General features: G+C 74.9%; 396 protein-coding genes and 11 pseudogenes (2 of these 407 running past the window's edge). 217 read left to right on the top strand and 190 right to left on the bottom strand.

The genetic code is table 11. The features are described 5' to 3' along the window. Positions 1-238: the start of a TetR/AcrR family transcriptional regulator gene (locus tag P3H78_RS11325; protein ID WP_276108749.1), read on the bottom strand. Its footprint begins 338 nt before the window's first position; the window shows 238 of its 576 coding nt (coding positions 1-238); its start codon is at positions 236-238; its stop codon lies off the left edge, out of view. A gap of 185 nt (positions 239-423) precedes the next feature. Here P3H78_RS11325 and P3H78_RS11320 point away from each other — a divergent pair, with 185 nt between their 5' ends. After that, positions 424-1,389, top strand: coding sequence for a serine hydrolase (locus P3H78_RS11320; protein WP_438827952.1), 966 nt, complete (start codon positions 424-426; stop codon positions 1,387-1,389). Between the two features lie 193 nt (positions 1,390-1,582). Next, positions 1,583-2,212 carry a phosphatase PAP2 family protein gene (locus tag P3H78_RS11315; RefSeq protein WP_276108747.1) on the top strand — a complete coding sequence of 210 codons (630 nt, stop codon included), beginning with the start codon at positions 1,583-1,585 and terminating at the stop codon, positions 2,210-2,212. 99 nt (positions 2,213-2,311) lie between these two features. Here the strand turns inward: P3H78_RS11315 and P3H78_RS11310 are convergent, their stop codons facing one another. The 5 genes from P3H78_RS11310 to P3H78_RS11290 form a co-directional block, all read right to left on the bottom strand. Beyond that, entirely contained in the window at positions 2,312-3,100 is a 789-nt protein-coding gene (locus P3H78_RS11310) for an SAM-dependent methyltransferase (protein ID WP_276108746.1), read from the bottom strand. 106 nt (positions 3,101-3,206) lie between these two features. Next, positions 3,207-3,662, bottom strand: a complete 456-nt coding sequence (locus tag P3H78_RS11305; RefSeq protein WP_276108745.1) for a response regulator — start codon at positions 3,660-3,662, stop codon at positions 3,207-3,209. After that, a complete protein-coding gene (locus P3H78_RS11300) occupies positions 3,659-5,308 on the bottom strand; it encodes a sensor histidine kinase (protein WP_276108744.1) in 1,650 nt (549 codons plus the stop codon). Before P3H78_RS11300 ends, P3H78_RS11305 begins: the two co-directional genes overlap by 4 nt. 17 nt (positions 5,309-5,325) lie before the next feature. Then, positions 5,326-6,546, bottom strand: a complete 1,221-nt coding sequence (locus P3H78_RS11295) for a PP2C family protein-serine/threonine phosphatase (RefSeq protein WP_276108743.1) — start codon at positions 6,544-6,546, stop codon at positions 5,326-5,328. A 349-nt stretch (positions 6,547-6,895) separates the two neighbouring features. Further along, positions 6,896-7,381: a MarR family transcriptional regulator gene (locus tag P3H78_RS11290; RefSeq protein WP_276108742.1), complete on the bottom strand. Its 486-nt coding sequence runs from the start codon at positions 7,379-7,381 to the stop codon at positions 6,896-6,898. A 148-nt stretch (positions 7,382-7,529) separates the two neighbouring features. Between P3H78_RS11290 and P3H78_RS11285 the strand changes: the two genes are divergently transcribed. Further along, positions 7,530-8,690, top strand: coding sequence for a PP2C family protein-serine/threonine phosphatase (locus P3H78_RS11285; RefSeq protein ID WP_276108741.1), 1,161 nt, complete (start codon positions 7,530-7,532; stop codon positions 8,688-8,690). Positions 8,691-8,784: 94 nt separating this feature from the next. After that, complete coding sequence (locus tag P3H78_RS11280) at positions 8,785-9,969, top strand: PP2C family protein-serine/threonine phosphatase (RefSeq protein ID WP_276108740.1); 1,185 nt, start codon at positions 8,785-8,787, stop codon at positions 9,967-9,969. Between the two features lie 75 nt (positions 9,970-10,044). Here P3H78_RS11280 and P3H78_RS11275 read toward each other — a convergent pair whose 3' ends face one another. After that, complete coding sequence (locus tag P3H78_RS11275) at positions 10,045-10,533, bottom strand: MarR family winged helix-turn-helix transcriptional regulator (protein ID WP_276108739.1); 489 nt, start codon at positions 10,531-10,533, stop codon at positions 10,045-10,047. A gap of 352 nt (positions 10,534-10,885) precedes the next feature. Here P3H78_RS11275 and P3H78_RS11270 point away from each other — a divergent pair, with 352 nt between their 5' ends. The 4 genes from P3H78_RS11270 to P3H78_RS11255 all read left to right on the top strand — a co-directional run bounded on the left by P3H78_RS11270 (position 10,886) and on the right by P3H78_RS11255 (position 14,946). Further along, the gene (locus tag P3H78_RS11270; protein WP_276108738.1) at positions 10,886-11,041 is read left to right on the top strand and encodes a DUF6131 family protein; all 156 of its coding nucleotides are present in this window, start codon (positions 10,886-10,888) and stop codon (positions 11,039-11,041) included. A 159-nt stretch (positions 11,042-11,200) separates the two neighbouring features. Further along, positions 11,201-12,613, top strand: coding sequence for an RICIN domain-containing protein (locus tag P3H78_RS11265; protein WP_276108737.1), 1,413 nt, complete (start codon positions 11,201-11,203; stop codon positions 12,611-12,613). Positions 12,614-12,723: 110 nt separating this feature from the next. Next, positions 12,724-13,146, top strand: coding sequence for a DUF6003 family protein (locus P3H78_RS11260; RefSeq protein ID WP_276108736.1), 423 nt, complete (start codon positions 12,724-12,726; stop codon positions 13,144-13,146). 273 nt (positions 13,147-13,419) lie between these two features. Beyond that, a complete protein-coding gene (locus P3H78_RS11255) occupies positions 13,420-14,946 on the top strand; it encodes an MFS transporter (protein ID WP_438827951.1) in 1,527 nt (508 codons plus the stop codon). Between the two features lies 1 nt (position 14,947). On the opposite strand, the gene P3H78_RS11250 is transcribed toward P3H78_RS11255, so the two are convergent. The 4 genes and pseudogenes from P3H78_RS11250 to P3H78_RS11235 all read right to left on the bottom strand — a co-directional run bounded on the left by P3H78_RS11250 (position 14,948) and on the right by P3H78_RS11235 (position 19,713). Next, complete coding sequence (locus tag P3H78_RS11250; RefSeq protein ID WP_276108734.1) at positions 14,948-16,972, bottom strand: ATP-binding protein; 2,025 nt, start codon at positions 16,970-16,972, stop codon at positions 14,948-14,950. A 281-nt stretch (positions 16,973-17,253) separates the two neighbouring features. Then, entirely contained in the window at positions 17,254-18,759 is a 1,506-nt protein-coding gene (gene proP / locus P3H78_RS11245; protein ID WP_276108733.1) for a glycine betaine/L-proline transporter ProP, read from the bottom strand. Between the two features lie 159 nt (positions 18,760-18,918). Continuing rightward, a pseudogene (locus P3H78_RS11240) lies at positions 18,919-19,146 on the bottom strand (hypothetical protein); the annotation flags it as partial. 51 nt (positions 19,147-19,197) lie between these two features. Beyond that, a complete protein-coding gene (locus P3H78_RS11235) occupies positions 19,198-19,713 on the bottom strand; it encodes a hypothetical protein (RefSeq protein ID WP_276108732.1) in 516 nt (171 codons plus the stop codon). 224 nt (positions 19,714-19,937) lie between these two features. Here P3H78_RS11235 and P3H78_RS11230 point away from each other — a divergent pair, with 224 nt between their 5' ends. Beyond that, positions 19,938-20,588, top strand: coding sequence for a class I SAM-dependent methyltransferase (locus P3H78_RS11230; protein ID WP_276108731.1), 651 nt, complete (start codon positions 19,938-19,940; stop codon positions 20,586-20,588). Positions 20,589-20,636: 48 nt separating this feature from the next. Here P3H78_RS11230 and P3H78_RS11225 read toward each other — a convergent pair whose 3' ends face one another. Continuing rightward, positions 20,637-21,380 (bottom strand): DUF4232 domain-containing protein, encoded by a 744-nt coding sequence (locus P3H78_RS11225; protein WP_276108730.1) that lies wholly within the window; start codon positions 21,378-21,380, stop codon positions 20,637-20,639. Between the two features lie 319 nt (positions 21,381-21,699). On the opposite strand from P3H78_RS11225, the gene P3H78_RS11220 reads away from it, so the two are divergent. From P3H78_RS11220 to P3H78_RS11205, 4 genes are all read left to right on the top strand, one after another. Then, entirely contained in the window at positions 21,700-22,074 is a 375-nt protein-coding gene (locus P3H78_RS11220; RefSeq protein WP_276108729.1) for a roadblock/LC7 domain-containing protein, read from the top strand. A gap of 200 nt (positions 22,075-22,274) precedes the next feature. After that, a complete protein-coding gene (locus tag P3H78_RS11215) occupies positions 22,275-22,703 on the top strand; it encodes an ArsR/SmtB family transcription factor (protein ID WP_276108728.1) in 429 nt (142 codons plus the stop codon). Positions 22,704-23,468: 765 nt separating this feature from the next. Beyond that, positions 23,469-24,056, top strand: a complete 588-nt coding sequence (locus P3H78_RS11210) for an RNA polymerase sigma factor (RefSeq protein WP_276108727.1) — start codon at positions 23,469-23,471, stop codon at positions 24,054-24,056. Then, the gene (locus P3H78_RS11205; RefSeq protein ID WP_276108726.1) at positions 24,046-24,846 is read left to right on the top strand and encodes a hypothetical protein; all 801 of its coding nucleotides are present in this window, start codon (positions 24,046-24,048) and stop codon (positions 24,844-24,846) included. Before P3H78_RS11210 ends, P3H78_RS11205 begins: the two co-directional genes overlap by 11 nt. Here P3H78_RS11205 and P3H78_RS11200 read toward each other — a convergent pair. From P3H78_RS11200 to pgm, 5 genes are all read right to left on the bottom strand, one after another. Then, positions 24,834-25,775 (bottom strand): serine/threonine-protein kinase, encoded by a 942-nt coding sequence (locus tag P3H78_RS11200; RefSeq protein ID WP_276108725.1) that lies wholly within the window; start codon positions 25,773-25,775, stop codon positions 24,834-24,836. The two genes, P3H78_RS11205 and P3H78_RS11200, sit on opposite strands and share 13 nt — an antisense overlap. Beyond that, a complete protein-coding gene (locus P3H78_RS11195; RefSeq protein WP_276108724.1) occupies positions 25,772-27,640 on the bottom strand; it encodes an ABC transporter ATP-binding protein in 1,869 nt (622 codons plus the stop codon). The genes P3H78_RS11200 and P3H78_RS11195 overlap by 4 nt, the downstream gene beginning before the upstream one ends. A gap of 66 nt (positions 27,641-27,706) precedes the next feature. After that, entirely contained in the window at positions 27,707-27,859 is a 153-nt protein-coding gene (locus tag P3H78_RS11190; RefSeq protein WP_276108723.1) for a hypothetical protein, read from the bottom strand. A gap of 293 nt (positions 27,860-28,152) precedes the next feature. Continuing rightward, positions 28,153-30,576, bottom strand: a complete 2,424-nt coding sequence (locus P3H78_RS11185; RefSeq protein ID WP_276108722.1) for an ATP-binding SpoIIE family protein phosphatase — start codon at positions 30,574-30,576, stop codon at positions 28,153-28,155. A gap of 171 nt (positions 30,577-30,747) precedes the next feature. Continuing rightward, positions 30,748-32,388 carry a phosphoglucomutase (alpha-D-glucose-1,6-bisphosphate-dependent) gene (gene pgm / locus P3H78_RS11180; RefSeq protein WP_276108721.1) on the bottom strand — a complete coding sequence of 547 codons (1,641 nt, stop codon included), beginning with the start codon at positions 32,386-32,388 and terminating at the stop codon, positions 30,748-30,750. 242 nt (positions 32,389-32,630) lie between these two features. Between pgm and P3H78_RS11175 the strand changes: the two genes are divergently transcribed. The 3 genes from P3H78_RS11175 to P3H78_RS11165 all read left to right on the top strand — a co-directional run bounded on the left by P3H78_RS11175 (position 32,631) and on the right by P3H78_RS11165 (position 35,166). Continuing rightward, the gene (locus tag P3H78_RS11175; protein ID WP_276108720.1) at positions 32,631-33,254 is read left to right on the top strand and encodes a hypothetical protein; all 624 of its coding nucleotides are present in this window, start codon (positions 32,631-32,633) and stop codon (positions 33,252-33,254) included. A 177-nt stretch (positions 33,255-33,431) separates the two neighbouring features. Further along, entirely contained in the window at positions 33,432-33,761 is a 330-nt protein-coding gene (locus P3H78_RS11170) for a UBP-type zinc finger domain-containing protein (RefSeq protein WP_276108719.1), read from the top strand. A gap of 268 nt (positions 33,762-34,029) precedes the next feature. After that, positions 34,030-35,166 carry a phospholipase D-like domain-containing protein gene (locus tag P3H78_RS11165; protein ID WP_276108806.1) on the top strand — a complete coding sequence of 379 codons (1,137 nt, stop codon included), beginning with the start codon at positions 34,030-34,032 and terminating at the stop codon, positions 35,164-35,166. Positions 35,167-35,233: 67 nt separating this feature from the next. Here the strand turns inward: P3H78_RS11165 and P3H78_RS11160 are convergent, their stop codons facing one another. Further along, positions 35,234-37,993: a SpoIIE family protein phosphatase gene (locus P3H78_RS11160; RefSeq protein ID WP_276108718.1), complete on the bottom strand. Its 2,760-nt coding sequence runs from the start codon at positions 37,991-37,993 to the stop codon at positions 35,234-35,236. Positions 37,994-38,125: 132 nt separating this feature from the next. Between P3H78_RS11160 and P3H78_RS11155 the strand changes: the two genes are divergently transcribed. From P3H78_RS11155 to P3H78_RS11130, 6 genes are all read left to right on the top strand, one after another. Next, positions 38,126-38,773 (top strand): nucleotidyltransferase family protein, encoded by a 648-nt coding sequence (locus tag P3H78_RS11155; protein WP_276108717.1) that lies wholly within the window; start codon positions 38,126-38,128, stop codon positions 38,771-38,773. Positions 38,774-39,560: 787 nt separating this feature from the next. Further along, positions 39,561-40,943: an MFS transporter gene (locus P3H78_RS11150; protein WP_276108716.1), complete on the top strand. Its 1,383-nt coding sequence runs from the start codon at positions 39,561-39,563 to the stop codon at positions 40,941-40,943. Next, the gene (locus tag P3H78_RS11145) at positions 40,940-42,733 is read left to right on the top strand and encodes a S9 family peptidase (RefSeq protein WP_276108715.1); all 1,794 of its coding nucleotides are present in this window, start codon (positions 40,940-40,942) and stop codon (positions 42,731-42,733) included. The genes P3H78_RS11150 and P3H78_RS11145 overlap by 4 nt, the downstream gene beginning before the upstream one ends. Before the next feature lie 57 nt (positions 42,734-42,790). Continuing rightward, positions 42,791-42,913, top strand: coding sequence for a hypothetical protein (locus tag P3H78_RS11140; protein ID WP_256257095.1), 123 nt, complete (start codon positions 42,791-42,793; stop codon positions 42,911-42,913). A gap of 84 nt (positions 42,914-42,997) precedes the next feature. Next, the gene (locus P3H78_RS11135) at positions 42,998-44,992 is read left to right on the top strand and encodes a RiPP maturation radical SAM C-methyltransferase (RefSeq protein ID WP_276108714.1); all 1,995 of its coding nucleotides are present in this window, start codon (positions 42,998-43,000) and stop codon (positions 44,990-44,992) included. A gap of 170 nt (positions 44,993-45,162) precedes the next feature. Next, on the top strand, positions 45,163-45,822 hold the full coding sequence (locus tag P3H78_RS11130) for a DUF5825 family protein (RefSeq protein ID WP_276108713.1): 660 nt from the start codon (positions 45,163-45,165) through the stop codon (positions 45,820-45,822). A 28-nt stretch (positions 45,823-45,850) separates the two neighbouring features. Here P3H78_RS11130 and P3H78_RS11125 read toward each other — a convergent pair whose 3' ends face one another. Continuing rightward, positions 45,851-46,312: a hypothetical protein gene (locus P3H78_RS11125; RefSeq protein WP_276108712.1), complete on the bottom strand. Its 462-nt coding sequence runs from the start codon at positions 46,310-46,312 to the stop codon at positions 45,851-45,853. Positions 46,313-46,564: 252 nt separating this feature from the next. Here P3H78_RS11125 and P3H78_RS11120 point away from each other — a divergent pair, with 252 nt between their 5' ends. Next, positions 46,565-46,720, top strand: a complete 156-nt coding sequence (locus P3H78_RS11120) for a hypothetical protein (protein ID WP_276108711.1) — start codon at positions 46,565-46,567, stop codon at positions 46,718-46,720. 47 nt (positions 46,721-46,767) lie between these two features. Here P3H78_RS11120 and P3H78_RS11115 read toward each other — a convergent pair whose 3' ends face one another. Beyond that, a complete protein-coding gene (locus tag P3H78_RS11115; RefSeq protein WP_276108805.1) occupies positions 46,768-48,882 on the bottom strand; it encodes a DUF1996 domain-containing protein in 2,115 nt (704 codons plus the stop codon). A gap of 435 nt (positions 48,883-49,317) precedes the next feature. Here P3H78_RS11115 and P3H78_RS11110 point away from each other — a divergent pair, with 435 nt between their 5' ends. From P3H78_RS11110 to P3H78_RS11080, 7 genes are all read left to right on the top strand, one after another. Next, positions 49,318-50,973 (top strand): multicopper oxidase family protein, encoded by a 1,656-nt coding sequence (locus P3H78_RS11110; RefSeq protein ID WP_276108710.1) that lies wholly within the window; start codon positions 49,318-49,320, stop codon positions 50,971-50,973. Then, a complete protein-coding gene (locus P3H78_RS11105) occupies positions 50,970-51,668 on the top strand; it encodes a hypothetical protein (RefSeq protein WP_276108709.1) in 699 nt (232 codons plus the stop codon). Before P3H78_RS11110 ends, P3H78_RS11105 begins: the two co-directional genes overlap by 4 nt. A gap of 163 nt (positions 51,669-51,831) precedes the next feature. Next, complete coding sequence (locus P3H78_RS11100; protein WP_276108708.1) at positions 51,832-52,059, top strand: ferredoxin; 228 nt, start codon at positions 51,832-51,834, stop codon at positions 52,057-52,059. Further along, a complete protein-coding gene (locus tag P3H78_RS11095; protein ID WP_276108707.1) occupies positions 52,049-53,443 on the top strand; it encodes an NAD(P)/FAD-dependent oxidoreductase in 1,395 nt (464 codons plus the stop codon). Before P3H78_RS11100 ends, P3H78_RS11095 begins: the two co-directional genes overlap by 11 nt. A 51-nt stretch (positions 53,444-53,494) precedes the next feature. Then, complete coding sequence (locus P3H78_RS11090) at positions 53,495-54,733, top strand: cytochrome P450 (RefSeq protein WP_276108706.1); 1,239 nt, start codon at positions 53,495-53,497, stop codon at positions 54,731-54,733. A 180-nt stretch (positions 54,734-54,913) separates the two neighbouring features. Continuing rightward, positions 54,914-55,138 carry a hypothetical protein gene (locus P3H78_RS11085; RefSeq protein WP_276108705.1) on the top strand — a complete coding sequence of 75 codons (225 nt, stop codon included), beginning with the start codon at positions 54,914-54,916 and terminating at the stop codon, positions 55,136-55,138. Positions 55,139-55,225: 87 nt separating this feature from the next. Then, a complete protein-coding gene (locus tag P3H78_RS11080; RefSeq protein WP_276108704.1) occupies positions 55,226-55,690 on the top strand; it encodes a hypothetical protein in 465 nt (154 codons plus the stop codon). 66 nt (positions 55,691-55,756) lie between these two features. Here P3H78_RS11080 and P3H78_RS11075 read toward each other — a convergent pair whose 3' ends face one another. The 10 genes from P3H78_RS11075 to acsA form a co-directional block, all read right to left on the bottom strand. Then, positions 55,757-56,725, bottom strand: a complete 969-nt coding sequence (locus P3H78_RS11075) for a pyridoxal-phosphate dependent enzyme (RefSeq protein ID WP_276108703.1) — start codon at positions 56,723-56,725, stop codon at positions 55,757-55,759. After that, positions 56,722-57,438: a helix-turn-helix transcriptional regulator gene (locus P3H78_RS11070; protein ID WP_276108702.1), complete on the bottom strand. Its 717-nt coding sequence runs from the start codon at positions 57,436-57,438 to the stop codon at positions 56,722-56,724. Before P3H78_RS11070 ends, P3H78_RS11075 begins: the two co-directional genes overlap by 4 nt. Positions 57,439-57,532: 94 nt before the next feature. Next, the gene (locus tag P3H78_RS11065; protein WP_276108701.1) at positions 57,533-57,751 is read right to left on the bottom strand and encodes a hypothetical protein; all 219 of its coding nucleotides are present in this window, start codon (positions 57,749-57,751) and stop codon (positions 57,533-57,535) included. Positions 57,752-57,797: 46 nt separating this feature from the next. Then, positions 57,798-58,076 carry a hypothetical protein gene (locus tag P3H78_RS11060; protein ID WP_276108804.1) on the bottom strand — a complete coding sequence of 93 codons (279 nt, stop codon included), beginning with the start codon at positions 58,074-58,076 and terminating at the stop codon, positions 57,798-57,800. A gap of 193 nt (positions 58,077-58,269) precedes the next feature. Beyond that, positions 58,270-60,108 carry a GAF domain-containing sensor histidine kinase gene (locus P3H78_RS11055; protein WP_438827945.1) on the bottom strand — a complete coding sequence of 613 codons (1,839 nt, stop codon included), beginning with the start codon at positions 60,106-60,108 and terminating at the stop codon, positions 58,270-58,272. Between the two features lie 141 nt (positions 60,109-60,249). Then, entirely contained in the window at positions 60,250-60,504 is a 255-nt protein-coding gene (locus P3H78_RS11050; protein ID WP_276108700.1) for an acyl carrier protein, read from the bottom strand. Positions 60,505-60,556: 52 nt separating this feature from the next. Further along, positions 60,557-62,341 carry a dihydrolipoamide acetyltransferase family protein gene (locus P3H78_RS11045; protein ID WP_276108699.1) on the bottom strand — a complete coding sequence of 595 codons (1,785 nt, stop codon included), beginning with the start codon at positions 62,339-62,341 and terminating at the stop codon, positions 60,557-60,559. 1 nt (position 62,342) lies between these two features. Then, the gene (locus P3H78_RS11040; RefSeq protein WP_276108698.1) at positions 62,343-63,428 is read right to left on the bottom strand and encodes an alpha-ketoacid dehydrogenase subunit beta; all 1,086 of its coding nucleotides are present in this window, start codon (positions 63,426-63,428) and stop codon (positions 62,343-62,345) included. After that, a complete protein-coding gene (gene pdhA / locus P3H78_RS11035; RefSeq protein WP_438827944.1) occupies positions 63,425-64,531 on the bottom strand; it encodes a pyruvate dehydrogenase (acetyl-transferring) E1 component subunit alpha in 1,107 nt (368 codons plus the stop codon). The genes P3H78_RS11040 and pdhA overlap by 4 nt, the downstream gene beginning before the upstream one ends. Further along, on the bottom strand, positions 64,528-66,330 hold the full coding sequence (gene acsA, locus P3H78_RS11030; protein ID WP_276108697.1) for an acetate--CoA ligase: 1,803 nt from the start codon (positions 66,328-66,330) through the stop codon (positions 64,528-64,530). The genes pdhA and acsA overlap by 4 nt, the downstream gene beginning before the upstream one ends. A 298-nt stretch (positions 66,331-66,628) precedes the next feature. Here acsA and P3H78_RS11025 point away from each other — a divergent pair, with 298 nt between their 5' ends. Both P3H78_RS11025 and P3H78_RS11020 read left to right on the top strand, forming a co-directional pair. Then, entirely contained in the window at positions 66,629-67,063 is a 435-nt protein-coding gene (locus P3H78_RS11025) for an Hsp20/alpha crystallin family protein (protein WP_276108696.1), read from the top strand. Positions 67,064-67,181: 118 nt separating this feature from the next. Then, entirely contained in the window at positions 67,182-68,189 is a 1,008-nt protein-coding gene (locus P3H78_RS11020; RefSeq protein ID WP_276108695.1) for an NAD-dependent epimerase/dehydratase family protein, read from the top strand. 126 nt (positions 68,190-68,315) lie between these two features. Here the strand turns inward: P3H78_RS11020 and P3H78_RS11015 are convergent, their stop codons facing one another. Both P3H78_RS11015 and P3H78_RS11010 read right to left on the bottom strand, forming a co-directional pair. After that, positions 68,316-69,428, bottom strand: coding sequence for a sensor histidine kinase (locus P3H78_RS11015; RefSeq protein ID WP_276108694.1), 1,113 nt, complete (start codon positions 69,426-69,428; stop codon positions 68,316-68,318). Positions 69,429-69,430: 2 nt separating this feature from the next. Beyond that, the gene (locus tag P3H78_RS11010) at positions 69,431-70,249 is read right to left on the bottom strand and encodes a response regulator transcription factor (RefSeq protein ID WP_276108693.1); all 819 of its coding nucleotides are present in this window, start codon (positions 70,247-70,249) and stop codon (positions 69,431-69,433) included. Positions 70,250-70,364: 115 nt separating this feature from the next. Here P3H78_RS11010 and P3H78_RS11005 point away from each other — a divergent pair, with 115 nt between their 5' ends. The 3 genes and pseudogenes from P3H78_RS11005 to P3H78_RS33510 form a co-directional block, all read left to right on the top strand. Then, on the top strand, positions 70,365-71,108 hold the full coding sequence (locus tag P3H78_RS11005) for a glycosyltransferase family 2 protein (RefSeq protein ID WP_438827943.1): 744 nt from the start codon (positions 70,365-70,367) through the stop codon (positions 71,106-71,108). Next, a complete protein-coding gene (locus tag P3H78_RS11000) occupies positions 71,105-71,722 on the top strand; it encodes a TIGR04282 family arsenosugar biosynthesis glycosyltransferase (protein ID WP_276108691.1) in 618 nt (205 codons plus the stop codon). Before P3H78_RS11005 ends, P3H78_RS11000 begins: the two co-directional genes overlap by 4 nt. Beyond that, a pseudogene (locus P3H78_RS33510) lies at positions 71,719-72,507 on the top strand (methyltransferase domain-containing protein); the annotation flags it as partial. The gene P3H78_RS11000 and the pseudogene P3H78_RS33510, both read left to right, overlap by 4 nt. Before the next feature lie 173 nt (positions 72,508-72,680). Here the strand turns inward: P3H78_RS33510 and P3H78_RS33505 are convergent. Together P3H78_RS33505 and P3H78_RS10990 are read right to left on the bottom strand one after the other, a co-directional pair. Continuing rightward, positions 72,681-73,193, bottom strand: coding sequence for a hypothetical protein (locus P3H78_RS33505; protein WP_438827942.1), 513 nt, complete (start codon positions 73,191-73,193; stop codon positions 72,681-72,683). Next, a complete protein-coding gene (locus P3H78_RS10990) occupies positions 73,190-74,431 on the bottom strand; it encodes a molybdopterin-dependent oxidoreductase (RefSeq protein ID WP_276108690.1) in 1,242 nt (413 codons plus the stop codon). Before P3H78_RS10990 ends, P3H78_RS33505 begins: the two co-directional genes overlap by 4 nt. Positions 74,432-74,543: 112 nt before the next feature. Between P3H78_RS10990 and P3H78_RS10985 the strand changes: the two genes are divergently transcribed. Then, a complete protein-coding gene (locus tag P3H78_RS10985; protein ID WP_276108689.1) occupies positions 74,544-75,959 on the top strand; it encodes a hypothetical protein in 1,416 nt (471 codons plus the stop codon). A gap of 74 nt (positions 75,960-76,033) precedes the next feature. On the opposite strand, the gene P3H78_RS10980 is transcribed toward P3H78_RS10985, so the two are convergent. After that, positions 76,034-76,516, bottom strand: coding sequence for an ATP-binding protein (locus P3H78_RS10980; RefSeq protein WP_276108688.1), 483 nt, complete (start codon positions 76,514-76,516; stop codon positions 76,034-76,036). A 367-nt stretch (positions 76,517-76,883) separates the two neighbouring features. On the opposite strand from P3H78_RS10980, the gene P3H78_RS10975 reads away from it, so the two are divergent. From P3H78_RS10975 to P3H78_RS10950, 6 genes are all read left to right on the top strand, one after another. Continuing rightward, the gene (locus tag P3H78_RS10975) at positions 76,884-78,596 is read left to right on the top strand and encodes a SpoIIE family protein phosphatase (RefSeq protein ID WP_276108800.1); all 1,713 of its coding nucleotides are present in this window, start codon (positions 76,884-76,886) and stop codon (positions 78,594-78,596) included. Positions 78,597-78,724: 128 nt separating this feature from the next. Continuing rightward, positions 78,725-79,240, top strand: coding sequence for a YflT domain-containing protein (locus P3H78_RS10970; protein ID WP_276108687.1), 516 nt, complete (start codon positions 78,725-78,727; stop codon positions 79,238-79,240). 207 nt (positions 79,241-79,447) lie between these two features. Next, entirely contained in the window at positions 79,448-80,659 is a 1,212-nt protein-coding gene (locus tag P3H78_RS10965; RefSeq protein WP_276108686.1) for a carboxylate-amine ligase, read from the top strand. Positions 80,660-80,934: 275 nt separating this feature from the next. Beyond that, entirely contained in the window at positions 80,935-82,719 is a 1,785-nt protein-coding gene (locus P3H78_RS10960; protein WP_276108685.1) for an N-acetylglutaminylglutamine amidotransferase, read from the top strand. Continuing rightward, positions 82,692-85,196: a prolyl oligopeptidase family serine peptidase gene (locus tag P3H78_RS10955; RefSeq protein WP_276108684.1), complete on the top strand. Its 2,505-nt coding sequence runs from the start codon at positions 82,692-82,694 to the stop codon at positions 85,194-85,196. Before P3H78_RS10960 ends, P3H78_RS10955 begins: the two co-directional genes overlap by 28 nt. 1,295 nt (positions 85,197-86,491) lie before the next feature. Beyond that, entirely contained in the window at positions 86,492-86,920 is a 429-nt protein-coding gene (locus P3H78_RS10950; RefSeq protein ID WP_276108683.1) for a hypothetical protein, read from the top strand. A gap of 251 nt (positions 86,921-87,171) precedes the next feature. Here P3H78_RS10950 and P3H78_RS10945 read toward each other — a convergent pair whose 3' ends face one another. The 4 genes from P3H78_RS10945 to P3H78_RS10930 form a co-directional block, all read right to left on the bottom strand. After that, positions 87,172-88,344: an AI-2E family transporter gene (locus P3H78_RS10945; RefSeq protein WP_276108682.1), complete on the bottom strand. Its 1,173-nt coding sequence runs from the start codon at positions 88,342-88,344 to the stop codon at positions 87,172-87,174. 203 nt (positions 88,345-88,547) lie between these two features. Next, complete coding sequence (locus tag P3H78_RS10940; protein WP_276108681.1) at positions 88,548-89,288, bottom strand: SOS response-associated peptidase; 741 nt, start codon at positions 89,286-89,288, stop codon at positions 88,548-88,550. A 101-nt stretch (positions 89,289-89,389) separates the two neighbouring features. Then, positions 89,390-90,310: an amino acid kinase family protein gene (locus tag P3H78_RS10935; protein ID WP_276108680.1), complete on the bottom strand. Its 921-nt coding sequence runs from the start codon at positions 90,308-90,310 to the stop codon at positions 89,390-89,392. Between the two features lie 37 nt (positions 90,311-90,347). Continuing rightward, positions 90,348-91,298, bottom strand: a complete 951-nt coding sequence (locus P3H78_RS10930) for a universal stress protein (protein WP_276108679.1) — start codon at positions 91,296-91,298, stop codon at positions 90,348-90,350. Between the two features lie 245 nt (positions 91,299-91,543). Here P3H78_RS10930 and ppdK point away from each other — a divergent pair, with 245 nt between their 5' ends. From ppdK to P3H78_RS10905, 5 genes and pseudogenes are all read left to right on the top strand, one after another. Next, a complete protein-coding gene (gene ppdK / locus P3H78_RS10925) occupies positions 91,544-94,252 on the top strand; it encodes a pyruvate, phosphate dikinase (protein WP_276108678.1) in 2,709 nt (902 codons plus the stop codon). Between the two features lie 137 nt (positions 94,253-94,389). Continuing rightward, positions 94,390-94,677, top strand: a complete 288-nt coding sequence (locus P3H78_RS10920) for a metal-sensitive transcriptional regulator (protein ID WP_276108677.1) — start codon at positions 94,390-94,392, stop codon at positions 94,675-94,677. Between the two features lie 297 nt (positions 94,678-94,974). After that, entirely contained in the window at positions 94,975-97,344 is a 2,370-nt protein-coding gene (locus tag P3H78_RS10915; RefSeq protein ID WP_276108676.1) for a heavy metal translocating P-type ATPase, read from the top strand. A gap of 382 nt (positions 97,345-97,726) precedes the next feature. Further along, positions 97,727-98,320 carry an LppU/SCO3897 family protein gene (locus P3H78_RS10910; protein ID WP_276108675.1) on the top strand — a complete coding sequence of 198 codons (594 nt, stop codon included), beginning with the start codon at positions 97,727-97,729 and terminating at the stop codon, positions 98,318-98,320. A 3-nt stretch (positions 98,321-98,323) separates the two neighbouring features. After that, positions 98,324-98,783: pseudogene (locus P3H78_RS10905) on the top strand (cytidine deaminase). On the opposite strand, the gene P3H78_RS10900 reads toward P3H78_RS10905, so the two are convergent. The 4 genes from P3H78_RS10900 to P3H78_RS10885 all read right to left on the bottom strand — a co-directional run bounded on the left by P3H78_RS10900 (position 98,773) and on the right by P3H78_RS10885 (position 104,006). After that, positions 98,773-99,714: an Acg family FMN-binding oxidoreductase gene (locus tag P3H78_RS10900; RefSeq protein WP_276108674.1), complete on the bottom strand. Its 942-nt coding sequence runs from the start codon at positions 99,712-99,714 to the stop codon at positions 98,773-98,775. The pseudogene P3H78_RS10905 and the gene P3H78_RS10900 sit on opposite strands and share 11 nt — an antisense overlap. Positions 99,715-99,948: 234 nt before the next feature. Continuing rightward, positions 99,949-100,452 carry an SHOCT domain-containing protein gene (locus P3H78_RS33300; protein ID WP_313884396.1) on the bottom strand — a complete coding sequence of 168 codons (504 nt, stop codon included), beginning with the start codon at positions 100,450-100,452 and terminating at the stop codon, positions 99,949-99,951. A gap of 202 nt (positions 100,453-100,654) precedes the next feature. Further along, on the bottom strand, positions 100,655-103,024 hold the full coding sequence (locus tag P3H78_RS10890) for a glycoside hydrolase family 65 protein (RefSeq protein ID WP_276108673.1): 2,370 nt from the start codon (positions 103,022-103,024) through the stop codon (positions 100,655-100,657). A gap of 106 nt (positions 103,025-103,130) precedes the next feature. After that, entirely contained in the window at positions 103,131-104,006 is an 876-nt protein-coding gene (locus tag P3H78_RS10885; protein ID WP_276108672.1) for a universal stress protein, read from the bottom strand. Positions 104,007-104,211: 205 nt separating this feature from the next. Here P3H78_RS10885 and P3H78_RS10880 point away from each other — a divergent pair, with 205 nt between their 5' ends. The 7 genes from P3H78_RS10880 (at position 104,212) to P3H78_RS10850 (ending at position 110,566) form a co-directional block, all read left to right on the top strand. Next, complete coding sequence (locus P3H78_RS10880; protein WP_276108671.1) at positions 104,212-104,772, top strand: hydrogenase maturation protease; 561 nt, start codon at positions 104,212-104,214, stop codon at positions 104,770-104,772. Positions 104,773-105,304: 532 nt separating this feature from the next. Beyond that, the gene (locus P3H78_RS10875) at positions 105,305-106,471 is read left to right on the top strand and encodes a 4Fe-4S dicluster domain-containing protein (protein ID WP_276108670.1); all 1,167 of its coding nucleotides are present in this window, start codon (positions 105,305-105,307) and stop codon (positions 106,469-106,471) included. Beyond that, positions 106,468-106,926, top strand: a complete 459-nt coding sequence (locus tag P3H78_RS10870) for a cyclic nucleotide-binding domain-containing protein (RefSeq protein ID WP_276108669.1) — start codon at positions 106,468-106,470, stop codon at positions 106,924-106,926. The genes P3H78_RS10875 and P3H78_RS10870 overlap by 4 nt, the downstream gene beginning before the upstream one ends. Then, positions 106,923-107,741 (top strand): FAD/NAD(P)-binding protein, encoded by an 819-nt coding sequence (locus tag P3H78_RS10865; RefSeq protein ID WP_276108668.1) that lies wholly within the window; start codon positions 106,923-106,925, stop codon positions 107,739-107,741. The genes P3H78_RS10870 and P3H78_RS10865 overlap by 4 nt, the downstream gene beginning before the upstream one ends. Position 107,742: 1 nt before the next feature. Next, entirely contained in the window at positions 107,743-108,537 is a 795-nt protein-coding gene (locus P3H78_RS10860) for an NADH-quinone oxidoreductase subunit B family protein (RefSeq protein WP_276108667.1), read from the top strand. Continuing rightward, the gene (locus P3H78_RS10855; RefSeq protein ID WP_276108666.1) at positions 108,534-109,898 is read left to right on the top strand and encodes a Ni/Fe hydrogenase subunit alpha; all 1,365 of its coding nucleotides are present in this window, start codon (positions 108,534-108,536) and stop codon (positions 109,896-109,898) included. The genes P3H78_RS10860 and P3H78_RS10855 overlap by 4 nt, the downstream gene beginning before the upstream one ends. A gap of 2 nt (positions 109,899-109,900) precedes the next feature. After that, positions 109,901-110,566 (top strand): CBS domain-containing protein, encoded by a 666-nt coding sequence (locus P3H78_RS10850; RefSeq protein ID WP_276108665.1) that lies wholly within the window; start codon positions 109,901-109,903, stop codon positions 110,564-110,566. Between the two features lie 145 nt (positions 110,567-110,711). Here the strand turns inward: P3H78_RS10850 and P3H78_RS10845 are convergent, their stop codons facing one another. The 4 genes from P3H78_RS10845 to P3H78_RS10830 form a co-directional block, all read right to left on the bottom strand. Further along, complete coding sequence (locus tag P3H78_RS10845) at positions 110,712-111,437, bottom strand: CBS domain-containing protein (RefSeq protein WP_276108799.1); 726 nt, start codon at positions 111,435-111,437, stop codon at positions 110,712-110,714. Between the two features lie 141 nt (positions 111,438-111,578). Continuing rightward, on the bottom strand, positions 111,579-112,019 hold the full coding sequence (locus P3H78_RS10840; RefSeq protein WP_276108664.1) for a pyridoxamine 5'-phosphate oxidase family protein: 441 nt from the start codon (positions 112,017-112,019) through the stop codon (positions 111,579-111,581). A 183-nt stretch (positions 112,020-112,202) separates the two neighbouring features. Beyond that, on the bottom strand, positions 112,203-112,883 hold the full coding sequence (locus P3H78_RS10835; protein WP_276108663.1) for a helix-turn-helix domain-containing protein: 681 nt from the start codon (positions 112,881-112,883) through the stop codon (positions 112,203-112,205). A gap of 55 nt (positions 112,884-112,938) precedes the next feature. Next, the gene (locus P3H78_RS10830) at positions 112,939-114,009 is read right to left on the bottom strand and encodes a zinc-dependent alcohol dehydrogenase family protein (protein WP_276108662.1); all 1,071 of its coding nucleotides are present in this window, start codon (positions 114,007-114,009) and stop codon (positions 112,939-112,941) included. Between the two features lie 276 nt (positions 114,010-114,285). Here P3H78_RS10830 and P3H78_RS10825 point away from each other — a divergent pair, with 276 nt between their 5' ends. The 7 genes from P3H78_RS10825 (at position 114,286) to P3H78_RS10795 (ending at position 121,332) form a co-directional block, all read left to right on the top strand. After that, entirely contained in the window at positions 114,286-114,681 is a 396-nt protein-coding gene (locus P3H78_RS10825; protein WP_276108661.1) for an STAS domain-containing protein, read from the top strand. Between the two features lie 96 nt (positions 114,682-114,777). After that, positions 114,778-115,404 (top strand): Rv1733c family protein, encoded by a 627-nt coding sequence (locus P3H78_RS10820; RefSeq protein ID WP_276108660.1) that lies wholly within the window; start codon positions 114,778-114,780, stop codon positions 115,402-115,404. 279 nt (positions 115,405-115,683) lie between these two features. Then, complete coding sequence (locus tag P3H78_RS10815; protein ID WP_276108659.1) at positions 115,684-117,021, top strand: phosphoribosyltransferase family protein; 1,338 nt, start codon at positions 115,684-115,686, stop codon at positions 117,019-117,021. Positions 117,022-117,159: 138 nt separating this feature from the next. Next, on the top strand, positions 117,160-118,299 hold the full coding sequence (locus P3H78_RS10810; protein WP_276108658.1) for a site-2 protease family protein: 1,140 nt from the start codon (positions 117,160-117,162) through the stop codon (positions 118,297-118,299). 136 nt (positions 118,300-118,435) lie between these two features. Continuing rightward, on the top strand, positions 118,436-119,164 hold the full coding sequence (locus P3H78_RS10805) for a L,D-transpeptidase family protein (RefSeq protein ID WP_276108657.1): 729 nt from the start codon (positions 118,436-118,438) through the stop codon (positions 119,162-119,164). A gap of 137 nt (positions 119,165-119,301) precedes the next feature. Further along, positions 119,302-119,727 (top strand): ATP-binding protein, encoded by a 426-nt coding sequence (locus P3H78_RS10800; protein ID WP_276108656.1) that lies wholly within the window; start codon positions 119,302-119,304, stop codon positions 119,725-119,727. Positions 119,728-120,009: 282 nt separating this feature from the next. After that, positions 120,010-121,332 carry a lipase family protein gene (locus P3H78_RS10795; RefSeq protein WP_276108655.1) on the top strand — a complete coding sequence of 441 codons (1,323 nt, stop codon included), beginning with the start codon at positions 120,010-120,012 and terminating at the stop codon, positions 121,330-121,332. A gap of 100 nt (positions 121,333-121,432) precedes the next feature. On the opposite strand, the gene P3H78_RS10790 is transcribed toward P3H78_RS10795, so the two are convergent. The 7 genes and pseudogenes from P3H78_RS10790 to P3H78_RS10760 form a co-directional block, all read right to left on the bottom strand. Beyond that, positions 121,433-121,816, bottom strand: a complete 384-nt coding sequence (locus tag P3H78_RS10790; protein WP_276108654.1) for a cytochrome C oxidase subunit I — start codon at positions 121,814-121,816, stop codon at positions 121,433-121,435. Beyond that, positions 121,813-123,486, bottom strand: coding sequence for an aa3-type cytochrome oxidase subunit I (ctaD, locus tag P3H78_RS10785; RefSeq protein WP_438827941.1), 1,674 nt, complete (start codon positions 123,484-123,486; stop codon positions 121,813-121,815). The genes P3H78_RS10790 and ctaD overlap by 4 nt, the downstream gene beginning before the upstream one ends. Positions 123,487-123,667: 181 nt before the next feature. Further along, entirely contained in the window at positions 123,668-124,654 is a 987-nt protein-coding gene (locus tag P3H78_RS10780; protein WP_276108653.1) for a YihY/virulence factor BrkB family protein, read from the bottom strand. A gap of 119 nt (positions 124,655-124,773) precedes the next feature. After that, complete coding sequence (locus P3H78_RS10775) at positions 124,774-125,634, bottom strand: SigB/SigF/SigG family RNA polymerase sigma factor (protein WP_276108652.1); 861 nt, start codon at positions 125,632-125,634, stop codon at positions 124,774-124,776. A gap of 154 nt (positions 125,635-125,788) precedes the next feature. Then, a complete protein-coding gene (locus P3H78_RS10770) occupies positions 125,789-126,826 on the bottom strand; it encodes an Acg family FMN-binding oxidoreductase (RefSeq protein WP_276108651.1) in 1,038 nt (345 codons plus the stop codon). A gap of 297 nt (positions 126,827-127,123) precedes the next feature. Continuing rightward, positions 127,124-128,056, bottom strand: a complete 933-nt coding sequence (locus P3H78_RS10765) for a YhjD/YihY/BrkB family envelope integrity protein (RefSeq protein WP_276108650.1) — start codon at positions 128,054-128,056, stop codon at positions 127,124-127,126. A 238-nt stretch (positions 128,057-128,294) separates the two neighbouring features. Beyond that, a pseudogene (locus P3H78_RS10760) lies at positions 128,295-128,951 on the bottom strand (beta-glucanase). Positions 128,952-129,324: 373 nt separating this feature from the next. Here P3H78_RS10760 and mgrA point away from each other — a divergent pair. Both mgrA and P3H78_RS10750 read left to right on the top strand, forming a co-directional pair. Next, a complete protein-coding gene (gene mgrA, locus P3H78_RS10755; protein WP_276108649.1) occupies positions 129,325-130,368 on the top strand; it encodes an L-glyceraldehyde 3-phosphate reductase in 1,044 nt (347 codons plus the stop codon). A 375-nt stretch (positions 130,369-130,743) separates the two neighbouring features. Further along, positions 130,744-131,460: a hypothetical protein gene (locus tag P3H78_RS10750; RefSeq protein ID WP_313884395.1), complete on the top strand. Its 717-nt coding sequence runs from the start codon at positions 130,744-130,746 to the stop codon at positions 131,458-131,460. A gap of 66 nt (positions 131,461-131,526) precedes the next feature. Here the strand turns inward: P3H78_RS10750 and P3H78_RS10745 are convergent, their stop codons facing one another. The 6 genes from P3H78_RS10745 to P3H78_RS10720 form a co-directional block, all read right to left on the bottom strand. Next, positions 131,527-132,483, bottom strand: a complete 957-nt coding sequence (locus P3H78_RS10745; protein WP_276108648.1) for a M28 family metallopeptidase — start codon at positions 132,481-132,483, stop codon at positions 131,527-131,529. A 686-nt stretch (positions 132,484-133,169) separates the two neighbouring features. Continuing rightward, positions 133,170-133,346, bottom strand: a complete 177-nt coding sequence (locus tag P3H78_RS10740; RefSeq protein ID WP_276108647.1) for a hypothetical protein — start codon at positions 133,344-133,346, stop codon at positions 133,170-133,172. 139 nt (positions 133,347-133,485) lie between these two features. Further along, positions 133,486-133,938 (bottom strand): flavodoxin family protein, encoded by a 453-nt coding sequence (locus P3H78_RS10735; protein ID WP_276108646.1) that lies wholly within the window; start codon positions 133,936-133,938, stop codon positions 133,486-133,488. Positions 133,939-134,362: 424 nt separating this feature from the next. Continuing rightward, positions 134,363-136,408 (bottom strand): NAD(+) synthase, encoded by a 2,046-nt coding sequence (locus P3H78_RS10730; protein WP_276108645.1) that lies wholly within the window; start codon positions 136,406-136,408, stop codon positions 134,363-134,365. Between the two features lie 402 nt (positions 136,409-136,810). Continuing rightward, complete coding sequence (locus tag P3H78_RS10725; RefSeq protein ID WP_276108644.1) at positions 136,811-137,668, bottom strand: LmeA family phospholipid-binding protein; 858 nt, start codon at positions 137,666-137,668, stop codon at positions 136,811-136,813. Further along, positions 137,665-140,337, bottom strand: a complete 2,673-nt coding sequence (locus P3H78_RS10720) for an MMPL family transporter (protein WP_276108643.1) — start codon at positions 140,335-140,337, stop codon at positions 137,665-137,667. Before P3H78_RS10720 ends, P3H78_RS10725 begins: the two co-directional genes overlap by 4 nt. Positions 140,338-140,987: 650 nt before the next feature. On the opposite strand from P3H78_RS10720, the gene P3H78_RS10715 reads away from it, so the two are divergent. From P3H78_RS10715 to P3H78_RS10680, 8 genes are all read left to right on the top strand, one after another. Continuing rightward, a complete protein-coding gene (locus tag P3H78_RS10715) occupies positions 140,988-141,704 on the top strand; it encodes a response regulator transcription factor (protein WP_276108642.1) in 717 nt (238 codons plus the stop codon). After that, positions 141,701-143,227, top strand: a complete 1,527-nt coding sequence (locus P3H78_RS10710) for a sensor histidine kinase (RefSeq protein ID WP_276108641.1) — start codon at positions 141,701-141,703, stop codon at positions 143,225-143,227. The genes P3H78_RS10715 and P3H78_RS10710 overlap by 4 nt, the downstream gene beginning before the upstream one ends. 300 nt (positions 143,228-143,527) lie before the next feature. Beyond that, positions 143,528-144,661: a PP2C family protein-serine/threonine phosphatase gene (locus P3H78_RS10705; protein ID WP_276108640.1), complete on the top strand. Its 1,134-nt coding sequence runs from the start codon at positions 143,528-143,530 to the stop codon at positions 144,659-144,661. A gap of 223 nt (positions 144,662-144,884) precedes the next feature. After that, entirely contained in the window at positions 144,885-145,442 is a 558-nt protein-coding gene (locus P3H78_RS10700; RefSeq protein ID WP_276108639.1) for a DUF2243 domain-containing protein, read from the top strand. After that, complete coding sequence (locus tag P3H78_RS10695; RefSeq protein ID WP_438827940.1) at positions 145,442-146,257, top strand: cytochrome c oxidase assembly protein; 816 nt, start codon at positions 145,442-145,444, stop codon at positions 146,255-146,257. The genes P3H78_RS10700 and P3H78_RS10695 overlap by 1 nt, the downstream gene beginning before the upstream one ends. Positions 146,258-146,741: 484 nt before the next feature. Further along, the gene (locus P3H78_RS10690; protein ID WP_276108637.1) at positions 146,742-148,580 is read left to right on the top strand and encodes an FUSC family protein; all 1,839 of its coding nucleotides are present in this window, start codon (positions 146,742-146,744) and stop codon (positions 148,578-148,580) included. A gap of 13 nt (positions 148,581-148,593) precedes the next feature. Then, entirely contained in the window at positions 148,594-149,556 is a 963-nt protein-coding gene (locus tag P3H78_RS10685; RefSeq protein ID WP_276108636.1) for a LysR family transcriptional regulator, read from the top strand. A gap of 691 nt (positions 149,557-150,247) precedes the next feature. Beyond that, the gene (locus tag P3H78_RS10680; RefSeq protein ID WP_438827939.1) at positions 150,248-151,378 is read left to right on the top strand and encodes a PP2C family protein-serine/threonine phosphatase; all 1,131 of its coding nucleotides are present in this window, start codon (positions 150,248-150,250) and stop codon (positions 151,376-151,378) included. Positions 151,379-151,429: 51 nt separating this feature from the next. Here P3H78_RS10680 and P3H78_RS10675 read toward each other — a convergent pair whose 3' ends face one another. Then, positions 151,430-151,786, bottom strand: coding sequence for an STAS domain-containing protein (locus tag P3H78_RS10675; RefSeq protein ID WP_276108635.1), 357 nt, complete (start codon positions 151,784-151,786; stop codon positions 151,430-151,432). A gap of 415 nt (positions 151,787-152,201) precedes the next feature. Between P3H78_RS10675 and P3H78_RS10670 the strand changes: the two genes are divergently transcribed. Then, on the top strand, positions 152,202-156,392 hold the full coding sequence (locus tag P3H78_RS10670; RefSeq protein ID WP_276108634.1) for a SpoIIE family protein phosphatase: 4,191 nt from the start codon (positions 152,202-152,204) through the stop codon (positions 156,390-156,392). Then, the gene (locus P3H78_RS10665; protein ID WP_276108633.1) at positions 156,389-156,706 is read left to right on the top strand and encodes an STAS domain-containing protein; all 318 of its coding nucleotides are present in this window, start codon (positions 156,389-156,391) and stop codon (positions 156,704-156,706) included. Before P3H78_RS10670 ends, P3H78_RS10665 begins: the two co-directional genes overlap by 4 nt. 23 nt (positions 156,707-156,729) lie before the next feature. Here P3H78_RS10665 and P3H78_RS10660 read toward each other — a convergent pair whose 3' ends face one another. From P3H78_RS10660 to P3H78_RS10635, 6 genes are all read right to left on the bottom strand, one after another. Continuing rightward, complete coding sequence (locus tag P3H78_RS10660; RefSeq protein WP_276108795.1) at positions 156,730-157,812, bottom strand: NAD(+)/NADH kinase; 1,083 nt, start codon at positions 157,810-157,812, stop codon at positions 156,730-156,732. Positions 157,813-158,002: 190 nt separating this feature from the next. Continuing rightward, entirely contained in the window at positions 158,003-159,838 is a 1,836-nt protein-coding gene (locus P3H78_RS10655) for a phospholipase C (protein WP_276108632.1), read from the bottom strand. 174 nt (positions 159,839-160,012) lie between these two features. Next, entirely contained in the window at positions 160,013-161,356 is a 1,344-nt protein-coding gene (gene efeB / locus P3H78_RS10650; RefSeq protein WP_276108631.1) for an iron uptake transporter deferrochelatase/peroxidase subunit, read from the bottom strand. Then, positions 161,353-162,573, bottom strand: coding sequence for an EfeM/EfeO family lipoprotein (locus tag P3H78_RS10645; protein ID WP_438827938.1), 1,221 nt, complete (start codon positions 162,571-162,573; stop codon positions 161,353-161,355). Before P3H78_RS10645 ends, efeB (P3H78_RS10650) begins: the two co-directional genes overlap by 4 nt. Before the next feature lie 165 nt (positions 162,574-162,738). After that, a complete protein-coding gene (locus P3H78_RS10640; protein WP_276108629.1) occupies positions 162,739-163,164 on the bottom strand; it encodes a CBS domain-containing protein in 426 nt (141 codons plus the stop codon). Between the two features lie 14 nt (positions 163,165-163,178). After that, a complete protein-coding gene (locus P3H78_RS10635; protein WP_276108628.1) occupies positions 163,179-163,820 on the bottom strand; it encodes a CBS domain-containing protein in 642 nt (213 codons plus the stop codon). A gap of 245 nt (positions 163,821-164,065) precedes the next feature. Between P3H78_RS10635 and P3H78_RS10630 the strand changes: the two genes are divergently transcribed. Together P3H78_RS10630 and P3H78_RS10625 are read left to right on the top strand one after the other, a co-directional pair. Continuing rightward, the gene (locus tag P3H78_RS10630) at positions 164,066-165,289 is read left to right on the top strand and encodes a carbohydrate-binding protein (protein WP_276108627.1); all 1,224 of its coding nucleotides are present in this window, start codon (positions 164,066-164,068) and stop codon (positions 165,287-165,289) included. A 165-nt stretch (positions 165,290-165,454) separates the two neighbouring features. Beyond that, the gene (locus tag P3H78_RS10625) at positions 165,455-166,177 is read left to right on the top strand and encodes a YoaK family protein (protein WP_276108626.1); all 723 of its coding nucleotides are present in this window, start codon (positions 165,455-165,457) and stop codon (positions 166,175-166,177) included. A gap of 554 nt (positions 166,178-166,731) precedes the next feature. On the opposite strand, the gene P3H78_RS10620 is transcribed toward P3H78_RS10625, so the two are convergent. From P3H78_RS10620 to P3H78_RS10600, 5 genes are all read right to left on the bottom strand, one after another. Further along, a complete protein-coding gene (locus P3H78_RS10620; protein WP_276108625.1) occupies positions 166,732-167,739 on the bottom strand; it encodes a DNA polymerase Y family protein in 1,008 nt (335 codons plus the stop codon). Positions 167,740-167,977: 238 nt separating this feature from the next. Then, positions 167,978-168,784 carry an enoyl-CoA hydratase/isomerase family protein gene (locus tag P3H78_RS10615; protein ID WP_276108624.1) on the bottom strand — a complete coding sequence of 269 codons (807 nt, stop codon included), beginning with the start codon at positions 168,782-168,784 and terminating at the stop codon, positions 167,978-167,980. Then, the gene (locus P3H78_RS10610) at positions 168,781-169,974 is read right to left on the bottom strand and encodes a beta-ketoacyl synthase N-terminal-like domain-containing protein (protein WP_276108623.1); all 1,194 of its coding nucleotides are present in this window, start codon (positions 169,972-169,974) and stop codon (positions 168,781-168,783) included. The genes P3H78_RS10615 and P3H78_RS10610 overlap by 4 nt, the downstream gene beginning before the upstream one ends. Next, on the bottom strand, positions 169,971-170,831 hold the full coding sequence (locus P3H78_RS10605; RefSeq protein WP_276108622.1) for a beta-ketoacyl synthase N-terminal-like domain-containing protein: 861 nt from the start codon (positions 170,829-170,831) through the stop codon (positions 169,971-169,973). The genes P3H78_RS10610 and P3H78_RS10605 overlap by 4 nt, the downstream gene beginning before the upstream one ends. 48 nt (positions 170,832-170,879) lie before the next feature. Beyond that, positions 170,880-171,128: an acyl carrier protein gene (locus tag P3H78_RS10600; protein WP_276108621.1), complete on the bottom strand. Its 249-nt coding sequence runs from the start codon at positions 171,126-171,128 to the stop codon at positions 170,880-170,882. 398 nt (positions 171,129-171,526) lie between these two features. Between P3H78_RS10600 and P3H78_RS10595 the strand changes: the two genes are divergently transcribed. The 13 genes from P3H78_RS10595 to P3H78_RS10535 all read left to right on the top strand — a co-directional run bounded on the left by P3H78_RS10595 (position 171,527) and on the right by P3H78_RS10535 (position 187,029). After that, complete coding sequence (locus tag P3H78_RS10595; RefSeq protein ID WP_276108620.1) at positions 171,527-172,297, top strand: 2OG-Fe dioxygenase family protein; 771 nt, start codon at positions 171,527-171,529, stop codon at positions 172,295-172,297. An 11-nt stretch (positions 172,298-172,308) separates the two neighbouring features. After that, entirely contained in the window at positions 172,309-173,433 is a 1,125-nt protein-coding gene (locus tag P3H78_RS10590; protein WP_276108619.1) for an aminoacyl--tRNA ligase-related protein, read from the top strand. Between the two features lie 4 nt (positions 173,434-173,437). Next, complete coding sequence (locus P3H78_RS10585; RefSeq protein ID WP_276108618.1) at positions 173,438-173,689, top strand: hypothetical protein; 252 nt, start codon at positions 173,438-173,440, stop codon at positions 173,687-173,689. Positions 173,690-173,717: 28 nt separating this feature from the next. Further along, entirely contained in the window at positions 173,718-175,124 is a 1,407-nt protein-coding gene (locus P3H78_RS10580) for an MATE family efflux transporter (RefSeq protein ID WP_276108617.1), read from the top strand. Positions 175,125-175,164: 40 nt separating this feature from the next. Then, positions 175,165-176,376 (top strand): ATP-grasp domain-containing protein, encoded by a 1,212-nt coding sequence (locus P3H78_RS10575; RefSeq protein ID WP_276108616.1) that lies wholly within the window; start codon positions 175,165-175,167, stop codon positions 176,374-176,376. After that, a complete protein-coding gene (locus P3H78_RS10570) occupies positions 176,373-177,653 on the top strand; it encodes an aspartate aminotransferase family protein (RefSeq protein ID WP_276108615.1) in 1,281 nt (426 codons plus the stop codon). The genes P3H78_RS10575 and P3H78_RS10570 overlap by 4 nt, the downstream gene beginning before the upstream one ends. A gap of 219 nt (positions 177,654-177,872) precedes the next feature. Beyond that, positions 177,873-181,772, top strand: a complete 3,900-nt coding sequence (locus tag P3H78_RS10565; protein ID WP_276108614.1) for a non-ribosomal peptide synthetase — start codon at positions 177,873-177,875, stop codon at positions 181,770-181,772. Between the two features lie 103 nt (positions 181,773-181,875). Next, complete coding sequence (fabG, locus tag P3H78_RS10560) at positions 181,876-182,580, top strand: 3-oxoacyl-ACP reductase FabG (protein WP_276108613.1); 705 nt, start codon at positions 181,876-181,878, stop codon at positions 182,578-182,580. A gap of 83 nt (positions 182,581-182,663) precedes the next feature. Next, positions 182,664-183,467, top strand: coding sequence for a 4'-phosphopantetheinyl transferase family protein (locus P3H78_RS10555; protein ID WP_276108612.1), 804 nt, complete (start codon positions 182,664-182,666; stop codon positions 183,465-183,467). Then, a complete protein-coding gene (ddaH, locus tag P3H78_RS10550) occupies positions 183,464-184,303 on the top strand; it encodes a dimethylargininase (RefSeq protein WP_276108611.1) in 840 nt (279 codons plus the stop codon). The genes P3H78_RS10555 and ddaH overlap by 4 nt, the downstream gene beginning before the upstream one ends. Positions 184,304-184,308: 5 nt before the next feature. Then, entirely contained in the window at positions 184,309-185,361 is a 1,053-nt protein-coding gene (locus tag P3H78_RS10545) for a hypothetical protein (RefSeq protein ID WP_276108610.1), read from the top strand. Between the two features lie 435 nt (positions 185,362-185,796). Next, positions 185,797-186,240 (top strand): DUF6233 domain-containing protein, encoded by a 444-nt coding sequence (locus P3H78_RS10540; RefSeq protein WP_276108609.1) that lies wholly within the window; start codon positions 185,797-185,799, stop codon positions 186,238-186,240. A 42-nt stretch (positions 186,241-186,282) separates the two neighbouring features. Further along, positions 186,283-187,029, top strand: coding sequence for a phosphotransferase family protein (locus tag P3H78_RS10535; RefSeq protein ID WP_276108608.1), 747 nt, complete (start codon positions 186,283-186,285; stop codon positions 187,027-187,029). 82 nt (positions 187,030-187,111) lie between these two features. Here the strand turns inward: P3H78_RS10535 and P3H78_RS10530 are convergent. From P3H78_RS10530 to P3H78_RS10520, 3 genes are all read right to left on the bottom strand, one after another. Next, positions 187,112-187,895 (bottom strand): IS5 family transposase gene (locus P3H78_RS10530; protein ID WP_276108607.1). Its coding sequence is split into 2 segments (ribosomal slippage): positions 187,112-187,546 and positions 187,548-187,895, totalling 783 coding nucleotides; the frame shifts between segments, so codons are not numbered across the junction. Positions 187,896-187,971: 76 nt separating this feature from the next. Beyond that, the gene (locus tag P3H78_RS10525) at positions 187,972-188,439 is read right to left on the bottom strand and encodes an SAM-dependent methyltransferase (RefSeq protein ID WP_276108606.1); all 468 of its coding nucleotides are present in this window, start codon (positions 188,437-188,439) and stop codon (positions 187,972-187,974) included. Between the two features lie 176 nt (positions 188,440-188,615). After that, positions 188,616-189,155 carry a GNAT family N-acetyltransferase gene (locus tag P3H78_RS10520; protein ID WP_276108605.1) on the bottom strand — a complete coding sequence of 180 codons (540 nt, stop codon included), beginning with the start codon at positions 189,153-189,155 and terminating at the stop codon, positions 188,616-188,618. A 290-nt stretch (positions 189,156-189,445) separates the two neighbouring features. Between P3H78_RS10520 and P3H78_RS10515 the strand changes: the two genes are divergently transcribed. From P3H78_RS10515 to hypA, 10 genes are all read left to right on the top strand, one after another. After that, positions 189,446-190,072, top strand: a complete 627-nt coding sequence (locus P3H78_RS10515; protein WP_276108604.1) for a class I SAM-dependent methyltransferase — start codon at positions 189,446-189,448, stop codon at positions 190,070-190,072. A 244-nt stretch (positions 190,073-190,316) separates the two neighbouring features. Continuing rightward, the gene (locus P3H78_RS10510) at positions 190,317-190,844 is read left to right on the top strand and encodes a GNAT family N-acetyltransferase (RefSeq protein ID WP_276108603.1); all 528 of its coding nucleotides are present in this window, start codon (positions 190,317-190,319) and stop codon (positions 190,842-190,844) included. Positions 190,845-191,799: 955 nt separating this feature from the next. After that, a complete protein-coding gene (locus tag P3H78_RS10500; protein ID WP_276108602.1) occupies positions 191,800-193,662 on the top strand; it encodes a hypothetical protein in 1,863 nt (620 codons plus the stop codon). After that, positions 193,659-194,747, top strand: a complete 1,089-nt coding sequence (locus P3H78_RS10495) for an NADH-quinone oxidoreductase subunit B family protein (protein ID WP_276108601.1) — start codon at positions 193,659-193,661, stop codon at positions 194,745-194,747. Before P3H78_RS10500 ends, P3H78_RS10495 begins: the two co-directional genes overlap by 4 nt. 85 nt (positions 194,748-194,832) lie before the next feature. Then, complete coding sequence (locus tag P3H78_RS10490) at positions 194,833-196,626, top strand: nickel-dependent hydrogenase large subunit (protein WP_276108600.1); 1,794 nt, start codon at positions 194,833-194,835, stop codon at positions 196,624-196,626. After that, a complete protein-coding gene (locus P3H78_RS10485) occupies positions 196,619-197,233 on the top strand; it encodes a NifU-related iron-sulfur-binding protein (protein WP_276108599.1) in 615 nt (204 codons plus the stop codon). The genes P3H78_RS10490 and P3H78_RS10485 overlap by 8 nt, the downstream gene beginning before the upstream one ends. Further along, positions 197,230-197,823, top strand: a complete 594-nt coding sequence (locus tag P3H78_RS10480; protein WP_276108598.1) for a DUF5947 family protein — start codon at positions 197,230-197,232, stop codon at positions 197,821-197,823. Before P3H78_RS10485 ends, P3H78_RS10480 begins: the two co-directional genes overlap by 4 nt. 59 nt (positions 197,824-197,882) lie before the next feature. Further along, positions 197,883-198,086 carry a hypothetical protein gene (locus P3H78_RS10475; protein ID WP_276108597.1) on the top strand — a complete coding sequence of 68 codons (204 nt, stop codon included), beginning with the start codon at positions 197,883-197,885 and terminating at the stop codon, positions 198,084-198,086. Positions 198,087-198,109: 23 nt separating this feature from the next. After that, positions 198,110-198,301, top strand: coding sequence for a hypothetical protein (locus P3H78_RS10470; protein ID WP_276108596.1), 192 nt, complete (start codon positions 198,110-198,112; stop codon positions 198,299-198,301). Positions 198,302-198,308: 7 nt separating this feature from the next. Continuing rightward, positions 198,309-198,665 (top strand): hydrogenase maturation nickel metallochaperone HypA, encoded by a 357-nt coding sequence (gene hypA / locus P3H78_RS10465; protein WP_276108595.1) that lies wholly within the window; start codon positions 198,309-198,311, stop codon positions 198,663-198,665. 80 nt (positions 198,666-198,745) lie between these two features. Here hypA and hypE read toward each other — a convergent pair whose 3' ends face one another. From hypE to P3H78_RS10435, 6 genes are all read right to left on the bottom strand, one after another. Beyond that, the gene (gene hypE, locus P3H78_RS10460; protein ID WP_276108594.1) at positions 198,746-199,828 is read right to left on the bottom strand and encodes a hydrogenase expression/formation protein HypE; all 1,083 of its coding nucleotides are present in this window, start codon (positions 199,826-199,828) and stop codon (positions 198,746-198,748) included. Further along, positions 199,821-200,963 (bottom strand): hydrogenase formation protein HypD, encoded by a 1,143-nt coding sequence (hypD, locus tag P3H78_RS10455; RefSeq protein WP_276108593.1) that lies wholly within the window; start codon positions 200,961-200,963, stop codon positions 199,821-199,823. Before hypD ends, hypE begins: the two co-directional genes overlap by 8 nt. Further along, complete coding sequence (locus P3H78_RS10450) at positions 200,960-201,304, bottom strand: HypC/HybG/HupF family hydrogenase formation chaperone (protein WP_276108592.1); 345 nt, start codon at positions 201,302-201,304, stop codon at positions 200,960-200,962. The genes hypD and P3H78_RS10450 overlap by 4 nt, the downstream gene beginning before the upstream one ends. A 122-nt stretch (positions 201,305-201,426) precedes the next feature. Further along, positions 201,427-203,793: a carbamoyltransferase HypF gene (hypF, locus tag P3H78_RS10445; protein ID WP_276108591.1), complete on the bottom strand. Its 2,367-nt coding sequence runs from the start codon at positions 203,791-203,793 to the stop codon at positions 201,427-201,429. Then, entirely contained in the window at positions 203,790-204,617 is an 828-nt protein-coding gene (hypB, locus tag P3H78_RS10440; RefSeq protein ID WP_276108590.1) for a hydrogenase nickel incorporation protein HypB, read from the bottom strand. The genes hypF and hypB overlap by 4 nt, the downstream gene beginning before the upstream one ends. Positions 204,618-204,690: 73 nt before the next feature. After that, on the bottom strand, positions 204,691-205,290 hold the full coding sequence (locus tag P3H78_RS10435; protein ID WP_276108589.1) for a hydrogenase maturation protease: 600 nt from the start codon (positions 205,288-205,290) through the stop codon (positions 204,691-204,693). A 596-nt stretch (positions 205,291-205,886) separates the two neighbouring features. On the opposite strand from P3H78_RS10435, the gene P3H78_RS10430 reads away from it, so the two are divergent. Then, complete coding sequence (locus P3H78_RS10430) at positions 205,887-206,252, top strand: transglycosylase family protein (RefSeq protein WP_276108588.1); 366 nt, start codon at positions 205,887-205,889, stop codon at positions 206,250-206,252. 39 nt (positions 206,253-206,291) lie between these two features. Here the strand turns inward: P3H78_RS10430 and P3H78_RS10425 are convergent, their stop codons facing one another. Together P3H78_RS10425 and P3H78_RS10420 are read right to left on the bottom strand one after the other, a co-directional pair. After that, a complete protein-coding gene (locus P3H78_RS10425; protein ID WP_276108587.1) occupies positions 206,292-207,173 on the bottom strand; it encodes a diacylglycerol kinase family protein in 882 nt (293 codons plus the stop codon). Between the two features lie 119 nt (positions 207,174-207,292). After that, positions 207,293-208,888 (bottom strand): FAD-binding oxidoreductase, encoded by a 1,596-nt coding sequence (locus P3H78_RS10420; RefSeq protein WP_276108586.1) that lies wholly within the window; start codon positions 208,886-208,888, stop codon positions 207,293-207,295. A gap of 149 nt (positions 208,889-209,037) precedes the next feature. Between P3H78_RS10420 and P3H78_RS10415 the strand changes: the two genes are divergently transcribed. Together P3H78_RS10415 and P3H78_RS10410 are read left to right on the top strand one after the other, a co-directional pair. Then, on the top strand, positions 209,038-209,637 hold the full coding sequence (locus P3H78_RS10415) for a TetR/AcrR family transcriptional regulator (RefSeq protein ID WP_276108585.1): 600 nt from the start codon (positions 209,038-209,040) through the stop codon (positions 209,635-209,637). Next, entirely contained in the window at positions 209,634-211,226 is a 1,593-nt protein-coding gene (locus P3H78_RS10410; RefSeq protein WP_276108584.1) for a glycerol-3-phosphate dehydrogenase/oxidase, read from the top strand. Before P3H78_RS10415 ends, P3H78_RS10410 begins: the two co-directional genes overlap by 4 nt. Before the next feature lie 217 nt (positions 211,227-211,443). On the opposite strand, the gene P3H78_RS10405 is transcribed toward P3H78_RS10410, so the two are convergent. Further along, on the bottom strand, positions 211,444-211,971 hold the full coding sequence (locus P3H78_RS10405) for a hypothetical protein (protein ID WP_276108583.1): 528 nt from the start codon (positions 211,969-211,971) through the stop codon (positions 211,444-211,446). Positions 211,972-212,469: 498 nt separating this feature from the next. Between P3H78_RS10405 and P3H78_RS10400 the strand changes: the two genes are divergently transcribed. Next, positions 212,470-212,931: a low molecular weight protein-tyrosine-phosphatase gene (locus P3H78_RS10400; protein WP_276108582.1), complete on the top strand. Its 462-nt coding sequence runs from the start codon at positions 212,470-212,472 to the stop codon at positions 212,929-212,931. Beyond that, a complete protein-coding gene (locus P3H78_RS10395; protein ID WP_276108581.1) occupies positions 212,928-213,806 on the top strand; it encodes a fructosamine kinase family protein in 879 nt (292 codons plus the stop codon). The genes P3H78_RS10400 and P3H78_RS10395 overlap by 4 nt, the downstream gene beginning before the upstream one ends. A 14-nt stretch (positions 213,807-213,820) precedes the next feature. Here P3H78_RS10395 and P3H78_RS10390 read toward each other — a convergent pair whose 3' ends face one another. After that, positions 213,821-214,282: an SRPBCC domain-containing protein gene (locus tag P3H78_RS10390; RefSeq protein WP_276108580.1), complete on the bottom strand. Its 462-nt coding sequence runs from the start codon at positions 214,280-214,282 to the stop codon at positions 213,821-213,823. A gap of 511 nt (positions 214,283-214,793) precedes the next feature. On the opposite strand from P3H78_RS10390, the gene P3H78_RS10385 reads away from it, so the two are divergent. From P3H78_RS10385 to P3H78_RS10370, 4 genes are all read left to right on the top strand, one after another. Next, positions 214,794-215,267: a hypothetical protein gene (locus tag P3H78_RS10385; RefSeq protein WP_276108579.1), complete on the top strand. Its 474-nt coding sequence runs from the start codon at positions 214,794-214,796 to the stop codon at positions 215,265-215,267. Positions 215,268-215,413: 146 nt separating this feature from the next. Beyond that, positions 215,414-216,109, top strand: coding sequence for a GAF and ANTAR domain-containing protein (locus P3H78_RS10380; RefSeq protein WP_276108578.1), 696 nt, complete (start codon positions 215,414-215,416; stop codon positions 216,107-216,109). 124 nt (positions 216,110-216,233) lie between these two features. Further along, positions 216,234-219,056 carry a SpoIIE family protein phosphatase gene (locus tag P3H78_RS10375; protein ID WP_276108577.1) on the top strand — a complete coding sequence of 941 codons (2,823 nt, stop codon included), beginning with the start codon at positions 216,234-216,236 and terminating at the stop codon, positions 219,054-219,056. 144 nt (positions 219,057-219,200) lie between these two features. Continuing rightward, on the top strand, positions 219,201-220,028 hold the full coding sequence (locus P3H78_RS10370) for a chitosanase (RefSeq protein ID WP_276108576.1): 828 nt from the start codon (positions 219,201-219,203) through the stop codon (positions 220,026-220,028). A 5-nt stretch (positions 220,029-220,033) separates the two neighbouring features. Here the strand turns inward: P3H78_RS10370 and P3H78_RS10365 are convergent, their stop codons facing one another. Then, positions 220,034-221,881 (bottom strand): glycoside hydrolase family 15 protein, encoded by a 1,848-nt coding sequence (locus P3H78_RS10365; RefSeq protein WP_276108575.1) that lies wholly within the window; start codon positions 221,879-221,881, stop codon positions 220,034-220,036. 275 nt (positions 221,882-222,156) lie between these two features. Here P3H78_RS10365 and P3H78_RS10360 point away from each other — a divergent pair, with 275 nt between their 5' ends. The 4 genes from P3H78_RS10360 to P3H78_RS10345 all read left to right on the top strand — a co-directional run bounded on the left by P3H78_RS10360 (position 222,157) and on the right by P3H78_RS10345 (position 226,724). Further along, complete coding sequence (locus tag P3H78_RS10360) at positions 222,157-222,363, top strand: hypothetical protein (protein WP_276108574.1); 207 nt, start codon at positions 222,157-222,159, stop codon at positions 222,361-222,363. 221 nt (positions 222,364-222,584) lie between these two features. Then, a complete protein-coding gene (sthA, locus tag P3H78_RS10355; protein ID WP_276108573.1) occupies positions 222,585-223,988 on the top strand; it encodes a Si-specific NAD(P)(+) transhydrogenase in 1,404 nt (467 codons plus the stop codon). 292 nt (positions 223,989-224,280) lie between these two features. After that, complete coding sequence (locus P3H78_RS10350; RefSeq protein ID WP_276108572.1) at positions 224,281-225,756, top strand: APC family permease; 1,476 nt, start codon at positions 224,281-224,283, stop codon at positions 225,754-225,756. An 11-nt stretch (positions 225,757-225,767) separates the two neighbouring features. After that, the gene (locus P3H78_RS10345; protein WP_276108571.1) at positions 225,768-226,724 is read left to right on the top strand and encodes a hypothetical protein; all 957 of its coding nucleotides are present in this window, start codon (positions 225,768-225,770) and stop codon (positions 226,722-226,724) included. Between the two features lie 51 nt (positions 226,725-226,775). Here the strand turns inward: P3H78_RS10345 and efeB (P3H78_RS10340) are convergent, their stop codons facing one another. Then, on the bottom strand, positions 226,776-228,098 hold the full coding sequence (efeB, locus tag P3H78_RS10340) for an iron uptake transporter deferrochelatase/peroxidase subunit (RefSeq protein WP_276108794.1): 1,323 nt from the start codon (positions 228,096-228,098) through the stop codon (positions 226,776-226,778). A gap of 68 nt (positions 228,099-228,166) precedes the next feature. Next, positions 228,167-230,437, bottom strand: a complete 2,271-nt coding sequence (efeU, locus tag P3H78_RS10335; protein WP_276108570.1) for an iron uptake transporter permease EfeU — start codon at positions 230,435-230,437, stop codon at positions 228,167-228,169. Between the two features lie 335 nt (positions 230,438-230,772). Here efeU and P3H78_RS10330 point away from each other — a divergent pair, with 335 nt between their 5' ends. The 3 genes from P3H78_RS10330 (at position 230,773) to P3H78_RS10320 (ending at position 232,836) form a co-directional block, all read left to right on the top strand. After that, the gene (locus P3H78_RS10330) at positions 230,773-231,441 is read left to right on the top strand and encodes a DedA family protein (protein WP_276108569.1); all 669 of its coding nucleotides are present in this window, start codon (positions 230,773-230,775) and stop codon (positions 231,439-231,441) included. After that, positions 231,438-231,773, top strand: coding sequence for a hypothetical protein (locus tag P3H78_RS10325; RefSeq protein WP_276108568.1), 336 nt, complete (start codon positions 231,438-231,440; stop codon positions 231,771-231,773). The genes P3H78_RS10330 and P3H78_RS10325 overlap by 4 nt, the downstream gene beginning before the upstream one ends. Before the next feature lie 325 nt (positions 231,774-232,098). Next, a complete protein-coding gene (locus P3H78_RS10320; protein WP_276108793.1) occupies positions 232,099-232,836 on the top strand; it encodes a phosphatase PAP2 family protein in 738 nt (245 codons plus the stop codon). A 28-nt stretch (positions 232,837-232,864) separates the two neighbouring features. Here the strand turns inward: P3H78_RS10320 and P3H78_RS10315 are convergent, their stop codons facing one another. Further along, entirely contained in the window at positions 232,865-234,364 is a 1,500-nt protein-coding gene (locus P3H78_RS10315; protein WP_276108567.1) for a hypothetical protein, read from the bottom strand. Positions 234,365-234,546: 182 nt separating this feature from the next. Here P3H78_RS10315 and P3H78_RS10310 point away from each other — a divergent pair, with 182 nt between their 5' ends. Both P3H78_RS10310 and P3H78_RS10305 read left to right on the top strand, forming a co-directional pair. Beyond that, positions 234,547-234,930, top strand: coding sequence for a BlaI/MecI/CopY family transcriptional regulator (locus P3H78_RS10310; RefSeq protein WP_276108566.1), 384 nt, complete (start codon positions 234,547-234,549; stop codon positions 234,928-234,930). Then, complete coding sequence (locus P3H78_RS10305) at positions 234,927-235,847, top strand: M48 family metalloprotease (RefSeq protein WP_276108565.1); 921 nt, start codon at positions 234,927-234,929, stop codon at positions 235,845-235,847. The genes P3H78_RS10310 and P3H78_RS10305 overlap by 4 nt, the downstream gene beginning before the upstream one ends. A gap of 71 nt (positions 235,848-235,918) precedes the next feature. Here P3H78_RS10305 and P3H78_RS10300 read toward each other — a convergent pair whose 3' ends face one another. Beyond that, positions 235,919-238,261: a glycoside hydrolase family 65 protein gene (locus P3H78_RS10300; protein WP_276108564.1), complete on the bottom strand. Its 2,343-nt coding sequence runs from the start codon at positions 238,259-238,261 to the stop codon at positions 235,919-235,921. After that, positions 238,258-239,010 (bottom strand): HAD family hydrolase, encoded by a 753-nt coding sequence (locus P3H78_RS10295; RefSeq protein WP_276108563.1) that lies wholly within the window; start codon positions 239,008-239,010, stop codon positions 238,258-238,260. The genes P3H78_RS10300 and P3H78_RS10295 overlap by 4 nt, the downstream gene beginning before the upstream one ends. Before the next feature lie 138 nt (positions 239,011-239,148). On the opposite strand from P3H78_RS10295, the gene P3H78_RS10290 reads away from it, so the two are divergent. Together P3H78_RS10290 and P3H78_RS10285 are read left to right on the top strand one after the other, a co-directional pair. After that, positions 239,149-239,874, top strand: coding sequence for a nucleoside/nucleotide kinase family protein (locus tag P3H78_RS10290; protein WP_276108562.1), 726 nt, complete (start codon positions 239,149-239,151; stop codon positions 239,872-239,874). Positions 239,875-240,153: 279 nt separating this feature from the next. Beyond that, entirely contained in the window at positions 240,154-241,896 is a 1,743-nt protein-coding gene (locus P3H78_RS10285) for a phospholipid carrier-dependent glycosyltransferase (RefSeq protein ID WP_438827937.1), read from the top strand. Between the two features lie 10 nt (positions 241,897-241,906). Here P3H78_RS10285 and P3H78_RS10280 read toward each other — a convergent pair whose 3' ends face one another. Next, positions 241,907-242,311: a DUF3662 domain-containing protein gene (locus tag P3H78_RS10280; RefSeq protein ID WP_276108561.1), complete on the bottom strand. Its 405-nt coding sequence runs from the start codon at positions 242,309-242,311 to the stop codon at positions 241,907-241,909. Between the two features lie 212 nt (positions 242,312-242,523). Here P3H78_RS10280 and P3H78_RS10275 point away from each other — a divergent pair, with 212 nt between their 5' ends. From P3H78_RS10275 to P3H78_RS10260, 4 genes are all read left to right on the top strand, one after another. After that, positions 242,524-243,441 carry a MurR/RpiR family transcriptional regulator gene (locus P3H78_RS10275; RefSeq protein ID WP_276108560.1) on the top strand — a complete coding sequence of 306 codons (918 nt, stop codon included), beginning with the start codon at positions 242,524-242,526 and terminating at the stop codon, positions 243,439-243,441. 476 nt (positions 243,442-243,917) lie between these two features. Then, positions 243,918-244,292: a hypothetical protein gene (locus P3H78_RS10270; protein WP_276108559.1), complete on the top strand. Its 375-nt coding sequence runs from the start codon at positions 243,918-243,920 to the stop codon at positions 244,290-244,292. Positions 244,293-244,475: 183 nt separating this feature from the next. After that, positions 244,476-246,806 carry a SpoIIE family protein phosphatase gene (locus tag P3H78_RS10265; RefSeq protein WP_276108791.1) on the top strand — a complete coding sequence of 777 codons (2,331 nt, stop codon included), beginning with the start codon at positions 244,476-244,478 and terminating at the stop codon, positions 246,804-246,806. Between the two features lie 129 nt (positions 246,807-246,935). Then, positions 246,936-247,490, top strand: coding sequence for a GNAT family N-acetyltransferase (locus tag P3H78_RS10260; protein ID WP_438827936.1), 555 nt, complete (start codon positions 246,936-246,938; stop codon positions 247,488-247,490). A gap of 369 nt (positions 247,491-247,859) precedes the next feature. Here the strand turns inward: P3H78_RS10260 and P3H78_RS10255 are convergent, their stop codons facing one another. Next, a complete protein-coding gene (locus tag P3H78_RS10255) occupies positions 247,860-248,330 on the bottom strand; it encodes a peptidoglycan-binding protein (RefSeq protein WP_438827935.1) in 471 nt (156 codons plus the stop codon). A gap of 876 nt (positions 248,331-249,206) precedes the next feature. Beyond that, complete coding sequence (locus P3H78_RS10250) at positions 249,207-250,040, bottom strand: ATP-grasp domain-containing protein (RefSeq protein ID WP_276108558.1); 834 nt, start codon at positions 250,038-250,040, stop codon at positions 249,207-249,209. Positions 250,041-250,262: 222 nt separating this feature from the next. On the opposite strand from P3H78_RS10250, the gene P3H78_RS10245 reads away from it, so the two are divergent. Continuing rightward, complete coding sequence (locus P3H78_RS10245) at positions 250,263-251,054, top strand: TetR family transcriptional regulator (RefSeq protein WP_276108557.1); 792 nt, start codon at positions 250,263-250,265, stop codon at positions 251,052-251,054. Positions 251,055-251,211: 157 nt separating this feature from the next. Continuing rightward, positions 251,212-251,628 carry a Zn-ribbon domain-containing OB-fold protein gene (locus P3H78_RS10240; RefSeq protein ID WP_276108556.1) on the top strand — a complete coding sequence of 139 codons (417 nt, stop codon included), beginning with the start codon at positions 251,212-251,214 and terminating at the stop codon, positions 251,626-251,628. A gap of 7 nt (positions 251,629-251,635) precedes the next feature. Here P3H78_RS10240 and P3H78_RS10235 read toward each other — a convergent pair whose 3' ends face one another. Then, positions 251,636-252,967, bottom strand: coding sequence for a glycosyltransferase 87 family protein (locus P3H78_RS10235; RefSeq protein WP_276108555.1), 1,332 nt, complete (start codon positions 252,965-252,967; stop codon positions 251,636-251,638). 346 nt (positions 252,968-253,313) lie between these two features. Here P3H78_RS10235 and P3H78_RS10230 point away from each other — a divergent pair, with 346 nt between their 5' ends. After that, the gene (locus P3H78_RS10230) at positions 253,314-256,091 is read left to right on the top strand and encodes a hypothetical protein (RefSeq protein ID WP_276108554.1); all 2,778 of its coding nucleotides are present in this window, start codon (positions 253,314-253,316) and stop codon (positions 256,089-256,091) included. A gap of 124 nt (positions 256,092-256,215) precedes the next feature. On the opposite strand, the gene P3H78_RS10225 is transcribed toward P3H78_RS10230, so the two are convergent. After that, positions 256,216-256,608: a PPOX class F420-dependent oxidoreductase gene (locus P3H78_RS10225; RefSeq protein WP_276108553.1), complete on the bottom strand. Its 393-nt coding sequence runs from the start codon at positions 256,606-256,608 to the stop codon at positions 256,216-256,218. A gap of 203 nt (positions 256,609-256,811) precedes the next feature. Between P3H78_RS10225 and P3H78_RS10220 the strand changes: the two genes are divergently transcribed. Continuing rightward, a complete protein-coding gene (locus tag P3H78_RS10220; protein ID WP_276108552.1) occupies positions 256,812-258,194 on the top strand; it encodes a S1 family peptidase in 1,383 nt (460 codons plus the stop codon). Between the two features lie 185 nt (positions 258,195-258,379). On the opposite strand, the gene P3H78_RS10215 is transcribed toward P3H78_RS10220, so the two are convergent. From P3H78_RS10215 to P3H78_RS10195, 5 genes are all read right to left on the bottom strand, one after another. Continuing rightward, positions 258,380-258,565 carry a hypothetical protein gene (locus P3H78_RS10215; RefSeq protein WP_276108551.1) on the bottom strand — a complete coding sequence of 62 codons (186 nt, stop codon included), beginning with the start codon at positions 258,563-258,565 and terminating at the stop codon, positions 258,380-258,382. 174 nt (positions 258,566-258,739) lie between these two features. Beyond that, complete coding sequence (locus P3H78_RS10210) at positions 258,740-259,435, bottom strand: L,D-transpeptidase family protein (RefSeq protein WP_276108550.1); 696 nt, start codon at positions 259,433-259,435, stop codon at positions 258,740-258,742. 183 nt (positions 259,436-259,618) lie between these two features. Next, a complete protein-coding gene (locus tag P3H78_RS10205; protein ID WP_276108549.1) occupies positions 259,619-260,533 on the bottom strand; it encodes an SDR family oxidoreductase in 915 nt (304 codons plus the stop codon). Positions 260,534-260,719: 186 nt separating this feature from the next. Further along, positions 260,720-261,349 carry an MBL fold metallo-hydrolase gene (locus P3H78_RS10200; RefSeq protein WP_276108548.1) on the bottom strand — a complete coding sequence of 210 codons (630 nt, stop codon included), beginning with the start codon at positions 261,347-261,349 and terminating at the stop codon, positions 260,720-260,722. Beyond that, positions 261,349-262,434, bottom strand: coding sequence for an S-(hydroxymethyl)mycothiol dehydrogenase (locus tag P3H78_RS10195; protein ID WP_276108547.1), 1,086 nt, complete (start codon positions 262,432-262,434; stop codon positions 261,349-261,351). The genes P3H78_RS10200 and P3H78_RS10195 overlap by 1 nt, the downstream gene beginning before the upstream one ends. Before the next feature lie 210 nt (positions 262,435-262,644). On the opposite strand from P3H78_RS10195, the pseudogene P3H78_RS10190 reads away from it, so the two are divergent. Next, positions 262,645-262,974: pseudogene (locus P3H78_RS10190) on the top strand (ATP-binding cassette domain-containing protein); the annotation flags it as partial. Positions 262,975-263,202: 228 nt separating this feature from the next. On the opposite strand, the gene P3H78_RS10185 reads toward P3H78_RS10190, so the two are convergent. Then, entirely contained in the window at positions 263,203-263,499 is a 297-nt protein-coding gene (locus P3H78_RS10185; protein ID WP_276108546.1) for a hypothetical protein, read from the bottom strand. Between the two features lie 170 nt (positions 263,500-263,669). On the opposite strand from P3H78_RS10185, the gene P3H78_RS10180 reads away from it, so the two are divergent. From P3H78_RS10180 to P3H78_RS10170, 3 genes are all read left to right on the top strand, one after another. Beyond that, positions 263,670-264,038, top strand: coding sequence for a nuclear transport factor 2 family protein (locus P3H78_RS10180; RefSeq protein WP_276108545.1), 369 nt, complete (start codon positions 263,670-263,672; stop codon positions 264,036-264,038). After that, positions 264,023-264,268 (top strand): hypothetical protein, encoded by a 246-nt coding sequence (locus tag P3H78_RS10175; RefSeq protein WP_276108544.1) that lies wholly within the window; start codon positions 264,023-264,025, stop codon positions 264,266-264,268. Before P3H78_RS10180 ends, P3H78_RS10175 begins: the two co-directional genes overlap by 16 nt. Before the next feature lie 266 nt (positions 264,269-264,534). Continuing rightward, positions 264,535-265,764, top strand: coding sequence for a glycosyltransferase (locus P3H78_RS10170; RefSeq protein ID WP_276108789.1), 1,230 nt, complete (start codon positions 264,535-264,537; stop codon positions 265,762-265,764). Between the two features lie 354 nt (positions 265,765-266,118). Here the strand turns inward: P3H78_RS10170 and P3H78_RS10165 are convergent, their stop codons facing one another. Together P3H78_RS10165 and P3H78_RS10160 are read right to left on the bottom strand one after the other, a co-directional pair. Further along, positions 266,119-266,781 (bottom strand): TetR/AcrR family transcriptional regulator, encoded by a 663-nt coding sequence (locus P3H78_RS10165; protein ID WP_276108543.1) that lies wholly within the window; start codon positions 266,779-266,781, stop codon positions 266,119-266,121. Positions 266,782-267,257: 476 nt separating this feature from the next. Next, on the bottom strand, positions 267,258-269,228 hold the full coding sequence (locus P3H78_RS10160) for an elongation factor G (protein WP_276108542.1): 1,971 nt from the start codon (positions 269,226-269,228) through the stop codon (positions 267,258-267,260). Between the two features lie 533 nt (positions 269,229-269,761). Between P3H78_RS10160 and P3H78_RS10155 the strand changes: the two genes are divergently transcribed. The 3 genes from P3H78_RS10155 to P3H78_RS10145 all read left to right on the top strand — a co-directional run bounded on the left by P3H78_RS10155 (position 269,762) and on the right by P3H78_RS10145 (position 271,996). After that, positions 269,762-270,868, top strand: a complete 1,107-nt coding sequence (locus P3H78_RS10155; protein ID WP_276108541.1) for an XdhC family protein — start codon at positions 269,762-269,764, stop codon at positions 270,866-270,868. 28 nt (positions 270,869-270,896) lie between these two features. Continuing rightward, complete coding sequence (locus tag P3H78_RS10150) at positions 270,897-271,082, top strand: hypothetical protein (RefSeq protein ID WP_276108540.1); 186 nt, start codon at positions 270,897-270,899, stop codon at positions 271,080-271,082. A 419-nt stretch (positions 271,083-271,501) separates the two neighbouring features. After that, positions 271,502-271,996 carry an HIT family protein gene (locus P3H78_RS10145; RefSeq protein WP_276108539.1) on the top strand — a complete coding sequence of 165 codons (495 nt, stop codon included), beginning with the start codon at positions 271,502-271,504 and terminating at the stop codon, positions 271,994-271,996. A gap of 71 nt (positions 271,997-272,067) precedes the next feature. On the opposite strand, the gene P3H78_RS10140 is transcribed toward P3H78_RS10145, so the two are convergent. Then, complete coding sequence (locus P3H78_RS10140) at positions 272,068-272,568, bottom strand: metallophosphoesterase family protein (protein ID WP_276108538.1); 501 nt, start codon at positions 272,566-272,568, stop codon at positions 272,068-272,070. Between the two features lie 120 nt (positions 272,569-272,688). On the opposite strand from P3H78_RS10140, the gene P3H78_RS10135 reads away from it, so the two are divergent. Genes P3H78_RS10135 through P3H78_RS10120 form a run of 4 tightly spaced genes read left to right on the top strand, consistent with a single transcriptional unit; the run spans position 272,689 to position 276,401 of the window. Next, positions 272,689-273,150, top strand: a complete 462-nt coding sequence (locus P3H78_RS10135; protein ID WP_276108537.1) for a MarR family winged helix-turn-helix transcriptional regulator — start codon at positions 272,689-272,691, stop codon at positions 273,148-273,150. Beyond that, positions 273,150-274,553: an MFS transporter gene (locus P3H78_RS10130; RefSeq protein WP_276108536.1), complete on the top strand. Its 1,404-nt coding sequence runs from the start codon at positions 273,150-273,152 to the stop codon at positions 274,551-274,553. Before P3H78_RS10135 ends, P3H78_RS10130 begins: the two co-directional genes overlap by 1 nt. A gap of 7 nt (positions 274,554-274,560) precedes the next feature. After that, positions 274,561-275,142, top strand: coding sequence for an isochorismatase family protein (locus tag P3H78_RS10125; RefSeq protein WP_276108535.1), 582 nt, complete (start codon positions 274,561-274,563; stop codon positions 275,140-275,142). 41 nt (positions 275,143-275,183) lie between these two features. After that, positions 275,184-276,401 carry an MFS transporter gene (locus tag P3H78_RS10120; RefSeq protein WP_276108534.1) on the top strand — a complete coding sequence of 406 codons (1,218 nt, stop codon included), beginning with the start codon at positions 275,184-275,186 and terminating at the stop codon, positions 276,399-276,401. 53 nt (positions 276,402-276,454) lie between these two features. On the opposite strand, the gene P3H78_RS10115 is transcribed toward P3H78_RS10120, so the two are convergent. Both P3H78_RS10115 and P3H78_RS10110 read right to left on the bottom strand, forming a co-directional pair. Further along, positions 276,455-276,748: a hypothetical protein gene (locus tag P3H78_RS10115; protein WP_276108533.1), complete on the bottom strand. Its 294-nt coding sequence runs from the start codon at positions 276,746-276,748 to the stop codon at positions 276,455-276,457. Between the two features lie 113 nt (positions 276,749-276,861). Further along, complete coding sequence (locus P3H78_RS10110; RefSeq protein WP_276108532.1) at positions 276,862-279,312, bottom strand: SpoIIE family protein phosphatase; 2,451 nt, start codon at positions 279,310-279,312, stop codon at positions 276,862-276,864. A gap of 186 nt (positions 279,313-279,498) precedes the next feature. Between P3H78_RS10110 and lanKC the strand changes: the two genes are divergently transcribed. From lanKC to P3H78_RS10090, 4 genes and pseudogenes are all read left to right on the top strand, one after another. Continuing rightward, the gene (gene lanKC / locus P3H78_RS10105) at positions 279,499-282,162 is read left to right on the top strand and encodes a class III lanthionine synthetase LanKC (protein ID WP_276108531.1); all 2,664 of its coding nucleotides are present in this window, start codon (positions 279,499-279,501) and stop codon (positions 282,160-282,162) included. A gap of 55 nt (positions 282,163-282,217) precedes the next feature. Beyond that, entirely contained in the window at positions 282,218-282,331 is a 114-nt protein-coding gene (locus tag P3H78_RS10100) for a SapB/AmfS family lanthipeptide (RefSeq protein ID WP_276108530.1), read from the top strand. Between the two features lie 95 nt (positions 282,332-282,426). Beyond that, positions 282,427-284,346: an ABC transporter transmembrane domain-containing protein gene (locus P3H78_RS10095; RefSeq protein ID WP_276108529.1), complete on the top strand. Its 1,920-nt coding sequence runs from the start codon at positions 282,427-282,429 to the stop codon at positions 284,344-284,346. Between the two features lie 863 nt (positions 284,347-285,209). After that, positions 285,210-286,367 (top strand): annotated as a pseudogene (locus P3H78_RS10090) (ATP-binding cassette domain-containing protein); the annotation flags it as partial. Positions 286,368-286,646: 279 nt separating this feature from the next. On the opposite strand, the gene P3H78_RS10085 reads toward P3H78_RS10090, so the two are convergent. Further along, on the bottom strand, positions 286,647-287,255 hold the full coding sequence (locus P3H78_RS10085; protein WP_276108788.1) for a response regulator transcription factor: 609 nt from the start codon (positions 287,253-287,255) through the stop codon (positions 286,647-286,649). A 324-nt stretch (positions 287,256-287,579) separates the two neighbouring features. On the opposite strand from P3H78_RS10085, the gene P3H78_RS10080 reads away from it, so the two are divergent. Beyond that, a complete protein-coding gene (locus P3H78_RS10080) occupies positions 287,580-289,736 on the top strand; it encodes a SpoIIE family protein phosphatase (RefSeq protein WP_276108787.1) in 2,157 nt (718 codons plus the stop codon). 126 nt (positions 289,737-289,862) lie between these two features. Here the strand turns inward: P3H78_RS10080 and P3H78_RS10075 are convergent, their stop codons facing one another. Continuing rightward, on the bottom strand, positions 289,863-291,308 hold the full coding sequence (locus tag P3H78_RS10075) for a S1 family peptidase (RefSeq protein WP_276108528.1): 1,446 nt from the start codon (positions 291,306-291,308) through the stop codon (positions 289,863-289,865). 720 nt (positions 291,309-292,028) lie between these two features. Here P3H78_RS10075 and P3H78_RS10070 point away from each other — a divergent pair. The 4 genes from P3H78_RS10070 (at position 292,029) to P3H78_RS10055 (ending at position 298,250) form a co-directional block, all read left to right on the top strand. Continuing rightward, positions 292,029-292,244: a type A2 lantipeptide gene (locus P3H78_RS10070; RefSeq protein ID WP_276108527.1), complete on the top strand. Its 216-nt coding sequence runs from the start codon at positions 292,029-292,031 to the stop codon at positions 292,242-292,244. 153 nt (positions 292,245-292,397) lie between these two features. Beyond that, entirely contained in the window at positions 292,398-293,204 is an 807-nt protein-coding gene (locus P3H78_RS10065) for an HlyD family efflux transporter periplasmic adaptor subunit (protein ID WP_276108526.1), read from the top strand. Continuing rightward, on the top strand, positions 293,201-295,423 hold the full coding sequence (locus P3H78_RS10060) for an NHLP family bacteriocin export ABC transporter peptidase/permease/ATPase subunit (RefSeq protein WP_276108525.1): 2,223 nt from the start codon (positions 293,201-293,203) through the stop codon (positions 295,421-295,423). The genes P3H78_RS10065 and P3H78_RS10060 overlap by 4 nt, the downstream gene beginning before the upstream one ends. A gap of 1 nt (position 295,424) precedes the next feature. Next, positions 295,425-298,250, top strand: a complete 2,826-nt coding sequence (locus tag P3H78_RS10055; RefSeq protein ID WP_276108524.1) for an NHLP bacteriocin export ABC transporter permease/ATPase subunit — start codon at positions 295,425-295,427, stop codon at positions 298,248-298,250. Positions 298,251-298,510: 260 nt separating this feature from the next. On the opposite strand, the gene P3H78_RS10050 is transcribed toward P3H78_RS10055, so the two are convergent. The 3 genes from P3H78_RS10050 to P3H78_RS10040 all read right to left on the bottom strand — a co-directional run bounded on the left by P3H78_RS10050 (position 298,511) and on the right by P3H78_RS10040 (position 301,653). Continuing rightward, a complete protein-coding gene (locus P3H78_RS10050; protein WP_276108523.1) occupies positions 298,511-298,945 on the bottom strand; it encodes a protease inhibitor in 435 nt (144 codons plus the stop codon). A gap of 829 nt (positions 298,946-299,774) precedes the next feature. Further along, positions 299,775-301,214, bottom strand: a complete 1,440-nt coding sequence (locus P3H78_RS10045; RefSeq protein ID WP_438827934.1) for an MFS transporter — start codon at positions 301,212-301,214, stop codon at positions 299,775-299,777. Continuing rightward, positions 301,207-301,653 carry a MarR family winged helix-turn-helix transcriptional regulator gene (locus P3H78_RS10040; protein ID WP_276108522.1) on the bottom strand — a complete coding sequence of 149 codons (447 nt, stop codon included), beginning with the start codon at positions 301,651-301,653 and terminating at the stop codon, positions 301,207-301,209. The genes P3H78_RS10045 and P3H78_RS10040 overlap by 8 nt, the downstream gene beginning before the upstream one ends. A gap of 133 nt (positions 301,654-301,786) precedes the next feature. On the opposite strand from P3H78_RS10040, the gene P3H78_RS10035 reads away from it, so the two are divergent. Further along, a complete protein-coding gene (locus tag P3H78_RS10035; protein WP_276108521.1) occupies positions 301,787-302,479 on the top strand; it encodes an alpha/beta fold hydrolase in 693 nt (230 codons plus the stop codon). A gap of 138 nt (positions 302,480-302,617) precedes the next feature. Next, a complete protein-coding gene (locus tag P3H78_RS10030) occupies positions 302,618-303,787 on the top strand; it encodes a lactate 2-monooxygenase (RefSeq protein WP_276108520.1) in 1,170 nt (389 codons plus the stop codon). A 78-nt stretch (positions 303,788-303,865) separates the two neighbouring features. On the opposite strand, the gene P3H78_RS10025 is transcribed toward P3H78_RS10030, so the two are convergent. The 3 genes from P3H78_RS10025 to P3H78_RS10015 all read right to left on the bottom strand — a co-directional run bounded on the left by P3H78_RS10025 (position 303,866) and on the right by P3H78_RS10015 (position 306,783). Continuing rightward, positions 303,866-305,539, bottom strand: coding sequence for an RICIN domain-containing protein (locus P3H78_RS10025; RefSeq protein WP_276108519.1), 1,674 nt, complete (start codon positions 305,537-305,539; stop codon positions 303,866-303,868). A gap of 617 nt (positions 305,540-306,156) precedes the next feature. Continuing rightward, positions 306,157-306,534: a toxin Doc gene (locus P3H78_RS10020; protein WP_276108518.1), complete on the bottom strand. Its 378-nt coding sequence runs from the start codon at positions 306,532-306,534 to the stop codon at positions 306,157-306,159. A gap of 3 nt (positions 306,535-306,537) precedes the next feature. After that, on the bottom strand, positions 306,538-306,783 hold the full coding sequence (locus P3H78_RS10015; RefSeq protein ID WP_276108517.1) for a hypothetical protein: 246 nt from the start codon (positions 306,781-306,783) through the stop codon (positions 306,538-306,540). A gap of 280 nt (positions 306,784-307,063) precedes the next feature. Here P3H78_RS10015 and P3H78_RS10010 point away from each other — a divergent pair, with 280 nt between their 5' ends. From P3H78_RS10010 to P3H78_RS09995, 4 genes are all read left to right on the top strand, one after another. Continuing rightward, positions 307,064-309,439 carry a SpoIIE family protein phosphatase gene (locus tag P3H78_RS10010; protein ID WP_276108516.1) on the top strand — a complete coding sequence of 792 codons (2,376 nt, stop codon included), beginning with the start codon at positions 307,064-307,066 and terminating at the stop codon, positions 309,437-309,439. 293 nt (positions 309,440-309,732) lie between these two features. Further along, positions 309,733-310,422, top strand: a complete 690-nt coding sequence (locus tag P3H78_RS10005) for a DUF4232 domain-containing protein (RefSeq protein WP_276108515.1) — start codon at positions 309,733-309,735, stop codon at positions 310,420-310,422. Positions 310,423-310,555: 133 nt separating this feature from the next. Then, on the top strand, positions 310,556-311,851 hold the full coding sequence (locus P3H78_RS10000; RefSeq protein WP_276108514.1) for an SLC13 family permease: 1,296 nt from the start codon (positions 310,556-310,558) through the stop codon (positions 311,849-311,851). Between the two features lie 24 nt (positions 311,852-311,875). Next, positions 311,876-312,373 (top strand): universal stress protein, encoded by a 498-nt coding sequence (locus P3H78_RS09995; RefSeq protein WP_276108513.1) that lies wholly within the window; start codon positions 311,876-311,878, stop codon positions 312,371-312,373. Positions 312,374-312,377: 4 nt separating this feature from the next. On the opposite strand, the gene P3H78_RS09990 is transcribed toward P3H78_RS09995, so the two are convergent. Beyond that, positions 312,378-314,750: a ricin-type beta-trefoil lectin domain protein gene (locus P3H78_RS09990; RefSeq protein WP_313884394.1), complete on the bottom strand. Its 2,373-nt coding sequence runs from the start codon at positions 314,748-314,750 to the stop codon at positions 312,378-312,380. A 479-nt stretch (positions 314,751-315,229) separates the two neighbouring features. Between P3H78_RS09990 and P3H78_RS09985 the strand changes: the two genes are divergently transcribed. Further along, positions 315,230-316,084, top strand: a complete 855-nt coding sequence (locus P3H78_RS09985; protein ID WP_276108511.1) for a hypothetical protein — start codon at positions 315,230-315,232, stop codon at positions 316,082-316,084. 33 nt (positions 316,085-316,117) lie between these two features. Here the strand turns inward: P3H78_RS09985 and P3H78_RS09980 are convergent, their stop codons facing one another. The 3 genes from P3H78_RS09980 to P3H78_RS09970 form a co-directional block, all read right to left on the bottom strand. Then, positions 316,118-316,642, bottom strand: coding sequence for a flavoprotein (locus tag P3H78_RS09980; protein ID WP_276108510.1), 525 nt, complete (start codon positions 316,640-316,642; stop codon positions 316,118-316,120). Between the two features lie 121 nt (positions 316,643-316,763). Then, positions 316,764-316,964, bottom strand: a complete 201-nt coding sequence (locus P3H78_RS09975) for a ferredoxin (RefSeq protein ID WP_276108509.1) — start codon at positions 316,962-316,964, stop codon at positions 316,764-316,766. Between the two features lie 12 nt (positions 316,965-316,976). After that, on the bottom strand, positions 316,977-318,173 hold the full coding sequence (locus tag P3H78_RS09970) for a cytochrome P450 (protein WP_276108508.1): 1,197 nt from the start codon (positions 318,171-318,173) through the stop codon (positions 316,977-316,979). A gap of 281 nt (positions 318,174-318,454) precedes the next feature. On the opposite strand from P3H78_RS09970, the gene P3H78_RS09965 reads away from it, so the two are divergent. Together P3H78_RS09965 and P3H78_RS09960 are read left to right on the top strand one after the other, a co-directional pair. After that, a complete protein-coding gene (locus tag P3H78_RS09965; protein ID WP_276108507.1) occupies positions 318,455-319,087 on the top strand; it encodes a LysE family transporter in 633 nt (210 codons plus the stop codon). A gap of 244 nt (positions 319,088-319,331) precedes the next feature. Continuing rightward, entirely contained in the window at positions 319,332-319,784 is a 453-nt protein-coding gene (locus P3H78_RS09960; RefSeq protein WP_276108506.1) for a nitroreductase family deazaflavin-dependent oxidoreductase, read from the top strand. 112 nt (positions 319,785-319,896) lie between these two features. On the opposite strand, the gene P3H78_RS09955 is transcribed toward P3H78_RS09960, so the two are convergent. Continuing rightward, on the bottom strand, positions 319,897-320,970 hold the full coding sequence (locus P3H78_RS09955) for a cation diffusion facilitator family transporter (RefSeq protein WP_438827933.1): 1,074 nt from the start codon (positions 320,968-320,970) through the stop codon (positions 319,897-319,899). A 96-nt stretch (positions 320,971-321,066) separates the two neighbouring features. Between P3H78_RS09955 and P3H78_RS09950 the strand changes: the two genes are divergently transcribed. Further along, positions 321,067-322,086, top strand: coding sequence for a glutathione S-transferase family protein (locus P3H78_RS09950; RefSeq protein ID WP_276108505.1), 1,020 nt, complete (start codon positions 321,067-321,069; stop codon positions 322,084-322,086). Between the two features lie 48 nt (positions 322,087-322,134). Continuing rightward, positions 322,135-322,434 carry a DUF4235 domain-containing protein gene (locus P3H78_RS09945; protein ID WP_276108504.1) on the top strand — a complete coding sequence of 100 codons (300 nt, stop codon included), beginning with the start codon at positions 322,135-322,137 and terminating at the stop codon, positions 322,432-322,434. Between the two features lie 63 nt (positions 322,435-322,497). Here P3H78_RS09945 and P3H78_RS09940 read toward each other — a convergent pair whose 3' ends face one another. Beyond that, positions 322,498-322,890, bottom strand: coding sequence for a VOC family protein (locus P3H78_RS09940; protein ID WP_276108503.1), 393 nt, complete (start codon positions 322,888-322,890; stop codon positions 322,498-322,500). A gap of 193 nt (positions 322,891-323,083) precedes the next feature. On the opposite strand from P3H78_RS09940, the gene P3H78_RS09935 reads away from it, so the two are divergent. Together P3H78_RS09935 and P3H78_RS09930 are read left to right on the top strand one after the other, a co-directional pair. Then, entirely contained in the window at positions 323,084-324,034 is a 951-nt protein-coding gene (locus P3H78_RS09935) for an NADP-dependent oxidoreductase (RefSeq protein WP_276108502.1), read from the top strand. A 280-nt stretch (positions 324,035-324,314) separates the two neighbouring features. After that, entirely contained in the window at positions 324,315-324,695 is a 381-nt protein-coding gene (locus P3H78_RS09930; protein WP_276108501.1) for an anti-sigma factor antagonist, read from the top strand. 49 nt (positions 324,696-324,744) lie between these two features. Here the strand turns inward: P3H78_RS09930 and P3H78_RS09925 are convergent, their stop codons facing one another. After that, a complete protein-coding gene (locus tag P3H78_RS09925) occupies positions 324,745-325,713 on the bottom strand; it encodes a ribose-phosphate diphosphokinase (protein WP_276108500.1) in 969 nt (322 codons plus the stop codon). A 262-nt stretch (positions 325,714-325,975) separates the two neighbouring features. Between P3H78_RS09925 and P3H78_RS09920 the strand changes: the two genes are divergently transcribed. Together P3H78_RS09920 and P3H78_RS09915 are read left to right on the top strand one after the other, a co-directional pair. Continuing rightward, entirely contained in the window at positions 325,976-326,626 is a 651-nt protein-coding gene (locus P3H78_RS09920) for a DUF4230 domain-containing protein (RefSeq protein ID WP_276108499.1), read from the top strand. 136 nt (positions 326,627-326,762) lie between these two features. Further along, on the top strand, positions 326,763-327,365 hold the full coding sequence (locus P3H78_RS09915) for a VanZ family protein (RefSeq protein ID WP_276108498.1): 603 nt from the start codon (positions 326,763-326,765) through the stop codon (positions 327,363-327,365). A 185-nt stretch (positions 327,366-327,550) separates the two neighbouring features. Here the strand turns inward: P3H78_RS09915 and P3H78_RS09910 are convergent, their stop codons facing one another. Then, positions 327,551-327,787 carry a hypothetical protein gene (locus P3H78_RS09910; RefSeq protein ID WP_276108497.1) on the bottom strand — a complete coding sequence of 79 codons (237 nt, stop codon included), beginning with the start codon at positions 327,785-327,787 and terminating at the stop codon, positions 327,551-327,553. 204 nt (positions 327,788-327,991) lie between these two features. Between P3H78_RS09910 and P3H78_RS09905 the strand changes: the two genes are divergently transcribed. Next, positions 327,992-329,071 (top strand): PHP domain-containing protein, encoded by a 1,080-nt coding sequence (locus P3H78_RS09905; RefSeq protein ID WP_276108496.1) that lies wholly within the window; start codon positions 327,992-327,994, stop codon positions 329,069-329,071. A 34-nt stretch (positions 329,072-329,105) separates the two neighbouring features. Then, the gene (locus P3H78_RS09900; RefSeq protein ID WP_276108495.1) at positions 329,106-330,083 is read left to right on the top strand and encodes an SDR family NAD(P)-dependent oxidoreductase; all 978 of its coding nucleotides are present in this window, start codon (positions 329,106-329,108) and stop codon (positions 330,081-330,083) included. Positions 330,084-330,279: 196 nt separating this feature from the next. On the opposite strand, the gene P3H78_RS09895 is transcribed toward P3H78_RS09900, so the two are convergent. From P3H78_RS09895 to P3H78_RS09880, 4 genes are all read right to left on the bottom strand, one after another. Further along, on the bottom strand, positions 330,280-330,948 hold the full coding sequence (locus tag P3H78_RS09895) for a class I SAM-dependent methyltransferase (RefSeq protein WP_276108494.1): 669 nt from the start codon (positions 330,946-330,948) through the stop codon (positions 330,280-330,282). A gap of 107 nt (positions 330,949-331,055) precedes the next feature. Then, positions 331,056-332,261 carry a cysteine desulfurase-like protein gene (locus tag P3H78_RS09890; protein WP_276108493.1) on the bottom strand — a complete coding sequence of 402 codons (1,206 nt, stop codon included), beginning with the start codon at positions 332,259-332,261 and terminating at the stop codon, positions 331,056-331,058. 178 nt (positions 332,262-332,439) lie between these two features. Next, positions 332,440-333,726, bottom strand: a complete 1,287-nt coding sequence (locus P3H78_RS09885; protein ID WP_276108492.1) for an ROK family transcriptional regulator — start codon at positions 333,724-333,726, stop codon at positions 332,440-332,442. Positions 333,727-333,950: 224 nt separating this feature from the next. Further along, positions 333,951-337,133, bottom strand: a complete 3,183-nt coding sequence (locus tag P3H78_RS09880; RefSeq protein ID WP_276108491.1) for a cytochrome P450 — start codon at positions 337,131-337,133, stop codon at positions 333,951-333,953. Between the two features lie 215 nt (positions 337,134-337,348). Between P3H78_RS09880 and P3H78_RS09875 the strand changes: the two genes are divergently transcribed. After that, complete coding sequence (locus P3H78_RS09875; RefSeq protein ID WP_438827950.1) at positions 337,349-337,933, top strand: PAS domain S-box protein; 585 nt, start codon at positions 337,349-337,351, stop codon at positions 337,931-337,933. A 391-nt stretch (positions 337,934-338,324) separates the two neighbouring features. On the opposite strand, the pseudogene P3H78_RS09870 reads toward P3H78_RS09875, so the two are convergent. Then, a pseudogene (locus tag P3H78_RS09870) lies at positions 338,325-339,228 on the bottom strand (DUF3626 domain-containing protein); the annotation flags it as partial. Between the two features lie 91 nt (positions 339,229-339,319). Here P3H78_RS09870 and P3H78_RS09865 point away from each other — a divergent pair. From P3H78_RS09865 to P3H78_RS09850, 4 genes are all read left to right on the top strand, one after another. Continuing rightward, positions 339,320-339,814 (top strand): FBP domain-containing protein, encoded by a 495-nt coding sequence (locus tag P3H78_RS09865; protein WP_276108490.1) that lies wholly within the window; start codon positions 339,320-339,322, stop codon positions 339,812-339,814. A 105-nt stretch (positions 339,815-339,919) separates the two neighbouring features. Then, entirely contained in the window at positions 339,920-341,173 is a 1,254-nt protein-coding gene (locus tag P3H78_RS09860; protein WP_276108488.1) for an FUSC family protein, read from the top strand. A 103-nt stretch (positions 341,174-341,276) separates the two neighbouring features. Next, the gene (locus P3H78_RS09855; RefSeq protein ID WP_276108487.1) at positions 341,277-342,338 is read left to right on the top strand and encodes a hypothetical protein; all 1,062 of its coding nucleotides are present in this window, start codon (positions 341,277-341,279) and stop codon (positions 342,336-342,338) included. A gap of 177 nt (positions 342,339-342,515) precedes the next feature. Next, positions 342,516-343,739, top strand: coding sequence for a lactonase family protein (locus P3H78_RS09850; RefSeq protein WP_276108486.1), 1,224 nt, complete (start codon positions 342,516-342,518; stop codon positions 343,737-343,739). On the opposite strand, the gene P3H78_RS09845 is transcribed toward P3H78_RS09850, so the two are convergent. Further along, positions 343,707-344,432, bottom strand: coding sequence for a DUF2470 domain-containing protein (locus tag P3H78_RS09845; protein WP_276108485.1), 726 nt, complete (start codon positions 344,430-344,432; stop codon positions 343,707-343,709). The genes P3H78_RS09850 and P3H78_RS09845 overlap by 33 nt on opposite strands. Positions 344,433-344,537: 105 nt before the next feature. Next, on the bottom strand, positions 344,538-345,146 hold the full coding sequence (locus P3H78_RS09840) for a TetR/AcrR family transcriptional regulator (protein WP_276108484.1): 609 nt from the start codon (positions 345,144-345,146) through the stop codon (positions 344,538-344,540). 118 nt (positions 345,147-345,264) lie between these two features. Here P3H78_RS09840 and P3H78_RS09835 point away from each other — a divergent pair, with 118 nt between their 5' ends. Then, positions 345,265-346,821 carry a cytochrome P450 gene (locus P3H78_RS09835; RefSeq protein WP_276108483.1) on the top strand — a complete coding sequence of 519 codons (1,557 nt, stop codon included), beginning with the start codon at positions 345,265-345,267 and terminating at the stop codon, positions 346,819-346,821. A 247-nt stretch (positions 346,822-347,068) separates the two neighbouring features. On the opposite strand, the gene sigJ is transcribed toward P3H78_RS09835, so the two are convergent. The 3 genes and pseudogenes from sigJ to P3H78_RS09820 form a co-directional block, all read right to left on the bottom strand. Beyond that, positions 347,069-347,962: an RNA polymerase sigma factor SigJ gene (sigJ, locus tag P3H78_RS09830; protein WP_276108482.1), complete on the bottom strand. Its 894-nt coding sequence runs from the start codon at positions 347,960-347,962 to the stop codon at positions 347,069-347,071. A 321-nt stretch (positions 347,963-348,283) separates the two neighbouring features. After that, positions 348,284-349,585 (bottom strand): alpha/beta fold hydrolase, encoded by a 1,302-nt coding sequence (locus P3H78_RS09825; protein WP_276108481.1) that lies wholly within the window; start codon positions 349,583-349,585, stop codon positions 348,284-348,286. Positions 349,586-349,874: 289 nt separating this feature from the next. After that, positions 349,875-350,003, bottom strand: a pseudogene (locus P3H78_RS09820) (LacI family DNA-binding transcriptional regulator); the annotation flags it as partial. A 187-nt stretch (positions 350,004-350,190) separates the two neighbouring features. Between P3H78_RS09820 and P3H78_RS09815 the strand changes: the two are divergent. The 6 genes from P3H78_RS09815 (at position 350,191) to P3H78_RS09790 (ending at position 357,186) form a co-directional block, all read left to right on the top strand. Further along, positions 350,191-350,946: a (Fe-S)-binding protein gene (locus P3H78_RS09815; RefSeq protein WP_276108480.1), complete on the top strand. Its 756-nt coding sequence runs from the start codon at positions 350,191-350,193 to the stop codon at positions 350,944-350,946. After that, on the top strand, positions 350,943-352,481 hold the full coding sequence (locus P3H78_RS09810; protein ID WP_276108479.1) for a LutB/LldF family L-lactate oxidation iron-sulfur protein: 1,539 nt from the start codon (positions 350,943-350,945) through the stop codon (positions 352,479-352,481). Before P3H78_RS09815 ends, P3H78_RS09810 begins: the two co-directional genes overlap by 4 nt. Beyond that, positions 352,478-353,152 (top strand): LutC/YkgG family protein, encoded by a 675-nt coding sequence (locus P3H78_RS09805; protein ID WP_276108478.1) that lies wholly within the window; start codon positions 352,478-352,480, stop codon positions 353,150-353,152. Before P3H78_RS09810 ends, P3H78_RS09805 begins: the two co-directional genes overlap by 4 nt. Before the next feature lie 75 nt (positions 353,153-353,227). Further along, entirely contained in the window at positions 353,228-354,382 is a 1,155-nt protein-coding gene (locus tag P3H78_RS09800) for an ABC transporter ATP-binding protein (protein WP_276108477.1), read from the top strand. 257 nt (positions 354,383-354,639) lie between these two features. After that, positions 354,640-356,823, top strand: coding sequence for an RNA polymerase recycling motor ATPase HelR (gene helR / locus P3H78_RS09795; RefSeq protein WP_276108783.1), 2,184 nt, complete (start codon positions 354,640-354,642; stop codon positions 356,821-356,823). Positions 356,824-356,916: 93 nt separating this feature from the next. Continuing rightward, a complete protein-coding gene (locus tag P3H78_RS09790; RefSeq protein WP_276108476.1) occupies positions 356,917-357,186 on the top strand; it encodes a DUF3761 domain-containing protein in 270 nt (89 codons plus the stop codon). A 165-nt stretch (positions 357,187-357,351) separates the two neighbouring features. Here P3H78_RS09790 and P3H78_RS09785 read toward each other — a convergent pair whose 3' ends face one another. The 3 genes from P3H78_RS09785 to P3H78_RS09775 are packed head-to-tail and all read right to left on the bottom strand — an operon-like array spanning position 357,352 to position 359,680. Beyond that, a complete protein-coding gene (locus tag P3H78_RS09785; RefSeq protein ID WP_276108782.1) occupies positions 357,352-358,278 on the bottom strand; it encodes an ABC transporter substrate-binding protein in 927 nt (308 codons plus the stop codon). Positions 358,279-358,331: 53 nt separating this feature from the next. Then, positions 358,332-359,003: an ABC transporter permease gene (locus P3H78_RS09780; RefSeq protein WP_276108475.1), complete on the bottom strand. Its 672-nt coding sequence runs from the start codon at positions 359,001-359,003 to the stop codon at positions 358,332-358,334. Next, positions 359,000-359,680 (bottom strand): ABC transporter permease, encoded by a 681-nt coding sequence (locus tag P3H78_RS09775; protein WP_276108474.1) that lies wholly within the window; start codon positions 359,678-359,680, stop codon positions 359,000-359,002. Before P3H78_RS09775 ends, P3H78_RS09780 begins: the two co-directional genes overlap by 4 nt. Positions 359,681-359,871: 191 nt before the next feature. Here P3H78_RS09775 and P3H78_RS09770 point away from each other — a divergent pair, with 191 nt between their 5' ends. From P3H78_RS09770 to P3H78_RS09760, 3 genes are all read left to right on the top strand, one after another. Beyond that, on the top strand, positions 359,872-360,729 hold the full coding sequence (locus tag P3H78_RS09770; RefSeq protein WP_276108473.1) for an AAA family ATPase: 858 nt from the start codon (positions 359,872-359,874) through the stop codon (positions 360,727-360,729). Then, on the top strand, positions 360,726-362,093 hold the full coding sequence (locus P3H78_RS09765; protein ID WP_276108472.1) for a vWA domain-containing protein: 1,368 nt from the start codon (positions 360,726-360,728) through the stop codon (positions 362,091-362,093). Before P3H78_RS09770 ends, P3H78_RS09765 begins: the two co-directional genes overlap by 4 nt. Positions 362,094-362,399: 306 nt before the next feature. Beyond that, the gene (locus P3H78_RS09760) at positions 362,400-363,584 is read left to right on the top strand and encodes a permease (RefSeq protein ID WP_276108471.1); all 1,185 of its coding nucleotides are present in this window, start codon (positions 362,400-362,402) and stop codon (positions 363,582-363,584) included. A 37-nt stretch (positions 363,585-363,621) separates the two neighbouring features. On the opposite strand, the gene P3H78_RS09755 is transcribed toward P3H78_RS09760, so the two are convergent. The 8 genes from P3H78_RS09755 to P3H78_RS09720 all read right to left on the bottom strand — a co-directional run bounded on the left by P3H78_RS09755 (position 363,622) and on the right by P3H78_RS09720 (position 370,745). Beyond that, entirely contained in the window at positions 363,622-363,897 is a 276-nt protein-coding gene (locus P3H78_RS09755; RefSeq protein ID WP_276108470.1) for a DUF6510 family protein, read from the bottom strand. 32 nt (positions 363,898-363,929) lie between these two features. Beyond that, positions 363,930-364,673: an FAD-binding oxidoreductase gene (locus P3H78_RS09750; RefSeq protein WP_276108469.1), complete on the bottom strand. Its 744-nt coding sequence runs from the start codon at positions 364,671-364,673 to the stop codon at positions 363,930-363,932. Further along, on the bottom strand, positions 364,643-365,242 hold the full coding sequence (locus P3H78_RS09745) for a molybdopterin-dependent oxidoreductase (protein ID WP_276108468.1): 600 nt from the start codon (positions 365,240-365,242) through the stop codon (positions 364,643-364,645). Before P3H78_RS09745 ends, P3H78_RS09750 begins: the two co-directional genes overlap by 31 nt. Positions 365,243-365,549: 307 nt before the next feature. After that, the gene (locus P3H78_RS09740) at positions 365,550-366,521 is read right to left on the bottom strand and encodes an alpha/beta hydrolase (RefSeq protein ID WP_276108467.1); all 972 of its coding nucleotides are present in this window, start codon (positions 366,519-366,521) and stop codon (positions 365,550-365,552) included. Positions 366,522-366,893: 372 nt separating this feature from the next. Next, a complete protein-coding gene (locus tag P3H78_RS09735; protein ID WP_276108466.1) occupies positions 366,894-368,144 on the bottom strand; it encodes a PucR family transcriptional regulator in 1,251 nt (416 codons plus the stop codon). Between the two features lie 203 nt (positions 368,145-368,347). Next, positions 368,348-369,145 carry an SPOUT family RNA methyltransferase gene (locus tag P3H78_RS09730; protein ID WP_276108465.1) on the bottom strand — a complete coding sequence of 266 codons (798 nt, stop codon included), beginning with the start codon at positions 369,143-369,145 and terminating at the stop codon, positions 368,348-368,350. A gap of 58 nt (positions 369,146-369,203) precedes the next feature. Further along, positions 369,204-369,848 (bottom strand): dihydrofolate reductase family protein, encoded by a 645-nt coding sequence (locus P3H78_RS09725; RefSeq protein WP_276108464.1) that lies wholly within the window; start codon positions 369,846-369,848, stop codon positions 369,204-369,206. Between the two features lie 252 nt (positions 369,849-370,100). Next, positions 370,101-370,745, bottom strand: coding sequence for a phosphatase PAP2 family protein (locus P3H78_RS09720; protein WP_276108463.1), 645 nt, complete (start codon positions 370,743-370,745; stop codon positions 370,101-370,103). A gap of 218 nt (positions 370,746-370,963) precedes the next feature. Here P3H78_RS09720 and P3H78_RS09715 point away from each other — a divergent pair, with 218 nt between their 5' ends. From P3H78_RS09715 to P3H78_RS09695, 5 genes are all read left to right on the top strand, one after another. Further along, entirely contained in the window at positions 370,964-371,347 is a 384-nt protein-coding gene (locus tag P3H78_RS09715; RefSeq protein WP_276108461.1) for a BlaI/MecI/CopY family transcriptional regulator, read from the top strand. Beyond that, positions 371,344-372,315 (top strand): M56 family metallopeptidase, encoded by a 972-nt coding sequence (locus tag P3H78_RS09710; RefSeq protein ID WP_276108460.1) that lies wholly within the window; start codon positions 371,344-371,346, stop codon positions 372,313-372,315. The genes P3H78_RS09715 and P3H78_RS09710 overlap by 4 nt, the downstream gene beginning before the upstream one ends. A 38-nt stretch (positions 372,316-372,353) precedes the next feature. Beyond that, positions 372,354-373,547, top strand: a complete 1,194-nt coding sequence (locus P3H78_RS09705; RefSeq protein WP_276108459.1) for an MFS transporter — start codon at positions 372,354-372,356, stop codon at positions 373,545-373,547. Between the two features lie 333 nt (positions 373,548-373,880). Beyond that, a complete protein-coding gene (locus P3H78_RS09700; RefSeq protein ID WP_276108458.1) occupies positions 373,881-374,270 on the top strand; it encodes a BlaI/MecI/CopY family transcriptional regulator in 390 nt (129 codons plus the stop codon). Positions 374,271-374,273: 3 nt separating this feature from the next. After that, the gene (locus P3H78_RS09695) at positions 374,274-375,209 is read left to right on the top strand and encodes a M56 family metallopeptidase (protein ID WP_276108457.1); all 936 of its coding nucleotides are present in this window, start codon (positions 374,274-374,276) and stop codon (positions 375,207-375,209) included. 245 nt (positions 375,210-375,454) lie between these two features. Here P3H78_RS09695 and P3H78_RS09690 read toward each other — a convergent pair whose 3' ends face one another. Further along, entirely contained in the window at positions 375,455-376,111 is a 657-nt protein-coding gene (locus P3H78_RS09690) for a DedA family protein (RefSeq protein ID WP_276108456.1), read from the bottom strand. Between the two features lie 294 nt (positions 376,112-376,405). Here P3H78_RS09690 and P3H78_RS09685 point away from each other — a divergent pair, with 294 nt between their 5' ends. Both P3H78_RS09685 and P3H78_RS09680 read left to right on the top strand, forming a co-directional pair. Then, positions 376,406-377,743, top strand: a complete 1,338-nt coding sequence (locus P3H78_RS09685; protein WP_276108455.1) for an MGDG synthase family glycosyltransferase — start codon at positions 376,406-376,408, stop codon at positions 377,741-377,743. Continuing rightward, a complete protein-coding gene (locus P3H78_RS09680) occupies positions 377,740-378,510 on the top strand; it encodes a polysaccharide deacetylase family protein (protein ID WP_276108454.1) in 771 nt (256 codons plus the stop codon). Before P3H78_RS09685 ends, P3H78_RS09680 begins: the two co-directional genes overlap by 4 nt. Positions 378,511-378,773: 263 nt before the next feature. Here P3H78_RS09680 and P3H78_RS09675 read toward each other — a convergent pair whose 3' ends face one another. From P3H78_RS09675 to P3H78_RS09655, 5 genes and pseudogenes are all read right to left on the bottom strand, one after another. Further along, positions 378,774-378,923 (bottom strand): hypothetical protein, encoded by a 150-nt coding sequence (locus P3H78_RS09675; RefSeq protein WP_276108453.1) that lies wholly within the window; start codon positions 378,921-378,923, stop codon positions 378,774-378,776. Between the two features lie 956 nt (positions 378,924-379,879). After that, a complete protein-coding gene (locus P3H78_RS09670) occupies positions 379,880-380,311 on the bottom strand; it encodes a hypothetical protein (protein WP_276108452.1) in 432 nt (143 codons plus the stop codon). Between the two features lie 388 nt (positions 380,312-380,699). Further along, positions 380,700-383,630: a glycosyl hydrolase gene (locus tag P3H78_RS09665; protein WP_276108451.1), complete on the bottom strand. Its 2,931-nt coding sequence runs from the start codon at positions 383,628-383,630 to the stop codon at positions 380,700-380,702. 671 nt (positions 383,631-384,301) lie between these two features. Further along, entirely contained in the window at positions 384,302-385,180 is an 879-nt protein-coding gene (locus tag P3H78_RS09660; protein WP_276108450.1) for a Rieske (2Fe-2S) protein, read from the bottom strand. 206 nt (positions 385,181-385,386) lie between these two features. Continuing rightward, positions 385,387-385,908 (bottom strand): annotated as a pseudogene (locus tag P3H78_RS09655) (SRPBCC family protein). A 215-nt stretch (positions 385,909-386,123) separates the two neighbouring features. Here P3H78_RS09655 and P3H78_RS09650 point away from each other — a divergent pair. Genes P3H78_RS09650 through P3H78_RS09640 form a run of 3 tightly spaced genes read left to right on the top strand, consistent with a single transcriptional unit; the run spans position 386,124 to position 387,992 of the window. After that, positions 386,124-386,789, top strand: coding sequence for a HemK2/MTQ2 family protein methyltransferase (locus P3H78_RS09650; protein ID WP_276108448.1), 666 nt, complete (start codon positions 386,124-386,126; stop codon positions 386,787-386,789). After that, positions 386,773-387,006 (top strand): CDGSH iron-sulfur domain-containing protein, encoded by a 234-nt coding sequence (locus P3H78_RS09645; RefSeq protein ID WP_276108447.1) that lies wholly within the window; start codon positions 386,773-386,775, stop codon positions 387,004-387,006. Before P3H78_RS09650 ends, P3H78_RS09645 begins: the two co-directional genes overlap by 17 nt. Continuing rightward, positions 387,003-387,992, top strand: a complete 990-nt coding sequence (locus tag P3H78_RS09640) for an iron-containing redox enzyme family protein (protein WP_276108446.1) — start codon at positions 387,003-387,005, stop codon at positions 387,990-387,992. The genes P3H78_RS09645 and P3H78_RS09640 overlap by 4 nt, the downstream gene beginning before the upstream one ends. A 105-nt stretch (positions 387,993-388,097) precedes the next feature. Here P3H78_RS09640 and P3H78_RS09635 read toward each other — a convergent pair whose 3' ends face one another. Continuing rightward, positions 388,098-388,646, bottom strand: a complete 549-nt coding sequence (locus tag P3H78_RS09635) for a carbonic anhydrase (RefSeq protein ID WP_276108445.1) — start codon at positions 388,644-388,646, stop codon at positions 388,098-388,100. Positions 388,647-388,998: 352 nt separating this feature from the next. Between P3H78_RS09635 and P3H78_RS09630 the strand changes: the two genes are divergently transcribed. Beyond that, a complete protein-coding gene (locus P3H78_RS09630; RefSeq protein WP_276108444.1) occupies positions 388,999-389,175 on the top strand; it encodes a VOC family protein in 177 nt (58 codons plus the stop codon). A gap of 72 nt (positions 389,176-389,247) precedes the next feature. On the opposite strand, the gene P3H78_RS09625 is transcribed toward P3H78_RS09630, so the two are convergent. Further along, entirely contained in the window at positions 389,248-389,862 is a 615-nt protein-coding gene (locus P3H78_RS09625; RefSeq protein WP_276108443.1) for a lytic transglycosylase domain-containing protein, read from the bottom strand. 739 nt (positions 389,863-390,601) lie between these two features. Between P3H78_RS09625 and P3H78_RS09620 the strand changes: the two genes are divergently transcribed. The 5 genes from P3H78_RS09620 to P3H78_RS09600 all read left to right on the top strand — a co-directional run bounded on the left by P3H78_RS09620 (position 390,602) and on the right by P3H78_RS09600 (position 393,773). Then, positions 390,602-390,751 (top strand): hypothetical protein, encoded by a 150-nt coding sequence (locus P3H78_RS09620; protein WP_276108809.1) that lies wholly within the window; start codon positions 390,602-390,604, stop codon positions 390,749-390,751. Between the two features lie 257 nt (positions 390,752-391,008). Then, positions 391,009-391,500, top strand: coding sequence for a DUF6083 domain-containing protein (locus tag P3H78_RS09615; RefSeq protein WP_276108442.1), 492 nt, complete (start codon positions 391,009-391,011; stop codon positions 391,498-391,500). 300 nt (positions 391,501-391,800) lie between these two features. Beyond that, on the top strand, positions 391,801-391,971 hold the full coding sequence (locus P3H78_RS09610) for a hydrophobic protein (RefSeq protein WP_276108441.1): 171 nt from the start codon (positions 391,801-391,803) through the stop codon (positions 391,969-391,971). Between the two features lie 74 nt (positions 391,972-392,045). After that, complete coding sequence (locus P3H78_RS09605; protein ID WP_276108440.1) at positions 392,046-392,696, top strand: HAD family hydrolase; 651 nt, start codon at positions 392,046-392,048, stop codon at positions 392,694-392,696. A gap of 342 nt (positions 392,697-393,038) precedes the next feature. Then, the gene (locus P3H78_RS09600; RefSeq protein ID WP_276108439.1) at positions 393,039-393,773 is read left to right on the top strand and encodes a GbsR/MarR family transcriptional regulator; all 735 of its coding nucleotides are present in this window, start codon (positions 393,039-393,041) and stop codon (positions 393,771-393,773) included. Positions 393,774-393,780: 7 nt separating this feature from the next. Here the strand turns inward: P3H78_RS09600 and P3H78_RS09595 are convergent, their stop codons facing one another. The 5 genes from P3H78_RS09595 to P3H78_RS09575 form a co-directional block, all read right to left on the bottom strand. Next, complete coding sequence (locus tag P3H78_RS09595) at positions 393,781-395,172, bottom strand: nitrate/nitrite transporter (RefSeq protein ID WP_276108438.1); 1,392 nt, start codon at positions 395,170-395,172, stop codon at positions 393,781-393,783. 126 nt (positions 395,173-395,298) lie between these two features. Next, positions 395,299-395,700 carry a nitrite reductase small subunit NirD gene (nirD, locus tag P3H78_RS09590; RefSeq protein WP_438827932.1) on the bottom strand — a complete coding sequence of 134 codons (402 nt, stop codon included), beginning with the start codon at positions 395,698-395,700 and terminating at the stop codon, positions 395,299-395,301. Continuing rightward, a complete protein-coding gene (nirB, locus tag P3H78_RS09585; RefSeq protein WP_276108437.1) occupies positions 395,697-398,303 on the bottom strand; it encodes a nitrite reductase large subunit NirB in 2,607 nt (868 codons plus the stop codon). The genes nirD and nirB overlap by 4 nt, the downstream gene beginning before the upstream one ends. Further along, a complete protein-coding gene (locus tag P3H78_RS09580) occupies positions 398,300-399,520 on the bottom strand; it encodes an NAD(P)/FAD-dependent oxidoreductase (RefSeq protein ID WP_276108436.1) in 1,221 nt (406 codons plus the stop codon). The genes nirB and P3H78_RS09580 overlap by 4 nt, the downstream gene beginning before the upstream one ends. After that, a complete protein-coding gene (locus P3H78_RS09575) occupies positions 399,517-401,712 on the bottom strand; it encodes a molybdopterin oxidoreductase family protein (RefSeq protein ID WP_276108435.1) in 2,196 nt (731 codons plus the stop codon). The genes P3H78_RS09580 and P3H78_RS09575 overlap by 4 nt, the downstream gene beginning before the upstream one ends. 191 nt (positions 401,713-401,903) lie before the next feature. Here P3H78_RS09575 and P3H78_RS09570 point away from each other — a divergent pair, with 191 nt between their 5' ends. Further along, positions 401,904-403,043 carry a uroporphyrinogen-III synthase gene (locus P3H78_RS09570; protein WP_276108434.1) on the top strand — a complete coding sequence of 380 codons (1,140 nt, stop codon included), beginning with the start codon at positions 401,904-401,906 and terminating at the stop codon, positions 403,041-403,043. After that, on the top strand, positions 403,040-403,951 hold the full coding sequence (locus tag P3H78_RS09565) for a sirohydrochlorin chelatase (RefSeq protein ID WP_276108433.1): 912 nt from the start codon (positions 403,040-403,042) through the stop codon (positions 403,949-403,951). The genes P3H78_RS09570 and P3H78_RS09565 overlap by 4 nt, the downstream gene beginning before the upstream one ends. Before the next feature lie 297 nt (positions 403,952-404,248). Here P3H78_RS09565 and P3H78_RS09560 read toward each other — a convergent pair whose 3' ends face one another. After that, complete coding sequence (locus P3H78_RS09560) at positions 404,249-404,788, bottom strand: MarR family winged helix-turn-helix transcriptional regulator (RefSeq protein ID WP_276108432.1); 540 nt, start codon at positions 404,786-404,788, stop codon at positions 404,249-404,251. Positions 404,789-405,033: 245 nt separating this feature from the next. Here P3H78_RS09560 and P3H78_RS09555 point away from each other — a divergent pair, with 245 nt between their 5' ends. Both P3H78_RS09555 and P3H78_RS09550 read left to right on the top strand, forming a co-directional pair. Beyond that, the gene (locus P3H78_RS09555; RefSeq protein ID WP_276108431.1) at positions 405,034-406,104 is read left to right on the top strand and encodes an alkene reductase; all 1,071 of its coding nucleotides are present in this window, start codon (positions 405,034-405,036) and stop codon (positions 406,102-406,104) included. Between the two features lie 84 nt (positions 406,105-406,188). Continuing rightward, entirely contained in the window at positions 406,189-407,094 is a 906-nt protein-coding gene (locus P3H78_RS09550) for an NADP-dependent oxidoreductase (protein WP_276108430.1), read from the top strand. 217 nt (positions 407,095-407,311) lie between these two features. Here P3H78_RS09550 and P3H78_RS09545 read toward each other — a convergent pair whose 3' ends face one another. Further along, complete coding sequence (locus P3H78_RS09545) at positions 407,312-408,199, bottom strand: LysR family transcriptional regulator (RefSeq protein ID WP_276108429.1); 888 nt, start codon at positions 408,197-408,199, stop codon at positions 407,312-407,314. Positions 408,200-408,325: 126 nt separating this feature from the next. Between P3H78_RS09545 and P3H78_RS09540 the strand changes: the two genes are divergently transcribed. From P3H78_RS09540 to P3H78_RS09520, 5 genes are all read left to right on the top strand, one after another. Further along, the gene (locus P3H78_RS09540) at positions 408,326-408,715 is read left to right on the top strand and encodes a VOC family protein (RefSeq protein ID WP_276108428.1); all 390 of its coding nucleotides are present in this window, start codon (positions 408,326-408,328) and stop codon (positions 408,713-408,715) included. A gap of 73 nt (positions 408,716-408,788) precedes the next feature. Next, positions 408,789-409,322: a TspO/MBR family protein gene (locus tag P3H78_RS09535; RefSeq protein WP_276108427.1), complete on the top strand. Its 534-nt coding sequence runs from the start codon at positions 408,789-408,791 to the stop codon at positions 409,320-409,322. Positions 409,323-409,454: 132 nt separating this feature from the next. Next, entirely contained in the window at positions 409,455-410,021 is a 567-nt protein-coding gene (locus P3H78_RS09530) for a DinB family protein (protein WP_276108426.1), read from the top strand. A gap of 268 nt (positions 410,022-410,289) precedes the next feature. Continuing rightward, positions 410,290-410,952: a response regulator transcription factor gene (locus P3H78_RS09525; RefSeq protein WP_276108425.1), complete on the top strand. Its 663-nt coding sequence runs from the start codon at positions 410,290-410,292 to the stop codon at positions 410,950-410,952. Continuing rightward, the gene (locus tag P3H78_RS09520; RefSeq protein WP_276108424.1) at positions 410,949-412,433 is read left to right on the top strand and encodes a sensor histidine kinase; all 1,485 of its coding nucleotides are present in this window, start codon (positions 410,949-410,951) and stop codon (positions 412,431-412,433) included. Before P3H78_RS09525 ends, P3H78_RS09520 begins: the two co-directional genes overlap by 4 nt. Positions 412,434-412,490: 57 nt before the next feature. Here P3H78_RS09520 and P3H78_RS09515 read toward each other — a convergent pair whose 3' ends face one another. Beyond that, positions 412,491-412,688: a hypothetical protein gene (locus P3H78_RS09515; protein ID WP_276108423.1), complete on the bottom strand. Its 198-nt coding sequence runs from the start codon at positions 412,686-412,688 to the stop codon at positions 412,491-412,493. A 364-nt stretch (positions 412,689-413,052) separates the two neighbouring features. On the opposite strand from P3H78_RS09515, the gene P3H78_RS09510 reads away from it, so the two are divergent. The 3 genes from P3H78_RS09510 (at position 413,053) to P3H78_RS09500 (ending at position 414,833) form a co-directional block, all read left to right on the top strand. After that, a complete protein-coding gene (locus P3H78_RS09510; protein WP_276108422.1) occupies positions 413,053-413,256 on the top strand; it encodes a hypothetical protein in 204 nt (67 codons plus the stop codon). A 333-nt stretch (positions 413,257-413,589) separates the two neighbouring features. After that, entirely contained in the window at positions 413,590-414,249 is a 660-nt protein-coding gene (locus P3H78_RS09505; protein ID WP_276108421.1) for a YceI family protein, read from the top strand. A gap of 92 nt (positions 414,250-414,341) precedes the next feature. Continuing rightward, entirely contained in the window at positions 414,342-414,833 is a 492-nt protein-coding gene (locus P3H78_RS09500; RefSeq protein ID WP_276108420.1) for a GNAT family N-acetyltransferase, read from the top strand. A gap of 54 nt (positions 414,834-414,887) precedes the next feature. Here the strand turns inward: P3H78_RS09500 and P3H78_RS09495 are convergent, their stop codons facing one another. Together P3H78_RS09495 and P3H78_RS09490 are read right to left on the bottom strand one after the other, a co-directional pair. Further along, the gene (locus P3H78_RS09495) at positions 414,888-416,285 is read right to left on the bottom strand and encodes an MFS transporter (protein WP_438827930.1); all 1,398 of its coding nucleotides are present in this window, start codon (positions 416,283-416,285) and stop codon (positions 414,888-414,890) included. Continuing rightward, positions 416,282-417,118: a class I SAM-dependent methyltransferase gene (locus tag P3H78_RS09490; protein ID WP_276108419.1), complete on the bottom strand. Its 837-nt coding sequence runs from the start codon at positions 417,116-417,118 to the stop codon at positions 416,282-416,284. Before P3H78_RS09490 ends, P3H78_RS09495 begins: the two co-directional genes overlap by 4 nt. A 278-nt stretch (positions 417,119-417,396) precedes the next feature. Here P3H78_RS09490 and P3H78_RS09485 point away from each other — a divergent pair, with 278 nt between their 5' ends. Beyond that, the gene (locus tag P3H78_RS09485) at positions 417,397-418,134 is read left to right on the top strand and encodes a flavodoxin family protein (RefSeq protein ID WP_276108418.1); all 738 of its coding nucleotides are present in this window, start codon (positions 417,397-417,399) and stop codon (positions 418,132-418,134) included. A gap of 199 nt (positions 418,135-418,333) precedes the next feature. Continuing rightward, entirely contained in the window at positions 418,334-420,628 is a 2,295-nt protein-coding gene (locus P3H78_RS09480) for a heavy metal translocating P-type ATPase (protein ID WP_276108417.1), read from the top strand. Between the two features lie 311 nt (positions 420,629-420,939). Here the strand turns inward: P3H78_RS09480 and P3H78_RS09475 are convergent, their stop codons facing one another. After that, positions 420,940-421,425, bottom strand: a complete 486-nt coding sequence (locus tag P3H78_RS09475) for an ATP-binding protein (RefSeq protein WP_276108416.1) — start codon at positions 421,423-421,425, stop codon at positions 420,940-420,942. A 119-nt stretch (positions 421,426-421,544) separates the two neighbouring features. Next, a complete protein-coding gene (locus P3H78_RS09470; protein WP_276108415.1) occupies positions 421,545-422,132 on the bottom strand; it encodes a rhodanese-like domain-containing protein in 588 nt (195 codons plus the stop codon). A gap of 602 nt (positions 422,133-422,734) precedes the next feature. Here P3H78_RS09470 and P3H78_RS09465 point away from each other — a divergent pair. After that, the gene (locus P3H78_RS09465; protein ID WP_276108414.1) at positions 422,735-423,073 is read left to right on the top strand and encodes an STAS domain-containing protein; all 339 of its coding nucleotides are present in this window, start codon (positions 422,735-422,737) and stop codon (positions 423,071-423,073) included. A 51-nt stretch (positions 423,074-423,124) separates the two neighbouring features. Here the strand turns inward: P3H78_RS09465 and P3H78_RS09460 are convergent, their stop codons facing one another. The 12 genes and pseudogenes from P3H78_RS09460 to P3H78_RS09405 form a co-directional block, all read right to left on the bottom strand. Beyond that, the gene (locus tag P3H78_RS09460; RefSeq protein WP_276108413.1) at positions 423,125-423,793 is read right to left on the bottom strand and encodes a response regulator; all 669 of its coding nucleotides are present in this window, start codon (positions 423,791-423,793) and stop codon (positions 423,125-423,127) included. After that, a complete protein-coding gene (locus P3H78_RS09455) occupies positions 423,790-425,046 on the bottom strand; it encodes a sensor histidine kinase (protein WP_438827949.1) in 1,257 nt (418 codons plus the stop codon). The genes P3H78_RS09460 and P3H78_RS09455 overlap by 4 nt, the downstream gene beginning before the upstream one ends. Positions 425,047-425,100: 54 nt before the next feature. Beyond that, entirely contained in the window at positions 425,101-425,940 is an 840-nt protein-coding gene (locus P3H78_RS09450; RefSeq protein ID WP_276108411.1) for an ABC transporter permease, read from the bottom strand. Then, the gene (locus tag P3H78_RS09445; RefSeq protein ID WP_276108410.1) at positions 425,937-426,875 is read right to left on the bottom strand and encodes an ATP-binding cassette domain-containing protein; all 939 of its coding nucleotides are present in this window, start codon (positions 426,873-426,875) and stop codon (positions 425,937-425,939) included. Before P3H78_RS09445 ends, P3H78_RS09450 begins: the two co-directional genes overlap by 4 nt. A gap of 177 nt (positions 426,876-427,052) precedes the next feature. Then, positions 427,053-427,961 (bottom strand): COG4705 family protein, encoded by a 909-nt coding sequence (locus P3H78_RS09440; protein ID WP_276108409.1) that lies wholly within the window; start codon positions 427,959-427,961, stop codon positions 427,053-427,055. 154 nt (positions 427,962-428,115) lie between these two features. Then, a pseudogene (locus P3H78_RS09435) lies at positions 428,116-428,693 on the bottom strand (COG4705 family protein); the annotation flags it as partial. Positions 428,694-428,765: 72 nt separating this feature from the next. Continuing rightward, positions 428,766-430,172: a M1 family metallopeptidase gene (locus tag P3H78_RS09430; protein WP_276108408.1), complete on the bottom strand. Its 1,407-nt coding sequence runs from the start codon at positions 430,170-430,172 to the stop codon at positions 428,766-428,768. Further along, the gene (locus tag P3H78_RS09425) at positions 430,169-434,131 is read right to left on the bottom strand and encodes a Pls/PosA family non-ribosomal peptide synthetase (protein WP_276108407.1); all 3,963 of its coding nucleotides are present in this window, start codon (positions 434,129-434,131) and stop codon (positions 430,169-430,171) included. Before P3H78_RS09425 ends, P3H78_RS09430 begins: the two co-directional genes overlap by 4 nt. A 280-nt stretch (positions 434,132-434,411) precedes the next feature. Next, positions 434,412-434,582: pseudogene (locus P3H78_RS09420) on the bottom strand (NADPH-dependent FMN reductase); the annotation flags it as partial. 630 nt (positions 434,583-435,212) lie between these two features. Beyond that, the gene (locus tag P3H78_RS09415) at positions 435,213-436,448 is read right to left on the bottom strand and encodes an acyl-CoA dehydrogenase family protein (RefSeq protein WP_276108406.1); all 1,236 of its coding nucleotides are present in this window, start codon (positions 436,446-436,448) and stop codon (positions 435,213-435,215) included. Positions 436,449-436,666: 218 nt separating this feature from the next. Beyond that, positions 436,667-437,125, bottom strand: coding sequence for an RrF2 family transcriptional regulator (locus tag P3H78_RS09410; RefSeq protein WP_276108405.1), 459 nt, complete (start codon positions 437,123-437,125; stop codon positions 436,667-436,669). A 439-nt stretch (positions 437,126-437,564) separates the two neighbouring features. Further along, entirely contained in the window at positions 437,565-438,272 is a 708-nt protein-coding gene (locus P3H78_RS09405) for a class F sortase (RefSeq protein WP_438827929.1), read from the bottom strand. 278 nt (positions 438,273-438,550) lie between these two features. On the opposite strand from P3H78_RS09405, the gene P3H78_RS09400 reads away from it, so the two are divergent. From P3H78_RS09400 to P3H78_RS09390, 3 genes are all read left to right on the top strand, one after another. After that, the gene (locus P3H78_RS09400; protein ID WP_276108403.1) at positions 438,551-439,135 is read left to right on the top strand and encodes a hypothetical protein; all 585 of its coding nucleotides are present in this window, start codon (positions 438,551-438,553) and stop codon (positions 439,133-439,135) included. A gap of 451 nt (positions 439,136-439,586) precedes the next feature. Next, entirely contained in the window at positions 439,587-439,952 is a 366-nt protein-coding gene (locus P3H78_RS09395; RefSeq protein WP_276108402.1) for a hypothetical protein, read from the top strand. Then, the gene (locus P3H78_RS09390) at positions 439,949-440,215 is read left to right on the top strand and encodes a hypothetical protein (RefSeq protein ID WP_276108401.1); all 267 of its coding nucleotides are present in this window, start codon (positions 439,949-439,951) and stop codon (positions 440,213-440,215) included. Before P3H78_RS09395 ends, P3H78_RS09390 begins: the two co-directional genes overlap by 4 nt. A 123-nt stretch (positions 440,216-440,338) precedes the next feature. Here the strand turns inward: P3H78_RS09390 and P3H78_RS09385 are convergent, their stop codons facing one another. The 12 genes from P3H78_RS09385 to P3H78_RS09330 form a co-directional block, all read right to left on the bottom strand. Beyond that, complete coding sequence (locus tag P3H78_RS09385) at positions 440,339-440,701, bottom strand: response regulator transcription factor (RefSeq protein ID WP_276108400.1); 363 nt, start codon at positions 440,699-440,701, stop codon at positions 440,339-440,341. A 465-nt stretch (positions 440,702-441,166) separates the two neighbouring features. Continuing rightward, positions 441,167-441,730 (bottom strand): DoxX family protein, encoded by a 564-nt coding sequence (locus P3H78_RS09380; RefSeq protein ID WP_276108399.1) that lies wholly within the window; start codon positions 441,728-441,730, stop codon positions 441,167-441,169. Between the two features lie 230 nt (positions 441,731-441,960). Further along, on the bottom strand, positions 441,961-443,622 hold the full coding sequence (locus P3H78_RS09375) for an alkaline phosphatase family protein (RefSeq protein ID WP_276108398.1): 1,662 nt from the start codon (positions 443,620-443,622) through the stop codon (positions 441,961-441,963). A gap of 417 nt (positions 443,623-444,039) precedes the next feature. Beyond that, the gene (locus tag P3H78_RS09370; RefSeq protein ID WP_276108397.1) at positions 444,040-444,591 is read right to left on the bottom strand and encodes a hypothetical protein; all 552 of its coding nucleotides are present in this window, start codon (positions 444,589-444,591) and stop codon (positions 444,040-444,042) included. A 426-nt stretch (positions 444,592-445,017) separates the two neighbouring features. Further along, positions 445,018-445,455, bottom strand: a complete 438-nt coding sequence (locus P3H78_RS09365; protein ID WP_276108396.1) for a gas vesicle protein K — start codon at positions 445,453-445,455, stop codon at positions 445,018-445,020. Continuing rightward, positions 445,439-445,696, bottom strand: a complete 258-nt coding sequence (locus tag P3H78_RS09360; RefSeq protein ID WP_276108395.1) for a gas vesicle protein — start codon at positions 445,694-445,696, stop codon at positions 445,439-445,441. Before P3H78_RS09360 ends, P3H78_RS09365 begins: the two co-directional genes overlap by 17 nt. Next, positions 445,693-446,520: a GvpL/GvpF family gas vesicle protein gene (locus tag P3H78_RS09355; RefSeq protein ID WP_276108394.1), complete on the bottom strand. Its 828-nt coding sequence runs from the start codon at positions 446,518-446,520 to the stop codon at positions 445,693-445,695. The genes P3H78_RS09360 and P3H78_RS09355 overlap by 4 nt, the downstream gene beginning before the upstream one ends. Then, positions 446,513-446,947, bottom strand: a complete 435-nt coding sequence (locus tag P3H78_RS09350) for a gas vesicle protein (RefSeq protein WP_438827948.1) — start codon at positions 446,945-446,947, stop codon at positions 446,513-446,515. Before P3H78_RS09350 ends, P3H78_RS09355 begins: the two co-directional genes overlap by 8 nt. A 4-nt stretch (positions 446,948-446,951) precedes the next feature. Beyond that, positions 446,952-447,215 (bottom strand): gas vesicle protein GvpG, encoded by a 264-nt coding sequence (locus P3H78_RS09345; protein WP_276108392.1) that lies wholly within the window; start codon positions 447,213-447,215, stop codon positions 446,952-446,954. A gap of 10 nt (positions 447,216-447,225) precedes the next feature. Beyond that, on the bottom strand, positions 447,226-447,939 hold the full coding sequence (locus P3H78_RS09340) for a GvpL/GvpF family gas vesicle protein (protein WP_276108391.1): 714 nt from the start codon (positions 447,937-447,939) through the stop codon (positions 447,226-447,228). Positions 447,940-447,942: 3 nt separating this feature from the next. After that, the gene (gene gvpJ / locus P3H78_RS09335; RefSeq protein WP_276108390.1) at positions 447,943-448,422 is read right to left on the bottom strand and encodes a gas vesicle protein GvpJ; all 480 of its coding nucleotides are present in this window, start codon (positions 448,420-448,422) and stop codon (positions 447,943-447,945) included. Positions 448,423-448,454: 32 nt separating this feature from the next. Further along, a complete protein-coding gene (locus P3H78_RS09330; protein ID WP_276108389.1) occupies positions 448,455-448,754 on the bottom strand; it encodes a gas vesicle protein GvpO in 300 nt (99 codons plus the stop codon). 147 nt (positions 448,755-448,901) lie between these two features. Between P3H78_RS09330 and P3H78_RS09325 the strand changes: the two genes are divergently transcribed. Together P3H78_RS09325 and P3H78_RS09320 are read left to right on the top strand one after the other, a co-directional pair. Beyond that, positions 448,902-449,687: a histone protein gene (locus tag P3H78_RS09325; protein ID WP_276108388.1), complete on the top strand. Its 786-nt coding sequence runs from the start codon at positions 448,902-448,904 to the stop codon at positions 449,685-449,687. Positions 449,688-449,691: 4 nt separating this feature from the next. After that, complete coding sequence (locus P3H78_RS09320) at positions 449,692-450,627, top strand: SRPBCC family protein (RefSeq protein ID WP_276108387.1); 936 nt, start codon at positions 449,692-449,694, stop codon at positions 450,625-450,627. 374 nt (positions 450,628-451,001) lie between these two features. Here the strand turns inward: P3H78_RS09320 and P3H78_RS09315 are convergent, their stop codons facing one another. Continuing rightward, positions 451,002-451,733: a carbon-nitrogen hydrolase family protein gene (locus P3H78_RS09315; protein ID WP_276108386.1), complete on the bottom strand. Its 732-nt coding sequence runs from the start codon at positions 451,731-451,733 to the stop codon at positions 451,002-451,004. 186 nt (positions 451,734-451,919) lie between these two features. Between P3H78_RS09315 and P3H78_RS09310 the strand changes: the two genes are divergently transcribed. The 3 genes from P3H78_RS09310 to P3H78_RS09300 all read left to right on the top strand — a co-directional run bounded on the left by P3H78_RS09310 (position 451,920) and on the right by P3H78_RS09300 (position 454,327). Further along, the gene (locus P3H78_RS09310; RefSeq protein WP_276108385.1) at positions 451,920-452,873 is read left to right on the top strand and encodes an alpha/beta fold hydrolase; all 954 of its coding nucleotides are present in this window, start codon (positions 451,920-451,922) and stop codon (positions 452,871-452,873) included. A 125-nt stretch (positions 452,874-452,998) separates the two neighbouring features. Continuing rightward, entirely contained in the window at positions 452,999-454,126 is a 1,128-nt protein-coding gene (locus P3H78_RS09305; protein WP_276108384.1) for a MerR family transcriptional regulator, read from the top strand. Between the two features lie 30 nt (positions 454,127-454,156). Continuing rightward, positions 454,157-454,327, top strand: a complete 171-nt coding sequence (locus P3H78_RS09300) for a hypothetical protein (RefSeq protein WP_313884393.1) — start codon at positions 454,157-454,159, stop codon at positions 454,325-454,327. Positions 454,328-454,354: 27 nt separating this feature from the next. On the opposite strand, the gene P3H78_RS09295 is transcribed toward P3H78_RS09300, so the two are convergent. Then, positions 454,355-454,744, bottom strand: the final stretch of a protein-coding gene (locus P3H78_RS09295; RefSeq protein WP_276108383.1) for an MptA/MptB family glycosyltransferase. Its footprint extends 852 nt past the window's final position; 390 of the gene's 1,242 nt are visible here — the last part of the coding sequence; its start codon lies beyond the right edge, outside the window; it ends in the stop codon at positions 454,355-454,357.

Here is a 454,744-nt window from a genome sequence, read left to right as displayed (position 1 = left end):
CCTTGCCCGCCCGGCCGGCCAGGGCGTCCGCGGCCCGGTCGGCCAGTTCCCGCAGGGCGAGCAGGGCGATCCGGGTCCGGAGGTCCTGGGAGTTCTTCACGTGCGAGTACAGGCTCGCGACCTTGACGTCGAAGCGTCTGGCCAGGGCGGTGACGGTCACCTGGTCGAAACCGACCTCGTCGGCCAGCTCCGCGCCCGCCCGGGCCAGGCGTTCCACGGTCAGTCCTGCGCGCGCCATGGCCTTCCCTTCCCTCAAACTACTGGAATTATGCATTCACCTAATAGGTTTAGGCAAACGCCCGAGCCGGAACTCCGGAAGAGGACACCCCGACGCACCCGGATCCCGGAGTGGCGCTGGTCACAAAGGCGGCCCGGAAGGGGGCGCCGTGACGGTGGTCACCGCGAGGGGTGGGCTTTTTGTCTATGTTCGCTGCCCTGCACCCCGTTTCCGTCCCCGCCGAGGTCCGCCCGACGATGCCGTTCCGCAGCGACACAGCGCCCACCCCGCAGACCGCCCGGACCGCCCCGCGCCTGGGCGGCGGCCGCGCCTCCGCCCTGACCGGTGCCCTGCTCGCCGCGGTGACGGCGCTCTTCTCGGCCGGCACGCTCCAGGCGGCGCCCGCGACCGCGGCGGAGCAGCCCCCGGCACGGTCCGACGCCCCGCCCGCCGCCGCCCCGTCCGCGCCCCCGCAGGGGCGGCCGCGGGTGACGACGGCGGTGCTGGACCTCGACGGCACCGACCGCGAGCCCACGGTGTCCGGGGACGAGAGCCCCTACGACACCGCGAGCATCATCAAGGTCGACATCCTCGCGGCGACACTGCTGAAGGCGCAGGACGCGGGGCGGCCGCTCACCCCGCAGGAGCGGCAGTGGGCCGAGCCCATGATCCGGCGGAGCGACAACGACTCGGCGAACGCCCTGTGGAAGCGGATCGGGCGGGCCGAGGGCCTGGCGGCGGCCAACCGGCGCCTGGGGCTCACCTCCACGACGGGCGGCCCGGGACCCAAGTGGGGGCTGACCCGCACCACCGCCCGGGACCAGATCCGGCTGCTGCACGCCGTGTTCGACACCGGACCGGCGGCGGGACCGGCCTCGCCGTCGCTGACGGAGGAGTCCCGCGCGTACGTGCGCGATCTGATGACCCGTATCGCGGACGATCAGGCCTGGGGGGTCTCGGCGGCCGCCGACGCCTCCTGGGCGCTGAAGAACGGCTGGCTGCAGCGGACCGCCTCGGGACTGTGGGACGTCAACAGCGTCGGCCGGATCACCGCCGGCGGGCACCACTACCTCGTGGCCGCGCTGTCCGACGGCAGTACGTCGATGTCCGAGGGCGTCGCGCTGGTGGAGGGCGCGGTCCGGGCCGCGGTCGCCTCGGCGTCCGCGCGCTGACGACCCGCCCCGGGGGCGACCGGGGCCCGGTCGCCCCCACGTGGTGCGCACCCCGATCCCCGACTGATACCGTCTACCCAGCTGTAGACGTTCATGGTGTGGACGTCCCGGCTTCACCACGGCTTCCTCCCCATGGTGCCGTGCGTTCACCTCGAACGCCCTCGCACCTGAACACGGCCCGGAGATCACCCTGATGACGACCTACTCCGCCGACGGCACCCCTCTCGACGGTGCGTCGATAGACGGCGGCCTCTACACCGACGTCACCGACTTCGCCCGGCACACGCACTGGCTGAACGGTCCGGCCGCGGCCTACTCCGCCTACGGGACGGGACTGTTCGCGGTGCTGCTGCTGGCCGCCTGGTGGCGTGCCCGGCACCAGGACGACGCGGTGATGGCGAAGGTGCTGCTGGCGCCGTTCGCGGTGGTCCTCGCCTACGCCGTCAACAGCGGGATCAAGATGTTCTTCGACGAGCCGCGGCCGTGCCGGGCCCTCCCCCACGACTTCCTCATCGAGGCGTGCCCGCCGATGGACGACTACGCCTTCCCGAGCAACCACACCACCGTCGCCCTCGCGTTCGCCGTGGCGCTCCTGCTGGTCAGCCGGTGGCTCGGATCCGTCGCCCTGCTCGCGGCCGTCGCGATGGGCGCCTCCCGCGTGTACGTGGGCGCGCACTACCCCCACGACGTCGCGGCCGGCGCCCTGGTGGGCACGGTGGTGTGCCTGGTCACCGTCCTGGCGCTGCGGCGACCCGCCACGTCGGTGGTCCAGCGGCTGCGGGGCGGGGCGCTGCGCCCGCTGCTCACCGCGCCGGCGATGTGACGACCGCCCGGTCCCGGCACCGAGGCACACGTATGCGGAGGGGCTCCGCCCGTTGACGGGCGGAGCCCCTCCGCATACGTCGTGCCGCGGGAGCGCGGCTCAGGAGACGCGGGCGACCGCGACGTAGATGCCGCTGACCTCGGGCGACGGGTCCGAGGGCGCCGCGTGCCACTCGGTGGCGGTCACCAGGCCGGGCTCGACCAGCTCCAGGCCCTCGAAGAGGGCGGCGACGCCGGAGCGGGTGCGGAAGCCGAGGCGGATGCCGCCCTTCGCGTACTCGGAGACGGCCTGCGCCGCCAGCTCCGGGTGCAGGTCGGAGGAGGCGTGCGACAGCACGAGGTAGCTCCCCGAGGGCAGCGCGGCGACCAGCCGGCGCACGATGCCCTGGGCCTCGTCGTCGTCGGGGATGAAGTGCATGAGCGCGATCAGGGACAGCGCGACGGGCCGGTCGAAGTCGAGGACCTTGCGGGCGTGATCGACGATGTCGGCCGGGCGGCGCACGTCGGCCTCGATGTAGTCGGTCGTCCCCTCGGGCCGGCTGACGAGCAGCGCCTCGGCGTGCCGCAGCACGATGGGGTCGTTGTCCGTGTAGACGACCCGGGCCGTCGGGACCACGCGCTGGACGATCTGGTGCAGGTTGGGCTCGGTCGGGATGCCGGTGCCGATGTCGAGGAACTGGTCGACGCCCTGCGCGGCGAGCCAGGCCGCAGCCCGCTGCATGAACGCGCGGTTCTGGCGGGCCCCGTCCCTCGCCTCGGGCGGCAGCCGCTCCCCCACGGCCTCGTCCACGGGGTAGTTGTCCTTGCCGCCGAGCAGCCAGTCGTACACCCGCGCCGGGTGCGCCCTGCTGGTGTCGATCTGCGGGAGGTCGGGGGTTCCGGTGGTCATGGCGGACTCCGTCGCGCGAAAGGATCGGGCAGAGACGTCGATCACCGCAGTCTCGCACATCAAGTGGCCTGCGACCACGCGGCGTTGGGGAGCGGCGGGCCGTCGGCTACGGCCGCCCGCCGCGCCGGGGCAGGCGGACGACCTGGACGAAGAAGTCGTCGATCTGCCGGACGGCGGCGATGAACTGGTCGAGGTCCACGGGCTTGGTGACGTAGGCGTTGGCGTGCAGCCTGTAGCTGCGCAGGATGTCCTCCTCGGCCGCGGAGGTGGTGAGCACGACCACCGGGATGTCGGACAGGTCCGCGTCGGACTTGATCCTCTCCAGGACCTGGCGGCCGTCGTACTTGGGCAGGTTGAGGTCGAGCAGGATGAGATCCGGGCGCGGCGCACCGGTGTGGTCGCCTCGCCGGTAGAGGAAGTCCAGCGCCTCCTCGCCGTCCCGGACGACATGGAGGGTGTTGCCGATCTTGTTGTCCTCGAAGGCCTCACGGGTCATCAGCTCGTCGCCGGGGTCGTCCTCCACGAGGAGGACGTCGATGGGGGTGGCGGAGGGGGTGGTCATGTCAGGGCCTTCTCTTCGGTGCGGGGGGCGGAGTCGGCCGGGGCGTCCGCGGCGGCCGGGAGGGTGAAGCAGAAGCGGGTGCCGCCGGTGTGGGCGGTGTCGATCCAGATCCGGCCGCCGTGGTACTCGACGATCTTCTTGCACAGCGCCAGGCCGATGCCGGTGCCGCCGTAGCTGTCCCGGCTGTGCAGCCGCTGGAAGATCACGAAGACCTTCTCGGTGAACTCCTCCGGGATGCCGATGCCGTTGTCCGTGACGCACAGCCGCCACATGCCGTCGTCGTCGGGTTCGTCGCCGCAGGTGATGCGGATGTGCGCCGGCACGTCCGGGCGGCGGAACTTGACGGCGTTGCCGAGGAGGTTCTGCCACAGCATCCCCAGCAGCATCGGGTCGCCGACGGTGCCGGGCATCCGTGCGGGCCGGTCGACACGCGCACCGGCCTCCTCGACCGTGCCGGACAGGTTGGTCAGCGAGCGGCCGAGGACCTCGCCGAGGTCGACGGGCATCCGGTCGTCGTTGACCCGGCCCACCCGGGAGAAGGTCAGGAGGTCGTTGATGAGGACCTGCATCCGCTTGGCGCCGTCGACGGCGAAGTCGATGTACTGGCGCCCGCGGTCGTCCAGGCTGTCGCCGTAGCGCTTCTCCAGCAGCTGGCAGAACGAGGCGACCTTGCGCAGCGGTTCCTGCAGGTCGTGGGAGGCGACGTAGGCGAACTGCTCCAGTTCGGCGTTGGAGCGGCGCAGTTCCACCGCCTGGGCGTCGAGGTCGGCGGCCTGGCGGACCAGGGCCTGCTGGGCGTCTCGGGAGGAGTCCAGCTCGGCCACGATCCGCTGCCGCATCTCCTCGACGTCCCCGGCGACGGAGGTGAGGTCCGCGGGTCCGCCTCCGGTGATGACGCGGGTGAAGGCGCCCCCGGCCACCTGCCGGGTGGCGGAGCGCAGCCGCTCCAGCGGGCGGACCACCAGGACCCGTACCAGCAGGGCGAGGGCCACCCCGGTCAGCAGGAACGCGGCCACCAGGGCGCTGAGGACGACGTCGCGCACGGTGCGCACCTGCGTCAGGTTCGCCTGTCCTTCAGCGGCCGCCCGTGTCAGGTCGGCGTTCTGGGTCGTCCACCGGCTGCGCAGGAGGTCGAAGGCGTTCTTGCCGCGTTCGGCGTTGGTGCGGTCGACCGTCCGGGGGCTGCCCGGGGTGATGCTCGCGGCGAGCGGTTCGGCGTAGGTGTGCCGCCACTGGGCCGCGCCGCGCTCGACCGCCTCCAGGTCCTTCAGGAGATTCGGCTGGCCGCGCAGGAGGCGGCGCAGCCGGTCGGCCGACTCCGTCTCGTCCCGCTTGCCCTGGGCGTAGGGGGTGAGGAACTGCCGGTCGGCGGCGATCGCGTAGCCGCGTATGCCGGTCTCCTGGTTCACCAGGGCGGCCTGGAGGCGGTACGCCTCCGCCTGCGCCGGCTGGGTGCCGCGGAGCAGGCGGTCGGTGACGTCGGCCGTCCGGCCGAGCAGGCCCGCGCCCACCACGGCGCCGATCACCACCAGCAGCGCCGTGAGCGCCAGCACCAGGTGGAACCAGCCCTGCACCGTCAGCCGGCGCGTCCATCGGGACAGGCCCCTGCCCTTGTCCACCGTGTCCTCCGTGTCCGTTCGCGTCATCGTGCGTCCCCGCCCCTTCAGTTCCAGCCCAGATGGAGCACGGCGACGTCGTCGGCAAGGCCGCCCCGCTGCTCGGCCAGGCCCTCGGCCCGCTCGATCAGGCCGTCGACGAACGCCTCCGCGGGCAGGTCCGCGACCTCGCGTGCCAGGTCCAGCAGTCCGGCCTCGCCCAGCCGCTCGGGGCCGGCGCCGACGTGGCCCTCGAACAGCCCGTCGGTGAAGAGCACCAGCGAGGCGCCGGTGGGCACCGTCAGTTCCTCCACGGGCCAGCAGGCCCCGCCGGGCACGACGCCGAGGGCGGGGCCGCCGGGCACCTCCACCCACTCCACGCCGCCCTCGGCACGCAGCAGCAGCCCGGGGTGACCGGCGCGGACCAGGTCGACCCGCCGGGTGCCGGGGGCGACGGTGAGGCTGGTGAGGGTGGCGAAGACGTTGATCCGGACCCGCTCGGCGAGCAGGATCTCCTCCAGGCGCCGCAGCTGGCGGGCGCCGGTGACGCCGCTGAGCACCAGGGTGCGCCAGGCGATCCGCAGGGCCACGCCGAGGGCGGCCTCGTCGGGGCCGTGCCCGGAGACGTCGCCGACGACCGCGTGCACCGCGCCGTCGGCGCTCTGGACGATGTCGTAGAAGTCGCCGCCGAGCAGCGCCTGGGCGCGTCCGGGGCGGTAGCGGGCCACCGCCTGCACCCCGTCGCCGCGCAGCAGCGGGCGGGGCAGCAGGCCGCGTTCCAGACGGGCGTTCTCCTGGGCCTGCATCTGACTGGCCTGGAGGGCGACGGCGGCCTGCTCGGCCTGCTTGCGCTGGATGGCGTACCGCACGGCCCGCCCGAACAGCTCGGGTTCCACCCGGCCCTTGACGAGGTAGTCCTGGGCTCCGGCGGCGACGGCGGCGAGCCCGGTCCGCTCCTCGGCGAGCCCGGTGAGCACCACGACCGCGACCTGGTCGGCCCCGTCCTGGACCTGCGAGACGGCCTCGACCCCCTGTGCATCCGGCAGGTGGAGGTCGAGCAGGACGCAGTCGGGCACCTCGGTGGCGAGCACCTCGCGGGCCTCGGCCATCGAGCGCACCCAGCGCAGGCGCATCTTGAGGGCGCTGTCGTCGACGAGCTCCTCCACCAGCAGGGCGTCGCCCGGATCGTCCTCCACCAGCAGGACGGAGGGCTCCCACCACGCCCATGCCCCCTCGGCCCCGCCCTGCGCCGAGGACAGGTCGGCAGCCCTCGGCTGCGACGCCACCATGACCCGCCCTCCCCGCCCCGCGCTCCGGCTGCCGCTCGACCCTTGCCGGCGGGCAACGGTCGAGAGCATACCCACGCCGTCGCCCGGTCGGCGGCGCGCGTGCCGTCTGCGGGCCCCGGCCGGGACCGGGTGGGGACGCGGGCCGGCTCCGGCCCCGCACCGCGGGGCCGTGCGGCGCCCGTACGGCGGACCGCAGCAACTGTTGTCGTTTGACAACTATAGCCGTGAGGCAACAAAGTAACCGTGTCAGACGTGCACGGAGAGGATGTGGGATGTTCCGGTGGGCGGAGGCTGCTCCGTGCGCCGGCAGGCGGCACAGCGCGCAGACCCCGGCACCGCGAGGGACCGCTCAGGCGGTCCGGCTGCCGGATGCCTGCGACTCGTCGTATATCCGTGTGGCCGCCGCGGCACAGAATGCCTCCAGGCCCTGCACCAGCGCGCTCCGGTCGGCGGCGGACATCTGGTCGAGCACGACGCCCAGCGCCGTCTCCCGGCGCGTCCGCAGGTCGGCGAGGAAGGCGTGGCCGCGGCCGCTCAGGCACAGCCGCACCTCGCGCCGGTCGGAGGGGCTGACGACCCGTTCGACGAAGCCGGCGGCCTGCAGGCGGTCGCACAGGCGGCTGGTCGAGGGCGGGGTGGACGCGAGGGAGTCGGCGAGGGTGCGCAGGTTGATGCCCTCGTGGTGTTCGAGGATCAGCAGCACGCGCAGCTGGGACACGGAGGCGGGCGCGGTCGAGGCCCGCCCCCACAGGACTTCGAGCAACTCCGCGGCCGTGGAGGTCACGCGGGCGACCTCGTCGGGCTCTGGACGGGGGCGGAAGGAAGTCACAGTCACACTCTCGCAGGCACCGGTATGGCCGTCAGCGTACTAGGCGTCGGCGCCGGTGACGCCTGAGCCCGTGGACCCGGTGGGCCGCCAGGACGGCACCGCCGCGCATGTGGGACCGATGAAGGTCCCGCGAAGGATTGGTGTATTTACCATCGTGAACAGATTCGTGACCGCCGAGCGCGCCCTGCGCAAGGCGGCGCCCCACCAACTGCTCGACGCCGTACGCCGCGTGCTCGGCGAGCAGTACGGGGCGGACTCTGTCGAGCTCCTCCTGGCCGACTACGGGCTGACGGTCCTCCAGCCGGTGCCGGCGCCGCCGTGCACCCGCGCGCCCGTGCCGGTGCACGGCAGCCCGGCGGGCCGGGCCTTCGGCGCCCAGGAGCCCGTCGTGGAGACGCTCCCGGGCGGGCGGGCCCGCGTCCATCTGCCCGTCACCGTGCGCGGGGACCGGCTGGGCGTGCTCTCGGTGGCCCTGGCTGACCGGGACCGGCCGCCCGGCTGCCTGGCGGAACTCGCCGACATCGCCGAGGTGCTCGGGCACGAGGTGGTCGTGGCCGAGCGCGACACCGACCTGTATCTCCGGGCCCGGCGCAAGGAGCGGCTGACGCTGGCCGCCGAGATGCAGTGGCAGTTGCTCCCCGGCCGCTCCTGCTCCCGGCCCGAGTTCGACCTGGGGGCCCAGTTGGAGCCCGCCTACACGATCTTCGGCGACAACTTCGACTGGTCCGCGGACGCGGAACGGCTGGTGCTCTACGTCAGCAACGGCATGGGGGAGGGCATAGACGCGTCCCTGCTGACGAACCTGGCGGTCAACGCGCTGCGCAACGCCCGCCGGGCCGGCATCGGCATCGACGACCAGGCCGCCCTCGCGGACCAGGCGGTCTACGCCCACTACCGCGGGCGGAGTTATCTGTCGGTGCTCATGTTCGACTTCGAACTCGCCACCGGCCGCGCCAAGGTCGTGGACGCCGGCTCGCCCCGGCTGCTGCGGCTGCGCCGCGGCTCCGTGCAACGCGTCACGTTCGATGCCCAGTTGCCGCTCGGCATGTTCGAGGAGACCGATTACGAGGTACAGGAGTTCCGGGCCGAGCCGGGCGACCGCCTGGTCTTCGTCAGCGACGGCGTCCACTCCGTCTCCTCTCCCGAGGGCGAGGCGTACGGCGAGGCGGCCCTGTCCCGCGCCATCCTGGCGACACGGCTGCTGCCCGCCGCCGAGGTGCCGCGGGCCATCCTGCGCGAACTCGGCGGGCACCGCGGCAGGCCCGCCGCGGACGACGACGCGCTGGTGGTCTGCCTGGACTGGCACGGGCGCTGACCCGGCCCGGTCCGGTGGCCGGACGGGGGTGGGCGGACCGGGCCGACGGCGGCCCGCGATAGCGTGGAGAGCACGAGGCGAGAGGGTGGACAGCATGAAGGCCTCCGAACCGGACCCCGGTACCGAGAAGCTGCTGCGGACGGCGCCGCCGCACGAGCTGGTCGCCACCGCGCAGCGGCTGGTCGCCGCGCGGTTCGGCGCCGACGAGGTCACCCTCCTCATGGCGGACTACGGCCTGAGCGTGCTGCAGCCGGTGACCCACCTGCCGCACACCGGCCCGCCGGTCCCGGCCCTGGAGGGTCCCGTGGGCCGGGCCTTCACCACCCAGACACCGGTCGTCGAGATCACCGACGACCCCTCGGTCACCCGGGTCCACCTGCCCCTCACGGTCCGCGGGGACCGCCTCGGCGTGCTGTCGGTGCGGATGCCCGCCGGCGGCACCGACCCGGTCACCGTGCTCGGTCTGGCCGACGTGGCCACCGCGCTGGGCCACGAGATCGTCACGGCGGGCCGCGACACCGACCTGTTCCTCCTGGCCCGCCGGACGCGCCGGCTGACCCTCGCCGCGGAGATGCAGTGGCAGCTCCTGCCCGGCCGGGGCTGCGCCCGCCCCGAGTACGCCCTCGGGGCCCACCTGGAGCCCGCCTACGCCATCGGCGGCGACAACTTCGACTGGTCCTCGGACGCGGACCACCTCACGCTCACCATGACCGACGGCATGGGCCAGGGCATCGACGCCTCCCTGCTGACCAGCCTCGCCGTCGGCGCCCTGCGCAACGCCCGCCGCGCCGGCATCTCCCTGGCCGACCAGGCCGCCCTCGCCGACCAGGCCGTCTACGCGCAGTACGGCGGCAAGTCCTACGCCTCGACCCTGCTGCTGCGCTTCGATCTGGACACCGGGGCCGTACAGGCCGTCGACGCGGGCTCCCCTCAGCTGTACCGGCAGCACGGCGCCACGATCGAGCAGGTCGAACTGGAGGCGCAGCTCCCGCTCGGCATGTTCGAGGAGACCCAGTACGTGGAGCAGTCCTTCCGCGTGGAGCCGGGCGACCGGCTGATCGCGGTCAGCACCGGGGTGCACGGCGCCCGCGCCGCGGACGGCGGGCTGTTCGGGGAGCGCGCGCTGCGCCAGACCATCACCGCCGCCACGCCGATGCCGCCGCACGAGGCCGCGCGAGCCGTGGTCGCGGGCCTGGTCGAGCACTTCGGCAGTGCGGAGTTGGGCGCCGACGCCGCCGTGATCTGCCTGGACTGGCGGGGGCGCGACGGGACGTCCTGACCGGCCCCTCCGTCCCGCCCGAGGGCCGCCCCGGCCGTTTCCCGCCGGCCGACCGGCGCCGCGGCCGCCCGCCGGTCAGCGCCGCGGCGGGGCCGCTTCCTGGCCCGCGCGGAACGCCCTCATCCCCTGCTGCAGGGCAGCGCGGTCGGCCGGGTCCATCGTCCGCAGCACGTCGGCCAGGGCGCGCGCCCGGATGCCCGCCACCTCGGCGAGGACACGGCGCCCCTGGGCGGTGAGACCGAGTCGCACCTCGCGCCGGTTGTGGGGGTGCGCCGCACGCTCCAGCAGACCCGCCGCCTCCAGCCGGTCGCACAGCCGGCTCGCCGTCGGCGGGCCCGTGTCCAGCCGGTCGGCCAGCGTGGTGAGGTTCAGCCCGGGATCGGCCGCGAGGGCGCGCAGGGCCCGTAGCTGCTGGAAGGACGGCCGCAGCGACGCCTCCTGCGCCGCCATCGTCCACAGGCCCGCCATGCCGCCCACGGCCTCGGCGATGTCCAACGCGACGGCCTCCGCGCCGTCCTCCGGCCGGAGGGCCGGATCGTCGCCGGAATCGCCTTGGTGGGTCACGAGCTTGTCACTTTCAGTAAACCGCAGGCACGGGGCAGAACGCACCCTTCCTTCTGACGCAGTACCCGAAGGACGGAGGGCCACGCCACGGCCGGTGTGGCGGTTGCGTGCCGTCACCGCACGGCACGGCAGTGCGAGGGGCCGACGGGACCGGGATCCATCGTACGAAGCCGGCCGGGAGGCGCGAGGGGGATGCGGGGGAGGACGTGGGGAGGCGGACCCGGGCGGACCTCCGTGCGTCCGCCCGGCAGCGGTGTCCGGAGCGGAAGGGGAATTCCGGAAAACCCGTAGGACCATTCGCGCCGTCTCGGGGTAGACGGTGGGTGACGGACTACTGCTACAGGAGGCGGCCATGATCGTCCTCGGCATCATTCTGCTCGTCGTCGGCTTCGTCACCGGCATCTCCATCCTGTGGACCATCGGCATCATCCTGGCCGTGGTCGGTGCGGTCCTGTGGATCCTCGGGTCCATGGGCCACGCGGTCGCCGGGCGTCGCCACTACTGGTGACCGAGGCATCCACCCCCTAGAGGAACTGCCCGGACCCGCGCGGGTCCGGGCCCTTCGCGGGCGGTGCCCCGGTGCCGCCCGCACATCCGGCCCTTTCGGGCAGCGTCCCTGCCCGGGGGACTCCTGACACGCCCGGGTACACGCCGTTAGCGTCCCTGCGTGAGCCTGTGGACTTCCCTGGAACCCGCCTCCGCCACCGTGGACCCGGGCGGTACGACCCGCGTCCGGCTGCGTCTGCGCAACACCGGTGACGTGGTGGACGAATACCGTTTCGAGCCCGTGGGGCCGGTCGCGCCCTGGACCACCGTGGAGCCGGCGAGCCTGCGCCTGTATCCGGGGACGACCGGCACCGTGGAGCTCCACTTCGCGCCGCCCCGGACCCCGGACGCCGCCGCGGGGCCGCACGCCTACGCCGTGCGGATCACGCCCACGGAGCATCCGGAGGCGGTGACGGTCCCCGAGGGCAACCTCACCGTCACCCCGTTCACCGAGGTGCGGGCGGAGCTGGTGCCGCCCACCGTGAAGGGCCGGTTCCGCGGGAGGCCGCGGCTCGCCGTGGACAACCTCGGCAACACCCGGGTCACCGCCTCGGTGGCGGGCAGCGACAACGGCGACCACCTGACGTACGACGTCCGTCCGGGCAGCGTGCAGATCGAGCCGGGCCGGGCCGCGTTCGTCCGGACCACGCTGAAGCCCCGGCGGATCATCTGGTTCGGGCCCCGGCAGGAGCGCCCGTACACCCTCGCCGTGCAGCGGTCCGGGACGGCCGCCCTGCCGGTCGAGGGCACCTACGTGCAGCGCGGGTTCCTGCCCCGCTGGCTGGCCGGCCTGCTCGGCGCCGCGGCCGCCCTCGCCGTCGCCTTCGTGATGATCTGGCTGACCTACCGGCCGACCGTGAACAGCGGCGCCACCGAGAAGCTCGCGGCCTCCGGCCCCCTCGGCGCGCCCACCTCGCCCGCGCCGGTGCTGTCCCCCGCCCCCCAGCCCTCCGCCCCGGCCCCGCAACCCGCCGCGTCCTCCGGCGGCGACGGCGGCAGCGGCGAGGGCCGTGGGAACGGCGGCGGACACCGGGGCCCGAAGCCCGTGGTCCCCGCGACCGGCGTCCTGCTGCGCGACACCACGACCAGGAAGTGCGCCGACGTCCCGGGCTACGACAAGGGCACGCTCAACGGCCCGGTGCAGGAGTACACCTGCGACGAGACCACCCGCGACAACCAGCGGTGGAACCTCGAGGTGAAGTACCCGAAACTGGGCCCCGGCGGCCGGCCCCTGTTCCAGATCCGGAACGTCAAGGACGGGCTCTGCATGGACCTCCCGGACTACGGCGCCCAGCCGGTCAGGACCCCGATCACCGAGTTCACCTGCGACGGCACCACGGCCGACAACCAACTGTGGTGGATGGACCGGCAGCAGAGCGGCGCCTACTGGATCCGCAACTACGCCAGCGACAACAAGTGCCTCGACGTGGCGGGCTACAGCACCGGAGGCGACGGCACCGACCTCACCCTCTTCGACTGCTCCGCCTCCGACGACCAGGAGTGGACGGTGGTCCACCCGTCCGAGGGCGGCTGACCCGGCCGGGCTGGTGCCGGTGCACACCACCCGTTCGACCCACGATGATCGAGGCCCGGCGGGGTAGGGGAACGGCGACCGGCACCACCGCTCCCCGGGAGAACGTGAGCATGACCGACGACGCCTACCTGTTCCTGCTGGACGACCCGACCGCACGGCTCGGGGCGGTGCCGACCGCCGTCGGCCCCCTGGCCTGCATGGAGACCCCCGCCGTACGGGCGTGGCTGGACGCCCACGGTGTCCCGGCGACCTCCCCGCGGCTGCGGGTGCTGCCGCCGGACGACACGGCGGCCATCCCTCAGGAGGCGGAGCGCCTGCCGGTGCCGCTGAGCGAGGAGGAGCTGAGCCGGGTGCGGCAGCACACCGGCCCGGAGAGCGTCGGCCGGGTCGAGGAGGAGCTGCTGGCCTACCGGGACTGCACCGACGGCCGGGACGCATTGCTCGGCCGGGCGCTGGCGGCCGGCGTGCCGGTGAACCGGATCGTGGAGCTGACCGGGGAGGACCCCGCGGCGGTCGCGGCCGCCGCCGGCTGACCGGTGCGGCCGCGCCGTCCCCCGGTCGGCCCTCCCGGCGGTGCGCGGGCGGGAGCGGTGGCTGAACGATGTCGGCATGATGCACGTCCGCGAGCCCGGGTCGGGTCGTCGCCGGCCCCCCGTGATCCGAGCGGTGGGGGCGGCGCGGTTGAACGGCGCGAACCCGGGCAGCCGACCCCCGGCGCATCGGTGTCCCTCGTTCCCCGTGGTGCACACCATGCCCGCACAGCACACCGGCACAGCAGGAGCGAGGGTGGCGTCGAGATGGATGTGATGCCCGACGGGCCGTCCGGCCCGCACCGGACGGAGGGGCGGCGGGAGACCGTCGCCACGATGCCGCGGCAGGTGCGCGAGGAGCTGTCGCGGCGCCTGCGGCGGAGGAAGGAGGCCTTCCGCGCGGAGGACGTGCAGATCGTCGAACCGCCGCTGCTGCGCCGCGCGGTCGGGGCGTCCGCGCTCGGCAACTGCATGGAGTGGTTCGACTTCGGCGTCTACAGCTATCTCGCGGCCACCATCGGGAAGGTCTTCTTCCCCGGTGCCTCGCCGGCGGCCCAGCTGATCTCCTCGTTCGCGACGTTCGCGGCGGCCTTCGTGGTCCGGCCGCTCGGCGGCCTGGTCTTCGGCCCCCTCGGGGACCGGCTCGGCCGGCAGAAGGTGCTCGCCGCCACCATGATCATGATGGCGGTGGGCACCTTCGCCATCGGCCTGATCCCCAGTTACTCGACCATCGGCATCGCCGCCCCGGTCCTGCTGCTGATCGCCCGGATGGTCCAGGGCTTCTCCACCGGCGGAGAGTACGGCGGGGCGACCACCTTCGTCGCCGAGTACTCCCCCGACCGGCGACGCGGCTTCCTCTCCAGCTGGCTCGACTTCGGGACCTTCGTCGGATACGCGCTCGGCTCGGCGCTCGTCACCGTGCTGAACCTGCTCATGCCCGACACCGAGATGCTCGCGTGGGGGTGGCGGATCCCGTTCCTGATCGCGGGTCCGCTCGGCGCGATCGGCCTGTACATGCGGCTGAAGCTGGAGGAGTCGCCCGCCTTCCAGCAGCAGTTGGACGAGCACGAGAAGAGCCTCGCGCAGCAGTCGGCGGGCGGCGAACTCCGTACGATCGTCCGGGAGCACTGGCGGCCGCTGCTGGTCTGCATGGGCCTGGTGCTGCTGTACAACGTCACCAACTACATGGTCACGGGCTTCCTGCCGACGTACCAGACCGAGACGCTGAATCGTTCCAGCAGCTCGGCCGACGTCCTGGTGCTGGTGGGGATGGTCTGGATCGTGCTGCTGATCACCTTCATCGGCCGCCTCAGCGACCGGATCGGGCGGCGCCCGGTCTACGGGGTCGCGGCGGCCGCGATGATCGTCCTGGCGGTGCCGTCCTTCCTGCTCATCAAGATGCAGGGCACCTGGCCGCCGATCCTCGGCGTGCTGGTCCTGTCCACGCTGCTGGCCTGCTTCGCCGCGCCGAGCGCCGCCACGCTGCCGGCGCTCTTCCCGACGGCCGTGCGGTACGCGGCGATGGGCATCGGCTTCAACATCGCCGTGGCCGCGTTCGGCGGCACCACACCGCTGGTGACGCAGGCCCTGATCAGCCTCACCGGCAACGACCTGACACCCGCCTTCTACCTGATGCTGGCGGGCGTCATCGGTCTGGCCACCGTGAAGTTCCTGCCGGAGAGCGCCCAGGTGCCGCTCAACGGGTCCCAGCCGATGGTGGGCTCCAGGGAGGAGCAGCGCGAGCTGATCTCCACCTCCGAGGTGCTCTACCGGAGCGCCGGGCGGACGTCCGGCGCCCCGTGACTCATCCGCCGGCCGCCCGGTCCAGCAGGTCCGCGAGGACGGTCTCGGGATCGCGGCAGAGCGCGTGGAGCAGCGCCTCCTCGTAGCCGTCGTCGCCGAGCAGGGACCGGGCGGTGGCCTCGTAGCGCTCCCGGACCGGGCCCAGTTCCGGGGTGCCGCGCTGCGGGTGGCCGACCGCGCTCCAGAAGGTCTCCCCCGCGCCGTACGCGGCGACGGCGGGCTCCCCGGCTCCCTGCGCCGCGAGCGCCGCCGCCAGCAGGTCCAGGCCCAGGGCGAGGCCGAAGCTGTCGCCGATGTGCCGCTTGCCCTCCAGCATCGACACGGCGTGGCCCGCGGCGTCCTCGACCCGGTCCTCGAACAGCGCGATCAGGGCCAGTTGGTAGTCGCAGTAGGAGCGGGTCCACCACTCGTCCAGGGCCACGCAGGCGGCGTGCAGGTCCCCGGCCTCCCGGCGGGCCTGCTCCAGCAGTCCCTCCGCGGTGAGCGCGAAGACCCGTACCAGCCGGCACACGGCCTGCCCGGCCGAGGCGACGCCCGGGCCCTCCGCCGTGTCCAGTGCGGTGTCCACCGCCCACCGTGCCGCCATCGGGCGCCCGTTGAGCAGGTGCATCAGGCCCTCCAGGTAGGCGGCGTGGAGGATGCCCTCGTCGTCGCCCTGCGCCTGCGCGTCGAGCCGGCAGGTCTCCGCGAGGCTGCCGGCCGCGTGGTGCTCGCCGCGCAGGACGCGGGCCACACCGAGCCCCCACAGGGCCCTCGTCCGGGCCGGGGTGGGCTCGTCGGCGACGGTGAGGGCCGCCTGGACGTAGACCGTGACCTCGCGCAGATGCCCGCAGCAGCTCCAGAAGAAGGCCAGCAGGCCCGCCATCTCCAGGGCCGCATGCGGCCGGGTGGCGAGGAAGTGGTCCAGGGCCGCGCACAGGTCGGCGTGGGTCTCCTCCACCCTCCGGTACCAGGCGGCCTGGTGGGGGCCGAGCCAGGCGCCGTGGGCCCGCCGGGTCAGTGCGAGGAAGTGCTCGGCGTGCCGGTCGGCCATCGGGACGGCCTCGCCGACGGCGTCGAGCCACATGCCGCCGTACTCGCGGACCGTGTCGAGCATGCGGTAGCCGGTGCCGGTGCGGAACAGGACGGACTTCGCCGTCAGTCCGGCGATCGCCCGGTCGACGTCCGCGGCCGGCAGCGGCCCGCCGGAGCAGACGGCACGCACGGTCGCGGCGTCCACCACGTCGCGGAAGACGGACAGCCGCGCCCACAGCAGCCGTTCGGCCGGTGCGCACAGCTCGTGGCTCCAGCCGATGGCGGTGCGCATGGTCCGGTGGCGGGGCGGTCCGCCGGGGCCGTCGCCGGACGCGACGTCCAGCCGGGAGCGCAGGTCCCGCTCGATCGCGGTGACCGTCCGCTCGGCGAGCTGTCCGGCGACCAGTTCCAGGGCGAGGGGGATCCCCTCCAGCCAGCGGCACAGACGGGTGGCGGCCACCAGGTCCGCCGGTGCGGTCAGCGGGGCGCCCGCGGACTCGGCACGGCGGGCGAGCAGTTCCAGGGCGTCGGTCTCGACCGGCAGCGGCTCCACCGGGCGGACGTGCTCGCCGGGCACACCGAGCGGCTCGCGGCTGGTCGCCAGGACGGTCAGCGACGGGCAGGACATCACGAGACGGGCGACCAGGGGGCGGCAGTCGGCGAGGAGGTGCTCGCAGGAGTCGAGGACGAGGACGGCGTCCTTGTCGGCGAGCCACTCGCACAGGGCGTCCAGCGGCATGGTCGCGGTGTGGTCCGAGAAGTCGGCGGCGTCGGCGACGGTCGCGATCAGCAACCGGTCGTCCCGCAGCGGCCACAGGTCGGCCCACGCCACCCCGCGGGCGCCGGCGTCGCGGACCCGGTGCGCGGCGCACAGCGCGAGACGGCTCTTGCCCACCCCGCCGGTCCCGGTGAGGGTGACCACACGGTGGCGTTTCAGGGCGTCGGCGAGGTCCTCCAGCTCCGCCCGGCGGCCCACGAGTTCGGCATCGCTCTCGGGAAGGTTGCTCAGCACGGCACCAGTCTCGCCCTCCTGCGGCGCGCACGGGGCACATTGCCACATTCGGGTGATCTACGTCCTGATCCCGACGTGTCCCGCCCCCCGGCCCGGACGCCGCACCGGCGGCCCGGAGGACGGATTCCGCTGCTCCGTGCGCCAGTCGGCCGGGCCCCGCGGTGCCGCCGGGCCGCGGCCCGCGGGCCGCGGCCCGCGGCCGGGGAGCATCGCTCCCGCGGCCAGGGCGGCGCGGCGGACCGGGGCCGGACGGACGCGGGAGGGACGGTGCGCCGCTCCGGTCAGAACCGGGGCGCCGGCGCCTGGTCCTCGACCATCGCCGCGGCCTCCTCCGCGGTGGCGACGGACGGCGGCGAGCCCGCCAGCGGCCGGCGCGCGGTCTCCTTCATGCAGGCCACGGCGATCACCCCGACGAAGGCGGCGGCCATCGTGTAGTACGCGGGCATGAGGTCGTTGCCCGTGGCCGAGATCAGAGCGGTGATCACCAGGGGGGTCGTCCCGCCGAAGAGAGAGGTGGAGACGTTGTAGCCGATGGACAGCGAGCCGTAGCGCACATGCGTGGGGAAGAGGGCGGGAAGCGCCGCCGACATCGTCCCGAGCATGCAGACCAGGGAGAGCCCGAGCATCAGCATGCCCAGCGACACCGCCCACAGGCTGCCCTGCTTGACCAGCAGGAAGGCGGGGACGGACAGGAGCAGGAAGCCGAGCATGCCCGCCATCAGCAGCGGCTTGCGGCCCATCCGGTCGGAGAGCCGGCCCACGGAGTTGATCACCAGCATGAGGACCACCATGGTGACGATCAGGACCAGCAGGCCGTGCGTGTCGGAGTACCCCATCTGGTCGGTCAGGTAGGTGGGCATGTACGACAGCAGCATGTAGTCGGTGATGTTGTAGGCGGCGACCAGGCAGACGCACAGCAGGAGCGCCGGCCAGTGGTCGCGGAAGATCTTCGCCAGGTCGCCCTTGGCGGTCGTCTCCACCGAGGACGCCGCGTCGGACGCCCGGTGGGCGGAGCCGTCCTCCAGCTTCCGGAAGGCGGGGGTCTCGTCCAGCCGCAGTCGCAGGTAGAGGCCGACCAGCCCGATGGGGCCGGCCACCAGGAACGGCACGCGCCAGCCCCAGGACTCCATGCCGCCGCTGCCGAGCACCGCGGTCAGGACGGTGACGAGGCCCGCCGCGCCGACGTACCCGGCCAGGGTGCCCAGTTCGAGGAAGCTGCCGAAGAAGCCGCGGCGCCGGTCGGGCGCGTACTCGGCGATGAAGGTGGAGGCGCCGCCGTACTCGCCGCCCGTGGAGAAGCCCTGGACCAGGCGGAAGAGGATCAGCAGGGCGGGGGCCCAGAAGCCGATGGTGGCGTAACTGGGGATCAGGCCGATGGCGAAGGTGCCGACCGCCATCATGATCATGGTCAGGGCGAGCACCGTCTTGCGGCCGATCTTGTCGCCCATCGGGCCGAAGACCATGCCGCCGACCGGCCGCACCAGGAAGGACACCGCGAACGTCGCGAAGGACGAGAGCAGTTGCACCGTGTCGTTCCCGGAGGGGAAGAAGACGTGCCCGAGGGTGACCGCCAGATAGCTGTAGATGCCGAAGTCGAACCACTCCATGGCATTGCCGAGCGAGGCGGCCTTCACCGCCCGCTTCACCGCACCGGTGTCGGTCACGGTGATGTCCGTCCGGCGCAGCGGCGGGTTGCGACGCCGTTCCACGGCGCGGAACAGCGTGCGATGACGCCGTACCGCCTCGGGATCGGCGTCGGTCACCGGATCGGATGCGCTGTCGGCCATGGGGCTCCCCTCTCAGGAACGCGGTAGTCCAGGAGAGCGCCTGCTCACTCGTGGCGCGAGCAAACGGAACACCCCGTCAGAGGGATCCTCGTCACCCGGGCCCGGGTCCGCCCGCCCGCAACGCCCGGTCGGGTGTGGTGGGCCCCGCCGGCCCGGCCGTCAGGGCGTGGTCGACGTTTCGGCGAAGAAAGGGCCAAGACGGCCGGGGCAGGAGCTCCGCGCGCGGTACAGGTCGCGGAGCAGGGCGATCTCGGCGCCGCGGTGGATCAGTTCCTGGTTGACCCACCGGACGAGGTCGGCGAAGGGGTCGTCCGGGTCGCTGCCGTGCGGGTAGCCGCAGTGGCCGACGGTGTCGAGGGCGGTGCCGTCGACGGCCCGGAGCCGGGCGGCCGCATGCCCTGCCCCTACATGCCACACCCGTCCGGGGGTACCGCAGGGTCAGGTGAGTTGGTCCACGGCGCGGGAGTACGCCTCGGCGCGCGCGGCGTCCAGGTAGCGCGAGACACGGACCAGGATGCGGCCCCGGAGGTAGTCCCGCTCGGCGAACGCCGGCATCGCCCGCGTGACGCCCCTGATGTAGGCGGCCCGCGCCCGGGCGTCGGAGCGCGTCGCGAAGACCTCGACGGCGCCTCCCCGTTCGACCTCGCCGCGGCCGGATCCCGTGACGTCGCTCCCGGCGACGAAGCTGTCGGAGAACGTGACCTTCGAGAGGTACTCGTGGTGACGGCCCAGGAGATGGCCCGGGTCGTTCCCGGCGGTCACGACGCCTGTCTTCCTGATCGAGCCCACGGAGGCGGCCAGCTGCTCGAAGACGTTGCGGGCGGAGAGGGATCCGGTGGCGCCGTGGCGGTTCCGGGCGTCCGCCGGGACGGAGACGGTGACGGTCCGGCCGCCGCAGGCCGTCATGGCGGACAGCAGCAGGAGGCCAGCCGCGACCGTACGGAGTGGGTGCATGGGGCGATACTGACGGTCGTTCGGCAGAAATGTGCCCGTATAGCCGCATTGTGACGTCGTGTTCCTTTTTCGCTCCAGGATCGAACACACGTACCCTCGTCGTCCTGAACGCCTGTCCGACCGGGGCCGACTCGTCCTCGGCCGTCGCGCGTCCCCGTTGTCCGGGGCATCCGCAGGTGCGACGATGCCCGCACCGAGGATGCCGTCACGTCGGGGGAGGCCGAGTGGGCGACCAGGAGGAACGGCAGCGGGCCGCGGCGGTGTTCGACGCCCTGGGAGCCGACTACGAGAAGGCGTTCGCCCATTCCCGGGCGCACCACGCCTCGCTGGAGTGGCTGCTGGAGCGTCTCGGACCGGACAGCCGGGTGCTGGACGTCGGCAGCGGCACGGGGCGGCCCACCGCCGCCGCGCTGGCCGCGGCCGGGCACCGGGTGCTGGGCCTCGACATCTCACCCGTGATGGTGGAACTGGCCACCCGTCAGGTCCCGGACGCGGAGTTCCGGTGCGCCGACGTACGGGACCTGGCGGCGCAGGAGGGTGCGTTCGACGCGGCCTGCGCGTACTTCTCCCTGCTGCAGATGCCGCGGCGGGAGCAGGCGGCCGTGGTGGGCGGGATCGCCCGGGTCGTCGCGCCGGGCGGCCCGGTGGTGCTGGCCACGGTGCCGCTGGACGTGGAGGAGGTGGACGCCGCCTTCATGGGGCAGCCGGTGCGGGTGACGAGCTTCGGCGCCTCGGCGTTCGCCGCACTCGCGGCCGAGTCGGGCCTGGTCGTGGAGTCCCGTGAATCGGTGCTGTTCACACCGGCGCACCCCGAGGCGGTGCCGGAACCACACCTGTTCCTGCACTGCCGCCGGTCCGGCGCCGCGAGGCCGTGAGGGCGTCCTGCGCCCTGTCGCCCCGCGGCGCCACACCCCGGCGGGGGCTCAGGACGGCTTCACCGAGGTGACCGCGGTGGCGGTGACCTTGTTGTCGCACTCGGCGAAGACCCCGTCGTCGAGGGCGACCTGGTGTGCTCCCGAGCCGGGCAGGCCGATGACCAGCGTGGGGAACGCCGACGGCTTCGCGCCGGAGACGCAGTAGCCGTCGCCCTCGCCCTGGACCTGGACGAAGGTGAGCTTCAGCCAGGCGCTGCCTCCCGGCGCCAGCCGTACGGGGGTCGCGGCGCCGGTGCGGGTGACCTTCAGCGGGATGCCGCGCTGCGGCGACCCGTTGCCCGCGCCGGCCACCGACGGATACCCCTGGAGCCGGCACGGCCGTGCGGAGTGGTTGACGAACCGCACCACGGCCGCACCGACGCCGGTGCCCGACGGGCGGTGGACGGCCTGTCGCGCGGTCGCCCGCAGGTCGCCCGCCGCGCAGGCGCGCACGGTCGCGGCGCCCGAGCCACCCGGCGTGCCCGTCCCGGCGGTCCTCGCGCCTCCCGAGGAGGCTCCGCGGGAGGTGCCGGTCCGCGTCGCGGACGCGCCGCCGGCCGGGGTACCCGCCGGTGACGAGGCGGCGGCCGGCCCGGGCGTGCCGTGGGACCCCGTCGTCGGCGCCGACGGCCCGGACGCGGTCGGCGCGGCGGTGCCCGTCGCGTCCGCCGGCCCGCAGGCCGTCACGGACAGGACGGCCGCGGCGGCCGCGGCCGCCAGCGCGGCGCCGCGGATGCGGTGTGCGTACTGCATGAGATCCCCCCGAGTGGTGCGTCACGGATCCGGCCCGCGCCGGCTCCCGCCCAGGGAGACAGAGCCGCGGCCCGCCGGGTTCCGCCGCCGGTGCGCTGTGACAGTGCGGTGACACGGACCGCCTCTCCGCGGTCATGACCGCACCTGAACAGGTCGTTCCCGTTCCCTCGTCGATCAATTGGCGCCTCCTATCGGTCAACTGCCGTCACCTATGGAGAGCAGCCGCCGGGCGCCCCGGCCGCGTGCCTACGGTGCGATCACCGGGCGGGCCGGACAGACCACCGGCCCGCCGCAGCACGCAATCAAGGGGAGGGGCTCCATGGCGAGTGTGGAAGTGTCGCTGAAGGAGATGATGACCTCGACGGAGGGGGCGCTGGGGGCGGCCGTCGTCGACTACACCAGCGGCATGGCTCTGGGCACGCTGGGCGGGGGCAAGGATCTGGACCTGACGATCGCCGCGGCCGGGAACACGGACGTCGTCCGGGCCAAGGTGCGCACCATGGAACAGCTGGGCCTGAAGAGCGAGATCGAGGACATCCTCATCACGCTCGGCGGGCAGTACCACCTGATCCGCCTGGTCACCGGGCGCAACGGAAACGGCCTGTTCCTGTACCTCGTGCTCGACAAGACCCGCTCGAACCTGGCGATGGCCCGGCTCCAGCTGAAACGGGTCGAGGAGCACCTCGAGGTCTAGGCCGGCGTCGGGCCGGGGCGGCGTGCGCCCATGATGTGAAGACTTCTTCAAGTCACCACATCAGCAAGATTCCAAGTCATGGATGCACGCGGTCCCGGGCGGCGAGGATCGGCCCGGCAGGGCACGTTCTGCGGCGGCGTCCCTCGGGGCGCCGCCGCCGGCCCGACGTCCATCACCGACGCTGCAGGGAGCGAGCACTCATGCAAGTCCCCCTCTACCAGGCCAAGGCGGAGTTCTTCCGCATGCTCGGACACCCCGTGCGCATCCGGGTCCTGGAACTCCTGCAGCACGGCCCCGTACCGGTGCGGGACCTGCTCGCCGACATCGAGATCGAGCCGTCGAGCCTGTCGCAGCAGCTGGCCGTGCTGCGCCGTTCCGGCATCGTGGTGTCCATCCGGGAGGGTTCCACGGTCCGCTACGCCCTCGCCGGCGGCGACGTCGCCGAACTGCTGCGCGCCGCCCGCCGCATCCTCACCGAGCTGCTCGCCGGCCGGAACGAGCTCCTCGCCGAACTCCGCGAGCCTGAGCCGGCCGCCGTCCCGGCCCCCCCGACGGCAGTCGGCGGCCCGGCGCGTCCTCTACGGGTCGGCAGCCCCACTCCCCCGGTGTCGGCCGGCAGCAGTCGTTAGCCTCGTCCTCCCGACGTCCGGAGCGACGTCCCAGAGGTGTTGAACTGCCCTCTGAGCTCCGGGGTTCGTGCCGCTCCCCGGGGCGCACGGCATGGAACGCGTTCCGTGGGGAGCGGCGGGCGAGTCACGTCGCCCGGCTGGCCAGGTCCTCCTCACCTGCGACGACGGCGACATCGGCTCGGCGCGCACCATCGAGAGCTAGGGCGGCGTCCTCGAAGACGTGCGCAGCACCCACATCGGGGGCGAGCGCCGCTACTGGATCACTCTCTGCGACGCCGGTCACCGCCCGTCGTCGACGGCCGCGACGAGGACGGTCGCCTCGTAGCGGACCGCGAGCCGGTCGTACCCCGTGGCCACGGCGCGGTGTCCTTCGAGACGATCGACGCCGCACTCGACCGCGTGCCTCGCCTCGTAGCCCCCGGGGTCGAACTTCGGCGGACGGCCGCCGCGGCCTCGACCACACCGACGAGCGGGCCTGCGCGGTGATCACCGCTTTCCTCGACGCCGGGCCTGCGCCCCTGCCGGACCGTCCGACCCGCACCGGGATCGCCGAGTTCCTCCGCCGGCACGGATGAGCGGACCGCCGGCGCCCCGGCTCGCTCCCCCGCGGGGCCGCCGCGGCCGCCGCATGATGGAGGGGAGGCGCCCCGGGCGGGGGCCGGGGCCGGGCCGTGATCGTCGAGGGGCGAGAGGGTGGCCGGGGCTGGCAGGGTCTTCCGTGGCGGCGGGGCAATCCCCGGGCGGGGACGCACCGTACCTACCGGTGTGCAGAGGTTCCGGTTCCCCGTGGGGCGCCTTCCGGACGAGGCGCTGCTGTCGGGGCTGGCCACCGGCGACCCGGAGCTAGCGGTGACCTTCGTCCGGAGGTTCCAGCACACGGTCTTCGGGGTCGCCGTCGCCGTCACCGGGGATCCGCAGCTCGCCGAGGACATCGCACAGCAGACCTTCGAGCGGGCGTGGCGGCACGCGCAGATCTACGATCCGCGGCGTGGGTCGGTGACGACCTGGCTCACCACGATCGCCCGCAACCTGGCCATCGACGCCGTCCGCTCACGGCGGCCCGAGCCGGTGGCGCCGGAGGACCTGGACGCCGTCCTGGGCGTCGTCGGGCGGACACCCGAGCAGCACGCGCTGGCCGACGAGGCGTCGACGCGGCTGCGGGCCGCGGTGGCGCGGCTGCCGCGCGAGCAGGCCCGGGCGCTGGTGATGGCGGGGATCTACGGCATGACGGCCCAGGAGGTCGCCGACTGGGAGGCGATCCCGTTGGGGACGGCCAAGACACGCATCAGGACGGCGATGGGCAAGCTGCGCACCGCGCTCGCGCCCTCGGAGCGAGGCGGCCATGACTGTTGAGATGACCTGCGCACGACTGCGGGAGATCGGCGCCGAGCTGGCCCTCGGGGTGCTGCCGGGCCGCGAGCGGTCCGGGGCGGTCGCCCATTTGGACCGGTGCCCCGGATGCCGGGAGTACGTCGAGCAGCTGACGCTCGTGGGCGACCGGCTCATCGGGCTGCTGCCGGGCAGCGAGCCGCCGGTCGGCTTCGAGACCCGGGTGGCGCAGGCTCTGATGCGGGAGGCCTCGGGGCACGCGGGGCGGCGGGCCGCGGCACGGCGGCCCGGGTCCCGTCTCCCGTGGCCGGGTGCCGGACGGCGGCCGCGGCTGCGGATCGCCGCCGCGGCGACCGCGGCGGTGCTGGCCCTCGGGTTCGGCGGGTGGGCCGTCGGCACGGCGGTCCAGGGCGCCGTCGCCGGGCCGGCCGCGCCCGGCGCGTCGGTGGTCGACCTGATGGAGGCGCCGCTGATGTCGCCACGGGCCGCGGGGACGCCGGTCGGCGACATCTACGTCCACCGGGGCACGCCCGGCTGGGTCTACATGTCCGTGGACCTGGCCGACGCGGGCACCCCGTACACCGGCAGGGTGACCTGCCTGCTGGAGCGCGGCGACGGCAGGACGCTCCGGGTCGGCGACTTCACCGTGCACCGCGGGTACGGCTACTGGGGCGGCCCGGTGTCGATCGGCGCGGCGCCGGTGGCCGGGGCACGGATCACCGCGGCGGACGGGACCGTGCTCGCCACCGCCCGCTTCCCGGCGGCCGGTCCGGACCGCGCGGCGGGGTCCGCGGCGGGCGCCTACGGCCGGTGAGCCACGGCGCCGAGGGCGGCGGCCAGTTCGGGCACCGTCGGCCGCCGCCGCGGGTCGGGGCTCAGGCAGGCGTCGACGGCGTCGGCGAGGGCGCGTGGCAGGCGCCGACGGGCGGAGAGCGGCGGAGCGGGGCCGTCCGGGTACGGGGTGTCCGTGCCGCGGGCCGAGGCGCCGCCGGCCGCACCCGCACGGCCGCCCGGACCCGCACTCGGACCCACGCCGGCACCGGCACCCGCGACCGCATCCGGGCCGGTTGCCGTCCACCGGCCGAACGGGGGCTCCCCGGCGGCCGTCTCGTAGAGGGTGCCGCCGATGCCCCACACGTCGGCCGCCGCCGACAGCTCGCCGCCGCGGGCCTGTTCGGGCGACAGGTGGGCGGGGGTGCCGAGACCGGGCGGCGCGGGTCCCGGCGGCCGGGCCACGCTCAGGTCGAGCACCTTGGCGTGGCCCCGTTCGACCACGACGTTCGACGGCTTGAGGTCCAGGTGGAGCAGGCCCCGGCCGTGCAGGTAGTGGATCGCGGAGCACAGCTGGACGCCCAGGAGCGCCACGTCGGTGGCGGCTGGCCGGCGCCGCAGCCGGTGGAGCAGGTGGGCGAGGGTCTCCCCGGTCAGCGTCTCCAGGACGACCAGCGCGTCCGGCGTCCGGATCACGTCGTAGCCGCGGACCAGGTGGGGGTGGGTGAAGGCGCACAGCCACCGGCCCTCGCGCAGCAGGCGCCCGCGCAGCGGCGCCTCGTCGCGGCGGTCGGGGCGCACCGTCTTCAGGACGCACCGACAGGCCCGGTCCTCGCTCCAGGCGTCGTACACGTCGAGCCATCCGGTGCGTGCCAGGTGGCCGAGGACCTCGTATCCCGGTGCGGGCCGGTCGCCCGGGTCCAGCGCGGGGGCCGGGTCCGGGGTCGGGGCGGATGCGGGCACGCCGGTCACGACGGCACCCTGTCCGGCGGCGGGTCCGCGGCCACGGCCGCTGGGGCACCGGGCCGGGGGCGAAGGCGGTGCAGCCGGGCGTACACGCCGTCCCGGCGGAGGAGTTCGGCGTGCGTGCCGCACTCGGCGACGCGGCCGTCGTCGAGGACCACGATGCGGGTGGCGTCGCGGACGGTCAGCAGGTGGTGCGAGACGACGATGGTGGTCCGCCCGGCCATCAGGCGGCGCAGCGGTTCCATGACGCGCCGGCCGGACTCCGTGTCGAGGCCGGTGGTCGGTTCGTCCAGGAGCAGCACGGGGGCGTCGCGGATCATCGCGCGGGCGATGGCCAGCCGCCGGCACTGGCCGCCCGAGAGGGTCCGGCCGTGCCGGCCGACGAGGGTGTCGTAGCCGTCCGGGAGCCGTTCGACGAAGTCGTGGGCGTCGGCCGCGCGGGCCGCGGCGACGATCTCCTCGCGGGTCGCGCCGGGGCGGCCGTAGGCGATGTTCTCCCGTACGGTGCCGTGGAGGACGAGCGTCTCCTGCAGGACCACGGCGACGCTCTCCCGGACGTCGCCGAGCAGCAGCTCGCGCAGGTCCGTCCCGTCCAGCAGGACCGCGCCACGGTCGGGGTCGTAGAAGCGCAGGAGCAGTTTCGCCACCGTGGACTTGCCCGCCCCGCTGGCTCCGACGAGGGCCACGGTCTCCCCCGGGGCGGCGTGGAGGGACACGTCGGACAGGGCGGGCCGGGAGGTGCCGGGGTAGGTGAAGGTCACGCCGTCGAGGACGACGTCGCCGCGTACCCGGCCGGTCCGCCGGGCGCCCGGGGACTCGGTCACCTGGGGCCGCTGGTCCAGCAGTTCGAGGATCCGCTCCGCCGAGGCGGACGCGGCGTAGAAGGTGTTGCCCAGGCGGGAGAGACCGCGGATCGGGCCGTAGAGCTTGCCGATCAGGACGAGGAACACCAGGAGGCCGCCCAGCGTCAGCTGTCCCCGGGCCAGTTCCCAGGTGCCGAGGCCCATGACGGCGAGGGCCCCGGTGACTTCGACGACCTCGACGAGCGAGCCGTAGAGGGCACGGATGCGGGTGGCGGCCAGCGCGGCGTGGAACCGGCCGGTGTTCTCTCGGTCGAAGCGCCGCGCCTCCCAGTCCTGCCGGTTGTACGCCTGCACCAGGGTCACGTTGCCGAGCGACTCCTCGGCGACGGCACCGAGCGCACCGGTGCGACGTCTGCGCTCGCGTGACGCGTCCTTGATCAGGCGGGAGAAGTGCCGGGCGGCGCAGAAGAACAGCGGCACGACGAACAGGGCCAGCAGGGTGAGGTCCCAGCGGAGGTAGAAGAGCAGCCCGAGGAAGACTCCGAGCCGGACGACGTGGTAGAGGCCGGTCGCCACCCCGGACAGCAGGAAGGTCTCGACGGCGTCGACGTCGCCGGTCACCCGGGACAGCACGTCGCCGAGCCGGCGCCGCTCGAAGAAGCCGGGGGACAGCCCCTGGACGTGGCGGAAGACGTCGGCGCGCACATCGAGCAGGAAGTTCTCGCCGACCCAGGCCGAGGTCATGTCGTCGGCGTAGCCGAGCAGGCCGGAGGCGACGACGAGGCCGAGGTAGACCGGGGCGATCCACAGGAACGGCCGGAGGTCGCGCGGGACGAGCACGTCGTCGACCACGAGCTTGAACAGCCACAGCTCGGCCGCGTCGACGACGGGGCCGAGCAGGCTGAACAGCAGCAGCGGCACCAGCCAGACGCGGCGGCCGCGGGTGTAGGGCCAGAACCGCCGGAACACCGTGCGCGGCGACAGCGCCGGCGCGGCCGCGACGACGGCTTCACCGTCCTCGCGGACCGGCGGCGGCCACCACGGGAGGGAGCGCGGGAGGCTCGGCATGGGGTTGACTCCCCGGACGGGCGACGGGGCGGACCGGTTCCCCCGGCAGACCGGCCCGCCCGGTCCTCATCGGTGGTCGCGGAACCGGCGGTCGCGGCGCTCGTCGTCGTGCCGGTGGTGGTGCCGCCCCTCCCCCATCGAGGTGTCGTCGTGTCCCGAGGTCCCTTCGTCCCCGTGGTCACGGTGCCTGGCCGGGAAGAGATCCTTGAAGATCGCCATCGTGTGCCTCCTGCGGGTGCCACGTGGCTCGTGCCACGTATCCGATACGGGCGCGGGCCCGAATGGGATGGCGGTTTGCGGGATTTCCCGAGGATTCCCGAGGCCTTCCGCGGTGCCCGGAGGTTCTCCCGGGGGCGGCGCGGTGTCGCCGCGCAGGCCGCACGGCGGGCGGTCCGGCGCGATCGCCCGCGACCGGAGAGTCGGCGGGGCGAATTCCCCGGACCGGACGGCGAACCCGGGCCGGACGGATCCGTGCCCGGTGGGGGACGCGGGCGGCGGCCGGCGCCCGCCGCTCAGGCCGTGGCGCGCCCCGCCGGGGGCGGGAGTTGGAGTTCGGCCCAGATCGTCTTGCCCGTGGGCGTGTAGCGCGTGCCCCAGCGCTGGGCGACCTGGGCGACCAGGAAGAGTCCCCGCCCGCCCTCGTCGGTGGCCTGGGCCCGGCGCAGGTGGGGTGACGTGCTCCCGCCGTCCGACACCTCGCAGATGAGGTGCCGTTCGTTGATGAGGCGGAGCGTGATGGGCCCGCAGGCGTGGGTGATCGCGTTGGTCACCAGCTCGCTCACCACGAGTTCGGCGGTGAACGCGCAGTCGTCCAGGCCCCATTCGGCCACTTTCCGGGCGGTGTTGCCGCGGGCCTCCTGCACGGCGGCCGGGTCCGGGGGCACCTCCCAGGTGGCCACGAGGTCGGGGCTGAGCGCACGGGTGCGCGCGACGAGGAAGGCGACGTCGTCGGGCGGATGGTCCGGCAGCAGGATGCGGACCATCGTGTCGCAGATCTCCTCCAGCGGCCGGTCCGGGTGGGCCAGGGCGAAGGAGAGCCGCTCGAAGCCCACGTCGACGTCGCGGTCGGACGCCTCGATGAGGCCGTCCGTGTAGAGCGCGATGACGCTGCCCTCCTCCACCTCCAGCTCGGCCGACTCGAAGGGCAGGCCGCCCAGGCCGAGCGGCGGTCCGGCGGGGATGTCGGGGTATTCCACGGGCTGGGTGAGGTGGGCGATGGCGGGGCTCGGGTGGCCGGCGCGGGCCACCTGGAGGCGGCGCGAGATCGGGTCGTACACGGCGTACACGCAGGTCGCGCCGATGACCTTCGGCCCGCCCGGGGCCGCCTCCGCCTCCTCCGCGAGGCGCAGCACCAGGTCGTCGACGTGGGCGAGGAGTTCGTCGGGGGGCAGGTCCAGGTCGGCCAGGGTCTGCACGGCGGCCCGCAGCCGGCCCATGCTGGCCGCGGCGTGGATGCCGTGCCCGATGACGTCCCCGACGACCAGGGCGACCCGGGCGCCGGAGAGCGGGATGACGTCGAACCAGTCGCCGCCGACGCCTGCCTCCGCGTCGGTGGGCAGATAGCGGAACGCGACGTCGACCGCGGTGTGCTCGGGCACGTCGGGGGGCAGCAGGCTGGTCTGCAGGGCGAGTGCCGCGTCGTGCTCGCGGGCGAACCGGCGGGCGTTGTCCACGCACACGGCCGCGCGGGCCACCAGTTCCTCGACGAGGAGCTGGTCGTCCTCGTCGAAGGCCTGCTGGTTCTCCCACCGGAGCAGCGTGACGACGCCCATGGTGACGCCACGTGCCCGCAGGGGCACGGTCAGGTGCGAGTGCACGCCGAGTGTCTCCAGGCGGGTCCGGCGCTGGGAGTCCCCGGAGAGCCACCAGGTCGAGGGGTCCAGGACGGGGTCGCGGACCGTGCGGCCGGTGGTGAGGCAGCGCCGCTGGGGGGACTGGGCCGGGTAGGCGGCCGGCTCCCCGAGCGCGACGACGGCCTCGGGCAGGTCCTGGTGGATGGACAGGTGGGCGGCTCGCTGGAGTGTGTCGCCGGTCAGCTGCCGAGCGGTGAGCTCCTTGGCCGTGAGGACGCCCTCGAAGAGGTCGACGGCGGCGAAGTCGGCGAGCTGGGGCACCAGGACCTCGCCCAGCTCGTGCACGGTGCGGTGCAGGTCCAGGGAGGTGCCGATGCGCTGACCCGCCTCGTTGACCAGGGTGAGCCGCTCGCGGGCCCGGTCCTCGACGGTGAAGGCGGCCGCGGTGTGGCACACCCCGAGCATCTTCCCGTCCGGGTCCCGGAGCGGGAACGAGGAGCGCAGTCGGAGATGGCCCCGCTCGGCGTCCTCCTGGTCCCCCCGGGGCGCCGCCACCTGCTCCACGGCGAGCGGCACCCGCCCGGACATCAGCACCTGCCGGGCCTGGGCCTCCACGGTGGGCGGGACCGGGTGCGGGCCGGCGGTCTCCGGGCCGGGACGGCCGGCGGGCAGGAGGCCCTCCATGCCGGCCAGCACCCGGTTGATCCGGTGGAAGCGCAGGTCGGTGTCGAGGACGCCGACGCCGAGGGCGGACTCCTCCAGCAGGCCCCGCACCAGCGCCTGGTCGAGCTCCCAGCCGCGCAGGGCGGTGACCTCGCAGGCGACCGCCAGCCAGCGGGCGCCGTGGCCGTTGCTCAGGGGGCAGGTGCGTACGGCCAGGTCGACGCGGTGGCCCGCCCGGTGGCGTGCCGTGATCACGCCCTCCCAGCCGTCGCCGACCCGGCGGCGCCCGGCGATGAAGGACGCCAGCGCGTCCTCGCCGGCCAGGACGGAGGTCACCGGCCGGCCGAGGACATGGGCGGCGGGGTGGCCGAGGAGGGTCTGCGCCCTGCGGTTCCAGTAGTGGATCAGGCCGCGCGCGTCCACCAGGACCACGGCGGCGGACGTGATCCCGAACGGATCGATCCGGTGTGGGTACGCCATGTCGCTCAGGCCCATACTGCCGATCCCATCCGCGGGAAGGCTTTCCTGGCACTACGTTCTCACATGGATCCCCGCGTGTCCCGGCGCCCGGTACCCGCAGCGGGCCTGCGGGGACGTCCCGCCGACCGGGGCGCCGGGGCAGCCGCCCTGATCCCGGGCGGCCGCGGCCCGTCAGTCGCCGAGGGCCGCCGACACCACCGCCCGGGCCTCCTCCTGCACCTCGGCGAGGTGGCCGGGCCCGCGGAAGGACTCGGCGTAGATCTTGTAGACGTCCTCGGTGCCGGAGGGGCGGGCCGCGAACCAGGCGTGGCCGGTGGTGACCTTGATGCCGCCGATCGCGGCCCCGTTGCCGGGGGCCTCGGTGAGCACCGCGGTGACCTCGTCGCCGGCGAGGGTCCGGGCGGTGACCTGGGCGGGCGAGAGCCTGGCCAGGAGCGCCTTCTGCTCGCGGGTCGCGGGTGCGTCGATACGGGCGTAGGCGGGGTCCCCGAAGCGGGCGGTGAGTCCGGTGTAGTGCTCGGAGGGCGTCCGGTCGGTGACGGCCGTGATCTCGGCGGCGAGCAGGGCCAGCAGAATGCCGTCCTTGTCCGTCGTCCACACCGATCCGTCGCGGCGCAGGAACGAGGCGCCGGCCGACTCCTCCCCGCCGAACCCGAGCGTCCCGCCGGCGAGGCCGTCCACGAACCACTTGAACCCGACCGGCACTTCGACCAGTTCGCGGCCGAGGTCGGCGGCGACCCGGTCGATCATCCCCGACGACACCAGGGTCTTGCCGACGCCGGTGCCGGCCGGCCACTGCGGGCGGTGGCGGTAGAGGTAGGAGATGGCGACGGCGAGGTAGTGGTTGGGGTTCATGAGGCCCGCGTCGGGGGTGACGATGCCGTGCCGGTCGGCGTCGGCGTCGTTGCCCGTGGCGATGCGGTAGCGGTCGCGCTGCCCGATGAGCGAGGCCATGGCGTACGGGGAGGAGCAGTCCATGCGGATCCGGCCGTCCCAGTCCAGCGTCATGAAGCGCCAGGTGGGGTCCGTGTGCGGATTGACCACGGTGAGGTCGAGGCCGTGCTGCTCGGCGATCCGGCCCCAGTAGGCGACCGACGCCCCGCCGAGCGGGTCGGCGCCGATGCGCACGCCGGACGCGCGGACCGCGTCCAGGTCGAGCACGGCGGGCAGGTCGGAGACGTAGCTGCCGAGGAAGTCGTACCGGCCGGTGGTGTCGGCGGTGCGTGCGGCGGCGTAGGGAATGCGGCGTACCTCCTTCAGACCACCCGCGACGATGCGATTGGCGCGGTCCTGGATCCAGGAGGTGGCGTCGGAGGCGGCGGGTCCTCCGCTCGGCGGGTTGTACTTGAAGCCGCCGTCGGCGGGCGGGTTGTGCGAGGGCGTCACGACCACCCCGTCGGCGAGCCCGGAGGTGCGGCCGCGGTTGTGGGTGAGGATGGCGTGCGAGACGGCCGGGGTCGGGGTGTAGCCGTCCGCGTCGTCGAGGAGCACGGTCACGCCGTTCGCGGCGAACACCTCCAGCGCGGTGACCTTCGCGGGCTCCGACAGGGCGTGCGTGTCGGCGCCGAGGAAGAGGGGGCCGTCGGTGCCCTGCGCGGTGCGGTGCTCGCAGATGGCCTGGCTGGTGGCGGCGATGTGGTCCTCGTTGAACGCGCTCGCCAGGGACGATCCGCGGTGGCCGGAGGTCCCGAACGCCACGCGCTGCGCCGGGTCGGCGGGGTCGGGGTGCAGGGCGTAGTACGCGGTGACCAGTCGGGCGACGTCGATCAGGTCCTCGGGGCCCGCGGGGCTGCCCGCTCGCTCGTGCGGCATGGGTCCGTTCCTCCGCCTCGGTTGTCCTGCGCTCGCGGTCTCATTTTTCCTCCCCGGGGCCGCGGTATGCGCGGGACGGGCCGGACACGCGGGACGGGCCGGGGTGCGCCGGGGGCGCGGACGGCCCCGGGCGCGGGACGGGCGGTGGGGGGCGCCGGCCGGGTGCGCGGGATACCGAGTCGCGTCCCGCGCACCCCCGGCCGATGATGGGCGTACGCGTTCCCGGACCGGAGGAAACCGTCATGTCTCCGAGCCTCTCCCCACGCGTGCGCGGGCGGCGCCCGCGCCTCACCCCCGCCGTCCTCCTGTGCGCAGCGGCCGCCGCGGTGCTCGCGGGGTGCGGCAGCGGCGGCGGCTCGGGCCCGGCGGCCTCGTCCCCGGCCTCCCCGAACACCGCCTCCTTCTCGGGCTCGCCTCCCTCCGCGATGGCCTCGTCCGCCGCGTCCGCCGTCGGCTCCGCGCAGGCCTCCGCCTCGGCCGCCGCGTCGTCGGCCGCGGCCCGCGCCTCGGAGTTCGAGGCGTCGGTGTCCGCGGACACCGCCCGCGCCGCGGCGACGGCGCAGAAGGAGCTGAAGAACGTGGCCGGGCGCGGGAACGCGCTGCCGGAGGTGTCCATGCAGGGCCTGCCCCGGGCGCGGACCGGCGGGGTGCTCGCCGTCCTGGTCACCATCACCAACAGGACGGACCACAAGGCGTCGTACGCCGTGCAGGTCGACTTCAAGAACGCCGACGGGCACGTGGTGGAGACCCGGTACGTCGGTGCGGAGAACCTCGCACCGGGCAGGAAGGCCCAGCCGATCGCGTTCAGCCGCTCTCCGGCCGAACCGCGGCTGACGCCCGCCCTGGCGAAGGCGCAGCGCTACTGACCGGTGCCCCGCGGGGCACGCGTCGGATCCCCTGCCACCGGGCACCCGGCCCTGTCGGTGTCCGACGCACCCGGCGCAGGCGTGGCCGCGACCGGCGCCGGGACCGCAACCGGGGGCGCCCCGGGGACGGAAGCCAGGGGGGACGGGAGTGTGGCCGGAGCGAGGGAGAGGTCGGCGATGGCGGTCTGGACGGTGCGGGTGGACGGCGGGCGGCCCGAGGGGCGGGCGTGCGCGCACCTGGACGGGCCGGCGGCCCGCCGGCCGCGCGCTCCACGGTGTGCGCAGTGCCGGGCGCGGGGCCGGACCCCGGTGCATCTGCGGCAGTGCCTGACCTGCGGTCACGTCGGCTGCTGCGACAGTTCCGGCGGCGCCCACGCCACCGCGCACTTCGCGGCGACCGGGCACCCCGTGGCCCGCTCCGTGGAGCCGGGCGAGGCCTGGGCGTGGTGCTACGTCGACGAGGTCTTCCTGGACCGGGCGCGGCGGCCGGGCGCGCGAACGGCGTGACCGGGACGGCCCGTGCCGGTGTGGCGCAGGCCACGTTCGCCGGGCGGGGGCATGCCGTCGCCGCAGCTTGGTATACGTAGCCCAACCTGCGCCACAGGCAGCTCCCGGGCCGCCCGCCCGGTGAGGGCGTGCACCCATCAGGAGGCGGACCGTGCGACCTACGGCGGAAGACACGACGACCACGACGGCCCCGTTCACGGACGCACCGGCCCCGGCCGGCGGCGGGGACGGCGGTGCGGAGAGCTCCGTCGCCGCCCGCAAGCAGCGGCTGCGAAGACGACTGGAGCGACTGCTGGGCATCGCCGCGACCGAGGGCAACGAGCTGGTGCCGCTGCGCAACGGCGACGCCATCTTCCCGGCCATGCTCGAGGCGGTGCGCTCGGCCCGGCACACCATCGACATGATGACCTTCGTGTACTGGCGCGGCGAGATCGCCCGCGAGTTCGCCGGGGCGCTCGCCGAACGCGCCCGTGACGGCATCAGGGTCCGGCTGCTGCTCGACGGCTTCGGCGCCAAGGAGATCGAGCAGGAACTGCTGGACGAGATGGACGCGGCGGGGGTGCAGGTCGCGTGGTTCCGCCGGCCGACCCGGCTGTCGCCGCTCAAGCAGAACCACCGCTGCCACCGCAAGGCGCTGATCGTCGACGAGTCCGTGGCCTTCACCGGCGGGGTCGGCATCGCCGAGGAGTGGTGCGGGGACGCGCGCAATCCGGGCGAGTGGCGCGACACGCACGTGCAGGTCCGCGGCCCGGCCGTCGACGGCATCGCCGCCGCCTTCGCGCAGAACTGGGCCGAGTGCCACGACACGCTGTACGACGAGCACGACCGGTTCACCGGCCACGAGCAGCCGGGGCGGGCCACGGTGCAGGTGGTGCGCGGCTCGGCCAGTTTCGGGTGGCAGGACATGCAGACGCTGATCCGGGTGGTGCTCACCTCGGCCGAGCACCGGTTCCGCCTGGCCACGGCGTACTTCGCGCCGGACGTCTACTTCGTCGATCTGCTGGCCGCCACGGCACGGCGCGGGGTGACCGTGGAGATCCTGCTGCCCGGCCCGTACACCGACCAGCGGGCCTGCCAGCTGGCGGGCCAGCAGCACTACCAGACGCTGCTGGACGCGGGCGTGGTCATCCGCCAGTACCAGCCGACCATGCTCCACACGAAGATCATCACGGTGGACGGGGTGGCCTCGCTGATCGGCTCGACCAACTTCAACCGGCGGTCGATGGAGCACGACGAGGAGGTCATGCTGGCCGTGCTGGACGAGGACTTCACGGCGGACCTCGACGGCGACTTCGAGCGGGACATGGAGCGCAGCGAGGCGATGGACGCGTCCCGCTGGCGGCGCCGCCCGGTCGGCCAGCGCCTCCGCGAGCTCGCGGTGGCCCCGGTCCGCCGCTTCCTCTGACCCTCGGCACGCGCCCGGGACCCGGCCCGGGGGCGGCTGCCCGCCCCCGGGCCGGGTCCCGGCGCGGTCACTCCGCCAGGGTGTCCGGGGAGTCGTCCTCGAGGAGGGCCGCCCAGGGGCCGGCGATGCCGTCGGGCTCGCCGGTGCCGCCCGGCTCGGGCAGGGCGAGTTCCGCCCAGATGACCTTGCCCTGCGGGATGTAGCGGGTGCCCCAGCGCTCGGCGGTCCTGGACACCAGGAACAGGCCGCGGCCTCCCTCGTCGGTGGTCGCGGCGTACCGCAGGTGCGGGGAGGTGCTGCTGCCGTCGGACACCTCGCAGATCAGCGCGCGGTCGTGGATGAGGCGGACGTGGATGGGCTCCATGCCGTAGCGGATGGCGTTGGTGACCAGTTCGGACAGCACCAGCTCCATGGTGAAGGCCAGCTCGGACAGGCCCCACTCGTCGAGCTTCGCGGACGCCTCGGCGCGGATCCCGGCGACCGCGGCGGCCTCCGGTTCCACGTCCCAGTCGGCGATCCGGGCGGCGGGCAGGGCGCGGGTGCGGGCGATCATCAGGGCGACGTCGTCCTGCGGCCGCTCGGGGAGCAGTTCCTCCAGCACGGCGCCGCAGCTCTCCTCCGGCGGGCGCTCGGGGTGGCCCGCCAGGGACTGGCGGAGCAGTTCCATGCCCACGTCCAGGTCGCGGGTGCGGTCCTCGATCAGGCCGTCGGTGTAGAGGACGAGCTGGGTGCCCTCGGCCAGTTCCACCTCGGCCGTCTGGAACGGCATGCCGCCGAGGCCGAGCGGCGGCCCGGTGGGCAGGTCGAGGAAGGTGACGCTGCCGTCGGGGGCGACCAGCGCGGGTGCCAGGTGCCCGGCACGGGCCATGGCGCAGCGGCGGGTCACGGGGTCGTAGATGGCGTACAGGCAGGTGGCGCCGACCACGGCAGCGGCGCCCTGGTTGCTCTCCTCGTCCTGGTCGATCCTGCCGACCAGGTCGTCCAGGTGCTGCAGCAGCTCGTCGGGGGGCAGGTCGAGGGTGGAGAAGTTGTGCACCGCGGTCCGCAGCCGCCCCATGGTGGCCGCGGCGTGCAGACCGTGCCCGACGACGTCGCCGACGACGAGGGCGACACGGCTGCCGGGCAGCGGGATCACGTCGAACCAGTCGCCGCTGACGCCCGACTGGGCGGGCAGGTAGCGGTAGCCGACCTCCAGGGCGCTCTGCTCGGGCAGGGCGCGCGGCAGCAGGCTGCGCTGGAGGGTGACGGCGAGGGCGTGCTCACGGGTGTAGCGGCGGGCGTTGTCGATGCTGACGGCGGCCCGCGCGACGAGTTCCTCCGCGAGCGACAGCTCCTCCGCGTCGAAGGGGCCGTGCTCCTTGGCGCGCCAGAAGTTGGCCATGCCGAGCACCACGCCGCGGGCCTGGATGGGCGCCACGATGAGCGAGTGGATGCCGTAGTTGACGATCGCGTCGGCGCGCTGGGGGTCCTGGGCGTGCCAGCCCATGGAACCGGACAGGTCGGCGACGAGCACGGCGTGCCCGGCGTGGAAGCCGCGGGCCTGCGGGGTGGAGGGCAGGAAGTCGATCAGCCGGCCCTTCTCGTAGAGCGGGGGGTCCTCCCGGACGCCGTGGACGGCGATGCGCCGCATGCCGGTGGCCGTGGTGGCCGGTTCCTCGCCGTGCAGGACGGTGTCGGCCAGGTCCACGGTGACGAAGTCGGCGAAGCGGGGAACGGCGACGCGGGCCAGTTCGCCGGCGGTCTGGGACACGTCCAGAGTGGTGCCGATGACGAGGCCGGCGTCGTAGAGCAGCTTGAGGCGCTCGCCGGCGACCTCGGCGCGGCCGGAGACCTGCTGGAGTTCGGTGGAGTCGCGGAGGGTGACCACCCAGCCCCGGGGGCCGCCGTCGGCGCCGGTGGGCCGCTGGTTGACGGCGAGCAGCCGCGGTCCGGCCACGTGGACCTCGTCGGTGGCCTCGCGGCCGGAGGTGAGCAGTGCCGCGGTCTCCGGTTCCAGTATGGGCAGCTCGGACACCTTGCGGCCCTCGGAGTCGTCGGGCAGTTGCAGCAGCCGCCTGGCCTCGTCGTTGGCGAGCAGCAGCCGTCCGTCCTCCGCGATGATCAGGACGCCCTCGCGCACCGAGTGCAGCACGGCGTCGTGGTGCTCGTACATGCGGGACATCTCGTACGGGTCCAGGCTGTGGGTCTGCCGCCGCAGCCTCCGGCCGACGAGCGCGGTCACGCCGGTGGCCACGCCGAGCGCGCCCGCCCCGGCCGCGAGGATGATCGGGATCTGCCGGTCGACCTGGTTGGTGACGTTCTTGACCTTCAGTCCGGCCGAGACGAGCGCGACGACCTTGCCCTGCGGGTTCCTGATCGGGACGGTGGCCTGCACCTCCTGACCGAGGGGTCCGTGCACGCTCTCGGTGTAGACCCTGCCCGCCAGGGACGGCCCGATCGTGCCTACGAAGCGCTTGCCGATCCGGCTCGGAAGGGGGTGGGTGTAGCGGATGCCCTTGGTGTTCATGACCACGATGAAGTCCACGCCCGCGGACTTGCGCCCGGCCTCGGTGAGCGGTTGCAGCACCTTCGTCGGCCGGGGCGTCTGCAGCGCGGTCAGGACGCCCGGGGAGTGCGCGAAGGTCTGCGCCACGGCGATGGAGCGGCGCTTGGCCTCGGCGTCGGTGTCCCGCTGGGACTGCAGGACCAGCGCGAAGACCCCGCAGGCCACGAGCAGCACGACGAGCGCCACCTGCAGGAGGAACACCTGCCCGGCGACGCTCCGCGGGCTCTTCCCCGGGAAAGGCCGCAGCGATATACGTCGAAGCCGGGCAAAACGGTCTGACATCTCGCCTTTCTAACACCCCCCTGCCCGGCCCGTCACCCCCATGCCGCCAAGGGGCCCCTTCCCCGCACCCCCGCTCCCCACCCCTTCCGGGGCCGCCCGCCGGGCCCGGACCGGGCGTGATAGTCGTATGCGATGACCGGTCGCCTCCCGCTCGACGAGCAGCTCGCCGCCCTCCGGACCACGCTCTCCCGGAACGAGATCCTGCTGGAGGTGCTGCACCGGGCCGCCGGGCTCGCCCTGCCCGGCTGGTACCTGACGGCGGGATGCCTGTTCCAGACGGTGTGGAACGTCGTCACGGGACGGCCGCCCGCCGCCGGGATCAGGGACTACGACCTCTTCTACTTCGACGGCGGCGACCTGTCCTGGGAGGCGGAGGACGCGGTGATCCGGGCGGGCGGGAAGCTGTTCGACGGCCTGCCGGCCACGGTGGAGATCCGCAACGAGGCCCGTGTGCACCTCTGGTACGAGGACAGGTACGGCGTCCCGTGCGCCCCGCACACCTCCACCGAGGCGGCGATCGACTCCTTCGCGGCGACCACGTGCTGTCTCGGGGTGCGGCTGGAGGCCGACGGCCACTGGCGCGTCTACGCGCCCCACGGCCTCTCGGACGTCTTCCACCTCGTCGTCCGCCCCAACCCGGTCCTGGCCCCGCCGGAGGTGTACGCCGCGAAGACGGCCCGCTGGCGACGGCAGTGGCCGGAGCTGACCGTGCTGGACTGGCCGACCGCGCCCGGCGCACCGGCCCGGCACGACTCCGGCACCTCCACGGCCCGGCCCTGAGCCCTCTCCGCCCGGATCGCGCGGTCCACCTGCCGGAGCACCCGGCGGCGCACCCCCCCGGCCGAGCGCCGAACACCCGCCCCCACGGCCGCACCGCCGGCACGGCATTCCACCCCGTACCGCCCGCACGGCACGCATCACCCGCACCCCCGTCACGGACCGGGGCGGAATGCAGCATGGCCGTCGCGCCGCGGGCGGGGGGAGTTGTCGGCCAATGTGCCGCACCCGCCACGACCGGCCCCGGGCCCCCACGGCACCCGGTCCGACCGCGCGGCGCGCCCCGTGCACGGGCGGCGCGACCCTGGACGGAGAGCGCTCCCGTTGCCCCCCGGAACGCCGGTACCGACACGGGGACGGGCCGGCCGGCGGGGGCCCGCCAGGAGGTCCGCGGCCCCGCGCACATGCCCGGAGCACACCCGGCGACGGTCCGGCGGCACGGCGGGCCCGGGGCCGGGGCGGACCCCCGGTACACGATCGCGAAGCGCCGGGACGGCGCTGCCGGGGCCCGCCGGCGCGGCGGGCGGGGCGGAGTGCGAGGACCGCCGCCCGCGGGCCGGGCCAGACGCCGGTCGGCCATATCCGGTCCGGCGGGTACGCCGCGAGGAGCCTCCGGGCCCTTGTTCCCGTCGCGCCGCGGTGATTAGGCTCCCGCTCGCTTTCGCACTTCGTGCACATTTCCCACACACGACGGCCGGTCACCGGTCGGCCCGTCGCTCTCGCGTCCGTATTCCGGTGACCTCCCACCAGGGGGGCCGGCGGCGCTTCCAGGGGGGTAGGGGACATCGACGTGTCTCGGGCACCGCAGCGCGCCGGCGGCGAGGAGTCGGCGCCGGACACCGCGCCCACGGCGGCGGCTCCCGCGGCCCGCACGGGCGGGCGGCGGGACCTCGCCGTCCTGTGGGGCGTCAACGCCGTCGACGGCCTGGGCAGCCAGGCGTCCGGCCTGGTGTTCCCGCTGCTGCTCCTGCGGCTGGGACACGGCCCCGGAACCGCGGGCGCCGTCGCCGCCGCGGCCGCCCTCGCCGGTGTGCTCCTCGGCCCGCTCGTCGCCGTGCCCGCCGACCGGGGGAGGCGGCGCCGGATCATGACCGGGGCCGCCGCGGTGGCGGCGCTGGCGACGGCGGGCCTGGCCGTGTCGTGCCGGTGGCATCCGCCGCTGTGGGTGCTGCTGGGTCTGGCGTGCGCGGAGCGGCTGAGCGCGACGGCGTACGAGGCGGCGGCGCGCGGCGCGCTCGCCCGGCTGGCGGACCCGGAGGACCTGCCGCGGGCCGTGGCCGGCATCCAGGCGGGCGACCAGGCGGCCCTGGTGGCGGGGCCGGCGCTGGGCGGTGCGCTGTTCGGGGTGAGCCGCTTCCTGCCGTTCGCCGTCGACGCGGTGTCCTACCTCGTGGCCGCGGTCGGGGTGCGCGCGATCCGTGCACCGCTGGACGGCCCCGCGGGCCCCGTGGACGCGGGGGTGCTCCCTCCGGGCCCCGCACCCCGGCGCCGCGGGCCGGCCCGGGGTGAGCTGCGGGCGGGCGCGGCCGCCGTGGTCCGCTCCCCCGCACTGCGGCTGGTGCTGCTGTGGTCGACGGCGGCGAGCGGGGCGCTGGCGCTGCTGTTCTACACGGCGGTGTTCGTCCTGGGAGCCGGCGCCGGCGGCGCCGCCACCGGCGCGGTGCTCGCGGCGTCCGGCGCGGCGGGCCTGGCCGGTTCGCTGGCGGCGCCGAGGGTGGTGCGCCGGTTCGGCGGCCACCGGTCGCTGACCGCGGCCACCTGGCTGCTCGTGCCGTCGTGCGCCGCGCTGGCGGCGGCCGACGGCCCGTGGCGCTGGGCGCTGTGCTTCTGCGCGCTCTGCCTGGTCATGCCGGTGGTGACCGTCGTGCTGGGCGGGGCGGCCGTGCTCGCCGTGCCGCGCGAGGTGCAGTCGCGGACCGGCGCCGTCCTCGGCACCTCGGGCGCCCTGGCGGCAGCCGCCGCGCCCGCCGTCGCGGCCGCCCTGGTCGTCCGGGTCGGCGCCCCGGCCCCGGCGCTGCTGTGCACCGCCGTCCTGGCCCTGCTCGCCGTGCACACGCAGCGCACGGCGCGCACCGCGCTGCGCCCGGCCGCGTCCGCACCGGAGCCCGCGGGCGGGTCCGGCCCGGCCCGCCCGGCGGACCCGACGGTCCCAGCCCCGGGGGGCCGGTCATGACCAGTCCGTTCCAGGTGTTCGTGGCCGCGCTCCCCGACGTGTGCCCGTCGGACCCGTGCCGGATGGTGTTCACCGCGGACTCCGGCGGCCGGTGCGAGGTGTTCGCGTGGGACGCCGCCGCCCGGCGGGCCCGCCAGGTCACCGACCGTCCCGGCGGCACGGTCCATCGCGCGATCGACGCAGACGGCTGCGTGTGGTGGTTCGAGGAGGACGCCTCGGGGCGGGGCCGCTGGTGGTTCCAGCCGTTCGACGGCGGTCCGCGGCTGCCCGGCCTGCCCGGAGCGCCGGCCGGGCAGCCGCGCGGACTGGCCGTGACCGCGGACGGGACGGTCGCCGCCGCCGTCGACCGCGGCCCGGGGACCGTGGTGCTCGTGGGCCGGCGCGGCCGCGTCCCGCACGAGGTGCTGCGGGTGCCCGGGGGCTGCCGGCTGGGCGGGATCACCCCGGACGGCGCCCTGATCGCCCTGGCGTCCTCCGCCGACGACGCCGCGGCCGTCACGGTCGTCGCCCGCGACGGCCGCACCGCCGCGGTGCTGCCCGGTCCGGGCGGGCCCGGCAGCCGGCTGTGGTGCCAGGGCTTCTCGCCCCGGCCCGGGAGCCGCGAGCTGCTGCTCGTGCGGGACCTCGGCGACCGCTACGCCCCGGCCACGTGGACACCGGAGGACGGGCTGCGGGCCCACGACTGGTGCGCCTTCGACACCGAGGTCAGCGCCCGCTGGTACCCGGACGCGCGCCGGGTGCTGGTCCGCCAGGACCGGCACGGCCGCTCCCTGCTGCACCGCGTGGACCTCGGCACCCGCAGCCGGGAGGCCGTGCCCACGCCCCCCGGCAGCGTGCTCGACGCGGCACCGCGCCCCGGGGGCGCGGTCGACTACCTGTGGACCGACACCGCCCACGCGCCCGTCCTGCGTGCGACGGACGGCATCGCGCTCCCCCCGCCGGGCCCCCGTGCCGTCGTCCCCGGGCGCCACACCGAGCTGTGGACGCCCACGTCCTCGGGCCGGGTGCACACCCTGCTGAGCCTGCCGGACACCTCCGGCGCCGCCCCGCCGCCCGCGGTCTTCCTGGTGCACGGCGGTCCCGCCGACCACGACCGGGACGCCTACGACGCCACGGTGCACTCGCTGGTGGCCTCCGGGTACGCCGTCGTCCGCGTCAACTACCGCGGCTCCACCGGATACGGCCCGCGCTGGCGGCGGGCTTTCCCCGCCGGGGTGGGGCACACCCAGGTCGCCGATCTGGCCGCGGTCCGCGCCGACCTCGTCGCGCGCGGTCTGGTGGCCGGCGAGGCCTGTGCGCTGTGGGGCGTGTCCTGGGGCGCCTATCTGGTCCTGCTGGCCCTCGGCACCCGCCCGGGCCTGTGGCGGGCCGGCATCGCCGTGAAGCCGGTGGCCGACTGGGTGGCCGCCCACCGCGCGACCACGCCGGCGCTGCGGGCACTGGACGCCCGGCTCTTCGGCGGCACCCCCGACCAGGTGCCGGAACGCTACGCCGGAAGCTCGCCGCTCACCTACGCGGCCGCGGTCACCGCGCCGCTGCTCGTGGTCGGGGCGACCCGCGACGCCAAGTGCCCGCCCGGCCAGATCCGCACCTACCTCGCCGCGCTGGCCGCCGCGGACGTCCCGTTCGAGGCCCTGTGGCTCGACACCGGGCACGACGGCTACGACGGAGCGGCGCACGTGGCCGTGCTCCGCCGGTCCCTGCGCTTCCTGCGCACCCGGCTGCCCGAACCGGCGCCCCGCGCCCCCTCGCGTCCCCCGGCACCAGCGGGAGGACCCCGGCCCCGCTGAGGCAACAGCGGGACCGGGAGCGCACAGCACCACCCCACTCACACAAGGAGGAAGACCGTGCAGAAGGACATCATCCACAACGACCCGCTCGCCGGCGACGAGGAGAACCGCAAGCCGGGCATCGGCATCACCATCACCGTCCCGTTCCGCAACGCGGACGAGGGCGGCGACGAGGAGTGACCCGCGGCCCGGCCGGCCCGCGGACCCCCGCGGGCCGGCCGGGCTCCCCGTCCCTCCCCCAGCCCGCCCTCCAAGGAGCCGACCGTGCGCGTTCTCCTGCTCAACATGCCCTGGTCCCCCATCGATCTGCCGTCCCTGGCCCTGGGCATCCTCAAACGCAGTGTCGACGAGCGCGTTGCGGGCGCGACGTGCGAGGTGCTGCACGCCAACCTGGAGTTCACCGACTGGATCACCCGGCGCACCGGGTTCTCCGCCGAGGACTACGAGTACTACGCGCTGTCGTCCTACTTCCTCGGCTGCGGCGACTGGGTCTTCTCCAGCGCCCTGTACGACGATCCCTCCTGGAAGGACGCCGAGTTCACGACGGCGATGACCGGCAAGCTGCGGCCGTCCCGGATGCGCATGACCCGGCGGCTGCACGAGATCGTGCCCGAGTTCGTCGAGGAGATCGCCCGCCGGGTCGTCGAACTCGCGCCCGACGTGGTCGGGTTGACGTCCACCTTCCAGCAGAACACCGCCGCCCTGGCCGCGGCCCGGCACATCAAGCGGCTCGCCCCGCACGTCGTGACCGTGATGGGCGGCGCGAACTGCGACGCCGAGCAGGGGGCGGCCGTGCACCGCAACTTCCCCTTCGTCGACTTCGTGGTGCGCGGCGAGGGCGAGGACGCCTTCCCCCGGCTGCTCCGGGCGCTGGGCGACGGCTCCGGGCCCGCCGCGCTGGCCGACGTCCCGGGACTGTGCCACCGCGCCGGCGGGACCACGTCCACCGCCAACCCCATGCCCGGCGGCCCGCTGCCGCCCGCGGCGATCCTGCCGCCGGACTACGGCGGCTACTTCGAGCGCCTGGCCGGCTCGGTGGCCCGCAACTGGGTCGAGCCGAAGCTGGTGGTCGAGGGTGCCCGCGGCTGCTGGTGGGGAGAGAAGCACCACTGCACGTTCTGCGGCCTGAACGGCTCCTTCATGCAGTTCCGCAGCAAGAGCCCGGACACGTTCTTCCAGGAGATCATGGACCTGGCGGAGCGGCACCGCGTCCTGGACATGTACGTCGTCGACAACATCCTCGACATGCGGTACCTGTCCACCGTGCTGCCCCGGATCATCGACAGCGGCTACGACCTGCGCATGCACATCGAGATCAAGGCGAACATGCGCCGCCCGCAGCTCCAGGTCCTCGCCGACGCCGGCCTCATCTACGTCCAGCCGGGCATCGAGAGCCTCAACAGCCGGGTGCTGGACCTCATGGACAAGGGCGTCAGCGGCTGCCAGAACGTGCGCATGCTCCGGGACGCGGCCGAGACCGGGCTGTCCGTGTCCTGGAACTACCTGCACGGCTTCCCCGGCGAGACCGCGGAGGACTACGACCCCGTGATCCGCCAACTGCCCGCGCTGGAACACCTGAACCCGCCGGTGGACCTGTCGGCGCGGATCGCCGTCGAACGCTTCAGCCCGTACTTCGACCGGCCGGAACTGGGCTTCACCGGGCTCAGGCCCGAGGAGCACTACCTGTTCACCTACGACCTGCCGGAGGAGGAGCTGCACGACCTGGCGTACGTCTTCCAGGCGCCCGAACGCGGTATCGGCGAGCCGACGGTGGCGCGGCTCAACGAGGGCATCGCCGCGTGGAAGAAGCGCCACACCGACGCCCGGCTCACCCACACCGACCTGGGCGAGGAGATCGTCCTGGTCAGCCGGCGGCATTCCTTCGACTGGCGCACGCTGCGGCTGGCCGACCCGTTCGCGGTGGCGCTCTTCCGCCTCCTGGACCAGCCGCACTCCCCCGCGGCCCTGCACCGCAAGGCCGTCGCCGCCGGCTTCGACCGCTCCGCCGAGGACGTCCGGACGCTGCTCACCGAGTGGACGGAGCTGGGCGTGGCGTTCACCGACGCGGGCCAGTACGTGCACCTCGCGCCCGCGTCGGTGAACCAGGACCTGCTGCGCCTGGACTACATGCGCCATGTGCACGCCCGACCCGCGGCCGGGCGGACCGGGCGGGAAGCGCAGGACGGACCGGCCGGGCAGGACGGGCAGTCGGGAGGGCGGGCCCCCGCGGACGCGGTCCCGGCTCCCGCGCTTCCCTGACCCGTCCCGGCTCCCTCGCTCCCCTGGCCCGGCTCCCTCGCTCCCCTGGCCCGGCCCCGATCCCGCTCCGGCGCCCGGGCCCGGCGCCAACCCGATCCCGCTCCGGACGCCCACCCGGCACCGGACACCGACCCGACTCCGACTCCGGACTCCGACAAGGACCGACGACCATGACGACCAGTACACCGAGCCCGGCCGTCCGGGCCTGGCGGGACCACGACACCGAGGCCCGGACGCTGCCGGGCATGTCCCTGGGCCGGGTACCACTCGCGGCGGATCCCGGCGACGCCGCGCGCCTGTGGGCCATGGGCGTGCGGCGGGCCGAACTCGACACCGCCGTGGACCTCGCCGCGGCAGGCCCGGACGCCGCCCGCGCGGCGGTCGACCGGCTCTGCCTGGTCCGCGACCTGACCGCACGGGCGGTCCAGGTCGACTGGGACCTGCGGCTGCCCGCGGACGGGGCCGAGCGGACCTGGAAGGTGCTGTCCCATCTGCACCCGCCGCGCACCCTCGCCGGCCCCGACGACCCGGAGACCGCGCTGCACGTGTGGCGCACCCGCCACTACCTCTGCAAGCTGATCTGGCGTCAGGGCCCCGGATTCCTCCAGATCCGCGACCGGCGCTGGGGCGACCTGCGGCGGTTCACCGCGGACGACCCCCGCTACCCCGGTGCGGTCGCCCGGCTCGACCGGGGCGTCCACCACGCCGACGTCCCCGCCGACGTGCTGGGGGAGCTGACGGCCGAGCACCTGGCACTGCGGGTGGGCGACCTCGCGTGGTGGCTGCCCTACCGTGTCTCCCGGTGGCTCCAGGAGGCGATGGCCGTGTGACCTCCGGGCGGGACCCCGTGCCGTGCGGTCAGCCGGCGAGGATGTGCCCGTCCTCGACGACGTAGTGGTGCGTCGGTGAGCAGCCGAGGGACGGGGTGACCAGGAGGCTGACCTCGACGGGTGCCCGGCCGGTGGAGGCCGTGGAGAAGCGGCAGACCGCGCCCCCGCCGGTCAGCGGGTACCAGAACCAGGCGTCGGGGCCGCCCACGGTCGCCCGGTCGGACTCCTTCCAGGCGCCGCCGGTGTACCGGTACACCCGGAGCCGGACGGAGGCCGCGTACTCGTCGTCGGCGGACCGCACCGCGGTGAGCGTGATCCGGTAGTCGCCGCCGAGGACCGCGGACGCGATCTGCCGCGTCTGCGCCGGGACGGCGTGGGCGGCCGGCCGTGCGGGCGAGGCCCCGGCGACACCGGCGCCGAGGCCGGTCGCGAGCAGCGCGGTGAGGGCCACGGCCGTGCCGGGGCGGCAGAAGGTGCGGGTGGTGCGCATGGTGATCCCCCGTCGATCGATGCGGGAACGTCAGCCGGAATGCACGGGAACGCCTGATTGGTCCCCTGCATCCGGTTCGACGTCCGAGACGTCCCGGGGGTTGTACGACTGCCGCCGCGGAGTGAGCGGCGGGGCACCCGGCGGGCACTAACCACTACCGCAAGTAACATGATCAACTTTTCATCAGTGGGTGCTCCCTCCACACAAGCCGGGCACTCCGCCTGCCTTCATCACCCCGTGCGAGGAATTCCGATGCCGTCTCAAGGCGATGCCCTGCAGCAAGCGCGTGCCGACTACGACCAGCACATGGGCTCGTGCCGCCAGTGCCACGTGGACACCGTGCCGTGCCCGGTGGCCAAGCATCTGCTGCGCCTGTACAACAACGCCCGCAGGACGGCCGCCCGGTGAACCTCGGCGGCGGGACCCGGAGTCCCGCCGCCGAGGGCCGGACCTCGTCACACTCCGTCACGCCGGACCCGGCGCAGCAGCAGGAACCCGGCGATCAGCAGGACCGCACCGGCCGCGGCCGGCCACAGCTGGGCGCCCGTCTCGGCGAGGCTGCCGCTCCCGGCCGTCTGCGGAGCGGTCCCGTTGCCGGGCACGCCGGAGCCTTCGGCGGGCGGCGGCGTCTGCGTGGGGGTGCCCACGGAACTGCCGCCGGAACCGGCTGCCGCACTCGGCGACGCTCCGCCGCCGCGCCCGGACCGCGATCCGGCGCCGGCCCCCGTCCCGGACTCGGGCCGGACGGTGGCGAGGAGCGACGGCGCACCGCGGTCGCCCGGCCCGGCCGTGGGCCCGGCGGTCCCGCGCGCCGGGGCTCCGCCGGAGCCCGCACCACCGCCGCCGTCTCCCGTTCCGGCGCCCCTGCCGGTGCTCCCGCCGCCCTGGGCGCCGCCGTTTCCACCGTCGTGCGTGCCCCCGGCCGTACCGCCGTTGCCGTCACCGGGAACCGTGGTGGGCTGCCGGGACGGCCCCGGCTGCTGCGGCCGACCGGTCGCGGCCGGCGGGTCCTGCGGTGTGGCGGCGCTCTGCGACGGCGACGGCCGGGGGTCCTGCGCCGACTGCGACGGCTCGGGCTGCCCGCCGGGGTCCTGGCCGGCCCCGGCGCCGCAGTGCCGGCCGCCGTTGATGCAGTCCACCATCTCCCGCATCAGGCTCGCGTCGAACACGTTGATGAAGTCACCGTGGTCCGTGACCGGCTTGTGCAGCTGCTCGGGGAAGGAGTCGACGGCGAACAGCGGCGTCGTCCGGCCGCCGTCCTGCAGGCTCGGCGCCGCGACCGCGTAGACGATGCGCTGCACCAGCTGCGGAATGGCCTCGAAGCCGGCCGGGCAGGTGCCGTCGGCGGCGGCGAAGGCGACGTGGGTGCGGTGGTTGGCGCTGTCGATGTTGCGGCCGTCCCAGCAGCTCTGGAAGCGGAAGGTGCGCACGACGTCGCTGCCCTGCGGGCACAGCGGGTACTTGTCCTTGAGCTGCCGGTCCTCGAAGCCGGTGCAGCTCCAGGAGGCGTTGGCGTTGGCGGGGCCGTTGACGAAGGCCTTCGCGTCGCCGGTGATGATGCGCAGCAGCCGCGGCATGGCGGTCACCCGGCCGTGCGGGCTGCCCTCGAAGGTGAGGGTCACCTGCTTCGGCGTCACGATCCGCCCCGCGTTCCCCTCGGTGCCACCGCCGGGCGCGTCGGCGTCGCGCTCCCGGGTGCCGTTCTGCAGCCGCAGCACCGGCCAGTAGTACGTGGACCGGTCGCCCTTGTCCGCGCAGCTGGTGTCGGCCTTCGCGAGGTCGTCGTCGCCGGCGAAGGCGGTGTTGGACTGGTTGCCGACGTAGTCGTGGAAGTGGTGGGCACCGTTGGCGACGCCGGGGGCCACGATCACGTTGTCCGAGTTGAAGAGGCCGTTCGCGTTCACGCCGCAGCTGGAGCTGAAGGTGCCGGTGGAGGCGCCGTCCTGCTGGGGCGGGCGCTGCGCGTCGGGCTGCACGGTGGTGATGTCCGCGTAGTCCGCGGCCACCGGCCCGTTCCCGGCCTGCCCTCCGTTGCCGCCCGCCCCGCCCTGCGGTCCCGTCTGCCCCTGCCGGCCACCGCCCGCGCCCGTGCCCTGCCCCGAGCTCCCGTCCTGGCCCTGCTCCTGCCCCGGCTGCCCGCTCCCGCCTCCCTGGTCGGTGGGGGTGCGCAGGGTGCAGGCCGCGAGGCCGTCGAGTCCGTCCGGGCGGTGTCCCGCGTGGTCCATCGCGTCCGCGATCCGTCCGAGGGTCGCAGTCCGCCGCTCCTTCAGCGGGTCCATGACACCGCTCTGCACGGCGCCGGCGTCCTGCTGCCCGGCCGCCGCGGCACCCTGCATCTGCTGGTAGGCGCGGGCGATCTGCTGGTCCAGTACGGCCAGTTGCCCGTCGACCTCCGCCCGCGCGCCCTCGGGCACGTCGGTCAGCCGGGTACCGACGTCCGGGCAGTCGATCGTGGTGCCGGTCGCGCTCCAGCCCTGCCCGGCCGCGGCCCGGTCGGTCCGCCCGGACCAGGGGCCCTCGGTCGCCGAGGCGTAGACGTTGGCGGCGAGCAGTCCGCCGCCGCCGAGCATCAGCGCGACGGCCGCGAAGGTGGCGCGCCGTGGGGCGGTGGGTCGTCTGCGCGTGTTGCGTCTCAAGGCACTACTCCTACGCGGTCGTGGCAGGCCGGGCACGGGATTCCCCCGTCCCCATACGGAGTTGGGCGCCACGGCGTTCAATCGCCGCGCGAATTCACAGGGATCCCACGGTCCGTGACACCCCGGCAGCCCGTCGGGGGCACCCCGCACCGGGTCGGGCGCGCGGGAGATGATCACCCGCCTGGACGAGAGGGCCCCCGCCGACTCGCGGAGGGCGGGGTGTTCGCCCGTGTGGGGGGCGAGTCGTCGCCCATGCGGCCGCAGATCGGGGCATTTACGTCAAGAACTCACAAAGTCAGGCAGCCGATACCGCTGGACGCGCCGATGCGGTTGTAGGACATTACGGCGCGGAACGTGTGTTATTCAGTCATGCACACATATACGCGGCGTAGCTTGCTCAGTGCCTCGCTCCTGGCCGTCGGCTCGGGTGCCCTGGCGGCCTGCTCCGGGTCCGGGCCGGACGGGGAGACCCGGACGCATCCGGGGGCCACGCCGAGCTCGGGCGCGGCACCGGAAGGCGGCCCCGTCGGCAACGGCGGCCGCCCCTTCGTCCCCAAGGGCCCGAAGGGGTACGTGAACCCGTCCGACCCCGAGGTGCTCGCCGTCGAGCGCGAGCGGGGTGCGGGCCGGGTGCGCCGCTTCCGGCTCACCGCCGCCCCGACGACCGTCGACCTCGGCGGCGGGCGGACCTACCGGTCCTGGGCCTACGGGGACTCGCTGCCCGGCAGGGAGGTCCGGATCACCGCGGGCGAGGTCCTCGACCTGACGCTCGCCAACCGGCTGCCGCTGGCGACGACGCTGCACTCGCACGGTGTGCGCATGCGCTGCGACATGGACGGCGTCCCGGGCCTCACCCAGGACGCCATCCGGCCCGGCACGGACTTCCGCTACCGCTTCACGGTGACCCATCCCGGCACCTACTGGCTGCACTCGCACGTCGGCATGCAACTGGACCGCGGCCTGTACGCGCCGCTGATCGTGGAGGACCCCAGGGAGCCGCTGTCCTACGACAAGGAGTGGGTCGTCGTCCTGGACGACTGGCTGGACGGGGTGCGCGGCTCCACCCCGGACGACGTGCTCTCCCAGCTCGGTGGCGGCGGAATGGGCGGGATGGACATGGACATGGGCGAGGGGCCCGCGCACAGCGGCTCCGGCGCGTACGGCCCGGCCCGCCCCGCGCACGGCCCCTCCCGGATCATGCACCACGCCCACAGCCGGATCCTGCACGGCATGGGGGGCAACGTCGACTACCCCTACCACCTCATCAACGGGCGCCGGGCGCACGCCCCCTCGGTCTTCAGGGCCCGCCCCGGGGACCGCATCCGGCTGCGCATCATCAACGCCGCGGCCGACACCGCGTACCGGCTGGCGCTGGGCGACCACCCGATGACGATCACGCACACGGACGGCTACCCGGTCGAGCACCGGAGCACGGACGCGCTGCTGATCGGCATGGCCGAGCGCTACGACGTGATCGTCACCGCGCAGGACGGGGTCTTCCCGCTCGTCGCCGTCGCCGAGGGCAAGCAGGCCACGGCGATGGCCCTGCTGCGCACGGGCAACAGCAAGAACGTTCCTTCACCCGAGGTGTGGCCGGACGAGCTGGACGGGCGCGTCGTGCCCGCACGGCGGCTCGTGCCGGAGGATTCGGTGGCCTTCGTCGACGGCGAGCCCGACCGCGAGATCCGGATCCGGCTGACCGGCGGGATGAAGAACTTCGACTGGAGCTTCGACCACCGGCCGTACTCGCTGGAGCGGCGCCACGGGATCTACCAGGGCGAGCGGGTGCGGCTCTCCTTCATCAACGCCACCGACATGTGGCATCCCATCCACCTGCACGGCCACACCTTCGCACTCACCGGCATCGACGGCCTCGGAACCCGCAAGGACACCACCGTGGTGCTCCCGCACCACAAGGTGGTGGTCGACTTCTTCGCCGACAACCCGGGCCTGTGGATGCTGCACTGCCACAACCAGTACCACTCGGAGTCCGGCATGATGACCGTCCTCGGCTACCGCACGTGAGACCGGTTGCGGCGGAGCCCCCGCACGGGCCGGCGGAGCACGCGCTGCAGACCCCGCGGGCCGCCGGGCTCGCCGGGGTCCTGTTCGCGCTGCTGCTGTCGGGGGCGATCGTGCTGATGCGGCTGGGGCTGCCGTCCGGAGCGGCGGCCGTCACCGCGGGCGGCTTCACGGACTCCACGCGGCGCAGCGCGGTACGGACGGCGCTGGCGCTGGTGCCGTTCGCCGGGATCTTCTTCCTGTGGTTCGTCGGCGTGGTGCGGGCCCGGGTCGGGGAGGCGGAGGACAAGTTCCTCGCCACGGTGTTCCTCGGCAGCGGTCTGGTCTTCGTGGCGACGATGTACGGGGCGGCCGCCGCGGCCGGGGCCGTGCTGGCCACCGCGCATCCGGCCGGCAGCGCCCCCTCCCTGCCCACCTGGGACTTCGGCCGGCACTACGCGTACACGCTGATGATGGGGTACGCCATGCGGATGGCCGCGGTGTTCACCTTCTCCACGTCCACGATCGGGCACCGGCTGGGCATCCTGCCGCGCTGGCTGAGCCTGCTGGGGTTCGTGTCCGGGCTGGTGCTGCTGTTCGTGGCGGCCGACGTGCCGTGGTCCGAGCTGGTGTTCCCGGCCTGGGCGTTCGTGCTGAGCGTGTACATCCTCGTGGCCGGCGGCCGCGGCGGGGCGCGTGCCGCCGCGGTTCCGGCGTGAGGGCGGCGCGGGCCGGGAGCCCGGGTCACCCCTTCGGCGTGCTCCGGCGCGCGGGATGCCCGGCCCCGCTCGGATGCTGGCACGGGGGAGATGACCGCCGTCCGGGGGCGCCGTCGCGCACGGCGCCCGCGGACCTGGCCGCCGAAGCGGAGCGGAGCGTGGGATGAGGCTTGTCGTCGATCTCAACAAGTGCCAGGGGTACGCGCAGTGCGCGTTCCTCGCCCCGGACGTGTTCACCATGCACGGCGAGGAGTCGCTCGTCTACAGCCCGCGGGCCGACGAGGCGCAGCGCGAGAAGGTGGCCCGCGCGGTGGCCGCCTGCCCGGTGCAGGCGATCACGGCCGAGGGACTGAACACCGAGCCCCTCCCGGAGGTGTCCGATGCCCGGTGAGGACTCGCTGGAGCGGCTGCGGCGCGAGGGCCGCATCGTCATCGTGGGTGCCTCGCTGGCGGGCCTGCGGGCGGCCGAGACGCTGCGCGCCGAGGGCTTCGGCGGTTCGCTCACCCTGATCGGCGACGAGCCCTACGAGCCCTACGACCGGCCGCCGCTGTCCAAGGCGGTGCTGCTCGGCAAGGCGTCCGCGGACCACACCGAGCTGCCCCGGTTGCGGGCGGTCGACGCGACCTGGCGGCTCGGGGTGGCGGCGAGCGGGCTCGACATGGCGGGTCGGCGCGTGCGTCTGGCCGACGGCGGGGAGGTGCCCTACGACCGCCTGCTGATCGCGACCGGGGTGCGCGCCCGTCCCTGGCCGAAGGAGGCGGAGGCCCAGCTCGACGGGGTGTTCGTGCTGCGGACCCGCGACGACGCCGTGAAGCTGGAGCGGCGGATGAAGATCGGGCCGCGCCGGGTGTTCGTCATCGGCGCCGGGTTCACCGGGTCGGAGATCGCGTCCGCCTGCCGGGACCAGGGCATCGAGGTCACCGTGGCGGAGCGCGCGGACGCGCCGCTGGTGGGCGCGCTGGGCGGGGTGGTGGGCGCGGTCGCGGCGGACATGCAGCGCGAGAACGGCGTGGACCTGCGCACCGGGGTGATGGTGACCGGCCTGGAGGGCGACTCGACGGGCCGGGTGCGGGCCGCGCACCTGTCCGACGGCAGCGTCGTCGAGACGGACGTCGTGGTGGTGTCGCTGGGTGCGACCCGCAACACCGAGTGGCTGGCCGGCTCCGGCCTCGGCGCGGGCCCGCGCGGCATCGCCTGCGACGCGGGCTGCCGTGCCTTCGACTTCCGGGGCATCGTCACCGACGACGTCTACGCGGCCGGGGACGTCGCCCGCTCCCCCAACCCGCTGTTCGGCTACCAGTTCCTGTCCCTGGAGCACTGGGGCAACGCGGTGGCGCAGGCGGAGGTCGCCGCGCACAACATGATCAGCGCCGGCGCCGACCGGCGTCCGCACATGTGGGTGCCCGCCTTCTGGTCCTCGCAGTTCGGTGTGAACATCAAGTCCGTCGGGGTGCCGTCGATGGGCGACGAGATCATGATCACCCAGGGGTCGCTGGCCGAGCGCCGGTTCACCGGGGTGTACGGGTACCAGGGGCGGGTCATCGCCGCGGTGAGCTTCGACAACACGCGGTGGCTGGAGTTCTACCAGCGGCTGATCGAGACGGGCGCCCCCTTCCCGCCGGAGTTCGAGACGGTGGACCGACGCCCCGAGGGCCGGCAGCCGGTCCCGGCCGACTTCCCCGACCCGTCCCTGCCGACGCACGGTCCGACGGTCACCCTGAGCGGCTACTCGCCGGGCGACCGGCAGCTGGTCTTCACCCCCGCCCACCCCTGAGCGGCCCCGGCCGCCCGCACCCTCCCCGGACCCACGCCCCAAGGACCCCTGATGACGCAATCCTCGCTCCTGGGCCAGATCACCGACTACGCCAACCGCGCCGACCCCTATCCGATCTACGCGGAGCTCCGCAAGACGCCGGTGCTGCACGAGGAGGAGGGCGGCGCCTACGTCATCGGCTCGTACTACGACATCCTCCACCTGCTCCACGACCCCCGGATCAGCTCCGACGCGGCCAACCTGGCGGCGGCCGGGGACGACGAGCTGACGGGGCCGGACTCGACGGGGCTGCCACCGAGCTTCATCCGGCTCGACCCGCCGGAGCACGACCGTCTGCGGCGGATCGCCAACAGTTCCTTCGGGCCGCCGCACTGCCCGCGCCGGATCGACTCGATGCGCGGCGAGCTGTCCCGGATCGTCACCGAGCTGATCGACGGGCTCGGCGACGCCCGTGAGATCGATCTGGTGGACCAGTTCGCCTACCCGTTCCCGGTGACGGTGATCTGCCGGCTCCTCGGGGTGCCCCGCGAGGACGAGCCGCGCTTCCGGACCTGGGTGGACCCGCTGGTGGCCAGCCTGGACCCGGACACCCGGCGCAGCGCGGACACCGAGTTCCAGAAGGCCGCGCAGGATGCGCGGATGCAGCTGGGCATGTACCTGGCGGGTCTGGTGGAGCAGCGCACCAAGGAACCGCAGGACGACATGCTGTCCGACCTGGCGACCAGTCAGGGCGCGGACGGCACGCTGTCGATGATGGAGGTCCTCAGCACGGCGGTGCTGCTGCTGATCGCCGGTCACGAGACGACGGTCAACCTGATCACCAACGGCATGCTCACACTGCTGCGCAATCCGGAGATCCTGCAGCGGCTGCGGGAGGACCCCGGACTGTCCGTCAGAATCGTGGAGGAGCTGCTGCGCTTCGAACCGCCGGTGCAGCTGGTGCCGCAGCGCACCTGCATCGCGGACATCGAGCTGCGCGGGACGACGATCCCGAAGGGATCGCGCATCTGGCTCGTCCTCGCCTCGGGCAACCGGGACCCGGAGCGCTTCACGGACCCCGACCGGTTCGACCCGGACCGCCCGGACATCGAGCACCTGGGCTTCGGCAGCGGCATCCACAGCTGCTTCGGCGCCCCGCTGGCCCGGCTGGAGACGCAGATCGCACTGGCGGAGCTGGCCCGCCGGCTGGACAGCCCCCGCCTGCTCCAGGACCCGCCGCCCTACCGGCAGAACGCGGTGCTGCGCGGCCCGCGCCACCTCCCGCTCGCCATCGGCGGCGTACGGCCGTAGGGCGGGTGCACGCGGCGGTGCGCCGGCCGCACGGCCCCCGGCGGGCGGTGCGGCCGGCGCGCTTCGGCAGGCCCCACGGAGGGCGCACCTTCGATTGACAGCGGGAAACCTCTGGACATCTTAGAAAAAACAGACAAAATGGTGCGTATCCCCTTCGCGACTTCGAGGAGCCGCCCGCACATGGCGTACGGAGCCCACCACAGCCCCACCCCGCCTCCCCATGCCGAACTGAGCCTCGCCCGCGACTGCGGGCAGTGCCTGGGCTGGGGAACCGTCATCACCCGTGACGGAGAGCACGAACTGTGCGAGACCTGCCAGCCGGAGACCGGCGGCGAGGACCCTCCGCCCGAACCCGCCCCGTTCCGCCCCGTGCGGACCGCACGGCCCGCACCGCACCATGCCTGACCAGGGCCCTGCGCCGTACGAGTGGTGGGGCCCGCTGAACGGCCGTAGCGTCATTACAAAGTCAGGCGACGGCTACCGGGAGCTGACATGCGCAGACACACCGTGAGGACAGCGGTCACACTCTGTGCCGCCACGTTGCTCGCCGCCATGGCGGGCACGGCCTCCGCCGCCCCCGCGGCACCGCAGGCGGACCGGGCCGCGAGGCAGCCGGACCGCAGGCCCGTACTCGTGACCTGCCAGTGGAAGCCGCAGCAGCGGCCCGACGCGTTCATCCTCGCCTGCGGTGACGGCAACAGCCGCCTCGCCGCACTGCACTGGAACCGGTGGGGATCGCAGTCGGCGACAGCCCGCGGCCTCAACTACGTCAACGACTGCAAGCCGTACTGCGCTGCGGGCACGTTCCGCTCGTACCCCGTGATCGTGCGGCTCGACCGGGCACGACCCTGGGCGAAGGACCCGGCGCTGCGGCACTACACCCGGCTGAGCCTGGTCTTCACCGACGGCCGGCCCGAGGGGTACCAGCACGTCGTGAACTACCAGCTCTGGAACTGACACCCGGCGGACGGGCGGGCACGCGACCGGCGCGGCCCGCCCTCTCCGCGCGCCTGCCCGCGCGGGTCAGCCGCCGAGGATCCCGGTGAACCGGGCGACGTCGATGTTGCCGCCCGACAGGACCACCCCGACCCGGGCCGGGAGCGGGCCGGCCTTCCCGGCCAGCAGCGCGGCCAGGGCGCTGGCCCCGCTCGGCTCCAGGACGATCTTCATGCGCTCGAAGGCGAACCGCATGGCCGCGCGGATGTCGTCGTCGCCGACCAGGGCGATGTCGTCCACCAGCCTGCGGTTCACGGAGAAGGTGAGCTCGCCGGGGATGTCGGCGGCCTGGCCGTCGGCGATGGTGCGCGGCACCGGAACGGAGACCCGGTGGCCGGCCTCCAGCGAGCGCCGGGTGTCGTCGCCGGCCTCCGGTTCCACGCCGACGACCCGTATCGCGGGCTGCAGGCCCTTGGCGGCCGTGGCGCAGCCCGCCATCAGCCCGCCCCCGCCGACCGGCGCCACCAGCGCGTCCAGCTCCCCGGCCTCCTCCAGGAGTTCCAGGGCGGCCGTGCCCTGTCCGGCGATGACGTGCGGATGCTCGTACGGCGGGATGAGCGCCAGGCCGCGGTCGGCGGCGAGCGCCTCCCCGATGGCGACCCGGTCGCCGGTGTAGCGGTCGTAGGTGACGACCTCGGCCCCGTACCCGGCCGTCGCGCGCCGCTTGGACTCCGGGGTGTCCTCCGGCATCAGGATGACCGCACTGGTGCCCAGTTCGCGGGCGGAGAGCGCCACCGCCTGCGCGTGGTTGCCGGAGGAGTACGCGGCGATGCCCTTGGCCAGCCGGTCCGCGGGAAGCCGGGACGCGGCGTTGTACGCGCCGCGGAACTTGAAGGCCCCGATCCGCTGGAAGTTCTCGCACTTGACGAAGACCTCGGCCCCGACCAGGGCGTCCAGGGTCCGCGAGCGCAGCACGGGGGTGCGGTGGGCCACGCCCTTGATCTGCGCCGCGGCGTCGCGGACGTCGTCGAGGGTGACGGGCGGGGTGGCGGTCATGCCGGTGCTCCGTTCTGGCCGGGTGCGGCGGGCCGGGTGCCGCCGGCCGGGCCGGGTTCGTCGGACGTGCCGGTCGCACTGCGCGCCCGGGCGAGGTAGCTGTAGGCGGAGGCGCGGGAGATGCCGAGGCGTTCGGCGACCTGCTGGGCGGCGCCGCGGACCGCGAAGACGCCGCTCTCGTCGAGGCTGCGGAACAGCGCGAGGCGCTCCCCGCGCCCGAGCGCGGACCACTGCTTGTGCTGCCGCAGCTGGTGGGCGTCGACGATCGCGTCCACCACGGAGGCGATGTCGCCGCCGAACGAGGTGGTGGCCGGCCCGGCGGCCGGTCCCGCTCCGGCGAGTTCGCCGAGCAGGGCGTGCGCCTGGCCGACCGCGGTGATGTCGACGTTGACGCACAGCGCGCCGAAGACCGATCCGGTGGAGTCGCGCAGCAGCATCGTCGAGGACCGGACGAGCTTCCCGTTCCCGATGCGGGTCGTGTGGTTCAGCTCGTCCTGCGCCGCGTCCCCGCGGGCCAGCAGGCCCCTGCCGATCCCGCTCATCGAGCTGCCGACCCGGCGCCCGGTCACCGAGCCGGCGAGGGCGACCACGGAGTTCCCCGGCCGGCGGAAGTCGTGGACGACGACCTCGCAGAACGAGCCGAGGGTGGCGGCGATGCCGTCGACGACCGGGGTCAGCGCGGCGATGATCAGGTCCGGCTCGTCGGCCGTCACATGTCCTCCCGAACCCGCGGTCCCCGTACGGAGCGTCTCGAAGGATCTGTACGGAGAATCTAACCCATTGGACGGAGAATCCAAAGGGTGGGGTTCAGACGAGCAGCCGGCGGACCAGGACGGTCTCGACGGGCCGCCACTCGGTCCGGGACACCCGCAGCCAGGCCACGGCGGCGTCCCGTCCGCGGCCGCGGCGGCGCCCGGTGCCGGGGGCGGGCTGCGCGGCCGCGCTCCCCGTGGGGCGGTGGGACGGCAGGCGGGCACCGCAGCCGGCTGCGCCGCCCGGCCCGTCGCCCGCCCGTGATGCGGTCACCGTCGTCTCCTCCCGGTGTGCCCGGCCCGACCGCCGGCGGTCCCGGTCAGCGGTCCAGCGGGACCGTGGCTCCGCCACCCGCCCGCACGGCCTCGACCACGCCCTGGTGCAGGTTCCGGCTCTCCCGCTCCGACGGGCAGGACACCGGGCTGCCGGTGAGGGTGAACCACTGGGAGGTGCCGCTGTACTGGACGGTGATGTCGGCCTCGCGGCCGTCCCAGGTGGTGTGCACGGTCAGATCGCCGGTCAGGATGCCGGCCTCGTCGGTGCGGGCGCCTCCCCGACCGGCGTAAACCCCCGTCGTGGTCCACGAAGCCCAGGCCATGGCCATCAGCCGTCCTTTCGGGCACTTCTCGGAGGTGGCACGGCCAGGACGAAGTGCGATCCTGCCGCGGCGCTCGCGGTCCCCGTTCGCTGTTCGACGTCTTCGTTCGATGGTGCCTCAACTCGGACGCGGCGGCCTGGGTCGGCGGTCCCTGCCTCCCGGGGGCCACTGGTCCCGGCGGGCGGCGGCCGTGTCAGCTCCGGGCCGTGCCGTCCGGACCGGCCGGTCCGGACGGATCGTGCGTGTCCTCCTGGTCCTCCGGGTCGGCGGCCGGTGCGGGCAGCGGCACGGTCCAGCGCAGGAGGGTGCCCGAGGGGCGCTGAGGGGAGACGTCCAGCTCGCCACCCAGTTCCTCGGCGCGGCTGCGCAGATTGGCCAGGCCGCTGCGGCGCGGCACGGCGAGGTCGATGCCGCGGCCGTCGTCGGCCACGGTCAGCCGCAGCGTGCCGTCCGCCACCTCGGCGCCGACCTCGACCGCTCCGGCGTGGGCGTGCCGGGCCGCGTTGGACAGCGCCTCCCGCAGGACGGCCAGCAGGTGGTCGGCGTACCGCGCGGGAACGGCGGTGTCCAGCAGGCCCGTCATGCGCAGCGCCGGGGTGAAGCCGAGGGTGGCGGCGGCCTCCTCGGTGACGGCGACCAGGCGGGCGCGCAGCCCGACGCCGCCGCCGGAGCGTTCGGGGTGCTGGAGGCCGAAGATGGTGGTGCGGATGACCTTGATGGTGTCGTCGAGGTCGTCCACGACCCGCTGGACGCGCTCCGCGACCCGCGGCCGGTCCGTGACGTGCCCGAGCGTGGCCTGCAGGGTCAGCCCGTCCGCGAACAGCCGCTGGATGACCAGGTCGTGCAGGTCACGGGCGATGCGGTCGCGGTCGCCCAGCAGGGCGAGCTGCTCGGCGTCCCGGCGGTGCTCGGCGACCTCCAGGGCCAGCGCGGCCTGGTCGGAGAAGGCGCGCACCATCTCCAGCACGGCGTCGTCGAACGGCGGGCCGCCGGGGGCGTTGGCCACCTGGAGCACGCCCAGCACCCGCTTGCGGCCGCCGACCGGGACGAAGAAGGCGGGCCCGAGCGGGACGACGGAGGCGCTGCCGCCCGAGGAGCGGGGATCGCTGCTGATCGCCTCGCTGCTGATGCTCTCCCCCGTCGCGAACACCTTGGCCGCGAGGGTGGTTCCGGGCAGGGCCAGGCCGCGCACCCGGTCGGCGCAGGCTCCGGCGGCCGCCTCGACGACCAGCCCGCCGCCGTCGCCGACCGGGAGCGCCAGGGTCACCAGGTCCGCGTCGGTCATCTCCCGCACGGTGTCGGCCAGGGACCGCAGGGTCCGTGTCGGGGGCTCGCCCGAGAGCAGGGCGCGGGTCAGGTCGGCGCCCGCGGCCAGCCGGCGCTCCCGGTGGCGGCCCTCGTCGTACAGGCGGGCGTGGTCGATGGCGACGCCCGCGGCCACGGCGAGGCTGCGCAGCACCGACTCGTCGTCGGCGTCGAAGTGCTGCCCGCCGCGCTTGTCGGTCAGGTAGAGGTTGCCGAAGACGCGGTCCCGCACCCGGACCGGGGCGCCGAGGAAGGTGCGCATCGGCGGATGACCGGCGGGGAAGCCCACCGCTGCCGGGTGGGCGCCGAGGTCGTCCAGGCGCAGCGAGCGGGGATCGCGGATCAGCAGGCCGAGGATGCCCCGGCCCTGCGGGTAGTGGCCGATCCGGGCGATGGCGGGCCCGTCCATGCCGACGGTGACGAACTGCGTGATGCGGCTCTCCTCGCCGACGACGCCGAGGGCGCCGTACTCGGCGTCCACCAGGTCGACCGCGGACTGCACGATCCGCTGGAGCAGATCGGCCAGGTCCAGGTCGCCGCCGACGGCCATGACGGCGTCCAGCAGCGTCTGCATGCGGTCCCGGCTGCCGCGCACACGCTGCACATGCTCCTGGAGTTCGCTGAGCAGCGCGTCCAGCCGCAGGTTCGGAACGGCGCCCTCGCCTCCCGCGCACGGTCGGTCATTCACCGCAGCCACCCTCTTCGTGGTCGCTGTGTCCGAGGCCATCGACGTCTCCGAACGGCCTACCCTCGACAACACCACTGTGCCGCCGAGGCCGCAAACTGTCGGCCCGGCGGTCCGGCGCGGCGGGGCCTCACGAGGGCGGACGGAGGCGGGCCCGGACGGGCCGGCCGCGGTGGCGCGGGCCTACCGGGTCCGCTCCACGAGGAACCGCACCGTCCCGGCGAGGGTGGCGAGTTCGGGATAGTCGTCCTCGTCGATGTCCAGGCCCGTGCGCTCCGACAGCAGCTCCACCAGGCTGAGGAAGTCCAGCGAATCGAGCTCCAGCACGTCGCGCAGCCGGTCCTCCGGGCCGACCGTCGTGAAGTCCGCGTCCGGGACGATCCGGGTGACCGACTCCTGCACCATTGCCAGTGCCTGTGCGCTGTCCAGCGAGGTCATACGCCTCACGGCTCCTCTCACGGCTCCTCGGGTTCTCCGGGCTCCTCGGTTCTCACAGCTCCTCGGGGTCCTGCAGCAGCCGGCCGACGGCCCCGAGGTAGCGGGCGCCGACGGCGCCGTCCGTGGCCCGGTGGTCCGCGGACAGGGTCGCGGTGACCACGGGCCGGACGCCGAGCAGCCCACCGACCGCCCAGGGCCGCTCCACGACCGTCCCGAAACCGGCCAGCGCCACCTGGGGCGGGTGGATCACCCCGAACACGGCCTCCACGCCCTGCTCGCCGAGACTGGTGACGGTGAACGTGGCGCCGGTCAGCTCGCTGCCGCGCAGCCGGCCGAGCCGGGCCCGGCGCACCAGGTCCCGGAGGACGGCCATGAGGTCGGCCACCGGGAGGGCGTCCGCGTCGTGGATCACGGGCGCCAGCAGCCCGCCGCCGCGCAGGGACACCGCCACGCCCAGGTGGACGCCGGTGCCGGGGACGAACCCGCCGTCCCGCCAGTGGCCGTTGAGCGCGGGCACCTCCCGGAGCGCGGTGGCGGCCGCCTTCAGCAGCAGGGCCGAGTCGACCAGGCGGTCGGAGGGCGGGCGGCCGCGGTTGCGCCGGTGCAGCCAGGCCTCGGCGGCGGCCATGTCGACGGTGGTGGACAGGTAGTAGTGCGGGATCTCCCGCTTGGCGCGGCTCATCAGCGCGGCCAGGGCCTGCCGCATTCCCGCGGCCCGGTCCTCCGCGGGGCGTCCTCGGGAGGGCGGGGGCGGCTCCGGGCCGCCGGCCGGCGGCGCCTCCCGCTCCACGGGTGCGCGCGGCTCCGTGCGGGCACGGGCCGCGGCGGCCGCGCGGACGTCCGCCGCGCGGACCGCCCCGCCGTCGCCGGTGCCGTGCACGCGGCGCGGGTCGACCCCGAGGTCCCGGGCGAGCCGCCGCGCGTACGGGGTGACCCGCGGCCGGGCCACCCCGCGGGGGACGGCGTGCTCGACGTCGGCGCGTGTGATCCGCCCGCCGCGGCCGCTGCCGCGCACGGACGCGAGGTCGATGCCCCGCACGTCGGCGAGATGCCGCACGAGCGGTCCCGCGGTGGGGGTCGCCGCCTCCTCGGGTTCGTGCAGGTCCGCGGCCCGGTCGGAGGGGAGGGGCCGGCGGCGGGCGGGGTGGGCGAGGGCGGCCGGGGGCCCTTCGCCGGAGACGGCGGGTTCCCGGGCGGGGCGCCGGCCGGTCGGGACGGGTGCGAGGAGGGGCTGCCCGGGAGCCCCCGATGCGGGCTCCCGTGCGGGCCTCGGCTCCGCGGGCGGAGTGGGGGGCTCGGTGGACGGTGCGTGGGGTCGGGAGGCCGGGGCGGGCCTCGCGGTGCCGGACGGGGCGGCTGCCGGGGGTTCCGCGGGTGCCGGGGTCTCAGGGACGGCCCCGGGGGGCGTCCGGCGACGGTGGGCCGGGGCCGGTCGGCGGTGGCGGGGCGGCTCGGCACGGGGAGCGGCCGGGCGGTGGGACGGGGCGGCGGTGCCGTCCGCGGCCGCCGGGGCGGGTGCGGGGGCCGGGCCGGGGGACGTGGCGGGGGACGTGGCGGGGGACGTGGCAGGGGCTGCGGCCGGGCCGGGTGCCGTGGCCGGGGCCGTGGGCTCGATGAGGGCCAGCGGGGTGCCCACGGGGACGCGCGTGCCGGGCTCGACGAGCAGCCGCCCCACGGTGCCCGTGGCGAAGCACTCGACCTCGACCGCCGCCTTGTCCGTCTCGACGACGGCGACCACGTCCCCCCGGGACACCCGGTCCCCGGGGCCGACCAGCCACTCCAGCAGCCGTCCCTCGTCCATGTCGGCGCCGAGGGAGGGCATGGTGAACTCGGCCATCTCAGCCCGCTCCCCCGGCGCCCGGCGCCTGTGCGCCGTCGGCACCGGGCGCCGGGAGGACGTCGGGGCCCAGTGTCCGGCGCGCCGCCGCGACGATGCCGGCGACCTGCGGCAGGGCGGCCTCCTCCAGCCGGTGCGCGTACGGCACGGGCACCTCGGCGCTGCACACCCGCTCGACGGGCGCGTCGAGGTCGTAGAAGTGGCGCTCGGTCAGCCGCGCGGAGATCTCCGCGGAGAGGCTGCCGGTGCGCCACCCCTCGTCCACGACGACCGCACGGTGGGTGCGGGCCACGGAGCCGCCGACGGTGGCGTCGTCGAGCGGGCGCAGGGTGCGCAGGTCGACGACCTCGGCGCTGACGCCGTGCTCCGCCAGGGCGTCGGCGGCGGCCAGGGCCTTGGGGAGCGAGCCGCCGTACGTGACGAGGGAGACGTCGGTGCCGGGCCGGCGTACGGCGGCGTGGTCGAGGTCGGCGGCGGGGGCGGGGTCCGCCGGCAGGTCGCCGGAGGTGCCGTAGAGCGCGCCGTGCTCGAAGATGATCACCGGGTCGGGGTCGGCGAGCGCCGGGGCGAGCATGTGGCGGGCGTCCGCGACGGTGGCCGGGGCGAGGACCCGCAGGCCGGGGATGTGCGCGTACCAGCCCTCCAGGCTGTGCGAGTGCTGGGCGGCGAGCTGCCGTCCGGCCCCGGTGGTCATGCGGACGACGAGCGGGACCGGGAGCTGGCCGCCGGACATGTGCAGCAGGGTCGCCGCGTTGTTGAGGATCTGGTCCAGGGCGAGCAGGCTGAAGTTGACGGTCATGATCTCGACGACGGGCCGCATCCCGGCCAGGGCCGCGCCGATGCCGGCGCCGACGAACGCGGACTCCGACAGCGGGGCGTCCCGGACGCGTTCGGGCCCGAACTCCTCCAGGAGGCCGAGGCTGACGCCGAAGCAGCCGCCGTAGCGTCCCACGTCCTCCCCCATCAGGAAGACCCGGTCGTCGGCGCGCAGCGCCTCGCGCAGGGCCTCGCGCATCGCCTCCCGGTAGGTGGTCCGGGACGCGGTGGCCGGGGGCACGGTGGCCGGGCGTGCGGTGACCGCGGTCATGGCCGGCTCGCCTCCCCGGAGCTGGTCACGTAGGTGAGCAGGTCCTCGGGCGGCTCCTCCGGGGCGGCCTCGGCGGCCGCCACGGCCCGGTCGATGCCCCCGGCCACCCGGCGCTCCATCCCCGCGAACGCACGGTCGGTGAGCGTTCCGTCGGCTCGCAGCCGGACGGCGAGGGCGTCGATCGGGTCGCGCTCCTTCCAGCGCGCGATCTCGGCCTTGTCGCGGTAGCGGTCGGGGTCGTACATGGAGTGCGCGCGGAAGCGGTAGGTGCGCATCTCCAGGAAGTGCGGACCGCCTCCGCCGCGCACGCTCTCGGCCGCGCTCCGGGCGGCCTCCTCGACGGCGAGGACGTCCATGCCGTCGACCGCCCAGGCGGCCATGCCGTATCCGGCGGCGCGCAGGGCGAGGTCGGTCCGGGCCTGGTGGCGGGCCAGGGCGGTGCCCATCGCGTACAGGTTGTTCTCGCAGACGAACAGCACGGGCAGGCGCCACAGCGCGGCGAGGTTGGCGGTCTCGTGGAACTCGCCCTCGGCGAAGGCGCCGTCGCCGAAGAAGCAGCAGGTGACGCGGGAGCGCGAGGTCATGCGGTCGGCGAGGGCCAGGCCCGCGGCCAGGGGCAGCCCGCCGGCCACGATGGCGTTGCCGCCGTAGAAGCGGCGGGAGGCGTCGAACAGGTGCATGGAGCCGCCGCGGCCGCGGCTGCAGCCGGTGGCGCGGCCGAACATCTCGGCCATGACCGCCTCGGCGGGGATGCCGCGGGCGAGTGCGTGGCCGTGGTCGCGGTAGGTCGAGACGACCGCGTCGTCCTCGGTGAGCGCCGCGCACACGCCGGTGGCCACGGCCTCCTCGCCGATGTAGAGGTGCATGAAGCCGCGGATGCGGGCGGCGCTGTACAGCTCCACGCAGCGCTCCTCGAACCGGCGGACGCCGAGCATCGACTCCAGGAGGGCGGCGCGGTGGGCGGCGCTCCGCCGTGCCGGGTCGTCGCGGGCGGGCCGGCGGGACCGGGCCGGCGCCGTGCCCCCGCTCGCACCGCGGGCGCCGTGGGCGGGGCCGGGGGTGTGGGAGATGCCGGTGGTCCGAGGGGTGCGGGTGGTGCTCATCCGGGTGTCTCCGTCCTCTCCAGGGCGGACAGGTCGCCCTCGGGCAGGCCGAGTTCACGGGCCCGCAGCAGCCGGCGCATCACCTTGCCGCTGCGGGTGTGCGGCAGGTGCGGGTCGAAGTCGATCTCGCGGGGCGCGACGGCCGGGCCGAGCCGGCGGCGGGCGAAGGCCAGCAGGTCGCGCCGGGTCTCGGGGGTGGGTTCGTGGCCGGGGCGCAGGGTGACGAACGCCTTGACGACGTTCCCGGCGACGGGGTCGGGCCGGCCGATCACCCCGGCCTCGGCGACCGCCGGGTGCTCCATGAGGGCGCTCTCCACCTCGAAGGGCCCGACGAGGTGCCCGGCGGACTTCACGACGTCGTCGGCGCGGCCGACGAACCAGTACCAGCCGTCCGCGTCGCGGCGCACCACGTCGCCGGTGAGGTACCAGCCGTCCGCGAACGCGGCCGCGGTGCGCCCGGCGTCGTGGAGGTAGCCGCGGAACATCGACGGCCAGCCCGGCCGCAGTGCCAGTTCGCCCTCCGCGCCGGGCTCGCGCAGCACGGTGACCCGGCCGCCGGAGGTGTCGGCGCGGCCGTCCTCGCCGCGCCGCAGCACGGCCGCCTCGACGCCGGGCAGCGGGCGCCCCATGGAGCCGGGGCGGATGTCGCAGGCGGCGAAGTTGGCGATCATGATGGCGCCGGTCTCGGTCTGCCACCAGGTGTCGTGCACCGGGAGTCCGAGGACGTCCCGCCCCCACAGCACGCCTTCCGGGTTGAGCGGCTCGCCGACCGATGCGACCAGGCGCAGTGCGCTCAGGTCGTAGGAGGCGGGCAGGTCGTACGGGCCGGTCCGCGGTGTGGTGCGCATCAGCATGCGGAGCGCGGTCGGTGCGGTGTACCAGACGGTGACGCGCCGTTGGGCGAGGATCCGGTACCAGCGGCGGGCGTCGTAGTCGCCCTCGTCGGCCACGACGGTCGCGCCGTGCAGCAGCGGGGCGAGGATCCCGTACGACATGCCGGTGACCCAGCCCGGGTCGGCGGTGCACCAGAACACGTCGTCGGGGCGCAGGTCGAGGGCGTAGTACGCGCTCGTCCAGTGGGCGACGGCCGCCTCGTGGACGTGGACGGCGCCCTTGGGGGTGCCCGTGGTGCCGCTGGTGAAGTGCAGCAGGGCCATGTCGCCGGGCGCGGTGGGCGGGATGGTGAAGTCGTCGGCGGCGCGGTCCGTGAGCGCGGTGAGGGAGAGCGTGCCCTGCGGCGTGTCCGCGGGGTCGCCGACGATCAGCACGTGGCGCAGGCCGGGGAGCCGGGTGCGCCGCCCGGCGACCTTGCGCCGGTAGAGCTCCGCGGTGGTCACCAGGACCCGGGCGTCGCTCAGCCGCAGCCGCTGGGCCACCGGGTCCGGGCCGAAGGCAGAGAACAGCGGGCACACGACGCCGGTGTTCTTCAGCGTGCCGAGGACCGCCGTGTACAGCTCGGGGCAGCGGCCCAGCAGGGTGGCGACGCGCTCGCCGCGGCCCACGCCGAGAGTGCGCAGCACGTGGGCGAAGCGGGAGGTGGCCCGGGACAGGTCGCCGTAGGTCAGGGTGGTCACGGTGTCGTCGCGCCGGACGCAGCGCAGCGCCACGGCCGTGGCGCGGTCCGTCGCGGCGTGCCGGTCGACGGCCTCGTGGGCGAGGTTCAGCCCGCGACCGCCGGGCAGTCCCTGGAGCCGGGAGCGGGCCTGCTCCCACGAGAAGGACGCGCAGGCCTCGTCGTAGTCGTCCAGGTGGGGCGGGACCCGGGGCGGGGTGTCCTTGCGGATCGTCTCGCCGGGCATGTCGGCCCCCTTCGGCCGGGTCTGCGTCCCCCTTGCCTCCCCGCGCGCCTGCCCGCCGTACGGGCCTGCCGGGTGGGTCGGCGCGGCGCGGTGGCCGTGCCTGCTTCGACCCTCTGCCGGGGCCCCGCCGGCCGCACTGGGCCGAACGTCCCCGGGCCCGTGCCGGACGGCTCCGTTCCGGTGCGGGGCGGTGGCCGGGGTCGACCAGCGGCCGCCGAGGGACGTACGGCCCTATGGCCCGGCGCGCGCGGTGCCGAGCGTGGAGAGAGGCAGGGAAGACCGACGGAAGGATGCGGCCATGCCTGAGACGCCCACTCGTCGACACCGGCCGCTGCCGGACATCTTCGACTGGTTCGACGATTCGTGGATCCCCTCCTGGCTCTCCGGGAAGGTGGGAAGCGGAACGCACGCCATCCGTATCGAGGAACTCGACCAGAGCGGCGAGCACCTGGTGCGCGCCGAGTTGCCGGGGATGGATCCCGAGCAGGACATCGAGGTCTCCGTCGCGGACGGCGTGCTGACCATCCGCGCCGAGCACAGCGAACAGATCGAGGAGAAGCAGCGTTCCGAGTTCCGCTACGGGTCCTTCGCCCGCTCCCTGGCACTGCCGCGGGGCACGGCGGACAAGGACATCCACGCCGCCTACGAGGACGGCATCCTCACGGTGAGGTTCCCGATGCCCGCGGAGGACGCCGCTGAGGAGCACAGCATCCCGATCCGGCACAAGGAGTGACCGCGCCGCGGGATCGGCATCCCCGATGCCGCCGTCCGGGGCCGTGAGGCCTTACGGAGGTGTGACGGGCCGGGGTCGCGCGCGGGGTTCCGGGCCGTCCGCGGCCTAGCGTGGGCGCATGCGTGTACTGGTCACCGGCGGTGCCGGGTTCATCGGGTCCCATGTCGTCGACGCGCTCGCCGCACGCGGGCACGAACCGGTGGTGTTCGACGTGCGCGCCGGCGCGGGTGCGGACGTGCGCGACCCGGAGGCGGTCGCCCGCGCGCTGTCCGGGGTGGGCGCCGTGTGCCACCAGGCCGCGCAGGTCGGCCTCGGCGACGGGGTCGCCGACGCGGCGGAGTACGTCTCCCGCAACGACCTCGGCACCGCCGTCCTGCTCTCGGCGATGGCGGAGGCGGGTGTACGGCACCTGGTCCTGGCCGGGTCCATGGTCGTGTACGGCGAGGGGCGCTACACCTGCCCGCGGCACGGGGTGGTGCGTCCGGGGCCGCGGGCCGAGCGGGACCTGGCGGCGGGCCGGTTCGAGCCGGTCTGCCCGGACTGCACCGGCGAGCTGGTGCCCGGCCTGGTCGGCGAGGACGCACCCACCGATCCGCGTAACGTGTACGCCGCGACCAAGCTGGCCCAGGAGCACCTGGCCTCGGCGTGGGCCCGGGCAACCGGCGGTTCCGCGGTCTCGCTGCGCTACCACAACGTGTACGGACCGCGGATGCCCCGGGACACGCCCTACGCGGGCGTCGCCTCCTTCTTCCGCTCCGCGCTGGCCCGCGGCGAGGCTCCGCGCGTCTTCGAGGACGGCCGGCAGCGGCGGGACTTCGTGCACGTGCGGGACGTGGCCGCGGCGGTCGCCGCCGCCCTGGAGGCGGACGCGGCGGCCGGCTCGCTGACCGTGTACAACACCGGCAGCGGCGAGCCGCACACGGTGGGCGGGATGGCGCGGGCGCTGGCCGCGGCGTACGGCGGCCCGGAGCCCGTCGTCACCGGCGAGTACCGGCTCGGCGACGTCCGCCACATCACCGCCGACTCCGCCCGCCTGCGGGCCGCCCTCGGCTGGCGGCCCACGATCCACTTCACGGCGGGCATGCGCGAGTTCGCGACGGCGGGTCCGGCTCCGACGGGGACCTGACCGGGCGGGAGCCGACGGAACGGGGACCGACCGGGCGGGGGCCCGGTCGGCGAGCGACGGGGGGCTGGGCGGTCGTTGTGCGGCCGGATCGGCGGCGGGACCGGGTGGGTCGCGGTGGTGCCGGGCTCAGCCGCCGGCGGCGGGGAGGGTCACCTCGAAGCGGCAGCCGCCGGGGATGTTGCGGACGGCGGCCCGGCCGTCGTGGGCCTCCACGATGCCGCGGACGATGGCGAGGCCGAGCCCCGCACCCGCCGGGGGCGTCCGGGCGTGGGTGCCGCGCCAGCCGGTGTCGAAGACGCGGGGCAGGTCCTCCTCGGGGATGCCGCCGCAGCCGTCGCTCACGGAGAGGACGACGCCGTCGGGCGAGCGTTCAGCGGCGACGGCGACCGTGCCGTCGGCGGGGGTGCGGCGGATCGCGTTGACCAGCAGGTTGCCCAGCACCCGGCTCATCTCCCGGCCGTCCACCTCGACAGGCACCGCCTCGATGCGGTCGCCGACCAGGCGCACGCCCAGTTCCCGCGCGAGCGGGTCCGCGCCGGCGAGGGCGTCGCCGACGAGGTCGTACAGCGACATCCGGGACCGGGTCAGGGCGAGGGCGCCCGCGTGGATGCGGGAGAGTTCGAACAGGTCGCCGACCATGTCGTTGAGGCGCTCCACCTCGGTGCGGATCTGCCGCAGGTAGCGGTCCGGGTCGGCGGCCACGCCGTCCTCCAGCGCCTCCGACATGGCGCGCAGTCCGGCGAGCGGGGTGCGCAGGTCGTGGGAGATCCAGGCGACGAGTTCGCGGCGGGAGGACTCCAGGGCGCGCTCGCGTGCGCGCGACTCGGCGAGCCTGGCGCTGGTGGCGGCCAGCTCACGGCTCAGCGACTCCAGCTCCGCGGTGGCCGGGCCGTGCGGGGCGGAGAAGTCGCCCCCGTCGCCGAACGAGCGGGCGGCGCGGGTGAGTTCACGGCTGCGGGCCACGACCCAGCGGCCCAGCAGCAGCGCGGTGGCCAGCGACACCACCGCCGCCATCGCGGCGACCGTGGTGACGACGGACAGGTCGTGCCCGGACAGGAACATCGCCTCCGCCACCGCCAGGGTGCCGGCCAGCATCGCGCCCACGGCCACGGCCGCGACCACGGTGAGCGAGGCGGTGAGCGAGCGCCGCCGGACGAGCCGCAGCACCCCCGCCCCGGCCAGCCCGGTCGCGGCGGCGCCCAGGAACGCGTACAGGGCGATGAGCAGGGTGTCGCGCACCGTCAGCTCCCCTCCACGCCGGCCGGGTCGAAGCGGTAGCCCACGCCCCACACGGTCTGGATCAGACGGGGCCGGGCCGGGTCGTCCTCGACCTTGCCGCGCAGCCGGCGGACGTGCACGGTGACCGTGGACAGGTCCCCGAAGTCCCAGCCCCACACCTCCCGCATGAGGTCCTCGCGGCTGAACGCGCGGCCCGGGTTGCGCAGGAAGAAGGCGAGCAGGTCGAACTCGCGCAAGGTGAGGGCGAGTTCGGAGCCGTTCCGGGTGGCGCGCCGGGCCGCCGGGTCGACCGTGAGGCCGGCGGCGGACGGCGGCCGCGGTGCGGATGCCGGGCGGCTGCGGCGCAGCACCGACTCCACGCGCAGGACGAGTTCACGGGGGCTGAAGGGCTTGGTGACGTAGTCGTCGGCGCCGACCTCCAGGCCGAGGATGCGGTCGTCCTCGTCGCCGCGGGCGGTGAGCATGATGACCGGCACCGGCGCCCGTCCGCGCAGCCGGCGGCACACCTCCAGTCCGTCCATGCCGGGCAGCATCAGGTCCAGGACCACGAGGTCCGGCCAGTGCGCGGCGGCCCGGGCGAGGGCGGCCGGACCGTCGCCGGCGCGGTCCACGGCGTGCCCGGCGCGGTCGAGGTACGAGGCGACGACCTCGGCCACGGTGGGGTCGTCCTCCACGACCAGGACCCGGGCGGACGGGGCCCGCGCGGGCTCGGCGGACGGGGACGGGCCCGGCGTGGCGGATGCGCCCGGCCCCGGCGCCCCGGACACGCCCGGCGCGGCGAGCGGGCCGGACGCGGGCCGGCGATCGTACGGACGCTGCATGGGTCCAGCCTCGCACCGTGCGCCCGGGCGGCGCCGCCGTTCGACCCGCCCCGGGGACCGACGTCCGCGTTTCGTAAGCAGTCGTGGCCCGATATGCCCGGTTCGCGTTCGTAGGGTGAGAGCCGTGACGACCTCTCCCCCTCCCCCGCCCCCCGACCCCGCCCCGTCCGGACCGGCCGCCGTGGACGTGGTGCTTCCCTGCCTGAACGAGGCGGCGGCGCTGCCCTGGGTGCTCGCCCGCATCCCGCGCGGCTGGCGCGCCCTCGTCGTCGACAACGGCTCCACCGACGGTTCGGCGGCACTGGCCCGCGACCTGGGGGCGACCGTCGTGCCCGAACCGCGCCGGGGCTTCGGGGCGGCCTGCCACGCGGGGCTGACCGCCGCCACCGCCGACGTCGTGTGCTTCTGCGACTGCGACGCCTCCCTCGACCCGTCGCTCCTGGTGCCCTTCACCCGCGAGGTGCTGGACGGGGAGGCCGACCTGGTGCTCGGCAGGCGCCGCCCGCAGCGGCGGGGCGCCTGGCCGGCGCACGCCCGGGCCGGCAACCTCGCCCTGGCCCGGATGCTGCGCCGCCGCACAGGCCTGCGCCTGCACGACCTCGGCCCGCTGCGCGCCGCGCGCCGGGCGCCGCTGCTCGACCTCGGTCTGACCGACCGGCGCAGCGGCTACCCGCTGCAGATGGTCGTGCGGGCCGCCGACGCCGGCTGGCGGATCACGGAGCACGACGTGCCGTATCTGCCGCGCACCGGCGCATCGAAGGTGACGGGGACCTGGCGCGGCACCTGGCAGGCGGTGAGGGACATGAGCCGGGTCCTGGCCGAACCGGCCCCGCGCGCCGGGGAAGGAGCCCTGCGGTGACCACCCTGCTCGTCATCGCCAAGGAACCGCGGCCGGGGCGTGTGAAGACCCGGCTCAGCCCGCCCTTCAGCGCGCGGGAGGCGGCCGCGCTCGCCGAGGCCGCGCTCGCCGACACCCTGCGCGCGGTGGCGGCGGCGCCCGCCGTCCGGCGGGTCCTCGTGCTCGACGGCACGCCCGGCCCGTGGCTGCCGCCCGGCTTCGACGTGGTGCCGCAGTGCGCGGGCGGCCTGGACGAGCGGTTGGCGGGCGCCTTCGCCGGCTGCACCGGACCGGCGCTGCTCATCGGGATGGACACCCCGCAGGTGACGCCGGAGCTGCTCACCGTGGACTTCGCCGACTGCGACGCCTGCATCGGTCCCGCGGAGGACGGCGGCTTCTGGGCCCTCGGACTGGCCTCCCCCGATCCGGCGCTGCTGCGCGGGGTGCCCATGTCGACGGCCGGGACGGGGGCCCTGCAACGGGAGCGGCTGGTCGCCGCGGGACTGCGGGTGCGGGACCTGCGGCGGCTGCGGGACGTGGACACGGCCGCCGACGCGCGTGCGGTCGCCGCCTGCGCCCCGCACGGCCACTTCGCCGCACGGCTCGCCCGGCTCACGTCGGACGGCGACCGATGAGCGCCGCGGAGGGGCCGGTCCCGGCGGCCGGGACCGCGCGGGCGGGGGCCGTACGGACGGGCACCGCACCGTCCGACACCGCCGCCGGCGCGTCGGAGACCGGAGTCGACCGGACCGGAACCGTCACCGGCCCCGCGCAGCCCGAAGCCGCTCGAACCGGCACCGCACCGACCGACACCGCCACCGCCACGGCCACCGCCGCAGGGCAAGCCGAAGCCGCACGGTCCGACACCGTGTCCGCCGCCGCGACCGGCACCGCGCAGGCTGAGCCCGCGCAGGCTCGGTGCGCGCGGGGCGGTGTCGCAGGCGCGTGGGCCGCCGACGAGGCCGCCGGGCCCTACGCGGTCGCGCTGCGCGACGGCCGGGGGCCGCTGTTCCTGCGGCGGACCGACGGGTGGCTGCTGCCGCTGGAGGTCGAGCGGTGGTGCGCCGAGCCGGATCCGGTGGACCTGGAGGTGCTGGCCCGCTGCGAGGGCTCCGTCCTCGACGTCGGGTGCGGGCCCGGCCGGCTGGTCGCGGCGCTCGCCGTACGCGGCCGCCGGGTGCTGGGCATCGACGTCAGCGAGGCCGCGGTCGCCCACACCCTGCACCGCCTGGGCGCCCCGCCGCGCCGGCAGCACTCCGGGGAGCCGGACACGGGGGCGCGGCCCGCGCTGCGCCGCTCGGTCTTCGAACCGGTCCCCCGCGCGGGCCGCTGGGACACCGCCCTGCTCGTGGACGGCAACATCGGCATCGGCGGCGACCCGCGCGCGCTGCTGCGGCGGCTGGGCCTGCTGGTGCGGCCGGACGGCCTGCTGATCGCCGAGACGTCCGCGGCCGACGTCGACGAGCGTGTCCGGGTGGAGGTCGTCGGCGTGTCCGGGATACGGGAGGGCGGGGGCGGCTCCTTCCCCTGGGCGCGGGTCGGCGCGCCGGCCCTGCTCCGCCACGCGGCGGTCACGGGCTGGCGGGCCGTCGATCAGTGGACCGCGGGCGGCCGCTCCTTCGCCGCCCTGCGCAGCCGCAGCAGGAACAGCAGCGCCGAGCCGCCGAAGAGCACGGCCGTGATCAGCAGCCAGCGGGCGAGGAAGCCGTCCGCGGAGAGCCCGGCGGCCAGCCGGTAGCTCTGATCGACCATCCCGCTGATCAGCGGGAACCACACCAGGAGCAGCAGCACGGACAGGGCCGCCGGGACCCGGACGTAGAGGGCCCACTCCCGGCGGCCGACGGCCCCGGCCGCCCGCACCACGGCACGGTCGGCCGCCGAGTACAGCGGCAGCAGCACCAGGTCGTGCAGCAGCGCCGCGCCCACGAACCACAGCGCCACCCCGAGCCAGTCGCCCGCCAGCAGCCGCACTCCCGCGTAGGCGGCGAGCGCGAACGAGCAGGCGAGCAGGAGCAGGTGGAGGGGGCTGCCGAGCGGGAGCCGGCGCAGGCCGGGCGTCCGGGCGTCGCCCGGGGTCCCGGGGGTCCGCGGCGGGCGGCGGTTCATCGCAGCTCCCCGAAGGTCAGGCGGGCCACCCACTTGGTGTTGAGCACCCCGGGCGCCGCGGGCACGATGACCCGGGCCGGGTGGCCGTGGTCGGGGGTCAGGTCCTCGCCGTTCACGTACAGGGCGAGCAGCGAGCGCGGGTCGCCCACCTGGTCGGCGCGGAGCGCGGCCCGGCGGAAGGCGCCGTGCGCCTGGAGCGACTCCACGAGCACGTCGGGCGGGTCGCCGTGGCCGACCAGGGCGGCGAGGTCGCGCAGCCGGACGCCCCGCCACCACTGGTCGGAGGTCGACCAGCCCTCCACGCACGCGATGGGCAGCGCCGCGCTGTGCAGCGCCATCCGCTCGAGATCGGCCCGGGTCAGCCGGACGGTGCCGGTGCGGCCGGTGACGGTGAGCCGCCAGGTGTCCGCACGGGTCTCCGCCGGTGTGATGCCGGCGTAGGCGGCGGTCTTGTTGACCTGGAAGCCGCCCGGGCCGCTGCCCGGTTCCGCCCCGCCGTGCGGGGTGAGCAGCGCGGTCTGCCGCAGCAGCCCGTCGAAGCTGCGGCCCGCGCTGGTGACGAACAGCAGCAGCGATCCGCCGCCGACCAGCCACAGCGCGCCCCGCCGGGACACCGTGGGAGGGGCGGGCCGCGGGGCCACCAGGTCCCCCTCCTCCTCGCCGCCGGCGCGCATGCGCCGCACGGTGCGCACCGCCGCGGGCGTCTTCAGGGCCGCGTGGGCGACGAAGGCGGCGAAGAACACCCAGGCGCCGTAGAAGTGCAGCGGGTAGAACGAGCCGGGGAAGACGTAGTCCAGCTGGATGTTGAGGACTCCGGTGGTGAACTCGAACAGCCCGCCGCCGACCAGGAGCAGCAGCGACAGCCGCTCCAGCGCGTGGGTGACGGACCGGACCGGCGGCAGCGCGAACAGCCGGGGCACCACCGACCACAGCTTCGCCAGCAGCACCGGGATGAGGGTGATGCCGAGCGTGACGTGGACGCCCTGGGTGAGGCGGTACAGCCAGTGCGGGTGGGTCGGCCAGGCGAACAGGTAGAAGCCGAGGAGGCCCTTGCCTGGTGTCTGGTCGTTCACCGGCGACAGGTTCGGGTTGTACGCGGCGTACGACAGCAGGCCCGTCACGAACAGCACGGTGATGCCGGCCAGCAGGACCAGGCCCAGCACGGAGGTGAACCAGGAGCCGCGCACCGGGCTGCGCCAGAAGCCGGGCGATGTGGGGAGCGGCCGTCGATCTCTCATGGTCCGACGGTAGGCCGGATCGGCCCTCGGTGCGGGCCCGCACCGATGACGAAACGCTGACGTCCGGTCCGTGTGCCGCCCGCCCGCCGCTCCGGCCGCCTAGCGTGCCCGTGTGACCCGTCCTGTCCTGCGCGATCTGTCCGCCGCCGCGGCCGCCGTTCTTCTCGTCGTGGCGGCCGTCCTGGTCGGCCGCTCCATCGAGTCCGGCCGCCGCACCCTCTTCGTCCACTGGCCGCCGCTGTTCGCCGACTGGGACCCCCACGTGGGCCCGGGCACACCGGCCGCCGTCCTGGTGGCGGCGGCCGGTGTGGCGTACGGGCCGGTGCTCGCCGGGCGGCTGCGGTGGCGGGCGCTGCTCGCGGCCTCCTGGGGGACGGCGCTGGCGTGGACCTGGTCGCTGGCCCTGGTCGACGGCTGGCGGCGTGGCGTGGCCACCCGGCTGACCACGGGCAACGAGTACCTGCGGGTCGTCGGCCGCTTCCACGACATCCCGGCGGCGCTGCGGGACTTCACCCACCACATCGTGGAGGGGGCGCCGGCTCCCTGGCCCGCCCACATCGCCGGGCATCCGCCGGCCGCGACGCTCACCTTCGTGCTGCTCGACCGGATCGGGCTGCGCGGTGGGGGCTGGGCCGGGGCCTGGTGCATCACCGTCGGCGCGACGGCCTGCGTGGCGGCGCTGGTGGCGGTGCGCCGGACGGCCGGGGAGGAACCTGCCCGCCGGGCGGCGCCGTTCCTGGCCCTGGCGCCGGGGGCGGTGTGGGTGGGCGCGTCCGCGGACGGATACTTCGCGGCGGTGGCCGCCTGGTCGGTGGCGCTACTCGCGCTCGCGTCGACGTGCGGCACGGCGTCCGCCCGCGCGGCGGCCGCCTTCGGCGCGGGGCTGCTGTTCGGCCTGACCTGCTACCTGTCGTACGGGCTCACGCTGTTCGTGCTGATCGGGGCGGGCGTGCTGCTGGTGGCGCCGGGCCGGCCGGGGGCACGGGTGCGGGCGCTCCCGTTCCTGCTCGCCGGAGCGGCGGTGGTGCCGGCGGTGTTCACCGCCCTCGGATTCGACTGGTGGGAGGCCTATCGCCTGCTGGTCCGGCGCTACTACCAGGGAGTGGGCGGCATCCGGCCGTACGGCTACTGGGTGTGGGCGAACCTGGCCTGCACCGTGTTCGTCGTCGGCCTCGCGACGGTGGCCGGGCTGGGCCGGGCGGCGGGCGCCCTGTTCCGTCACCGGAGCGAGCTGGTCCGGTACGGCGGTCCGTGGGGCGGGCGCCGGGAAGGAGCGGCCGGGGCGGCCCGGGGCGGCGGCCGTGTCCGCCCCGAGGTGCGCCTGGCCGTGCTCGTCCTCTGCGCCCTGCTGGCGCTGCTCGTCGCGGACCTGTCCGGCATGAGCAAGGCGGAGACGGAGCGCATCTGGCTGCCGTTCGCCGTGTGGCTGCTGCCGTCCTGCGCCCTGCTCCCCCGTCCCCGGGCCTGGCTCACCGCCCAGGCGGTGACCGCCCTGCTGGTGAACCACCTGCTCCTGACGGGCTGGTGACCGGCGGGCGGCCCCCTGGGCCGCCCCGGCCGGGCGTGCACCGCACCGCCCGGTCCCCGGCCCGCCGCCCGGGATCAGGCGGAGTGGCGGTGGAGGTGCGGGTGGGGTGCGATGTCCTCGTCGCGCAGGGCGACGCGGGCCGACACGCGTTTGCCCGCCCGTTCGCGGCGAACGACGAAGTCCTGGCTGACGGCCCGCACGATCTCCAGTCCGTGGCTGCCCACCCGCTCCGGGTCGGCGCGGCCCGGTACCGGCAGGACCGGGTCGCTGTCCTCGACCACCACCTCGACGGTGTCCTCCGTGATCCGCAGTTCCAGCAGGACCGGGCCGGGGGCGTACTTGCGGGCGTTGGTGACCAGCTCGCTCACCACCAGCTGCGTGACCTCCTCGGCCCGTGACGACACCCGCAGTCCGTGTCCCGCGCGGGCGCCGCTCAGGAACTCGGCCGCGAGGTGGCGGGCCTCGGCGATGCACGCCCCGTCGTCCGGGAGGGCGGCTGCCGTACGCAGCCGTGCGGGGGCCGGGGACGTGCAGCCGTCCGGCGAGAGAGGTTCCATGCGGACCGCCTTCACTGGCGCGAACTACTCGGAATTCGCAGGTACCCGCAGCGGCGGCGGGTACGCACCGCCGGTCGCGTGCCGTGGCGCCGGCGGCACACGCCGGGTGGACACCGTCCCGGCGGCCGGTCCGGAGTCCTGCGCTCACCCGTCGGGTACCCCGCAACCGCCCGCCGCTCACCGTCTACCGGGAGCCGCGTGCGAGGAGGCGGAGGACAATGGGACGGGCGGCCGCGATGCGCTCCCCCAGGAGGGCATGGGCCGCACCACCGCGCGAGGCGGCGACCGGCGGTCACGGAGACCGGCGGCCGGCGTCGGCGAAGCCTCCGCCCACGACGAGGAGGCACGAGTGACGGATCCGAAGGCCATGGACCCCGCGGCCCGGGAGCAGGTGGCCCCGTGCGAACCACCGGGGTCCGGCTCCCTGGACGCGATCGGCACGGGGGCGTACACCGTCGACGAACAGGGGTACATCGTCGCGGTGAACGCCCGCGCCGAGCAGCTGCTCGCGCGCAGCGCGCCGGACCTGGTCGGCTACGACGCGCACGAGCTGCTGCACCGCACCCGGTACGGCCAGCCGATGCCGCGTTCGCGGTGCCCGATGCGCCGGGCCCTCCTGTCCGGACGCGTGGCGCAGGGCCTGGGCGAGTGGTTCGCCCGGGGCGACGCTTCCCTCCTCCCCGTCGCGTGGCTGCTCACCCCGTACCGGCTCGACGACGGGCGGGCGGGCATGCTCGCGCTCTTCCACGCGCTGCCCGAGGAGGGTGTGCCGCGCGTGGCGAGCTCGGGGGAGGCGGTCGCGGTGCCGCTGTCGGAGCTGGAGCGGCTCGCCCTGCTGGCGGAGACGACGACCCAGCTGACGTCGACGCTCGACGTGGACGAGGCGATGGACCGGCTGGTGCGGCTGGTGCTGCCCCGGCTCGCGGACTGGGCGGTGATCGACCTGATCACCGAGGGCGACGACGTGTCGCGTGCCCTCGTGGCCCATGCCGGTGACGACGGCCCGGTGGCCCGGGTGGACCTCCAGGGCCCGCTGCCGCCGGTGTCCCCCCGCTCGCCGATGCCGCTGTCGCGGGCGCTGCGCGGGGTGGCGTCCACGGTGGTCGGCCCGGAGACCTACCAGAGCGAGCCGGACTCGGGGATCGCGGTCGAGCAGCGCCGGCTGTTCACGGCGACGGGCATGCATTCGGCGGTGATCGCGCCGATCCGCAGCCTGCGCGAGGTGCTGGGCGCGCTGACGCTGGGCCGGTCGGAGCGGTCGGACCCCTTCACCGCCGCCGATCTGCCCCTGCTGGAGGACATCACCCACCGGACCGGGGTGGCACTGGAGAACGCCCGCCTCTACCAGCGGCAGCGCAAGATCGCCGAGACCATGCAGCGCCATCTGCTGCCGCAGCTGCCCCGGGTGACGGGCCTGGAGATGACGGCCCGGTACGAGCCCTCCCCCGACGCGTCGCAGGTCGGCGGCGACTGGTACGACGCGTTCTCGCTCGGGGAGGGGATCACGGCCCTGGCGATCGGCGACGTGGTCGGGCACGACCTGGACGCGGCGGCGGGCATGGCGCAGTTGCGCAACATGCTGCGCGCCTACGCCTGGTCCGAGCAGCGTCCGCCGAGCACGATCGTGGACTGGCTGGACCAGGCGACCCGGCACATCAGCGAAGTCACCATGGCCACCCTGATCTTCGCCCGGCTGAATGCGGGCGAGGCCGGTCAGTGGCAGCTGACCTGGGCGAACGCGGGTCACCCGCCGCCCCTGCTGATCTCCGCGGACGGCTGCGGGCGCTTTCTCACCGAGGCGCACGGGATCCTGCTGGGCGCCCGGTCGGGGCGGACCCGCCGGGACGCGTCGGTCGCGGTGCCCGCCGGTTCCACGCTGGTGCTGTACACCGACGGGCTGGTGGAGTCGCCGGGCCGCAGCATCGACGAGGGGCTGGAGCGGCTGCGGCGGAACGCGGGCGCGCTGGCCGCCCGTCCGCTGGAGTCCTTCACGGACCAGTTGCTGGACCGGGTGCGCCCGGCGGACAACGACGACGACGTGGCGCTGCTCGCCCTGCGGACCCCCGGTCCGGCCGGGTGAGCGGCGGCGGCCGCGGCCTGAGGGGACGGCCGATGAGCGGGGTGCGACCGTCCGTCACTGTTTCCCCGACGCCACGAGGGTAACTCGGGACGCATCCGGCACTGCCGTACCAGCGAGGGAGCGTGCCGATGACCGAGCGCCGCCAGCCCCCGCCCGCTTCACCGTCACCGTCGCCGCCCCCGACCCCACCGGCCGATCGCCCCGTGGTCGGCTCGTACCCGACGTACGAGGGCGCCCAGCGGGCGGTGGACTTCCTGTCCGACCACGGCTTCCCGGTGGAGCACACCGCGATCATCGGTTCGGACCTGCGGATGGTCGAGACCGTCCTCGGCCGGCTCACCCGGGGCCGCGCGGCGCTGGCCGGTGCCGGTTCGGGCGCGTGGTTCGGCCTGCTGATCGGCCTGCTGCTGGCCGTGTTCGCCGCGGGCGGTCACAACGCGCTCGTCCTGCTGCTCGGCGGTCTCGTCTACGGCGCCGTGTTCGGGGCGGTGTTCGGCTTCATCGGGCACGCCCTCAGCGGGGGCCGGCGCGACTTCACCTCGCGCAGCCGGATCGTGGCCGCCCGCTACGACGTGGTGGCCGATCCGCAGGTGGCCGAGGACGCCACGAACATGCTGATCAAGCTGGGGTGGCGGGAGTCCTGAGACCGCCGGGCGGCGGCCGTGCACCGGCTGCCTCCACAGCCCCTGCCGCGCTCATCTGAGAAAGCTGGAGTACAGATGCTGCAGGAAGAAGGTCTCGCGGAGCCCGGGCCGGGGTACTCGGGCGGTCCGTCCCGCGCGGTCGCGGACGGACGGGCCCCCGAGCCCGGTTCCCGGAGGCCGGCCAGGAGCACGACCCAAGGGGACGACGTGACGTTGCGCATCGGTGCAGAGGAAGAGTTCCACGTGCTGGACGTGGAGAGCGGGCGGCTCGTCCCCCGCGCCCGCGCCGTGCTGGACCGCCTGGACGGGCCCGGCTTCACCACAGAGCTGCAGCAGTCGGTGGTGGAGAGCAACAGCCGCGTGCACGGCACCCTCGACGCGCTCCACGCGGACCTGGCCTCGGCCCGCCGCCGGCTCGACGCGGCGGCCGCCTCGCTCGGCCTGTCCGTGGTGGCCGCCGGCACCGTCCCGCTCGCCGACGTCACCTCCCGGGACGTCACCGCCGACGCCCGCTACCGGCGCATGGTCGACGAGTACCGCAGGGTCGCCGACGAGCAGCTCATCTGCAGCGCGCAGGTCCACGTCGACGTGCCCGACCGGGACACCGCGGTCCGCGCCGTCTGCCTGGTGTCGCCGTGGCTGCCGCCGCTGCTGGCGCTGTCCGCCAGCTCGCCGTTCTGGCTCGGCTCCGACACCGGCTACGCGAGCTGGCGGACGATGCTGTGGCAGCGCTGGCCCACCGCGGGCCCCGCCGGCTGCCATCCCGACGCGGCCGCCTACGACGCGGCACTCCAGGAGCTGATCCGCTCGGGCGTCATCAGCGACGCCGGGATGGTCTACCACGACGTACGGCCCTCCGCGCACCAGCGGACCCTGGAGCTGCGGATCTGCGACGCGTGTCCCCGGGTGGAGACGGTCGTGCTGATCACCGGGCTGTTCCGTGCCCTGGTCCGGGACGCGTGCGACCGGCTGGCCCGCGGGGACGGCCCGCAGTGCGACGGGCACCACGAGTGGCTGCGCGCCGCCGCCTGGCGGGCCGCCCGCTCCGGCCTCGAAGGACCCCTGGTGGACCCGCTCACCCGGCGCGCCGTGCCGGCCCGCTCCGTCCTGGAGGGGATGCTCGCGCGGCTGCGCCCCGCGCTGGAGGCCTCCGGCGACTGGGAGGCCGTGCGTGCGCTGCTGGCACAGGCCCTGGCCGACGGCACGGCGGCCCAGCGGCTGCGGCGCGCCGCCGAGGCCGACGACCTGCTCGCCAGTGTGGACCTGATGGTGGCCGAGACCCGTGGCGCGACCGCCCCGCGGGCCGCCGCCCCGGCCTCCCGCAGCACCGCCCCCGCACGGGCCCAGGGCCCCCGCGGTGTGCGCGGAGCCGGACGCCCCGGCAGTCCCCGCCCGGCCGTCAAGGGCGCGGGCGCCTGACCCGCCCCGGGACCGTGCACACCGGCCAGGAGCCCGCACCGGACGCCACCGCGCCCGGCGGCGCCCGCGCACGGACCGCGCACCGGAGCGGCCCGCGCGCAGCACGGCGTCCGCCACGGCGGCGTCCCGGCCGCGCCCGGCCGCGCCCGGCCCGCCGGCAGCGGCCCGCCGGCCCCGGCCCGCGCGCGGCCCGTCCTTCACACGTCCCACGCCCCCACTCCCCCGGCGGCGGCCGCGGCCGCGCCGGAGGGGTCCACCGAAGGGAGGTCCGCCCGATGTGCGGACTCAGCGGAGAGGTCCGCTTCGACGGCGGACAACCCGATCTGGCGGCGGTCGAGCGGATGACCGACCGGCTCGCACCCCGCGGACCCGACGGCCGCGGCGTGTGGGCCCAGGGTGCCGTCGCCCTCGGCCACCGCCGGCTGAAGATCATCGACCTGTCGGAGAGCGGCGCCCAGCCGATGGCCGACCCGGCGGCGCGGATCGCCGGCGTCTTCAACGGCTGCGTCTACAACTACCGGGAGCTGCGCGCGGAGCTGACCGCCCTCGGCCACCGGTTCTTCTCCGGCTCGGACACCGAGGTGGTGCTGAAGGCGTACCGGGAGTGGGGCACCTCGTGCGTGGACCGCTTCCACGGCATGTTCGCCTTCGCGATCGCCGAGCAGGACAGCGGGCGCCTGGTGCTGGCCCGCGACCGCCTCGGCATCAAGCCCCTGTACCTCGCCCGGGCCCCCGGCCGGCTGCGGTTCGCGTCGTCGCTGCCGGCGCTGCTGGCCGCCGGCGGCGTGGACACCGGGATCGACACCGTCGCCCTGCACCAGTACCTCAGCTGGCACGCGACCGTGGCCGCGCCGCACACCATCCTGCGCGGGGTGCGCAAACTGCCGCCCGCCACAGTGCGGGTGGTGGAGCCGGACGGCACGCACCGTGACCACCGCTACTGGCAGCCCGGCTACGTGCGCCGGCCCGGGGACGCCGCCATGGACGCCGACGACTGGACGGACGCGGTCCTCGACGCCCTGCGCACGGCCGTGCGCCGGCGGATGGTGGCCGACGTCCCGGTGGGCGTGCTGCTGTCGGGCGGCCTGGACTCCAGCCTCATCGTGGCACTGCTCGCCGAGCAGGGGCAGACGGACCTGGCCACCTTCAGCGTCGGCTTCGAGGCGGAGGGCGGCGAGGAGGGCGACGAGTTCCCCTACTCCGACCTGGTGGCGCGGCACTTCGTCACCGACCACCACCAGCTGATGGTGCCCTCCGACCGGGTCTCCACCGCCCTGGACGACGCGGTCCTCGCCATGAGCGAACCCATGATCAGCCATGACGTGGTCGCCTTCCACCTGCTGTCCGAGCAGGTGGCCAAGGAGGTCAAGGTGGTGCAGAGCGGCCAGGGTGCGGACGAGGTGTTCGCCGGCTACCACTGGTACCCGGCCATGTCCCGGGTCCCCCGGGAGCGGGCCGCCGAGGCGTACACCGACGTCTACTTCGACCGTCCGCACGCCGACCTCGCCCGCATGCTCGACCCCGGAGCGCTGCCGGAGCGGGACTTCTCCGGCGACTTCGTGCGGTCGCACGTCGCGGCTCCGGGCGCGCTCACCGCGCTCGACGCGGACCTGCGGCTGGACACGCACGTGATGATGATCGACGACCCGGTCAAGCGCGTCGACAACATGACCATGGACTGGGGCCTGGAGGCCCGGGTGCCGTTCCTCGACCACGAGCTGGTCGAACTGGCCGCCGCCTGCCCGCCGGAGCTCAAGCTCGCGGACGGCGGCAAGGGCGTCCTGAAGGCCGCCGGCCGCCAAGTCCTGCCGCGCGAGGTCGTGGACCGGCCCAAGGGCTACTTCCCGGTGCCGGCGATCAAGCACATGGCCGGGCCGGTCCTGCAGCGGGTCCGCGAGGCGCTCACCGCCCCCGAGGCCGCGAACCGGGGCCTGTTCCGTCAGGACTACGTCGCCGAACTGCTCGCAGCGCCCAACGCGCACCGCACGAAGCGGGGGGCGAACACCCTGTGGCAGGTAGCTTTGCTGGAGATATGGCTGCAGACGCACGGAATCCGCTGACCGGCGCGCCGGCACCGGCGCCGTTCCCGTCCGCTCCGGAGCCGGGGACGGCGGACGGCGACGCCGCGGGCCCCTCGGCGCCCGCCACGCCGCCCCCCGGGGCCCCGGCCGGGGAGGAGCCCGCCCGGGGCTCCCCGGGTGCGCCCGGGCCGCCGGACGTCCACGGCGACGGACTCAGCCACGGCAACGGCCACCGCCACGGCGAGGACGACGACGGTCCGGTCGCGGGTTCGGGAGCGGCAGGCCGCGTACGGGCCTTCCGGGTCGACGCGCGATCCGGCGGGGAGCGGGCCGAGGAGGCCGCGGGGACGGCGCGTCCCGCCCCTGCGGCGGTGCCGCTGCCCGACACGGCGGCCCCGCACGAGACGCCGACGCTGCTGACCGCGCACGGCTGCTGGTACCCGTCGGTGGACCCCGGCGGCCGCTTCGTCGCCTTCATATGCGACCGGGCCGGGGTGCCGCAGCTCTGGGTGGGGCCCGTCGACGGCGGCGAGGCCCACCTCCTCGACGGCGACCCGCATCCGGTGACGGAGGTGTCCTGGTCGCCCGACGGCCGCTGGATCGCCTACACCACCGCTCCCGGCGGCGGCGAGCACACGCGGGTGCTGTGCGTACGCCCCGACGGCACCGGCCGCCGGCTCCTGGCGGGTGGGGAGCCGGACAGCTCCGCGCACCTGGGCTGCTGGCAGCACGACGGGTCGGCGCTCGCGGTGACCGTCGCCGAGGCGATCCCGGAGCCGGGCCACGGCGAGCTGGAACCGCCCCCGGCCCGCCTCGGCGCCGTCGCCCAGGTCCCGGCCGGCTCCTGGATCCCCGTCGGGCCGCGGGACACCTCACGCGCGGCGGCCGGACCGGGCGGCGGCGCCGTCCCGCCGTACGACCTGTCCGGCGCCTCCCTCACCGCCCCCGGGGCGCGGACGCTGTCCGCCGAGCCCTCCCCCAAGACGCTGTCGGCGTACCTCGTCGACCCGGACGGCGCCTCGGCCCCGGTGCTGGTGGCGAGCGAACGGGCGGCCGCCACGCTCCGCGTGTGCGACGTGAGCCGGGACGGACGGCTGGCCCTGGTGCGGCGGGGACCGCGGGGCCGCCGGGAGGCGCTGGTGGTGCGCACCCGCGACCTGCGGGTGATGTGCAGGGTGCGCGTGGCCGACGCCGATCCGTGGATCGGCGGCTTCGCGCCGGACGGCCGTACCCTGTGGCTGCGCAGTGACCACGGCCGGGAGTACGCGGCCCTGTACGCCGTCCGGCTGGACTCCGCGGGGCGGAGGCGGTCGCTGACCGTCGCCGCGGAGCGGGAGGGCTGCGGCCTGGAGCTGCTGACGCTGGACCGCAGCGGCCTCGGCGCCACCCTGTCGTGGAACGTACGGGGCGTCAGCGAGCTGGAGGTGTCCGCGCTGTCCCCGGCCACGACCGGCGCGGAGAGCCACCCGTTCGACGGTCGGGAGCCGGAGGACGGCGCAGGGGCGGAGGACGGCGCGGGGCCCGACGGGCGGGCGGCGGCGCTCGGGCCCACGCGGAGGGTCTCCCTGCCGCACGAGGTCGTCACCAGGGTGGCCCTCACCGCGGACGCGGACGCCCCGGTGGTCGCGCTGTCCGGCTCGCAGCGCCGCCCCGGCATCTGGTGGCTGCCGCCGGGCGCCGCCCTGCGCACCCCGTGGTCCGCGACCGACGAGGAGACCGTGCCCGGCGGGCGCCCCCCGGTGCGTCCGGTGCCGGTGCATCCCGTCGCCCGGGACGGGCTGGGCCTGGGCGGCTGGTACTACCGGGCCGCGGGCCGCTCCCCCGGCGAGCCCGCCCCGTGCGTCCTGCACCTGCACGGCGGCCCGGAGGAGCAGGAACGCCCCACCTTCGACCCGCTCTACCACGAGCTGCTGGGCCGGGGCCTGGACGTGTTCGCCCCCGACGTGCGCGGCTCCTCGGGGCACGGCCGCTCCTTCGTCGACGCCGACCTCGGCACGGGCCGGTTCGCCGCCATCGAGGACGTGGCCGCCTGCGCCGCCCACGTGGTCCTGGCCGGGCTCGCCGATCCGCGACGGCTGGCGGTGATGGGCCGCTCGTACGGCGGCTACCTCACGATGGCCTCGCTGGTGTGGCATCCGGAGCTGTTCCGCACCGGTGTCGCGGTCTGCGGGATGTCGGACTTCGCGACCTTCTTCGCGGGCACCGAGCCGTGGATCGCGGAGTCCGCGGCGCACAAGTACGGGCATCCGGAGCGCGACCGCGAGCTGCTGCGCTCGCTCTCGCCGATGAGCCGGGTGGACGCGCTGCGCGTGCCGGTGCTGACGGTGCACGGCGAGCACGACACGAACGTGCCCCCGGGCGAGTCGGAGCAGTTCGTCCGGGCGGCCCGGGAGCGCGGGCTGGAGGCGGAACTCCTGGTGCTGCGCGAGGAGGGCCACGACTTCCGGCGCGCGGACAACCGGCGCGCCTTCCGCCGCGCCGCGGCCGACTGGATGGAACGCCACCTCGGGGGGTGACCTGGTCTGCCCTCCCTGACGGGCGGATCGGGTGCGTGACGGGCCTGGACGGGGACGCAGGTCCGGGCCCGGGGCCGGGGTTTGGACCCGGGGTCCGGGATCCGGGGTGTGGGGTGCGGACCCCGGGGGCCGGGGTGCGGGCCCGGGCGACGGCGGCCCGGCCGCGCAGCGCGTACCGGAGTTCCAGCAGTTTCCCGCGCCGGGCCTGCTCGGCGGGCGGCACGCTCGGCTCCGCCCCGGACCGGGCAGCACCGTCCTCGGACACCTCGGGCGTCGCGGTGAGGGCGGCGGGCGGCGACGGGTGCCATTCCGGTCCGGGACAGCGGCCGGCGCCGTGCAGGGCGCGGAGGCGCCGTCGGGGCCGGACGCAGGGCGCGGAGGCGCCGTCGGGGCCGGACGCAGGCCGCAGCGTACGCAGCTCGGCGGCGCAGCAGGCCGAGAACCGGCGCAGGGCCTCCACGCCGGACGGCGGGCCCCGCCGCACCCCGGTCAGGTCGACGACGAGTCGGGGCGCGCCCCGGTGCGCTCAGGGCCGCCTCCAGCGCGCCGCGGGCGCCGACGTCCACGGCACCGTCCAGGGCGCGCACGACCGGCCGGTCCCCCCGCGGGTCCGGCGGCAGCCACAGCGAGGACGGTCCTGACGGAGAGCTGCGGCACGGGGAACTCAACGGCGTCACCGGATGGTTGCGCGGGCCTGCCTGCGAGCAGCCCTGGGCGCCCCCCTGCCATGCACGGCGGCCCGCCCGGGCACCCGCTGCGTCCGCGGCACCGGGTTGCGCCGCCCGGGCGAACGGGTCCCACGACCGCGTCCGGACGGCGCGTGCGGGCCGTCCGCGCACCGGAACCGCCGGCGGTGTCGGAACGCCGGGACGACACGGTGCGGGGTCGTCCCGCCACAGCAGGTCACCGTTTTACTGGACGCGTGAACTACCTATCCCCGCAACGGGGTTGAGCCGCCCGTCAGACGGGGGACTGTGCCCGATTCCTGTCGCGGACGCGGCTGTTGTTCTGATTTCCCGTTCAAGATGCCGACTCGCGACGGGGCGACTAGCGTCTACAAGTGAGAGCCGCAACCGAGGCACATCCCGCCCGGCATGGCCTCCTCAGGGGGCTGTGGCCGCCGGCGGCCGCCCACGGAAGCTTACGCGGGCGACACGGCGGTGCCGGGGGCCGAGACGTGCTCCTCCAGTACAGCGGCAACGCCTACGACCGCGCCGCACCATCCCATTACGCGGTGGCGGCCATCCATCTTGGGCATCTGTTCGGCCCGAGACGATGGAAGGAAAGGTATACCCATGCGAGCACAGCGCGTGAAGCGCCTCTTCGCGGTTTCCGCAATCGGCGTTCTGATGGCCGGCGGCGCTGCGATCGGCGCGGCGGGGACCGCTTCGGCGACCACCCAGGGTCACGACTCCCACCAGTACAGCCGCGACTACCGCGACCGTGACCACCGCGACTGCGGCTGGTACAACAACTGGCGGGGCAACTGGGACGACAACTGCTTCTACGGCCACGGCTACCGCTTCGGCGGCTACCGAGGATTCGACTTCGGCGGCCGCGGCGGCTACTTCGACCACGGCGGCTTCAACCGCGGCTTCGACCGCGGCGGCTTCGACCGCGGCGACTTCGGTGGCTACGGCGGCTTCGGCGGCGGCTACGGTGGCTTCGGCGGCGGCTACGGCGGCGGCTTCGGGGGCCATGGGGACCGCGGCGGCGGCTACTGAGAACACATCCGGTGAAAGTCGTGGTGTGCGGCTCCGTCACGGAGCCGCACACTGCGGCGTGTTCGGGCCGGCGCGATGCGATGCGGCGGAAGACGTCGGGGCTCCGCGGCACAATGTGACGGCATGTCCATCTCTGCCGTACGGCACGATGTGACGGGCTGTCGGTTCCTGCCGACCGGCACGATGTGACGGGCTGTCGTATCGTGTCGCGCGGCACGGGCGACAGGTTGGAAACCGCCGCGCCCGTCCCGTCAGGGCGGTGCCGGGCGCAGTGCCCGCAGCACGGCCCAGGCGACCGAGACCAGCGGCACGGCGACGACGGCGCCGATCACCCCGGCCACGATACTGCCGGCGATGACCGTCACGGCCACGACCAGCGGATGCAGCCGGACCGCCCAGCTCATCACCACCGGGTGCAGGACGTGCCCCTCCAACTGGCCCATCACGACGATGAGGACGAGCACGGCCGCGGCGGTGAGCGGGCCCCGCCCGGCGAGGGCGACCACGGTGGCCACGCCCAGCGCGACCGGCGAGCCGACAAGCGGCACGAACGTGGCGAAGAACTCCAGCAGCGTCAGGGGCAGCGCGAGCGGCACCCGCAGCGCGAACAGGGCGATGCCCACGAGCACGGCGTTGGTGGCGGCCACGATGATGATGCCGCGGGTGTAGCCCGCGAAGGTGCGCCAGGCCGCGTGCCCCGCCGCGTCCCAGACCGGCCGGGCCGGGGCGGGCAGCAACTGGTCGCGGCCCCAGGCCCAGAGCCGTTCGCCGGAGTGGATGAAGAAGACGGAGGCGAAGACGGCGAGCGCGCCCCCGGTGATCAGTTCCACGATCCGCCCGAAGCCGCTGACCGCGCTGCTGAGCAGCCTGCCCCGGTGGGCGGAGAGATAGGCGACGACCTGCCGCTGGAGGTCGGAGAGCTTGCCCGGACCGAGCCGGAACGGCGGCTTCTGGAGCCACACTTCGATCCGGTGGACCCCGCCGCGGAACTCCCCCGCGAGCTGGGAGGACTCCCCCGCGACGGCATTGCCGACCAGGGCCAGCAGGGTGAAGAGCATCAGGATGCTTCCCACCAGGGCCACGGCGACGCTCAGCGGGCGCGGCAGCCGGCGGGCCAGCAGGTCGGCGAGGGGCCGCAGCACCGAGGTGATGACCAGGGCGAGGAAGAGCGCGAAGGCGATGAGCTGGAAGCGGCCGAGGACCGTGAAGACGCCGTAGACGACGACGCCGACCAGGATGAGCCGCCAGGCGTAGGCGGCGGCGACGCGCAGCCAGGGCACCGTGCGCTCGGCGGCGGCCGAGGGCGGGACGGGGCGCGGGCGCGGGCGGATCCGGGGGGCGTGCGCCGAGAGCGGGCCCGGTGCGCGCGCACCGGCACGGCGCCCGGGACCCCGCCCGGTGGCCGGGCCGCCCGCATCCGTCACGACGCCTCCCGTTCCCGGCCGACGGTCACCTCCACAGCACCGTAGGCACAGGCCGGCCCGGGGGGCGCGGTACGGCGCCTCCGGACGGGCCATCCGGGCGGTCGGCGGCCGTTCGGGACACGGAAGGGGCGCGGGCGGGGCGCCATCGATGCGGTGGTGCGGACGGGGCGCGGGAGTGACCGCGGTGAGCGTGCGGGGGCGTCTCAGAGGGGCGTCTCCGCCACCAGGTCGGGGCCGTTGTTGCGGACGTCGTTGACGGCCGTGGAGACCGGGCGGGCCGCCAGGCGGCCGCCCGCGGGCGGGGCGAGCAGGGCGCGCAGGCCGTCGGTGTCCCGGCGGTCCGGGTCGAGCCAGTCGCCGTAGTGGTCCGGGGTCAGGGCGAGGGGCATCCGGGGGTGGACGCGGCCGGCCGCGTCGGTGGCCTCGGTGGTGATGACGGTGCAGGTCGTCAGCCAGGCGCCGGGGTCGTCGTCGTGCGCGACCTCCGGGTCGCGCCAGTAGGCGTACAGTCCCGCGAACGCCATGATCCCGTCGTCCTCGGGGTGGATGAACCAGGGCTGCTTGCGGACCTTCGCGGTGCCCGGCTGCTCGATCCGCTCCCACTCGTAGAAGCCGTCGGCGGGCAGCAGGCAGCGGTGCCGGGCGAAGGCGCGGCGGAAGGCGGGCTTCTCGTGCACCGTCTCGACCCGGGCGTTGATCAACCGGGCGGCGCCCCGCGCGTCCTTGGCCCAGGACGGGACCAGTCCCCAGCGCAGCGGCCGCAGTTCGCGGCGCACCGGCCGGTCCCCGCCGTCGCGCGGGGCGCGTTCGAGGACCGCCCACACCGGGTCCGTCGGCGCGACGTTCCAGCTCGGCGCGAGGGACTCCTCCGGCCGCCATGCGGTCACCCCGAAGTGCCGCACCAGGTCCTCGGGTGCGCGGGAGGAGGCGTACCGGCCGCACATGCCGCCAGGGTGCCACGCGGGCCCGTGTTCCGCCGCGCCCCGGCCGCCGCGTGCCGCGGCCGGGTCCGGGCGGTCGGCCCGCCGCGTCCCCGCCCCCGCGGTCACCCGGCGGTCAGGTCCGGTCGGACGAGGGTGCCGGAGCGGCCGTGGACGATCTCGTACGCCGCGTCGAGCGCGCCGATCGCGGCCAGGCAGCCGGTGCCCGCCACGAAGCGCGCCGCGGCCTCGGCCTTGGGCCCCATGGTGTCCTCGGCGTAGTGCCCGGCGCGCAGCCCGCTCGGGGTGGCGTCCAGGACGGCCCGCCGGCCGGGGGTGCCGTAGCCGTCGTAGACGTTGGGCACGTCGGTGAGGACGAGCAGGAAGTCGGCGCCGACGTCCTGGGCGAGCCGGGCCGCCGCCAGGTCCTTGTCGACGACGGCCTCGACGCCGTCGAGGACGCCCCCGTCCCCGGTCACGCAGACCCCCCCACCGCCGGAGCAGACCACGAGGGTGCCGCCGCTCAGCAGGTCCCGCACGGTCTCCGTCTCCAGGATCCGCCGGGGCGACGGCCCCGGGACCACACGGCGCCAGCCGCCGCGGCCGTCCTCGGCGATGTGCCAGCCGCGGGTGCGGGCGAAGGCGCGCGCCAGCTCGTGGGGGTAGGACGGGCCCACGGGGGTGGTGGGCCGGGCGAAGGCGGGGTCGTCGGCGCGGACCACGGTGTGGGTGACCAGCGCGGCGATCGGGCGCCCGGGCAGCGCGTCGTGCAGGGCGCGGGCCAGCAGGGAGCCGATCATGCCCTGGGTCTGCGCGGTGAGCAGGTCCAGCGGGTACGGGGCCGAAAGCTCCGGGTCGGTGGTGCTCTCCTCGGCGAGCAGGTCGATCTGCGGTCCGTTGCCGTGGGTGACGACGAGGTCGTGCTCGTGCGCGAGGGGCGCCACGGCGGTCGCCACCCGGACCACGTTCGCCCGCTGGACGTCGCCGTCCGGGCGGTCGCCCCGCAGCAGCAGGGCGTTGCCGCCGAGGGCGATGACGATGCGCATGGGTCTCGGCCCTCCTGGTGCGGGCGGCGGCGCGGTCTCAGGGGTGCGGGACCACCGCCACCGGGGCGGCCACGTGCTGCACGACCTCGGGCACGACGGCTCCGGAGCCGGGGGCCCCGGAGCCGGTCCGGCGGCCCACGACCAGCAGCCCCGCGCCGGCGGCCGCGCGCGCCAGTCCCGCGCCGGCGGGACCCGGGACGACCGCGGTGGTCACGGCGACCGCGGGGTACTTCTCGCACCAGGGCCGCAGGGCCGCCGCGAGGGCGCCCTCCCGGGCCGCGACGACGTCGGTTCCGGGATCCGCACCCTGCTCGGCACCGGGCGCGGAGGCTCCGGGCGGGGGGACGGTGACGGCGTGGACGGCCAGCAGGTCGGCGCCGCGCCGCCGGGCCGCCTCGAAGCCGAAGGCGAGGACGTCGTCGCAGGGGTGCGTGACGTCCAGGCCGAGCACCACTGTGCGGTAGGGGGTCTCGGGGATCTCGTCCGGGGCCACCCCGTCCACGGCCGGCAGGTGCTCGTCGGCCGCGCACCGCCCGGCCCGCACCAGGACGACCGGGCACGGCGAGCGGCCCGCGACCTGCCGGGCCACGGACCCGGTCCCCCATCCCCGGGCCGCCCGGCCGAGACCCAGCGAGCCCAGCACCAGCACGTCCGCCCGTCCGGCCGCCGCGAGCAGCACGGGCACCGGGGCGCCGGTCTCCTCCCGGGCGGCGACCTCCAGCCCGGGATGCGCGGCCCGCACGCTCACCGCGGCCTCGTGCAGCACGCGTGCGGTCCGGCCGCCGCCGTCCGGGGGCGTGTGCGGGGGCGTGTGCGGGGCCGGTCCGGGGACGTCCGGGGAAGACTGCGGGGCCGGTCCGGGGCCGTCGGGCCGAGCGTGGACGAGAACGAGTCCGGCACCCCGGCGCACGGCCTCCTGGGCCGCCCAGTGCGCGGCCGCGAGACCCTCGCGGGAGCCGTCGATTCCGGCGGCGACGCTGCTTAGCATGACCTGCCCCTTCGGGTCGGGGCCCCGTGGGCCCTGCCGTGTTCCGAGCCTGCTGCGGCGGGCGCCGCGTGCCCAGGGGCCGCACAGACCTGCCGGGGGCCCGTTGGTCCCGGTCCGCCGGAGCGGGCGCGGGCGCGGCGGGGCCGACCGGCCCCCCGCCCGGGCCGCCCGGCACCTCCCCGGCTCCGGCCGGCCGGACCGACGCTGGTAGCGGCACAGGCCGGCGAGCCGAGGAGCGCGGCGTCATGGTCCGTTACGTGTACGACTTCACGGAAGGCGGGCGTGACCGGGCCGGCCTGCTGGGGGGCAAGGGTTCGAACCTGGCCGAGATGACGCGGCTCGGGCTGCCCGTCCCGCCGGGTTTCACGCTCACCACGGAGGCGTGCCGGGCGTTCCTCGCCACCGGGGCCGAGCCGGAGGGCATGGCCCGGGAGGTGTCCGCGCACCTGTCGGCGGTGGAGTCCGCGGCCGGGCGGCGGCTCGGGCAGCCGGACGACCCGCTGCTGGTGTCGGTCCGCTCGGGGGCGCGGTTCTCCATGCCCGGCATGATGGAGACGATCCTCGACATCGGCCTGAACGACGACTCCGTGCAGGGCCTGGCGAAGGTGTCGGGAAGCGAGCGCTTCGCCTGGGACTCCTACCGCCGTCTGGTCCAGATGTTCGGCACCACGGTGATGGGGGTGGACCCGAAGCTGTTCGAGCAGGCCCTCGTCCTGCTGAAGGACCTGCGCGGCGCCCCGGACGACGTCCACCTCGACGCCGCGGACCTGGCCCGGCTGGTGGAGTCGTACAAGAACCTGATCCACCTGGAGACCGGCGCGTACTTCCCGCAGTCCCCCGCCGAGCAGCTGCGGCGGGCGGTCCTTGCCGTGTTCCGGTCCTGGAACTCCGAACGGGCGCGGCTGTACCGGCGGCGGGAGCACATCCCCGACGACCTCGGCACCGCGGTCAACGTGCAGCGCATGGTCTTCGGCAACCTCGGCCCGGACTCGGGCAGCGGCGTCGCCTTCACCCGGGACCCCGCCACCGGCCGCCCCGGGCTGTACGGCGACTACCTGCCGAACGCCCAGGGCGAGGACGTCGTCGCCGGCATCCGCAACACCGTCTCCCTGGCCGACCTGGAGCGTCTGGACCCGCAGTCGTACGACCGGCTGCGGACGCACATGGAGACGCTGGAACGGCACTACCGGGACCTGTGCGACATCGAGTTCACCATCGAACGCGGCACGCTGTGGATGCTGCAGACCCGGGTCGGCAAGCGCACCGCCGCGGCCGCCTTCGCGATCGCCGCCGAACTCGCCGACGAGGGGCTGATCACCCCCGACGAGGCGCTGTCCCGGGTGAGCGGCGAGGGCCTGGCCCGGCTGATGTTCCCGCGCTTCGACTCCGCCGCGACCGGCGAGCCGCTCGCCCGCGGGGTCCCGGCCTCGCCGGGCGCCGCCGTCGGGGCGGCCGTCTTCGACTCCGCGGAGGCGGTACGGCGGGCCGCGGCCGGCGAGCCGGTGGTCCTGGTGCGCCGGGAGACCACCCCGGACGACCTGCCCGGTCTGGTGGCCGCGCGGGCGGTGCTGACCAGCCGCGGCGGCAAGACCAGCCACGCGGCCGTGGTCGCCCGCGGCATGGGCACGGTGTGCGTGTGCGGCGCGGAGGACCTCACCGTCGACACCGGGGCGCGGCGGCTGACCACACGGGACGGCACGGTCGTCGAGGAGGGCACGGTGCTGTCGGTGGACGGCTCCGCGGGCACCGTGTACCGGGGCGCGGTGCCCCTGGTCGACTCGGCGGTCATGCGGCATCTGGAACGTGGCGGGGCCGACGGGACCGAAGAGGCGTCGCGGGGCGTGGTGGCCGCCGTGGCACGTGCCCTGGACCGGGCCGACGCGGTCGCCCGGCTGGAGGTGCGGGCCAACGCGGACACGCCCGAGGACGCCGCCCGGGCCCGGCGGTTCGGCGCCCGGGGCATCGGCCTGTGCCGGACCGAGCACATGTTCCTCGGTGAGCGGCGCGCCCTGGTCGAGGACATGATCCTGGCCCGGACGGATGCCGGGCGGACGCGCGCGCTGGAGGCGCTGCTGCCGCTCCAGCGCCGGGACTTCGCCGGAATCCTCGAGGCGATGGACGGGCTGCCGGTGACCATCCGGCTGCTGGACCCGCCGCTGCACGAGTTCCTGCCGGACCGGACCGGGCTGACCGCACGGGCCGCCGCCGCCGAGGCCCGGGGCGAGCGGCCGGACCCGCACGAGGTGGAGCTGCTGGCGGCCGTGAACCGGATGCACGAGGAGAACCCGATGCTGGGCCTGCGGGGCGTGCGCCTGGGCCTGGTGGTGCCGGGGCTGGTCGCCATGCAGGTGCGCGCGGTCGCGGAGGCCGTGGTGGAGCGGGTCCGGGCCGGAGGTGTCCCGCTGGCGGAGCTGATGGTCCCGCTGGTCGGGGACGTGGCCGAACTCCGGCTCGTGCGCGAGGAGGTGGACCGGGTGCTGGCCGAGGTGTCCGAGGAGTCGGGCGTGCCGGTCGACTGCCCCGTCGGCACGATGATCGAGCTGCCGCGGGCGGCGCTCACGGCGGGGCGGATCGCCCGCGAGGCGGAGTTCTTCTCCCTCGGCACCAACGACCTCACCCAGACCACCTGGGGCTTCTCCCGTGACGACGTGGAGGCGGCGTTCTTCTCCGCCTACCTCGACAAGGGCGTCTTCGCCGCGTCCCCGTTCGAGACGCTCGACGAGGAGGGGGTGGGCCGGCTGGTCAGGATCGCCGTCGAGGAGGGCCGCGCCGCCCGCCCCGGCCTGACCGTCGGGGTCTGCGGCGAGCACGGCGGGGATCCGGTGTCGGTGCACTTCTTCCACACCGCCGGGCTGGACTACGTTTCCTGCTCGCCGTTCCGGGTGCCGGTGGCGCGGCTGGAGGCCGGGCGGGCCGCGCTGGCGGACGCCGACACCCCCGACGCGAGCACGTGAGCGGGCCGGACGCCGACACCCCCGACGCGCGTGCACGTGAGCGGGCCGGGGGCCGCCGCCGTCCGGCGCGGCCGGCGTCGACATCGCCACGGATCGGGACGTACAGTACCCCCAGGGGTATGGCGCGAGGAGTGGATGTGGAACTGGATCTCGCCGGTGCGGAGCTGAAGGCCGTGCTGAACCGGCTCAAGCGGGCACAGGGCCAGATCTCCGGGGTGATCCGGATGATCGAGGAGGGCCGGGACTGCGAGGAGGTCGTGACGCAGCTCGCCGCGGCCTCGCGCGCCCTCGACCGGGCGGGCTTCGCCATCATCGCCACCGGCCTGCAGAAGTGCGTCGCCGACATCGAGTCCGGCCGGACGAACGGCACGGACGCGACGGAGATGCGCGCCCGCATGGAGAAGCTCTTCCTGTCGCTGGCCTAGCCGGACCGGTCCGGACCGCGCCGGGCGCAGGTCCGGCCCGGGGCTCGGTCCGGGGGCCGGCTCCGGTTCCGACGGCCTGTCCGCGGCCGTCCTGTCCCTGGCCGGGAGGTCCGTCCCGGGTCGGCCGGCGCAGGCGCCGCGAGCCGTCCCGGCGGGGCCGGACGGTGGGCATCGGGGCGCCGTAGGGCCCTGGAAGGGCGGGGGGCGGTGCGGGACGCTGGAGGCCGGGTCCGCCGACCGGGCGGGAAGCGTGGCCGACGGGACCCGCGGCCGGGCGTCCCGGACGGGAGGTGCGTCATGAGCGGAGCCGCCGCTCCCCCGGCGGACGGCCGTCCCGGCGCCGCACGCGCCCTCCCGTCCTCCTGGCTCGAACCGGCCCTGCTCGCCGTGACGGCCGCCGCGCTCGTCGTGGGCGGGATCCTCCGGCTCCTCGGTGCACCCGGAGCGGCCGACCTGTGCTGGGCCCTGGGCACGATCGCCGCCGTCGGCCCCGCGGTGGGCTGGGTGGTGGGCGCGCTGCGGCACGGCCGCGCGGGCGTGGACCTGATCGCGGTGCTCGCCCTGGCCGGCACGCTCGCGGTGGGCGAGTACCTCGCCGGGGCGCTGATCGCCCTCATGCTCGCCACCGGCCGCACCCTGGAGGCGGCGGCCCGCCGCCGCGCCTCCCACGACCTGCGCGCCCTCCTGGAGCACGCGCCCCGCACCGCCCGCCGCCGCACCGGCGCCGCGGTCCGCACGGTGCCCCTCGCGGAGGTGGCCGTGGGCGACCTGCTGGTCGTGGGCCCGGGCGAGGTCGTCCCCGTCGACGGGCGGATCGAGGACACCCCGGCCGTGTTCGACGAGTCGGTGCTGACGGGGGAGTCCGCGCCGGTGGAGCGGGGGCCCGGGCAGTCCGTGCGCAGCGGCGTGGTCAACGCGGGCGGCGCCTTCGCGCTGCGCGCGACGGCGACCGCGCAGGACAGCACGTACGCGGAGATCGTGCGGCTGGCCCGGCAGGCGGGCGCGGAGTCCGCCCCGGTGGTCCGGCTGGCCGACCGCTACGCGGCCTGGTTCCTGCCGCTCTCCCTGGTCGTCGCGGGCCTGGCCTGGTTGATCGGCGGATCGCCGGTGCGTGCGGTGGCGGTGCTGGTGGTCGCCACGCCGTGCCCGCTGCTGCTGGCCGCCCCGGTAGCGATCGTCGCCGGGCTGTCGCGCGCGTCCCGCCTCGGTGTCGTGGTCCGGGACGGAGGTGCGCTGGAGAACCTGGGCCGGGCCCGGACCCTGCTGCTCGACAAGACGGGCACGCTGACCGGCGGACGTCCGCGCGTGGTGGACGTGGCCGCCGCCCCCGGCTGGACACCGGCCGAGGTCCTGCGCCTGGCGGCCACCGTCGACCAGTTCTCGCCGCACGTCCTGGCACGCGCGATCGTGGACGCGGCCCGGGAGCGCGGCCTGGAGCCGTCCCGCGTCGCGGACGTGGCGGAGGAGCCCGGCCGGGGCGCCCGCGGGGTCGTGGCGGGCCGCAGCACGACCGTCGGACGGCTCGACGGGGACGCCCGCCCCGGGACGTGGGCGCGGGCGGTGCGGACCCGGGCGCTGCTCGACGGTGCCGCCGTCGCCTGGCTCGGCGTCGAGGGGCGGCCCGTGGGCGCGGTCCTGCTGCGCGACCCGGTGCGCACGGACGCGCCACGGACGCTGCGCCGCCTGCGGGCGGCGGGCATGGAGCGGATCGTGATGCTCACCGGGGACCGGCCCGAGCCGGCCCGCGAGGTCGCCGCCGTCCTCGGACTCGACGACGTGCTCGCCGAGCTGGAACCGGCCGGCAAGGCCGCGGCGGTCCGAGCCGAGCGGGAGCGCGCGGTCACGGTGATGGTGGGCGACGGCGTCAACGACGCGCCCGCCCTCGCCGCCGCCGACGTCGGCGTCGCGATGGCGGCACGCGGTTCCACCGCCTCCTCCGAGGCCGCCGACGTCGTCCTGACCACGGACCGGGTGGACCGTCTGGCGGACGCCGTCACGCTGGCCGGTCGGGCGCGCCGCATCGCCGTGCAGAGCGCCCTCGGCGGGATGGCCCTGTCCCTGGCCGCGATGGCGGCGGCGGCCGCGGGCCTGCTGCCGCCCGCGGCGGGCGCGCTGCTCCAGGAGGCCATCGACGTGGCGGTCATCCTGAACGCGCTGCGGGCGCTGCGTGTCGACCGGGCGGCCCGGCCCGCCCTGGAGCCGGAGACGGAGGACCTGATCCACCGCTTCGCCGCCGAGCACGACGATCTGCAGGACGTCCTGGAGGCCGTGCGCGACGCCGCGGCCCGGCTCTCCGACGACGCCGGACCGCAGGCGCTCGACGCGGTGCGCGAGGCCCATCGGCTGCTCACCGAGCGGCTGCTGCCGCACGAGTACGCCGAGGAGCACCAGCTCTACCCGGCGCTGACACCCGCCCTCGGCGGCCCCGAGGCGACCGCGACCATGAGCCGCGCCCACACCGAGATCGAACGCCTGGCCCGGCGCATCGCCACCCACCTGTCCCTCACCGAGGCCGACGGCACGCCGGCACCGGACCAGTTGGAGGACCTGCGCGCCTGCCTGTACGGCCTGCACACGGTGCTGCGGCTGCACTTCAGCCAGGAGGAGGAGAGCTACTTCTCCCTGGCCCCCGCCCGCCGCGACGGGGGCGGACCGGAAGCGTCATGACGGCCGCGGGGCGGCCCCGCGGTCCGGCATCCGGCCGGCGCCGCCACCGCGGCCGGTGAGCCCGGCGAGGGCGGGTGAGGGTGCCGCGAGCCGATGAGTAGGCTGCTGAGCCGCTGTGCCAGATCTGTCATGTCCGGGAAGGCCCCTGTTGAGCACCCCACCGCCGCCGCACCCCGCCCCCCAGCAGACGCCGGGGCCGTACCCGCCGGCTCCAAGGCCCTACGCGCAGAACCCGGGACCGTACGCGCAGGCTCCGGGGCCGTACCCGCCCGGCCCGTACGCCCCGTCCTCGCCGCCCGCCCCGCAGCCGTACGGCGGGCCGCCGCCGGCGGGCGGGCCGATGACGGCCTGTCAGGTGTGCGGGGCGGCGCCAGCCGCGCCCGTGACGGTCCGCGGGCACCAGGGCATGCTGGTGATCATGCGCTTCCTGCGCCGCCGGGGAACGCTCTGCCGCACCTGCGCGCTGGCCACCTTCCGCGACATGCAGGCGGACACCATGGTGGAGGGCTGGTGGGGTCCGCTGTCAGTGTTCATCACGCCCGTCACCCTGCTGATCAACCTCGGCGCCCTGTCCACCGTCAACCGCATCCCCGCGCCGGTCGTGCCCGGCCCGCGACCGCCGCTGAACCCCGGTAAGCCGGTGTTCAGGCGGCCTCAGGGCATCCTGGCCCTGATCCCGCTGTGCCTGGTGGGCCTCGCGTTGCTCGCCGTTCCGCTGCTCATCGTCCTCGGCATGCTGGTCGGCCCGGACGACGGCGGCGACGCCACGACGCCGCTGAAGGCCGGCTCGTGCGTCCGCAACGACGCGACCTGGCCCGACCAGGACCTGAAGCCCGAGGACTGCGGCTCCTCCGACGCCCGCTTCCGCGTCCTGGCGCCGCCGGACGGCTCCTGCGCGTCCGGGGACTACATCGCCTACGCGCAGTACGGCGGGGACGGCGACACGTCCCTGTGCCTGCACCCCCTGAAGAGATAGGGCATCGCCACGCAGCCCCCCGCCGTCGACCACGAGCTCGTCCGGGCCGGCCGAGGTCGCCCGCACCCGCCGCCGGGGCGGCCACCGCACCATGGCGGCCGCCGGACGGGGCGCGGGACGGCCGGATCGTCCCCGCGGTGAACGCCCACCACTTCACCGGCGACCCCTGCGCCGAGCTGGTCCTCATCGGCGCGGCCGCCGCCCAGGGCGCGTACGAGCCGGACACGATCGTGGCTGTGGGCGTCCGCGGTCGGGGCGCCGTCCCTCCGTGCGGCCGGTGCCGCCAGGACCTCCTCGGCCACTTCCCCGCCGTCGAGGCCATCGTCGGGCCGTCGCCGGCGGAACCGGCCGTCCGCGCTCCGTCCCCGGCGCCGACCTGCTGCGCGAGGGCTCCGTCCGGGCCGGCCACCGGCTCGACGCCGCCGGGCGGGAGCCGGTCGCGCCGTCCCCCGTCACGGAGTGACCGCGCTGCCCGGCCGGGCGCCGTAGCCGAGGCGGAGGATCAGCTGCGGGAACTCGCCCGCGCTCAGGGTCTGCCGCATCTGCTCCCGCAGGTGCGGGAGTTCGAGGGGCTGCGTGTGGAAGGCCGTGGCGACGTCGTGCACGGCCGCGGCCAGCACGATGCGTTCGAGGGCCTGTCCCGCCCGCAGCCAGGCGGTGCGGTCGTCCCGGTCGGTGCCCAGCACGGCCACCAGACCGGTACGGGCGGGCCAACGGCGCGGCGGCGTCGGGAACATCCGCGTGAGACCGGCGTAGTCGCCGCCCGCCGGTGCGGGCGGCAGGACGCCGACGACGGCCGTCGCGGTGCCGCGGGCGGGGCGCCGCGCGGCCCAGGGGTCCGGCGCGGCCGCCGCCGGAGCGGTGCGGTGCTCGTCCTCGCCGGCGCGGACGAGTTCGCCCAGGTGCCGTCGGCTGGTGCTGTCGTCCACGAGGTGCAGCCCGGCGCCCTCGCCGTGGGCCTGCTCGCGCAGCGTGTCGACCAGCGGGGGCGGCAGCGGGTCGGCCAGGAACGGCCCGCGCACGGTGTGCCGGCGGCGCACGGCGGCGTAGAGGCGCTGCTCGTCGGCGGTGGGCGGGGCGTAGGCGCCCCAGCCGATGCGGGCGAGGAAGGCCGGGTCGCGCGGGTCGGGGAAGGGCTGGACGGCGGGCCTGAAGCCGAGGTGCCGCATGGCGAGGCGGACGTTGAACAGGGCGGCGGCGCAGCCGATCACCAGTTCCCGGCCGAGAGGCCCGGCGAGCAGCAGCCGGGGGTCGGCCGCCGCGTGGAGTTCGATGCCCCGGTCGCCGTCGGCCACGAAGATCCACGGCCGGGAGCGGTGGACGCTGGGGGCGGTGACGGCCGCGCGCAGCAGGTAGGTGGTGGCGTGGCTGGGGCGTGGACCGGCGACGGACATGGGCGGTGCCGCCTTCTCTCGGGCTTCCTGCCGCCATGGTCGTCCCCCGGCGCGGGTGCGGGCAGGGGCCACACGTCCCGGGGCGGGGCCGAGGGGCCTTCCCTGCCGGCGGGACTGCGGCCCGTGGGCCGCGCTCCCGTGTGCGCCGGTCGCGGGTCATGGCGAGATCCCGGGCCGCGACCCGGCGCCGGGGCCGCCGCCCGCGTGGCCGCACGGGCGGCCCGGAGCACCGGTTCAGCCGGGGTCTGAGGGACCACCCGGGCCGCGGGAGCCACCGGGGGCGCCGGGACCACCGGCGGGGCCCGTGTCTCCGGTGCCGCCGCCCTCTGGGCCGGCGGGCCCGCCGGCACCGCCGGTGGCCCCCGAACTCCAGGAACGCCCGGGCCCACCGGCACCACCGGCGCTCCTGGTGCCGCCGGCACCGCCGGCGCCCCACGCGCCCCACGCGGCCGACGCGCCCTGCACGGCGTCCTCGCGCAGGACGGCCCGGCGGTGCCGGAACTCGTGCTCGTCGATCTCCCCGCGGGCGAACCGCTCGGCCAGCACCTGCTCGGCGCGCGGCGGCCCGGGGGCATGCGGATGTTGCAGGGCGGCGGCGTCCGGCCGCCCGCCGCCGCGGTTCAGGGCGCGGAACAGGAGGACGCCGGCCGCGATCAGCAGGGCCCAGAACAGGACCGTGCCCAGGGACATCGCGAACCAGCCCCAGCCGTACATGCCGTGCGGGCCCCAGTACCTCATCGTGGACCACCTTCCGGTGCGGGCGGCGCGCGGCGCCGCCGTCGGCTGGGCACCGGCGGCGGGCCGGACGGGCCGGTCGACCGAGGTGCCCGCTCCGATCCCCAGCGTCGCGCCGCCCGCACCCCGCGGGCAGGGCCCGTCGGGTCCGCGCCGGGCCCGAACGGCCCCGGCCACCCTGGCCACGGCGCACCACGCGGCGCGGTCACTCCGGCAGCACCAGGCGGCAGGTCTCCCCCGGCTGGACGCAGACCGCGCGGCCGCCGAGCCGTACGTCGATGGGCGAGCGGTCGGAGCGGGGCACCGTGATCTCCATCCGCCCGTGCTCCAGGCGCAGCCGCACCCCCCAGTGGCCCTGGTAGCGGATGGCGAAGCCGTACGACGACAGTTCCGGCACCGGCACCGGGTCGAGCCAGAGGGCGCCCTGGCGGGTCTCCAGGCCGGTCAGGCCGCGCTGGACCAGGTCGAGGGTGCCGGCCATGGCGCCGAGGTGGATGCCCTCGCCCGTCGTGCCGCCCTGCACGTCCGCGATGTCGGCCCGCAGCGCGTCCTGGCAGAACCTCCACGCGTCGGCGCGGCGTGCCCGGCCGAGGATCCAGCCGTGGACGAGTCCGCTGAGGGTGGAGCCGTGGCAGGTGCGGTCCAGGTAGTGGTCCACGGTGCGCAGCCAGGTGTCCTCGTCGACGCGGTAGCCCAGCCGGCGGAAGAGCGCGTGGAGTTCGGCCGGGGCGAAGAGGTAGCCGAGCATGAGGACGTCGGCCTGCTTGGAGGCCCGGTAGCGGTTGACGGTGTCGCCCTCGGCCTCCAGGATCCGGTCCAGGCGGCGGATGTCGCCGTACCGTCCGCGGTAGTCGTCCCAGGCGAGTTCGGCGAGGTCGCCGTAGCCCTCGAACTGGCTGACCACGCCGTCGTGGAAGGGCACGTACAGGGTGCGGGAGACGTCCTCCCACCGCTCCAGTTCGGTGGCGTCGAGGCCGGTGCGCTCGGCGAGTTCGCGCCGCCGCGGCTCGGGCAGGAGGGCCAGCGCCTCCCCCGCGCGGGCGAGCACCCAGGCCGCGGTGACGTTGGTGTAGGTGTTGTCGTCGATGCCGGGGCGCGTGGCGTCCGGGTAGGCGTCGTGGTACTCGTCGGGCCCGACCACGCCCCGGATGCGGTGCCGCCCCGACTCCCCGTCCCAGACCGCCGAGTCCGCCCAGAAGCGGGCGACCTGGAGCAGCATCTCGGCGCCCTTGGTGTGGAGGAACTCGGTGTCGCCGCTGGCCTCGCAGTACTGCCAGACGTTGTACGCCACCGCCGAGCCGACGTGGCGCTGGAGCCGCGAGTTGTCCGGGAGCCAGCGCCCGGAGCGCGGGTTGAGGTGCAGCCGCTGGGTCTCCTCGCGCCCGTCGCTGCCGCTCTGCCAGGGGTACAGCGCGCCGCGCCGGCCGACGGCGCGGGCGGCGGCGCAGGCCCGCTCCAGGCGCCGGTGCCGGTAGTGCAGCAGGGCGCGGGAGACCTCGGGGAAGTGCAGGTTCAGATAGGGCAGGACGAAGAGTTCGTCCCAGAAGACGTGCCCGCGGTAGGCCTCGCCGTGCAGCCCGCGGGCGGGCACGCCGACGTCGAGGTCGGCGGTGTGGGGGGACAGGGTCTGCAGGACGTGGAAGAGGTGCAGCCGCAGGACGCGGCCGGGTTCGCCGGGGACGTCGATGTCGGCGCGCCGCCACAGCAGGTCCCAGGCCGTGCGGTGGCCGCGCAGCAGGGCGTCGAAGCCGGCGGCGGCGGCCACCCGGTCGGTGGCGGCGCGCAGCGGGTCGCTGATGGCGGGGTCGCGCGAGGTGTGCAGGGCGACGGTCTTGTCGACGGTGGCCGGACGGCCCGGCGCCGGGCGGAGGCGCAGGGTCTGGAGCGCCCGGGAGGACGCGTGGCGGGGCTGGACGGCCGCGGCGGCGGTGAGGCGCGCGGCCAGGGCGATCCGGATGTCCGAGGTGCGGGTGCGGCAGCGCAGCCACACGGTGTCCGGCGCGGCGCTGCCGGTGTGCACATGGGTCAGGTGGCGGCCCGCGAGGTCGGCGTAGCGCGGCACGCCGGCGTTGGCGACGCAGCCGTCGAGTGCGGCCTCCACGTCGAGGTCCACGGCGCGGCCCTCGACGGAGAACTCGGTGCGCAGCGCGGCGAGATGGGCGTCGCCCATGTGCACCAGGGATTGCTGACGGACCGTCAGTTCGATGTCTCCGCCGAGCGCGTAGCGGGTGGTGCGCTCCAGCAGGCCCGCGTCCAGGTGCAGCAGTCTCCGGTGCTCCAGGACGGGGGCGGTGTCGGGGGTGAGCCAGTCGCCGCCCACGCGACGGTAGCGCAGCGGAAGCCAGTTGGGCACGTTGACCAGGTCCTCGTTCTCCACGCTGCGGCCCGCGACGTGCGAGGTGAGCCGGTTGTAGCACCCGGCGACGTAGGTGCCGGGGTAGTGCACGGCGTCCGCGGCGCACTCGGGCAGCGCCCCGCGGGTGGCGAAGTACCCGTTGCCGAGCGTGCACAGGGACTCCCGCAGACGCTCGTCCTCGGGGCGGTAGCCGTCGTACTCCCAGGTCGGGCCCGTCATGGCGGCATGGTCCCCCTTCCGGCGGACCGGCCGGGCCCAGGCCGCCGTACGGCGCCGGACCCGGGGCCGCCGCACGGCGCGTGGGGCGGGCGCGGGGCCGGTCGGCTCAGACGCGTTGCGGGACGACCGCCACGGGGCACAGGGCGTGGTGCAGCACGGTGTGGCTGACGCGGCCGAGCTGGAGGCCGAAGTGGCCGACCCGGCGGCGCGCGCCGACGATCACGAGGTCGGCGGCGGCCGAACGCTCCACCAGGATCCGGCGGGCCGGTCCCTCGACCGTGACGGGGCGGATCCGGACCGACGGGTGGTCGGCGCCGGCCTCCCGCAGTGCCTCCGTCAGCAGCGAGGAGGCAGCTTCCTCATGGGCGCGGCCGGGGTCCAGCTCCGCCGCCGCGGGGTCGGACGTCTCCTGCCCCGGGCAGCGCCAGGCGCGGACGACGTCCAGGACGCAGCCGCGCGCCTCGGCCTCGCGGAAGGCGAACCGGACGGCGTCGGTGCTGGCGTCGGGCTCCCCGAGACCCAGCAGGATCCGCTCGTGGGTGCCGGCCAGACCCGCCGGATCGCCGCGCACGACGACGACAGGGCAGTGGGCCCGGCCCGCGACCGCCAGGCCGACGGAGCCGAGCAGCAGTTCCTTCAGCTCGCCGCGGCCACGCGATCCGGTCACCAGGGCGGAGGCGTTGTTGGCCTCGTGCAGGAGCGCGGTGACGGCTTCCTCCGGGACGATGTCGGTGGACGCCTTGACGTCCGGGTTGCGCCGCTGGGCACGGTCGGCGGCGGAGGCCACGATGTGCTCGGCCAGCACCTGCTCCGAGGGGCGGTCGCGGCTGCCGGTGGGCAGGGCCCCCTCGTAGCGCTCCCACAGGGACGCGTAGACCAGGCGCAGCGGCAGTCCGTGCCGGGCGGCCTCGTCCACGGCCCAGTCGACCGCGGTCAGGCTCGGGTCCGATCCGTCGACCCCCACGACCAGGGGCAGATCCATGGCGCCCACCGCCTTCCGTCGCGCTGCCACGCCGTGCGGCAACGATCCCACTGTCGACCGTGGCATCCGGTGCGGGCGGTCACGAGGGGTTGTTCGGCCCCTTCCCGGGACGTTCGGCCCCCTGCTGGGGGCGCGGGCCGGAGCCGACGATGACGGGGTGGCCCGCGGTGCGGGCCGTAGCCGCCCGGAGCGAGGGAGCGGATGGATGCCGCAGGCGCCGCGGATCGTGGTCGTCGGGGTCGGGAACGCCTTCCGCCACGACGACGGGGTGGGCTGGGCCGTGGTGGCCCGCCTCGCGGAGCGGGCGGCGCGCCGGCCGCTGCCGCCGGGCACGGTGCTGGAGACGTCCGACGGGGAGCCGGCCGGGCTGCTGGGGCTGTGGGAGCACGCGGAGCTGGCCGTCGTGGTCGACGCGGCGGTCGCGGAGCCGGCCAGTCCCGGGCGCGTCCACCGTGTCGCGCTGGACGCGGCACGGCGGCCGCCGAGCCCCGGGGCGGCCAGTTCGCACGGCCCGGGCCTCGGAGACGCCGTCGAGCTGTCCCGTGCGCTGGACCGGCTGCCGGGCCGGCTGGTCGTCTTCGCGGTCGAGGGCACCGACCACACCCAGGGCCCGGGCCTGACCCGCCCCGTCGCCGCGCAGGTGGACGCGGTGGCGCGCGACGTGGAGGCCGAGATCCGGCGGTGGCACGCGGCCACCGCATCCGACGGGCAGGACGGGACGGGAGACACGGGCGGCCGCGGGGACGGGGGCGGCGAGGCCGGTTGATCGACCCGCGAGCCCGGGGGGCGCGGTCGGTGACCGGGGTCCGGGGCGGGGCCGTAGGCCCCTGGCGCGCGGGCGGCTGTCGTGATGTCCTGGAAGTGGCGGGAAGGACGGACAGGACAGACGCGGAGAAGCGGCCGGGGGCCGCGCACCGCGCAATCAGGATCCGCGAGAAGCGGGTGGTCCTTCCCGCCGGAACCTGCACCGCCGGGCCGGGCCGGTCAGGCGGAACGGCCGTGTGCCGACGCCCGGCTCCCCCCGTCCCGCAGCGCGCGCCCCGCGCGCACCCGAGGCCGTACGGACCCGGCACCCGCGACGCCCGCCCCGGAGACGACCCCTGTGCGCGCCTCGCCCCGGGGCGGGCGCGGCAGCCGAAGGCCCCGCCGGCGGCCCCGGGCGGCTTGGGCCGAAGGACCCCCCTTCCGGACCGGCCGGCCCGTGGCGGCACGGATGCCGCCGGACGAGGCTGAAGGTGGCAGCGGCCCGGGCCCGCGGCCTGCGGCAGGCCGGGCCCACGGCATTCGGGAGGGCGACGATGACAGGCTCCCGTACGACCGCCGTCCTCGACCGGGACGGCCTGGACGCCCTGGTCGGGACGCTGCGTGCGCTCGGCCGGACGGTCGTCGGACCGACCGTGCGCGACGGTGCCGTCGTACTCGCCGAGCTGTCGTCGGCCGACGAGCTGCCCTTCGGATGGGGCACCCGGGTCGAGGCGGGCCGCTACCGGCTGGAGCCCCGCGCCGACGGTGCCGCCTTCGCACACACCACGGGCCCGCACTCCTGGAAGGCGTTCCTGCACCCGCAGCGGGAGCGGCTGTGGAGCGCGGACCGCACGGCCGACGGCGGCCTGTCCTACACGGAGGAGGACGCCCCGCAGCCGTCGTACGCCTTCCTGGGGGTGCGCGCGTGCGACCTGCGGGCCATCGCGATCCAGGACCGGGTGCTGACCGGCGGCCGCTACGAGGACCGTGGGTACCGGGAGCGCCGGACCGGCGCGTTCCTGGTCGCCGCCGAGTGCACCGAGCCCGGCGGCACCTGCTTCTGCGCCTCCATGGGCAGCGGACCGGCCGCGGAGGCGGGCTTCGACCTGGCGCTGACCGAGCTGCTCGACGCGGACGGCCACCGCTTCGTGGTGCGCACCGGCAGCGACGCCGGGGAGGACGTCCTCGCCCGCCTCCCGCACCGGGCGGCGGACCCCCGGGCCGACACCGCCGCGGCCCGGGACGCCGTGGCGGGGGCCCGGGAGCGGATGGGCCGGGCCATGCCCCCGGTGGACCTCCAGGCGCTGATGGGCGCGAGCCTGGAGGCCGAGCGCTGGGACGACGTGGCCGCACGCTGCCTGACCTGCGGCAACTGCACGATGGTGTGCCCGACGTGCTTCTGCACGACCACGGAGGAGGTCACCGACCTCACCGGTGACCACGCCGAGCGGTGGCAGCGCTGGGACTCGTGCTTCGACCTCGACTTCACCCATCTGCCCGGCGGCCCGGTCCGCGCGTCCGCGCGCAGCCGCTACCGCCAGTGGCTCACCCACAAACTCTCCACCTGGTACGAGCAGTTCGGCAGCTCCGGGTGCGTGGGATGCGGGCGCTGCATCACCTGGTGCCCGGTCGCCATCGACATCACCGAGGAAGCCGCGGCACTGCACGACGAACTCGCCGACCGGCTGCGGCGGCAGGAGCGAACGGAGCAGGAGCGATGACGTCCACCACCACTCTCGCCGCGGCCCTCCCGGCCGAGCACCGCGCGCGGCTGCTGGAGGCCGCCCACGAGGTGTCCTTCCCGGTGGGCAGCCGCCTGTTCGAGGAGGGCCGCCACGCCGACCGGTTCTGGATCGTGCGCAGCGGCACCGTCACCCTCGACCTGCACATCCCGGGCCGGCGCGCCGCGGTCATCGAGTCCCTGGGCCACGGCGAACTCGTCGGCTGGTCCTGGCACTTCCCCCCGTACGTGTGGCAGCTGGGCGCGGAGGCGACGAGCCCGGTGCGGGCCTGGGAGTTCGACGCCCGCACGGTGCGGGCGATGTGCGCGGACGACGCGGAGTTCGGCCGCGCGGTGGCGGTCTGGGTCGGCCGGGTGGTCGCGCACCGGCTGCACTCCGCCCGGATCCGCCTGCTGGACCTGTACGCCCCCTACGGCAGCGGGAGCCGGAGATGACCTGCGCGCCGGTGCCGTACCGGGTGGTGCGGGCGCGTACGGAGACGGCCGACACGGTCAGCCTCACCGTGGCGCCGGCCGGCCCGTCCGGGCTGCCACCGTTCGCGCCGGGGCAGTTCGCCATGGTGCACGCCTTCGGGGCCGGCGAGATCCCCCTGTCCACGTCGTGCATCGACGGACCCGAACTGACGCACACCGTCCGTGCGGTGGGGGCCGTGTCCGCCGCGCTGTGCCGGCTGCGCACCGGCGACCGGGTCGGGATGCGCGGCCCGTTCGGCACCGGCTGGGAGGTGGACCGGGCGGTGGGCGGGGACCTGCTGGTGGTGGCGGGCGGGATCGGGCTCGCCCCGCTGCTGCCGGTCGTGGACGCCGCGCGTGCGGCGCCGCACGCCTACGGCCGGCTGAACCTCCTCGTCGGCGCGCGAGCTCCGGCCGACCTGCTCCACGCGCACCGGCTGTGCACCTGGGCCACGTCCCCGGGACCGCCGCACTGCCTGGTCACCGTCGACCGGCCGGCCCCCGGGTGGCGGGGGCGTGTCGGCGTCGTCACCAGTCTGCTCAACGGCGCGCGTTTCGACCCCGGGAACACCACGGCGTTCGTGTGCGGACCCGAGGTGATGATCCGCGCCCTGGCCCGGGACCTCGTGCACCGCGGCCTGCCGCCGCACCGGGTGCGGGTGTCCCTGGAGCGCACCATGCACTGCGGGACCGGGCACTGCGGCCACTGCCAGCTCGGCGGGGTGCTGCTGTGCCGCGACGGCCCCGTCACCGGCTGGGACCGGGCGGCCCCGCTGCTGTCCGTACGGGAGTTGTGAGATGACCGCGCCGACTCCCCCGCCGTCGGGCACCCCCACGCTCGCGGTGTTCAAGCTGGCGTCCTGCGACGGCTGCCAGCTCACGCTGCTGGACTGCGAGGACGAACTCCTCGCCCTGACCGGGCGGGTGCACGTCGCGCACTTCCTGGAGGCGTCCAGCGCGGTGGAGCCCGGCCCCTACGACCTGGCCCTGGTGGAGGGTTCGGTCAGCACCCCCGACGACGCGCGGCGCATCCGGGACATCCGGGCCCGGTCCCGGTTCCTGGTGACCATCGGTGCGTGCGCCACCGCGGGCGGCATCCAGGCGCTGCGCAACTTCGCCGACGTGGAGGAGTTCACCCGGGCCGTGTACGCCCGCCCCGAGTACATCGACACCCTGGCCACCTCGACGGCCGTCGCGGACCATGTGGACGTCGACTTCGAACTCCGCGGCTGCCCCATCGACCGCCGCCAGCTCATCGAGGTGATCACCGCCTTCCTGGCCGGGCGCCGCCCCGACGTCCCCGACCACAGCGTGTGCTTCGCCTGCAAGCGCCGCGGCATCGTGTGCGTGACGGTCGCGCACGGCACCCCCTGCCTCGGGCCGGTCACGCACGCCGGCTGCGGCGCCCTCTGCCCGGCGTACGGCCGCGGCTGCTACGGCTGCTTCGGGCCGTCGGGGTCGCCCAACCTGCGCGCGATGATCCCGCTGCTGCACCGCGACGGCATGGACGACCGGGACGTCGAACGCCTGCTGCGCACCTTCAACGCGGCCGCGTTCGACAGGGAACTGCCGCGGGACGGGGAGGAGCCATGACCCACCGCGGTTCCCGTGTCCTGCGTGTCGCCTCGCTCGCCCGGGTCGAGGGCGAGGGCGCGCTGCACCTGCGGGTGGCCGGGGACCGGGTCGAGGAGGCGCGGCTGCGGATCTACGAACCGCCGCGGTTCTTCGAGGCGTTCCTGCGCGGACGGGCCCACACCGAGCCGCCGGACATCACGGCCCGGGTGTGCGGGATCTGCCCGGTGGCCTACCAGATGAGCGCCTGCCGGGCCGTGGAGGACGCCTGCGGGATCGAGGTCGGCGCGCCGATCCGGGACCTGCGGCGGCTGCTGTACTGCGGGGAGTGGATCGAGAGCCACGCCCTGCACATCCACCTCCTGCACGCCCCCGACTTCCTCGGCTGCGCCGGCGCCGTCGAGCTGGCGCGCACCGAACGCAGCGCCGTGGAGCGGGGGTTGCGGCTGAAGCAGGCCGGGAACGCCCTGATGGAGCAGCTCGGCGGCCGCGCCGTGCACCCCGTCAACGTCCGTCTCGGCGGCTTCCACCGGGCCCCTGCGCGGGATGAACTGCGGCCGCTGGCCGAGCGGTTGCGGCAGGCCGCCGACGACGCCTGGGAGACCGTGCGCTGGGTGGCCTCGTTCGACTTCCCGGACACCTCGGTCGACGCCGACCTGCTGGCCCTGGCCCGGCCGGACACGTACGCCGTGGACGCGGGCACGCCCACCGTGCTGCGCGCCGACGGCGGCACCGGCTCCTTCCCGGTGCGGGACTTCCCCGAACGGGTCCGCGAGGAGCAGGTGCCGCACTCCACCGCACGGCACGCGCGGCTGGACGGACGTCGTCATCTCACCGGCCCGCTCGCACGGTTCGCGGTGGGCGGCAGCCGGCTGTCGCCCACCGCGCGGGAGGCGGCCCGCGCGGCCGGACTCGGCGACCCGGCCGAGGGCGCCGTGTGCCGCAACCCGTACCGCTCGATCCTGGTACGGGCGGTGGAGGTGGTGTACGCGGTCGACGAGGCGCTGCGCCTGATCGCCGCGTACGAGCCCCCGCCCCGCCCCTTCGTCGACGTCCCGCCGGTCGCCGCCACCGGCCACGGCGCCACGGAGGCTCCGCGGGGCCTGCTCTACCACCGCTACCGGCTGGACGCGGAGGGCACCGTCACCGACGCCCGCATCGTGCCGCCCACCGCGCAGAACCAGGGCGCCATCGAGGACGACCTGCTGCGGGCCGCGCAGGCGGCGCTCTCCGGGCGGGGAGCCGGGCGGGCGGAGGAGGTGGGCGACGAGGAACTGACGCTGCTGTGCGAGCGGACCATCCGCAACCACGACCCCTGCATCTCCTGCTCCACCCACTTCCTCGACCTCACCGTCGACCGGATCCGACCCCCCGAGGAGTAGCCATGCACGCCACCCCGCACATCGTCAGCGACGTCATGACGCACACCGTCGTGGCCGTGGGCCGCGACGCGCCGTTCAAGGACGTCGTCCACCTCATGGGGCAGTGGAAGGTCAGCGCGCTCCCGGTGCTGGAGGGGGAGGGACGCGTGATCGGCGTCGTGTCCGAGGCCGATCTGCTGCCGAAGGAGGAGTTCCGGGACAGCGATCCCGACCGGTTCACCCAGCTGCGCCGGCTGGCGGACCTCGCCAAGGCGGGCGCGCTCACCGCGGGCGAGCTGATGAGCACCCCGGCGGTGACCGTCCACCCGGACGCCACCCTCGCCGAGGCGGCCCGCATCATGGCGCAGCGGAAGGTGAAGCGGCTTCCCGTGGTCAACGACGAGGGGATGCTCGACGGGGTGGTCAGCCGGGGCGACCTGCTGAAGGTCTTCCTGCGCACCGACGACGACATCGCCGACGAGGTCCGCCGGGAGGTCGTCTCGTACCTCTTCCCGGTCCCGGTCGAGCCGATCCGTGTCGAGGTCTCCGACGGGGTGGTCACGCTCACCGGCCACGTCCGCGACACGTCCCTGGTCCCGGTCGCGGCCCGTCTGGTGCGGGCCGTGGAGGGCGTGGTGGACGTCGAGTGCCACCTCACCACGGACTCGGCGGTGAGCGAGCCGCTGTGACGGCCGGCAGCCCGGCGCCCCGGCGCGCGCCGGGCCGTAACTCACCCCGGTGAAGGGGGACATCCCACGCCGGGCCGGGTGATGGCCCTCGCCGGCCGGGGTGGTGGCTCACGGCGGGGTGCGGCTCACGACGGGGTCGCGGCGTTCACGCGGTGCTGCCCGGCCTCCCCCGCGGTCCCGGGGAAGCGGCGCCCGTGGTCAGGTCGGGTTCGAGGACGGGGCGGCGACGTGGTCCGGCGAGCGCGCAGCGTACGTCCACCACGCCCTCGACGGAGCGCACCAGCCGTACGGCGAGCGGGATCAGGGACGGGTCGGCGACCCGGCCGCCGAGCGTGACCACGCCCTCCCGCACGTCCACGCGGACCCCGTCCAGCGGCACGGGGAAGCGGGCGGCGGCGATCTCGTGACGGATCTCGTCAGCGATGTCCTCGTCGCTCCGCAGGAAGATCCGGAGCAGGTCGGAGCGGCTGACGATGCCCTTGAGGGCGCCGTCGTCGTCCACCACGGGGAGCCGTTTGACCTGGTGGCGGGCCATGACGGCGGCGGCCCGGGCGAGGGTGGCGTCGGCGTGGACGGTCACGGCGGGGCGGGTCATGAGCTCCTCGGCGGTCACCGCGCCGGCCTTCGCCCGGCCGGTCGGAGGCGGTTCCCCGGCGCGCGCGTCCGGGTCGGTGACGCGGAACTCCTCCTTGCGCAGCAGGTCCGCCTCGGAGACGACGCCGAGGACTCGGCCGCGGCCGTCCAGCACGGGCATCGCGCTGACCCCCCACTGCTCCATGGTCCGGACGATCTCCTTGAAGGCCGCCCCGCGGGCCAGGGCGACGACGGTACTCGTCATGACGTCGTTCACGGTGTAGCGAGAGCCCTGCATGGCGACCTCCAGCGCGGCCCGATCCCTCACGTGTCCTCTTTCCGGTTTCCGGCGTCCCCTCCGGCGTCGGCCACGGCGCCGCCCGCGGGCAGCGGCCGAAGGGCCCCGGCCGGGGCGTGGGCCGGCCCGCGGACGCGCCGTTCACGGCCACCGGGCGGCGGCGGGACGGAGCGTGCCGCCGACGAGTTCGCGGCCGGTGACCAGCTCCGGCTCGATCCGCACGAACACCTCCCGGGGCGCGGGCACCCAGGATCGGGGGCCGCTGCGCGTGAGGCGCTCGTGCTCCGCCGCGTCGGTGACGACGGACGCGGCCCCGGTGACGACGACGCTCCAGCCCGCCCGGGTGGCCGCGTCCATCTCGTCGGCCTCGAAGGCGACGACGGCACCGTCGATCGCACGGACCAGTTCCGAGGACGCCGACGTGCGCAGCACCACGGCGCCGTCCCCGTCCAGGCTGAAGTTGACCGGCAGCACCGCGGGCAGGGCGTGCCGGGTGTGGACGATGCGGCCCACGGGCGCGCTCGCGAGCAGATGCAGGCACTCCGGGCGCTGCAGTTCGCGGAATCCGTCGTTGGCGTACATCGGCCGGCTCGTCTCTCACCCGGTGGTGCGGTCTGGTGGTGTGGTGCGTGGGGCCTCCCTGGCCGGCTCGTCCCTCACCGGTGGTGGGCACGTGTGGCGGTGCCAGATGCCTCCATGCTCGGCGCGCAGGCCGCCGCGGAGGAGGGGCCGTGGGTCCCGGCGCAGCCGGAGAAGGACCCGGGGTCAAGCCGTGATCCGGCGCCCGGTGACGACGAGCGGGTCGATGCGCACCCACACGTCGCGCCGGCCCCCGGCCCAGGGCGGGCTGTACGCCCGATCCACGAGCCGGCGGACCTCGGCGGAGTCCGTGACGGCGTGCGCGTGTCCGCGCACCAGCACGCTCCAGCCGCGGCTGAAGGCGTCGTCGATCCGGTCGACCTCGAAGGCCACCCGGCAGCCCACGGCCTGGTAGGGGGTGGCGTCCGGGGCGGTGCGGAAGACGATCGCGCCGTCGACGACGCTGTAGTTGACGGGCACGACGACCGGCCCGGACACGGTCGGCACGGCCAGCCGTCCCACGCCGTGCCCGCCCAGCAGGGCCCGGCACTCGGCCGGGGCGAGCTCGGTGAGCACCGGTGCGGGGGCCGCCCGGCCCGGGCCGGGCGGCCGGTCGGCGGTGGCGCCGGTCAGGTGGGCGACCGTGGTGTCCAGGGCGGTGGCCAGCCGGTTGAGGGTGCCCGGGGCCGGTGCGGCGCCGGGGTGTTCCTCCAGGTACCGGAGGTAGCCGGGCGCGATGCCGGCCCGGTCGGCGGCCTGGGCGCGGGTCAGGCCGCGGTCCGTGCGCCGCCGGGCGAGGCGCCGGCCGAGGTCGCCGAGCGGCGTTTCCTCCGCCGGGTGTGCCGGGGGCAGTGCCTGGTCGGTCATGTCCGGCACCTCCTTGGGTCGGTTCCGTCGGGTCCGCGGGGGCCGCGGCCCGGTGTCAGTCCGGTTGCACGGCGACGACCTCCCGCAGGGGCCCTCCGAGCACGACCTTCAGGGCGCCGGTGTCGGCGGCGGCGCCGAAGACGTCGTACGCCTCCTGCATGCGGTCCAGCGGGAAGGTGTGGGTGACCAGCTCGGACGTGGGCAGGCGGCCGGCGGCCGCCATCCGCAGCAGGGTGGGCGTGGAGTGGGTGTCGACCAGGCCCGTGGTGATCGTCAGGTTCCTGATCCACAGGTCCTCCAGGTGGAGGGTCGCCGGGCGGCCATGGACGCCGATGTTGGCGACGTGCCCGCCGGCGCGCACCATGCGGGTGCACAGTTCGAAGGTCTCCGGCACGCCCACCGCCTCGATCACCACGTCCGCGCCGAGCCCCGTGGTGAGGTCGGCGATCAGCTGGTCGGGAGCCTCCCCGGCGTCGGCCACCGCGTCGGCGCCGAGACTCCGCGCGGCCTCCAGGCGGGCTGCGGCCACGTCCACGGCGACGATCCGCTCCGGCGCGAACAGCCGGGCGGTGGCGATCGCCGCGAGCCCGATGGGCCCGGCGCCGACCACGACGACCGTGTCGCCGGGCCGCACCCGGCCGTTGAGGACGCCGACCTCGTAGGCGGTCGGGAAGATGTCGGCCAGCAGGACCGCGTCCCGGTCGGGCACGGCGGCGGGCAGGGTGTGCACGGAGAGGTCGGCGTAGGGCACCCGGACGTACTCGGCCTGGGTGCCGTCGATCAGGTGGCCGAGGATCCAGCCCCCGCCGCCGAGGCACTGCCCGTACGCGGCCTCCCGGCAGTAGCGGCACCGTCCGCAGGCGGTGATGCAGGAGACCAGGACCCGGTCCCCGGGGCGTACGGTGCGGACGTCGCCGCCGACCTCGACGATCTCGCCGACGGCCTCGTGCCCGAGCACCGTGCCGGGCTGCACCTCGGGCACGTCGCCCTTGAGGATGTGCAGGTCGGTGCCGCAGATGGTGACGGCGTCGACCCGGACGATCGCGTCGGTGGGTTCCTTGATGCCGGGGTCGGGGACTTCCTCCCAGGCGGACTGTCCGGGGCCGTGGAAGACGTAGCCTTTCATGCCGCTCCTCACCCTCCTGAGTTCCGGCGGTGCTCCGGGGCGTGGCGGTCCGGTGCCGGTCCGCGCCGTGGCGGTCCGGTGCCCGGTCGGCCCCGCAGGTCCAGCTTGTCGGCCGTCCGGAGCGATCCGCATGGGCCGGTCGGCCCCGGGAGCGCCGCCGACCGGAGCGGGCCGTGCGCGCCCGGCGCGCGCCCCCGTGGTGTGCTGCGCGGCGCCGTCCAACTGGGGCCGACCGGCCCTACCGCCGGTGCCTTCGGTTCCGGTTTCCTCGGCATCATGTTCGAGAGCCCGACCCCCTCCCCCGCACGGCCGGTGGACCCGGCAGGCGCCACCGTCGTGACCCTGTGCGGAGCCGTCGACGTCGCCTCGGTGCCGGCGCTGCGCCTGCGTCTGGACACGCTCACCGCCGGGTGCCGGCCGGACCTGGTCCTGGACCTGCGGACGGTGCCCTTCATCGACTGCGCCGGGCTGGGCGTGCTGTGCAGGGTGCGGAACCGGGTCGAGGCACGGGACGGCCGGCTGCGGCTGCTCAGCCGGAGTGCGGGATTCCGGCGCATTCTGCGCCACACGGGTCTGGCCGGCACGTTCGAGGTGCTGCCGGAGCTGGCGGAGACCCCGGACCGGGTGCACGGGGAGGGTCAGCGGCCGGTGGCCCCCTCGATGGCCGGCTGAGCGCGCCGGTACGTCCGCCGGCGCCGTCGAGGAGCCGGTACGTCCGCCCACGGTGTCGAGGAGAGGGCCCGGGGCGGGACGAGGAGGTGACGACGGATGAACGTCGACGGGCCCACTGGTGGGCCGTGCGGACGCCGGCCGTGCACCGGCGGACGCCGCGCGGACCGGTGGCTGTGGCGGTGGCGGCGCAGCCCGCTGCGGCGCCGCGAGGACGTGATCGAGGCGTGGGTGCTGCTGGTGACGTGGGTGGTTCTGGTGGTGGGCGGTGCCGTCACCGGGCTGGTCACCGCGCACGCCGCCGGCCAGGAGTTCGCCCGGCAGCGCGCGGACCGGCACGCCGTCCGGGCCGTGCTGCTCGCCGACGTCCCGTCGGCTCCCTCGTCGGCGGGGACCGAGAGCTACCGCGCGTCCGCGCCGGTGCGCTGGACCGCCCCGGACGGCAGCACCCGCACCGGCCGCACCCTGGTGGCCACCGGCCTGCGCGCCGGGACGCCGCTCGCCCTGTGGCAGGACGGCCGCGGTGTCCTCGCCTCCGCGCCACCCGGCGGGGCGGAGGCCGTGTTCGAGGCCGCGCTGTTCGGCGCCGGGGCCGCACTGGGGCTGGCCGGCGTCGTCCACGCCGCGGGCGCGACCGCCCGCTGGCGCCTGGACCGCCGCCGCCTGAACGGCTGGGCCACGGAATGGGAACGCGTCGGTCCCCGCTGGGCCCGGAAGACCCGCTGACCCCGGACTCCACGACGACCGCCTCCGGCACCCGGTCCGCACGGGCCCCCCGGCCCCCGCCCACCGGCACCCGGCTCCCCGCTCCCACCTCCCGGGCAGGCGGTAGGCCCCCTTTCGGCCCGGAGGTCGACCCGCGCCCGGCGCCGCCCCCGCCCCGGAGAAGGCCGAACGGCCCCGGACCGGGGCCGCCCGCCCCTGCCGCGGCCCTGCCGCGCGGCGTAGCAATGGGGGGAGGCGGCCCGCCGCCGCGCCGCCGGTGCACGTACGAGGAGGTGGCGCATGCGCTTCGAGAACCGCGCGGACGCCGGACGTCGCTTGGCCCGGCGCCTGGAGTACCTGCGCGGCACGAGGGCCGTGGTCCTGGGCGTGCCGCGGGGCGGCGTCCCGGTGGCCTTCGAGCTGGCCCGCTGTCTGGATCTGCCCCTCGACGTGATCGCGGTGCGCAAGCTGCGCGTGCCGTGGCAGCCGGAGCTGGGCTTCGGGGCCGTCGGCGAGCACGGGGTCCTGACCGTGGACGAGGACGTGCTGCGCGAGAGCGGCCTGAGCGACGCCGAGCGGGAGTCGGTCGAGCAGGCGGAGCGGGCGGAGCTGGAGCGGCGCACCGTCCGGTGCCGTGCCGGTCTCGACCCGGTGCCCCTGGACGGGGCGACCGCCGTCGTGGTGGACGACGGGCTGGCGACGGGCGCGACGGTCGAGGCCGCCTGCCGGGTCGCCCGGGCCCGCGGCGCGGGTCACGTCGTGCTCGCGGTCCCGGTCGGGCCGGAGCGTGCCCTGCCGCGGCTGGACGCGGTCGCCGACGAGATCGTCTGCCTGCAGGCGCTGCGGCACGTCGGTTCGCTGGCCGCCTGGTACCGGGAGTTCCCGCGGGTCACCGACGAGCAGGTCGGGACGCTGCTGGCGGATGCCGACCGGTCGGCGGACGCGGACCGGCGGCCGTCCGTGGAGTCCGGGCCGGAGCCGGAGCGGGAGGTGGAGATCCCGGCCGGGGAGTCGGTCCGGCTGGCCGCGCGGCTGACGCTGCCCGCGGCGGCTCGGGCGGTGGTGGTGCTCGCCCGGGGCACCGGCGGCGGGCGGCAGGACCCGGGCGACGAGCACCTCGCGGCCGAGCTGCGGCGGTCCGGCTTCGGCACCCTGGTCCTCGATCTGCTCACCGAGGACGAGGCGGGCAACCGGCACAACGCGTTCGACATCCTGCTGCTGGCCCGCCGGCTGCGCGCGGCCGCCGACTGGCTGCGGAGTGAAACCGCCCTGCCGGTGGGCTACTTGGGCACGGGCACGGGTGCTGCGGCGGCGCTGGAGGCGGCCGCCGCGGACGACGGCGTGCGGGCCGTGGTCTGCCGTGCCGGCCGGCCCGACCTGGCCCGGCCCGCGGCGCTGGCCCGGGTCCGGGCGGCGACGCTGTTCGTCGTCGGCGGTCTCGACATCCGGCTGCTCAGCCTCAACCGCCTCGCCGCCGAGTGGATGCGGTGCGACCACCGGCTCACGGTCGTCCCCGGCGCCACCCACCACTTCGCCGAGCCGGGCGCGCTCGCGGCCGTCGCGGAGCTGGCCCGGGACTGGTTCGCCGGCCACCTGGTGGGCGCGTACGCGGCCGCGGGCCCGCTGAAGCCCGCCTGACCCGCGGCCGCCCGGCGGCGTCCGGGCCACGGTCCGGGCCGGGCGGCCCCCCGTCCGGAGCTGCCCGGCCCTGCCCGCGTGCCCGGCACCGCAGGACGATGGAGGCAGCACGAACGACGTCGTCGAGCGAGGCGCACGGTGAACGAGACACTGTCCTTGGGGCGCATCGCGGGTGTCCGGGTGGGACTGCACTGGAGTGTGCTGGTCATCGTCGTCCTGGTGGCCCTCATGCTCGCGCGCGGCCGCTTCCCCTACGCCCACCCCGGCCATTCCCTCCTGGCCTACTGGGCGCTGGCCCTGCTGACCGCGGTGGTCTTCATGGCGTCACTGCTGGCGCACGAGCTCGCGCACGCGGTCGTCGCCCGCCGCAACGGCGTCCAGGTCGAGGGGATCACCCTGTGGATGCTCGGCGGGGCGGCCCGGCTGCGTTCCGAGGCGCCCACCCCGGCGGCGGAGCTGCGAATCGCCGGTGTGGGGCCGCTGACCAGCGCGGTCGCGGGAGGGCTCTTCACCGGGCTCGCGCTCGCGCTGCGGGCGGTGCACGCCTCCGGGCTCGTGGTGGAGGCGGTGGCGTGGCTGGCCGCGATCAACTTCGTGCTGGCGGTGTTCAACGCGCTGCCCGCGGCCCCGCTGGACGGCGGGCGGCTGCTGCGCGCCTTCCTGTGGCACCGCACGGGCGACCGGCTGCGGGCGACGCGCGGGGCGACGGCGGCCGGGCGGGGGCTGGGCTGGTTCATGGTGGTGACGGGCTGCGGGGCGGTGCTGTTCGCCGGCAGCCTGTCGGGGCTGTGGGCCGCGCTGATCGGCTGGTTCCTGATCGCCACGGCGACCGCGGAGGCCCGCCAGGCGCAGCTGCGCAGCGTACTGGACGACGTGACCGTGGGCCGGGTCATGACGGCCGACCCGGTCGCGGTGCCGTCGGCGACGACGGTGGAGCAGTTCCTCGCCGAGGTGCCCTTCGGACGGTACCGCCACTCCGCGTTCCCGGTGCTGGCCCCGGACGGCACGGTCGCCGGGCTGATCACCGTGCGCCTCGTCGACAAGGCGCCCCCGCAGGGCCGTGCGGCCACGACGGTCGGCGATCTCATGCGCCCACTGCCCCAGGTGCCCACGGCGGCGCCGGGCGACCCGGTGGTGGACCTGCTGCCGCGGCTGGAGTCGAGCCGTGACCGGCGGGCTCTGGTCCTGGACGGCGGACACCTGGTGGGGATCGTGTCGGCCGCCGACGTCAGCCGCGCCCTGAGCTGGCTCACCACGGCCTCCGGCACCCGTTCCTGACACCGTCCCGGCCGCGCCCCCGCACATCCGCCGGTACCCGGCGGGGAGTTGAGTGAGCTGTCTCACACCGGCCGGTCGGTGCAGGGGGTGCGACCCCCGGCCGGTTTCCGGGGACCCGGGTGCGACGATGGGGCGCATGCGGATAGGTGGAGCGAAGCGGGCAGGGGCCGTGGTGGCGGCCTGTGGTGCGTTGGCGATGTCCCTGACGGCGTGCGGTGGTTCGGGACGCGGCCATGCGGCGCCCGGCGGGCAGGGGGGCTCCGCCCCGTCGGGGTCCGCCGATCCGCGACGGGTGCCGGGCGTCGGGGACCGCATGTGGCGGCGCGTCCCGGCGGACGCGCGCCAGATCGTCGCCGTGTACGGGACGGACCGCAACTCGCCCGAGTCGACCGTCGTCCTGTTCACCAGGCACGGCCGGATCTGGGAGCGCACGGCGTCCTGGGCGGCGCACAACGGCCGGCACGGCTGGACCACCGAGCACCGCGAGGGCGACCAGCGCAGCCCGGTCGGGGTGTTCACCCTCAGCGACGCGGGCGGGGTGCTCGCCGACCCGGGGGCCAAGCTGCCGTACACCCGCTCCGCGTCCTTCCAGGCCCCGCACTACTGGGTCAAGTCCTCCTGGCACGACTTCGACTACGTCATCGCGATCGACTACAACCGCGTCAAGGGCACCCCGCCCAACAACCCCGTCCGGCCGCAGGGGCAGGCCAGGGGCGGGAACATATGGCTGCACATGGACCACGGCAGCGGCACGTCGGCCTGTGTGAGCCTGCCCGAGTCGGCGATGCGCCGACTGCTGCGCACCCTCTCCCCCGCCCAGCACCCCGTGGTGGTCATGGGCGACCGTGCGGAACTGCGGGCCTGACGCGGGCGGACAGGGCGGCCCGGCCCCGGCCTTCCCCTTTCCCGCGCCGTCCCGGCTGCGTCGTCCCGTCAGGGGAGGGTAGAAGCGACTGTGCCGGACGGACCGGAAGAACGAGAGAGACGAGGGAGGGGACGGCCGTGGACCGATCATCGCTGCGCGCGGTGGGCTGGGCGCGCTCGCTGCCGATGGACCGCGAGGTGAAGGCTGCCCGGGACTGGGCCCGCGACCACCTGGACTCGCTGGGCTGGACCAGCACGGCGCCGGAGACGGTGGACTCCGTGCTGCTGACGGTCTCGGAGCTGGTCACCAACGCGCACACCCATGCCCACAGCTCCGCCCAGCTGGTGCTCATCTGGGACAACCGCTGCCTGCACATAGCGGTCCACGACTCCTCCAGCGAGCTGCCCGCGCCGCGCACTCCGAGCGCCGACCGCCTCGGCGGGCGGGGGATGCTCCTCGTCGACGCCCTGGCGGACGAGTGGGAGACGCGTTCCTGCCCGCACGGCAAGACCGTCACCGCCTGCTTCCGCCCGCCCGCCGAGGTGACGACGACGGCGCGGTGACGGCAGGGGCGGCGCGGCAGCGGGCGCCCCACGGACCGGACGCGGTTCACTCCATGATCAGCCGGGCGGACGCTCCGTCACATTACTGAAACGTAACCTCCCTGCGGCTACCAGCGGTAACACCTGGTGGGTACGGTCTCGTCACCCACTCCCCCACGGTGTGCGGGGCCCGGCGGGACGGCCGGGCACGCCGCACACCGCCGGTTCCGCCTGCCCGGCCACCGAGCCATCGCGGCGCGCGGACCGCTCTCTCCTGCCGGCCGCATCTCAGGAGGTTCCCCCATGCCCGCGCGCAGGCTTCTGCTGTCCGCGACACTCGCCGCCGCCTGTCTCACCACCACGGCCCTCCCGGCCACCGCCTCCCCCGGACCGCAGGGCGTGGTCTCACGGGGCGTCACCATTCCCCCGTTCTACGACCCGCCCCGGACACTGCCCTCCGCCGACGGCGCCCTGGTCCGCAGCGAACCGCTGCCGCTCGCCCTCTCCCTGCCCACGCTGCCCGGCCCGCTGCCGGGCCGCGCCACCCGGCTGATGTACCGGTCCACGGACTCGAACGGCCGCCCGGTCGCTGTCACCGGCGCCTACATCGAGCCGACGGCCCGATGGCGGGGCGGCGGTCCGCGGCCCCTCGTCGTCGTCGCGCCCGGCACCATGGGCCAGGGCGACCAGTGCGCCGCCTCCATGGGCCTGGAGCACCCGCTGCTGCTCAACGGCCGTACCACGTCGGTCGGTTACGAGGACCTGTCGGTGTACCGGCTGCTGGCCCGGGGCACCGCGGTCGTGGTGACGGACTACGTCGGACTCGGGGCGACGGACCGGCTGCACACCTACGTCAACCGCGTCGACGAGGCGCACGCCGTGCTCGACGCGGCCCGCGCCGCCCGCGCCGTGCCCGGAGCGTCGGTGACCCGTACCTCGCGCGTCGGCCTGTACGGGTACAGCCAGGGCGGCGGCGCCACCGCGGCGGCCGCCGAACTGCAGCGGTCCTACGCTCCCGACGTGCCCCTGGCCGGCACCTACGCGGGCGCGCCGCCGGCCGACCTGACCGCGGTCACCGCCGCCATCGACGGCAGCGAACTGGCGGGCGCACTCGGCTGGGCGCTCAACGGCTTCCTCCAGTCCGACCCGGAGGTCCGCCCGATCGCGCAGGCCCACCTGAACGCGGCGGGGAAGGCGGCGCTGGCCGACCTGTCCACCATGTGCGTGGGCGACGCGCTGCAGCACTACGACCACGCCCGGAGCACCCGGTGGACCACCGACGGACGGTCGCTCGGCGACATCGTCCGCGCCACGCCCGCCCTGCGGAAGCTGCTCGACGAGCAGCGGATCGGCTCCCGGAAGCCGGCCGGGCCGGTCCGGTTGGCCACCGGGGTGAGCGACGACCTCGTGCCCCACGCGCAGGCCCGGCAGCTGGCCGTCGACTGGTGCCGCAAGGGGGCGGCCGTCACCTACCGGCCCGTCGTCCTGCCGCCGCTGGGCAGTGCCCTGGTCAACCACTTCGGGCCGCTGCTCGCCGATCAGGGCGCGGCCGTCGCCTGGCTGACCGACCGGCTCTCCGGCAGGCCGGCCGCCTCCACCTGTGCGGCCCTGCCCGCACAGCCCTGACCGACCGCCCCACGCCCGCGCGGCCCTTCGTGCGCCGCACCCCCGTGTCCCGGTCCGGACACGGGGGTGCGCTGCGCAGACGGCGGGCGGTGCCCGGCGGTCACAGCCGGGCGGAGACCAGGGCGGCCCCGACCGTGGCCACACCCGCCAGGGACACGCCTGCGATCAGCAACGCGACACAGCGGACCCGCAGATGGCGGTAGCGGTCCTCGTACTCACCGCGCAGGGACCGGCTGCGGTCGGCCACCCGCTGCAGGTCGGCCCGCGCCCGGATCAGGCACTCGCGGACGTAGTGCCGCTCGACCTCCTCCCGCTGGGCGCCGGTCAGCCAGTGCAGCGGCTCGGTGAAGGCGCGGGCCCGCCGCTCCGCCTCCGCCACCCGGGCCTGCCACAGCAGGTACCCCTCCACCTGGCCGACCGTCCGGTGCGCGGCCTCCTCGACTCCTTCGGGGGCCGGGTCCCCGCGGTGCGCGGCGCCGGTCATGCGGACAGGTTCTCCCGCTTGTCCGTGAGCGAGATCTCGGGGTGGTGCAGGTCGAACGCGGGGGACTCGCTGCGGATGACCGGCATGGTGACGAAGTTGTGCCGCGGCGGCGGGCAGGAGGTCGCCCACTCCAGCGAGCGGCCGTAGCCCCACGGGTCGTCGCTCCGGACCTTCTCGCCGTAGTGGGCCGTCTTCCAGACGTTGTAGAGGAACGGCAGGATCGACAGGCCGAGCAGGAAGGAGCCGATGGTGGAGACGGTGTTGAGCGTGGTGAAGCCGTCGGCCGCGAGGTAGTCGGCGTAGCGGCGGGGCATGCCCTCCGCGCCCAGCCAGTGCTGGACCAGGAAGGTCGTGTGGAAGCCCACGAAGAGCGTCCAGAAGGTGATCTTGCCCAGGCGCTCGTCGAGCATCTTGCCGGTGAACTTGGGCCACCAGAAGTGGAAGCCGGAGAACATCGCGAAGACGACCGTGCCGAAGACCACGTAGTGGAAGTGCGCCACCACGAAGTACGAGTCGGAGACGTGGAAGTCCATCGGCGGGGAGGCCAGGATGACGCCGGTCAGGCCGCCGAAGAGGAAGGTGACCAGGAAGCCGGCCGCCCACAGCATGGGCGTCTCGAAGGAGAGGCTTCCTTTCCACATGGTGCCGATCCAGTTGAAGAACTTCACCCCGGTCGGGACCGCGATCAGGAAGGTCATGAAGGAGAAGAACGGCAGCAGCACACCGCCGGTGACGTACATGTGGTGCGCCCACACCGTCACCGACAGGCCCGCGATCGCGATGGTGGCGCCGACCAGGCCCATGTAGCCGAAGATCGGCTTGCGGGAGAAGACCGGGATCACCTCGGTGACGATGCCGAAGAACGGCAGCGCGATGATGTACACCTCGGGATGGCCGAAGAACCAGAACAGGTGCTGCCACAGCAGTGCCCCGCCGTTGGCCGGGTCGAAGACGTGGGCGCCGAACTTGCGGTCCGCCTCCAGCGCCAGCAGCGCGGCCGCCAGCACCGGGAAGGCCAGCAGCACCAGGACGCTGGTGAGCAGCACGTTCCACACGAAGATCGGCATGCGGAACATGGTCATGCCGGGGCAGCGCATGCAGATGATCGTGGTGATGAAGTTGACGGAGCCGAGGATGGTGCCGAAGCCGCTCAGCGCCAGGCCCATGATCCACAGGTCGCCGCCGACGCCGGGCGTGTGGACGGCGTCCGACAGCGGGCTGTAGGCGAACCAGCCGAAGTCGGCCGCGCCCTCCGGGGTGAGGAAGCCGCTCACCGCGATCGACGAGCCGAGCAGGTACAGCCAGTAGGCCAGCATGTTCAGCCGCGGGAACGCCACGTCCGGGGCGCCGATCTGCAGCGGCATGATCCAGTTGGTGAAACCGGCGAACAGCGGGGTGGCGAACATCAGCAGCATGATCGTGCCGTGCATGGTGAACGCCTGGTTGAACTGCTCGCTCGAGACGATCTGCAGGCCCGGACGGGCCAGTTCGGCGCGCATCACCAGGGCCATCACGCCGCCGATGAGGAAGAAGGCGAACGACGTGACCAGATAGAGCGAGCCGATCGTCTTGTGGTCGGTGGTGGTCATCCAGTTGACCACCAGGGCGCCGGGCCGCAGCGGGCGGCGTGCCCCGACGGGTTCCTGCGCGATGTCCTGAACGTCTGTCATGCGGCCCGCCACACGCTTTCCTCGGAGGATGGGGTCCCTGGAGATCCGTGCGCTCGCGCACGACCCGGCTCCATCCTCGCGTCACCGGCCGCGCGGAGGTCCGCGGCCGTCACCGACACGGACCAACCGCGCAGCGAAAACACCCGAGCGGCCTACACCGGCGGTGCGTCGAACGGGCGCGTCAGGTGGCGCGGCGGGCCGCCGCGCGGCTCAGCTCGGCGGTGAACTGGGCGCCGGTGAGCAGTGCCAGGTTGGACAGCCACAGCCAGATGAGGAACACCACCACGCCGGCCAGGGAGCCGTAGAGCCGGCTGTAGGCGCCGAGGGCGGAGGCGTACAGGGCGAACCCGGCGGACACCCCGAGCCACAGCGCGGCGGCCAGCACCCCGCCGGGCAGGCTGTGGCGGCGCCGGCGCGCCTGCCGGGGGCCGGTGTGGAAGACGACCACGACCAGGACGAACGCGAGGAACATCAGCAGCGGCCACCGCAGCAGGCTCCACGCCCAGGCGACGGTGCCGTCCAGGCCCAGGAGGCGGCCGAGGGCCTCGGCGACGGAGCCGGTGAGCAGCAGCACCAGGGCACTGACGACGAGCAGTCCGAGCAGGACCAGTGCGGTGAGCACGATGCGGTGCGCCGTGCGCCACGGCGATCGGTGGTCCTCCACCCGGTGCATACGGTGCAGGGCCCGCCGGAAGACGGCCAGGTAGCTGGAGGCCGACCACAGGGCACTGCCGGATCCGGTGACCAGGAGGGTCCAGGTCGCGGAGTCGGCGCGCAGCATCCGGGCCAGCACGGCGTGGAGTTCGGCGCCCGACTGCGCGGGGGCGTATGTCGTGACCTGGGCGATGAACCGTTCGGCGGTGCCGGGGCTGATCAGCCCGAAGGCGACGACGGTGGCGAGCAGCGCGGGGAGCACGGCAAGGATGGCGTAGTAGGTGAGGGCGGCCGCGTAGTCGGACACGTCGTCGTTCCACAGGGACACCGGGGTGCTGCGCAGCGCGGGCCACCAGGCGGCGGGGGGCCTCGGCCACCAGTGCCCCGGACGGCGCGCGCCCCCGGCCCGTGCGGGGCGTCCGGCGGTTCCGGCGGCGGGGCGGGTCCGCCGGGCGTGGGAGCGGTGGTGCCGCGGGCGCGGCCCGGGCGCTGCCGCCGGGGGCTGCGTGGTCATGGTGAGCCGGGTCCTTAACTCCGCGGGGCGCGGGGGCGCCGCGGGGGACGCGCACGAGGTCGGGGGCCGCCCCGTCCCTGGGGCGGCCCCCGACCTCGTGCGGGTGGCGGGAGGGCCGGTCAGGAAGTGCTGAGCATGCCTTCGCGCAGACGGGCCAGCAGCCGCGACAGCAGCCGGGAGACGTGCATCTGGGACACTCCGAGGCGCTCGCCGATCTCCGCCTGGGTGCGCTCCTCCACGAAGCGCATGTGGATGATCTGCCGGTCGCGCTCCTCCAGCTGGGCGATCAGCGGGGCCAGCGCGTGGAAGTCCTCCACCAGCTCCAGCGCGCCGTCCTGGGTGCCGATGAAGTCGGCCAGGACGGTCTCGCCGTCCTCGCTGCCGCCGATCGCGGCGTCCAGGGAGGCGGAGTTGTAGCCGTTCGAGGCGAGCCGCGCCTCGATGACCTCCTCCTCGGACAGGCTCATCAGCTGCGAGAGCTCCTTCACCGTCGGCGTACGGCCGAGGCGGCTGCTGAGTTCCTCGGTGGCGCGGGCCAGCTGGACACGGGCCTCCTGGAGGCGGCGGGGCACGTGCACGGCCCACGAGGTGTCCCGGAAGAAACGCTTGATCTCGCCCACGACGTACGGGATGGCGAAGGAGGTGAACTCGACCTCGCGGGTCAGCTCGAAGCGGTCGATGGCCTTGATGAGGCCGATCGTGCCGACCTGGACGATGTCCTCCATCTCGCCCGGACCCCGGCTGCGGAAGCGCGCGGCGGCGAAGCGGACCAGGGACATGTTCATCTCGATCAGCGTGTTGCGCGCGTACTGGTGCTCGGGCGTGCCCTCCTCCAGCACCGCCAGCTGGTCGAAGAACAGCCGGCTCAGCTCCCGCGCGTCCTTCGGGGCGACCTTGGAGGGGTCCTCCACCTCCGGCAGCCGAATCGTGCCCGGATTCACCGTGGTCGCTGCCGCCGCTGCCGCCGTCGTCATCATCATGCCCTCCCCAGCTTGCCGTTTTCCGTGCCTGACCACGGTGAAGCTGCGCGTACCCCCGTGGATGGAATACACACCTTCGGGTGAGGGAATTTCCGCCCGGAACGTTGGAGGTGAGGAGGCTTCAGCGGTATGGGGCTCCCGAGCCGTCCGCGACTCACCCGAAGGTGAGCACCTCGTCCACGGGGCGCCGGGGTGTCGCGGTGCCCGGCGGGCCGTACCCGAGGCGGAGCACCATCTGCACCGGTCCCTCGCCCGTGACGGGATCGCGGACCAGCCGGCGCAGTTCCACGCTCTCCAGCGCGTGCGAGGTGAGCGAGGTGGACAGGCCGGACAGGGTCGCCCGCAGCAGGACGTGTTCGAGGGCCTGGCCCGCGCCGAGCCAGTCGGCGGGCCGGTCCCCGTGGGTGCTGAGCAGAGCCAGGTGCGGCTGCCGTTCGAAGGCGGTGGAGCCCTGGCCGGCGACGGGGCGGCGGCCGGCGAAGTCGCGCCAGGGCGCCCGGCCGTCGGACTTGCGCGGCCCGAAGGCGTAGTCGGGTACGCCGTCGACGGCGGTGTCGGCCTCGGCGCCGAGCCGGGTCCAGCGCTCCAGTTCCTCGCGGCCGGCGGCGTCCCGGAGGTCGCGGGCCTCGGCGTCCCGCACCAGGTCCAGGAGGAAGTCGCCGTGCCAGGGATGGGTGAAGGAGAGGAGCGCCCCCTCCCGTGCGGCGGCCGCGCACAGGGCGTCCCGCACCGGCTCGGGGATCTCCTGGTCGGTGAAGGGGTGCCGGCTGGTGTGCCGGAGCCGGACCGCGGGGTGCAGGGCCGCCAGCTCGGCGTCCGGGGCCGGGCCCGGTGCCTCGGCTCCGGGGGTGCCCGGTCCGGGAGCCGGTCCGGGGGCGGCCGCCGCGAGGTGCATCTCGGCGAGCAGGACAGGGTCGCCCGGGTCGGGCAGCAGCCGGACCGCGGGGGCGAGGCCCGCGTGCGCGGCGGCCACCCTGAGGTTGAACAGCGCCGCCCCGCAGCCGATGGTCAGCGACCGGTCGTGCGGATCGGTGCGCGGCATGGCCCGCTCCAGGTCGGCACGCAGCTCCAGGACACCGTCGCCGGTCCGGTGGCGGAAGGTCCAGGGCTGCGCGTTGTGCATGGACGGGGCCAGGACCGCGTCGGCGACCAGCGCGGCCACCGCCGGGGCGTCGACGTCTCGCGCCGTCATGGGACCGCCTCCTCACACGCACCGGCCGACGACGAAAATCGGCCATGTCCTAGCAGTACCCGAAGGCGGGCCCCGCCACAGCTCGGGGGCCGCGCCGACCTTCTCCTCCGGGGCGTGTCCGCACGGTGTCGCCCTAAGGGCTGTCCCGCAATCCCCGGCGGGCGCACGACGACAGCTACGGCACCTCGCCGCGTTGTCGGGTCGCCCGAATACGCCCAGTATGAGGACGACCCTCCGCCTTGCGATGCACCGCATCTGACGCCGCGCGCTGATCCACCGCGGATTACGGGACAGCCCTCAGCCTGAGCCGTTTCCGTCCCGGCCGTCCTCGTCACCGTCCCGGGTGTGGCGCTGGGAGAGCTGGCGGCGGGCGGAACGCCACCGGGACCGCGTGTGCTCCACGACGCCGTGCCACTCGCGGCGCACCTCGTCCTCGGAGGGGCGGAGCCCTTGGCGGATGCGGGACAGCTCGTCGCGCACCTCGCGCCCGGCGGCCGCGGAACCGACGACGATGAGCATGATGCCGAAGAGGGCCGAGATCATCGCGAAGACGGCGCCGACCGCGCCGTAGCGGGCGGTGTACGAGTTGAACAAGCGCGGCAGGTACACGCTGGCGCCCACCGAGTACAGGGCGGTCAGGGCGGCGGCGATGATCCCGAACGGGAGCAGCTCGCGCCAGGTGATCCGCTTCGCGGACAGGATCCAGCCGCTGTACACGAGGAAGGCGGCGGTCACCGGCGCCTCGTACAGGGAGGCGCCGATACCGAAGTGGCCCGAGCCGAGCAGCGCGTAGAGCCAGCCGGTGATCGTCAGGTAGCCCGCGAGGCCGAGGATCCACCACAGGCCGTTGCGGGTGTTGCGCACACTGAGCGGCTTGAGGTCCCAGGTCTGCTCGAAGAGCCTCTGGGTGGCCCGGGCGAAGCTGAGCGAGGAGATCACCAGGAACACCGCGCCGAAGGAGCCGACGCCCGCGGTGGAGTCCCCCGCCGGGGCGAAGAGGTAGCGGACCGCGTCCGCGCCGGACTGGGTGAGGCCGTAGCGGCTGATGATGCGCTCCGCGGCGTCGGTTCCGCCGAGGCCGCGCAGCACCGCGCTGCTGAGGATCGCGACCGAGACGAACGCGGTGAGTGCGCCGGACGCCAGGGCCATGGAGCGGTCGAAGCCCACGAGCCGCTGGAACCGGCTGATCACGCGCAGCGCGAACGCGGGACGCAGCCAGAACGTCAGCACTCTGATGAGGCGCTCGCGGTCGATCCCCGCCGTCCTGACCTCCGGGCACGTCGAAACCTGTGGGGCACCGCGAGGCTAGCGGACCGCGGCGCCCGCGGCCTGGACGACACGGGCACGGCGGGTCGGCGTCACGCCCCGCGCACGTCCGGGGCCGGGCACGTCCCGGGGTGGCGGGTGTCGTCGGCGCCGTGGAGCGCGGCGGACCGCTGGAAGCAGAAGCGGCCGGTACGACGGACCGTCATGTCGTTGGCGGGCGGCGCACGGTGAGATGGGAGACCTCGTACGACATGCGGGGGACGCCCGGCTGTGGGGCCGGGTGGTGCCGCCCGGCGCACACGAGAGGTTGACGATGAGGTGGGCGTGCCAACCGGTGCCCACACCGCGGTGGTCCGCGAAGATCTCCCGCCCGTCGAGCGTCCGGACGACACTGCGGGCGCCGAAGGCGACGCGAGGTCGATCCAGGCGCCGGGGCGGACCGCCGGGTCGCGGTGGTAAAGGTGGGCGCCGCGCACGTGGTTGGTGAGTTCCGGCAGGTCCGGGTTTTCCGGGTGGTACTCGAACACGTCGATCTCCTGGCCGCCGTCGCGCCGGGTCCAGACGGCCAGCCGGGCGCCGAGGGCGGCAGGCAGCCGCACGCGGGTGGTGAGGACGTCCCCGGCCCGGACCATGAAGCCCTCCTCGCTGCTCTCGGTGGTGAGCAGGCCGGTGTCCCGCAGGCCGTCGGCGCGCCGGGTGGCGAGGACGTGCCGGTGCGGCTGCGGTCCGGGGCCGCGACGAGGAGGTCCAGTTTGCCGTCGCCCGGGTTCACCGGACCGCCGCCCGGGTACGCCCGGGAGCGCCCGGCGACCCACTGCCGGGGGGAGGAGAAGTCGGCCTCGAGCACGGCGTCGGTCACGGCGGGCACCTCCACGGCGGATCCGGTTGCGCGCCGGGGTTCTCCCCGGTGCGGACGCGGTCGAGCCCTGCACGCACGTGACGGAGGTGGCTGCGGACGGGTGCTGCCGGTGTTCCGATCCGAGCGGAACGCCACGCATCGTGACCGTTTTCCGGTGTTCCGTGGCTCCGTGTCATCGCCACGGGCGGTCGGGACCCGGCGGGGCCGACGGGGCGGGTCCGTCCGGCCGCACCCCGGGATTCAGAAGCGGTGCCGCTGAATCCGATGCGGAGGAACGGTTGGACTTCAGGATCACGCCGGAGCACTGTGGGGAGACACCCCTTCGCACCCGACGGGGGCACCCGCTCACTGCACCACCCGGAGACCACCCGAAATGAACCACGTCGCGGACCCCGAGCGCTACCAGGGCAGCATGCGCTACCGGCGCACCGGACGCTCCGGACTGGACCTGCCTGTCCTGTCCCTGGGCTACTGGCACAACTTCGGCGACGACCGGCCCTTCGAGACGCAGCGCGAGATCGCCCTGCGCGCCTTCGACCTCGGGATCACCCACCACGACCTGGCCAACAACTACGGCCCGCCCTACGGCTCCGCCGAGATCAACTTCGGGCGGCTGATGCGGCAGGACCTCGCGCCGTACCGCGACGAGATGGTGATCTCCACCAAGGCCGGCTGGGACATGTGGCCGGGTCCCTACGGCCAGGGCGGCGGCTCGCGCAAGTACCTCCTCGCCTCGCTCGACCAGTCCCTGCAGCGCATGGGCCTGGACTACGTGGACGTCTTCTACTCCCACCGCCTCGACGCGACGACGCCGCTCGAGGAGACGATGGGCGCGCTCGACACCGCCGTGCGCCAGGGCAAGGCCTTGTACGTGGGCATCTCCTCCTACGACGCCGAGCGCAGCCGCGAGGCCGCCGCCATCCTCCGGGACCTCGGCACGCCGCTGCTGATCCACCAGCCGTCGTACAGCATGGTGAACCGGTGGATCGAGACCGAGGGCCTGCTGGACGTGGCGCAGGAGGAGGGCTTCGGCGTCATCGGCTTCACCGCTCTCGCCCAGGGGCTGCTGACCGGCCGCTACCTCGACGGCGTCCCCGGCGACTCCCGCGCCGCGCAGGGCACCTCCTTCGACACCTCGTGGCTGTCGGACGACATGCTCCGCCGGCTGCGCGCCCTCAACGACCTCGCGGCCCGCCGCGGTCAGACCCTGGCCCAGATGGCGCTCGCCTGGGCGCTGCGGGACGAGCGGGTCACCTCGCTGGTCATCGGCGCCTCGCGGGTGGAGCAGCTGGAGCAGAACGTCGCCGCGCTCGACAACCTCGACTTCAGCAGCGAGGAGCTGGCCGAGATCGACAAGTACGCCACCGACGGCGGCGTCGACCTGTGGCGGGACGCCCGCACCGGCAGCCTGGGCTGACCCTCCGGTTCCTCTCCGTACGCCCGCCCCCGGGACGCCCGTGGGCGGGCGTCGGCGTCTCCCGGGTCCTGGGGGCGCCCGGACCCGCACCCGGACCCGCGCCGGGCCCGACGGCCGGATCGCGCCGGGGCCGGGAGCGGGACCTCACCCGTACCGAGGGCAGGATGCGTGCCGGGTCCGGGGGGCGGTGCGTGGCCGGGCCCGGGGGCCGCCTCGCTCCGGCCTGACAGCCCGGAGCGGCCTGCGACCTGGATCCTGGTCCGGCGCGCGGCTTCCGGCCGGTTCGGGTCCGGCGGCAGCGGCGGTTCGGTCACGGCGGCGGCGAGTACCGGCCGAAAACACACCGCGCGGGCGCGCCGCCCCGCGGCCGGGGGTATGCCTCCCTCCACATGCCCGCACGCGCAGGGCGAGGGGGAGCCGACCCTGGTTGCTGGGACGGTACGGGGAAGGGGTCGACGCGAGCCGCGGCGGGAGCGCCGGCGGCGCGTCGTCGGTCTGCTGCGCGCCCAGGGCCGCTACGGCCCCGAGTTCCGTGAGGTCCTTCCGGCGCTCGCCGGATGCGCGCTGGTCTTCTGCCTGGCGGTCGCGGGCACCGCGACCGCCTGGCGCTCGCTGGGACCGGGTGTGCCGCTGGTGGGACTGGGCTGCCTGGTCCTCGGCATCGCGGCCGCCGTACGGCGCCGGCGCCCGCTCGCCCGGCGGCGGCACGGCTACTACACGGCCGAGGAGCTGTCCGGCCTCGACACGCCGGGGCTGGCCCTGGCGGTCGCGCGGATGCTGCGCCGGGACGGCTGGCGGGTGCTGCCGGCGCCGGAGGAGCCGGTCCGGCCCCGGGTGCGGGCGCGCCGCGGCCGGGACCTGCCGCTGGAGGTGGTGTTCCGTCCCGTGGCCGAGCCGCTGCCGGACGAGGACGCGCCCGGCGGCACCGGGGGCACCGGCCGGGCGCTGCATCTGGTGGTGCACCGGGGCGCCTTCAGTCCCCGGGACGTGCAGTGGGCCCGGCGGGACGGCGGCACCCGCCTCCTCGACGGCGCGCTCCTGCACCGGTGGGCCCTCGGGACGCCCCTGCACCGCCTGGTCGACCTGTCCTGAGCCGGCCGTCCCCGGGCCGGCCCCCGACCGGGCCGGCCCGGTCGGGGGCCGGCGCTGCGGCGCCGGTCAGGACGACAGGGTCCAGACGGCGTACGCGACGGCGTCGGAGTCGTGGTCCAGCGCGGTGTCGTCGATGTTGGCCGACGTGTCGCACGCCTGGTGGTAGCAGCGGTCGAACGCCCGGCCGGATGTGCCGCCCCACTTCGTCGCCTGAGCCGCGGTCTTGATGTAGTCGGCGCCGCTGAACAGGCCGCCCACGGGTATGCCCGCGTTCTTGAAGGGCGCATGGTCGGAGCGGCCGTCGCCCTCGGTCTCCGGTTCGGTCGCGATGCCGAGCCCGGTGAAGTAGTCCTGGAAGGTCTTCTCCAGGGCGGGGTCGTCGTCGTAGACGAAGTAACCCGGGTTGGGCGAGCCGATCATGTCGAAGTTGAGGTAGGCGGTGATCTTCGAACGGTCCGCCGCGGACAAGCCGTTGACATAGGTGCGCGAACCGACCATGCCGAGTTCCTCCGCGCCCCACCAGGCGAACCTGAGGTGCTTGGCCGGGTGGTAGCCCGTCCGGGAGACGGCGAGCGCGGTCTCCAGCGTCGCCGCCGATCCGGATCCGTCGTCGTTGATGCCCGGACCCGCGGAGACGCTGTCCAAGTGGGCGCCGGTCATGACCACATGGCCGGTGTCGCCGCCCGGCCAGTCCGCCACCAGGTTGTACCCGGTGCGGCCGGACGAGGTGAACTGCTGGACGCTGGTGGCGAATCCGGCCGCGTCCAGCTTGCTCTTGACGTAGTCGAGCGAAGCCTTGTTGCCGCTGCGGCCGTGGGCGCGGTTGCCGCCGTTGGCGGTGGCTATGGACTGCAACCGGGCCAGGTGGGCCTTCACGTTGGCCACGGGTATGTCGGGTGCGGCGGCCGCGGCACGCGGGGTGGCGGGCGCCGGCGCGGCCCAGGCCACGGTCCCGCCGGTGAGCAGTGCGGCGGCGGCGACGGTGAGGGCGGTGGGCAGGCGTCCGGGTACGGAGAGAGTCATGCGGGGGCTCCGTGTGTCGTGGGGGGAGGTGGACGCGCCCGCGCGCTCCGGAGTGGCTCCACGGATCCATGCTGGCATGTCCACGTTCAGTGGGGGTGTCTGGATCGTGGAACGCGCCCGATGCCGCGTCAAGAGCGAAAGCCGGACACCGGTGTCCGCCTGGCGGATTCCGTACGATGCAGGCAGCGCGCGGTGCCCGTGGGTGACCGGAACCCTGCCCGAGGGAAGCCCGGGGGGTGCCCGACGGAGATCCGGCGCCGGGAGAAGCGCGCGGCCGGCGGCTCGGTGGATCGTCTGCTCTCCCTGCAGCGCAGGCTGCGCACCGGAGAGGTGCCCACGGATCCGGAGGAGCGCGGGGCGGTGGCCGACGTGGTCGAGCAGCGGCCGCACCGGACCCGGCACCGGGTGGCCGCACTGGTCGTCACGGCAGCGGTCTGCTTCTCCGCCACGGTGTCGATCGCCCTGACCATGGGAATACGGCAGACGGCCGGGACGGCCCTGTTCGCGGTGGCGTTCCTGGTGCTGGCGGGCTGGAGCGGCAGCCTCCAGAACCGCCGGCGCGGGCCATGCGGGCGGCCCTCGACGGCACGGAGACGGGCCACCGGGCTCCCTGACCGTGCCGCACGGGCGAACGGCGGTGTGCGGGGGCCCGGTCCGGCCTCCGCACACCGCCGTCCTCCGTCACCTCACCGTCTGCGGCCGCGCACCGCCCAGCCGCTGCCGATGCCCGCGACGTGAAGGGCCAGCAGGGCCAGTCCGAGCAGCATGACGTTGGTCGAGCTGAAGGTGCTGTTGGTCGAGAGGTCGGCGGCGTTGATGAGGAAGGCGATGAAGAACAGGACCGCAGAGGCGATGGCCAGCACGATGGCGTCCTTTCCGGGGGCTGAGTGGGCTCGTGTCGTGCCCTGCGGATGCCCCCGACTCGCCTCCTCATACGGGGAGACGGCGCCTCGCGGCACGCGGCACCCGGCACCCGGCACCCGGCACCCGGCAGGGACGGTGTCAGTCGGTCAGGCCCGCGGCCAGCACGGCGCCGAGCTCCCAGCACGCCTCGATGTCGGCCCGGCCGGGCTCCCCGGTCACCCGGACCGTCTCCGCCGCCCGGCGCCAGCCGAGCCCGGTGGTGATCGAGTCGAGGGCCCGGACGGCCCCGGTGACGTCGTTCCCGCCGTGCACGAAGGCCCCGAAGGACCTTCCCCGGGTCTCGTCCAGGCACGGGTAGTAGATCTGGTCGAAGAAATGCTTCAGCGCCCCCGCCATGTAGCCGAGGTTCGCCGGGGTGCCCAGCAGATAGGCGTCGGCGGCGAGGACGTCGGCCGCGGTCGCGGACAGCGCCGCCCTCCGCTCGACCTGCACGCCCTCGATCTCGGGACTCGTGGCCCCCGAGACCACCGCCTCGAACATGGCCTGGCAGTGCGGCGAGGGAGTGTGATGCACGATCAGCAAGGTAGGCACATCACGCACCTTGCCCGCCCCGCCCCACCGAGGGCAAACGGTGGGCTCGCCGGCCGGCGCCGAGGCTGATCCGGATGCCCCGGCGCTGCCGGCCTCTTCCTCCGGCCCGCCGCACGTCGCGACGCCGCCTCCGAGCCGCGTACGGCCCGTCGCGCCTCGAACAAGGGCGGCCACGGACAGGCCTTCAGGCGGCAGTTCATCGAGCGGTCAGCCGTCTCGGCATGGCCGGTGCGAGGGCGGACCGGGAAGCCCAGGCGGGTTGCAGGCGTCGCGCCCGGCCGCGCGCCGGACCACCGGGAACCGCGGTCCCGCCTTCAGATGCCTCGGCACGGCAAGGGCGCCGGGTCGGTCGGGGTGTGACTGCGACCCGGTCTCCGGAGGGAGCCCATGCTCGCTCCGGAGACCGGGCCGAACGCGCCGACGGCTACCGGCCCGCCTCGGGGACGTCGATGCGGGCGAGGTCGCGGAGCCAGGAGTCCGCCGTGCCGTCGGAAGGAGCGCGCCAGTCGCCGCGCGGGGACAGGGAGCCGCCGGCCGACACCTTCGGCCCGTTCGGCATGGCCGAGCGCTTGAACTGCGCGAAGGCGAAGAAGCGGCGGCAGAACACCTCCAGCCAGCGGAGGATCTCCGGCAGGTCGTACGCCACCCGGTCGGCCTCGGGGAAGTGGGGCGGCCAGGCGCCGGCGTCCGGGTCGTGCCAGGCGTGCCACGCCAGGAAGGCGATCTTCGACGGGCGGAACCCGTGGCGCAGCACGTGGTGGAGAGTGAAGTCGTGCAGCGCGTACGGGCCGATCTTGGACTCGGTGGACTGCAGCTCCTCCCCCGGCACCAGTTCGGGACTGATCTCCGTGTCGAGGACCGCCGTGAGCGTCCGGCCGGTCTCCTCGTCGAACTGGCCGCTGCGCACCACCCAGCGGATCAGGTGCTGGATGAGGGTCTTCGGCACCCCGGAGTTGACGTTGTAGTGGCTCATCTGATCGCCCACGCCGTACGTGCACCAGCCCAGCGCCAGCTCCGACAGGTCGCCGGTGCCGAGCACGATGCCGCCGCGCTGGTTGGCGAGCCGGAACAGGAAGTCGGTGCGCAGGCCCGCCTGCACGTTCTCGAAGGTGACGTCGTACACCGGCTCGCCGGCGGCGAACGGGTGGTCCATCTCCCGCAGCATCAGGCGGGCGGTCGGCGTGATGTCCAGCTCGGCCGCGGTGACTCCGAGGGCGCGCATCAGCCGGTGCGCGTTGTCCTTGGTGTGCTCGCCGGTGGCGAAGCCGGGCAGCGTGAAGGCGAGGATGTCGCTGCGGGGGCGGCCCGCGCGGTCCATCGCCCGCGCGGCGACGATCAGCGCATGCGTGGAGTCGAGGCCGCCCGAGACCCCGATGACCACCTTGGGGCCGCCGATCGACGCCAGCCGCTGCTGGAGGCCGGCGACCTGGATGTTGTACGCCTCGTAGCAGTCCAGGGCCAGGCGGTCGGGGTCGGCGGGTACGAACGGGAAGCGCTCGACGCGGCGCCGCAGCCCGAGGTCCGCCGTCGGCGGGTCGAGCCGGAAGGGGACCTCCCGGAATTCGCCGGTGCGTGCGGCGTGCGCCCGGCGGTTGTCGTCGAACGTGCCCGTGCGCGCGCGTTCCTGGCGCAGCAGGTCCAGGTCGACGTCGGCGACCGCGTACCCGTCCTCGCGCGGGAAGCGCTCGGTCTCCGCCAGCAGCGCGCCGTTCTCGTAGATCATGGTCTGCCCGTCCCAGGACAGGTCGGTGGTCGACTCGCCCAGTCCGGCCGCCGCGTAGACGTACGCGGCGAGGCAGCGCGCGGACGCCGAGCGGCACAGCAGCCGCCGGTCCTCGGCGCGGCCGACGGTGATCGGGCTGCCCGAGAGGTTGGCGAGGACGGTGGCGCCGGCCAGGGCCGCCTCCGCGCTCGGGGGCACCGGCACCCACATGTCCTCGCAGATCTCCGCGTGGAGCACCAGGCCGGGCACGTCCTCCGCCGCGAACAGCAGGTCCGGGCCGAACGGGACCGCCGCGCCGGCCACCCGGATCGTCCCGCCGCGCTCGTCGTCGCCCGCGGCGATCTGGCGCCGCTCGTAGAACTCCCGGTAGTTCGGCACGTACGACTTGGGCGAGATCCCGAGGATCCGGCCGCGGTGCACGACGACCGCGCAGTTGTAGATCCGGTGGCGGTGGCGCAGCGGGGCGCCGACGACGAGCACCGGCAGCAGGTCCGCCGTGCCGGCCACCACCGTCTCCAGACCCGCCTCCACCTGGTCGAGCAGCGCGTCCTGCAGCAGCAGGTCCTCGATCGAGTAGCCGGTCAGGCACAGTTCGGGGAAGACGGCGACGGCGACGCCGTCCTGCGCGCACCGGCGCGCCTGCCGCAGGACCGCTTCGGCGTTGGCCTGGGGGTCGGCGATGACGGTGTGGCTGTTGCACGCGGCGACGCGCGCGAAGCCGTGCTGATAGATGGACCAGAAGTTCAACGGGACGTCCCCGGGGCAGATGGACACGGTTCGCCCGTCCCGGTGCGGCGCGCGCCGGGCGCGGGACGGAGCGAAGCTCCTTCACCGAGAAGCCTAGATCCCCTCGTCACGGTCCTGCGTACGAGGTTCCGGCGACGGGGCCCGGCACCCGGGCCCGCGGGCCCGTGGGTCACCGGGCGGCCGGGTCCCCCCTCCCCGGCGCGGAAGGCTCGGCGCACTCGGCACGTTCGGCGGGATGCGGCAGGGCGCGGCACCCTCGGCGGGCGCGGTGGAGTGCGGTGCCGGCACTCCACCGGACGGGGGACGGGCCGGCTCCGGCTCGGGCTCGACGGGGCCACGCGCGGGTGCCGGGCCGTCCGGAACGTGACCTCCCGAACGGCCCGGTGCGCCGTCCGTCCGGTCTCACCCGGCCGGTCGTGCCGGAGTGGTGGCGGGGCTCCCCGCCGGGAGCCGGGTCCGGCCCCCGGCGAGCGTGACGTGGAGGCCGTCCGCGGTGACCCGGACCGAGGTGGCCCGCAGGCCCAACGGATAGGCCGCCGTGGCGCGTTCGGACAGCCGGGCGCGGACCCGGTCCACCAGCGCGGCGGGCGCGGGGGCGCCGAGGACGTCGACCGACCGGACCACCAGGCGCACGCGGCCCGCGTCGAGGCGCGGACGGAGCACCGCCCGGGCGAGGCCCGCCCCGCCGAGCGCGACGGTGACGGTGCCGGCGGCCGGGTCGGGGCGGACCGCCGTCACCGGCAGCCCGCCTCCGCCGGCTCCGGCCATGGCCTGCAGCGAGGCCGCGGGCACGTCCACCTCGGCGCGGGTGCGGGCCACGGTCGCGGAGTGGCCGCCGGTCAGCCGTACGTCGTCCAGGCGGGCCCGTACGGAGGCGTCGGGGACACCGCCCAGCCTGAGGTGGCCGCCGGTGACGGTCACGGCGTCCAGGTGCCGGCCCGCCAGCGCGACGAGCGCCGACCGGCCGCCGAATCCGACCTGCGCGCCGGGGCCGAGGGTCCGGCCGGCCACAGCGGCGAGGCGGTCGTGCAGCAGGACGCGGGCGGCCGCCTCGGCGGCGGCGCCGGTGAGCAGCAGCGCGGCGAGTACGGCCGCGGCGACCGTCAGCGGCCGGCGCCGGCACCCGGCGCCCCTCGGCCACGGGGCACCCCAGGGGCGCCCGGACCGCCGCAGGGTCCGCGGCGCCCCGCTCCCGCCGAGCGCACTCCGGAGGCCGCCGGGCCGTGGCGCGCCGGACCGCGACGGTGCCGGGCGGCTCATTCCTCACCTCCCGGCCGGACGGGCGCGCCGGACCACCCGCCGCCGCGGGCGCCCGGTTCTCCGGCGGCCGCGCCGTCGGGGCCCGGTCCCTCCGGAGGCGTGCCCATGGCGCCCGATCCGCCGCCAGGCGTGCCGTGGACGCCCTGTCCACCACCGGGCATACCGGCAGCGACCCGTCCGTCGTCCGCCGTGCCGTCGGCGGGTGCCGGGGCGCGGACGTCCCCCGCGGCCGGTGCGGGCGCGGCCGACGGGCCCTCGGGGTCGAGGTGCGGCAGGACGCGGTCCAGCCACCCGGGCAGCCACCAGTTGGCCCGGCCGAGCAGGTACATCGTGGACGGCACCAGGATCAGGCGGACCACGGTGGCGTCGACGACCACACTGACCCCGAGCCCGAGGGCGAGCATCTTCACGACCACGTTGGTGGACAGCAGGAACGCCAGGAAGACGCTGGTCATGATGAGGGCGGCGCAGGTGATCACCCGCGCGGTGCCGGCCAGCCCCTCGGCCACGCTCCGCCCGTTGTCGCCGCCGCGCAGCCAGGCCTCGCGGATGCGGGACAGCAGGAAGACCTCGTAGTCCATGGACAGGCCGAACACGATGGCGAACATCATCATCGGCACGTACGACTCCACGGGCACGGTCTTGCCGACGCCGAGCAGGGAGCCGCCCCAGCCCCACTGGAAGACGGCGACCACGACCCCGTAGGCGGCGCCGATCGACAGCAGGTTGAGCACGGCGGCCTTGAGGGCGACCACCGGGCTGCGGAAGACGGTGAGCAGCAGCAGGAAGGCGGCCGCGACGACGACGGCGACGATGACGGGCAGCCGGTCCGCGACGACGTCCCGGAAGGTGAGCTGGGCTGCGGTGGTGCCGGTGACGTACCCGTGGGCGCCGGACGCGGCGAGCGTGCCGGGCAGGGTGTCGTCCTCCAGCCGGTGCAGCAGATCGGACGTGGCCCGCTCCTGCGGCCCGGAGCGGGGGGTGACGGTGGTGACGGCCAGGGCCCCGTCGGGCGTGGTGACGGGCGGCGAGACGGCCGCCACGCCGGGCGTCGCGGCCAGCGCGTCGTGCAGGGACGCGGCGACCCGGCGGGCGCCGGCGGCGTCCTGCCCGGGGCCGAGGTCGGCGACGACGGTGAACTGCCCGTTGGTCCCGGCGCCGAAGCCGTCGGTGATCAGGTCGTAGGCGCGGCGGTCGGTGTACGAGGACGGGTCGGCGCCGTTGTCGACGTGGCCGAGCCGCAGGGACGCGGCGGGCACGGCGAGCACGCCGAGGATCAGCACGCCGGTGACGAGGAACAGCCAGGGGCGGCGGCGGACGGTGGCGGCCCAGCGGTGCCAGGTGTCGCCTGTGCCGTCGGGTTCGTCGACCGGCGGGCGGACCCGCCAGCGGTCGATCCGGCGGCCGGCGAGGCCGAGCAGGGCCGGAGTGAGCGTGAGCGCGGCGACGGCGGCCACCAGCACGGTCAGTCCCGCGCCGACGCCGAGCGCGCCGATGAAGCCGACCCCCGACGCGTACAGCCCGGCGAGAGCGAGGGCCACGGTCACCGCGGCGACGACGACCGCCCGGCCGCTGGTCGCCACGGCCCGGCCGGCCGCCTCGGCCGGGTCGGCCGGGGCGCATCCGCCGGTGTCCCGCAGCAGGCGGCGGTGGCGGGTGACGAGGAACAGGGCGTAGTCGATGCCGACACCCAGCCCCATCATGGTGGCCAGGGTGGGAGCGGCGGTGCCGAAGGTGAACGCGGCGGCGAGCAGGCCGAGCAGGGACAGGCCGCAGACCAGTCCGAGCACGGCCGTCAGCAGCGGCAGCCCGGCGGCGACGACGCTGCCGAAGCCGAGCAGCAGCACGAGGACGGCGGTGGCCAGCCCGATCGCCTCCGAGGCGCGGTCCGCGGCCTTGGGGCGGGCGAGCTGGCCGAGCGGCCCCCCGTACTCCGCCGTCACCCCGTCGGCGCGCAGTTCGCGCACGGCCTTGTCGACGCCGTCCAGGTACGACGGGTCGAAGCGCTGCGGGTTCTCGGTGAAGTGGACCGGGACGACGGCGGTGGCGCCGTCGGCGGAGACCGCACCGGGCGTGGCGAACGGGTCGCCCGCGGCGGTCACGTGCGGCAGCCTCCCCAGGTGGGCGACCGCGTCCTCGACGGCGTCGCGGTGCGCCTTCAGGGTGCCGTGGTCCGTGTGCAGGACGACCTGCGCTGCGGTGCCGCGCACCTGGGCGGAACCGTGGGCGTCCAGCAGGTCGGCGCCCTGCTGGACGGAGGTGCCGGGCAGGGAGAAGTCGTCGTCGTAGGTGCCGCCCCAGGTGTGGTTCGCGGCGGCCGCGGCCAGCAGCACCAGCAGCCAGGTGCAGAGCACCCGCCGGGGCCGCCGGGCGCACCAGCGGCCCAGCCGGTGCAGCCGGCCGGGGCGGCCGGCCCGTGCGCCGGGGCGCGGTGGTTCCTCCCGCGTACGCCGGCGGGTGCGGACCAGGAACCACGTGACCGTCGTGACCAGCGCGACGGCCGCGGCGAGCGCCAGGACGAGGAACTGCGTCCCCCCGGACCCGGTGCCGGACGCGGTACCGGACGCGGTGGTCCGCGCCACCGCCCCGGCGCTACCGCCGCCGGCGGTGGCGGACGCCCGACCCGCGAGCAGGAAGGGCAGCAGCAGGCCGACCACGGCCGCCGGCATCCGGCGCCCGGACGGCTCCCGGCGACGGCCCGGGCTCCACGTCGGCCGCGCCGAACCAGGCCGCTGCGGGTGCCGCGCACGGGCGGAGACGGAGGCGGCGCCGCCACGGTGCGTGTGCGGATGCGGGGGACCGCCGGGACCCGAGCTCCTCCCGAGCCGGGCGTGCGTACGCGCGAGCGCCGGAGCCGGGCGTGGAGCCGGGCCCTGACCCGGGCGCCGGGCCGCGGTCCCGGCCGACGCGGGCCCCTGAGCCGGGCCGTGACCGGTTGCCGGGGGCGCGCCAAGTCCCGGGGGTTCGCCGGGAGCCGGGGGCGCGTCGGGAGCCGCGAGCTCGTCCGGGCGCGGGGCCGCGGCCCGTCGTCGGGCCGGTGCCGCCGCGGGGGGCGGCGGCTGCGGCGCGGGAGTGAGGGTCGGGTTCACGGTGTCCTTCCGTGTCGTCCGCCGCACCGGGGTGCCGTCTCCGGGGCGGCCGGGTGCCGTCCGGCGGGACACCAGGGTGGCGCAGGCCTGCGAGCGGACGGTTCGGCCCGTGTTCGGGGCGTGTAAGGGCTGGTGGCCGAGGGCGCGCCGGGGCCCGGACGGTGGTTAGCATCGAGCGTCCCACCGCCCCGGGTCGGCCCCCGTGTCCCGGGGTGCGAGGAGAGAGCCACATGCCGGAGAACAAGGGACCGGACAGCAGGGGCCCGGAGTACAAGGGGCTCGTCCTGGTCGCCGAGGACGAGCGGCACATCGCCGACCTCCAGCGGCGCTACCTGAGCCGGGAGGGCTTCGGCGTCCACGTCGAGACCGACGGCACCGGCGCCCTGGCCGCCGCCCGGCGCCTGCGCCCGGCCGCGATCGTGCTGGACATCGCGCTGCCCGGCATGGACGGCATGGAGGTGTGCCGCCGGCTGCGCGAGGAGGGCGACTGGACGCCCGTCGTGTTCGTCACGGCCCGCGACGAGGTCACCGACCGCATCCTCGGCCTGGAGATCGGCGCCGACGACTACCTGGCCAAGCCCTTCTCCCCGCACGAGCTGGTCGCCCGGATCAAGAGCCTGCTGCGGCGGGCCGCGGGCCCGGACCGCGATCCCGTACGGCGGGTCGGGCGGCTCGCCCTCGACACCGGCCGCCGCACGCTGCACGTCGACGGCCGGCCGGTGGAGCTGACCACGACCGAGTTCAACCTGCTCGCCTACCTGATGGCCCGCCCGGGCCAGGTGTTCACTCGCGAGCAGCTGCTGGCGCAGGTGTGGGGGTACGCCGGCTACCGGGACACCCGGGTCATGGACGTGTACGTCTCGCAGCTGCGCGCCAAGCTGGGCCCGGCCAGCCCGATCCGTACCGTCCGCGGGGTGGGCTACGGCGTCACCGAGACCGGGCCGTGAGCCTCGGGGAGCGCCGTGCGTCGCTGGCCGGGAGCATCGTGCTGCTGACCACGGCCGTGGCCGCCCTGGCCGTGCTGGTGACCGGGCTGTTCGCGTGGCGGACCGTGCGCACCAGCGCCGAGGCGCAGGAGCGCGACCAGCTGACCCGGCAGGCCGAGGTGATGGCCAGGACCCCGGCGCTGGCGTCGCTGCTGCTGGACCGTCAGCAGCGCATCGCGGGACCCGACGGCGTCGAGCTGGCCCTGGTCCTCGCCGACGGCTCCGTCGCGGGCCCCGCGGGACCCGCCGTCGGCTCCGCGGGCCGTTCCGCGCTGCGGGCGGGCCGGCACGTCTCGGCGACCGGTTCCCTGGGCGGGCGGCCGGTGCTGGTGGAGGGCGTACCGACGCGGTCGGGCGGCGGCCTGGTGCTGACCCGGCCGACGAGCGTCGTGGACGACGCCACCGACCGGATGCGCGGCGGCCTGGTGCTGCCGCTGGCCGTCGGGCTGGGCGGCGCCGCTCTGGCGGGAGCGCTGCTCGCCCGGCGGCTGGCCGGGCCGCTCGCCGCGGCCGCCCGCACCGCGCACCGGCTCTCCGCGGGCGAGCGGGGGGTGCGGGTGCCGACGGAGGGGCCGGACGAGGTCGCCGAGCTGGCGTCGGCGCTGAACGCGCTGGATGCGGCGCTGGCGCGCAGCGAGGGCCGGCAGCGGGAGTTCCTGATGTCCGTGTCGCACGAGATCCGCACCCCGCTGACCACCGTCCGCGGCTACGCCGAGGCCCTCGCCGACGGGGTGGTCACCGGGGACGAGGTGCCCGGGGCGGGGCGGATCCTGCGCGGCGAGGTCGAACGGCTGGAGCGGTTCGTGGGAGACCTGCTCGCCCTGGCCCGGCTGGAGGCCGACGACTTCCGCCTGGACGTCGCCGACGTCGACCTGGACGCACTGGTCGCCGAGGCCGCGGCCGCCTGGTCGGCGCGTTGCGCCCGGCACGGCGTCGACTTCCGCGTGGAGCGGCCCGGACGGCCGGTTCCGGTGGCCACGGACGGCTTCCGGGTGCGTCAGCTCGTGGACGGCCTGGCGGAGAACGCGCTGCGGGTCACCCCGGCGGGGCGTCCGCTCGTCCTCGTCCTGGCGGCGGGCGACGGCGCCGGGACGGACGACGGGCCCGGGGCGGGCGCGATCCGGGACGACGGGCCCGGAGCGGGCGGGCCCCCGGACGGCCCCGGGACGGGCGGGAGCAAGGACGACGGGGGCGGCACCCGGGCCGCCCGGGCGCGGCTGGAGGTGCGCGACGGCGGTCCCGGCCTCACCGACGAGGACGCCGCCGTCGCCTTCGACCGCGGCGCCCTCACCGAGCGGTACCGCGGCGTCCGTCCCGTCGGCAGCGGTCTCGGCCTGGCCATCGCCCACCGCCTGACCACCCGTCTCGGCGGCACGATCACGGCGGACGGCCATGCCCCGGAAGGCGGCGCCCGCTTCACCGTCCGTCTGCCGGCCCACCCCGGCGCGGGCCGCATCGAAGGGGCGAATCCAGGCACACCATGACGCACAGGGGGTACCGGACAGGAGACAGCCTTCGCCGTGGCGGGAGGAGACTCCATGATCTTCACGCTGTGCACCGCGGGCCCTCTGCTGCTCGCCCTGCTGCTGCTCGTCCACCAGGACTCCGGGCGCCGCGCCCCGCGCCACAAACGCGGCGCCTGACCCCGCCCCGGCGCTCCGCGCCCGGAGCCCGCCAGCCCGGGCGGCGGGGGCACACGACGCGGCCGATAGTGGGAGGGACACGACCCCGGCCGCGGGAGAGCCGTCCCGCCGCCGGCCCCGACGCCGACCGGAGCGGAGGAGATGCTGCGCAGCAGGAGGGCCCCGGACCCGGTGCGCACGGCCGGACCCACGAACCGGTCCGCGCCCGCGCTGTCCTGGGCGGCCGTGTGGTTCTGGCTGGTCGCCGTCACCGTGGTGCTGGCGGTGACCGGTGTCGTGCTGGGCCGGGAGACCCGGCTCGCGCCCTTCCTGATCGTGCTGCCCGCGCTGCTCGCGGGGCGCGGCAGTGTCCGGCAGACGACCGTCGCCTCCGTCTGGGTGACGGTCGTGATCGCCGGGTCCCTGCTGGACACCCCGATGGACACGCCGGGCGCCGACGCCGCCGTACTCGTGTTCGCCGTCGTGTTCAACGCCCTCAGCATCGCCCGTGCCGCGCAGCGCGTCGGCAAGGAGCGGGAGATCGCCCGGCTGAGATCCGCCGCGGCCGCGCTCCAGCGCCAGCTCCTGCGTCCCTTCCCGCTGCTGACCGACGAGCTGCTGGTCCACGGGCTGTACCAGCCCGTCGAGGAGGACAGCAGGGTCGGGGGCGACGTCTACGAGGTGGTCTCCTCGCCGTACGGCAGCCGCGTGTTCATCGCGGACGTGCAGGGCAAGGGCCTGCCCGCCATCGGCGCGGCCTTCGCCGTGCTGAGCGCCTTCCGGGAGGCGGCCATCGCGGAGCCCACGCTCACCGGTGTCGTCGACGCGCTGGAGGAGGCGGTGCTGCGCCACAACTCGTTCGCCGCGCAGTCGGGGGACCGGGAGCGCTTCGTGACCGCCCTGGTCCTGTCGGTCGGCCCGGACCGTGAGGTGCAGGCCGTCAACTGCGGCCATGTGCCGCCCCTGCTGCTGAACGGCGCGGACACCGGGAGCGTGCTGGGCGGCGAGGCGTGCGTGCCGCTGGGGCTCGAAGCCCTCGCCCCGGCGCCGCGCACCGTCGAGTGGTTCTCGTTCCCTCCGGGCAGCACGCTCCTGCTGTGCACGGACGGTGTCACCGAGGCCCGCGCGCCGTCGGGCGCCTTCTACCCCCTGGAGCAGCGCGCCCGCACCTGGTCCGACGTGACCCCCGCCGACCTGCCCGGGACGCTCTACCACGGCCTCCGCCGCCACACCGCGGGCACTGCGGGCGACGACACGGCCGTCCTGGTCCTGCGCCGCGTGCACCCCACCTGGTGACCGGTCCGCTCACGCCCTCCGGGCGTGGTGCGGCCCGGCCCGATCGGGCTCCGCACCGGGACGGCCGGTTGGCCTGTTCGCCGTGCTCCGCCCATTTGGCCGTTTCGGCCCGTGCGGGCGCGGTGCGGGCGGTGGTTGGGTGATCGGGGATCAGCGGCGGGCGGTCGTCCGCCGCGCCCGTGCGACTCGAGGTTGGACCAGCGATTCGGGGAGGGATTTCGGGGTGACGAGCGCAGGCACGGCACGATTACCCGGTCCGGCACGGCAGACCGTCCGGCTGCCGGGGATCGTGCTCGGGGTGGGACTCGGCGGTTTCGTCGACGGCATCCTGCTGCACCAGCTGCTGCAGTGGCACCACATGCTGTCCAGCACCGACCACGACCACATCGGAGTGAAGTACTACGACCCGCACACCGTGTCCGGGCTGGAGATGAACACCGCCTGGGACGGCATCTTCCACACCGTGTGCTGGGTCGCCGTGATCGCCGGGCTCGGCATCCTGTACGCCCGGGTCACCGAGCACCGCAGGGCGGTGTGGGCCTCGCGCGTGCTCTGGGGGTGGATCCTGGCCGGCTGGGGCCTGTTCAACCTGGTCGAAGGGCTGGTGGACCATCAGATCCTGGGGATCCACCACGTGCACGGCGGCCCGTACCAAGGCTGGTGGGACGCCGGGTTCCTGGCCTTCGGGGCGCTGCTGCTGGGTGTCGGCCACCTGGTCCGGCGCGGTGCGGCGGCGCCCGTCCCGGCCGTCGCCGCCCGCGAGGACGCGAGGCCCGTCTGATGCACGGCGGGCACCCGATGACGCACGACCACGCCGCGTCGGGCGGCGGCACCCTGCTGACGGCGGCGACCGTTCTGGTGCTGCCGGCCACGGCGGCCGTCCACCTGCTGCTCGTCCGGCGCGCCGCCCGCCGCCATCCGGCGGCGGGCCGCCGGGGCGCGCGGTCGGCCGCGTTCCTGGGCGGACTGGCCCTGCTGGCCCTGGCCCTGCTGCCGCCGCTGGGCCCGGCGGCGCACGGCGACTTCCGGGCGCACATGACGCAGCACCTCCTCATCGGCATGTACGCGCCGCTGCTGCTGGTGCTGTCCGCACCGGTCACCCTGCTGCTGCGTGCGCTGCCCCCGCGGTACGCCCGCCGGGTGGTGGCGGTGGTGCGCAGCCGGGCGGCGCGGGCCGTGAGCCATCCCGCGGTCGCGCTGGTGCTGAGCACGGGGACGCTCGGCGTGCTCTACTTCACGCCGCTGTTCGACACCGTCATGCGGCATCCCGCGGGCCACTGGCTGCTGCACGCGCACTTCCTGGCCTCCGGCTGCCTGTTCGCGCACGCCGTCGCCGGGCCGGATCCCGCGCCGGGGCGGCCGGGCGTACCGGCCCGGCTCACGTATCTGGGAGTCGCCGTGGCGGTGCACGCCCTGGTCGCCCAGGCGATGTACGGCGGGTTCCACGTGCACGTCCACGCGCCCATCGGCCAGGTCCAGCAGGGTGCGGAGATCATGTACTACGGCGGTGACCTGGCGGAGCTGCTGCTGGCGGCCGCGCTGGTGGCGACCTGGCGGCCGGCCCGCCGCACGGCGCCGGCCGGGGCGCCCGCCTGAACCGCCCCGCCGTCCGGCACGGGAGCCCGGCGCGGGAGCCCGGCACGGGCGTCCGGCGTGGGAGTCCGGCACGGAAGCCGGGCGACGGGGTCCGGCACGGGAGGAGTACCGCGGCCGGATCGGGACCCCGGCCGCGGCACTTTCCCGTCACCCGGGACGTGGAAGGAGGAGCACGTCCCGGTACACCTGGCGGCTACCCCGGGCGAAGGCGCCCATACGGGGCCGAACGGTTGATCGCGGACGGCGGCCCCGCGCGGCGGCACTCATGCATCGGGGACATGGGTCCGGGCCGAGGGCCACCTTTTCGGTCACGGTTCACACCGGAAGCCGATCAGCCCTCCAGACAGTAGTCGCAGTTCAGAGAATATACATGCCCGTGATGCATGATATCGAGCAACTGCAGGCATTGGACGCATGAATGGCCCGGGGCCGATTCTGGAGGTGATCGAAACGCCCCGCCGTCCCAGGGAAGGACGTCCAGCCCATGACCTCAGCAGCCCGCTCGCGACCGGGACGCGCACCGCGCGCCGTCCCGCGGCCGGCGCTGCTCCCCGCCGCCGGCCGGCTCGCCCCGCTGCCGCTCGCGGCGGCGGCCCGGGGCGCCGTGGCCCTCGCGGCGCCGCTGCTGGCCGGGGTGGTCACCGGACACGTGGCCCCGGCGGTGCTCGCGGCGATCGGCGCCCTGTGGGGGGTCAGTCAGGACGGCGCCGACCCCTACCGGACCCGTCTCCGGCGCCTCGGTGCCCTCGGCCTGTCCTCCGCCGTGGGGCTGCTCGCCGGCGAGCTGGCGCTGCGCAGCGGGCAGCCGGCCGCACTGACGGTGTGCCTGGTCCTCGCGGCGCTCGTGTCGGGGGCCGTGAGCCTGCGCGGCCGGGTCAGCTCCGTGACGGGCCTGCACCTGCTGCTGGGCACCACGATCGGCGGCGGCATCCCGGCGCCGGGTCCGTGGTGGCAGGCGCCGCTCGCGCTGTTCTCCGGCGTCGCCCTGGTGGCGGCACTGTCGGCGACGCCGTGGCTGTGGCGCCGGCACCACATCGAGCGGAACGCCGTGCTCGCCGCCTACCGTGCCGCCTCCGCCGCGCTCGGCGCCGCGGGCACGCCCGGCGCGGAGGCGGCGCGGCGGCGGCTGACCGGTGCCCTCGACCACGCCCAGCAGGTGCTGCGCCGCGCCCCGGCGCGGGACGGGCGGGCGGCCGGCGAGCGGCGCGCGCTGCTCGGGGCCCTCCACACGGCCGTCCGGCTGGGCGAGGTGACGTCGGCCCTGGTGTGGGAGGCCCGTCCGCTGCCCGCGGCGGCGGTCCGCGTCCCGCTGGACCTGGCCGCCCGCCTGGTGCCCGGCCCGGCCGCCGGGACCCCCGTCTCCGACATCACCCGGGGCACGGCAGCGCTCCCGCCCCGGGAGCCGGTCCCCGCGGACTCCCCCGCCCCGTACGCTCCCGGTCCGCGCCCCGTGGGGGCCGCGGTCCCCGGCACCGGGGACTCCCCCGGCCTGCGGGCGCTGGCCGCCCTGGCCGCGCACGCCGGCCGACCGGACGACGCCTCCTCCGCCCTGCACCCGCCGGCCGCCGCCGGGCACTCCCGCGCGGACCGGCTGCGGTACGCGGTGCTGCTCGCCGTGTGCGTGCTGGCGGGGCAGCTGTGCGCGCTCGCGCTGCACGGTCCCCGCGGCTACTGGCTCCCGATGACGGTCGCGTTCGTCTACAAGCCCGACTTCGGGCCGGTCCTGCGGCGGGCGCTGCACCGCTGCGCCGGCACGGTCGTCGGGGTGGCCGCCATCGGCGCGGTGACGCTGCTGACCCAGGACACGTACGCCCTGATCGGTGCGGTGGCCGCCTTCGGCGCCCTGATGGCCGTCGGGGTGCGCCACCACTACGCGCTGGCCACGCTCGGCCTGACCGCGATCGTCTTCGTGCTGGTGGACCTGCTGGGCGACCACCGGGCGCTGTACGGGGCGCGCATCCTCGACACCGCGCTCGCCGCGGGGATCGTCCTGGTGGCGCACTTCGCCCTGTGGCCCGGTGCGGCGGGCGGCCGGGCCGCCGCGCGGACCGAGGCGGCGCTGGCGGCGGCCCACCGCTACCGCGACCTCGCCCCGACGGCGGCCCCGGCCCAGCGGCACGCGCTGCGGCGGGCCGCCTACCAGCAACTGGCCGAGGCCCGGCGGGCCGTCGCCCACGCCCGCAGCGAACCGGGGCTCCCCGGGCACGACCGGGAGCGGGCGATCACGGCGGCCGAGCGGCTCTGCGACGCCGTGTCGGCCCGTTCGCTGGCGGCGGTCCGCCGGCCGGGCGCGCTGACCGGCGCGGCCGCGGCGGCGCCCTGAGAGAATGCCGGGGATGGATCTCCAGGTGCTGCGCTCGTTCCAGGCGGTGGCCGCGGGCGTGACGGTGACCGAGGCCGCGTCCGCGGCCCGCGTCACCCAGCCCGCGCTGTCCCGTGCGCTGGGCCGTCTGGAGGACGAGGTCGGCGCGGAGCTGTTCCAGCGGGTGGGCCGCGTGCTGCGGCTGACCCCGGCCGGGCGGGTGTTCAAGGAGTACGCCGACACGGTCCTCGACGCCTACGACCGGGGGCGGCGGGCCGTGGCGGAGGTGGTCGACCCGGACACGGGCGTGGTGTCGCTGGCCTTCCTGCACACGCTGGGCACCTGGCTGGTGCCCAAGCTCGTCACCGGCTTCCGGCAGGAGCACCCCGGGGTCCGGTTCGAGCTGCACCAGCACGAGGAGAACGGGCTGGTGCAGCACCTCCTCTCCGCCACCGCGGACCTGGTCATCACCAGCAAGGACCCCGGGCATCCGCTGATCGCCTGGCGGCGGCTCCTGGTGGAGCCGCTCCTGCTCGCGGTCCCGGCCCAGCACCGGCTGGCCCGGCACGACCGGGTCCGGCTGGCCGAGGTCGCGGACGAGCCGTTCATCCTGCTGAAGTCCGGCTACGGGCTGCGCGGCGTCACCGAGGCGCTGTGCCGTGAGGCCGGCTTCGTGCCGCAGGCGGGGTTCGAGGGCGACGACGTCCAGACGCTGCGGGGTCTGGTGGCCGCGGGGCTGGGTGTGTCCCTCATCCCGGGCGCGCCGGACGGGGCGGCCACTCCCGACTACCCGATCCGCTATCTGGAGATCACCGACGTCGAGGGCGCCCGCGACATCGGCGTCGCCTGGCTGTCCGGCCGCACCCTGCCGCCGGCCTCCCGCCGCTTCATCGACCACGCCCTGCGCACGACGGCAGGCCAGGGAACCCCGGCCGCGTCGTCCACCGGACCGGAGCCGCCCCGCAGCGGACGGGCCGCCCCCGGTCCGCAGGCATGATCCGCCGCGACGGACCGCCCCGGAGCGCGCCGCCCGCGCGGACCCGGTCGGACGAATGTGGCGCGGATCACCCGCGGCCGGAGCCGCCACTGGAACCCCGGGCGATGTCTTGCCGTTCATCCGGATGTGGGCCGCGGAGGGGACGGGGCCCCGTACCCCTCCCCCAGGCTCGGGGACGGTCGTTCGGCCGACATCCCGTGCAGCCCCTCACCGAGAGGTGACGCCCTCCGCACCCCCGTGAACCGCCCCGGCTGGCACCCCCCGTCCAGCCGGGGCTTCCTCGTGCGCGGCCCCGGGTGGCAGCGGTCCCCGGGATGCCCGCGGGCGCCGCAGGGAGTACGAAGGACAGAGCCGTCGCGCGCAGGTCGAAGGTTCGCCGGCGATCGGACATGCCCGTGCGTGGAGCAATGGGCAGGTGCGGGCGGGGCACCGCCTCAGGCTGGTGTTCTTGATCAAGCCCGCCGGGAGAATCTGTGAACTGGCCGCCTGAGTGTCATCCCGAGGACGCCCGCACGGCCGCGGGCCGCACCGCCCTGCCCCCGCCCGGGCCGCGCCCCGCCCTCGCCCTCCCCCGGGACGCCAGGGACGCCAGGGAGGCCCGGGACGCCGGGGGCCGTACGCGGTGCCGGAGCGCACCGTGAAGCGGCCCGGCGCGCGGCCGGAGGCCGTGGGGTCCGACTGCCCCGGGACCGTGCTGCAACCGCCCGCCCCGCCGCCGTGGATGCGCTGGCTGCCCGCCCTGTTCGTGGCCGGCGTCCTGGCGGTGGAACCGATCACGCCCGTGGACTGGCCGGTGAGCTTCCTGCTCATCGCGGTGCCCCTGCTCGCCGCCTTCGCACACGGTCCGGTCGCCGTCGCGACGATCACGGTGCTCACGGTGCTGTTCGAGGGCGTGCTGGCGGGCACCCCGTGCTGCGCCGGCCGGAGCGTGGGCTACCTGTGGGACCGGCACTACGTCGCCTCGTACGTCTCCACCGCCCTGGTGGGAGCCATCGGGACGCTGCTGGCCGCGCACCGCACCCGACGGGAGCGCACCCTCGCCACCGTGCGGTCGGTGGCCGAGACCGCGCAGCGGGTGCTGCTCCGCCCGGTGCCGCACCGGCTGCGGGACATCTGCGTGGAGACGCTGTACCTGTCCGCCGCGGCGGAGGCGCGCATCGGCGGCGACCTGTACGAGGCGGTGCCGACGGCGTACGGGGTGCGGCTGCTGATCGGCGACGTCCGCGGGAAGGGCCTGGTGGCGGTGGAGACGGCCGCGACGATACTCGGCGCCTTCCGTGAGGCCGCGCACGACGAGCCCGACCTGACCGGGGTGGCGCACCGGGTGGAGCGGAGCATGTCCCGCAGGGCCGAGGAACTCGCGGGCGACGAGGCCGACGAGCGCTTCGTGACGGCCGTGTTCGCGGAGATCCCCGACGGCGAGCCGGTGGTCCGGATCGTCAACTGCGGCCATCCGCCGCCCCTGCTCGTCGCCGGCGGCCGGGTCGTGGAGCTGGACGCCACCGACCCCTCGCCCCCGATCAACCTCGGCGTCCTGGCGGGCGACGGCTACCACCAGGACGTGGTGGCGCTGCACCCCGGCGACCGGCTGCTGCTCTACACCGACGGGGTGACCGAGACCCGCGACCGCTCGGGCACGTTCTATCCGCTGACCGACCGCATGCGTGCGTGGTCCGCGCTGGAGCCGCGGGACCTGCTGGACCACCTGCACGGGGATCTGCTCGAGTACAGCGGTGGGCGGCTGGACGACGACATCGCGGCGCTCGCCGCGAGCCGCATGGCCGACGGGCCGGTTCGGGGCGACGCCGCGGGGCCTGCCTGACCGGCCCCGGTCCGGCGGGCGCGTGCGGCGCCGGACTCCGGTGCCGTGCCGTCAGAGCCGCAGGGCGGCGACGGCGCTGTCGACGTTCGGCTGGAAGCTCAGGACCTGGTCGAGCCCGACGATGCGGAACACCCGCATCAGGTCGGAACTCACGCCGGCGAGGAACAGGTTCGACCCCGTGGCCTGGGCGCGGTGGTAGGCGGTGATGAGTACCGTGATGCCCGTGGAGTCGCAGTAGGACAGCCCGGACAGGTCGAGCACCGTGCCGCTGTCGCGGGCGAAGGGGGTGTTCTCGAGGGCGTGGGTGAGACGGGGGGCCGTGTGGTGATCCAGCTCGCCGGTCACGGTCAGGACGGTGACACCCGAGGAGTGGGTCTCAGCTTCGACGGTCAAGGTGCGGTCGGTCACCGGTTCTCCTGTGCGGTGGTGTGGTGGAGCGGGGTGGGGCGTACGGGACGGTGGGGCGGTCGTGCGGTTGGGTCGTGCGGGGCCGGTCGGGAAACCGGCAGGGGCCGCGGTCCCGGCGGCGCCGTCTGCCGTCCCGCGTGGCCGCCTTCCCGTGTCCGTCCCGGCGCGACCGCGGACAGTGCCTCTGTCTTATCCTACGGATCACACGGCCCAACCACGCCAGGCGGCGTCGCGGGCCGGGCACCGGGTGGAGGATGGTGTGCCGTGGCGCGTCGGAAGAGGGACCATCGGATCGGAGCCACTGTTCCCGGCCGCGCCCCCGCGGGAGCGCCGGAGCGTGCCGGGAGCGGATCGGGGTGCCGTCGCTCTTCGTGCCGGCACCACGGTCCGGTGGGCCTGAGCGAAAGGGTGTCGCATGGCGCCTTCTGAACACTCCGGGGACGCGGTGCCCCCCGAGCCGCCGTCCGGGCCGGGCGCCGACCTGTTCGCCGCCGACGCCGCGGTCGGTGCCGACCTGGCGGCGGTGGACTGGGGGACGACACCGCTCGGGTCGCCCGGCTCCTGGCCGCAGAGCCTGCGGACCGCGGTGAGCATCCTGCTGTCGTCGCGGTTCTCGATGTGGATGGCGTGGGGGCCGCAGCTGACGTTCTTCTGCAACGCCGCCTACCGGCGGGACACGCTGGGCCGCAAGTACCCCTGGGCGCTGGGCCGGCCGGCGAGCGAGGTCTGGGCGGAGATCTGGGACGACATCGGCCCGCGCATCGACACCGTGATGACGACCGGCGAGGCCACCTGGGACGAGGCGCTGCTGCTGTTCCTGGAGCGCTCGGGCTACCCGGAGGAGACGTACCACACGTTCTCGTACAGCCCGCTGCGGGACGACGCCGGTGCCGTGGTCGGCATGCTGTGCGTGGTCAGCGAGGACACCGATCGGGTGATCGGCGAGCGGCGCATGGCGACGCTGCGCGACCTCGGCTCCGATCCGAGCGCGGCCCGCAGCGAGGAGGAGGTGCTGGCCTTCACCGCCCGCCAGCTCGGCCGGAACACCGCGGACCTGCCCTTCACCCTGACCTATCTCTTCCAGGCCGACGGCAGTGCGTGGCTGGCCGGGGCGACCGGGCTCCCGGCCGGGCATCCCGCCGCACCGGCCTCGCTCGCGGCGGGCGGGACGGGCGGCGTGTGGCCGGTGGAGACCGCGGCGCGGGGCGGCACGACGACGGTCGAACTCGACGGCACTCCCTTCACCGGCCTGCCCCCGGGCCCATGGCCGCAGCCGCCGGTGCAGGCGCTCGTGGTGCCGCTGCTCCAGCAGGAGGCACCGTACGGCTTCCTGGTCGCGGCGCTGAACCGCTACCGGCCGCTGTCCGAGAGCTACCGCGGCTTCGTGGAGCTGGTCGCCGGGCACGTCGCCGCCGGGATCGCCGGTGCTCGCAGCTACCAGGCGCAGCAGCGGCGCGCGGAGGAGCTGGCGGAGCTCGACCGGGCGAAGACGATGTTCTTCTCGAACATCAGCCACGAGTTCCGCACGCCGCTCACGCTGATCATGGGGCCGCTGGAGGAGCTGCGGATCCGGCTGGAGGGGGCCGATCCACGCGTCCGCGAGGAGATCGACGTGGTCCGCCGCAACGCGCTGCGGCTCGGCAAACTCGTCAACGCGCTGCTGGACTTCTCCCGCATCGAGGCCGGCCGTATGCAGGCGCGCTACGAGCCGGTCGACCTGGCCGCCGTGACCGCCGAGCTGGCGAGCGTCTTCCGGTCCGCCTTCGACAAGGCGGGGCTCGCCTTCGAGGTGGACTGCCCGCCGCTGCCGGAGCCGGTGCACATCGACCGCGACATGTGGGAGAAGGTGCTGTTCAACCTGCTCAGCAACGCGCTGAAGTTCACCCTCGACGGCTCGGTGCGCGTGGCGCTGCGCGCGGAGGGCGACCAGGCCGTGGTCACCGTCCGCGACACCGGGGTCGGCGTGCCGGCGGCAGAGATGCCGCGGCTGTTCGAGCGCTTCCACCGCATCGAGAACGCGCGGTCGCGCTCCAACGAGGGCAGCGGCATCGGGCTGGCCCTGGTGAAGGAGCTCATCGGGCTGCACGGCGGGACGATCTCCGTGGAGAGCACCGAGGGCCGGGGCACGTGCTTCACCGTGCGGCTGCCGTTCGGCGTGGCCCACCTGCCCGCGGGTGCGGTGGCCCCCACCGCGGGCAGCCGTACGGGCCCCGTCCTCGCCGACCCCTACGTCCAGGAGGCGCTGCGCTGGCTGCCCGAGGACACCGCGGACGTCCCGGAGCCGGCCACGGTGGAGGAGCCCGTCCCCGGCGCCCCCGGAGCCGCACCCCGCTACGCGCCCGGCCCGGCGGCTCCGGCCCGCGTCCTGGTCGCCGACGACAACACCGACATGCGCGAGTACCTCGCCCGCATCCTCGGGACGACCGGGTACCGGGTGGACGCCGTCTCCGACGGCGAGGCGGCGCTGTCGGCGATCCGCAAGAACCCGCCGGACCTGGTCGTCAGCGATGTGATGATGCCGCGGCTGGACGGGCTGGCGCTGGTGGGCGCACTGCGCGCCGATCCGCGCACGGCGGCCGTGCCGGTGCTGCTGCTGTCGGCACGGGCCGGCCAGGAGGCGTCCATCGAGGGCCTGCAGGCGGGCGCCGACGACTACCTCGTCAAGCCCTTCGCAGCGGCGGAGCTGCTGGCCCGGGTGCGGGCCAGCATCGAGCTGGCGCGGCTGCGCGGCCACCACGCCCGCTGGCGGGCCGCCCTCGTGGACTCCCTGCACGAGGGATTCTTCGTCTGCGACGAGGACGGCGCCGTGGTGGAGATCAACAGCGCCTTCACCGAGATCCTGGGCTTCGGGCCCGAGGACCTCCCCTACCGGGCCGCGCACCCCTGGTGGCCCGACGCGGCGAAGGACCCGGAGGCCCACCAGCAGGTCGCGGAGGCCTTCTCCCAGCTGCTGGACCGGCGCCAGGGAAGCTGCACCGTCCCGGTGGCGCACCGCGACGGGCACCGGCTGTGGATCAACGCGACCTTCAACGAGGCCCGGGACCCCGACAGCGGACGGCGCGTCATCGTCGGCACCTTCCGCGACGTGACGGCCGAGCACTACGCCATCCAGCGGGAGAGCGCCCTCGCCTCGCTGAGCACCCGCCTGTCCCGGGCGACGAGCCTGTCCGACGCGCTGTGGGGCGCGCTGTCGGTGCTCCAGGAGCTGTGGCGCGCCCGCCGGGTGCTCGCCGCGGTCTTCGGCGACCAGCCCGTCCTGGCCGGCACGGGCGCCCCGCAGGCATGGCAGGACCTGTCCGCCGAGCGGCGCCGCGCGCTGAGCGAACTGCGCGGCCGGCCCCTGCTGGCCCCCGTCACCGACTCCGTCGGGGCGGGCATCCTGCTGGAGCACCCGGAGGGCCCGCTCGCCCTGTGGATGGACCTCGGCGGCAAGCGGCCCTTCTCCGCGGAGGACCAGCTGCTGCTGTCGCTGCTGGCGGGCCATCTAGCCCAGGGGCTGGCGCGCGCCCACCAGATCGACCAGCAGCGGGAGACCGCGATCGCACTCCAGCGGGCCATCCTCGGCCCGGCACGGCTCCCGGCGGGCTTCGCGGTGCGCTACGAGCCCGCCACGCCGCCGCTTGAAGTCGGCGGCGACTGGTACGACACGGTCACCCTGCCCGACGGCCGTATCGGCATCGTCGTCGGCGACTGCGTGGGGCGCGGCCTCACGGCGGCCACCGTGATGGGGCAGCTGCGCAGCGCCTGCCGCGCCCTGCTGCTGCAGGACGCGAGCCCGGCCCGCACCCTGATGGCGCTGGACCGGTTCGCCGCGGGGGTGCCGGGAGCGGTGTGCACCACCGTCTTCTGCGGGGTCCTCGATCCCGACAGCGGCCGTCTGACGTACTCCAGCGCGGGCCATCCGCCGGGCATCGTCGCCGAACCCTCCGGAATCAGCCGGCTGCTGGAGGAGGGGCGTTCGCTGCCGCTGGGGGTGCGCCCGGACCGCAAGCGGCCGGAGGCGGCGAGCACGGTGCCGGCGCGGGCCACGCTCCTGCTGTACACCGACGGCCTGGTCGAGCGCCGGCGCCGTCCGCTCAGTGCGGGCATCCGGGAGGCCGGGGCGGCCGTCCAGCGGGGCCGGGACGTCGCCGTCGACGAGCTGGCCACGCAGGTGATGAGCCGGCTGGCCCCGCAGGGCGGCTACGAAGACGACGTGGCCCTGCTGCTGTACCGTCACCCGGCGCCGTTCGACCTGTCCTTCCCGGCCGAGTCGTCGCAACTGGCGCTGGTCCGCGGGGCGCTGCGCTCCTGGCTCGACCAGTGCAGGCTGCCCCGGCGGACCATGCAGGACGTGCTGGTGGCGGTCGGCGAGGCGTGCGCCAACGCGATCGAGCACGGCCACCGGCACGCACCGGGCGACATGGTGCGGGTGCGCGCGGAGGCCTTCGTGGACGCCGTGCACCTGGTGGTCGCCGACACCGGCGACTGGAAGGCGCCGCAGCCCGGCGGGCCACCGCTGCGGGGGCGCGGCATCGCCCTCATGCAGGCCATGATGCAGCAGGTCACCATCACTCCCGGCCCGTCCGGCACCACCGTCGAGATGCACACGAGGATCGCCCGATGACCACCCCGCTCACCCTCACACCGGGCCGACGGCCGGACGGCACCGCCCTGCTGACGGTCAGCGGTGAGATCGACATGAGCAACAGCGACGCCTTCGCGGAGGCGCTCGCGAAGGCGCTCGACGCCACCGCCGAGCCCCTCGTCCTCGACCTGAGCGCCGTCGAGTACCTGGACAGCGCCGGCCTGACGGTGCTGTTCAACCACGCCGACCGCATCGAGCTGATCGCCGCTCCGCTGCTGATCCCGGTCCTGACGGTCTCCGGGCTCTCGGAGATCACCCGGGTGCAGGGGACCGACGGCCCCGCGGCGGGGTGAGGCCGGTCCCTGCGCGGCGCCGGTCAGGGCGAGAGGCCGGGTCCGGCGGCGCTGTCGGACCGGGTGGGGAAAGCCAGGTGGGCGAGGTCGTCGGGCGGCGCGGTGGTCACCGGCCAGAGCGGGGCGGGCGTGCCGTCGGCGACGGCCGCGGGGGCGTCGGTGAGGTTCATGCGGTGCCTCAGGCGGCCGTAGAAGTCCGTCGGGCCCAGGCGGACCGCGCGCAGCCGGCGGGGTGAGGCGTAGACGCCGATCCAGTCGCCGGGTTCGAGCACGCCCCGCAACTGGCCGTCGATGCTGACGGCGGCCTGTCCCGACCGTTCCAGCACACGCAGGGCGACGGGTTCGTCCGGGGCCGCGACGACCGACCGGTTGAAGGTCATGTGCGGGGCGACCGGGGTGAAGACGAGCGCGTCGGTGCGGGGGGACACCACGGGGCCGCCGGCGGCGAAGCTGTAGGCGGTCGATCCGGTCGGTGTGGCCACCAGGAGCGCGTCGGCGGAGTAGGAGGCGAGCAGCCGTCCGGCGAGGTACACGGCGACGGACACCTGGCGGTCCCGGGCCAGCTTCTCCAGGACGACGTCGTTGAGGGCGGTGACGTTGAGGGCGATGCCCCAGTCGCCGCCCGCCTCGCAGTCGGTGCGGACCCGCGGCGGCGGCAGCATCGGGCCCCGGCCGTAGCGGACGAGTTCCTGCATGCCCGACGGCACCTGGAGGCGGCGGGAGGCCCGCAGGGTGAGCAGCATGCGGCTCTCCACGGTCAGGCGCTGCTCGCGTACGGCGTCCAGGGCCCTGCGGACGTCGGAGGCGGGCACCTCCGTGAGGAAGCCGACGCGCCCGAGGTCGACGCCGAGGACGAGGGCGTCGTTCTCGGCGGCCAGCCGGGCGCCGCGCAGGAACGTGCCGTCGCCGCCCAGGGTGACGACGAGATCGGGGTCGCCCGCGGCATCGACCTCGTCGCGGGCGCTGCGCCGTCCGCCGTCGTGCCATACGTCGATGTCGGTGCAGGGCACGCCCTGTTCCCCGCACCACTCGTGGACGGTACGGGCCGCCGCCCGTGCCTCGGGGCGCCCTCCGTGGACGACCAGGCCGACCCGGTTCACCGTCATTGCCGCCTCCGGGCCCTCGCGCACCGACAGGGTTGCCGTGTCCCGGTGCTGCCGGGGCACGGTCCCATGGTCCCCGCCGGCGTGCCCCATGTCGGCGAACGCCACGCCGCCCCGGAGCCGCCCGGCCCGGGCACGGCTCCGGCCCGGCACCGCGGGTGCGGTGCCGGGCCGGAGCCTTTCCTCGGACGGGTCAGGAACCGGTGCGGGTGCGGCGGCGCAGGGCCATCCAGGTGCCCGTGGCCGCGGCCGCCAGGGCGGCGCCCGCGGCGATGCCGACCGGGACGGTCGGGAAGGCGGAGGCGTCGCCGGCCGCGGCGGTGTTCTCCATGGCCGGGCCGGGCGTGATCGCGGTGGTCACCGGGTCCACCGGGCGGATCGCGCCGACGGACTTCACGGAGCCGTCCCGGTTCAGCAGGACCTGCCGGTCGTTCGGGTGCCGGAAGTCGAACATGCCCTGGAGGCTGCCGGCGGCGGCGTCGAAGGAGTGGTCGCCGACGCGGCCGGTGTGCCAGTTGTCCTCGATGAAGCGGATGATCGAGGACTGGTCGGTCTGGGTGTGGTCGACCTTGTTGACCTTGCTGAAGGGCGAGATCACCAGGAGCGGCTGGCGGGTGCCCGGGCCGCAGCGGTCCTGGTAGCCGCCGGCCGGGGCCGGGCCCGCCTGGCAGGCCGGGCTGTCGGTGGCCTTGCCGTTGGAGCCGGGGGCGGTGTCCTGGGAGCCGTTGCGCGGCGTGGCGTAGGCGTGGTCGTACCAGCCGTCGGAGTCGTCGTAGGCGACGACGACGGCGGTCGACTTCCACTGCGGTGCGCTCTGGATCGCGTTGATCTGGTCGACGAGGAAGTGCTGCTCGTCGATCGGGTCGGAGTAGGCCGCGTGGCCGTCCTGGTACGCGGGCGCCTTCACGAAGCTGACCGAGGGCAGCTTGCCGGCCTTGAGGGCGGCGTGGAAGTCGGTCAGGTCGTAGTTGTGGTTGGCGCGGCCGGCGTGCCCGATCTCGTCGACGCTGCTCGGCGCGAGGTGGTGCGGGTTCGCCGTCGACCTGTAGTACTCGAACGGCGAGTGGTGCGGGCTGTAGTCGACGACGGAGGCACCGCCGACGTTGGTGTGCGCGGTGTCGCACTGGGCGTAGTGGCCCAGCTTGCCGTCCCAGGGCGTCGACGGGCGGAAGCCGCCCTGGAACCAGCCCCAGCTGACCTTCCGGCCGTTGAGGACGTCGCCGATGTTGCGGCCCTGCATCGCGGCCAGCGCGTTGCTGCTGGTGTGGTTCTTGCCGGAGCAGTCGTCGTAGGCCGGGTCGGGGTCGTTGACGACCGTGCCGACGCCGTGCGCGTCCGGGGACTTCACGGTGTACGGGTCCGGCGTGGCGGTGCGCTTCGGGTTGTCGGTGCCGGAGGCGGGGTCCATGGAGACGACGCCGTGGGTCTGGCCGGAGGCCAGGTTGAGCGCGCCGGGCGTGGAGGGCCCGTAGTTCGAGCTGAAGGCGCGGTCGGAGAGGGAGTAGTGCTGCGCGTAGTTCCACAGCGCGGTGACGGTGTTGCCGTCGTAGTAGTCCATCACCAGGCCGGGCTCGCCGAAGAGCCCACCGCTGCACTTGTCGACCTCGGTGTTCTGCACGTACTGGTCGGCCTTGCCGCCGTTGGCGGCGTACTGCTCGGGCCCGTACGAATGGTTCTGGTCGCACGTCATGGCCTGCGCGGGGGTGAGCCGCTTGGGCGCGTACTGGTTCGGGTTCTTCGTCAGCAGCCCGGCGTGCGCGAGGGTGTCGATGTTCTTCGGGGTCCGCGGGGACGCCGTGAACTTCGTGCCGTCGGTGTTGGCCGCCTTCGGGTACGTGGCGAAGTAGTGGTCGAAGGAGATGTTCTCGTCGAAGAGGACGACCACGTGCTTGATCGGCGTCGCGGTGCGGGACTGCCCGCCACCGGCCGCGGCGCCGGCGGGTCCCGCCGCGCCCAGGACGCCGAGCACCGCCGCCCCCGCGAGCGCCCCCACGCTCCGTATCGTTGCTCGTCTACGCCTGCTCGCCATGCTGCTTCACCCTCCGGGTGGGTACGTTTCGCCCTACGGCTCGCGATCTTGCGCCGGGCAGGCAGCGCCCCGGCGGAGCCATGGTGGCGCACGGATGAACACACGGTCAGGGAAGCCGGGCCAAATCTTGACCGGGTATTGACCAAGTGTCATACCCAAGTTGTCCGGACAGGTTCACTCCAGCAGGGCGCGGCCGTACCAGTCGGACGCGTCCCGTACGCCGGGCAGTGCGTAGAAGTAGCCGCCGCCGAACGGGGTGACGTAGTCGGTGAGCGGCTCGCCGGCCAGCCGGTGCTGCACCGTCTCGAACTGCCGTGCCGGGTCCTGCTGGTAGCAGCAGAACAGCAGCCCCATGTCGAGGTTGCCGTTGCCGTCCATGCCCCGGTCGTAGTTGTGGGCGCGGCGCAGGATGCGCTGGTCGGCGGTGGCGGGCGTGCGCGGGTTGGCCAGCCGGATGTGCGCGTCCAGCGGAACGACGTCGCCCTTGGGGTCGTCGGTGTACGCCGGGACGTCGTGCTCGCTGTTCCCGTCGAGCGGCGCGCCGGTCTCCCGGGCGCGGCCGAAGATCCGCTCCTGCTCGGGGAGGGAGACCCGGTCCCAGAACTCCACCAGCATGCGGATGAGCCGGACGACCTGGTAGGTGCCGCCGACCGCCCAGTCAGGCTCGCCGGCGCCCCGACCCACCCACACCAGCCGGTCCATCTCGCGGGCACTGGTGGCGTCCGGGTTGGCCGTGCCGTCCTTGAAGCCCATCAGGTTCCGCGGGGTGCCCGAGGGGCGGGGCGGGCTCGCGAAGCCGTCCATCCGCCAGCGGACCTGGAGGCCGCCGCGGGTGTGCCGGGCGAGGTCGCGCAGCGCGTGCAGCACGGTGTCCTGGTCGTCGGCGTGCAGTTGGAGGCTGAGGTCGCCGTGGCACCAGTCGGGCTGCAGGTCGTCGTCGGGGAAGGCGGGCATGGTCGTCAGACGGCGCGGGGCGCGGGCGGAGAGCCCGAAGCGGGTGTCGAACAGCGAGGCGCCGGCGCCGACGGTGACCGCGAGCGCCCCGCCGGGCACGGTGCCGCCGAGGACGCCGGAGTCGGGGGGCGGCGCGGTGATGCCGAGCGGCTGCGGTGTGCCGCCGGAGGTCAGGAAGCGGGCCCGCTCGGTGAGGGTGCGCAGCACGTCGGCCAGCTCGGTGCGGTTCTCGGCCGTGACGTCCAGCGCGGCGAACACGGTGGACCGGCGGGGGGCGGCGAGCACCGCCTGCTGGTGGCGGCCGTGGAACGGCGGGAGGGGTGCGGGTCCGGTGCCGGGGACGGGTGCCGGCTGCGGGGCGGCGGCCGCGCCCGCGGCGAGGCCGGCTCCGGCCAGCGCCGCCCCGCGCAGGAAGCGCCGGCGGCGCACGCCCGCGGCGCCGCTCCGGGCCGCCGCGCCGCCCGGAGCCGTCGCGCCGTCGGGGGGCGTCGCGCCCTCGGGGGCGGTCCTGCCGTCGGGCGCCGTCATGTCGTCGGGGTGCCTCGTGCCGTCGGGGGCGCTCACGCCGTCCTCCGCGGGTCGGTCAGGGTGGCCACCGACGCCAACCGCTCCACCAGATCGCCCAGTTCGGCGTCGACGCGCTCCCGCTGGGTGCGGCTCAGACGGTCCGGCGGGGTCCACGCGTCGCCGCGGTGGAGGCCGTCCAGGGTGTGCTGCGCGCGCGTCAGGGCCGTGTCCAGGTCCGGCAGACCGGGGTAGCGGCCGGCGAGCACCGGGCGCAGCCGTGAGAGCACCTCGCGGGTGCCGTCGAGGTTGGCGCGGGCGGTGGCGAGATTGCTGCCGCTGCCGTAGTCGGTGCGTCCGGTCAGCTCGAACTGCACGGTGTTCTCCAGGATCTCGTGCGCCCGCAGGCCCAGTTGGGCCGGGTCCATACGGGCCTGCGCCCAGGTGTCGCGCAGGTGGGTGAGCGCGTCGGCGAGGGCCGCGGCGGGGCTGCGCAGCGTGCCGGCCGAGGCGCCGTGCCACAGCCCGTACTCGATGCGGTGGAAGCCGGCGAAGGAGGGGTCGTGGACGCCGCCGGGCAGGCCCGCGTCGGTGCCGTTGATCCGTCCGTCGGCGTCACCGAAGGCGCCGTACGCCGCTCCGAGCCGCTCGTACTGGAGGTGTGCGGGGAGCCAGGCGGTGCGCGCGGCGCCGAGGTCGCCGCGGTCGACGGCGTCCCGGAGCCGGACCGCGAGCCGGACCGCCTCGCCGAGGCCCCCGCCGACCCACTGCTGGTAGGCGATCGCCGGCGGGATCAGGTCGTGCGCGGTGACCGGGGCGGCGGCCGGTCCGCTCGCGCCGCGGGCGAGGCGGACGGTGGGGCCGGTGACCGCGTCGGCGTCCTCCGGCACGCACTTGAAGGCGTAGGCACCCCGGCCGAGCCGGACCGTCAGCGGCCGGGTGGTGCCGGGGCCGATGCCCTCCACCTCGCCGTAGACGGCTCCGCTGCCGGGGTCCTCCAGGTACACCTCGGCGGCGGCGTCGGAGGTGTTGTGGAGGTCGAAGACCTGCACACCGGGCTCCGGCCTGCTCCAGCCGCGGCCGCAGTGGCCCGGGGACACCTCCACGGCGGTGTGCCGGGGCCCCTGCGCGCCGGTTGCGGTGTCCGGGCGCCGAACGGCTGCGGCCCACACCGCGGCCACGACGAGGGCCAGGACGAGGGCGAGGACGAGCACGGGGGCCGGGCGGATTCCGTCCCGCGGGTGTGCCGACCGACTCCGCGGGCCGGACCACAGCATGCCGGGCCTCCCCCGGTTCGTTCCGTACGTGATCGCCTCATGCTAGGCCGAGGTTCCGGCCCGAACAGCCTTCCGAAGGATCCGATGGCCGAGAATTGTCCCGCAGTTCACCGTGCGGACGCGTCACCCGGACGGGCGGCGGGCGCCGGGACCGGGCCCAGCGCCTCAGAGTCCCGCGGGAGGCGGGCCCGGCGGCTCCTCCAGGACGCTCCAGGCGACCGGCCCGAGCAGGTCGGCGAGCCGCTGGAACACGTCCAGCAGCAGGTCGTCCACGGTGAGCATCCCGGCCACCCGGTCCCCGTCGAGCACGGGCAGGCGGCGCACGCCGGACCGGCGGAAGAGGCGGTACGCGGCGTGCACGTCGTCGGCCGCGGCCACCGAGACGACGTGCGGCGACATCACCGCGTCGACGCGTGCCCCGCGGCCCGCCCCGGCGTCGAGGCCGCGGACCGCCAGGTCCCGGTCGGTGACGATGCCGCGCAGGACCCCGTCCTCGACCACGAGGAGAGACCCGATCCCCTCGCGGTCCATCCGCCGGGCCGCCTCCGCCAGCGAGGTGCCGGGCGGGACGCAGACCGCCGGTGCGCTCATGAGGTCGGACACCCTCACCGGTCCGCTCCCCGGTGACCGCCGTCCGTCCCGGGGGGCAGGTCGGCGGTGTCGTCCCGGTCGAAGCCGAGCCGCGCCACCACGTCGACGACGCCGTCCACGCCCTCGCACAGCCGCACCACGACCGGCACCAGGCTGCGGCGCGCCACGCTCCCGCTCAGCGTCACCCTGCCGTCGTCGACCTGCACGGTCAGCGCGGCGGGGGACAGCCCCAGGGTGCGCACCACGACCTCCTCGACGATCTCCTCCTGGATGGCGCGGTCCCGCCGCAGGAAGAGCTGGACGAGGTCGCTGCGGCTGACGATCCCGATCAGGACGCCGTCGTCGTCGACGACCGGCAGCCGCTTGATCCGGTGCTGCTCCATCGTGCGCGCCGCCCGCACGGCACTCCATCCGGGCGCCGCGACGACGGCGGGGCTGCTCATCAGCTCCCCCGCGGTCCGCTCCGGGCCCGGGAGCGTCTGCTTGCGCACCAGGTCGGCCTCGGAGACGACGCCGACGGGCCGCCCGTCCTCGACGACCGGGACGGCGGTGATGTCGTACTCGTCGAGCAGCCGGACGATCTCCTTCAGAGGGGTACCGGGCTGCACGCTCACGGCGGCGGGGGTCATCAGGTCGCCCACACTGCGGTGCCTCATCGCCCCGGCTCCTTCCGTCGCCGCGGGGACCTCGGGTCGCCCGACCACCAGCGTGCGCCGGGCGGCCGCGCCGCGCACAGGGCCGAACGGTCCCTGCCGCGCCCGGGGGCCGACGGCCGCCCGGAAGGTAAAGAACCCGCATGGTTCAGACCAAAGAGTCATTTGGTCTGGACCATTCCATTGACGTGGCCGCAACAACGTCAGGAAGCTGGGCACCTCTCCCCCACCCCCACTGGAGGCAGGCAGTGAGACGTCTTCGTGCATGTCTGGGTGCGGCGGCCGCCGTCGGGCTCGCCGCCGCCGGCACCACCGCGCTGGTCGCCGGCAGCGCCGCCGGAGCGACCGGCTCGGCGAACGCGCTGAGCGACCGCTGGTACGCCGCGGCCCCCTACCTGATGCCCCTCGACAACGACCCGCCCGACGCGGCGGCCGTCATGGACGCCACCGGGCTCAAGGCGTTCCAGCTCGCGTTCGTCCTCGCCCCCGACGGCGGCGGCTGCTCCCCCACCTGGGGCGGCACCTCCCCGGTCTCCTCCGACACCGCCGTGAAGTCGGTCGTCGACTCGATCCGCGCCAAGGGCGGGGACGTCTCCGTCTCCGTCGGCGGATACGGCGGCACCAAGCTCGGCCAGACGTGCGCGGACGCCTCCGCCACGGCGGCGGCCTACCAGCAGGTCGTCACCAAGTACGGCCTGCACGCCGTCGACTTCGACCTGGAGGAGCCGGAGTACGAGAACACCGCGGCCATCAGGAACGAGATCGGCGCGGCCCGCATCCTCCAGCGGAACAACCCCGGCCTCTACGTCTCCGTCACCACCGCCGGCACGGCCGACGGCACCGGCTGGTTCGGCAGGCAGATGCTGCTGGAGGCCAAGTCGCAGGGGTTCACGCCGAACAACTTCTCCATCATGCCCTTCGACGGCGGCTTCAGCGGCGCGGCCTCCCAGACCTCCGCGCTGACGAACTTCAACCAGATCCTGCAGTCCACCTTCGGCTGGGACCAGGCCACCGCCTACGCCCACGAGGGCTTCTCCGGCATGAACGGGCGCAGCGACACCGGCGAGATCTTCACGCAGGCCGACTTCCGGACCGTGCTGGACTACGCCACCAGCCACCACATGGACCGCTTCACCTTCTGGTCCCTCAACCGCGACCGGCAGTGCAGCCCGCCCGACAACGGCGGCCGCACGTCGGGGACCTGCTCCAGCGTCACCCAGAACCCCTGGGACTTCGCGGCGTACTCGGTGAAGTTCGCGGGCGCCGTGCCGCCCACGCCGACACCCACCCCCACGCCGACCCCGACCCCGCCGGGCACCGGGTGCAAGCCGGCCTGGAGCGCGACCGCCGTCTACACCGGCGGCGCCGAGGTCTCCTACGCCAAGCACGACTGGAAGGCCAAGTGGTGGACCCAGAACGAGGTCCCCGGAACGGCGGAGTGGGGCCCCTGGCAGGACGAGGGCCCCTGCTGACGGACCGCGGGCCCTGCCGGGCGCCGGCTCACGCACCGCGGGACCGGCAGGGCGCCGGCTCACGCATGACCGCCGGTCCGGCAGGCGCCGGCCGGGCACGCCGGTCGGTGTACCGACCGCGTGTCACGGGCCCGCGGGCCGGGGCCGCTGCGTCAAGCTGAGCCCGTGAAGGCCGTCAGCACGCGCGACGAGGTCGGCGTCAGTCTCACCCTGTTCGCCCTGACCATGACCTCCGGCGCGGTGGACGCCGTGACGTTCCTCGGCCTCGGACACGCCTTCGCGGCCCTCGCCACCGGCAACCTGCTCCTGCTCGGCTTCGGCGTGGCCCGGGCCCCGGGGATCCCGGTCGCCCGGCCCGCCGTGGCGCTGGTCGCCTTCGTGTGCGGGGCGTCCGCCGCGCACGTCGCCGTCCGGCGGCTGCGCGCCCGGGGCCGGCGCTGGTTCGTGATCGCGCTCGCCGCGGAGGTCGCCGTGCTCTGCGCCGCGGGACTGTACACGGTCGCCGTCGGCGGCTCGGGCGAACTCCTCACCCACGGCAGGGGCGTCGCGGTCGGCCTGCTCGCCTTCGCCATGGGGTGGCGGACCCGCACCATGGTCGAGGCGGCCATCCCGGAGATGCCGACGACGGTCGTGCAGATCTCCCTGGTGAAGGCGCTGGCGGACGCGCTGTCGTACCACTCGGATCCCGCCCGCACCCCGGTGCTGGCCAGGGTCCGGCGGACGGCGACCGTGTTCGGGATGTTCGTCGGCGGGGTCGTCGGCGCCGCGCTCCTGCTCCGTTTCGGTCCCGGCCCCTCCGTCCTCGCCCTCACCGCGTTCGAGGCGTGCGTGGTGGCCCTGTACGCCCGCTCGCCCCGCCTGCGCCGGCCCTCGGGCATCGAGCTGTGACCGTGTGACCGGGCGGCGGACCGTGCGCGGGCCTGCGTGAACGGGGGCCGCCGGACCGGCGCGACGGGGGAACGCCGGGCCGTGCGCGGGCCCACGCGGCACGGCGGCGGCCTGCGGGCCGCGCGTGCGCCCGGGGCGTCGGTCGGCCGTCCGGCCGCTCGCCGAGGCGCTCGTCCAGCCGGTCGAAGACCCGCTGTTCGAACAGGGCGCGCCCCGCCGCCACGCCGAGCCGAGGGCCCTCAGGATCTCGTAGGTGAACTGGTCGTTCCTGCTGAAGCGGTTCGTCATGCGTCGACTCCCGTCCCCGGCCGACGGCCACCGTCCGGCGTGCGCCGCGGCCTCCCCGCTGCGGCCCGCGCGAGTGCCGTCCGGCGTGCGTGCACGTCGCCGGTCCTGCGTGCGGGCCGTCCGCGGTCGCCCGTCCGGCGCACGCGGCCGGGGTCGGTCCGCGGCCCGCGGATCTCACCGTACGAGCCGCTCCGGGGCCGCGCATGCGCGGGCGGGGGCGGGGCGCGTGCGCCGGGGAGGTGCCGGTGGAACCGGTCGGACGCGGGTCAGCCCGCGTGGCGGAAGGTGGCGGCGGGGCCCACCGCGGCCGGGCCGAACCGGGCCCGGATGCGGTCCATGGCCTCCTCCGCGACCAGCCGGGCCTCGCGTGCCCGGTCGAGGCTGATCTGCTCGGCCACCCGGGCCGCGTCGACGAGGTCCTCGCCCCGCAGGGCGATCCCGACGAGGCGGCCGCGCTGCAGTCCGGCGGCGTCCATCAGCCGGTAGGCGAGGGCACGCAGGTCCTCGTCGTGCGCGGAGGGTTCCGGGAGGCGGCGAGTGGTGTCCCACGAGGTGCCGCCCGCGAATCGCAGTTCCAGGGTCAGGGCGCGGGCCGCCTGGTGGCGCCGGCGCAGCACCTGCCCCAGCCGGACGACCAGGCCGAGCAGGGCCGCCCGCACCTCGGCGCCCTCCAGGGCGTGCCGGGGGAAGGCGCAGCGCACGACGGCCGAGACGGGCAGCGCGCGGGGGACGACCGCGCGCGGGTCGATCCCGCGCGCCCGGTCGGCGGCCAGCCGCCCGGCCCGGCCGCCGAGCAGACGCTGGACCGTGGCGGGCGGCGCCGCGGCGAGCAGGCCCACGGTGTGGATGCCGTAGTCCCGCAGCACCTCCGCCTGGCGGGGCCCGATGCCGTGCAGGGCGTCGACGGGCAGCGGTCCCAGCCACCGCGCCGCCTCCGCGGGACCGACGGCGAGGACGCCGCCCGGCCTGCCGACCTGCGCGGAGGCGGTGGCGGCCACCGTCACCGAGGGGCCGATCCCGACCCGGACGTCGACGCCCAGCCGGGAGATCGTCCGCACCCGCAGCACCTCGCCGAGGCGGCGCGCGTCCACACCGTGGTAGCGCAGGGAGCCCTTCAGCTCCACCAGCGCCGCCGCCGGCGGCAGGGCCTGCACCACCGGTGACAGCAGGTCCAGCTGCTCCAGGACCTGCCGGTAGACCTCCTCGGGCAGCCGCTCGGGGCACCGCACATGCATCACCGTCGCCGCCCCGGGCTCCCTCACGTCCACCGTCATGTGCCTCACCTCTCCCCGCCCACTCTATCGAACATAAATTCGAACACGCGAGGCGTGACGGGGACGCGGCGGACGGCCCCGGGGCGAGGCGCTGCGGCATCGCGCCCGAGGCCGGGCCCGGATGTCGACGACGGAACGGCCGCACGGGTTCGAGGGCAGGGGTGAGCGGCGTGTGCCGTTGGCGCTCGGCCTCGTGGGTAGGGGCGACGTGCTGCCGGCCGCGCACGCGCGGCCGGGTTCAGCGCCCTTGGTACTCCGTCGTGTGCTCCGGGCCGTCCGCCAGGAAGGCCGTGACCGCGCGGCCGTGGTCGGCGGTGGCCGCCACCGCCGCGGCGAGGGCGGGAAGGGCGGCGTCGGCTGCGGAGACGCCGCCGTCGAGGTAGCGGCGGACGACGTTCTTGGTGGCCTCGTGGGCCCGGGTGGGCCCGGTGGCGAGACGCATCGCGTAGGCGTGCGCGTCGGTGTCGAAGGAGTCCGGGGGGAAGAGGGCGTTGACCAGGCCCCAGTCGGCCAGCACGGACCCGCGGTACAGGTCGCCCGTCATGACGAGTTCACGGGCCCGGGCCGGACCGACGCGTTCGGCCAGGCGCTGGGTGCCGCCCATCGCCGGGGTGAACGCGACCTTCCGCTCGACCAGGCCGAACCGGGCCTGCGGCGTGGCGACCACGAGGTCGCAGGCCAGGGCCAGTTCGAAGGCGGCCGTGAGGGTCAGCGAGTGCGCGGCGAACACGGTGGGGCAGGGCAGTGCCTCCAACGTCCGGGTGATGGCCAGCCGGCTCCGCCAGAAGGCCTCGGCGTCCTTCGGGTCGAGCCCGGCGAAGACCCGTACGTCGACGCCGGCGCTGACGACGCGGCCCTCCGAGCGCACGAGGAGGGCACGCGGAGGATGCGAGGCCAGCCAGGTCACCGCGTCCGCCCACGCGTCCCACATCGCCTCGTCGAACAGGTTCATCGGCGGGCTGTGCAGCGTGAGGACGGCGAGCGGGCCGTCGAAGGCCAGCCGCAGGACCGCGCTCTCGCCCGTGAGGGACGAGGGGAGCGTCATGACACGCTCCGGAAGATGCTGATCGCGTTGTTGCCGCCGAAGCCGAAGGCGTTGTTCTGGACGTGCCGCAGGTCCGGCACGGCCAGCGGGGCGCCGGTGACCAGATTGAGGTCCAGTTCCACGTCGTCGGGGTCGACCGCGGTCGGCGGCACCAGGCGGTGCCGCAGCGCCAGACAGGCCGCCACGGCGCCGGCCGCTCCGGCCGCGCCCATCAGATGCCCGATGGTGCTCTTGATCGCGGTGACCGCCGCCCGCGGGTACTCCTCCGCGAAGAGGCCGCCCTCGATGGTGTCGTTGGCCCGGCTGCCGGTGCCGTGGGCGAAGATCACGTCGATGTCGTCGGCCTTCAGGCCGGCCTCCTCCAGCGACCGGCGGTGGCAGGCGGCGACGCCGTCGCGGTCGGGCGCCGTGGGGTGGCTCGCGTCGTTGCTGACGGCGGTGGCCAGCACCTCGGCGTACGGGGTGGCGCCCGGGCGCAGGGCGCGCTCGGTCTGGAGGACGAACATGCCCGCGCCCTCCGACGGCGTGACGTAGCGCCGGCTCCTGGTGAAGGGCTTGCAGGGCACCGGGCCGATGGCCTGCAGGGTGTTGAACCCGATGATGTTCTTCTCCGAGTAGGGGTCGCAGCCCCCGACGACCGCTGTGTCGGCGACGCCCGCGCGCAGCATCTCCAGTGCGCAGGACAGGGCCACGTTGGCGGAGGCGCACGTGCTCTGCAGCAGGTAGGCCGGGCCCGCGGCGCCGACGGTGCGGGCCACGCCCTGGGCGATCGAGTAGCTGGAGAAGCCTCCGGTCACGGAGATGTCCCGGCGCCCGGCGACCACGTCCTCCAGCGCCTCGGCCTGGCCGTCGCTGCTGCCGACACAGACGACGGCGTCGCGCAGCGCCTGCCCCCCGGGGGCCAGCCCGGCGTCGCGCAGAGCCTCCAGCGCGGCGTACTCCGCGAAGAGGGACGCGTCGCGCGGGCGTTCCCGGGTGACCGCGTCCACCTGCGCGAGGGCGATGTCGCGGGCCTCCTGCGGCACCCGGCCGCCGAGGATGCCGGGCTTCATGCCGACGTAGAGCGGGGACAGTTCCACGAACCGGCTCCGGCCCGCGCACAGATCGTCCCAGAAGGGGTCCGCGCCCGCCCCGGCCGGCGAGATGATGCCGAGCCCGGTGATGAAGACCCTTGCTGCTCCCTGGTTCACAAGGACCTCCTGTCGGTGCTGTTCGCGTGCTGCCGGGTCACCGTCACGCCGGCGTGGCGGCCGTCCGGGGCACGGCATTCGAGGACGGCCCGCTCCGTGGGTTCCAGGGTGTGGACGAGGTCCAGGAAGGCGCGGGTGGCGAAGGCGCCGTTGCGCTCCGCGAAGGCGACGGGCGCCGCCCCGTCGGCGCTCCGGCCGGCGGTCTTGCGTACGGTGCGCGTCAGGCCGGGCTGCGGTGCGTCGGCGGCGCCGAAGTCGAACTCCGCGGTGAGTTCGGCACCCGTGTGCAGGAACGCGTGGGCGACGCCGTCCCGGCAGGGCGCGTCGGACGTGTCCAGCCGGGCGTCCGCGACGGCTTCCGGTGCGTAGACGTCGCCGACGAGGAGCCGGCCGACGTCGGAGCGGCCGCGGTCCAGGGCGGACAGCGCCTGCCACAGGGCGACGACCGGAGTGAGCACACCGGCGTTGATCGTCATGTTGCGCCCGGTCGCGCCGACGCGGAGGTTGACGAACGCCGACGCCGAACTGGACGTGGCATTGGGGAAGTACTGGGCGGACAGCAGCTTCCCCTTCTCCGCGGCCTGGCGCTGGAGCCGGGCGAGTGCGGCGGTGTTGCCGTACTCCGTGCCGATCACCACGGTGTCGTCGGTGCGGGTGCCGCCGTCCGCGCGCGCGCCGGAGGCGTCCGCCGCGCCGAGGACGAGATACAGGCAGGTCCGGGTGAACGCGTCACGGAACTGGTCGCCCGCGGTACCGATCACCTCGTGCCAGTCGGGCGGCAGGACCTCGGGGTCGTCCATGCGGTTCGTCGGGCCGGGTGCGCACAGGGTGACCGGGCCCAGGGAGAACTCAAACAACACAACGCTCCATGGCGATGATTTCGAGTGGGCGAGGGGGCGCGGACGTCAGCCGCCGACCCGCTCGCTCACCTGCCGCTGGAGGTCCCCCACCGTGACGAGGTCGCGGGTGAATTCGTCGCCGAGTTCGACGTCCATGACCGCCTCCACCTGGACGACGACGTCGATCAGCTTGAGGGAATCGATACTCAGGTCGGACTTGAGTTCCTGATCGGCCGTGATTTCAAAGGAATCCGGGAGTTCCGCGATCTGCTTCAGCACCTCGGAAATACGACCGTCGACGACGTTGCCAGACATCTTTCCCCCATTTTTTAAGAGACGCTTGACGGACACGGACACTAACCACGCCTCGAGCGGCTTGTCAACGAACGGCCGGCGCAAGGTTTTCGCCCTTCGCGAAAGCGTAAAACGGGCGTGATTGTACGCGACTCGCCCTGTTCGACTGTTCGAACGCACGGCTGAATATCAACGCTCATCGGCGACCGAAATGCACGCCGGAGGCCAGATTCAGGCGGGTCGATTCAGCACTGCGAGCCAAAATCTCCTGAATCCGCAACAAGTACGACAACTCTTTTCAGCCAAATCGCCTCATCGCGGGAAGGTTTCGTGACCCACATCACATTGCGACCGTGTATCGGCCCGGATTAAATTACGTTGCTCGTTGGTGATACTCGAAACGGGGGGGCGTTTTCGCCATGTCTGTAAAACCTTCGACGCTGGCGCGCCAGGGATGGGACCGCTGGAATCTCGGCACCGAATTCGGAATCGACGAGACGGACTCCCATTACAAGGCGCTCAGGGCCGCCTATGACGATCTCCCGGAGGACCCGTACGCGGTCGGCTCCGGCCGCTACCGGCGCTACGCCCGCGGCGTCTTCCTTCCATGGTCCAGGGAATTCTTCTGGATGCCGGCCACGGAAAGCCAGGCCCGTGAGGGCATGAACGGCTACTACCAGGGTGACAACAACCCGGAGTACGTGAACGTCACGCGAAATCTCCCGGCCATCAGTGACGAGGTCTGCAACAACAAGCTCCTGCTGGACACCATCCAGTTCGACTTCTCCCAGACCCACTGGAACGAGGACGACGCGGTCTGGCCGCTCTACGTCGGGGTCCACCTGATCAAGCTGCACATCGAGGAGGAGGGCCAGGAGGCCGTCTCCTCCCCGAACGAGCTGCACCAGGACGGCGAGCCGTACGTCTTCGCCCACCTGATCTACCGGGACAACGCCGAGGGCGGCGCCAACCTCATCGCCACCCCCGACTACCGGGGCAAGCAGCCGGAGGACGTCCCGCCCGCGGACCGCCTCGCCGAGTTCCGGATGGAACGCCCGCTGGACGCGTACGCCATCACGGACCACCTCGTCAGCCACTACGTCGGCCCCATCCGCAAGGGCAGCGCCGAGCAGCCGGGCGAGCGGGCCATCCTGCTGGCCGACTGGGTGCCCATGCGCCACCGCATCTGAGAGGCCGGCACATGAACGGCGTACGTTACCGCCACGAGCGCCCGGTGGGCACCGAGGCCGCCGACGAACTGCGCAAGGCCCTCGCGTTCCACTACCCGAGCGTCACCGTGGAGATACTGGACAAGGGCGTCGAAGTCGTCGTCCCGGCCGGTCCGACCGAGTCGGAACTCGGCGAGATGGTCCGCCACTTCCTGCGCGGCCACCGCGAGGTGCCGGTCACGGTCGTCGCCGAGCACCCCGGGCGCCCCGGACTGTCCTGCACCACACCCCACGACCACCGGATCGCCGTGGCCCAGGGCGCCTATCTGCAGGGCCCCGAGTGGACCGCGGCGATGGACCAGGTGCGCCGGCTGTGCCGGGAGCGGCTCGCCGAGCCGTTCGGCGCACCGCTGCTGGCCGGACCGGCGCAGCTCCCCCGCGAGGTGCTGGTCCGGGCCGGGTACTACCAGAAGTTCCCGAACCTGGTCAACGCGGTGGCCCGGATCCGCGACCACTACTGGGACGGCGTCTCCGTCGCCCAGCTCCGGCCCGGCCAGACCGAGGCGCGGGACTCCTTCTACCGGCCGGCCGAGACCGTCCTCACCCCGGTCACCTGCTACCACGTCTACGCCAACGCGGCCGAGCTCAAGGAGCGTTACGGCACCGGGCTGTTCGCCATCGAGGGGCCGGTCTTCCGGCACGAGTCGCACAACCACAGCCCGACCCGGCTGGGCGAGTTCCGGATGTTCGAACTCGTCCGGATGGGCGGCGCCGAGGAGGTCGCGGACGACTTCGAGCGCATGCTGAAGACGTTCACCGAGTTCTTCGCCGAACTCGGCGTACCGCACCGCATCGTCAGCGCCTCCGACGCGTTCTTCGGTGACGCGCCGACCATGACCCGCGAGGCCCAGCTGCTCAACAGGAGCAAGTTCGAGGTACGGGTCCCGCTCGCCACCGGCGAACTCTCCGTGGCCAGCGTCAACGCCCACGGCGAGGTGTTCGCGGACTCCTTCGGGCTGCGCGGCCTCGGAGCCGACGGCACCTGCTGCGCGGGGATCGGCCTGGACCGGCTCACCTATGCCCTGCTGTCGTACGGCCTGCTCGGTACCCCTGCCCGGCCCGGCCGGCCCACCGAACCCGACCCGTTGAGGAAATGAGTCCATGGAAGACCTGAAGAAGGTCGTCGACGATCTGCTGGAGCAGCTCGCCCAGGCACGGGACGTTCCGGCCGACGCCGAGCCGTCGCAGATCATCGTCAGCTCGCTCGACCAGATGCGCTTCCTGGTCGGCCTGGAGGAGCGGCTCGACGCCATGCTGGACGTCGGCGACGTGCTGCCCTTCGACCTGACGGACCGCGAGGCGCTGCTCAAGAGCGTCCACGAGCTGCTCGTGGAATCCGGAGTGACCCCGTGAGCGGTGCGCCCGACGACGGTGGCGGGCGATGAGCGCCACCCGGCGGCGGCTGCTCGACCTGGGGGCGATGCGCGAGGTCGTGCGCATCTCGGTGCCGCTGATGTTCGGCATGGTCGGCAACCTCATCCTGATGCTGGTCGACCGGATCTGCCTGGCCCGCTACTCGGAGGACGCCCTCAAGGCGTCCGGGCCCGCCGTGTTCACCGCCACCACGGTGATCATGGTGACCACGGGGGCGGTCGGCATCACCCGCTCCTACGTGGCGCAGGCCCACGGCCGCGGTGACGAGCGCGGCGCGCTGGACGAGGGCGCCAACGGATTCGTCCTCGGCCTGATGCTCTCCGCGCTGCTGCTGCTCGCCACCCCGCTGCTGACCCGGGTGCCGCAGCTGAGCGGGCAGCCCCCGCACATCGAGGCTCTGGAGGCGCAGTTCCTGGGCCTGTCCACCCTCTACGGCTCCGTCATGACCCTCAACATGGCGCTGTCGTCGTACTTCAACGGCATGGGACGGACCCGGATCCCGATGACCGTCGGCATCATCGGGCAGGTGGTCGGCGTCGTGATGACGATCGGCCTGGTCTTCGGCCGCTTCGGGCTGCCGGAGCTGGGCATGCGGGGCTCTGCGCTCGGCACGCTCAGCGCCGTCTCCGTCATGTGTCTCGGCTACGCCGTGTGCCTGCCCCGCGGCTACGCGGCGGGCTTCGGCCGGCTGCTGCGCCAGGGGGGCAGGCAGGCCGCCCTGGTGCTGTGGCTGCGTGTGCGGCGCGGCGCACCGGCAGGCGGCTCGCTCAGCCTGGAGGAACTGGGGCAGACGGCGTTCGTGTGGCTGGCGGGCGTCCTCGGGTCGGTGGCGCTCGCGGCGAACAACGTCGCGCTGGCCCTGAACTACGCTGCCGTCATCCCCCTGATCGGCCTCGGCATGGGCTGCAACATCCTGTGCGGCAAGGCCGTCGGCGCCGCACGGCATCGCGACATCCCGCACATCATGCGGGTCACCCTGACGATCTCCGGCGTGTACGTGGCCGTGATCGCGGTCCTCCAGATCGCCACCCCGACCCTGCTGCTCAGTCCGTTCGGGCTCGACGGGGCCGGCTCCGCCGTGACCGGTCACGCCGTGGACACCTCGCGGGTGCTGTGGACGTACTCCGCCGCGTTCATGTTCTCCATGGTCGGCTCCGGCGTCCTCGAGTGCCTCGGGCTCGCCCGCTTCGGGTTCGTGGCGCGGATCGTCCTCATGTGGGGTCTGTGCGTGCCCACGATCATCGTGTTCGTGCTGCTCCACCGTGACGACGCGGACATGTTGCCGATCATGTGGATCATCTTCTCCGTCTTCGAGGCGGCCATGGCGGCGGTCTGCCTGTGGCGCGTCCGGCGTGCCGTCGCCCACGAGGAGAACAGGCTCCACACCACCGATCCGGTCCACCAGACCGCCTGACCGCCTGACCGCCCACCAGACAGAGAGTGTGGCCTTTTCCGTGAACGTACTCCTCCTCGGTCGCGAGGAAGACTGCCGCGACTACCTCGACTACGCGGAGCAGCAGGGATTCACCGTCCGCTTCTTCGACCCGCCGCAGCTCGCCGCCGACGACCGTGAGAACTGGCGGCGCACCGTCGCCGAGGCCGCCCGCGCCGCCGTGGACCTCACCGGCGTCGACGACGTGATCTCCTTCCACGACAGCTACCAGATCCAGCTGGAACTGCTGCGCGGTGAACTGGGCATGCCCACCCGGGACATCGACACCCTGCTGTGCCTCGCCGACAAGACCCGGTTCAAGGCGCACCCCGCGGTCCGCGACCACATCACCCGCCACATCGAGCTGGACCCCTCGGCGAAGGCGCCCCAGGCGCTCGCCGCCGTCAGCGAGGCGCTGTCCTTCCCCGTCGTGGTCAAGCCGTCGAACGGCTTCTACAGTGCGGGCGTGGTGAAGGCCGGAACACCGGAGGAGTTCCCGAAGGCGTTCCTGCAGACCAAGCGCGTCTGCACCGTGCTGCGGGAGGGCTCGGGCCGGTCCCTGATGCTCGCCGAGGAGTACCTGGACGGCAACGAGTACGCCGTCGACGGCATGGTCAGCGACGGCCGGATCATCCCGCTGCAGATCCACCGGAAGCTGCCGCCCCTGGTCGGCCCGCTCTTCCACGAGGTGGCCTATCTGACCGAGCCGTTCGACGCGGAGCTGGGGCGTGACTTCGTCGCCCTGCTGGACAGCGTGGTCCCGGGCGTCGGCCTGGACAACTCGCCCTTCCACGCGGAGTTCCGCTTCGACGGCGAGGGCCGGCTGCGCATCCTCGAACTCGCCCCCCGCCTGTGCGGCGGCGGCACCACCACCTACCAGCAGCTGCGCATCTGCACCGGACTCGACGCCTACGGCCTGCTGCACCGGCTGGGCCGGGAGGCCATCGACCCCGAGCCGCTGCACCACCGGGTGGCGCTGGAGTACGACGCTCCCATCGAGCGCAGCGGCTTCCTCAAGAACACCGCCCGCGCGGTCGAGGTGTGCCGCAAGAACGACGTCACCACCGTGCACCTGCACCGCCAGGACGGCCAGTTCGTGCTCGCCCCGCCGCTCAACTTCGAGACGGTCCTGACGGCCTACTTCGCCCGTGACACGCGGGAAGAGGCCGAGGCCCTGCTGGACGTCCTGATGACCGACTGCACGATCGAGACCGAAACGGAAAAATCCTCATGAGGCCGGAAGTCGAGCGCGCCCTGCACACCATCCCGATCGGCGCCAGCTCGCCGCTGCGCGCCTGCCGCAATGTGGACACCGAACCGCTGGTCGTGGCCGAGGCCCACGGGCAGTACCTCCAGGACGTCGACGGCACCCGGTACATCGACTTCATGTACGGCTTCGGGCCGCTGATCCTCGGGCACGCGCCGCAGGCGGTCAGCTCCGCCATCGCCCGCCAGGCCGCCGACGGCACCCTGTTCGGCACGTACTGCCCGCAGGAGGTCGAGCTGGCCGAGCGCATCGCCGCGACCGCCGACCACCTGGAGCAGATGCGCTTCGTGTGCAGCGGCACCGAGGCCGTGATGTCCACGCTCCGGCTGGCCCGCGCCTACACGGGACGCACCGGTGTGCTGCGCTTCAACGGCGGCTACCACGGCCACTTCGACCTGGTGCAGAACAAGGACGAGGCCCGCATGCGCGACGCCGGTCTCGACCCGGCCGCGATGCAGTCCAACGTCTACGCGGAGTACAACGACACCGCGAGCGTCGAGCGGGCCTTCGCCGAGCACTCCGGCGAGATCGCGGCGGTCGTCGTCGAGCCCATCGCCTGCAACATGTCCCTCGTGCTGCCCGAGGACGGCTTCCTCGCCGACCTGCGCCGCATCTGTGACCGCGAGGGCGCGGTGCTGATCTTCGACGAGGTCATCACCGGCTTCCGGCTCACCTACGGCCCCGCCAGCAACCTGCTGGGCGTCGCCCCCGACCTCACCACCTTCGGCAAGATCATCGGTGGTGGCACCCCCGTGGGCGCGTTCGGCGGCCGCCGCGACATCATGCGGCTGCTCGACGAGGAGAGGGTCCTGCAGGGCGGCACCCTGGCCGGCAACCCGCTGACCATGGCGGCCGGCCTCGCCACGCTCGACGTGCTGGCGGGGGCCGGCTTCTACGAGGAGCTGGAACGCAAGGGCGCCCTGCTGGAGGCGGCCGTCGAGCGTCACCGTGCCGAGAAGGGGCTCGACTTCCACTTCGTGCGCACCGGCAGCATCTTCGCGTTCATCTTCGTCCCCCGCAGCACCCCGATCCTGCGCAAGGCGGATGTCGCGGCCCAGCCGCACGCGCCGTACACCACGCTGTACGCGGGCTTCCGGAAGGCCGGCTACCACCTGGCGCCGGACATCGAGGAGCCGATGTACATCTCCGCCGCGACGCCGGACGAGACCCTCGAGGACTTCGCGGCCCGCGCCGTCGAACTCCTCGCCACCGACCCGAACACGCCGGTGGTCACCCCGGCCTAGGGTCTTTCCAGGGATCTTGCCGCCGTCCCGAGCCGGTCCGATCCGGGAGAGAGGCCCCAGGGTCTCCCCTCCGGATCGGGCCGGATCCGAACGACGCGTCCTGCCGGGGCCGCGGGGCCTGCCGGGCCCCGGCAGGATCCCGAAGAACCCCCAGGGGCATCCCCTTCGCCGGGCGGACCACCGCTGCCCGCCGCCCGCCCCCTGCCGACGGGATTAGACATGAAGACTGAGGCCAGGATCCTCCCCCTCCTCCCCACCCAAGAGAGCGTGCTGTTCGCCGAGGCGGCGCACGGCCGGCCGGGCACCCACAACCTGGCCCTGGCGCTGCGGCTCACCGGCCCGTGCGACCGTGCCGCCGTCGGCGGCGCGCTGCGCGCGCTGACCGAGCGGCACGAGGCACTGCGGGTGGGCATCACCGAGCACGAGGGCGGGCGGCGGCAGACCGTCGCGGACGCGGTGACCGTGTCCCTCGAAGAGGTCGACCTCGCCGCCCCGGACCAGGACGTCACCGACGCCGTCCTCGACCGGCACTTCACCGAGGCCCAGGACCGGCCGTTCCGGCTGGAGCGGGCGCCGCTGCTGCGGGCCACCCTGTTCCGGCTCGGTGAGCAGCGGCACGTCCTGCTGCTCGTGGCGCACCACAGCATCGCCGACGGCGAGTCCCTCGAGGTTCTCGCCCGCGAGTTCGGGCCCCTGTACGCGGCCTGCGCCGAGGGACGGCCGAACCCGCTGCCGCCGCCCGCCCTCGGCTATGCCGACCATGTCGCCGCCCGGCTCTCCGGGACCGCCGACCGGCGCCGGGCCCGGGCCCTCGAGCACTGGTGCGCCGAACTCGACGGCGCGCCGACCACCCTGGACCTGCCCATGGCCGAGCTGGGCGGCGCCACCCGCCGGCACGCGGCCACCCACCGCCGTGACCTGCCGGGACCGGTGGCCGCCCACCTGCGGGCACTGGCCGCCGAACACCGCGCGAGCCTCTTCTCCGTGCTCGCCGCCGGCGCCTTCGCCCTGTTCGGGCGTTACACCGGCGAGAGTGACCTCGTGCTCGGCGTGCCCCTGTCCACCCGGCTGGAACGGGGCTCCGAGGGCCTGGTCGCCCTGACGGTCAACACCATGCCGCTGCGCGTCGGATTCGACCCCGACGAGGACTTCCTGCCGCTGCTGCACCAGGTCCAGCGCCGTACCTTCCAGGCGCTGCGCCATCAGGGCGTGGCCTTCCACGAGCTGGTCCAGGCCGTCAACCCGCCCCGGAGCGCGGGCCGTCAGCCGGTGTTCCAGCTGGCCCTCAACCACGTCCGCACCGGCCCCGAGGCCGAGCCGGAGGCCGGACTCCTCGTGGAGTCGCTGCCGATCGCCAACGCCACGGCCGCGTTCGAGTTGATGCTCACCTTCGTGGAGTCGGGCGACGACATCCGGTTCTACGTCGAGTACGACACCGAGCGCTTCGACGACAGCGGCGTCCGCGCCCTCGCGGACCACCTCGCCCACCTGCTGTCCCGTGTCTGCGCCGATCCCCGCACCCCCCTCGCCGACCTCGACCTGATGGACGAGGAGGAGCGGCGCCGCGTCCTGCACCACTGGAACGACACCGCAGCACACCTCACCGACGACACCGTGCCGGCCCTGTTCGCACGGCAGGTCACCCGGTGCGGCGACGCCACCGCCGTCGTGTGCGGCACGGACCGCCTCGGCTACCGCGACCTCGACCGGCGCTCCGCCCGGATGGCCCGGATACTCGCCGAACGCGGTGTCCGCGAGGGCGACTTCGTGGGCCTGGCGACACGCCGCTCCGCGGACACCGTCGTCGCCCTGCTCGCCGTGCTGCGCGCCGGAGCCGCCTATGTGCCGCTCGACCCGGTCTATCCGCGGGAGCGGCTGGCGTACATGGTGCAGGACGCCGCCCCCGCCCTGGTGATCAGCGAGTCCTCCGCAGTCGGCAGCCTCCCCGACGGCCCCTCCGCGCCGCCGGTCCTGCTGCTGGACGACCCTCGGGTGGCAGCCGTTCTCGACGCGCCCGGCGAGGACGCGTTCGTGTCCGCGGTGACCGCCGACCACACCGCCTACGTCATCTACACGTCCGGCTCGACCGGCCGGCCCAAGGGGGTCGCGGTCACCCACCGGAACGTCGCCAACCTCGCCGCCTGGGCGGCCGACGCCTTCGGCGACGGGCTCGGGCGGGTGCTCGCCGCCACCTCCCTCAGCTTCGACGTCTCCGTGTTCGAGATCCTCGGGCCGCTGCTCAACGGCGGCAGCATCGAAGTCGTCCGCGACCTGCTGGAGATCGGCGAACGCGGCGGCTGGCAGGGCACCCTCGTCAGCGGCGTGCCCTCGGTGCTGGACCGGCTGATCGCCGACGGTGCTCCCGAGCTGCGCGCCGACCACCTCGTCCTCGCGGGCGAGGCGCTGTCCCCGCAGGTCACCGCCCGGCTGCGGGCCGCCGTACCCGGCGCCCGGCTGGTCAACGCCTACGGCCCCACCGAGACGACCGTGTACGCGAGCGCGTCCGCCCCCCACGGCACCGTCGCGAACGGGACCGCTCCGCAGACGCCGCCCATCGGCCGCCCGCTGCGCAACACCCGCCTGTACGTCCTCGACGACCGGATGCGGCCCCTGCCCGTGGGCGTGCCCGGCGAGCTGTACATCGCCGGCGCCGGCGTCACCCGCGGCTATCTGCACCGGCCCGACCTCACCGAGGCCCGCTTCGTCCCCGACCCCTTCGGGGAGCCCGGCGCCCGCATGTACCGCTCCGGCGACATCGTGCTGCGCCGGCCCGACGGACAACTGCAGTACGTGGGGCGCGCCGACGACCAGGTCAAGCTCCGCGGCTTCCGGGTCGAGCCGAGCGAGGTGGAGGCGGTACTCGCCGAACAGCCCGGGGTGGCCCAGGCCGTCGTCGTCGTGCACGAGGACCACCAGGGCGAACGCCGGCTGGTCGGCTACGTCACGCCCGTGCCGGGCACGGCGCCGGATCCGGACCGGCTGCGCGCCGCGCTCGCCCGGCTGCTGCCCGAGTACATGGTCCCGGCCGCCGTCGTACCGCTCGACGCGCTGCCGCTGTCGCCCGCGGGCAAGCTGGACCGCCGCCGGCTGCCCGACCCCGGCTTCGGCGCCCGCGGCGGGCGTCCGCCGCGGACCCCGGACGAAGCCGCCCTCGCCTCGCTGTTCGCCGAGGCGCTCGGCCTGCCCGAGGTGTCGGCGACCGACAGTTTCTTCGACCTCGGCGGGCACTCGCTGATGGCGATCCGGCTCGTCCGCCGGATCTGCGCGCGGCTGGGCACCGGGCTGACCGTACGCGACCTGTTCGAGACGCCGACGGTGGAGGGCCTGGCGCAGCGGCTGCACCCCGACCCCGCCACACCCGCGAGCGCACCCGCCGCGAAGGCCCCGGCCGACGACTTCGGGGTGCTGCTGCCGCTGCGCACCCGGGGCAGCCGGCCCCCGCTGTTCTGCATCCACCCGGGATTCGGGCTGAGCTGGAGCTATGCCGCGCTGATGCGCAGGCTGGACGCCGAGCAGCCGGTGTACGCCCTGCAGGCGCGCGGCATCACCGCCGCCGAGGACATGTCCGGCAGTTACCAGGAACTGCTCGACGACTACCTGGGCCAGATCCGCGCCGTCCGCCCGCACGGCCCGTACCGGCTGCTCGGCTGGTCCTTCGGCGGCCTGGTCGCCCACTCGCTGGCCGTACGGCTGCAGGCCGACGGCGAGCGGGTCGAGCTGGTCGCGATGCTGGACACCGTGATGGTCACCGGCGACGAGGTGACCCCGGAAGACGTCTGGGAGCTGATCGAGGCCGAGACGGCCGCCGTGCGCCAGGTCGTGCCCGACGAGCAGCGGCTGCTGGCGGTGGTGGAGAACCTGATCCGGGTGCGCGACCAGTTCCGTCCCGAACGGTACCGCGGGGACGTTCTGTTCTTCGTCGCCGCCGAGGAACCGGGCCGGCCGCCGGCCTTCGGCGAACCGTGGCTGCCGTACGTCGAGGGCCGGCTGCTGGAGCACCGGATCGCCTGCACCCACATGGAGATGATGAACGCCCGGCCGGCCCGGGAGATCGGCGACCTGGTGGCCAAGTCGCTGGACGTCCTCGACGGGACCGCCGCCCCGGAGCGGGACCGCTGACGGTCCCGCAACGACGCCGGCAACGGCCCGTACGGGATGCCGTACGGGCGCATGGAGCCGCTCCCGCACGGGAGGCACTGGAAACGGAGAAAGGGCTCGCACTATGCCCCGTACTGCCTTGGTACTCGGCGGGAACCGCGGTATCGGCCTGGCCGTCGCACGGCACCTGGCCGCCCGCGGCGACCGGGTCGCCGTCAGCCACCGCACCGACGAGCCGCCCGCCGGGTTGTTCGCCGTGCGGTGCGACGTCACGGACGCGGGGGCGGTGACCGAGGCCTGCGCACAGGTCAAGGCGGAACTCGGTCCGGTGGAGGTGCTGGTCCACAACGCGGGCATCACCCGGGACCGGCCGTTCGCCGCCATGACGGCCGAGGACTTCGAGGCGCCGCTGCACACCAACCTGCTCGGCGCGTACCACGGGATCAAGCCGGTGCTGCGGGGCATGATGCGCGCCCGGTGGGGGCGCATCGTCCTGATGTCCTCCACCGTCGCGTTGTCCGGTGCGGTCGGACAGACCAACTACGCAGCCTCCAAGGCCGGGTTGATCGGCTTCGCCCGGTCGCTGGCGCTGGAGGTGGCCGGCCACGGCATCACCGTCAACGTCGTCGCCCCCGGCTACACGGACACGGACATGGTGGCGGCCATGCCCGAGGAGAAGCGGCAGAGCCTGCTGGCGACCGTGCCGATGCGCCGCATGGCCACCCCCGGCGAGGTCGCGGCGGCGGTCGGCTACCTCACCGGCGAGGACTCGGGCTATGTCACCGGCACCGTGCTGCAGGTCGACGGCGGGGTCGGCATGGGCCACTGACCCGGCACACCGGCGACCGCACCACCCGGCACACGGCACACGGCACGGACAGCCGGACCGACCCACGCGAGGAGGAACAGGCAATGCCCACCCGGCTGCCGCGCACCACGGGCCCGAGCCCCGCCGCACCCGCGGGCCGGCCCGCGCCTGCGCACCCGGACCGGCGACCGGACGGCCCCCGGCCGCCCACGCCCGCCCCCTCGGCCGGCACCCCCCTCGCCCTGGTGCGCGCCACCACGGACGTCCTGCCGCTGCTGGACGCGGTCAGGCTCGCCCCGCACGAACGGGACCGCGCCGCCCGGCTGCCGGCGGGCGAGCGCCGCGAGGACTACCTGGCCGCGCATGTGCTGGTACGGCTGTGCGCGGCGCGCCTGCTCGGCGTGGACCCCGCCGCCCTGATGCTCGGTCAGCTCTGCGGGGAGTGCGGCGGCCGGGACCACGGCCGCCCGTTCCTGCGCGACCGGCCCGGCGTGGGCGTCAGCCTGTCCCACGCCCGGGGCGCCGTCGCAGCCGCCGCGGCTCCGGGCCCGGTCGGCGTGGACGTGGAGAACGCCGCGGACGCGGTGTTCTCCCCGCGGTTGGCCGCCCGGGTCCTGGCGCCCGCCGAACTCGCCGCGGTCCGCGCCGGCCCCGACCCCGCACGGGGCCTTCTCCGCCTGTGGGTGCGCAAGGAGGCCCTGGTGAAGGTGGGCGCGGCGACGCTCGGCGGACTGCACCGGACCGACCTCGTGGCCTCCGGCTCACCCGCCGGCTGGCGGTTCGCCGACTGGAGCAGCCCGGACGGCCGCCTGATCGCCGCCGCCGTCGCGCACACCGTCCCCGCCGTCGACGGCGGGAGCGACCTCGGTTCCTCTCGTTCCACCCCTACAGGAGAACAACACGCATGACTGCGAACCAGTCCACCGCAGGCAACCGGACCCGGACGGCGACCCCGCGCCGGCTCCTGATGTGCCCCCCGCGCCACTTCGACGTCACCTACTCCATCAACCCGTGGATGAACCCCGTCAAGCCCGTGGACGGCGGCCTCGCGCTGCGCCAGTGGGAGGGGCTGCGCGATCTGTACCGGGAACTCGGGCACACCGTGCTGGAGATAGAGCCGGTCCCCGGCCTGCCCGACATGGTCTTCGCCGCCAACGGTGCGACCGTGGTCGACGGCAAGGTGTTCGGCGCCCGCTTCCGGCACGTCGAGCGCACCGCGGAAGGCCCCCTCTACCTCGAGTGGTTCCGGCGTCAGGGCTTCGACGAGTTGTACTGGCCGGAGCACATCAACGAGGGCGAGGGCGACTACCTGACCGTCGGCCGCAGGCTGCTCGCCGGGACGGGCTTCCGCACCGACCAGCGCTCGCACTTCGAGGCGCAGGAGTTCTTCGGGCTGCCCGTCACCGGCCTCCGGCTGGTGAACCCGTCGTACTACCACCTGGACACGGCGCTCGCCGTGCTGTCCGACGACGAGGTGGCGTACTACCCGAAGGCGTTCACCGAGGGCAGCCAGGCCGTGCTGCGCGCGATGTTCCCGGACGCCGTCCTCGCCACCGACGAGGACGCCGCGGTGTTCGGGCTGAACATGTTCTCCGACGGCAGGCACGTGCTCCTGCCGAAGGCGGCCACGGGCCTCGCCGGACAGCTCGCCGAGCGCGGTTTCGAGCCCGTCGGGGTGGACCTGACCGAGCTCCTCCGGGCCGGCGGCAGCGTGAAGTGCTGCACGCTCGAACTGCGGGGGTGACACGGATGGACAGCCACATCGTCACCCGGTACGACGGAACCGCCGTCAACTGCCTCACCGGGAGCTACTCGGTCCTCGCCGGCATCGCCGGCCGTCCGGTCGAGGAACAGACCGTCTTCGAGCGCGGGGACGGCTATCTGTTCCAGGCGGGCCTGGACGAGTCGGGGTACCCGGAGTACATCTTCCCGGTGGAGGAGGCCGGGGCGCTCGGCATGGCCCGGTCGGGCTTCACGGTGCACAAGGAGCCCATCGACTTCGACGCGCCGGGCCCGCATCTCGAGGCGCTCCTGGAGCGGCACGGGGCGGTCATCGTGTGGGTCAACACGGCCCACCTCAACTACGCGGACGTCTACCGGGACAACAACCCGTACCTGCACGCGGTCGTGGTCCGGGGGATCGCCGCCGACCACGGCCATGTCGACGTGCACGACAGTCTGGTCGTCGGCACACAGCCGTTCAGCTGCCGGGCCGTGGTGACCTTCGACGACCTGGTCCGGGCGGCGGCCGACCGGATCAAGAGCGACGCGCACGACGCGATGGGCTTCTTCTACGCCGTGTCCGACGACCTCCGCGCGGACGGGCCCGCGGTCCCGGGCGCGGACGGGACCGCGGCCGCCGGCGAGGGGCGACCGGACGGAGCGGAGCTGAGCGGTGCGCTGACCCGTCAGGCGGAGCGGTTCTTCGCCGAGGCACGGTTCCGGGAGGCGATCCGCCGCTATCAGGCGCTGTGCGAGGAGTGTTTCGCGGGCCCGGCCGAACGCGCCGCGCTCGGCGCCCGCCGGCTCTTCCACCACGCCTCGGTCCTCTACGCGGTGCCCAGCCTCAGGCTGATGGCCCGCTCGCTGCAGGTCGCCGGCGCCTCGGAGCGCAGCCTGGCCCTGCACGACGAGGCCGCGCGGCACTGGGAGGCCATGGGCGTGCTCGCCCTGCGCCACGAGGCGACGTCCGCCCCGTCGGTGCGGAAGCGGATCACACAGCGGTTCGAGCAGCTGGACGACGTGACCGCGAGGCTGTGGGAGTCCGTGGCAGCCGACTCGGGGGTGCGCCACCGGTCGTAGTGCGCACCCGAGCGGCGTGAGTCCCGGCCGCCGGGGCCACGGGGGCCCGGGGGCAAGGGGGCCGCTGCAGCGCTCGGCCGCGGGAGGACGACCGAGCCCCCGGTCGGCCACGGGGCCTGATCGCCCGCCGCACCGGGCGTCGCGGTCGGCCGGTCCGGGGGTGGGGCGGACGCTTCCCCAGCAGCGGCGGGGTCCCACCGCTCACGGCGGCCCGCCCACTCCGGACGGGTCCCGCCCACTCCGGACGGGCGAGGGACGTCGGGAGAGAGAGGCCGTGAAGGCTCGGACACCGGGGCAGGGTGCCGCCCGCCGCCCGCGGCCGCCGGGCTGAGCGTCGGTGCCGACGAACCCGGTCCCGGCGGCACCGCCGCGGCCGTGGTCCTGGCGGTGCTCGGCGTCCTGCCGGTCACCGGACCCACCCCTATAATCAAATACATGTTCGATGACCTGCCGCCGGACCTGGAGCGCCTGACGACCCTGCGTGTCTGGCACGCCATGTGGCTGGCGCGGATCGATCGCAAGATCGCCGCGGTCAGGAGGCGGCAGGCCGAGGAGGAGCGGGGGCGCCGCAGCCGCCCCCGGCCGCCCGAGTGGCTCGTCGAGCTGGGCATCGGCTCGGGCCGGCCCCCCGTCCAGGTCCACGCCGGCGACTGCTTCATGGCGGGCGAACGCCGCCGCCCCGTAGGCCGCGACGAGGCCCGCCGCCTGCTCACCACGGGCCTGAAGGCATGCGCCCACTGCCGCCCGGACACCCGGCTGAGCCTGCTCGACTTAGGACTCCCAACGAAAGTGGTGAGCTTGACCTGGTCAGAGGTCGGTGTCGTGCACGAGGCCGCCGGGGTAGCGGGACGCGGTCAGCCGCGTAATCGCACGCGATAAACCTAGCGACGTCGGCGATCATCCCCGGGATACTGGTCGCCCATGGATGAGGTCGAAGTCGTCGTCGCCCATTCCGAGCGCGCGACTCTGCGCGTCGGCGACGTGTTCTTGAAGGTGGACGCCGATCAGGCGCGCCTCGACGTCGAGGTCGAGGCGATGTCCCTCGCGCCGGTCCCGACCCCGGAGGTCCTGTGGCGCAAGCCACCCGTGCTCGCGACCGCCGCGCTCCCGGGGACGACGCTTGGGCGCCTCGGCGGGCCATCGACCGGGTCGCCGGCGGCGTGGGCCGCGGCGGGCGCCGCCATCCGGAAGCTGCACGACGCGCCGCTGCCGCCCCGGCCGGGCCGGGCCGGCCGAAGCATCGACGAGTTGACCAAGGAGCTCGACGACGAGTGCGAGTTGCTCGTGACGAACGGCGTCCTGCCCGCCGACCTGGTCACCCGCAACCGCCAGGTCGCCGAGGCCGCGCTGCGGCCGTGGACTCCGGCGTTCACGCACGGCGACCTGCAGATCGCGCACGTCTTCGTCGACGGCGCCGAGGTCACCGGCATCATCGACTGGTCCGAGGCGGGCCAGGGTGATGCCCTGTACGACCTCGCCACCTTCACGCTCGGACACGAGGAGCACCTCGACGACGTCATCGCCGGCTACGGCACCGACATCGACCTCGACGTGATCCACGCGTGGTCGTCGTTACGAAGCCTGCTGGCAGTTCGCTCGCTGATCGAGCAGGGCTTCGACCCCTTCGCGCCGGGCTGTGAGGTCGACGTGCTGAGATCCCGGATGTGAGGCCGCGCGGGCCCGACTGCCACGTATGCGTTCTCACGCATCGAGCACGCCATCTCCTGGGGCGCGTCGCCAGCCCTTACTCTCAACAAAGTGCGGTGCGCAGTCGTCGCCGGCAGATGACGGCGCAGCCGAGGGTGACGAACGCGTGGTGGATGCCGTCGCGGATCTCCCAGTGGATGCGCAGGCGGCGGAACCAGTGCAGCAGCGCGATCGCTCCTTCCACGACCCAGCGGTACACGCCCAGGCCGGAGCCGTGCCCGGTGCCGCGCCGGGCAAGGCGCGCGGTGATCTGGAACCTGCGGACCTTGTCCCGGTAGACCTCGTGGTCATGGCCGCGGTCGGCGTACAGGTGCTTGGGGCGGCGCGGTGGCTGGCCGCGCTTGCCGCGGATCGGCGGGACGGCCTGGATCAGCGGGATCAGTTGGGTGTTGTCGTTGCGGTTGCCGCCGGTGGTGATTGCCGCGAGCGGGATGCCGTGCGCCTCGACGATCAGGTGGTGCTCGCTGCCGGTCCTGCCCCCGGTCCACCGGGGACGGACCGGTGGCCGGCCCGCCCTTCATCGCCCGGATGCGGCTGGAGTCGACCGCAGCCCGGGAGAAGTCCAGCAGGTCTGCGGCCCGCAGCTCGGAGAGCAGCAGGTCGTGCAGACGCTGCCAGACCCCGGCCTCATTCCAGTCCCGCAGCCGTCGCCGGCAGGTCATCCCCGAGCCGAAGCCCAGCTCCTGGGGCAGAAACTCCCAGCGGATCCCGGTGTGCAGCACGAACAGGATCCCGCACAGCACCCTGCGACTATCCAGACGCTTACGACCTGGACGCCGCGGATTACGCGGGACGACCGGCAGCAGCGGCTCGATGCGCGCCCACAACCCTCGCTGCGCGTCGGCCTTCCCGGAGGCGGACGGTCCGCGCCGTGCCGGCAGTGATCGTCCTTGTCGCCGCGCGTCACGGCTGGAAGTACTCCGACATCAGGCGGCTGACCCATTCCGGCTGCCTGATGTCCACCGGGCGGAACTCCTCCATCGTCGGCTTCAGGTCGACGACCGGGGTGCCCGAGACGGCGTCGAGGCCCACGACTGTCAGTTCGCGGCCGCGGACGGACTCGATGGCACAGGACGTCACCCCGATGCGGTTCGGTCTGCGAGGGCCGCGGCCGGCGAAGACGCCGACGGGCGGGAGGTCGGAGCGGCCGCGGTAGGGGCGGGGTTCGCGGTGGTCGTCGTGTTCCGGGAACCGGTCGAAGACGAAGAGGACCTCCACGTGGGAGAAGCCCTCCAGACCCTGCAGGCATGCCTCGCCGAAGCGCTCGTCGACGGTGATGGTGCTGCGGACGGCACCCCAGTCGTCCGTGTGCTGGACGTCCGTCCGATTGTTCCGGACCGTACCTATCGGTGTGATCTCGAAGCTCGCCATGGCCAGAGGCTATCCCCGCCGCACCCGTGCCGGCACCGAGGCGATCGGCACCGCCGGCGGACCAGGTCCTCACCCGCCGGCGAGCCGAAGTCCGGGGACCGGCACTCCACTTCACCCCTTCGCTCGGCCGCCGCTGCACCTGGCGGAGGGCGCGTGAGGAATACGCCCTGCCGAACTCAGGTGGACGGCGTGACCGGGGACCGCATGCCGAGCCACTGCTCGGCACCCCAGGCCTCGAACCGCTCCACCTCGGTGAACCCCAGCTTCGCCGCGAGGCGCATCGAGCCGACGTTGGCGGTCTGGGTGGTGAGCACCACCGGCTCGCCGGGAAGGACGCCGGCGAGCCAGCCGAGCGCCGCCGCGCACGCCTCGGCGGCGTACCCGCATCCCCACGCCCGCGGCAGGAACAGGTAGCCGAGGTCGGCCTTCCCCGCGGCAGCCGGGCGACGGTGCCCGGTTGCTCTCCTGAGCAGGATCTGGCCGATCATCGATCCGTCGAGATCAACGACGAAGCTCCCGGGCCACCCTTCGGGTACCTCGAACGTCTCGCGCTCAAGCTCGTCACGCGGTCGGGGGCCGCCGAGGTAGGTGTGCACCTCCGGCGAGGCGAGCAGCTCGATGAACGCCGCACGGTCCCGGGTCCCGGGCTCACGCAGCACGAGTCTCTCGGTCCTGATCGGCTCCGGCGGCCACGCCACGGGTCCCAGATCTTCCATCCGCGCACGCTAACAGGTGGTCACACCCCGTTCGCCCGGCACAGCGCCACGAGCGTCTTGCGCGCGTGAGCCGCCGGCTCAGCGGCTTCTACGGACCCATGGCTTTCGGGCGTTCAAGGCACGCACAGCAAGCCCGTCTGCCGGGGCAACGAGGCATCCGCTGAAACCAGTGCCGCCGTTGGGCGCAGCTCGCACGGAGGCGAGCACCACCGCCTCCGAGTCGAGGGGCGGCCAGGGGACCTGGGTGAAAAGAGGTCGCGCTCACGACGGACGCGCCGTAGCGTGCGCGCGTGGCCCTCGAAGATCCGAAGGAAGTGGTCCGGCGCGGGTATGACCTGCTCTCGGAGCACTATGAGCGGGCATACGGCAGCGAGACGAAGTACGGGACGTGGATCGAGGAGTTGCTCGCTCTGCTCCCCGGCGCAGGCACGGTCCTGGACATCGGGTGCGGCACCGGTGTTCCCGTGGCCCGGTCCCTGGTCACGGCGGGTCACCGCGTGACGGGCGTCGACATCAGCGAGGTCCAGATCCGCAGGGCCCGGGAGCTCGTGCCGGGCGCCGACTTCATTCGGGCCGATGCCACGACTGTGGAACTCCCCCGGTACGGCTTCGACGCCGTCGTCTGCCTGTACGCCCTGATCCATGTTCCGGTGGACGAACAACCGGCCCTGCTGGAGCGGATCGCTTCCTGGCTGCGGCCGGGAGGGTGGTTCCTGTCCACCACCGGGCATCGAGCCTGGACCGGGACCGATGAGAATTGGCTCGGCGGTGGGGCCGCGATGTGGTGGAGTCACGCCGATGCCGCGACGAACCGCGCATGGCTCGTGCAGGCCGGCTTCGACGTGGTCCTCGAGGAGGTCGTGCCCGACGGCGACAGCGGCCATGTCCTGTTCCGGGCCCGGCGCTCCCGGGGATGACGGCGGCAGGTCGCAGCAGGCCGGCTTCAGGCGCAGGCGAGTTGGAGGAGACGCGGCCGGAGGTCGGCGTAACTCGTCGCGGATAACGCGTCGTTCGTACGGATGGAGCCGGGCGAAGGTGGGCTGGACGAGACCACGAGCCGCGCGATCCACTCGGTCCTCCGTGGGGCGTAGGCTGCGGCGGCGCGGGCACCCTCGCATGGACCGGCCGGCTCGTCCAACGCACCAGAACCAGGATCAGCCCATGCGCAGCAGCACCCGGATCCGCCTGATCGAGCCCGCTGACGCCGCCCCGATCGCCGCGCATCGGGTGCGGGACTTCGAGGCCTTCCGGCCGTGGGAACCGGCCCAGCCCGCCCGCTTCTTCACCCCGGAGGGCCAGGCGGAGCGGATCGACAAGCTGCTGGCCGGACACCGGGCCGGCACGGTCTGGCCGGGCGTGGTGCTCGCCGGCGACCAGGTGATCGGGCAGGTCACCGTCGGAGGCATCCTGCCGCAGCCGCACCTGCGCCGCGGCTCCGTCGGATACTGGATCGCCGGCGCCGCCCAGAATCAAGGGCACGCCGGACGCGCCCTCGGACTTGCACTCCGGGTGATGACGGACGAACTCGGCCTGCACCGCGCCGAGGCGTCCACCCATCCGGAGAACCTGCCGTCGCAGCGGGTGCTGCGCCGCAACGGGTTCAGCCCGTACGGCGTCGCGCACTCCTCGATCCTTCTCGACGGAAGCTGGCGGGACGGGTTGCTGTGGGAACGGATCCTCGACGAATAACTCCGAGATCCACCCCGGCACCCTCCACGGACTCACCACGGCCGACACCGACGCCTTCAACCCCCCGGCGCTGCAACGCCGCTGGGACCGTCTTCTCCCCCCCCCCCCGCGGCGGCGCCCTGGGCGACCGCGGAGGCCCGCCTGCACGGCCCGGCCTCGCCGTCTCCACGCTTCCCGACCGTGACCACCGCCCTGATGACGTACACCGGTCCCGTCGACGACCAGGCCCTGACGACCCGAACCCGGCCGGCGTGCCCCTGGTGCCGGCCGGGTTCGCCCGGCCTGCGTGCGTCGCGTGTTCGGGCCGATGCAGTACCTCGCGCAGTTGCTGGTGGACGCCGACGCCCAGGACGCCGAGGAGCGGCGCCGGACAGCCGCCCTCCTCCCGGGCCCGGGAGGAGGCGCGGAGCCCCGCGCAGAAGCCGCGGACGCGGGAGCGGGAGGCGGTGCGCCGGGCCGTCCGGCACGCCGGGGAGCGCGCGGACGCGCTGCGGCGGCGGACCGCCGGGGCCGACCGAGGAGCTCGCCCACGTCGAGGACGGCGCACTCCGGGCCCGTACCGCCGAGCACAAGGCGCACGAGCGGCAGCGGGGTGCCGACCGCGCGGCGCGCGAGGCTGTGCGCCGGGCGGAGGCCGCCGCGGCCCCGGTCGACCGGCTGACCGGCTGACCGGCTGACCGCCCCGGGAGCGGCTGAGCCGGAGATCGGCGGGTCCGGCGGGCCCCTCCACGGGCGGAGCGCCCCCCGCGCAAGAACCGGGCAGCCGGTCCCGCCCGATCCGCCGCCGCATCACCGACCGGCACGGCTCCCTCCTCGCCCCCGCCCGCGCGTTCCCCGGCACCGCCTCCCGTGTTCACCCGACCGGCCCATCCGCGCTGGGCCGCAGGGGGCGAAGGGGCGTGATCGATGTGACGGTGGTGGAAGGGATGGCGCACGTGCGAGTCGAGGAGGCGCAATGCCGGAAGCCGTGGTCGAAGGTGGCGTTCCCGGCGCCGCCGCCGTGGAGGGCGGTGGCGCCTCCACGAGCCGTGCCGGGCACCCCTTCGAGCAGCTCGGCGCGGTGGCCGACGCCGTCCTGTACGAGGGCTACCTGCTCTATCCGTACCGCCGGTCCTCGCCCAAGAACCGCGTGCGCTGGCAGTTCGGCGTGCTGCTGCCCCGGGAGTGGGCCGAACGCGACGGGCCGGTCACGCCCGGCGTCTCCGGATCCGCCGACTCCTGGTACCAGCAGACCGAGTGCCTGCTGCGGACCGGGGACGACACCGGCGTGGTCCAGGTGGCCGTGCGCTTCCTCCAGATGCAGCACAAGCAGGTGGAGGAGGCCGGCCCGGACGGCGGCCACCGCCCGGTCCCGTCGCTGCGGACCGCCGACGGGGCCACGCACCTGACCTTCGAGGAGGCGGTGCCGCGCGAGACCCTCGTCGCCGCGCCGCTCGCCGACCTGCTGGCGGGCCCCTGCACCGTCCCGGTCGCGGAGGCGGCCGGCGAGGAGTCGGAACCGCTGCCGGGCCCGGAATCCGGCGGGTCCGGCTCCGCGGGACGGTCCGCCGGACGGGTGGTGCGGCGGCGCCGGGAGATCCGCGCGGAGGTCACGCTCACCGCGGAGCGGCTCTCCGGCGACGTGTGCCGGCTGCGGGTGCGCACCGAGAACACGGGGCCCGCACCGGAGCCGTCCGCGACCCGGGACGAGGCACTGGGCGTGGCCCTGATCGCCACCCACACCCTCGTCGGCGGTACGGGCGTGGAGTTCGTCTCGCTGATCGACCCGCCCTCCGGTCTGGACGTGCACGTACGGGGCTGCCGCAACGCGTTCACCTTCCCCGTCCTCGGCGGCGCACCGCACGAGGCGCCGGGCGGCGGGCGCCGCACCGGGCCTGCCCCCCACGGCGACACCGGGCCCGCGATGCTGTCCGCGCCGATCATCCTGCCCGACCACCCGCAGGTGGCGCCGGAGAGCCCGGGCGACCTGCACGACGCGGCGGAGATCGACGAGATCCTGACGCTGCGCACGATGCTGCTGACGGACGAGGAGAAGCGCGAGGCGCGCGCGACCGACCCGCGGGCCGCGCGGATCCTCGACCGGGTCGACTCCATGCCCCCGGAGGTCTTCGCCCGCCTGCACGGGGCGATCCGCTCGCTCGCCCCGGCCGGCCCCGCGTCGCAGACCGGCCTCCCGGCCCCGGACCGCCCGTCCCCGGCAGGCGGCACGGACACGGGCGACGGCACGGGTACGGGCGGCGGCACGGGTACGGGCGGCGGCACGGGTACGGGCGGCGGCACGGGTACGGGCGGCGGCACGGGTACGGCGGAGTCCGCCGCAGCGGCGGACTCCCCGTCCGCCTACGGCCCGTACGACACCGCCCTCGGCGCCCACCCGGCGGGCGCGGCGCCCGGCGGGGCCGCCCCCGTCGGGCGCGCCGCCTGGTGGCAGGAGGGCGGTGACGACGGGCTGTCGCCCACGACCGACACCGTCCTCGTCGACGGCGTCCCCGTGGCCGCCGGCAGCCCGGTCCGGCTGCGTCCGCTGGGGCGGGGCGCCGACGCGCAGGACATGTTCCTCGTAGGCCGGACCGCCCGGGTGGCCGCCGTCTTCCACGACGTGGACGGCAGCGTGCACCTCGCCGTCACCCTCGACGACGACCCGGCGGCCGAACTGAACGGCTGGTACGGCCGCTTCCACTACTTCCGGCCCGAGGAACTCGAGCCGCTCCGGCGACCGGACACCCCCAAGGAGCCGCGCGCCGCGGCTCGAGCCGCCCCTCGGGATGCGGCACCCGACCGACTCCGAGACCCCCTGCAGCGGAGGCCGAACCCATGACCAGTCACAGCGGAACCACCGACGCCGTCCGGGAAACCGGCGGGGTGACGGAGCACGAGGGCTTCGACGAGATCACCATCCTGTGGATCTCCGAGGGCATGAGCTGCGACGGCGACACCGTCTCCCTGACGGCCGCCGACCAGCCCTCCCTGGAGGACCTGGTGCTCGGCCTGATCCCGGGCCTGCCCAAGGTGAACCTGGTCAACAAGGTCCTCTCGCCGAGTCTGGGAGGCGAGGACTTCCTCGCCCCGTACCGGGCGGCGGCCCGCGGCGACCTCGCGCCGTTCATCCTCGTCATCGAGGGCTCGATCCCGAACCAGAACATCATCCAGGGCGACGGCTTCTGGACGTCCTTCGGCAACGACCCGGAGACCGGGCAGCCGAAGACGCTGAACACCTGGATCGACGAACTCGCCCCGAAGGCCTGGGCGGTGGTCGCGGCAGGCACCTGCGCGACGTACGGCGGCATCCACGCGATGGCCGGCAACCCCACCGGCTGCATGGGCCTCGCGGACTACCTGGGCTGGGAGTACAAGTCCCAGGGAGGGCTGCCGGTGGTCAACGTGCCCGGCTGCCCCATCCAGCCCGAGAACTTCATGGAGACCCTGATCTGGGTGCTCTACCACGCGGCCGGTTCCGCTCCCCCGCCGCCGCTGGACCACATGCTGCGCCCGCAGTGGCTGTACGGGAAGACGGTGCACGAGGGCTGCGACCGCGGCGCGTACTACGAGCAGGCGACCTTCGCCAAGGACTACAACTCCCCCAAGTGCCTGGTGAAGACCGGCTGCTGGGGCCCGGTCGTCAACTGCAACGTGCCCAAGCGGGGCTGGATGGCCGGCGTCGGCGGCTGCCCCAACGTCGGCGGCATCTGCATCGGGTGCACGATGCCCGGCTTCCCGGACGCGTTCATGCCGTTCATGGACGAGCCCCCCGGCGGCTCGCTGTCGTCCCTGGCGATCAAGCCGTACGGGGCCGTCATCCGCCGACTGCGCGGCCTGACCAACGACATGGTGAACCACGAGCCCAGGTGGCGGCACAACAAGCGCAAGCTGACCAGCGGTTACGACCCGCACTGGCGCTCCTGAGACCACGCGGCCCGCCCGCTCGGGCGGGCCGCACCGCACACCCACTCCGACCGCGGAACACGGACAGCAAGGGGCTGTAGAGCAGATGACCACTACCGAGGCTGGGTCCACGGGGCGCAAACCCGCACAGATCGTGGACATGTCCTGGGATCCGATCACCCGGATCATCGGCAACCTGGGCATCTACACCAAGATCGACTTCGCCAACCGGGAAGTCGTGGAGTGCCACAGCACCTCGTCGCTGTTCCGCGGCTACTCGGTGTTCATGAAGGGGAAGGACCCGCGTGACGCGGGCTTCATCACCTCGCGCATCTGCGGCATCTGCGGCGACAACCACACCACCTGCTCCGACTACGCCCAGCAGATGGCGTACGGCGTGAAGCCGCCGCGGCTGGCCGAGCACATCGTCAACCTCGGCGAGGCCGCCGAGTACATGTTCGACCACACGATCTTCCAGGACAACCTGGTGTTCGTGGACTTCTGCGAGGCGATGGTCAAGGCGACCAACCCGGGCGTGCTGGCCCGCGCCGAGCGCACCGACGCCCCGCGCGGCGACGTCCACGGCTACCGGACCATCGCCGACATCATGAAGGCGTTCAACCCCTTCGAGGGCGAGGTCTACAAGGAGGCCCTGAAGGTCAGCCGGGTCACCCGGGAGATGTTCTGCCTGATGGAGGGGCGGCACGTCCACCCGTCCACGCTGTACCCGGGCGGCGTCGGCACGATGCCGCAGCCCAACACCTTCACCGACTACCTCAGCCGGCTGATGCGCGTCATCGACTTCGTGAAGAAGGCGGTGGCGATGAACGACGACGTCTTCGACTTCTTCTACGAGGCGCTGCCCGGCTACGAGGAGGTCGGCAAGCGCCGCATCATGCTGGGCTGTTGGGGCGCCTGGCAGAACCCGGACGTCGTCGACTACCGCTACGAGACGATGAACGAGTGGGGCAAGGCGATGTACGTCACCCCCGGCATCGTCGTCGACGGCAAGCTGGTCACGAACAACCTCGTCGACATCAACCTCGGCCTGCGCATCATGCTGGGCAGCTCGTTCTACGAGGACTGGGTCAACGAGGACCCCTTCGTCACCCACGACCCGCTCGGCAACCCCGTCGACATGCGCCACCCGTGGAACCAGACGACCCTCCCGGTGCCGCAGAAGCGGGACTTCGGCAACAACTACAGCTGGGTGATGAGCCCGCGCTGGTACCACCAGCAGAGCGGCGAGCACCTCGCCCTGGACACCGGCGGCGGCCCGCTCGCCCGTCTGTGGACGACCGCGCTGAGCGGTCTGGTGGACACCCCGTACGTGAAGGCCACCGGCAGCAGCGTGCGCATCTCGCTGCCCAAGGGCGAGTCGCTGCCGGAGACGACGCTGGAGTGGCGCATCCCGAAGTGGAGCAACACCCTCGAACGGGACCGGGCCCGGCCGTACTTCGTCGCCTACGCGGCGGCGATGGCCCTGCAGTTCCTGGAGGAGTCCATGGGCCTGATCCGGGCGGGCGACACCAAGGTGTTCGAGCCCTTCGAGGTGCCGGACGAGGCGATCGGCTGCGGCTTCCACGAGGCGGTCCGCGGTGTGCTCTCCCACCACCTGGTGATCAAGGACAAGAAGATCGCCAACTACCACCCGTACCCGCCGACCCCGTGGAACGCCAGCCCCCGCGACATCTACGGCACCCCCGGTCCGTACGAGGACGCCGTCCAGGGGCAGCCGATCTTCGAGGAGAACGGGCCGGACGACTTCAAGGGCGTCGACATCATGCGCACCGTCCGCAGCTTCGACCCCTGTCTGCCGTGCGGCGTGCACATGTACATGGGCAAGGGGAAGACGCTGACCACCCTGCACTCCCCCACGTACGGGGCCGACCATGGCTGAGCCGGGGCAGGAGGCTGCCGGCCCCGGCCGGCTCGCCGACCCGGACGTCGAGGCGCGGCTGGCCCACCTGGACGGCGTGCTGGCGGGCCTGGAATCCGCGCCCGGACCGACGGCGCGCGGCGCGATCGACGCGGTGCGGGTGCTGACCGAGGTCTACGGCGAGGCGCTGGCCCGCGTCGTCGACCGCGCCGACGGGGAACTGGCCGGGCGGCTGGCCGGTGACGAACTGGTGGGGCACCTGATGGTGCTGCACGGGATCCACCCCGAGTCCGCCGAGCGCCGCGCGGCCCGCGCGGTGGAGCGGCTGCGGCCCGCCGTGCGCGAGCGGGGCGGCGACCTGGAGTGGGCCGGTGTCGAGGACGGCCCGGACGGGCCGGTGGCCCGCGTGCGGCTGACCTCGGGCGGCGGGTGCGGGTCCGGGTGCGGCAGCGGCGGCCCGGACGACGTCGCCGACGCCGTCCGGGCGGCCGTCCTCGCCGCGGCTCCGGAGCTGGCGGCCGTGGAGCCGCTGCCGCAGCCGGCGGCCCGCCCCGCGGCTCCCGCGTTCGTCCCGCTGGGCGCCGTGGCCCGGCGCCCCGCCCCGGCCGAGGCGCAGGAGGCGCGGTGACCGCGGAGGGCGCACTGGCCCGGGTCATCCGCTCCGCCGCCGACCGCACGGCGGCCGGGACGGAGGTCTGCGACCTGTGCGCGGCGCCGGTGGCCGAGGAGCACCCGCACCTGTACGACTCCGGTCAGGACGAGGTGCGCTGCGTGTGCGGCCCCTGCTCGGTGCTGTTCGCCGAGCGCGGCGCCGGCGACGGGCACTTCCGTCTCGTCCCGCGGCGCCGGGTCCGGCTGCCGCGGGTGGACACCGGGCCGCTGGGCGTGCCGGTCGGCCTGGTGTTCTTCGTGCCGCGCGCCGACGGCACGGTCACCGCGCAGGGCCCGAGCCCGGCGGGGGCCATGCGCTGGGAGGTCGACGCGGACGCGTGGCGGCGTGCGGCCGAGGCGTGTCCGCAGCTCGCCTCCGTGGAACCCGATGTGGAGGCGCTGCTGGTGAACACCGTCCACGGTCAGGAACACCACTGGATCGTGCCGGTCGACGACTGCTTCCGGATGGTGGCCGTGGTACGACGGGAGTGGCGGGGACTGTCCGGCGGAGGCCGGGTCTGGCCGGCCGTCGAGCGGTTCTTCGCCGACCTCACCGAGCGGTCCTGAACACGTGCCCCGCCCGTCCCGTCGCACGGGAGGGACGGGGGCGAGGAAGGAGAAGCACCATGGGAAGCATCAGGGTCGGCCGTCCGATGGCGAAGCCCGACGGGACGGCGCACGTGTCCGGTCTGCGCCAGGGGAACAAGGCGCACGGGCAGCAGACGGGACACCACGGGGACGGCACCGCGGACGCGCGCCGCGCCACCGGGATCCGTTCCAAGCGGCATGACGCTCTGCTGGACGTCATGCCCAACATCTCACCGGGATGACGGACAGCAGGGAGTTGCCGCACATGAACCTCCGAGACAAGCGAAAGTCGCGCGCGGACGCCGGGATGCCGGCCCGGCGCGTGGTGAAGGCGGAGGCCGCCCTGGTCGGCGGCCTGCTGCTGGCACTGTTCCTCCGGGAGATCCCCAGTCTGGTCCGCGAGGCGCGGATCTGGCGGATGACCGGCGGTCTCCGCGCCGGCCACCGGTACCCGTGAGCCGGCCGTGCACGAACTGTCGATCGCGACCGCGATCGTGGAGCAGGCCGGTGAGCTGGCCCGGGAGGACGGCACGGACGCGGTCGCCGCGGTGACCGTCCGGGTCGGCGAGCTGGCGGGCGTGGTTCCCGACGCGCTCACCTTCGCCTTCGAGGTGGCGCGGGACGGGACCCCGCTCGCCTCGGCCCTGCTGGTCGTCGAGCAGGTCACGGCGCACGCGTACTGCGCGCCGTGCGCGGAGGAGTTCGCGGTGGGCATGCCGCCGTTCTTCTGGTGCCCGCGCTGCGACCGCCCGTCGCAGGACCTGCGCAGCGGCCGTGAGCTGGAGATCACCGCGATCGAACCGGTGCCGGCCCCGCCCTGACCGGGGCCGGTCACGGCACCGGGCCCCCGCCGCACCCGAGGTGCGGCGGGGGCCCGGTGCGTGCGGGACGCGGTGCCCGGTCAGCAGATGCGGGGCAGCTGCTCGCCGAGCGGCAGGTCCACGACCCGGGTGCCGCCGAGGCCGGTGGCGACGACGACCATGCCGGGGTGCTCGGCGACGCACTCGCCGACGACGGTGGCTCCGGCGCCCTGCGGGTGGGCCCGCATCGCCGCGAGGACCGCCTCGGCGTGCGGCCGGGGCACGAAGGCGACGAGCCGGCCCTCGTTGGCGACGAAGAGCGGGTCCAGGCCGAGGAAGCCGCAGGCGTTGGCGACGGCCTCGGGCACCGGGATCGCCCGTTCCTGGAGCCGTACGCCGGTGCCGGAGGCGCGGGCGATCTCGTTCAGGGAGGCGGCGAGACCGCCGCGGGTCGGGTCGCGCAGCACGTGCAGGTCGGGCGTGACCGCCAGCATCGCCGCCACCAGCCCGGCCAGCGGAGCGGTGTCGCTGGCGATCTCGATACCGAACTCCAGGCCCTCCCGGACGCTCATGATCGCCACGCCGTGCAGGCCGATCGGGCCGCTGACGATGACGACGTCGCCCGGCCGGGCCCGCTGCGGGCGGATGTCGACACCGTCGGGGACGAGCCCGACCCCGGCGGTGGTGACGTAGACGCCGTCGCCGTGGCCGGTCTCGACCACCTTGGTGTCGCCGGTGGCGACGAGGACCCCGGCCGCCTCGGCGGCCGCGCCGAGGGCCCGCGCGATCCGCTCGACCACGGTCAGCTCCACGCCCTCCTCCAGGATGAAGGCCGTGGAGAGGTGGGTGGGCACGGCGCCACTCATCGCCAGGTCGTTGACGGTGCCGTTGACGGCGAGGTCGCCCAGGCAGCCGCCGGGGAAGAACAGCGGGCGCACGACGTAGGAGTCGGTGGAGAACGCCAGCCGGGCGCCGCCGAGGTCGAGGACGGCGGAGTCGCCGAGCCCGGCCAGGACGGGGTTGCCGTAGGCGGGGGTGAAGACCTGCTCGATCAGTTCGGCGGACAGGGCGCCGCCTCCGCCGTGGCCCATGACGACGACCGGCTGGTCGCGCAGCGGGGCGGGGCAGGTCCAGTTCGCGGGGTCGGCGGTGGCGGTCGCCGCCGGTCGGGCCAGTTCAGCCAACGGGGTTCATCTCCTCCTGCGGGATGCGGGAGCCCGTGGAGTCCGGGCCGTTCATCCGCCGGTACAGGTAGTAGGCCGCGCAGGCGCCCTCGCTGGAGACCATGGTGGCGCCCAGCGGGGTGCGCGGGGTGCAGGCGGTCCCGAAGGCGCCGCACTCGGTGGGCTTGATCAGGCCCTGCAGGACCTCTCCGGCCCGGCACTCGGCGGGCTCCTCGGTGCGGATGCCGGAGACGTCGAAGCGGTGTTCGGCGTCGTAGTCCCGGAACGCCTCGGTCAGGCGCCAGCCGCTGGTGGGGATGGGGCCGATGCCGCGCCAGTTGCGGTCGACCACCTCGAACACGTCCTCGATCATGCGCAGCGCGGCCGGGTTGCCCTCGTCGCGCACGGCCCGCGGGTAGGCGTTCTCGACGCGGTGCTCGCCGCGCTCCAGCTGGTGCACGCCGCGGCGGATGCCCTCGAGGATGTCCAGCGGCTCGAAGCCGGTCACCACGATCGGGACGCGGAACCGCTCGGCCAGCTCCGGGTACTCGCCGGTGCCCATCACGCTGCACACGTGCCCGGCGGCGAGGAAGGCCTGCACCCGGCAGGCCGGGGCCGTCATGATGGCCTCGACGGCCGGGGGGACCCGTACGTGGGAGACCAGCAATGTGAAGTTGTCCAGGCCCAGCCGGCGGGCCTGGTGCACGGCCATGGCGTTGGCGGGCGCGGTGGTCTCGAAGCCGATGGCGAAGAAGACGACCTGGCGGTCGGGGTGCCGGCGGGCCAGTTGCAGGGCGTCGAGCGGCGAGTAGACCACGCGGACGTCGCCGCCCTCGCCCTTGACCTGGAACAGGTCGCGGCCGGTGCCCGGCACCCGCAGCATGTCGCCGAAGGAGCAGAAGATCACCCCGGGCCGGGCGGCGATCTCCAGCGCCTTGTCGATCACCTCCAGGGGGGTGACGCAGACCGGGCAGCCGGGCCCGTGGATCAACTCCACCTCATCAGGGAGGAGTTGGTCGATGCCGTGTCTGATGATGGAGTGGGTCTGGCCGCCGCAGACCTCCATCAGCGCCCACGGCCGGGTGACCGTCGCGCGGATCTCGTCCAGCAGCCGGCGGGCCAGGTCGGGATCGTTGAACTCGTCGATGTACTTCACCGCGCCTCACTTCCGCTCTCCCCGCTCCGGGCACTGTCCGCGGGCACGGGAGCGTGCGGGGCGCCGCCCCCGGCCTGCTGTGCCGCCTGCTTCCAGGCGTCTCCGAACTCCTCCTCCAGCAGGCCCAGTTGCTCGAAGAGCTCCAGGGAGGCCCGCGCCGACTCCTCGTCCAGGCGCTGGAGGGCGAATCCGACGTGGACGATGACGTACTCACCGACCCGCACGTCGGGCAGGTACTCCAGGCACGCCTGCTTCTGCACTCCGCCGAAGTCGATCAGACCGGTGAGCGGGTCGGTGCTCTCGTCGATGGCCACGACTCTGCCGGGCACTGCCAAACACATGGTCACTCCGTCTCGTCGGTGTCTGCGGTCGCCGGTTCTCCGGTGCGTTGCGGTCCGGATCGTCGGGGGTCCTGCCGGGGGGCGGCCGGGCCCCTCGGGTCGCCGGTCCGGGCGGGCCGGGTTCAGCGGGCGGGGTCGGGCGGCCGCCGTCCCGGCGGCCGGTGGGCCGCGACCACGAGCTGCCCGAGGGCCAGCCCGCCGTCGTTCGGGGGCACTTCGCCGTGGCACAGGACCGTGAAGCCGTCCGCGGCGAGCAGCGCGGTGCACTCCCCCTCCAGCAGGCCGTTGGCGAAGACGCCGCCGCTGAGGGCGACGGTGCCCAGCCCCGTGGCCTCGCGGGCGCGCCGGCAGATCGCGGCGACGGCCCGCGCGACCGAGCGGTGGAACCGGGCCGCGAGCACCGGTGCCGGGGTGCCGTCGCGCTGGTCGGCGAGGAGTTCCCGCAGCACGGGGGCCGGGTCGAAGGTGAGCGGTCCGGGGCCGGTGGTGAGGCCGAAGTCGTATGTCCCCGTGTCCTGACCCCAGGCCGGGGTGGCGGCGGCCTCGAGTTCGAGGGCGGCCTGGGCCTCGTAGCCGGCCCGGTGGCACACACCCACCAGGGACGAGACGGCGTCGAAGAGCCGGCCCATGCTGGAGGTGGGCACACAGGCCACCTGCCGGGCCAGCTGCTGTTCCAGCACGGACCGTTCCCCGGACGTGCAGGCGGCGGCGCTGGGCAGGTTCGACGGCCGCGGCAGCCCGGCGGCCCAGAGGCGGGCCAGGGCCAGCCGGCACGGGTTGGCGACCCCGGCGTCGCCGCCGGGCAGCGGGGCCGGTGCGAGATGGGCGAAGCGGCGGTAGCCGGCGTAGTCGGCGATCAGCACCTCGCCACCCCAGACGCTGCCGTCGTCGCCGTATCCGGTGCCGTCGAAGGCGACGCCGATCACGGGTGCGGTGCCGTCGAGGCCGTGTTCGGCCATCGCCGAGGCGATGTGGGCGTGGTGGTGCTGGACGAGCACCGGTTCCGGGACGGGCAGCCGGGCGGCGCGGCGGCGGGCCCAGCGGGCCGAGTGGTAGCCGGGGTGCCGGTCGGCGGCGACGAGGCCGGGGGCGACTCCGGTCAGGCCGAGCAGGTGCCGTTCGGCCCGTTCGGCGGCCTCCAGGGTGGCGAGGTCGCCCATGTCCCCGATGTGCGGCCCGAACCAGGCCTGGTCGCCGTCGCCGACGCACGGCGCGTTCTTCAGGTCGCCGCCGACCGCGAGTGCGGGGCGCACCGGCAGCGGGAGGGGCACCGGCCGGGGCACCCAGCCGCGGGAGCGGCGCAGCAGCTGGGCGGTGCCGTCGGGGCGGACGCGCAGCAGGGAGTCGTCACAGGGCGAGGCGATGGCGCGGTCGTGGGCGAGCCAGGCGTCGGCCAGACCGGCCAGCCGCGCCAGCGCCTCGGCGTCGTCGGTGACGATGGGCTCGCCGGAGCGGTTGCCGCTGGTCATGACCAGGGCGCGGGGGCCGGGCGGGTCGCCGGGCAGCCCGAACAGCAGGGTGTGCACGGGGGTGTACGGCAGCATGACGCCGAGGTGCGGGCTGCCCGGGCACACCGCGTCGGCGAGCCGGAGGCCGTCCGGCCGGGGCTGCCGGCGCAGCAGGACGATGGGGCGCCGGGGGCCGGTGAGCGCGGCCCGCTCGGCGTCGGTCACGGCGGCGATCCCCTCGACCGCGGCGAGGTCGGCGCACATCACGGCGAAGGCCTTGCCGCCGCGTTCCTTGCGACTGCGGAGTGCGGCGACGGCGCGCGGGTCGGTGGCGTCGCAGGCCAGGTGGTAGCCGCCGACGCCCTTCACGGCGACGATCCGTCCGGCGGCGAGCAGGGCGCGCGCTCCCGCGAGGGCCTCGGCGTCGCGTACGGGGCGGTCGCCGCCCGCGGTCAGCAACCGCAGCCGGGGTCCGCAGGACGGGCAGGCGACGGGCTGGGCGTGGAAGCGCCGGTCGGCGGGGTCGCCGTACTCCCGGGCGCAGTCGGGGCACATCGGGAAGCCGGCCATGGTGGTGGCCGCGCGGTCGTACGGCATCGCCGTGGCGATGGTGAAGCGGGGGCCGCAGTGGGTGCAGGTGATGAAGGGGTGTCGGTGGCGGCGGTCGGCCGGGGCGGCCAGTTCGCGCAGACAGTCGGCGCAGGTCGCGGTGTCGGGTGGGAGCTGGGTGCGCCCCGGGGCGTGCTCGGTGGGACGGATGGTGAAGGGGCCGTCGGTCCCGGTGGCGGGGACGTCCTTCCGTCCGATGCCGGTGACCGTGGCGAGCGGGGGCGGCTGTTCGGCGAGCCGGTGGCAGAACCGGTCGACGCCGTCGGCGGGGCCCTCGACCTCGATGAGCACGCCGTTCGCGGTGTTGCTCACGAATCCGGCCAGCGCGAGGTCGGCGGCCAGCCGGTGCACGTGGGGCCGGAAGCCGACGCCCTGGACGGTGCCGCGGACGGTGAGCCGGCGGCGCACCCGGCCGGTGGCGGGTGCGGTCATGAGGCGGAGGTGCGGGCGGGGTCGTGGTGCGCCGGGTGGTCGCCGCGGGCCGGGTCACCGGAGCCGGGGTGGGCGTGCTCGGCGGGGTGGTCGTGCCGGTGGCCCGGGTCGTCGTCGTGGCCGTGGTGGTGGCCGTGCGGGTGCGGGGCCAGCGGCGGGCGGTGGGGCGGGGCTCCGGTGCGGGCGGCGAGGGCGCGTTCCAGAAGGGTGTCGACACCGTCGCCGGTACGGGCGCACGAACGGACGATCTCCACGCCCGGGTTGACGCGGTGGACGTGGGCGCGGAAGGCGCCCTCGTCGAATCCGGCGGCCTCGGCCAGGTCGGTCTTGGTGATCACGACGAGATGGGCGGAGCCGAAGGCGGTGGGGTACTTGAGCGGTTTGTCCTCGCCCTCGGTGACCGCCATCAGGACGATCCGCAGGGTCTCGCCGAGGTCGTAGGAGGCCGGGCAGACGAGGTTCCCGACGTTCTCCACGAACAGCACCCCGGTGCCGTCCGGGAGCCAGCCCTCCAGGCGGCTGCGGACCTGGCGGGCCTCCAGGTGGCACAGGCCGTCGGTCAGGACCTGCTGCACCGGCGCGCCCGAACGGGCCAGCCGCACGGCGTCGTTCTCCGTGGCCAGATCGGCGGTGAGGGCGGCGACGGAGACTCCCCGCTCGACCGCGTGGGCCAGCACCCGGCCGAGCAGCTCGGTCTTGCCGCTGCCCGGGCTGGACAGGAGGTTGACCACGGCGATCCCCTGCCGGGCCAGGTCGCTCCGCAGGCACGCGGCCAGATCGTCGTTCTTCGCCAGGACGGCCTGCTTGACGTCGGACCGGCACATGAGCGCTGCTCCTCGGGGTCGGCTCGGGACGGGCGCGGGCCCGCGGCCGCACGGCGGGCGGCGGCCCGGTCCCTCACCGATCTTCGGCGCCTCCGGCGGCGAGGTCCGGCAGCGCAGCCGTGCGCACGGGCGCGGATTCCATCGGGCGGCCCAACGCGGGGGTGGCCGCGGGGTCGGCGAGGAGGACCGGGACGACGGCGTGCAGCGCGTCGACGGCCCGGCCGACGGCCTCGCGCACCTCGGCGCTCGTCCCCGGGAGGATGTCCTCGTCGGGGTGCGGCAGCAGCCGGGGCTCGCAGGCGAGGACGAGGACCCGCGGCAGCGGTTCGTCGCCCAGGTGCGCGGCGAGGGCGAGGACGGTGGCCGGATCCATGCCATGCGCCTCCGGCGGAGGGCCGGCCGTTTCGGGGGCGGGGGGTTCCGGCTCGATCAGGGTGAGGGTGCCGGGGTGGTGGCCGCGCCGGGCGGTGTCGACGAGGAGGGCGGTGTCGTAGCCGTCGAGGAGGGTGTACGCGAGGTCGAGGCCGCGGATGCCGAAGTCGCGGACCTGCACCTCGGGCGGCAGCGGGCGCCGGTCCAGGGCCCGGATCACCTCGGGTCCGAAGGCGTCGTCCGCGAGGAAGATGTTCCCGACGCCCGCGACGAGCAGGCGCGGGGGGGACGGAGAGGTCATCGGCTGCTCCCGGTGAGGGGCACGGGTGCGGGGGCCGGCGGCCGTCGGGGGCCGGTGTTCGGGACGGGGTGCGGGACGGGGTGCGCGGCGGGCCGTGCGGCACGGCGGGGGCGCTCGTGGTGGGCGCCGTGGGGGCGTACGGCCTCGGGCGCTGCACCCGTGGGCCGCAAGCCCCGGTGCCGTACGGCCCGGGCGCCCTCGGGTCTCCCGTCCCCGGGCCGGAGGATCTCGGACGGCGCGCGTCCCGGCGGCTGGACGGGGACGCGGCCGGGGCGGGTGCCGGGCCCGGTGGTGCGGTCCGGGGTCGCGTGGTGCGGCGTGCCGGGGCGGGCGCGGTCGTGGGGTGCGGCGGGCCGGGGACGGGGCGGGCCGGCCGGTGTGCGGGGGGCGGGCAGGGGGTCCATGACGCGGCATCGTGGCCGGTTCGCCCGGCGCCGGAAAGGACCCCGGCGGCGTTTCGCGTGTGCGCGCCGCAGTGCTTCCACCATCCGGATCGCATCCCGCGCGCGGAGCCGGCGGCCCGCGGAACCGTCCGCCACGGAGGCACGGGCGCGTCGTGCCGCTACTTTACGTTCATATGATGTAACAGTCTGCACATGATCAGACAGCAGAACACCAACGTGACGGTGCGCCACCTTGCGCGCGGGCGCGGAATGCGTGCGGCGCTGCTTTTCGTGACCACCGCCGCCGCACTCGCCGTCGGACCGGAGGCGCACGCCGTGCCCACCGGCCGGCCCAGCGCCGACTGGGACTCCATCGCCGCCTGCGAGTCCGGCGGCAACTGGAGGGCGAACACCGGCAACGGGTACTACGGCGGCCTCCAGTTCCGCCAGTCCAGCTGGGTCGCGGCCGGCGGCCGGCGGTTCGCGCGCCGGGCGGACCTGGCCTCCCGGCACGAGCAGATCGCGGTCGCCCGGCGGCTGGCCGTGCTGCAGGGCATGCGGGCCTGGGCCTGCGCCTGAGACACGGGGCCGGCCGGCGGAGCACCGCGGGCCCGCGGGTCAGCAGAGCACGGCGAGCGCTCCGGGCAGCACCCGGGCCGTGACCGGGAGGGCCGCGTCGACCTCGCCGTCGGCCCCGTACGGCACCGGCCGGTCCGCCGCGACCGTGATCTCCTTGCCGCGCAGGATCCGCACCTCGGGACGGCCGATGTGGGCCCCCGACTTCAGCTCGTTCATCAGGGCGAAGAAGAGCCGTCGCGGGGCCTCGCGGATCAGCACCACGTCGAGGAGTCCGTCGTCGACCCGGGCTCCGGGCGCGATCATGCGCCCGGAGCCGTAGTAGGCCGAGTTGGCGACCACCACCGTGTAGCCGCGGTGCGCGTGCTCGACGCCGTCGACCGTGACCCGGTAGTCCGCCGCCCGCCAGGTGGTGACGGCGCGCAGTCCGCCCGCGTAGTAGGAGGCGGCGCCGCGCAGCAGACGGGCGCGGTTGGCGTGCAGGTTGGCGAGCGCGTCGACGCCCGCGTACACGCTGCCGAGCACGGCGGTGCGCCGGTGCACGGCCGACTCCACCTCGACGGCGTCGACCGCTCGCGGCGCGTTCTCGAGGAGGATCCGGGCCAACGCGGCCGGGTCGTCGGGGAGTTCGAGGGCGCGGGCGAAGTCGTTGCCGCGGCCCGCCGGGACGAGCCCGAAGAGGGTCCCGGTGCCGCTGAGGGCGCCGCCGATGCCGCCCGCGATGCCGTCGCCGCCGACGGCGAGCACGACCCGGCCCGACTCCCCGGCCTCCCGGGCGAGGTCCTGGGCGTGGGCGAGGCTGCGGCTGTACTCGGTCTCCAGCCCGGCCCCGGCCTCCCGCAGGTGCCGGCCCACCTGGAGCAGCGCCGCCGCTCCGGTGGATCCGCCCGCGGTGGGGTTGACGATGGCGGTGAACTGACGCATCGGTGGGCCTCCGGAGCGGAAGGGGTCGGTGGCGGGGAGGGTACGGCAGAGCGGGTGGAGCGGGTGCCCCGGGGGTCGGGAGGGACCCCCCGGGCGCGGGGGGCGCGGCGGGTGGGCCGTCAGTCGAGGGGCAGCAGGACCCCGGGGTTGAGCAGACCGGCCGGGTCCAGCCGCCGCTTGACGGCGCGCAGCGCGTCGACGCCGAGCGGACCGGCCTCACGGACGTACCAGTCGCGGTGGTCGGTGCCGACGCCGTGGTGGTGGCTGATGGTGCCGCCCGCGGCGAGGATCGCCTCGTTGGCCGCGTGCTTGGCGGGCTCCCAGTGCGCCACGGCGTCGTCGCCCTGCGCCGAGACCACGGTGAAGTACAGGGACGCGCCGTTCTCGTACACGTGGGAGATGTGGCACATCACCAGGGGCGGGGTGCCGGCCTCGGTGAGGGTGGACGTGAGCGCCTCGCGGACGGCGGCGTACAGCGCGGGGATGCGGGACCAGAAGGCCGCCGTCTCCAGGGTCTCGGCGAAGGCGCCGGCGTCGAGCAGGGAGTCGCGCAGGTACGGCGCCGAGTAGCGGCCGTGCGCCCAGCGCTCGCCGGGCTCCTCGCCGAGCGGGGTGCCGCCGCACGCGCGGAGCACCTCGGCGGCGCGCTCCCTGCGGTACGCGGTGTCCTCCTCGGTGCCCTCGAAGCCCACGACGGCCTGGCAACCCGCGTTCTGCGGCAGGCCCGGGGCACCGATGGCGTCGGGCTGGGCGAGGCCGATGAGCGTCTCCGTCTCGTCGGACAGGCGCAGCACGGTCGGGCGGGGCCCGTCCTGGGCGAGGCGGCGCAGCGCGGCGGCGCCCTCCTCGAACGAGGCGAACCGCCAGCCCTCGTGGACACGGGTCCGCGGCACCGGCCGCAGGCGGACCGTCACCGAGGTGATGACGCCGAAGGCGCCCTCGGAGCCGAGGACGAGCTGACGCAGGTCGGGACCGGCGGCGGAGCGCGGGGCCCGGCCGATGTCGAGGGTGCCCTCGGGGGTGGCGAGGGTGAGGCCGAGGACCATCTCGTCGAAGCGGCCGTAGCCGGCGGAGGCCTGGCCGCTGGAGCGGGCGGCGGCGAACCCGCCGATGGTGGCCCACTCGTAGGACTGCGGGAAGTGGCCGAGGGTGAAGCCGTGTTCGGCCAGCAGCGCCTCGGCCTGCGGGGCGCGCAGGCCGGATTGCAGGGTGGCGGTGCGCGAGACCGGGTCGAGATCGAGCAGGGCGTCCATGCGGCGCAGGTCGAGCGCGACGAAGGGGCCGTGCCGGCCGGGCGCGAGGCCGCCGACGACGGAGGTGCCGCCGCCGAAGGGGACGACGGGCAGGTCGTGTTCCGCGCAGGCCCGCAGGACCGCCACCACGTCGTCGTGGCCCGCGGGGAGGACCACCGCGGCCGGGGCGTCGGCCGTGTCGCCGCGGCGGATGCGCAGCAGGTCGGGGGTCGACTTGCCGCGGGTGTGCCGGATCCGGGACTCGGCGTCGGTGCGGACGTGCGCCTCGCCGCCGACCGCCTCGGCCAGGGCCGCGCGGGCGGCGGGGGCCAACGGCGATTCGGGGACGTGGATCTCCTCCAGGGCGACCGGTTCGGCGTCGCCGGGCTTGACCCCGAGCAGGTCGCGCAGCAGCCCGGTCACCGAGTCGGGCAGCGGCGCGGCCTTGGCCGGGTCGCCCCAGCCGCTCCACAGCATGTCCATGGGGTTGTTCCTCACCGGTCGTCGTGTCGGGTCGAGTCGAGGGCGGCGCTCACCGCCGTCCGGTCCCGGGTGGCCCGGGGCCGGACGGCCGGAGCCGTTCCAGGAGTCGGGTCCTCCGGTGTCTCCCCGGAGGCGTTACACTGTTACACATGACGCCTATTCGTCACAACAGTCAGGACAGCGATCCCGTGCTCGACGCCGTGCGGGACTGCGTCCTGGCCGTCGGGGTCCGCCGCACCACGCTGACCGACGTGGCCCGCCGCGCGGGTGTCTCCCGGATGACGCTCTACCGCCGCTGGCCCGACGTGCGCAGCCTGGTCGGCGACCTGATGACCCGTGAGTGGGTCGACGTCGCCACCCGGGCCATGCCCGCGGAGCGGCCCGGGGCCGACGCCCGGACACTGCTCGTCGACGGGCTGGTGGCGGGGGTGGAGGCGTTCCGCGCCCACCCCCTCTTCCGCAAGATCCTCGACGTGGACCCCGAACTGCTCCTCCCCTACGTGCTGGACCGGCGCGGCGCCAGCCAGGAGGCCCTGCTCGCCCTGCTCGCCGACGCGCTGCGCGAGGGGCACGCCGACGGCTCGGTGCGCACCGCCCCCGTCGAACGGCAGGCCCGTGCGCTGCTCCTGATCGTCCAGTCCTTCACCCTGTCGCTGCGCACGATGACGGACGCGGACGACCCCGACCTGACCGCCGCCGCCTTCCTCGGGGAACTGCGGACCATCCTGGAGAGGACCCTGACGCCATGACCTCCACCCCCCACCCGGTCGGCGCCCCGGACCCGGCCCCCGGAGCCTCCCTGAACGCCGCTCGCCGCACCCGCGAGCTCACCCGCACCGCCGGCGGTCCCGCCGTCGACGTCCTGGTGGTGGGCCTCGGCGCGACCGGCGCCGGCGTCGCCCTGGACGCCGCCGCCCGCGGGCTGAGCGTGGCCGCGATCGACGCGCACGACCTGGCCTTCGGCACCTCCCGCTGGAGTTCCAAGCTCATCCACGGCGGGCTGCGCTACCTCGCCTCCGCACAGCTCGACGTCGCCCACGAGAGCGCCGTCGAACGCGGCGTGCTCATGGAGCGGACCGCGCCGCACCTGGTGCGTGCCCAGCCGTTCGTCCTGCCGCTGCACCCGCTGGTCTCCCGCGGCCAGGCCGCCCTGGCCTGGGCCGGGTTCCGCGCCGGGGACGGACTGCGGCTCGCGGCCCGCACCGCGCGCGCCACGCTGCCCGCGCCGCGCCGGCTGTCCGCCGTCGAGACCCGCCACCTCGCGCCCGCCCTGCGCGCCACCGGACTGCGCGGCGGCCTCCTCTCCTGGGACGGCCGGCTCACCGACGACGCCCGTCTGGTCACCGCCGTCGCCCGGACCGCAGCCGCGCACGGCGCACGGATCCTGACCCGGGTGCGGGCGCTGGAACTGACCGGGTCCGGCGCGCGCATACGCGACGAACTCACCGGCGAGGAGGGCGAGATCCGCGCCCGCGCCGTGGTCAACGCCTCCGGGGTGTGGGCGGGCGGCCTGGTCGACGGCATCCGGGTGCGGCCCTCCCGCGGTACCCATCTGGTGCTGCGTGCGGACCGGCTCGGTCCGCTGCCGGCGGGCCTGCACATCCCGGTGCCCGGCGAGACCAACCGCTTCGTCCTGGTGCTGCCGCAGGGCGACGGCCGGGTCTACGTCGGGCTCACCGACGAGCCGGTCGACGGCGACATCCCCGACGTCCCCGAGGCGCCGGAGACGGACATCGGCTTCCTGCTCGACGTCCTCGGCTCCGCCCTGGACGTGCCGGTCCACCGCGACGACGTCGTGGGCGCGTTCGCGGGACTGCGGCCGCTGCTGGACACCACGCCGGACGGGGCGTCCGGAGCGGCGCCGAGGACCGCGGACATCTCGCGCCGGCATGCGGTGCTCACCTCGTCCGAGGGCGTCACCACCATCGTCGGCGGCAAGCTGACCACGTACCGGAGGATGGCCGAGGACGCCGTGGACGCGGCCGTCGCCGCGCGCGGACTGGGCGCCGGGCCCTCCCCCACGACGACCCTGCCGCTGGTCGGCGCCGCGGCTCCGCAGCGGCTCGCCGCACTGCCGGCCGCGCCGCACCTGATCCGCCGCTACGGCACCGAGGCGCCGCTGGTCGAGGCGCTGGGCGCGCAGGACCCGCGGCTCGCGGAACCCGTCCTGGACGGGCATCCCGTCACCCGCGCCGAACTGGTCTGGGCCGTCCGCCACGAGGGCGCCCTCGACACGGCCGACCTGCTGGACCGGCGCACCCGCATCGGACTGGTCCCCGAGGACCGCGCGGCGGCGGACCGGGCGGCACGGGACGCGCTGGGCGAACTGGTGGGCTGAGCACGGCCGGACCCGCTCTCCCCGGCGCCCGCGGAGCCGGAGGCGCAGCCGAGCCGGCCATGGGGTACGCCGGGAGTCCGCTCGCCGGGATCACCGTGCCGACCGTGTCCGGAGCCGACCGGACGCACGTCGACGCCGGCCCGGCTCGGGTGCGCGAACAGCCTTCCCGTTCCGCGTGGCCCGGCGTCCCGTGGATCGCCGGCGCCGGTGAGTCCCGTCAGGCCGCCACGTCCGGGCCCGAGGACAGCCGGTCGCGCAGCGCGGTGCGGTGCAGGGCCGTGACCGGGGCGAGGAGGTCGGGATGGCGCAGCAGGGCCGCTGCCCGGCGGTCGTGGGCGTCCGGTGCGACCAGGCGGCCGAACTCGGCCCGGGCGTCCACCGCGCGCTCCCCCCGGGTCACGGCCGCCACCGCGCGGCCGGCCAGCTCGGGATCGGTGAGCAGGCAGGCGGCCCAGCTCGCGACGACCTCGTCCACCCAGGCCCGCCAGGCGTGCGCGCCGGGATCCTCGCCGGACGCCCCGTCCACGCCGGTGAGACGGTCCAGGCGGGAGGAACCTCCGGGACCCGACAGGCCGACCAGGGCGGCATCCATCTCCGTGGGGTAGCGCAGCCGGGCCGCGACCGTCACCGCCTGGTGCGCCTGCATCTCGCACAGCACACGGTCCAGGGCCCCGCCGGACGCCGGGTAGGCACCGGTCAGCCACTGGACGGTGGCCGCGATGAGCGGGGAGAGTTCTTCAGACACTGCGGGACCGATCGAGCTGTCACGAGGGGGTGGGACGCCCACCCCCCACGCTAGCTCCGCGCCGGGCACCGCGGACATGGCCCAGGTCTCCTCCCGGCCGTGGCCTCCCTGACAGCGGCCCCGGCAGTGGCGCGGCCCGGCGGCCGCCCCGCGCACTCCGCGGGCCTGCGCACTCCGCGGGCCCAGGCGTCCGGTGCGGCGGGGCGGGCGGTGTCCCGCCGCCTCCGTCGTCCCGCACCCCGGCGGGCGCTCCCGGGCCGGGGCGGGCGAGCGCCTCCCACGGGGCGGGCGGCTCCGTCGGAGCCGGTGCCTCCGGCGGGGTCACCGGCGCCGGCATGTCCCGTCGCCGTGTGTCCCTGCCGCGAGGCCAGGGACGGCTGCCGCCGCCGTGATCGACCCGGCAGTGGAGTACCGGGTGGATTTCCCGGCGGGTCTCCACCCGTGGGTGGGCGCGCCGCCGTACCGTCCGGTCGGCGCCGCGCTCGTACCCTGGGCGTCGTGCACCTGTGCTTCGTCTGCAGCGGAAACATCTGCCGGTCGCCGTCGGCGGCTTCGGTGTGCGCGGAGCATCTGCGGCGGGCCGGGGTGGACGGTGTGCGGGTGAGCAGCGCCGGCGTCGGGCCGTGGCACGTCGGGGAGGGCATCGACGCACGGGCCGGAGCGGCCCTGGCCCGGCACGGATATCCCGTCGCGCACGTCGCCGCGCAGGTCGGCGCCGAGCACCTGGACGCGGACCTGTTCGTGGCCATGGACCGGGGGCACACCCGGGCGCTGAACGGGCTGGTCGGCGACCCGTCCCGGGTGCGGCTGCTGCGGTCCTTCGACCCGGACGCGGCCGGCGACCCGGACGTCCCCGACCCGTACTACGGCGGCCAGGAGAGCTTCGAGGCGGTGCTCGCCATGATCGAGGCCGCCATGCCGGGGCTGCTCGCCTGGGTGCGCGGGCGCGGCGCCGCATGACGGCCCGTACGGCCCCGGGCTCATCGGAGGGCGCCGGTGCCGCCGCGGCGCGCCTCACCGGACGCTCCGTCACCGCCGAGCGGCCGCTGTCCCCGTCGCTCGCCGAGGTGACGCTCGACGGCGGCGAGGTGGTGATGGTCAAGCGCGGCGACGCCGCCGGCGCGGTGCGGGCCGAGGCGGCGGGGCTGCGCTGGCTCGGCGCCGCGGACGCGGTGGCCGTTCCCGCCGTGCGCGGGCAGGACGAGGACTGGCTCGTGACGGACCGGGTGCCGGCCGGGCGGCCCGACGAGGGGGCGGCGGTCCGCTTCGGACGCGAGCTGGCCGCCCTGCACGCCGCCGGGGCGCCCGCGTTCGGGGCGGCTCCGCCCGGCGGTCCGCAGGAGGCGTTCATCGGACTCGCCCCGATGCGCAACACGCCCGCCGACGACTGGCCGCACTGGTACGCGCAGCACCGTGTCCTGCCGTATCTGCGCCGGGCCGTGGACGACGGCACCCTGCGCACCGCGGAGGCCGCGGTGGTCGAACGCGCGCTGGAGCGGCTGCCCGCGCGGGCCGGTCCGGCGGAACCGCCCGCCCGGCTGCACGGCGACCTGTGGAACGGCAATGTGCTGTGGGGTGCCGGCGGCCGGGTCCGGCTGATCGACCCGGCCGCGCACGGAGGGCACCGGGAGACGGACCTGGCGATGCTCCGCCTGTTCGGCTGCCCGCATCTGGACCGGGTGCTGGAGGGCTACCAGGAGGCGGCGCCGCTCGCCGACGGCTGGGCGGACCGGGTCGGGCTGCACCAGCTCTTCCCGCTGCTGGTGCACACGGTGCTGTTCGGGCGGGGGTACGCCGGACAGGCGGTGGCGGCCGCGCGCACCGCCGTCGGGTGATGGCGCGGACGCCGCTACCGGCCGCGCTCCACCAGCCGGGCGAGGTTGTCCAGGGCCATGCGGGTGCCCCGTTCGTTGTCGGTGCGCGGCACGGCGTCGGGGACACCCTCGTGCCGGATCACGACGTCCGTCCCGCCCTCCGCGGCGGTGAGCGTCGTCGTCAGGGTCATCGTGCCGCGCAGGGCCTCGTCACCGGTCTCGAACTCGATGACCTCGACGACGAGTTCGCCGGGGACGAGCCGGGCGAAGTGGCCCCGGTAGGTGTCGGTGGCGCCGCCCGACTTGCCCTCCCTGCCGGGGTCGCCGTGGCCGAGGGAGACGCGGAAGCGGCCGCCCTCACGGGCGTCGAACTCGTGCACGTGCCCGGTCATGCCGTCCGGCACGCGCCACCCCGCGACCGCGTCCGGGTCGACGAGCGCCCGGTACACGGCTGCGGGGGACGCCTTCACGTGCCGTGAGACCTCGGTGGCGTACATGACGGCACCGTACCGCGGCCGGCTCCCGGGGTGCCCGCACTTCGACCGCGGGCGGCGCCCCGCGGCCCGGACGTGCGGCCGGTGGCCGCGCTCCCGGTGCGGGAAGGTCGGGTCCGCGCCGGGCGGGGTCGGCTCCGGCAGCGTGGCCACCTCCTCCTCGGCCGCCTTCGCCAACCGCCGCTGGAGGTCTGCCCGTCGGGGCGGGTCGGGTCGGGGGCTCCCGGTGAATGTGTCACCGACGGTCGGAAAGGGGTGGGCCGAGCCGACCGGCTTCGGCGGGGCGGAATCCGGCCGTTGCCCGGAATCGGCGCAGGGGCGCGGGAAGCGGGGTTGTCTCCCGAATGTACCGGTTCTGTCACCAAGTGCCGTCCGGCTCAATGGCGTTGTCCCGGCCGGGCCTTCCGCGTGCTAAGAAATACGACGTCACAGGCACGGGGGACTTCCGACGGGGGTTTCCGCCTGTCATGCCGTCCGGCCCCACGGGGCCACAGGGGGAAGAGGTGTCACCGCAGTGAACCGCACTCGTACGACCGTTGCAGCGCTGACCGCGGCCGGGATCGTCACCGCCGCCCAACTGGGCCTCGCCGGTGCCGCGTCCGCGGCGACCGCGGCGCCGCAGAGCTCCGGATGCCCGCTCAGCATCTCCTACCCGACCCGGTTCTACGTGGACCACAACGGCTGGGTGACCAACGGCGGGCTCTACTTCGGCATCAGGAGCAAGACGTCGAAGAGCTACCGGAACGTCACCTTCACCGTCACCGACGTCAAGAACATCCGGTTCAGCACGGCGAACCCGACGGGCGGGCGGATCAGCCACCGGACCTCGCAGACCGTCTCGGTCGCCACCTCGACGTTCAAGGGCAGGGCGAGCCTCGGCTTCCGGGTGCGCACGCACCTGCTGAACACCCACAGCTACCGGCTCAAGTTCACGCTGCACGGCTCCGGCTGGAACTGCGCGGTCAACCAGGGCACCTGGGGGGCGTGACCCCGCACGGGCCCGCACGGGCCCGAGTCCTTCCGGTGCCCCCGCCGCGGCGGGGGCACCGGCATGTCCGGCGGGTACCCGCGGGGTAGGCTGCCCCCGGGGCGTGGGACGTGACGCACAGGGCGGGAAGAAGGGCGGATGCAGGCATGGAGTGGCGCTCGTTCGCCGAGGACATGGCACAGCTCGCCCGGCGCCTGCTCGCCCAGGACTCCCTCCAGGCGACCCTGGACGAGATCGCCGCCGCCGCCGTCGAGCTGATCGACGGATGCGAGGCCTCCGGCGTGCTGGCCCTGCGCAAAGGGCGGGCCGTGACCCTCGCGGCGACCTCGGACCTGGTCGTGGAGTCGGACCGGCTGCAGGGCGAGCTCGCCGAGGGCCCCTGCTTCGACGCGGCGCGCCGCACCCACGGCGACCGCATGTTCCGCATCGCCGACCTGAGCAGCCCGCAGCCCGGCTGGCCGCGGTACGCGCCCGCCGCCCGCGCACTCGGCATCGGCAGCATGATGGGCTTCCTGCTGTACACCGACGAACAGGACTTCGGTGCGCTGGACCTGTACTCCCCCAGGCCCGACGCCTTCTCCCGGGACAGCGAGACGGCCGGCTGGCTGCTCGCGTCGCACGCCGCCGTCGCCCTGTCCAGCGCCAGCACCGTCGACCAGCTCGAGCACGCGCTGGAGTCCCGGCACGCCATCGGCGAGGCGATGGGCATCCTGCGCGAGCGCCACCGGCTCAGCGAGGACGACGCCTTCGCGGTGCTGCGCCGGATCTCCCAGAATCACAACGTGAAGCTGCGCGAGGTCGCCCGGACCATCCGCGACGACGCCCCCGAAGAACGGTCCTGACCGGGGCGCAACCCCGGTGGGCGGTGCGACGGCCGGTGCCCCGCGGCGCCGCCCGGCCGCCCTCTCACCCCACGTGCACGGCACGACTCTCGCCTCGCGGGGCCCGGCAGTGTAGACATGGCACATGGTGCGACTCCCGGATCGAGCCGGCACCCGGTCGACCCGTCCTCCCGGCGACCGGTCCGTGCCCGAGGCCCCCGGCCCTGCCCGGGGGGTGCCCGCACGGACGGGTGGACGCGGCCCCGCCGGAGCCCGGACCGGAGCACCGGCCGAGAGCCGCACGGACGGAACGTCCCGCAAGGACGTCTCCGGAGGGCGCGGGGGGCTGCGGGCGACGCTGCGCGGCCGCAGCGTCGCCGGACAGGTGTTCGTCCTCCAGGTCGTCATCGTGCTGCTGCTGGTGGTGTCCGCGGTGGTGGCACTGGTGCTCCAGGTGCGCCACGACAGCACCCAGGAGGCCCGCAACCGCTCGCTCGCCGTCGCCCAGACCTTCGCCCACGCGCCGGGCATCGCCGAGGCCCTGCAGTCACCCGATCCGACGGCAGTCCTGCAGCCGCGGGCCGAGGCCGCCCGCCGCGCGGCACACGTCGACTTCATCGTCGCGATGAGCACGGACGGCATCCGCTACACCCACCCCAAGCCGGACCGCATCGGCAAGAAGTTCGTCGGCACCCTCGCGCCCGCGCAGGCCGGCGGCATCGTCGTCGAGGAGGTCGACGGCACCATCGGGCGGCTCGTGCAGGCGGTCGTGCCCGTCAGGTCGGCCGACGGCCGGATCGTCGGCCTCGTGTCGGCCGGGGTGACCACCGCGAACGTCGGCGGGGTCGCCGACCGTCAGCTGCCCGTCGTGCTCGGCGCCGCGGCGGCCGCGCTCGCCCTCGCCACGGCGGGGACGGCGCTGGTCAGCCGGCGCCTGCTGCGCCAGACCCACGGGCTCGGGCCGGGCGAGATGACACGGATGTACGAGCACCACGACGCGGTGCTGCACTCCGTCCGGGAGGGCGTGATCATCCTCGGCGACGGCGGCGAGCTGCTGCTCGCCAACGACGAGGCGCACCGCCTGCTCGGCCTGCCCCAGGACGCCGAGCGGCGGCACGTGGACGACCTCGGCCTGGAGGCCGACATCGCCGGCCTGCTGTCCTCCGGGCGCCTGGCCACCGACGAGGTGCACCTGGTGGGCGACCGGCTGCTCGCGGTCAACCAGCGGCCCACGGACCTGGACGGCGGCCCCCCGGGCAGCGTGGCCACCCTGCGCGACTCCACCGAGCTGCGCGCCCTGTCCGGCCGGGCCGAGCTGACCCGGGAGCGCCTCAGCCTGCTCTACGACGCCGGGGTGGGGATCGGTACGACGCTGGAGGTGGCGCGGACGGCCGAGGAGCTGGCGGAGGTGTCCGTGCCCCGCTTCGCGGACTTCACCACCGTGGACCTGTACGACCCGGTTCTGATCGGCGAGGACCCCGAGTCGGCGTCCGCGCTGCGCCGCGTGGCGTCCGCCGGGGTGCGGGCCGACGCGCCGCTGTACCCGGTGGGCCGGCAGATCCGTTTCGTCGCCGCCTCCCCGCAGGGGCGCAGCCTGCGGACCGGCCGCCCGGTCCTGGAGCCCCGGCTGCAGGACGCGCCGGGCTGGCTCGCGCAGGATCCGGAGCGCGGCCGGGAGGTCGTCGGCCACGGCATCCACTCGCTGATCACCGTGCCGGTCCGGACCGGGGCGCAGGTGCTGGGCGTGGTCAGTTTCTGGCGTTCGCAGGGGACCGAGCCCTTCGACGCCGAGGAACTGGTCCTCGCCGAGGAGCTCGTCGCCCGGGCCGCGGTCTCCATCGACAACGCCCGCCGCTACACGCGCGAGCACAGCATGGCCGTGACGCTGCAGCGCAGTCTGCTGCCGCGGAGCCTGCCCGAGCAGAGCGCCCTGGACATCGCCTTCCGCTACCTGCCCGCGCAGGCCGGCGTGGGCGGGGACTGGTTCGACGTCCTGCCGCTGTCGGGGGCGCGGGTGGCGCTCGTCGTGGGCGACGTCGTGGGCCACGGGCTGCACGCGGCGGCGACGATGGGCCGGCTGCGCACCGCGGTGCACAACTTCTCGGCCCTGGACCTGCCGCCGGACGAGCTGCTGGGGCTGCTGGACGAGCTGGTCGCCCGGATCGACCAGGACGAGACGGCGGACGGTGTCAGCGCCCCCATCACCGGTGCGACCTGCCTGTACGCCGTGTACGACCCGGTGTCGCGGCGCTGCGCGGTGGCCCGCGCCGGTCATCCGCCGCCCGCGGTGGTCGCGCCGGACGGCGGTGTCTCCTTCCCGGAGGTGCCCGCCGGTCCCCCGCTGGGCCTGGGCGGCCTGCCCTTCGAGGCCGCCGACCTGGCGCTGGAGGAGGGCAGCCGGCTGGTGCTGTACACCGACGGCCTGGTCGAGGACCGGGAGCGGGACATCGACGCCGGGCTGGCGCAACTGCAGGCGTCCCTGGAGACGTCGGGCGGCTCGCCCGAGGAGACGTGCCGGGCCGTGCTGGACGCCCTGCTGCCGTCCCGGCCCGTCGACGACGTGGCGCTGCTCGTGGCGCGGACCCGGGCGCTGGGCGCGGACCGGACCGCCGAGTGGGACGTGCCGGCGGACCCGGCCGCCGTCGGCGAGGTCCGCGCGTGGGTGACCCGCCGTCTGTCGCAGTGGGGGCTCGACGACCTCGCCTTCACCACCGAGCTGGTCCTCAGCGAGCTGGTCACCAACGCGATCCGCTACGGCAGCGAGCCCATCCGGGTGCGGATGCTGCGCGACCGCACGCTGATCTGCGAGGTCTTCGACAGCAGCGACACCTCACCGCACCTGCGGTACGCGGCGAGCACGGACGAGGGCGGCCGGGGCCTGTTCCTGGTGGCGCAACTCTGCGACCGCTGGGGCACGCGCTACACGCCGACGGGCAAGGTGATCTGGGCCGAGCAGTCCCTGCCCTGACCGGGGGCGGGCCGGCTCCTCCCGCCCGTCGCCGCACCCGTGCCGCCGGACGGGTGACACGGGCCGCCCCGACCGGCTCCCGGGCCGCACGGCGGTGCAGGGTACGGACCGACTCTCCGCCCGCCCCCGCTTCCTGGAGCGCCCGTGGTGCACCCCGACCGCGACACCCCCACCTCCTCGCGCCGTACGCTGCTGGGCCTGTTCGGCGGCTGCCTCGCCGCCGCCCCCCTGCTGAACTCCGCCTGCGCGACGGCGGGTCCGGCGGCGGACCTGGACGACCCGGCGAAGAAGGAGATCGCCATGCAGCTGGTGTCGAGCGCGGAGAACTCCTCGCTCGACTGGCGGGCCCAGTACCGGTACATCGAGGACATCGGCGACGGCCGCGGCTACACGGCGGGCATCATCGGCTTCTGTTCGGGCACCGGCGACATGCTCCACGTCGTGCGGCGCTACACCGACCGGCGGCCCGGCAACGTCCTCGCCCGGTACCTGCCGGCGCTGCGCCGGGTCGAGGGCGGCGCCGCGCACGACGGCCTCGACCCCGGCTTCCCCGGGGACTGGCGCCGGGCGGCCGGGGACCCGGCCTTCCGGCGGGCGCAGGACGAGGAGCGGGACGAGGACTACTTCGGCCCCGCGGTGCGGCAGGGCCGTGCCGACGGGCTGCGCGCGCTCGGCCAGTTCGCGTACTACGACGCGAGGGTCGTGCACGGCGGCGGCGACGATCCGGAGAGCTTCGGCGGCATCCGCGCGCGGGCGCTGCGCTCCGCGCGACCGCCCGCGCAGGGCGGCGACGAGGTGACCTACCTGGAGGCGTTCCTCGACGCGCGGGTGTGGGCGATGAGGCAGGAGAAGGCGCACAGCGAGACCAGCCGCGTCGACACCGAGCAGCGGGTGTTCCTGCGCCGGGGCAACCTCGACCTCGATCCGCCGCTGGACTGGGCGGTGTACGGCGATTCCTACCACATCGGGTGACGAACCTAGCCCAGGGCGCGGTCGAGGTTGTAGGCCGCGCTGATGAGGGACAGGTGGGTGAAGGCCTGCGGGAAGTTGCCCTGTTGCTCGCCGGTGCGGCCGATCTCCTCGGCGTACAGGCCGAGATGGTTGGCGTAGGTGAGCATCTTCTCGAAGGCCAGCCGTGCCTCGTCCAGGCGGCCGGCCCGGGTGAGGGCCTCGACGTACCAGAAGGAGCAGATGGAGAACGTCCCCTCGTCGCCGTGGAGTCCGTCGGGGCTGGAGCGCGGGTCGTAGCGGTAGACGAGGGAGTCGGAGACCAGGTCCTCGGTGAGCGCGTCGAGGGTGGACAGCCACTTCGGGTCCGTGGGCGCGATGAACTTGGCCATCGGCATCATCAGTACGGCGGCGTCCAGCACGTCGCCGTCCTCGTACTGGACGAAGGCGCGCCGCCGCTCGGACCAGCCGCGGTCCATGATGCGGCGGTAGATGGTGTCCCGGCACTGCCGCCAGCGGGGCAGGTCGGCGGGCAGCCCGCGGCGGTTGGCGAGCCGGATGGCGCGCTCGACGGCGACCCAGCACATCAGCCGGGAGTAGAGGAAGTTCCGGCGGCCGCCGCGGGTCTCCCAGACGCCTTCGTCGGGCTGGTCCCAGTGGCCGCAGACCCAGTCCACGAGCGCGCACACGTCGTCCCACTGGCCGCTGGAGATGGGCTGGGCCCACTTGTCGTAGAGGTAGACGGAGTCGACGAGGGCGCCGTAGATGTCGAGCTGGAGCTGGTCGGCGGCCGCGTTGCCGACGCGGACGGGGGCGGAGCCGCGGTGGCCCTCCAGGTGGTCCAGTTCGCGCTCGGGCAGCTCGGTACGGCCGTCGATGCCGTACATGATCTGGAGCGGTCCTCCGGCGCCGCCGTCGCCGGGGCTGATGTGCCGGGTGAGGAACCGCATGAACGCCTCGGCCTCGCCGGTGAATCCGAGGCGCAGCAGCGCGTACACGCAGAAGGCGGCGTCGCGGACCCAGACGTAGCGGTAGTCCCAGTTGCGCTCGCCGCCGATGCGTTCGGGCAGGCTGGTGGTGGGCGCGGCCACGATGGCGCCGGTCGGCGCGTAGGTGAGCAGTTTCAGGGTGAGCGCGGAGCGGTGGACCATCTCCCGCCAGCGTCCGCGGTAGCGGGAGGCGGCCAGCCAGCGCCGCCAGTAGGCGACGGTGGCCGCGAACTCCTCCTCGGCCTCGGCGTGGGCGCAGCGGCGCGGGGTGATCGCGCCGCCGACCCGGTCGAGGGCGAACACGGCGGACTCGCCCTCCGCCAGCTTGAACTCCGCCCGGACGTCCTGTCCCTCGGTCTCCAGGGGGACGGTGGCGGTCAGGGCGAGGGACCGCTCGGCCGACTCGAACAGGGCGGCGCCGCCGACCAGCCGGACGGTGTGCGGGTCGGTGCCGTACGCGAACCGGGGGGCTACCCGGGCCCGGAAGGGCAGGGTGCCGCGCACGCACAGCACGCGCCGGATCAGCCGGTGCCGTTCGGCCTCGCCCGGATTGCCGGGGTCCCGGGCGACCGGCATGAAGTCCTGCACCTCCCCGACGCCGTCCTCGGTGTAGAAACGGGTGATCAGCACGTTGGTGTCGGGGAAGTAGAACTGCTTGGTCCGTGCGCCCTCGGTGGCGGCGAGCTCGAAGCAGCCGCCGCGCTCGGCGTCCAGGACGGACGCGAAGACGCTGGGCGAGTCGAACGACGGCGAGCAGTACCAGTCGATCGTGCCGTCGGTGCCGACCAGGGCGACGCTGCGCAGATTGCCGATCAGGCCGTGCTCCGCGATCGGGAGGTACCGGTGGGCGTCCGGGGCGGCGTCCGGTCGGCTCGGAGTGTCGGCCATGGCGGCAGCCTCCCTGTCCGGGATCGCACTCGGGCTGCTTCCAGCTTAGGCGCGCGGGCCGGTCGCGCCTCCGGCCGCCCGGCGGAGCGCCGGGGGTCACGGAACAGGGTCGACCGGGCGCGCCGGGTGACCGGAAGAGGCTGTTTTCCCGGTTTCTTCCCTCGTCCGGATGCAGGGAGCGGCCTGGCGGGCAATCGTGGGAGGAAGCCCCGGTCCCGCGGCACGGGCGCCGCCGCGGCCTCCGGCCCCCACCGGACCGGGCGCGAGGAGGAGACATGTCGACGTCAGAGTCCGAAGCATCCCGCTGGTCCGGGGACCGTGCCACCCCGGACGCCCTGCTGCACGCCCGCACCGGCACGGAGGTCTCACCGGAGGACCTGGTGCTGGCGACCGGCCGGGACATCACGCCGCGGAACCTGGAGTGGGCCAGGCGCAAGCTGGAGACCGAGGGAACGGCCGCGATGGAGAAGCTGCTGCCGTAGACCGGCCGCCGCCCGCGGCCGGGCCGCCGGCGGCACGGACGGCGCAGGGGGCAGGGACGGCGCGACCGCGGTGCGGGGCCGGTGCGGCACACCCGGCCCCCCCGGGCGGCCGCTCCCGCGTTGCGGGTCCGGCGCGGCACCCCGGACCCGCACCGGCGGCTGCGGTCGCGTCGTGTCCGACACCTTCCGGTGGGCGCCCTCCTGCTGCCACACTCCCGAGGGTGCCCGACTTCGACATGCTCGTGATCGGATCCGGACCCGGTGGCCAGAAGGCCGCCATCGCCGCGGCCAAGCTGGGCCGCAGGGTCGCCGTCGTCGACCGTCCCGACATGGTCGGCGGGGTCTCCCTCCACACCGGCACCATCCCGTCCAAGACGCTGCGCGAGGCGGTGCTGTACCTCACCGGCCTCACCCAGCGCGACCTGTACGGGCAGAGCTACCGGCTGAAGGAGGACATCACCGTCGCCGACCTGACCGCGCGGACCCAGCACGTGGTCGGCCGCGAGGTGGACGTCATCCGCAGCCAGCTCGCCCGCAACCACGTGTCGCTGTTCGCCGGGACCGGCCGCTTCGTGGACGACCGCACGGTGGCCCTGCGCGAGGCCGGCGGCGAGGAGCGGACACTGAGCGCCGATCACCTCGTCATCGCCACCGGGACCCGCCCGGCGCGCCCGGACAGCGTGCAGTTCGACGGGCGCACCGTCCTGGACTCCGACAACGTGCTGGCGCTGGAGCGGGTGCCGCGGTCGATGGTCATCGTCGGCGCGGGGGTGATCGGCATGGAGTACGCCTCCATGTTCGCCGCGCTCGGCAGCCGGGTGACGGTGGTCGAACGACGGGCGGGCATGCTCGACATGTGCGACGCGGAGGTCGTCGAGTCGCTCCGCTACCACCTGCGCGACCTCGCGGTGACGTTCCGGTTCGGGGAGACCGTCGCCGCGGTCGAGCGCCACCGCAACGGCACGCTGACGGTGCTGCAGAGCGGCAAGCGGATACCCGCCGACGCCGTGATGTACTCGGCGGGCCGTCAGGGACTCACCGACGGACTCGACCTGGAGAAGGCCGGGTTGACCGCCGACAGCCGCGGGCGGATCGCCGTGGACGAGCACTACCGCACCCGGGTTCCGCACATCTACGCGGTCGGTGACGTGATCGGCTTCCCCGCGCTGGCGGCGACGTCGATGGAGCAGGGCCGGGCGGCGGCCCATCATGCCTGTGGGGAACCGGTGGGCCCGATGGACGCGTTGCAGCCCATCGGCATCTACACCATCCCGGAGATCAGCTTCGTGGGGCGGACGGAGGATCAGCTCACCGAGGAGCGGGTGCCGTTCGAGGTGGGGGTGTCGCGCTACCGCGAGCTGGCCCGCGGGCAGATCATCGGCGACTCGCACGGCATGCTCAAGCTGCTCGTCTCGCCCGGGGACCGCCGACTGCTCGGGGTGCACTGCTTCGGCACCGGTGCGACCGAGCTGATCCACATCGGGCTGACGGTGATGGGGTGCGGCGGCACCGTCGACTATCTCGTCGACGCCGTCTTCAACTACCCGACGCTCGCGGAGTCGTACAAGGTCGCCGCGCTGGACGCGAACAACCGCCTGCGCCAGGTCGACCGGCTCGGCGACTGACCGCCCCTCCTCCTGCGCCGGTCAGGAGCCGTTCCGGGGACAGCGGTTGGGACCGTGCCGGGGACGGGGAACCGGTCCGTGGGCAATCTTGTGGACCGTACGGGCACGGTTATCATCACTGCCACACACGGTGTGACCGTCCGGCGACGCAGCGGCCGGACGGGGCCACCCCCGTCCTCCGGTCCCCCGGCCCGGGGCCACCCCCCGGGCGGTCCGGCGCCGGCCCACCCCCCACCTCTACGCCGCCGGGGCGCCTGCCCCCGCGCCGTGCACGACGGAAAGCAGCACATCGATGAGCAAGAGCAGCGGCCGAGGGTTGCAGGCCGGCGCCCTCGGCGTGTTCGACACGGTGGTGATGGCCGTCGCGGGCAGCGCCCCGGCCTACTCCCTGGCGGCGACCACGGCGGTCCTGGTCGGCGCGGTGGGGCCGGCCAGTCCGGCGGCCCTGCTCTACTGCGCGATACCGATGCTGGGCATCGCGCTGGCGTTCAGCTACCTCGGCCGCATCGACGTCAACGCCGGGGCCAGCTACTCGTGGGTGGGCCGGACGCTGCACCCGTTCCTCGGATTCCTGTGCGGCTGGGCCCTGGTGGTCTCCGCGACGATCTTCATGGTGGCCGGGTCGCTGCCCGCCGGGTCGATGACGCTGGCCCTGTTCGACGCCCGGCTCGCGGACGACACGGCCCTGTCGACCGTCGTGGGCGCGGCCTGGTTCCTGCTCATGCTGCTCGTGGTGCTCGGCGGCGCCCGGCTCACCGTTCGGGCCCAACTGCTCATGTCCGGCGTGGAGCTGGCCCTGCTCGCCCTGTTCGCCGTGCTCGCGCTGTTCCACACGGGCAACGCCCGCGCCTTCGACTGGTCCTGGCTCGGCTTCGGGCACTTCGACGGCGTGGGCGGGTTCGCCTCGGGTGCGCTGATCGCCGCGTTCTACTACTGGGGCTGGGACGTCACCAGCAACCTCAGTGAGGAGACCCGCGACAGCCGCCGTACGACGGGGCTCGCCGGACTGATCGGCGTGGGCATCGTGTTCCTGCTGTTCGAGGTGTTCACCATCGCGGTGAACGTGATCCTCTCCGCCCGGCAGATCCAGGACAACGACGCCAACGTGCTGGCGGTGCTGGGCGAGGAGGTCTGGCCGGGCTGGGGCGGCAGGCTGCTGGTCGTGGCGGTCATGCTCTCCACCATCGCCACCCTGGAGACCACCCTGATCCAGGTCACCCGGTCGCTGTTCGCGATGGGCCGGGACCGGACGATGCCGGCGGCGCTGGGCCGCGTGCACCGCACCTGGAACACACCGTGGGTGGCGGTCTCGGTGGTCGGTGCGGTGGCGCTGGCGATGTTCGTCGCGGCCACCGCGCTGGGCACGGTCGGCGACATCCTCTCCGACGCCATCTCCGCCATCGGGTTGCAGATCGCCGTGTACTACGGGCTGGCCGGCCTCGCGGTGGTCGTCGCCTACCGCCGGATGCTGCTGCGGTCGGTGGCGCACTTCGTGCTGGGCGGGCTCTGGCCGCTGCTCGGGGCGCTGTTCATGTTCTGGGTGTTCGCCGAGTCGCTGGGCCGGCTGAGCCCGGCGGCGGTCACGATCGGCCTCGGCGGGCTCGCCGCCGGACTGGTGCCGATGCTGTGGTACTGGCGGCAGGGCAGCGACTACTACCGGCCGGCCGCCCTCGACGCCAGCCGAGCGGTCACGGCCGCCCGCGTCCCGGCCGGAGGCGCTCCGGGCGACTCCGCGCACCGGTACGAGGGCCTCCCCACGGACTTCTGAAGGGGGATCCGATGGCGCGCGACCGCTCCACCCCCGACTTCGACCCGGACTGCGGGGACCTGCTGCTCACCTCCGCCCGGCACGACATCGTCATCGGCCGCTGGCAGGGCCTGCGGGACCTGTTGCGCGAGACCGGCGCCCACTGGGCGCAGCGCGGGCACCGGATCCGGCTGCTCGCGCAGGCGTGCGCGGACCGCTCGACCGTGGAGTCGTGGCTGGCCGCGGAGCCGGGCGGCGGCGACGCCCTCGTGCTGCGGGCGGCGACGGAGACGGCCCGGGCCTTCCAGGTGGCCATCGCAGCCGGCCGGGGGGTGCCCGTGCCGCAGGACCGGGTCGACGCCGCCGTGCTGGCGTGCCTGCGGGCCGCCGAGGCCTGCCCCGACGATCCCACCCCGTGGATCTCGCTGATCTCCGCGGCCCGGCTGTACCCGTCCGGTGTGCGGCGGCGGGATCTGGGCCGCTGGTGGGACGAGGTGCACCGGCGCGACCCGTACAGCGTGGAGGGCCATCTGCAGGTGCTCCACTACTACTCGGCGCGCTGGCACGGCACCCACGGCCTGATGTACGACTTCGCGCGGGAGGCCGCCGGTGTGGCACCGCCGGGCTGCGCGCTGCCGGTCCTCGTCCAGTACGCCCGGGTCGAGGAGTTCCGGTACGTGCGGGACGCCGCGAAGGGGCAGGGCGGTGGGGGCTCGGGGGCGCACTGGGACCACGACGCCGCCGTCAGCGACGTACGGCGCACCTGGGAGCGGTGGATCGGGGGCCGCCCGGACACCGTGGTCGCCCCGGTGGAGGTGCGCGACCTGAACCACCTGGTGCACGCGGCCTGCCTCGCGGGGCTCACCGACGTGGCGGCCGCCCTGATGCGGATGCTCGGCCGCCGCGCCACGCGGACCCCGTGGTCGTACACCGGGGATCCGGTCCGGCAGTGGGTGCGGTGGCGCCGGGAGCTGGGGCTGCGGCGCTGACCGGCCGGGTGCGGGCGCCCGCACCCGGCTCCGCCGGGCCGGCGAGGCCGGTCAGGCCGCCATCAGGGCGCGCCCCAACCAGTCCTCGGAGTCGCGCACGCCGGGCAGGGCGAAGAAGTAGCCGCCGCCGGTCGGCGAGATGTAGTCGACCAGGGGCTCGTCGACCAGCCGGGTCTGGGTCGCCTCGAACTGGCGCCGGACGTCCTGCTGGTAGCAGCAGAAGGCCAGGCCCATGTCGAGGTTGCCGACGGCGTCGACGCCACGGTCGTAGTTGTAGCCGCGGCGCAGGATGCGGGAGGTGTCGGTGGCCGCGGTGCGCGGGTTGGCGAGCCGTATGTGCGCGTCCAGCGGGATCGCCGTGCCGTGCGGGTCCTTCGCGTAGTTCGGTGCGTCGGTCTCGCGGGCGCCGTCGAGCGGGGCGCCGGTGTCCTTGCGGCGGCCGAACATCTTCTCCTGCTCGGTCAGCGAGACCCGGTCCCAGAACTCCACCAGCATGCGGATGATCCGGACGACCTGGTAGCTGCCGCCGGTGGCCCAGGCCGGCTCGCCCTGGCCGGCGCCGACCCACACCAGGCGGTCCATCTCGCGGGCGGAGGCGGTGTCCGGGTTGACGATGCCGTCCTTGAAGCCGAGGAGGTTGCGCTGGGCGCCGCTGGGGCGGGGGGTGTTCTGGAAGCCGTCGATGCGCCACTTGATCCGGAGCGCGCCCCGGGTGTGGCGGGCGATGTCGCGCAGGGCGTGCAGCACCGTGTCCTGGCGGTCGGCGCAGATCTGCAGGGACAGGTCGCCGTGGCACTCGGCGGGGTTCAGGTGGTCGTTGGGGAAGGTGCGCATCGGGGTCAGCCGGCGCGGCCGGACCGGGGTGAGGCCGTAGCGGTCGTCGAAGAGGGAGGCGCCGACGCCGACGGTGACCGTCAGCGCGTCCGCCGGCACGACCGGGCCGAGGATGCCGCTGTCGGAGGGCGGGGCGCCGACGCCGAGGTCGGCGGGGGCGCCGCCGGCGGTCAGGAAGCGGGCCCGCTCGGTGAGGGTGCGCAGCAGCTCCGTCAGGTCCTTGCGGCTCTCGGCGATGACGTCGAAGGAGACGAAGGCGGCGGCGGCCGGGGCCGGTGTGGTGATGCCGGACTGGTGGACGCCGTGGAAGGGCACCGGGCCGCCGGCGGGCGCGTCCGCGGCGTGCGCCCCGGTGCTGCGGCTCTCGGCGAGCGCGAAGCCGCCGCCGGCGAGGGCGGCGCCCGCCGCGCCGGCCCCGAGGGCCGTCCGGACGAAGGAGCGGCGGCCGGTTCCGGCGGGGCAGCCGCCCTGCGGTGCGGGCGCCTGGCCTGCTCCGGCCGGGCAGCCACCGTGCGGGGCGGGCGTGTCGGCGGACGGCATGGGGGTGTTCTCCTCGCTGCTTTCGGGGTGGGCCGGGTCGGTGCGGGGTGCGGGACGGTCGGCGGGCATCAGGCGGACTTCCGGATCTCCAGGAGGTCCGGCACCGGCGCGAGGTCCTCCAGGAGCTGGCCGGTGGCCCCGTCGAGGCGGGCCCCGGCGATGGTGTCCAGCCGGTCGACCGGGGTCCAGTGGCCGCCGTCGTGGGCGGCGTCCAGGAGCTTCTGCACCCGGGTGATGTCCGCGTCGACGGTGGGCAGCAGGTGCGGGGCACGCCTCGTCAGCAGCGGCTGGAGCACCGTGAGCAGCTCACGGGTGCCGGCGAGATTGGCGTCGGCGGTGGCGAGTTCGGTGCCGCTGCCCTGGTCGGCCTGGCCGGTCAGCTCGAACTGCAGGGTGTTCTCCAGGATCTCGTGGGCCCGCAGCGGCAGGTCGCCCGGGTCGAACTCCTGGGTGGGGAAGGCCTTGCGCAGTCCCTCGACGTCGGTGGCGAGCTGCCGGGCGGGGGCCTTGAGCCGGTCGGCGTCCCGGCCGTGCCACAGCCCGTACTCGATCCGGTGGAATCCGGAGAAACCCGGGTCCTGCGCGCCGCCGGGGAGGCCGTCCGGGCGGCCGTCGATCTTCTGGTCGAAGTCCTCGAAGGTGCCGTAGGCGGCGCCGAGGGAGGCGTAGGTGCGGTGGGCGGTGAGCCAGTCGGCGCGGGCGTCGTCGAGCCGGCCGTGCTGGATGTCGTCGTTCAGGCGTCCGGCCTGGGTGACGAGCGCGGCCAGTCCGGCCCCGACGTACTGCTTGTACCGGGCCAGCGGCGCGGCCAGGTCCTGCTCGGACACGGGGACGACCGCGCGGGCGCCGGCCCCGCCGCGCACGTGGACGGCCCGCGAGGTGACGGCCCTGGCGCCGGTGGGCACGCAGCGCCAGGCGTACGAGCCGCCCGCGACGGTGGCGACCAGGTCGCGGGTGGTGCCGGGGGCCAGGCCCTCGATCTCGCCGTAGACCGCGCCGGTCGCCGGGTCGATCAGGTAGACCTCGGACGTCCTGGAACCGGTGTTGTGCATCTGGAAGGCCTGCCGGCCCGGCCGGGGCGCGGTGAAGCCCTCGCCGCAGTCGGTCCCGGACACGGCCACGGTCTGCGCCCCGGCGGGCTTGGGGCGGCCGAGCCCGACCGCGAGCCCGGCGATCACCGCGGGGACCGCGACCACGGCGACGGGGACGACCCAGGCGGGCCGGCGCCGGGAGGTCGGCGCGGCCGCCTTGCGGGTGCCCGCGGCCGGCTCCTCGGCTCCCGGTTCCGGCACTGCGGTACCCGGTTCCGCCGGGCCGGCGCCGGCCGTCGGTGCGTCGGAGTCGGCCGTCGGTGCGTCGTAGTCGGCCTCCGGCTCCGGCTCCGCAGCCTGCGGGGCGGCCACGGACTCACGCCCGGACCCGGCCTCGGACCCGGTCCGGCCCTGCACGTCGGTCCCGTTCACCGCCCCGGCCGTCGTCACCGTCCCGCGGGGCCGGTCCGCGGGGGACGCCGGACGGGCGGGCGCCGAGGACCGTACGCCGCGGACGAAGAGGGTCATGACGACGGCGAGGTAGCCGCCGTAGGCCAGCGTCTGGAGCCACGTCATCGTCGGGGTGAGGTTGAGGACGCCCTGGACCAGCGTGCTGTACCAGGAGCTCGCGTCGACGCTGCCGCCCAGGTCGACGGCGTAGGAGGTGCCGCCCGGCAGGACGCCGCCCTCCTGGAGGTCGCGCAGCCCGTAGCCGAGGACGCCGGCGGCGATGACGATGAGGACGACGCCGGTCGCGGTGAAGAAGCGGGTCAGGTTGATCTTCAGGACGCGCCGGTACAGGCCCCAGCACAGCCCGGCCGCCAGGACCAGGCCGACCGCGGCGCCGCTCAGCGGTCCGGCGGACTCACCGGCGGCGCGTGCCGTGGTCCACAGGAACAGCGCGGTCTCCAGGCCCTCGCGGCCGACGGCGAGGAACGACGTGAGGACCAGCATGCCCGCGCCCATCGACAGCGCCCCGGTCACCTTCGCCCTGATCTCCCCGGAGAGGTTGCGCGCGGAGCGCCGCATCCAGAAGACCATCGCGGTCACGAAGGCGACCGCGATCACGCTCAGAGCGCCGCCGAAGGCCTCCTGCGCGGCCTCCGGCAGGGAGGCCGCGGTGAAGGTGAGCACCGCGCCGAAGCTCATCGCGAGGGCGATCGCCGCGAGGACGCCGGTCCACACCTGCGGGAGCCGGGACCTGGCCTCCGCCCGCACCAGGGTGGCGACCAGGATGGAGACGACGAGTCCGGCTTCGAGCCCCTCCCGCAGTCCGATCAGAAAGCTCGGGAACGCGTCGTCCCACATGCTGTGCGGCCCTCCCCTGCATGCCGGTCCCGACCGCTTCGGGGTCGAGTTAGCGAAGGCATGCCTTACTTAGACGTCGCGACCCATCATGACCACAGGTATGTCGACGGCCGGTCATGACGAGGTCATGGGACGGCAAAACCGGGAGCGCGCACGGTCCGGATCCGCTGCGCGTCCGCCCTGGGCGACCTTCCGGGACATTCGCCGGCCTCCCCCGGCCGATGCGCCGCGCCGGTCGCCGGAACCGCACGGAACCCGTTATCGTCTACGGTTCAGTAGACGGTCTACATCCGTGTAGTCGTCGGACCGTCATCGAACGAAAGGGCGCAGCGACGATGATCGCACCCCTGCACCTGTCGTCGCAGCTCGCCGTCAATGTGCTGGACGCCCAGTCCCTGCTGGCCGCCTTCGGCGTGCTCGGCGTCGGCGTGGTGCTGTTCGCCGAGACGGGGCTCCTCGTCGGCTTCTTCCTGCCGGGCGACTCGCTGCTGTTCACGGCGGGACTGCTGTGCACCGGCACCGCCGACCACGGGGTGCGGCTCTCCCTGGCCCCGCTGCTGGTCGCCGCCGTGGTGGGCGCCCTCCTGGGCTCGCAGTGCGGCTACCTGCTGGGCCGCAGGGCGGGAGGCGCGCTGCTGGCGCGCAGCCGCTCGCAGCGCCTGCACGAGGGGGCGCAGCGCGCCGAGGAACTGCTGGAGCGGTACGGCCACGCGAGGGCGATCGTGCTGGCCCGCTTCGTGCCCGTGGTGCGCACGGTGCTCAACCCGATGGCGGGCGCCCTCGGCGTGCCGCTGCGCACCTTCACCGTCTGGCAGGTGGCCGGCGGGCTCGTCTGGAGCGTGGGCCTCGTCCTCGCCGGGTACGCCCTCGGGTCGTCGATCCCCAATGTCGACAAGTACCTGCTGCCGGTGATCGCGCTGATCGTGATCGTGTCGCTGATCCCGCTCGCCGCGGAGGTCCTGCGCTCCCGCCGGGCGGCGAAGGCCAGGGAAGCCCGCGGGTGACCGCCGCCCCGAGCGGTCCCTCGGTCGACGGGTCCGTGTACACGGACGTCGGCGGGCCGGCCCGCCGCGCTCCGGCCTGGTTCGGCGACGCCGTGACCGCCCGGTCCGCGGTCGGCCTCGGCCTGTTCGCCGTGCTGATGCCGGTGGGCCGGTGGCGGGCCCGCCGGGTGAGCCCGGAGGCCGCCGTGACGGCGCCGGCGGTGCCGGTCGTCGTGGTGGCGGCGTACGGCGGCCTGACGGCCATCGCCGCGATGCGGCTGCCCGTCATCCGCCCCGAGGCCCTGGCACGGTGGCTCGCGGCGACGCCGCTGCGGCCGTTGCTCGCGCCGTGAGGGCCGCCGGGACCGGGCACCGGGCGGCCCCCGGACGTGCCCGCGGCGCGCGCGAGCCGCGGCGGAGCCCCGGACGGCACGCATGCGCACCGCCCGGGTCCGTACGGCAGGGCCCCGCACCGCCCGGGTCCACGCCGCACGGCCCCACGCGGCACAGGTCAGCGAGGCGCGTGTCCCCACCACAGGGATCCGGGCGCCGCGGGTCCGGGCGGTTCGCATGCGCGCGGGGCCCGTTCGCGGGGCACCCGTCAGGCAGGGAGAGTCCTGCGGGGTGGCAGAGGTGGCAGGGAAGTCGTACGAGATGCGGAGAGAGGTGGCCGACGGCATGAGGCGCGGGGAGACGGCCGATGGGGCGGGCAGCGTCGGCCTCGGGGCGTGGGCGGCGTTCGCCGTGCTGAGCCTCGTGGTGGGCGGACGCCACGCCCCGCTGCCCCTGGACGAGACCCTGCTGGACTGGTCCGTCGGGCACCGCCCCGCGGCGGCCGTGAGCGCGGCCCGCGCCCTCACGGCGACGGGGACGGGTGTCGTGCCGTACGTGCTCGTGGTGCTGGCCGGCCTCCTCCTCGGCCGCACGCCCGCGCGGCGCGCCCTGGCGGCGGCCCTGGGCGCCGGCTGCCTTCTGGCCGGACAGGCTCTCCGGTACGGCGTGATGGAGGTGGTCGCCCGGCCGCGTCCGCCGCGGCACGACTGGGCGACGCACGCCTCGGGCTGGGCCTTCCCCTCGGGGCACTCGACCACGTCGGCGCTGGCCGCCGGGCTGGTGATCCTGGCCCTCTGCCTGCGCCGGCCGCGCGGGCGGACGGCGCTCTGCCTGGTCGTGGGCTGCTGGGGCGTGCTCGTGGGCCTCACCCGGATGTATCTGGGGGTCCACTGGTCCACCGACGTGGCCGGCGGCTGGCTGTTCGCGGTCGGCTGGCTCGGGGTGTGCCTGTGTGCGGCGGCCTGGTGGCTGCCCGCCGGGGTCGTGGCGGACCTGGCACCGGGGGGAGCGCGACCTCTGCCGGAGCCGGCGGGCCCGCCCCGGGGCGGGGCCGCGGACGGTGGGGACTCGCACCCGGTGTGACCGCGGTGGACGGTCGCGGGCGGCGCCGTCACGGCCTCCCGGCGGCCGGCCGGGCCGGGGCCACGTACAGGCGCAGCGCGCCGTACGGCACGGAGGGCCAGGTGCGCGCGTAGGCCGGCGGCGCGGCGCCGGGGACGGTGAGCGCGGCCACGGGCACCCGCCGGGCCGCGTCCCGGATCCCGGCGTCGGTCGTGTTGGCGTTGGGTCCGTCGGTGGCCGCCGAGGCGCACCCGGTGTAGAAGGCGATCGGCACGGACTCCTCCCCGGTGAGCAGGCAGGGCGGACGCACGCCGAGCCGGTGCAGCTCGGTGGCGGCGCGGCTCCATCCGCGCCGGTCGGCGGTGGTCCGGTCGACGGTGTGGGCGAGGACGGCGTACTGCACGGCCAGGTGGCCGGCGAGCCCGAGTGCCACCAGGACCGCGGCGACCGGGCGCCAGGCCGGGCCCGGAGCCGTGAGGACGTGCACGAGCGCGTCGGCGACCGGGAGCGCGAGCAGGGCGTAGGCGGGCAGCAGGAAGCGCGGGGCCGCATAGCCGATCAGGAACAGGTAGGGGAAGGCGGCCGTGGCCGCGCAGGCCAGCGCGACCAGGGTGGGCGCGGCGCGGCGGGCGCGGACGGCGACCGCCAGCCCCAGCAGGGCGAGCAGCGGCAGGGCGTACCACCAGAGGGTCAGCACCGGGGCGGGCAGGGCGCCGGTGCAGGGGCGGCACAGGGCCCGTCCGCCCAGGCTGCGCAGCTGGTCGACCACGGCGAGGTGCCAGCCGAGTCCGCCCTGGATCTCGGAGCCCTCGGCCAGCCGCCGGAACAGGCCGCCGTAGGCGGCGTAGGACTCGACGACCCACTCCGCGGCGCCTGCGGCGAGTCCGGCGAGCAGGGCGAGGAGTGCCCGCCCGTGCCGGCCTGCCGCGGCCAGGGCGAGCAGCGGGAGCGCCACCCACACGGCGTCCATGGGCCGCATCCACGCCATCAGGGCGGCGCCCGCGGCCAGCCCGGCGAGCGCCGCCCGGTCGCGGGACCGGGCGCGCACGCGCAGGAGGCAGCCGGCGCAGGCGAGGGCGCCGACGGCGACCCAGTAGTTCGGCATGGCCTGCGGCCCGTAGAAGAGGGTCACCCACAGGGTGGCGAACAGGGCGCCGGCCAGGGCCAGGACGCGGGAGGGGAACACGTGCCGCCACACCCGCAGCGAGAGGTAGAGGGCGAGACCGGACAGCGCGGCGAGGTAGACCCGCAGCAGCGCGGTGGACGACGACCACGCGGCGACCGGCGCCACGAGCAGCGACACACCGCGGGCGCGCGGTGCGCTGAAGAAGGCCGCCGGGGCGTGCGCGCTGACCTGGCTGACGTAGACGGTCTCGTCCCAGCCGAGGCCCATCCCCGGGCGTACGAGGAGGAGCTGGGCGAGGGTGAAGGCGGCGGCGACCGCCCCCACGAGGGGGTCGCCGCCGATCCGTGCGCCGAGCCCTCCGGGGGCGGCGGCCGGTCCCGAGCGCCGGGTCCGGGCGCGCGTGGCGCGGGTGCCGTCGGCCATCTCGCTCCCCTCACCCCCTACGCACTGTAGGGTTCTGCCCACCCGGTGGTCCCGTGGGACCGGGGGTGGAAGTCGAGCAGGACGTCAGGAAAACCACCGACAAACTATCCCGGGCCCGGCGGGCCCGCTGGGCGCGGTACCGCCACCCGGTGGAGATCCCTACGCGCTGTAAGGTTGAGGTCATGGCTGGCACGGTGCCTCACGGCAGGACGGAACGACGCAGCTCGGGAGAGCTGGAGAGCGAGGTCCTCGCGGCGCTGTGGGCCACCGAGCGGCCCCTGACCCCGGTCGAGATCCAGACGGAGATCGGCGGCACCCTCGCCTACAACACCGTGCACACCATCCTGAAGCGCCTGTACGACAAGGGGCTGGTGCTCCGCGAGGTCGACGGGCGCCGCGGGGCCTACCGGCCGGCGAAGAACGCGGCCGAGCTCACCGCCCAGGCCATGCACGAGGCCCTGGACCGGGGGCCGGACCCGATCGCCGCGCTCCAGCAGTTCGTCACCGGACTGAGTTCCGAGGAGGAGCGCGCGCTGCGGGCGCTGCTGGGCGGAGGCCCGGCGTGAGGGTCGACGTCTACGTCCCGCTGCTGCTGTCCGTGCTGCTGGCCGCGGTCAGCCCCGGCGTGGGCCGCCGGGTGGCCCCGGCGCTCGCCGCGCGGGTGCTGACGGCGGCCGCGGCGGTGACGGCCGCCGCGACGGTGTGGTCCCTCGTCCTGCTCGCGGCCACCCTGGTCGACGACGCTCCCCCGGTGGTCGACCAGGCGCGCCGGCACGGGCTGCGGCCTCCCGAGCCGGTGCCGGAGGTGATCGGCGTCGCGGCCTGCCTGGCCCTGCTGCTGGTGGCCCACCGCTTGTGGCGCGCCGCGCGGGCCGAGTACGTCGTGCGGCGGGCCCTGCGGCGGCTGTGCGCGGGCCATCCCGGGAGCACCGAGCTGATCGTCGCCGCCTCTCCGGTGCCGCAGGCGTTCGCCATCCCGGGCCGGGCGGCCGTCCTGGGCCGACCGGGCAGACCGGGGCGGATCCTGGTGACGGCCGGGATGCTCGGCGCGCTGGAACCGGTGGAGCGCCGGGTGCTGCTCGCCCACGAGCGCGCCCACCTGAGCCACCGGCACGCCCTGCTGGTGACCGCCGCGGCGCTGGCCGTCGCAGCGAACCCGCTGCTCGGCCCGGTCCGCGGCACGGTCGCCTTCCTGGTGGAGCGCTGGGCCGACGAGCGGGCCGCGGACGCGGTCGGCGACCGGACGGCGACCGCCCGCGCGCTGGCCCGGGCCGCGCTCACCGCGGGGCGGGCGGAGCCGTCCTGCGCGCTGTCCTTCACCGACCGGGCCGTGACCCGGCGGATCGCGGCCCTCCAGTCGGCGCCGCCGCCGCACCTGTGGCCGGTGGCGGCGGCCGTGCTGGCGCTCGGCGTGCTCCCGCTGGTCGGCGCGGCCGACGCCACGGACGACCTCGTCGGACTGCTGCGGGGCGTGCTCGGCTAGAGCCTGCCGCCGGACTCCCGCCCCGGGCGGACGGCGGGAGTGGGACGCCGGGCGGGAGTGGGACGCCGGGCCTACCGCGCGTGGGGCTTCCGGTGGGGCGGCTGCTCCGGGGGCGGCAGGTGCTTCGGGGGCGGGACCGGGCGGTCGACGGGGGTGTCCCGGCGCAGGGTGACGGCGTCGCCGTGGTGCCGGATCACCAGGTCCGGGCCCGACAGCAGCGTGTAGGTCGCGCTGTCCTGACCGATCTCCACCCGCAGCCGCCTCCCGCGGAAGAGGAGCGTGAAGGCCAGCCGGCTGAACTTCTCCGGCAGCCGCGGCGCGAACGCGAGGGTCTCACCGGCCCGCCGGGTGCCCCCGAAGCCCGTCACCAGCGCCATCCAGGTCCCGGCGAGGGACGCGATGTGGAGCCCGTCGCGGGTGTTGTGCTCCAGGTCCTCCAGGTCCATCAGGGCGGCCTCGGCCGCGTAGTCGTAGGCGAGGCGCAGATGGCCCGCCTGCGCCGCGATGACGGCCTGCACACAGGCGGACAGGGAGGAGTCCCGCACGGTCAGGGGTTCGTAGTAGGCGAAGTTGCGGGCGATGTGCTCCTCGTCGAACTCGGCGCCGCAGGTGTACATCGCGAGCACCAGGTCCGCCTGCTTGACCACCTGCTTGCGGTAGAGGTCGAAGTAGGGGAAGTGCAGCAGCAGCGGGTACTGGTCGGGACGGGTGCCGGCGAAGTCCCAGCGCTGGTACCGGGTGAAGCCGGCGTGCTGCTCGTGCACGCCCAGTTCGTCGTTGTACGGCAGGTTCATCGCCTCGGCGGCGTCCCGCCAGGCGGCCGCCTCCTCGTCGTCGGCGCCGAGCCGGTCGGCCTCCTTGGTGTGCCGTTCGACGACGTCGGCGGCGGCCAGCAGGTTCGCCCGCGCCATCAGGTTGGTGTACGTGTTGTCGTCGGCGATCGCGCTGTACTCGTCGGGACCGGTCACGCCGTCGATGTGGAAGGTGCCGTGGTGGTCGTGGTGGCCGAGCGACCGCCACAACCGGGCCGTCTCCACCAGCAGCTCCACCCCGGTGTCCCGCTCGAAGTCCTCGTCTCCGGTGGCCGCCACGTACCGGACCACGGCGTGCGCGATGTCGGCGTTCACGTGGAAGGCGGCCGTGCCGGCGGGCCAGTAGGCGGACCCCTCCTGGCCCTCGATGGTCCGCCAGGGAAACGCGGCACCCTGCAGGCCGAGCTGGGCCGCCCGTTCGCGGGCCGCGGGCAGGGTGCTCTGGCGCCAGCGCAGCGCCTCGGCGACGGCGGGCGGCGAGGTGTACGTGAGCACCGGCAGCACGAACATCTCCGTGTCCCAGAAGGCGTGCCCGTCGTAGCCGGAGCCGGTCAGGCCCTTGGCGGGGATCGCCCGCTCCTCCGCCCGTGCGCCGGCCTGGAGCACGTGGAACAGGGCGAAGCGGACGGCCTGCTGGATCTCCTCGTCGCCGTCCACCTCGACGTCGGCGCGCGCCCAGAAGTCGTCGAGGTACTCCCGCTGGGCGTCCACCAGGGCCGCCCAGCCGCTGTGCCTGGCGGCCGCGAGCGCCGCGTCGACCTGGTCGCTCATGGCCGGCAGGGAGCGGACCCCGGACCAGCCGTGCGCCACGAACTTCTCCACCCGCAGCTTCTGGCCGGGGCCGAGGACGGAGGTGACCGTCAGGCGGGCCGTGTCCGCGCGGCTCTCGCTGTCCGTCGTGGTCCGCTCGGGACCGTTGACGACGTGGTCGGCAGCCACGGCGACCCGCAGTCCGCTGTGCCGGGTGCGGTGGACCAGGCGCAGCCGGTGGCCGATGGCGAAGTGCTCCTCCGCCTCCAGCGGGGCCTGGAGCGCCATCGCGGCCCGCGGGTCGCCCTCCGCCTCCGGCAGCTGCTCGTTGGCCACCAGCTCGGACTGGATCACCACGCGGGCCTGGCTGCCCACGGCCTCCACCTCGTAGGCGACGGCAGCGATGGCGCGCTGGGTCAGCGACACCAGGCGGGTGGCGCGCACCCGGACCCGGGAACCCGCCGGGGAGACCCACTCGCAGGTCCGCTCCATCAGGCCGCTGCGCAGGTCGAGGGTCCGCTCGTGGGAGACGAGCCGGCCGTAGCGCAGGTCGAAGGGCTCGTCGTCGACGAGGAGCCGCAGGATCTTGCCGTTGGTGACGTTGATGACGGTCTGGCCGGACTCCGGGTAGCCGTAGCCCGCTTCGGCGTACGGCAGCGGGTGCACCTCGTACACGCCGTTGAGGTAGCTGCCGGGCAGGCCGTGCGGCTCGCCCTCGTCGAGGTTGCCGCGCCAGCCGACGTGGCCGTTGGACAGGGCGAAGACGGACTCGCTCTGCGCCAGGACCTCCAGGCTCAGCTCCGTCTCGCGCACCGACCAGGGCTCGACGGCGTAGGACCGGTGGGTGATCACTCGGTGCCTCCCGGGCCGTCGAGAAGTTCGGCGAGGTCCTTCACGACGACGTCGGCGCCGTGCTGGTAGAGCGCGTCCGTCTGGCCGACGCGGTCGACGCCGACGACGCGGCCGAAGCCGCCGGAGCGGCCCGCCTCCATGCCGGCCAGGGCGTCCTCGAAGACGGCGGACTGCCGGGCCTCGACGCCCAGGTCGCGTGCGGCGGCGAGGAAGGTGTCGGGGTGGGGCTTGCCGGGCAGCTTCCGCTCCCGGGCGACCACCCCGTCGACGCGGACGTCGAAGAGGCCTTCGGCGTCGATCGAGCGCAGCACGTCCCGGGTGTTGGCGCTGGAGGAGACGATGGCCGTGCGCAGCCCGCGGGCGCGGACCGCGGCGATGTAGCGCAGGGTGCCGTCGTAGGGTTCCACGCCGTCGGTGCGGATCTTCTGCAGGACCAGCTGGTTCTTGCGGTTGCCGATGCCGTTGACCGTCCCGGCGTCCGGCGGGTCGTCGGGGCTGCCCTCGGGCAGTTCGATGCCGCGGGAGGCGAGGAAGGTCCGCACGCCGTCGGCGCGGGGCCGTCCGTCGACGTACTCGTCGTAGTCGGCGACCTTGTCGAACGGCCGGAAGTCCGCGCCGTCGCGCTCCCTCAGGAACGCGTCGAACGTCTCCTTCCAGGCGGCCGCGTGCACGACGGCCGTCTTCGTGACGACCCCGTCGAGGTCGAAGAGGCAGGCCAGAATGTCTTCGGGCAGACCGAGCTCTGTCATACAGGCACCTTTCCCCGCACGGCGGCGTCGAGAGGGTGTCGAGTGCCCCGAAGGACCGACTCTCCCACCCCCACGTTTCCAAGAAAGCGGGCCGAGGGGTGAACTCACCTCCGCCGCCCGGGTGACAGACTGGCCGGCGTGCCGCTCACCTTCGACGACCTCCTCCACCGCGCCCGGGGTCTCGCCCGGGGCGGACACCGCGCGGTCCTCGGGATCGCGGGCAGTCCCGGCGCGGGCAAGTCCACGCTCGCCGGGCACCTGGTCCGGGCGCTGAACGGCCCCGGTGTGCCCTGGGCCGCGCACGTCCCGATGGACGGCTTCCACCTGGCCGACGCGGAGCTGGTCCGGCTCGGCCGCCGGGACCGCAAGGGCGCGCCGGACACCTTCGACGCCGCCGGGTACGCGGCGCTGCTGCGCCGGCTGCGCGAGGAGACGGAGGAGACGGTGTACGCGCCCGGTTTCGAGCGGGTGCTGGAGCAGCCGCTGGCGGGTGCGGTCCCGGTGCCGCCGTCGGCCCGCCTGGTGGTGACGGAGGGCAACTACCTGCTGCTGGGCACGGGTGCGTGGGCCCGGGTGCGGGCGGCGCTGGACGAGGTGTGGTTCTGCGCGCCGCCGGAACGGGAGCGGATCCGCCGTCTGGTCGCCCGGCACGAGGAGTTCGGGAGGACCGGCGAGGAGGCGCGGGCCTGGGCCCTGGGCACCGACCAGCGCAACGCGGACCTGATCGCGACGACCCGGTCCCGGGCGGACCTGGTCGTCCCCGACTCCGCCACGCCCCCACGCGGCCACCGGCCGTCCCCTCCCCCGGGCGGGTCGCCCGGGGTGGACACGGGACCGGATACGGGGGCGGGGTCCCGGTCGTAGGGCCGGGACGGCGGTCGGCCGCACCCGGACGCACGCCGGCGGCGGCCCGGCCGCGGAACCCGGCGCCGGACGGCGGCCGCGAGGACGGGCCGCGTTCGGCTGCGTCCGGGTGTGGCCGGCCCGGCGGTGGGGCATGCATGGCGTGCCCGGCGGACCGCGGGACGGGCGGGGCCCCGCCGTGGTGGGATCCGGACGGTTCCCGGTGCGCCGTGAACTCCGGGGCGCCCTGGCCCGTATCCGTGGGCGCGGCAGAAGGTCTGCCGGTACGACGCGGGGCGGATGATGGCGCGCGAACAGCAGACGGTCCTGGCTCCCGAGCCCGCGGGCGGCACCGCTCCCCCCGGCCGCACACCGCCCGGGCCGCCTCTCCCGGCTCCGGCGCGCGCGTACCACGTGCTGCGGCGGCACCGGCGCCTGCTGGTGCCCCTCCTCGTGCTGCTGCTCCTGGCGCAGATGGCGGTGGCGATGGTCACGGCGGCCGCCGAGGAGACCCCGACCATCGACGAGCCCGTGTACGTCGGCACGGCGGCCGTCTACCTGCGGGAGCACAGCCTGGCCTACAACCCCGAACACCCGCCGCTGGGCAAGCTCCTGATCGCCGCCGGGGTCGCGGCCGCGCATCCCCGGTTCGACCCGTCCTTCACCGGCGACCAGGGGCGGCTCGGGCGGCACCTGCTCTACGAGTCCGGCAACGACCCCTGGCGGCTGATGCTGTGGGCACGGCTGCCGGTGATCGTGCTGACGCTGCTGTTCGGGCTGGTGGCGTTCGCGTTCGCCCGGGACCTCGCCGGTCCGGCGGGCGGCCTCGTCGCCCTGGCGCTGTACGCCTTCTCACCCGACCTGATCGCGCACGGCTCGCTGGCCACCCTGGACGTCCCGGCGGCCGGGTTCGCACTGACCGCGGCGTGGCTGCTGTGGCGGGCGCGCCGGCGGCCCGCGCGGTGGCTGCCTGCGGCGGGGGCGGCGCTCGGCGCGGCGGTGGCCACCAAGATGAGCACCCTGCCCGCGATCCCGGTGGTGCTCGCGCTCGCGGGGGCGGCCGTGTGGTCGGCGCGCCGCCCGGCCGGGCGGGCGGCGCGGCGGCGGACGCTCGCCGTGGGCGCGGGGTGGGCGGCCGTCGTGGCGGCGGTCGCGGTCGCCGTCGTGTGGGCGGTCTATCTCGTGGTCGACCCGCGGCTGCGGTGGACCTCCCGGGAGCCGGTGCCGGCGGTGTCCGGGCTGCGCGGCACGCTGACCGGCCTGCTGCCACTGCCCGCGGCCTACCGCGACGGCATGCGGATCCAGTTCGGGCTGGAGGGCCTCCCGTGGCAGGGCTACCTGTTCGGCCACGTCTACACCGGCGCACGCTGGTACTACCTGCCCGCGGCACTCGCGGTGAAGACCCCGCTCGGGATGCTGGCGCTGTGGGCGGCGGGCGCGGCCGTACTGCTGGTGGTACGCCGGCTGCGGCCCGCGGCGCCGTACGTGCTGGCGCCGCCGGCGGTGCTGCTGGCGTCCGCCATGCAGTCCTCGCGCGACTTCGGGACGCGCTACGCGCTGTTCCTGCCGATGTTCCTGGCGGTCGCCGCGGCCGGGGTGCTCACCGTCCGCCGGGGGCGGCGGCCGGCGCGGGTGCCGGCCGCGGCGTGCGCGCTGGCGGCGTGCGCGGCGCTCAGCTCGCTCCGGACGTTCCCCTACTACCTGCCCTACGCCAACGAGGCGTTCGGCGGGCCGGCCCGGACCCACCTGCTGCTGCACGACTCCAACGTGGACTGGGGGCAGGACCTCGGCAGGCTCGCCGACCGGCTGCGCACCCGGTACCCGGGCGAGCGGGTCTGGCTGGTCTACAAGGGCAGCGGGGTGCCGTCGTACTACGGCATCCGGGCGGCCGACCCGCGGGCGGCCGACCCGGGCCGGGTGCACGGGCTGCTCGTGGTGTCCGACTCGGCGGCGGCGAAGGCGAAGGGGCGGCTGGCCGAACTGCTCCGCGGCAGCCGCCCGGTCGACGAGGTCGGCCACTCCATCACGTTGTACCGGCGGTGACCGCCGCCGGTCAGGCCGGTTCGCGGAAGGCGCGGGCGCTGACGTGCCGCATGACCCGGCCGGCCACCCGGTAGCGGCCGTTGGGCACCTCGTCGGCGCGGCACAGGTGGACGGTGAGGGGGCCGGCCCACTCGTAGCCGTGGCGATCGGCGTGCCGGGCGAGGCTGTCGGTGAGCGCGCGTCCCACCCGGCTGCCGTGGCGCACCAGTTCGGCGTGGACGGCGGGGGCGAGTTCGACGTCGTAGGCGTTGGGCACGATCACCCGCTCCTCGCTGCACACGACGGCGTGGGCGTCGCACTCGCGGCGCAGCGCGTCGAGGAGCTCGACCTGCTCCGGCCCTCTCCCGGCCATGCGCGCCCACAGCGCCGCCCACCGGGTCTCCAGGGCCATTTCCAGCGCGCTGAGTGCGCTCATGCGGGGTTCACCTGCCGAAACTCGGGGACGTCTCCTGATCGTGGTGCCGGGTGCGCCGGCCGCTTCCGGGTCGGGTTCCCGCACGACGCCCGCCTATCCCTGCCCGACTGCACGGCGTCCGGTCCCATGGGCGTGAGAGCGCCGTACAAGCCCTGGTCACGACGGTGAGTGAGCTATGTTGAACCTCTGTGGGAGACAAAGGAGGCGCTTCGGTGTCAACGCCGCAGCAGGCCCGTGCACAGGCATCCGCGATCACCTCGGGGAAGACGCTTCCTCAGGCGGAAGCCGCGCCGACGTCCCAGCTCAGGGCACTCTTCGACGGACCGCACCTGTCTCCCGGCCAGCGCCGCATCGCCCAGTACCTGATCGAGAACATCGCGGAGGCGGCGTTCCTGTCGATCACCGAGCTCGCGGACCGGGTCGGCGTCAGCCAGCCGTCCGTGACGCGGTTCGCGGGCGCGGTGGGCTTCGGCGGCTACCCGGCGCTGCGCGAGAAGCTCCAGTCCATCGCGCTGCGGGCCCTCGCGGGCGGCGCGGCGGAGGAGGACCGCAGCAACGAGCTCCAGGCCGCGGTGGACGCCGAGATCGAGAACCTGGAGAACCTGCGCCGGGACTTCGCCGACCCCGACCGCGTGATCGACGTCGGCCGCCGGCTGTCCCGGTCGACGCCGCTGACGGTGCTCGGACTGCGCATCTCGGTGTCCCTGGCCGAGTACTTCGCCTATGCCGCCCGGCGCATCCACCCGGACGTCCGGCTGGTCACCCTCGGCGGCAGCGTCGCCTACGACGCGCTGCTGCAGTCCCGGGAGGCGGGCGGCACCTGGGTGCTGGCGTTCTCGATGCCCCGGCACGCCCACGAGACGCTGACCGCGCTGCGGGTCGCCAAGCGGGCCGGCCTGAAGGTGGCCCTGATCACCGACCTGGCGCTCGGCCCGCTGGCCGACGAGGCCGACGTCACCTTCGCGACCGGCACCGGTTCCCGGCTGGTCTTCGACTCCTACGCGGCGTCCAACGTGATGTGCGCGGCCCTGCTCCAGGCCATGACCGACGCCGACCCCGAGCGGACCCAGGGCCGCCTGGAGGAGTACGAGCAGATCGCCGACCAGCACCAGTTCTTCCTGAAGGACTGAGCCGCCCCGGGGGGAGCGGGCCGGCCCGCTCCCCCCTCCCGTGTCCGGCCGCTCCCCCGTCCCGTGTCCCGTGCGGGGGCAGACGGGGAGGATGCCGTTCAAAGCAGGCATGAATGTTTTCATACGCCTTGCAAACGGCTCGGCATATATAAATACTGCTCACGGATCGCGGGCCGGCCCACCCGTCCGGGCCCGATCCGCATCCAGGCAGCAGCACCACCCGCACCGCCCGAGAGAGCCGACGGACCGCCCATGCGCACGCCGCACCACACGCCGCACGGGCACCGTCCCCTCCCCGGGCAGCCGCACGGACATCCCGAGCCGCCGTCTCCTACCCACGTCGGCGCACGGGGTGTTCGGCCGGGCCTCGCCTGCGCGAGAGCCCGCCGTGGCGGCCCCGGTCATCCCCTAGACCGGGGCCGCCCCCTCCTCGTCGGACCACCCTCCACGACGCCGCACACCCGGAAGCGAAGACCATGCCCCTGACGACCACGCGCATCAGCCCGGACTGGCCCTGCCAGGTCAAGACCCCCGGGAGCTACGACTGGGAGCGCTCGGCGGCCAAGTGGCTGCGCGAGCTGGTGCCCGCCCGGTACGCCAGCTACCCCGCGCTGATCCGCCACCCCGTGCTGCTCGCCCGGCACGCCGAGCTCCAGGTGCAGCAGGAGATCCGGGTCGCCCGCACCGCCCTGCAGACCGCACGCGCCGACCTCCCCCGGCTGGGCATGCCCGAGTCGGTCATCGAGCACACGATCAAGCTGTACGCGGCCGAGGTCATGCAGCTCCAGCACATCGCCCGCAGTGTCCGCGCCGTGACCCGGGCCCTGGTGGAGCGCACCGCCTGCCGCTGAGGCACGGCGCCCGGACGACGCACCTCCACTTTTCCTTGCGATCCGGCAAGAATCCGAGGGCGCCACATCTGTGAAGGGACCGTGCACCCGTGCGATGCTCGTCGCGTGAGCAGCGAGACCGCCGTCCCCGCGGAGTCCGACACCGCGGCGCTCGCCCGGGTAGTCGCCCGGCAGCGCGCCGAGATGGACCGTTTGCAGAACCTGGCGGCCACCTCGGCCGTCGTGGAGCGGGCCAAGGGGGCGCTGATGGCGCTCACCGGCTGCTCGCCGCAGGCCGCCCACGAGGAACTGCTGCAACGCGCCCGAGCCGCGCACCAGACGCTGGTCGAGGAGTGCTGGGTCACCCTCGGCACCCTGGCCACCCCGCTCACCCACGCGGCGGACGAGGCGGCCGAGGAGCCGTGCGGCCCCGCCTCCCCCGCTCCGGGATTCCCCGCGGGCCCGCTGCCCGCCGGGTCGGTGCCGCCCGCAGGCCAGGAGGCAGGTGACGCCGCGGTCCTCGCCGGACTCGGCCGGGCCCTGGTCCGGGTCGGCACCCCGCAGGACCTGGCCCGCTGCCTGCTGGAGCACCTCGACGCCCCCGCCGCGGCCGACGGAGTGATGATCTACCGGCGGCTGCCCGCGGGCGGACTGGAACTGATCGGCCACGCCGGGATCGGCGAGACCGTCGCCGGGTCGTGGCGGCACGTGCCGCCGATGAGCGGGGTCGCCGCGCTGGAGGCCCTCGACGCCCGCGAGGAGCGGTGGCTGGAGGACCTCGCGGCGGAGGGCAGGCGCTACGCGCTGATCGGGGAGCCGCCCGAGCGGTGGCCGTCGCGCGCGTGGCTGCCGGTGGTCCGCGGGGGCTCCGCCGAGGTCGCGATCGGCGTGCTGCGCCGCCGCGGCGGCCCCGTCCCCGAGCGGACCCGTGAACTGCTGCGCGGCGCGGTCCGGTTGTGCGCGGGCCGGCTGCGCGCCTTCACCGCCCGCCCGGAACGCCCCGCGCAGGGTGCGGACCCGTCCGTGCGCGCACTGTTCGCCGCCCTGCCGGGCACCACGGTCCTGCTCACCGCGCTGCGGTCCGCGTCGGGCGAGGTCGAGGACTACCGCGTCGAGGCGGCCACCGCGCGGACCGTCGACGTCACCGGCCGCAGCGGCGCCGACCTGACCGGCCTGCGGGTCCTGGAGTGCTGGCCCGGCCTCGCCGACGGTCCGCTGTGGCGGGGCCTGCACGGTGCGCTGACCGGCGGAGAACCGTACGAGAGCAGGCCGTTCGCACAGCAGGACCTCGTGGCCGGCGGACAGGAGCTGTCGGCGTACCGGGTGCGCGCGGTGCGCCTGGGCGACGGGCTCCTGGTGACCTGGCTGCGTCACGAGTCGTCCGACCGGCAGGAGCAGCGGCTGGCCGACCTCCAGCGGCTGGGACGGCTCGGCTGGGCCAGCTGGGACCTGGTGACGCAGGAGGCGGTCTGGTCCTCCGAGGCCTTCGCGCTCTTCGGCCGCGACCCGGCGCGCGGCCCGGTCCGCCTCGCCGAGCTGGCGGACCTGGCGCTGCCCGAGGACGGGCCCGCGCTGGCCCGGGCGGTGCAGGAACTCCTCGCCGACGGCGAGCCGTTCGACGTCCCCTTCCGGATCAGGACGGCGGGTGGGCTGCGGCATCTGCGGGCCGTCGCCGAGGCGGTGCCCGACGCCGAGGGCACCCCCGTGCAGGTGCACGGCTTCGTGCAGGACCTGACCGCGCAGCGCAGCGCGGAGCTGGCCCTGGTCGAGAGCGAGCGGGCGATCCTGGCCCAGCACGGCGTCCTGCGCGCCGAGCGGACGCTGGCCGGACGGCTGCAGCACGCGCTGCTGCCGCTGCCGCGCCGGCCCGTGCGGCTGGCCGGGCTGCGGGTGGACGTGGCGTATCTGCCCGCCCAGTCCGGGATCCACGTCGGCGGCGACTGGTTCAGCTCCATCGAACTGCCCGACGGGGACGCCCTGTTCGCCGTCGGCGACGTCGCCGGCCACGGACTGGACGCCGTCGCCACGATGGCCCAGTTGCGGTTCACCGCCAAAGGCATGATCATCACCGGCTCGTCGCTGACCGGGGCGCTGGCCCGGCTCAACGCGCTGCTGCTGCACTCCCGGGACGCCCAGGCCACCGCGACGATGGTGCTGGCCCGCTACGACCCGCGGGCGCGGCGGCTGCTGTGGGCGCAGGCGGGCCACCCGCCGCCGCTGCTGCTGCGGCACGGCGAGCCCCGCTACCTCGACCGCCCGCGCGGCATGCTCCTCGGGGCGAGCCGGACGCCCGTCTACGAGGAGGCGGAGTGCCTCCTGGAGCCGGGCGACCGCCTGCTGTTCTACACCGACGGCCTGGTCGAACGGCCCGGGGAGGCCATCGAGCAGGGCCTGGAACGGCTCGCCCGGGCCGTCGCGGCCCACAGCGCGGACGGCTTCGGCTCCCTGGCGCCGCTGCTGCGCTCCACGCTGGAGGGCGTACGGCGCGACGACGTCTGCGTGCTGGACGTGCGGGTGCCGCCGCACGCGCCGTGAGCCGCTCGACCGCCCCGGCTCCCGGCGACCGCGCACGGACACGCGCCGCGGCCACCGCCCGCGCGCGTCGCTGCGCGCGACCGGGAAAACGGCTGGGCTCAACCGGGCAACTCGTGTTTGTCTCCTGCCATGACGGACGAGGACGGCGGGGAATCGGGGATGCAGCGTGACGGGCCGCGCCGGCGCGTCCGGCGGTGGGCGGACGGCGACACCGCGGACTGCGTGCGGGTCCTCGCGGAGGTCCACCGCGGGGACGGCTACCCGGTGAACTGGCCCGACCGGCCCGGCCCATGGCTGGCGGCCGGCTGTCCGCTCGGCTCCTGGGTCGCCGAGCTCGACGGCCGTCTCGCGGGGCACGTCGGCCTGTCGGACGGTGGCGACGGCGATCTGGCCCCGGCGCTGTGGAGCGCGCGCCACGGCGTGCCGCGCGAGGCGGCCGCCGTCGTCGGACGGCTGTTCGTCGCCCCCTGGGCGCGGGGCCACGGCTTCGGCGCGCTCCTGGTCGGCCGTGCGGCACGGGAGGCGCGGCACCGCGGTCTGCACCCGGTCCTGGACGTGGTCGCCTCCGACACCGCCGCGGCCGCCCTCTACGAACGGCTGGGCTGGCAACGGCTGGACACGGTGCGGCAGCGGTGGGGGCCGGAGCAGTGGGCGACGGTCCACTGCTACGCGGCGCCCGCGTGACGCGACCGTGCCGCGGGATGGCCCGCGGCGGCGCGAGCCCACGGCACGGTGCCGGCGCGGGGCGCGGTGACGGGCGGTCGGGCACCGGGCGCCACGACGGGCCGGAGTGAGACGGGGCCGGGCGGGGCGATCCGGACCTCGCCCCGCCACCGGGTCATGGGGCTCCGGGTCACCGGGGCACCCGGGCGCCGAGTCGCCGCTCCGGCGCCCCGACCGGACTGGGGGTGCGACACCACCCCCGCCGCCCGGTCGGGGCGCTGGAGCGGTCGGTCGCCGGGGCGACGCATCCCCCGCCACCGGGGCTCCGTACCGCCGGAGGGGTCGGTCGGTGGGGCGTCGCAGCAGCCGGTCGCCGGGGCGCCGTCCCTTTCAGCCCTGCTCTCCCCGCCGGTCGTCGTCGCCCTGGCCCGCTTCGCCGGAGCCGGCGTTCGCAGTCCGGGACTCCAGGGCCCGGCGGGTGTCGTTCCCGTAGACGCCGGTCTCGTCGCCGGTGATCCCGTACCAGAGCTGGAAACGGGCCACCGCGGCCCTGACCCCGGCGTCGTAGCGGCCGTCGGTGGAGCCGTCGCGGTAGATGTCGGGGACGTGCCGGAGGCGGTCCTGGAGGTCGGCGACCGCGGGGCCTGTGTCACCCAGGCGCAGGGTGCCCGGGCCGTCCGGGTCGGCCCGGCCCGTCACGTCCCCTCCGCTCGGCGCGGGGGCGGCGGACGGGGAGGCGGGTGCGGCCGCGGCGGGCGGACGCGCCGGTGCGGCGTCGGCCGTGCCGCCCCGGCCGGGCAGCAGCAGGGCCCCGCCGAAACCGGCCAGCGCGGCCCCGGCGACCGCGATCGCCGCAGCCACCCGGCGCGCACCCCGGCCGGTGGGCACCGGCCCGCGGCCGGGGAGCGGCGGCCGCCCCAGGGGCGCGGTGGCCGCTCCGCGGCCTGCCGTCCCGGGGGACGCGGAGGCCGGCTCCCGGCCCGACGACCTCGGGGACGGCACTCCCCGTCGACGGCCCGGCGGTCGCGGCGGCGCGGAGGCCGGTCCGGGGCCCGCCGCCCCCAGGGACGCGGACGCCGATCCGCGGCCCGGCGGGCCCGGGGGCGGGATCGCCGGTTCACCGCCCTGCGGGCGCAGCGGCGCGACGGCCGGTCCGCGCCCCGCCGTCCCGGGGGACGCGGAGGCCGGCTCCCGGCCCGCGGGTCCCGGAGGCGGGGCCTCCCACCCACGACCCGGCGGTCGCGGCGGCGCGGACGCCGATCCCCGGACCGCCGTTCCCCGCGGCGCGGACGCCGGTCCGCAGCCCGGCGATCCCAGGGACGCAGGAGCCTGTTCGCATCCCGGTCCCGGTCGCGCGGGGGCCGTCGGGGGCACCGGCGGCAGTTCCGCGGTCGCGTCCTCACCGTCTCCCGCGGACGGCGTCCAGCGGTCCACCCGCCCGGTCCGGCCGGACTCCCGCTGGAACTCGCGCACGAGTTCCGCGAGGGCGTCCGTCCGTCTCGGCCGTACGACGCGGATCGCCTCCGGGGGCGGTCCGTCGGGCTGCGTCCCGTCTCCACGCGGTGTCGGCACACTGCTCTCCTTCCGTCGCTGCGCACGGACCCGTCCCGGGGAGGGATACGGGGCCGCCGCGGCGCCGGTTCAGTCCGGCCCGCCACCGGAAGCCCGGCCCTCGCCCGCCGGCGCGGCCGCGCGCGCACGACGGGTGGTCACGACGGGGCGGTCGGGGCGCGGCGGTCAGGAGGCCGCGGTGAGGAAGGGGTGCAGGGAGCGGGTCAGGGCGCGGACGAAGGAGTCCCGGGCGGTGTCGTCGAGGGCGTCCAGCGACAGGTACGGGTTGAGGTCCTCCAGCTCCACCAGCAGCAGCTCGCCCTCCGGGGTGCGGCAGGCGTCGACGCGCTGGATGCCGTGGGCGAGGGTGTTCCAGTCGACGAACCGCCGGGCGAAGGCCAGATCCTCGCAGGACGGCTCGTACGGCCGCAGGTCCCAGCGCTGCCGCGGGTCCGGCGCGTACAGGGCGTACTGGAAGTCGTGGTCGACGAAGCAGAAGGACACCTCGTGGACGAAGTCGACGCGCGGCTGGGCGAGGACGGTGCCGTCGACCAGTGCGGGCAGCCGTCCGGGCGGGACGACCCGGAGCCCGATGGAGTCGGCGCCCTGCTTCGGCTTGACGACGTACCGGTCCGCCGCGGGCAGGCGGTGCAGGTCCTCGACGCGGTCGGCGGTGGGGATGACGGGCTCCCCGGCGGCGGACAGGTCGAGCAGGTACTGCTTCCCGGCCATGTCGCCGCGCCCGGTGAGGGGGTTGTAGACCCGGGTCCCGGCCGCCAGGGCCCGCTCCCGGAAGTCGTCCCACGCCTCCGGGTACTCCAGGACCGGTCCGCTGTTGCGCACGACGACGGCGTCGAAGGCGTCCATCAGCGCGGCCGCGTCCCGCGGGTGACACAGGGCCAGGTCGAAGCTGTCGCGCAGGCGGGCGGTCAGCTGCACGTCCTCGTCGCCGTAGCGGCGTCCGCGGGCCGGGTACGCCAGGTCCGTGACATAGAGGAGGCGGGGGCGGGCGGGCGGCATGCGGTGCTCCTGGTGCGAGGTGTTCCGGCGGGGACCGCGCCGGACGTCCGGGGCGCGGAAGGCCCGGGGAGGACGGGACAGCGGCGGAGAAAGGTTACTTCTCCCGGCGGCCCGGACCGCTCGGCAGGTGCCCGGCTCCTGTACGGCACTCGGTTCCCTTCGACGCCTCATACGCTGCACTGAGTGCCATGGCATGGGGTCCGGGATGCTACGTTCCCGTCCATGAGCTCCAGCAGCGCGGCCGCCGGCCCCGGCGGGCGGACGGAGGCGGCCGCGAAACCGCCCATGCGCGACGCCCTCGTGGCGGCCGCCTTCCGGCTGTTCACGGAGCGGGGGTACGAGCAGACCACCGTCGACGACATCGTGGCGCTCGCCGGGGTCGGCCGGCGTTCGTTCTTCCGGTACTTCCCGTCCAAGGAGGACGTGGTCTTCCCCGACCACGAGCGGTGCCTGGCCGACATGACGGCCTTCCTCACCGCCGGCACCGACGCGGACGAGCCGGTGCGCCGGGTCTGCGACGCCGCCCGGCTGGTGCTCCTGATGTACGCCGAGAACCCGGCCTTCTCCGTCCAGCGCTACCGCCTCACCCGGCAGGTGCCGGGCCTGCGGGCGTACGAGCTGTCCGTGGTGTGGCGCTACGAGCGCGCCCTCGCCGCCTACCTGCGCGCCCGGTTCGCCGGGCACCGCGACGGGACCCTGCGGGCGGACATGATCGCCGCCGCCGTGGTCGCGGCGCACAACAACGCCCTGCGTTCCTGGCTGCGTTCCGACGGGCAGGGGGATCCGCGGGCCGCGGTGGACCACGCCCTGGCGCAGGTGCGGGCCGCCTTCGCCGGGGCGCCGCCCGCGTCCGGGCCCCCGGCCGGAGAACCGCGGGACGGAGCGGAGGGGCCGTCGGAGCGGGGACCGTCCGCGGCCCGGTCCGGGGAGGACGTCGTCGTGGTGGTGGCCCGGCGGGACGCGCCCCTGTGGCGGGTCGTCCAGGAGCTCGAGACCGCGCTCGGACCCCGGTGACCCGGCCGGCCGGGAAAATCGAGGGTACGGAGTGCCTTTACCAGTGGCACTGAGTGCCATAAGCTGAGGCTGTGCACGGTGGCACGGTGAACCGGGCACGAGCGTGCGCGGGTGACCCGGCACGCGTTTTCCCGCCCGGCGCAGGGAGTTGACCAGCGTGTACTACCACTCAGGAAACGTCGTCGCCGAGCCGTCGGCCGGTTCCGCCACGGGCCTCCTCGACCCCGGGACCCGGGACGCGGACGCCCTCCTCTTCCAGCGCTGCGGCTGGTGCGGCACCGCCATGTACCAGCGGCTGCTGTGTCCGGTGTGCCGCGGCAGCGACCTGCGCACGGAGCGCAGCGAGGGCAGCGGCACGGTCCGCCACTCCACGGTGGTGCACCGCAACACCCCGGCCGCGCGCAACGTGTCGCTGGTGGAGATGGCCGAGGGATTCGTCGTCCGGGGCCGTGTGATGGGGCCGCCGATCGGCATTCACAGCGGCGACCGGGTACGGCTGTCCACCGCGCAGGACCCCGTGCGCGGGGAGCCGGTCTTCCAGTTGCTGGAGGAGCCCTGTCGCGCCTGGACCTGACGGGGGCTCACCCGGTGTCGCGGGGCAGCGGAAGCCGTGCGTCCCTCTCCTGCCCCGGCGCGCTCGTGCCGTCCTCGGGGGGCGCGGCGTCCCCGGCCGGTTCCGCGTCCTCGGGGGGCGCGGTGTCCCCGGCGGCCGCGGAGTCCCGTACGGGCCCGGACGCGAGGGCCGCGAAGGTCAGCAGCGCACACACCGCGTACACGGATCCGGGCCAGGCGAGCGGCGCCGGATAGGGGTCCGGGTGCGGCAGGCCGTCCTCCGCCCGGATCAGCAGCGGGACGAGCCGCGCTCCGGTGGCCGCCGCCCACGCGGCGAACGCGGCCAGGGCGACCGGCCGGCGCCGGTGCGGTCCGTGGGCCAGCCAGATCATCGCGGGCACGCACCAGATCCAGTGGTGGCTCCAGGACACCGGTGACACGAGCAGCCCGTACAGTTCCACGGCCACCAGGATGCCGAGCCGGTCGCCGCGCCGCACCGCCGCCCCGACGGCCCAGCCCGTGGCCGCGGTGACCAGCACCAGGGCCGCCCACCAGAGCGCGGTGGCGGTCGCGCCGTCGTGGCCGGCCAGCCGGGCGAGCGCGCCGCGCAGCGACTGGTTGCGCACCGACCAGAGCGGGCCGACCCGCCGGGTCTGCGTCACGAGCACGGTCCAGTAGCGGACGGACGCGTCCGGTGCGACGCACCAGGCGGCCGCCGTCGCCGCCGCGGCGGTGGCCACCGCCCAGGCCGCGGCCCGCCACTGACGGGTCGCCAGCAGGTACAGCCCCGCCACGGCCGGGGTCAGTTTCACGGCCGCCGCCAGCCCCACGGCCGCCCCGCGCACCAACGCCCCGCGCGGCAGGGCGAGTCCCGCGAGGACAACGGCGCCGAGCACCAGATTGACCTGACCCTGGTCGAGGGTGTGGCGCACGGGCTCCAGCCACAGACCGGCGGCCGCCCACAGCAGGGCGAGCGCCCGGTCCCGGCCGTCGGGGCGTGGCCGCAGCAGCCGCAGCGCGCACCGCGCGACGACGACCAGGGCGGCCACGGAGACCGCCTGCCACAGCGCGATCGCGGTCGGCCCGGGCACCCAGGACAGCGGCAGGAACACCAGGGCGGCGAACGGCGGATAGGTGAAGGGGAGCAGCGGGATGGGCGGGCCGGTGTGCACCGCGAAGTCGTAGAGCCCGCCGGAGAGCACGTGCGGTGCGGCCCCGCGGTAGACGGTCAGGTCCAGTGGCTCGGTGGGATGGGTGACGACCGCCAGGACGTGCGCCGCGAGGGAGACTGCGAGGCACGCGCCCGCGTGCCGGGTGAGCCCTCCGCCGATCCTCCGGCCCCAGGCACCGATCACGTTCACCCCGCACCCGCCCTGTCCCGTCCGCAGCGTGGGCAGCTTAGCCCAGCGCTCCCCGTCCACCGCCGTGCCGCGCCCCGGCGGTGAGGCCGGGACCGCGGGCTTCCGGGCCGCCCTCCCGCCCCTCGCGCCCGCCCGCGCCGAGGCCCCGGGCCCTCCGGTGACCTCGCCCTCCGGGGCCCGCCGCACCGGGCTTCCCGTCCGCCCAACCACGTGGCGGGATAGCGCCGTTGGGCCCCGCCCCGGGCATGTCACAGGCAACCCACAGGGTTCGCCCTCCGTCCTCCGGGGCGCGAGAGGCCCCCGGGACCGACGGGGTGCCCGCGCATCGGGTGACCAGGAGGAACCCTTGATCCGTGCCCGGCGAACAGGGATCACCGCCGCGGCGGTGCTCGCCCTCATAGCGGCCGCGCCCTGGCCCGCGCAGGCCCGGCAGGCCACCGCCACCGCGGCGTTCACCGCGGTGGACGCCGACGGCGGGCTGCCGCCGGGCTGGCGCGTCACCGGCGAGGGGGCCGATCGGGAGCTGGTGTGGCGTTCCCCGGCGCCGGTCGCCCTCGGGGACGCACGCGTCGAGTTCTACGCGGGCGGCCGCCTGCTCGGCCGGCCGCGGCCCGGTCCGGACGGCCGCACCTTCCGGCTCGGTCCGGACCGGACACCCGCCTCCGGGCTGACCGGGCTTCAGGTCCTGGCGTCCGGGCGGCGGCTGGACGCCCCCTCCGCATCGGCCGCCCCGCCCGGCCGCAGCGGCCCGACCGCCGCCCCGCCTCCGGCCCCGCTCCCGGCGAACGCCGTGGACCCGGGCCGGCCGGGCCGCTACGCGACCACCACCGGCGAGTACACCCTCGCCCCCGTCCGGCTGCCCGGCCTCGCGGCGCCGGTGGAGATGAAGGCCGTCGTGGTCGCCCCGCGCGGCGCCACCGGCACCCGCCCGCTCGCCCTGTTCCTGCACGGCCGCCACGCCACCTGCTACGCGTCGCACGGCAGGGTCTCCGGGGACTGGCCGTGCCCGGCGGGCACCCGGCCGATCCCGAGCCACCGCGGCTACCTCCGGGACCAGCGGCTCCTCGCCTCACAGGGCTACGTCACGGTGTCCGTCGCGGCGAACGGCGTCAACGGGCAGGATTTCGCCGCCGAGGACGGGGGTGCTCAGGCCCGCTCCTCGCTGGTGCGGCTGCACCTGGCCCACTGGGCCGACTGGGCCGCCCGCCCCGCCTCGGCCCCGGACGCCGTCCGCCGGGCGCCCCGGGCCGACCTCTCCCGCGTCCTGCTGGTCGGGCACTCGCGCGGCGGCGAGGGCGTCAACCGGGCCGCCCTCGACAGCCTGAACCCGCCGCCGGCCGGCCAGGACGGCTACCGCGGCGCGGTCCGCTGGCACATCCGCGGCACCGTGCTGATCGGCCCGACGGTCTTCGGTCAGAACCCGGTCGCCGACGTGCCCTCGACGACGATCCTGCCGGGCTGCGACGGCGACGTCTCCGATCTCCAGGGCGAGCTGTACGTCGACGGCACCCGGGGCACCGGACGGGGCACCGCCCTGCACAGTGCCGTCTACATGGTCGGCGCGGACCACAACTTCTTCAACACCGAATGGACGCCGGGCACGGCGCAGGCGCCGGCCGAGGACGACTTCTGGGACGACCCCGCACACCGCGACCCGCTCTGCTCGCCGGGCACCCGGACCCGGCTGACCGCGGACCAGCAGCACCGGGCGGGCGCCACCTACATCGCCGCGGCGGCACGGCTGTTCGTCGCCGGCGACGACCGCGTGCGCCCGCTCCTGGACGGCTCCGGCCGCCGCGCCCCGTCGGCCGACCCGGCCCGGGTGCTCACGCACGCCGTCGGCGCCGGGCGCGGCGGCGGCCTCCTCCCCGACGGGCCGGTCACGGTGACCGGCGGCCGGCTGTGCTCCGCGGTCGACCCGCGGCCCTCGGTCGCCTGCCTCGGCACCGGCTCGTCCGGCACGTCGCCGCACTTCGCGCGCTGGGAGACCGACCGGGAGACCGGGCGCCGCGCCGTGGCGCTGCGCTGGACCGCCGCGGGACGTCCGGTCGTGGTCCGGCCGGGCACGCCGCTGTCCCTCGCCGGCGCCACGGATCTGACGCTGCGTCTGATCGTGCCGCCGAACACCTCCGGGACACGGCTGGACGTGTCCGTCACCGACACCGCCGGCCACCGTGCCACGCTCGGGCGCGTCGACGCGGACGGGCTCCCGGGCACCGAACGGACCGCCTCCGCCTGGGCGCGCGAGCTGCGGGTCCCGCTGACGGCCGCCCGCGGCGCCGGAGTCGACCTGCGACGCGTGGGCGCGCTGGAGCTGACGCCCCGCACCCGGTCGGGCCGCGCCTGGCTGATGGACGCCTGGGGCTGGCGCGCCGGGACACCGGCGGTCCGGCCGGACGCGCTGCCCCGCGTCGACGTCGGCCGGCTCACCGTCGCCGAGGGCGACTCCGGTGTGCGCACCTACCGGGTGCCCGTCCGGGTGTCCGGGCACGGCCAGGGTCAGGTGCGCGTGTACGTCCTCGATCCGGCGACGGGCCGGAGCACGGAGCGGCTGGTGGCCGTGCGCGCGGGCGGCCCCGCCGTCGACGTGCCGGTACGGGTCGAGGGCAACACCCGCTACGGCCCGGACGTGTCCCACGACGTGCTGGTGAAGGCGGTGCGCCACGCGGTGGTCGGGTCCTACCGGGGCGGGGTGACCGTGCGGAACGACGATCCGCGGCCCACGGTCACCGCGACGCCGGTCGCCGGACGGGTCACCGAGGGCAGGTCCCTCACATGGCGGCTGACCCTGTCCGCGGCCGCCGACACCGGGGTCCCGCTCGCCTTCGCCGTGCGGCCCGTGCCGCACGGGCCGGAGCTGTCCACGAGGGACGTCGACCCGCGGTGGCTGCGGGAGGTCTCGGGCGCCTCGCCGACGCCGGAGCGCCCGCTGTCGAAGGTGCCGGGCCTGACCCTGCGGCTGTCCGTCCCGGCGGGCCGGCGCAGCGCGGACCTCGCGGTGCCGACGGTCCGCGACCGGGTCCGGGAGCATCCGGAGTCGGTGCGCCTGCAGGCCGTCGACGACGAGGGCAGGCCGCAGCCCGGCGGGCCCGTGCTGACCGGCACGGTCGTCGACGGCGCGTAGCGGGAAGCCGGACGGGTCCGGGCGGTGCGCCCGGACCGGTCCGGCACCCGACCCGTCCGGGCCCGCTCGGGCGGCGGCCGTGCGAGCCTGCCGGGGCGGCCGGCCGTGCGGGCCGGACGGGGTGTCAGGCGGTGGGCGCGAGCACGATCCGGATGCCGACGGTGCCCTGTTCGCCCCGGCGCAGCCGGCTGCCGAACAGGGTGAGGCGCCCAAGGATGCCGTACTTGCGGGCGACGAGACCGCGGTAGCGCGCGGTGGCGGCCGGGTCGCAGATCTCCGCCGTCGCCGGCATCTGGTCGCCGGTGGGGTTGCCCCGCACGTCGCACGGCCCGACCAGGACGTCGCCGCGGTTGCGGATCCGCTTGACCTTCCAGGAGTCGGCGGCCGTCCACACGCCGAGCGCGTCGCCGTCGCGGACCACCCACACCGGGGTGGCGACCGGAGTGCCGTTCCTGCGGTAGCTGGTGACCAGCAGGTACTTGCCGGCGCCGAGGCGCTCCAGCGCGGTGTCGTCCATGCCCGCAGTCTAAGCCGAGACGTGCGCACGGGCTCGCGGGGCGGCGTCCGGGCACGCGCACGCGCTCCCCGCGCGCCGTGAGGAGAGGGGACCACGGCGGCGGTGAACGCACGGGGTGCCGGGTGCGTATGGGAGTGGGGGCGCTCAACGACCGTGGCGCCCTGCGGTGTTGAGTCCGCGCGTTCGGGGTTCGGGAGCCACGCATGAGGCACGTACGACGACGGGTCGTCCGGCGGGTGACACGGCTGACGGCCGTCGCGGGACTACTGCTGGGAGGGGCGATGGTCACGCAGGCGGCGATGGCCGCCGAGTCCCCAGGCGCGACCGCCGTGCCGCGCAGCGCCCCGCCGTCCTCCGTGGACCTCGGCTCGGGCCTGGCGGCACGGCTCGGCGCCTCCCGCACCGCGGGCAACTGGATCGGCGCGGACGGCCGTCCGGTCGTCGCCGTGACGGACGCGGCGGCCGCCGCCGAGGTGCGGCGGGCCGGCGCCGAGCCGAGGATCGTGCGGCACAGCATGGCCGAACTGAGGTCGGCCGCGTCGACGCTGCGGGCGGCGCCCCGGGTGGCGGGCACGGCGTGGGTGATGGACTACCGGTCCAACCGGGTGGTGGTGGAGGCCGACCGCACCGTCTCCGTGAGCGACTGGGGACGGATGTCCCGCGTCGCCGGCGGGATCGGCCCGTTCGTGCACATGGAGCGCACCCGGGGCGCGTTCACCACCCGGCTCAACGGGGCGCAGCCCATCCTGTCGACCGGCGGCCGCTGTTCGGCCGGGTTCAACGTGACGGACGGGAAGACCGACTTCATCCTCACCGCCGGGCACTGCGGGCCGGCCGGATCGACCTGGTTCGCCGACAACCAGGGTGACCGGCAGTTGGGCCGTACCGTCCGGAGCACCTTCCCGGGCAACGACTTCTCGCTGGTGCAGTACGCCTCCGGGCGTGCGGGCGAGGGCGCCGGGATCGTGGCGATCGGCGGTGGCAAGGGGGTGCGGATCACCGGCACGGCGGACGCGTCGGTGGGGCAGCGGGTCTTCCGCAGCGGCAGCACCAGCGGGCTGCACGACGGCCGGGTGACCGGCCTGAACGCCACGGTGAACTACCCCGAGGGCACCGTCACCGGGCTGATCCAGACAACGGTGTGCGCGGAGCCCGGGGACAGCGGAGGACCGCTGTTCTCGGACGGCATCGCGCTCGGCGTGACCTCGGGCGGCAGCGGCGACTGCACGCAGGGCGGCACGACGTTCTTCCAGCCGGTGACGAAGGCCCTGTCCGCGCTCGGGATGAAGCTGCTCGTGTCGGCGCCGCAGTCCGGCGGCCAGGGGTCGGTGCCCGCCACGGCTCCGCCCGGCTCGGCGTCGCGCGGCTCGATCGCGCCGGGCGCGGCCTCACCGGGGTCCTCGGCCACCGCGGGCGACGGCACGAACGCCGCCACCCTGGTGTCCCGGCTCACGGACCCGGGCACCGTCGGCCCCGGCCTGCTGATCATCGCGGGCAGTCTGGTCGCGCTGGTCGCCACGCGGTGGATCCGTGCGGAGCAGGACCGCAAGGCGTACCAGCGGTACTACTCGGCGACCTGGGGATAGGCGGCCCCCTCCGGCAGGGCTGGGAAGTGACGGGGCTCATGCGGCGGACGCGGGCAGGCGTGACCGCGCCGACGGGTTCCGGCCCGCCGGCGGGTGCGATGCCGTGGTCGACGGCGAAGGCGTACGAGAAGGGCACCCTCTCGCTCGGGGTGCCCGGAGGCTGGTAACCGGTGCCCGGTGGTGGCTCAGGCCGCCCTGACCGTATGCGGAGCCGCCGCGGCCCACTCCATGACGAGCCGCTGGTATTCCTCGCGCTGCTCCGTGGTCAGTGTCCCGCCCGACCGGCGCCACAGGGCCCGGATCTCCTCGTTGACCTCCGCGGCCGATCTCTCGGAGACGGGTTCAACAGTGGTGGACATGCTGTGAAGCATATGCCGATCGTCGTGAAGGCGCTGTGAGTAAGTGCACGCCATAGGGGCATTTCGGACCGTGTTGCTCATCACGTCAACGAGCCGTTCCCTCACCGGGAGTTCACTTCCGCAGGTCATCGCGGGGCCGTGCCACACCCGAGCCGGCGGCGGCGCCGCCGGCCGGGCGCCGGTCCGTCAGGTGCCCGGCTTGCGGCCGTAGACGAAGACGTCGTCGCCCTTCTTCAGGAGCGACCAGTAGGACTTGGCGTCCTTCGTCGTCATGTTCACGCAGCCGTGGGACCCCGGCGGGTTCCACATGCTGAGGCCGACCGAGTGGAAGGCCTGGCCGCCGTCGAAGAACTGGCTGTACGGCATCGACACGTGGTACAGCGACGAGACGTGGTCGATGTCACGCCAGTAGATCTTCTTCAGGCCGGTGCGGGTCTCGTAGCCGTTCCGGCCGGTGCGCACGGGCACGGGGCCGTAGACCAGGCGGCCGCCGTCCTGGATCCAGCTCAGCTGGACCGTGAGGTCGACGCAGGCGATGCGGCCCTTGTCGACCGGGCACCTGCCGGCCCTGTTCGGCTTGTCGCCCACCGCCTTCTGCTTGTTCATGAGGTCCATCACACCCCAGGTGACGGATCCCGCGTAGCCGATGTTCGGCGTGATGCCGTGCTTGGTCTGGAAGGCCTGGATGGCCTTGCAGTCGGCGGCGGACTGGCGGCCGTCGACGGGACGGCCGAGGAACTTCTCCACCTGCTTCTGGTACGGCCCGGCCTGCGTCGTGCAGCTCGCGGCCTGCGCCGGCGCGGCGCCGAGTGCGAGACCGAGCGGCGCGACCAGCCCGGTGACCCCCAGCGCGACGACACTCCGTCTCGATATGCCCCTCATGTCCGGATATCCCCCTTCATCTGTCCCGCTGCTCTCCGAGAGCTAGACATCCGGGGGCCGGTGTTGGTTGTGGTGCCGGCCGGCCCGAGACGAAACGGTGGCACCGCGGACCCGGGCGGCGCGGCGGGCCCGCTACGGGCGGCCGGGCCGATCGGGGCGCACGGGCGAGCGGCGGACGGGCGGTCAGCGGTAGCCGGTCGTGTCCGCCGGCCGGCCCGCGTCGTGGACCTCGGCGAGGTAGCGCCAGGCGTCCGGACGGGTGCCGTCCAGGTCGGTGAAGCCGTACTCGCAGGCGAGGCCGCCGCTGGACAGCGACTGCCCGTTGAAGCGGGTCACCTCCGCGTCGGCGGCGAGGGCGGCCACCGCCCGGCCCACGTAGCGCGGGCTCTCGGAGATGGCGAAGTGCGGCACCTGCTCCAGGGCGTCGCGCCAGTTGTCCTCGCGGACACCGAAGTGCTCCAGCATGATCTCCGACCGCATCCAGCCCGGCGTCAGGGCGACGGCGGTGGCCCCACGGGGGCCCAGTTCGTGCCCGAGCGCGAAGGCCATCCGCAGTACGGACGCCTTGGCGAGGTCGTAGAAGAAACCGACCCGGTAGGTGTCGCGGTTGTAGGCGGCGGTGCCGTCGGTCATCTCGACCACCAGGCCGCCGGGGTGACGCAGCAGCAGCGGCAGGGCGTGATGGCTGGTGACCGCGTGGGTCTCCACCGCCAGGCGGAGCAGCCTGAGCCCGGCGTCGAGGTCGTGCTCCCACAGCGGGGTGTCCCGGGCGAAGAGGTGCTCGGCGCCCCAGATGTCGTTCACGAGGACGTCGAGGCGGCCGTGGTCCGCGCCGATCCGGTCCACCACGGCCCGTACCTGGGCCGGGTCGAGGTGGTCGGCGGGGACGGCGATGCCGTGCCCGCCCGCGGCGGTGACCAGGTCGGCGGTGTCCTCGACGGTCTCGGGGCGGTCGTACTCCGACCGGCGGGCCCGGGTGCTGCGCCCCGTGACGTACACGGTGGCGCCGGCCGCGCCCAGTTCCACGGCGATCCCCCGTCCCGCGCCCCGCGTCGCCCCAGCGACCAGTGCGATCCTGCCTCGAAGCGGTCCCGCCATGTCCGGCCTCCCGTACGTGTCCCGTCGATGCCGCCGTCGAGGATGCCGTGGAATCCGGACATCTTCTGTCGCCTTTTCCGACGGACCTGCCGGAGCCCGCAGCCGATCTGGCACAGACTCCGAAGACCGCTCCCCCAGGCCGCTCCGGGCCCGTCGCCCGGGCCCGGAGCGCCAGTCCGCACCGGATCAGTGGCCCCGGTCGATCCACTCCTGCAGGTGCGGGGCCTCCGCACCGATGGTGGTCGCGTCGCCGTGGCCGGTGAGGACCTTCGTCTCGGGCGGCAGGGTGAGCAGCCGGTCGCGGATCGAGGTGATGATCGTCGGGAAGTGCGAGTAGGAGCGGCCGGTGGCACCGGGACCGCCCTGGAAGAGGGTGTCGCCGGTGAAGACGGTGCCCAGTCCCGGGTCGTACAGGCAGACCGCGCCGGGGGCGTGGCCGGGCGTGTGGATGACCGTCAGGTCCGCGCCCGCGGCCTCGATGACCTGACCGTCGGTCAGGTGCTCGTCGGGGTCGCGGTCCGGGTGGGTGAGCTTCCACAGCGGCAGGTCGTCGGGGTGCAGCCAGATCGTCGCGCCGGTCAGGTCGGCGAGTTCGGGAGCGGCGTTGACGTGGTCGTTGTGCGCGTGGGTGCACACGATGGCGCTCAGCCGGCGGTCGCCGACGGCCTCGGCGATGGCCCGGGCGTCGTGCGCGGCGTCGATGACGATCGCCTCGTGGTCGTCGCCCACGATCCAGACGTTGTTGTCCACCTCCCAGCTGCCGCCGTCGAGCGTGAAGCGGCCTGAGGTGACGAGGCGTTCGATGCGGGCGGCCATCAGAACACCACCACCGAGCGCAGCACGTCGCCGTGGTGCATCCGCTCGAACGCCTTCTCCACCTCGTCGAGCCGGATGGTCTCGGTCACGAACTTGTCCAGCGGCAGACGCCCCTGGAGGTGCAGGTCGACGAGCATCGGGAAGTCGCGGGAGGGCAGGCAGTCCCCGTACCAGGACGACTTGAGCGCACCGCCCCGCCCGAAGACGTCAAGCAGGGGCAGTTCGAGCTTCATCTCCGGGGTGGGCACACCGACCAGCACGACGGTCCCGGCGAGGTCGCGGGCGTAGAAGGCCTGACGGTAGGTCTCGGGGCGGCCCACGGCCTCGATGACGACGTCGGCGCCGAAGCCGCCGGTGAGGTCGCGGATCGCCTCGACCGGGTCGGCCTCCTTGGAGTTGACGGTGTGCGTGGCGCCCATGGTGCGGGCGGTCTCCAGCTTGCGGTCGTCGACGTCGACGGCGATGATCCTGGACGCGCCGGCGAGGTGCGCGCCGGCCACGGCCGCGTCGCCGACACCGCCGCAGCCGATGACGGCGACGGTGTCGCCGCGTCCGACGCTCCCGGTGTTGATCGCGGCGCCGATGCCCGCCATCACCCCGCAGCCCAGCAGCCCGGCCACGGCCGGGGCCACCGACGGGTCGACCTTGGTGCACTGGCCCGAGGCGACGAGCGTCTTCTCGGCGAAGGCGCCGATGCCGAGCGCCGGGGACAGCTCGGTGCCGTTGGTGAGGGTCATCCGCTGCCGGGCGTTGTGCGTGTCGAAGCAGTACCAGGGACGGCCGCGCAGGCACGCCCGGCAGTTTCCGCACACCGCACGCCAGTTGAGGATCACGAAGTCGCCGGGCGCGACGTCCGTGACGCCCTCGCCCACCGACTCCACGACGCCCGCGGCCTCGTGGCCGAGCAGGAAGGGGAACTCGTCGTTGATGCCGCCCTGTTTGTAGTGCAGGTCGGTGTGGCAGACGCCGCAGGCCTGGACGCGTACGACGGCCTCGCCCGGTCCCGGGTCCGGCACGACGATCGTCTCGACCCGCACGGGCTCGTTCTTCCCGGGCGCGATCACGCCGCGCACTTCCTGCGCCATGGTGGTGGTCCTTCCATCGGCCGGTGTTCGTCCTGCCGACCCTACGCGTGACTGATCGGTAAGGGCACGGAAGTACCGCGCACCGGGCCCGGGCGCGGCGCCGGGGCCCCGACCCGCGCCGCGCCCTCCGGACCGCGGCCGGTCCGGCGGATCCGGCGGACCGGCCGCCAAGCAGCCTTGACGCTTCGCCGGAGTCCGGGCAGGGAGAGCAGCGGCACCAAGTTGTCCGGCGGGGAGCGGCAGAGGGTGGCGATCGTCCACGCCCTGCTGCGCCGGCCGCGCCTGCTGCTCCTGGACGAGGCGACCTCGTAGCCGGACGCGGTGGACGAGGCGGCCCTGCGCGACACGGTCGCCGACGTGGCCCGGACGACCACCGTGCCGGTCGTCGCCCAACGGCTGTCCACGGTGACGGCGGCCGACCGGATCGTCGTCATGGACGCGGGCCGGGTCCGCGCGGTGGGCACTCACCGCGGCCTCGTGGCCGCCGACGCGCTCCACGCCGGGCCGGCGGCCACGCAGTTCCTCGCGACGGACGGGTGACCGGGGCGGCGCGGCGGGAGCGGGAGGACCGGCGCGCGGAGGCCCGCCCGCCCCGGCCGGGCGCCCGTGGGCCGGCACCGGCCGGCCCCGGCCCACGGGCCCCGTCCCGGCGGGGGCGTCCCGGCAGTCGCCGCGGTCCCGGCTCCTCACGTCCCGTCCGGGTCCCGGACACGCGGACGCCCGCCCGGTCCGGCGCGGGGCGCGCGGGGCCGGGCGGGCACGGGCGGGTCAGTGCTGGACGGCGGGGACCATGCCGAGGACCGGGGCGACCGGGTCCGTGAGCTGGTTCAACCGGTTCAGGTCACGGAGGTGGTCGAGCCCGCTGAGCTGACCGGCGACCGTGGGGACCTGGGCCCGCTGCGGGGCGGGGATGCTCTGGGCCGCCAGGGAGTCGAGCACGCCGAGGGGCTTGAGCGGACCGGCGACCGGGGCGGCGCCGGGAGCGGCACTGGCCGGCAGCGAGGCGAGGCCGGTGACCGAGGCGGCGAGACCGACGGCGGCGACGATGCGTCGAGTGGAGATCATGCCCTCAGCAACGGACTCGGCGGGCCCGGGGACACGGCCGGGCGGCGACGCTCACCCGTCAGGCGGAGCACCCCGGCTGCGCTTGCCCGGCCAGGAGGAGCGGAGGAGCCTCGGAGGTGAGGCCCGTCGCGGCCCTCCTCCCCGGGCCGCCGCCTTCGTAGGAGGTCACCATGGCTACCACGGCAAGCCCCGCCTTCGACACCGAGAGCCTGCGGCGGGGCATCGAAGGGGACGGCTCGTCCGCGTTGCTGTCGCTCTACGCGGACGACGCGGAGATCCGGATCATCGACCACCACACCCAGCCCAGCCACCCGAAGATCCTGCACGGCCGCGAGGAGATCGGCTCGATGCTGGACGACGTCTACAGCCGGGACATGACGCACAGGCTGGAGCAGTGCGTCGTCGAGGGCGACCGCGCCGCGTACGTGGAGTCCTGCGCCTATCCCGACGGCGTGCGCGTCCTGGCCGAGTCCATGATCACCCTGCGGGACGGCAAGATCGCCGAGCAGATCATGATCCAGGCATGGGACGAGGAGTGAGGCGGGCCGGGCGGGTCGCGGTCAGTTCCCGACTGACCTGGACCTTCTCGGCACGTGCCGGGTTCCGGCCGGGTGCGGTGCCGTGGCGGCGGCGCCGCAACTCCACGGCCGCCCGGCTCCTCTCCGCCGCCGCGCTGCGCTCCGCGCTGCACCCGCCGCGGACCGGCCGAGGTACCCGGCTGCCGCAGTGGCCGGGTCCGGCGAACGGGCGGCATCTGCGGCACCGGTGACCGGTCTGTGCGGGCACCGGTCCCACGTGCACCGTTTCGGGCGTGCATCTGCGCCGGCCGGGACGCGCGGCGCCAGGCGTGGGGGGCCGGTCTGGGGGGAGCGGGCGGTGCGGGTGTGCGGTGCCGGCGCGCGGGGCGCGGGTCGGCCGCGGTGCCGGGCGGACCACGGCCGGGGCGCGATGGGGGTGAAGGCCGGGGCGTCGGTCGGGTCGTTCCGCGGCGGCGGCCCGCACCGCCCGCATACTGACCGCGTGCGCGTAGCGATCATGACAGCGGGCTCCCGGGGAGACGTCGTCCCCTTCACCGGACTCGGGCACGGGCTGGCCCGTGCGGGACACGAGGTCACCCTGGTCACCCACGGCTGCTTCCAACCACTGGTCGCGGGCTCGGGCCTGAGCTTCCATCCGCTGCCGGTGGACCCCCGGGCCGAGCTGGACTCGACGCGCGGGCAGCGGCTGCACCGCAGTGCGACGGGCGCGGGCAAGATGGTCCGGGCCGTCGGGATCGTAAGGGCGGCGCTGGCGCGGATGACCGACGACCTGATCGCGGCGGCGGAGAAGAGCGACATCCTGCTTCTCTCCGGCTCCCTCGGGCCGGTCGGGCACGCCATCGCCGAGGCGCTGTCCCTGCCCAGCCTCGGCACGCACCTCCAACCGCTTTCCCCCACGGGTGAGTTCGCCCCTCCGCTGCTCGGCGGCGGTCAGTGGGGTGCACCGGTGAACCGGCTCGCGGGACACGGGGTGAACCTGGTCGTGGAGCGGGTGTTCTCGGCGGCGGTCCCGGCCGTGCGGGCCCGGCTCGGGCTGCCCCCGGCCCGGATCGGCACCGCGCGGCGCATCCGGTCGGGGCTGCGGCAGCCGGTGCAGCACGGGTTCAGCCCGCTGGTGGTGCCCCGGCCGCGGGACTGGCGGGCGGGGCTGGAGGTGTCCGGCTACTGGTGGCCGTACGACAACGGCGACCGACTCCCCCGCGTGCTGCGGGACTTCCTCGACGCCGGTCCCCCGCCGGTGTTCGTCGGGCTGGGCAGCGCCACCGTGCCCGACCCGGGCCTGCTGAGCGAGGTGATCGTGCGTGCGCTGCGCCGGGCGGGACTGCGCGGGGTGGTGCAGCGCGGCTGGAGCGGTCTGGAGGCGACCGGCGACGACGTCGTGACCGTCGGAGAGGTGCCGCACGCCGCGCTGTTCCCGCGGATGCTCGCGGTGGTGCACCACGCCGGGGCGGGCACGACCGCGGCGGGGCTGCGGGCCGGGGTGCCCGCCGTGCCGGTGCCGGTCCAGTTCGACGAGGGGTTCTGGGCCGCGCGGCTGGTCGGGCTCGGGGTGGCCCCGTGCGCCGTGCCGCTGCGCGGCCTCACGCCGGACGCGCTGGCCGCGGCCCTCGCCCGGGTCACCCGGGACTCCGCCCACCGGGAGCGGGCCGCGGCACTGGGCACCCGCATCCGCGCCGAGGACGGCGTGGCCCCGGTCCTGCGGGCGATCGACCGGCTCGCGGGGTAGGACCTGCTGCGGCCGATGCCGCCCGTCCTGCCGGGACGAGCGCCCCCACGGCATACGCTGCGCGTGTCCGCGCCGCGAGGCACACACCGCCACGCCCGCGCCCCGGACCGCAGACCGCAGACCGCAGACGGCACACGGCACACGGCACACGGCAGACCGCAGAGCGCAGAGCGCAGACCGCTGCACGGAACCCGCCGCACGGACCCCTGGGTGCGATCGCCGCACAGGGGCATGGGGCCTGGTCGCCGCGCACCGACGCGGGGCCCGGTTCGCCTGGCCGGCGTCGCGTGGCATGGACAGCCGCGTGCGGCCGGCCGCGTGCGGCCGGAGCGGCTCCTCCGCTCCGGCCGCGCATCACCGCGGCCCGGGGTTCCAGTCGCGGGGGCGCAGGATCGCGAGGAGCTGGCGGACGAGTTCGTCGACGACCTCGTCGAGGGAGGCGTCGACCCAGCCCGCGCTCCAGTCGTGCAGGAGTCCGTTGACGCTGCCGATGAACGCCGTGGCGGCGATGCGGTAGTCCCGCGGGGCGGCCTCGCCCCGGGCGGCGGCGGCCGCGGCCTCGGCGCAGACGAGGTCGACCCAGTGGGCGCGGCGGGCCAGGCGCTGCTCCTCCAGGCGCGGGCTGACGCCGATGATCTCGACGAAGGTGATGCGGATCCGGCGCGGGTCCGCTGCGACGCTGCCCGCGTACGCGCGGAACAGCGCGGCGACGCGTTCGTCCAGCGGCAGCGGTGCCGCGTCGGCCAGGGCGTCCCGGACCGCCTGCTCGGCCCAGCCGTTGACCTGGAGGTGGAGGGCGGCCAGGACGTCCTCCAGCGTGCGGAACTCCTCGTAGAACTGCCGGGTGGACAGCTGGGCGGCCTCGCTCAGCGCGGAGACGGTCGTGGCGCGGAAGCCGGGCCGGTCGCCGAAGAGCTGCAGCGCGGCCCCGAGGAAGCGCGCGCGCCGCTCGGCCTGCCGCTCCTCGGCGGACCTGCCGCCGTAACGGCCGGTCGGCGCCCTGAGTCTGCCCGTCACGGTCCCTCCCTCGCCGGGCCGGCGCGCGTCCCGCGCCGGCCCGGCGCCAATTTTGTCGTGTACGCGGTCTTGTGGTGAAGGCGCCTCCTCCCTATTCAGTAAGTCACTGTGAATGTGCGCGTGTTCACTTCTCCCGGCACCTTTCCGGCGTTCGCCCGGCCTGACCTCCGGGGTCCGCGCCGACACCCCCCTCCGCAGAGAGGAGAGCAGTCGTGCCTCCCTCCAGAACCGGGCTCCTGTGCTCCGCGGCCGCCACCCTGGCCCTGGCCCTCACCGCCGTCACACCGGCCGGCGCCGCCCCCTCCGGCGCACGGGGCTGCGCGAGGTGCTGTTCGTGGGCGACCACCCGCAGCGTGTCCGCCTCGGCCGTGTACCGGCGGACTGGACGGGCGCGTCAGCGAACTGACATTCCGTCAACAACGGCCCCGGTGCGCTCCGGGTCGCTCCCGGGCGCGCACGGGCAGGAGGTCGCCCGCTCAACCACCCACCCGGCGGGACACGTTGAGCAGGTACTCCTTACGGTCGACGGGGTTGAGGTCGGTGCGCGGACGCTCGGGGGGTGTGCCGCCCGGGACCGCGGCATAGTGGTCGAAGGCGGTCTCCAGCTCGCCCTCGCCCCGGGTGAGGCCCGGCAGCCGCTGCTCCAGTGCGTGCACCCGGGCCGCGGGGACCGTGCCGTGCAGGACGCAGGCGGATCCGTGGGTGCGGGTCGACTGCGGCACCGCCCGCAGCGCGGCCAGCGCCGGCAGCAACCCGCCCAGGGTGTCCGCCGGGGCCTCGACGCGGAAGCGGTGCAGGGGTTCGTGGACGCGGGTGCCCGCCCGGCGCAGCGCCTCGATCAGGACCAGCGGGGTGAGGCCGCGGAAGTCCGCCCCGGTGCTCGACATGCTCTTGTCGAAGCCCTGGTGGGCGTGGCTCTGGCGGGGCGAGTAGCCGGAGTGCGTCATGGTCACGGTGCAGTCGGGCACCTGCCAGCCGTACAGGCCCTGGGCGAGGGTCTCCCGCACGGTGTCCTCGACGGCCTTGAAGAAGGCGTACGGCATGGAGCCCAGCTCCACCTCCACACGGAAGCCGACGCCGGCGCCGGCCGGAGCCGGCTCGAGGCGCAGGCCGACCGTGGCGAGGAAGGGGTTGCCGTCCTTCTTGTTGAACTCGACGGCGGCACCGGTGCCCGCCGGCCGCTCGATGCACAGCGCGGTGGTCTCCCGGAAGGCGACCGCGAGGCCGAACGCGTCGGCGAGCGTGGCCTGCAGGACCTCCTTCTGCACCTCGCCGTAGAGCGACACCGAGGTCTCCCGGCGCACGGGGTCGTGGCGCAGGGCGATCAGTGGGTCCTGTTCGGCGAGCAGGGTCAGGGCGAGGTGCAGTTCGCGGCGTCCGGTACCCGGTGCCGGGACGACGACGGTCTCCAGGGTGGGCGGCGCGAAGGCGTGCTCGCGGGGTGCGACGGGTGCGCCGACGGCGTCGCCGACGCGGACGCCGGTGAGCCCCCACAGCTTGGCGATCCGGCCCGCGGGCGCGGCGTCGGCTCGGACGTCGGTGCCGTGGTCGAACACGCTGAGCGCGGTGATCCGGTGCTCGGCGCGGCCGGGACCGACGGGCACCCGGTCGCGGATGCGGAGGGTGCCGGCGAGGACGCGCGCGTAGGCGACCTTCTCCCCCGCCGGGCCCCGTTCGACCTTGAAGACGGTGGCGGAGGAAGGGGCGCCGGGGTCGCCGGCGGCCGCGGGCAGCAGGTCGCGGATGCCGTCGGCGAGGGCGTCGACGCCCGCGCCGGTCATGGCGGAGCCGAAGTACACCGGGTGGACGCGGCACGTCCGGGTCTGGGCGGCGAGGGCCGCGGGCAGGCGGTCCGCGGGGTCGGCGCCCGCGACGTAGGCGGCGAGCAGGTCGTCGTCCTGGTCGGCGAGGACGTCGAGGACCGCCGGCCCGAGGCCGGGCACGAAGCGGGCACCGGGGGTGCCGGGCGCGTGGGCGTCCCCCATCGGCACGACGGCGGCGCCGAGCCGGTCGGACAGGTCGCGCAGCAGCGCCTCGCCACGAGCCCCGCGCCGGTCGATCTTGTTGACGAAGACGAGGGTCGGGATGCGCAGCCGCCGCAGGGTGCGCATCAGGACGCGGGTCTGCGCCTGCACGCCCTCCACCGCGGAGACCACGAGGACGGCTCCGTCGAGCACACCGAGCACCCGCTCGACCTCGGCGATGAAGTCGGGGTGCCCGGGGGTGTCGACGAGGTTGACGGTGACGTCGCCGAGCGGGAAGGAGACGACGGCGGACTTGATGGTGATGCCGCGCTGCCGCTCCAGCGCGAGGGTGTCGGTCTGCGTGCTGCCGGCGTCGACGCTGCCGATCTCGTCGATCACTCCGGCGGCGTGCAGCAGCCGCTCGGTGAGACTGGTCTTACCGGCGTCGACGTGGGCGAGGATTCCGAGGTTGAGCAGATGCACGGGGCGTCATGTCCTTGGGCGTGGAAGGGATGCCGGTCGGGAGGGACATGAACGGTGCGCGCACGGGAGCTCCTCGCTGGGTGACGACGGGTGCGGGCAGTGCAGCAGAGCGGGACGCACCACGGCAATGGATTAACGCTCAACAAGAGGGGTCCGCAGCGCTCGCCGGCCGCCTGGAGCGGACCTAGAGTGACTTGCGTCATGAGCGGCCGCGGATGCCGCCTCGCATGGACGCCTTCGTCGCAGGGCGCAGCCCGGCCGCGCCGGTGAGCCCGACGGCGGGGCCCGGGGACGCGGGAGCGGCGGAGACGGCCGCCGCGGGGAGGCGGATTCCCGTACGGCTCCCGGTGCCGGGGCCTTCGGGGAGGCGCGGGCCGGTCCGGCTCCCCGGGTGGGGGCGGACTCCCGTACGGCCGCCGGCGCGGGGGCGGGATCCGGTACTCCCCTGCGGCGGGAGGTCCGGAGGGCTCCCACCGCAGGGTCCCCGACCGGTGCGGGATTCGCCGCCGGTGCCGAGAGGAAGGGAGCGGAGCGTGCGTGACATTCTCCGGGTGCTCGAGGGCTGGTACGCGGCGGACGTGCCGTTCGGTCTGGCGACCGTCGTCTCGGTCAGCCGCAGCGCGCCGCGCGACCCCGGGGCGGCGATGGCCGTGGGTCCGGACGACGAGGTCGTGGGCAGTGTGAGCGGCGGCTGCGTGGAGGGCGCGGTCTTCGACCTCGCCCGGGAGGTGGCGGCCGACGGCGAGCCGCGCCTGGCGACCTTCGGCTACAGCGACGAGGACGCGTTCGCGGTGGGGCTCACCTGCGGCGGCGAGATCACGGTGCTGGTCCGGCCCGTCACGGCCGCGGCCGACCCGGCCTTCGGGGCCGTGGCCGCCTCGGTCGCCGCGGGCGAGCCGGTGACCGCGGCCACCGTGGTCGACGGACCCGCGCCGCGCGGCGCGACGCTGGCGGTGTGGCCGGAGCGGGTCGGGGGCACGCTCGGCGCGCCGGGCCTGGACGTGGCGGTCACCGCCGACGCCCGCGGCGAACTCGCGCTCGGCGCCACGGGCCTGCGGCACTACGGGCCGCACGGCGAGCGGCGGGAGGACGCCGTGACGGTGTTCCTGCACTCCTTCGCGCCGCCGCCGCGGATGCTGGTGTTCGGCGCGATCGACTACGCCGCCGCGGTGGCCCGGATCGGCGCCTTCCTCGGCTACCGGGTCACGGTGTGCGACGCCCGGCCGGTGTTCGCCACGCCGCAGCGGTTCCCGGCGGGCGTCGAGGTCGTCGTGGACTGGCCGCACCGGTACCTGCAGGGCACCCGGACCGACGAGCGCACCGTGATCTGCGTCCTCACCCACGACCCCAAGTTCGACGTGCCGCTTCTGGAGGAGGCGCTGCGCCGGCCGGCGGCCTACATCGGGGCGATGGGCAGCCGCCGTACCCACGACGACCGCAGGAAGCGGCTGGTCGAGAGCGGGCTGGACGCGGCCGAACTGTCCCGGCTGCGCTCGCCTCTCGGCCTCGACCTCGGAGCACGTACCCCGGAGGAGGTGGCCGTGTCGGTCGCCGCCGAGATCGTCGCGCTGCGCTGGGGCGGCAGCGGAGCGCCGCTGACCGGGACCGCCGGAGCCATCCACGCGGGCGGCTCCGCCTGAGTGCCCGCACGAGGGCCGGGAGGAAGACATGGAGATGCACCACGAGTTCACCGCGCCGGGCGGTGTGGCGGCGCCGTGGACGGCCGAGCCGGAGCCGCTCAGCCTGCTGCGCACCGCCGGCCTTCCCGTCGCCAGGCGGGCCGCGGTGGCCGCCGGGGCGGTGGCCCTGATGGCCCTGCTGATCGCGGGGGTGCGCCGCATCCGCCACCACTGACCGGCACCGCCCGGCCGTTCGATCAAGGCTCCCATCAGGCAGAACGTCCGAGAGGGGCGACTTTGCCAGGCATTTACCGAAAAAGGTGGTGTGGAGTCGTGGAGGCAGGGGTACGCGCGCCTGCAACGGATGAGGCGGGTATCGCCTCCGCAGCACATGTGCCGCACATTCTCCCGCTGGAAGGAGGTCCGTGACAGCGCACACTCGCAGCGTCCGGGCCGCTTTCGCGCACGGAGCGGCTCGGAGCGCCTCCAGCGACCGAGAAAGGGAAGAGTGACCCCGGGGCGGCCCCCAGCGGGCCGCCCTTCCTTGTGTCCCGGGGCACCGCCTGGGCACCGTCCGGCGGATCAGGTGGCGGCCGGGGGGGCTGGTGCAACCCCGCGCGGAGAGGTGTGCAGGTGCCCGCGGATCGACAGCCGATGGATTCTGAGGCATACGTGGAGCGGACCCGGAGCGGGCCGTGCTTCGTGTGTGCGTTCCTGGCCGGGAACCCGGACTACCCGCATGCCACGGTTTTCGAGGACCCCGATCACGTGGCGTTCCTGGACCGGTGGCCCACGGTGCCGGGCAAGGTCCTGGTCGCACCGAAGGCGCACGTCGAGCACGTCGTGCGCGACCTGGACGAGGCGGCCTACGGCCGGCTCATGCTGTTCGTCCGGGAGATCGCCCTCGCCGTCGAGGCCGTCCTCGAGCCGGAGCGCACCTACCTGTACTCGCTCGGCAGCCAGCAGGGCAACGCGCATCTGCACTGGCACGTCGCCGCTCTGCCGGCCGGCGTCCCCTGTTCCGAGCAGCAGTTCCACACCCTGATGACGGAGAACGGTGTCCTGGCGCTGCCGCCGGACGAGGCGGCCTCGATGGCCGCACGTCTGCGCGAGGCGGTCCTCGCCCGGGGCGTCCTCGCGGGTGACTGACCAGTCCGCCGGGCAGTGCCCGGGCCCTGCATCCCACGCCCCGGGACCACGATCCATCTCTGGTTCCCGGCCTAACGCTGCGGCAGCCGGTGCAGTTCCACGTCGGTGAGGTGGCCGTCGGTGAGGGTCGCCGTCAGGTAGGTGCAGTGCGGCTGTCGGCGGCGGTCCGTCGGGGAGCCCGGGTTGAGCAGGCGCAGACCGGAGGGGGCGACGGTGTCCCAGGGGATGTGGCTGTGGCCGAAGACCAGTACGTCGAGGTCCGGGAAGCGGGCGGCGCAGCGCGCCTCGCGGCCCTGCGCGGCCCCCGTCTCGTGGACCACCCCGAAGCGCACGCCGTCCAGCTCGGCGCGGGCCACCTCCGGGAGCCGGGCCCGCAGCTCGGGGCCGTCGTTGTTGCCGTGGACGCCGACCAGCCGGCGGCTGCGCCGCTCCAGCAGGTCGAGGGTGGCGGCGTCGACCCAGTCCCCCGCGTGGAACACCACGTCGGCGCGCGGAATCTCGACCAGGAGCTGTGGGGGCAACTCCTTGGCGCGCCGGGGCAGATGGGTGTCGGACATCAGCAGCAGGCGCATCCGCCCAGCGTACGGCGGCACGTCGCGCCGCGCCCCCGGCCTGGCTCCATGCCCCTATGTTCAGGCTGGACTGTTCAGTCGGGACTGGACAGTCCAGCCTGATGGTCCTACGGTGGCGCCATGGAGCAGCAGCCCACCGAGGTGCCCGAGGGCATCTCCGCCTCCGCGGCCCGTGCCGCACGCGACCTGCGTGTGGCCTTCAGCCGGCTGCGGCGCCGGATCCGCGAGGTCGGACAGGACGAGGGACTCACCCCGTCGCAGGTGTCGGCCCTGACCCTGATCGGCAAGCACGGGGCGGCCACGGCGAGCGCGCTGGCGTCCGCCGAGGGCGTCCGGCCGCAGTCGATGGCGGCCACGCTCGCCGCCCTCGACCGGCACGGCCTCATCCGGCGCAGTCCCGACCCGGCCGACGGACGGCGGCAGCTCGTCACCCTGACCGAGGCGGGCCGCGGGCGCATCGAGGACGACCGGCAGGTCCGCGAGGAGTGGCTGGCCCGCGCCCTGACCGACCGGTACACCGAGGACGAGCGGCAGACGCTCATCACCGCCTTCGCCCTGCTGGAACGGCTGTCCGAGCAGTGATGTCCAGGCTTGCCGGCCTCGTGCGCGGGGACCGGCACCGCGGGGCCGCCGCGCCCGCCGGGTTCGACCGGCGGCTGATCGCGCCGCTGGCGCTGGGGTCCGTCCTCAACCCGATCAACTCCTCGATGATCGCCGTGGCGCTGGTCCCCATCGGCCTCGCCTTCGGCGCTCCCCCGGCACGGACGGTCTGGCTGGTGACGGCGCTCTATCTGGCCACCGCCGTCGGCCAGCCCGTGGTCGGACGGCTCGTGGACATGTACGGGCCCCGCCCGCTCTATCTGACGGGCACCGCGCTGGTCGGCGTGGCCGGGCTGCTGGGCGCGTTCGCGCCGACGCTCGGCGCGCTGATCGGGGCGCGGGTCCTGCTCGGCTTCGGGACCTCGGCCGCGTATCCGGCGGCGATGCAGCTCACCCGCCGCGAGGCCGAGCGGACGGGGCAGGACAGTCCCGCGGGCGTGCTGACCGTGCTCGCCGTCGCCAACCAGACGGTGTCCGTGGTCGGCCCCGCCCTCGGCGGCCTGCTGATCGGCCTCGGCGGCTGGCGCGCCGTGTTCACGGTGAACGTGCCACTGTCGGCGGCCTGCCTGGTCCTCGGCTTCCTGCGGCTGCCGCGGGACGCCCGCCCGGCCGGTGCGCGGCGCCCGGTCGACCTGCCCGGCATGGCGCTGTTCGCGGCGACGCTGCTGTCACTGATGGTCTTCCTGATGGACCCGCGGCCGGACCGCTGGTACCTGCCCCTGCTCTGCGCGGCGGCGGCCGGCGCCTTCGCCGCCCGGGAACTGCGCACCGCCGAGCCGTTCATCGACCTGCGCGTGCTCGGCGGCAACCTGCCGCTGCTCGCCACGTACCTGCGCCAACTGCTCGCCTTCACCACCTCGTACGCCTTCCTGTACGGCTACACGCAGTGGCTGGAGCAGGGCCGCGGGCTCGGCGCCTCCACCGCCGGCCTGGTGCTGCTGCCGCTGTCGGCGAGCGCGCTCGCCGTCTCCGGGCTCACCGGGCGCCGCGAGGCGGTGCGGGCGAAGCTGCTCGTCGGCGCGGCCGTGCAGATCGCCGCGTGCTCGGCGCTGCTGCTGCTCGGCTCCGGCACGCCCGTGTGGGTGCTGCTGGCGGCCGGGGTGGTGATGGGCGTCCCGCAGGGGCTGCTCGGCCTGGCCACCCAGAACGCGCTGTACCGGCAGGCCGATCCCGCGCGGATCGCCTCGGCCGCCGGGCTGCTGCGCACCTTCATGTACCTCGGCGCGCTGAGCGCCTCCGCGGCCACCGCGGCGTTCTTCCCCCACCGCGCCGACACGGCCGGGCTGCGCGGCCTGGCCCTGTTCATGCTCGCCGGATCGGCACTGCTGCTGGCGAGCGTCCTGCCCGACCGGTCCCTCCGTACGATCACCCCCCGAAAGGCCTGACACCCCCATGGCACTCACCGCCCTCGACCCCCGTACCGCCCTCGTCGTGATCGACCTGCAGGCCGGGATCGTCGCCGCGCCGACCGCGCCGCACCCCGGTGCCGACGTGCTCGCCCGCAGTGCGGAGATCGCCGACGCCTTCCGGGCCCGCGACCTGCCCGTCGTCCTGGTCCGGGTGTCCTTCGCCCCCGACTTCGCCGACGTCCCGCCCGGCCGCACCGAGGCGGCCGGCGGCGGCGCCCGCCCCGACGGCTGGGACGTGATCGTCCCCGAGCTGTCCGGTCACGACGGCGACATCACCGTCACCAAGCACAACTGGGGCGCCTTCCACGGCACCGACCTCGACGTGCAGCTGCGACGCCGCGGGGTGACGCAGATCGTGCTGACCGGCATCGCCACCTCCATCGGCGTGGAGTCCACCGCCCGGGCCGCGCATGAGCACGGCTACCACGTCTCCCTGGTCGCCGACGCCATGACGGACCTGGACGGCGAGGCGCACCGCAACAGCATCGAGCGGATCTTCCCGCGCCTCGGCGAGACCGGCACCACCGCCGAACTCCTCGAACTGCTGGCGAAGACGCACGGCTGACCCGTATCGCACGCCCCTCCCCGGGGCCCACACTGTCCGACGTGGAAACGGCACCGGAGACGGGGGCGGCGCCACGGCCCATGAGGCCGTGGCGCTTCGTGGTGTGGTTCGGCACGGTCAGCCTGCTGGCGGACTTCGTCTACGAAGGTGCCCGCTCGGTCACGGGTCCGCTGCTGTCCTCGCTGGGCGCCTCGGCGCTCGTGGTCGGGGCGGTGACCGGGGCGGGCGAGGCGGCGGCGCTGGGCCTGCGCCTGGTGTCCGGCCCGCTGGCCGACCGGACCGGCCGCTTCTGGGCGCTGGCCATCGCCGGGTACGCCCTCACCGTGGTGTCGGTGCCGCTGCTCGGCGTCGCCGGGACCCTGGGCGCGGCGTGCGTGCTGGTGGTGGCCGAACGGGTGGGCAAGGCGGTGCGGTCACCGGCGAAGGACACCCTGTTGTCGCACGCCGCCGCCGCGACGGGACGGGGTCGCGGCTTCGCCGTGCACGAGGCGCTGGACCAGATCGGCGCCCTGATCGGGCCGCTCACCGTGGCGGGCGTCCTCGCCGTGACGGGCGGCGACTACGGGCCCGCCCTCGGCGTGCTCGCCGCGCCCGGGGTCGCGGTGCTCGCGCTGCTGGCCTGGCTGCGGGTACGCGTCCCGGACCCCCGGGAGTACGAGGTCGGCGCCGGCCCCTCCGCCCCCGTCGCCGCGGCGGCCCCTGCCCCGGGCCGGCTGCCGGGGGTGTTCTGGTGGTACGCCGCGTTCACCGCGGCCACGACGGCCGGCTTCGCCACCTTCGGTGTGCTCTCCTACCACCTGGTCACCCGTCATCTGCTCGCACCGGCCTGGGTGCCCGTGCTGTACGCGGCCGCCATGGCCGTGGACGCGCTCGCCGCGCTCGCCACCGGATGGCTCTACGACCGGTACGGCACCGCGGTCCTGGTGGCGCTGCCGCTGCTGACCGCGGCCGTCCCGGTCCTCGCCTTCGCCGGCACGGTCGCGGTGGCGGCGGCCGGGGCCCTGGTGTGGGGCGCCGCGACCGGCGTGCAGGAGTCGACGCTGCGCGCCACGGTCGCCGACCTGGTGCCGGCCGGCCGGCGGGCGACCGCCTACGGCGTGTTCGCCGGGGTGGTGGGTGCGGCGAGCCTCGCGGGAGGCACCCTCACCGGCGCCCTCTACGACGTGTCCGTTCCCGCGCTGATCGCGCTGGTGGCGGGCTGCCAGGTGATCGCCCTGGTCCTGCTGGGCGTCACCCGGTCCCGGCGCGGCCCCGCCTGACCGCGGCCGCCGCGCGACGCCCGCCGGTCCGCACCGCACCGCACCGCACCCGCCTACACCTCGTCGGGTGCCTGCATCGCGCCGCCGGTGCCGGCCGCCCGCTCGACCTCCTCCTCCACCTCCGTGCGCTGCCGACCCGCCTCGCCCGCGTACTCGTTCACCGCGGCCTGCAGGTCACGGGCGAGGTCGCGCCAGGCCCGCCAGGCCGTCTCGTAGGTCTCGGTCTGCGTCCCGGTCCACCGCTCCTGCGCCGGCGGGCCGTAGTCGCCCCGCAGCCGGACGACCCGGTCGTGCGCCGCCGCGGCCGCGCGCTGCTTCTCCACGAGTTCTTCGAAGGTGTGTGACACAGCCCAGGACCCTAAGCAGGCGGGCCCGGCGCCGCGGTTGCGACCTGCCGGGACGGCCGCACGGCGCACCCGTGTGGCGGGACGGCCCCGGCCGCCGCGGGCCGGCGGCCGGATCAGTGGTCCAGCACGATCTCGCTCCACACCTGCTTGCCGCCGCCGAGCGGCAGGGAGCCCCAGGCCGCCGACATCGCCTCGACCAGGAGGATGCCGCGCCCGCCGGTGGCCTCCCAGCCGATGCTCGTCGGCTTCACCGGGGTGCGGGGCGATCCGTCGGCGACGGCGACGCGCAGGCGGTGGTTGACGAGGACGAGGTCCAGGCGGACCTGCCCCTCGGTGTGCACGAGGGCGTTGGTGACCAGCTCGGAGACGATGAGCAGCACGGCGTCGCCCTGGTCGGCGACGCCCCAGGAGCGCAGGGTGCGCCGGGTGAAGCGGCGTGCGTGCCGGACCGCCTCGGGCACCCGCCACACCGTCCAGCTCTCCCGCAGCGGGCGCACGGCCATGCCGTCGTAGCGCATGAGGAGCAGCGCGATGTCGTCGCTGCGGCGGGCGCCCGCGAGCAGGGCGTCGGCGACCAGGCCGAGATGAGCGGGGTCCGCTCCGGCCAGGGCGCGGCCGAGCCGGTCCATGCCGTCGTCGATGTCGGTTCCGGGGGCCTCCACCAGGCCGTCGGTGGTCAGCGCGAGGACCGTGCCGGGCTGGAAGCGCAGCGGCGTCATCGGGAACGCCGCCTGCTGCACCACCCCGAGCGGGGGTCCGCCCTCGCCCTCGACGACCTCGACGGTGCCGTCCGGGTGGCGCAGCACCGGCGGCAGGTGACCGGCGCGGACGCACCAGGCGGAACCGGCCTCCATGTCCACGTCGACGTAGGCGCAGGTGGCGAAGAGGTCCGTCCCCATCTCCAGCAGCAGCCGGTTGGAGTGCGAGACCACCACGTCCGGGGGGTGGCCCTCGGCGGCGTAGGCGCGCAAGGCGGTGCGCATCTGGCCCATCAGCGTGGCGGCACCGGCGCTGTGGCCCTGCACGTCGCCGATGACGAGGGCGACGTGATGGTCGGGCAGCGGGATCACGTCGTACCAGTCGCCGCCGACCTCCAGTCCCGCGGTGGCGGGCAGATAGCGGGCCACGGCCTCGGCGCCGGGCAGCTTCGGCAGGCGGCGCGGCAGCAGGGTGCGCTGGAGCATGCCGACGAGTTCGTGCTCGGCGTCGAAGGCGTGCGCGCGCATCAGGGCCTGCCCGGCGAGGGTGGCCGAGGCGGTCAGCAGGGCCCGCTCGTCGGATCCGAAGTCGTGCGGGGCGTCCCAGCCGATCAGGCAGGCGCCGGCCATCCGGCTGCCGCCGGGCAGCGGCAGCACGGCGAGACCGCCGGGGCCGACGTCGGCGAGGGCAGGCTCCAGCGCGGTTCCGGCCGGCCAGATCTGGGCGCGGCCCTCCCGGAGGGCGGCGGCGAGGGTGGGCATGGCCCGCACCGGCGCGTCCGGCCATTCGCTGCGCCACTCCAGCCGCCACAGCTCGGGCCAGGACTCCGGGTCGGGCGGGTCGAGGACGGTCACGACCAGGCGGTCGTTCTCCAGTTCGGCGAGGGCGATCCGGTCGGCCCGCAGCGGCTTGCGCAGGGCGGCGACGACGGCCTGGCTGACGTCCCGCACGGTGCCTGCGATGGCGAGGGTGGCGGCGAGCCGCTGCACGCGGGCGACGTCGGTGACGCCGGACCGCGCCGCGGAGGCGTCGGCGAGGGTGCCGGTCAACCGGGCGGGCCGGCCCTCGCCGCCGGCCAGCAGGCGCCCGCGCAGCCGCACCCAGCGGGGCGGCCCGGTCGGCTGGAGGATGCGGAACTCCAGCTCGCGCTCGCCGATGGACATGTGGTCGGCCTCCACCACCGACATCAGCGACGGCAGGTCGTCGGGGACGGTGAGCGACAGCAGGGTCTCGACCTTGCCGTCGAAGGCGGCGCGGCCCAGGCCGAACAGGCCGAGGATGCCGTCGCCGACGTCGACCCGCCCGGAGTCCATGGCCAGGCTGAAGGCATGCGGCGGAAGGTCCCCGGCGTCGGCGGTCTCGGCGGGCGCCGGGCAGGCCACGGCCGCGGCGATCAGCTCCAGGCAGGCGCGGTCCTCGGAGTCGAAGCCGCCGGGGCTCTCGGTGACCGCGAGCAGGCAGCCGCTGCCGCCGGGCAGCGGGAGCACGGCCAGACAGACGTCGCCGGCGGGCATCCGGCGGGCGTCGGCGCACCCGGCGAGCTCCTCCGGGCCGAGCCAGACGGGGCGGCCGGTGCGCAGCGCCCCGGAGGCCGGGGCGCTGCCCTCGATCGGGTAGGAGTCGCGCAGCCCGTACAGGCTGCGCGGCACCCCGGCGGACTCGCACAGGCACAGCAGCTCGCCGCGATCGCCGCCGGTGGCGTAGACGGCGGCGAAGGCGGAGCCGGAGAAGACGAGGGCCTGTTCCAGGACGCGGCGCGCCCGGTCGGGGGAGGACGGTCCGGACGTGATCGATCCGAGGGCAAGTTCGGCACGCAGCGTTCGCGTTCTGCGTGTCGTAGCGCCCTCTCTGACCACGTTGGACATTACAGCGCGTATCGGCCGCCCGCGCAGCCCCTGCGACGGGTTCGCCGGGCGCCAGGGGCCGTCCGTCGAACAGCGCCGAACACATCTTGACACGTGCGTTCCGCACGCCGCTCTGGTGACAGGCGTGACTGTCGGCGCCCCGTGCCCGGCTGGAAGGCTCGGTGCCGACCAGGGAGGGGAGCCCACATGGACCAGCGGTACGAGGTGTACGCCCTCGCCGACCGGCACTTCTACGACACGCCGGAGCGGCTGTCGGGGAGCGGGCCCGACGCCACGCCGCTGTACGACACCGCCCGGCGCCCGGTGCCCGAGGGCTGGGACGCGGCGCGGATCGGCGACTGGCTCACGCTCACCCCGCTCGGCCCCGACCGGCGGCCCGTCCCCGGACCCTCGCAGGGCTGGAAGATCCACGCCTCGGCCACCGCGGCGAACGCCGGGCGGATCGCCACGATCGTGTGGGACTACTGCGTGCCCCGCCGCATCCCCTTCAAGTTCGTGCCCGGGCCCCAGCTGCTGCACCTGCGGAACACGAAGTACGCGGCCCGCGACGGCAGCGGCAAGTTCGTCACCGTCTACCCGGCCGGCGAGGAGCAGCTGCACACGGTGCTGCGCGAACTGGGCGCGCTGCTGGAAGGCTTCGAGGGGCCGTACATCCTCACCGACCTGCGCTGGGGCGACGGCCCGCTCTACGTCCGCTACGGCGCGTTCGCGCGGACCTTCGTGGTCGACGAGCGCGGCACGCTGGTCCCGGCGGTGCACGACGGCGAGGGGCGGCCGGTGCCCGACCGGAGGGCACCGTCCTTCCAGGTCCCCGAGTGGGTGACGCTGCCGTCCTTCCTGGCACCGCACCTCGCCGCCCGCAACACCACCACGGTCGGCGAGCTGCCGTACCGGATCGAGAAGGCGCTGCACTTCTCCAACGGCGGCGGGGTGTACGCGGGCACCGACACCCGTGACGGGCGCCGGGTGGTGCTGAAGGAGGGCCGGCCGCACGCGGGGCTGGCCGCGGACGGCGCGGACGCGATCACCCGCCTGGAGCGGGAGAAGGAGGCGCTGGAGCGGGTGGCGGGCACCGGGGTCGTCCCCGAGGTGCGCGACTGGTTCACGCTCGGCGACCACCGCTTCCTGGTCATGGACTTCGTGGAGGGGCGCCCGCTGAACTCCTACTTCGGCGAGCGCCACCCCCTGCTGACACCGGACCCGGACCCCGACGCGGTCGCCTCGTACACGGCGTGGGCGCTGCGCATCCACCGGGAGGTGGAGCGGGCCGTGGAGGCGGTGCACGCCCGCGGGATCGTCTTCAACGACCTGCACGTCTTCAACATCATGGTCACGCCGGACGAGCAGTCGGTGCGCCTCATCGACTTCGAGGCGGCGGCTCCGGTGGAGGAGCGCGGCCGGCAGGTCGTCGCCCACCCCGGCTTCTTCGCCCCGCCGGACCGCCGCGGCGCCGACGTCGACCGCTACGCCCTGGCCTGCCTGCGGCTGGCGCTGTTCCTGCCGGTCACCACGCTGTTCGTGGTCGACCGCGGCCACGCCGCCCACCTCGCGGACGTGATCGCCGGGCAGTTCCCGGACGTCCCGCGGGAGTTCCTCGACGAGGCGGTCGCCGAGATCACCCGCGACGCCTCCGTCCCCGTGGCGCCCGGGGCCCAGGACACCTCCGGCTCCTCGGCGGCCCGGGTGCGCACGACGGCACCGCGGGCGGCCGCGGCCTCCCTGGTGGACCCGGCGGACTGGCCCTTCAGCCGGGACTCGATGGTCAAGGCCCTCCTCGCCTCGGCCACCCCCGAGCGCGACGACCGGCTCTTCCCCGGCGACATCGCGCAGTTCTCCGACGGCGGCGGCCTCGGTCTCGCGCACGGCGCGGCCGGGGTGCTGCACGCGCTGGCGGCCACCGGTGCCGAGCGGTACGAGGAGGGCGAGCGGTGGCTCCTTGCGCACACCGCGCCGCCGCCGGCGGGCACCCCGCTCGGCCTGTACGACGGCCTGGCGGGCGTGGCCCACGTCCTGGACGGGCTGGGGCACCGGCAGCGGGCCCTGGACCTCGTCGACGGGATCCTGAAGGAGCGCTGGCAGAAGCTGTCCTCCGACCTGCACGGCGGCCTCGCCGGGCTGGGGCTGGTCCTCGACGCGCTGGCCCGCAGCACCGGGGAGGGGGAGCTGCGGGAGCGCTCGGCCGAGGCTGCGCGGCTGCTGGTGGAACGGCTCGGCGAACCCGTCCCCGACACGGCACGGCCGCGCGCCGGACTGATGCGCGGGGCGAGCGGTCCGGCCCTGTTCCTGATCCGCCGGTACGAGGCGACCGGCGAGCGGGAGCTGCTGGACGCGGCCGCCGTCGCCCTGCGCCGGGACCTGGACCGGTGCGTCGTGCAGAAGAACGGCGGCGGTCTGGAGGTCGACGAGGGCTGGCGGACCCTGCCGTACCTGGGCGACGGCAGCGCGGGCGTCGGCATGGTCCTCGACGACTACCTCGCGCACGCCGCCGACGAGCGGTTCGAGCGGGCCCGCGACGCCGTCCTCACCGCCGCCACCTCGCGCTTCTACGCGCAGCCCGGGCTCCTCCAGGGCCGCGCCGGGATGATCCTCCATCTCGCCCGCACCACCGCGCCCGGCGCGACCGGGCCCCGGCTCGCCGAACAGGTCGGCGCCCTCGGCTGGTACGCGATGGCGTACGAGGGCCAGCTGGCCTTCCCCGGACACCAGATGATGCGGCTCTCCATGGACCTCGCCACCGGCACGGCCGGGTGCCTGCTCGCCCTCGCGGCGGCACTCGACGCCGGGGCCGGGGCCGGACTGCCCTTCCTCCCGCCGCTCCCGCGGCCCCACGAACGCGGCTCCGCAATCTGACGGAGTCGTGACACCACCCCGTCCCCATCAAGGGAATCAACGGAAAGGACCTGACATGGCCCTGCTCGACCTGCAGACGATGGAGTCCGACGAGAACCACGGCGGCGGCGCCAGCACCGCGAGCCTGCTGTCCTGCATCAGTGCGGCGAGCGTTCTGCTCTGTCTCTGACGATCTCCGCCGATTCCGGCCCCGGGCGGTCCCTCCCCGTGCGGGAGGGGCCGCCCGCGGTCCGTTCCACCGAAGGATTGCGAGGCGGCAGGCGTATGACGACCCCCTCCGGCACCCGCACCGGGGCACGGAGCGGCCCGGCGCCCCGCCCGCAGGGCCCGGACTCGGGCCCGTCCCGGACCACGGACGGCACCCGCCCGGACCACGGGCTGCTCCGCTCCGCCGTCCGGTACGGCGCGGCCCGCTGCGTCGCGCTGAGCCTGGTGAGCACCGCGGCGACCGGCGCCGGACTCCTGCTGCCGGCGGTGCTCGGCCACACCCTCGACCTGCTCCTCGCCCACACCCCGGCCGCCCGCTGGACCCTGTACTGCGCGGGACTCGTCCTGCTGCTCGTGGTCCTCGACGCCGCCGGGGCGGTGCTGGAGGGCACCGTCCAGGCCGGTGCCACCGCGTGGCTGCGCGGGCGGCTGACCGGGCACGTGCTGGCGCTCGGCCCGCGCGCCACGGCGCGCTTCGGCTCCGGGGACCTCGTCGCCCGGCTGGTCGGCTCCGCCGCGCAGGCCGGCTCGGCGCCCGCGGCCGTCGCCGCGTCGGTCGCGGCCCTCGCCGGTCCCGTCGGCGGGGTGGTCGCCCTCGGCCTGGTCGACCCGTGGCTCGTCGTCGTGTTCCTGGCCGGGGCGCCCGTACTCGCCCTGGTCCTGCGCGCCTTCGCTCGGGACTCCTCCGACTGCGCCGCCCGCTACCAGGAGGTCCAGGGGCGGATCGCGGCGGCACTCGCCGAGGCCGTCGCCGGATCCCGCACCGTCGCAGCGGCGGGCACCGCGGACCGCGAGACGGCGCGGATCCTGCGCCCGCTGCCCGAACTGTCCCGCGCCGGACACCGGATGTGGCGGGCGCAGGGCCGCGCCGCCGCCCGCACGGTCGCCGTCGGGCCGCTGCTCCAGCTCGCCGTCGTCGCCGTCGCGGGACTGCTGCTGACCCGGCACCGGCTGACCGTCGGCGAAGTGCTCGCCGCGTCCCGGTACGCGGTGCTGGCCACCGGTGTCGGCGTGCTGGTCGGGCAGCTCTCGGCCCTGGTCCGGGCCCGGGCGGCGGCCGCACGCCTGAGTGAGGTCCTCGAGGAGCCCGCCCCGGCCCACGGCACCCGCCGGCTGCCCGCCGGGCCGGGACGGCTCGAGCTGCGCTCGGTGACCGCGCGGCGCGGCGGGCAGACCGTGCTCGCCGGCATCGACCTGGAGGTGCCCGGCGGGACCTCCCTCGCGGTGGTCGGCCGGTCGGGTTCGGGCAAGTCGCTGCTCGCCGCGCTGGCCGGGCGCCTGGCCGATCCGGACGCCGGGGAGGTGCTGCTGGACGGGGTGCCGCTGCGCGAACTCGCCCACGACGAGCTGCGGGGCGCGGTCTCCTACGCCTTCGAGCGGCCGGTCCTGCTCGGGACGACCGTCGGGGACGCGATCGGCTTCGGGCTCACCGCCCCCTCCCCCGCCCGGGTCCGCGAGGCGGCCCGCACGGCCCGCGCGGACGCCTTCGTCCGCCGCCTCCCCGACGGCTACGGCACCGCCTGCGCCGACGCGCCCCGGTCCGGCGGGGAGACCCAGCGCCTCGGCCTGGCCCGCGCGTTCGCCCGCGGGGGGCGCCTACTGGTGCTCGACGACGCCCTGTCCAGCCTCGACACGGTGACGGAGCACCACATCGCCCGCGCCCTGACGTCGGGCGGATCCGCCACGACCCGCCTGCTGGTCGCCCACCGCGCCGCCACCGCGGCCCGCGCCGACACGGTGGCCTGGCTGGACGCCGGCCGCATCCGGGCACTGGGCCCGCACCGGGAGCTGTGGCGTGACCCCGCGTACCGCCGGATCTTCGCCGACCCACCGGAGAGCGCACCGCCCCCTCCCACCGGGACGAACACCACCGCACCGCCCTCTCCCCCGAACGGCGCCCCCACCGGGCCCGCGCCCGGCAGCGGGACTGCGACCGCCCCGCCGTCGGACCGCACGACCGGGAAGGAGCGACCGTGACCACGACCGGACGGCGACCGGAGGACACCGACACCGCGGCGGGAACGGCGCGTGCCGCGGGGCACGGGGACCCGACGGGGGGCGCGGGACCCGGCGGTACGGGACCCGGCGTCGCGGACCGCGTCGTGGGACCCGGCGTCGCGGACCGCGTCGCGGGCCTCGGTGTCCCGGAGGGCGGCACGGAGGCCGGAGGCGCGGGAGGCGCCACCGTGACCGACGGCGCCGGACGGCTCGCGGAGCCCGGGGATCCGGACGGCGGCCTGCGCCCCGGCGGCGGGCACGGTGTCCCGGGGCCGCGGGGCGCGGAGGCCCCGTCGGGCCGTGGCGGCCCGGAAACCGCCGCGCGGCCCGAGGGCACGCAGGGCACCGATGGCCCCGGGGACGCACGGGACACGGCGCGGGCCGGGGAAGCGGAGGGCTGTGCGGCACGCTGCGGCGCGGAGCGCGTCGAGGGACCCGGCGCAGGCGGGGGTGCCGGGGCCGTCGGGGCGGTGTGGGGGCGCGGGCTGCGCTTTCTGCGGGGGCGGTGGCCGGTGCTGGTGCGGCTCGGGGGATGGTCGCTGCTGGAGGCCGCCCAGGCGTTCCTGCTGGGCTGGGCCGTGGCGCGGGCCCTGGACGCCGGGTTCCTCGCCGGGCGCCCGCGGACCGGGCTGGCCTGGCTGGCGGCGGCCGGGCTCGGCGCACTGGCCGGGGCGTACGGGACGGGACGGGTGTACGCGGCGGTCGCCGCGCTGGTGGAGCCGCTCCGGGACCGTCTGGTGCGGCACGTGGCCGCGCGCGGGGTGCGGGAGGCGGACGCGGGCGCACTGTCCGGGCTCACCCAGCAGGTGGAGATCGCCCGGGACACCTTCGCCGGTCTGGTGATGGTCTCGCGTTCCTTCGTGTTCACGGCGGCCGGCGCGCTGCTCGGCCTGTTCTCGCTGGCCCCCCTCCTGCTGGTGGTCGTGGTGCCGCCGCTCGCCGCGGGCGTCGGCCTGTTCGCGGCCACCCTGCGGCCACTGGCCCGGCGGCAGGAGGTCTACCTCGCCGCCGACGAGGCACTGGCCGGCCGGCTGGGCGAGGTGTGCCCGGGCCTGCGGGACGTCACCACGGCCGGCGCCGAGGCGCGGGTCGCCGCCGAGCTCGGCGCGGCCGTGGCGGCGGAGCGGGACGCGGCGCGCTCCCTGGCCCGGTGGTCGGTGGTGCGCGTCGCCGCTCTGGCGCTCGGCGGGCACCTGCCGGTCGTGCTGCTGCTCGCCGCCGCCCCGTGGCTGCTGGCGCACGGGGTCACCGCGGGCGCGCTGGTGGGCGCCCTGGCCTATGTGTCCGGGTCGCTGCTGCCCGCGCTGCAGAGCCTCGTGCACGGTCTCGGCACCAGCGGCGCCCGGCTCACGGTCGTACTGCGCCGCCTGGCCCCGCCGGGCGCGGCGCACGCGGAGCGGACGCCGGAGGAGGACCCGGCGGACGGTCCCGGGCCCGCCGGCTCCCCGGCCCCGGGTCCCGGCGGGCTCGCCCGCCCCGGCCGGGAATCGGTCGGGCCCGCCGCCCCCCTCCACGGACCGGCGGAACCCGCCGCGCCCTCCGGGGCGACCGGCGGGCACGCCCGGGACGTCGCCGCGCTCTCCCTGACCGGTGTCGCCTTCGCCTACGGACCGCACAGCGAGCCGGTGCTGCGCGGTCTCGACCTGGTGCTGCCGCCCGGTGGGCACCTGGCGGTGGTCGGGCCGAGCGGGATCGGCAAGTCGACGCTCACCGCACTGGCCGCCGGACTGCTCGTCCCGGACCGGGGCGGAATCACGGTGGCCGGCCTGCCCGTCGGCTCCGGCCCGGCCCGCGCGCGACGGGTGCTGATCCCGCAGGAGGCGTACGTGTTCACCGGCTCCCTCGGCGAGAACCTCACCCATCTGCGCCCCGGCCCGGTGGCGGACCGGGAGCTGCTCGCGGCCGCCGACGCGGTCGGCCTGACCCCGCTGCTGGAGGCGCTCGGCGGACTCGGGGGCCGGGTGGAGCCGGCGGCGCTCTCGGCGGGCGAGCGGCAGCTGGTCGCGCTGACCCGGGCCTATCTGTCCCCGGCCCCGCTCGCCCTGCTCGACGAGGCGACCTGCCATCTGGACCCGGACGCGGAGGCCCGGGCGGAGCGGGCGTTCGCCGCCCGGCCGGGCGGGTCGCTGGTCGTGGTGGCGCACCGGATCAGCTCCGCGCGCCGCGCGGACCGGATCCTGGTCATGGACGGGCGGGATCCGGCGTACGGCACGCACGAGGAGCTGCTGGAGCGCTCAGCGCTCTACCGGGAGCTGGTCGCCGGCTGGGACGGCACCGGGTCAGAGCCAGCCCTCCCCCTGGGAGATGCGGATGGCGTCGATGCGGTTGCGGGCGCCGGTCTTGCGGGTGATGGCGGCCATGTAGTTGCGCACGGTCCCGTGGGACAGGTGCAGGCTTCCGGCGATCTCGGCGACTGAGGCGCCCTCGGCGGCCAGGGACAGCACGCTCAGCTCCCGCCGGGTGAGCGGCATCTCGGCGGCCTTGAGGAAGCCGAACCCGAGCGAGTCGTCGACGAAACGTTCCCCCTCGGCGACCCGCCGTATGCCGCGCACCAGCCGGTCCGGGGAGCCCGCCTTGTCCACGTAGCCGAGCGCCCCCGCCTCGATGGCGCGTTTCAGGAGCCCCGGCCGGCTGGCCGTCGCCAGCACGAGTAACCGCGGCCGCCCCGCGCCGCCGGCCCGCGCGCCCAGCTCGCCGAGCGGGGGCAGCCCGTAGGCGTCGGAGCAGTCGAGGTCCACGGCGCAGACGTCCGGCCGTACCGACCGCACCCGGCCCGGCGCGCTGCGCCACGGGGTGTCGTACACCCCGAGGTCGGGCTCGCGGCGCAGCCAGTCCGCCAGGACCGATCTCACCAGACACGCGTCGTGCACCAGAAGTACCCGTATCACTGCCACCCCTTGCTCCCCCTCGACGTCGCTCGGTGTGATGGAGCGCGTGCCCATTGTTCGCGGGCTCGACCCTCCCGGGGCGCGAAGATCCGGCCATCGCGTTGCGCGGGGGCGCACGTGCGGCGCTCGTGCCCCGTCGCACGCTTCGAGTGAGGGGGCATGGCCGGGCTGCGGGCGGGTAAGGGCGCCGCCGCACCGCCCCGTGATCACTCGGCCCGCGGCACCGGCGGTCACCCCCGCTCCGACGGCGCACCGCTCGCCGTGCGCGCCGCGCCGCCAGGAGGGAGCCTTGAGCCGAGACCCGTCGCGCGGCCGGGCGAGGAGGTGGTCGGCGTGTCGATCGGTCGCACCCCCCGGACGGCGCCGGCGGCCCCGGATCCGCGCGGCGGCGGTCCGCTGCTGTCCCTCGCGCTGGCCTCGATGCTGGACGAGATCCACGGGCACTCGGGGGCCCTCTACCTCCTGGCGCAGGACCAGCCGGTGCTGGAGATGGCGGTGATGGCGGGCATGCCCCGCGCCTTCGCCGCCCCGTGGGAGCGGGTGGGGCTGAGCGCTCCCATCCCGGTCGCCCAGGCGGTCCGCGAGCGGCGGCTCGTCTGGGTGGGCGGCGAGGAGGAGATGGCCCGGCGCTTCCCGCGGATCGCCGTCGTCCTGCCGTATCCGTTCGCGCTCGCCGCGCTGCCGCTGGCGACCCCGACCGCGGCGTACGGCGCCGTCTTCGTCACCTGGCCCGCCTCGCACCCCCCGGTGCTCTCCGACTGGGAGCGGGAGCACCTGACCGCGGCGTGCGACCGGCTGGCGGTGCGGCTGGAGCGGGCCGCGGCGGAGCGCAGGCCGCTGCGCGGCGAGTCCGACCTGCTGCCCGCGCCCCCGGCGGGCGGGGCGCCCGGCACCCTCGGCATGGTCGAGGCGGCCCGGATGGTCATGCGCCTGCCCTACGGGCTCGCCTCGCTCGACCTGCACGGGCGCATCTCGTACGCCAACGCGGCCGCCGCCGACCTGCTCGGCCTGCCCGTCGGCGAGCTGCTGGGCACCCGGATGTGGACGTCGGTGCCGTGGCTGAACGACCCGATGTACGAGGACCGTTACCGGGCAGCCCTGATCAGCCAGCACGTCACGTCCTTCGTGGCGCTGCGGCCGCCGGGCGACTGGCTGTCGTTCCGCATGTATCCGAGCCCCACCGGGCTGAGCGTGCGGATCAGCCGGGCCCGGGCGGTGGCGGAGCTGGGCCGCCGGTCCGTGCCGGTGCCGGGCGAGGGGCCCTCCAGTCTGGTGACGATCTCTCAGGTACTGAGTCTGGCGGGGGCGCTGACCGAGGCGGTCGGGGTGCAGGACGTGATCCACCTGGTGGCCGACGAGATCGCCCCGTCGGTCGGCAGCCAGGCCCTGCTGATCCTCGGCTCGCAGGGGGGCCGGCTGCATGTGCTGGGCCATCGCGGCTACCGCAACGCGCGGGCCGTGGAGCACTTCCACGGCATCCCGCTGACCGCGCAGACGCCCGGTGCGCACGTGCTGAGCACCGGGGTGCCCGCCTTCTTCGACTCGCGGCCGCAGCTGGAGCGGCTGTATCCGGCGCGGCACGCGGTCCGCGACGGCTTCGCGGCCTGGGCGTTCCTGCCGCTGATCGCGTCCGGCCGCCCGGTGGGCACCTGTGTCCTGGCCTACGCGGAGCCGCACCACTTCCCGGCGGACGAGCGGGCGGTCCTGACCAGTCTCGGCGGGCTGATCGCGCAGGCCCTGGAGCGGGCCCGGCTGTACGACGCCAAGCACCGCCTCGCGCACGGGCTGCAGCAGGCGCTGCTGCCCAGCACGCTGCCGCGGCTGCGCGGGTTCGACACGGCCGCCCGGTATCTGCCGGCGACTCAGGGCATGGAGATCGGCGGCGACTTCTACGATCTGGTGCCCACCCGGCCGCTGGCGGCCGCCGTGATCGGGGACGTGCAGGGGCACAACGTGACGGCGGCGGGCCTGATGGGGCAGATCCGGACCGCGGTGCGGGCGTACACCACGGTGGGTCAGGAGCCGCAGGACGTCATGCGCAGCACCAACCGGCTGCTGATCGACCTGGGGGTGGAACTGTTCGCCAGCTGCCTGTACCTGCGGCTCGACCCGGTGGACGGGTCGGCCGTGATGTCCCGGGCGGGGCATCCGCCGCCGCTGCTGCGGCGGCCGGACGGGCGGGTGCGTGTCCTCGACCTGGCGGGCGGCCCGCTGCTGGGCATCGACGCGTCGGCGACGTATCCGACGACGCGGGTCGGCCTGGCGCCGGGATCGGTCCTCGCCCTCTACACGGACGGGCTGGTCGAGTCGCCCGGCGTGGACATCGAGGACGCGCTCGCGGAGCTGGGGCAGCGGCTCGGCGACGCCGGGGACGTGCCGCTGGACCGGCTGGCCGACTGCCTGGTGCGGCACAGTGCCGCGGCGCGGGAGCGGGCGGACGACGTGGCGCTGCTGCTATTGCGGGCGCGGAGCGGCAGCTGAGCCGCGGGCGCCCCGGCGGCGGCCCCGGAAAAGGGGGCGGTCCGGCCCTCCCGTCGGAGGGCCGGACCGGTCCACTGGCCGACCGGAACCGCTGGGCGGGCCGGTCAGTGGCGTGGGGTGCGCGGCTCAGTTGCCCGAGCTGATCCCGGAGCCGTCGCCCGTGCCGGTGCCCGTGCCCGACCCGTTGCCGGTGCCCGTGCCCGTGCCCGTGCCCGAGCCGTCGCTGGGAGCGGCCGTCCCCGCCCCGGACTGGTCACCCGCGCCCGCGCCGGACTGGTCGGAGCCCGAGCCGTTGCCGGGTGCGGCCGTCCCCGCGCCGGACTGGTCGCCCGGGTTCGCCGTGCCCGCGCCGGACTGGTCGCCCGGGCTCGCGGTGCCGGACTGGTCGCCGCCGGACTGCTGGCCGGCGCCGTTGCCGCCCGCGTTGCCGCCGGCGCCGAGCGTCGCACCGGTCGCCTGGAGCGCGGCGGTGACCGGCTGGAAGAAGGTCTCGCCTCCGTTGGTGCAGTCGCCACTGCCGCCGGAGGTGAGGCCGACCGCGCTGCCGTCCTGGGTGAACAGGGAGCCGCCGCTGTCTCCGGCCTCGGCGCACACGTCGGTCTGGATGAGGCCGTTGACGGTGTCGGTGCCGCCCGGGTTGGTCTCGCTCTGGAAGTTGACGGTGGCGTCGAGACCGGTCACCGATCCGTTGTGCAGGCCGGTGGTGCTGCCCATGCGGAACACCTGCTGGCCCACCGTGGCATCGGCCGCCTTGGTGATCTGCACGGTCTGCCCGTTGCCGACGTTGACCTCGCTCGGTGCCTGGGTGCTGGGGTCGTCGTACTTGACGAGCGAGAAGTCGTTGCCGGGGAAGGTGGCCTGGTCGACGGTGGCGACCGGCTGGCCGCCCTGCGCGTCGGACCACTGCTTGGCCGAGACCCCGCAGTGGCCGGCCGTCAGGAAGGCGGGACTGCCGTCGCTCGCGGTGACGTTGAAGCCGAGGGAGCAGCGGACGGTGCCGCCCTGCGCCTGGGCGAAGATGGCGTCGCCGCCGGAGGCGAAGTTCTTGAAGGTGCCGGTGGACTTCTTCAGCGTCGCCATGCCCGAGCCGAGGCCCTGGACGGTCGACTGCAGTCTGTTCCACCTGGTGCCGGTGACGGTGCGGTCGGCGGTGACGACGACCTTGTTCGTGCGCGGGTCCACGGCCCACGCCGTGCCGGGGATGGTGGCCTTGGTGCGCAGGGTCTTCGCGGCGGACTTCAGCTCGGTCCGGCTGTTGGCGACCCGGCGGACGGTCGCGCCGGCCTTCTCCGCCTGGGCGACCGTGCCGGCGTCGCCGCCCGCCACGTCCACGACGAGCTGCTTCTTGGCACTGTCGTAGTAGGACCCGGCGAACGAGTCGCCGAGGGACGTGGCGAGCCGCGAGGCGAGGTCCGAGGCGTCCGCCGCCTTGAAGGTCCTGGGCGCTGCGGTGTTCGCCGCGCCGTCCTGGGAGGCGTTGGCGTTGGGCAGCAGGATGGCCGCCGCGCCGAGGGCCGCCACGCCGCCCACCGCTATCGCGGCCTTGCGCTTCGGAATTCGCTTGTGACTCAAACTTCTCGACCTCCAAGGGACGGGGTCAGCAACGCCGTTCGGCAGCTGGTGGGGGACGCCTGGATGGCTGTTGGTACGGAGGAGGAGAGCGGGGCGTTCAATTCCGTTTGCCAACTCGCCCCGGGGAAAAGCGGAATCGGCCACCCTCGGCAGGGTGTCCGGGCGCGCGGCGGGCGGGTCGGCGGCGGGCGCGGGCGGGGGCGGAACGGCCGTCACGGATGGCTTGATCACAACGATGTGCACCGGTGCACCGGTCCGGACCGACACGGTCCGCAAGGGGTGGGTGACGCTCTGTTGCGAACGGCATCCGGAATCCTGCCTTCAGGGAATCTGCACATTGAATGCTCAACGAAGTCACCGAGGGCAGCGGATCTGCACATCCGCGCGCCCCCCGCGACGCCTTTGATGACGAGTGCCGGATTCGTCGCACCCGCCGCGGAGGGCGGCACGGACCGAAGCGGCGGGGCATGTGAAGAATTCGCCCCCAAGCGGTGCGCACTCCTGCACGTATGGCCGGGACCGGGCGACAAGTGCCCTGGTGAGAGCACGGGTTGGGTGGAATCGCCACGCAGCCGCGTGCTTTGATCCATGACGTCGCGGGGGCCACTGCAGGGTTCCGGAAACGGGCCTGCCCGCGGTGCCCGCGTCGCGGCCGTCCATCTGTCCCCAGAGGGGGCCGCTCCCCCCTTGTGAAATATCCATACGAAGGGAAGTTCCATCATGAACTCCACCCCCCAGGTTGAGACCGTCGAGATCTCCGACGCCGAGCTCGACAACGTCTCCGGCGGCCTGGCCGTGAACGCCCTCGGCACCGCCACCGGCCTGGTGGACGGCGTTGCCCCGGTCTCGGGCCTGGCCGACACGGCCGTTGGCACCGTCGAGGGCGTCACCGGCCTCAACGTCGCCCCGGTCTCGGGCCTGGTTGCCGGTCTCTGATCGCACCTCGTTGCCGGTGAGTCCCGGAGCCGTATGCCGGCTTCGGGACTCTCGGGTGCCGTAAAAGTCCCGCCTCCGGGGGCCGCGCATGGCCCGCGCCCCGGGTGCCGGTAGAGTTCCGTCCCGCACATCCGTACAGGTGAGGGAAGTTCCGTGCAGTTCCGCCAACAGGCCCTCGCCAAGCTCCAGTCTCCGGAGGAACTCGACCTTCCGGTGCGACTCGCCCGGCCCCAGGGCTGGCTCGTGCTGTCCGTCGCCCTGGTCGCCATGGCGGCCGCCTCGGTGTGGGCCGTGACGGGGTCCGTGAGCTCCACGGTCGGCGCCCCGGCCATCCTCACCCACGGAGAGGGCAGCTACCTCCTGCAGAGCCCGGTCTCCGGCCAGGTCACCGCGGTCCTCGCCCGGGAGGGCGAGCGCCTCGCCGCCGGCGCCCCGGTGGTGAAGGTCCGCACCCCCCAGGGCGAGCAGGTCGTGCGCACCGTCGCCGCGGGACGTGTCTCCGCGCTCGCCGCGACCATCGGGCAGATCGTGCAGACCGGCGCGAACATCGCCGCCGTCGAGAAGATCGCCCGCGCCTCCGACCCGCTGTACGCCACGGTCTACGTGCCCGCCCAGAACGCAGCCTCCATCCCCGCCGACGCCGCCGTCGACCTCACCGTGTCCTCGGTGCCGACCCAGCAGTACGGCGTCCTGCGCGGCCGGGTGAAGTCGGTCGACCGCTCCGCCCAGTCCGCGCAGCAGATCGCCGCGTTCCTCGGTGACGCCCAGCTGGGCGAGCAGTTCACCCGGTCCGGCCGCCCGGTCGCGGTGCTCGTCCGTCTTCAGACGGCACCGGGGTCCCGGAGCGGCTACCGGTGGTCCTCCGCGGACGGGCCCCCGTTCCGGCTCGACTCCATGACCCCGGCCACGGCCTCGATCCGCCTGGCCGACCAGCGTCCGCTCGATTGGCTGCTGCCGTGACCACCGCACAGGAGACCCGCAGCCGGCGGCGCGCCGCCCCGCCCAAGCGTCCCGTCCCCAAGGGCCGCGTCCGGACCGTCCGCACCCCCAGCGTGCTCCAGATGGAGGCCGTGGAGTGCGGTGCGGCCTCGCTGGCCATGGTGCTCGGGCACTACGGCCGCCATGTCCCGCTGGAGGAGCTGCGCATCGCCTGCGGCGTCTCGCGGGACGGCTCGCGCGCCAGCAACCTGCTGAAGGCGGCCCGCAGTTACGGCCTGACCGCCAAGGGCATGCAGATGGACACGGCCGCCCTCGCCGAGGTGCGCACGCCGGCCATCCTGTTCTGGGAGTTCAACCACTACGTCGTCTACGACGGGATGGGCCGCCGGTTCGGCCGCCGCGGGGTCTACATCAACGACCCGGCCAAGGGCCGCCGGTTCGTGCCCATGGAGGACTTCGACAGCAGTTTCACCGGGGTCGTGCTGGTGATGGAGCCCGGTGAGGGCTTCGCGCAGGGCGGCCGCAAGCCCGGTGTGCTCGGCGCCATGCCGGCCCGGCTGCGCGGCACCGCGGGCACCATGCCCGCGGCGGTGCTGGCGAGCCTGCTGCTGGTGGCGGTGGGCGCGGCGGTGCCCGCGCTCAGCCGCACGTACATCGACATGTTCCTGATCGGCGGCCAGACCTCGCTGCTCGGCGTGCTGTTCGCGTCGATGGGCGCGTGCGTGCTGCTGACGGTGGTGCTGACCTGGCTCCAGCAGGCCAACCTGCTGCACGGCCGGATCATCTCCTCCACCCTGTCCAGCGCCCGCTTCCTGCGTCATCTGCTGCGGCTGCCGGTCACGTTCTTCGCCCAGCGCAGCCCCGCCGACCTGGTGCAGCGGCTGCAGTCCAACGACCAGGTGGCCGAGACCCTCGCCCGCGACCTCGCGGCGGCAGGCGTCGACGCGATCGTGGTGGTGCTGTACGCCTTCCTCCTCTACACCTACGACCCGCAGCTGACGTTCGTCGGCATCGGCGTCGCACTGTTCAACGTGGTGGCGATGCGGTTCGTCGTACGGCTGCGCGCGACCCGCACGGCGAAGCTGCGCGCGGACACCGCCCGGCTCACCAACACCGCGTACACCGGGCTCCAGCTGATCGAGACGATGAAGGCGACCGGCGGCGAGGACGGCTACTTCCGCAAGTGGGCGGGACAGCACGCCACCACGCTGGAGGAGCAGCAGCGGCTCGGCGTTCCGAGCGCCTGGCTGGGCGTGGTCGCGCCCACGCTGGCGACGCTGAACAGCGCCCTCATCCTGTGGATCGGCGGCACCCGCGCGATCGAGGGCCATATCTCGGTCGGCCTGCTGGTCGCCTTCCAGGCGCTGGTCACCCGCTTCACCGCGCCGCTGACCCGGCTCAACGGCGTGGCGGGGCGCATCCAGGACTTCGCGGCCGACGTGGCGCGCCTGAAGGACGTGGAGAACTTCCAGGCGGATCCGCTGTACTCCCGTGCCGGGGGCGCCGACTCCACCCGCCGGCTGCACGGCCACGTGGAGCTGGAGAACATCACCTTCGGCTACAGCCCGCTGGACAAGCCGCTGCTGACCGGGTTCGACCTGACCGTGGGACCGGGCCGGCAGGTGGCCCTGGTCGGCGGCTCCGGCAGCGGCAAGTCGACGGTGTCCCGGCTGATCTCCGGTCTGTACACGCCCTGGGAGGGCGTGATCCGCATCGACGGGCAGCGCCTGGAGGACATTCCGCGCGGGGCGCTCGCCGCCTCCGTCTCCTTCGTGGACCAGGACGTGTTCCTCTTCGAGGGCACGGTCCGCGACAACGTGGCCCTGTGGGACCCGTCGATCCCGGACGAGGCCGTGGTCGAGGCGCTGCGCGACGCGGCCCTGTACGACGTCGTCGTGCGCCGCCCGGGCGGCATCCACAGCAGGGTCGAGCAGGACGGCCGGAACTTCTCCGGCGGTCAGCGCCAGCGGCTGGAGATCGCCCGCGCCCTGGTGCGGCGGCCCAGCATCCTCGTCCTGGACGAGGTGACGAGCGCGCTGGACGCCGAGACGGAACAGACGGTGATGGACAACCTGCGGCGGCGCGGCTGTGCCTGCGTGGTCATCGCGCACCGGCTCAGCACCGTGCGCGACAGCGACGAGATCGTCGTCCTCCAGCACGGCACGGTCGTCGAACGCGGGCGGCACGAGGAGCTGGTGGCGCGCGGCGGCGCGTACGCCGCGCTGGTCAGGGAGCGGTGAGATGACGTCCCAGCATGAGGGGCACCACGGGGACCTCGTCGTGGAGGCGCTCGGGTCCCTGGGCACGCCCGTCGACTGCACCGGGCTGAACCGGATCGACCTGGAGGGCCCGCAGGTGCTGTGGCTGGTCGCGGCCGGCGCGGTGGACCTCTTCGCGGTCGACTCGGTGCAGCAGGGCCAGTGGCACCACCTCGGCCGCCTGGAGGCCGGCTCGCTGATCCTCGGCCCGGTCGCGGGCCCGCAGCACACGCTGGTGGCGCGGCCGCTGCGGGACTGCGTGGTGCGCCGCATCGGCCTGCGCGAGCTGTACCAGCCCGCCGACACCCAGACCTGGTCGTACGACGAGTACGGCAACCCCCAGTACGTGCCGCCGACGTCCAGCCCGCTGGAGTACGCCCTCGCGCTCGGCGTGGGCCGCAGCCTGTCCGTCCTCTTCCAGGCCCCGATGGCCGACGACCGCGCCGCCGCGCCCACGGACGACGACGTCTTCTGGATGCAGGTGCCGCCCGGCAGCGTCCAGTACGGGGCGCTGTACGGCGCGGACGCGGCCGCCGACCTGCTGATGGACCCGGCCGTGTGGCAGAGCATGGTGGACCAGCAGTACCGGTTGCTGACCACGCTGGACCGCTGGATCGAGCAGCTGGAGCGCACCCACGAGACCCGGACCGCGGCCGGTATCAAGGCCGGTGAGGCGGTCCGCGCCCAGGCCGACCGGACGCTGTTGGCGTCCATCGGCCGCTCCTCGGACAAGCGCACCACGGCCGCCGACGCGGACGCCACGTACGCGGCGTGCCGGCTGGCCGCCCGTGCCGCCGGGATCACCCTGTCCGAACCGCCGCAGAGCGGCACCGAGTCCGACCGGCTGGACCCGGTCGAGCGGGTGGCCCTGGCCTCCCGGGTGCGCATCCGCGCGGTCCGGCTGGACGGCACCTGGTGGCGGGAGGACGTCGGTCCGCTGGTCGGCCACCGGGCCCTGTCGGGCGCGCCGGTGGCGCTGCTGTGGCGGCGCGGCGGATACGTCGCGGTGCACCCGGCCACCGGCCGGGAGACGCCGGTCGAGAAGGCGAACGCGGAGGAGTTCGAGCCGCGCGCGGTGATGTTCTACCGGCCTCTGCCGGACCGCGGACTCACCCCGTTCGGCCTGATGCGCTTCAGCCTGCGCGGCACCGGCGGCGATCTGCTGAACCTTCTGCTCAGCGGCCTGGTGACGGTCGCGATCGGCGCGCTGGTCCCGGTCGCCACCGGCCGGGTGCTCGGCCAGTACGTGCCCAAGGCGCAGCAGGGGCTGATCGTGCAGGTCTGCCTGGCGGTGATGGTCAGCAGCGTGGTGGCGGCGGCGTTCATGCTGCTGGAGAACCTGACGATCCTCCGGCTGGAGGGCCGTATCGAGGCCACCCTCCAGCCGGCGGTCTGGGACCGGCTGCTGAGACTGCCGACGAAGTTCTTCACCGAGCGGTCCACCGGCGAGCTGGCGAGCGCGGCCATGGGCATCAGCGCGATCCGGCGGCTGCTGGCGGGGGTCGGTCCGGTCGTCGCCCAGTCGGTGACGGTGGGCGTGATGAACCTGGTGCTGCTGTTCTGGTTCAGCCCGTCGATGGCGATGGCCGCGATCGGCATGCTGGTGGTCATCGCGGCGGCGTTCCTCGGGCTGGGCCTGTGGCAGGTGCGCTGGCAGCGGCGGCTGGTGGTGCTGGGCAACAAGCTGAACAACCAGGCGTTCCAGACGCTGCGCGGGCTGCCGAAGCTGCGGGTGGCGGCCGCCGAGAACTACGCGTACGCCGCCTGGGCCTCGGAGTTCGCCCACAGCCGCGAGCTGCAGCAGAAGGTGGGCCGGATCAAGAACCTCACCACGGTGATGGGCGCGGTCTACCTGCCGGTGTGCACGCTGCTGATGTTCATGCTGCTGGCGGGCCCGGCGCGGGGCTCGATGTCGGCGGCCGCGTTCCTCACCTTCAACACCTCGGTGACGATGCTGCTCACCTCGGTCACCCAGCTGACCGGCGCCTTCGTCTCGGCGGTGGCCGCGCTGCCGCTGTTCGAGGAGATCCGGCCGGTGCTGGACGCGGCCCCCGAGGTCCGCACGGCGAGCACCCGTCCCGGTCCGCTGTCCGGGGCGATGGAGGCCCGCCGGCTGTCGTTCCGGTACACCGACGACGGGCCGCTGGTGCTGGACGACGTGTCGTTCCAGATACGGCCGGGCGAGTTCGTGGCCGTCGTCGGCCCGAGCGGCTGCGGCAAGTCGACGCTGCTGCGGCTGCTCATCGGCTTCGACCCCCCGGTCTCCGGCAGCGTCCTCTACGACGGGCAGGACCTGGCGGCGCTGGACCAGTCGGCCGTGCGCCGCCAGTGCGGTGTGGTGCTCCAGCACGCGCAGCCGTTCACCGGCTCGATCCTCGACGTGATCCGGGGCACCGAGCCGTGCTCGCCGGAGGAGGCGATGGCGGCGGCCGAGATGGCGGGTCTCGCGGAGGACATCAAGCGGATGCCGATGGGCCTGCACACCATCGTCGCGGGCAGCGGCGCGGTCTCCGGCGGCCAGCGGCAGCGGCTGATGATCGCGCAGGCCCTGGTCCGCCGCCCGCGGATCCTCTTCTTCGACGAGGCAACCAGCGCCCTGGACAACGACACGCAGCGCACGGTGATCGAGAGCACCCGCAAGCTGAACGCGACCCGCATCGTCATCGCCCACCGCCTGTCGACGGTGCTGGACGCGGACCGGGTGATCGTGATGGAGGACGGCAAGGTCGCCCAGCAGGGCCCCCCGGCCGAGCTCCTCGCCGACACCGGCGGCCGCCTGCACGAGCTGGTACGGCGCCAGATGGCCTGACGGGCCGTCGCGCGACGTCGCTCACGGGGCACGGGCGGCCGCGCCGTCGGGCGCAACGCCGCGCCGCCCGCGGGACCCTCCGGTGGATGGGCGGAGGGATTCCGCGGACGGCGCGGTCGAAAGTGATACCAGGGGTCGGCGGGCGGCCCCACTCCGCCCGTCCGACCCCCGGTGCGAGATCGCCGGGGTCCTCGCGACAGGGTCCGCACTCCCCAGTTACAGAACCCTCGGTTGTGCACGAGGACCACGCGATCCCGGTCTCAGAACGAGAAGACGCTGCTGACGACGGCGTTCTTCACGCACTCGTTGGCGAAGGTGCGCTCGTAGGCGACGCGCTTGCCCTGCCAGACGCCGGCGGCCGTGACGACCACCGGGTTGTACTCCTTGGTGCACAGGACGTCCGGCCTGGGCACCAGGGCGTCGAAGTTCCCCCCGACCCCGCGCAGTTCCGCGCAGGCCTGGACCGCGGCCGGGTGCGTCCCGGAGGACGACGGGGCGCAGGTCAGGGTGACGGCGCGTTCGGGCGTCGCGGCCGCGGCGTTCTCGCCGTGGCCCACGGTGAGCACCAGGGCCGAGGGGGCGTAGAGCGAGGCGGGGGCGCCGGACGGAGCGGCGAGCGCGGCCCCGGTGAGGGGTCCGCAGACGGCGGTGGCCGTCAGGCCGAGAGCCGCTGCCCAGCGCGCGGTGTTCCGCATTGTGTGCTTCCTTCCGCTTGATGCGATGAGAGATACCGGGTCCGACTCGGTCGGTGCCGGACCGGCGAGCGGGAGTCTGCCGAGTCCGCAGCCGAAACTCACATCGAACCCGCAGGTTTCAGTAACCTTGCGTGTTGAAGCAGTGGCGTGAAGTCACAGAATTCGAACGTTCCAACCCCTGAACCACCGGGTTTTCGATCACCGATTCCGGCCGGATGGCCGGATTCCCTACGTTCGTTAATCGTCCTGAAACATACAGGCTCCGCCATGAGCGGACCCCTTCCAGGCCCTTTGTGTTCACGTTCGGGAAGAGTGAACGTCACTGTGTGATCACTGCCGGGCCGCACGCACCGATGTGCGGCATGTTCGCCGCGCAGTCGCCCGAAGTTCCCCTGTTCGGGGACGCGGTGGAGGCCTCGGGGACCGGGGGCGGGGCGCCCGCACGGGTCGTATACGAGAGCGAGGGAAGGGGCGTATGGAGGAACCCTCCATACGCGGCGCGGAAAGCGGATGATCCGTCCCCTGTCGCGGGCCCGTCAGCGCGCCGTACCGCCGGCGGACCCCGGACGCGGACCGGGCACCGGTACGGGCGGGGGCACGCGTGAGGTGAGACGCGGCGGCGGCCCACGCGGGCCGAAGGGCCGGGCGGCGGCGCGTGCGGGCCGGGGCCCGGGCCCCGGCGGGCACGGACCCGGGACTGTGGCACGCGCCGGCCGAGCCTGCAGTGGTGGCGTGCGGGTCACGCCCCGGTCCTCGCCGGGGTGCCCGCCCGTGTGCCCGTCGTGAGGCGTCGCGTCGGCGGTTGAGGATCCTGGTCGTCACGCTGTGGTCACGCGCCGTCCGCGGACCGGGCGGGGTCGGCCGGGTCGGCCGCACCGTGCGAGCGGCGGCGCAGGCTGTGGTCGAGGACGGTGATCAGGAGGTAGAGGACCCCGGCGCCGAGCATGATCCGGGCGAGGTGGTGCATCCCGGCGGTGCTCGCGTGCTCCCCGAAGGACGCGGCGGTGGCGGACGACGCGACCATCGAGCCCAGGTAGGCGAAGGTCCGCAGCAGGCCGGCGGAGGATCCGATGCGCCGGGGGTCGGCCTGGACGTACACGGAGTTCTGCAGGGCCAGGCTGTTGGAGCCCTGCGGCACGCCGAAGACCACGGCGAGGGCGACCAGCGTCCACAGCGGGCTGTCCGCGGTGAGGGTCAGCATCAGTGCGCAGGCGGCGATCTGGCCGACGGCGCCGAGCAGGAGCTTCCCGAGGAGTCCGCGGTGCCGGCCGACGGTGACGGACACGGCGATCCCCACGAGGAACATCGGTATCTGCACCAGTCCGGCGCGCAAGGGCGAGAGTCCGTAGCCCTCCTCCGTCCACTGGGTGAAGCCGTAGAGGAAGGCGTAGGAGACGACGTACGCCACCAGGGCCCGTGCGTAGGTGGCCAGCAGAGGCGCGTTGCCGCCGAGCACCCTGAGGTCGATGAACGGCGTCCTCGCGTGCAACTCCCGCACGGTGAAGGCGGCTCCGGCGGCGACGGTGATCAGCGGCAGGTACCAGGTGCCGGTGCGCAGGTCCATCAGGAACAGCAGCAGCGGGACCAGCATGGCCGCGAACAGGCCCATGCCCGGCAGGTCGAGCTGCGCGACCGTCCCGCCCCGGGGCGGCGTGCGCCCAACCGGCTGCCGGGGCAGCCGCAGCGCGCCGAGGACGACCGAGACCGCGGCCAGGGGGACGTTGAGCGCGAAGGTGCAGCGCCAGCCGCCCAGCCCGATCAGCAGCCCGCCCAGCAGGGGACCGATCACGGCAATGGCCTGGTTGGCGACCGCCAGCATGGTCAGCACGCCCGCCGGGCTGTCCCGGCCGGTCCGCTCGGCCTCGCTCCGGAGCAGCGCCATCGCCGCGGGATACCCGGCGCACGTGCCGAAGCCGAGCAGTACCCGCGCCGCGATCAGGACCCCCAGGCCGGGGGCCAGGGTGCCGACGACGCCGGCGACACCGACGAGGCCGGTGCCGAGGAGGAAGAGGCGGCGGGGGCCGAAGAGGTCGATCAGCCGGCCGACGACCGGCTGCCCGAGGGCGGTGGCCAGGTAGAGGGCCGAGACCAGCCAGGCGGTCTGCGACGGCGGGGCCCCGAAGGCGGCGCCGATGGGGACCAGCGCGACGGCGACGATGGTGGAGTTGACCGGGTTCAGGACCGAGCCCAGGATCATCGGGGGGACGAGCCGCCGGTCGAAGCCCGCCTTCCCGGTGTCGCCGCGTGCGGTGGCAGTCCGGTCAGTCACGGACGAGCCGCTCCAGGACGGCCATGGCCGCGATCACGGCCTGGCGCTCCTCCTCGGTGCACTTCTTCTGCAACTCGGCGGCGAGCCACTCCCCCCGGGCCTGCCGGCCTTCCTCGGCCCGCCGGCGCCCTTCGGCGGTGAGCGCGATCAGCAGGCGGCGGCCGTCGCCGGGGTCGCGGTGCCGTTCGACCAGGTCCAGGTCGGCCAGGGCGGCGACCGTGGCCGCCATCGACTGGTGCCGCATGCCCTCGGCGGCCGCGAGGTCGCTGGTGGTGAGCCCCTCGTCGTCCATGAGACGGGCCAGCACCGACGCCTGGGCGAGGCTGACGCCCTCCGTGCCCGCGGCGGCGCGGATACGGCGCCGCAGGCGCCTGATGACAGCCCGGACGTCCTGCGAGGCGCGGACGGCCGAAGGCGACACGCCCCGGTCTTCGCTCATGCTCCTACCCTAGAATCGTCAGTCCAGATTGTCCAGTTTACCTGCACAGGCGACCTGCACGACGGGCCGAGCCGGCCGGCGCAGTGCCCTGGCTCGGGCCTCGTTGTCGTACCCGGGCGCTACGTTGGCGGGCATGACCCATCTCGTACTGGTGGCAGGTGCGTGGCTCGGCGGACGGGCGTGGGACGGGGTGGTGCCCGGCCTGCGGGAGGCCGGGCTCGAGCCGCGTCCGCTCACGCTGTCCGGTCTGGCCGAGAAGAAGGGCACACCGGCCGGGCTCCGCACCCACGTCGAGGACGTCGTCGGTCTCGTCGAGGGCGAGGACCTGCGGGACGTGGTCCTCGTCGGGCACAGCTACTCGGGCGTCCCGGTCGGCATGGCGGCCGAGCGGATCGGGGACCGCCTGCGGCGGGTGGTGTTCGTCGACGCCAACGTCCCCGCGGACGGGGCGTCGTTCCTCGACGCCTTCCCGAGCGCGCACGTGCGCCGGGCGATCGCCGAGCACGGCGGCGCCTGGCCGCCTCCGCCTCCCGGCGACTTCGCGGGCCAGGGACTGAGCGAGCAGCAGATCGACCGCATCGTCACCGAGGGCACCCCGCACCCGGGCGCCTCGCTCACCGAGCCGGCCGAGTTGCGGCGCCCGCTCGGCGAGCTGCCCGCGACCTACGTCAAGTGCCTGCTGGACGGCCCGGATCCGGCGCCTGCCGTGGCCGCCCTGACCTCCGGCGGCTCCTGGGAGCTGGTCCGCATGGACACCGGCCACTGGCCGATGTTCTCGCAGCCGGACGCCCTGGCCCGGATCCTGGCCGAGGCGGCGGCACTCTGAACCCCGGCCCGCCGCCCGGCCGTTCGCGGTCGGGCGGCGGGCCGCCCGACCGCGGCTCCCCTGGCGGGGGCCCGCTCCGTACCCGCCAGTATCGTCGGGGTGCAACGCGTGCTCAGCGACGAGAGGCGGGACGGACGGATGGCCCCACACCGGGCGGACTTCCAGTACGAGATCTATCTGAACGGGATGACGGGGGCCGTGCCGCGGCTGCCCACCGACCTGACCCGCCTGGAGGAGCTGACCGAGCGGCGCCTCGGCCCCGGCCCGGTCGGCTACGTCGCGGGCAGTGCGGGCAACGGCAGCACGGCGCGCGCCAACCGGGCCGCCCTCGACCGGCGCCGGATCGTCCCGCGCATGCTGCGGGACGTGCACGAGCGCGACCTGTCCGTCCGGGTGCTGGGCCGGGACCTGCCCGCGCCGCTGGCACTCGCACCGGTCGGCGTCCTGTCGATCATGCATCCGGATGCCGAGCCGGCCGCCGCCCGCGCGGCCGCCGCGCAGGGCGTCCCGTACATCCTGTCGTCGGCCTCCAGCACGCCCATGGAGCAGGTCGCGGAGGCGATGGGCGACGCCGAGCGCTGGTTCCAGCTGTACTGGGCCAAGGACCGTGAGGTGACGCGGAGCTTCCTCCGGCGGGCGTGGGCCTCGGGCTACTCGGTCCTGGTCGTCACACTGGACACGCCCCTGCTCGCCTGGCGGCCGCGCGACCTCGACCAGGCCTATCTGCCCTTCCTGCACGGGGTGGGCACCGCCAACTACTTCTCCGACCCGGCCTTCCGGGCGGGCCTGGCCAAGCCGGTGCACGAGGACCCGAACGCGGCGGTGATGCATTTCGTCGGCATGTTCGCCGATCCCGGCAAGACCTGGCCCGACCTGGCGTTCCTGCGGGAGAACTGGGACGGCCCGATCGTCCTGAAGGGCGTCCTGCACCCGGACGACGCGCGCCTGGCCGCCGACGCGGGGATGGACGGCGTGGTGGTGTCCAACCACGGCGGCCGCCAGGTGGCCGGTTCCGTCGCGGCCGCCGACGCGCTGCCCCGGGTCGCGGAGGCGGTCGGCGACCGGCTGACGGTCCTCTTCGACAGCGGCATCCGCTCCGGCGACGACATCGTCAAGGCGCTCGCACTCGGCGCCCGCGCGGTGCTCGTGGGCCGGCCCTACGCCTACGGGCTCGGCCTCGACGGCCAGGCGGGGGTGGAGCACGTGATCCGCTGCCTGCTGGCCGAACTCGACCTCACCCTCGCGCTGTCGGGCCACACCGGGCCGGCCGGCGTCGGCCCGGACGACCTGGTCGAGGACGCGGTCTGACGCAGGGGTGGGACGGGCCGTCCCTGCGCCACGCCGCGGGCCCCCTCCTGGGGCCGCGGCGCAGGGACGGCCCTGCCCTCAGGCCCCGGCGTCCGGCTCCCCCGCCGGCCGGGAGGCCGCCGCTCCCCGGCCGGGGCCCTCCCCGAGCAGCGCGCCGGGGCTCGGCGGTCCCGGCGGGATCTGCCAGCGCTGGTCGTCGGACCCGTCGCGGACCTTGACGACGATGTCGGCACCGGCGGCGCGGGTGGTGGAGGTGAGGGCGAACCCCTCGTCCCGGCGGGGCAGCAACTCGCCCCGCACGGTCAGGTCGTAGCGCACGTCGGAGCCGCGTGCGGTGCCCGCGTCGGCGCAGGTGCCGAGGACGACGACCCCGGCGTCCGCGCGCGAGTCCAGGCACAGCCCCGGGTCGGCGGCGCTGCGCAGCAGACCGTCGTCCTCCAGGGACCACTGCTGGTCCCAGGCGGCGGAGCAGGACGCCAGCTCGGCCGCGGCACCCGCCTTCGGCTCGCCCCGGACGGCGAGGCACAGGCCGGCGCCCGCCTCGCGCAGCCGGGCCGGACCGCCCGGGTGCGGCACTCCCGCCGTGCCGGGCGCCGGGGAACCGGCTGACGGCGCCCGCGAGTCGGTGCCGGGTGACGTGCCGCGACCGCCGGCGGTCGCGCCGGGAGCCGCGCCGCCGTCGCCGCCGTGGGACCACAGACTGACACCGAGCACGGTGGCCAGCAGACCGGCCGAGACGAGCCCGGCCCCGGTGCGCAGCGCCCACGACGACGCCGGGCCGCCGGTCTGCGGCCGGGCCGGCGCCGGGACCGGGGAGAGCAGCCGGGCCCGGGACGGGACGCGCGACAGGAGCCGGTGGCGGCCGCCGGCGCGACCGCCACCCTGCCGGCTCCCGACCCGCGCGCACGCCCCGCGCTGTGTGCGGCCGGGGCGGGAGTCGAGGTAGCGGCGGGCACCCCAGCCGAGGACGGCCTCGGCCAGCAGGACGTCCAACGCGGATTCCACGTCGCGCAGTTGATCCGCGGCGTCCCGGCAGTAGCGGCACTCGGCCAGATGCCGCCGGACGTCGGGCAGCAGCGCGCCGCCGCGCCGGATCGGCACGTCCAGGAGACGGTTGTTGAACCGGCACTCGTCGGTCGGCGCGAGGTCGCGGTGGGCACGTACGCAGCCCTCGCGGAAGGTCTCGCGGGCCTGGTCGAGGGTGAGCCGGGCGGTGTCGACGTCCAGGCCGAGCAGTCCGGCCGGCACGGCGAGCGGCTCGGCCTCCACCTCGGTGTGCCAGAGGAGGCAGCGGGCGAGTCCGGGCAGGCCCTCGAAGGAGCGCTGGGCGAGACGGCGGTGCTCCGGGGTCAGGGCCACCGCCCTGCGCATGCCGCGGCCACCGGCCGGCTTCCGCAGCTCGGGGAGGATGGCGCAGATGTGGTCGTCGCAGGCCCACTGCCGGACGGTGTCACGGACCGTCAGCAGGAGCCGGGGGCGCAGCGCGATGCCCGGCTCGCCCAGCGTCAGGTGGTCCAGGACACGGTGGAAGGCGGCCGAGGTGGCCATGGCGGCGGCCTGGGAGGAGGACGCGAGGCAGATGGCGGCGTAGTCGTGGGCGGGTTGCCAGTGACGGGCGGTCAGCAGGGCGACGCAGTGCGCGGACTCGTCATCCGTACTGCTCCGAAGGCGGACCGCGAGGGCCTCGTCGGTCTCCTCGCGAAAGCCCCCGGGCGGCGGGTGGGCAGGAAGCGGGGGGTGGGGGGTGGGCACGGAGCGGGTTCCTTCGGTGCGTGACCGGTGCGGGGCGCCGGGGGGGGCGTCCGCTCGCCGGCGCATCGGCTGAAGTCCCCAACTATCCCTGCAGAAGCGGTGTTTGCCCCCGACGGGGGCACCCTTGCACAGATCTGCGACGGCCAAAAGGCCGAGGGGCGGACATCGGCCGCACGGGCGGGACGCGAGCGGAGGCCACGGCACCGCGGAGCGTCCGGCACGCGGGCGCGGCGCGCGCCCCGGACAGGCCGCACGACTCCGACCCACCCGGGTCCGGACGTGGCCGGGGGCCGGGCGGACCGGAGGGAGCGGGAGGACCGGGGGGACCGGGTCCGGACACGACCGCTTGCGGACATGGCTGGGTGCGGACATGACCGATTGCCAACGCGACCCGTGTCCGAGGCCGTCCGGACGTGCCCCGTGTGAACCCCGTGCACGCACCCGTGCGGCGCGCACGCTCCCGGCGCGGCGGGGCGCCGGGGTCCACTGGAAGCGGCCCCTCGGGAAAGGCCCCGCGCGGTACGGCGGCTCTCCCGCGCGCGCAGGCCGCCGGCCCTGTTCTCCCGCCCCGGCCCGGCGGCCCCGGGGGGACGCCGGGCCGGGACCGAGGGGACGCGTCAGATCTGCCAGGCGCGCAGCCGGTCGGCGGCGCCGTAGACGTCGTCCTTGCCGGACATCAGGTCGCGTGCGAGGTCCACGAGGGCGCCGTAGGGCGGGTCGATGCCCACTCCGCTGACGAACATGTAGGCCACCGCAGTCGCGCAGGCGAAGCGGGCGTTGGCCGAGGGCAGCGGCTTGAGCAGGGCGAGGGTGTGCAGCAGCGCGGCCGCACGCCAGGCCGGGTCGGAGTCGACCCCGAGACGGGGCGGGTCGACGCGGTGCCGGGCCACGGCGGCCACCAGCGCCGAGAAGTCGTCGACGGTGGGCTGGTCCGGGAGGACCTCCTCGTGCCGCTGGAGCAGCCAGGGCACGTCGATGTGGATGACGGGGGCCATGGGTCAGGCGGCCCGGCCCTCGCCCCGGGAGGGCGGTTCGTCGTCGGGGAAAGCGGCCGCGAACTCCTCGGCGTGGGCCGCGAAGAACTGGCGGAAGGCCTCGGCGCCCTCCTGCAGGGCGCGGTGCCGGGCTATGTCGGCGGCCGCCGCCTCCCGCACGAGCGCCTTCATCGACGTACCGCGCTCCTTGGCGATCTGCCGCAGATCCTCCAGCTCGCGGTCACTGAACTCCACATTCAGGGCTGGCATGCCCACACGGTACCGCTCGGGTACTCGCCCGTAAATACGTGCAGTTCAGCGCCATGATCGGCCGGTACCGCCCAAGTGCTCGGCAGTTCGGTGCCGAGCACCCGGCGCGTGCGGCAGCCGGGGGCACGGCCCGGCGTCCGGGGGTGCGGCTCGCCCGGACGTTCCCCCCTGACGGGGTCCCGGGGCCGGGACCCACCGCTCGTACCGGCGGGGAAAGCACTAGGCTGGAACTCAGGTGACGCGCCTGATCACTGTGAGTGTGCGCGATGGAGTGGCCGCGATGAGCCCGGTGTATCCCTTCGACGATGCCGCCACGGCGCGGGCCGTCGTCGACGAGCGCGGCCGGTTCGTCGAGTGGAACGAGGGCGCCCGCCGGCTGCTGGGCTGGGCGGCCGAGGAGGTCGTGGGCACACCGGCCACGAACCTGCTGGCCGACGGGCTGCCCGCCGTACTGCCGGGCCGGGCCCGCTGGGACGGCGTCCTCGCCTTGCGGCACCGCGACGGCCGCGAGGTGCCGGTCTGGGTGCTGGCCCACCACCGGCCGCCGGAGCACGGCGGCGGCTGGCTCCTCGTCACCCCGCTGGAGGGCGGCGGACCGCCGGACCCGGACGACCCGCTCATCCGGGCCGAGTTGATGCAGTCCCCGTGCGCCATCGCCCTGTACGACGAGCGGCTGCGCCTGCACGCGATCAACTCCGCCATGGCCGAGGTGATCGGGCTGCCCCCGGAGCGGCTGCGCGGCCTGCGCCACTCCGAGATCGGCGGCCGGCCGCAGAGCGAGGACGTCGAACGCCACCTGCACCACGTGCTCACCACCGGCCGCGGCCACGACGTGCGCACCTACCTCCCGGTCGGCAGGGAGGGCCGGGTCAACGCCTGGCTGGCCCGCATGTCGCCGATCACCGACACCGCGGGCCGGGTGTGCGGCGTGTGCGTCGCCGCCCACGACTTCACCGAGCAGTACCTGGCCCAGGAGCGGCTGCAACTGGTCAACGAGGCCAGCGTCCGCATCGGGACCACGCTCGACGTCACCCGCACGGCCCAGGAGCTCGCCGACGTCTGCGTGCCCGCCCTCGCCGACTTCGTCAGCATCGACCTGCTCGACCCGCCGGAGCACGACGGGGAGATCCCGTCCGGGCCGCTGGGCGTGCCGGCACGCCTGCGCCGGGCCGCCCACCGGTCCGTCACCCCGGGCAGCCCGGAGGCCGTGACGCTGCCGGGGCAGACCGAGGTCTATCCCGCCGTCTCCCCGCAGGGCGCCTCCCTGCTGGCCGGCCACTCGGTCGTGGTGTCGCCGGAGACGGGCGACCTGGAGAAGTGGCTGGCGTGGGACCCGGTGCGCCGCCGGCGTGTCGAGGAGTACGGCATCCACTCCACGATGTCGGTGCCGATCCAGGCCCGCGGGGTGACCCTCGGCGTCGCCGCCTTCACCCGGTTCCAGCAGCCGGCCCCCTTCCTGCCCGACGACGTCCTGCTCGCCGAGGAGGTCACGGCCCGCGCCGCCGTCTGCATCGACAACGCGCTGCGCTACTCCCGCGAGCGGGAGACCGCCCTGGCCCTGCAGCGCAGCCTGCTGCCGCGCATCCTGCCGCGCACCGCCGCCGTGGACGCGGCGTCGCGGTACCTGCCCGCGGCGCGGGCCGGGGTGGGCGGCGACTGGTTCGACGTGATCCCGCTGTCCGGGATGCGGGTCGCCATGGTCGTCGGGGACGTCATCGGGCACGGCGTGCAGGCGTCGGCGTCGATGGGCCGGCTGCGCACCGCCGTCCGCACCCTCGCCGACATCGACCTGGCCCCGGACGAACTGCTCACCCACCTCGACGACCTGGTCGCGCGGATGTCCGCCGAGGCCGGCGACGAGGGCCGCCCCGGCGAGGTCGGCGCGACCTGCCTGTACGCGGTGTACGACCCGGTGTCGCGCCGGTGCAGCCTCGCCCGTGCCGGGCACCCGTCGCCGCTGATGGTCCTGCCCGGCGGTGCGCCGCGGCCGATGGAGCTGCCGGAGGGCCCGCCGCTCGGCCTGGGCGGTCTGCCGTTCGAGTCCGCGGAGTACGAACTGCCGGAGAACACCCTGCTGGCGTTCTTCACCGACGGGCTCGTGGAGAGCCGCGAGCGGGACGCGGACGCCGGGAGGCGGCTGCTCGGCGCGGCGCTGGCCGGGAGGCCGGGCGCCCTGGACGAGACCTGCGACCACGTGCTGCACGCGCTGCTGCCGCCGGGCGGTGCCGCCGACGACGTGGCGCTGCTCCTGGCCCGCACCCGGGGCCTGCCGCGCACCCAGGCGGCGAGCTGGGACATCCCCGCGGACCCGTCGCTGGTGGGACCGATCCGGAAGCAGGCGCTGGAGCAGCTCGGCGCCTGGGGTCTGAACGAGGCGGCGTTCACCACCGAGCTCGTGGTGAGCGAGCTGGTCACCAACGCGATCCGGTACGGCACCCCGCCGATGCGGCTGCGCCTGATCCACGACGACACCCATCTGATCTGCGAGGTGTCCGACACCAGCCACACCGCTCCGCACCTGCGCCGGGCCAAGACCTGGGACGAGGGCGGCCGCGGCCTGCTGCTGGTCGCCCAGCTCACCCGCCGCTGGGGCAGCCGGCACACCGCCGAGGGCAAGACCATCTGGGCCGAGCTGAGCCTGACCGGCGAGGGGTGACCCGCGCGCACCCGGCGCGCGGGTCACCGGCCGGCCGACACGCGCAGGCGGCGACCCCGGCGGAAGCACGGAGGCAACCGGCCGGATCCCGCGCCCCCCGCGCGCCCATTCGTGTCCCGCGCGGAGCGTCCGGATGATCGCCCGCGGGAAGAATCCGCAACGAACGAGAAGAATCGGTGGCGAACGGTCACCGCGGACGCCCGGCCCGGCCCGCCCGGAGGGGCCCCGAGGGCGGGCCGGGCCGCCTCCCGTACGTCCCACCGGCGCGCGACGAACTCCCAGGAGTGTGGAACATGGCGCACAGGTCCCCGATCCTCCACCGGTCGGCGCTGCTCGCGGGCGCGGTCGCCACGGCCGGACTGCTCACCGCGTGCGGCTCCGGCGGCGGCACGACGGCCGCCCCGCAGACACCGGCCGGCAGCACCGCGGCCGGCACCGGCGGCGCGCCCACCGGCCCGGCGCCCGCGACCGCCACCGCGCCGGGAGCGGGCGCCGGCGTCCCCGGCCGCACGGCCACGGCGTCGGCCGCGACGGGCGGCGGCCGCAGGGGCTCCGGTCCGGCCGGTACGCGCTGCCACACGTCGGAGCTGAGGGCCTCGGTCGGCCGCAACAACCCGGGCGCCGGCCAGGAGAACTTCCCGGTCGTGCTGACCAACACCTCGCACCGCACCTGCACCGTGCGCGGCTATCCCGGCGCCGCGTTCGTGGACGCCTCCGGCACCCGGCTCGGCCCGGACCCCCGGCGCTCCCCCGGCACCCCCGTCACGGTCACGCTGAAGCCGGGCGCGAGCGCCTGGGCCGGGCTGACCTTCTCCAACCCGGAGGTGAGCGGCGCGCGGACGGCGGCACCCGCCGCGCTGATCGTCACTCCCCCGGACGAGCGGGACCACCTCACCGTGCGGTGGACGGCCGGCCGGGTGCCGGTGGGCGGCAACGCGTCCTCGGTGTCGCTGTCCGTCGTCGGCCCCGGAACCGGCGGCTGACGGGCACGGGACCGGGGGTGGCCCCGTCCGCCCCGCCGCCCTCACTCCCGCGGGCGTGACCCGGACGCACGACGGGATGTGTTCGCCGCTCCGGTGGGCACAAGGTCCTCGTAGTTCTCTCACGCCCGTTTGCTTGGATGGGCGCGCACCACGCACATCGCGTCCGGAGGACCGAGCCCTGAACACCCCCCTGGCCGAGAGCCTGTCCGTCGTCCTGCTCGTCGCCGTACTGGCCTGGGCCGTCGTCCGCCCCTTCGGATGGCCCGAGGCGGTCCTCGCCGTACCCGCCGCCGCGGTCGCCGTCGCCTCCGGCGCCATCTCCCTGGACCACGCGCGGGAGGAGGCCGCCCGGCTCGGCCCGGTGGTCGGCTTCCTCGCCGCGGTGCTGGTGCTGGCGCACTTCTGCGACGTCGAGGGACTGTTCCGGGCGTGCGGGGCCTGGATGGCCCGGTGGGCCGGGGGGCGCCCGGTGCGGCTGCTGACGGCCGTGTTCGCGCTGGCGTCGGCGATCACCGCCGTGCTCAGCCTGGACGCCACGATCGTGCTGCTGACGCCGGTGGTCTTCGCCACCGCCGCACGGACCGGCGTACGGCCGCGGCCGCACGTGTACGCGTGCACCCACCTGTCGAACACGGCGTCGCTGCTGCTGCCCGTCTCCAACCTGACCAACCTGCTGGCGTTCGCGGCGAGCGGGCTGAGCTTCACCCGGTTCGCCGCGCTGATGGCGCTGCCGTGGCTGGTCGCGATCGGTGCCGAGTACCTCGTCTTCCGCCGGTTCTTCGCCCGTGACCTGGCGGCCGCGGCTCCCCCGGCGACGCCCGCGGAGCGTCCCGAACTGCCGCTGTTCGCGCTGGTCACGGTGGCGTGCACGCTCGCCGGTTTCGTGCTCACCTCCGCGGTCGGTGTCGATCCGGCCTGGGCGGCGCTGGCGGGGGCGCTCGTCCTCGCCGTCCGCGCCCTGGTGCGGCGCAGGGCCACCCCGATGTCGGTGGTGCGGGCGGCGGCGCCGTCGTTCCTCGCCTTCGTCCTGGCGCTCGGCATCGTGGTACGCGCGGTGGTCGACAACGGCCTCGCCGACGCGCTCGGGCACGTCCTGCCGGGCGGTTCGGGGCTGCCCGCGCTGCTCGGCATCGCGGCGCTGGCCGCGGTCCTGGCCAACCTGATCAACAACCTTCCCGCGGTGCTGGTGCTGCTGCCGCTGACCGCGCCGGCCGGACCGGGCGCCGTCCTCGCCGTGCTGCTCGGCGTCAACATCGGACCGAACCTCACCTACGCGGGTTCGCTGGCGACGCTGCTGTGGCGGCGGATCGTGCACCAGCACGAACACGGCGTCGATCTCAAGGAGTTCACCCGGCTCGGCCTGCTGGCCGTGCCGGCCGCCCTCGTCCCCGCGGTAGTGGCACTGTGGGGTTCGCTGCAGGTTCTGTGAGGCCGACCGAAGGAGTCCTGCCCGATGCGTGTGATCGCCTGGCTCGTGGAAGGCACGTGGCCCGCCTGCGTGGACGCGGTGCGCACGCAGGCGCCTCAGGCGTCCGACGTGGTGCTGCTGCACGTGAGCGGTCCGGAGGTGCCCGGCGTGGCGCACGGCGCCTTCGCCGGGCTGCTCGGCCGGGGCCACCCCGAGCGGGATCCGGGGGACCGGCTGGAGGACCTCGGCGGCACGTCGGCGGCCCAGCTGCTGGAGGCTGCCGCCGCACGGCTGGGGCGGCCGAGCACGCCGCTGGAGCGGACCGGGCGGGTGGAGCGCGAGGTGGTGGCGGCGGCCGAGGGTGCCGACCTGCTGGTGCTGGCCCGGGACGGTGACCGGGCCCGGCTCGGCCCGCACAGCCTGGGCCCGGCCGCCCGGTTCGTCGTCGACCACGCGCCGTGCCCGGTGCTGCTGGTGTGGCCGGAGGCGGCGCCCGACCTGACCACGATGCCCCCGCCCCCGCCGCACCCCCCTCACCACTGACGGGTCATCGGCCGGGGCGCCCTCCGTGCCCGGGCCGGTACGCGTGACCGTACCGGCCGTGGAGGTCCGGCCCGTCGTCGGTGCAGGCGCGGGACGACGCGCACGGGTCCGCCGCGGACGGGTCCACGGACGTGGGGGACGTGGGGGACACGGCGGCCGGGTCGCCGGGGGCCCGGAGCGGTGCGGCCGCGGTCCGGGCCGCGGAGGCCGACGCGGACGCCGACGGCCCGCCCGCGGCGTCCCGTTCGGCCCCCTTCGGCTGTAGGTCGGGCGAGGCCGCGTCGAGGGTCCAGCGCTGGACGCGCCCGTCGGTGCGGGTCTTGAGCACCAGGGAACCCGCTCCGTCGGTGGCGGCGGGGGTGAGGGCCAGGTTCTGGTCGAAGCGCGGGACCAGCGTGCCCTGGAGGGTGAAGTCGTAGCGGACGTTCTTGGCGCCGGCCCCGGACGCGCCCGTGCACGGGGCGAGTTGCACCGAGTAGCCGAGGTGGGAGTCCAGGCACAGGTCCGGGGCGGCGGCGCTGCGCAGCAGGCCGTCGGGCTCGTAGCTCCACTGCTGGCCGGGCGTCCCGGAGCACGCGGCCAGCTCGGCCTCGGCGCCCCGGACGGCCTTCCCCCCGGTCAGGCCGACGCAGAGGCCCGAGGCCGCGTTGCGCAGCCGTCCGCGCAGCGGGGCGGCCTGCCCGACCCTGCCGGACGCGGCGGGTCCCGGCCCGCCGGACGCGCTGCCCGCCGGGGCGGCGCCCGGGGTGCCGGAGGAGCGGCCGCCCGGCGCCGGGGCGTCGTCGGAACCCAGGACGGACCACAGGACGAGCGGGACGACGACCAGCCCGCTCACCGTCGCGACGGCGACCGCGAGGGTGCGCCGGCGGCCGGCACGCCGGGCCGCCCTGCGGGCCGCACGGCTGAGGGCCGTACGGGGACCGGACCCCTGGTTCCCGGACCGTGCCGGCGCCCCGGCCGGCGCGGATGCCGGCCCCGACCGCCGGGAGGGGGCCGCCGCCCGCCGCCCGGCCTCCCCGGACGGGCCCGGGCGGCCTGCCGCCGCGGACATGCCTGCCGCCGCGGACCGGGCGGCCGCGCCGATCCGGCCCGCCGCGGTGCGGCGCGCGGCCGCCCGGGCCGACACCCCACGGCCGGCCGCGGCCCCGGGGAGGGCCCCGGTACCGGCCTCGGAGGCGGAGCGGGAGCGGAGACCCGACGCGGCGTCCGGGAGGCGGCCCGGCGCGAAGCCGGAGGACCCGGCGCGCGGTGGGGCCGCCCGGCCGTCCTGCCGGGCGGCGGCCCCGAACGGCTCCCCGCCCACCGGACCGCCGAACACGTCGGCGCCCCACGGCTCCGCGCCCGCCGGATACCCGAACGCCTCCCCGGCGACCGGACCGCCGGAAGCGGGAGACCCGAACGACTCCCCTCCGAGGGGGCCGTCGGGCGCCGGGATCGCGGACGCCGTGCGGGCGGACGCGGCCGTCGACCCGGCCGCCGCGGCGGCGGCCCCCGGGGGCACCGCCGGTTTCGGCGGCACCGCGGGCGGCGCCTCGTCCGCGGCCGCCTCCTCCAGGCGCGCCGCACGGTACTCCCGGGCGCCCCAGCCGAGCACGCCCTCGGCGAGCGCCCCGCCGAGGTCCTCGGTGAACTGCCCCAGCTGCTCCGCGGTGTGACGGCAGTGCGTGCATCCGGCCAGGTGCCCCGCGAGGTCGGGGTCGAGGGCGACCCCCAAGCGCCGGTAGGTCACGTCCAGCAGCCGGAAGTAGCGCAGGCAGTCCTGCTCCGGGGCGAGTTCGCGGTGGACCTGGAGACACTCCTCGCGCAGCCGCTCGCGGGCCCGGCGGAGTTCGATGCGGGCGCCCTCCTCGTCGAGGCCGAGCAGCCGGGCGGGCGAGGCGAGGGGCTCGGCCTCGACCTCGGTGTGCCACAGCACGGCCCGTGCCGTCTGGGGCAGCCGCTGGAACGCCTGGGAGAGCAGCCGCCGGTCGTCCGGCGGGAGCAGGAGCGCGGCGGCCCCGGGGCCGTCGCCGGACGCGGCCCGCAGCTCCGGGTGGAGCATCTCCAGCCGGTGGTCGGCCGCCCATTCGGCGGCGATCCGGCGCACGGCCAGGAGGAGGTGGGGGCGCCAGGCGGCGGTCGGCCCGGACTGCCGCAGCGACTGCCCGAACAGGCGGGTGAAGGCCGCGGTGGTGAGCATGCCCGCGGGGTGCGGGCCGTCGGTGCACAGCCGCGCGTAGGCGCAGCCCGCCTCCCAGTGCCGGTCGAGGAGTTCGCCGACGGGACTGACCGCCGGGGTGCCGCCCGTCCATTTCCGCAGCTCGGCACTGAGTTCCTCGTCGGTGGTGTCGAACCGGCGCGGATGCTCGGCGGAATTCACCAGGCCAGGGTCATTCACGGCTGCATTCCTCCAGGGACGCCGCGGCATTCTGTCCGCACCGAAGGGGTACCACGTGGGGTGCCGGGCCCCTCGTCCGGCTACGGCGCAGCACGGGGAGCCTCATTGTCTGCACGCCGACAAGGCACACCTTTGCACAGGTCAACGCAACGTAACAAGTGATCGCACTGTTTTGCGAATCGCCCCCGCAGGGCAGGGCTATTGACGAATTGTCAATGCCGTCGGGCAAAAGGCGAACGCCGGACGGATTCGGCAATTGGCGGCGGCGGATTGGGGCCGCCCCGCCTCATTTCCGGTCCGGCGCATTCGCCGGGCGCAGCGGTCGCCGCGCGGCGGGTCCGACCGGGTCACCGGCGCCGCGGGGCATTGCTGCCCCCAGGTGACCGTCCGGCGCGGCAGCGGCCCGGCGGACGTCGCGGACCGCATCCTCGGCGCAGACGACCGGCGCCGGGCCGGTCGCGGCCGCGCGGGAGGAACCGGTGCCGACACGTCTGACCACCCTCAGGACCTTCGTGGGGGCGGCCGTGCTGCCCCTGGCCCTGGTGTCGCCCTCATGGTGCCGCGGCGACACGCCCCGGGCCGCCGGCGAGGCCCCGGCGACGCTGTGCTCCCCGGCGGGCGTCCTGCGCGGCGCCGCACGCCAGTGGGCCGCGATCAGCCTGTGCGCGGGCACCGGCGCGCCGGTCATGTCGGTCTCCGCTCCCGCGAACTGCGGCTACCCCTCGACCAAGGCCCGCTACCTCTGCCGCACCTCGGGCACCTGGACCGCCACCCGGAACGGCGTCCCCGTGGCCTCCGGCCCCCTGCCGGGCACCGGCGAGTACCCGGGGCCGGGCACCTACGCGTTCACGGCCCGGCTGCACGCGGTGTCCGCGCCCTCGGCCGTGGATCTGACCGGCACCGTCCGTGCCACCCTGACCCTGACCGCGCCGAAGCCCCGGGCCACGCACCGCATCAAGGTCGACCGCCCCTCGGTACGGGCCGGCTCCACCACCACGCTGACGTACAAGGTCTACCGGGACAGCGACGAGGGCGACGGCAGCGCGCGGCTCGGGCTGATCGCCGAGGAGGGGACGGGGGCGCGGATCACCACGGACGACCCGCGCTGCATCAACCCGCTGGTCGGGCGCCATCCGTCGCGGACCCGGCTCGCGTACTCCCTGGACTGCGCCCTGACGGACCTCCAGCCGGGGCACCCCGACACCGTGCGGGTCCGCCTGGCCCTCGGCCGGGCCTGCTCCACGGTCGTCTCGAAGGCCGGCTACTGGATGCCGAAGGGCCAGGCCCTGTTCACGGGCGGCATGCTGGCGGGGCCGACCGTCGCGTGCGTGTAGTCGGGTGCGTGCGGCTGCCGGGTGCTGCCGGGCTCAGGCCGGCGGCCCGGCCAGCAGGTCCAGTGCCTGCTCCCAGGCGAACTCGTCCGGGCCGCCGGCGTGCGGTGCGCCGAATCGGACGCCCATCCCCTGCAACCGGGTGAGGCTGTCCCGGTAGGCGGGGTGCGTGGCCAGGGCCCCGGCCACGCAGGGCAGGGCGGTGATCGGGACGCCGAGGCCGTACGCCTCGCACAGGGTGGCCACGGCGAGCGTGTCCGCGATGCCGGCCGCCCACTTGTTGACGGTGTTGAAGGTGGCGGGGGCGACGGCCACGGCGTCCGGCGGCGGGAAGGGGCGCGGATCGGCCGGGGTGCGCCAGGCGGAGCGGACCGGACGGCCCGTCTGCGCCTCCACCGCCGCCAGGTCGAAGAAGCCCCCCTGCGCGGCGACCGGGGTGGCGATCACGCCGACCTCCCAGTGGCGCTCCTGCGCGGCGGTGATCAGCCTGCCGACGCCCGCGGCGACGCCCGCGCCGCAGACGACGACGTAGAGGAAGGGGTGCTCGGTGCGGTCGGCCATCCGGGCACCCTACTGAACGGCCGGGCCGCGCGGGCCGGTGCGTCCGGGGCGGCGCGTGGATCCGGCCGTCCCGGCGGGCGGCGGCCGCGGCCGCCGGGGCGCACCCCGGCGGCCCGGGACCTCAGTCGTCCGCCTCCGACACCGTGATGGCTCCGACCGGGCAGGCGCGGGCGGCCACCCGGGCCATCGGGTCCCCGCCGCCGTCCTCCCGGCCGGGCACCAGGGTGCTGAAGCCGTCGTCGTCCTGGGTGAAGACGCCCGGTGCGGCCAGCGCGCACTGGCCGGCGCCGATGCAGCGGTCCGTGTCGATGTCGATGTGCATGACGGCAGCCTCTTACCAGGTCACGGGGAGTTCCAGCATCCCCTGGATCGTGTCGCCGGCCTTGAACGGGATCGTGTCCGGCTCGGCGGCGAGACGGAGGGTGGGCAGCCGGCCGAGCAGTGAGCTCAGCGCGATCTCCAGCTCGGCCCGCGCCAGGTTCTGCCCGAGGCACTGGTGGATGCCGAAGCCGAAGGCGACGTGGTGGCGGACCGGCCGGTGGAAGTCCAGGCTGTCCGGGGCGGAGTAGACCTCCTCGTCGCGGTTGATCACGGAGGTGGAGAAGGCGACGCCGTCGCCGGCCCGGACGGTGGTCCCGGCCACCTCGATGTCCTCGGTGGCGAGCCGCAGCAGTCCGTCGGCGATGGACAGCATCCGCAGCAGCTCCTCGACCGCCGCGGGCAGCAGCGCCGGGTCGGCCCGCAGCTCCGCCAGGCGTTCGGGGTGCTGGAGCAGGGTGAAGGTGCCCAGCGAGATCATGTTGGCGGTCGTCTCGTGGCCCGCGATCAGCAGGATGACCGCGAGGGAGATCAGCTCGTCCCGGTCCAGGGTGCCCTCGCGCAGCTGCTGGTGCACGAGTTCGTCGAGCAGGCCGTCGCCGGGCTCCTTGCGCTTGCGGTCGATCAGCTCGCCCAGGTACTGCTCGAGCAGTTCCCGCGCCTCCTGGGTGTCGGAGGCGTCCGGACCGCGCAGCAGCCGGCGGGACTGCTCCTCGAAGAACTCGTGGTCGGCGTAGGGCACGCCGAGCAGGGTGCAGATCACCATGGAGGGGACCGGCAGCGCGAAGGCGCTCACCAGCTCCGCGGGCGGGCCCTGGGCGATCATCGCGTCCAGCAGGTCGTCGACGATGCGCTGGATGCCCGGCCTGAGCGCCGTGGCGCGCTTCACGGTGAAGTGGGGGATCACCGTGCGGCGCTGGGCGCGGTGCTCGGGGTCGTCGATGCCGAGCAGCGCGATCGTGCGGTTGCGGACCGCGGCGAAGCGGGCGCTGGGCATCGGGAACCCGGGCCGGGTGCGGTCGGTGGACAGGCGCGGGTCGGCCAGCAGGCGCCGGGCCTCCTCGTGCCCGGTGACGAGCCAGACCGGGCGGCCGTCGTAGAGGGAGACGCGGCTGATCGGCCGGTCGGCGCGCAGTGCGTCGTAGCCGGCCGGCGGGTGGTAGGGACAGGTGCGGTCCTGGGGGAAGGCGACGGGTTCCGACAGTGCCGTCATGGAGACCTCGCAGACGAAGAGTGCGTCGTGCCGATCTTCATTAGATGCCCCAGGCATCTAAGGCACGACATGAAGTTCGGCCAGATCGGCGACCCGCGGGATCTGGCCGGGACATGCCGCTCCCCGGGCGAAATTCGGTTGCCGTCCGCGGGACGCGGACAGCAGGATCCGGCCATGTCCTCGATCCGGATCCCCCTGCTGCCACGGTACGCCGCTCACCCCGCCGCGGAGCACCGGCAGCAGCAGCCGGGCCGTCCGCGAAGGCACGGCACGGCGCGGCCGTGACGGGCGCGCTGGTCGCCGGGCTGCTCGCGGGCTTCGGCATCGCCGTGCCCGTCGGCGCCGTCGGGACCTACCTCGTTTCCCTCAGCGCCCGCAGCTCGCTGCGGACCGGATCGTGCGCCGCGCTCGGCGTGGCCACCGCCGACGGCCTGTACGCCCTGCTCGCCACCCTCGGGGGCGCCGCGCTGGCCGCCGCGCTGCGGCCGGTCCTGGTGCCGCTGCGCTGGGTGTCGGCCCTGGTGCTGGCCGGGCTGGCGGTGTGGGGGGCGCTCACCGCGCTGCGCCGGTACCGGGCCCGGCGGCTCGCCGTCCGGCACGAGCCGGCTCCGCCCGGTCCGGCGCGGGCGTATGTCGGGCTGCTCGGGGTCACGCTGCTCAACCCCGCCACGGTCGTCTACTTCGCGGCGCTGGTGCTCGGCACCCGCACCGCGCACGCCGTGCCGCCGGCCGACCAGGGCACGTTCGTCCTCGCCGCGTTCGCCGCGTCCGCGAGCTGGCAGCTGCTGCTCGCCGGCGGCGGCGCGCTGCTGGGCCGCGCCCTGACGGGACACCGGGGGCGCCTTGCGACCGCGCTCGTGTCGAGCGCGGTGATGGCGGGGCTGGCCGTGCGGACGGTCCTCGCACCGGGATGAGCGGTCGCGCGGACGGGGCACCCCGCGGTGGGACCGTGCCGGGTGCCGGGTCCACGGCCGGGGCCCGGCGGCCGGGGCCTGGCGCGATACGGCCGTCCGACGGGCCGCCCGGCCCCGCGGATTCCGCCACCGGGCGCGGTGCGTCCGCCCTCCGTGGGGAACGCGGTAGGGATGGATCCTGTGGGCACCGGTGTTGCAGGGCGGTGCGAGAACGGACGCAGGACACGAGAGAGGACGGAACGCCATGCCTCTGGAGGGCGAGTACGAGCCCAGCCCGGCCCAGTGGGTGCGGGACCAGGTGGAGTTGTACGAGAGCTCCGGCGGGACCAAGGGCACGACGCTGATGGACACGGGGCTGCCCGTGATCGTGCTGACGACCCTGGGTGCGAAGAGCGGCAAGGTCCGCAAGACGCCGCTGATGCGGGTGGAGCACGACGGCCGGTACGCCGCGGTGGCCTCGCAGGGCGGGGCGCCCAAGCACCCGGTCTGGTACTTCAACCTCAAGGCCGACCCGCGGGCCGAGCTGCAGGACGGGCCGGTCCGGCAGGACATGACGGCCCGTGAGCTCTCCGGGGCGGAGCGGGCCGAGTGGTGGGAGCGGGCCGTGGCCGCGTTCCCGCCCTACGCCGAGTACCAGGAGAAGACGTCGCGCGAGATCCCGGTGTTCGTGCTGGAGCCGGCCGACGGCAGTCACTGATCCGCTCCTGGCCCCCGGGTGGCCCACCGCGGTCCCCGGGGGCCAGGGGGCCGGCCGGGAAGAAATTCCCGGCCCGGGGCGCATGAAGCGCCCGGGGCCGGGAACCCGCCTGTCAGGCCCCGCCGCGTTCCCCCGTCGCGGCGGGGCTCTCCTGTGCCCGCTCCTCCGCCGGCCGCGCGGTGGCGGGACGCTCGCGCCGCTCCTCCTCCACCCGGTCGGTCACGTCGAGGAAGACCTGGTCCGCCTCGGAGACGGCGTCGCGCAGGGAGGCCTTGATGCGCACGGACACCCGCTCGACCTCCTCGCTGTCCAGGCCGGGCGCCAGGTCGATCCGGGCGGCCACCAGCACGGAGTCCAGCCCCATCTTCATGGTGAACAGCGACTCCACGCTGTCGATCTCCGCCTGCTCCTCGAGCATGTCCCTGATCCGGTCGGACAGCTCCGGGTCCGCCGCCTCCCCGATCAGCTGGTCGCGCGCGTCGCGGCCCAGCCGGTAGGCGACGTAGCCGAGCAGGGCACCGATCGCCAGCGAGGCGGACGCCTCCCACACGACCTGGCCGGTGACCATGTGCAGCGCCATGCCGATCATGGCGAGGGTGACGCCGAGCACCGCGGTGCCGTCCTCGGCGACCACCGTGCGCAGCGCCGGGTCGCGCAGCCCCTCCTTGCCGCCCTGACGGCGCACCTGGTGCAGCGCCCGCAGCAGGGAGACGCCCTCGGCGACCAGGGCCACGGCGAGCACGACGAGGCCCGCCACATAGCCGCCGAAGCTCTCCTCGGCGCCGTTGCGCAGCGCCTCGACGCCCTGGAGGACGGAGAAGCAGCCGCCCATGACGAAGATCCCGACGGCGGCGAGCAGCGACCAGAAGAAGCGCTCCTTGCCGTAGCCGAAGGGGTGCTTCCGGTCGGCGGGGCGGCGGCTGCGGCGCAGCGCGGTGAGCAGGAAGACCTCGTTCAGGCTGTCGGCGACCGAGTGGGCGGCCTCCGACAGCAGCGCGGGCGAGCCCGCGACGATGCCGCCGACGGCCTTGGCGGCCGCGATGACCAGATTGGCCGCGAGGGCCACCAGTACGGTGACCCGGGTGTTGCTGTCCGCCTGGTGCCCTTCGGTACCGCCTTCCTGGCTCCGCTGCGCGGTGCGGTCGGTCGTGTCGTCCGTGGTGTGTTCCGTGGATGTCCCGCTCACCCTCGCCGGATGCCCCGACCGCCCCCGCTCACACCGTGCGGCGGGGCGAATTCGGGGAACGCGTCCCCCAGGAGCCCCGTACGCCGAGGAGGACGCATGAGTGACGGGCCCGCGGGCAACAGTGCCTACGGCCACCGGCCCTTCAAGCGGTCCAGGAGCCATTTCGCGGACCGGATCACCGCCGACGGGCGGGACGGCTGGCCGGTGGAGGCCGGGCGCTACCGTCTGGTGGTGAGCCGCGCCTGCCCGTGGGCGAGCCGGGCGCTGGTCGCGCGGCGGCTGCTGGGGCTGGAGGACGCGCTGTCGCTCGCGGTGGCCGATCCGATCCAGGACGACCGCAGCTGGCGCTTCACCCTCGACCCCGGCGGCCGGGACCCCGTCCTCGGGATCAGCCACCTGAGCGAGGCCTACGACCGCAGGGAGCGCGGGTACCCGGGCGGCGTGAGCGTGCCCGCGGTCGTGGACGTGCCCAGCGGACGGCTGGTCACCAACGACTACCAGCGGATCACGCTCGACCTCGCCACCGAGTGGACGGCGCTGCACCGCCCGGGGGCGCCGGACCTGTACCCGCGGGCGCTGCGCGGGGAGATCGACGCGGTGATGGCGGAGGTCCACGAGGACGTCAACAACGGTGTGTACCGGGCCGGGTTCGCCTCGTCCCAGGAGGAGTACGAGGCGGCGTGCCGGGGCGTTTTCCGGCGGCTGGAGATGCTCGCGGAGCGGCTGGCCGGGCAGCGCTACCTCGTCGGCGACACGATCACCGAGGCGGACATCCGGCTGTTCACCACGTTGGTCCGTTTCGACGCCGTGTATCACGGACACTTCAAGTGCAACCGCTGGAAGCTGGCGGAGGATCCGGTGCTGTGGGCGTACGCCCGCGATCTGTACCGGACGCCCGGCTTCGGCGACACGGTCGACTTCGACCACGTCAAGCGGCACTACTACCAGGTGCACACCGGGATCAACCCGACCCGGATCGTGCCCCTCGGTCCGGACCCGGCGGGCTGGACGGTGCCGCACCACCGCGAGCGGCTCGGCGGCCGGCCCTTCGGGGACGGGACGCCGCCCGGCCCGGTGCCCGCCGGCGAGGAGGTGCCGGCGGGGCACCGCCCCTGACCGCTCCCCGCCCGCTCATCGACCAGTTCACGGAAGAAGGAGATACCGGTGGCCAAGAAGAAGAACAAGCTCTCGCTCGCCTACCAGCCCGTCGGGTTCGTGCTGGGCTGGGCCGGCGGCACGCTGGCCGGGATGGCGTTCCGCGCGACGTGGAAGGCGATCCGGCACGAGGACGACGCACCGGACGCCCTGGACGCGGACCGCCGCTGGGGCGAGATCCTGTTCGCCGCGGCCGTCCAGGGCGCCATCTTCGCGGTGGTGCGCAGCGCTGTGGACCGCGCGGGGGCCAAGGCCATCGAGCGGTCCACCGGCGTGTGGCCGGCGAAGGAACGCGGCGGCCGGGACTGACCCGGTCCGTGCCCCGGCCGGGACAGGCCCCCGCCGCCGGGGCGGGGGCCTGTCCCGGCGGGGTCAGCCCTGCTTCGGGGCCTTCAGGCGGGCGGAGCGCAGCGTGAAGGAATGGCCCGCGGGATCGGCGCAGATGCGCTCCTCGTACGGGCCGGGGCCCTCCTTCGCCTCCACCGGGCGACCTCCGAGCTCGACGACGCGGCGTTCGGCGGCGTCCAGGTCCTCGACCCGGAAGTCCAGGTGGGCCTGGAGCGAGTTCTCGGGACGCGGCCAGCTCGGCGGCGTCGCGTTGGCGTCGCGGCGGAAGGCCATCCGCATCCCGTCGGCGTTGCGGATCTCCACCAGGTTGGCGGTCGCCTCGGTCTCCTCCGCCTCCAGGAACTCCTTGTAGAACACGGCGAGTTTCTCGGGCTCGGCGCAGTCGAGCACCACGACGCCCGCGGTCACCAGTGGCATGTCCCCTCCGAAGATTCCGGCGGCCGGACGGGCCCGCCGCCCCTTCCCTGGCGGATATCCCGGTCCCGCGGATTCAGTCGGCCGGCCGAGGCGGAGCAGGGGAAGCGGCCGTCCTGCGCGCGAGCGCGTCCGGGCCGGGACGGCCTGCGGGCGCGTTGTCCCCGTGGCGCGTTTCCCGGCAGGCTGGGTGACCATGAGCACTGTGAACACCATGCGCGCCATCAGCCAGGACGTCCTCGGCGGTCCCGAGGTCCTGAAGGAGGTGGAGCTGGAACGGCCCGCGCCGCGGGCGAACGAGGTGCTGGTCCGGGTCCGTGCCGCCGGGGTCAACCCGACCGACTGGAAGCACCGGGCCACCGGCGCGTTCCTCGGCGAGCCGCCGTTCGTGCTCGGCTGGGACGCCTCCGGCGTCGTCGAGGCGGTCGGCGTCGGCGTCGCGCACCTCCGGCCCGGGGACGAGGTCTTCGGCATGCTGCCCTACCCGTTCGGCCACGGCTCGCACGCCGAGTACGTGGCCGGCCCGGCACGGGCCTTCGTCCCGAAGCCCGCCGGCATCGACCACACCCAGGCGGGAGCGCTGCCGCTGGTCTCGCTGACGGCCTGGCAGGCCCTGGTGGAGCGGGCAGGCGTGCGGCCGGGGCAGCGGGTGCTGATCCACGCGGCGGCCGGCGGCGTCGGGCACGTGGCGGTGCAGATCGCCAAGTCCCTGGGCGCGTACGTGATCGGCACCGCGAGCGCGCCCAAGCACGACTTCCTGCGCGGGATCGGGGTGGACGAGGCGATCGACTACCGGACGACCGACTTCACCGAGGCGGTGCGGGACGTCGAGGTGGTGCTCGACACCCTGGGCGGGGAGACGTCGGTCCGCTCGCTGCGGGTCGTGCGGCCGGGCGGCGTCGTGGTCTCGATCCTGCCGGTCGGCACCGACGCGTTCCCCCGGGAGGCCGAGCGGCTCGGGGTGCGGGCGGTCAGGATGCTGGTGGACGCCGACCAGCACGGCATGCGGGCGATCGCCGACCTGGTGGAGTCGGGCGGGCTGCGCGCCACGATCGCCGGGACCTTCCCGCTGGCCGGTGCCGCCGAGGCGCACGCGCTCGGCGGCACCGGCCGCACCACGGGCAAGCTGGTCCTGCTCGTCGACTGAGGGCCCGGCGGGCACGGCGGCTCCAGCAGGGGCGGGGTGCGGGCGGGGCCGTTCGGCACGTGCCGCGCGCAGGACACGGGCGGCATCGCCGGACATGTCACACGCCGTGCGGGGAGACGCTGTGTCAACCCGCCTGAAATCGATGACATATGTCAACCGAACATGCTGGAATTCACTCCAACGAGGGTAGCTTTCAGGGGTGGGGGGGGGGGTTGGGCGTGAGGCCGACCCATGGATCCGCGGTCCCCGCCGTATGCCGACCGGTTGGAGGCGAGGCGCCGTGCCGCAGGAACCCGCACCGCCCGACCGGCCGCTGCGCGTGCACCGGGACCGCGGGCACACCGTGCTGGAGCTGCGCGGCGAGATCGACATCGCCGCGGCGGTCCGCATCCTTCCCCATATGGACCGGGCGACCGGCGAACCCGGCGCCCGGGTGGTGATCGACCTGAGCCGGGTCGACTTCTTCGACTGCTCCGGACTGCGCCTGCTGTACCGGGCCCGCAGCCGGGTCCTCGACCACGGAGGCGACCTGCGCCTGGTGTGCACGCACCCGCTGACCCTGCGCGTCCTGCGCGTCACCGGGCTGGCCGCGCTGCTGCCGCCGCAGCCGACGCTGGACGCGGCCCTGGAGCAGCCCGAGGCCGCGTCCGGCCCGCTGTGAGCGGTCGGGCGCCGCGGCCCGGGCCGTCACCGTCCGGGTGCGGCGCCGGTCACTCCTCCTCGTCGCGCGGCGCGTCGAACAGGGCGCTGACGGACTCGCCGTTGTGGATGCGCCGGACGGCCTCGGCGAGCGCGGGGGCGATCGACAGGACCCGCAGCTTGCCGCGGAACTCCTCGGGGTCGTCCACGGGCAGCGGCACCGTGTTGGTGCACACGATCTCCAGCACGTCGGGCTGCTCCGTGAGCCGCTTCAGCGCGCCCTCCGCGAACAGGCCGTGGGTGCAGGCGACCCGGATCGACCGCGGCCCCGCCTCCCGCAGCCGGTCCAGGAGTTCCAGGACCGTGCTGCCCTTGGCGATCTCGTCGTCCAGGACGATCACGTCCCGCCCGGTCACGTCGCCGATGACGGAGTTGATGCTCACCCGGTCGTCGGCGAACCGCTGCTTGGCCCCCGCGGCCACCCGGGCGCCGAGCATCCGCGCGAAGGCCGCCGCCTCCTTGGCGTTGCCGAGGTCCGGGGAGACGACCGTGGTCCGGGACAGGTCGTACCGGCGGAAGTGCGCGGCCAGTTCCCGCAGCGCGTGCAGGTGGTCGACCGGCACCGAGAAGAAGCCGTGCACCTGCGGCGCGTGCAGGGTCATCGCGAGGACGCGGCCGGCGCCCGCCGCGACGAGCAGGTCCGCGACCAGACGCCCCCCGAGGGAGATGCGCGGGGCGTCCTTCTTGTCGGAGCGGGCGTAGGAGTAGTGGGGCATGACGACCGTGATCCGGGCGGCCGAGGCGCCGCGGGCCGCGTCGCACATCATCAGCAGCTCGACCAGGTGCTCCTGCACCGGCTTGACGAGCGGCTGGATCACGAAGACGTCCCGCTCCCGGCAGTTCGCCTGCAGCTGCACCTCCAGGCAGTCGTTGGCGAACCGGCTGACCCGGGTCGGACTGAGCGGGACCCCCAGGTGGGCGCAGACCTCCGCCGCCAGTCCGGGATGGGCACTTCCGCTGAACACCGCGATGTCTCGCACGAGCCGCTCCCCGCGTGATCAATTCCGCTGCCGGGCTCATGCTACTGACCGCCGCCGGGCGGGGCGCGCCGGACGGCGGTCCGTGTCCGCCACGGGACCCGCACGCCCCGGACCGGCGGCGGGCCCCTGCGCGACGCCGATCCGGGCGCGGGAGGCGGTCGGCACCGGGCGGGTCCGGCCGTGCCGGCGCCCGCTCCGCCGAGCGACCGGTCTGCGGAGGCGTTTGGCGGGCATCCGCAGAGGCAGGAAGGAGGGCCGTCGAATGACGACTTCGATCGGGCGCATGCCCGGCTGGGCCAAGGTGCTGACCGTCCTGGTGACGGTACTCGTGGTGCTGTTCGCGGGCATCCGCCTGGCCGTACTGCCGGGCCTCAGGGACGTGTTCGGCACCGAGACGCACGACCGCTCGGGTCCGGCGCTGCTGAAGTCCATCCAGGACATGAGCCGTTACGACGCCGCCTCCGGCAACTTCCAGGTGGTCGTGGACCTGGAGAAGGACTCCAAGTACCTGCCGGACGCGATCCGCGGCACCCGCACCCTGTACGTCGGGGCGGGCACGGTGGACGCCTACGTCGACCTCGGCCGCGTCGGCGGCAAGGACGTGACGGTCAACGCCGACCGCACCTCCGCCACACTGCGCCTGCCGCACGCCCGGCTCGGCAAGCCGGCCCTGGACCCGGACCACTCCTACGCCGTCTCCAAGCAGCGCGGGCTGCTGGACCGGATCGGCGACCTGTTCTCCGACAACCCCAACAGCGAGCGCGCGGTGCAGCAGCTCGCGGTGCGGCACATCGGCGACGCGGCCAAGGACAGCGGGCTGACCGCCCGCGCCGAGACCAACACGACCGGCATGCTCCAGGGCCTGCTGCGCTCCCTCGGCTTCCAGGAGGTGCGTGTCACCTACGGGACCTGATCCCGCTCGCAGGACGGCGCCTGCCCGGGGCCTGGGGCGGCCTCCCGGTCGCACCGGTCGCACCGGTCAGGGCATCCGCGCGGCTTTCAGGGGTAACCGCGTCACAACGCTGGGATGTTGACAACTGGAGGAGCCCATGGCTCGCGTGGCCCTGAGTCCGCGTACCGTATTCCGACCGCGGACCGCGAAGAAGGCGGGGCCCGCGAAGACGGCGGGACCCGCGAAGACGGCGCGGACCGCGAAGAAGGCTCAAACCCCGGAGCCGGCCGCCGAGGAGCGCCGGCCGCTCCCCTGGCCGCTGCGTCTGCTGGCGATGCTGTGCGCCTTCGTCTTCATGGTGGCCTTCGCGGTCGTCCTGGCGAAGCTGACGCTCGAACCGTCGCCCGCGTCCGCGTCCATCGCCCACACCAACCTGCATCCGGGGGCCTCGCTGCGGCTGTACCTGAACGCGCCGTCGCTGCGCGACGCGGTCAAGCAGCTCGGCGGGAACCTGGTGCTCGGGGTCCCCTTCGGCGTGCTGGTGCCGGTCCTCGCGCCGAAGGCACGGGGACTGCTGCGCGTGGTGCTGCTGACGGCGATGGTGATGCTCATGGTCGAGTTCGCCCAGGGGGCGCTCATCACCGGGCGCGCCTTCGACATCGACGACGTCATCCTGAACACCACGGGCGCGCTGCTCGGCTACCTGCTGCTCGGCCGGCGGCTCGGCCGGGCGGTGCACGCCCGCAGGCCCAAGGCCTGACTGGCACCCTGCCCGGCCCGCCGCGCCGGCCGGCACCCCGACCCCGGGGGCCGGCCGGCGCCTTCGTGCCCGCGCCCGGAGGGGAAGCGGACCCGGCCGGACCGCGCGGATCGGACGGGACCACGGCCGGGCCGTCCGGCGGCCGCGAGACGGCGTACGGACGCGGCACCGACGCCGGAGAACTCCTAGCGCGGCTGCCAGGTGAACTTGTCGCCGCCGACCCAGCGCACCACGTCGGGGTCGTCCAGGTCGTGCACCACGATGCCGAAGGCCGCGGCGACCTCCAGCACGTCCGTGATGGCCCGCGCCCGGCCCACCACCTCGCCGTCGACCTCCACGATGCGGAAGGGCGGGTCGCCCGGATGCACCCCGAGCACCAGGATCCGCGGACGGGACATGTACGGGCTCGCGACTTCGGTCATACGTCCAGCGTAGAACGCATGTCGCATCGGCGGGGGCCCGCGTCTCCCCGCCGCGGAGCGGCCTCCGCGGCCCGCCGGGCGTGCGGTGCAGGGCCCGGGCCTCCCCCTTCGCCCGGGCGGGTGAGGCCGGGCGGCACGCGCCCGCGCCTTCTTTCGTGGTGCGCCCCGGGAGGGCCTGCGGAACGCTGAGGGGTGGAGGTGGCGATGGACCCCCTGGAGGCACTGGACCGGATCGCCTTCCTGCTGGAGCGGTCCCTGGCCCCGACGTACCGCGTCCGCGCCTTCCGCACCGCCGCCCGGGTCCTGGCGGAGCTGCCGCCGCAGGAGGTCGCCCGGCGGGCGTCGGAAGGGACGCTGGAGTCGCTCAAGGGCGTCGGTCCGAAGACCGCGCAGGTGGTGCGGGAGGCCCTGGACGGGCGGGTGCCCGGCTATCTGCAGCGGCTGCGGGACGAGGAGGAGCCCGCACCGGGCGGCGGCGCCGGGCTGCGGGAGCGGCTGCGCGGTGACTGCCATCTGCACTCCGACTGGTCCGACGGCGGCAGCCCGATCGAGGAGATGGGCCGCACCGCGGCACGCCTCGGGCACGAGTGGGCCGTGCTGACGGACCACTCGCCGCGGCTGGCGGTCGCCCGCGGCCTGACGGCCGACCGGCTGCGCGAGCAGCTGCGGGTGGTGGCGGCGCTCAACGAGACCTGGGCGCCGTTCCGGCTGCTGACCGGCATCGAGTGCGACATCCTCGACGACGGCTCCCTCGACCAGGAACCGGAGCTGCTGGAGCGGCTCGACGTGGTCGTGGTGTCGGTGCACTCCAAGCTGCGGATGGACGCCCGCACCATGACCCGGCGCATGGTGGCCGCGGTGCGCAACCCGCACTCCGACGTCCTCGGGCACTGCACGGGGCGGCTGCTGTCCGGACGGCGGCGGCCCGAGTCGGACTTCGACGCGGACGCGGTCTTCGCCGCGTGCGCCGAGACGGGGACGGCGGTGGAGATCAACAGCCGCCCGGAGCGGCTGGACCCCCCGCGGCGGCTGCTGCGCCGGGCCGTCGACGCGGGCGTGCTGTTCGCCGTCGACACCGACGCCCACGCCCCGGGCCAGCTGGACTGGCAGGTCCGGGGATGCGCACGCGCCGAGGAGTGCGGGGTGCCGGCCGATCGGGTGGTGAACACGTGGCCCGCCGAGGCCCTGCTGGACTGGGCCCGGGAGCGCCGGACGCGGGCCCGGGTCCGACGGGCGGACACGGGCGGGCCCGGGCGCCGCGAAGACGCACACGGCCGCGCTTGACTTGGAGCGCACTCCAATTCGTAGCGTGCGGAGCATGAGCACTACGCCACAGCACAAGATCGGATCGGGCTTCGGCGCCACGAGCACCGCCGGGGACGTCCTGCAGGGCCTGGACCTCACCGGGAAGCTGGCCGTCGTCACCGGCGGCTACTCGGGCCTCGGCCTGGAGACCACCCGCGCGCTCGCCGCGGCGGGCGCCCACGTGGTGGTCCCGGCGCGCCGCCCCGACGCCGCCCGCGAGGCCCTGGCCGGCATCGACGGGACGGAGGTGGACGAGCTCGATCTCGGCGACCTGGACAGCGTGCGCGGCTTCGCCGAGCGGTTCCTGGCGTCCGGCCGCACGATCGACGTCCTCATCGACAACGCCGGCATCATGGCCTGCCCGGAGACCCGTGTCGGACCGGGCTGGGAGGCCCAGTTCGCGACGAACCACCTGGGGCACTACGCCCTGGTCAACCGCCTGTGGCCGGCGATCGAGCCGGGCGGCGCCCGGATCGTGTCGGTCTCCTCCCGGGGCCACCACCTGTCCGGCATCCGCTGGGACGACCTCCACTGGCGGCAGGGGTACGACAAGTGGCAGGCGTACGGGCAGGCCAAGACCGCGAACGTCCTGTTCGCCGTCCACCTCGACCGGCTGGGCCGGGACGCCGGGGTGCGGGCCTTCGCGCTGCACCCCGGCGGCATCCTCACCCCGCTCCAGCGGCACCTGGCCAAGGAGGAGATGGTCGAGCGCGGCTGGATCGACGAGCAGGGCAACCCGCTGAACCCGACGGGCTTCAAGACCCCGGAGCAGGGCGCGGCGACCCAGGTGTGGGCGGCCACGTCACCGCAGCTCGACGGCCTGGGCGGGGTCTACCTGGAGGACTGCGACATCGCCGGGCCCGCGCCGGAGGACGGCGCCGGGTTCGGGGTGAAGCCCTGGGCCACCGATCCGGAGCAGGCGGCCCGTCTGTGGGCGCTGTCCGCGGAGCTGACCGGCGTCGACGCCTTCGCCGGGCGGTCCGGCGTCTGACCGGGCCGCGTCCGCGGACCGCTTCCCTCACCCGTCCGCCCCGGGGCTCCGCTCACCGGTCCCTGGGCGGACGGCCGGCGCCCACCCCCACGCAGGCCCGCAGGTCCACGGTCAGCAGCACCTTCGACCGGCGCCGCACCCGTCCGGAGGAGCCGTGCGAGGCATGAGGCCCTGCGCCGCTTGCGGCGCCCGGTCCTCAGCCGGGTCGCTCGGCCATCACGACCACACCCGGCCCCCATTCCTCGCCTGCAGGGAGCCGAAGTTCGGCCACCGGGCGCAGTCCGGCCTGCTCGATCAGGTCCACGAGTCGTCCCGGCCGCCACTTGTGCGTCGTCCAGCGAACGGGTACGCCTCCGTAGGCCTCGGTGCGCACCGCGTCCTCGTCACCGACGTGTGTTCCGGTGATGAAGTGGCCGCCCGGCTTCAACGCGCGCGCGAACAGGGCGAGAACCTGAGGAAGGACGTCCCGGGGGAGGTTGAACAGCGACCACCACCCGAGCACGCCGCCCAACGTCGCTTCACCGAGGTCGAGCTCCGTGGCGGAAGCGACAGCGAAGCGGCACTCCGGATGAAGGCGGCGCGCGTTCTCGATCATGCGGGGCGAGAGATCCACCCCGGACACATCGAGTCCGCGTTCGGCGAGGTAGGCGGTCACCGTTCCGGGCCCGCAGCCGACGTCGAGGACGGGCCCGAGCCCGCGCACGGTGTCGGCGAAGGCGTCGATGGACGCCTTGAGCCACGGATCGCTGCGGATGTCGCCGACTCCCGTCGTCACCACCATGTGGGCGTAGTCGTCGGCCACCCGGTCATAGGACTCACGTACCGCGTCGAGATCGGCCGGGCGGTCGACATGGTGTGCACGCATCGATCAACTGTAGGGCGGTGCACCGGACTTGCGGTAGGTGCAGCGGTCGACGCCGAGCCGTTGCCCTCGGCCCGGCCGTCCCCGCAAGGGGTCCGGTACCCGTGGCGTCATGCCTCCAGGAAGGCGGACAGGGCCTCCAGGAGGCGGTCGGCGTCCTCGTCGCCGGTGTACGGGGCCAGGCCGATGCGCAGTCCCCCGGTGTCGCCGAGGCCGAGCCGGCGGGACGCCTCCACCGCGTAGAAGGACCCCGACGGCGCGGCGATCGACCGCTCGGCCAGGTGGGCGCAGGCGTCGACCGTGCTGCGTCCGTCGAGGGTCAGCAGCAGGGTGGGGGTGCGCTCGGCGGCCCGCGAGTGCACGGTGACGCCGGGCAGGGCGGCCAGCGCCGACTCGATCCGGCGGCGCAGGGCGCCCTCGTGGGTCTCGAGCGACCCGAGGGAGGTGAGCAGCCGGGCGCGGCGGGTGCCGGTCGCCTCGGGGTCCATGCCGGCCAGGAAGTCCACGGCGGCCCGGGTACCGGCGAGCAGTTCGTAGGGCAGGGTGCCCAGTTCGAACCGCTCGGGGACCTCGTCCGAGGACGGCAGCAGCTTGTCCGGGTGCAGCGTCCGGAGCAGCTCCGGGCGGCCCGCCGCGACTCCGAGGTGCGGGCCGAGGAACTTGTACGGGGAGCAGACGAAGAGGTCGGCGCCGAGCGCGGCCACATCGATCGGGGCGTGGGCCGTGGCGTGCACGCCGTCGACGTGGACCAGTGCGCCCCGGGCGTGGGCGAGGGCCGCGATGGCGGGCACGTCGGGGCGGGTGCCGATCAGGTTGGAGGCGGCGGTGACCGCCACCAGCCGGGTCCGGTCGGTCAGGAGGGCACCGATGGCGTCCGGGGCCAGCTCGCCCGTGGCCGGGTCGAAGTCGGCCCAGCGGACCACGGCGCCGGCGGCCGCGGCCGCCTGGACCCACGGGCGGATGTTGGCGTCGTGGTCCAGGCGGGTCACGACGACCTCGTCCCCCGGCTCCCAGGTGCGGGCGAGGGTGCGGGCGAAGTCGTAGGTCAGCTGGGTGGCGCTGCGGCCGAGGACGATGCCGGACGCGTCGGCGCCGAGCAGGTCGGCCATGGCCCGCCGGGCGTCGCCGACCAGGGCCTCGGCGCGCCGCTCGCCGGCCGTGACGTGCCCCCGGTTGGCGAGCGGTCCGGCCAGAGCGTCGGCCACGGCGTCGATGACGGGCTGGGGCGTCTGGCTGCCGCCGGGGCCGTCGAAGTGGGCCCAGCCCGCCTTCAGCGCGGGGAACTGGGCGCGGACACCGGCGAGGTCATGGCTCACGGACGACTCCTTCGTACGACCGGCACGGGCGGGCGTCCCCATGATCCCCAAGGACACGGCCGCGGGGAACCCCGCCGGGCGGTCCCGGCACGGGCGGGCGCTCGGGCCGGGTGGCGCGACGACGCGGCGAGGCGCCGTACCGGGCGTCGCGACCCGGTGGGCCCCGCCGCCCGCAGCGCTAGGGTCCGCGTTCCTCCAGTGCCGCCCGCCAGGCGGGGTGCCGGTCCCGGGGTGCGGGGTCGGGGCGGCGGCCCCCGCGGGCGAAGAAGTCGGCGAGGGGCAGGATCGCCGCGCCGACGGTGACCGCGTCCGGGCCGAGGCGCCCGAGGTCGACGGTCACCTTCCCGGCGGGGTGGCGCAGCGCGTACGCCGTGGCGTGCCGGCGTACGGCGGGCAGGATGCGGGGGCCGAGCTGGAGGCCGGCCCAGCCGCCGATGAGGATCCGCTCGGGCTGGAAGAGGTTGATGAGGTCCGCCAGGCCGGCGCCCAGGTACTCGGCGGTCTCCTCCAGCACCGCGAGCGCGACCGGGTCGGCGGCGGTGCCGGGGGGCGGGTAGGCGGCGGCGAGCATGGCGGTGAGCGCGGTCTCCTCGTCGGCGCCGCGCGGTGGGCGCCCGCCCTCCTCGCGCCAGCGCGCCAGCAGCGACTCCGCCCCGGCGTAGGCCTCCAGACAGCCGAGGGCGCCGCACCGGCAGCGGCGGCCGCGTACGCGCACGGTCAGGTGCCCCCACTCGACGGCCCGGCCGCGCTCGGCCTCGGGGGTGACCAGGCTGGCGCCGACGCCGGAGCCGAAGAGCACCACGACGGCGTTGCCGGCGCCACGTCCGGCGCCGAACCACATCTCGGCCTGGCCGAGCGTCCTGGCCCCGTTGTCGATGAAGCAGGGCACGTCGTCGGGGAGCCGGGAGTCCGCCCGGAGCAGGGACTCCAGCGGGACCGCGTCCCAGCCGATGGTCTGGCCGTGCACGACGGCGCCGCGGTCCGGGGTGCGCTCGACGATGCCGGGGACGCCGACACCGATGCCGAGGAGGCGCTCGGGTGCCTGGCCGGCGGCCGCGAGCACCTCGGCGATCCCGTCCCGGACGTGCCCGGCGATCACGTCGGGGTCGTAGCGCTGCGCCTCCAGCGGCCTTTCGGTACGGGCCAGTTCGGTCAGGGTGAGGTCGAACAGCTCGACGCGCACCCGGGTTTCGCCGACGTCCACACCGATCATGCGGCCGCTGTCCGGGGCGACGCGCAGCAGGGTGCGCGGGCGGCCGCCGTCGGAGTCGACGGAACCGGCCTCCTCCACCAGGCCGTCGGCGGCCAGGTCGGCGACCACGTTGCTGACCGAGCCGGAACTCAGGCCGGTGGCCGGGCCGAGTTCGAAGCGGCTGAGCGGGCCGTCGAAGTACAGCCGCTCCAGTACCGCCGTGCGGTTGCCCCGCCGGAGGTCGCGCACCGTGCGCCCGTTCCGCCCCGCCATGTGGCCCCCTCGCTCGTGCCCCTGCCCGCGGTGCAAGATACCGTCGCGGCCGTCCGCCGCGCGACTTTCCCGCCCTCTTAGTCCACGCAATAAATTAAGACGTGCCGGGGAGTCGTGACCGGAGGCGGGCGGGCGCGCGTCCGCCCCCGGTCGGCGGACCGGCAGGGGGCGGACCGGCGCGGGGCCGGGGCGGGACGGCGGGCGGTCCGGGGCGGACGGCGGCGTCAGCCGGCCGCGTAGACGTCCTCGACGTAGCGGCCGTCGGCGACCAGCGCGTCGAGCCACCGCTCGGCGGACGGACCGTCGGCGCCGGGCGTGCGCTCCCGGTACAGCGTGCGGAACGCCTCACGGACGCCGGGGGCCATGCGGGAGCCGTCACCGCACACGTGCACCCGGGCGCCGGCGTCGAGCAGCGCCCAGACCTCGTCGCCCTCCGCGGCGATGCGGTGCTGGACGAAGGCGGCCCCGTTCTCGGGGGCGGCGCTGAAGGCGGGCCGCAGCGCGAGGGCACCGACCCGCTCGGCGGCGCGCAGCTCGTCGGCGTGCAGGAAGTCGGCGTCGGGCGCGTCGCAGCCGACGTAGCAGAGGGCGGGGGCGAGTTCGCAACCCCCGGCGAGGGCGGCGACGCGGTCGGCGACGGCACCGCGGAACGGGGCGAGCCCGGTGCCCGCGGACACCATGATCACCGGCGCCGAGCCGTCGACGCGGAAGACCTCCCGGCACGGCTGGACGCGGGCGTACAGCGTGTCGCCGGGCGCGAGGGAGGCCAGGTGGCCGGACCCGGTGCCCCGGTAGACGCCCTTGCCCGAGCGCGCCGGGGCCTGGAGCAGGGAGACCATCAGGTCGGCGTGGTGCGGGTCGGCGGCGGGCGCGGAGGAGATGGAGTAGTGCCGCGGGCGCAGCGGGGCGAGCACCTCCAGCAGCCGCGGCCAGTCGAGCGCGCCGCGCAGGGCGGGGTGGTCCTCGAACAGCTCCACGAGGGTGCGCGGGTCGTCGGCCCCGGCGGCGAGGGCGGTGAGGGCGGCGCGCTCGGGCGGGCAGGGGTTGGCCGCGGCCAGGGCGGCCAGCCGGTCGGAGCCGGGACGGTCCTGCAACTCCACGTAATGCATCAAAAGTTGACGTACCGTCACCGGACGGTCCACGGCCAGTCCGTCGCGGCGCGGGCGGGTGGCACGGACGTCGAGCACGGTGCCGAGGTCGACGCCGAGCGCGGCGGCGGCGCGCTCGACGAGCCCGGGGTCGTTGGCGGGCAGCACGGTGAGGTGGTCGGCCGTGCGGTAGGTGACGCCGTCCGGCAGCGCGACGCGCAGGAAGCGCTTGCGCCGCGGGTACCCGGGCGCGGTGAGGTCGTAGGCCTCGGTGACCGTCATCGGCACCAGGCCGTGCCGGTCGGCGAGCGCGTCCAGCGGGCCGCCGCTCAGGGTGCGGACCTCGTAGGCGGTGTCCGGCCCGGCGGGGGCGTCGGCCGCGGCGTCGGGGTCGCTGTGCCGCTCCAGCAGGGCGGCGCGCAGCCGTACGGTGAAGTCGCGGACGGTGCCCGTGAGATCGCCGGAGGCGTCGGCGGCGGCGCGTCCGGTCAGGCGGGTGGCGCCGCCCGCGGCGAGGCGCTCGTCGATGCGGGTGGGGACGTGCTGGTAGGTGGCGGCCCAGTTGCGGTCGCCGACGCCGAGGACGGCGTAGGTGACCCCGGTGGTGTCGGGCGCGCTCTCCAGCCAGGCGTCGAAGGCCGTCGCGTCGTCGGTGGGACGGCCGTTGTAGGAGGCGGCCGCGACGACCACGGTGCGGTCGGCGGGCAGGCCGCCGGCGTACGCGTCCAGCGGGGCCACCTCGGTGTCGCAGCCGATCGCCGCGGTGTCGTCGGCGAGTTGGGCGGCGAAGTCGCGGCAGGTGCCGTAGTTGCTGCCGTGCAGCAGCAGGACCCGGGTGCCGGGGCGGACGCGGGCGGGCAGGTCCTGCGTCCGTGTCCGCTCCGGCGCGGACCGCGCGGCGCCGGGCAGGGCGGGGTGGACGCGGTCGGCCGGGGTGCGCGGCGTCAGCGCGAGGGTGAAGCCCTCGGGCTTGAGGGTGAGGGTCTCCTTCACCGCGAGGCGGTATCCGGCGTGGTCGTGCAGCCGGTAGCGGTGCACCAGCATGGCCAGCAGCATGGTCGCCTCGTGCAGCGCGAACTGCCTTCCGATGCAGGCACGTTCGCCGGTACCGAAGGGCTTGAAGGCGTGCACGGGGCGGGCGGCCTCCGCCTCGGGCGAGAAACGGGACGGGTCGAACAGCCCCGGGTTGTCGCCCCACACGGGGTCGCGGTGCAGCATCGGGGTGAGCACGGTGACCGGCTGTCCGGCGCGCAGCGGGATCCGGCCGCCGAGCAGGGTGTCCTCGAGGGCGTGCCGGCTGAAGGCGGCGGCCGTCGGCCACAGCCGCAGGGCCTCGTTGAGCACCTGCCGGGTGTAGGCGAGCCGGCCGACCTCCTCATAGGTGGGCTCGGGGTCGGCTGTGTCGCCCCACAGGGCGTCGGCCTCCCGCTGCACGAGCTGCAGCGCGGTCGGGTGCTTGGCGAGGTAGTACAGCGCGAAGGACATCGCGCCGGAGGTGGTCTCGTGGCCCGCGATGAGGAAGGTGATGACCTGGTTGCGGATGTTGGCCGGGTCCAGGGTGGCGCCGTCGGCGGGGTGGGCGGCGGTCAGCATGAGGCCGAGCAGGTCCTCGGCCCCGCTCTGGTCGGTGCCGGAGCGGGCGGCGATGACGTCGTCGACGACCTGGGCCAGGTGGGCGGCGTCCGTCCGGAAGGCGGCGTCGGCCGCGGAGTGGTCCCGGCCGGGCGTGCGGGCGAGCCGGGTCATGCTCCATTCCAGGCAGCGCACCATCGAGTCGACGAAGGGGTGGGGGTCGTCCCGGAGGAAGGAGCCGAAGTCGTAGTCGAAGCCCGCGAGGCCGATGGTGTCGAGGGTCATCCGGGTCATGTCGTCGGCGACCTCGACGGGCCGTCCCTCGGCGGCCGCGCGGTCCCACGACTCGATGAGGCGGCGGGCCACCTTAAGCATCACCGGGTGGTAGGTGCGCATCGAGCCCAGCGCGAAGGCGGGCATCAGGATGTCGTGGGCGCGCGCCCAGTTGGGTTCGTCGTTGTACGCGGTGAACAGCCCGTCGGCGGTGAACTCCCGCACGTTCTCCAGGGCGGGGCCCACGTGCTTGGCGAAACGCCGCTCGTCGGCGAGGTCGGAGACCAGCTCCAGGTCCGAGACGAACAGCGCGTCCCGGCCGTGCAGCCGTCGCACGAGGGCCGGCCCGTGCGTGCGCATGAGGTCCATGACCTGCTGGATCGGGGCCCGGCCCGGTCCGGTGGCGGAGATGTCGACGACGGGGACGCCGGGGAGCGTGCCGTCGGTCGTGGGGTGCGGCGCGGTGGGGGACATGGCGCGACAACTGCCTTTCGCGGTACGGACGTACTGCGGTCCAGCGTGGTCCACGGGGCCCGGCGGGCCGCACCGGAGTCCTGCATGATTGTGTAGTGCGTGTTCGTGGCCGGGCCTTGTGCGCGGTGCTCCGGGTGTGGCAGGAGGCAGCAGTGGACGCGGCGCAGCACGGGGTGGTGCTCTGGCGGAACCGCGCGCTGACCCTCTTCGACCGGATGGCGATGCCGGTCGCGGTGTGCGACGTGTACGGGCTCGTCGTGCTGGCGAACCCGGCGATGGCGGCGGAGTGCGGGACGACGCCCGGACGGCTGCGCGGCCGGCAGGTGCTGGAGCTGTTCACCCCTCAGGAGGCCACCCAGGTGGACCGGATCGCCGAGGCGCTGCGGCTGCGGCACCGCTCGCGCTACCAGGTGTCGGTGCGCTGGCGGACCGCGGACGGGACCGACCGGCGCGGGGAGCTGACCGCCGATCCGGTCAGCGACACGGTGGAGGACACGCCGGCGCTGCTGGTGACGCTGCGGGTGGCCTGCGAACACCGGGCGCCGACGGTGGCACCGGCCCGGGTGACCGGGGTGGAGGCGCGGATCCTGGCGCTGCTGGCGGGCGGGGCGACCACGGCGCGGGCCGGCCGGGAGACCGGCCTGAGCCCGGACGGGGTGACCTACCATCTGCGGCGCCTTTCGGCCCGGTGGGGCGCGGCGAACCGGACGGAACTCGTGGCGCGGGCCTACGCACTGGGGGTGCTGGCCCCGGGGGTGTGGCCGCCCGCCCCGGCCGAGGAGGAGTCGGGCGCCCGGTAGTGGACCGCGGGAGCGGGACGGTCGCCGCCGTGGCGGGCGGAGCGGCGGCGGCCGACCGGAGGACGCGGCGCCGGGCTCCACAGGCCGCAGGACGTGGCGCCGGACCCGGCCGGACCCCGTCACCCGGGGCCGGATTCCACCGGAGCGCGGGACACGAGACCGGATCCCACCGCACCGCAGGACGCGAGACCGGATCCCACCGCACCGCAGGACGCGAGACCGGATCCCACCGCACCGCAGGACACGAGACCGGATCCCACCGCACCGCAGGACGCGAGACCGGATCCCACCGCACCGCAGGACGCGAGACCGGATCCCACCGCACCGCAGGACGCGAGACCGGATCCCACCGGGGCCGGAGGGCGTACGGCCCCGCTTCCGCCGGGCCGGGCGCCGGCCGCGCGGTGCCTGCGCCTTCCGGCGCCCCGAAGCGGGCCCGCGTGTGCCGCACCGTCTTCAGGTCCTGGAGGGCGTACCGGCCGCCGCGGGCGGCGTCGCCGATGATCCGCGGGTCGATCCGGCCGTCCTCGGCGATCCCCGCGCCTGGTGCTGTGGCCGAAAGGTTTTCCGACCACAGCACCAGATAGGCGAACCGCGGGCCGCGGAAGCCGGCGTGCCGGCGCAGCCCGGGGACGGTGATCCGGTGGCCGGGGTGCCACTCGGCGGGGCGGGGCAGGCGCCGGGCGTCGGCCTCGACGGGCGTGCCGCGGTGGCCCGCGTAGAGGACGAGCGCCTCCACGTCGCGGGCGAGGCCGACGCCCGCGTGGACCTGGGCCTCGACGCAGTCGCCGAGCGCGTCCCGGTCGTCGGCCGAGGCCAGGGCGATCAGGGACATGCCGGCGGCCACGCCGAAGTCGCCGGGCTCGGCGGCGCCGTCCGGGTGGCAGAGGATGGTCCGGGCTGTCGCCGCGGGCCCGAGCCGGACGTGCGAGGAGCCGAACCTGGGGGCCGCGCCGACCGCCTGGCGGCAGAAGCTCAGCGCACCGTGCACGGGGCGCTCGGCCGGGGCCGCGCCGTCGTACGCGCCGCCGAGGATCCGGCTCTCCCAGCGCCGGCGGTCGCCGCCGGGGTGCGCGGTGAGGCCGCCGTCGCCGGCGCCGGTGGCGAACTGCGAGTGGTGGACGCCGTCCCGGGCCGTCGCCGGCAGGGCGGTGTACCGCCGGACAGGCGGTCGGGATGGAAGTTGAGGGTGAGGTGACGCGCAGGTCCGGGTCGGCGGCCGGGCCCGCGGAGCGCGCCGCCACGTGGCGCAGCGCCTCGCGGGCCCGTGGTGCGTGCCGGAAGCCGAAATCCATTGGCTCCCCCTCCTTTGGCTGACTACCCTAGCCGAAAACCTAATACATTTAGGTTCGTGTCATCGAAAGACCACCGACCCCGGGAGATCCCGTGCGACCGCTCACCGAGCAGGACATCCGCAGCTCCTTCGTGAACTGCTCCAAGGGCGAGGCCAAGCGCCTGGCCGTCCCCCGCGACCTGGACCAGCGCCCCTGGGACGACCTGGACTTCCTGGGCTGGCGGGACCCCGGGGCGCCCGACCGCAGCTACCTGGTGGTCCCGCGGGACGGACGGCCGACCGGCGTGGCCCTCCGTTTCCCGACCTCGCAGCGGGGTTTCCTGCACCGCAGCATGTGCTCGCTGTGCCTGACGACCCATCGCGGGGGCGGGGTGTCCCTGATGACGGCCCGCAAGGCGGGCGCCGCCGGCCGCGAGGGGAACTCGGTCGGCGTGTACATGTGCGCGGACCTGGCCTGCCCGCTGTACGTGCGCGGCCTCCGGGTCCCCGACTCCGGATCGCGCCTGGAGGAGAGCCTCACCGTGGAGCAGCAGATCGCGCGCACCATGGGAAACCTGACCGCCTTCCTCGACAGGCTCACGGCCTGACCCCGGCGAGGAGACCGGGGCCCCGCACGACGGAGGACGAAACGGTCGCATCCGGTCGGCCGTGATCATGTTCGACCCGTCGGTGAACGGGGAACAGCGCAAGAGATGCAAGTTGTACGTGAGTGGACGTCGTCGTGCGCGGAGTGGCTGAGGCGGCACCGGGACCCGGTGGTGGTGCAGGCGCTCAGGTCCACGGCCGCGGCGACGATCGCCTATGTGATCGCGCTGCGGCTGAGCCCGGAACCGGCGCCGCTGACCGCTCCCCTGACCGCGCTCCTGGTCGTCCAGGTCACCCTGTTCGCCACGCTGAAGACCGGCATCCGCCGGGTGAACGCCGTGGTGGCCGGTGTCCTCGTCGCCATCGCCTTCTCCCTGCTCGTGGGACTGACCTGGTGGAGCCTGGCGCTGGTGATCCTGGCCGCGCTGGGCGTGGGCCATCTGGTGCGGGTGGACGAGTTCGTGCCCGAGGTGGCGATCAGCGCGATGCTGGTGCTCGGTGTGACCACCGTCGGCAGCACGGCCTGGGCGCGGGTGGTGGAGACCCTGATCGGCGCGTCCGTCGGCATGGCCTGCAACCTGGTCCTCGCTCCCCCGGTGTGGACCGAGCAGGCGGGCGAGTCGATCGAGGACCTGGCGCGCCGGGTGCGCCGGCTGATGCTGCGCATGGGCGAGGAGGCGGCGGGGCCCACTCCGGTGGAGCGGGCGGCGGCCCGGCTGCACGAGGCGCGCCGCCTGGACCACGAGATCTCCGACGTCGACACCGCGCTGCGGCGCGCCGAGGACAGCCTCCGGCTCAACCCGCGGGTGCGCGAGGGCCTGCTGCACCGGGTCGTGCTGCGCACCGGACTGGACACGGTGGAGATCTGCACGGTGGTCCTGCGGGTGCTGGCGCGCACCTTCACCGACCTGGCCAAGCAGCGCGATCCGGACCCGCTGTTCCCGCCGCCGACGGGTGCCGTGGTGGAGCAGTTGCTGTCCGAGGTGGGCGACGCCGTGGTCAGCTTCGCCGTCCTGGTCACCAGTGACGTCAGCGTCAGCGCCGAGTCGGCGGAGTCCCGTCTCGCCGCGGGGCTGCGGCAGGCCGCCGCCACCCGCGACAAGCTCGCCCAGCACCTGCTGGAGGAGGTGCAGCGGGACGCCGGGCACTGGCAGCTGTACGGCGCGGTGCTGACCGAGGCCGACCGGATCATCGACGAGCTGGACACCGAGCACCGCTCGCGCCGGCTGTTCGAGGAGCTGGACCGCCACACGCAGGCCCGCCGTGAGCGCATGTCCCGGCTGACCCGCTACCGGAACCGGCTGGGGGTGCCGGAACGGCTGCGCCGGAACCGTACGGACACCCCGGGGCGTTCTTCGTGAGGGGCCGCCGGGGACGGGCCGGGCGGCCCGGTCGCCCGACGGGCGCCGCGCCGCGCAGCCGCGGGGCGGTGCCGGACGGCGCTGGACGGAGGGGAGTGCGCGGATGACCGACACGACGGTGCGGATCGAGGGGGACACCCTGCGCCTGCCGGGCGGTGTGGCGGTGCGGTTCGTCCGCACCCTGCGCCTGCCGGAGGAGGGCACGCACCCGCTGCCGCCGGGACTCGGCGAGTTCCCGGTCCGCCGGGTGGCGGACTACGGGGACGCGGTGCCCGAGCAGTGGCGCGCCCGCGGCGGCGTGATGCTGCCGGTGTACCTGCGTGAGGCGATGTGGCTGAGCTTCGCGGGCACGACGGAGCCGGCCGCGCTCCAGGTGGGCGTGGGCAAGGTGTGCGCGGTCTCCGGCAGGCCCTGGAGCGACCGCCTCTCCCGGAATCCGCAGAACTACGTGGTGCTGCCCCGCCAGCCGTGGCTGGACGGCATCAACTCGGGCAGCGGCACGGTCCGTCAGTTCGTCGCCGTGCCGCTGGGCCTCGGCGCGACGGTCGAGGGCCAGGTCACGGGCGAGGAGACGTGGGGCGGGGTGCAGCTGCAGTCGTTCCCGCTGCGGGCCGCGGAGCTGGCGAGGTGGCGGGAGGAGCAGCGCCGCATGGCGGAGCGGCGGCGGATGCCGCCGAAGTCGCTCGGCGGATTCGGCGGGGCGTACCCGATGGCCGCCCCGGGTGCGGCCCCCGCACCCGGCGCCGCTCCGGCGGCACCCGCGAGGTCCGGCGGAGCCCGCGCCGCGGCCATGGGGCTCGGCGTCGGCGGATCGATGCGCCAGGAGGTGTACCAGGACGAACGCCCCCTGCGGGCATGGTCGGAGGAGCCCGCCGGGCGGGTCTTCGTCCATCTGGTGACGCCGCCCGAGTGGCGGCGCATCACCGGCGAGGCTCCCCCGCCGTCCCCGGTGGACCGCGCGGCGTACACCCGCGCCGGCCTGCCCTGGTACGACTACTACGACTCCGACGCCGAGGACCTCGCCCCCAGCGACACCCTGACGGAGGTGCAGCCGGTCGGCGAGTGGCTAGGTGACGACCACGAGCCCTGGCAGCAGCCGTCGCCGGGCCAGGTCGCGCCGCTCGGGGACGCGCCGGGCAAGCCCGTGCAGGACGGGGACTGGTAGGCCCGCACCCCGTGCGGCACCGGCGGGTCGGCCGGAGCGGCCGGGGCGTGATGCCGCCGCTCGGCCGGGTCCGGCGTGCCCCGCCGGGCGGCGTGCACCGGGCCGCACTTGCCGTCGTGCCCGGGCGCACGCCAGGGTGGCGGACACGACCGGCGGCCGACGACCTGAGGTGCGGGCATGGACAGTGGTGCGCAGGCGCGGGCTCCGCGCGGCGGCTGGAGCAGGCGCCGGCTGGTCGGCGCCCTGGCCGGGGCCGCGGCGGTGACCGTGCTCCCCTCGCCCGCGGCTCCACGGCCCGGCGCCTCCCCCGCGGGTGCGCCGAAGGCCCCGGAGGCGGCCGAGGGGGGCCGCCGGGCCGACCCGGCCCCCTCCGGCCCGCGCCCGCTGTACCTCGGCACGTACGCCTCCGCCGAGGGAGGCGGGCAGGGCATCGGCGTCGCCGCGTACGACCCGGCCTCCGGCGCGGTCACCGGCCGGGGCACCGTCACCGGTGTCGGCGACCCGTCGTACCTCGCCGTGCATCCGGACGGGCGCACGCTCTACGCCGTCGACGAGCGGGCGGAGGGGGCCGTCACCGCCGTGCGGCTCGCCGACCGGACGGTCCTCGGCACCCGGAGCACCGGCGGGTCCGGCACCTGCCACCTCTCCGTGCACCCCGGCGGCCGCTGGCTGCTCAGCGCCGACTACGGGTCCGGGAGCGTCACCGTGCACCCGATCGACGCGACCGGTGCGCTCGGTGCGCGCACCGACCGCGTGACGCACTCCGGCCCGCCGCCCGGCCCCGGGCAACAGGGCCCGCACGCACACCAGTTCCTCACCGGTCCGGACGGCGCCCACGTCCTCGCCGTGGACCTCGGCACCGACACCGTCTACACCTACCGGCTCGATCCACGTGCGGGGACGCTGACCGAGACCGCGCGGGCACGCACCCGGCCGGGCGCCGGACCCCGGCACCTGGCCTTCCACCCGGGCGGCCGCCACGCGTACCTGGTCAACGAGGTCGACGACACCGTCGCCGTCTGCGCCTACGACCCGTCGAGCGGCCGGCTGACCGTCGGAGCACCGCAGTCCACGGGCTCCGGCGGCGGCACCAACCACCCCGCTCAGTTCCTCGTGACGGCCGACGGCCGGTACGCCTTCCTCGCCAACCGCGGCCACAACAGCATCGCGCGCTACGCGGTGGAGGCGGACGGCGCCCGGCTCCGGCTGCTCGGCACGGTGCCGGTCGCGGGGGACTTCCCGCGGCAGATCGCCTTCTCTCCGGACGGCGCGCTGCTGTTCGCGGCGAACCAGAAGTCGGGCACGGTCAGCGTCTTCCACGTGCACCGGGGAAGCGGCGCCCTGCGGCTCGCGGGCGAGCCGTTCGTCTCACCGGTCGCGGTCTGTGCGCTGCCGCTGTAGGGAGCGGGGGCAGGACGCGGTCCCGGCCCGGGCGAGCAGGGCGTGGAGGCGCTCGGTGAGCTGGGCGACGTCGTCGGCCGGAGCAGGGAAGGGCAGCCGGGCGTCGCCGTGACCGCGGGCGCGTTCGATGCGCAGGGTGAGCCCGTGCCGGTCCAGGGCGAGCGGTCGCACCCGGACCGCGCCGAACAGGGCGTCGGCCCCGACCAGCCGGGTGAGCCGCTCCACCGCGTCGGGGTGGGCGTCGGCGAGGTGGGTGAGCAGCCGGGCCTCCGCGGCGGTGAGCGGGTCGGGGGCCGCGGCGGCGAAGTCGTCACGGTCGACCAGGACCGCGCCGGACGGTTCGCGCAGCACCACCCGGGTGGGGTGGAACACCAGGCGCCCCTCCCCCATGGCGCACCATCCGGCGAGCCACAGCCGGGCGCGGATCCGGTCGCGCACCGGCACGGGTGCGACGTCGGCGAACTCCAGCACGGCGGAGGGCTCTCCGCGCGGCGCGCAGACCGCGGCCACCCGGAGCGGGCTGTCCTCCGGCACGCTCAGCAGGATCCTGCCGTCCGCCGTCACGGAGTGCGCGCCCACGAACTCCTCCCGGCCGCCCTCCGCCGTCACCGCGCAGGACCATGCCGCCGCGAGCACCGACCGGGCCCGCACCGCCGTTCCGGGCGCGGCCGCCCACGTCCGGGTGCCGTCCATCCCGACCTCCTTAGGTAAGCCTCACCTAACTTACCGGACATCGGGACGAACGCCAACCGGACTCCCGCTGCCGGGCGCGCCGGGCGATCGCCGGAGCCGGCGGCGCTAGGGCGCGAGAATGCCCAGCAGCGTGCGGGCGCACAGGTCGCGGACCTGGTCCCGGGTCAGGTCCTCGCCGTCCAGCCACTCCAGGCAGACCGTCGCGGTGAACGCCAGCCAGCCGCGGACGGCGACGGGCAGGTCGGGGCGCCGCTCCGCGAGCGGACCGAACTCCGGGTCCGCGGCGACCGTCTGGAGGATCTGCTCCTCCTGTGCGGCGAGGTTGCGCCGGTAGACGCGGCGCACGGCCTCGTCGCCCGCGTTCTCGGCGCCGTGGAAGGCGCGGTAGCCGTGCGCGTGGGCCAGGACGTAGTCGAGGTAGGCGTCCAGGCCCGCGGTGAGCTGCTCGCGGACCGGCAGCCCGGGCACGGCCGCGGTCATCCGCAGCATCCGCCCGCTCTCCCGCTCGACGACCGCCGCGAAGAAGTCCCGCTTGGTGGGGAAGTAGTGATAGAGCAGCCCCCGGGAGACCCCGGCGATCTCGGCCACCTGCTCGATCCACACATCGTCGTAGGGGCTCTCCGAGAACAGCCGCGCCCCCACCGAGAGCAGCTGTTCCCTGCGCTCCTCGGTACTGAGCCGGCGACGCGTGCGCTCCCCCTGGTTCGCGGCCATGCCCTCACTTTACTTGACGTCGGTTCAACAAGCGGCCCACACTGATCGCGCTATTGAACTCACGTACAACACCTGCAGCACACGCTCAACGGTCCGCTGGATCAAGGGAGATCGCGTCATGGCGGAGACGAAGACCGACGCCGGCCGGACCGGGGGATTCCGCAGCGCGGAGCTGGGCTGGCCCGCACTGCACCGCATCCCGCACCCGCCGCACCGCGTCCCGCTGCTCGGCGACGTGCTCGGGGTCGACCGGCGCACGCCCGTGCAGGACTCGATGCGCCTGGCCCGGCGGCTCGGCCCGATCTTCCGCCGCCGCGCCTTCGGCAACGAGTTCGTCTTCACCTGGGGCGCCCGGCTCGCCGCGGACCTGGCCGACGAGACCCGCTTCGCCAAGCACGTGGGCCTCGGCGTCGCCAACCTGCGCCCGCTCGCCGGGGACGGGCTCTTCACCGCCTACAACCACGAGCCCAACTGGCAGCTGGCGCACGACGTGCTGGCCCCCGGCTTCAGCCGCGAGGCCATGGCGGCCTACCACCCGGTGATGCTGCAGGCGGCCGCACGGCTCACCGGTCACTGGGACCGCGCGGTGTCCGCGGGCGACACCGTGGACGTGCCCGGGGACATGACCCGGCTGACGCTGGAGACGATCGCCGGCACCGGTTTCGGCCACGACTTCGGCTCCTTCGACCGCGACCGCCCGCACCCGTTCGTCACCGCGATGGTCGGGACCCTGCGCCACGCTCAGCGCCTCAACACCGTCCCGGCCGTGCTGGCCCCGCTGCTGCTGCGCGGCGCGAGCCGGCGCAACGCCGCCGACATCGGCCTGCTCAACCGCACGGTGGACGACCTCGTCGCCGCCCGCCGCACGGCCGGTGGCGGCGCGGGGGACCTGCTGGACCGGATGCTGGAGACCCCCCACCCCGTCACCGGCGAGCACCTCTCCCCGGAGAACGTGCGCCGCCAGGTCATCACCTTCCTGGTGGCGGGCCACGAGACCACCTCGGGTGCGCTGTCCTTCGCCCTGCACCACCTCGCCCGGCACCCCGACGTGGCCGCCCGCGCCCGCGCCGAGGTCGACCGGGTCTGGGGGCAGGGCCCGCCCGGCTACGAGCAGGTGGCCAAGCTGCGCTACGTGCGCCGGGTGCTGGACGAGACACTGCGGCTGTGGCCGACCGCGCCCGCCTTCGCCCGGGAGGCGCGCGAGGACACACTGCTGGCCGGCGAGCATCCGATGCTCCGGGGCGCCTGGACACTGGTCCTGGTCGCCATGCTGCACCGCGACCCGGAGGTGTGGGGCCCGGACGCCGAGCGCTTCGACCCGGACCGGTTCGACGCGCGGGCCGTGCGGGCCCGGCCACCGCACGTCTTCAAGCCGTTCGGCACGGGTGCCCGCGCCTGCATCGGCCGCCAGTTCGCGCTGCACGAGGCGACCCTGGTGCTCGGCCTGCTGCTGCGCCGCTACGACCTGCACGCCGACCCGGACTACCGGCTGCGGGTGACCGAGCGCCTCACGCTCATGCCGGACGGGCTGCGGCTGCGCCTGGAGCGCCGGACGCCCGCCTCCGGGGCCGCGGCCGGCGCCCCGGTGCCTGCCGCGGCCGACGCCCCGGTGCCGTCGGCCTCCGAGGACAACGACCCGGCCGGCCGCTGCCCGGTGCACCCGGCGGTCGACTGACACCCGGCACGGACGGGACGGCGCCCCGTCCGGGAAGGCGCCGGCAGCCTTGCCGCGGGCCGCCGGGTGGCGGCGCCACGGGTGGGGCCCGGCACCGGCCTGGACGGCCGTCCCGGCGTCGGGGAACGGTCCGGCGTACGCGGCCGTCGCGGCGGGCCGGGAGTCGAGTTCGCACTCGCCCGCGAGCACGAGCACCGGGGCGGGGCGGCGGGCGAGCAGGGCGAGCCGCTCCGGCCCGGGGTGCGGTTCATGCGTAGAGTCCGGGGAGGTGCAGCTGCTCCAGTCGTGCCGGGTCGGCCAGGATGTACATGCCGGTGATCCGGCCGTCGGCGACGGTGAAGCTCGTGACCGACATCGGCCGCCCCTCGGGCGCGGTGACGTAGCCGAGCGCACCGTTGACGAGTGCCGGGTGCGCGAATCGGCTGAACCGGTGGAAGAGGACGGCCTGTTCGGCCATCGGCCGGGCGCCGTGCACCAGCTTGGACGCGGCCGCGCCCCGCACCAGGGCACCGGAGTCGACCCGCAGCACCGCGTCGGGGTGGAGCAGCGCGAGCAGCCCCTCGAAGTCTCCGGCGCGCGAGGCGGCGAGGAAGGCGTCCAGGACCTCCCGCTGGCGGCCGAGGTCGGGCTCGACGGCGGGGCCCGGGACGCGCACCCGGCGCCGGGCCCGGCTGGCGAGCTGCCGCGTCGCGGCGGAACTGCGCTCCAGGATCGGCGCGATGTCGTCGAAGGGCACGGCGAACATGTCGTGCAGCACGAACGCGAGCCGCTCGGCCGGCTCCAGGGTGTGCAGCACGACGAGGAGGGCGAGCCCGACCTCGTCGGTGCGCAGCGCCTCCTGCTCCGGGTCGGTCCCGGACAGGGGCCGGACCACGGGGTCGGGGACGAAGGTGTCGTCCATCGGCTGCTCCCGGCGGGCGGTGCGCGAGCGCAGCGCGTCGAGGCAGACCCGGCCGACGACGGTGGTCAGCCAGCCGCCGAGGTTGTCGATGGTCCCGGCGTCGGTGCGGCCGAGCCGCAGCCAGGTCTCCTGCACGGCGTCCTCGGCCTCGGACAGCGACCCGAGCATCCGGTAGGCCACTGCGCGCAGATGGCCGCGGTGCTCCTCGAAACTGCGTGCCAGCACTTCCGTGTCGTTCACAGGTCCCCCGTCCGTCGCGATCATCCTAGGCGGTCGAGCGGGGCGGCGGCGGAGCAGCGCGCCCCGGCCGCGGGCGCCGCGCGGGCCCGGCGGGCCGACGGAGCCGGCAGCCCGTCGGCCCCGGGATTCCGGGTCCGCCCGCGAACCACGAACCGCCCGACGGCGTTGCACCGCGGCTCCTTCGGACGGGGCCGTCCCCCGTACCGGCCCGGCGGTGACGCCCGCCCGGCCGGGCCGGACCGCCGACGCGAAACCGGGCACGCCCGGCACCTCACCACGGCGCCTCACCCGCTCCGGCGCTCCCGGCGTCGGCCCCGTGGCTCACACGTCGTCGCGGGCCAGCGCCAGCAGCCGGTCCAGGACGCGGGGGCCGCCGGCCCGCACCCCGTCGTGCTCGAACTCGTCGGTGACACAGGTCCGCAGGCCGCGCACGGCGCGGGCGGTGGCGAGGGAGTGGGCCGTGTCGACGTACATGTCGTCGTGGTAGACGGCGGCGGCGACGGGGACCTCGTTGGCCGCCAGCCGGGCCGGGTCGTAGAGGGCGGGCCAGTCGGTGCGGGCCGCGAGCAGCTCCGCGGTCTCGCGCAGCGGGCGCAGCGCCGGGTCGCAGTCGAAGGTCCACGGGTGCACGGACTCGCCGGTGAAGAGCAGCGGTCCGTCGCCCGCGAGTGCCTTCGCGGCGTCGAACTGCGGGAACTCGGCGCGGACGCGTTCCGCCGCCCAGGCGGTGGGGCGGGACCCCTGGCCGTAGATCGCCTCGTGGACGAGGGCGTACAGGGGGTGTCCGGCGTACGACAGCAGGCCCTGGACCTCCTCCTGGAAGGCGTCGGACAGGGCGGGGCCCCGGGCGGTGCGGACGAAGGCCTGCTCCAGCAGGAAGTGCAGGCGGTGGCTGCCGTCCGCGCCGCCGAGCAGGATGCCGAGGGACTGGAACGCCTCGGCGGTGAGACGGTAGCCGTTCGGCAGGACGACGTCGTGGGTGAGGAGATGGTCGGCGATGCGGCGGGCGCGCTCGACGTCCTGCGGGTAACGGGCGTAGTGCGCGGCGACCTTGCGCTCGATCCGGGGGTAGGCGGCCCGGTACACGTCGTCGGCGTGGGCGTCGAGGGACGGCAGTCCACCGGTCAGGAGGGCGGCGCTGAGGCCCTCGGGGTGGGTGGACAGGTAGGTCACGGTGCAGAATCCGCCGAAGCTCTGGCCGAGCACCGTCCAGGGTGCGCCCCCGGTGACCTCCGGGCGGACGGCCTCGCAGTCGCGCACGATCGCGTCGGCGCGGAAGTGGGCGAGGTGGGCGGCCTGTTCGGCGGGGCCGCCGCGCAGCGGCAGGGTCTGGCGGTTGGCGGGGGTGGAGTGGCCGGTGCCGCGCTGGTCGAGCAGCAGTACGCGGTACTCCTCCAGGGCGCGGCCGAGCCAGGCCTGCCGTCCGACGAAACGATTCGCCCCGAACCCCGGACCGCCCTGGAGGTAGACCAGCCACGGCAGGTCCTGGCCGGCCCGGTCCCGGGCGACGACCTCCCGCGCGTAGAGCTCGATCGTCTCCCCCGCCGGGTCGTCGTGGTCGAGGGGCACGGTGAAGCGGCGGTCGGTGAGGACGACGCCGGGCTGGCGGTAGCTGCCGGTCAAGAGGTCTCCCGGGACGTACGGACGGGACGCGACACAGTTCAGCACATCGCCGGCGGCCGCAGGGGCGCCGGGATCACGCACGGCGCCGAACGGGGGACCGCAGCGCCGGACCGCTGGAGACGCGCACCAACCGGCTCCGGCCGCGGCACGACCCGCCGGTGCTCGTGCACCGTCCCCGTGCGCTGCGCCTCGGTCTCCTCCGGCAGCAGCCGTGCGGCCGGCCCGTGGAGTGGGCGGGCCGGCCACCGAGGGCCGCCGCGGCGGCGGACTCGATGCCGTCCTAGCCGACGATGGCGGACTGCACCCGGGCCCGGGTCCCGGTGGCGACGCTCTCGGGGCGGTTGATGACGTGGGAGACTGCGCCCGCGGAGACGCCGGCGGCGCGTACGACGTCCTTGACACCCACCGGCCGGGTCACCGGTCGCGGACCTCCGGGAGAACGGGGGCGGCGCACGGCACTTCACACTGCCGTCACCGCACCGCACTCCAGGCCGATCGGTCGGACGGTTCGGGACCGCCGGGCGGCGCGCCGCCGCCGGGGTCTGCCCCACGCGCCCGGCGGAAATTAGGCTGCCTGCGTCCGTCGTCGACCACGAGGAGCCGCGATGCGTGTCGCCCTGTTCCTGACCTGCGTGAACGACACGCTCTATCCGGACACCGGGCGCGCCGTGGTGAGACTGCTGACCAGGCTCGGGGTGGACGTGGACTTCCCGATGGGGCAGACGTGTTGCGGTCAGGCCCACTACAACACCGGCTACCGGCACGAGGCGGAGCCGCTCGCCCGGCGCTTCGCCGACGTCTTCCGCGGCTACGAGGCGATCGTGACACCGTCCGGTTCGTGCGGGGCGATGGTGCGGGAGCTGTATCCGCGGCTCGGCGAGCGGGCGCGGGCCGAGGGCCGCGGGGACACGCTCGCGGCGGCGCTGGCGCCGGTGGTGCCGCGGACGTACGAACTCACCGAGTTCCTGGTGGACGTGCTCGGGGTGACGGACGTGGGAGCGTGCTACCCGCACCGGGTGACCTACCATCCGACCTGCCACGGGCTGCGCGCGCTGGGCCTGGGCGACCGGCCCGGGCGGCTCCTGCGCGCGGTGCGCGGGCTGGATCTGGTGGAGCTGCCCGGCGCGGAGGAGTGCTGCGGTTTCGGCGGCACCTTCGCGGTGAAGAACCCCGACGTGTCGGCGGCGATGGGGGCGGACAAGGTGCGCCACGCGGAGTCGACGGGCGCGGCGGTGCTGTGCGCGGCCGACAACTCCTGCCTCATGCACCTCGGTGGCACCCTGACCCGAATGGGCTCCGACGTGCGTCCGGTGCACCTGGCGGAGATCCTCGCGAGCACCGAGAAGGAGCCGGCCGTATGAGTGAGACCTTTCTGGGCATGCCCTCCTTCCCCGCGTTCCCGGTGGCCGCCCGGGCGGCCGTGCAGGACGGCACCCTGCGGGGGAACCTGCGCCACGCCACGCACACCATCCGCGCCAAGCGGGCGAAGGCGGTCGCGGAACTGCCCGACTGGGCGGAGCTGCGGGAGGCGGGCCGCCGGATCAAGGACCACACGCTGCGCCACCTGGACCGCTACCTGGTGCAGGTGGAGGAGGCGGTGACCGCGGCGGGCGGCACCGTGCACTGGGCGGCGGACGCGACCGAGGCCAACCGGATCGTGGCGGGCCTGGTGAGGGCCACCGGGGAGAGCGAGGTCGTCAAGGTCAAGTCGATGGCCACCCAGGAGATCGGGCTCAACGAGGCGCTGGAGGCCGAGGGCATCCGCGCCTACGAGACCGATCTCGCCGAGCTGATCGTGCAGTTGGGCCGGGACCGGCCCTCGCACATCCTGGTGCCCGCCATCCACCGCAACCGGGGCGAGATCCGGGACGTCTTCCGCTCGGAGATGGGGCGGTGGGGCCGGGCCGCCCCGGACGGCCTGACCGACGAGCCCGCCGACCTCGCCGAGGCGGCCCGGCTGCACCTGCGGGAGAAGTTCCTGCGGGCCCGGGTCGGGGTCTCCGGGGCGAACTTCGTCGTCGCGGAGACCGGCACCCTGGTGGTCGTGGAGTCCGAGGGCAACGGCCGGATGTGCCTGACCCTGCCCGAGACGCTGATCTCGGTCGTCGGCATCGAGAAGATCGTCCCGACCTGGCGCGACCTGGAGGTCTTCCTGCAGACCCTCCCCCGCTCCTCGACGGCGGAGCGGATGAACCCGTACACCTCGATGTGGACCGGCACCACGGACGCCGAAACGGCCGACGGGCCACGGGAGTTCCACCTGGTGCTGCTGGACAACGGCCGCACCGACACGCTCGCCGACGAGGTCGGCCGGCAGGCCCTGCGCTGCATCCGCTGCTCGGCCTGCCTCAACGTCTGCCCGGTGTACGAGCGGGCGGGCGGGCACGCGTACGGCTCGGTCTACCCGGGGCCGATCGGCGCGATCCTCAGCCCGCAGCTGCGGGGCACCGCCTCGGCCGTGGACGCCTCGCTGCCGTACGCGTCCTCGCTGTGCGGCGCCTGCTACGAGGTGTGCCCGGTCGCCATCGACATCCCCGAGGTGCTGGTGCACCTGCGCGAGCGGGTCGCCGAGGGCGGGCGGGCGACCCGGGAGGGCAGCACGGTGGTGCTCCGGCCCGCCCGGGGGCACGCCGTGGAGCGGGCGGCGATGCGCGCGGCGCGCTGGGCGCTCACCCGTCCGGCGGCCCTGCGCACCGGTCAGCGGATCGCCGGGCGCGCCCGGCGCCTCCAGCCCCGCTCCCTGCCCGGACCCGGCCGGGCCTGGAGCGCCTCCCGGGATCTGCCCGCGGTGCCCGCGGAGCCGTTCCGCGACTGGTGGCGGCGCATCTACGGCGCCGGCGGCACCGCCGCCGCCCGGCCGGGTCCGGGCGGCGACACGGGAAAGGACACGCGATGAGCAGCAGGGACCGGATCCTCGGCCGGGTGCGGCGCGCCCTGGCGGACGTGCCGCGCGACGACACGCCGTACGAACAGGCGGTCCCGCGCACCTACCTGCGGCGGCACGGCGACACGGACGCGGGGCGGACGGTCGCTCTGCTCGCCGCCCGCCTCGCCGACTACCGCGCGGACGTGCACCGCACGGACCCGGCCGGACTGCCGGAGCTGGTCGCCCGGCTGCTCGCGGCCCGCGGCGCGGACTCCGTCGTCGTCCCCGCGGGACTGGATCCGGGCTGGCTGGCGGCCGCGGCGGCGACCGCCGTGCCGGACCGGCCGGAGAGCACGCCGCGGGAGCTGGACCGCATCGACAGCGTGGTCACCGGCTGCGCGGTCGCGGTCGCCGAGACCGGGACGCTCGTCCTGGACGGCGGCCCCGGCCAGGGCCGCCGGCGCATCACACTGGTCCCGGACCACCACGTGTGCGTGGTCCGGGTCCCCGCGCAGGTGGTGTCGTCCGTGCCCGAGGCCCTGGAACGCCTGGACCCGGCACGCCCGTTGACGTGGATCTCCGGTCCCTCCGCGACCAGCGACATCGAGCTGGACCGGGTGGAGGGCGTGCACGGCCCGCGCGCACTGGACGTGGTGCTGCTCGCGGACGGGGACGGCCCGCCCCCGGAGCCGGCCGCCTGAGCCCCCGTGCGCCCCGGTGCGGCACCGGGGCGCCGTCCGGGAGCGGGGGCGGGGCGGCGCCGTTAGCGTGAGGACATGATCCGCTTCGAGCAGGTGGGCAAGGAGTACCCGGACGGCACCACGGCCGTGGACGGCCTGAGCTTCGAGGTGTCCGAGGGCGAGCTGGTCACGCTCGTCGGCCCCTCGGGCTGCGGCAAGAGCACCACCCTGATGATGGTGAACCGGCTGATCGAGCCCACGGCGGGCCGGATCCTCGTGGCCGGCGAGGACGTCGCGGCGGTCGACCCGGTCCGGCTGCGCCGCAGGATCGGCTACGTCATCCAGCAGGCGGGCCTCTTCCCGCACCGCACGGTGCTCGACAACACCGCCACCGTGCCCGCCCTGCTGGGCTGGAAGAGGGCCACGGCCCGGGCGCGGGCCGCCGAACTGCTCGACCTGGTCGGGCTGGACCCCGCCCGTTACGGGCCGCGCTACCCGCACCAGCTGTCCGGCGGGCAGCGGCAGCGGGTCGGGGTCGCACGGGCGCTGGCGGCGGACCCGCCGGTGCTGCTCATGGACGAGCCCTTCGGGGCGGTCGACCCGGTGGTGCGGGAGCAGTTGCAGGACGAGTTCCTGCGGATGCAGGACACCGTCCGCAAGACCGTGCTGCTGGTGACGCACGACATCGAGGAGGCGGTCCGGCTCGGCGACCGCATCGCCGTGTTCGGCCAGGGACGCATCGAGCAGTTCGACACGCCCGGCGCGGTCCTCGGCAGCCCGGCGACCGCCTACGTCGCCGGGTTCGTCGGCGCGGACCGCGGCCTGAAGCGGCTGTCGGTGACCACGCTCGAGCTCGGCGACCTGGAGCAGCCGCCGGTCGTCCGCCTCGACGAGGACGCCGCGACCGCGGCCGGCCGGCTGCGCGAGGCGGACGCGCGCTGGGCGGTCGTGCTCGACGCCTCCGGCGACCTGCACGGCTGGGTCGGCCTGGACGCCCTGGCCGACGGGCGCCCGGTGGGCCCCCAGGCGCACCGGATGAACGCGTGGGTGCCGGTGGGCGCGCCCCTGAAGCAGGCGTTCGGGGTGATGCTCCAGCACGACGCCGGCTGGGTCGCCGTCCTGGACGGCTCCCGCTTCCTCGGCGTCCTCACCCCGTCCAGGCTCCATGAGGCCCTGCGCCGCTCGGTGGACGCGGACGCCCGCGGGGTGGCCCGCGGCGAGGTACGCCTGGACTCGGTGGCGGACGCGTAGTCAGGGGGTCCCGACCGTAGGGGAATCAGAGGGCCGTGCAGGGGCCGTTTCGGCGGACGCCGCCGCGCGAGGGGTCCGGTCGTCCGTGGAGGAAGCCGGGCGCAGGAGGGAGAACCCACTCCTCGCCACTCTCAACGTATAGCGCACAGGGGGGCTTGCGGCAAGGCCCCGGGGGTGGCGCAGAATCGCCGACCGAGACCGGAAACTGCGGAAGCCCGCGAAATGAGGAGAACCACCACGTGTGTGCGCTTGTGTCGATCGACGGGTCGTACGAGGACACGGGAGCCGGTGACGGGAAGCCGTCGGGCGGCAGCGCGTTCGATCTGCCCGGCCGGCTGTCCGCCAAGGCGGATCCGGCGCTGATCGCCCGGGACGAGGAGCACTTCGGGGCGATCGCCGCGTGCCTCGACGAGACGATCGCCGACCTGTCCGAACGGCTCGGCGCCACGCTGCGGGCGCCCGGCGGCGCCGGCCGGGAGGCGATGGACCGCGACGCGGAGGTCCACCGGCTGACCGCCCGCCTGCGTACGCTGCGGCGCTTCGGGCTGGACCTGTGCCTGGGTCACATGGCCGGCGCGGACGGCTCCGAGCCCGTCTACGTGGGCCGGCTCGGCCTCACCGACAGCAGCGGGCGCCGGCTGCTGGTGGACTGGCGCTCCCCGGCGGCCGAGCCGTTCTTCGCGGCGACGCACGCCGACCCGATGGGGCTGGCGAGCCGCCGCCGGTACCGCTGGACCGGCGGCCGGGTGGCCGACTACTGGGACGAGGTGTTCACCGCCGACGGGCTGGAGCGGCGCGCCGCGCTCGACGACCAGTCCGCCTTCATCGCCGACCTGGCCGGCAGCCGGTCGGAGCGGATGCGGGACGTGCTCGCCACGATCCAGGCCGACCAGGACGCCGTCATCCGGGCGGGATCGCGCGGCGCGCTGGTCGTGGACGGTGGACCGGGCACGGGCAAGACCGTCGTCGCCCTGCACCGCTCCGCCTACCTCCTGCACGCGGACCCGCGGCTGCGCGGGCGGCGGGGGCGGGTGCTGTTCGTGGGCCCGCACCAGCCGTATCTGGCGTACGTGGCCGACGTCCTGCCCAGCCTCGGCGAGGACGGGGTGCGGACCTGCACCCTGCGGGACCTCGTCCCCGAGGGGACCCGGGCGGCCGACGAGGCGGACCCGGCCGTGGCGCGGCTCAAGTCGTCCGCGGACATGGTGCGGGCGATCGAGACGGCCGTCCGGTTCTACGAGGAGCCGCCGACGGAGGGGACGACGGTCACGACGCCCTGGGGCGACGTCCGGCTGACCGCGGGCGACTGGGCCGAGGCGTTCGAGGCGCCGGAGCCGGGCACCGCCCACAACGAGGCGCGCGACCGGATCTGGGACGCCCTCGTCGACACCCTGCTGGACCGGCACGGCGGCGAGGTCCCGCCCGACCTGTTCCGCAGGGCGCTCCGGCCCGACCGGGAGCCGGCCGTGACCCTCAACGGGGCCTGGCCGCTGCTGGAGGCGGCGGACCTCGTGGGGGACCTGTGGTCGGTCCCCGCGTACCTGCGGCTGTGCGCGCCCTGGCTCGGCCCCGACGACGTACGCCGGCTGCAGCGCACGCAGGCGCAGGCCTGGACCGTGTCCGACCTGCCGCTCCTGGACGCGGCCCGGCGGCGGCTCGGCGATCCGGAGGCGTCACGGCTCAGACGCCGGCGCGACGCCTCCGTGGCCGCCGAACGCGCGCGCATGGCCGCCGTCATCGACAACGTGCTCGCGGCCGACGACGACGGCGAGGGCGCGGTGACGATGCTCCTCGGGCAGGACCTGCGCGACAGCCTGGTCGACGAGAGCGCCCTGCCCAGCGCCGTACGGGAGCCCCTCGACGGGCCGTTCGGGCACGTCGTCGTGGACGAGGCCCAGGAACTGACCGACGCGGAGTGGCAGATGCTGCTGCTGCGCTGCCCGTCCCGGAGCTTCACCGTCGTCGGGGACCGCGCCCAGGCCCGGCACGGGTTCACGGAGTCGTGGCGGGAGCGGCTCCGGCGGATCGGTCTGGACCGGGTCGAGGTGGCCTCGCTGACCGTCAACTACCGCACGCCGCAGGAGGTGATGGCGGAGGCGGAGCCGGTCGTGCGCGCGGTGCTCCCGAACGCCAACGTGCCGGCGTCCGTCCGCAGCAGCGGCATCCCCGTCGTCCACGGATCCGTCACGGACCTGCACGGGATCCTCGACGCCTGGCTCGCCGAGCACGCCGAGGGGACCGCCTGCGTCATCGGTGACCCCGCGTTCCGCGAGCGGCCGCGCGTCCGGTCGCTGACACCGGAGCTGTCGAAGGGCCTCGAGTTCGACCTGGTCGTCCTCGTCGCCCCGGAGGCGTTCGGCGACGGCGTCGAGGGAGCGGTCGACCGCTATGTCGCGATGACCCGGGCGACCCGCCAACTCGTCGTCCTCAGCGAATCCTGACACCGAGGGATCTTCGCCCTACCGGCCGGTAATTCATTTAAATCACTATAAACTCCGGCTGCACTTGTTCCGTTCAAGGGGGAGGGAATCCTTATGCGCGCACGTCTTGCGGCTCCGGCCGTCGCGGTGGCCATGGCCGCCGTCTTCTTCGGGGCGCCGAACGCCTCGGCGGCAACTCTGCCGTCCACCAACACGTCCCACCACTGCAGCCACCACACCACCGGGCTGTGCGGATGGACGCACCACCAGAAGCCGAGAGACAGGTACGAGACGGCGAAGTGCACGGACGCCTCCGTGTCGTACTCGCAGCACTCGCAGGGCACCTGCTCGCACCACCACGGTGTCCGCTACTGGTTCAAGTAGGCCGCGGCGCCGCGCGGTTCCGTCGCAGGCCGTCGTCTCCGGGGAGGGAGGCGGCGGCCTGCCGCCGCTCCGGCCCGCCACGGGTCGTGGGACGCACCGGGCGCGGGTCGACGCCGGCGCGGGCCGCGGCCCGCGCTTCCGCAGGCCCCCGTGCCGCGGGACGCGTCACTTCAGCAGGCCCTTCTGCCGCAGATACGTGCGGGCCACGTCGGCGGGCAACCGGCGCCGGCTGTCCACCTTCTCGTTCAGGAAGGCCAGGTCGGCCGTGGTCAGGACGCGGCCGAGCGGGTCGAGGGCACGGGCGACGCCGGGGCCGCCGGCCCGGGCGCGGTTGGCGACGGGAACGACGTAGTCGGCGTTCTGCAGGTGCCGGTCGTCGGTGAGCAGGACCAGGCCGAAGTCGTCGAGTGTGGCGTCCGTGGTGGTGGTCAGCACCATCTGGTCGCGGCCGCTCTGCACGGCCTGCTTCGCCGGGGTGGTGCCGACGCCCTTGGGGTCCACACCGGTGACGTCGATCCCGTACGTCCGGCGCAGTCCCGGTGCGCAGTAGGGCCGTTGCACGCACTCGTCACCGGCCGCCAGGCGCACCTTCAGGCCGGCGGCGCCGACGTCGCCGAGGGTCCTCAGGTGGTGCTGCCGTGCGTAGTCCCGGCTCACCGCGAACGCGTTCTGGTCGACGGCGCGGCCGGGGTCCAGCACGGTGAGGCCGCGGGGCGCGGCGAGCCGGCGCAGCGCGCTCATCGTGGTGCCGAGGTCGGGCGAGCCGGCCGGGGGTGCGCCGGGGCCGTTCTCCTTGGCGTTCAGCCAGTCGGCGAGGGTGGCCGCGTACTCGGGCACGATGTCGATCTGCCCGGACTCCAGGGCGGGTTCGTACAGTTCGCGGTTGGCGACGGTGATCAGGGAGGTGTGGTAGCCGGCCTGGTTCAGCAGCAGTGCGTACATCTGGGCGAGCAGGTCGCTCTCGGTGAATCCGGCGGATCCGACGGTGAGGTGGCGGCTGTCGCCCGGCGGGGCCGTGACCCGCCCGCGGTTCTCCAGGGAGGGCCCGGTGGAGCAGGCGGCCGGCAGGAGCAGCACGGCAGCGAGCGGCAGGGCCCCGGCGGCCCCTGCACGCGGGCGGCGGCGCGGGGGCGCGGGCCCGCGCCTCACCGCGGGTTCCTCGTCCAGGCGGGGCCCAGCCGTTCGGCGATCTCGAAGACGCCCTCCACGACCAGCGCCAGCGCGGCGACGAGCACGGCGCCGGCGACGACCTGCGGGGTGCTCGCCAGGTTGAATCCCGCGGTGATGATCCTGCCCAGTCCGCCGCCGCCCGCCAGCGCCGCGATCGTGGCGGTGGCCACGAGCTGCACGGCGGCGATGCGCACCCCGTTGAGGATCATCGGGGAGGCGAGCGGCACCTCCACGCGCAGCATGCTCTGCCGTCCGGTCATGCCCATCCCGCGGGCCGCCCGGACGACCCCGCGGTCCACCTCGCGCATGCCGACGTAGGCGTTGGTGAGCAGCGGCGGCACGGCGAACAGCACCAGGGCGACGACCGTGGGACCCTCGCCCCAGTTGCCGACCGGGGTCAGGAGCAGCAGGACGAGCACGGCGAAGGTGGGGACGGCGCGGCCGATGTTGGAGATGTTGACGGCGAGGGCGCCGCCCCGGCCGAGGTGGCCGAGGACGAGGGCGACGGGCAGCGCGATCGCGCAGGCGACGGCCAGGCACACCGCGGTGAGCACGACGTGCTGGAGCAGGCGGTGGGCGACGCCGTCGGCGCCGGACCAGTGGGCGGGGTCGGTGAGCCAGTCCCAGGCGCCGGTCACGGTGCTCATCGGCCGCCGTCCCGGGTCCAGGGGGTGATGAGGTGCTGCACTCCCAGCAGCAGGAGGTCGGCGGCGACGGCGATCAGCACGCACAGCACGGAGGCGGTCAGCACCTGGGCCTTGAAGTAGGTGTTCATGCCCGTGTAGATGAGGTTGCCGAGGCCGCCGAAGCCGACGATCGCGCCGACCGTGACCAGGGAGACCGCCGAGACGGCCGCGATGCGCAGGCCCGCCATCGCGGCGGGCAGGGCCAGCGGGAGTTCGACGGCCAGCAGCAGGCGGACCGGCCCGTACCCCATGCCCCGCGCGGCCTGCCGGGTCTCCTCGGGGACCGCCCGCAGGCCCGCGAGGATGTTGCGCACCAGCAGGGTCAGCGAGTAGAGCACGAGCCCGGCGACGACCAGGGTCGCGGAGAGCCCGTAGAGGGGCAGCAGCAGGGAGAACATCGCGAGCGACGGGATGGTGTAGAGGATGGTGGTGACGCCCAGGACGGGCCCGGCGGCCCATCCCCAGCGCCGGGCGAGGACGGCCAGCGGGACCGCGAGGGCCAGGCCGATGAGCACGGCCAGGCCGGTCAGCCGCAGGTGCTGCAGGACCGCGTCCAGCAGGATGTGGCGCCGGGTGGTCAGGTACGCACCGCAGATCCACTCGTTGCGCGCGAGGCAGTCGTCCGGGGGCGCCGTCACGCGTCCATTCCAGCAAAGGGGCGGCGCGGACGGCGCGTCCTGGTGACCCGTACGGGGTGCGGGGGTCCGGACGGGAGCGTGCGGCGCCGCGGGCAGGGGCGTGCGGGGCCGATCCGCGTGACAGACAGCCTGAACAAGCGCTTAGATAGTGACTCGGACGCCGTATCGCCCGCACCGCGCTGGAGGCCCTGTTGTTCCGCTCCGTCGACGAAGTCTCCGCCCGTCTCGCCGAGACCGGCTACCTCGCCTCGCCCGCGGTCGCCACCACCGTGTTCCTCGCCGACCGCCTCGGCAAGCCGCTGCTGGTGGAGGGGCCCGCCGGGGTCGGCAAGACCGAGCTGGCCAAGGCGGTGGCCGAGGTGTCCGGCGCCCGGCTGGTCCGCCTGCAGTGCTACGAGGGCGTCGACGAGTCGCGCGCACTGTACGAGTGGAACCACGCCAAGCAGCTGCTGCGCATCAGCGCGGGCCGCGACGAGAGCTGGGACGCGGCCCGCACCGACATCTTCGGCGAGGAGTTCCTGCTGACCCGGCCGCTGCTGACGGCGATCCGCGGCGACGACCCCAAGGTGCTGCTGATCGACGAGACGGACAAGGCCGACGTCGAGATGGAGGGCCTGCTGCTGGAGGTGCTCAGCGACTTCCAGGTCACCGTGCCCGAGCTGGGCACCATCACCGCGACCCGCCGCCCCTTCGTCGTGCTCACCTCCAACGCCACCCGCGAGCTGTCCGAGGCACTGCGCCGCCGCTGCCTGTTCCTGCACATCGGCTTCCCGGACGAGGAGCTGGAGCGCAGGATCGTACGCCTGAAGGTGCCGGGCCTCGACGGGACGCTGGCCGCATCGGTGGTGCGGGTGGTGGGCGCGCTGCGCGCGATGGACCTGCGGAAGGTCCCCTCGGTCGCGGAGACCATCGACTGGGCGCGCACCCTGCTGGCGCTCGGCGCCACCACCCTGGACGAGGACGTCGTACGGGACAGCCTCGGCGTCCTGCTCAAGCACCAGGAGGACCTCCAGAGGGCGGCGGCCAAGCTCGACCTGGACGCCGTGTGAGCGCCGGCGCCCCCGCCGCCGGGGTCGCGGAGCGGCTGACCGGGTTCGTGGCCGCGCTGCGCGGGCACGGCCTGCGCATCGGCACCGGCGAGAGCGTGGACGCGGCGCGGGCGGTCCGGGAGCTCGGTCTGGCGGACCGGGAGCTGCTGCGCGAGGGCCTGGCGGCCACCCTGCTGCACGGCGGCACCCAGCGCGCGGTGTTCGACCCGGTCTTCGACCTCTTCTTCCCGCGCGTCGTCGGCGCGCCCGAGGGGCCGGCCGCCGACCGGGAGGACCTGCGGGACCGGCTGGCCGAGGCGCTGGCCGCGGGCGACACGGCCCGGCTGGAACAGCTCGCGGCGGAGGCGGTCGACGGCTTCGGCGGCTACGGCTCCTCACCGGACTCCGACGGCTGGTCGGCGTACCAGACACTGGACCGGATCCGTCCGCAGACCCTGCTGGCCCGGGTGCGGGCGGGCGTCCGCGGCGAGCGGGGCGACGGCGACTTCGCCGACCGGCTGCTCGACGACGAGATCCGGCGCCGGATCGAGATGTTCCGCCGTCAGGTCGGCGCCGAGGCGCGGCGCCGGGTCGCCGAGCGGCGGGGGCGCGAGGAGATCGCCCGCCGCGCGGTCGCGCCGAGCGCGGACCGGGTCGACTTCCTGTACGCCGGGCGGGACCGGCTCGCCGAGCTGCGGCGGACGGTGCAGCCGCTGGCGCGGAAGCTGGCCACCCGGCTGGCCGCACGGCGACGCCGCGCCGCCCGTGGCTCGATCGACCTGCGCCGCACGGTGCGCGGCTCCCTGTCGACGGGCGGGGTGCCGATGCGGCCGGTGCTGCGGCGGCGCCGCCCCGCGCGGCCCGAACTGGTGCTGCTGTGCGACGTGTCCGGCTCCGTCTCCGGCTTCTCGGACTTCACGATGCTGCTGGTGCAGGCGCTGCACGACCAGTTCAGCAAGGTCCGCGTCTTCGCCTTCGTCAACCGGATCGACGAGGTCACGGCACTGCTCGGGCACGGCACGGCCGACCCGGAGGGCCTGGGCGCCCGCATCCAGGAGGAGGCGCGGCTCACCGGCTACCACGGAAGCAGCGACTACGGCGTCTCGCTGGGCGAGTTCGCGGAGCGCTACGCCTCCGCGGTGGGTCCGCGCACCACGGTGTTCGTCCTCGGGGACGCCCGCACCAACTACGGCGACCCCCATCCGGCCGCCGTGCGGGAGATCACCCGGCGGGCCCGGCGGACGTACTGGCTCAACCCCGAGCCCCGCGCGCAGTGGGGCACCGGCGACTCCGCCGCGCCCGCCTACGCCGAACTGGTCGAGATGCACGAGTGCCGCAACGCCCGCCAGCTCGGCGCACTCGTCTCCCGGCTGCTGCCCGTCTGACCGGCGCCCGACCGGCCGGCGAGGCGGCCCGCCACCGGGGACGGGGCCCGCCCGCGGACCACGGGCCGGGAGACGGGCCTCAGGTTCCGGCAGTCCTCCTGCGATCGGGCCGGTCCCCGCCCTCTCCTCCGCGGAGGAGCGCACACCTCGTCGCGGGGCCGCGCCCCTCGCCCTTGTCGTCCCTCCCCCGCCGGGGCGCCGCCATCGGGGCCCGACGCGCCCGGCCTCGCCCCGGCGCGACGCACGCCATACCCCCTGGGGGGATACTGCTCGGGACGCGGGCCGACACGGCGGAGGGTGCGGACGGTGGATGCGATCGGACATGCGCTGGCCATCGCCGGGGCGATGACCTGGGAGGTCACCTGGGCCCTGATCCTGGGGTTCACGCTCTCCGCCGTCGTGCAGGCGGTGGTGCGCCGGTCGACGGTCGTCCGGATGCTCGGAGACGACCGGCCCCGGACGCTCGCCCTGTCCGCGGGGCTCGGCGCGGCCTCCTCGTCGTGCTCGTACGCGGCCGTGGCGCTGGCGCGGTCGCTGTTCCGCAAGGGCGCCGACTTCACCGCCGCGATGGCCTTCGAGATCGCCTCCACGAACCTGGTGATCGAACTGGGCGTGATCCTGGCCCTGTTGATGGGCTGGCAGTTCACGGCGGCCGAGTTCGTCGGCGGGCCCATCATGATCGTCGTCCTGGCGGTGCTCTTCCGGGTCCTGCTGCGCGAGCGGCTGCTCCGCCGGGCGCGGGAGCAGGCGGACCGGGGCCTGTCCGGCTCCATGGAGGGACACGCGGCGATGGACATGTCCGTGCAGGGCGAGGGCAGTTTCGGCCGGCGGCTGCTCTCCCGCGCCGGCTTCACCTCCGTGTCGCACATCTTCGTCATGGAGTGGGCGGCGATCCTGCGCGACCTCGTCGCCGGGCTGCTGATCGCGGGGGCGATCGCCGCGTGGGTGCCGGACGCGTTCTGGCACACCTTCTTCGCGGCCGGCGACCCGCTGGTGGCGAAGCTGATCGGGCCGCTCGTCGGACCGCTGGTCGCGATCGCGACGTTCGTCTGCTCCATCGGCAACGTGCCGCTGGCGGTGGTCCTGTGGAAGGGCGGCATCAGCTTCGGCGGCGTGATCGCCTTCATCTACGCGGACCTGCTGATCCTGCCGATCCTCAACATCTACCGGAAGTACTACGGGGCCCGGACGGCCGGCTTCCTGCTGGTCACGTTCTACGCGGCGATCGTCGTCGCCGGCTACCTCGTCGAACTGCTCTTCGGCGGCCTCGGGCTGATCCCCGACCAGGCCGGCGCGCGGATCCCGGAGGGGGGCATCCGCTGGAACTACACGACCTGGCTCAACATCGCCTTCCTGCTGCTGGCCGCGGTCCTCGTGGTCCGCTTCCTGCGCACCGGCGGGCGGGACATGCTGCGCATGATGGGCGGCGGCCCGGACCACGGCGACCGTGCCCCCGAGCGCTCCGGGGCACGCCCCGGACACGACGCCTGAGGCGTCGCACGGCAGGCGCCACGTGCGCAACAGGCCCTCAGGGAGTCACGCGGAAGCGGAAGGCGCCGGTGCCGCCGCCGACCGTCAGCCAGACGTGCTCCCCCTGGCGGACCAGCCGCAGCGCGATGTACGCGCATCCCGGGCACCGTGCCGTCAGGCCCGGCTCGGGCCCGTACACGTGCAGCCCGGCCAGCGGCCCGGACCGCGCGCACTGCGGGCAGCGCCACCAGGCGGTGGTCGGCTCCAGGGCGAGGATCTCCGAGAGCGGGCCGGCGAGGCAGTTGCCGTCGAGGTGGTCACTGGTGTCTGCCATGGGGACCTCCGCGCGGTGCGGGACGTGACGGGTCAGCCGAAGCGTTCGGTGCGGACGGTGGCGGGATCGCGGCCGAGGCCGACGAGCAGGTCGGCGACGGACTCCACGAATCCGGTCGGCCCGCAGACGTAGGCGGGGCTCGCGGGCTCCAGCCGGGCGGTCGGGGCGCGCAGGTCGGCAGGCAGGACGCGGCCGGGCTCGCGGTCCGCTTCCTGCGGCGAGCGCCGGGTGTAGACGATGCGCACGTCGAGGAGGGGGTCCTCGTGGAGCAGGTCCTCGCGGTACCACAGCTCGTCCGGCCCGCGCACCGAGTACAGCAGGTGGAAGGCGCTGGGCGAGCCGGTCGCGCGGCGCGCGCGGACCATCGACGCCAGCGGCACGACACCGGATCCCCCGGCGACCAGCAGCACCGGTTCGTCTCCCGCGCCGCTCCACACGAACCAGTTGCCGAGGGGGCCGCGCATCTCGACGGCCGCGCCGACCGGCAGTTCGTCGGCCAGGTAGGGCGAGACCTCCCCGCCGGGCACGGCCTGCACGCCCAGTTCGACGCGGTCGCCGTCGGCCGGCGCGGCCAGGGAGTAGCTCCGTACGGCCTGGTAGCCGTCGTCGGCGGTGAGCCGCACGTCGAGGTGCTGGCCGGGCAGGTGGCCGGGCCAGCCGGGCACGGTGAAGACCAGGGAGCGGCCGGACCGGGTCTGGGCGTGGCGCTCGGCCAGCCGCGCGGTGCGCCAGACGGTGCGCACGGTCAGTCGCCCCAGGTGCGCTGCTCGCGCCACGGGTCGCCGTAGTCGTGGTAACCGACGGACTCCCAGAACCCGGGTTCGTTCGTGGTGGTCAGCCGCAGGGCCCGCACCCATTTCGCGGACTTCCACAGGTACAGGTGCGGCACGAGGAGCCGGGCGGGGCCGCCGTGTTCGGGCGCCAGGGGGTGGCCGTCGTAGGTGTGGGCGATCCAGGCGCGCCCGCCGAGGAGGTCCGCCAGCGGGAGGTTGGTGGTGTAGCCGCCGTGGCTCTCCACGACGACGTGCTCCGCCGCCGTCTCCAGGTCTTCCAGGAAGACGTCCAGGGGCACTCCGCGCCACCGGGTGTCGAACCTGGACCAGCGGGTCACGCAGTGGAGGTCCTGCACCGTGTCCTGCTGCGGCAGCTCCATCATCCCGTCCCAGGTCCAGCGGCGGGTCTCGCCGTGCTCGGTGGTCACGGTCAGGTCCCAGGCGGCGGTGGGGACGTGCGGGGTCGGCCCGGTGGACAGCACCGGGAACGCCTCCGTCGGGTACTGGCCGGGCGGCAGGCGGTCCGCCAGGGGGCGCGCCCGCCCGCGGAAGCCGGGTGAGAAGGAGGTCACGGCGTCATCCCCTCGGCACGGGCGGCGCGGACACCGGCGGCCGGGGGTGCGCACGGCCCGGCCGCGGTCCGCGGGTGCACCTCCAGTGTCGGCGGCGGCGCGCACCCCGACCACTCGGCCGTCCGGGGGACGGGCGGCGCCGCGCCGGCACGGGTCTCACCGCCGCACCGGCGGGTGTGCCGGGGGCGCGGCCCGTCGGCCCGTGGCCGGGCCACGCGGCGCCGGGGCCCGTGAGGTCGGCCGCGTACGGCCGGGACACGCCCGCCCGTGAGGCCGGGCCGGGCCCGTGGGTCGGCGCGGGGGCGGCTCAGGCCGGGTGCAGGGCGGACCGGAGGGTGGCGGCGGCCTGGCCGATGGCGGCCTCCGCGGCCCGGGTGCCGCGCAGGGTGTTGAGCATGACGAAGTCGTGGATGATGCCCTGGTAGCGGACGGCGGTCACCGGGACGCCCGCCTCGCGGAGCTTGGCCGCGTACGCCTCGCCCTCGTCGCGCAGCACGTCGGCCTCGGCGGTGATGACGAGGGCCGGGGGCAGTCCCGCGAGTTGTTCGGTGGTGGCACGCAGCGGCGAGGCGGTGATCCGGGCGCGGTCGGCCTCATCGGTCGTGTACTGGTCCCAGAACCACTCCATGCCGTCGCGGCGCAGGAAGTAGCCCGTGGCGAACTGGTGGTAGGAGCACGTGTCGAAGCCCGCGTCGGTGACCGGGTAGAACAGCACCTGCTGGACCAGCGGCAGGCCGCCGCGCTCCTTGGCCAGGAGGGTCAGCGCGGCGGTCAGGTTGCCGCCCACGGAGTCCCCGGCGACGGCCAGCCGGGCACCGTCCAGGCCGCGCGCGGCGCCCTCGTCGGCGATCCAGCGGGCCACCGCGTAGACCTGTTCGAGGGCGACCGGGTAGCGGGCCTCCGGGGACAGGTCGTACTCGGGGAAGACCACGGCGGCTCCCGCACCGACGGCCAGTTCGCGCACCAGGCGGTCGTGGGTGTGGGCGTTGCCGAAGACCCAGCCCGCGCCGTGCACGTAGAGGATCACCGGCAGGGTGCCCGCGGCCCCGGCGGGCCGGACGACGCGGGTGCGGACGCTGCCGGTGGGACCGCCGGACACGGTGATCCACTCCTCGTCGACGTCGGGCAGGTCGACCGGGCCGGACTGCACCTCGTCGACGGCCTTGCGTCCCTCCGCCGGGGGCAGGTCGAAGAGGAAGGGCGGGTTGGCGGTGGCCCGGGCGAAGTCAGCGGCCGCGGGTTCCAGCACCGGCTGGACGGGCTCGTCGGTGGGGGACATGCGCTCTCCTGCGTTTTCGTCGGTGTGCCGGTTCTCGGCGGCCGGACGGAGCCGTCCCCTGGGGGTGCCGGCCTGCGCCCGTCCGGACCGGCGGGACGGGCCGGTGCGGCCCTTCCTCCGTGCCGCCATTGTTGGTTCCGGGCGCCGCCGCCACCACCGCGCACCGTAGGGATCCGCCGGTCCCGCTTCCTCGGTCTGTAGCACCGGTACGGCGTCCGCACGCGCTGGATCGGCCCCCCGGACGTCCCTGCCCGGCACCCCGGTCGCGCCGGGCGGCAGGCCGGTCGCGCCGGGGACGCGCGGGGTGCGGACTCCTCCCGCTCCGGCACCGTGGGCTCAGGCTCCGGCACCGTGGGCTCCGGCACCGTGGGCTCAGGCTCCGGCGTCGTGGGCGCGCGGGGCGAGGAGGTCGCCGATGCGCAGTCCCAGGTGCAGGAGGAGCCGGTGCCCGCCGTCGTCCAGGTCGAGCCCGGTGATCTCCTGGATCTGCCGCAGCCGGTAGTACAGCGAGGTCCGGTGGATGCCGAGCGCGTCCGCCGTCCGCGGGACGGACCCGGCGTGTTCGAGGAAGCAGCGCAGGGTGTCCCGCAACCGTGGGCCGCCGCGCCCGGACGACAGGGCGCGCAGCGCCTGCGGCAGCAGTGCTTCGGTGAGGACGTGGTCCGGCAGTTGCAGCAGGACGGTGTACTCCCCCAGTGCCTCCCAGTCGCCGATCCGGTGCAGGGCGGGCAGCCGGCGCGCCGCGCGGGCCGCCACGAGCGCCTGCTCGTACGACGCCCAGGCGTCGGCCGGGCCCGACCGGCGGCCGCCGATGCCGACGACGGGGGCCGCCGAGGCGTCGAGGAAGGTGCCGAGCGCCTCCAGCACGCGGGCGGACTGCTCGGCGAGTTCGCCGGGCGCCGGGGGCCGGTCGCGGAGCTGGAGCAGGACCGCACGGTCCGGACCGACGGCGACCGCGCCGCGGGCGCCACGGGTCTGCCGTAAGCCGTCCATGGCGCCGCGCAGGGCGACCTCGACCTGCCCGGGGGGCTCCTCGCAGCGGGCCACCTGCACCACGCTCACCACGACGTGCGGGGCCTCGCGCAACAGGCCGCGGTCCAGGGCCCGGCGCAGCGCGGCGCTGCGGGCGTGCGGGCTCGCCCCGAGCAGGTCGAGCACCAGGTTCTCGGTGACGCGTTGCTCGGCGTCGGTGGCCAGGTGCTCGGCGTACATCTGCGCGGTCATCTCGCGTGCGGCCCGGCCGATGGCCGCGGTCTCCCGCGGGGTGAGCGTGCGGCCCGGCGCGATCACCACCAAGAGGCCCAGCAGATGGCCGCGTTCACGCAGGGGTACGACGTAGCGGGGCAGCAGTCCGAGATCGTCCCGGCCGTCGACGAAGCCGGGCGCGGACCAGCGGGCCACCCCCTGGGCGAGGACGTACCGGATGGGCTCGGCGTCCGCACGGCCCTGGAGGAGGGTCCGGACCCGCACCGCGTCCTCGTCGCCGAAGTGGCGGCTGGAGCAGATCATTCGCACCAGGGGGTCGTCGACGACCACGGAACGCCCGATGTCCTCGGCGAGTTCATCGACCAGCGCCCGGAGCGCGTCACTGCCCGCCCGGGCCCGCGGCAGCCGTTCGGTCATCCGGCATCCCCCTCTCGACGCCCCCGTCGTCACAGTTTCTACACACTGGTGAACTTCATGATCAAGTTCACCGGAGTGTCGACCTTGACGGCACCGGTGACGGAGACCCCGGCCGGGCGGTCCGTGCGCGGGTGCGGCAGGGAGCCCCCGTATCGACGGCGTCGGCCGACCGGGCTGCGGACGCCGTGGGCGGCGCGGCTCGGTCAGCTGCCTTCCCGGTAGTTCATGAACCAGTGGGTGTCGAAACAGCGGGCCATCGTGAACGGGTGGTGCGGGTCGACGAGGATGCGGCAGACGAACTCCGCGGCCTGGCACTGGAAGGGGACGTCCTGGCCGTCGAAGGACCGGACCACGACGGGCCAACGGCCGGGGTCGTCGCCTTCGGTCCTCCAGCAGTACAGGTCCTCGTGCTCCGTGCCCGCCCAGATGAACAGACCGTCCTCCCCGAGATCCGTCCCCGGCTCCTGGTTCAGGTCCAGATATCCGTCGAAGGCACCCTCGCCGAACGTCTCGACCATGCGCCTGTAGTCGCTCGGCAGCGCGGTGCCCAGGCGCGACTCCATCTCCGCCCAGTCCACGTCCGGCCGCTGTGCGGGCTGTGTCCAGCCGGTGATCCGGACGAGCCGCTCCACCCAGTCGACGTGCTCGTCCGGAGCCGCCTTCACGAGTTCGGGCACCTCCCTGTGAGCGACCACCAGCACCGGCCGCTCGGTCCCCTCGGCGTCCCGCGCCGTACCCGTGCCGACCCACCGGTCCCCGTACGCCCACGCCCGCATCCTCACGGCCCGGTCCTCGAAGGGGACGAGGAGGGCCGCACCCCTGGACTCGTCGACCGTCGGATCGGTGAAGCCGTCGAGGACGAGGGTGCGCGGGGCGCCGTACCTGCCGGCGAGCAGGTCGGTCAGGTCCTGCGGGTCCAGCTCGCCGGGCAGGTACATGTAGCCGTCGGCCGGGCCGAGTCGGGCCAGCAGGTCACTGAGGGTCGCTTGCGTGAGCTCCATGGCGAGCAGTGAAGCGCACCGCACCGACAACGGGGCCCGAGCCGAGTCGTCCCTCGCGTCACCTTCGCCAGAACAGGTGGTGCGTCACGCCGCTCGGGCTGGGCACGACCTCCAGATGGAACCGGTCGAGCAGCTCGTCGGGGGACTCCCAGAGTCGCAGTCCGGAACCGAACTTCATCGGCGAGACCGCCACGTGCAGGGTGTCGACGAGCCCGGCGTCGAGGAACTGCCGGACGGTCGCGACCCCGCCGCCGAGTCGGACGTCCTTGCCCTGCGCCGCTTCCCGCGCCCGCTCGAGGACCGTCGCCGGGTCGCCGTCGACGAAATGGAACGTGGTGTCGGAGAGCGTGAACGACGGCCGCTCGTGGTGGGTCATGACGAACACCGGCGTGCGGAACGGGGGCTCCTCCCCCCACCAGCCGCGCCACTCGTGGTCCGGCCAGGGCCCGCGCTGCGGCCCGAACTTGTTGCGGCCCATGATCTCGGCGCCGATGTTGCGTGCGAAGTCTCGCGTGAAGTAGTCGTCGAGACCCCGGCTCCCGCCGGGATCCGTGCGCATGGGCCAGCTCGCCGTGGCTCCGGCCCAGGCGAACAGCCTCTCGGGACGGTCCAGGCCGAACGGCCGCTCGAGGCTCTGGTGCTCACCGGCACCGATTCCGTCACTCGAGACGTTGAAGTTCATGACTCTCAGCAGTTGATCCACGTGATCCCTCGTCCGGTCCTGTCGCGTCGTCGTGCGGCGAGGCGCCGCACATCATGACGTCGAACGGGACGTGGCCGGATCGACAGCGGGCCGCGACTTTTTCCCAGGCGCTTCGGGAAGCGGCCCCGCCGGCGGTGTGGCCGTGGCGGACGCGCACGGCATCGACGTGGCCGCGGGGCCCTCCGCCGGCGGCCGAACAGCTCCGCCCCCGGCGGCCGTCGCGTCGGCCGCCCGGGGATTTCCGGGGCGTGCTCAGGAGGCGGCGTGGGCGCCGGTGGGCCCGGCGGTCAGGAGCGGCGCCAGAGCCCCGGTGCGCAGGCGGGCGACGAACGGCACGGCGATGCGGCCCAGGATCCGACCGGCGAGGTGGGCGACGGGCACGGCGAGTACGGCGGCACCGAGGACGTCGTGGGGGTAGTGGTCGCCGAGGTAGACGCGGGTGAACCCCTCGAAGAGGGCGAAGACGGCGGCGACGGCGGACAGCCGGCGGTCGAGCAGCCACAGGGCGGCGACGGTGGCGAAGGCGGTGGTGGAGTGACCGCTGGGGAAGGCGTAGTCGGTGGGGGCCGGGCACACGTCGACGAAGTAGTCCCGCGGCAGCGAGTGGCACGGCCGCACCTCGCCGACGACCTTCTTGACCACCTCGGCGACGGCGAAGGCGGCCACCACGGCGACGGGGGCGGCCAGGGCGAGGGTCATCGCGGAGGTGTCACGACGCCGCGCGTTCCACCAGCCGATGACCATGAGCACGGCGAACACGCCCAGGCCCGCGTTGGTCCACAGCTCCAGCGGCGTGTTGAGCCAGCGGGTGTCGCGGGCGAAGTCGGTGACGGTGGTGAACAGCGAGCCGTCGAGGCCGGAGCCGTCGAAGGCCAACTGCACGGAGTGGGCTGCCATCGGGGCGCCTCCAAGCGCTCGGGGTCGCGACGTCGGATCGGCGGCGCTGTCGCGTGAACATCTACATCTCTGTAGATGTTCACGGGACAGCGCCGCCGGCTCGCCCTCCGGGGTGTGCCCCACCCGGCGGGGCGTGGCACACTCGGGGACGAGCCAACGTCTACATGCTCGTAGAATTTCTACAGGACTGTAGACGACGAACGAGGGGAAGCCAACTCGTGAACACCGGACCCATCCCGGCAGAACGCAGGCCGGGCGGCGCGCTGGAGGCCGAGGTCCTCGCCCTGCTGCAGTCCTCCCGCCGGCCGCTCACCCCCGGGGATGTGCTGCAGCACCTGAGCGACGACCTGGCCTACAGCACGGTGGTGACCGTGCTGTCCCGCATGTTCGAGAAGGGGCTGCTGACCCGGGAGAAGCAGGGCCGTGCCTACGCCTACACCCCGGTGACCGACACCCACGGGTTCGCCGCGCGGCGGATGCGGCAGGCCCTGGAGTCCGACCCGGACCGGGAGGCCGTGCTCACCCACTTCGTGGAAGACCTGTCCACCAGCGACGAACAGCTGCTGCGCCAGCTCCTCGGCGGCCTGCCGGACCAGGGGTGAGTGCCGTGGTCATGCACCTGCTGGCCTACCTGCCCCTGCTCTTTCCCGTCCCGGCCGCGCTTGCCGCCCGGCCCCTCGCCGACCGTCTGGACCCGCGCCTGGCGACGTGGCTGCTGACCGTGGGCGCCCTCGCCCTGGGCGGCCTCGGCTGCGCCGCCCTGGGGGTGGTGGCGGCAGCGGGCGTGGTGCGCCTGCAGCCCGCGGCGTGGGTGGGCCACTGGTCGGCCTCCGTCGTGCGTGCCGGCGACACGGTGACGACCGTCGAGGCGGGTGCGGCCGCCGCGATACTGGCCGCCGCCGTAGGGGCGGGGGCACGACTGCTGTGGCGGCGGATGCGGGCGCTGGCGTCCGCCGCCCTGGAAGCCGCCTGCCTGCCCGGGCACGAGCAGCTGGCCGTCGTCGAGGACGCCGCCCCGGATGCCTACGCACTTCCGGGCCTGCCCGGACGTGTCGTGGTGTCCACGGGCATGCTCGACGCCCTCGGCCCCGCCGACCGGGAGGCCATGCTCGCCCACGAGCGCGCTCACCTGACCTGCCACCACTACGCGTTCGTCGCCGCCGCGCACCTGGCCGCCGCCGTCAACCCGCTGCTGCGTCCGGCGGCCACGGCCGTCACCTACACCGTGGAACGCTGGGCGGACGAGTACGCCGCCGCCACCTGCGGCGACCGTCGGCAGGTCGCCCGCGCGGTCGGCAGGGCCGCCCTGGCGACCGCCCACCACCCCGGCCGCCGACGTCTTCCCAGCGCCGTGCTGGGGCTGCTGGGACGACGCGGCCCACTGGCCGGCGCCGGGCCCGTCCCCCGCCGCGTCGCCGCTCTGCTCGCCGAACCCGCCCCCTCCACCACGCTGTTCCGCCTGCCCCTGCTGCCGCTGGCCGGGGCCGCCGCCGTCGTCGGCTCCAGCGCCCTGTGCGCGTTCGCCGCCGCCCACGACCTGCACGTCCTGCTCGGAGTCGCCGGCACCTGACCGGTATCCAGCCCGCCCTGCCCCAGGAAGAGCCACCGGTGCCGCCCACCACCAGCCATGACCGCCCACGGGGTCGCGCCCGGGCGTGGCCGCTGTACGCGGCCGGGTTCACCACCGCGTTCGGCGCCCACGGCGTCGCGGCCAACCTGGGCCGCTTCACCCTCGCCCACCACGAGTCCCTGCTCGTTCTCGGCGGCCTGCTCGCCCTGTACGACGGCGCGGAAGTGCTGCTCAAGCCGGCGTTCGGCACCCTGGCCGACAGGGTCGGAGCCCGACCGGTGCTGCTCGGCGGTCTGGTCGCGTTCGCCGCGGCCTCGGCGCTGTTCGCCCTCGCCGGCGACACCGCACTGCTGTGGGCGGCCCGCCTCGGGCAGGGCGCCGCGGCCTCCGCCTTCTCCCCGGCCGCCTCCACCCTGGTCGCCCGCCTCAACCCGAGCGCCCGGCACGGTCGGGCGTTCGGCTCCTACGGCTTCTGCAAGAGCCTCGGCTACACCGCAGGCCCCCTCCTCGGCAGCGCCCTGGTGGCCCTGGGCGGACTGCAGCTCCTGTTCATCACGACGGCCGCACTCGCCGCCGTCGTCGCCGTCTGGGCGGCCCTGGCGGTGCCGACCGTACCGCCGCTGCCCAGGGCCCGGCAGACGGTGATCGACCTCGCCCGGAGGCTGGGCCAGGGCGGTTTCCTGAAGCCGACCACCTCGCTGGCACTGGCCACGGCCGCGCTCGCCGTCGGCGTCGGCTTCCTCCCCGTCGCCGGAGCCGCCGCCCACCTCGGGCTCCTCGCCACGGGTGCGGTCGTCTCCCTCCTCGCCGCCTGCGCGGCCTTCGTCCAGCCCCGGGCCGGAGCGGCCCTCGACACAGGCCGGATCACCACCGCGGCCGGCATCCGTACGGGACTCGCCCTCACGGCGGCCGGACTCGCCGCTCCGATGCTGCCCGGCCCGACGGGGCTGCTGCCCGCCGCGGTCCTCATCGGCACGGGAACCGGGCTGATCACCCCACTGGGCTTCGCGGCCCTGGCCGGGGCCGGCCCACCCGAACGGCTCGGCCAGACCATGGGGGCGGCGGAGCTCGGCCGTGAACTCGGCGACGCCGGCGGCCCCCTCCTGGTCGCCGTGGTGGCCGCGGCGACCACGCTCACCGGCGGCCTCGCCGCACTGGCCGCCCTGACCGCCGCCGGGCTCCTCACCACCCGCCCCGCCGCCCCGTGGACCGACCGGCGGCCGTCCCACTGACCGGCGCGCTGCCGCCCCCATCGACCGGGTGCCGTCGGCGGCCGTGGCGGGGTGGATGTTCCGGAAGCCGGTCAGGTCGGAGCGGACGACCGTGAAGGTCACGCCGGAGCGGCTGGTGAACCACAGGCTCGCCCACGGCCACAGGTCCACCACCGCCTCGACGGCTGGAACCACGTCACCGCCCTGCAGGAGATCCACCACCCGTGGAGGACTCGGAGTCCCGCCCGAGCACCACCCCACCCACCCCGGCCTGCGCCTGAGCGGCTGGTTGACTTTCTACGCCTCGTAGTAGCGTGGACGGCTTGCTGACGGGGAGCTGAGAGGCGGTGCTGGGTGACGGGCGGTAGGGACGGTCGGGGGGAGCCCCGGCGGCGTGCGCGGGGCGAGCTGGAGGGGGAGGTGCTGGCTGCCTTGTGGACGGTCGGCGGCCCCGTGTCGGCGGCGGTGGTTCAGGAGAAGGTGGCCGGTGCCGCGTACACGACGGTGCTGACGATCCTGACCCGGCTGTGCGACAAGGGACTGGTCACCCGGCGGCGGGAGGGACGCAGCCACGTGTACGCCGCCGTGGACGATCAGGCCGGGCTTGCGGCGGCGGGGATGCACTCCCTGCTGGACGAGGGCGGGGACCGTGCGGCGGTGCTGGCCCGCTTCGTCTCGGATCTGTCGGCGGAGGACGAGCAGATGCTGGAGCAGTTGCTGCACGGCGACCCCGGCCGGGGGTGAGACGTGTTCTGGCCGGCGCCGATGTATCTGCCGTTGCTGGTGAGCGCGGTCCTGGCGCTGGTCGCGCCGTGGGTGGGTCGCCGGATGCCACCGCGTGCGGGGGCATGGGCGATGGTGTGCGCGGCCGTCGTGGCCGCCGGGACCTGGCTGACCGAGCTGGCGATCCTGGCGTTCACCGCTGTGGGCCAGCTGCCGCTCGTGGCGGCGCAGGGGTCGTGGTCGGTGACGGTGCTGGCGGCGGAGGACCCGGTCAGCCGGACGATCGCCGCGGTGTGCGCCGGGGTGGTGCCGGTCGTCGTGGTCAGTCTGACGGCGGCGTCCTGGCGCCGGGGGCGGGCGCTGGTCGGCGCCTGGCGGGATTACCGGAAGCTGGCCGCGGGCGGTGATCTGGCCGTGATCGACGACCCGGTGCCGGCGGCGTTCGCGGTGCTGGGTCTGCCCGGCCGGGTGGTGGTCTCCTCGGGGATGCTCCGGGTGCTGGACGCACCGGAGCGGCAGGCGCTGCTCGCCCACGAACGAGCGCACCTTCGGCACCGGCACCACCTGTTCTCGCTGATGCTCCATCTGACGGCAGCGGCGAACCCGTTGTTGCGGCCGCTGGAGCGGGCAGGTGCGTTTGCCGTGGAGCGGTGGGCGGACGAGGAGGCCGGGGTCGCGGTGGGCGACCGGTCGCTGGTCGCCCGGGCGATAGCGCGGGCCGCTCTGGCGTCGAGCCGCGCCCGGCAGGCGGCCCTGTCCGCGACCGGCGGGCCGGTGCCGCAGCGCGTGCGGGCGCTGCTGGCCCCGCCGATGCCCCGTCGTGACGGCGTGGCGGTGGCCTTCACGGTTCTCATGGCGGCCTGCTGCGCGAGTCTGGCCATCACGGCGCACGACACGGAGCGGCTGTTCGAGGCCGCCATGCACGCACACACCACCGCCACGCACCTGCGCACCCGGTGACCGTCCGCGTCCCGCGGATCCCCGTGGGACGTGACGGCCACGGGTGTTCCGCGGGGCAGTGCGGTGTTCCGCGGTCAGCAGTGGGCGCGAGCGGCTCGCGGTGTTCCGGAAATCAATGACCGGTCCGGGGCGTTGCGACGCAGACGGGACGTTGCGGACACGCCCTAGGATCTGTCCGGACCTGCGCCTCTCCCTCGGCCACCGCCGAAGACGTCACGGCCCGCCCCGGACGGGACCGGCCGGGATCAGCGCGGCGACTCCGCGGCACACACGGCCCGGCGGGCACGGAGCCAGTGGACGGCAGGAGGCACGAGCCCGGCTGCGACGACCGCGGCGACGGCGGGAGCCAGGTACGCCGTTCCACGGCGCCCGCTCTCGCCGAGGACGTACCCGACCAGCACCAGTGACTGCGACCAGGCGAGTCCGGCCACCGCCTGCCACAGGGTGAAGGACGCCCCGGACATGCCCAGCACGCCGGCCGCCGGATGGACGAGGGTGCGGACCACCGGCACGAACCGCCCGAGCAGCACCGCGCGCCGGGGCCCGTACCGCGCGAACAGCGCCTCTGCGCGCGCCATGCGGGCCTGCCCACGACCGTCCGTCCCGCGCAGCCGCATCGACCTGCCACCGCGCCGGCCCAGCCAGAACCCGGTCTGGGCGCCCGCGAGGGAACCAGCGCCCGCGCACACGAGGACCAGCGGCAGCGAGAGACGGGCCGCGCCCAGCGTGCCGAGCGAGCACGCCAGACCGGCCGGCAGGAGCAGGGTGTCCCCGGGCAGGAAGACGCCGACGGCGGGCAGCCCGGTCTCGGCGAAGGCCACCACCAGCACCGCCCAGGCGCCGAATCTCGCCAGCATCGCCTGCGGATCCATGGCCTCCGCGCTCATGGGACCGGCAGCCATCAACGAATCCTCCCTCTCCGTACACCCCTGCACCCGCATGTATTTCTACATCTAGTAGTAGATTTGGCGGCGCCCGGCCCCGGCCCGTTGCGCGCGGAGTTCCGCTCCGAACTCGTCACCCCGCAACCGTCGTTCCCTTATTTCTACATCATGTAGTAGCTTCGGCTGTCGACGCCACCGCAGTCGCGTCCTGGACCGCATCCGCCCACAGGTGCGGCCTCGGTCTGCGCCCGGTGCCGTCCCGGCCCGGGACATGCCCGGCCGCCCCGTGTCCCGTCAGGAGGCTGATCGACCGTGCCCGAGCGCCACGACCCGTTGCCGGGGCCACTGCCTTCGCCCTCCACCGCGCCGGCCCTGGGCGCGGCCCCCCGGCGGGTCGTCGTCATCTCCGCGAGCGTCGGCGCGGGGCACGACGGGGCGGCCGCGGCACTCGTCGACCGGCTCACCGCGCACGGAGTCCCGGTGGACCGGTGCGACTTCCTCGACCTGCTGCCCGCGCGCACCGGCCGGCTGCTGTGCGGCGGCTACCACCGTCTGCTGACCTGGGCCCCGGAGGGCTACCAGCGCCTCTATCGGGCAACCGAGCAGGCCGCGCGCCCCGGCGCGGTGTGGCGGGCGCTGTTCCGCGGCGCGGAAGGCCGCACCCTGGCGGCACTCCCGCCGGACACGTGCGCCGTCGTCTCGACCTATCCGGGGGCCAGTCAGGTCCTCGGCGCACTACGGCAGCGCGGTCTGCTGACGGTGCCGGCCCTGACGTACCTGACCGACTTCTCCGTTCACGCCCTGTGGGTCGCCCCCGGCGTGGACGCGCACATGGCGGTGCACGCGGTCCCGGCGGCCCAGGCCCACGTCCAGGGTGCGGCCGCCGTGACGGTCGTGGGTCCCGTCACCGATCCGCGCTTCACCCCCGCGACGGACGGGCAGCGGCTCGCCGCGCGCGCCCGGTTCGGGCTGCCCGGGCAGGCACCGCTGGCCCTGCTGGTGGCGGGATCGTGGGGGGTCGGACCGGTGCGCCGGGCAGCCGCCGAGATACGCGAGACGCAGGCGGCGGTGCCGGTGGTGGTGTGCGGGCGGAACCAGGCCCTCGTCGAACAACTGCGGCGGGACGGTGCCGAGTACGTCTTCGGCTGGGTGGACGACATGCCGGGCCTGATGCACGCCTGCGACGTGCTGGTGCAGAACGCCGGCGGGCTGACCTCGCTGGAGGCGTTCGCGGCCGGGCTGCCGGTGGCGAGCTACCGCTGCATCCCCGGTCACGGCCGCACCAACGCCCAGGCGCTGGAGGAAGCGGGCCTGGCTGCCTGGATACGCACCCGCGAGAACCTGGCCCCCACGCTCACCGACCTCCTGCGCGGGCCGCGCGGCCGCGCCCAGCGCGCGGCGGGAATCGCGCTGCACCGGTCCGCGCCCGGCCCGGTGCCCGTCATCGCCGCGAGAACCGGCATTCGCCCTGCGTCCCCCGCCGTGTCCCCCACCGTGCGCCGCAGGAGCAGGCTGCGGTTCGCCCTGTCCGCCGCGGCCACGGCGGCGACCCTCGCGCTGGGCGTCGCCGCCCCGCTCGCCCACGCCTACGCCGAGGCCCCCGCCCGCTTCATCGCCGTCGCCCACTGCCTGGACGGAGACAGGCGATGACCTCAGCCCGCTCCGCCCTGTTCGCCTCCGCCGCGGTCCTGCCCGCGCTCGCGGCGCTGCACGCCGCACCGGTGATCTCCACGTTCGGGCCACTGCGCAACACGGCCATGCCGCGTCTGGCCGGGAAGGGCCGTCCCGACCACGTCGCCCTCACCTTCGACGACGGCCCCGACCACCTGTCCACCCCGCGCTTCCTCGACCTCCTCCAGGCGCGCGGGCTCCGGGCCACGTTCTTCCTGCTGGGTTCGATGCTGGTCCGCTCGCCCGGGCTCGCGCAGGAGATGGCGGCCGCCGGGCACGAGATCGCCGTCCACGGCTGGCACCACCGGCCCCTGCTGGTGCGCGGACCCCGTGCGACGTACGACGACCTCGCCCGCGCCCGCGACGCCGTGGCCGACGTCACCGGGCGGCCGCCCGCGCTCTTCCGGCCCCCGTACGGAGTCATGACCACCCACGCCCACCTCGCCTGCCGTCGCCTCGGCCTGACCCCGGTGCTGTGGACCTGCTGGGGCGAGGACTGGCGCAGACGGGCCACCCCCCGGTCCGTCCGGGACACCGTCCTGCGGGACCTGCGCGGTGGCGGCACCATCCTGCTGCACGACTCCGACTGCACCTCCGCCACCGGCTCCTGGCGCACCACACTGCGCGCACTGCCTCCGGTCCTCGACGCCTGCCGGTCGCGCGGCTGGCAGGTCGGCCCCCTGCGCGAGCACGGCCTTCCCCGGTACGGGACCGATCTCCCGGACCTCGGCCCGGAAGGCCCGTGAGGGCCTGGCAGCACCCGGAGGGAAGGAAACCGGCCCGGCATCCGCGGACCAGGGGCCTGCCGCCCCTGGTGGGAACTCCCCACACCCGTTGCGGCGAGCGCCGGGTGCGTCCGCGGGAGGCCCGGATCCCCGGGCCTCCCGAAGCGACGACGCCGCCACGTCACCGCCCGGTGCGGCCGCAGGGAGACACCGGACGTGCCCGGCACGCCGAGGAGGCTCGAACGGGCCCCGGCCGAGAGGACGTTGCAGCTCGACCGGGCGTCCTACCGCCTGGTCGGGATCGAGCTGTGCCGCGGCACGTCACCGGCGACGGCGCCCTGGCGCAGGGGATTGTTCATCGCCACCTCCTCCATGACCGCCGACGCCGCCGAGTGCTGCGGCCTCCCCCGCAACCGCACGGTCGTCATGGGCACGCACGCCGAGGTGGAGGGGCGCCCGGCCGTCATCAGCCGGACGGGGCCCGCGCTATGGGGTGGGGGCGCAGATCACGTACGCCTGGTACGGCCCGCCACCGATGCCGGCGGTGGCAAACCAGCCGTTGGCCGGGGCGCCGCTGTTCGACGCTCCTCCGTCGGTGGTCGGGATGGACGTGATCAGCGGTGTGTGCGAGCCCGTGCCGGAGGGGACACCGCCACCGCCGAGTGCGACGTGTCCTGCCGCGCAACCGGCGAAGGCGAATGCAGCAGGCTGCCCGACCACCACCCGGGCGCCGGCGACGCCCGACGGCCCGGCGGGACCCGACGGCCCGGGCGGTCCCGAGGGCCCGGGTGGATCGGACGGGCACGATCTCGGGCAGTGCCCGGACGGCTTCGGGTGGCCCGGAACCGTGTCCCGCCCATGCGGACCGAGGGTGCCGACCGCCCTGAAGACTCGGGATCGGGTTGCGGTCCACGTGACTTCGGTTTCGGTTGCGGGCCTGCACGCCTCCGGCGACGGCCCCCCGAGGTCGATCATGTGCAGCTGTCCGGTCCGGAGGTCGACGCAGCCGCCGAGGGGGCCACCGTTTCCGGAATTGACGGAGTGGGCTGCGTGAACGATGCCCGCGCCTGCCACGGCGGTGACGAACACGGTGCCGGCGATCATCGTCGAGCGACGCTGCGAACGCCGGCCCCGTGGGGATCCGGAGCCGCGCGGTGAGTCGAGGGTCGCGTCCATACGTTCGAGTCGGCAGGCCACGCTCCTGCCGTGGGCAGGGCGAAGCCACCTTCCCCTTTCTGCGGAATGGCCAACGAGCATCGACGATCAGCGGTACGACCGTATGAAGAAAGCCCGCTGCCGGACTTGTCCGGCCCTGACGACACGCCCTGGTGTCGCCCACACGGTCCAAGGGGGCCCGTCGATCACCGCTGGAGCCGGACAGGGCTGCCGGTCAGGAGCCCGGTTCCGCGACGGGCCGCCTCGTCCCGGCGATGCTCCAAGCGGCCGTGGACCACAGGGTCGACGCACAGCCGACCCCTACGAGGGCGGCAACGGGTCCCGGTGAGGCATCCACGGCTCGCGCCAGGAGGCCGACGACACCGAGGACGGTCAGAACCGCGCCAGGGACGACAAGCCGGCGGTCGGCGATCAGACGCGCCAAAGGGAGGAAGTGAAGCCCCGCCGCGACCGCGACCAGCGGCATGATCAGTTCGGGGACCCCGCCCGCCCTGCACCCTGTGGCGATCGCGACGATGAGGAGCCACTGCACGGCATTGACCTGCACGAACCGCCGTCGTACCCGGCGTGGCAGCGGCCAACTCGCCCCACCGGCCGGCTCCGGCGACCGGCTGCGCGCCACCAGCACCAGGGTGAGCGCGACCACCAGTCCCAGCAGGCAGGCCGCCCGGCGACGCTGCGTCTCCGAAGTGCCCCAGTCCGGCGAGCAGCCACCCCGGCCCGAAGAACGCGTGGAAACCGACCCCCGCCCTGATCACGCGGTCAGTGGAGTCACGGAACCTGGCGGCCTGTCCGTTTTCGCAATGCACTGGCATCAGCGCGACCCGCGCCGCGCGATGGCGCCGCGCGGCCCTCCGGGGGGAGACGACACCGGTGGCGCCGACCGACGTCCGAAGAAGTCGGTGCCTCCGCGGTGCTTGCCCACCTGGAAGTGCGCGGCGGGTGGCCGGCGCGGGATCTCCCACCGGACGTGGCTCACGTGTCCCGTCCGCCGGCCCGGACCCGAGCGGGTCCGGGCCGGCAGACAGGGGCCGTCAGTCGTAGGGGAGGTGGACTACGGAGAGGTTGCCGGTGCCCAGTGTGCTGGGCTTGTTGCCGAGGGCGCTCCAGACTCTGACCTGCACCCTTCCGTCGTGCAGGTCGCAGGCGGTCCCGGTGGACGACACCAGGCCCGCGCCGTCGGTGTAGTGCTCCCAGCCCGGGAGCGGGTCGGTGGCGTAGTAGCGGTAGGTCTCCACTCGGTCCCAGTTGCCGTCACCGGTGCAGTCGTAGGCGATCTGCGCCTGCACCGCGTTTCCGACCGTGCCGTCGGCGTCGACGGCCAGATCGAAGGCCGTACTGCCGGCGCGGTGGGTGAGGTCCAGGCCGGTCGCCACGAAGGTGAGCGGATTGTAGGGGTCTCCGTCGTGATTGACGCCGTCCGCGGACGGCACGGTGACGCCGGCGGCGGCGCGCGTGGTGGAGGTCAGTTCCCCGCCGGGCTGAAGGTAGAGCGTGGGTGAGGATCCACTGCCGCCACCAGGCGGTGTCGCCGTGTCGGTGGGGGTGGGGGCCGGTGTCCCCGTGGGGGTGGGGGTCGGTGTCCCCGTGGAGGTCGGGGTCGGTGTCCCCGTGGAGGTCGGGCCGCCGCCTCCGGTCGCGCTTCCACCACTCCAGTTCTGGGCCCCGGTGGCCACGGTCCGGCCGGCGGGTACCTGGACCGCGGTGCCGTCGGAGAAGTGGACGGTCGCGTCCTCGCCTGTGGCGTTGGAGGCGACGAAGGTGCGCTTGCCGTTCTTCACGAACACGGACGCCAGCGGGGTGTCGGCGGTGACCGCGGTGTCGACGGTGCCCAGGGCGGCGAGGTTGCGGATCCAGTGGAAGGTGTGGGCCTTGCTCTCGCCCTCCTCGGAGGTGAAGGAGTTGTCGGCCCTGAAGTCGGCGAGTGCGGCGTCACCGTCGCCGAGAGCCAGGTACTCGTACCAGATGTCGGTCCAGATGGTGGGCCGTGTCCCACCGCTCTGGTGAAGCATTTCCTGGTAGTTGGCCTTGACGTAGTCCGGGTCGTGGCCGAGGTAGAGGTGGCCGCCGGTCACCGGCAGCAGGTTGATGCCCTGGATCTGCTCGGGGGCGCTGGAGAACCAGGTCGAGTAGGCGCCGCCGTTGCCCCAGACCATACCGACCCCCTTGTGCTTGAAGTCGGCCGGGTAGATCTGGTCGTGGATGTCGAACCAGTAGTCCTGGATGGCGGCAGCCTGGGTCGTGTACATGTAGATGCCGGCGTCGCGGACGGTCTTGTTCCCGGTGGCGACGCCCCACTGGATGAGGGCGTTGTCGAAGTTCATGCCCTCCGACGAGGACTCCTGATTGTTGCCGGCGGCGAAGGAGCCGTGGCCCGAGGCCCAGTCGTGGCCGCTGTAGATGTCGAAGTCCCGCAGGTACGGGAAGCGTTTGTCGCTGCGGTCGTAGTTGTTGGCGTCGCGGATGAGCAGGTCGACCATGCCACCGTAGTGGCTGGGGCTCGCCCAGGCGGGATCGAACTTGGCCAGGGTCGCGGCGGCCGCGACGTAGTAGCCGTAGTGGAAGTGGTGGTCGTTGAGTTCTTGGTCCGATCCGTACGACGCGGGATATCCGATCAGAGCGCCCCACTTGTCGTCGTAGTAGAAGAGGTGCCCGGTCTCGTCCTGGGAGGCCGTGAACCAGTCCGTCAGTTTCGTCCGGATCGCGGACAGGGCCGCGTCGCGGACGTCGGTGTTGCCGGTCTGGTCCGCGATCTCCGCGAGGCGTGCGGCCCGCCCGAGTCCCTTGCCGGTCCAGTAGGTGTCGTCGCTCTGCTGCCGGGTGGGATCGGCCTTCTCGGCGTTCAGGTAGTTCTGCAGGGTCGTCGCGTCGGTCCCCGAACTGTCCGCGACGGCGGGGATTTCCGGCAGGACGCCGTGGAAGACCATCGACGTGGTGAACGACTGGATGCCCGGGAGCACCTTCAGCGGCCCGCGGGAGGAGACGTAGGTCTGGGCGAGGGGGCTGCCGGAGGCGAGGAAGCGCCACTGGTGGGGCAGGAGGGCGGCCACGGTACCGGTCGCCGAACCTTCCATCGCGGTGGTGGTGTAGCGGTAGGTGGTGCTGACGGTGCTCTCACCCTCGTCGTAGCGGTAGGAGACCGAGGTGCCGGTGACGTGGTTGTGAGCGTACTTCGCGTACTCGTCGGCGAGGGCGGCCCGCTCGGAAGCAGGGGTGGAGGAGGTGGTGGGCAGCACCGCCACCGAGAAGTAGTCCTTGCCCGCGAGGGTGGAGGCGAGCGTGGAGCCGCTGACCGACCAGGTGGCGCCGGCCGGGGCGAAGGCGACGTAGTCGTGCCCGTTGACCCGGTAGCCGATCGTCCCGGCGGTGTTGGACCACACGCCGAGGTCCGAGCCGGAGTCCGCGCGTATCTGCGCGTCGCCGCCGGTGGCGCGGTAGTAGGAGAACGGCAGCCCCGATCCGATGGTGGCCCGTAGGGTGTGTGCCCCGTCGCTGAGCAGGGGACTGACAGTCCAGTCGCTCCAGTCGTCGACCTTCACCTCGGGAGCCGCCAGGCCCGCGACGCCGACGGTGAAGTCCTGCGCGTAGGTGTAGTGGTACTCCCCCACGCCCTTGGCGCTGCCGGATATCGCCGGCGTGGTGCTGTAGGAGACCCCGAGACCGCCCGACTGTGCGCGGTAGCCGAGCGGCTGGGCGAACAACGGCTCTCCGTAAGCGCAGTTGGTCCGCTTCCACAGGATCGACGACCACCAGTCGTTGGTGGGGACCGCTCCTGACGGTGCGTTGGACGTCACCCAGTGCCGCGGGTTGGTGGAGATGTCGGCGCAACCGGAGGGCAGCGGCCCGGGCGGCTGCGACGTGTAGCTGCCCTGGCCCACGGTCCCGGCCCGGGCGGCAGGAGAGGCGAGGACGGCCAGTGCGGCGCCGAGGAGGGCGAGCACCGTACCGATCACCAGGGCACGCACGGGTCGGAAGGGCCTTCCGACCCGAGCGGCGCCGGCACCCGTCGGGGCGGCAGGGGGCGGTAATGCGGGTCGCCTCGCCGTGGCACGAGGTCGTGGGGTGATTCTTCTGAGCATCCGACATCTCCTGTGGGCTGGATGTCGCGCGCGAGCCGCACGCGGCGGTGGGGGATCACGTGCACGTGCGTGGGGCGGGGGACGCAGGCCACCAGTGGTGGCGCGTCGAGTGCGGGTTCCTGTCCGGGTTCCGCATTCTTCGTGAGAGCGCTCTCACGACGGGGAGGCTAAGGATCCTTCACCGGGAGTGTCAACACTTCGCGCAACCGGCGTTCACCGATGCGTCATCACGCCGAAACGGACAACCCGAGACCGGGCTGCACTGCCGGCGGTGGGTGGCGGCACGCGGGCGGGTGGGGGCGTGCAACTGCCGGCGGCCCGCGGACGCACGCCGGCACCGCGACGAGTCGGGGCTCGGGGGCATGTGGAACTCCTTCGCCCGGCCGCCCCTGCACGAGTCGTCCACGACCACGGCGCACGGCGGGAGCGGGAGGCCGCTCGAGTACGCGCACTCGGGAGGTGGGCAGGACGAGTGCGGCGGCAGGGTGGCCAACGGGCCCTTGCACCGGCGGGGTTCACACCGCGCAGCCGACTCCCGCGCCGCCGCGCCCCGTCCCTCAACCGGATGCCATGCGGACCTCGACCTGGCCGTCGCCCCTGATGCGGGACTCGAAGTGGGGTTGCGGTGCGGTCGCCGGGCCGGCGATGTTCTCACCGTCCGCGAGGCGGAAGCGGCTGCCGTGCCAAGGGCAGACGATGCAGCCGTCTTCGATCTCCCCCTGGTGCAGCGGCCCGTCCAGATGGCTGCAGCGGTCGGCGAGGGCGTACACCTCTCCGTCGTCCTGGCGCACCAGTACCACCGGAACCTCCCCGGCCATGCGCCGAACCGGCACGCCGACGGGGAAGTCCCCGTCCGGGCCCACAGGACACCACTCCTGGCTCGCCACCACCGGCACGGCCTCGGCGTGATTGCTTCCGGCCGCCTGGCGGTAGGCGAGGTGTCCGCCCACCACACCTCCCGCCGTGGCCAGGGCCAGTCCCCCGAAACCGAGCAGGCGCCCCAGGAGGGGACGGCCGCGCAGCCGTGCCACCAGGGACCCCTCGTAGGTCACCACGGCGGCGAGATTGGCCGCGGCATGGACGAGGCCGGTACGGGCCTGGCGCGGGCGCTGCTCCGCCCAGTCCACCCATCCGGCCAGAGCGGCGGGTGCGGCGGACGCCAGGCCCAGCCCGACGAAGAGGGCCGCCGCCCGGCCGTGGCCGGGAAGCAGGTCCAGGACGCCGGCGGCCGTCCAGGCGCCGATCGGAAGCTGCACCAGCGCCGGGTGGACCGGGTGCCCCAGCCATACACCGTGCAGCACGTCGCGGCCGGCTCCCAGGGGGAGGGCGCGCACCACGCGGCGCGCTGCGTCCGCGGTGGAATCCAGCCACGCCTGCTCGTCGAGCACGTCCAGCGCGGCGGCCGGCTTCCTGCTCCTCGGGCGGGATACGTCCATACCCGCCGACTAGCCCTCACCGAGAGGCCCAAACACGTCCTCGGGGCCCGCGCCGGACGCAGTACTCCCCGCGTCGTCGAACCGTCGGAGAGCGGCCCGGTGACGCGTGTACGGCCAGGCGCCTGCCCGCGCTCCAGCCCGTGTCGGCGTCGGCCGGCGGACCGGCCGCGACCAGGCCGTCGGCACCCGCCACGACCACCGTCGCGTCAGGCGCACCCACCGCGTCGGGCGCGACCGCCGCCTCCGCGTACGCCCGCGCTCCTGCCCGGGCCGACGGCTCGTGGCCGACCGGGACGGGCGTCCCGCTCGCAGAGTCCGGCGAGCCGGGCGAGCATCGCGCGGTGGCGCAGCTGGATCAGGGACTCCACCGCCGCGTTGTGCAGCACGCCCCCCGCTCCCCGCAGGGGATGCTCGTCGACGATCACCAGGCAGTGCTCGCCCCAGTCGCGCAGTTCCACCGCGATGCGTGCCGTGCCCAGCGGTCCGGCCTTCGCCTCCAGCTCCAGCACCCGGCCCACCTCGCAGCGACGGACCACCGTCTCGTTGTCGAACCGCCAGGGCCCCAGTCGCACCTCGTAGCGGAGAGCCGACCCCACCTGCGGCCACCGTCCGCGAAGGGGATGCGACGTCGAGGTGCCCACGACTCACTCCGCGTAGCGGTCGCCGTCCGCCAGGACGGACCACACCCTGTCGGGATCGGTCTCGATCAGACGATGCCGCACGGCCACGACTGCCTCCAGAACCACCGGGCCCCCGCCGTCGGGCCGGGTTCCCCACCCGCGCGCAGTCAACCCGGACGTCCGGCCCCGCTGCGGTGGCCGCACCGGCGGTGACCGGGGGCAGGTGTGGCGCGTGCGCCCGGAGGGCACTCAGCGGAACATGAGGGAGGCGCCGTACGGACATGTGTGCCGTACGGACGTGTTCCGCACGTCCGGAGGGTGTCATGAGAACACCTGCCAGAGCACCGCTGCTCACCCCACCCGGTGTCTACGCGCCCCACGCCGACACCGAACTGCTCGCCCGCGCGCTGCGCAGCGAGTCCGTCGGCGCGCACACCCGGGTCCTGGACCTGTGCACGGGGAGCGGCGCCCTGGCCCTGCTCGCGGCGCGGCGCGGCGCCCGGGTCACGGCGGTGGACATCTCCTTGCGCGCGGTCCTCACCGTCCGGCTGAACGCCTTGTTGGCGCGGCGGCCGATGACAGTCCTCCGGGGTGATCTCGTCTCGGCGGTGCCCGACCGGACCTTCGACCTCGTCGTGACCAACCCGCCCTACGTACCGGCGCCTGCGCCCGCTCCGCCGGCCCGGGGCGCGGCCCGTGCCTGGGACGCGGGACCCGACGGCCGGGTCCTCCTGGACCGCATCTGCGACTCGGTGCCCCCCGTGCTGCGCGGCGGCGGGATCCTGCTCCTGGTCCACTCCGCGATCTGCGGAACCGTGCCGACCCTGGAACGGCTGGCCGCCGCCGGCATGGACGCCGAAGTGACCGATCGCGACGCCGTTCCGCTGGGCCCGGTCCTCCGCGGGCGCCGGGACTGGCTGCGCAGCCACGGACTGTTGCCGGACGGCGACAGGGAGGAACTGGTGGTCATCCGTGCCCGACATTCCTGAACGACGCCCCCGCCGCGTCACGATCGACCCCGAGGGTCCGCTGCTCGTGGAGGGGCCCGTCGAAGTCGTCCGGGAGGACGGATCGACGGTGACCTCCCACCGGTTCGTGACCGCGATCTGCACCTGCCGGCGGAGCCGCACCCACCCGTGGTGCGACACCAGTCACCGCCGCCGAACGGGACAGGGCTGCGGGAAGGCGAGGGGAAGCCGGTCATGAACGGCCCCCGGCTCCCCTCCCCGCGCGGAGCGCTGTCCCACGCGCTGGTCTCCGCTCTCGGCGGTCCGGGCCGGCCCACGAACGTCGAGCAACCCGCCCACGACGCCGACCCCTTCGGCGACGACCTCCAACTGGCCCTCTACACGCTCTACGAGCTCCACTACCGCGGCTTCCGCCAGGTCGCCGACGACCTGGAATGGGATCCACGGCTCCTGGCCCTCCGACGGACCCTGGAGTCGCGCTTCGCGGACGCTCTGCACGAGGCCGTCCCGGCTGAGGCGAGCGCCGCGGCGGCGCTGGAGGCGCTGCTCGTGGAACCCGCAGGACACGTGGGCACCAGCGTCAGTCACTACCTCCAGCGCGAAGGAGACCTCCGGCGGCTCCGGGAGTACGCGGCCCTGCGCTCCCTCTACCACCTGAAGGAGGCGGACCCGCATGCCTGGGTCATTCCCCGCCTGCGCGGCCGGGCCAAGGCCGCTATGGCCGCGGTCGAGTTCGACGAGTTCGGGGCCGGTCGAGCGGAGGAGGTCCACGCGCAGCTCTTCGCCCGGTTGATGGAGGACCTCGGACTGTGCTCCGACTACGGCCACTATGTCGACGCCGCACCCGCCGAGGCCCTCGCCACCGTCAACCTCATGTCCCTTCTCGGCCTGCACCGCGCTCTGCGTGGTGCGCTGGTCGGTCACTTCGCCGCCGTGGAGATCACGTCCTCGCCGGGCTCGCGCCGGCTGTCCGCCGCTCTGTGCCGGGCCGGAGCGGGGCCGGCGGCGCAGCGCTTCTACGACGAGCACGTGGTCGCCGACGCGGTGCACGAGCAGGTCGTACGACGGGACGTGGTCGGCGGCCTGCTGGACGACGAACCGGAGCTGGAGGCCGACATCGCCTTCGGCGTGCGCGTCACCGGCTTTCTGGAGGACCGCCTGGGCGATGCGCTGCTCGCGGCCTGGAGAGCACGGCGCAGCGCTCTGCGCCGGCCGCTCGAGTGATCGGCGGGCTGCGGCTGCGTGCGGCTGCCGAGGGGCGGCGCATCGGGGGCCGGGCGGGCGACCGCGGCATCGCCGAAGTCGCCCCTGCCGGACCGTCCGTCCGGTTCAGGAGGGCGCGCCGTCCAGGACCTCCACCTTCCCGGTGTCGAGCGAGTAGTAGGCGCCGACCACGGCGAGGGCGCCCTTTTTCACGAGCGGGGCGAGGTCGTCGTTGGAGCGCAGGCCGGCCGCGGTCAAGGCGACCTGGGCGCGGGCCATGGTCTCGACCGGGTCGGTGCCGCCCTTCCGGGCTGCCTGTTCGTAGGCCGGGTGGAGAGCCGTGACGATCGCCTGCAGGTTGCCGGGCAGCGGTTTGCCGTCACGGATCGACCCGTACGCCGCCTTGACGGCGCCGCAGCGCTGATGGCCGAGGACCACGACGAGCGGGGTGCCGCTGGTCACGGGTCCGTACTCGACGGAACCGGTGACGACCGGGCCGATCGTCACCCCGCCCGTGCGCATCACATAGAGGTCGCCCAGCCCGGTGTCGAAGAGGAGCTCGGGCGGCACCCGGGAGTCGATGCACGAGAGGACCGCCCCGAAGGGTTCCTGCTGCTGCGCCAGGAGCTGACGCCGGTTCGGATCCCGGTCGGGGTGTTGCAGGTCCCCGCTCACCCAGCGCTTGTTGCCTTCCCCCAGTCTCGCCCATGCCGCGGCGGGTGTGGTCGGGCGCGGGCTCGGCGAAGCGCTCGCCGCGGCCGGGGCGATCCTGGTCGACGAGCACCCTGCGAGCGCGACGGCGGCACCCGCGAGTCCGCCGGCAAGCAGCGCTCTACGATCCAGGCGTCCTGCTCTGTCCATCGATGTCCCCTCGATGCCGCTCACGCACGTCATTGCGTGGCAATTGTCCAGCGCGGCACGGGTGACCCGGCGGCAGGCGCAAGCGGGCTCGGGCCGTCTTGCCACGGACGGCCCACAGACGGGCTCGGCCGGCGGCGTGGGCGTCCGGGCCGGGACCTGACCTGCCATGGCGGAGCGCGCAGAAGGAGCAGGCGCCGAGATTCTCCAGCCGCCGAAGGGCATGTTCCACGGTGACCGCACCGTCGTCCTCCAGGACCCTTCCGGTCACCTGTGGGTGTTTCTCACCCACGTGGAGGACGTCTCGGAGGAGCGGCGGCGGAGCCGTCTGCACGCCGCCGGGTGACTCCGGCGAGTCGGCGCCGCCCGGTCGGTCCCGGCCGACGGCCGGGAGTACGTGCCGGTGGCGCGCAGCGCGCTACTCGCCTCCCACGCCATGCGTACCGGCGCCGGGCGCCTCCTCGGGGGCACGCGCCACCGCGTCGGCCGCGACGCTCCAGTTGTCCCTGAGCCGGCGGAGATAGGACCGCGCCATCGGCCCCGGCGGAACACCCCGCGCGAAGGCCCGCATGTTGCGCTCCCCCGCGTTGTAGCCGAGCGCGAGCAGCTCGTCCCGCGTGTAACGGCGGGCGCGCCGGCGCGGGAGGGCGCGGTCGAGGTCGCCGAGGTGCAGGGCGGCCGCGTGCACCGCGAACGCGGGGTCGTCGCGCAGGTCCTCCCAGCGTCGCCCGGACAGGTCGTGCATACGTCTCACCTGCTCGAACGTGGCCCGATGCATGTTGGCCACGCCGAACGACGCCTCCGGCTTCCACCACTGCCACAGGCGTTCCAGCAGCGGATGGTGCGGCTTGTAGGCCTCGTTGTGCAGCACGGCCATCAGCAGAACCGGAGAGACTCCCGCCGCACCGGCACTGCGCACGGCGCAGTCGACATAGTCGGCGGGGTCGTAGCCGCCGGGCCGCAGGGGCGGGGTCTGCCCGCCCGCGCCGGGCGCGGTCCGTTCTCCCGGCACCGCCGACGGTTCCTCGGTCACCCTCGCCACTCTCCCTGGTCGCCTGTTCGAACCGGGCGGCGCCCCACCGGGCCCGCCACCTCAGCGAAGGGCTCGTGCCCCGGTTCGCCCACTTCATCCGCCGGTCCGGGCCGGCGACCGCGAGCCGGTGCACCATGGCGGCCGCTACGGGTACCGGCTGCCTCCGTCCTGCTCGTGCGGCCCGACTCGGCGCCGGCCGCATCCGTCACGAGCAGCTCTCGCCGAACTTGGCCGCGTTCAGCGTGACCGGCTGCCCGCGCAGTTCGCGCCCGCGGCCGGCTTTGGCGCCGGCACGAAGCCGGCGCCCACTCCCAGGACGACGACGCCGACTGGAACTGGGTCCACTGGGTCCACTGGGTCCACTGGGTGAGGAACTGCTGACGTCAGGCGGTCGGACCGTCTCCGGTGCTCCGTGCCGAGATCGGCACCACGGTCCCCGCCCAGGAAGACCCCGTCGGGGCAGCGGTGACCCGGGAGGGGTTCCGTGCGCGCGAGCGATCAGTTCCGCCCCGCCGGGTCGTCCGCCGAAGGGGCGCCGCCGACCCGCTGGACCACCTGACCGCGGTCGCCGCACCGGCATCCGATGTCACGATCCTGTAATACTCAGGATCCTACGGGGCTGGAGCCTGAAATTTGAAGGCACCTTGCTGAATCAAGTCGTAGAATCTAACCCTCAGAGCGGTTCCTGGAGTCGGTATCGTGGGATGCCGACGGGCCGTCACCCGAGGGGGAGAACACCATGTCCTACGAACTCGAAGCCCGCGCTCTGCTCAACGAGCGCCTGCGGGAGGCCGAGCGGGAGCGCATCGTTCGCGCGTTCCAGCTCAAGAGCCGCGCCGAGCGTGCCCAGCGGCGTGCCCGCAGGGCCCTGGCCTCCCTGGCCGCGTGAGCATCCGCCTCGTGGGCCGCCACCGAATCACCGGTGGCGGCCCACGCGCGTTCCCGGGACCGGGACCGGGTAGAGCCGGTCCCGGTCCGGCCTGCGAGGAAGCGCCGAGCCGAGTCCCGGCCACCCGCAGCAGCGGCCTCCGGTCCACCACGCGGCACATCGGCTGCGGCCTGCAACCGCGTGCACCGCCCCTCTGCACCCGTTGCGCCCGGGGCGCGCCCTGTCCCCCTCGCGCAGGCGCCCGCACGCTCAGCAGCATGGGGGACTACCACCACGACGACAGCGTCATCCCGTCGATCGGCCCCGACGGATCCCGGCAGCGCCCCGCCGACGCGCCCCGGCCCTGGGAAAGGGCGGACCGCGCCCAGGCGGCCCGGGACGGCGCCGCGGGGCCCGAGCCACCTCGTCCGCCCGTCTGCCCCCAGTGCGGGCTCACCGGCGACCGCGCCCCCACCTACACCGGGCAGCACGTCCTCCTCGAACCCCGCCTCACCGTGCCCGCCCACCTCCTCCCCGGCGGACACCGCTGGCACGTCGACGGCAACGGCACCGCTTGGAACGGCGGCCTCGACGAACCCCCGGCCGGGACGACGTGCCGGGTCCCTCATCAACTGGCCTGCCCGGGTCTCACCCTGGACGAGATCCAGCCGTGGCGGTGGCTGACCACCGTGCGGGACCACAACGCCCGCCTGGCGCAGCAGCGAGCGGACGACGCGGCCTGCCAGGAGACGCTGCCGGACGTCGGCTGACGCTTCCGTGGCGCCGTGCGTCCCCCGCCCGGAAACTCCTCCCGCCTCAGCCGTTCACCCGGATACCTGCCGGAAGTCGCGGCGACGCGCCGTCCCGCGGATGCTGAGAAGCGGCCCTCTCCGCCTCCGGCCCCGACGGCATCGCCATGGCGATCACCGGAGGCACGGGATGCCGCCGCCCGGCACGGGGGCCTCCTCCACGCCGTCAACGCCAGTGGGCGCGACACAGAGTTCACGGTCCAGGTCACCCGCCGGGCTCGACCGTCGGACCGTCAGACACATCTTCAGGAGGTTGGTGACATGGTTCCCCTGCTGCTTGTTCTGCTTCTCGCGGTGATCCTCTTCGGCGCCGGTTTCGCGGTCGAGGTCCTCTGGTGGGTAGCGGTCGTCGTCCTGGTGCTGTGGCTGCTCGGCTTCGTCATGCGCTCCACGACCACCGGCGGCGGCCGTGGCCGCTGGTACCGATGGTGAGCTGACGCCCCCTCATCCGCACCCCTGGCAGCATCGTAAGGCACGGGCCTCGGGCCGGGCCTTATGCTGCCGAGGTGATCACACCGATTGAACTGGTGATATTCGATTGCGACGGAGTGCTGGTCGACAGCGAGCGCGTCGCCGTACGCGTCCAGGTCGCCCTCGGTGCCGCACTGGGATGGCCACTCACTGCGGAGGAGGTCACTGCACGGTTCATCGGGCGCTCGCACGCCGACATCCGCGAGCAGGTCGCCGCTCGGTTGGGTGAGGAGACAGCCGCGACCTGGTCGAAGCGGTTCGAGGAACTCCACCGCGACGCCGTGGATTGCGAGCTCGTCCCCGTCGAGGGGACGCCCGAGGCGCTCGACATGATCACCCTGCCGACCTGCGTGGCCTCCAGCGGCTCGCACGACAAGATGAGGCACACCCTGGGTCGCACCGGGCTGTACGCACGCTTTGCCGACCGCATCTTCAGCGCCACCGAGGTCGCCCGCGGCAAGCCCGCCCCGGACCTCTTCCTGCACGCGGCCCACCGCATGGGCGTCGATCCGGCCGCCTGTGCGGTGGTCGAGGACAGCCGGCCCGGCGTCCAGGCCGCCCGCGCCGCGGGCATGCGTGCCTTCGGCTACGCCGGTGGACTCACCCCGGCCGACCGGCTCGAAGGTCCCGGCACCGTCGTCTTCCACGACATGCGCGAACTGCCCGCCCTGCTCGGCGAACAGTGACCCTCCACCGGCCCTCGATCGTCACCGCGGAAACGGGCGACACCTACCTGCCCCTGGAGCCCGGCGACGCCGACAGCGACGACCACCGGGGCGGCGCTCCCACGGTCAGCCATGGGGGTGCTCCCCACCCTTCACCCCGCCGTTTCTGACGCGGGAAACGCTACGTTGCATTCACTTGTGGAGCAATCAATTCGTCGCACGGCTTCATCGTCCATGCTGTTCGAAGCCAAGAATTCATTGCAATGAATTGCAATCCAACGCAACAAACGCACTCTCCATCGTTGCAATTGATGGAGAGTGAACGCTATGGTCTAGCCTTCGTCGACCCCCGAGGAGGCCGCGATGCCGGGAGGCAGGCTCACCCAGCAGGAACGCCAGCAGATCGCGCTGGGACTGGCCGACGGCCTCGCCTACGCGGAGGTCGCCAGGCGCCTCGGCCGCCCGACCTCGACCGTCACACGCGAGGTCATGCGCAACGGCGGTCCCACCGCCTATCGCGCCGACCTCGCCCATCGCGCCACCGAACGCCGCGCCCACCGCCGCAGAGGAGCCACACCCCGGGACGCCGGCACCTCCCCGCAGCCCTACGGGCGCGACGCCGCGGCCGTACGCGAGTACGAGGAGACCTTCACCACCGTCTTCATGCAGTCGGGCCTGCCCAAGATGACGGCCCGGGTGCTGGCCGGCCTCTACACCACCGACGCCGGCAGCCTCACCGCCGCCGAGCTCGCCGAGCGCCTCCGGGTGAGCCCGGCATCCGTCTCCAAGGCGGTCGCGTTCCTCGAAGGCCAGGGCCTCATCCGCCGGGAGCGCGACGAACGCCGCCGGGAGCGCTACGTCGTCGACGACGACGTCCTGTACCAGTCCACCATGGCGGGCGCCCGGTCCACCGCCCACCTCGGCGAGGTCGCCCGGCAGGGCGTGGGCGTCCTCGGACCGGGCACCCCGGCGGCCGCCCGCCTGGAGAACATCGCCCGCTTCGTCGACTTCGTCTCCGAGAGCATCGCCCGCGCCGCGGACCAGGCCCGGGAGATCCTCCACACGAAATCCGGAACGTCCCCGGACCGGGCCACCTGAATCACCGTCACACGTCGTGCATCGGCCGGGTGCCCGGGCGGAGGTAGACCGCCCAGGTCACGGTGGCACAGACCGCGTAGGCCGCGAGGAACGCGCAGTAGGCGGCGTCACCGTGCCCGGTCGTCAGGAAGGACTGGCGGAACGCCATGTTCACCAGCACCCCGCCGAACGCACCGATCGCGCCGGCCATGCCGATGAGCGCCGACGCCCGGCGCCGGGCGTCGCGCTGCGCCGACTCGGGGTCCGCGCCGGCGGCGACGGCGGCCCGTGCCTTCATCTGGAAGACGGCCGGGATCATCTTGTAGGTCGAGCCGTTCCCGACGCCGCTCAGCAGGAAGAGGGCCGTGAACCCCGCCAGGAACAGCGGGAGGGACTGCATGCGGGAGGCCGCCAGGACCGTTCCCGCCCCCGCCGCCATCCCCGCGAGCGTCCACAGCGTCACCCTCGCTCCGCCCAGGCGGTCGGCCGCCCGGCCGCCGAACGGCCTGGCCAGGGAGCCCAGGAGAGGACCGAGGAAGGTGAGGCAGGCGGCCTTCGTGGGGGTGTCGAACTGCTCGTGGAACTGGACCTGGAGCACCTGGCCGAAGGCGAAGCCGAAGCCGATGAACGAACCGAACGTCCCGATGTAGAGCAGTGACATCACCCAGCTGTGCGGTTCCGCGGCGACCTCCCGCAGGGCCCGGCCGCCCCTCCCGGGCGGCGACGCCAGGTTGTCCATCCCGAACACCGCGCCGGCCGCCGCCAGCAGGACCAGCGGGAGGTAGACGAGCAGGAGCAGCCGGGGGTGCGCGGCGCCGGCCGTGGCCAGGATCAGCAGGCCGAGGAGCTGGACGACCGGGACGCCGAGGTTTCCGCCGCCGGCGTTGACTCCCAGCGCCCATCCCTTGAGCCGCTCGGGGTAGAAGGCGTTGATGTTCGCCATGGACGAGGCGAAGTTGCCGCCGCCGACGCCGGCGACGCAGGCGACGGCGAGCAGCGTGCCGTAGGAGACGCCCGGCTCCAGGACGAGGCCGGCGAGGATCACGGGCACCAGCAGCAACAGGGTGCTGAAGACGGTCCAGTTGCGGCCGCCGAACCTCGCCACGGCGTAGGTGTAGGGCAGGCGCAGGACGGCGCCGAGCGCCGTGGGCACCGCGGTGAGGGTGAACTTCTGCGCGGGGTCGATGCGGTACTCCGGTCCGAGGAAGAGCACGAGCACGGACCACAGACTCCACACGGAGAAGCCGATGTGCTCGGACAGGACCGAGAAGGCGAGGTTGCGGTGGGCGATACGGGCTCCTGTCGTGTGCCAGAAGCCCTCGTCCTCGGGACGCCAGGTGGTGAGGGACCGTGTCCTGCGGTGGTGCACCTCCGGGTCGGGGATTCCGGTGGTCTCTTCCGGTCCAAGGGCCGTACTCATCAGCTTCACCCGCTCGTTCGTAGGGAGGGCCCGCGCGATCCGGTGTGCCCGGTGCACGGCGTCGCCGTCGTGCCGGACGCTACGAACGGCGGGTTTCGCCGGACGTCCGCCCGGCGTTCGGCCGTGCTACGCCTTGCGCACGTCGCGCGCGGCGGGCCGTGAGACGGAGTGGTCGCCGGTGCGCGCGGGCCAGACGCGCAGCCGGGCGGGGGTACCGTCGGGTGCGGTGTCCTCGTCCAGGCACCGGCCGTCGCGCAGGTCGAAGACCTGCTTGTACATCGGGGAGGCGAGCGTCGGGGTGTCGCCGCGGCTGCCGAGGATGCCGCGGGAGAGCACGTGGGCACCGCTGAAGGGGTCTCGGTTGTCGATCGCGTACAGCTGCCCCGCCCGGTCCCGGAAGAGGGCGATCTGCTCGCCGCCGGGGCCCAGCACGGCCACGCCCCGGCCGGGCACCAGATGGGCGTACGTGCAGGCGGGGAACCACTGCGTCCCGTCGAAGACTTCCACGAACTGCGTCATGCCGGTCATGCCGTGCGTACCTCCAGTCGGGGTCCGGCGACGAGCGCCGCGGTGAGTGCCCGGCCGTTCTCGCCGGGGCGGGCGGGGCGGATCTGCCCCCGTTCGGACACGAAGGTGACCGCCGGGTCGGGTGTGCCGGGCGCGTTGGCGAAGGAGACGAAGCGCCGCATCCGTTCGGGATCGTCGAGCACGGCGGCCCACTCGTCCCGGTAGGCCGCGACGTGGTGCTCCATGAGCGCGTCCAGTTCGGAGCAGATGCCGAGGCTGTCGTCCAGGACGACGGCTCGCACGTGCTCCAGGCCGCCCTCGATGCGCTCCAGCCACACGGAGGTTCGCTCCAGCCGGTCGGCGGTGCGGATGTAGAACATCAGGAACCGGTCGATGGTCCGGACGAGGGCCTCGCGGTCCAGGTCCGCGGCGAGCAGGTCGGCGTGGCGCGGTGTCATGCCGCCGTTTCCGCCGACGTAGAGGTTCCAGCCCGTCGAGGTGGCGATGATGCCGAAGTCCTTGCTCTGTGCTTCGGCGCACTCGCGGGCGCAGCCGGAGACGGCCGACTTGAGCTTGTGGGGCGAGCGCAGGCCCCGGTAGCGCAGTTCCAACTCGATGGCGAGTCCGACGGAGTCCTGTACTCCGTAGCGGCACCAGGACTCGCCGACGCAGGACTTCACCGTGCGCAGCGATTTGCCGTACGCGTGGCCGGACTCGAATCCGGCGTCCACCAGGCGCCGCCAGATGAGCGGGAGCTGGTCGACGGCGGCGCCGAAGAGGTCGATGCGCTGGCCTCCGGTGATCTTCGTGTAGAGGCCGAAGTCCCGTGCGACCTCTCCGATGGTGATCAGGTCGGCCGGGCTGATCTCCCCTCCGGGGATGCGGGGGACGACGGAGTACGAGCCGTTGCGCTGGAGGTTGGCGAGGAAGTGGTCGTTGGTGTCCTGGAGCGCGGCCTGTTCGCCCTCCAGGATGTGCCCGTTGCCGAGACTGGCCAGGACGGAGGCGACGACGGGCTTGCAGATGTCGCAGCCCTCGCCGGAGCCGTGTCCGTCGACGAGTGCGGAGAAGCTCGTGATCCCGGTGACCCGGATGATCTCGTACAGTTCGGCGCGGGAGTGGGTGAAGTGCTCGCACAGGCCCCGGTCGACGCCGGCGCCGGTGGCTTCGAGTTCCTCGGTCACCAGGGCGGCGAGCAGGGGGACGCAGCTTCCGCAGCCGGTGCCGGCCCTGGTGCACTTCTTCACCTCGGGTACGGAGGCGCATCCCTCGTCCCGTACGGCTGCCCTGATCCGGCCCTGGGTGATGTTGTGGCAGGAGCAGACCGTCGCGTCGTCGGCCAGGGCCGGCGGTCCGGCCGGGCCCGCGCCGGCGGGCAGCACGAGGTGCTCGGGCGGTGTGGTCAGTGGTTTTCCGCTCAGCGCGAGCGGCCTGAGGGTGGCGTAGGAGTCGGTGTCGCCGACCAGCACGCCGCCCAGCAGGTGACCGCCGCTTCCGATGACGAGTTTCTTGTAGACGCCCGAGCGGCTGTCGCTGTAGAGCACGTCGAGTGCGCCGTCGGCGGTGCCGTGGGCGTCGCCGAAGCTTGCGACGTCGACGCCCAGCAGTTTGAGCTTGGTCGAGGTGTCGGCGCCGGTGAAGACGGTCCGCCCGCCGGGTTCGCCCGCCAGCAGGCGGGCGGCGGTGTCGGCCATCGCGTATCCGGGGGCGACCAGTCCGTAGACCCGGCCGTCCGCGGCGAGCGCGCACTCGCCGATGGCCAGCACATGGGGGTCGCCGGTGCGGCAGTGCTGGTCGACGACGATGCCGCCGCGCTCGCCGACGGCGAGTCCGCTGTCGCGGGCCAGCTGGTCGCGGGGCCGTACCCCGGCGGCGAACACCACCAGGTCCGTCTCCAGCTCCCGGCCGTCGGACAGCAGCATCGCGCGGACGCGGCCGTCCTCCCCGGTCGTGAGGGACTGGGTGCCCGCGGCGGTGTGCACGGTCACGCCCAGTTCCTCGATCTTGCGGCGCAGCAGCCTGCCACCGCCGTCGTCGACCTGGAGCGCCATCAGCCGGGGCGCGAACTCGACGACGTGGGTGGTGAGGTCCAGGGCGGTGAGGGCGCCGGCCGCCTCCAGGCCGAGCAGGCCGCCGCCCACCACGGCACCGGTGCGGGCGCCCGCCGCGTCGGCCCGGATGGCCTCGAGGTCCTCGATCGTGCGGTAGACGTGACAGCCGGGAGCGTCGTGCCCCGGTACCGGGGGGACGAAGGGGTAGGAGCCGGTCGCCAGCACGAGCGCGTCGTAGCGCAGCGTGTCACCGGAGGCGGTGGTGACCGTGCGGGCGGCGCGGTCCAGGGCGGTGGCGGGGTCGGCGAGCCGCAGCTCGATGCCGTGCTCGGCGAGGAATCCGGGCGGGGTGAGGGACAGCTGCTCGGCGCTGGTGCCGGAGAACCACGACGTCAGGTGCACCCGGTCGTAGGCGGGGCGGGGCTCCTCGGCGAGCACCGTGATCCGCCACTCGTCGGCCCCGGGCTGGTCGGTGAGCGTCTCCAGGAATCGCTGGCCGACCATGCCGTGGCCGACGAGGACCAGGTCCTTGGTCGGTCGGGGCCGGCGGCCGGGTGTCGGGCGATGCGTCATGGGCGGACTCCGTCGGTGATGAGGTGCAAGGGGGTCTCGGGCACGGCGGCGTCGGGTGCGCAGGCGCGGGTGAGGTCGCCGACGGTGGCCAGGTCGCCGACGAGGATGGCGCCGACGAGGCGGTTGCCGCGCAGGACGAGCTTCTTGTAGCTGCCGCGTGTGGCGTCGGCCAGTCGCAGGATGTGCAGGGCCGGGTCGGCCTCCAGGTCGTCGTTGTCGCGGTGGCCCTCGCCGAACGCCGCGTATTCGACGGGAGGGGCGCTGAGCCGGGCCAGGGGACGCGAGCCGGTGTGGCGGGCGTGGGGGTCGGCGCCGGACAGGCGGGCGGCAAGGACGTCGGCCTGTTCCCATGCGGGTCCCGCCAGGCCGTGCACCGATCCCCGGTGCTGGACGCAGTCGCCGATGGCGTGGACGTGCGGCGCCGAGGTGGCGAGTGCGTCGTCGACGCGGATCCCGGTGTCGACGTGCAGACCGGACGCGCGGGCCAGCGCGGTGCGCGGGCGGACCCCGCAGGCGAGGACGACGAGGTCGGTGTCGAGGCGGTGGCCGCCGGCCAGTTCGACCTCGCCGTGCTCGGTGAGCGCCCGAGCGCGGTTGAGGAGATAGGTCTCCACACCCAGCCGGCCCAGCGCGGCGCGCAGTGCGGCGGCGGCCTCCGCGTCGAGCTGGCGCTCGATCAGGTGGGGTGCCTGGTGCACGATCTCCACGTCCAGTCCGAGTGTGGCCAGCGCCCTCGCGACGCTGACGCCGAGCACGCCGCCGCCGATGACGACGGCCCGCCGCGCGCCGGTCGCCGCGTCCGCCAGCCGGGCGCAGTCGGCGAGGGTGCGCACCGCGTGCACGGAGGGGTGCAGGCCGCCCCCGTGGGGCAGGAGCAGGCCTCGGATGGGGGGCAGTACGGGGTTCGCTCCGGTGGCGAACACCAGGTCGTCCCAGGGCTCGGTGCGGCCGTCGTGCAGGGTCAGCGTGCGCGCCGTGGTGTCGACGGCGCAGACCTCGTCGGCGATGCGCACCTGCGCGGCGCCCGTGGGCAGACCGATGGCCTCGGCGTCGTAGCGGCCCGTCAGGACGTCGGCGAGGAGGACCCGGTTGTAGGGGGTACGGGCCTCCGCGCCGTAGAGGACGATCCGGTCGCGGCCGCCGAGTGCGTCGTAGCGTTCGGCGAAGCGGGCGGCGGCCATTCCGGCGCCGACCACGGCGATGCGGCGGCCGGTCATGGACGGTTCCCGGAGGCGGTCGCGGAGCCGGTGGGCGTGCCGGCGCCCTCGGCGGGTGCCGCCGTGGCCGAAGCGGCTCCGTCGCGCTCCCGGGCCGGCTCCACGCGCACGGCGCAGACCTTGAACTCGGGCATCTTCGACACGGGGTCGAGTGCCGGGTTGGTCAGCGTGTTGGCCCGGCCCGCTCCCGGCCAGTGGAAGGGCATGAAGACCGTGTCGGGCCGGATGGTGTCGGTGATCCGTGCCGGGGCGACCGCCCGGCCGCGCCGCGAGGTGACCTGCACGGGATCTCCTTCCCGCAGCCCCAGGCTGTGGGCGAGCACGGGATGCAGTTCCACGAAGGGACCGGGGGCGGCGGAGTCCAGGGCGGGGACGCGGCGGGTCTGGGCGCCGCTCTGGTACTGGGCCAGCACCCGCCCGGTGGTGAGGTGGACCGGGTACCGGGCGTCGGGCTCCTCGGCCGGGGGACGGTGGGTGACCGGGAGGAAGCGGGCGCGGCCGTCGGGGGTGGCGAAGGCGTCCAGGAACAGGCGCGGCGTCCCGGGATGGCTCTCGTCCGGGCACGGCCAGAACACGCCGTCCTCGGCCTGGATGCGCTCGTAGGTGATGCCGGCGTAGTCCGCCGGGCCTCCCGCGGACGCGCGCCGCAGCTCCTCGAAGACGGTGCGCGGGTCGTCGTCGAAGCCGTGCGCGGCTCCGAGCCGCTCCGCCAGATCGCGCAGGATGCGCAGGTCGCTGCGCACGCCTTCGGGCGGGGGGACCGCGCCGCGCCGCAGGACGACCCGTCCCTCCAGGTTGGTCATGGTGCCGGTCTCCTCGGCCCACTGCGTGCCGGGCAGGACGACGTCGGCCAGCTGCGCGGTCTCCGACAGCACCAGATCGCCGACGACCAGCAGGTCCAGGGCGCGGATCCGGTCGGTGACGTGGGCGGCGCGGGGTGCGGAGACGACCGGGTTGGAGCCCATCAGCAGCAGTCCCCGCAGGCCGGCCGGGCGTGTCCCGGCGGCGGGCTGTCCGAGGGTGTCCAGCAGTTCGTACGCGGAGCGGCCGGCGTGCGGGAGGGTCCGGGGGTCGACTCCCCAGACCTGCGCCACGTGCGCCCGGGCCCGGGGATCCTCGATCGAGCGGTAGCCGGGGAGCTGGTCCGCCTTCTGGCCGTGCTCGCGTCCGCCCTGCCCGTTGCCCTGGCCGGTGAGACAGCCGTACCCGCTGTGCAGGCGCCCGGCCTTGCCCGCGGCCAGGCACAGGTTGATCCACGCGCCGACAGTGTCGGTGCCCTTGCTGTGCTGTTCGGAGCCCCGTGCCGTGAGCACCATGCCCGTGGCCGCCTTTCCGAACATCCGTGCCACCGTGCGCAGTCGGGACACCGGAATCCCGGTGAGCCGTTCGACCCGCTCGGGCCAGTGGGCCATCGCCGCGGCGTGGACGCGGTCGTATCCGGTGGTGCGGGCGGTGACGAAGGCGTCGTCGACCAGATCGTCGGCGATCAGCAGGTGCAGCAGGCCGAGGGCCAGCGCGAGGTCGGAGCCCGGTGCCGTGCGCAGGTGGACGTCGGCCAGTTCGGCGGTGCGGGTGCGCCGCGGATCGACCACGATCAAGGTGCCGCCGTTGTCCCGCAGCCGGCGCAGGTGGCGTACGGCGGGCGGCATCGTCTCGGCCGGGTTGGCGCCGACCAGGATCAGGCATCGGGTCCGCTCGATGTCCTCCAGGGGGAAGGGCAGTCCGCGGTCGAGTCCGAAGGCCAGCCGGTTCGCGGCGGCGGCGGAGGACATGCAGAAGCGGCCGTTGTAGTCGATGTTGCGGGTGCCCAGCGCCACGCGGGCGAACTTGCCCAGGAGGTAGGCCTTCTCGTTGGTCAGTCCGCCACCGCCGAAGACGCCGACCGCGTCCCTGCCGTGCTCGGCCTGGAGCGCGGCGAATCCCTCGGCGGCCCGGTCCAGGGCCTCGGTCCAGCTCGCCGCGCGCAGGGGGCCCCTGCCGCCGTCCGCTCGGCGTTCCCGCATCAGCGGTGTGGTCAGGCGGTGTGCCGGCCCCAGCAGTGCCGCCGCAGTCTGTCCCTTGCCGCACAGTGCGCCGCGGTTGACCGGGAAGGCGGGCCGTTCCACGACCTCGACCACGCCGCGTTCCGTCTCGTTCAGACGCATGCCGCACTGCAGGGAGCAGTACGGGCAGTGGGTGTCGGTCGTCGTCATGGCTCCGACCTTCGCCGCGGTGTGTTTCACCGGCCTCTCGCACGTGTTGCGGAGGAGGTACGCCTCCTTCACGGCGCGGACACGACGGGGTGATGGCCAGGACATGCGCCGTAACACGGGACCGCCAGGGACTAACCCGCCCGTGACCGGCGCGCAACCCGTCGGTAACGGCCCGGCCCGAGTCTGCGTCCATGGCCACCCGTGCACTTGAGAACCCGAGCACTCCACCGGGACCGCTGACCGGTTTCACGGTGGGCGTGACCGCCGACCGGCGCCGCGACGAACTCGTCGCCCTCCTGACGCGGCGCGGAGCCCGCGTGGTCCAGGCCCCGGCGCTGCGCATCCTCCCGCTGGAGGACGACGTCGCGCTGCGCCGGGCGACCGAGCAGTGCCTGACCGCTCCGCTCGACTACGTCGTGGCCACCACCGGTGTGGGCTGGCGCGGCTGGATGAGCGCGGCCGACGGCTGGGGGTACGGCGCGGCGCTCTCGCTGGCGTGCCGGAACGCCGTCGTCCTCACACGCGGCCCGAAGGCCACGGGCGCGGTGCGCGCGAGCGGCCTCGACGAGGGGTTCTCCCCCTCGACCGAGGCCACGGACGAACTCCTGACCTGGCTGCTGGCCCGTCCTCTGGAGGGCCGCCGCATCGCCGTGCAGGAGCACGGGATCGCGCTCACCTCGTTCGCCGCCGCGCTGCGCGAGCGCGGCGCGGACGTCGTCCCGGTGCCGGTCTACCGATGGGCACCACCGGAGGATCCGGGGCCGGTGCGGCGCCTGGTGGAGCAGACCGCCCGCCGTGAGGTCCACGCGCTGACGTTCACCAGCGCGCCGGCGATCAGCGCCTTCCTGGAGACCGCGCGCACCGACGGGCTGTACGACCAGGTCCTCGCCGCGCTGGCCGACGAGGTGGTGCCGGTGTGCGTGGGCCCGGTCTGCGCCCGCCCGCTGCGGGCCGCCGGGGTCGACCCGCTGTGGCCGGAGCGCGGACGGCTGGGCGCCCTGGTCCGTACCCTCACCGACACCCTGCCCGCCCGCAGTCGCCGCGACATCCCGCTGGGGCCGTGCACGCTGACGCTCCAGGGCAGCGCCGTCTGGGTGGGCGAGGACAGCTACTGGCTCTCCCCGAAGAGCGCCTCGCTCCTGCGCGCACTCGCGGAACGGCCGGGCTGGGTGCTCAGCCGGGCCCAGCTCCTGCGCCGCGCCTGGGCGGGCTCCGACGCCGACGAGCACGCCGTGGAGGGGGCGATCGCCCGGCTGCGTGCCTCCATGGGCCCGCACGGCAGGCTGGTGCGGACCGTCCCCAAGCGCGGCTACCGGCTGGCGGCCGCATGAGCGCCCGGTCCCGCACCGCCGCTGCCGTGGAGCGGCGCGGCGTGCCGCCGACGCTGCTGGCCGTGGCACACGGGACCCGGGATGCCGACGGCGTCGCCGTGGTCGAGCGCCTCGCCGCCCGCGTGCGCGCGCTGCGGCCCGAGCAGAGGATCGAACTCTGCTCGCTCGACCTCGTCTCCCCCGACCTGCCGCAGGCTCTGGCGCGCCTGCGGGGAGAGGTGATCGTGGTCCCGCTTCTGCTGGGCACGGGCTACCACGTACGCGTCGACATCCCGGGCGCCCTGGCCGCCGCTCCCCGGGTGCGGGCCCGCCTCGCCCGCCCCCTCGGGCCCCATCCCCTCCTGGCCGACGCGCTCGCCGACCACCTGGCCGCCGCCGGACGGCCCCCGGGAGGCGGTCCGGTCGTGCTCGCCGCGGCCGGGTCCAGCGATCCCACCGCGAACGCGGACGCCGCGGTGATGGCCTCCCTGCTGCACCGCCGCCTCGCCGCCGCGGGGCCGGCCGGGCCGACCAGGGGCCGCGGTGCAGGCGGCGACGAGGTGATCCCTGCCTACCTCAGCATGGCCTCCCCCACCCCCGCCGAAGCCGTCGCGGCGCTCCGCTCGCAGGGGCACCGGCACATCACGGTCGCTCCGTACCTGCTGGGCCCGGGCTTCTTCGCCCGCCGCGCCGCAAGCGCCGGAGCGGATGTGACGTCGGCCCCCGTGGGCAGCCACGAGTCGGTCGCCCGGCTGGTGCTCCGTCGGTACGACGAGGCCAGGGGCGCCCTCCGGCCTGCCGCACCGGGGTCCGCGCACGGGCAGGGCCGCAGGGGTGCGGGAGCGGCACCCCTGAGGCGCCCGGGCGAGGTGACGGCCCCGCCGGGCAGCGGGCTGCCTCCGGGACGGATCGCTGCTTCCCGGCGCTGAACATCCGCCTCGCCCGAGGTGTCCGTGGTGGGCACCTTGCCGTCGCCCGGCGTGCAGGACTCCGGTCCGGGGACGGGGTGGGCCTTCCCGTAGGTCCGGACGACGTCCCCACCGCGATCGATGGAGATCGCCCCGCCGCGCCCGTACGCCGGTGCGGCCCGCCGGCATCCGGTCCCCGCTGGGCCCTGGGGCGTGTCCGCACCGTGGCGACGCGCCCCCGGTGCACGGGGAATCACCCGGGGCGCGGGGAGAGCCTCCGCTCGGGGCACGGGCGCCCGGTGCGCCGGACCGACGGTGCTACCGCTGCGGGTCCGCATCCGCCGAATCGGCGGCGGCCACGGCGAGGTTGTGCTCCAGGCGCTCCAGGGTGCGCAGGGCCGCGGCGCGTTCGTCGTCCGAGAGGCCCGCGGTCGAGATGTCCTCGAGCCGGCTCCACACCTGCTCGACCTCACGGCGCAGGGCGTGGCTGGCCGCGGTGGGTTCGATGAGCGAGGCACGCCTGTCGGTGGGCGAGGGGCGGCGGCGGACGAAGCCGGCCTGCTCCAGGCGCCGGACGGTGCGGGTCATGGTGGCGGCGTCGGAGTCCAGCAGCCGCACCAGGTCGGTCTGCCGCTGGGGGCCGAGTTCCCACAGATGCATCATGACCAGCTCCTGGCCCGGATGCAGGCCGATGCGGCGCAGCAGCTGGCCCGCGAACATGCGGTGCAGGCGGGCCAGTCGGAAGATCGCGTGGCTGATCGGACCGCTGCCGGCCGCGGCGGGCACCGGGACGGTGGCCTCCTGCACCGCCTCGGCGGGAACCCGTCCGGATCCGGCCTCCGGCGTGGACTGCGCCATCTCTTCCTCACTTCCCTGTCCGAGCAGCCTCACCCTATCGCCCCGCAGCCCCTCTCGCCCGCACTCGTTTCGGCGGAGGCACCGCCAGGCAGTACAGCCGGACAGCAGGGCATGACGGGCGTCACATGAAGAGCCGGGAATGAGTCCGGGGCATTTACCTGTTCGGACAGGTGATTTACTTGTTCAGACAGGCAATCGACGCGGTCCAGTGTGCCCGGACCGCGCTCACCCCGAGGAAGAGGACCATGACCACGGCATTCGATCCGATCGAACTGGGCGGCAGGCGCCTGGCCAACCGCGTCGCGATGGCGCCGATGACCCGCAGCCGCGCCCACGGGCCCGGCGCCGAGCCCACCGAGCTGATGGCGGCGTACTACGCGCAGCGTGCCGGCGCCGGGCTGATCGTCACCGAGGGCGTCCAGCCCTCGCCGGTCGGCCAGGGCTACCCCGACACCCCCGGCCTGCACACGCCGGGGCAGGTGCGGGCGTGGCGGACGGTGACCGACGCCGTGCACCGCGAGGGCGGCGTGATCTTCGCCCAGCTGATGCACACCGGCCGGATCGGCCACCCGAGTCTGCTGCCCGACGGCCTGGTGCCGGTGGGCCCGTCCGCGGTGGCCGCCCGGGGCCAGGTGTTCACCCACGAGGGGCCGAAGGACTTCGTGACGCCGAGGGAGCTGAGCGGGACGGAGATCCGGCAGACGATCGCCGACTTCGCCGCCGCGGCCCGCAATGCCGTCGAGGCCGGGTTCGACGGCGTGGAGATCCACGGCGCCAACGGCTACCTGGTCCACCAGTTCCTCGCGTCCGGCACCAACCGGCGCACCGACGCCTGGGGCGGCGGCACCGAGGGCCGGATCCGCTTCGCCGTGGAAGTCGTCACGGCAGTGGCCGAGGCGATCGGCGGCCACCGGGTCGGCCTGCGGATCTCGCCCGGAAACCCGTACAACGACATGTCCGAGGACGATCCGGGCGAGGTGTACGGGGCCCTGCTGGACCGGCTCTCCGGCCTGGGGGCGGCCTACCTGCACCTGATGGAGGGCCCGGACCGCGGCCTGACGGCGCGGCTGCGCAAGGCCTGGCCCGGCGTGTTCGTCCTCAACCCCTTCACCCACCCGGCCGCCACCGGCCCCGAGGCACTGGAACTGATCGAGGAGGGCGGCGCGGACATGATCGCCTACGGGGCGCTCTTCCTGGCCAACCCCGACCTCCCCCGGCGCCTGGCGGCCGGCGGTCCGTTCAACACCCCGGACCAGGTCACCTTCTACGGCGGCGACCACCGCGGCTACACCGACTACCCCGCGCTGACCGCCTGAGCGGCGCGTGCGCCGGCACGGCCGCACCGTGGACCAGAGCACGTGCGGCCGCCTTCCCCACCTGCCACCACCAGGGAGTTCCCGATGTCCAAAGCGATCACTTTCTCCGAGTACGGCGCACCCGAGGTGCTGCGGCTGTCCGAGGTCACCGCGCCGGAGCCCGGGCCGGGCCAGGTCCGGATCCGGGTGCGGGCCGCCTCCGTCAACCCCCTCGACCTGAAGATCCGGTCCGGTCTCATGGCCGGCGTCGTGCCCGCCCGCTTCCCCGTGACCCCCGGCATCGACGCCGCCGGAGTCGTCGACGTCGTCGGCGAGGGTGCCGACGCGGCCGTCGGGGACGAGGTCCTCGGTTCCACCGCCGGCGGCAGCTACGGCGAGTACGCCCTGCTCGACCGGCCGGTGGCCAAGCCCGGGGCACTGTCGTGGGAGGGCGCCGCCGCGCTGGTCGCGGTCGGGCAGACCGCGTTCCGTGTCCTCGATCAGCTCGGAGTGCAGGCGGGCCGGACCCTGCTCGTGCACGGCGCCGGCGGCAGCGTGGGCACCCTCGCGGTGCAATTGGCCGCCGCCCGCGGGGTCACCGTCGTCGGAACGGCCGGTGAACGCGACATCGAGCGCGTCACCGCGCTCGGGGCCACCGCCGTCCGCTACGGCGACGGCTGGGCGGACCGGGTGAGGGCCGCGGCCCCGCAGGGGGTCGACTTCGTCCTCGACGCCTCGGGCGCCGGTGTGCTCGCCGAGTCCGTCGCCCTGACCGGTGACGGCGCCCGCGTCGTCACCATCGCCGACATGTCCGCCGCGCAGCACGGCGTCCGCTTCAGCGCAGGCGGTGCCGAGGAGGACGGCCGGTACCTGCCGGAGCTGGTGCACCTGGCCGCAGCCGGCAGCCTCACGCTGCCGATCTGGCGCACCTATCCCCTCGCGGACGCCGCACAGGCGCACAGCGATCTGGAGGCCCACCGCAACCACGGCAAGGCGGTCCTGCTGCCCTGACCGGTCCCGCGGGGGCACGCTCAGTCCGGGTCCGCGAGCCGTGCGCGGGCCCGGAAGAGCCGCTGCGCGGTCCGGACGGCGGCGGTCACGAGGACGCCCCCGGCCCTCGCGACCGCCGCACGCACCGGGAGGGCCGACTGGATCGCTGCAAGCAGCAGGCCCGGTCGAGACGTTCGCCTCTGCCGTCGCCCGGGCGGACCGGAAGGAGGCGAGCGGATCAGGCGCCGGGAGACGGCGTGCCGGAGTCCAGCAGGGCGAGGAAGGCGGAGGCTGCGGGCGACGGGGTGAAGCGGCTCCACACGAGGCGCTCCACCCGTACCGGTCCGTCGGTGATCGGCACGCACCGCAGTCCGTGCAGTTCGGCGGTGAAGGCGGCGGGCAGCAGGGCGATGCCCAGTCCGTGGCGCACCATCCGGACCATCAGCTCGACGCCGGACACCTCGAAGGCGACCTCGCGCCGCAGGCCGACGGCTGCGAACGCCCGGTCCGACTGGGCGCGGGCGGCGCTGCCGTCGGCGAAGTCCACGAACACCTCCTCGGAGAGGAGGCGGAGGTCCACCTCGTGCCGGGTGGCCAGGGGGTGGCCCGGGGCGACCACCGCGACGTGCCGCCCGTGGGCGAGTTCCCTGTCCCGGACGCCCTGCGGCCGGAATCCGGGCTGCACGCCGAGGAACGCCACGTCCAGCGCGCCGTCGCGCACCTGCTCGACGAGCCGCTCGCTGGCGCCGGTCCGGAGGCTGATCCGCACCTGCGGGTGGCGCAGGCGGTAGTCCCGCAGCACCGCGGGGAGATCGACGGCCGCCACGGTGGGGATCGAACCGACGGTCAGCCGGCCCCGGATCTCACCCGTGGCCGCGGCCACCTCCGCCCGGGCCCGCTCGGCTGCTTCCAGGGCCTGGCGGGCGGCCGGCAGGAACGCCTCACCCGCGGGGCTCAGCCGCACCCGGCGGCTGGTCCGCTCGAACAGCCGGGCGCCCAGTTCCTTCTCCAGCCGGGCCACCTGGTGGCTGAGCGCGGACTGGACGACGTGGCACTGCTCGGCGGCGCGGGTGAAGCTGGCGGTCTCCGCGACCGCGACGACGTACCGCATCTGCTGGAGATCCATTGATCCATCGTGCAGCACGATGGATCGGATGAAAAACATGTATTGGATCAATGGATATGTCCTCGGCGATGCTGGAGGCCGCACCGCCACCGGCGCCCCGGGCGCCCCGACACCGCGGAGTCGTCCATGCGCGTCATCGCCTTCGACCACCTCGTCCTGAACGTCGCCGACATCGAGCGTGCGCTCACCTTCTACACCGGCCCGCTGGGCCTGGAGCCGGTCCGGGTGGAGGAGTGGAGAGCCGGCAAGGCTCCCTTCCCGTCCGTGCGGGTGAGCCCCACCACCATCATCGACCTCGTGAAAGCACCCGCGGAGCAGCCGGAGGGCTCCAACGTCGACCACATCTGCCTCGTGGTGGAGCCGCTCGACTGGCAGCAGGTCGTCGACTCCGGCGTCTTCACGGTGCTGGACGGTCCCGGCAAGCGCTTCGGCGCCCGGGGCACCGCACTCTCCCTCTACGTGCGGGACCCGGACGGCAACACCGTGGAGCTGCGCTGGTATCCGCAGGACGCCTGACGGGGGCACGCCTCCCGGCGATCCCGGAGCGCGCGGCCGTGCGCGGAGCCCCGGGGCGGGTACAGGGATCGTCATGAGGATCATCAGCGAGCGTACGCAGCCCGGCCGGCGCGCGGCCTGGACGGCCGGCGCGGTCGCCGCCGTGTCCCTGACCGCCTTCGCGGGGGCCCGGGCCGTCGACGCGGACAGCGACTGGTACCGATCGCTGGACAAGCCGGCCTGGCAGCCGCCCTCCTGGGCGTTCGGCGTGGTGTGGACACCGCTGTACGCCTCGATCGCCTGGTCCGCGGGGCGAGCACTCGACCGGGCCGGCGGCCGGGAGCGGACGGCGCTGGCGGCCGGCCTGGCGGCCAACCTGGCGCTGAACACGGCGTGGAACCATCTGTTCTTCGGCCGCCGGAGCCCCCTGGCCGGGCTGATCGGAACCGTCCTCCTCGACGTCAGCAACGCCCAGCTCCTGCGCCGGACGGCGGCGACCGACCGCCCGGCCGCCGCCGCCCTGGTCCCCTACGCCTCCTGGTGCCTGTTCGCCACCGCGCTGAACGCCTCGCTGGTGCGGCGCAATCCGGCCGGCCGGGTCGGCCGTCTTCTCGCCCCGGCTCGGTGAGCCGCCTTCCCGGCGCCTGACGCAAGGCCGCACCGCGCCGCGCCCGCGGCCGGCGGATCTCCCCGGCGGCCGCTGTCCGCCGAGGGGTCCCCCCGCTTACTCGGTGGCGGACCCGAGCCGCCGCCCATCACCATGCTCCGCATGACTGACCAACCCGCGCGATGGACCCGGGCGAACGCCTACCCCGACATGTGGGCCGACCCGGACGACGACCCCCGCAACAACGAGGACAGCCCCGACGGCGAACTCGCCACACTGCAGGACTTCCTGACGAACTACCGCCTGACCCTGCGGATGAAGTGCGACGGACTGGACGCGGGGCAGCTGGCCCGCCGGTCGGTACCGCCCTCGACGATGTCGCTGCTCGGCCTGCTCCGGCACCTCGCCGAGGTGGAACGGGACTGGCGCAACTGGCTCGGCGACGGCGAACCGCTGCCGAAGCTGTACGGCGCGAAGGACGCGGACTTCCACGGCGCCGTCGCCGAGCAGGCCGTGGTCGACACCGCGTACGCCGATCTGGAGCGCGAGCAGGCCGCCACCGACGCCGCGCCGGCCCGGTACGCCGACCTGGGCGAGCGCGTCGGTAAGGACAGGATCTCGATCCGGGAGCTGATGGTGCACCGGGTCGAGGAGTACGCCCGCCACAGCGGCCACGCCGACCTGCTGCGCGAGCGCGTCGACGGAAGGGTGGGCCAGTAGGGGCGGCGCCCGGTCACCGGTCCCGCGGCAGGACGCACCCCGCGTGAGGGCGGCCCTTCCGAGGGTGGGACGGTCCGGCGCCTGCGGTATCGTCTACACCAATGTAGTCAGCTCGGAGGGCCGCTCGCCCCCGCACCGGCTGTTCACCGGTGAAGCACCTGCCACCACCTGCGACGACGCGCGCACCCCGGCGACCGCCGCACCGGACCCCGCCGGGTGCGCCGAGGCGCGGGTGGTACGGCCCGACAGGGGGTCGTGAGGGAGAGGAATGCGCCGCAAGATCCTGGTCGTCGAGGACGATCACGCCCTGCGCGACGTGCTGCGCCGCGGCCTCTACGACGAGGACTTCGAGCCCGTGCCCGCCGCCGACGGGGCCACCGCGCTGCGGCTGGCCACTCCGGACGTCTGCGCGGCCGTCCTGGACATCGGGCTGCCCGACGCGGACGGGCGGGACGTGTGCCAGGCCCTGCGCGCCAACGGCTTCCTCGCCCCGGTGATCTTCCTGACCGCCCGGCACCAGCTCACGGACCGGCTGTCCGGCTTCTCCGCGGGCGGGGACGACTACCTGCCCAAGCCCTTCCACCTCGCCGAGCTCGCCGCCCGCCTGCGCGCGGCCCTCAAGCGCGCCGCGCCGCCGCCCACGGCCGCCGTCGGAGACCTGGTGCTGGACGCCGTCCAGCACAGCGCGACCTGCGGCGGCACCGCCGTCGCCCTGTCCCCCACCGAGTTCCGGCTGCTGGCCACGCTGGTCGCCGCGGGCGGCGAGACCGTCCGCCGGCGGGAGCTGCTGCGGGCCGGCTGGCCCGAGGGCGCCCAGGTGAGCGACAACACACTGGACCAGTACCTGACCCGGCTGCGCCGCAAGCTGCGGGAGGCCGGCAGCGCACTGACCATCGGCACGGCGCGCGGGATCGGCCACCGGCTGTCATGAGGACCCTCGTACGCCGTCTGGCTCCCCGTACGCTGCGCGGCCGGCTGTCGCTGGTGGCGCTGACCACGGCCGCGCTGCTGATGACCGTGCTGACCGTGGTCTTCAACGCCGTCATGGACCGGCATCTGCAGCACCAGGCGGACGACGAGCTGCGGACCCGCGCGGCCGCCGTCGCCACGACCGTCGACACCAGCGGGTCCCGGGTGCGGGTCGTGGAGACCGGGAACGACCAGTTGCTCGACACCAACACCTGGGTCTACGCCGGTACCCGCCCGGTGGAGCGGCCGCCGTCCGCGACGGCCGGGAACCCGCTGACCCGGGCGGCCGACCGGACGGCGGCACGGCGGGGACCGGGCTGCGCGACGGTGGGGAGCGGCTCCCGCTCGGTGCGGATGTGCGCCCAGCCCGTGCCCGGCGGGCGGGGCACCGCCACCGTGGTCACCGCCCTGGACCTCGCCCCGTACCGCAGCTCGGCCGACACCCTGCTGTTCGGCTCGCTGGTCCTGGACGCCGTGATGCTGGCCTGCACCTACGGACTGACCCGGCTGGCGGTCGGCCGTGCGCTGCGGCCCGTGGGCACGATGACCGACCAGGCCACCCAGTGGAGCGCCGTGGCCTCCGACGAGCGCTTCGGGGCAGCGGACCGCCCCGCCGAGCTGGCCCGCCTGGGCCACTCGCTGGACGCCCTGCTGGACCGGATACGGGCGGTGCTGCGCCACGAGCGCCGGCTCACCGGCGAGCTGTCCCACGAGCTGCGGACACCGCTGACCCGGATCGTCATCGAGCTGGACTGGTGGCGTTCCCGTCCCCGCACCGCCGCGGAGACCCGGGCGACGCACGAGACGATCGCCGAGGCCGCCCAGTCCATGCGCAGCATCTGCGACACCCTGCTCAACGACGCACGGGAGAGCGCGCTGAACCCGGCGACGGCCTCCGACACGGCCGACGTCGTCCCCGTCCTGCGCCGGCTGACCCGGCAGCTGGAGGCGCCGGGACACGTGACGGCCGCGGTCGAGGCGGGCTGCGCCGTGCCCGCCGGGGCGGCGCGCGCGCAGGGCGGGCGGCCCGGCGGCGGGCGGGGCCGGGAGCGGCGGCCGGAGCGGCCCGCCGTCAGTGCGGCACCGGAGGGCTCCGGTGCCGCACTGACGGCGGGCGTGGCACCGGCCGTGCTGGAACGCATCGTGAGCCCCCTGCTGGCCAACGCCGTCCGGTACGCCCGCTCCCGGGTGACGGTGTCCGTCCGGGGCGCGTCCGGTGCGGTGCTCATCGACGTGACCGACGACGGTCCGGGAGTGCCGGAGCAGTTCACCGGCGACCTCTTCCAGCCGGGCCGGCGCGCCGACGCCGGCGACGGCCACGACGGGGCCGGGCTCGGGCTTCCCCTCGCGCGGCGGCTGGCCCGCGCGGTCGGCGGCGAGGTCGCGCACGACCCCGGCCATCGGCCCGGCGCCCGCTTCACGGTCCGCCTGCCGGCCGGCTGAGCATGTCTGCTGCCCGGGTTCCGAAGAACCCGGGCAGCAGACATGCTCAGGCGTGGGCTACAGGCCCGACGGCAGCGCGGCGTGCGACCAGGACGACGGGGCCGCGGGCGCCGGGCCGGAGGGGAGCGAGCCGATCGACTGCCCCATCACGCCTTCGAGTTCGAGGCGTATGCTCGCGGCCGCGTCGCGCACCCGGGCGGGTATGTCCCCCCGCTCGGCGACGAGTTGGTGATAGATGGGGGCGTCTTGGAACACGTTGACCGGACCTTCCCGTCTGCGGTTTGAGGCAGTATTGCAACGGCTGCCGAGTGTAGGGGCAGTCGCGCGCATCCCTGACAACGGTACGGAGTTGAGGGGTTTGTCCGGGCACGGACCCGGACACCGCGGACACGCCCGGCCCTCTGCCGCCCCGCACGGGCCGGCGGCGCCCGAGGCCGGCAGGACGGCGCACGGGAGACCGGCGGACGCCCGGGCAGAAGGCGCCGGAGGCCGCGGCCGGGAAAGGGGCCGGAGGGTCCGGGCGGAGCAGCATGCTCCCGCGGCACATGCGGGATCACGGTTCGGTTCCGGTCGCCGCGGGGGTCGTACCGGAGGCGCCGGCCGCACCGTTGTCGAGAGCATGAGCGACGATCTGACGCCTTCGACGCACACCCAGCTGCTGGGCGCCTACTGGCTGGACTCCCCCTACCTGCACCGGGATTCCTGCTGCTGCTTCGAGCACCCCCGGCCCCGGGTGCGGGCGGGCCGGGTCGCCCGGGCGGCGCTGACGGTGCTCGCCTACGCGGCGATCGTCACCGCTCTCGCCGTCACGGCCGGGACCTGAGGACGGCGGCCCCGCGCACCCCGGAGGCGTCGCGGCTCCCGGAGTTCCGTCGGCGCCCCGCTTTCCCTTTTCGACACGACGACACCGGTGCACGCGCCGCGATACCACCGTCACCGGGGGTGAGTATTTCCTCCGCGTGAATGCACCGCAGCACCGGAATGACACGCGCGCAACTCCGCCGAATCATTGGGGGGCGACGTAGCGGGGATGTGCGGATCGTGTGGTCCCCGGCTCCACAGGTACGGCTTATTCGCCTGTCGGCGGGGATTCGCCGCGCACCCCACCCCGGCGATGACTTGCGGCGATATCAGTGGTGCAGTAACTAGGTCGTCCATGAACCTGTTCAACCGCGGTGGATCCGCTCGCCGCTCGACCCCCACCCTCGTCCGTCCCCGCGCCGCCGAGCGTCCGGGATCCGCCCCGGCCGCCGGGCCCGAGCCCGCCCTGGCCGCGCTGTCGGGCGACTGGCTGATCGACCCCGCGCACAGCCGCATCGGCTTCTCGGTCCGGCATGCCATGGTCACGACGGTGCGCGGCGCGTTCACGGAGTTCACGAGCCGGCTCCGCTTCGACGGTGTCGACCCCACGCGGTCCCAGGCCGAGATCACCCTGTCGACGGCCAGCGTGGACACCGGCGTGGAGCAGCGCGACGCGCACCTGATCGGCCGGGACTTCCTGGACGCCGCGACCTTTCCGCATCTGACGTTCGCCAGTACCGCGGTGCAGCTCCTCGGTTCCGACGTGTACCGCATGACCGGCGATCTCACCATCAGGGACGTGACGCGTCCCGTCGTTCTTGATCTCACCTATATCGGGCACGTCACCGATCCGTTCGGCTATCAGCGCGTCGGATTCGACGGCACCACCACGATCAATCGCTCCGAATGGGGCCTGACGTACAACGCGAAGCTGGCCGAGGGCGGGGCCATGGTGAGCGAAAAGGTGCGCCTCCAATTCGACATCGCGGCGATCCGCACTTCTCCCGCCGGCTGACCGGGAGTTCCGGCCGGGTCGGGCGCCGCGGATCCGGACCGCCGTGACCGCGGTGGGTCCGCGGGGCGACGGCGGTGGATACCCTGGGGCGCATGCCGAAGCTGGAGCGCCTACGGGCCGACCACGCGCCCGCCCTGCTGGCCTTCGAGCGGGAGAACCGCGCGTACTTCGCCCGCTCGATCTCGGACCGCGGCGACGCGTACTTCACCGAGTTCGCCTCCCGGCACCGGGCGCTCCTCGCCGAACAGGACGCCGGAGTCAGCCACTTCCACGTCGTCGTGGACGAGGCGGGCGAACTGCTGGGCCGCGTCAATCTCGTCGACGCCGTGGCGGGGAGCGCCGTACTCGGGTACCGCATCGGTGAACGGTCCGCCGGCCGGGGCGTGGCGACGGCCGCGGTCGCGGAGGTGTGCCGGCTGGCCGTCTCGGCGTACGGGCTCCGTGCGCTCACCGCGATGACCACCCTGGACAACGCGGCGTCCCGGGCCGTGCTGGCGCGCTCCGGGTTCACCGAGGCGGGCCCTGTGGACATCGGGGGCCGCCCCGGCGTCCGCTTCCACCGCCGGCTGACCGCATCGGGCTGACCGGACGGGCCGGGACGCCCGCCCCGGTCCGCCCCTGCATGCCGTCCGGGTCCGCTACCCGGACCCGGCCTTCGCGGGCACGCACCGCCAGGCGAGGGCCGCCGCCGCCAGGTAGGCGAGCGCGCCCGCGGCCATGGAGGTGCGCAGCCCCGCGCCGAAGCCGCTGTGCGTGGCGAGCAGGCTGCCGCCGAGTGCCACGCCGGTGGCGCTGCCGATCTGGCGGGTGGTGTTGAACAGGGCCGAGGCGGCGCCCGAGTACTCCGGGGGCGCGGCGCCCATCACGGTGGCCGTCGAGCCGGTGAGGGCGAAGGACGTGCCGAAGCCGGCCGCCATCATCGGAGCCACCAGCAGCGCGTAGGCGGCGTCGGCCCCGGCGACGGCCCACCCGCCCAGTCCCAGCGCGGCCAGGACCATGCCGGAGACGACCAGCGGCCGGTGACCGGTGCGGCGGGACAGCCGCCCGGACACGACCGAGGCGAACATGGTCATGGCGACCGCCGGGAAGAGCGCCGCCCCGGCCGCCAGGGCGCTGAAGCCGCGGTCGTGCTGGAAGTACAGGCTGGCGGTGAACACCATCCCGTAGAAGCCGAAGTTGAACAGCAGGCCGATGACCGCTCCGCCGCTCATCTCCCGGGAGCGCAGCAGGGTCAGCGGCAGGGCCGGGGCGCGGGCCAGCCGCTCGCGTGCGACGAACGCGGCGGCGGCCGCCGCGGCCAGCGCCAGCCCGGCGAGGACGGCGGGGTCGGACCAGCCGCGGCGCCCCGCCTCGTTCAGTGCGGCGGTGAGCAGGGCCACCGCCGCCACCACCGCGCACTGCGCCGGCCAGTCCAGCGCGCGGTCGGCACGGCGCGGGGAGGGCGTGACGTGCCGCAGGGTGAGCAGCAGGCACGCCGTCCCGACGGGCAGGTTGATGAGGAACACCCACCGCCAGCCCACCGTGGTGACCAGCAGCCCGCCCAGCAGCGGCCCGGCGGAGGCGGCGATGCCGGCCATCGAGCCCCACAGGCCGAAGGCCCAGGAGCGGGCCGCGGGCGCCGGGTAGGCCTGCTGCAGCAGGGCGAGCGAACCGGGCACGATGAGGGCCGCGCCCAGACCCTCGGCGAGTCTGGCCGTCACGAGCGCGAAGGTGTTCGGGGCGAGCGCGCACGCGGCGGAGGCCAGGGTGAAGACCACCACGCCGGAGCAGAACACCCGGCGGTTGCCCAGCCGGTCCCCCAGCGCTCCGCCGGCCATGAGGAAACCGGCGAGGACGAGGGTGTAGCCGTCCGTGATCCACTGGATGCCGGTCAGCGAGGCCGACAGGTCCCGGCCCACGACCGGCACGGCGACGTTGATGATCGTCACGTCCAGGATGACCATGAAGTACCCGGCGCACACCGCGAGCAGCGCCGCCGGGGACCTCCGCCCGGGCCGTACGGCCGGCTCGGCGGCGGGCAGGGGCGCCCCGGTCACGGCGGCGCCGCCGGCCTGCGCCCCCAGGCCGTGAGCATGCCGGGGGACAGTCCGGCGTACGCCGGCGACTCCAGCCGGCGCTGCGCCTCGTCGATCCCGGCGTCGTCCACCAGGCCGGTGCCCACCATGGCGATGCGCGCCCGGTCCCAGGTACCGGCCCAGAACCGACTGATGGGGCTGCCGGGCAGCAGCGGCGGCACGTGGATCTCGGCGGCCACCTCCTCCAGGCCGGCGTCGGCGAGCAGCCGGGGGCAGCCGGGCACCCAGGACACGTCGGTGCCGATGGTCTCCCGCAGGCCGCGCCACATCGCCCGCATCGCCGTCGTGTACGGCGTCGGCGGCGCGTTCTCGGTGGTCAGGTCCACCGCGTCGCTGAGCACGAGGATCCCGCCGGGCGCGAGCAGGGCGGAGAGCCGTGCGGCCATCCGTGCGGGGTGCGGCAGGTGCATCAGCACGAACCGGGCGTGGACGAGGTCGAAGAGGCCGGGGGCGAAGTCCGGGGAGGTCGCGTCGGCCTCCAGCGGGGTCAGTCCGGGGACGGGCTCGGCGGTGAGGAAGCGGATGTCCCGGTCCACCGCGACGACCTCGGCCACGCCCGCCTCGCGCAGCAGTGCGCGGGCCACCGTGCCGGTGCCGGCGCCCACGTCCAGGCAGCGTGTGCCCGGCCCGGCGCCGAGCTGCGTCAGGCGGGCGAGCGTGGTCGCGTCGTAGGCGAGCGCGCCGAGGTCGATGCGCTCCGCCTCCCCCTCGTCCTGGGGGCGGAACACCCGCTCGCCGTAGAGTCCCGGGCCCTGCGGCGCCCGCGGGGCCGAGGTGCCCTCTTCCCGTGCCACCCGTCCAGTCTGGCGGCCGGGCGCGGACCGTACACGTCGGGACCGCACGGCACGGGCCGCGGGCCGCGACCGCGTCGGCACCGGTCCAGCCGGCTTCTCGCCCGGCTCCCCGCGCCGGGGCGCACCGTGCCCTCCTCCGCTTCGCCGAGTGCGTTCGGCCGTCGGGGTGGTTGTCCGGGGCGGAGGGTGCCGCGGCGGACGCGGGCCGTCGCGACGCCCGCACGATGGGGCTCCGCGCCACCGTGACCGGCATGGTGGCACCGCCCCCGGGAGGGCCCGTGACCACCTCGCCGCCGACCTCCAGCACTCCGCCCGCGCACTACGACGACCTGCGCGCCCTCTTCGTGAACTGCACGCTCAAGCGCTCACCGGAACGCAGCCACACCCAGGGGCTGGTCGACCGCAGCGTGGGCATCATGGCGGAGCAGGGCGTCCACGTGGACGTCGTACGCGCCGTGGACCTGGACCTCGCGACCGGCGTCTGGCCGGACATGACGGAGCACGGCTGGCCGAGCGACGCCTGGCCCGAGCTGTACGAGCAGGTCCTCGCGGCCGACATCCTCGTCCTGGCCGGCCCGATCTGGCTGGGCGACAACAGCTCGGTGACCAAGCGTGTCGTGGAGCGCCTGTACGCCTGCTCCAGCCTCCTCAACGACGCCGGGCAGTACGCCTACTACGGCCGGGTCGGCGGCTGTCTGATCACGGGCAACGAGGACGGCGTGAAGCACTGCGCCATGAACCTCCTCTACAGCCTCCAGCACCTCGGCTACACCATCCCGCCCCAGGCCGACGCGGGCTGGATCGGCGAGGCGGGCCCGGGGCCGTCGTACCTCGACCCCGGCTCGGGCGGCCCGGAGAACGACTTCACCCGCCGCAACACCACCTTCATGACGTGGAACCTGCTGCACCTGGCCCGGCTGCTCAAGGACGCCGGCGGCATCCCCGCCCACGGCAACCAGCGCTCCGCCTGGGACGCGGGCTGCCGGGACGACCGGGAGAATCCGGAGCACCGCTAGTCCGCCAGTCCGCTTCTCCGCGGCCGTCCTGGCAGACACCGCCGCGGAGAACGCCCCGCGGCGTCCCGCGCACACCGGTGTGGACGCCGCCGGTTTCGGCGGGTGTCCCGGATCGGGAAGGGGGCGCCGTCGGGAATACCCCCTAGGGGTATGGTGTTAGTGTCGTCGTCACAGAGCCCAGTATCCGGAGGCGGAGACGATGACCGAGCAGGCGACCCAGGCGACCACCGGCCTCGCGCAGGCGCCGCACGGCGCGGCGCCTGCATCCGCCCGCGAGGTCGAGCTCCGCATCGGCGGAATGACGTGCGCCTCCTGCGCCGCCCGGGTGGAGAAGAAGCTCAACCGCATGGACGGAGTCACCGCCACGGTGAACTTCGCCACCGGCAAGGCACGGATCGCCTGCCCGGAGGACGTCGGGGTCGCGGACCTGATCGCCACCGTCGTGAAGACCGGGTACACCGCCGAGGAGCCCCCGCCGCCGGAGCCGCGGCCCGACGAGGCTCCGGCCCAGGACCCCTCACCGGACCCGGAGCTCGCCTCCCTGCGGCAGCGGCTCACGGTCTCCGCGGTGCTCAGCACCCCGGTCGTCCTGATGTCGATGGTGCCGGCGCTGCAGTTCGACAACTGGCAGTGGCTCTCGCTGACCCTGGCGGCGCCGGTCGTGGTCTGGGGGGCGCTGCCGTTCCACCGGGCGGCCCTCACCAACGCCCGCCACGGCACGGCCACCATGGACACGCTGGTCTCCCTGGGGACCCTGGCCGCCTTCGGCTGGTCCCTGTGGGCCCTGTTCCTGGGGCACGCCGGCATGCCGGGGATGCGCCACGCCTTCAGCCTCACCGTGTCCCGCACCGACGGCTCCTCCTCCCTGTACCTGGAGGCGGCCGCCGGGGTCACCGCCTTCATCCTGGCCGGGCGGTACCTGGAGGCCCGTTCCAAGCGGCGGGCGGGGGCGGCGCTGCGGGCCCTGCTGGACCTGGGCGCCAAGGAGGTGTCGGTGCTGCGCGGCGGCACCGAGGTCCGCATCCCGGTGGACCGGCTGGCCGTCGGGGACCGCTTCGTCGCACGGCCCGGCGAGAAGATCGCCACCGACGGGACGGTCGTCGAGGGCACCTCGGCCGTGGACGCCTCGCTGCTGACCGGCGAGTCCGTGCCGGTGGACGTGTCGGTCGGCGACCCCGTGACCGGGGCCACCGTGAACACCGCGGGCCGCCTCGTCGTGGAGGCCACCCGGGTCGGCGCCGACACCCGGCTCGCGCGGACCGCCGCCCTCGTGGAGGCCGCCCAGCACGGCAAGGCCGAGGCGCAGCGCCTCGCCGACCGCGTCTCCGCGGTCTTCGTACCCGTGGTGCTCGTCCTCGCGCTCGCCACCCTGACGGCGTGGCTGGCCCTCACCGGGGACGTCACCGCCGCCTTCACCGCGGCCGTCGCCGTCCTGATCATCGCCTGCCCGTGCGCCCTCGGGCTCGCCACGCCGACGGCCCTGATGGTCGGCACCGGCCGCGGGGCGCAGCTCGGCATCCTCATCAAGGGCCCGGAGGTCCTGGAGTCCACCCGCCGGGTCAACACCGTGGTCCTCGACAAGACCGGTACGGTCACCACCGGCCGGATGACCCTGCACGCCGTGCACACCGCCGCCGGAACCGGCGAGCAGGAGCTGCTGCGGCTGGCCGGCGCCCTGGAGCACGCCTCCGAGCACCCCGTCGCGCAGGCGGTCGCCACCGCCGCGGCCGAGCGGACGGGCACGCTGCCGGGCGTGGCGGACTTCACCGCCGTCCCGGGGCTGGGCGTCCGGGGTGCCGTCGAGGGGCACACGGTCCTGGTGGGGCGCGAGGCCCTGCTCGCCCAGGAGGCGATCACGCTCCCCGCGGAGCTGGCCGGAGCGAAGGCCGCCGCGGAGGACGAGGGGCGCACGGCGGTCGTCGTCGCCTGGGACGGCGCGGCCCGCGGTGTCCTCGCGGTCGCCGACGCGGTCAAGGAGACCAGTGGCGAGGCGGTCGCCGAGCTGCGCCGGCTGGGGCTGCGGCCGATCCTGCTGACCGGTGACAACCGGCGCGTCGCGGAGTCCGTCGCCCGGGCCGTCGGGATCGACGAGGTGATCGCGGAGGTCCTCCCGCAGGGGAAGGTGGACGTGGTCCGGCGGCTGCGGGCCGAGGGACGGACCGTGGCGATGGTCGGCGACGGGGTCAACGACGCGGCCGCGCTCGCCACCGCCGACCTCGGCCTGGCCATGGGCACCGGCACCGACGCGGCCATCGAGGCGAGCGATCTGACGCTCGTCCGCGGCGATCTGCGGGTGGCGGCGGACGCCATCCGGCTGTCCCGCCGGACCCTCGCCACCATCAAGGGCAACCTGGTGTGGGCCTTCGCCTACAACGTGGCCGCTCTCCCCCTGGCCGCCTTCGGCCTGCTGAACCCGATGATCGCGGGCGCGGCGATGGCCTTCTCGTCGGTCTTCGTCGTCACCAACAGCCTGCGGCTGCGGTCCTTCACCTAGTGCTGTGGCCGGAAAGGTGTGCCGGGAAGCCCGCGGCGTCCGGTGCTGGGGGCACCCCCCGCCGTTCAGGCTGTGGGGGAGCATCGCACGGCGGAGCGTCGCCCGCGGACTGGATGTACCCGGGTGAGGCGACGACGCAGCGAGGTGCCGTGCCGGGCGTCGCGAGCCGGTGCCCCTTCCGGCCACAGCACTAGCCGCGCCGGGCGGACGCCGGGCGGGCCTTCCGTCAGGCAGCCGCACCGGGCGCGTCCCGGAGACGCCCGGGACACCGGGCGGACTCAGCGGACTCAGGGGGACGAGGGCACGGCGGGTCAGCGCGCGCCGTGCCCGGCGACCTCGGCGAGGGTCCCAGCGAGCGGGATGCGTGCGGTGATGCGCTTGCCCACCGGCTCGCGCCGCACCTCGAACTCCTGCACCACGGCCATCACGATCTCCAGGCCGTGCTGGCCCACGCGGCCCGGGTCGGCGGCGCGCGCCACCGGCAGCACCGGGTCGCTGTCCCAGACGGCGACCTCGACCAGGTCCAGGTCTCCGAACACGATCCGCAGGTCCAGCAGCACCGGACCGGGCGCGTACTTGCGGGCGTTGGTGACCAGCTCGCTGACGACCAGCTGGGTCAGGTCCACCGCGCGCTGCGCGACCGCGAGGCCGTACGGGCCGCGCGCCCGCGCCAGGAAGTCGCCCGCGATGCGGCGGGCCTCGGCGATGCACGCGCCGTCCCCGTCCAGCGCGGCACCGGTCTCTATCACGTATGCGCCCGGTGCATCGCCCGCCTCGCCCAAGGGGACAGATTCCATCCGGACCGCCTTCATCACCCCGTTCACGAAACGGCGTGTACCCCCGCCCCCGCGATCTACGCCCGCTCCCTCCCCGTCGTCCGCGTCACACCGGAGGGAGCGGTCGGGCCGTACGGGCGTCAGCGGGCGAGCAGGGCCGCGCGGGCGGCGTCGAGGTCGGCGGCGCGGGGGCGGTTGTGGGGCAGCTTGCCGAGGACGACGGCCATCCCGCAGGTGTCGGTCAGCGCGGAGAAGACCAGCCCGCCCGCGATGGCCGCCGACAGCAGCTCGAAGGCCGGGTGCACCAGGAATCCGAGGAGGAGCCCGGTGAGGACCAGCGCGCCGGCGGTGAGACGGACCTGGCGCTCCATGCTCCAGGTGGTGTGCGCGCCGGGCGCCTCGGAGCGGTGCAGGGCGTGGCCAGCGGCGGCCCAGGCGCCGGTGCCGCCGGTGAGCGTCGCCGCGGTGACGCCCGCGTCGGCCAGGAGCCGGGCGGCGCCCTCGGAGCGGGCACCGGAGGCGCACACGAGGAGGACCTCGCCCTGCCCGGCCGCGTGCCGGATCTCCGGCAGCGCGTGCCGGAGGCGGTCCAGGGGGATGTTGAGGGCGCCGGGCAGGTGGCCCTCGGCGAACTCGCCGGGCGTGCGCACGTCGATGACGGTCAGTTCGCCGAGCCGGGTGCCGGCCTGGTCGGCCGCCAGGGCCTCGGGGGTGCTTGAGGAGGGCATGACGGTGGTCCTTTCGCGTTCCCGGGGGCTGTGGGCATCCGCATCGAGGACGCACCGTACTCCCGGGGATACGGGGTGGGGAAACGGGAGCCCCGCGGCATTCCGGTGGGCGAGACAGCCCCGGGGGGCCTCGTGGGCCCAGGGACCTCGTTCTCTCGGCCGAGCCGCCGCGACCTGGGGGCGGCGCCGTCCCGTGGGCCGACGGCCTGCGGGCCGGGAGTGGAAATGCGGGAAGGTGCCGACGGCCCCGGACGCGGGGAGGCGGCCCGGGGCACGTCCAGGAGGATGCCCGCCGGCTGCACCGCCCGGCGTCTCCTGACGGGACGCTGACGCCCGTCGCCGTCGCGCTGACGGAACGCTGGCGCGGGGCCGCGCGGCCCCGGCCGACGCTCGGAGTGACGTCACGGTGGGGCGTACGCCCGGATCGCGCGGGCGCGGCGTGGTGGGGACGTGGGCACGGGTCCCGCACACGGGGGGGGACGGCGCCCGACTCGCGAGGAGGGGATGGACCGGCCCGCACACATCACATACGGTATGAATCCTGCGTATATCGCATGAAGAGCGTCGCCCGGTGTGTCCGGACGATCGCGGAGGAGGTCGCCATGGCACCCGCATCCCATCCCGCCCCCGGGCTGCTGCCGACGGTGGCCGTCACGGCGGGCGGCCGGCGGGCCGAGCTGACGCTGACCGGCGACCTCGACGCCGCCACCCTGCGTGAGCTGGAGGAACGCCTCGTGCGACCGCCGCTGGACCGGGCCGGCGAATGGGTCCTCGACATGAGCGGGGTCAGCCACCTCGACCTGGCCTGCGCCTACGCGCTGCTCCGGGCCGCCACCCAGCGCCCGGAGATCGCGGCGCTCACCATCCGGGGCGCCCGGCGGCCGGTGCAGCGCACCCTGCGCCACGCCGGGATCGACACGATCGCCGAGATCACGGACTGACGCGGCCGCGGGGACCCGGCCGGCCGCCCCGCCGCGCCCCGTGCCGTCCGCTCAGCCCACGTCGGGCCGGACCAGTCCGAGGTCGTAGGCGAAGATGACGGCCTGCACCCGATCGCGGGCCCCCGTCTTCGCCAGGACCCGGCCGACGTGCGTCTTCACGGTGGACTCGGACAGCACGAGACGGGCGGCGATCTCACCGTTGGTCCAGCCCCTGCCGACGGCGACGAGGATCTCCCGCTCCCGTTCGGTGAGCGAGTCCAGCCGCCGGTCCGGGCCCGCGCCACCGCCGCGCGCGGGCACGAACCGGGTGAACTCGTCCAGCAGACGGCGGGTCAGGGCGGGCGCGATCACCGCGTCGCCGCCCGCGACGGCGCGGATGCCCGCGAGGAGTTCCTCGGGGTGCGCGTCCTTGAGGAGGAAGCCGCTGGCCCCGGCGCGGAGGGCGGCGTGGACGTACTCGTCGAGGTCGAAGGTGGTCAGCACGAGCACCCGCGACCGGTCGCCGGAGGCGACGATGCGGCGGGTCGCCTCGATGCCGTCCATGCCGGGCATCCGGACGTCCATCAGGACCACGTCGGGGCGCAGTTCGGCGGCCATGCGCACCGCCTCGGTGCCGTGCCCGGCCTCGCCGACCACGTCGGTCTCCGGCACGGAGTCGAGCAGCATGCGGAAGCCGTAGCGCTGGAGCGGCTGGTCGTCGACGAGGAGCACCGTGGTCATCGCGCGCCCCCCGCGGGGGCGAGGTCGAGGGTGGCCTCCACCCGCCAGCCCCCGCCGCTCGCCGGTCCGGCGCTGAGGTTCCCGCCGTAGAGAGCGGCTCGTTCGCGCATGCCCACCAGGCCGTGTCCTTCCTCGTTCCGCGGTCCTGGCCGTCCGGCCGGTCCGGTGTCCTGCACCCGGACGGTCAGCCGGGTGTCCTCGACGACGATCGCCAGGCTCACCCGGGTCTCGGTGCCGGCGTGCTTGAGGGTGTTGGTGAGGGCCTCCTGCACGATCCGGTAGACCGTCAGCTGCACGCCGCCGTCCAGGGCCTCCGTGGTGCCCACGGTGCGGTAGACGACGTCGAGGCCGGCGGCGCGCACCCCCGCGCACAGGGCGTCGATGTCGACGATGCCCGGCTGCGGACTGAGTTCCGGGCCGTCCCCCGGGGTCCCCGTGGTCTCGCGCAGCACGCCGAGGACGCGCCGCAGTTCGCCGAGGGCCTGCCGTCCGGCGTCGCCGATGAGCAGCAGGGCCTCCTTGCCGCGCTCCGGGGCCGTGCCGGTGGCGTAGGCGCCCGCGTCGGCGAGCGTGATCATGACGGAGAGGTGGTGGCCGACGATGTCGTGCATCTCGCGTGCCACCCGCGCCCGTTCGGTGGCGGCGGCCAGTCTGCTGCGCTGGTCCCGTTCCGTCTCCAGGCGGGCGGCCCGCTCCCGGAGCCCGGCGAGCTGGGCGCGGCGGATGCGGACGACGAGGCCGAGGGCGAGGGCCGCCGTCGCCGTGCTCAGCAGGAAGAACAGCGCGTCCCAGACGGACACGGCCCGGGACACACGGAGGGCGACCAGCACCATGCCGGCCGCCATGGCCCCGCACGCCCAGGGCAGCTGCCGCAGCCGGCCGTGCAGGGCGAGGCTGTACAGGGCGACGAAGAGAGCGACGTCCGCGCGCAGGGCCGCGCCCAGCGCCCACTGGAGCGCGAACACGGCGGCGACCGCCCCGAAGGCCGCAGCCGGCCGGCGCCGCCGCCACAGCAGGGGCAGCAGCAGCCCGGCCTGGAGGGCGGCGATCGCCGCCGTCGGCAGCCGGTGCGGCGCCAGCCGGAAGCGGTGCGGGCCGCCGCCGTCGGCGTCGCCGGCGTGCAGCAGCTCCGGGAGGCAGAACAGCAGCAGGAGCAGCACGACGACAGCCGTGTCCAGCGCCCACGGGTGGGCGCGGTCGGCCTGCCGCAGCCGCCGGCCGGCCCGGCCGAGCCGGGCGACCAGCGGCCCCATCCCGCCGACGTCGTCGCTGATCGCCAAGGAGGTCACCCGCCCATCATGCAGGGGTCATACGTCGCTGCGCACGAGCCGGTACGCCGCCCCGGCCAGCGCGAGCACCGTCCAGCCGAGGAAGACCAGCAGCCCGGCGGCCGGCGACAGGGTGGTGGCGTCGTGGGTGAGCGAGAACACCGCCTGCCCGGCGTTGCTCGGCAGATAGGGGCTGATGTCGTCCTGCCAGCTGCTGGGGAGCAGCGAGACCAGGCCGGGCACCAGCATGAGCGCCGCGACGAGCACGGAGATCCCCCCGGCCACCGACCGCAGCAGCGCGCCCAGGGCGGTGCCGATCACGGCGACCAGGGCGAGGTAGAGGCCCGCTCCGAACAGGCTGCGCAGCACACCCGGGTGGGAGAACGTCAGCGCGGCGGACGTGCCGGCGACGATACGGCTGCCGAAGAGGAAGGCGGTGAACGCGCCGAGGGTGCCCACGACCAGCACGACCAGGCCGTACACCAGGGCCTTGGACCACAGCACGGGCAGCCGGCGCGGGACCGCGGCCAGCGTCGAGCGGATCATCCCGGTCGAGTACTCCCCCGCCGTGATCAGGACGCCGAGCACGCCCAGGGCGAGCTGGGCGAAGTTGGTGCCGAAGAGGGACAGGCTGACGGCGGTCGAGCGGGCGAAGTCCCGGTCCATGCGGCCGGAGCCGATGCCGGACTTGAAGCGGGCCGAGGCGATCAGGCCGAAGGCCACGAGGAAGAGCAGGCCGAGGCCCAGGGTGATCCAGGTCGAGCGCAGGGACCACAGCTTGGCCCACTCCGAGCGCAGCACGCGCGGGCCGGTCACCCGGTACGCGGGGCGGGCCGGGGCGGCCCGGGAGGTGTCGGTGGTGGCGGTGAGAGTGCTCATGCCGGGCTCCCGAGGGTCTCGAGTGCGGTCGCGGACCCGTGGTACTCCACGGCATCCCGGGTCAGGTCCATGAAGGCGTCCTCCAGGGACACGGTGCGCGCGGTCAGTTCGAACAGTGCGATGCCGTGCTCCGCCGCCTTGAGGCCGATCTCACGGGCGGTCAGACCGGTCACCTGCAGTTCCTCGGAGCCGATGCGGCCGGTGACGTCGACGCCGGGTCCGGCCAGGACGTCCCGCAGCCGGGCCGGGTCCTGCGTGGCCACCTTCACGGTGTCGCCGCCGGCGGCGCGGACCAGGTCGCCCACGGTGGTGTCGGCGAGCAGGCGGCCGCGGCCCACCACGATCAGGTGGTCGGCCACGAGGGCCATCTCGCTCATCAGGTGGGAGGACACGAACACCGTCCGGCCCTCGGCGGCGAGCGCCTGCAGCAGGGTGCGGATCCACCGGACGCCCTCGGGGTCGAGTCCGTTGACGGGTTCGTCCAGCATCACCGTCTGCGGGTCGCCGAGGAGGGCGGCCGCGATGCCGAGCCGCTGGCCCATGCCGAGGGAGAAGGCGCCGGCGCGCTTCTTGGCCACGCCGCTCAGACCGGCCTGCTCGATGACCTCGTCGACCCGGCGCAGCGGGATCCCGTGGGTCAGGGCGAGCGCCTTGAGGTGGTTGTGGGCGGAGCGTCCGGGGTGGATGGACCGGGCCTCCAGCAGCGCCCCGACCTCCTGGAGGGGGGCCCGGTGCCGGGAGTAGCGGCGGCCGTTGACGGTCACCGTGCCGCTGGTCGGGGCGTCCAGTCCGATGATCAGGCGCATGGTGGTGGACTTGCCGGCGCCGTTGGGCCCGAGGAACCCGGTCACCGTGCCCGGCTTCACCACGAAGTCGAGCCCGTCCACGGCGGTCTTCTCCCCGTACCGCTTCGTCAGCTGCTGTGCCTCGATCATCCGCGCTCCCTCGTCCGGGGTACGGCGCCGGAGTGCTCCGGACGCCCCACTCGCCACGCTAGAAGCTGCGGGGCGCGGACCGGTGGTACCGGGGGCCGAACTGCTGCAGGCGGGTGGTACCGGGGTACCACCCGCCCGTCGCCGGTCCGCGCCCGGCGGACGGCCGGGGTGTGCCGGTCAGGCGCCGCGCGGACCGCCGGTGCGCGCGGCGGCGGCGGGCGCACCGGTCCGGCGCTCCCGGACGTGGGCCCAGGCCATCATGCCGAGCAGGACGGCCAGCAGGACGGCCGAGGAGCCGGCCGTGCCGAGGTCCAGGCCGCCCTTGGCGGCCGGCTTGGTCAGGAAGTCCCCCGCGGTGGCGCCGAGCGGCCGGGTGAGGACGAAGGCGATCCAGAACAGCAGCACGTTCGGCACGGCGGGCACCTTCATCAGCGCGACGAGCACCAGCAGCAACCCGGTGACCAGGGCCGCGCCGCCGGCGTAGCCGAGTCCGGAGGAGTCGGACAGGAAGTCGCCCGTGGAGGTGCCGAGGGTGTTGGAGACCAGGATGGCCGACCAGAACAGCACCTCGCCGCGGAAGGTGACGATGTCGCGGATCTGGAAGGTCATGCCGCTGAACCTCCAGACCGCGAAGACGACCATCAGGATCGAGATCAGGATCGCCGCGCCGGCCGGGTAGCCGAGGCCCAGGCCCTGCGGGCCCCAGCCGAGCGAAGTGGCCCCGCCGGAGAGGTACTTGGCGCTGGCGTCCCGGTTCATGAAGTCGGACATGGTGGTGCCGGCCATGCTGGTCGACAGGATCACCGTCCAGTAGAAGAACGGGTTGTAGCGGCGCGACCGGAGCTGGACCACCAGGGTCGCCACGAACACCAGGAACAGGGCGACCGTGGTGAGGAAGTAGCCGAGCTTCAGGGTCTGCGCGAAGAGGTCGCCGGCGGTCTCGCCGAGGGTGGTCGCCGCGATCTTCATGATCCAGAAGGCGAGGGTGACCTCGGGCAGCTTCTTCATCACCGACCGGGTGGTGCCCCGTGCAGCCGCGCGGCCGCCGGCGACGTCGAGGTCGGTGAGGACGTCCGGTTGCTCCACCGTGGAACCTTCCTGTGGGGGGAAGACACCGGGGCGCCCGCCCCCGAGCGGGGACGGGCGCCCTGGTGGGTTGCTCGACCGCCGGACCGGGCGGTCGAGCTTCCACGGTGTCAGGCCGAACCTGAATTTATCCTGAATGGCCCGATATGTCCGGTCAGGCGGGTACCTCGTCGGGCTGCCGCCGCTCGGTGACGTCCTTGCGGGTCACGGCGAGGAACACGACCGGACCGAGGATGACCGCGAGGAACAGGGCACTGGTGATCACGGTGCCGAGGCCGACGCCGCCGCCCCCGGTGGGCTGGGAGAGATAGTCGCCGATCGAGGCGCCGGGCGGCCGGGTGAGGACGTGGGCGATCCAGAAACTCCACACCGCGGAGAGGCCCAGCGCCCGGTGGGCGAGGTGGACGGCCGCGACGGCCAGGGCGAAGAGCACGGCGGACAGCCAGTGGCCGAGGTCCGTCCGCTCGGAGACCAGGTCGCCGGCGGCGGTGCCGAGGGCGAAGGTGAAGAGGACGGCGAGCCGGTGGAAGGACTCGCGGGACGGGGTGTCGATGTGGTGGATCGACGGGTCCGCTCCCGCCGGTACCGGACGGCGAAGACGACCGCGAGGGCGATCGCGAAGACGGTCGTGCTGGTCTCCAGCGACACCCCCATGTTGTCGGTGAGGTCGTCGCTGATCAGGGTGCCGACGACGCTGATCAGCGCCACCGCGAGCCGGTACACGCCGGGCCGGCTGCCGTCCACGGCCGCCCCGGGCGGTGCGCCGGGACCGTCGCCGCGCGGGGCCAGGGGCCGGGACCCCGCTCAGGCCGGGGCCGGCAGCGGCGGCAGGCGCTTCTCGTACAGCCAGGCGTGCAGCAGGGGCTCGGTCGCCGCCGGCGAGGAGCGTCCGGCGTGGGCGACGAAGGCGGCGGTGTCGGCGCTGCCTCCGCGGTGTGCGCGGTGCCAGCCGCGCAGCATCGCGAAGAAGCGGTCGTCGCCCGTGGTCAGGCGCAGTGCGTGGAGGGTGCAGGCGCCCCGGTTGTAGACGCGGTCGTCGAAGATGCGGTCCGGGCCGGGGTCGGCGATCCGCAGACTCTGCGGGCCCGCGGCCAGCCTGCGCCACTCCGCCCGGGCGATGGTGTCGGCGGAGTCCTCGCCGATGTGCTCCGACCACAGCCATTCGCCGTAGGTGGCGAACCCCTCGTTGAGCCAGATGTCGCGCCAGTCCCGCAGGCTCACGCTGTTGCCGTACCACTGGTGGACGAGTTCGTGGGCGACGAGCGTCTCCCAGGTCCGCCGGCCGTCGACGTGGTTGCGCCCGAAGACGGACACGGTCTGGTTCTCCACGGGCTGGTCCAGGTCGGCGTCCACGACGACCGCGCCGTACGTCTCGAAGGGGTACGGCCCGAACCGGCCGGTGAACGCGCCGAGCATGGCGGGCTGGCGGCCCAGGTCGTGCCGGGCCGGGCGCTCCAGCCGCTCGGGGAAGGCGTTGTGGCCGTGGACGTCCCGGCCGGTCGCCGTGTCCCGGGCCAGCCAGGTCTCGCGGGCGAAGCGGCCGGTGTACAGGGCGGCGAGGTAGGGGGCCATGGGGCCGCGGTGGTGGTAGGTCCAGCACTCGGTGGCCGCCGTCGTACTCCGGTCCAGGAGAGCGCCGTTGGCGAGCACGTGCTGTCCGCGGGGGACGGTCACCCGGAGGGTGTACTCGGCCTTGTCGTCCGGGCGGTCGTTGCACGGGAACCACGACGGGGCGCCGAGGGGCTGCGCGGCGACCATGGTGCCGTCGTGCGGGTCGCCGGTGCGGTCCCAGCCGATGGGGCCGAACGGCGTGCGCACCGGACCCGGCCGGCCGCCGTAACGGATCTCCAGGGTGAAGGGGGTGCCGGCCTCGATCGGCCGCGGCGTCGGCAGGAGCAGCTTGTGCCGCCTGCGGGCGGTGCGCACGGCGGTCCCGTCGACGCGTGCCTCGCGCACGGCCAGCCGGGCCAGATCGAGTTCGACCCGGTGCAGCGGCCGTTCCGCGACCGCGAGGATGTGCGCCCGCCCGTCGAGCGTGCCGGCCGCCGGGTCGTACGCCAGGTGCAGGTCGTAGGCGAGGGTGCGGTGGTCGTAGGTCCCGTGGGTGGCGAAGTAGCGGGCCGCGCGCCCGGGTGAGCGGTCGTCGGCCGTCGCCACGAGCGGGGCGAGCGCCGCGCCGCGGATCAGCGCGCGGCGGCTGCACCGCGTCATGCCGCCTCCTCCACCGGTGGGGCGGCGGCGCCGGTCGCGGGGACGCCGGCGATGGGGTTGCCGGCCCAGCGGGTGCCGTCGGGCACGGTCTCGCCGCGCATCACGAGCGAGGACGCGGCGATGGACGCGCCGGTGCCGATCGTGGTGCCGGGCAGGGCGATGCTGTGCGGGCCGAGCGAGGCGCCGGCCGCCAGGTGCACGGTGTCCATCCGCATGATCCGGTCGTGGAAGAGGTGGGTCTGCAGCACGCAGCCGCGGTTGACGCTGACGCCGTCGCCGAGGCTGATCAGGTCCGTCTCCGGCAGCCAGTACGTCTCGCACCACACCCCGCGCCCGATGCGCGCGCCGAGGCTGCGCAGCCACCAGTTCAGTGCGGGCGTCCCCAGGTGCGCCCCCGCTCCCCACGGCACGGCCAGCACCTCGACGAACGTGTCGAACAGCTCGTTGCGCCACACGAACGACGACCACAGGGGGCGCTCACCGGGCTGGAAGCGGCCCACGAGCAGCCACTTGGCGCCGGTGGTGATCAGGCAGGCGACGAGGGACGCGGCCAGCAGCAGCGGGGCGCCGAGGAGGGCCGCCAGGGGCAGCCCGCCGAGGTCCAGGGCCTCCTGCTCGGCGAGCAGCACGCACTCGGCCAGCAGGGTGCCGGCGATCACGGGCAGCAGGCGGCACAGTTCCACGGCCGCGCGGGCCACCACGAGCCGCCGGGGTGGGGCGAACGTCCGTGCCGGGTCGGCGGCTCCGGGCTTGCGGGGCAGCGGCATCGCCGGCCGTCCGATCCAGGACGAGCCGGGCTCGCCGTGGGCCGGCGCGTCGGACAGGACTCCCACCAGCGCGTGGTCGGCGACGTCGCGGCCGGGGCCGACGATCCCCGAGTTCCCGACGAAGGCGCGGGTGCCGATACGCACCGGCCCCAGCCGCATCCACCCGCCGCGCAGTTCGAAGGGGGCGACGAGCGTGTCGTCGGCGAGGAACGCCCCGTCGTCCACCTGGAGCAGGGACGGCAGCGGCAGGACGGTCGAGATCTCCGCGCCGCGGCCGACGCGGGCGCCGAGCAGCCGCAGCCAGTGCGGTGTGGCGAGGCTCGCGTAGAGCGGGAAGAGGCTGCCCCGGGCCCCGTCGAGCAGGCGGGTCACCAGCCACGCCCGCCAGGCGACTCCGCCGTCGGCACGGTGCAGGCCGGGTGTGAGGGAGCGGTTCAGCAGACGTACGGCGAGCACGGTGAGCAGCATCCCGCACGCCGTGGTGAGGACCGCGAACACCGGTGCGGCGGCGAGCAGGCGCAGGGCAGCTCCCGACAGGGTCGGCGTGCCGCGCACCAGCAGCCAGGTGCCGCACAGTGCGGGGGCCGCCGCCAGCAGGGACAGCAGCGGCAGGCCGGCGAGGGAGAGCGCGTACGCCAGGTGCCAGCGGCGCCGGCGGTCCTGCGGCGGCGCGGGCCATCCGGTGCCCGCGTCGCGTGCGCCGTGCTCGGCGGGCCGGGCGGGCGAACCGGTCCACATCCGGCCGTCCGGGACGCGGGCGTCCAGGCAGCCGCCCGCGGCGAGTTCGGCGCCGCGCCCGAGGACGGCCCCCGGCAGCAGCGTGCCGCGGTGGCCCACCCGCGCGCCCGCGCCGACGGCGACGGGACCGATATGCAGCGTGTCGCCGTCGAGCCACCACCCCGCTATGTCCGCCTCGGGTTCGACGCTGCAACCGTCACCCAGCTCGGCCAGGCCGGTCACCGGCGGCATGGTGTGCAGCCGGACGTCGCGCCCGGTCCGGCAGCCCAGGAGGCGGGCGTACCGCGCGGCCCACGGGGTGCCGAGCAGGGACGGGACGCCGAAGGCGGCCACGGCCCGTTCCGCGGTCCACAGCCGCAGATGGACCCGCCCGCCGCGCGGGTGGGCGCCCGGCGTGATCGAGCCGGCCAGCGCGCGGGCGAGGGCCGCCCCGAGCAGGCAGCGCATCGGGGCGCTGAACAGCACCACCCACCCGGTCAGGACCAGCCACCACGCCGTGTGCGGGGCCCAGGCGTGCGGTGCGATCCGGCCGAGCACGTCGTCGGCGGCCGCCAGGCCGACCAGGCCGCGCAGACCGGTGAGGCCGTATCCGGCCAGGGAGACGAGGAACTGGACGACGGAGGTCCGGCGGGGCACCGGCCGGGCGGGGCGCGCCTCCTCGGCGGGCCCGGCCAGGGAGTCGAGGTGGGCGGCCATGCGGTGCAGCACGGAGTGGCGGTACAGGTCGGCGACGGACAGCCCGGGAAAGTCCTCGCGGAGCACCGACGCCATCCGGGCCGCGGTCAGGCTGGTGCCGCCGAGCGCCACGAAGTCGCTGTCCGGGCCCGGCCGCAGGCCCAGCAGCTGCTCCCAGACGTCCGCGAGCCGGGCGGCCGTCCCGTGCAGCCGGTGTGCCGGGTCACCGGCGCGGTCGTCCGCCCCGGCGAGGGCCACCGGCCAGGGCAGGGCCGTGCGGTCGACCTTGCCGGAGGCCCGCGTGGGCAGGTCGGCCACCTCCGCCAGCAGCGGCACCAGCGGCGCCGGGAGCCACTCGCCCAGGGTCGCCCTGGCCTTGGCGGCCTCGAAGGCGGACCGGCCGTCCGGGGCCTGCTCCGGGACCACGTAGCCGACCAGCACCTGGGCCCCGGCCGTCGTCGTCCGCACGGCCGCGGCCGCGCCGCGCACCCCGGGGAGCGCGAGGAGGGCCGCGTCGATCTCGCCGAGCTCGACGCGCCGTCCGCCGATCTTGACCTGGTCGTCGACGCGTCCGAGGAAGACCAGTCCCTCGGCGTCGGCGCGCACCAGGTCGCCCGACCGGTAGGCACGCGGCGAGTCCAGCGCGGGGCACGGCCGGAAGCGTTCGGCGTCCTTGGCCGTGTCGAGGTAGCGCGCGCTTCCGGCGCCGGCGATGACCAGTTCGCCCTCCTGGCCGTACGCCACGGGCTCTCCTGCCTCGTCGACGACGGCCAGGTCCCAGCCGGCCAGCGGCAGCCCGATGCGCACCTCGCGCCGGGGCTCCAGCAGAGCGGCGCACGCCACGACGGTGGCCTCGGTGGGGCCGTAGGTGTTCCACATCTCCCGCCCGGGACCGGCGAACCGTTCCACGAGGCCCGGCGGGCAGGCCTCGCCGCCGAGGATCAGCAGCCGCACCCGCCGCAGGGCGTCCTCGGGCCACATGGCCAGCAGGGTGGGCACGGTGGAGACGACGGTGATGTCGCGGGCGTCGAGCCAGGCGCCGAGTTCGTGGCCGGCCCGCACCAGGGAGCGTTCGGCCGGCACCAGGCAGGCGCCGGAGCGCCAGGCCAGCCACATCTCCTCGCAGGAGGCGTCGAAGGCGACGGACAGCCCCGCGAGGACGCGGTCGCCGGGGCCGAGCGGCCGCCCGCGCAGGAACAGGCCCGCCTCGGCGTCGGCGAAGGCGGCAGCGGAGCGGTGGGTGACGGCCACGCCCTTGGGGGCGCCGGTCGAACCGGACGTGAAGATGATCCACGCGTCGTCGCCCGGTGCGGGCGCCCGCCGCTCCCCCGGCGTCCCGGACGGGGGAAGGAGTCCCTCGGGCTGCGGGTGCGGTCCGAGGACGCGGCACACGCCCGCCTCCCGGAAGACGGTGGCGGCCCGCTCCTCCGGGTCGTCCGCGTCGACCGGCACGTAGGCCGCTCCGCAGTGCAGCACGGCGAGGATCGACAGGTACAGATCCGCGGTCCCCGACGGCACTCTGACACCCACCCGGTCCCCGGCGCCGACGCCCCGTTCGGCGAGCCGGCCCGCACGGTCGAGGACGCGGGCGCGCAGCTCGCGGTAGGAGAGCACCTCGCCGCCCGTGTCCAGGGCGGGCGCGTCGGGATGCAGGGAGGCGGTCGCCTCCAGGACGTCGACGAGCGTCCGCGGCGGCGCGGCCGGCTCCGAGCGGTAGAGAGCCCGGCCGCCGGACGGAATTCGCGGGGGGAAGGACGCATCGAGTGTGGGCGAAGACAAAGCCGTGCCTCTGGTGTTCGGCCCCGACGGGCTTGGATTTCCTTACGGCCTGTCAGAGCCCCGCCGATACGGCGAAGTTCACCAACTCATCGCAATTGAATCACGACCTCCCCATGGGTGAAATTTGATGAATCGCAGACCTCGCCCCCGAAGGCCCTTATCGCATACGTACGCACCCTGTGAGCCGGGAAAGAGAAGGATGAGAAAAGGGTTTGATTTCCTTCGGTGGAATGCGGCTTCGCGCCGATCGGATCCCCTCCGCCGAAGCGCCGGACTGCGGTCAGCCGGCGGTGGCCAGGAGGGCGGGGCGGCCGCCGAGGGCGACGGAGAACTGGTCGGTCACCTGGGCCAGGGCCTCGGCGGCGGGGGGAGCCACGGACAGGGTGCCGTCGGTGGCCACGGTGAGGTCGCGGTCGAGAGTGAACCGGCCCCGGACGATGGGGGCGGCCCCAGGAACGGGTCCGCGTGGGCCACGCCCGCTCGGCAGGTGCGCGAGGACCACCCGTACGATCGGCGACGGACCGGCTCCGCCCGACTGGCAGCCCGTCCGGCCGCGTTGAGGGACGCGGCGAGCGTGACGACGCCGGACCCCGGCGCACCGTACCCCGCGCGACGACTGCGCGCCGGCGTGTGGACGGCTGCCTCCGGGGCGTCCTCCCCGCCCGTGCCGCCCCTCTCCGGAGAGCCCCATGGCCATGCCGTTCCCTCTCACCTCACCCGACGCCCCGTCCGTCCCGGCCGACCGGCGCCCGCCGGAGGCCGCATTCGGCCCGGCGCCCGGCCGAATTCCGACCTGCCCGCAGCCTGGCGGCCCCGCGCCCGAGGACCTGCCGCGGATCGTGCCCCGCCGTCGCCCGGGCCGGGCCGTCGCCGCCGCGGCCGCACTGCCCCCACGGGCCGGTTCGCCCCCCACGGCCGAGCGGGGCGAACCGGCCCGGTGAGGGCGGAGGGGCCGCCCGGGCGGCGCGGGCGGCCCCGCACCGGGACGGGCGGCCGGACGGACGCACCGACGGGCGGACGCACAGGGGGTACGAGCCCCCGTCCCACCCCCACGCACGCACGCGGCCGCGGCTCGGCCTCATCAGCCCCAACGCCCGGGATCCGCGCGGACGCTGTTCAGGAAGTGGTCGCCGATGGCCCGCAGGGTGGGGCCGGTGGAGCCGCGGCCCGAAAGGGTGCGGACGTTGCGCCAGAAGCGGTCCAGCCCGTCGCCGTCGGCCAGTTCCAGGACGCGTTCCCCGATCAGCAGGGCGGCCCTGACCGTGGCGGCCTCGGCGGCCGCGACGAGGGCCGCGGTGTCCGCGCACCGCTCGGCGTCGAGGTCGTGCCCCGCCCGCAGGGTACGGGCCATGGCGGCGGTGGCACGGTCGGCGACCGCGGCCGCGCCGTGGGCGGCGAGTGCCAGCTCCCCGAAGCCGAGCAGCAGGTCGGCGTCCGTGCCGGGGACGGGCGCGAACCCGTGGGCGCCGCCGTCCGCGTGCCGGGTGTGCACCGCCGCGCGGCTGAGGTCCCGGGCCTCGGCCAGCGCACCCTCGGCGATGCCCAGGACGACATGGGCGAGGACGAGACGCAGGGTCAGCGGGGCGGCCGCGGCGAACGGCGCGGCCCCGTCCTCGTCGTGGGGCACGGGCCCGAGCACGTCGCCGGGGCCGACGGGCACGTCGTCGAAGTGGACGGTGCCCGCTGCGGCGAGCCGCTGGCCCAGCCGGTCGGGCAGCAGGTCCCGGGTGACGCCCGGGTGCCCGGGGTCGACGAGCACGACCAGCGACTCGCCGGTGGTGGCACACACCGCGTCCAGGACGAACCGGTCGGCCACGGCGACCGCGGCGGCGAGGGTCCGGCGGCCGGTGAGGAGGTGCCCCTCGGCGGCGGGGCCGAGGACGAGGGAGGGCCTGCCGCCGCCGGGGCGGCCGACCGGCGGCTGCGGTGGGACACCGGTGCCGCCCGCCCACAGCCATCCGTCCCGCACGGCTCGGGCCTCGATCGCGGTGGCCTGCTCCGGCGTACCGAAGAAGCGGGCGCTCCACGACAACGCGTAGTGCCGGCCGAGGAGTTCGCCCATCGAGCCGTCGGCGGCCGCGATCCGGCGGACGACGGCGCAGGCCGCCTCGCAGTCCGTCCCCGCGCCGTCGGCGCCTGGCGGTGCGAGGACGGAGGGCAGCCCGGCCTCCCGCAGGCGCGCCACCTCGTCGTAGGGCGGTTTGCCGGCGCGGTCGCGCTCGGGGGCGTCCACGGCGAGGTCGTCCGCGACCTCGTGGGCCACCCGCTGCCAGAAGTCCCCGGGGACGGCGACGGCCTCCGTCGCGGCCCTGCTCACCGGCGCTCCCCGCATCCCGTCCGGGTCAGTCCCCTCGCGGTCATCCACCATTCCCCGTTTCCCTATTGGATTAGTAGGGATTAATCGTGTGCACACGACAGGTGTCAGGCAAGGGCGCATCCAGCACCCGGACAGGCCCGTCTCGCGGACCGGGAAGTGAGACGCCGGGCCCGGCGCGAGGGGCCCCCCGGACGGCTCCGCACGAAGCGCGACCGGGGCTACGGATTCGCCCAGGCGGCCGGGGACTCGGTGAGGGCGACGACCTCCGCGGGCAGGTCTCCCGAGACCACGTCGGCGAGCGTGACGCCGTCGAGGATCTGGCGGACGTTCGCCCGCAGGGCGACCCACAGCGGGAGCAGCGACGCGGCGGGGCCGGTGTACGACAGGTCGGGCGGGCGCACGCCCTGCACCGACACGAGCGGCCCGTCGACGACGCGGATGACGTCGGCGACCGTGACGGAGTCCGCCGGCCGCGCCAGCCGGTAGCCGCCGTTGACGCCCCGCTGGCTCAGCACCAGGCCGCCCCGGCGCATGTCGTTGAGGATGCCCTCGAGGAACTTGTGCGGGATCGACTGGGCCGCGGCGATCGCCTCCGCCTTGAGCGGGTCCGCGTCGGGGGACGCCGCGAGCTGCAGCGCGGCCCGCACCGCGTAGTCCGCCCTCGCCGAGATCCGCATGGCCGCATTATCCCGTAACGCGGCGCGGCCCCGCACACGAGCGGCCCGACCCCCGCGCGCCCTCCCCGCTCCTCCACGACACCCACCGCTCGGGACATGCCGTATCCCACTCGCATCGGTCCCGCGGGCTCGTCCGCAGGCGGGATGCGGACCTCCGATGTGCTGATGGAACATCAGCCGGCACGAGCGGCGGGCGTACGACGGCCTCCGGGAGCAGTCCGAAGAGGCCGCCACCCGGCTGCACCGGAACCGGTCTTCCTCCACCGAGGACTCCCGGCTCCGTGCACCGCGGCACGCGGCCCTCTCCCACACCTCCGCCGTCGACGTGCCGAACGCGTCGTACCTGCTGCCGCGCGGCCGTGCCGGGGAGTTCGCGGCGCGGGCGGGCCGGGCCCGGGGGCCGGCCGTCCCGCCACCGCCGGGCGGCCCCGGCCGCGGGTCAGTCGCCCGGGCGAGCGACCAGGTGGGCGAACACCACGAGGTTTGCCTCGTAGTCCTTGGTGGTCCGGTTGAAGGTGCCGCCGCACGTGATCAGGCGCAGCTCCGGTGTCGGCGTGTCGGAGTACACCTCTTCGTCGGGGAAGTCTGCCTTGCTGAAGGTGTCGGACGAGTCGATCTTGAAATGTGCGACGCTGCCGTCCTCACGCGTGATGTCGATGGTGTCGCCGGCCTCGAGCTTGTACAGGTTGGCGAAGACCGCGGGTCCCGTCTTGGTGTCGACATGTCCGACGACGATCGCGGACCCGCGCTCACCGGGGGACGCGCCCCCCTTGAACCAGCCGACGAGGTTGGTGTCGTCGAGGGGAGGTGCCTCGAGCTGCCCGGACGCTGCGAGGCCGATTTTCGTGAAGGGTGCGCTCACGCCGATGGACGGGATGGAGAGCCGCATCGGTGCGGACCGCTTCAGCGCCTTGTCGTCGTGGTCCGGCTGCGCGCTGATCACCGGGGCGGGTGCGGACTGGATCTGGTGCGTCCGGGTGGTGTGCGTGGGGCGCCCGATGCTCTCGGCGGGCAGACCCAGCGACTGGTGGATCAGCAGTGCGCCGAGACCCATCGCGGCAGCCGGCCACAGGAGGCGGGTGCGACGGGGCGACGTGGCCTGCCCGGTCCCGGACTGGTCCGTCCGAGGCGGCTGCGGGGATTTCATGCGCGGTGCCTTTCATCGACGCGGCAGGAGTCGAGGAGAAGGGGGGATCGAAGGGTGTGGGCCGAAGGGCGGGTGCCGCTGTCGCGGTGTCCGACGTCCCCCGACGGGGTGACGAACACCGCGACAGCACAGCGGTCGGGCGGAGGATCGACTCAGACCGCAGCACCGGAGCCGTTGCGGCGGCGCAGCATGTACACGCCGGCGCCCAGGCCACCGAGCATCAGCGCGGCACCCGCGGTGAGGCTGCCGGTGGAGTCCGCCAGACCGCCTCCACCGGCGTGGACACCACCGTGCGGCTTCTCGCCACGGTCACCACCGCGGTCACCACCACGGTCCTCACCGCGGTCACCGCCACGGTCGCCACCGCGGTCACCGCCACGGTCCTCACCGCGGTCACCGCCGCGGTCGCTGTCCTCGTCGCTGTCGCCACCGCGACCGTTGGTCAGGGCAAGGGCGCCACCACCGGCGTGAACGCCACCGCGCGGCTTCTCACCACCACGGTCACCGCCACGGTCGCCACCGCGGTCACCACCACGGTCGCCACCGCGATCGCCACCGCGGTCGCCACCGCGATCGCCACCGCGGTCACCACCGCGGTCACCACCGCCCTTTTCGGAACGGTCGTCACCTCCACGGTCACTGTCCTCGTCGTCGTGCGAGCCACCGCGGTCGGCGACCACTGCGTGGGAAGTCCCGAGCGCGGAGGCGCCCAGGGCGCCCGCGGCCGGAGCGGAGAAGGCCACGGCCGAGGCGATCGCCGCGGCGGTGAACAAGGTACGGGTGATACGCATGGGTGTTCCTTCCGTCGCCGCTACGAGAACCGGCACATTGCCGGCTCACTCGGGATCGCAGAGGCAACGTGATCACTTTGAGACGATTTGGGTGGATTCGCAACGCACGATCGCGACGGAAGCCGCATACGGACTACGGCCCCCTCCCCCGTGCGGCCCATCCTGACCCTGCGAGCCGGGAGCCCGATGGCCCGTCAAGGGCTGATGCCGAGTGCGCCCTTGGGAGCGCGTGCGCGGGCCACGGAAGCCCGGCTCCGGGGCCCCTCCCGCTGACTCTTACTGCACCACTGCAGGGGTCCTGACCGGGGATCACACCCTGTCGAGGCCCTCCGCGCCGGGGGGCGGGGGCCCTGCCCGCCGGAGTGGTCCGGCGCGGCCGCGCGGCCACCCGGGCAGGCGATGGCCCATCAGACGACGCGTGCCACGACGCGCAACCCGCTGCCGGAGGGACTGCCGTCACCCTGTGGGGTGGCGCGGACGGCGGATGGCCCCGGGCGCGCCCGGCCCGCGACACACGTGCCCGGTGCTTGTTCGTGACGGCGAAGTTCTGGACCGCGGCATCGAGTTCGACGGCTTCCGGCACGTGACGCGGCGGGCGGCCTCCGGGACCGCCGACACGGAGCCGGTCGTCGTCCTGGGCGGTTCGTCGCAGGACGGACACCGGCTCGACGATCCGGCACAGGACATGGCCGAGCAGCTCGTGGCCCCTGCGGAGACCGGGACGGTGCGCCGCAGGGCGGCCGTCGCCCGCCTCGTGCGGCAGCGGTTCGCGGCCCTCGGTGACCGTCGGATCGCCGTGGACATCACCCCCTCACGAACGGCTGCTCACCCATCCGTGGAACGTGCCCGGACCTGCCCCGCAGGTCCCCGTGCCGGTGTTCACCGGTGAGCACGCCACCCTCGCGCCTCCCGCGGAGGGCCGGGGGCGCCCGGCAGCCGGGCGGTGCCTTCACCTCGATCCGTGCGGCGGACCACCTGGCCCAGGTCGAACGGGACGCCGACCCGGCCGGCCTGATGCCCCGGATCCTCACCGACCGCCCGTGGACGGCCTGCCCTGCCTCACCCCCGTCGAACGCCTCCCCCGCCGGCGGGCCCGGACGCCACAGCCGCCCGCCGACCGCCGCCCGCCGCACCGCGCCGTGGAGGAGCTGACGTGCCATCACGTGGCGTGCCGTCACCGGTCCGGCGCGGAGGTGACCACCTGGCCGTCGGGGGGTCACTCCGGCGACCCCCGCCGCATGCCCTCCGCTACCGCTGCCGCCCGGTCGGACACGTTCAGTTCCTCGTAGAGACGCTGGGCGTGGGCCTTGACCGTGCTCGTGCCGAGGCGGAGCTCCTGGGCGATCCGCGGAATGCCCAGGCCCGAGCCGTGCCGTCGAGGACCTGGTGCTCCCGCTCGCTGAGGGCCGGGGCGCTCTCGGACCGCCGCATGCGGATCTCGTCGGTCAGTCCTCCGGTCAGCTCGGGCGGAACGACGCTCTGCCCGGGGGCGACCGCTCGTACGGCGTCCACGACGTCGCAGCGTCTGCTGTCCCTGGTCAGGAATCCGGCCGCGCCCTCCTCCAGGGCGCGGTGGACGGAGGAGCTGTCGGTGAAGGCGGGGAGCAGCAGCCAGGTGGCGGCGGTCGGAGCGGGCACGGCGGCGATCACCGGTCCGAACCCGTGCCGAGGGGAGCCCGGGCGTCCAGCACGGCCAGGCGGCCGGCACGAGGGCGGGTACGCCCGTGCTCCGCAGCGCTTCGGGCACCACGCACCGTGGGCGGGTATGCGGACGAGCCGATGCACGGCCACGGGTGTCTCCTGCAACAGCGGTCCTGCGGGCTTCTGCCTCCGGCAGTGGGCGTGTGCACGCGGTGTCGGCCACGCGCAGCGCCCCAGGGGGCACGGGTGCACCACCGCCACGCCCGGATGCGGCCGTTCCGCCGACGAGCGCTCTCAGCTTCGCCGCGGTGCCCGGATCCGGGCATCCGCCACTGGGCGGACCCGATGGGGAAAGCGCCGGCCCCGGGAGTGCGGCCGGGGCTGCGGTCCCCCGTCACCCGCGCCCGGCGCGGTGGCTCGGTGCCGTACGACGTACGACCGGGTCCGGCACCGGTCGACGGGTCAGAGGCTCAGGGTGACCGCGGCGGCGATGCCGCCGAGGCCCAGGGCGAAGGCGGCCTCGGCCCAGCCGCCGCGGCCCCAGGGGAGGAACCTGTCGACGGCGAGCCGGCCCGGGCCGAGGGCGGCGACGGCCAGGGCCACGACGGCGATGCAGACGCTGTACTCCACACCGCCCTCCGCCTCCCACAGGCCGTGCGCGCCGGTGACGGCCGCCATCGCGTTGATCATCACGCCGATCAGGGCGGCGGCCGCCAGCGGGGTGCACAGGCCCAGGGCCAGGCCGAGGCCGCCGAGGAACTCGGACCCGCCCCCGAGCACCGCGAAGAGCGTGCCCGGGTGGAACCCGATGGCCTCGAAGCCCTTGGCGGTCGCCGTGAGGCCTCTGCCCCCGAAGAGCCCGAAGAGTTTCTGCGCGCCGTGCCCTGCCATCAGCAGGCCGAAGGTCAGCCTGAGGAGCAGGAGACCGCAGTCCCCGGCGGACGCGAGGGGCGGCGGCGCGGTGCCGTCGCGCGCCGCCGGTTCCGCGGGACGCGCGGGACGGAACGGGTTGCGCCTGGTCATCATGGGAAAGCTCCGATGGAACGCCGGAAGCGGGCGTCACCCCCAGCTCGGCCGGACGCCGAGGCACCGGTCGGCGGCAGGCCCCACGCATGTCCGCGGGGCGCACGCCACCCCTCTCCGATCCTTTCGCAGCCCCCGGGACCACGCATCCGGACGCCGTCCCGGCGATCCGGCTCCCCGCTCCCGCCCGTGGACGGGCCGCGCGCCCTGACGCACGGCCCGCCCGGCCGGGGTCAGCGGACCGGCAGCACCCGGGTGTGCTCCTTCCGCACGGCCTGGAGTTCCTCGGGGTCCAGGCCCAGCAGCGCCAGGATCGTGGGGGCGATCTGGGTGGTCCGGACCGGCCCGGACCTGGTCACGCCCGCCGGGGTGCCGGCGCCGGAGACGACGAGGGGGACGTTCAGGTCGTCGGCGTGGGCGCCGCCGTGCTCGGCGATCTTCTTCGTGCCACCGGTGTAGACGACGCCGTACTGGGCGATGCCGAAGAGGTCCGGCACGCGCGCGTCGCCGGGACGGACGCCGAAGTACGCGGCGGCGTCCCTGCCCGCGTAGACCTTGCCGAGGCCGCCGGCGGTGAACCCCCTGGCGTTGCCGTCGATGTCGGTGCCCTGGCCGCTGCGGGCGAGCAGGTACCGCTGGGCGAAGGACGTGGCCTGGGCGGAGCGGTCGTTGAGCCACAGCAGCATGCCGTCGTCGTCGACGGAGTGCGCGACGAGGTCACCGGCGCCCGGATGCTGCTTCCTCCACGCCGCGTCGAGGCCGTCGAGCAGCGGGCCGTCGTCGATGCGGGTCAGGGCACGGGGGTCGGTCGGCGACTGGCCGTGCTTGGCGGACAGGATGATGTCGGTGCGGGAGGCCAGGCCCTCGGCCTTGATCTCCCGGACCATGGCGCCGACTTCGGCGTCGACGAAGTCGAGGTTCTGCCGCAGCAGCGGGCCGGGGACTCCCTTCGCCGCGTAACCGCCCTGGAACCCCTCGGACGCGGGGAGCTTCTGGGCGGTCGAGACCGACTGGAAGTTCATGCCGAAGACCGCGGGCGTCCCCGTCCTGCGGGTGCGGGAGTGGTCGTAGCCGTCGATCTCGTTGAGCACGGCCCGGACCTTGTAGCCGTCGTACTGCCGGGTGGCCTTGTTGTCGGTGGTCCAGTCGCCGCCGGCCGGGTAGCCGTCGGCGTCGCTGTTGATCTCCGGGGAGAACTGGTCCTGGATCCCCGTGCCGGACGGGCCGTTGAGGATGTCGTAGGCGATGTGCTTGTCCGACCAGGCGGTCCGCAGGCCGGCCCTGCGTGCCACCTCGAAGACCGTGTTCACCTCCAGGTAGGAGTGCGGCAGGATCGGCTTGCAGGTGGCGGGATCGACCGGCAGCCTGCCCGGGTCGAGCAGGCTCTGCGGCCGGCCGGTCATCCGCAGGATGCCGCCGGGCAGGTCCTTCAGGCCCTGGCCTGCGTCCAGGCGGGACTTGTTCCTGTCCAGGTCCTCGGTGAGGTCCACCTCCGCACCGGGTTCCGCCGTCCTGCAGTCGGTGGTTCCGGCCGGGAGCAGCGCACGGTCGTAGGTGTCGTCGTAGTACACGCCGGTGGTGCCCGGGCCTCCGCCGGTGAGCTGGGCGGTCATGCCGGGGAAGGAGTCCGAGGGCGTGGTGGTGCGCGCGTCGGTGTACTGCACGCCGCCGCGCACCAGCCGGGCCAGCGCGGAGGACGGGTGCCGGGCGGTGTACCAGGCCAGGTCCGACTGATGCAGGCCGTCCACGGAGAGAAGCAGGACATGCCGCACGGGCGCGGCCCTCCCCGACACGGCCGGGGTGCCGGTGCGCTCCGACGCCGCGGCGAACGCGCCTCCGCCGAGGGTCACGGCGACACCGAGGGCGGCTGCCAGCCGGAGGGAACGTCGGTTCAAGGGAATTCTCCTGACGGTGAGCTGACACGGGTGACGATGCAAGCGTCATCATGAGCCCGAGGGCCACATGCGTGTCACAACCATCAATTGAACTCTCGACGAACATGCCGTCCGGGCGAGTGGTCCGGGCACCACCGGGGGTGCTCCCCCCGCGCCGCCGCTGCGCGACGGACCCGGCGGGGAACCACGACGGCGGCCGGCCCTCACCCGGCGGTTCGGATTGCCCGAATTGCCATCCGGATGCCGGTACGGACCGAGGCCGTGAGGTTCCCCGCACCTCGGTCCGTCCCGGTGGCCACATCAGACGTGAACGTGCACGGCTACATGGCCATGAGGGTGCGCCTCAGCCAGGTGGGGTGGGGAACCCCGGCCCTCCACGAGCGGGCCGGGGTGGGGTGTTGTTGGGTAGGGGTCGATTTACCAGTCGTCGCCGCCGCGGTCGCCGTCACGGCCGCCACGGCCGTCCCAGCCGTCGACGACGCGGAAGCTGCCCACCACGCCGTCCTCGACCTTGACGCCCCTGGTGCAGCCCGGGTGGACACCGTTGCTGGAGCTCCAGGGACCGACGGTGGCGATCGGCGCACCGTTGTCGCAGGTGGCCCCGCGGAAGACCTCGACGGTCCGGCGCGAGTCGTTGCGGACGTTGAGGCTCCGCGAGCCGAGGCCGCTGACGACGGTGATGCAGCCGCCCGGGTGCGCCGAGTAGGAGCGCTCGTTGATGCTGATCCAGCCCTCTTCGAAGTGACGCTGCCCGTGGTTGTTGCCTTCGTTGCCCTTGCCTTCGTTGCCCTTGCCCTGGTTGTTGTTGTTGTTGTTGTTGTCGCCGCCCATGGGAGCCTGGACGGGGACCGACTGCGCGACGACGGGAGCCGCAGGCAGCGCGGGCGCGGCCACGGCGTACGTGAGGCCCGTGGCGGTCAGGGCGGCAGCGGCGGCGACGGCGGCAGTGATCGCGTGAGAACGGGTCATGGCCATGTCGTTCTTTCTCCTGTCTGAGAGCCATCGGTCTTTGGTGACCGGTGCTGAGGTAGAACATACTGATTGTCCTATTTGATGTCGTATCAGACAGGCCGGAAGGTGTGTCGCGAGGGGGCCGATCGGGTTACCCGGGTGCCCTTTTCGCCACCTCGACTCGCAGCAAGTCACCTTTTTCCAGGGGTGGTTGACAGCTCATTAGGCTTCCGGAGTGACGTCTGACGCCCGATCACCCGTGTGGCAGCAGATCACCGGGAGGCGGAGCCCGAGCCCGGTGCCGCGGGACACCCGGAGACGGGTCGCGGGACGCCCGGGAGGCGCCCGAGACGCCTGACGTGACGTCAGCGGATGTGGCGTCAGATCGGCTGCGAGGACGGCCGGAACCGCCGGGGCCGGGTGCCTCCGCGGACGCGGCGGCCGTCAGTCGGCGGGGGGCAGGAGCGTGCCCAGCGGACCGAGATCCAGGTTGAGGTCGTCCATGGTGAGTCCGTACCGGGCGCACAGGTCGTTCATGCGGTCGTGCAGCACGAGCAGCGTCGCCCCCAGCCGTTCCTCCTGTTCCTCGGTGAGGTCGCCCTGGTCGACGCGGTGCAGCGCCTGCCGCTCCATGAGCTGGCGCAGCAGCTCGACGAGGGTGAGGACGAGCCGTACGAGGTCGCGCTCCACGGTGTCGGGGTCCGTGGCGATGCGGTGGGGCGGCGCGGCGGAGCCGGGGGACGAACGCAGGTCGCGAGGGGTGGCCGGCAGCAGGTGCAGCGCACGGGTCGCGGCGTCCGCCACCTCGCCGAAGCGGTCCTGCGGACCGGCGGACCGCGGCGGCCGCCCGGAGCCGGCCGGGCGGTCACCCGGCGTCGGCATCGCCGTCTCGCGGGGTCAGGGCGCCGGCGAAGGGGGACTCGTCGCCGGAGCGGAACGAGACGACGAGGGCACGCAGGGAGATGCGGACGAGGTCGATGTCGGCGATGGACAGCACCACGTCGCCGGTGAGGACGACTCCCCCGCTGAGCAGCCGGTCCAGCAGGTCGATCAGGGCGACCTGACGGTCCGCCAGCGGCTCGCTGCCGTACGAGGGGCCGTGCGAGGGGCCGTACCCGTTCATGTGGCGTGCTCCTCGGCGGGTGACGCGGCGCCGGTGGGGGGCGTGACGAAGGAGTAGGGCGCCCAGGGCCCCGTCACCTCCACCCGTACGCCCGGCAGCCCCTCCGCGGCGCGGCTCGCCTCGTCGTGGAAGGCGGCGGCCCGGTCGCGGTGCACGAGGTAGGCGTCGTTGACGACGTTCTCGCCGGGCGCGTCGGCGAGTTGGCCCTGCTGGACGCGGTGGCGGGCCCGCTCGGCGGCGTGCCGGCGCCCGGCCGCCTCCACCCGGGCGGCAGCTTCCTCCGCAGCCCGGTACACGGACTCCCGCACACTGCGCTCCGTCCTGCGGGTGCGCAGATAGGCGCGTCCGGGCGAGAGGTCCCCCGCGGGCGCGGGCCCGGCGGGCGCGGGGCGGCGCTCGACGTAGATCTTCACGCCCCACTCGGCGTGCCCCGCGAGGTGTTCCATGCGCTCCGCGAAGGAGTCCCAGGAGGCGTCGAGCACGGCGCGGGCGCGGTCGTCGTCGAGGTACACGGTCGCGAGCCGCAGCGGGAGGACGTCGGCGCGCGCGGCGAGCGCCTCGATCACGCCGTGGTGGGCGCGGGCGACCGACTCGAGCCAGTCCAGGTCCTCGAAGTGGCGCCTGAGGGCGTCCTCCCGGAAGTCGTCCTCGGGGACGGAGCTCACCGCGAGGACGAGGGCCGTGCCGCGCGTGCCCGGCACGGTCCGCACCTCCCCGCCGCCGACGCCGGCGAGGTGCGCCGCGGCGTCCGCGGCGTCCGCGGCGTCCGCGGCACCTCCGGCGGCGCGGACCACGGCGTACACGTAGGTTACCTGCTCATTCATCGCGTTCCTGTGCCTCACGGCGGCGGGAGCGGGGCGCCCGGTCGGTGCCGGGAAGCGCCTCGCGGGCCCGGGCCGCGCGGGATCCGGACTCGGCCTCGACCGGCTGCTCCTCGTGCCGCAGGGCGTCGATCTCGGCCCTCAGGCGCCGGTTCTCCTCGGCGAGCGTGTCCTTCCTGCTGCGGGAGGACAGTGCGGGGTCGTGCTCCCACCAGTCGATGCCCATCTCCTTCGCCTTGTCGACGGAGGCGACGAGCAGGCGGAGCTTGATGGTCAGCAGCTCGATGTCGAGCAGATTGATCTGGATGTCGCCCGCGATGACGATTCCCTTGTCGAGGACGCGCTCGAGGATGTCCGCGAGGTTGGCGGAGGAGCCCTGCTGATACGGGGGCGCCGCCCGGGACGGGTAGGAGCTCAGCCGGTTGGCCATGGGGTCAGTCACGGGGGCGGATCCTCCCTTCCTGCCGGAACTCCCTGATCTCGTCCAGGCGGTCGAGCAGTTCGTCCTCCCGCCGGTCGAACGTCTCCTCGTCGATGTTCCCGGCCAGGAGTTCCGCCTCCAGCTCGGCAAGTTCCTTGTGCACGGGGGCGGGGTCGTAGTACGCGTCCTCCGCCGCCTCCAGGGCGCGGTCCATGACCCAGGTGACCCCGCGGACCGGGGCGAACGGGAGGAGCAGGATCTCGGTGAAGAGTCCCATGGGGCATCCCTCAGACGAAGCTGTACGGGGGCAGGGGGCCGCTGAGCCGGAACTTGAACTCCTCGCCCATCCGGCGGGCGAGGTCCAACTCGGTGGTGAGGAAGGCTTCCTCGTGCTCCGCGTCCACCAGGAACGACACGCTCAGGAAGTCGTCGCCGGTCGGCCGGGAGGTCTCCTGTTCCCGGGCGTGGGGCCGCAGGGCCTCGACGATGCCGTCGGCGAGGGCCTGCTGGCGTTGCTGTACTTCGTGCGTCACCAGCTCACCGAGCTGGAGCGGCAGTTCGGGTCCGGCGGCGCCGCCGCGGATGCGGTCGTTCAGCGCCCGGGCGACGGGGGACTCCTCGAGGATCCGGCGCAGCAGGAAGTCCTCCTCCTGCAGCGTCTTCAGGTGGTACTCGACGCAGCCGTCCAGCGCCCGCAGCCGCTCCTCGTAGGCGGCGCCCCGCTCCCGGAGCACCTCCCGGACGGCGTCGTCGTCGGGCGCCGTGTAGCCGAAGCGCAGGGGGAGCACGGTGCCGTCCTCCATCAGCCGGCTCTGCACCCGCTGGTGCGCGATGAGGTCGCGCCGTTTGGGGCGCAACTCGTCCGGAGCGTCGCTGATCACCGCGCCGAGTGGTCCGACGGTCACGGTGCGCAAGGAGGCCGGGGGGTCTCCCACGCCGGTGATCCCGTCGAGCCGGAGCGGGTGCGACGCACCGGTGATCGCATAGACATACACCGCCATGGCTCACTCCTCGTCGCGCTCCCTGCGGCGTGCGGGGCGCCGCGTCGGGGCCCGGCGCCGCCGGTCCGCCGGTTCCCGCCGTCTGCTGCGCGTCTCCTCGCGGTCGTCCTCCTCGTCCTCGTCGTCACTCCCTCCGCCGAACTTCTCGGCCACGGCCTCCACGGCGCCGCCGAGGGCTCCCTTGGTCTTGCCGCGGGCGCCGCTCTCCATCGTGTCCCCGACGATGTCGGTCAGCTGCGCCGGCTTGCGGCTTCCGGCTTCGAGATCGAGGCGGTTGCATGCCTCGGCGAAGCGGAGGTAGGTGTCGACGCTGGCCACGACGATACGTATGTCGATCTTCAGGATCTCGATCCCGACGAGCGAGACGCGGATGAAGACGTCGATGACGAGTCCGCGGTCGAGGATCAGCTCCAGCACGTCGTAGAGGCTGCTCGAACCTCCGCCGCGGGAGACGCTGCCCCCGCCCTGCGGCACCACGGTCATGGTGCCTCCCTTCCGCTGGCCCCGCCGGTATCTCAGGACCGCCGGTCGATCTGTCCACGGGTGTAGCGCCGCGTCCGCTCGTAGGACACCAGGTCGCCCCGCTCGTCCAGAGCCACGCGGTAGCTCGCCATGACGCTGGTGGTCTCCGGTATGCGCTCCAGTTCGAGCACCTCCACATCCGCCTGCCAGCCGCCCTCGTCGGTCGGCCTGAGCGCGGAGACCGACTCGGGTGCGCGCCCGAGCAGCTCGGCCAGTTGCTCGGCCGCGGAGCGCATGGCGTCCGCCGCCCTGCCTCTGGACTGCCGTGGTCTGCCGGACTCTGCTGCTGCCATCGGTGCTCTCCGAGTGGACGGACCGGACGCCACATCCCGTGCGCGAAACTATAATTACACCATACAGGGACATATTACCTACCGGTTTCAACGATCTCCTCGGGCCGGCCCTCCCTCCCCCATCCCCCTTTGCGAAGGGATCAGTTCATGAATGACACGACCAAGATCGCCCTCGCGGCCGCGGTCGCCGGCGGGTATGTGCTCGGCCGGGCGAAGAAGGGTCGGCTCGCGTTCGCCATGGCCACCTACCTCGCCGGCCGGCGGTTCGGGCTCGACCCGCAGCAGCTCGCGACGGAGGGGCTGCGCAGGCTGAAGGACGTGCCGCAGATCGCCGACCTGAACGAGCAGATACGGGGCGAACTGCTCGGAGCCGGCCGGCGCGCCCTGGCCGCCGAGGCCGACCGCCGCCTGACCGGCCTGGCCGGCTCCCTCCACGACCGCACACGCCGCATGAGCGGCCGGCACGAGGAGGAGTACGGCGAGGAGGAGTACGGCGAGGAGCCGGAGGAGGAGTACGAGGAGGAGCCGTACGAAGAGGAGGACGAGTACGAGGAGGAGGGCGAGGAGGGCGAGGAGCCGGAGGAACCCGAGGAGGCGGAGGAGGAACCGGAGCCGGAGGAGGCCGAGGAGAGGCCGTCGCGGCGGCGCCGGGCCCCGGCCGGGAAGACGGCCGGTCGCGCGCCCCGGAAGGCGGCGTCCGAGAAGCGGCCCGCGGGCCGGAGCACCGCGAAGAAGGCCCCGGCGAAGAAGGCGCCGGCCAAGAAGGCCGCAGCCAAGACGTCCGCCCGGACGGCCGCCAAGAAGACGGCCGCTCGCAAGGCCGCCTCCCAGAAGACCGCCCCGGCGAAGAAGACCGCCGCCAAGAAGGCCGCCGCCGGGAAGAAGGCGGCGAAGAAGGCTCCGGCCAAGAAGACCGCGGCACGGCGGAGGTAGCGTCATGCCCAGAACAGAGCAAGGCTCCGGCGGCAGGACCTCCTCCGGGCTCGACGCGTTGCGCGACGAGGTCACCGACTTCCTCGGCAACCAGGTGGGAAACCTCGCGGACCGGGCGGGCGACAAGATCACCGACCTCACCGACCGGCTCCTCGACAGCGCCGACGGAGTCGGCCCCCTCTTCCCCGGCGGGCTGGTCAAGGCGTTCGTCGGCGGCAAGGCCAAGAAGGTCAAGGACAACGTGCTGGGAAAGGCCAAGGGCCTCCTCGGCGGCGGCGGTCGCGGCTCCGGCGGCGGCACCAAGTCGATGAACATCATCGAGGTGCTCGACGTCGGCGTACCGCTGCGCACGGCGTACAACCACTGGACGGAGTACGAGCGGTTCAGTTCCTTCACCAAGGGTGTGCGCAGCGTGTCGCAGAGCGACGAGACCTCGAGCGACTGGAAGGTGAAGGTCGGACCGTCGACCCGCGGCTGGAAGGCCACCGTGCAGGAGCAGGTCCCGGACGAGTACATCCAGTGGACCTCGGAGGGCGCGAAGGGCAGCACCCGCGGCCGCGTCAGCTTCCACGAGGTGACCCCGACGCTCACCCGCATCGTCCTGGTCGTCGAGTACTACCCCTCCGGTTTCTTCGAGAAGACCGGCAACCTCTGGCGCGCCCAGGGCCGCCGACTGCGGCTGGACTTCAAGCACTTCGTACGCCATGTCAGCTTCACCGACGAGGAGCCCGAGGGCTGGCGGGGCGAGATCCACGACGGGGAGGTCGTCCGCACCCACGAAGAGGCCCTCGAGGAAGAGGAGTCGGAGGAGGGCGAGGAGGGCGAGGAGTACGAGTACGACGAAGAGGACGAGGAGGACGAGGAAGAGCCGGAGGAGGACGAGTACGACGAGGACGAGGACGCGTACGACGAGGAGGACGAGGGGGACGAGGAGGAGTAGCCGTACGGGTGCGGGAGCGCCGACCGGGTTCGACGGGCACGGGCACGTACGTTCACACGGAAGCCGGTTGCTCCCCGGACGACGGCTCTGCGGGTCGGGCGCGCTGCGGCGGGCCCTGCGTACGCGAACTCCCCCACGCGGACGGGGCGGGGTCAGGCCACGGCCCGGGCGAGGGAGACCCGGGCGCTGCGCACGGTGGCCGCGAGCGCGGTCATCAACCTCACCCCCGTTCCTTCGACTGCCGGTTGAACACGAACCCGCGCCACTCTACCGGTGCTCCCCGAAGCGTCGCTCCGGAACAGGGCGGCCCGGACTCCGGACGGTCGAGGTCCGGACAGTCGAGGTCCGGACGGCCGAGGTCCGGACGGTCGAGGTCAGTCGGTGAGAACGGCCCGGGCGATCGCGTCGGGCTCGCCGCCGGCCTCCGCGACCGCCTTCCCGGCGGCGGACCAGATTCCGGAGCGGCCGGACGTGCGGTCGAAGCCGCCACCGGTGGGTCCCGCGAAGGCCGCCGTGGCGGCCCACACGCCGTGGTCGGCGGCGACCCGGCGGGCGCGCTCCCCGTGGACCCCGGCCTCGTGGTCGGCGTGGACGACCCCGGCGACGTAGGCGTCGATGCCCAGTGCGGCCGTCCTCGCCGCGTGCTCGGGGATGCCGGTGTCGCGGCAGACGGCGAGCCCCAGCCGCCACCCGTCCACCTCGATCACGGTGGGCTCACCGGGCACGAAGTGCGCGGCCTCCGTGTGGTGCAGGTGCACCTTCCCGTAGGCGACGCGCGCGCCCTCCCCGTCCACGGCCAGGATGCCGATGTGCGGGCCCGGTACCGGCGCGCCGACCAGCGCGAGGGTCCCGGTCCCGGCGCAGGCGGCGACGACGGGGGCCAGCCGCTCGTCGTCCGGGGAGACGGGTACCGCGTCCAAGTGGTACCCCGTCAGCGACATCTCGGGGAAGACCACGACCCGTGCCCGTGCGGCCCGCACCGCCTCCGCGTGGGCCTTCGCGTTGGCCGTGACGTCGTGCGCCGCGCACCGCGGTTGTGCCACCGCGAGGCTCAACGTCCGCCGCACCCCGAACTCCCCTCGCCCCTCGCCGACCTGCGCGATCACCCTACACAGAGTCGGTGCGGGCCACGGCGTCGTCCCTCGGGGCGCAGGGCCGTGCGCGGGCGGAGGGCGCCACGGAGGCGGGCCCGGCTCGTCGCCCCCGCACCCGGCTCGTCGCTCCCGCGGCCGGGAAGCCCGTCCGGCCGTGTGGAGGCGCCGGCGAAGATCACGGAGCGTACCCTCCTGCACATGGTTGAGCATCGATCGGTCGACGTGAACGGGGTGCGTCTGCACATCGCCGAGCAGGGCGAAGGCCCCCTGGTGGTCCTCCTGCACGGCTTCCCCGAGTCGTGGCACTCCTGGCGCCACCAGTTCGGTCCCCTGTCCGAGGCGGGCTTCCGGGTGGTCGCCCCGGACCAGCGGGGCTACGGGCGCAGCGATCATCCCGACGACGTCGGCGCGTACAGCATCTTCCACCTGGTCGGCGACGTCGTCGGCCTGATCCGGGCGCTGGGCGAGGAGCAGGCGTACGTCGTCGGGCACGACTGGGGTGCACCGGTCGCCTGGCACACCGCCCTGCTGCGGCCGGACCTGGTGCGCGGGGTGGCCGGCCTGAGCGTGCCGCCGCCCTTCCGGGGAGACGTACCGCCGCTGGCCGCGATGGACGAGAGGTTCGGCGGCCGCTTCTACTGGAACTACTTCGCCCGCCCCGGTGTCGCCGATGCCGAGTTCGCCGCGGACACGCGGACCACGCTGCGGAAGTTCTTCCACTCGGCCTCCGGTGACGCCCCCGGCACGGTCCAGCAGCCGCTGGTCGACCCCGAGCGGGGCTGGCTCGCGTCCATGCCGGACCCGGAGTCGCTGCCGGAGTGGTTCACCGAGGACGACCTCGACGTGCTGGCGGAGAGCTTCTCGAAGGGCTTCACCGGGGCCCTCAACTGGTACCGCAACCTCGACCGCAACTGGGAACTGACCGCACCGTGGCAGGGCGCCGTGGTCACCCGGCCCGCCCTCTACGTCTACGGCGACCGCGACCCCGTGGCCGCCTTCCCCGGCACCCCCGAACTGATCGAGCGCCTGCCCGGCCTGATGCCCGGCCTGCGGCGCAGGCCCCTGGAGCTGGCGGGCTGCGGCCACTGGACCCAGCAGGAGCGCCCGGCGGAGGTGAACGAGGCGCTCATCGACTTCCTCACCGGCTGCTGAGAGGCGCGCGACGCGGGCGGGCGAGTGCGCCACCGGCCGTGGCCGGCGGGCGGTACCCGGGAACGTCTCCTGCGGCAGGTTCGGGCCACGGCCGCGCGCTTGACCCTCACGTGGCGTCATGCCGCATGGTCGGTGGCGTGGAGGAACACCTGACCGTGGGGCGCGTGGCCGAGCTGGCCGGCGTGAGCGTCCGCACACTGCATCACTACGACGAGATCGGCCTCGTGCGGCCGTCCGCGCGGACCGCGGCCGGCTACCGGGCCTATGCGGCGGGCGACGTGGAGCGACTGCGGGAGGTACTCGCCTACCGGCGGCTGGGCTTCGGGCTGCGCGAGATCGCGGATCTGGTCGACGACCCGGCCACCGACGCGGTCGCGCACCTGCACCGGCTGCGCGGCCTGCTGCTGCAACAGCGCGACCGCGCTGCCGCCATGGTGACGGCCATCGACACGGAACTGACGGCACGGGAAAAGGGGATCAGGATGACGTCGGAGGACCAACTGAAAGTGTTCGGAGCTCAGTTGTACGAAGTCATCGGGTCCGCCTACCCGGCGACACGGCGCACCGAGCCGCGGATCGCCGCGAGGGTCTGGGAGGCGCTCGGGGACGCACGGACGGTACTGAATGTCGGGGCCGGCACCGGCTCCTACGAGCCCCCCGACCGCGACGTGACCGCGGTGGAACCGTCGGCGGTCATGCGGGCACTGCGTCCCGCGGGCGCGGCGCCGTGCGTGGCCGCCCGTGCGGAGAGCCTCCCGTTCGAGGACCAGTCCTTCGACGCCGCGATGGCCTTCAGCACCGTTCATCACTGGCACGACCCGATCGCCGGGCTGCGCGAGATGCGGCGCGTCGCCCGCCACGTGGTGGTGTTCACGCACGACGCCAGTGACACCGGCTGGCGTCACCGGTTCTGGCTGACCCGCGACTACCTGCCCGAGGTCGCCGGCCTCGTCGTCGGCCGGCCCTCGGTGGACCGGCTGGCCCGTACGATCGGGGCCCGTATGGAGCCGGTGCTCATCCCGTGGGACTGCGCCGACGGCTTCTTCGAGGCCTACTGGCGCCGGCCCGAGGGGTATCTGGAGGAACATGTGCGCCGCGCGGTGTCGGTGTGGGCCAGAGTCGGGCCCGAGGCCGAGCAGCGGGCGGTGGACGGGCTCCGCGACGACCTCTCCTCGGGCCGGTGGGCGGAGCGCAACCGCGACCTCGTCGATCTCGACGCGGCAGAGCTCGGCCTCCGCCTGCTCGTGGCCTGAACCGTCCTCCGCGAGGACGGCTCCCCCGGGATGTCCCCTCATCCCCGGCGGGCGCGCGACGACGGCTGCGGCACCTCGCCGGTGATGCTCCTCGGCGTGTTCCTCTCGACCCAGGCGGTCGACGCGCCGCAGAAGGTCGACCGGCTGCTCGACCTGATGGTCGACGCGCTGCGTCCGCCGCGGGAGGAATCCCCCCGCTGACGCCGGGCGGGCCGGTCCGCCGGCCTGTCAGGCCCAGCCGTGGCCGCCGCCGTTGTGGACCAGGGCCAGGACACCGGTGGCCGCGACCAGGTACTGGGTGAGGCGGTGATGGCGGAACAGGGCCGCGGGCGCGCAGGCGAGGGCCGCGTACCAGGGCATCGACCACGGTGCCGCGAGGATCCAGGCGAAGGCGAGCACGAACGGAGTGGCCACGACGGCGGGGACGTCCGGCGGCAGCCGCCGGTGGAAGAGCCAGGCCAGTGCGAGCATCAGGGCGGGCCACAGGACGGCGATGGCCGCCGAGGACGCCCGGGAGCCGAGGAGCGCCGTCGCGACGTGGTCGAACCCCGCCCACAGCGAGGGACTCGACACCATGTGCGAGGCCGCGGAGAGCGGGCCGAGGGCGTGCAGGCCGCA

The organism is Streptomyces tropicalis, from assembly GCF_029269835.1.
GTDB lineage: Bacteria > Actinomycetota > Actinomycetes > Streptomycetales > Streptomycetaceae > Streptomyces > Streptomyces tropicalis.
This window is presented reverse-complemented; position numbering and strand designations above follow the sequence as displayed.

Excerpts from the sequence above, each read along its gene's own strand:
- P3H78_RS11320 (WP_438827952.1), top strand. The coding sequence starts at position 424 with ATGTTCGCTGCCCTGCACCCCGTTTCCGTCCCCGCCGAGGTCCGCCCG.
- P3H78_RS11315 (WP_276108747.1), top strand. The coding sequence starts at position 1,583 with ATGACGACCTACTCCGCCGACGGCACCCCTCTCGACGGTGCGTCGATA.
- P3H78_RS11310 (WP_276108746.1), bottom strand. The coding sequence starts at position 3,100 with ATGACCACCGGAACCCCCGACCTCCCGCAGATCGACACCAGCAGGGCG.
- P3H78_RS11305 (WP_276108745.1), bottom strand. The coding sequence starts at position 3,662 with ATGACCACCCCCTCCGCCACCCCCATCGACGTCCTCCTCGTGGAGGAC.
- P3H78_RS11300 (WP_276108744.1), bottom strand. The coding sequence starts at position 5,308 with ATGACGCGAACGGACACGGAGGACACGGTGGACAAGGGCAGGGGCCTG.
- P3H78_RS11295 (WP_276108743.1), bottom strand. The coding sequence starts at position 6,546 with ATGGTGGCGTCGCAGCCGAGGGCTGCCGACCTGTCCTCGGCGCAGGGC.
- P3H78_RS11280 (WP_276108740.1), top strand. The coding sequence starts at position 8,785 with ATGAAGGCCTCCGAACCGGACCCCGGTACCGAGAAGCTGCTGCGGACG.
- P3H78_RS11270 (WP_276108738.1), top strand. The coding sequence starts at position 10,886 with ATGATCGTCCTCGGCATCATTCTGCTCGTCGTCGGCTTCGTCACCGGC.
- P3H78_RS11260 (WP_276108736.1), top strand. The coding sequence starts at position 12,724 with ATGACCGACGACGCCTACCTGTTCCTGCTGGACGACCCGACCGCACGG.
- P3H78_RS11255 (WP_438827951.1), top strand. The coding sequence starts at position 13,420 with ATGCCCGACGGGCCGTCCGGCCCGCACCGGACGGAGGGGCGGCGGGAG.
- proP (WP_276108733.1), bottom strand. The coding sequence starts at position 18,759 with ATGGCCGACAGCGCATCCGATCCGGTGACCGACGCCGATCCCGAGGCG.
- P3H78_RS11235 (WP_276108732.1), bottom strand. The coding sequence starts at position 19,713 with ATGCACCCACTCCGTACGGTCGCGGCTGGCCTCCTGCTGCTGTCCGCC.
- P3H78_RS11225 (WP_276108730.1), bottom strand. The coding sequence starts at position 21,380 with ATGCAGTACGCACACCGCATCCGCGGCGCCGCGCTGGCGGCCGCGGCC.
- P3H78_RS11220 (WP_276108729.1), top strand. The coding sequence starts at position 21,700 with ATGGCGAGTGTGGAAGTGTCGCTGAAGGAGATGATGACCTCGACGGAG.
- P3H78_RS11215 (WP_276108728.1), top strand. The coding sequence starts at position 22,275 with ATGCAAGTCCCCCTCTACCAGGCCAAGGCGGAGTTCTTCCGCATGCTC.
- P3H78_RS11205 (WP_276108726.1), top strand. The coding sequence starts at position 24,046 with ATGACTGTTGAGATGACCTGCGCACGACTGCGGGAGATCGGCGCCGAG.
- P3H78_RS11195 (WP_276108724.1), bottom strand. The coding sequence starts at position 27,640 with ATGCCGAGCCTCCCGCGCTCCCTCCCGTGGTGGCCGCCGCCGGTCCGC.
- P3H78_RS11190 (WP_276108723.1), bottom strand. The coding sequence starts at position 27,859 with ATGGCGATCTTCAAGGATCTCTTCCCGGCCAGGCACCGTGACCACGGG.
- P3H78_RS11185 (WP_276108722.1), bottom strand. The coding sequence starts at position 30,576 with ATGGCGTACCCACACCGGATCGATCCGTTCGGGATCACGTCCGCCGCC.
- pgm (WP_276108721.1), bottom strand. The coding sequence starts at position 32,388 with ATGCCGCACGAGCGAGCGGGCAGCCCCGCGGGCCCCGAGGACCTGATC.
- P3H78_RS11175 (WP_276108720.1), top strand. The coding sequence starts at position 32,631 with ATGTCTCCGAGCCTCTCCCCACGCGTGCGCGGGCGGCGCCCGCGCCTC.
- P3H78_RS11170 (WP_276108719.1), top strand. The coding sequence starts at position 33,432 with ATGGCGGTCTGGACGGTGCGGGTGGACGGCGGGCGGCCCGAGGGGCGG.
- P3H78_RS11160 (WP_276108718.1), bottom strand. The coding sequence starts at position 37,993 with ATGTCAGACCGTTTTGCCCGGCTTCGACGTATATCGCTGCGGCCTTTC.
- P3H78_RS11155 (WP_276108717.1), top strand. The coding sequence starts at position 38,126 with ATGACCGGTCGCCTCCCGCTCGACGAGCAGCTCGCCGCCCTCCGGACC.
- P3H78_RS11145 (WP_276108715.1), top strand. The coding sequence starts at position 40,940 with ATGACCAGTCCGTTCCAGGTGTTCGTGGCCGCGCTCCCCGACGTGTGC.
- P3H78_RS11130 (WP_276108713.1), top strand. The coding sequence starts at position 45,163 with ATGACGACCAGTACACCGAGCCCGGCCGTCCGGGCCTGGCGGGACCAC.
- P3H78_RS11125 (WP_276108712.1), bottom strand. The coding sequence starts at position 46,312 with ATGCGCACCACCCGCACCTTCTGCCGCCCCGGCACGGCCGTGGCCCTC.
- P3H78_RS11120 (WP_276108711.1), top strand. The coding sequence starts at position 46,565 with ATGCCGTCTCAAGGCGATGCCCTGCAGCAAGCGCGTGCCGACTACGAC.
- P3H78_RS11115 (WP_276108805.1), bottom strand. The coding sequence starts at position 48,882 with ATGCTCGGCGGCGGCGGACTGCTCGCCGCCAACGTCTACGCCTCGGCG.
- P3H78_RS11110 (WP_276108710.1), top strand. The coding sequence starts at position 49,318 with ATGCACACATATACGCGGCGTAGCTTGCTCAGTGCCTCGCTCCTGGCC.
- P3H78_RS11100 (WP_276108708.1), top strand. The coding sequence starts at position 51,832 with ATGAGGCTTGTCGTCGATCTCAACAAGTGCCAGGGGTACGCGCAGTGC.
- P3H78_RS11095 (WP_276108707.1), top strand. The coding sequence starts at position 52,049 with ATGCCCGGTGAGGACTCGCTGGAGCGGCTGCGGCGCGAGGGCCGCATC.
- P3H78_RS11090 (WP_276108706.1), top strand. The coding sequence starts at position 53,495 with ATGACGCAATCCTCGCTCCTGGGCCAGATCACCGACTACGCCAACCGC.
- P3H78_RS11085 (WP_276108705.1), top strand. The coding sequence starts at position 54,914 with ATGGCGTACGGAGCCCACCACAGCCCCACCCCGCCTCCCCATGCCGAA.
- P3H78_RS11080 (WP_276108704.1), top strand. The coding sequence starts at position 55,226 with ATGCGCAGACACACCGTGAGGACAGCGGTCACACTCTGTGCCGCCACG.
- P3H78_RS11075 (WP_276108703.1), bottom strand. The coding sequence starts at position 56,725 with ATGACCGCCACCCCGCCCGTCACCCTCGACGACGTCCGCGACGCCGCG.
- P3H78_RS11060 (WP_276108804.1), bottom strand. The coding sequence starts at position 58,076 with ATGGCCTGGGCTTCGTGGACCACGACGGGGGTTTACGCCGGTCGGGGA.
- P3H78_RS11055 (WP_438827945.1), bottom strand. The coding sequence starts at position 60,108 with ATGGCCTCGGACACAGCGACCACGAAGAGGGTGGCTGCGGTGAATGAC.
- P3H78_RS11050 (WP_276108700.1), bottom strand. The coding sequence starts at position 60,504 with ATGACCTCGCTGGACAGCGCACAGGCACTGGCAATGGTGCAGGAGTCG.
- P3H78_RS11045 (WP_276108699.1), bottom strand. The coding sequence starts at position 62,341 with ATGGCCGAGTTCACCATGCCCTCCCTCGGCGCCGACATGGACGAGGGA.
- P3H78_RS11040 (WP_276108698.1), bottom strand. The coding sequence starts at position 63,428 with ATGACCGCGGTCACCGCACGCCCGGCCACCGTGCCCCCGGCCACCGCG.
- pdhA (WP_438827944.1), bottom strand. The coding sequence starts at position 64,531 with ATGAGCACCACCCGCACCCCTCGGACCACCGGCATCTCCCACACCCCC.
- acsA (WP_276108697.1), bottom strand. The coding sequence starts at position 66,330 with ATGCCCGGCGAGACGATCCGCAAGGACACCCCGCCCCGGGTCCCGCCC.
- P3H78_RS11025 (WP_276108696.1), top strand. The coding sequence starts at position 66,629 with ATGCCTGAGACGCCCACTCGTCGACACCGGCCGCTGCCGGACATCTTC.
- P3H78_RS11020 (WP_276108695.1), top strand. The coding sequence starts at position 67,182 with ATGCGTGTACTGGTCACCGGCGGTGCCGGGTTCATCGGGTCCCATGTC.
- P3H78_RS11010 (WP_276108693.1), bottom strand. The coding sequence starts at position 70,249 with ATGCAGCGTCCGTACGATCGCCGGCCCGCGTCCGGCCCGCTCGCCGCG.
- P3H78_RS33505 (WP_438827942.1), bottom strand. The coding sequence starts at position 73,193 with ATGAACCGCCGCCCGCCGCGGACCCCCGGGACCCCGGGCGACGCCCGG.
- P3H78_RS10990 (WP_276108690.1), bottom strand. The coding sequence starts at position 74,431 with ATGAGAGATCGACGGCCGCTCCCCACATCGCCCGGCTTCTGGCGCAGC.
- P3H78_RS10980 (WP_276108688.1), bottom strand. The coding sequence starts at position 76,516 with ATGGAACCTCTCTCGCCGGACGGCTGCACGTCCCCGGCCCCCGCACGG.
- P3H78_RS10975 (WP_276108800.1), top strand. The coding sequence starts at position 76,884 with ATGGACCCCGCGGCCCGGGAGCAGGTGGCCCCGTGCGAACCACCGGGG.
- P3H78_RS10970 (WP_276108687.1), top strand. The coding sequence starts at position 78,725 with ATGACCGAGCGCCGCCAGCCCCCGCCCGCTTCACCGTCACCGTCGCCG.
- P3H78_RS10960 (WP_276108685.1), top strand. The coding sequence starts at position 80,935 with ATGTGCGGACTCAGCGGAGAGGTCCGCTTCGACGGCGGACAACCCGAT.
- P3H78_RS10955 (WP_276108684.1), top strand. The coding sequence starts at position 82,692 with ATGGCTGCAGACGCACGGAATCCGCTGACCGGCGCGCCGGCACCGGCG.
- P3H78_RS10950 (WP_276108683.1), top strand. The coding sequence starts at position 86,492 with ATGCGAGCACAGCGCGTGAAGCGCCTCTTCGCGGTTTCCGCAATCGGC.
- P3H78_RS10940 (WP_276108681.1), bottom strand. The coding sequence starts at position 89,288 with ATGTGCGGCCGGTACGCCTCCTCCCGCGCACCCGAGGACCTGGTGCGG.
- P3H78_RS10935 (WP_276108680.1), bottom strand. The coding sequence starts at position 90,310 with ATGCGCATCGTCATCGCCCTCGGCGGCAACGCCCTGCTGCTGCGGGGC.
- P3H78_RS10930 (WP_276108679.1), bottom strand. The coding sequence starts at position 91,298 with ATGCTAAGCAGCGTCGCCGCCGGAATCGACGGCTCCCGCGAGGGTCTC.
- ppdK (WP_276108678.1), top strand. The coding sequence starts at position 91,544 with ATGGTCCGTTACGTGTACGACTTCACGGAAGGCGGGCGTGACCGGGCC.
- P3H78_RS10915 (WP_276108676.1), top strand. The coding sequence starts at position 94,975 with ATGAGCGGAGCCGCCGCTCCCCCGGCGGACGGCCGTCCCGGCGCCGCA.
- P3H78_RS10900 (WP_276108674.1), bottom strand. The coding sequence starts at position 99,714 with ATGTCCGTCGCCGGTCCACGCCCCAGCCACGCCACCACCTACCTGCTG.
- P3H78_RS33300 (WP_313884396.1), bottom strand. The coding sequence starts at position 100,452 with ATGAGGTACTGGGGCCCGCACGGCATGTACGGCTGGGGCTGGTTCGCG.
- P3H78_RS10890 (WP_276108673.1), bottom strand. The coding sequence starts at position 103,024 with ATGACGGGCCCGACCTGGGAGTACGACGGCTACCGCCCCGAGGACGAG.
- P3H78_RS10885 (WP_276108672.1), bottom strand. The coding sequence starts at position 104,006 with ATGGATCTGCCCCTGGTCGTGGGGGTCGACGGATCGGACCCGAGCCTG.
- P3H78_RS10880 (WP_276108671.1), top strand. The coding sequence starts at position 104,212 with ATGCCGCAGGCGCCGCGGATCGTGGTCGTCGGGGTCGGGAACGCCTTC.
- P3H78_RS10875 (WP_276108670.1), top strand. The coding sequence starts at position 105,305 with ATGACAGGCTCCCGTACGACCGCCGTCCTCGACCGGGACGGCCTGGAC.
- P3H78_RS10870 (WP_276108669.1), top strand. The coding sequence starts at position 106,468 with ATGACGTCCACCACCACTCTCGCCGCGGCCCTCCCGGCCGAGCACCGC.
- P3H78_RS10865 (WP_276108668.1), top strand. The coding sequence starts at position 106,923 with ATGACCTGCGCGCCGGTGCCGTACCGGGTGGTGCGGGCGCGTACGGAG.
- P3H78_RS10860 (WP_276108667.1), top strand. The coding sequence starts at position 107,743 with ATGACCGCGCCGACTCCCCCGCCGTCGGGCACCCCCACGCTCGCGGTG.
- P3H78_RS10855 (WP_276108666.1), top strand. The coding sequence starts at position 108,534 with ATGACCCACCGCGGTTCCCGTGTCCTGCGTGTCGCCTCGCTCGCCCGG.
- P3H78_RS10850 (WP_276108665.1), top strand. The coding sequence starts at position 109,901 with ATGCACGCCACCCCGCACATCGTCAGCGACGTCATGACGCACACCGTC.
- P3H78_RS10845 (WP_276108799.1), bottom strand. The coding sequence starts at position 111,437 with ATGCAGGGCTCTCGCTACACCGTGAACGACGTCATGACGAGTACCGTC.
- P3H78_RS10840 (WP_276108664.1), bottom strand. The coding sequence starts at position 112,019 with ATGTACGCCAACGACGGATTCCGCGAACTGCAGCGCCCGGAGTGCCTG.
- P3H78_RS10835 (WP_276108663.1), bottom strand. The coding sequence starts at position 112,883 with ATGACCGACCAGGCACTGCCCCCGGCACACCCGGCGGAGGAAACGCCG.
- P3H78_RS10830 (WP_276108662.1), bottom strand. The coding sequence starts at position 114,009 with ATGAAAGGCTACGTCTTCCACGGCCCCGGACAGTCCGCCTGGGAGGAA.
- P3H78_RS10825 (WP_276108661.1), top strand. The coding sequence starts at position 114,286 with ATGTTCGAGAGCCCGACCCCCTCCCCCGCACGGCCGGTGGACCCGGCA.
- P3H78_RS10820 (WP_276108660.1), top strand. The coding sequence starts at position 114,778 with ATGAACGTCGACGGGCCCACTGGTGGGCCGTGCGGACGCCGGCCGTGC.
- P3H78_RS10815 (WP_276108659.1), top strand. The coding sequence starts at position 115,684 with ATGCGCTTCGAGAACCGCGCGGACGCCGGACGTCGCTTGGCCCGGCGC.
- P3H78_RS10805 (WP_276108657.1), top strand. The coding sequence starts at position 118,436 with ATGCGGATAGGTGGAGCGAAGCGGGCAGGGGCCGTGGTGGCGGCCTGT.
- P3H78_RS10795 (WP_276108655.1), top strand. The coding sequence starts at position 120,010 with ATGCCCGCGCGCAGGCTTCTGCTGTCCGCGACACTCGCCGCCGCCTGT.
- P3H78_RS10790 (WP_276108654.1), bottom strand. The coding sequence starts at position 121,816 with ATGACCGGCGCCGCGCACCGCGGGGACCCGGCCCCCGAAGGAGTCGAG.
- ctaD (WP_438827941.1), bottom strand. The coding sequence starts at position 123,486 with ATGACAGACGTTCAGGACATCGCGCAGGAACCCGTCGGGGCACGCCGC.
- P3H78_RS10780 (WP_276108653.1), bottom strand. The coding sequence starts at position 124,654 with ATGACCACGCAGCCCCCGGCGGCAGCGCCCGGGCCGCGCCCGCGGCAC.
- P3H78_RS10775 (WP_276108652.1), bottom strand. The coding sequence starts at position 125,634 with ATGATGATGACGACGGCGGCAGCGGCGGCAGCGACCACGGTGAATCCG.
- P3H78_RS10770 (WP_276108651.1), bottom strand. The coding sequence starts at position 126,826 with ATGACGGCGCGAGACGTCGACGCCCCGGCGGTGGCCGCGCTGGTCGCC.
- mgrA (WP_276108649.1), top strand. The coding sequence starts at position 129,325 with ATGAACCACGTCGCGGACCCCGAGCGCTACCAGGGCAGCATGCGCTAC.
- P3H78_RS10750 (WP_313884395.1), top strand. The coding sequence starts at position 130,744 with ATGCCTCCCTCCACATGCCCGCACGCGCAGGGCGAGGGGGAGCCGACC.
- P3H78_RS10745 (WP_276108648.1), bottom strand. The coding sequence starts at position 132,483 with ATGACTCTCTCCGTACCCGGACGCCTGCCCACCGCCCTCACCGTCGCC.
- P3H78_RS10725 (WP_276108644.1), bottom strand. The coding sequence starts at position 137,668 with ATGAGCCGCCCGGCACCGTCGCGGTCCGGCGCGCCACGGCCCGGCGGC.
- P3H78_RS10720 (WP_276108643.1), bottom strand. The coding sequence starts at position 140,337 with ATGCCGGCGGCCGTGGTCGGCCTGCTGCTGCCCTTCCTGCTCGCGGGT.
- P3H78_RS10715 (WP_276108642.1), top strand. The coding sequence starts at position 140,988 with ATGCCGGAGAACAAGGGACCGGACAGCAGGGGCCCGGAGTACAAGGGG.
- P3H78_RS10705 (WP_276108640.1), top strand. The coding sequence starts at position 143,528 with ATGCTGCGCAGCAGGAGGGCCCCGGACCCGGTGCGCACGGCCGGACCC.
- P3H78_RS10695 (WP_438827940.1), top strand. The coding sequence starts at position 145,442 with ATGCACGGCGGGCACCCGATGACGCACGACCACGCCGCGTCGGGCGGC.
- P3H78_RS10690 (WP_276108637.1), top strand. The coding sequence starts at position 146,742 with ATGACCTCAGCAGCCCGCTCGCGACCGGGACGCGCACCGCGCGCCGTC.
- P3H78_RS10685 (WP_276108636.1), top strand. The coding sequence starts at position 148,594 with ATGGATCTCCAGGTGCTGCGCTCGTTCCAGGCGGTGGCCGCGGGCGTG.
- P3H78_RS10670 (WP_276108634.1), top strand. The coding sequence starts at position 152,202 with ATGGCGCCTTCTGAACACTCCGGGGACGCGGTGCCCCCCGAGCCGCCG.
- P3H78_RS10665 (WP_276108633.1), top strand. The coding sequence starts at position 156,389 with ATGACCACCCCGCTCACCCTCACACCGGGCCGACGGCCGGACGGCACC.
- P3H78_RS10660 (WP_276108795.1), bottom strand. The coding sequence starts at position 157,812 with ATGACGGTGAACCGGGTCGGCCTGGTCGTCCACGGAGGGCGCCCCGAG.
- P3H78_RS10655 (WP_276108632.1), bottom strand. The coding sequence starts at position 159,838 with ATGGCGAGCAGGCGTAGACGAGCAACGATACGGAGCGTGGGGGCGCTC.
- P3H78_RS10645 (WP_438827938.1), bottom strand. The coding sequence starts at position 162,573 with ATGCTGTGGTCCGGCCCGCGGAGTCGGTCGGCACACCCGCGGGACGGA.
- P3H78_RS10640 (WP_276108629.1), bottom strand. The coding sequence starts at position 163,164 with ATGAGCGCACCGGCGGTCTGCGTCCCGCCCGGCACCTCGCTGGCGGAG.
- P3H78_RS10635 (WP_276108628.1), bottom strand. The coding sequence starts at position 163,820 with ATGAGGCACCGCAGTGTGGGCGACCTGATGACCCCCGCCGCCGTGAGC.
- P3H78_RS10620 (WP_276108625.1), bottom strand. The coding sequence starts at position 167,739 with ATGACGGTGGACGTGAGGGAGCCCGGGGCGGCGACGGTGATGCATGTG.
- P3H78_RS10615 (WP_276108624.1), bottom strand. The coding sequence starts at position 168,784 with ATGACGCTCCCCTCGTCCCTCACGGGCGAGAGCGCGGTCCTGCGGCTG.
- P3H78_RS10600 (WP_276108621.1), bottom strand. The coding sequence starts at position 171,128 with ATGTCTGGCAACGTCGTCGACGGTCGTATTTCCGAGGTGCTGAAGCAG.
- P3H78_RS10595 (WP_276108620.1), top strand. The coding sequence starts at position 171,527 with ATGTCTGTAAAACCTTCGACGCTGGCGCGCCAGGGATGGGACCGCTGG.
- P3H78_RS10590 (WP_276108619.1), top strand. The coding sequence starts at position 172,309 with ATGAACGGCGTACGTTACCGCCACGAGCGCCCGGTGGGCACCGAGGCC.
- P3H78_RS10585 (WP_276108618.1), top strand. The coding sequence starts at position 173,438 with ATGGAAGACCTGAAGAAGGTCGTCGACGATCTGCTGGAGCAGCTCGCC.
- P3H78_RS10580 (WP_276108617.1), top strand. The coding sequence starts at position 173,718 with ATGAGCGCCACCCGGCGGCGGCTGCTCGACCTGGGGGCGATGCGCGAG.
- P3H78_RS10570 (WP_276108615.1), top strand. The coding sequence starts at position 176,373 with ATGAGGCCGGAAGTCGAGCGCGCCCTGCACACCATCCCGATCGGCGCC.
- P3H78_RS10565 (WP_276108614.1), top strand. The coding sequence starts at position 177,873 with ATGAAGACTGAGGCCAGGATCCTCCCCCTCCTCCCCACCCAAGAGAGC.
- fabG (WP_276108613.1), top strand. The coding sequence starts at position 181,876 with ATGCCCCGTACTGCCTTGGTACTCGGCGGGAACCGCGGTATCGGCCTG.
- P3H78_RS10555 (WP_276108612.1), top strand. The coding sequence starts at position 182,664 with ATGCCCACCCGGCTGCCGCGCACCACGGGCCCGAGCCCCGCCGCACCC.
- ddaH (WP_276108611.1), top strand. The coding sequence starts at position 183,464 with ATGACTGCGAACCAGTCCACCGCAGGCAACCGGACCCGGACGGCGACC.
- P3H78_RS10545 (WP_276108610.1), top strand. The coding sequence starts at position 184,309 with ATGGACAGCCACATCGTCACCCGGTACGACGGAACCGCCGTCAACTGC.
- P3H78_RS10540 (WP_276108609.1), top strand. The coding sequence starts at position 185,797 with ATGTTCGATGACCTGCCGCCGGACCTGGAGCGCCTGACGACCCTGCGT.
- P3H78_RS10535 (WP_276108608.1), top strand. The coding sequence starts at position 186,283 with ATGGATGAGGTCGAAGTCGTCGTCGCCCATTCCGAGCGCGCGACTCTG.
- P3H78_RS10525 (WP_276108606.1), bottom strand. The coding sequence starts at position 188,439 with ATGGCGAGCTTCGAGATCACACCGATAGGTACGGTCCGGAACAATCGG.
- P3H78_RS10520 (WP_276108605.1), bottom strand. The coding sequence starts at position 189,155 with ATGGAAGATCTGGGACCCGTGGCGTGGCCGCCGGAGCCGATCAGGACC.
- P3H78_RS10510 (WP_276108603.1), top strand. The coding sequence starts at position 190,317 with ATGCGCAGCAGCACCCGGATCCGCCTGATCGAGCCCGCTGACGCCGCC.
- P3H78_RS10500 (WP_276108602.1), top strand. The coding sequence starts at position 191,800 with ATGCCGGAAGCCGTGGTCGAAGGTGGCGTTCCCGGCGCCGCCGCCGTG.
- P3H78_RS10495 (WP_276108601.1), top strand. The coding sequence starts at position 193,659 with ATGACCAGTCACAGCGGAACCACCGACGCCGTCCGGGAAACCGGCGGG.
- P3H78_RS10490 (WP_276108600.1), top strand. The coding sequence starts at position 194,833 with ATGACCACTACCGAGGCTGGGTCCACGGGGCGCAAACCCGCACAGATC.
- P3H78_RS10485 (WP_276108599.1), top strand. The coding sequence starts at position 196,619 with ATGGCTGAGCCGGGGCAGGAGGCTGCCGGCCCCGGCCGGCTCGCCGAC.
- P3H78_RS10475 (WP_276108597.1), top strand. The coding sequence starts at position 197,883 with ATGGGAAGCATCAGGGTCGGCCGTCCGATGGCGAAGCCCGACGGGACG.
- P3H78_RS10470 (WP_276108596.1), top strand. The coding sequence starts at position 198,110 with ATGAACCTCCGAGACAAGCGAAAGTCGCGCGCGGACGCCGGGATGCCG.
- P3H78_RS10450 (WP_276108592.1), bottom strand. The coding sequence starts at position 201,304 with ATGTGTTTGGCAGTGCCCGGCAGAGTCGTGGCCATCGACGAGAGCACC.
- hypF (WP_276108591.1), bottom strand. The coding sequence starts at position 203,793 with ATGACCGCACCCGCCACCGGCCGGGTGCGCCGCCGGCTCACCGTCCGC.
- hypB (WP_276108590.1), bottom strand. The coding sequence starts at position 204,617 with ATGTGCCGGTCCGACGTCAAGCAGGCCGTCCTGGCGAAGAACGACGAT.
- P3H78_RS10435 (WP_276108589.1), bottom strand. The coding sequence starts at position 205,290 with ATGACCTCTCCGTCCCCCCCGCGCCTGCTCGTCGCGGGCGTCGGGAAC.
- P3H78_RS10430 (WP_276108588.1), top strand. The coding sequence starts at position 205,887 with ATGATCAGACAGCAGAACACCAACGTGACGGTGCGCCACCTTGCGCGC.
- P3H78_RS10425 (WP_276108587.1), bottom strand. The coding sequence starts at position 207,173 with ATGCGTCAGTTCACCGCCATCGTCAACCCCACCGCGGGCGGATCCACC.
- P3H78_RS10420 (WP_276108586.1), bottom strand. The coding sequence starts at position 208,888 with ATGGACATGCTGTGGAGCGGCTGGGGCGACCCGGCCAAGGCCGCGCCG.
- P3H78_RS10415 (WP_276108585.1), top strand. The coding sequence starts at position 209,038 with ATGACGCCTATTCGTCACAACAGTCAGGACAGCGATCCCGTGCTCGAC.
- P3H78_RS10410 (WP_276108584.1), top strand. The coding sequence starts at position 209,634 with ATGACCTCCACCCCCCACCCGGTCGGCGCCCCGGACCCGGCCCCCGGA.
- P3H78_RS10395 (WP_276108581.1), top strand. The coding sequence starts at position 212,928 with ATGACGGCCCGTACGGCCCCGGGCTCATCGGAGGGCGCCGGTGCCGCC.
- P3H78_RS10390 (WP_276108580.1), bottom strand. The coding sequence starts at position 214,282 with ATGTACGCCACCGAGGTCTCACGGCACGTGAAGGCGTCCCCCGCAGCC.
- P3H78_RS10380 (WP_276108578.1), top strand. The coding sequence starts at position 215,414 with ATGGAGTGGCGCTCGTTCGCCGAGGACATGGCACAGCTCGCCCGGCGC.
- P3H78_RS10375 (WP_276108577.1), top strand. The coding sequence starts at position 216,234 with ATGGTGCGACTCCCGGATCGAGCCGGCACCCGGTCGACCCGTCCTCCC.
- P3H78_RS10365 (WP_276108575.1), bottom strand. The coding sequence starts at position 221,881 with ATGGCCGACACTCCGAGCCGACCGGACGCCGCCCCGGACGCCCACCGG.
- P3H78_RS10360 (WP_276108574.1), top strand. The coding sequence starts at position 222,157 with ATGTCGACGTCAGAGTCCGAAGCATCCCGCTGGTCCGGGGACCGTGCC.
- P3H78_RS10350 (WP_276108572.1), top strand. The coding sequence starts at position 224,281 with ATGAGCAAGAGCAGCGGCCGAGGGTTGCAGGCCGGCGCCCTCGGCGTG.
- P3H78_RS10345 (WP_276108571.1), top strand. The coding sequence starts at position 225,768 with ATGGCGCGCGACCGCTCCACCCCCGACTTCGACCCGGACTGCGGGGAC.
- efeB (WP_276108794.1), bottom strand. The coding sequence starts at position 228,098 with ATGCCGTCCGCCGACACGCCCGCCCCGCACGGTGGCTGCCCGGCCGGA.
- efeU (WP_276108570.1), bottom strand. The coding sequence starts at position 230,437 with ATGTGGGACGACGCGTTCCCGAGCTTTCTGATCGGACTGCGGGAGGGG.
- P3H78_RS10330 (WP_276108569.1), top strand. The coding sequence starts at position 230,773 with ATGATCGCACCCCTGCACCTGTCGTCGCAGCTCGCCGTCAATGTGCTG.
- P3H78_RS10320 (WP_276108793.1), top strand. The coding sequence starts at position 232,099 with ATGAGGCGCGGGGAGACGGCCGATGGGGCGGGCAGCGTCGGCCTCGGG.
- P3H78_RS10315 (WP_276108567.1), bottom strand. The coding sequence starts at position 234,364 with ATGGCCGACGGCACCCGCGCCACGCGCGCCCGGACCCGGCGCTCGGGA.
- P3H78_RS10310 (WP_276108566.1), top strand. The coding sequence starts at position 234,547 with ATGGCTGGCACGGTGCCTCACGGCAGGACGGAACGACGCAGCTCGGGA.
- P3H78_RS10295 (WP_276108563.1), bottom strand. The coding sequence starts at position 239,010 with ATGACAGAGCTCGGTCTGCCCGAAGACATTCTGGCCTGCCTCTTCGAC.
- P3H78_RS10285 (WP_438827937.1), top strand. The coding sequence starts at position 240,154 with ATGATGGCGCGCGAACAGCAGACGGTCCTGGCTCCCGAGCCCGCGGGC.
- P3H78_RS10280 (WP_276108561.1), bottom strand. The coding sequence starts at position 242,311 with ATGAGCGCACTCAGCGCGCTGGAAATGGCCCTGGAGACCCGGTGGGCG.
- P3H78_RS10270 (WP_276108559.1), top strand. The coding sequence starts at position 243,918 with ATGCCCCTGACGACCACGCGCATCAGCCCGGACTGGCCCTGCCAGGTC.
- P3H78_RS10265 (WP_276108791.1), top strand. The coding sequence starts at position 244,476 with ATGGACCGTTTGCAGAACCTGGCGGCCACCTCGGCCGTCGTGGAGCGG.
- P3H78_RS10260 (WP_438827936.1), top strand. The coding sequence starts at position 246,936 with ATGACGGACGAGGACGGCGGGGAATCGGGGATGCAGCGTGACGGGCCG.
- P3H78_RS10250 (WP_276108558.1), bottom strand. The coding sequence starts at position 250,040 with ATGCCGCCCGCCCGCCCCCGCCTCCTCTATGTCACGGACCTGGCGTAC.
- P3H78_RS10245 (WP_276108557.1), top strand. The coding sequence starts at position 250,263 with ATGAGCTCCAGCAGCGCGGCCGCCGGCCCCGGCGGGCGGACGGAGGCG.
- P3H78_RS10225 (WP_276108553.1), bottom strand. The coding sequence starts at position 256,608 with ATGGACGACACCGCGCTGGAGCGCCTCGGCGCCGGCAAGTACCTGCTG.
- P3H78_RS10220 (WP_276108552.1), top strand. The coding sequence starts at position 256,812 with ATGAGGCACGTACGACGACGGGTCGTCCGGCGGGTGACACGGCTGACG.
- P3H78_RS10215 (WP_276108551.1), bottom strand. The coding sequence starts at position 258,565 with ATGCTTCACAGCATGTCCACCACTGTTGAACCCGTCTCCGAGAGATCG.
- P3H78_RS10210 (WP_276108550.1), bottom strand. The coding sequence starts at position 259,435 with ATGAGGGGCATATCGAGACGGAGTGTCGTCGCGCTGGGGGTCACCGGG.
- P3H78_RS10205 (WP_276108549.1), bottom strand. The coding sequence starts at position 260,533 with ATGGCGGGACCGCTTCGAGGCAGGATCGCACTGGTCGCTGGGGCGACG.
- P3H78_RS10200 (WP_276108548.1), bottom strand. The coding sequence starts at position 261,349 with ATGGCCGCCCGCATCGAACGCCTCGTCACCTCAGGCCGCTTCACGCTC.
- P3H78_RS10195 (WP_276108547.1), bottom strand. The coding sequence starts at position 262,434 with ATGGCGCAGGAAGTGCGCGGCGTGATCGCGCCCGGGAAGAACGAGCCC.
- P3H78_RS10185 (WP_276108546.1), bottom strand. The coding sequence starts at position 263,499 with ATGATCTCCACTCGACGCATCGTCGCCGCCGTCGGTCTCGCCGCCTCG.
- P3H78_RS10180 (WP_276108545.1), top strand. The coding sequence starts at position 263,670 with ATGGCTACCACGGCAAGCCCCGCCTTCGACACCGAGAGCCTGCGGCGG.
- P3H78_RS10175 (WP_276108544.1), top strand. The coding sequence starts at position 264,023 with ATGGGACGAGGAGTGAGGCGGGCCGGGCGGGTCGCGGTCAGTTCCCGA.
- P3H78_RS10170 (WP_276108789.1), top strand. The coding sequence starts at position 264,535 with ATGACAGCGGGCTCCCGGGGAGACGTCGTCCCCTTCACCGGACTCGGG.
- P3H78_RS10150 (WP_276108540.1), top strand. The coding sequence starts at position 270,897 with ATGGAGATGCACCACGAGTTCACCGCGCCGGGCGGTGTGGCGGCGCCG.
- P3H78_RS10145 (WP_276108539.1), top strand. The coding sequence starts at position 271,502 with ATGGATTCTGAGGCATACGTGGAGCGGACCCGGAGCGGGCCGTGCTTC.
- P3H78_RS10140 (WP_276108538.1), bottom strand. The coding sequence starts at position 272,568 with ATGCGCCTGCTGCTGATGTCCGACACCCATCTGCCCCGGCGCGCCAAG.
- P3H78_RS10135 (WP_276108537.1), top strand. The coding sequence starts at position 272,689 with ATGGAGCAGCAGCCCACCGAGGTGCCCGAGGGCATCTCCGCCTCCGCG.
- P3H78_RS10130 (WP_276108536.1), top strand. The coding sequence starts at position 273,150 with ATGTCCAGGCTTGCCGGCCTCGTGCGCGGGGACCGGCACCGCGGGGCC.
- P3H78_RS10125 (WP_276108535.1), top strand. The coding sequence starts at position 274,561 with ATGGCACTCACCGCCCTCGACCCCCGTACCGCCCTCGTCGTGATCGAC.
- P3H78_RS10110 (WP_276108532.1), bottom strand. The coding sequence starts at position 279,312 with ATGTCCAACGTGGTCAGAGAGGGCGCTACGACACGCAGAACGCGAACG.
- lanKC (WP_276108531.1), top strand. The coding sequence starts at position 279,499 with ATGGACCAGCGGTACGAGGTGTACGCCCTCGCCGACCGGCACTTCTAC.
- P3H78_RS10100 (WP_276108530.1), top strand. The coding sequence starts at position 282,218 with ATGGCCCTGCTCGACCTGCAGACGATGGAGTCCGACGAGAACCACGGC.
- P3H78_RS10095 (WP_276108529.1), top strand. The coding sequence starts at position 282,427 with ATGACGACCCCCTCCGGCACCCGCACCGGGGCACGGAGCGGCCCGGCG.
- P3H78_RS10070 (WP_276108527.1), top strand. The coding sequence starts at position 292,029 with ATGAACTCCACCCCCCAGGTTGAGACCGTCGAGATCTCCGACGCCGAG.
- P3H78_RS10055 (WP_276108524.1), top strand. The coding sequence starts at position 295,425 with ATGACGTCCCAGCATGAGGGGCACCACGGGGACCTCGTCGTGGAGGCG.
- P3H78_RS10050 (WP_276108523.1), bottom strand. The coding sequence starts at position 298,945 with ATGCGGAACACCGCGCGCTGGGCAGCGGCTCTCGGCCTGACGGCCACC.
- P3H78_RS10040 (WP_276108522.1), bottom strand. The coding sequence starts at position 301,653 with ATGAGCGAAGACCGGGGCGTGTCGCCTTCGGCCGTCCGCGCCTCGCAG.
- P3H78_RS10035 (WP_276108521.1), top strand. The coding sequence starts at position 301,787 with ATGACCCATCTCGTACTGGTGGCAGGTGCGTGGCTCGGCGGACGGGCG.
- P3H78_RS10030 (WP_276108520.1), top strand. The coding sequence starts at position 302,618 with ATGGCCCCACACCGGGCGGACTTCCAGTACGAGATCTATCTGAACGGG.
- P3H78_RS10020 (WP_276108518.1), bottom strand. The coding sequence starts at position 306,534 with ATGGCCCCCGTCATCCACATCGACGTGCCCTGGCTGCTCCAGCGGCAC.
- P3H78_RS10015 (WP_276108517.1), bottom strand. The coding sequence starts at position 306,783 with ATGCCAGCCCTGAATGTGGAGTTCAGTGACCGCGAGCTGGAGGATCTG.
- P3H78_RS10010 (WP_276108516.1), top strand. The coding sequence starts at position 307,064 with ATGAGCCCGGTGTATCCCTTCGACGATGCCGCCACGGCGCGGGCCGTC.
- P3H78_RS10005 (WP_276108515.1), top strand. The coding sequence starts at position 309,733 with ATGGCGCACAGGTCCCCGATCCTCCACCGGTCGGCGCTGCTCGCGGGC.
- P3H78_RS09995 (WP_276108513.1), top strand. The coding sequence starts at position 311,876 with ATGCGTGTGATCGCCTGGCTCGTGGAAGGCACGTGGCCCGCCTGCGTG.
- P3H78_RS09980 (WP_276108510.1), bottom strand. The coding sequence starts at position 316,642 with ATGGCCGACCGCACCGAGCACCCCTTCCTCTACGTCGTCGTCTGCGGC.
- P3H78_RS09975 (WP_276108509.1), bottom strand. The coding sequence starts at position 316,964 with ATGCACATCGACATCGACACGGACCGCTGCATCGGCGCCGGCCAGTGC.
- P3H78_RS09970 (WP_276108508.1), bottom strand. The coding sequence starts at position 318,173 with ATGACGGCACTGTCGGAACCCGTCGCCTTCCCCCAGGACCGCACCTGT.
- P3H78_RS09960 (WP_276108506.1), top strand. The coding sequence starts at position 319,332 with ATGCCTCTGGAGGGCGAGTACGAGCCCAGCCCGGCCCAGTGGGTGCGG.
- P3H78_RS09950 (WP_276108505.1), top strand. The coding sequence starts at position 321,067 with ATGAGTGACGGGCCCGCGGGCAACAGTGCCTACGGCCACCGGCCCTTC.
- P3H78_RS09940 (WP_276108503.1), bottom strand. The coding sequence starts at position 322,890 with ATGCCACTGGTGACCGCGGGCGTCGTGGTGCTCGACTGCGCCGAGCCC.
- P3H78_RS09935 (WP_276108502.1), top strand. The coding sequence starts at position 323,084 with ATGAGCACTGTGAACACCATGCGCGCCATCAGCCAGGACGTCCTCGGC.
- P3H78_RS09920 (WP_276108499.1), top strand. The coding sequence starts at position 325,976 with ATGACGACTTCGATCGGGCGCATGCCCGGCTGGGCCAAGGTGCTGACC.
- P3H78_RS09915 (WP_276108498.1), top strand. The coding sequence starts at position 326,763 with ATGGCTCGCGTGGCCCTGAGTCCGCGTACCGTATTCCGACCGCGGACC.
- P3H78_RS09910 (WP_276108497.1), bottom strand. The coding sequence starts at position 327,787 with ATGACCGAAGTCGCGAGCCCGTACATGTCCCGTCCGCGGATCCTGGTG.
- P3H78_RS09905 (WP_276108496.1), top strand. The coding sequence starts at position 327,992 with ATGGACCCCCTGGAGGCACTGGACCGGATCGCCTTCCTGCTGGAGCGG.
- P3H78_RS09900 (WP_276108495.1), top strand. The coding sequence starts at position 329,106 with ATGAGCACTACGCCACAGCACAAGATCGGATCGGGCTTCGGCGCCACG.
- P3H78_RS09895 (WP_276108494.1), bottom strand. The coding sequence starts at position 330,948 with ATGCGTGCACACCATGTCGACCGCCCGGCCGATCTCGACGCGGTACGT.
- P3H78_RS09885 (WP_276108492.1), bottom strand. The coding sequence starts at position 333,726 with ATGGCGGGGCGGAACGGGCGCACGGTGCGCGACCTCCGGCGGGGCAAC.
- P3H78_RS09880 (WP_276108491.1), bottom strand. The coding sequence starts at position 337,133 with ATGTCCCCCACCGCGCCGCACCCCACGACCGACGGCACGCTCCCCGGC.
- P3H78_RS09875 (WP_438827950.1), top strand. The coding sequence starts at position 337,349 with ATGGCGATGCCGGTCGCGGTGTGCGACGTGTACGGGCTCGTCGTGCTG.
- P3H78_RS09860 (WP_276108488.1), top strand. The coding sequence starts at position 339,920 with ATGCAAGTTGTACGTGAGTGGACGTCGTCGTGCGCGGAGTGGCTGAGG.
- P3H78_RS09855 (WP_276108487.1), top strand. The coding sequence starts at position 341,277 with ATGACCGACACGACGGTGCGGATCGAGGGGGACACCCTGCGCCTGCCG.
- P3H78_RS09850 (WP_276108486.1), top strand. The coding sequence starts at position 342,516 with ATGGACAGTGGTGCGCAGGCGCGGGCTCCGCGCGGCGGCTGGAGCAGG.
- P3H78_RS09845 (WP_276108485.1), bottom strand. The coding sequence starts at position 344,432 with ATGGACGGCACCCGGACGTGGGCGGCCGCGCCCGGAACGGCGGTGCGG.
- P3H78_RS09840 (WP_276108484.1), bottom strand. The coding sequence starts at position 345,146 with ATGGCCGCGAACCAGGGGGAGCGCACGCGTCGCCGGCTCAGTACCGAG.
- P3H78_RS09835 (WP_276108483.1), top strand. The coding sequence starts at position 345,265 with ATGGCGGAGACGAAGACCGACGCCGGCCGGACCGGGGGATTCCGCAGC.
- P3H78_RS09815 (WP_276108480.1), top strand. The coding sequence starts at position 350,191 with ATGCGTGTCGCCCTGTTCCTGACCTGCGTGAACGACACGCTCTATCCG.
- P3H78_RS09810 (WP_276108479.1), top strand. The coding sequence starts at position 350,943 with ATGAGTGAGACCTTTCTGGGCATGCCCTCCTTCCCCGCGTTCCCGGTG.
- P3H78_RS09805 (WP_276108478.1), top strand. The coding sequence starts at position 352,478 with ATGAGCAGCAGGGACCGGATCCTCGGCCGGGTGCGGCGCGCCCTGGCG.
- P3H78_RS09800 (WP_276108477.1), top strand. The coding sequence starts at position 353,228 with ATGATCCGCTTCGAGCAGGTGGGCAAGGAGTACCCGGACGGCACCACG.
- P3H78_RS09790 (WP_276108476.1), top strand. The coding sequence starts at position 356,917 with ATGCGCGCACGTCTTGCGGCTCCGGCCGTCGCGGTGGCCATGGCCGCC.
- P3H78_RS09780 (WP_276108475.1), bottom strand. The coding sequence starts at position 359,003 with ATGAGCACCGTGACCGGCGCCTGGGACTGGCTCACCGACCCCGCCCAC.
- P3H78_RS09755 (WP_276108470.1), bottom strand. The coding sequence starts at position 363,897 with ATGGCAGACACCAGTGACCACCTCGACGGCAACTGCCTCGCCGGCCCG.
- P3H78_RS09740 (WP_276108467.1), bottom strand. The coding sequence starts at position 366,521 with ATGTCCCCCACCGACGAGCCCGTCCAGCCGGTGCTGGAACCCGCGGCC.
- P3H78_RS09735 (WP_276108466.1), bottom strand. The coding sequence starts at position 368,144 with ATGACCGAACGGCTGCCGCGGGCCCGGGCGGGCAGTGACGCGCTCCGG.
- P3H78_RS09730 (WP_276108465.1), bottom strand. The coding sequence starts at position 369,145 with ATGGAGCTCACGCAAGCGACCCTCAGTGACCTGCTGGCCCGACTCGGC.
- P3H78_RS09720 (WP_276108463.1), bottom strand. The coding sequence starts at position 370,745 with ATGGCAGCCCACTCCGTGCAGTTGGCCTTCGACGGCTCCGGCCTCGAC.
- P3H78_RS09690 (WP_276108456.1), bottom strand. The coding sequence starts at position 376,111 with ATGGCTGCCGGTCCCATGAGCGCGGAGGCCATGGATCCGCAGGCGATG.
- P3H78_RS09680 (WP_276108454.1), top strand. The coding sequence starts at position 377,740 with ATGACCTCAGCCCGCTCCGCCCTGTTCGCCTCCGCCGCGGTCCTGCCC.
- P3H78_RS09660 (WP_276108450.1), bottom strand. The coding sequence starts at position 385,180 with ATGGACGTATCCCGCCCGAGGAGCAGGAAGCCGGCCGCCGCGCTGGAC.
- P3H78_RS09650 (WP_276108448.1), top strand. The coding sequence starts at position 386,124 with ATGAGAACACCTGCCAGAGCACCGCTGCTCACCCCACCCGGTGTCTAC.
- P3H78_RS09640 (WP_276108446.1), top strand. The coding sequence starts at position 387,003 with ATGAACGGCCCCCGGCTCCCCTCCCCGCGCGGAGCGCTGTCCCACGCG.
- P3H78_RS09630 (WP_276108444.1), top strand. The coding sequence starts at position 388,999 with ATGGCGGAGCGCGCAGAAGGAGCAGGCGCCGAGATTCTCCAGCCGCCG.
- P3H78_RS09620 (WP_276108809.1), top strand. The coding sequence starts at position 390,602 with ATGTCCTACGAACTCGAAGCCCGCGCTCTGCTCAACGAGCGCCTGCGG.
- P3H78_RS09615 (WP_276108442.1), top strand. The coding sequence starts at position 391,009 with ATGGGGGACTACCACCACGACGACAGCGTCATCCCGTCGATCGGCCCC.
- P3H78_RS09610 (WP_276108441.1), top strand. The coding sequence starts at position 391,801 with ATGGTTCCCCTGCTGCTTGTTCTGCTTCTCGCGGTGATCCTCTTCGGC.
- P3H78_RS09600 (WP_276108439.1), top strand. The coding sequence starts at position 393,039 with ATGCCGGGAGGCAGGCTCACCCAGCAGGAACGCCAGCAGATCGCGCTG.
- P3H78_RS09595 (WP_276108438.1), bottom strand. The coding sequence starts at position 395,172 with ATGAGTACGGCCCTTGGACCGGAAGAGACCACCGGAATCCCCGACCCG.
- nirD (WP_438827932.1), bottom strand. The coding sequence starts at position 395,700 with ATGACCGGCATGACGCAGTTCGTGGAAGTCTTCGACGGGACGCAGTGG.
- nirB (WP_276108437.1), bottom strand. The coding sequence starts at position 398,303 with ATGACGCATCGCCCGACACCCGGCCGCCGGCCCCGACCGACCAAGGAC.
- P3H78_RS09580 (WP_276108436.1), bottom strand. The coding sequence starts at position 399,520 with ATGACCGGCCGCCGCATCGCCGTGGTCGGCGCCGGAATGGCCGCCGCC.
- P3H78_RS09575 (WP_276108435.1), bottom strand. The coding sequence starts at position 401,712 with ATGACGACGACCGACACCCACTGCCCGTACTGCTCCCTGCAGTGCGGC.
- P3H78_RS09570 (WP_276108434.1), top strand. The coding sequence starts at position 401,904 with ATGGCCACCCGTGCACTTGAGAACCCGAGCACTCCACCGGGACCGCTG.
- P3H78_RS09565 (WP_276108433.1), top strand. The coding sequence starts at position 403,040 with ATGAGCGCCCGGTCCCGCACCGCCGCTGCCGTGGAGCGGCGCGGCGTG.
- P3H78_RS09560 (WP_276108432.1), bottom strand. The coding sequence starts at position 404,788 with ATGGCGCAGTCCACGCCGGAGGCCGGATCCGGACGGGTTCCCGCCGAG.
- P3H78_RS09555 (WP_276108431.1), top strand. The coding sequence starts at position 405,034 with ATGACCACGGCATTCGATCCGATCGAACTGGGCGGCAGGCGCCTGGCC.
- P3H78_RS09550 (WP_276108430.1), top strand. The coding sequence starts at position 406,189 with ATGTCCAAAGCGATCACTTTCTCCGAGTACGGCGCACCCGAGGTGCTG.
- P3H78_RS09545 (WP_276108429.1), bottom strand. The coding sequence starts at position 408,199 with ATGGATCTCCAGCAGATGCGGTACGTCGTCGCGGTCGCGGAGACCGCC.
- P3H78_RS09540 (WP_276108428.1), top strand. The coding sequence starts at position 408,326 with ATGCGCGTCATCGCCTTCGACCACCTCGTCCTGAACGTCGCCGACATC.
- P3H78_RS09535 (WP_276108427.1), top strand. The coding sequence starts at position 408,789 with ATGAGGATCATCAGCGAGCGTACGCAGCCCGGCCGGCGCGCGGCCTGG.
- P3H78_RS09530 (WP_276108426.1), top strand. The coding sequence starts at position 409,455 with ATGCTCCGCATGACTGACCAACCCGCGCGATGGACCCGGGCGAACGCC.
- P3H78_RS09525 (WP_276108425.1), top strand. The coding sequence starts at position 410,290 with ATGCGCCGCAAGATCCTGGTCGTCGAGGACGATCACGCCCTGCGCGAC.
- P3H78_RS09520 (WP_276108424.1), top strand. The coding sequence starts at position 410,949 with ATGAGGACCCTCGTACGCCGTCTGGCTCCCCGTACGCTGCGCGGCCGG.
- P3H78_RS09510 (WP_276108422.1), top strand. The coding sequence starts at position 413,053 with ATGAGCGACGATCTGACGCCTTCGACGCACACCCAGCTGCTGGGCGCC.
- P3H78_RS09505 (WP_276108421.1), top strand. The coding sequence starts at position 413,590 with ATGAACCTGTTCAACCGCGGTGGATCCGCTCGCCGCTCGACCCCCACC.
- P3H78_RS09500 (WP_276108420.1), top strand. The coding sequence starts at position 414,342 with ATGCCGAAGCTGGAGCGCCTACGGGCCGACCACGCGCCCGCCCTGCTG.
- P3H78_RS09480 (WP_276108417.1), top strand. The coding sequence starts at position 418,334 with ATGACCGAGCAGGCGACCCAGGCGACCACCGGCCTCGCGCAGGCGCCG.
- P3H78_RS09475 (WP_276108416.1), bottom strand. The coding sequence starts at position 421,425 with ATGGAATCTGTCCCCTTGGGCGAGGCGGGCGATGCACCGGGCGCATAC.
- P3H78_RS09470 (WP_276108415.1), bottom strand. The coding sequence starts at position 422,132 with ATGCCCTCCTCAAGCACCCCCGAGGCCCTGGCGGCCGACCAGGCCGGC.
- P3H78_RS09465 (WP_276108414.1), top strand. The coding sequence starts at position 422,735 with ATGGCACCCGCATCCCATCCCGCCCCCGGGCTGCTGCCGACGGTGGCC.
- P3H78_RS09460 (WP_276108413.1), bottom strand. The coding sequence starts at position 423,793 with ATGACCACGGTGCTCCTCGTCGACGACCAGCCGCTCCAGCGCTACGGC.
- P3H78_RS09455 (WP_438827949.1), bottom strand. The coding sequence starts at position 425,046 with ATGGGGCCGCTGGTCGCCCGGCTCGGCCGGGCCGGCCGGCGGCTGCGG.
- P3H78_RS09450 (WP_276108411.1), bottom strand. The coding sequence starts at position 425,940 with ATGAGCACTCTCACCGCCACCACCGACACCTCCCGGGCCGCCCCGGCC.
- P3H78_RS09445 (WP_276108410.1), bottom strand. The coding sequence starts at position 426,875 with ATGATCGAGGCACAGCAGCTGACGAAGCGGTACGGGGAGAAGACCGCC.
- P3H78_RS09430 (WP_276108408.1), bottom strand. The coding sequence starts at position 430,172 with ATGACGCGGTGCAGCCGCCGCGCGCTGATCCGCGGCGCGGCGCTCGCC.
- P3H78_RS09410 (WP_276108405.1), bottom strand. The coding sequence starts at position 437,125 with ATGCGGATCTCGGCGAGGGCGGACTACGCGGTGCGGGCCGCGCTGCAG.
- P3H78_RS09405 (WP_438827929.1), bottom strand. The coding sequence starts at position 438,272 with ATGAAATCCCCGCAGCCGCCTCGGACGGACCAGTCCGGGACCGGGCAG.
- P3H78_RS09380 (WP_276108399.1), bottom strand. The coding sequence starts at position 441,730 with ATGATGACCAGGCGCAACCCGTTCCGTCCCGCGCGTCCCGCGGAACCG.
- P3H78_RS09370 (WP_276108397.1), bottom strand. The coding sequence starts at position 444,591 with ATGACCCGTTCTCACGCGATCACTGCCGCCGTCGCCGCCGCTGCCGCC.
- P3H78_RS09365 (WP_276108396.1), bottom strand. The coding sequence starts at position 445,455 with ATGCCGACGCCGGGTGACCGCCCGGCCGGCTCCGGGCGGCCGCCGCGG.
- P3H78_RS09360 (WP_276108395.1), bottom strand. The coding sequence starts at position 445,696 with ATGAACGGGTACGGCCCCTCGCACGGCCCCTCGTACGGCAGCGAGCCG.
- P3H78_RS09355 (WP_276108394.1), bottom strand. The coding sequence starts at position 446,520 with ATGAATGAGCAGGTAACCTACGTGTACGCCGTGGTCCGCGCCGCCGGA.
- P3H78_RS09350 (WP_438827948.1), bottom strand. The coding sequence starts at position 446,947 with ATGGCCAACCGGCTGAGCTCCTACCCGTCCCGGGCGGCGCCCCCGTAT.
- P3H78_RS09345 (WP_276108392.1), bottom strand. The coding sequence starts at position 447,215 with ATGGGACTCTTCACCGAGATCCTGCTCCTCCCGTTCGCCCCGGTCCGC.
- P3H78_RS09340 (WP_276108391.1), bottom strand. The coding sequence starts at position 447,939 with ATGGCGGTGTATGTCTATGCGATCACCGGTGCGTCGCACCCGCTCCGG.
- gvpJ (WP_276108390.1), bottom strand. The coding sequence starts at position 448,422 with ATGACCGTGGTGCCGCAGGGCGGGGGCAGCGTCTCCCGCGGCGGAGGT.
- P3H78_RS09330 (WP_276108389.1), bottom strand. The coding sequence starts at position 448,754 with ATGGCAGCAGCAGAGTCCGGCAGACCACGGCAGTCCAGAGGCAGGGCG.
- P3H78_RS09325 (WP_276108388.1), top strand. The coding sequence starts at position 448,902 with ATGAATGACACGACCAAGATCGCCCTCGCGGCCGCGGTCGCCGGCGGG.
- P3H78_RS09320 (WP_276108387.1), top strand. The coding sequence starts at position 449,692 with ATGCCCAGAACAGAGCAAGGCTCCGGCGGCAGGACCTCCTCCGGGCTC.
- P3H78_RS09310 (WP_276108385.1), top strand. The coding sequence starts at position 451,920 with ATGGTTGAGCATCGATCGGTCGACGTGAACGGGGTGCGTCTGCACATC.
- P3H78_RS09305 (WP_276108384.1), top strand. The coding sequence starts at position 452,999 with ATGGTCGGTGGCGTGGAGGAACACCTGACCGTGGGGCGCGTGGCCGAG.
- P3H78_RS09300 (WP_313884393.1), top strand. The coding sequence starts at position 454,157 with ATGTCCCCTCATCCCCGGCGGGCGCGCGACGACGGCTGCGGCACCTCG.